The organism is Mycolicibacterium chitae, from assembly GCF_900637205.1.
GTDB lineage: Bacteria > Actinomycetota > Actinomycetes > Mycobacteriales > Mycobacteriaceae > Mycobacterium > Mycobacterium chitae.
In genome coordinates this window covers 4432105-4891767 of the sequence record NZ_LR134355.1, presented here as the reverse complement: position 1 = coordinate 4891767, position 459663 = coordinate 4432105, and the positions used below count along the sequence as shown (strand labels likewise).

The 459663-nt window shown below is 69.4% G+C and carries 423 protein-coding genes, 1 tRNA gene and 5 pseudogenes (1 of these 429 only partly in view); 243 read left to right on the top strand and 186 right to left on the bottom strand.

Features of this window, described 5'->3' with window-relative positions; genetic code table 11:
• Positions 1–39 precede the first annotated feature (39 nt).
• A complete protein-coding gene (locus EL338_RS23425; RefSeq protein WP_126335925.1) occupies positions 40–1236 on the top strand; it encodes an acyl-CoA dehydrogenase family protein in 1197 nt (398 codons plus the stop codon).
• Here the strand turns inward: EL338_RS23425 and EL338_RS23420 are convergent.
• Positions 1226–1774, bottom strand: a complete 549-nt coding sequence (locus EL338_RS23420) for a TetR/AcrR family transcriptional regulator (RefSeq protein WP_235666265.1) — start codon at positions 1772–1774, stop codon at positions 1226–1228. The two genes, EL338_RS23425 and EL338_RS23420, sit on opposite strands and share 11 nt — an antisense overlap.
• 220 nt (positions 1775–1994) lie before the next feature.
• On the opposite strand from EL338_RS23420, the gene EL338_RS23415 reads away from it, so the two are divergent.
• Both EL338_RS23415 and EL338_RS23410 read left to right on the top strand, forming a co-directional pair.
• Positions 1995–3251, top strand: a complete 1257-nt coding sequence (locus tag EL338_RS23415; protein WP_126335924.1) for a cytochrome P450 — start codon at positions 1995–1997, stop codon at positions 3249–3251.
• 10 nt (positions 3252–3261) lie between these two features.
• Positions 3262–3450 (top strand): ferredoxin, encoded by a 189-nt coding sequence (locus EL338_RS23410; RefSeq protein WP_126335923.1) that lies wholly within the window; start codon positions 3262–3264, stop codon positions 3448–3450.
• Between the two features lie 117 nt (positions 3451–3567).
• On the opposite strand, the gene EL338_RS23405 is transcribed toward EL338_RS23410, so the two are convergent.
• Positions 3568–4383 carry a thioesterase family protein gene (locus tag EL338_RS23405; protein WP_126335922.1) on the bottom strand — a complete coding sequence of 272 codons (816 nt, stop codon included), beginning with the start codon at positions 4381–4383 and terminating at the stop codon, positions 3568–3570.
• The gene (locus EL338_RS23400; RefSeq protein ID WP_126335921.1) at positions 4383–5207 is read right to left on the bottom strand and encodes an SMP-30/gluconolactonase/LRE family protein; all 825 of its coding nucleotides are present in this window, start codon (positions 5205–5207) and stop codon (positions 4383–4385) included. Before EL338_RS23400 ends, EL338_RS23405 begins: the two co-directional genes overlap by 1 nt.
• A 90-nt stretch (positions 5208–5297) precedes the next feature.
• Between EL338_RS23400 and EL338_RS23395 the strand changes: the two genes are divergently transcribed.
• Genes EL338_RS23395 through EL338_RS23365 form a run of 7 tightly spaced genes read left to right on the top strand, consistent with a single transcriptional unit; the run spans position 5298 to position 12172 of the window.
• Positions 5298–6002, top strand: coding sequence for an NIPSNAP family protein (locus tag EL338_RS23395; protein WP_126337069.1), 705 nt, complete (start codon positions 5298–5300; stop codon positions 6000–6002).
• A gap of 4 nt (positions 6003–6006) precedes the next feature.
• Positions 6007–7236: a cytochrome P450 gene (locus EL338_RS23390; protein WP_126335920.1), complete on the top strand. Its 1230-nt coding sequence runs from the start codon at positions 6007–6009 to the stop codon at positions 7234–7236.
• Positions 7237–7239: 3 nt separating this feature from the next.
• Positions 7240–8217 carry a zinc-binding dehydrogenase gene (locus EL338_RS23385; protein WP_126335919.1) on the top strand — a complete coding sequence of 326 codons (978 nt, stop codon included), beginning with the start codon at positions 7240–7242 and terminating at the stop codon, positions 8215–8217.
• Positions 8214–8999 (top strand): HpcH/HpaI aldolase family protein, encoded by a 786-nt coding sequence (locus EL338_RS23380; RefSeq protein ID WP_126335918.1) that lies wholly within the window; start codon positions 8214–8216, stop codon positions 8997–8999. Before EL338_RS23385 ends, EL338_RS23380 begins: the two co-directional genes overlap by 4 nt.
• A gap of 1 nt (position 9000) precedes the next feature.
• A complete protein-coding gene (locus EL338_RS23375; protein WP_126335917.1) occupies positions 9001–9735 on the top strand; it encodes an SDR family NAD(P)-dependent oxidoreductase in 735 nt (244 codons plus the stop codon).
• A 5-nt stretch (positions 9736–9740) separates the two neighbouring features.
• A complete protein-coding gene (locus EL338_RS23370) occupies positions 9741–11249 on the top strand; it encodes a flavin-containing monooxygenase (RefSeq protein WP_126335916.1) in 1509 nt (502 codons plus the stop codon).
• Complete coding sequence (locus EL338_RS23365; protein ID WP_126335915.1) at positions 11246–12172, top strand: alpha/beta hydrolase; 927 nt, start codon at positions 11246–11248, stop codon at positions 12170–12172. Before EL338_RS23370 ends, EL338_RS23365 begins: the two co-directional genes overlap by 4 nt.
• A gap of 5 nt (positions 12173–12177) precedes the next feature.
• Here EL338_RS23365 and EL338_RS23360 read toward each other — a convergent pair whose 3' ends face one another.
• Positions 12178–12978 (bottom strand): hydroxymethylpyrimidine/phosphomethylpyrimidine kinase, encoded by an 801-nt coding sequence (locus tag EL338_RS23360; protein WP_126335914.1) that lies wholly within the window; start codon positions 12976–12978, stop codon positions 12178–12180.
• 135 nt (positions 12979–13113) lie between these two features.
• Here EL338_RS23360 and EL338_RS23355 point away from each other — a divergent pair, with 135 nt between their 5' ends.
• Positions 13114–14550, top strand: a complete 1437-nt coding sequence (locus tag EL338_RS23355; protein WP_126335913.1) for a DHA2 family efflux MFS transporter permease subunit — start codon at positions 13114–13116, stop codon at positions 14548–14550.
• A gap of 27 nt (positions 14551–14577) precedes the next feature.
• On the opposite strand, the gene EL338_RS23350 is transcribed toward EL338_RS23355, so the two are convergent.
• Positions 14578–15054 carry an SRPBCC family protein gene (locus EL338_RS23350; protein WP_126335912.1) on the bottom strand — a complete coding sequence of 159 codons (477 nt, stop codon included), beginning with the start codon at positions 15052–15054 and terminating at the stop codon, positions 14578–14580.
• A 135-nt stretch (positions 15055–15189) separates the two neighbouring features.
• On the opposite strand from EL338_RS23350, the gene EL338_RS23345 reads away from it, so the two are divergent.
• Positions 15190–16401, top strand: coding sequence for a cytochrome P450 (locus EL338_RS23345; RefSeq protein ID WP_126335911.1), 1212 nt, complete (start codon positions 15190–15192; stop codon positions 16399–16401).
• An 8-nt stretch (positions 16402–16409) separates the two neighbouring features.
• On the opposite strand, the gene EL338_RS23340 is transcribed toward EL338_RS23345, so the two are convergent.
• The 3 genes from EL338_RS23340 to EL338_RS23330 are packed head-to-tail and all read right to left on the bottom strand — an operon-like array spanning position 16410 to position 18445.
• Positions 16410–16829 (bottom strand): TIGR03668 family PPOX class F420-dependent oxidoreductase, encoded by a 420-nt coding sequence (locus EL338_RS23340; protein WP_235666264.1) that lies wholly within the window; start codon positions 16827–16829, stop codon positions 16410–16412.
• An 18-nt stretch (positions 16830–16847) separates the two neighbouring features.
• Positions 16848–17651 (bottom strand): HugZ family pyridoxamine 5'-phosphate oxidase, encoded by an 804-nt coding sequence (locus EL338_RS23335; RefSeq protein WP_126335910.1) that lies wholly within the window; start codon positions 17649–17651, stop codon positions 16848–16850.
• 17 nt (positions 17652–17668) lie between these two features.
• Positions 17669–18445, bottom strand: a complete 777-nt coding sequence (locus tag EL338_RS23330) for an alpha/beta hydrolase (RefSeq protein WP_163791905.1) — start codon at positions 18443–18445, stop codon at positions 17669–17671.
• 467 nt (positions 18446–18912) lie between these two features.
• Here EL338_RS23330 and EL338_RS23325 point away from each other — a divergent pair, with 467 nt between their 5' ends.
• The 5 genes from EL338_RS23325 to EL338_RS23305 all read left to right on the top strand — a co-directional run bounded on the left by EL338_RS23325 (position 18913) and on the right by EL338_RS23305 (position 23903).
• Entirely contained in the window at positions 18913–19890 is a 978-nt protein-coding gene (locus EL338_RS23325; RefSeq protein WP_126335908.1) for an esterase family protein, read from the top strand.
• Positions 19891–20067: 177 nt separating this feature from the next.
• Positions 20068–21177 (top strand): ABC transporter substrate-binding protein, encoded by a 1110-nt coding sequence (locus EL338_RS23320; RefSeq protein ID WP_126335907.1) that lies wholly within the window; start codon positions 20068–20070, stop codon positions 21175–21177.
• The gene (locus tag EL338_RS23315) at positions 21170–22030 is read left to right on the top strand and encodes an ABC transporter permease (protein ID WP_126335906.1); all 861 of its coding nucleotides are present in this window, start codon (positions 21170–21172) and stop codon (positions 22028–22030) included. Before EL338_RS23320 ends, EL338_RS23315 begins: the two co-directional genes overlap by 8 nt.
• A gap of 11 nt (positions 22031–22041) precedes the next feature.
• On the top strand, positions 22042–22854 hold the full coding sequence (locus EL338_RS23310; protein ID WP_179967234.1) for an ABC transporter permease: 813 nt from the start codon (positions 22042–22044) through the stop codon (positions 22852–22854).
• Positions 22851–23903 carry an ABC transporter ATP-binding protein gene (locus EL338_RS23305; RefSeq protein WP_126335904.1) on the top strand — a complete coding sequence of 351 codons (1053 nt, stop codon included), beginning with the start codon at positions 22851–22853 and terminating at the stop codon, positions 23901–23903. Before EL338_RS23310 ends, EL338_RS23305 begins: the two co-directional genes overlap by 4 nt.
• On the opposite strand, the gene EL338_RS23300 is transcribed toward EL338_RS23305, so the two are convergent.
• Positions 23900–24289 carry a hypothetical protein gene (locus EL338_RS23300; RefSeq protein WP_126337066.1) on the bottom strand — a complete coding sequence of 130 codons (390 nt, stop codon included), beginning with the start codon at positions 24287–24289 and terminating at the stop codon, positions 23900–23902. The genes EL338_RS23305 and EL338_RS23300 overlap by 4 nt on opposite strands.
• 361 nt (positions 24290–24650) lie before the next feature.
• Between EL338_RS23300 and EL338_RS23295 the strand changes: the two genes are divergently transcribed.
• Complete coding sequence (locus tag EL338_RS23295) at positions 24651–25961, top strand: maltokinase N-terminal cap-like domain-containing protein (RefSeq protein WP_126335903.1); 1311 nt, start codon at positions 24651–24653, stop codon at positions 25959–25961.
• Positions 25962–25988: 27 nt separating this feature from the next.
• Entirely contained in the window at positions 25989–26447 is a 459-nt protein-coding gene (locus EL338_RS23290) for an SRPBCC family protein (RefSeq protein ID WP_126335902.1), read from the top strand.
• Between the two features lie 8 nt (positions 26448–26455).
• On the opposite strand, the gene EL338_RS23285 is transcribed toward EL338_RS23290, so the two are convergent.
• Positions 26456–27022, bottom strand: coding sequence for a hypothetical protein (locus EL338_RS23285; protein WP_235666263.1), 567 nt, complete (start codon positions 27020–27022; stop codon positions 26456–26458).
• 175 nt (positions 27023–27197) lie between these two features.
• Between EL338_RS23285 and EL338_RS23280 the strand changes: the two genes are divergently transcribed.
• Positions 27198–28496 carry a cytochrome P450 gene (locus EL338_RS23280; RefSeq protein ID WP_126335901.1) on the top strand — a complete coding sequence of 433 codons (1299 nt, stop codon included), beginning with the start codon at positions 27198–27200 and terminating at the stop codon, positions 28494–28496.
• A 1-nt stretch (position 28497) separates the two neighbouring features.
• On the opposite strand, the gene EL338_RS23275 is transcribed toward EL338_RS23280, so the two are convergent.
• Entirely contained in the window at positions 28498–29640 is a 1143-nt protein-coding gene (locus tag EL338_RS23275) for an amidohydrolase family protein (protein WP_126335900.1), read from the bottom strand.
• A gap of 121 nt (positions 29641–29761) precedes the next feature.
• On the opposite strand from EL338_RS23275, the gene recC reads away from it, so the two are divergent.
• Genes recC through recD form a run of 3 tightly spaced genes read left to right on the top strand, consistent with a single transcriptional unit; the run spans position 29762 to position 38180 of the window.
• The gene (gene recC, locus EL338_RS23270; RefSeq protein ID WP_126335899.1) at positions 29762–33103 is read left to right on the top strand and encodes an exodeoxyribonuclease V subunit gamma; all 3342 of its coding nucleotides are present in this window, start codon (positions 29762–29764) and stop codon (positions 33101–33103) included.
• Complete coding sequence (locus EL338_RS23265) at positions 33100–36411, top strand: UvrD-helicase domain-containing protein (RefSeq protein WP_126335898.1); 3312 nt, start codon at positions 33100–33102, stop codon at positions 36409–36411. The genes recC and EL338_RS23265 overlap by 4 nt, the downstream gene beginning before the upstream one ends.
• Positions 36408–38180, top strand: coding sequence for an exodeoxyribonuclease V subunit alpha (gene recD, locus EL338_RS23260; protein WP_126335897.1), 1773 nt, complete (start codon positions 36408–36410; stop codon positions 38178–38180). The genes EL338_RS23265 and recD overlap by 4 nt, the downstream gene beginning before the upstream one ends.
• 121 nt (positions 38181–38301) lie before the next feature.
• Here recD and EL338_RS23255 read toward each other — a convergent pair whose 3' ends face one another.
• The 6 genes from EL338_RS23255 to EL338_RS23230 all read right to left on the bottom strand — a co-directional run bounded on the left by EL338_RS23255 (position 38302) and on the right by EL338_RS23230 (position 42590).
• Positions 38302–39309, bottom strand: coding sequence for an esterase family protein (locus EL338_RS23255; protein ID WP_126335896.1), 1008 nt, complete (start codon positions 39307–39309; stop codon positions 38302–38304).
• 268 nt (positions 39310–39577) lie between these two features.
• Positions 39578–40129: a hypothetical protein gene (locus tag EL338_RS23250; protein ID WP_126335895.1), complete on the bottom strand. Its 552-nt coding sequence runs from the start codon at positions 40127–40129 to the stop codon at positions 39578–39580.
• 9 nt (positions 40130–40138) lie between these two features.
• The gene (locus EL338_RS23245; protein WP_126335894.1) at positions 40139–40411 is read right to left on the bottom strand and encodes a helix-turn-helix transcriptional regulator; all 273 of its coding nucleotides are present in this window, start codon (positions 40409–40411) and stop codon (positions 40139–40141) included.
• Positions 40412–40505: 94 nt separating this feature from the next.
• Positions 40506–41327 carry an ABC transporter permease gene (locus EL338_RS23240; RefSeq protein ID WP_126335893.1) on the bottom strand — a complete coding sequence of 274 codons (822 nt, stop codon included), beginning with the start codon at positions 41325–41327 and terminating at the stop codon, positions 40506–40508.
• A complete protein-coding gene (locus EL338_RS23235; RefSeq protein WP_126335892.1) occupies positions 41317–42129 on the bottom strand; it encodes an ATP-binding cassette domain-containing protein in 813 nt (270 codons plus the stop codon). The genes EL338_RS23240 and EL338_RS23235 overlap by 11 nt, the downstream gene beginning before the upstream one ends.
• On the bottom strand, positions 42126–42590 hold the full coding sequence (locus EL338_RS23230; RefSeq protein ID WP_126335891.1) for a MarR family winged helix-turn-helix transcriptional regulator: 465 nt from the start codon (positions 42588–42590) through the stop codon (positions 42126–42128). The genes EL338_RS23235 and EL338_RS23230 overlap by 4 nt, the downstream gene beginning before the upstream one ends.
• 201 nt (positions 42591–42791) lie before the next feature.
• Between EL338_RS23230 and EL338_RS23225 the strand changes: the two genes are divergently transcribed.
• The 7 genes from EL338_RS23225 to EL338_RS23195 all read left to right on the top strand — a co-directional run bounded on the left by EL338_RS23225 (position 42792) and on the right by EL338_RS23195 (position 50053).
• Positions 42792–43316, top strand: a complete 525-nt coding sequence (locus EL338_RS23225; protein ID WP_126335890.1) for a hypothetical protein — start codon at positions 42792–42794, stop codon at positions 43314–43316.
• Between the two features lie 383 nt (positions 43317–43699).
• Positions 43700–44362, top strand: a complete 663-nt coding sequence (locus EL338_RS23220) for a hypothetical protein (protein ID WP_126335889.1) — start codon at positions 43700–43702, stop codon at positions 44360–44362.
• A complete protein-coding gene (locus EL338_RS23215) occupies positions 44359–44946 on the top strand; it encodes a hypothetical protein (RefSeq protein WP_126335888.1) in 588 nt (195 codons plus the stop codon). The genes EL338_RS23220 and EL338_RS23215 overlap by 4 nt, the downstream gene beginning before the upstream one ends.
• Positions 44943–46565 (top strand): ABC transporter substrate-binding protein, encoded by a 1623-nt coding sequence (locus EL338_RS23210; RefSeq protein ID WP_126335887.1) that lies wholly within the window; start codon positions 44943–44945, stop codon positions 46563–46565. Before EL338_RS23215 ends, EL338_RS23210 begins: the two co-directional genes overlap by 4 nt.
• A gap of 46 nt (positions 46566–46611) precedes the next feature.
• On the top strand, positions 46612–47604 hold the full coding sequence (locus EL338_RS23205; protein WP_126335886.1) for an ABC transporter permease: 993 nt from the start codon (positions 46612–46614) through the stop codon (positions 47602–47604).
• Positions 47601–49292 (top strand): dipeptide/oligopeptide/nickel ABC transporter permease/ATP-binding protein, encoded by a 1692-nt coding sequence (locus EL338_RS23200; protein WP_126335885.1) that lies wholly within the window; start codon positions 47601–47603, stop codon positions 49290–49292. Before EL338_RS23205 ends, EL338_RS23200 begins: the two co-directional genes overlap by 4 nt.
• Positions 49292–50053, top strand: coding sequence for an ATP-binding cassette domain-containing protein (locus EL338_RS23195; RefSeq protein WP_126335884.1), 762 nt, complete (start codon positions 49292–49294; stop codon positions 50051–50053). Before EL338_RS23200 ends, EL338_RS23195 begins: the two co-directional genes overlap by 1 nt.
• Before the next feature lie 60 nt (positions 50054–50113).
• Here EL338_RS23195 and EL338_RS23190 read toward each other — a convergent pair whose 3' ends face one another.
• From EL338_RS23190 to EL338_RS23180, 3 genes are read right to left on the bottom strand one after another with little or no spacing between them, the layout of a single operon-like run.
• The gene (locus EL338_RS23190; RefSeq protein WP_126335883.1) at positions 50114–50608 is read right to left on the bottom strand and encodes a metallophosphoesterase family protein; all 495 of its coding nucleotides are present in this window, start codon (positions 50606–50608) and stop codon (positions 50114–50116) included.
• Position 50609: 1 nt separating this feature from the next.
• On the bottom strand, positions 50610–51416 hold the full coding sequence (locus tag EL338_RS23185; RefSeq protein ID WP_126335882.1) for an SDR family NAD(P)-dependent oxidoreductase: 807 nt from the start codon (positions 51414–51416) through the stop codon (positions 50610–50612).
• Positions 51413–52021, bottom strand: a complete 609-nt coding sequence (locus EL338_RS23180; protein ID WP_126335881.1) for a TetR/AcrR family transcriptional regulator — start codon at positions 52019–52021, stop codon at positions 51413–51415. Before EL338_RS23180 ends, EL338_RS23185 begins: the two co-directional genes overlap by 4 nt.
• A 97-nt stretch (positions 52022–52118) precedes the next feature.
• On the opposite strand from EL338_RS23180, the gene EL338_RS23175 reads away from it, so the two are divergent.
• From EL338_RS23175 to EL338_RS23165, 3 genes are read left to right on the top strand one after another with little or no spacing between them, the layout of a single operon-like run.
• Positions 52119–53354 carry a CoA transferase gene (locus EL338_RS23175; protein WP_126335880.1) on the top strand — a complete coding sequence of 412 codons (1236 nt, stop codon included), beginning with the start codon at positions 52119–52121 and terminating at the stop codon, positions 53352–53354.
• On the top strand, positions 53351–54175 hold the full coding sequence (locus EL338_RS23170) for an acyl-CoA thioesterase (RefSeq protein WP_126335879.1): 825 nt from the start codon (positions 53351–53353) through the stop codon (positions 54173–54175). The genes EL338_RS23175 and EL338_RS23170 overlap by 4 nt, the downstream gene beginning before the upstream one ends.
• A gap of 12 nt (positions 54176–54187) precedes the next feature.
• Positions 54188–54643, top strand: coding sequence for a MaoC family dehydratase (locus tag EL338_RS23165; RefSeq protein ID WP_126335878.1), 456 nt, complete (start codon positions 54188–54190; stop codon positions 54641–54643).
• 100 nt (positions 54644–54743) lie between these two features.
• On the opposite strand, the gene EL338_RS23160 is transcribed toward EL338_RS23165, so the two are convergent.
• Both EL338_RS23160 and EL338_RS23155 read right to left on the bottom strand, forming a co-directional pair.
• Complete coding sequence (locus EL338_RS23160) at positions 54744–55490, bottom strand: sulfite exporter TauE/SafE family protein (RefSeq protein ID WP_126335877.1); 747 nt, start codon at positions 55488–55490, stop codon at positions 54744–54746.
• Between the two features lie 149 nt (positions 55491–55639).
• Positions 55640–56917 carry an acyl-CoA dehydrogenase family protein gene (locus EL338_RS23155; protein ID WP_126335876.1) on the bottom strand — a complete coding sequence of 426 codons (1278 nt, stop codon included), beginning with the start codon at positions 56915–56917 and terminating at the stop codon, positions 55640–55642.
• A gap of 82 nt (positions 56918–56999) precedes the next feature.
• Here EL338_RS23155 and EL338_RS23150 point away from each other — a divergent pair, with 82 nt between their 5' ends.
• Positions 57000–57146, top strand: a complete 147-nt coding sequence (locus EL338_RS23150) for a DUF1059 domain-containing protein (RefSeq protein ID WP_068246931.1) — start codon at positions 57000–57002, stop codon at positions 57144–57146.
• Positions 57147–57153: 7 nt separating this feature from the next.
• Here EL338_RS23150 and EL338_RS23145 read toward each other — a convergent pair whose 3' ends face one another.
• The 6 genes from EL338_RS23145 to EL338_RS23120 all read right to left on the bottom strand — a co-directional run bounded on the left by EL338_RS23145 (position 57154) and on the right by EL338_RS23120 (position 61397).
• The gene (locus EL338_RS23145) at positions 57154–58032 is read right to left on the bottom strand and encodes an alpha/beta fold hydrolase (protein ID WP_126335875.1); all 879 of its coding nucleotides are present in this window, start codon (positions 58030–58032) and stop codon (positions 57154–57156) included.
• A 135-nt stretch (positions 58033–58167) separates the two neighbouring features.
• Positions 58168–58497 carry a hypothetical protein gene (locus EL338_RS23140; RefSeq protein ID WP_235666262.1) on the bottom strand — a complete coding sequence of 110 codons (330 nt, stop codon included), beginning with the start codon at positions 58495–58497 and terminating at the stop codon, positions 58168–58170.
• An 85-nt stretch (positions 58498–58582) separates the two neighbouring features.
• Positions 58583–58816: a microaggregate-binding protein 1 gene (mbp1, locus tag EL338_RS23135; protein WP_126335874.1), complete on the bottom strand. Its 234-nt coding sequence runs from the start codon at positions 58814–58816 to the stop codon at positions 58583–58585.
• A gap of 131 nt (positions 58817–58947) precedes the next feature.
• Positions 58948–59610: a phosphate signaling complex protein PhoU gene (gene phoU, locus EL338_RS23130; protein WP_126335873.1), complete on the bottom strand. Its 663-nt coding sequence runs from the start codon at positions 59608–59610 to the stop codon at positions 58948–58950.
• Between the two features lie 60 nt (positions 59611–59670).
• Positions 59671–60756 carry an S-(hydroxymethyl)mycothiol dehydrogenase gene (locus tag EL338_RS23125; protein ID WP_126335872.1) on the bottom strand — a complete coding sequence of 362 codons (1086 nt, stop codon included), beginning with the start codon at positions 60754–60756 and terminating at the stop codon, positions 59671–59673.
• A gap of 26 nt (positions 60757–60782) precedes the next feature.
• The gene (locus tag EL338_RS23120; protein WP_126335871.1) at positions 60783–61397 is read right to left on the bottom strand and encodes a helix-turn-helix domain-containing protein; all 615 of its coding nucleotides are present in this window, start codon (positions 61395–61397) and stop codon (positions 60783–60785) included.
• A gap of 455 nt (positions 61398–61852) precedes the next feature.
• On the opposite strand from EL338_RS23120, the gene EL338_RS23115 reads away from it, so the two are divergent.
• The 6 genes from EL338_RS23115 to EL338_RS23090 are packed head-to-tail and all read left to right on the top strand — an operon-like array spanning position 61853 to position 66830.
• Entirely contained in the window at positions 61853–63106 is a 1254-nt protein-coding gene (locus EL338_RS23115) for an ABC transporter substrate-binding protein (protein WP_126335870.1), read from the top strand.
• Positions 63107–63166: 60 nt separating this feature from the next.
• The gene (locus EL338_RS23110) at positions 63167–64027 is read left to right on the top strand and encodes a branched-chain amino acid ABC transporter permease (RefSeq protein WP_126335869.1); all 861 of its coding nucleotides are present in this window, start codon (positions 63167–63169) and stop codon (positions 64025–64027) included.
• Positions 64024–65049, top strand: a complete 1026-nt coding sequence (locus EL338_RS23105) for a branched-chain amino acid ABC transporter permease (protein ID WP_126335868.1) — start codon at positions 64024–64026, stop codon at positions 65047–65049. Before EL338_RS23110 ends, EL338_RS23105 begins: the two co-directional genes overlap by 4 nt.
• The gene (locus EL338_RS23100) at positions 65033–65815 is read left to right on the top strand and encodes an ABC transporter ATP-binding protein (RefSeq protein WP_163791903.1); all 783 of its coding nucleotides are present in this window, start codon (positions 65033–65035) and stop codon (positions 65813–65815) included. The genes EL338_RS23105 and EL338_RS23100 overlap by 17 nt, the downstream gene beginning before the upstream one ends.
• On the top strand, positions 65805–66515 hold the full coding sequence (locus tag EL338_RS23095) for an ABC transporter ATP-binding protein (protein ID WP_126335867.1): 711 nt from the start codon (positions 65805–65807) through the stop codon (positions 66513–66515). Before EL338_RS23100 ends, EL338_RS23095 begins: the two co-directional genes overlap by 11 nt.
• A 36-nt stretch (positions 66516–66551) precedes the next feature.
• On the top strand, positions 66552–66830 hold the full coding sequence (locus EL338_RS23090; RefSeq protein WP_126335866.1) for a WhiB family transcriptional regulator: 279 nt from the start codon (positions 66552–66554) through the stop codon (positions 66828–66830).
• Positions 66831–66834: 4 nt separating this feature from the next.
• Here the strand turns inward: EL338_RS23090 and EL338_RS23085 are convergent, their stop codons facing one another.
• The 5 genes from EL338_RS23085 to EL338_RS23065 form a co-directional block, all read right to left on the bottom strand.
• Entirely contained in the window at positions 66835–68082 is a 1248-nt protein-coding gene (locus EL338_RS23085; protein WP_126335865.1) for an oxidoreductase, read from the bottom strand.
• On the bottom strand, positions 68082–69482 hold the full coding sequence (locus tag EL338_RS23080; RefSeq protein WP_126335864.1) for a uracil-xanthine permease family protein: 1401 nt from the start codon (positions 69480–69482) through the stop codon (positions 68082–68084). The genes EL338_RS23085 and EL338_RS23080 overlap by 1 nt, the downstream gene beginning before the upstream one ends.
• A gap of 61 nt (positions 69483–69543) precedes the next feature.
• Complete coding sequence (locus tag EL338_RS23075; protein WP_197721904.1) at positions 69544–70332, bottom strand: cysteine hydrolase family protein; 789 nt, start codon at positions 70330–70332, stop codon at positions 69544–69546.
• 70 nt (positions 70333–70402) lie between these two features.
• Positions 70403–71551, bottom strand: coding sequence for an XdhC family protein (locus EL338_RS23070; protein ID WP_126335863.1), 1149 nt, complete (start codon positions 71549–71551; stop codon positions 70403–70405).
• Between the two features lie 48 nt (positions 71552–71599).
• Positions 71600–72448 (bottom strand): cupin domain-containing protein, encoded by an 849-nt coding sequence (locus EL338_RS23065; RefSeq protein ID WP_126335862.1) that lies wholly within the window; start codon positions 72446–72448, stop codon positions 71600–71602.
• Between the two features lie 172 nt (positions 72449–72620).
• On the opposite strand from EL338_RS23065, the gene EL338_RS23060 reads away from it, so the two are divergent.
• The 15 genes from EL338_RS23060 to EL338_RS22990 all read left to right on the top strand — a co-directional run bounded on the left by EL338_RS23060 (position 72621) and on the right by EL338_RS22990 (position 88606).
• A complete protein-coding gene (locus EL338_RS23060; RefSeq protein WP_163791901.1) occupies positions 72621–73310 on the top strand; it encodes an HAD family hydrolase in 690 nt (229 codons plus the stop codon).
• Between the two features lie 367 nt (positions 73311–73677).
• Positions 73678–74670 carry an aromatic ring-hydroxylating dioxygenase subunit alpha gene (locus tag EL338_RS23055; RefSeq protein ID WP_163791899.1) on the top strand — a complete coding sequence of 331 codons (993 nt, stop codon included), beginning with the start codon at positions 73678–73680 and terminating at the stop codon, positions 74668–74670.
• 199 nt (positions 74671–74869) lie between these two features.
• Complete coding sequence (locus tag EL338_RS23050; RefSeq protein ID WP_126335859.1) at positions 74870–75592, top strand: helix-turn-helix domain-containing protein; 723 nt, start codon at positions 74870–74872, stop codon at positions 75590–75592.
• Between the two features lie 103 nt (positions 75593–75695).
• Positions 75696–76550, top strand: a complete 855-nt coding sequence (locus EL338_RS23045) for a nitrilase-related carbon-nitrogen hydrolase (protein ID WP_126335858.1) — start codon at positions 75696–75698, stop codon at positions 76548–76550.
• Complete coding sequence (locus EL338_RS23040) at positions 76547–77407, top strand: FAD binding domain-containing protein (protein ID WP_163791897.1); 861 nt, start codon at positions 76547–76549, stop codon at positions 77405–77407. The genes EL338_RS23045 and EL338_RS23040 overlap by 4 nt, the downstream gene beginning before the upstream one ends.
• Positions 77404–79875 (top strand): xanthine dehydrogenase family protein molybdopterin-binding subunit, encoded by a 2472-nt coding sequence (locus tag EL338_RS23035; RefSeq protein ID WP_126335856.1) that lies wholly within the window; start codon positions 77404–77406, stop codon positions 79873–79875. The genes EL338_RS23040 and EL338_RS23035 overlap by 4 nt, the downstream gene beginning before the upstream one ends.
• Positions 79872–80369: a (2Fe-2S)-binding protein gene (locus tag EL338_RS23030; RefSeq protein WP_126335855.1), complete on the top strand. Its 498-nt coding sequence runs from the start codon at positions 79872–79874 to the stop codon at positions 80367–80369. The genes EL338_RS23035 and EL338_RS23030 overlap by 4 nt, the downstream gene beginning before the upstream one ends.
• Positions 80366–82729 (top strand): xanthine dehydrogenase family protein molybdopterin-binding subunit, encoded by a 2364-nt coding sequence (locus tag EL338_RS23025; RefSeq protein ID WP_126335854.1) that lies wholly within the window; start codon positions 80366–80368, stop codon positions 82727–82729. The genes EL338_RS23030 and EL338_RS23025 overlap by 4 nt, the downstream gene beginning before the upstream one ends.
• 46 nt (positions 82730–82775) lie before the next feature.
• A complete protein-coding gene (locus EL338_RS23020; protein WP_126335853.1) occupies positions 82776–83600 on the top strand; it encodes a cyclase family protein in 825 nt (274 codons plus the stop codon).
• 28 nt (positions 83601–83628) lie between these two features.
• The gene (locus tag EL338_RS23015) at positions 83629–84354 is read left to right on the top strand and encodes an SRPBCC family protein (protein WP_126335852.1); all 726 of its coding nucleotides are present in this window, start codon (positions 83629–83631) and stop codon (positions 84352–84354) included.
• Complete coding sequence (locus tag EL338_RS23010) at positions 84351–84917, top strand: carboxymuconolactone decarboxylase family protein (protein ID WP_126335851.1); 567 nt, start codon at positions 84351–84353, stop codon at positions 84915–84917. Before EL338_RS23015 ends, EL338_RS23010 begins: the two co-directional genes overlap by 4 nt.
• Before the next feature lie 13 nt (positions 84918–84930).
• A complete protein-coding gene (locus tag EL338_RS23005; protein ID WP_126335850.1) occupies positions 84931–85884 on the top strand; it encodes a zinc-binding dehydrogenase in 954 nt (317 codons plus the stop codon).
• Between the two features lie 6 nt (positions 85885–85890).
• Complete coding sequence (locus EL338_RS23000) at positions 85891–86844, top strand: PDR/VanB family oxidoreductase (RefSeq protein ID WP_126335849.1); 954 nt, start codon at positions 85891–85893, stop codon at positions 86842–86844.
• Between the two features lie 40 nt (positions 86845–86884).
• A complete protein-coding gene (locus EL338_RS22995; protein ID WP_126335848.1) occupies positions 86885–87409 on the top strand; it encodes a nitroreductase family protein in 525 nt (174 codons plus the stop codon).
• A gap of 15 nt (positions 87410–87424) precedes the next feature.
• The gene (locus tag EL338_RS22990; protein WP_126335847.1) at positions 87425–88606 is read left to right on the top strand and encodes an MFS transporter; all 1182 of its coding nucleotides are present in this window, start codon (positions 87425–87427) and stop codon (positions 88604–88606) included.
• Between the two features lie 4 nt (positions 88607–88610).
• Here the strand turns inward: EL338_RS22990 and EL338_RS22985 are convergent, their stop codons facing one another.
• Complete coding sequence (locus EL338_RS22985; protein WP_126335846.1) at positions 88611–89177, bottom strand: hypothetical protein; 567 nt, start codon at positions 89175–89177, stop codon at positions 88611–88613.
• A gap of 47 nt (positions 89178–89224) precedes the next feature.
• Between EL338_RS22985 and EL338_RS22980 the strand changes: the two genes are divergently transcribed.
• Positions 89225–89983 (top strand): endonuclease/exonuclease/phosphatase family protein, encoded by a 759-nt coding sequence (locus EL338_RS22980; protein ID WP_126335845.1) that lies wholly within the window; start codon positions 89225–89227, stop codon positions 89981–89983.
• Positions 89984–89993: 10 nt separating this feature from the next.
• On the opposite strand, the gene EL338_RS26235 is transcribed toward EL338_RS22980, so the two are convergent.
• Entirely contained in the window at positions 89994–90161 is a 168-nt protein-coding gene (locus tag EL338_RS26235; protein WP_170217482.1) for a hypothetical protein, read from the bottom strand.
• Between the two features lie 29 nt (positions 90162–90190).
• The gene (locus EL338_RS22975) at positions 90191–90448 is read right to left on the bottom strand and encodes a DUF7218 family protein (protein ID WP_126335844.1); all 258 of its coding nucleotides are present in this window, start codon (positions 90446–90448) and stop codon (positions 90191–90193) included.
• 107 nt (positions 90449–90555) lie between these two features.
• Here EL338_RS22975 and EL338_RS26230 point away from each other — a divergent pair, with 107 nt between their 5' ends.
• The gene (locus EL338_RS26230; RefSeq protein WP_163791895.1) at positions 90556–90699 is read left to right on the top strand and encodes a hypothetical protein; all 144 of its coding nucleotides are present in this window, start codon (positions 90556–90558) and stop codon (positions 90697–90699) included.
• A gap of 16 nt (positions 90700–90715) precedes the next feature.
• Here EL338_RS26230 and usfY read toward each other — a convergent pair whose 3' ends face one another.
• From usfY to EL338_RS22945, 6 genes are all read right to left on the bottom strand, one after another.
• Positions 90716–91027: a protein UsfY gene (gene usfY, locus EL338_RS22970; protein ID WP_126335843.1), complete on the bottom strand. Its 312-nt coding sequence runs from the start codon at positions 91025–91027 to the stop codon at positions 90716–90718.
• Between the two features lie 27 nt (positions 91028–91054).
• A complete protein-coding gene (locus EL338_RS22965) occupies positions 91055–91669 on the bottom strand; it encodes a flavodoxin family protein (RefSeq protein ID WP_126335842.1) in 615 nt (204 codons plus the stop codon).
• A gap of 101 nt (positions 91670–91770) precedes the next feature.
• Entirely contained in the window at positions 91771–92010 is a 240-nt protein-coding gene (mbp1, locus tag EL338_RS22960) for a microaggregate-binding protein 1 (RefSeq protein WP_126335841.1), read from the bottom strand.
• A gap of 167 nt (positions 92011–92177) precedes the next feature.
• On the bottom strand, positions 92178–94529 hold the full coding sequence (locus EL338_RS22955) for a glycoside hydrolase family 65 protein (RefSeq protein ID WP_126337057.1): 2352 nt from the start codon (positions 94527–94529) through the stop codon (positions 92178–92180).
• A complete protein-coding gene (locus EL338_RS22950; RefSeq protein ID WP_235666261.1) occupies positions 94526–95260 on the bottom strand; it encodes a beta-phosphoglucomutase family hydrolase in 735 nt (244 codons plus the stop codon). The genes EL338_RS22955 and EL338_RS22950 overlap by 4 nt, the downstream gene beginning before the upstream one ends.
• A gap of 37 nt (positions 95261–95297) precedes the next feature.
• On the bottom strand, positions 95298–95507 hold the full coding sequence (locus tag EL338_RS22945; RefSeq protein ID WP_126335839.1) for a hypothetical protein: 210 nt from the start codon (positions 95505–95507) through the stop codon (positions 95298–95300).
• A 72-nt stretch (positions 95508–95579) separates the two neighbouring features.
• On the opposite strand from EL338_RS22945, the gene EL338_RS22940 reads away from it, so the two are divergent.
• The 4 genes from EL338_RS22940 (at position 95580) to EL338_RS22925 (ending at position 99684) form a co-directional block, all read left to right on the top strand.
• Positions 95580–96122 carry a cysteine hydrolase family protein gene (locus tag EL338_RS22940; protein WP_126335838.1) on the top strand — a complete coding sequence of 181 codons (543 nt, stop codon included), beginning with the start codon at positions 95580–95582 and terminating at the stop codon, positions 96120–96122.
• Between the two features lie 64 nt (positions 96123–96186).
• The gene (locus tag EL338_RS22935) at positions 96187–96567 is read left to right on the top strand and encodes a heme-binding protein (RefSeq protein ID WP_126335837.1); all 381 of its coding nucleotides are present in this window, start codon (positions 96187–96189) and stop codon (positions 96565–96567) included.
• Between the two features lie 53 nt (positions 96568–96620).
• Entirely contained in the window at positions 96621–97799 is a 1179-nt protein-coding gene (ampC, locus tag EL338_RS22930) for a class C beta-lactamase (protein WP_353961617.1), read from the top strand.
• A 112-nt stretch (positions 97800–97911) separates the two neighbouring features.
• Entirely contained in the window at positions 97912–99684 is a 1773-nt protein-coding gene (locus tag EL338_RS22925; protein WP_126335836.1) for an HNH endonuclease signature motif containing protein, read from the top strand.
• 19 nt (positions 99685–99703) lie between these two features.
• Here EL338_RS22925 and EL338_RS22920 read toward each other — a convergent pair whose 3' ends face one another.
• The 3 genes from EL338_RS22920 to EL338_RS22910 are packed head-to-tail and all read right to left on the bottom strand — an operon-like array spanning position 99704 to position 103830.
• The gene (locus EL338_RS22920; RefSeq protein ID WP_126337053.1) at positions 99704–100783 is read right to left on the bottom strand and encodes a glycoside hydrolase family 183 protein; all 1080 of its coding nucleotides are present in this window, start codon (positions 100781–100783) and stop codon (positions 99704–99706) included.
• A gap of 59 nt (positions 100784–100842) precedes the next feature.
• Positions 100843–101868 (bottom strand): zinc-binding dehydrogenase, encoded by a 1026-nt coding sequence (locus EL338_RS22915; protein ID WP_126335835.1) that lies wholly within the window; start codon positions 101866–101868, stop codon positions 100843–100845.
• Positions 101869–101901: 33 nt separating this feature from the next.
• Positions 101902–103830: a flavin-containing monooxygenase gene (locus EL338_RS22910; protein WP_126335834.1), complete on the bottom strand. Its 1929-nt coding sequence runs from the start codon at positions 103828–103830 to the stop codon at positions 101902–101904.
• A 134-nt stretch (positions 103831–103964) separates the two neighbouring features.
• On the opposite strand from EL338_RS22910, the gene EL338_RS22905 reads away from it, so the two are divergent.
• Genes EL338_RS22905 through EL338_RS22895 form a run of 3 tightly spaced genes read left to right on the top strand, consistent with a single transcriptional unit; the run spans position 103965 to position 107094 of the window.
• The gene (locus EL338_RS22905; protein WP_126337051.1) at positions 103965–105119 is read left to right on the top strand and encodes an acyl-CoA dehydrogenase family protein; all 1155 of its coding nucleotides are present in this window, start codon (positions 103965–103967) and stop codon (positions 105117–105119) included.
• Between the two features lie 26 nt (positions 105120–105145).
• A complete protein-coding gene (locus EL338_RS22900; RefSeq protein ID WP_126337049.1) occupies positions 105146–106279 on the top strand; it encodes a CaiB/BaiF CoA transferase family protein in 1134 nt (377 codons plus the stop codon).
• Positions 106276–107094 (top strand): HpcH/HpaI aldolase/citrate lyase family protein, encoded by an 819-nt coding sequence (locus EL338_RS22895; protein ID WP_126335833.1) that lies wholly within the window; start codon positions 106276–106278, stop codon positions 107092–107094. The genes EL338_RS22900 and EL338_RS22895 overlap by 4 nt, the downstream gene beginning before the upstream one ends.
• 4 nt (positions 107095–107098) lie before the next feature.
• Here EL338_RS22895 and EL338_RS22890 read toward each other — a convergent pair whose 3' ends face one another.
• On the bottom strand, positions 107099–107776 hold the full coding sequence (locus tag EL338_RS22890) for a GntR family transcriptional regulator (RefSeq protein WP_126335832.1): 678 nt from the start codon (positions 107774–107776) through the stop codon (positions 107099–107101).
• A 241-nt stretch (positions 107777–108017) separates the two neighbouring features.
• Here EL338_RS22890 and EL338_RS22885 point away from each other — a divergent pair, with 241 nt between their 5' ends.
• The 11 genes from EL338_RS22885 to EL338_RS22835 all read left to right on the top strand — a co-directional run bounded on the left by EL338_RS22885 (position 108018) and on the right by EL338_RS22835 (position 120083).
• Positions 108018–108758 (top strand): GntR family transcriptional regulator, encoded by a 741-nt coding sequence (locus EL338_RS22885; RefSeq protein WP_126335831.1) that lies wholly within the window; start codon positions 108018–108020, stop codon positions 108756–108758.
• Positions 108759–108772: 14 nt separating this feature from the next.
• Entirely contained in the window at positions 108773–109606 is an 834-nt protein-coding gene (locus EL338_RS22880) for an IclR family transcriptional regulator (RefSeq protein ID WP_126335830.1), read from the top strand.
• Positions 109607–109846: 240 nt separating this feature from the next.
• A complete protein-coding gene (locus tag EL338_RS22875; RefSeq protein WP_163791893.1) occupies positions 109847–110851 on the top strand; it encodes a Bug family tripartite tricarboxylate transporter substrate binding protein in 1005 nt (334 codons plus the stop codon).
• Between the two features lie 4 nt (positions 110852–110855).
• A complete protein-coding gene (locus tag EL338_RS22870) occupies positions 110856–111332 on the top strand; it encodes a tripartite tricarboxylate transporter TctB family protein (RefSeq protein WP_163791892.1) in 477 nt (158 codons plus the stop codon).
• Positions 111332–112876 (top strand): tripartite tricarboxylate transporter permease, encoded by a 1545-nt coding sequence (locus EL338_RS22865; RefSeq protein WP_126335827.1) that lies wholly within the window; start codon positions 111332–111334, stop codon positions 112874–112876. The genes EL338_RS22870 and EL338_RS22865 overlap by 1 nt, the downstream gene beginning before the upstream one ends.
• A gap of 13 nt (positions 112877–112889) precedes the next feature.
• Positions 112890–113642: an SDR family NAD(P)-dependent oxidoreductase gene (locus EL338_RS22860; protein WP_126335826.1), complete on the top strand. Its 753-nt coding sequence runs from the start codon at positions 112890–112892 to the stop codon at positions 113640–113642.
• Positions 113643–113703: 61 nt separating this feature from the next.
• Complete coding sequence (locus EL338_RS22855) at positions 113704–115083, top strand: MmgE/PrpD family protein (protein ID WP_126335825.1); 1380 nt, start codon at positions 113704–113706, stop codon at positions 115081–115083.
• Positions 115080–116342 (top strand): MmgE/PrpD family protein, encoded by a 1263-nt coding sequence (locus EL338_RS22850; RefSeq protein ID WP_126335824.1) that lies wholly within the window; start codon positions 115080–115082, stop codon positions 116340–116342. Before EL338_RS22855 ends, EL338_RS22850 begins: the two co-directional genes overlap by 4 nt.
• Positions 116339–117697: an MmgE/PrpD family protein gene (locus EL338_RS22845; protein ID WP_126335823.1), complete on the top strand. Its 1359-nt coding sequence runs from the start codon at positions 116339–116341 to the stop codon at positions 117695–117697. Before EL338_RS22850 ends, EL338_RS22845 begins: the two co-directional genes overlap by 4 nt.
• Positions 117694–119016 carry an MmgE/PrpD family protein gene (locus EL338_RS22840; protein WP_126335822.1) on the top strand — a complete coding sequence of 441 codons (1323 nt, stop codon included), beginning with the start codon at positions 117694–117696 and terminating at the stop codon, positions 119014–119016. The genes EL338_RS22845 and EL338_RS22840 overlap by 4 nt, the downstream gene beginning before the upstream one ends.
• Before the next feature lie 8 nt (positions 119017–119024).
• On the top strand, positions 119025–120083 hold the full coding sequence (locus tag EL338_RS22835) for an AbrB family protein (RefSeq protein WP_170217480.1): 1059 nt from the start codon (positions 119025–119027) through the stop codon (positions 120081–120083).
• Between the two features lies 1 nt (position 120084).
• Here the strand turns inward: EL338_RS22835 and glgX are convergent, their stop codons facing one another.
• Entirely contained in the window at positions 120085–122280 is a 2196-nt protein-coding gene (glgX, locus tag EL338_RS22830; RefSeq protein WP_126335821.1) for a glycogen debranching protein GlgX, read from the bottom strand.
• Positions 122281–122525: 245 nt separating this feature from the next.
• Between glgX and EL338_RS22825 the strand changes: the two genes are divergently transcribed.
• The 3 genes from EL338_RS22825 (at position 122526) to EL338_RS22815 (ending at position 124950) form a co-directional block, all read left to right on the top strand.
• Positions 122526–122924, top strand: a complete 399-nt coding sequence (locus EL338_RS22825; RefSeq protein ID WP_126335820.1) for an STAS domain-containing protein — start codon at positions 122526–122528, stop codon at positions 122922–122924.
• Positions 122925–123084: 160 nt separating this feature from the next.
• Entirely contained in the window at positions 123085–124419 is a 1335-nt protein-coding gene (locus EL338_RS22820) for an MFS transporter (protein ID WP_126337047.1), read from the top strand.
• A 3-nt stretch (positions 124420–124422) separates the two neighbouring features.
• Positions 124423–124950, top strand: coding sequence for a hypothetical protein (locus EL338_RS22815; protein ID WP_126335819.1), 528 nt, complete (start codon positions 124423–124425; stop codon positions 124948–124950).
• Here the strand turns inward: EL338_RS22815 and EL338_RS22810 are convergent.
• Positions 124937–125548 (bottom strand): TetR/AcrR family transcriptional regulator, encoded by a 612-nt coding sequence (locus EL338_RS22810; RefSeq protein ID WP_126335818.1) that lies wholly within the window; start codon positions 125546–125548, stop codon positions 124937–124939. The two genes, EL338_RS22815 and EL338_RS22810, sit on opposite strands and share 14 nt — an antisense overlap.
• Positions 125549–125654: 106 nt before the next feature.
• On the opposite strand from EL338_RS22810, the gene EL338_RS22805 reads away from it, so the two are divergent.
• Positions 125655–126980, top strand: a complete 1326-nt coding sequence (locus EL338_RS22805; protein ID WP_235666259.1) for a cytochrome P450 — start codon at positions 125655–125657, stop codon at positions 126978–126980.
• A gap of 23 nt (positions 126981–127003) precedes the next feature.
• On the top strand, positions 127004–127456 hold the full coding sequence (locus tag EL338_RS22800; RefSeq protein ID WP_435404879.1) for a PaaI family thioesterase: 453 nt from the start codon (positions 127004–127006) through the stop codon (positions 127454–127456).
• A gap of 1 nt (position 127457) precedes the next feature.
• On the opposite strand, the gene EL338_RS22795 is transcribed toward EL338_RS22800, so the two are convergent.
• The 3 genes from EL338_RS22795 to msrA form a co-directional block, all read right to left on the bottom strand.
• Entirely contained in the window at positions 127458–127934 is a 477-nt protein-coding gene (locus tag EL338_RS22795) for an SRPBCC family protein (protein WP_126335817.1), read from the bottom strand.
• Positions 127931–128278 (bottom strand): ArsR/SmtB family transcription factor, encoded by a 348-nt coding sequence (locus EL338_RS22790; protein WP_126335816.1) that lies wholly within the window; start codon positions 128276–128278, stop codon positions 127931–127933. Before EL338_RS22790 ends, EL338_RS22795 begins: the two co-directional genes overlap by 4 nt.
• A gap of 158 nt (positions 128279–128436) precedes the next feature.
• Positions 128437–128946 (bottom strand): peptide-methionine (S)-S-oxide reductase MsrA, encoded by a 510-nt coding sequence (gene msrA, locus EL338_RS22785; protein WP_126335815.1) that lies wholly within the window; start codon positions 128944–128946, stop codon positions 128437–128439.
• A 72-nt stretch (positions 128947–129018) separates the two neighbouring features.
• On the opposite strand from msrA, the gene EL338_RS22780 reads away from it, so the two are divergent.
• The 4 genes from EL338_RS22780 to EL338_RS22765 all read left to right on the top strand — a co-directional run bounded on the left by EL338_RS22780 (position 129019) and on the right by EL338_RS22765 (position 131463).
• On the top strand, positions 129019–129438 hold the full coding sequence (locus tag EL338_RS22780; protein ID WP_126335814.1) for a hypothetical protein: 420 nt from the start codon (positions 129019–129021) through the stop codon (positions 129436–129438).
• Positions 129439–129457: 19 nt separating this feature from the next.
• A complete protein-coding gene (locus tag EL338_RS22775; protein WP_126335813.1) occupies positions 129458–129976 on the top strand; it encodes a nuclear transport factor 2 family protein in 519 nt (172 codons plus the stop codon).
• Positions 129973–130998 (top strand): NAD-dependent epimerase/dehydratase family protein, encoded by a 1026-nt coding sequence (locus EL338_RS22770; protein WP_126335812.1) that lies wholly within the window; start codon positions 129973–129975, stop codon positions 130996–130998. The genes EL338_RS22775 and EL338_RS22770 overlap by 4 nt, the downstream gene beginning before the upstream one ends.
• Positions 130999–131088: 90 nt before the next feature.
• Positions 131089–131463 (top strand): DUF427 domain-containing protein, encoded by a 375-nt coding sequence (locus tag EL338_RS22765; protein ID WP_126335811.1) that lies wholly within the window; start codon positions 131089–131091, stop codon positions 131461–131463.
• On the opposite strand, the gene EL338_RS22760 is transcribed toward EL338_RS22765, so the two are convergent.
• On the bottom strand, positions 131450–131848 hold the full coding sequence (locus tag EL338_RS22760) for a nuclear transport factor 2 family protein (protein ID WP_435404878.1): 399 nt from the start codon (positions 131846–131848) through the stop codon (positions 131450–131452). The two genes, EL338_RS22765 and EL338_RS22760, sit on opposite strands and share 14 nt — an antisense overlap.
• 47 nt (positions 131849–131895) lie before the next feature.
• On the opposite strand from EL338_RS22760, the gene EL338_RS22755 reads away from it, so the two are divergent.
• Entirely contained in the window at positions 131896–132825 is a 930-nt protein-coding gene (locus EL338_RS22755) for a DNA-3-methyladenine glycosylase family protein (RefSeq protein ID WP_435404912.1), read from the top strand.
• A gap of 58 nt (positions 132826–132883) precedes the next feature.
• The gene (locus tag EL338_RS22750) at positions 132884–133432 is read left to right on the top strand and encodes a Dps family protein (RefSeq protein WP_126335809.1); all 549 of its coding nucleotides are present in this window, start codon (positions 132884–132886) and stop codon (positions 133430–133432) included.
• A 55-nt stretch (positions 133433–133487) separates the two neighbouring features.
• On the opposite strand, the gene aqpZ is transcribed toward EL338_RS22750, so the two are convergent.
• Together aqpZ and EL338_RS22740 are read right to left on the bottom strand one after the other, a co-directional pair.
• A complete protein-coding gene (aqpZ, locus tag EL338_RS22745) occupies positions 133488–134261 on the bottom strand; it encodes an aquaporin Z (RefSeq protein ID WP_126335808.1) in 774 nt (257 codons plus the stop codon).
• Positions 134262–134362: 101 nt separating this feature from the next.
• A complete protein-coding gene (locus EL338_RS22740; RefSeq protein WP_126335807.1) occupies positions 134363–135760 on the bottom strand; it encodes a chloride channel protein in 1398 nt (465 codons plus the stop codon).
• 142 nt (positions 135761–135902) lie between these two features.
• On the opposite strand from EL338_RS22740, the gene EL338_RS22735 reads away from it, so the two are divergent.
• Entirely contained in the window at positions 135903–137942 is a 2040-nt protein-coding gene (locus tag EL338_RS22735; RefSeq protein ID WP_126335806.1) for a copper-translocating P-type ATPase, read from the top strand.
• Between the two features lie 24 nt (positions 137943–137966).
• Positions 137967–138407 (top strand): nitroreductase/quinone reductase family protein, encoded by a 441-nt coding sequence (locus EL338_RS22730; RefSeq protein ID WP_126335805.1) that lies wholly within the window; start codon positions 137967–137969, stop codon positions 138405–138407.
• Here EL338_RS22730 and EL338_RS22725 read toward each other — a convergent pair.
• The 4 genes from EL338_RS22725 to EL338_RS22710 are packed head-to-tail and all read right to left on the bottom strand — an operon-like array spanning position 138404 to position 142541.
• A complete protein-coding gene (locus EL338_RS22725; RefSeq protein WP_126335804.1) occupies positions 138404–138661 on the bottom strand; it encodes an HPr family phosphocarrier protein in 258 nt (85 codons plus the stop codon). The two genes, EL338_RS22730 and EL338_RS22725, sit on opposite strands and share 4 nt — an antisense overlap.
• A 59-nt stretch (positions 138662–138720) precedes the next feature.
• Positions 138721–140736, bottom strand: a complete 2016-nt coding sequence (locus EL338_RS22720; RefSeq protein ID WP_126335803.1) for a PTS fructose transporter subunit IIABC — start codon at positions 140734–140736, stop codon at positions 138721–138723.
• A gap of 54 nt (positions 140737–140790) precedes the next feature.
• On the bottom strand, positions 140791–141777 hold the full coding sequence (locus EL338_RS22715) for a 1-phosphofructokinase family hexose kinase (RefSeq protein ID WP_126335802.1): 987 nt from the start codon (positions 141775–141777) through the stop codon (positions 140791–140793).
• Entirely contained in the window at positions 141774–142541 is a 768-nt protein-coding gene (locus EL338_RS22710) for a DeoR/GlpR family DNA-binding transcription regulator (RefSeq protein ID WP_126335801.1), read from the bottom strand. The genes EL338_RS22715 and EL338_RS22710 overlap by 4 nt, the downstream gene beginning before the upstream one ends.
• A gap of 128 nt (positions 142542–142669) precedes the next feature.
• Here EL338_RS22710 and ptsP point away from each other — a divergent pair, with 128 nt between their 5' ends.
• The 4 genes from ptsP to EL338_RS22690 all read left to right on the top strand — a co-directional run bounded on the left by ptsP (position 142670) and on the right by EL338_RS22690 (position 146989).
• Entirely contained in the window at positions 142670–144406 is a 1737-nt protein-coding gene (gene ptsP, locus EL338_RS22705) for a phosphoenolpyruvate--protein phosphotransferase (RefSeq protein WP_126335800.1), read from the top strand.
• Between the two features lie 68 nt (positions 144407–144474).
• Positions 144475–145458 (top strand): pirin family protein, encoded by a 984-nt coding sequence (locus EL338_RS22700; RefSeq protein ID WP_126335799.1) that lies wholly within the window; start codon positions 144475–144477, stop codon positions 145456–145458.
• A 57-nt stretch (positions 145459–145515) separates the two neighbouring features.
• Positions 145516–146457 (top strand): R2-like ligand-binding oxidase, encoded by a 942-nt coding sequence (locus EL338_RS22695; protein ID WP_126335798.1) that lies wholly within the window; start codon positions 145516–145518, stop codon positions 146455–146457.
• Between the two features lie 37 nt (positions 146458–146494).
• Positions 146495–146989 (top strand): DUF6653 family protein, encoded by a 495-nt coding sequence (locus EL338_RS22690; protein ID WP_126335797.1) that lies wholly within the window; start codon positions 146495–146497, stop codon positions 146987–146989.
• 213 nt (positions 146990–147202) lie between these two features.
• Here EL338_RS22690 and EL338_RS22685 read toward each other — a convergent pair whose 3' ends face one another.
• Both EL338_RS22685 and EL338_RS22680 read right to left on the bottom strand, forming a co-directional pair.
• Entirely contained in the window at positions 147203–149329 is a 2127-nt protein-coding gene (locus EL338_RS22685) for an FUSC family protein (protein ID WP_126335796.1), read from the bottom strand.
• The gene (locus EL338_RS22680; protein WP_126335795.1) at positions 149329–149889 is read right to left on the bottom strand and encodes a TetR/AcrR family transcriptional regulator; all 561 of its coding nucleotides are present in this window, start codon (positions 149887–149889) and stop codon (positions 149329–149331) included. Before EL338_RS22680 ends, EL338_RS22685 begins: the two co-directional genes overlap by 1 nt.
• Before the next feature lie 312 nt (positions 149890–150201).
• Here EL338_RS22680 and EL338_RS22675 point away from each other — a divergent pair, with 312 nt between their 5' ends.
• The 7 genes from EL338_RS22675 to EL338_RS22645 all read left to right on the top strand — a co-directional run bounded on the left by EL338_RS22675 (position 150202) and on the right by EL338_RS22645 (position 157501).
• The gene (locus tag EL338_RS22675) at positions 150202–150846 is read left to right on the top strand and encodes a TetR/AcrR family transcriptional regulator (RefSeq protein WP_126335794.1); all 645 of its coding nucleotides are present in this window, start codon (positions 150202–150204) and stop codon (positions 150844–150846) included.
• A 141-nt stretch (positions 150847–150987) separates the two neighbouring features.
• A complete protein-coding gene (locus EL338_RS22670) occupies positions 150988–151929 on the top strand; it encodes an SAM-dependent methyltransferase (RefSeq protein ID WP_126335793.1) in 942 nt (313 codons plus the stop codon).
• 100 nt (positions 151930–152029) lie between these two features.
• On the top strand, positions 152030–153439 hold the full coding sequence (locus tag EL338_RS22665) for an aldehyde dehydrogenase family protein (protein ID WP_126335792.1): 1410 nt from the start codon (positions 152030–152032) through the stop codon (positions 153437–153439).
• Between the two features lie 49 nt (positions 153440–153488).
• Positions 153489–154352: an SDR family oxidoreductase gene (locus tag EL338_RS22660; RefSeq protein WP_126335791.1), complete on the top strand. Its 864-nt coding sequence runs from the start codon at positions 153489–153491 to the stop codon at positions 154350–154352.
• Between the two features lie 7 nt (positions 154353–154359).
• Complete coding sequence (locus tag EL338_RS22655; protein ID WP_126335790.1) at positions 154360–155325, top strand: NADPH:quinone oxidoreductase family protein; 966 nt, start codon at positions 154360–154362, stop codon at positions 155323–155325.
• Entirely contained in the window at positions 155322–155804 is a 483-nt protein-coding gene (locus EL338_RS22650) for a DUF456 domain-containing protein (protein WP_126335789.1), read from the top strand. The genes EL338_RS22655 and EL338_RS22650 overlap by 4 nt, the downstream gene beginning before the upstream one ends.
• Positions 155805–155956: 152 nt before the next feature.
• Positions 155957–157501 carry a PE-PPE domain-containing protein gene (locus EL338_RS22645; RefSeq protein WP_126335788.1) on the top strand — a complete coding sequence of 515 codons (1545 nt, stop codon included), beginning with the start codon at positions 155957–155959 and terminating at the stop codon, positions 157499–157501.
• On the opposite strand, the gene EL338_RS22640 is transcribed toward EL338_RS22645, so the two are convergent.
• The 7 genes from EL338_RS22640 to EL338_RS22610 all read right to left on the bottom strand — a co-directional run bounded on the left by EL338_RS22640 (position 157465) and on the right by EL338_RS22610 (position 165472).
• Entirely contained in the window at positions 157465–158274 is an 810-nt protein-coding gene (locus tag EL338_RS22640) for a tyrosine-protein phosphatase (RefSeq protein WP_126335787.1), read from the bottom strand. The genes EL338_RS22645 and EL338_RS22640 overlap by 37 nt on opposite strands.
• The gene (locus EL338_RS22635; RefSeq protein ID WP_126335786.1) at positions 158271–159500 is read right to left on the bottom strand and encodes an acyl-CoA dehydrogenase family protein; all 1230 of its coding nucleotides are present in this window, start codon (positions 159498–159500) and stop codon (positions 158271–158273) included. Before EL338_RS22635 ends, EL338_RS22640 begins: the two co-directional genes overlap by 4 nt.
• Before the next feature lie 110 nt (positions 159501–159610).
• On the bottom strand, positions 159611–161026 hold the full coding sequence (gene pntB, locus EL338_RS22630) for a Re/Si-specific NAD(P)(+) transhydrogenase subunit beta (RefSeq protein ID WP_126335785.1): 1416 nt from the start codon (positions 161024–161026) through the stop codon (positions 159611–159613).
• Positions 161027–161061: 35 nt separating this feature from the next.
• Complete coding sequence (locus tag EL338_RS22625; RefSeq protein WP_126335784.1) at positions 161062–162594, bottom strand: Re/Si-specific NAD(P)(+) transhydrogenase subunit alpha; 1533 nt, start codon at positions 162592–162594, stop codon at positions 161062–161064.
• Positions 162595–162658: 64 nt separating this feature from the next.
• Positions 162659–163378 (bottom strand): flavin monoamine oxidase family protein, encoded by a 720-nt coding sequence (locus EL338_RS22620; RefSeq protein WP_235666258.1) that lies wholly within the window; start codon positions 163376–163378, stop codon positions 162659–162661.
• Positions 163379–163384: 6 nt separating this feature from the next.
• Complete coding sequence (locus tag EL338_RS22615) at positions 163385–164242, bottom strand: 3-hydroxyacyl-CoA dehydrogenase (RefSeq protein WP_126335783.1); 858 nt, start codon at positions 164240–164242, stop codon at positions 163385–163387.
• A gap of 15 nt (positions 164243–164257) precedes the next feature.
• Positions 164258–165472 carry a PucR family transcriptional regulator gene (locus EL338_RS22610; protein WP_163791889.1) on the bottom strand — a complete coding sequence of 405 codons (1215 nt, stop codon included), beginning with the start codon at positions 165470–165472 and terminating at the stop codon, positions 164258–164260.
• A gap of 223 nt (positions 165473–165695) precedes the next feature.
• On the opposite strand from EL338_RS22610, the gene EL338_RS22605 reads away from it, so the two are divergent.
• The 4 genes from EL338_RS22605 to EL338_RS22590 all read left to right on the top strand — a co-directional run bounded on the left by EL338_RS22605 (position 165696) and on the right by EL338_RS22590 (position 168898).
• Positions 165696–166277, top strand: a complete 582-nt coding sequence (locus EL338_RS22605) for an HdeD family acid-resistance protein (protein ID WP_126335781.1) — start codon at positions 165696–165698, stop codon at positions 166275–166277.
• A gap of 50 nt (positions 166278–166327) precedes the next feature.
• Complete coding sequence (locus EL338_RS22600; protein ID WP_126335780.1) at positions 166328–166549, top strand: hypothetical protein; 222 nt, start codon at positions 166328–166330, stop codon at positions 166547–166549.
• Between the two features lie 55 nt (positions 166550–166604).
• A complete protein-coding gene (locus tag EL338_RS22595) occupies positions 166605–168374 on the top strand; it encodes an oleate hydratase (protein ID WP_126335779.1) in 1770 nt (589 codons plus the stop codon).
• An 80-nt stretch (positions 168375–168454) separates the two neighbouring features.
• On the top strand, positions 168455–168898 hold the full coding sequence (locus EL338_RS22590; protein WP_126335778.1) for a hypothetical protein: 444 nt from the start codon (positions 168455–168457) through the stop codon (positions 168896–168898).
• A 69-nt stretch (positions 168899–168967) separates the two neighbouring features.
• Here EL338_RS22590 and EL338_RS22585 read toward each other — a convergent pair whose 3' ends face one another.
• Both EL338_RS22585 and EL338_RS26685 read right to left on the bottom strand, forming a co-directional pair.
• Positions 168968–169708 (bottom strand): HAD-IIA family hydrolase, encoded by a 741-nt coding sequence (locus EL338_RS22585; RefSeq protein WP_276005818.1) that lies wholly within the window; start codon positions 169706–169708, stop codon positions 168968–168970.
• Between the two features lie 42 nt (positions 169709–169750).
• Positions 169751–169858: pseudogene (locus EL338_RS26685) on the bottom strand (hypothetical protein); the annotation flags it as partial.
• A gap of 119 nt (positions 169859–169977) precedes the next feature.
• Here EL338_RS26685 and EL338_RS22575 point away from each other — a divergent pair.
• The 3 genes from EL338_RS22575 (at position 169978) to EL338_RS22565 (ending at position 171368) form a co-directional block, all read left to right on the top strand.
• Entirely contained in the window at positions 169978–170622 is a 645-nt protein-coding gene (locus EL338_RS22575) for a TetR/AcrR family transcriptional regulator (RefSeq protein ID WP_126335775.1), read from the top strand.
• 80 nt (positions 170623–170702) lie between these two features.
• Positions 170703–171140 (top strand): SRPBCC family protein, encoded by a 438-nt coding sequence (locus tag EL338_RS22570; protein ID WP_126335774.1) that lies wholly within the window; start codon positions 170703–170705, stop codon positions 171138–171140.
• Positions 171141–171173: 33 nt separating this feature from the next.
• On the top strand, positions 171174–171368 hold the full coding sequence (locus EL338_RS22565; RefSeq protein WP_126335773.1) for a hypothetical protein: 195 nt from the start codon (positions 171174–171176) through the stop codon (positions 171366–171368).
• A gap of 4 nt (positions 171369–171372) precedes the next feature.
• On the opposite strand, the gene EL338_RS22560 is transcribed toward EL338_RS22565, so the two are convergent.
• Positions 171373–172065 carry a GntR family transcriptional regulator gene (locus EL338_RS22560; RefSeq protein WP_126335772.1) on the bottom strand — a complete coding sequence of 231 codons (693 nt, stop codon included), beginning with the start codon at positions 172063–172065 and terminating at the stop codon, positions 171373–171375.
• A 121-nt stretch (positions 172066–172186) separates the two neighbouring features.
• On the opposite strand from EL338_RS22560, the gene fadD5 reads away from it, so the two are divergent.
• The 13 genes from fadD5 to EL338_RS22495 all read left to right on the top strand — a co-directional run bounded on the left by fadD5 (position 172187) and on the right by EL338_RS22495 (position 186730).
• On the top strand, positions 172187–173794 hold the full coding sequence (gene fadD5 / locus EL338_RS22555) for a fatty-acid--CoA ligase FadD5 (protein WP_126335771.1): 1608 nt from the start codon (positions 172187–172189) through the stop codon (positions 173792–173794).
• A gap of 277 nt (positions 173795–174071) precedes the next feature.
• Positions 174072–174866 carry an MlaE family ABC transporter permease gene (locus EL338_RS22550; RefSeq protein WP_126335770.1) on the top strand — a complete coding sequence of 265 codons (795 nt, stop codon included), beginning with the start codon at positions 174072–174074 and terminating at the stop codon, positions 174864–174866.
• A gap of 10 nt (positions 174867–174876) precedes the next feature.
• Positions 174877–175746 (top strand): MlaE family ABC transporter permease, encoded by an 870-nt coding sequence (locus EL338_RS22545; protein WP_126335769.1) that lies wholly within the window; start codon positions 174877–174879, stop codon positions 175744–175746.
• A gap of 4 nt (positions 175747–175750) precedes the next feature.
• Positions 175751–176983 carry an MCE family protein gene (locus EL338_RS22540; protein ID WP_372940013.1) on the top strand — a complete coding sequence of 411 codons (1233 nt, stop codon included), beginning with the start codon at positions 175751–175753 and terminating at the stop codon, positions 176981–176983.
• The gene (locus tag EL338_RS22535; RefSeq protein ID WP_126335768.1) at positions 176980–178020 is read left to right on the top strand and encodes a virulence factor Mce family protein; all 1041 of its coding nucleotides are present in this window, start codon (positions 176980–176982) and stop codon (positions 178018–178020) included. The genes EL338_RS22540 and EL338_RS22535 overlap by 4 nt, the downstream gene beginning before the upstream one ends.
• Entirely contained in the window at positions 178017–179594 is a 1578-nt protein-coding gene (locus EL338_RS22530; RefSeq protein ID WP_126335767.1) for an MCE family protein, read from the top strand. The genes EL338_RS22535 and EL338_RS22530 overlap by 4 nt, the downstream gene beginning before the upstream one ends.
• A 4-nt stretch (positions 179595–179598) precedes the next feature.
• Positions 179599–181227: a virulence factor Mce family protein gene (locus EL338_RS22525; protein ID WP_126335766.1), complete on the top strand. Its 1629-nt coding sequence runs from the start codon at positions 179599–179601 to the stop codon at positions 181225–181227.
• 14 nt (positions 181228–181241) lie between these two features.
• Complete coding sequence (locus EL338_RS22520; protein WP_372940035.1) at positions 181242–182378, top strand: virulence factor Mce family protein; 1137 nt, start codon at positions 181242–181244, stop codon at positions 182376–182378.
• Between the two features lie 6 nt (positions 182379–182384).
• On the top strand, positions 182385–183929 hold the full coding sequence (locus EL338_RS22515; protein WP_126335764.1) for a virulence factor Mce family protein: 1545 nt from the start codon (positions 182385–182387) through the stop codon (positions 183927–183929).
• Positions 183899–184564, top strand: coding sequence for an Rv1363c family protein (locus tag EL338_RS22510; RefSeq protein WP_126335763.1), 666 nt, complete (start codon positions 183899–183901; stop codon positions 184562–184564). Before EL338_RS22515 ends, EL338_RS22510 begins: the two co-directional genes overlap by 31 nt.
• Before the next feature lie 5 nt (positions 184565–184569).
• Entirely contained in the window at positions 184570–185532 is a 963-nt protein-coding gene (locus EL338_RS22505; RefSeq protein WP_126337041.1) for an RDD family protein, read from the top strand.
• A complete protein-coding gene (locus EL338_RS22500; RefSeq protein ID WP_126335762.1) occupies positions 185529–186074 on the top strand; it encodes an Rv1363c family protein in 546 nt (181 codons plus the stop codon). Before EL338_RS22505 ends, EL338_RS22500 begins: the two co-directional genes overlap by 4 nt.
• Positions 186041–186730, top strand: coding sequence for a mammalian cell entry protein (locus tag EL338_RS22495; RefSeq protein WP_126335761.1), 690 nt, complete (start codon positions 186041–186043; stop codon positions 186728–186730). Before EL338_RS22500 ends, EL338_RS22495 begins: the two co-directional genes overlap by 34 nt.
• A gap of 4 nt (positions 186731–186734) precedes the next feature.
• Here EL338_RS22495 and EL338_RS22490 read toward each other — a convergent pair whose 3' ends face one another.
• On the bottom strand, positions 186735–188576 hold the full coding sequence (locus EL338_RS22490; protein ID WP_126335760.1) for a fatty acyl-AMP ligase: 1842 nt from the start codon (positions 188574–188576) through the stop codon (positions 186735–186737).
• Positions 188577–188824: 248 nt separating this feature from the next.
• Between EL338_RS22490 and EL338_RS22485 the strand changes: the two genes are divergently transcribed.
• The 3 genes from EL338_RS22485 (at position 188825) to EL338_RS22475 (ending at position 193675) form a co-directional block, all read left to right on the top strand.
• The gene (locus EL338_RS22485) at positions 188825–189505 is read left to right on the top strand and encodes a YoaK family protein (protein ID WP_126335759.1); all 681 of its coding nucleotides are present in this window, start codon (positions 188825–188827) and stop codon (positions 189503–189505) included.
• 48 nt (positions 189506–189553) lie between these two features.
• Positions 189554–190378, top strand: coding sequence for an SDR family NAD(P)-dependent oxidoreductase (locus EL338_RS22480; protein ID WP_126335758.1), 825 nt, complete (start codon positions 189554–189556; stop codon positions 190376–190378).
• Between the two features lie 849 nt (positions 190379–191227).
• Positions 191228–193675: a PE-PPE domain-containing protein gene (locus EL338_RS22475; protein WP_126335757.1), complete on the top strand. Its 2448-nt coding sequence runs from the start codon at positions 191228–191230 to the stop codon at positions 193673–193675.
• Between the two features lie 56 nt (positions 193676–193731).
• Here the strand turns inward: EL338_RS22475 and EL338_RS22470 are convergent, their stop codons facing one another.
• Positions 193732–194553 carry a hypothetical protein gene (locus EL338_RS22470; RefSeq protein ID WP_126335756.1) on the bottom strand — a complete coding sequence of 274 codons (822 nt, stop codon included), beginning with the start codon at positions 194551–194553 and terminating at the stop codon, positions 193732–193734.
• Between the two features lie 741 nt (positions 194554–195294).
• On the opposite strand from EL338_RS22470, the gene EL338_RS22465 reads away from it, so the two are divergent.
• Positions 195295–198351: a PE-PPE domain-containing protein gene (locus EL338_RS22465; protein ID WP_163791887.1), complete on the top strand. Its 3057-nt coding sequence runs from the start codon at positions 195295–195297 to the stop codon at positions 198349–198351.
• 705 nt (positions 198352–199056) lie between these two features.
• On the top strand, positions 199057–201375 hold the full coding sequence (locus EL338_RS22460; protein ID WP_126335754.1) for an alpha/beta hydrolase family protein: 2319 nt from the start codon (positions 199057–199059) through the stop codon (positions 201373–201375).
• A 56-nt stretch (positions 201376–201431) separates the two neighbouring features.
• Here EL338_RS22460 and EL338_RS22455 read toward each other — a convergent pair whose 3' ends face one another.
• The gene (locus tag EL338_RS22455; RefSeq protein ID WP_126335753.1) at positions 201432–201998 is read right to left on the bottom strand and encodes a dihydrofolate reductase family protein; all 567 of its coding nucleotides are present in this window, start codon (positions 201996–201998) and stop codon (positions 201432–201434) included.
• An 80-nt stretch (positions 201999–202078) separates the two neighbouring features.
• Between EL338_RS22455 and EL338_RS22450 the strand changes: the two genes are divergently transcribed.
• The gene (locus EL338_RS22450; protein WP_235666256.1) at positions 202079–202861 is read left to right on the top strand and encodes a fructosamine kinase family protein; all 783 of its coding nucleotides are present in this window, start codon (positions 202079–202081) and stop codon (positions 202859–202861) included.
• On the opposite strand, the gene erm is transcribed toward EL338_RS22450, so the two are convergent.
• Entirely contained in the window at positions 202854–203618 is a 765-nt protein-coding gene (gene erm, locus EL338_RS22445; RefSeq protein WP_126335751.1) for a 23S ribosomal RNA methyltransferase Erm, read from the bottom strand. The two genes, EL338_RS22450 and erm, sit on opposite strands and share 8 nt — an antisense overlap.
• Before the next feature lie 209 nt (positions 203619–203827).
• Here erm and EL338_RS22440 point away from each other — a divergent pair, with 209 nt between their 5' ends.
• Positions 203828–205213 (top strand): HNH endonuclease signature motif containing protein, encoded by a 1386-nt coding sequence (locus tag EL338_RS22440; protein WP_126335750.1) that lies wholly within the window; start codon positions 203828–203830, stop codon positions 205211–205213.
• A gap of 7 nt (positions 205214–205220) precedes the next feature.
• Here the strand turns inward: EL338_RS22440 and EL338_RS22435 are convergent, their stop codons facing one another.
• On the bottom strand, positions 205221–206318 hold the full coding sequence (locus EL338_RS22435) for a phosphodiester glycosidase family protein (protein WP_126335749.1): 1098 nt from the start codon (positions 206316–206318) through the stop codon (positions 205221–205223).
• 246 nt (positions 206319–206564) lie between these two features.
• On the opposite strand from EL338_RS22435, the gene EL338_RS22430 reads away from it, so the two are divergent.
• Complete coding sequence (locus EL338_RS22430; RefSeq protein ID WP_126335748.1) at positions 206565–206942, top strand: nuclear transport factor 2 family protein; 378 nt, start codon at positions 206565–206567, stop codon at positions 206940–206942.
• Between the two features lie 6 nt (positions 206943–206948).
• Here EL338_RS22430 and EL338_RS26680 read toward each other — a convergent pair.
• Both EL338_RS26680 and EL338_RS22420 read right to left on the bottom strand, forming a co-directional pair.
• A pseudogene (locus tag EL338_RS26680) lies at positions 206949–207184 on the bottom strand (gluconolaconase); the annotation flags it as partial.
• Between the two features lie 230 nt (positions 207185–207414).
• On the bottom strand, positions 207415–208071 hold the full coding sequence (locus EL338_RS22420) for a TetR/AcrR family transcriptional regulator (protein WP_126335747.1): 657 nt from the start codon (positions 208069–208071) through the stop codon (positions 207415–207417).
• A 92-nt stretch (positions 208072–208163) separates the two neighbouring features.
• On the opposite strand from EL338_RS22420, the gene EL338_RS22415 reads away from it, so the two are divergent.
• The 5 genes from EL338_RS22415 to EL338_RS22395 all read left to right on the top strand — a co-directional run bounded on the left by EL338_RS22415 (position 208164) and on the right by EL338_RS22395 (position 213042).
• Positions 208164–208994, top strand: coding sequence for a mycofactocin-coupled SDR family oxidoreductase (locus tag EL338_RS22415; protein WP_126335746.1), 831 nt, complete (start codon positions 208164–208166; stop codon positions 208992–208994).
• A complete protein-coding gene (locus EL338_RS22410) occupies positions 208991–209794 on the top strand; it encodes a mycofactocin-coupled SDR family oxidoreductase (RefSeq protein WP_126335745.1) in 804 nt (267 codons plus the stop codon). The genes EL338_RS22415 and EL338_RS22410 overlap by 4 nt, the downstream gene beginning before the upstream one ends.
• 93 nt (positions 209795–209887) lie before the next feature.
• Positions 209888–210643 carry a carboxymuconolactone decarboxylase family protein gene (locus EL338_RS22405; RefSeq protein ID WP_170217511.1) on the top strand — a complete coding sequence of 252 codons (756 nt, stop codon included), beginning with the start codon at positions 209888–209890 and terminating at the stop codon, positions 210641–210643.
• Positions 210640–212100: an aldehyde dehydrogenase family protein gene (locus tag EL338_RS22400; protein ID WP_126335743.1), complete on the top strand. Its 1461-nt coding sequence runs from the start codon at positions 210640–210642 to the stop codon at positions 212098–212100. Before EL338_RS22405 ends, EL338_RS22400 begins: the two co-directional genes overlap by 4 nt.
• Positions 212101–212109: 9 nt before the next feature.
• The gene (locus EL338_RS22395; RefSeq protein WP_235666255.1) at positions 212110–213042 is read left to right on the top strand and encodes an alpha/beta hydrolase; all 933 of its coding nucleotides are present in this window, start codon (positions 212110–212112) and stop codon (positions 213040–213042) included.
• On the opposite strand, the gene EL338_RS22390 is transcribed toward EL338_RS22395, so the two are convergent.
• From EL338_RS22390 to EL338_RS22370, 5 genes and pseudogenes are all read right to left on the bottom strand, one after another.
• Positions 213033–214487 (bottom strand): aldehyde dehydrogenase family protein, encoded by a 1455-nt coding sequence (locus EL338_RS22390; RefSeq protein ID WP_126335742.1) that lies wholly within the window; start codon positions 214485–214487, stop codon positions 213033–213035. The genes EL338_RS22395 and EL338_RS22390 overlap by 10 nt on opposite strands.
• Positions 214488–214529: 42 nt before the next feature.
• Positions 214530–215048, bottom strand: a pseudogene (locus tag EL338_RS22385) (cytochrome P450); the annotation flags it as partial.
• A gap of 104 nt (positions 215049–215152) precedes the next feature.
• Entirely contained in the window at positions 215153–215356 is a 204-nt protein-coding gene (locus EL338_RS22380) for a ferredoxin (protein ID WP_126335741.1), read from the bottom strand.
• Between the two features lie 348 nt (positions 215357–215704).
• On the bottom strand, positions 215705–216991 hold the full coding sequence (locus tag EL338_RS22375) for a PQQ-dependent sugar dehydrogenase (protein WP_126335740.1): 1287 nt from the start codon (positions 216989–216991) through the stop codon (positions 215705–215707).
• A complete protein-coding gene (locus EL338_RS22370; protein ID WP_126335739.1) occupies positions 216972–217727 on the bottom strand; it encodes a pirin family protein in 756 nt (251 codons plus the stop codon). Before EL338_RS22370 ends, EL338_RS22375 begins: the two co-directional genes overlap by 20 nt.
• Before the next feature lie 81 nt (positions 217728–217808).
• Here EL338_RS22370 and EL338_RS22365 point away from each other — a divergent pair, with 81 nt between their 5' ends.
• On the top strand, positions 217809–218585 hold the full coding sequence (locus EL338_RS22365; RefSeq protein ID WP_126335738.1) for an SDR family NAD(P)-dependent oxidoreductase: 777 nt from the start codon (positions 217809–217811) through the stop codon (positions 218583–218585).
• 58 nt (positions 218586–218643) lie between these two features.
• Positions 218644–219588, top strand: a complete 945-nt coding sequence (locus EL338_RS22360; protein ID WP_372941981.1) for an L-lactate dehydrogenase — start codon at positions 218644–218646, stop codon at positions 219586–219588.
• On the opposite strand, the gene EL338_RS22355 is transcribed toward EL338_RS22360, so the two are convergent.
• Positions 219585–220550, bottom strand: a complete 966-nt coding sequence (locus tag EL338_RS22355) for a sigma-70 family RNA polymerase sigma factor (RefSeq protein WP_126335736.1) — start codon at positions 220548–220550, stop codon at positions 219585–219587. The two genes, EL338_RS22360 and EL338_RS22355, sit on opposite strands and share 4 nt — an antisense overlap.
• A 234-nt stretch (positions 220551–220784) precedes the next feature.
• Between EL338_RS22355 and EL338_RS22350 the strand changes: the two genes are divergently transcribed.
• From EL338_RS22350 to EL338_RS22310, 9 genes are all read left to right on the top strand, one after another.
• Positions 220785–221999 (top strand): RNA-guided endonuclease InsQ/TnpB family protein, encoded by a 1215-nt coding sequence (locus tag EL338_RS22350; protein WP_126335735.1) that lies wholly within the window; start codon positions 220785–220787, stop codon positions 221997–221999.
• Between the two features lie 68 nt (positions 222000–222067).
• Complete coding sequence (locus EL338_RS22345; RefSeq protein ID WP_126337039.1) at positions 222068–222907, top strand: alpha/beta hydrolase; 840 nt, start codon at positions 222068–222070, stop codon at positions 222905–222907.
• Between the two features lie 8 nt (positions 222908–222915).
• A complete protein-coding gene (locus EL338_RS22340; RefSeq protein ID WP_126335734.1) occupies positions 222916–223938 on the top strand; it encodes an alpha/beta hydrolase family protein in 1023 nt (340 codons plus the stop codon).
• Between the two features lie 52 nt (positions 223939–223990).
• Positions 223991–224926, top strand: a complete 936-nt coding sequence (locus EL338_RS22335) for an NADP-dependent oxidoreductase (protein ID WP_126335733.1) — start codon at positions 223991–223993, stop codon at positions 224924–224926.
• 9 nt (positions 224927–224935) lie between these two features.
• Entirely contained in the window at positions 224936–225685 is a 750-nt protein-coding gene (locus EL338_RS22330; RefSeq protein ID WP_126335732.1) for a DUF2786 domain-containing protein, read from the top strand.
• Positions 225685–226176 carry a TIGR04338 family metallohydrolase gene (locus tag EL338_RS22325; protein WP_126335731.1) on the top strand — a complete coding sequence of 164 codons (492 nt, stop codon included), beginning with the start codon at positions 225685–225687 and terminating at the stop codon, positions 226174–226176. Before EL338_RS22330 ends, EL338_RS22325 begins: the two co-directional genes overlap by 1 nt.
• 24 nt (positions 226177–226200) lie before the next feature.
• Positions 226201–226854: an O-methyltransferase gene (locus tag EL338_RS22320; RefSeq protein WP_126335730.1), complete on the top strand. Its 654-nt coding sequence runs from the start codon at positions 226201–226203 to the stop codon at positions 226852–226854.
• A gap of 111 nt (positions 226855–226965) precedes the next feature.
• A complete protein-coding gene (locus tag EL338_RS22315; RefSeq protein ID WP_126335729.1) occupies positions 226966–229311 on the top strand; it encodes a DUF7159 family protein in 2346 nt (781 codons plus the stop codon).
• 13 nt (positions 229312–229324) lie between these two features.
• On the top strand, positions 229325–230719 hold the full coding sequence (locus EL338_RS22310; protein WP_126335728.1) for a DUF7937 domain-containing protein: 1395 nt from the start codon (positions 229325–229327) through the stop codon (positions 230717–230719).
• Positions 230720–230936: 217 nt separating this feature from the next.
• Here EL338_RS22310 and ilvD read toward each other — a convergent pair whose 3' ends face one another.
• Positions 230937–232640, bottom strand: coding sequence for a dihydroxy-acid dehydratase (gene ilvD / locus EL338_RS22305; protein ID WP_126335727.1), 1704 nt, complete (start codon positions 232638–232640; stop codon positions 230937–230939).
• Positions 232641–232722: 82 nt separating this feature from the next.
• Here ilvD and EL338_RS22300 point away from each other — a divergent pair, with 82 nt between their 5' ends.
• A complete protein-coding gene (locus tag EL338_RS22300; protein WP_126335726.1) occupies positions 232723–233358 on the top strand; it encodes a DUF305 domain-containing protein in 636 nt (211 codons plus the stop codon).
• Positions 233355–233654, top strand: coding sequence for a copper-sensing transcriptional repressor RicR (gene ricR, locus EL338_RS22295; RefSeq protein ID WP_126335725.1), 300 nt, complete (start codon positions 233355–233357; stop codon positions 233652–233654). Before EL338_RS22300 ends, ricR begins: the two co-directional genes overlap by 4 nt.
• A 3-nt stretch (positions 233655–233657) precedes the next feature.
• On the opposite strand, the gene EL338_RS22290 is transcribed toward ricR, so the two are convergent.
• A complete protein-coding gene (locus tag EL338_RS22290) occupies positions 233658–234050 on the bottom strand; it encodes a PPOX class F420-dependent oxidoreductase (protein WP_126335724.1) in 393 nt (130 codons plus the stop codon).
• Positions 234051–234125: 75 nt separating this feature from the next.
• Between EL338_RS22290 and EL338_RS22285 the strand changes: the two genes are divergently transcribed.
• Both EL338_RS22285 and EL338_RS22280 read left to right on the top strand, forming a co-directional pair.
• Positions 234126–235373, top strand: coding sequence for an MFS transporter (locus EL338_RS22285; protein WP_126335723.1), 1248 nt, complete (start codon positions 234126–234128; stop codon positions 235371–235373).
• A 144-nt stretch (positions 235374–235517) separates the two neighbouring features.
• Entirely contained in the window at positions 235518–236531 is a 1014-nt protein-coding gene (locus EL338_RS22280) for a L,D-transpeptidase (RefSeq protein WP_126335722.1), read from the top strand.
• A 57-nt stretch (positions 236532–236588) separates the two neighbouring features.
• On the opposite strand, the gene EL338_RS22275 is transcribed toward EL338_RS22280, so the two are convergent.
• Positions 236589–238574, bottom strand: coding sequence for a M13 family metallopeptidase (locus EL338_RS22275; RefSeq protein WP_235666254.1), 1986 nt, complete (start codon positions 238572–238574; stop codon positions 236589–236591).
• A 67-nt stretch (positions 238575–238641) separates the two neighbouring features.
• Here EL338_RS22275 and EL338_RS22270 point away from each other — a divergent pair, with 67 nt between their 5' ends.
• Together EL338_RS22270 and EL338_RS22265 are read left to right on the top strand one after the other, a co-directional pair.
• On the top strand, positions 238642–239256 hold the full coding sequence (locus EL338_RS22270; protein WP_235666253.1) for a hypothetical protein: 615 nt from the start codon (positions 238642–238644) through the stop codon (positions 239254–239256).
• Positions 239253–239945: a hypothetical protein gene (locus tag EL338_RS22265; RefSeq protein ID WP_126335720.1), complete on the top strand. Its 693-nt coding sequence runs from the start codon at positions 239253–239255 to the stop codon at positions 239943–239945. Before EL338_RS22270 ends, EL338_RS22265 begins: the two co-directional genes overlap by 4 nt.
• 25 nt (positions 239946–239970) lie before the next feature.
• On the opposite strand, the gene EL338_RS22260 is transcribed toward EL338_RS22265, so the two are convergent.
• Genes EL338_RS22260 through EL338_RS22250 form a run of 3 tightly spaced genes read right to left on the bottom strand, consistent with a single transcriptional unit; the run spans position 239971 to position 243777 of the window.
• The gene (locus EL338_RS22260; RefSeq protein ID WP_126335719.1) at positions 239971–240369 is read right to left on the bottom strand and encodes a CoA-binding protein; all 399 of its coding nucleotides are present in this window, start codon (positions 240367–240369) and stop codon (positions 239971–239973) included.
• Between the two features lies 1 nt (position 240370).
• Complete coding sequence (locus EL338_RS22255; RefSeq protein ID WP_372939794.1) at positions 240371–240880, bottom strand: XRE family transcriptional regulator; 510 nt, start codon at positions 240878–240880, stop codon at positions 240371–240373.
• A complete protein-coding gene (locus EL338_RS22250; RefSeq protein WP_126335718.1) occupies positions 240877–243777 on the bottom strand; it encodes an MMPL family transporter in 2901 nt (966 codons plus the stop codon). The genes EL338_RS22255 and EL338_RS22250 overlap by 4 nt, the downstream gene beginning before the upstream one ends.
• A 246-nt stretch (positions 243778–244023) precedes the next feature.
• Between EL338_RS22250 and EL338_RS22245 the strand changes: the two genes are divergently transcribed.
• The 4 genes from EL338_RS22245 (at position 244024) to EL338_RS22230 (ending at position 247094) form a co-directional block, all read left to right on the top strand.
• Complete coding sequence (locus tag EL338_RS22245; RefSeq protein ID WP_126335717.1) at positions 244024–244581, top strand: hemophore; 558 nt, start codon at positions 244024–244026, stop codon at positions 244579–244581.
• Positions 244582–244681: 100 nt separating this feature from the next.
• Complete coding sequence (locus EL338_RS22240) at positions 244682–245044, top strand: heme-binding protein (RefSeq protein ID WP_126335716.1); 363 nt, start codon at positions 244682–244684, stop codon at positions 245042–245044.
• Positions 245045–245097: 53 nt separating this feature from the next.
• Positions 245098–245766, top strand: coding sequence for a response regulator transcription factor (locus EL338_RS22235; protein WP_179967233.1), 669 nt, complete (start codon positions 245098–245100; stop codon positions 245764–245766).
• Positions 245766–247094, top strand: a complete 1329-nt coding sequence (locus EL338_RS22230) for a sensor histidine kinase (RefSeq protein ID WP_126335714.1) — start codon at positions 245766–245768, stop codon at positions 247092–247094. The genes EL338_RS22235 and EL338_RS22230 overlap by 1 nt, the downstream gene beginning before the upstream one ends.
• Here EL338_RS22230 and EL338_RS22225 read toward each other — a convergent pair.
• Together EL338_RS22225 and EL338_RS22220 are read right to left on the bottom strand one after the other, a co-directional pair.
• A complete protein-coding gene (locus EL338_RS22225; protein WP_126337036.1) occupies positions 247078–247428 on the bottom strand; it encodes a DUF3054 domain-containing protein in 351 nt (116 codons plus the stop codon). The two genes, EL338_RS22230 and EL338_RS22225, sit on opposite strands and share 17 nt — an antisense overlap.
• A gap of 11 nt (positions 247429–247439) precedes the next feature.
• Positions 247440–248669, bottom strand: a complete 1230-nt coding sequence (locus tag EL338_RS22220; RefSeq protein WP_126335713.1) for a M23 family metallopeptidase — start codon at positions 248667–248669, stop codon at positions 247440–247442.
• An 88-nt stretch (positions 248670–248757) separates the two neighbouring features.
• On the opposite strand from EL338_RS22220, the gene EL338_RS22215 reads away from it, so the two are divergent.
• A complete protein-coding gene (locus EL338_RS22215) occupies positions 248758–249957 on the top strand; it encodes an AI-2E family transporter (RefSeq protein WP_126335712.1) in 1200 nt (399 codons plus the stop codon).
• A 5-nt stretch (positions 249958–249962) separates the two neighbouring features.
• Here the strand turns inward: EL338_RS22215 and mmpL3 are convergent, their stop codons facing one another.
• The 3 genes from mmpL3 to trmB all read right to left on the bottom strand — a co-directional run bounded on the left by mmpL3 (position 249963) and on the right by trmB (position 254549).
• Positions 249963–252932: a trehalose monomycolate exporter MmpL3 gene (mmpL3, locus tag EL338_RS22210; protein ID WP_126335711.1), complete on the bottom strand. Its 2970-nt coding sequence runs from the start codon at positions 252930–252932 to the stop codon at positions 249963–249965.
• Between the two features lie 94 nt (positions 252933–253026).
• The gene (locus EL338_RS22205) at positions 253027–253776 is read right to left on the bottom strand and encodes an NYN domain-containing protein (RefSeq protein ID WP_235666252.1); all 750 of its coding nucleotides are present in this window, start codon (positions 253774–253776) and stop codon (positions 253027–253029) included.
• Between the two features lie 2 nt (positions 253777–253778).
• Positions 253779–254549 (bottom strand): tRNA (guanosine(46)-N7)-methyltransferase TrmB, encoded by a 771-nt coding sequence (gene trmB, locus EL338_RS22200; RefSeq protein ID WP_126335710.1) that lies wholly within the window; start codon positions 254547–254549, stop codon positions 253779–253781.
• Between the two features lie 120 nt (positions 254550–254669).
• Here trmB and EL338_RS22195 point away from each other — a divergent pair, with 120 nt between their 5' ends.
• From EL338_RS22195 to EL338_RS22185, 3 genes are all read left to right on the top strand, one after another.
• Positions 254670–255668, top strand: a complete 999-nt coding sequence (locus EL338_RS22195) for a hypothetical protein (RefSeq protein ID WP_235666251.1) — start codon at positions 254670–254672, stop codon at positions 255666–255668.
• A complete protein-coding gene (locus EL338_RS22190) occupies positions 255665–257173 on the top strand; it encodes a hypothetical protein (protein ID WP_179967125.1) in 1509 nt (502 codons plus the stop codon). Before EL338_RS22195 ends, EL338_RS22190 begins: the two co-directional genes overlap by 4 nt.
• 380 nt (positions 257174–257553) lie before the next feature.
• Positions 257554–259371 carry a phosphoenolpyruvate carboxykinase (GTP) gene (locus EL338_RS22185; protein WP_126335709.1) on the top strand — a complete coding sequence of 606 codons (1818 nt, stop codon included), beginning with the start codon at positions 257554–257556 and terminating at the stop codon, positions 259369–259371.
• A 75-nt stretch (positions 259372–259446) separates the two neighbouring features.
• Here the strand turns inward: EL338_RS22185 and EL338_RS22180 are convergent, their stop codons facing one another.
• Both EL338_RS22180 and EL338_RS22175 read right to left on the bottom strand, forming a co-directional pair.
• The gene (locus EL338_RS22180) at positions 259447–260679 is read right to left on the bottom strand and encodes a cytochrome P450 (RefSeq protein WP_126335708.1); all 1233 of its coding nucleotides are present in this window, start codon (positions 260677–260679) and stop codon (positions 259447–259449) included.
• Positions 260680–260736: 57 nt separating this feature from the next.
• On the bottom strand, positions 260737–261948 hold the full coding sequence (locus EL338_RS22175) for a mechanosensitive ion channel family protein (RefSeq protein WP_126335707.1): 1212 nt from the start codon (positions 261946–261948) through the stop codon (positions 260737–260739).
• Between the two features lie 179 nt (positions 261949–262127).
• Between EL338_RS22175 and fadD4 the strand changes: the two genes are divergently transcribed.
• The 3 genes from fadD4 to EL338_RS22160 all read left to right on the top strand — a co-directional run bounded on the left by fadD4 (position 262128) and on the right by EL338_RS22160 (position 265518).
• Positions 262128–263645, top strand: a complete 1518-nt coding sequence (gene fadD4, locus EL338_RS22170; RefSeq protein WP_126335706.1) for a fatty-acid--CoA ligase FadD4 — start codon at positions 262128–262130, stop codon at positions 263643–263645.
• Positions 263645–264583 carry an enoyl-CoA hydratase/isomerase family protein gene (locus EL338_RS22165; RefSeq protein ID WP_179967124.1) on the top strand — a complete coding sequence of 313 codons (939 nt, stop codon included), beginning with the start codon at positions 263645–263647 and terminating at the stop codon, positions 264581–264583. The genes fadD4 and EL338_RS22165 overlap by 1 nt, the downstream gene beginning before the upstream one ends.
• Before the next feature lie 92 nt (positions 264584–264675).
• Positions 264676–265518 (top strand): type IV toxin-antitoxin system AbiEi family antitoxin domain-containing protein, encoded by an 843-nt coding sequence (locus tag EL338_RS22160; RefSeq protein WP_126335705.1) that lies wholly within the window; start codon positions 264676–264678, stop codon positions 265516–265518.
• A gap of 38 nt (positions 265519–265556) precedes the next feature.
• Here the strand turns inward: EL338_RS22160 and EL338_RS22155 are convergent, their stop codons facing one another.
• The gene (locus EL338_RS22155) at positions 265557–266288 is read right to left on the bottom strand and encodes an SDR family oxidoreductase (protein WP_126335704.1); all 732 of its coding nucleotides are present in this window, start codon (positions 266286–266288) and stop codon (positions 265557–265559) included.
• Between the two features lie 101 nt (positions 266289–266389).
• On the opposite strand from EL338_RS22155, the gene EL338_RS22150 reads away from it, so the two are divergent.
• The 4 genes from EL338_RS22150 (at position 266390) to EL338_RS22135 (ending at position 270711) form a co-directional block, all read left to right on the top strand.
• Complete coding sequence (locus tag EL338_RS22150) at positions 266390–267259, top strand: helix-turn-helix transcriptional regulator (RefSeq protein WP_179967123.1); 870 nt, start codon at positions 266390–266392, stop codon at positions 267257–267259.
• Between the two features lie 85 nt (positions 267260–267344).
• Entirely contained in the window at positions 267345–268253 is a 909-nt protein-coding gene (locus EL338_RS22145) for a hotdog family protein (protein WP_235666569.1), read from the top strand.
• A gap of 35 nt (positions 268254–268288) precedes the next feature.
• Positions 268289–269371: a CoA transferase gene (locus tag EL338_RS22140; protein ID WP_126335701.1), complete on the top strand. Its 1083-nt coding sequence runs from the start codon at positions 268289–268291 to the stop codon at positions 269369–269371.
• Entirely contained in the window at positions 269365–270711 is a 1347-nt protein-coding gene (locus EL338_RS22135) for an amidohydrolase family protein (RefSeq protein WP_126335700.1), read from the top strand. Before EL338_RS22140 ends, EL338_RS22135 begins: the two co-directional genes overlap by 7 nt.
• Here EL338_RS22135 and EL338_RS22130 read toward each other — a convergent pair.
• Genes EL338_RS22130 through EL338_RS22120 form a run of 3 tightly spaced genes read right to left on the bottom strand, consistent with a single transcriptional unit; the run spans position 270700 to position 273850 of the window.
• Positions 270700–271848 carry an acyl-CoA dehydrogenase family protein gene (locus EL338_RS22130; RefSeq protein ID WP_126335699.1) on the bottom strand — a complete coding sequence of 383 codons (1149 nt, stop codon included), beginning with the start codon at positions 271846–271848 and terminating at the stop codon, positions 270700–270702. The two genes, EL338_RS22135 and EL338_RS22130, sit on opposite strands and share 12 nt — an antisense overlap.
• Positions 271848–272948 carry an acyl-CoA dehydrogenase family protein gene (locus tag EL338_RS22125; RefSeq protein WP_235666250.1) on the bottom strand — a complete coding sequence of 367 codons (1101 nt, stop codon included), beginning with the start codon at positions 272946–272948 and terminating at the stop codon, positions 271848–271850. The genes EL338_RS22130 and EL338_RS22125 overlap by 1 nt, the downstream gene beginning before the upstream one ends.
• Positions 272945–273850, bottom strand: coding sequence for an alpha/beta hydrolase (locus EL338_RS22120; RefSeq protein WP_126335698.1), 906 nt, complete (start codon positions 273848–273850; stop codon positions 272945–272947). The genes EL338_RS22125 and EL338_RS22120 overlap by 4 nt, the downstream gene beginning before the upstream one ends.
• 171 nt (positions 273851–274021) lie before the next feature.
• Between EL338_RS22120 and EL338_RS22115 the strand changes: the two genes are divergently transcribed.
• On the top strand, positions 274022–275245 hold the full coding sequence (locus tag EL338_RS22115) for an alpha/beta hydrolase (protein WP_126335697.1): 1224 nt from the start codon (positions 274022–274024) through the stop codon (positions 275243–275245).
• A gap of 56 nt (positions 275246–275301) precedes the next feature.
• Positions 275302–276726, top strand: a complete 1425-nt coding sequence (locus tag EL338_RS22110; RefSeq protein WP_126335696.1) for a WS/DGAT/MGAT family O-acyltransferase — start codon at positions 275302–275304, stop codon at positions 276724–276726.
• On the opposite strand, the gene EL338_RS22105 is transcribed toward EL338_RS22110, so the two are convergent.
• Positions 276723–277970 carry an alpha/beta hydrolase gene (locus EL338_RS22105; RefSeq protein ID WP_126335695.1) on the bottom strand — a complete coding sequence of 416 codons (1248 nt, stop codon included), beginning with the start codon at positions 277968–277970 and terminating at the stop codon, positions 276723–276725. The two genes, EL338_RS22110 and EL338_RS22105, sit on opposite strands and share 4 nt — an antisense overlap.
• Before the next feature lie 4 nt (positions 277971–277974).
• Positions 277975–278715 carry a 1-acyl-sn-glycerol-3-phosphate acyltransferase gene (locus EL338_RS22100; RefSeq protein WP_126337031.1) on the bottom strand — a complete coding sequence of 247 codons (741 nt, stop codon included), beginning with the start codon at positions 278713–278715 and terminating at the stop codon, positions 277975–277977.
• 216 nt (positions 278716–278931) lie between these two features.
• Here EL338_RS22100 and EL338_RS22095 point away from each other — a divergent pair, with 216 nt between their 5' ends.
• Positions 278932–279717: a crotonase/enoyl-CoA hydratase family protein gene (locus tag EL338_RS22095; RefSeq protein ID WP_126335694.1), complete on the top strand. Its 786-nt coding sequence runs from the start codon at positions 278932–278934 to the stop codon at positions 279715–279717.
• A gap of 66 nt (positions 279718–279783) precedes the next feature.
• Positions 279784–280641, top strand: coding sequence for an arylamine N-acetyltransferase family protein (locus EL338_RS22090; protein ID WP_179967122.1), 858 nt, complete (start codon positions 279784–279786; stop codon positions 280639–280641).
• Between the two features lie 150 nt (positions 280642–280791).
• On the opposite strand, the gene EL338_RS22085 is transcribed toward EL338_RS22090, so the two are convergent.
• Positions 280792–281871, bottom strand: coding sequence for an acyl-CoA dehydrogenase family protein (locus tag EL338_RS22085; RefSeq protein WP_126335692.1), 1080 nt, complete (start codon positions 281869–281871; stop codon positions 280792–280794).
• Between the two features lie 28 nt (positions 281872–281899).
• Positions 281900–283051 (bottom strand): acyl-CoA dehydrogenase family protein, encoded by a 1152-nt coding sequence (locus EL338_RS22080; protein ID WP_126335691.1) that lies wholly within the window; start codon positions 283049–283051, stop codon positions 281900–281902.
• A 102-nt stretch (positions 283052–283153) separates the two neighbouring features.
• Here EL338_RS22080 and EL338_RS22075 point away from each other — a divergent pair, with 102 nt between their 5' ends.
• The 4 genes from EL338_RS22075 to EL338_RS22060 all read left to right on the top strand — a co-directional run bounded on the left by EL338_RS22075 (position 283154) and on the right by EL338_RS22060 (position 286525).
• Complete coding sequence (locus EL338_RS22075) at positions 283154–284101, top strand: helix-turn-helix domain-containing protein (protein ID WP_235666249.1); 948 nt, start codon at positions 283154–283156, stop codon at positions 284099–284101.
• The gene (locus tag EL338_RS22070; protein ID WP_126335690.1) at positions 284101–284625 is read left to right on the top strand and encodes a dihydrofolate reductase family protein; all 525 of its coding nucleotides are present in this window, start codon (positions 284101–284103) and stop codon (positions 284623–284625) included. The genes EL338_RS22075 and EL338_RS22070 overlap by 1 nt, the downstream gene beginning before the upstream one ends.
• A gap of 91 nt (positions 284626–284716) precedes the next feature.
• The gene (locus tag EL338_RS22065) at positions 284717–286222 is read left to right on the top strand and encodes a class I adenylate-forming enzyme family protein (RefSeq protein ID WP_126335689.1); all 1506 of its coding nucleotides are present in this window, start codon (positions 284717–284719) and stop codon (positions 286220–286222) included.
• A gap of 3 nt (positions 286223–286225) precedes the next feature.
• The gene (locus tag EL338_RS22060) at positions 286226–286525 is read left to right on the top strand and encodes a hypothetical protein (protein ID WP_126335688.1); all 300 of its coding nucleotides are present in this window, start codon (positions 286226–286228) and stop codon (positions 286523–286525) included.
• A 61-nt stretch (positions 286526–286586) separates the two neighbouring features.
• Here EL338_RS22060 and EL338_RS22055 read toward each other — a convergent pair whose 3' ends face one another.
• The 3 genes from EL338_RS22055 to EL338_RS22045 form a co-directional block, all read right to left on the bottom strand.
• Positions 286587–287774 (bottom strand): thiolase family protein, encoded by a 1188-nt coding sequence (locus tag EL338_RS22055; protein ID WP_372939811.1) that lies wholly within the window; start codon positions 287772–287774, stop codon positions 286587–286589.
• A gap of 132 nt (positions 287775–287906) precedes the next feature.
• On the bottom strand, positions 287907–289388 hold the full coding sequence (locus EL338_RS22050; RefSeq protein WP_163791882.1) for an aldehyde dehydrogenase: 1482 nt from the start codon (positions 289386–289388) through the stop codon (positions 287907–287909).
• Positions 289389–289432: 44 nt separating this feature from the next.
• Positions 289433–290206 carry a class I SAM-dependent methyltransferase gene (locus EL338_RS22045; protein ID WP_126335685.1) on the bottom strand — a complete coding sequence of 258 codons (774 nt, stop codon included), beginning with the start codon at positions 290204–290206 and terminating at the stop codon, positions 289433–289435.
• 54 nt (positions 290207–290260) lie between these two features.
• Between EL338_RS22045 and EL338_RS22040 the strand changes: the two genes are divergently transcribed.
• Positions 290261–291421: a glycosyltransferase family 4 protein gene (locus EL338_RS22040; RefSeq protein WP_126335684.1), complete on the top strand. Its 1161-nt coding sequence runs from the start codon at positions 290261–290263 to the stop codon at positions 291419–291421.
• Here the strand turns inward: EL338_RS22040 and EL338_RS22035 are convergent.
• Entirely contained in the window at positions 291388–293079 is a 1692-nt protein-coding gene (locus EL338_RS22035) for an MmpA family trehalose lipid delivery protein (protein ID WP_126337029.1), read from the bottom strand. The genes EL338_RS22040 and EL338_RS22035 overlap by 34 nt on opposite strands.
• Before the next feature lie 26 nt (positions 293080–293105).
• Positions 293106–294332, bottom strand: a complete 1227-nt coding sequence (pgfA, locus tag EL338_RS22030; RefSeq protein WP_126335683.1) for a cell envelope lipid trafficking protein PgfA — start codon at positions 294330–294332, stop codon at positions 293106–293108.
• A gap of 130 nt (positions 294333–294462) precedes the next feature.
• Between pgfA and EL338_RS22025 the strand changes: the two genes are divergently transcribed.
• Complete coding sequence (locus EL338_RS22025) at positions 294463–295659, top strand: acyltransferase family protein (protein WP_235666248.1); 1197 nt, start codon at positions 294463–294465, stop codon at positions 295657–295659.
• Here EL338_RS22025 and EL338_RS22020 read toward each other — a convergent pair.
• The 5 genes from EL338_RS22020 to EL338_RS22000 form a co-directional block, all read right to left on the bottom strand.
• Positions 295625–297106 (bottom strand): AMP-binding protein, encoded by a 1482-nt coding sequence (locus EL338_RS22020; protein ID WP_126335682.1) that lies wholly within the window; start codon positions 297104–297106, stop codon positions 295625–295627. The two genes, EL338_RS22025 and EL338_RS22020, sit on opposite strands and share 35 nt — an antisense overlap.
• Entirely contained in the window at positions 297106–298023 is a 918-nt protein-coding gene (locus EL338_RS22015; protein ID WP_435404972.1) for a phosphotriesterase family protein, read from the bottom strand. The genes EL338_RS22020 and EL338_RS22015 overlap by 1 nt, the downstream gene beginning before the upstream one ends.
• Before the next feature lie 119 nt (positions 298024–298142).
• Positions 298143–302351, bottom strand: a complete 4209-nt coding sequence (locus EL338_RS22010) for an alpha-(1->3)-arabinofuranosyltransferase (protein ID WP_179967232.1) — start codon at positions 302349–302351, stop codon at positions 298143–298145.
• A 73-nt stretch (positions 302352–302424) separates the two neighbouring features.
• Positions 302425–302598, bottom strand: coding sequence for a DUF2613 domain-containing protein (locus EL338_RS22005; protein WP_126335680.1), 174 nt, complete (start codon positions 302596–302598; stop codon positions 302425–302427).
• Positions 302599–302655: 57 nt separating this feature from the next.
• On the bottom strand, positions 302656–303120 hold the full coding sequence (locus tag EL338_RS22000) for a universal stress protein (RefSeq protein WP_126335679.1): 465 nt from the start codon (positions 303118–303120) through the stop codon (positions 302656–302658).
• 138 nt (positions 303121–303258) lie between these two features.
• On the opposite strand from EL338_RS22000, the gene EL338_RS21995 reads away from it, so the two are divergent.
• Both EL338_RS21995 and EL338_RS21990 read left to right on the top strand, forming a co-directional pair.
• Positions 303259–304434, top strand: a complete 1176-nt coding sequence (locus EL338_RS21995; RefSeq protein WP_126335678.1) for a glycoside hydrolase family 3 N-terminal domain-containing protein — start codon at positions 303259–303261, stop codon at positions 304432–304434.
• Between the two features lie 61 nt (positions 304435–304495).
• The gene (locus EL338_RS21990; protein WP_126335677.1) at positions 304496–305095 is read left to right on the top strand and encodes a TetR/AcrR family transcriptional regulator; all 600 of its coding nucleotides are present in this window, start codon (positions 304496–304498) and stop codon (positions 305093–305095) included.
• Here the strand turns inward: EL338_RS21990 and EL338_RS21985 are convergent.
• Together EL338_RS21985 and EL338_RS21980 are read right to left on the bottom strand one after the other, a co-directional pair.
• Positions 305092–305928: a MaoC/PaaZ C-terminal domain-containing protein gene (locus EL338_RS21985; protein WP_126337026.1), complete on the bottom strand. Its 837-nt coding sequence runs from the start codon at positions 305926–305928 to the stop codon at positions 305092–305094. The genes EL338_RS21990 and EL338_RS21985 overlap by 4 nt on opposite strands.
• A complete protein-coding gene (locus EL338_RS21980; RefSeq protein ID WP_126335676.1) occupies positions 305928–307301 on the bottom strand; it encodes a 3-oxoacyl-ACP reductase in 1374 nt (457 codons plus the stop codon). Before EL338_RS21980 ends, EL338_RS21985 begins: the two co-directional genes overlap by 1 nt.
• A 145-nt stretch (positions 307302–307446) precedes the next feature.
• On the opposite strand from EL338_RS21980, the gene EL338_RS21975 reads away from it, so the two are divergent.
• Positions 307447–308769, top strand: coding sequence for an acetyl-CoA C-acetyltransferase (locus EL338_RS21975; RefSeq protein ID WP_126335675.1), 1323 nt, complete (start codon positions 307447–307449; stop codon positions 308767–308769).
• A 417-nt stretch (positions 308770–309186) separates the two neighbouring features.
• On the opposite strand, the gene EL338_RS21970 is transcribed toward EL338_RS21975, so the two are convergent.
• Positions 309187–311022: an acyl-CoA dehydrogenase gene (locus tag EL338_RS21970; RefSeq protein ID WP_126335674.1), complete on the bottom strand. Its 1836-nt coding sequence runs from the start codon at positions 311020–311022 to the stop codon at positions 309187–309189.
• Between the two features lie 261 nt (positions 311023–311283).
• Here EL338_RS21970 and EL338_RS21965 point away from each other — a divergent pair, with 261 nt between their 5' ends.
• Positions 311284–312363, top strand: a complete 1080-nt coding sequence (locus tag EL338_RS21965; protein WP_126335673.1) for an NAD(P)H-dependent amine dehydrogenase family protein — start codon at positions 311284–311286, stop codon at positions 312361–312363.
• A gap of 4 nt (positions 312364–312367) precedes the next feature.
• Here EL338_RS21965 and EL338_RS21960 read toward each other — a convergent pair whose 3' ends face one another.
• Positions 312368–323359 (bottom strand): type I polyketide synthase, encoded by a 10992-nt coding sequence (locus EL338_RS21960; protein ID WP_126335672.1) that lies wholly within the window; start codon positions 323357–323359, stop codon positions 312368–312370.
• 242 nt (positions 323360–323601) lie between these two features.
• On the opposite strand from EL338_RS21960, the gene EL338_RS21955 reads away from it, so the two are divergent.
• Genes EL338_RS21955 through pe form a run of 4 tightly spaced genes read left to right on the top strand, consistent with a single transcriptional unit; the run spans position 323602 to position 331084 of the window.
• Positions 323602–325023 (top strand): condensation domain-containing protein, encoded by a 1422-nt coding sequence (locus EL338_RS21955; RefSeq protein WP_126335671.1) that lies wholly within the window; start codon positions 323602–323604, stop codon positions 325021–325023.
• Positions 325024–325050: 27 nt separating this feature from the next.
• The gene (locus EL338_RS21950) at positions 325051–328086 is read left to right on the top strand and encodes an MMPL/RND family transporter (protein ID WP_126335670.1); all 3036 of its coding nucleotides are present in this window, start codon (positions 325051–325053) and stop codon (positions 328084–328086) included.
• The gene (locus EL338_RS21945) at positions 328083–329873 is read left to right on the top strand and encodes an AMP-binding protein (protein ID WP_170217478.1); all 1791 of its coding nucleotides are present in this window, start codon (positions 328083–328085) and stop codon (positions 329871–329873) included. The genes EL338_RS21950 and EL338_RS21945 overlap by 4 nt, the downstream gene beginning before the upstream one ends.
• Positions 329874–329932: 59 nt before the next feature.
• Positions 329933–331084, top strand: a complete 1152-nt coding sequence (gene pe, locus EL338_RS21940) for an acyltransferase PE (protein WP_126335669.1) — start codon at positions 329933–329935, stop codon at positions 331082–331084.
• Positions 331085–331112: 28 nt separating this feature from the next.
• Here the strand turns inward: pe and EL338_RS21935 are convergent, their stop codons facing one another.
• A complete protein-coding gene (locus EL338_RS21935; RefSeq protein ID WP_126335668.1) occupies positions 331113–331796 on the bottom strand; it encodes a GAP family protein in 684 nt (227 codons plus the stop codon).
• 72 nt (positions 331797–331868) lie between these two features.
• Here EL338_RS21935 and EL338_RS21930 point away from each other — a divergent pair, with 72 nt between their 5' ends.
• Positions 331869–332354 (top strand): flavin reductase family protein, encoded by a 486-nt coding sequence (locus tag EL338_RS21930; protein ID WP_126335667.1) that lies wholly within the window; start codon positions 331869–331871, stop codon positions 332352–332354.
• Between the two features lie 3 nt (positions 332355–332357).
• On the opposite strand, the gene EL338_RS26050 is transcribed toward EL338_RS21930, so the two are convergent.
• The 5 genes from EL338_RS26050 to EL338_RS21910 form a co-directional block, all read right to left on the bottom strand.
• Positions 332358–332513: a hypothetical protein gene (locus tag EL338_RS26050; RefSeq protein WP_170217405.1), complete on the bottom strand. Its 156-nt coding sequence runs from the start codon at positions 332511–332513 to the stop codon at positions 332358–332360.
• A 182-nt stretch (positions 332514–332695) separates the two neighbouring features.
• A complete protein-coding gene (locus EL338_RS21925; RefSeq protein WP_126335666.1) occupies positions 332696–333448 on the bottom strand; it encodes a succinate dehydrogenase/fumarate reductase iron-sulfur subunit in 753 nt (250 codons plus the stop codon).
• Between the two features lies 1 nt (position 333449).
• Complete coding sequence (locus EL338_RS21920; protein WP_126335665.1) at positions 333450–335369, bottom strand: fumarate reductase/succinate dehydrogenase flavoprotein subunit; 1920 nt, start codon at positions 335367–335369, stop codon at positions 333450–333452.
• Between the two features lie 35 nt (positions 335370–335404).
• A complete protein-coding gene (gene sdhC, locus EL338_RS21915; RefSeq protein WP_126335664.1) occupies positions 335405–336220 on the bottom strand; it encodes a succinate dehydrogenase subunit SdhC in 816 nt (271 codons plus the stop codon).
• Positions 336221–336347: 127 nt separating this feature from the next.
• A complete protein-coding gene (locus tag EL338_RS21910; protein WP_126335663.1) occupies positions 336348–336647 on the bottom strand; it encodes an Rv0250c family protein in 300 nt (99 codons plus the stop codon).
• Between the two features lie 117 nt (positions 336648–336764).
• Between EL338_RS21910 and EL338_RS21905 the strand changes: the two genes are divergently transcribed.
• Complete coding sequence (locus tag EL338_RS21905) at positions 336765–337523, top strand: isocitrate lyase/PEP mutase family protein (protein WP_126335662.1); 759 nt, start codon at positions 336765–336767, stop codon at positions 337521–337523.
• A gap of 132 nt (positions 337524–337655) precedes the next feature.
• Here EL338_RS21905 and EL338_RS21900 read toward each other — a convergent pair whose 3' ends face one another.
• Complete coding sequence (locus EL338_RS21900) at positions 337656–338129, bottom strand: Hsp20/alpha crystallin family protein (protein WP_126335661.1); 474 nt, start codon at positions 338127–338129, stop codon at positions 337656–337658.
• A gap of 202 nt (positions 338130–338331) precedes the next feature.
• Between EL338_RS21900 and nirB the strand changes: the two genes are divergently transcribed.
• The 3 genes from nirB (at position 338332) to EL338_RS21885 (ending at position 341641) form a co-directional block, all read left to right on the top strand.
• Positions 338332–340896: a nitrite reductase large subunit NirB gene (nirB, locus tag EL338_RS21895; protein ID WP_126335660.1), complete on the top strand. Its 2565-nt coding sequence runs from the start codon at positions 338332–338334 to the stop codon at positions 340894–340896.
• Complete coding sequence (nirD, locus tag EL338_RS21890; protein ID WP_126335659.1) at positions 340893–341240, top strand: nitrite reductase small subunit NirD; 348 nt, start codon at positions 340893–340895, stop codon at positions 341238–341240. Before nirB ends, nirD begins: the two co-directional genes overlap by 4 nt.
• Positions 341241–341320: 80 nt before the next feature.
• Positions 341321–341641, top strand: coding sequence for a hypothetical protein (locus tag EL338_RS21885; protein WP_126335658.1), 321 nt, complete (start codon positions 341321–341323; stop codon positions 341639–341641).
• Here the strand turns inward: EL338_RS21885 and EL338_RS21880 are convergent.
• The 18 genes and pseudogenes from EL338_RS21880 to EL338_RS21790 form a co-directional block, all read right to left on the bottom strand.
• Positions 341638–342276, bottom strand: coding sequence for a sirohydrochlorin chelatase (locus tag EL338_RS21880; RefSeq protein WP_126337024.1), 639 nt, complete (start codon positions 342274–342276; stop codon positions 341638–341640). The two genes, EL338_RS21885 and EL338_RS21880, sit on opposite strands and share 4 nt — an antisense overlap.
• Before the next feature lie 50 nt (positions 342277–342326).
• Positions 342327–343466: a uroporphyrinogen-III synthase gene (locus EL338_RS21875; protein ID WP_126335657.1), complete on the bottom strand. Its 1140-nt coding sequence runs from the start codon at positions 343464–343466 to the stop codon at positions 342327–342329.
• Positions 343467–343530: 64 nt separating this feature from the next.
• Positions 343531–344313, bottom strand: a complete 783-nt coding sequence (locus EL338_RS21870; RefSeq protein WP_126335656.1) for a class I SAM-dependent methyltransferase — start codon at positions 344311–344313, stop codon at positions 343531–343533.
• Positions 344314–344333: 20 nt separating this feature from the next.
• Positions 344334–344879 carry a GNAT family N-acetyltransferase gene (locus tag EL338_RS21865; protein WP_126335655.1) on the bottom strand — a complete coding sequence of 182 codons (546 nt, stop codon included), beginning with the start codon at positions 344877–344879 and terminating at the stop codon, positions 344334–344336.
• Positions 344880–344922: 43 nt separating this feature from the next.
• Positions 344923–345789 carry a 5-oxoprolinase/urea amidolyase family protein gene (locus tag EL338_RS21860; protein WP_126335654.1) on the bottom strand — a complete coding sequence of 289 codons (867 nt, stop codon included), beginning with the start codon at positions 345787–345789 and terminating at the stop codon, positions 344923–344925.
• 10 nt (positions 345790–345799) lie between these two features.
• Positions 345800–346459, bottom strand: coding sequence for a 5-oxoprolinase subunit B family protein (locus EL338_RS21855; RefSeq protein WP_126335653.1), 660 nt, complete (start codon positions 346457–346459; stop codon positions 345800–345802).
• Between the two features lie 91 nt (positions 346460–346550).
• Complete coding sequence (locus tag EL338_RS21850; RefSeq protein WP_126335652.1) at positions 346551–347237, bottom strand: queuosine precursor transporter; 687 nt, start codon at positions 347235–347237, stop codon at positions 346551–346553.
• A 41-nt stretch (positions 347238–347278) separates the two neighbouring features.
• On the bottom strand, positions 347279–348268 hold the full coding sequence (locus EL338_RS21845) for an ABC transporter substrate-binding protein (RefSeq protein WP_126335651.1): 990 nt from the start codon (positions 348266–348268) through the stop codon (positions 347279–347281).
• Between the two features lie 22 nt (positions 348269–348290).
• Positions 348291–349355 carry a YeiH family protein gene (locus EL338_RS21840; RefSeq protein WP_235666568.1) on the bottom strand — a complete coding sequence of 355 codons (1065 nt, stop codon included), beginning with the start codon at positions 349353–349355 and terminating at the stop codon, positions 348291–348293.
• Between the two features lie 227 nt (positions 349356–349582).
• Entirely contained in the window at positions 349583–350377 is a 795-nt protein-coding gene (locus EL338_RS21830; protein WP_126335648.1) for an SDR family oxidoreductase, read from the bottom strand.
• A gap of 28 nt (positions 350378–350405) precedes the next feature.
• A complete protein-coding gene (locus EL338_RS21825; RefSeq protein ID WP_126335647.1) occupies positions 350406–350750 on the bottom strand; it encodes a PE-PGRS family protein in 345 nt (114 codons plus the stop codon).
• A 118-nt stretch (positions 350751–350868) separates the two neighbouring features.
• Positions 350869–351138: a YdeI/OmpD-associated family protein gene (locus EL338_RS21820; protein ID WP_126335646.1), complete on the bottom strand. Its 270-nt coding sequence runs from the start codon at positions 351136–351138 to the stop codon at positions 350869–350871.
• 22 nt (positions 351139–351160) lie between these two features.
• Positions 351161–351748 (bottom strand): TetR family transcriptional regulator, encoded by a 588-nt coding sequence (locus tag EL338_RS21815; protein WP_126335645.1) that lies wholly within the window; start codon positions 351746–351748, stop codon positions 351161–351163.
• Between the two features lie 46 nt (positions 351749–351794).
• Positions 351795–353174, bottom strand: a pseudogene (locus tag EL338_RS21810) (acyl-CoA dehydrogenase family protein).
• A 42-nt stretch (positions 353175–353216) separates the two neighbouring features.
• A complete protein-coding gene (locus EL338_RS21805; RefSeq protein WP_126335644.1) occupies positions 353217–354107 on the bottom strand; it encodes an alpha/beta fold hydrolase in 891 nt (296 codons plus the stop codon).
• 72 nt (positions 354108–354179) lie between these two features.
• Positions 354180–354469: pseudogene (locus tag EL338_RS21800) on the bottom strand (carboxymuconolactone decarboxylase family protein); the annotation flags it as partial.
• 113 nt (positions 354470–354582) lie between these two features.
• Positions 354583–355386 carry a mycofactocin-coupled SDR family oxidoreductase gene (locus EL338_RS21795; RefSeq protein ID WP_126335643.1) on the bottom strand — a complete coding sequence of 268 codons (804 nt, stop codon included), beginning with the start codon at positions 355384–355386 and terminating at the stop codon, positions 354583–354585.
• Positions 355383–356213, bottom strand: a complete 831-nt coding sequence (locus EL338_RS21790) for a mycofactocin-coupled SDR family oxidoreductase (protein ID WP_126335642.1) — start codon at positions 356211–356213, stop codon at positions 355383–355385. The genes EL338_RS21795 and EL338_RS21790 overlap by 4 nt, the downstream gene beginning before the upstream one ends.
• A gap of 84 nt (positions 356214–356297) precedes the next feature.
• On the opposite strand from EL338_RS21790, the gene EL338_RS21785 reads away from it, so the two are divergent.
• From EL338_RS21785 to EL338_RS21745, 10 genes are all read left to right on the top strand, one after another.
• Positions 356298–356903: a TetR/AcrR family transcriptional regulator gene (locus EL338_RS21785; protein ID WP_126335641.1), complete on the top strand. Its 606-nt coding sequence runs from the start codon at positions 356298–356300 to the stop codon at positions 356901–356903.
• A gap of 78 nt (positions 356904–356981) precedes the next feature.
• The gene (locus EL338_RS21780) at positions 356982–357584 is read left to right on the top strand and encodes a TetR family transcriptional regulator (protein ID WP_126335640.1); all 603 of its coding nucleotides are present in this window, start codon (positions 356982–356984) and stop codon (positions 357582–357584) included.
• Positions 357585–357643: 59 nt separating this feature from the next.
• Positions 357644–358345, top strand: coding sequence for a hypothetical protein (locus tag EL338_RS21775; protein WP_126335639.1), 702 nt, complete (start codon positions 357644–357646; stop codon positions 358343–358345).
• Positions 358346–358541: 196 nt separating this feature from the next.
• The gene (locus tag EL338_RS21770; RefSeq protein ID WP_126335638.1) at positions 358542–359144 is read left to right on the top strand and encodes a TetR/AcrR family transcriptional regulator; all 603 of its coding nucleotides are present in this window, start codon (positions 358542–358544) and stop codon (positions 359142–359144) included.
• Positions 359145–359282: 138 nt separating this feature from the next.
• A complete protein-coding gene (locus EL338_RS21765; RefSeq protein WP_126335637.1) occupies positions 359283–360815 on the top strand; it encodes a nitric oxide reductase activation protein NorD in 1533 nt (510 codons plus the stop codon).
• A gap of 27 nt (positions 360816–360842) precedes the next feature.
• On the top strand, positions 360843–361643 hold the full coding sequence (locus EL338_RS21760) for a CbbQ/NirQ/NorQ/GpvN family protein (RefSeq protein WP_126335636.1): 801 nt from the start codon (positions 360843–360845) through the stop codon (positions 361641–361643).
• A gap of 12 nt (positions 361644–361655) precedes the next feature.
• The gene (locus EL338_RS26790; RefSeq protein ID WP_258538413.1) at positions 361656–361787 is read left to right on the top strand and encodes a hypothetical protein; all 132 of its coding nucleotides are present in this window, start codon (positions 361656–361658) and stop codon (positions 361785–361787) included.
• Positions 361784–362479: a hypothetical protein gene (locus tag EL338_RS21755; protein ID WP_126335635.1), complete on the top strand. Its 696-nt coding sequence runs from the start codon at positions 361784–361786 to the stop codon at positions 362477–362479. The genes EL338_RS26790 and EL338_RS21755 overlap by 4 nt, the downstream gene beginning before the upstream one ends.
• Before the next feature lie 9 nt (positions 362480–362488).
• A complete protein-coding gene (locus EL338_RS21750; RefSeq protein ID WP_170217476.1) occupies positions 362489–362932 on the top strand; it encodes a hypothetical protein in 444 nt (147 codons plus the stop codon).
• Positions 362933–362934: 2 nt separating this feature from the next.
• Positions 362935–363993 (top strand): NAD(P)H-dependent amine dehydrogenase family protein, encoded by a 1059-nt coding sequence (locus EL338_RS21745; RefSeq protein WP_126337022.1) that lies wholly within the window; start codon positions 362935–362937, stop codon positions 363991–363993.
• Positions 363994–363997: 4 nt separating this feature from the next.
• On the opposite strand, the gene EL338_RS21740 is transcribed toward EL338_RS21745, so the two are convergent.
• The 5 genes from EL338_RS21740 to ygiD all read right to left on the bottom strand — a co-directional run bounded on the left by EL338_RS21740 (position 363998) and on the right by ygiD (position 367259).
• The gene (locus EL338_RS21740) at positions 363998–364609 is read right to left on the bottom strand and encodes a LysE/ArgO family amino acid transporter (protein ID WP_126335634.1); all 612 of its coding nucleotides are present in this window, start codon (positions 364607–364609) and stop codon (positions 363998–364000) included.
• Between the two features lie 133 nt (positions 364610–364742).
• Positions 364743–365318 (bottom strand): DUF6036 family nucleotidyltransferase, encoded by a 576-nt coding sequence (locus EL338_RS21735; protein ID WP_126335633.1) that lies wholly within the window; start codon positions 365316–365318, stop codon positions 364743–364745.
• Positions 365318–365836 (bottom strand): helix-turn-helix domain-containing protein, encoded by a 519-nt coding sequence (locus EL338_RS21730; protein ID WP_235666247.1) that lies wholly within the window; start codon positions 365834–365836, stop codon positions 365318–365320. The genes EL338_RS21735 and EL338_RS21730 overlap by 1 nt, the downstream gene beginning before the upstream one ends.
• Before the next feature lie 92 nt (positions 365837–365928).
• Complete coding sequence (locus EL338_RS21725; protein WP_163791880.1) at positions 365929–366375, bottom strand: MarR family winged helix-turn-helix transcriptional regulator; 447 nt, start codon at positions 366373–366375, stop codon at positions 365929–365931.
• A 41-nt stretch (positions 366376–366416) separates the two neighbouring features.
• Positions 366417–367259 carry a 4,5-DOPA-extradiol-dioxygenase gene (gene ygiD, locus EL338_RS21720; RefSeq protein ID WP_494337265.1) on the bottom strand — a complete coding sequence of 281 codons (843 nt, stop codon included), beginning with the start codon at positions 367257–367259 and terminating at the stop codon, positions 366417–366419.
• Between the two features lie 87 nt (positions 367260–367346).
• On the opposite strand from ygiD, the gene EL338_RS21715 reads away from it, so the two are divergent.
• On the top strand, positions 367347–368225 hold the full coding sequence (locus EL338_RS21715; protein WP_163792265.1) for a LysR family transcriptional regulator ArgP: 879 nt from the start codon (positions 367347–367349) through the stop codon (positions 368223–368225).
• A 13-nt stretch (positions 368226–368238) separates the two neighbouring features.
• On the opposite strand, the gene EL338_RS21710 is transcribed toward EL338_RS21715, so the two are convergent.
• Both EL338_RS21710 and EL338_RS21705 read right to left on the bottom strand, forming a co-directional pair.
• On the bottom strand, positions 368239–369411 hold the full coding sequence (locus tag EL338_RS21710; protein WP_126335630.1) for an acyl-CoA dehydrogenase family protein: 1173 nt from the start codon (positions 369409–369411) through the stop codon (positions 368239–368241).
• Positions 369412–369783: 372 nt separating this feature from the next.
• Entirely contained in the window at positions 369784–370728 is a 945-nt protein-coding gene (locus EL338_RS21705) for a DUF808 domain-containing protein (RefSeq protein ID WP_126335629.1), read from the bottom strand.
• 33 nt (positions 370729–370761) lie between these two features.
• Here EL338_RS21705 and EL338_RS21700 point away from each other — a divergent pair, with 33 nt between their 5' ends.
• On the top strand, positions 370762–371223 hold the full coding sequence (locus EL338_RS21700) for a VOC family protein (protein WP_126335628.1): 462 nt from the start codon (positions 370762–370764) through the stop codon (positions 371221–371223).
• A gap of 236 nt (positions 371224–371459) precedes the next feature.
• Here EL338_RS21700 and ligD read toward each other — a convergent pair whose 3' ends face one another.
• On the bottom strand, positions 371460–372707 hold the full coding sequence (gene ligD, locus EL338_RS21695) for a non-homologous end-joining DNA ligase (protein ID WP_126335627.1): 1248 nt from the start codon (positions 372705–372707) through the stop codon (positions 371460–371462).
• A 57-nt stretch (positions 372708–372764) separates the two neighbouring features.
• Between ligD and fadD2 the strand changes: the two genes are divergently transcribed.
• Together fadD2 and EL338_RS21685 are read left to right on the top strand one after the other, a co-directional pair.
• A complete protein-coding gene (gene fadD2 / locus EL338_RS21690) occupies positions 372765–374453 on the top strand; it encodes a long-chain-fatty-acid--CoA ligase FadD2 (RefSeq protein WP_126335626.1) in 1689 nt (562 codons plus the stop codon).
• Positions 374454–374566: 113 nt separating this feature from the next.
• The gene (locus EL338_RS21685; RefSeq protein ID WP_126335625.1) at positions 374567–375220 is read left to right on the top strand and encodes a UdgX family uracil-DNA binding protein; all 654 of its coding nucleotides are present in this window, start codon (positions 374567–374569) and stop codon (positions 375218–375220) included.
• Here the strand turns inward: EL338_RS21685 and EL338_RS21680 are convergent.
• The 5 genes from EL338_RS21680 to EL338_RS21660 form a co-directional block, all read right to left on the bottom strand.
• Complete coding sequence (locus tag EL338_RS21680) at positions 375217–375942, bottom strand: DUF72 domain-containing protein (RefSeq protein WP_126335624.1); 726 nt, start codon at positions 375940–375942, stop codon at positions 375217–375219. The two genes, EL338_RS21685 and EL338_RS21680, sit on opposite strands and share 4 nt — an antisense overlap.
• Before the next feature lie 29 nt (positions 375943–375971).
• Positions 375972–378182, bottom strand: coding sequence for an acyl-CoA dehydrogenase family protein (locus EL338_RS21675; protein ID WP_126335623.1), 2211 nt, complete (start codon positions 378180–378182; stop codon positions 375972–375974).
• Between the two features lie 68 nt (positions 378183–378250).
• Positions 378251–379225: a 2-hydroxyacid dehydrogenase gene (locus tag EL338_RS21670; RefSeq protein ID WP_179967121.1), complete on the bottom strand. Its 975-nt coding sequence runs from the start codon at positions 379223–379225 to the stop codon at positions 378251–378253.
• Positions 379201–380286 (bottom strand): alpha/beta hydrolase, encoded by a 1086-nt coding sequence (locus EL338_RS21665; RefSeq protein ID WP_163791878.1) that lies wholly within the window; start codon positions 380284–380286, stop codon positions 379201–379203. Before EL338_RS21665 ends, EL338_RS21670 begins: the two co-directional genes overlap by 25 nt.
• Positions 380286–380906: a TetR/AcrR family transcriptional regulator gene (locus EL338_RS21660; RefSeq protein WP_235666246.1), complete on the bottom strand. Its 621-nt coding sequence runs from the start codon at positions 380904–380906 to the stop codon at positions 380286–380288. Before EL338_RS21660 ends, EL338_RS21665 begins: the two co-directional genes overlap by 1 nt.
• 57 nt (positions 380907–380963) lie before the next feature.
• On the opposite strand from EL338_RS21660, the gene EL338_RS21655 reads away from it, so the two are divergent.
• Entirely contained in the window at positions 380964–381536 is a 573-nt protein-coding gene (locus EL338_RS21655; protein ID WP_126335622.1) for a VOC family protein, read from the top strand.
• On the opposite strand, the gene EL338_RS21650 is transcribed toward EL338_RS21655, so the two are convergent.
• Positions 381533–382147, bottom strand: a complete 615-nt coding sequence (locus EL338_RS21650) for a TetR/AcrR family transcriptional regulator (RefSeq protein ID WP_126335621.1) — start codon at positions 382145–382147, stop codon at positions 381533–381535. The two genes, EL338_RS21655 and EL338_RS21650, sit on opposite strands and share 4 nt — an antisense overlap.
• Positions 382148–382226: 79 nt before the next feature.
• Between EL338_RS21650 and EL338_RS21645 the strand changes: the two genes are divergently transcribed.
• The 12 genes from EL338_RS21645 (at position 382227) to eccE (ending at position 397880) form a co-directional block, all read left to right on the top strand.
• Positions 382227–383105: an oxygenase MpaB family protein gene (locus EL338_RS21645; protein WP_126335620.1), complete on the top strand. Its 879-nt coding sequence runs from the start codon at positions 382227–382229 to the stop codon at positions 383103–383105.
• A gap of 274 nt (positions 383106–383379) precedes the next feature.
• On the top strand, positions 383380–385239 hold the full coding sequence (gene eccA / locus EL338_RS21640) for a type VII secretion AAA-ATPase EccA (protein WP_126335619.1): 1860 nt from the start codon (positions 383380–383382) through the stop codon (positions 385237–385239).
• The gene (gene eccB / locus EL338_RS21635) at positions 385236–386804 is read left to right on the top strand and encodes a type VII secretion protein EccB (protein ID WP_126335618.1); all 1569 of its coding nucleotides are present in this window, start codon (positions 385236–385238) and stop codon (positions 386802–386804) included. The genes eccA and eccB overlap by 4 nt, the downstream gene beginning before the upstream one ends.
• Positions 386801–390742 carry a type VII secretion protein EccCa gene (gene eccCa, locus EL338_RS21630; RefSeq protein WP_126335617.1) on the top strand — a complete coding sequence of 1314 codons (3942 nt, stop codon included), beginning with the start codon at positions 386801–386803 and terminating at the stop codon, positions 390740–390742. The genes eccB and eccCa overlap by 4 nt, the downstream gene beginning before the upstream one ends.
• Positions 390743–390747: 5 nt before the next feature.
• Entirely contained in the window at positions 390748–391059 is a 312-nt protein-coding gene (locus EL338_RS21625; RefSeq protein WP_126335616.1) for a PE family protein, read from the top strand.
• On the top strand, positions 391059–392636 hold the full coding sequence (locus EL338_RS21620; protein WP_126335615.1) for a PPE family protein: 1578 nt from the start codon (positions 391059–391061) through the stop codon (positions 392634–392636). The genes EL338_RS21625 and EL338_RS21620 overlap by 1 nt, the downstream gene beginning before the upstream one ends.
• A 45-nt stretch (positions 392637–392681) precedes the next feature.
• A complete protein-coding gene (gene esxG, locus EL338_RS21615) occupies positions 392682–392975 on the top strand; it encodes a type VII secretion system protein EsxG (protein WP_126335614.1) in 294 nt (97 codons plus the stop codon).
• Positions 392975–393262, top strand: a complete 288-nt coding sequence (locus EL338_RS21610) for a WXG100 family type VII secretion target (RefSeq protein ID WP_126335613.1) — start codon at positions 392975–392977, stop codon at positions 393260–393262. Before esxG ends, EL338_RS21610 begins: the two co-directional genes overlap by 1 nt.
• Before the next feature lie 4 nt (positions 393263–393266).
• Positions 393267–394115 (top strand): ESX secretion-associated protein EspG, encoded by an 849-nt coding sequence (locus EL338_RS21605; protein ID WP_126335612.1) that lies wholly within the window; start codon positions 393267–393269, stop codon positions 394113–394115.
• 14 nt (positions 394116–394129) lie between these two features.
• Positions 394130–395554, top strand: coding sequence for a type VII secretion integral membrane protein EccD (gene eccD, locus EL338_RS21600; RefSeq protein WP_276005904.1), 1425 nt, complete (start codon positions 394130–394132; stop codon positions 395552–395554).
• The gene (gene mycP, locus EL338_RS21595; protein WP_126335611.1) at positions 395551–396936 is read left to right on the top strand and encodes a type VII secretion-associated serine protease mycosin; all 1386 of its coding nucleotides are present in this window, start codon (positions 395551–395553) and stop codon (positions 396934–396936) included. Before eccD ends, mycP begins: the two co-directional genes overlap by 4 nt.
• Before the next feature lie 50 nt (positions 396937–396986).
• Complete coding sequence (gene eccE / locus EL338_RS21590) at positions 396987–397880, top strand: type VII secretion protein EccE (RefSeq protein ID WP_235666566.1); 894 nt, start codon at positions 396987–396989, stop codon at positions 397878–397880.
• Here the strand turns inward: eccE and EL338_RS21585 are convergent.
• The 3 genes from EL338_RS21585 to EL338_RS21575 are packed head-to-tail and all read right to left on the bottom strand — an operon-like array spanning position 397870 to position 401245.
• Complete coding sequence (locus EL338_RS21585) at positions 397870–399093, bottom strand: alpha/beta hydrolase family protein (protein ID WP_126335609.1); 1224 nt, start codon at positions 399091–399093, stop codon at positions 397870–397872. The two genes, eccE and EL338_RS21585, sit on opposite strands and share 11 nt — an antisense overlap.
• A 28-nt stretch (positions 399094–399121) precedes the next feature.
• Complete coding sequence (locus EL338_RS21580) at positions 399122–400000, bottom strand: amidohydrolase family protein (RefSeq protein WP_126335608.1); 879 nt, start codon at positions 399998–400000, stop codon at positions 399122–399124.
• 33 nt (positions 400001–400033) lie between these two features.
• Positions 400034–401245, bottom strand: a complete 1212-nt coding sequence (locus tag EL338_RS21575; RefSeq protein WP_126335607.1) for an MFS transporter — start codon at positions 401243–401245, stop codon at positions 400034–400036.
• A gap of 38 nt (positions 401246–401283) precedes the next feature.
• Here EL338_RS21575 and EL338_RS21570 point away from each other — a divergent pair, with 38 nt between their 5' ends.
• Complete coding sequence (locus EL338_RS21570; protein WP_126335606.1) at positions 401284–402747, top strand: HNH endonuclease signature motif containing protein; 1464 nt, start codon at positions 401284–401286, stop codon at positions 402745–402747.
• On the opposite strand, the gene EL338_RS21565 is transcribed toward EL338_RS21570, so the two are convergent.
• Positions 402744–403670: a hypothetical protein gene (locus EL338_RS21565; RefSeq protein ID WP_126335605.1), complete on the bottom strand. Its 927-nt coding sequence runs from the start codon at positions 403668–403670 to the stop codon at positions 402744–402746. The two genes, EL338_RS21570 and EL338_RS21565, sit on opposite strands and share 4 nt — an antisense overlap.
• A 99-nt stretch (positions 403671–403769) precedes the next feature.
• On the opposite strand from EL338_RS21565, the gene EL338_RS21560 reads away from it, so the two are divergent.
• Complete coding sequence (locus EL338_RS21560; RefSeq protein ID WP_235666245.1) at positions 403770–404396, top strand: phosphatase PAP2 family protein; 627 nt, start codon at positions 403770–403772, stop codon at positions 404394–404396.
• On the opposite strand, the gene EL338_RS21555 is transcribed toward EL338_RS21560, so the two are convergent.
• From EL338_RS21555 to EL338_RS21540, 4 genes are all read right to left on the bottom strand, one after another.
• Positions 404350–405834 carry a bifunctional phosphatase PAP2/diacylglycerol kinase family protein gene (locus tag EL338_RS21555; RefSeq protein WP_126335603.1) on the bottom strand — a complete coding sequence of 495 codons (1485 nt, stop codon included), beginning with the start codon at positions 405832–405834 and terminating at the stop codon, positions 404350–404352. The genes EL338_RS21560 and EL338_RS21555 overlap by 47 nt on opposite strands.
• 24 nt (positions 405835–405858) lie before the next feature.
• On the bottom strand, positions 405859–406791 hold the full coding sequence (locus EL338_RS21550) for a hypothetical protein (protein ID WP_126335602.1): 933 nt from the start codon (positions 406789–406791) through the stop codon (positions 405859–405861).
• On the bottom strand, positions 406784–408085 hold the full coding sequence (locus tag EL338_RS21545) for a DUF5631 domain-containing protein (RefSeq protein WP_126335601.1): 1302 nt from the start codon (positions 408083–408085) through the stop codon (positions 406784–406786). Before EL338_RS21545 ends, EL338_RS21550 begins: the two co-directional genes overlap by 8 nt.
• 917 nt (positions 408086–409002) lie before the next feature.
• A complete protein-coding gene (locus tag EL338_RS21540; protein ID WP_126335600.1) occupies positions 409003–409548 on the bottom strand; it encodes a hypothetical protein in 546 nt (181 codons plus the stop codon).
• A gap of 159 nt (positions 409549–409707) precedes the next feature.
• On the opposite strand from EL338_RS21540, the gene EL338_RS21535 reads away from it, so the two are divergent.
• Entirely contained in the window at positions 409708–410367 is a 660-nt protein-coding gene (locus EL338_RS21535; RefSeq protein ID WP_126335599.1) for a L,D-transpeptidase family protein, read from the top strand.
• Between the two features lie 115 nt (positions 410368–410482).
• Here the strand turns inward: EL338_RS21535 and EL338_RS21530 are convergent, their stop codons facing one another.
• Positions 410483–410938 (bottom strand): nuclear transport factor 2 family protein, encoded by a 456-nt coding sequence (locus EL338_RS21530; RefSeq protein ID WP_126335598.1) that lies wholly within the window; start codon positions 410936–410938, stop codon positions 410483–410485.
• A 69-nt stretch (positions 410939–411007) separates the two neighbouring features.
• Between EL338_RS21530 and EL338_RS21525 the strand changes: the two genes are divergently transcribed.
• Entirely contained in the window at positions 411008–411799 is a 792-nt protein-coding gene (locus tag EL338_RS21525; RefSeq protein ID WP_126335597.1) for a DUF3159 domain-containing protein, read from the top strand.
• On the opposite strand, the gene EL338_RS21520 is transcribed toward EL338_RS21525, so the two are convergent.
• A complete protein-coding gene (locus tag EL338_RS21520; protein ID WP_126335596.1) occupies positions 411800–412396 on the bottom strand; it encodes a TetR/AcrR family transcriptional regulator in 597 nt (198 codons plus the stop codon).
• A 38-nt stretch (positions 412397–412434) separates the two neighbouring features.
• Between EL338_RS21520 and EL338_RS21515 the strand changes: the two genes are divergently transcribed.
• From EL338_RS21515 to EL338_RS21500, 4 genes are all read left to right on the top strand, one after another.
• A complete protein-coding gene (locus EL338_RS21515; protein ID WP_126335595.1) occupies positions 412435–413667 on the top strand; it encodes a hypothetical protein in 1233 nt (410 codons plus the stop codon).
• 178 nt (positions 413668–413845) lie between these two features.
• A complete protein-coding gene (locus tag EL338_RS26870) occupies positions 413846–414022 on the top strand; it encodes a hypothetical protein (RefSeq protein ID WP_179967120.1) in 177 nt (58 codons plus the stop codon).
• 91 nt (positions 414023–414113) lie between these two features.
• Positions 414114–415937 carry an Hsp70 family protein gene (locus EL338_RS21505; RefSeq protein WP_126335594.1) on the top strand — a complete coding sequence of 608 codons (1824 nt, stop codon included), beginning with the start codon at positions 414114–414116 and terminating at the stop codon, positions 415935–415937.
• Between the two features lie 81 nt (positions 415938–416018).
• Entirely contained in the window at positions 416019–416399 is a 381-nt protein-coding gene (locus EL338_RS21500; protein ID WP_126335593.1) for an Rv0313 family protein, read from the top strand.
• On the opposite strand, the gene EL338_RS21495 is transcribed toward EL338_RS21500, so the two are convergent.
• A complete protein-coding gene (locus EL338_RS21495) occupies positions 416396–417793 on the bottom strand; it encodes an NAD(P)/FAD-dependent oxidoreductase (RefSeq protein WP_179967119.1) in 1398 nt (465 codons plus the stop codon). The genes EL338_RS21500 and EL338_RS21495 overlap by 4 nt on opposite strands.
• 93 nt (positions 417794–417886) lie before the next feature.
• Here EL338_RS21495 and EL338_RS21490 point away from each other — a divergent pair, with 93 nt between their 5' ends.
• From EL338_RS21490 to EL338_RS21480, 3 genes are all read left to right on the top strand, one after another.
• Complete coding sequence (locus tag EL338_RS21490) at positions 417887–418606, top strand: TetR/AcrR family transcriptional regulator (RefSeq protein ID WP_235666244.1); 720 nt, start codon at positions 417887–417889, stop codon at positions 418604–418606.
• A gap of 60 nt (positions 418607–418666) precedes the next feature.
• Positions 418667–419692 (top strand): hypothetical protein, encoded by a 1026-nt coding sequence (locus EL338_RS21485; RefSeq protein WP_126335591.1) that lies wholly within the window; start codon positions 418667–418669, stop codon positions 419690–419692.
• Between the two features lie 330 nt (positions 419693–420022).
• The gene (locus tag EL338_RS21480; protein WP_126335590.1) at positions 420023–420703 is read left to right on the top strand and encodes a VldE C-terminal domain-containing protein; all 681 of its coding nucleotides are present in this window, start codon (positions 420023–420025) and stop codon (positions 420701–420703) included.
• A gap of 9 nt (positions 420704–420712) precedes the next feature.
• Here the strand turns inward: EL338_RS21480 and EL338_RS21475 are convergent, their stop codons facing one another.
• Both EL338_RS21475 and EL338_RS21470 read right to left on the bottom strand, forming a co-directional pair.
• Positions 420713–422371 carry an alpha/beta hydrolase gene (locus EL338_RS21475; protein WP_126335589.1) on the bottom strand — a complete coding sequence of 553 codons (1659 nt, stop codon included), beginning with the start codon at positions 422369–422371 and terminating at the stop codon, positions 420713–420715.
• On the bottom strand, positions 422325–422789 hold the full coding sequence (locus tag EL338_RS21470) for a hypothetical protein (RefSeq protein ID WP_163791827.1): 465 nt from the start codon (positions 422787–422789) through the stop codon (positions 422325–422327). The genes EL338_RS21475 and EL338_RS21470 overlap by 47 nt, the downstream gene beginning before the upstream one ends.
• Positions 422790–422881: 92 nt before the next feature.
• Between EL338_RS21470 and EL338_RS26670 the strand changes: the two genes are divergently transcribed.
• A complete protein-coding gene (locus tag EL338_RS26670; protein WP_235666243.1) occupies positions 422882–423346 on the top strand; it encodes a hypothetical protein in 465 nt (154 codons plus the stop codon).
• A 16-nt stretch (positions 423347–423362) separates the two neighbouring features.
• On the opposite strand, the gene EL338_RS21460 is transcribed toward EL338_RS26670, so the two are convergent.
• Positions 423363–423436, bottom strand: a tRNA-Gly gene (locus EL338_RS21460).
• A 47-nt stretch (positions 423437–423483) separates the two neighbouring features.
• On the opposite strand from EL338_RS21460, the gene dcd reads away from it, so the two are divergent.
• A complete protein-coding gene (gene dcd, locus EL338_RS21455; protein ID WP_126335587.1) occupies positions 423484–424053 on the top strand; it encodes a dCTP deaminase in 570 nt (189 codons plus the stop codon).
• 5 nt (positions 424054–424058) lie between these two features.
• Here dcd and EL338_RS21450 read toward each other — a convergent pair whose 3' ends face one another.
• A complete protein-coding gene (locus tag EL338_RS21450) occupies positions 424059–424754 on the bottom strand; it encodes a mycothiol-dependent nitroreductase Rv2466c family protein (RefSeq protein WP_126337013.1) in 696 nt (231 codons plus the stop codon).
• A 265-nt stretch (positions 424755–425019) separates the two neighbouring features.
• Here EL338_RS21450 and EL338_RS21445 point away from each other — a divergent pair, with 265 nt between their 5' ends.
• The 4 genes from EL338_RS21445 (at position 425020) to EL338_RS21430 (ending at position 429061) form a co-directional block, all read left to right on the top strand.
• Positions 425020–426552 (top strand): DUF7159 family protein, encoded by a 1533-nt coding sequence (locus EL338_RS21445; RefSeq protein WP_126335586.1) that lies wholly within the window; start codon positions 425020–425022, stop codon positions 426550–426552.
• 82 nt (positions 426553–426634) lie between these two features.
• A complete protein-coding gene (locus tag EL338_RS21440; protein ID WP_126335585.1) occupies positions 426635–427960 on the top strand; it encodes a UDP-glucose dehydrogenase family protein in 1326 nt (441 codons plus the stop codon).
• Positions 427961–427964: 4 nt separating this feature from the next.
• Positions 427965–428687, top strand: coding sequence for a maleylpyruvate isomerase family mycothiol-dependent enzyme (locus EL338_RS21435; RefSeq protein ID WP_235666242.1), 723 nt, complete (start codon positions 427965–427967; stop codon positions 428685–428687).
• A 17-nt stretch (positions 428688–428704) separates the two neighbouring features.
• Complete coding sequence (locus EL338_RS21430; protein ID WP_126335583.1) at positions 428705–429061, top strand: nuclear transport factor 2 family protein; 357 nt, start codon at positions 428705–428707, stop codon at positions 429059–429061.
• Here EL338_RS21430 and EL338_RS21425 read toward each other — a convergent pair.
• From EL338_RS21425 to EL338_RS21405, 5 genes are all read right to left on the bottom strand, one after another.
• Positions 429036–430280 carry a YibE/F family protein gene (locus EL338_RS21425; RefSeq protein WP_126335582.1) on the bottom strand — a complete coding sequence of 415 codons (1245 nt, stop codon included), beginning with the start codon at positions 430278–430280 and terminating at the stop codon, positions 429036–429038. The two genes, EL338_RS21430 and EL338_RS21425, sit on opposite strands and share 26 nt — an antisense overlap.
• A gap of 2 nt (positions 430281–430282) precedes the next feature.
• Positions 430283–431548 carry a pyridoxal phosphate-dependent aminotransferase gene (locus EL338_RS21420; RefSeq protein WP_126335581.1) on the bottom strand — a complete coding sequence of 422 codons (1266 nt, stop codon included), beginning with the start codon at positions 431546–431548 and terminating at the stop codon, positions 430283–430285.
• 113 nt (positions 431549–431661) lie between these two features.
• Complete coding sequence (locus EL338_RS21415; RefSeq protein WP_126335580.1) at positions 431662–434658, bottom strand: (Fe-S)-binding protein; 2997 nt, start codon at positions 434656–434658, stop codon at positions 431662–431664.
• 169 nt (positions 434659–434827) lie between these two features.
• Positions 434828–437257, bottom strand: a complete 2430-nt coding sequence (gene iniR, locus EL338_RS21410) for an isoniazid response ATPase/transcriptional regulator IniR (RefSeq protein WP_235666241.1) — start codon at positions 437255–437257, stop codon at positions 434828–434830.
• Positions 437258–437272: 15 nt separating this feature from the next.
• Positions 437273–439141, bottom strand: a complete 1869-nt coding sequence (locus tag EL338_RS21405) for an Hsp70 family protein (RefSeq protein WP_126335579.1) — start codon at positions 439139–439141, stop codon at positions 437273–437275.
• Between the two features lie 221 nt (positions 439142–439362).
• On the opposite strand from EL338_RS21405, the gene EL338_RS21400 reads away from it, so the two are divergent.
• From EL338_RS21400 to EL338_RS21390, 3 genes are all read left to right on the top strand, one after another.
• Positions 439363–439881, top strand: coding sequence for an Rv0340 family IniB-related protein (locus tag EL338_RS21400; protein WP_126335578.1), 519 nt, complete (start codon positions 439363–439365; stop codon positions 439879–439881).
• A gap of 258 nt (positions 439882–440139) precedes the next feature.
• Entirely contained in the window at positions 440140–441231 is a 1092-nt protein-coding gene (locus tag EL338_RS21395) for an IniB N-terminal domain-containing protein (RefSeq protein WP_126335577.1), read from the top strand.
• Positions 441232–441316: 85 nt separating this feature from the next.
• Complete coding sequence (locus EL338_RS21390) at positions 441317–443173, top strand: dynamin family protein (RefSeq protein WP_170217474.1); 1857 nt, start codon at positions 441317–441319, stop codon at positions 443171–443173.
• 192 nt (positions 443174–443365) lie between these two features.
• Here EL338_RS21390 and EL338_RS21385 read toward each other — a convergent pair whose 3' ends face one another.
• Entirely contained in the window at positions 443366–443848 is a 483-nt protein-coding gene (locus tag EL338_RS21385) for a hypothetical protein (protein ID WP_126335576.1), read from the bottom strand.
• 59 nt (positions 443849–443907) lie between these two features.
• Between EL338_RS21385 and EL338_RS21380 the strand changes: the two genes are divergently transcribed.
• Positions 443908–445398 (top strand): dynamin family protein, encoded by a 1491-nt coding sequence (locus EL338_RS21380; RefSeq protein ID WP_126335575.1) that lies wholly within the window; start codon positions 443908–443910, stop codon positions 445396–445398.
• Here EL338_RS21380 and EL338_RS26225 read toward each other — a convergent pair.
• From EL338_RS26225 to EL338_RS21365, 3 genes are read right to left on the bottom strand one after another with little or no spacing between them, the layout of a single operon-like run.
• The gene (locus EL338_RS26225) at positions 445392–446027 is read right to left on the bottom strand and encodes a hypothetical protein (RefSeq protein ID WP_163791874.1); all 636 of its coding nucleotides are present in this window, start codon (positions 446025–446027) and stop codon (positions 445392–445394) included. The two genes, EL338_RS21380 and EL338_RS26225, sit on opposite strands and share 7 nt — an antisense overlap.
• Before the next feature lie 26 nt (positions 446028–446053).
• Positions 446054–446986: an LLM class F420-dependent oxidoreductase gene (locus EL338_RS21370; protein WP_126335574.1), complete on the bottom strand. Its 933-nt coding sequence runs from the start codon at positions 446984–446986 to the stop codon at positions 446054–446056.
• A gap of 20 nt (positions 446987–447006) precedes the next feature.
• A complete protein-coding gene (locus tag EL338_RS21365) occupies positions 447007–447564 on the bottom strand; it encodes a hypothetical protein (RefSeq protein WP_126335573.1) in 558 nt (185 codons plus the stop codon).
• Between the two features lie 84 nt (positions 447565–447648).
• Here EL338_RS21365 and EL338_RS21360 point away from each other — a divergent pair, with 84 nt between their 5' ends.
• Complete coding sequence (locus EL338_RS21360) at positions 447649–448188, top strand: DUF488 domain-containing protein (RefSeq protein ID WP_126335572.1); 540 nt, start codon at positions 447649–447651, stop codon at positions 448186–448188.
• Positions 448189–448200: 12 nt separating this feature from the next.
• Here the strand turns inward: EL338_RS21360 and EL338_RS21355 are convergent, their stop codons facing one another.
• Genes EL338_RS21355 through EL338_RS21340 form a run of 4 tightly spaced genes read right to left on the bottom strand, consistent with a single transcriptional unit; the run spans position 448201 to position 451630 of the window.
• Positions 448201–449781 carry a carotenoid oxygenase family protein gene (locus tag EL338_RS21355; RefSeq protein WP_126335571.1) on the bottom strand — a complete coding sequence of 527 codons (1581 nt, stop codon included), beginning with the start codon at positions 449779–449781 and terminating at the stop codon, positions 448201–448203.
• A gap of 33 nt (positions 449782–449814) precedes the next feature.
• Positions 449815–450444 carry a TetR/AcrR family transcriptional regulator gene (locus tag EL338_RS21350; RefSeq protein WP_126335570.1) on the bottom strand — a complete coding sequence of 210 codons (630 nt, stop codon included), beginning with the start codon at positions 450442–450444 and terminating at the stop codon, positions 449815–449817.
• Between the two features lie 16 nt (positions 450445–450460).
• Positions 450461–451372 (bottom strand): carbon-nitrogen hydrolase family protein, encoded by a 912-nt coding sequence (locus EL338_RS21345; RefSeq protein WP_126335569.1) that lies wholly within the window; start codon positions 451370–451372, stop codon positions 450461–450463.
• Positions 451373–451378: 6 nt separating this feature from the next.
• Positions 451379–451630, bottom strand: a complete 252-nt coding sequence (locus EL338_RS21340) for a hypothetical protein (protein ID WP_126335568.1) — start codon at positions 451628–451630, stop codon at positions 451379–451381.
• Between the two features lie 45 nt (positions 451631–451675).
• Between EL338_RS21340 and EL338_RS21335 the strand changes: the two genes are divergently transcribed.
• Entirely contained in the window at positions 451676–451876 is a 201-nt protein-coding gene (locus EL338_RS21335; RefSeq protein WP_126335567.1) for a hypothetical protein, read from the top strand.
• A gap of 3 nt (positions 451877–451879) precedes the next feature.
• Here the strand turns inward: EL338_RS21335 and EL338_RS21330 are convergent, their stop codons facing one another.
• Complete coding sequence (locus EL338_RS21330; protein WP_126337010.1) at positions 451880–453388, bottom strand: molybdopterin-dependent oxidoreductase; 1509 nt, start codon at positions 453386–453388, stop codon at positions 451880–451882.
• Positions 453389–453518: 130 nt separating this feature from the next.
• On the opposite strand from EL338_RS21330, the gene EL338_RS21325 reads away from it, so the two are divergent.
• The 6 genes from EL338_RS21325 to dnaJ all read left to right on the top strand — a co-directional run.
• A complete protein-coding gene (locus EL338_RS21325; RefSeq protein WP_126335566.1) occupies positions 453519–454202 on the top strand; it encodes a TetR/AcrR family transcriptional regulator in 684 nt (227 codons plus the stop codon).
• Positions 454199–455071, top strand: a complete 873-nt coding sequence (locus EL338_RS21320; protein WP_126335565.1) for an alpha/beta fold hydrolase — start codon at positions 454199–454201, stop codon at positions 455069–455071. Before EL338_RS21325 ends, EL338_RS21320 begins: the two co-directional genes overlap by 4 nt.
• Positions 455072–455168: 97 nt before the next feature.
• On the top strand, positions 455169–456221 hold the full coding sequence (locus tag EL338_RS21315; RefSeq protein ID WP_126335564.1) for a hypothetical protein: 1053 nt from the start codon (positions 455169–455171) through the stop codon (positions 456219–456221).
• Positions 456222–456384: 163 nt separating this feature from the next.
• The gene (dnaK, locus tag EL338_RS21310; protein WP_126335563.1) at positions 456385–458238 is read left to right on the top strand and encodes a molecular chaperone DnaK; all 1854 of its coding nucleotides are present in this window, start codon (positions 456385–456387) and stop codon (positions 458236–458238) included.
• Complete coding sequence (gene grpE, locus EL338_RS21305; protein WP_126335562.1) at positions 458235–458855, top strand: nucleotide exchange factor GrpE; 621 nt, start codon at positions 458235–458237, stop codon at positions 458853–458855. The genes dnaK and grpE overlap by 4 nt, the downstream gene beginning before the upstream one ends.
• A 46-nt stretch (positions 458856–458901) precedes the next feature.
• On the top strand, positions 458902–459663 hold the 5' portion of the coding sequence (gene dnaJ, locus EL338_RS21300; protein WP_126335561.1) for a molecular chaperone DnaJ. 417 nt of this gene lie beyond the right edge of the window; the window shows 762 of its 1179 coding nt (coding positions 1–762); the start codon lies at positions 458902–458904; its stop codon lies beyond the right edge, outside the window.

Genomic DNA, 459663 nt, shown 5'->3' with positions numbered 1-459663 from the left:
GGTCTTTACAATTTGGGCAAATACTGTCACGCTCGCTGAGTGGACTTCTCGCGCGTCACGCTGTCGCAGGACGATCAGGCGTTCCAGGACGACCTGCGGGCCTGTCTGGCCGAACTCGTCACCGATGAGGTTATCCGTCGGGACCGGGAGACCGGCGAGAACTTCGACGAGACCGTCCATCTGGGCCTCGGCGAGCGGGGCCTGCTGGCCGCCGACTTCAACGACGAGAGCGCCGGCGGCTTCAGTCGACTGCGCCGCCGGATGTGGGAGTTGGAGATCGGCCGCGCGCACACGCCGTGGTTCCACTGGGGCACCACGGCCATGGTGGCCCACGTGGTGGCCAAGTTCGCCGACGACCAACTGGCTCGAGAGGTCATGCCCGGCGTCCTGTCCGGTCACATCCGGCTGTGCCTGGGCTACACCGAACCCGACGGCGGCTCCGACGTGGCCACCTGCAAGACGCGTGCGGTGCGCGATGGCGACGGTTGGATCATCAATGGCGCCAAGATGTTCACCTCCAACGCGCACAACGCGCAGTTCGTGTTCCTGTTGACGAACACCGCGCCCGAGGCGCCCAAACATCAGAGCCTGACGATGTTCCTGGTGCCGCTGGACACCCCGGGCATCGAGATCCAGGGGCTGCGGACCATCGACGGCGACCGCACCAACATCGTCTACTACAGCGATGTGCGGGTCGACGACCGCTACCGCATCGGCGAGATCAACGGCGGCTGGACCGTGATGCGGGTCGCACTGGACGCCGAACACGGTGTGATGGAACAGGATTCGGACGGTCTGCAGAAGATCGCGATGATGTCAGAACACGCGCTGCTGATGGCCGAGGCGGTGGACCGCACGGCCGCCGTCGTCGGCGCCACGGGCCCGGACGGTGCTCGCCGGATCGATGACGAGGCGGTGCAATACCGGCTCGGTCGCAGCGTCGCGCGCATGGAGGCCGCGCTGAGCGCCCCGGAGATGTACGGGCGCGTCGCGATCGTGGCCACCATGCGCGAGATCGCCCCGGAGTTGATGGACCTTCTCGGCACCGCCGGTCTGCTACCGGCGGAGACGCCCGGGGCGGCGGACGACGGCGCCGCCGAGCACGTGTTCCGGCTGTCGGGACCGTCCGGGATCTACGGCGGCACGCTGGAGGTGTTCCGCAACATGATCGCCACCCACGCCCTCGGGCTGGGCAAGCCGAACTACTCGCCGCCGGCGCAGCGCGTCAAGGCTTGATGCCGACCGCGTGCCGCAGTTGGGCGAGGAACTGATCGGCGTCGTCGCTGCGAACGATGTAGTGCGACACCGCGACCCGCACCGCCGTGGCGGCCTTCTCGGCGCCGTTGGGGCCGGGCAGCATGCGCTCGAGGCCCGAGCGCATGACCGGGATGACCCTGGCCAGCCGCGCGATCGCGGCGCCGGGTTCGACATCGATGAGGCGGACCCCGGAGTACGACCGCTGGAACGAGACGATGTAGCGCAGCGCCGCATCGAGCCGCTCGCTGCCGCGCAGACCCGCGGTGGCCTCGGCGATGCCCGCGTCGAAGCCCCGCTGTTCGAACGCGCCGAAGGCGGAGAGCAGGTCGTCCTTGGAGGCGAACCAGCGGTACAGCGTGGGGCGCGACACCCCGGCCTGGGCGGCCACCTCGGACAGGCTGAGCTTGGTCTGCCCGTTGCGGGCCAACACCTCGGCGGTCGCGTGCAGGATGCGCTGCCGCGAGGAGTTCTGTTCGTCGGCGGGGTCGTCGTGATCGGGCAGCGTCGATTCCTTCACCCGTGACCCCCTCGCCGGTAGCTGGTGGCGGGCCGGTGTCCGCCACCCGTTAACGTTACAAGTTGCTGTGCCGTTGTAAAACGATTCGGTCAGTGTCGCCGAAATTGCCTGCGCGCGCGAGGCAATGAGCGGGGTGCCCGATATTTACAAATCGTCCCTAAAGTGTCACGCTGTTTTTTGGAGTCGCCGCCGTGACGCGCGGCCAGGAGGGAGACATCCAGTGACGGTCGCCGACGCGCCGAAGGCCCGCGAGTACAGCTCGCACGACATCACCTCGCACGACTTCTGGAGCCAACCGTTCGACGTGCGCGACCAGACGTTCGCCCGCCTCCGCCAGGGCGACGGGCTGAGCTGGCATCCGCCGCTGCCCACCCTGTTCGACCTGGAAGAGCCCGGATTCTGGGCGCTGACCCGGCGCGAGGACATCGTCTTCGCCAGTCAGCATCCGGAGCTGTTCACCTCGGCGCGGGGCGTGGCCCTGGACCCGATGCCCGCCGAGATGCAGCAGGTGGCGGCCTTCTTCCTGGTGATGGACCCGCCGCAGCACACCACCTACCGGCGGCTGATCAGTTCGGCGTTCACCCCGCGCAACCTGCGCCGCATCGACGAGCAGATCCACGCCAACGCGGTCAAGATCGTCGACGACCTGGTCGGGGTCGGCGACGTCGACTTCGTCGAGGCGTGTTCGGCGCGGCTGCCGATGACCACCATCTCCGACATGCTCGGGGTGCCCAAGGCCGATCAGCCCGCGCTGGCCGCGGCCGCCGAGAAGTTGTTCAGCATGAGCGACGACGAGTACAGCACGCTCGAGGAGCGCGCCATGGACACCATCAACGAGATCATGCTGATCTCCAACACCGGGGTCGAACTGGCCAAGTTCCGGCGGGCCAACCCCGGCGACGACCTGATGACCAGCATCGTCAACGCCGAGGTGGACGGGCACCGGCTCACCGACGAGGAGATCGGCGCATTCCTGATCCTGCTGGCCTCGGCGGGCAACGACACCACCAAGCAGACCACCACCCACGCGATGATGGCGCTCGCGGCCAACCCCGAGCAGAAGCAGTGGCTGCTCGAGGACTACGACGCCCGGATCGGTTTGGCCACCGAGGAATTCGTGCGGTGGGCCACGCCGGTGCTGCAGTTCGCGCGGTTCGCCACCGAGGACGTCGAGGTGGGCGGGCAGTTGATCTCGGCCGGCGACAAGGTGGGCCTGTTCTACTGTTCGGCCAACCGCGACGAGGCGGTGTTCGACAACCCCGGCAAGTTCGACCTGTCCCGCTCGCCGAACCCGCAGGTGGGCTTCGGCGGCGGGGGCCCGCACTTCTGCCTGGGCAATCAGCTGGCGAAAACCGAACTGCGCCATCTGTTCCGGGAGTTGTTGACCCGGCTGAAGCGGGTGGAGTTCGGCGAACCCGACCTGCTGTACAGCAGCTTCGTGCACGGCGTGAAGCGGCTGCCGGCGCACATCCAGTAGCGGGGCCGGTATGCGCATCGCCGTCGACCTGAACAAGTGTGTGGGCCACGGGATCTGCGAGACCATCGCCGAGGACGTCTTCGAGGTCCAGGACGAGGGTTACGTGGTGATCACCGAGCCCGAGCGTCCCGAGAGCGATCGAGAGCGGATGGCAAAGGCCGTTGCCGAATGCCCCGCCGGAGCGCTCTATTTCCCCTGACACCCAGTTTCCCTGAGCCACCCCAGCGCGAGCGTGCGCAAAACACGTAGATTCTGCGGCGTGTCGGCCGGGGACTCGCACGCTCGCGGTGGGGGGAGGGGTGGGCAGGTGTCGCGCTTACCTGGTGGGCCGCGGGCGCACCAACACCGACTGCTGAATGGCCCCCACCGGTCCCTGCTCGTCGAACAGCGTGCCCAGCGTCGCCCCGATTCCGTCCGGGCCGTAACTGGTCTCGGCGCGGATGCCGGTCCACTCACCCTCGGGGATCCGGTGAATGTGCACGGCCAGATCGGTGTTCATGAACGTCCACTTGCGGATGTCCAGCTTGTTGCCCAACCCGTTGGCGTCATCGGCGACGGTGAACAACCGCTGCAGCGGCGTCAGCTGCTCGTCCTTCACCAGGTCCACTAGCGGCCGGATCCAGGACTCGCCGGGGCCGTCGTCCAGCGGGCTGGTGAGCCAGCGCCAGTCCAGGCTGTGCACGTAGTTGCGGTCCCAATCCTTGCGCATGTCACGGGCTTTGGCCGCCGACAGCGGCGGCAGCGGGCCGGCCGGCGCGTGCCGCAGCGCATCGGTGTCGAGGGTCTGCATGCGCCAGCCCGTCGCGGTCGCCACCGGACGCGGGGTGCCGTCCTTGCCGGGCCCCAGCATCTCGGCGCTGACCAATTCGATCTGCTTGCCGGCCCGCTCCACCTTCGACCGCACCCAGATGTCGCCCTCGGCCGGGACGCCGCCCAGCAGATCGACCACGACGCGGGTCAGCCGGGTGTCGTCGCGCCGTTCGCAGCGCTCCAGCGCGCGGGCCAACAACGCGGACACCGGCGCCCCGTGCTGGATGCTGGCCGACCAGGTGCTGCGCACCAGATCGGTGGCCGCGAACCGCTCCCCGTGGGTCCCGTCGGCGTCGACAAGTTCGTAGTAGCAGTCCGACATCACGGCCACCCCGCCCCGGGCACGTCGACGGTGACGGCGTCCAGCCGCGAGTTCTTGGTGCCGCGCAGCCGCTCGGGGTAGGCGTCGGTGCTGGACAGCAGGAACAGCGTCCGTCGCTCCGGACCGCCCAGCGCGCAGGCGATCGCGATGCGGTCTCCCACTTCGATCCGGTCGGTGACCGCGCCGCCCTGTTCGATCCGGTCGAAGCGGTGGCCCAGCGTCATGGCCGCCCAGACCCCGCCCTCGGCGTCGAGCGCGATCCCGTCCGGCGGCGCGTCCAGACCGTCGGCGAACACGCGGCGCTCGGAGAGACCGCCGGCGTCGTCGATGCTATAGGCGGTCAACCGCCGGCCCACCGACTCGGCGACGATCAGGGTCGCGCCGTCGTCGGTGATGACCATGCCGTTGGGGAAGTCGAGGTCCTCGGCCACCACCCGGGCGCTGCCGTCGCGGTCGAGGAGGATGATCACCCCGTCGCCGCGTGCCTGCGACCCGATGTACGCGCGGCCGTGGGCGTCGACGACCATGTCGCCGAGGTTCGCCCTGGCCAATTCGGAGAGGTCCGCGAACCCGGTGACGTCCTCGCCGTCGTAGTGCAGGACCTGCCGTTTCTCGCTGGAGACCACCAGCAGGCAGCCGTCCGGGCAGAACCCCAGGCCCGACGGGTCGTGGCCGGCCATGGGCAGTGTTGTCATCGCCCCGCCCAGGGTCACGGTGTGCACCGCCGAGCCCAGCATGTCGGAGAACCAGAGCAGCCCCTCGAACCAGCGGGGACCCTCGCCGAAGCAGAAACCGTCGGCCAACTTCGTCAGCGTCAACTCCATTGCACCGAACCGCCTCGCTCACCTTTACAAAACACGCAACAAGTGTCACGCTCGCTGGGTGTCACTGTCAACAGGGTCCCGGTTATGAGCATGAAGAAGTATTACGGCCACACGCTGCTGTACCTCCACGAGACCATCGATTTGGGCTCGGGGCGCAGCGACGAGTTCACCGCGGCGTTCACCGAGATCTACCAACCGATGATGGAGCAGCTCGGCGCCCGGCTGTTCACCCTCTGGGAAACCACCCCGTACAACGGGCACTGGCCGCAGGTCACGATCATCTGGGAGATCGACGCGTTCGCCGACTACGCCCGGATCGGCCGGGAGCAGGCCCGCGGCGGCAGCCACGCCGAGCCCGCCGCGCGGTGGCAGCAGTACCTCGCCGGGATCGGGGCCCGCGGGGAGGGCCGGATCATGTACGCCGGGAAGTACAACAAGACGCTGGCCCAGCTGCAGGAGGCCAACTTCGGTGCGGGCCTGGTGATCCAGGAGATCATGCAGACCAAGCCCGGCCGGCAGGACGACTACATCCGGGAACTGGAACGGCTCTACGTGCCGTGGTCGGAGTCCACCGGTAAACGGTGGCTGGGCTCGTTCATCACCACCTTCCGGTTCAACGAGGTCATCCACTACTGGGCGCTCGACGGCGACTGGGACTGCTTCGAGAACCACTACCCGTCGTGGAAGGATCAGCCGCCCGCCGAGATCGTCACCTGGATGAGCGTGGCGCCGGCACTGCGCGACGGCTGGGAGGATTCCATTCTGGCCGCCCTGCCCCCCTCGCCATTGCAGTGACCTCATGAATCAGCCCACCGCACAGGTTCTTTCCTACGATCCGTTCGATCCGGACGTGATGGCCAACCCGCTGCCCTACTACCGGGTGCTGCGCGACGAGCATCCGGTGTACTACATCCCGAAGTGGGATACCTACGCGCTGTCCCGGTTCGAGGACATCTGGGAGGTCCTCGGCCTCACCGACGGCACCTTCGTGGCCTCGGAGGGAACGCTGCCGGCGGCCACCGTGCTCGAACACCACAACGACGGGCCGGTTCCGGATCCGCCGTTGCACCCCATGCCGTTTCACGCGAACTTCGATTCGCCGATCTACGAGAACGTGCGCCGCTGCACCTCGGCGCAGTTCCGGCCGCGGTCGGCGGCCAAGCTGGCCGAGCGGATCCGCGCCCTGGCCAACGAGCGCCTCGACGAACTGCTGCCCCGCGGCCGCTTCGACCTGACCCAGGACTACGGCGGCATTGTCGCGGCCTCGATGGTGTGCGAATTCGTCGGCCTGCCGGTGGATCTGGCCGGCGATGTGCTCGCGACGGTGAACGCCGGCAGCCTGGCGCAACCCGGGCAGGGCGTCGAGGTGGGTAACTCCCGGCCCGGCTACCTGTCGTATCTGACCCCCATCATCGAACGGCGCCGCGCGGCCGGCGCCGACGGCAGCGTCCCCATCGCGGACAGCCTGATCAACTTCACGCTGCCGGACGGGACGACGTTCACCGACGTCGAGGCGGCCACCCAGATGCTCGGGGTGTTCATCGGCGGCACCGAGACGGTGCCGAAGATCACCGCGACCGGACTGTGGCACCTCAGCGCCCACCCGGAGCAACTCGCCGCGGTGCGGGCCGACCTCGAGGCCAACGTGCCCGTGGCGCGCGAGGAGATCATCCGCTACAGCGCCCCGGCGCAGTGGTTCGCGCGAACCGTGCGGCGGCCGTACACCATTCACGGCACCACGCTGCAACCCGGCCAGCGGATCATCACCCTGCTGGCCTCGGCGGCGCGGGACGAGCGCGAGTACCCCGATCCGGACACGTTCCGCTGGAACCGGCCCATCGAACGACTGCTGTCCTTCGGCCACGGCCAGCACTTCTGCCTGGGCGTGCACGTCGCCCGCTTGGAGATCACCATCATGCTGCAGGAGTTCCTCAAGCGGGTGCCGGACTTCCGGATCGACGCCGACGCCGCCTCACGACCGCCGTCGAGTTTCCAGTGGGGCTGGAACTCCATCCCGGTGGAGGTCTAGCCCGTGTGGTCCTACCGCCTGGTGGCGCCCTACACCTTCGAACGCTGCGAACTTCCCGAACCCGACCCGGAATCGCTTGCCGACCAACAGGTCCTGCTGCGTTTCCTGGCCGCCGGCATCTGCGGCAGCGACCTGCCCGGCTTCCGCGGCACCCAGGGGCGGCTGCCCGGCGACACCGGTACCTGCGCCGCGGAGATGAACGGCTTCCCGGCCCACGAGATCGTCGGCGAGGTACTGGCCAGCCGGCACCCCGCGCATCGACCGGGCGAGCGGGTGGTCGGCTGGGCGTCGGGATTCGACGGGCTGACCGGACAGGTGATCGCCGACGGCAACGGGTTGGCGTCCTACGATCCGGCGCTGAGTCCGGCGTACGCGGTGGGCCTACAGCCGCTGGCCTGCGTCCTCTACGCGCTGGAACAGCTGCCCGAGATCGCCGGGCGCCGGGTGGCGATCCTCGGTCAGGGCTCCATCGGCCTGCTGTTCTCCTATGTCGCAAAGGCCTTGGGGGCCGCCGAGGTGATCGGCGTGGACCCGGTGGACCGCGCGGGGTTGGCGGCGCCCTTCGGTGTCGACACGACGGTGCGCGCGACCAGCGACCGCTGGGTCACGCACCTCGATGCGGCCGACCGACCCGAGATCGTCATCGAGGCCGTGGGGCATCAGGTCGCCACGCTCAACGACGCCATAGCGGCTGCGGCCTTCGGCGGCACCGTGTTCTACTTCGGTGTGCCTGACGACGACAGTTACCCCATCTCGATGCGCACCATGCTGCGCAACAACCTGACGCTGCGCTCCGGGGTCACCCTGGACCGCGCCCGCGTGCTCCGTGACGCCGACGAGTTCGCCCGTCGGCACCCCGATCTGCTACCCAACTACATCACCCACACCTTCGCCCCGGACGACGTGCAGTCGGCGTTCGAGCTGGCGTGTCGGCCGGTGCCCGAGCGGGTCAAGATCGCCATCGCGGAGGCGCAGCGATGAGCGCCGCCGGTCGGCTGCGGGAAGCGCTGGCCGACCACCGCCCGGTCTGGGGCGGCTGGGTGATCGGCTCGACCCTGTTCGGACCCGAGGAATTCGTCACGGCCGGTTACGATTACGTCGGCTTCGACACCCAGCACGGGTTCCTGAGCGACACCGATGTGGCCCTGCTGCTGCGCCGCCTCGAACATCTCCCGATCGCCACCGCGGTCCGATTGCCGTCGGCCGATCCGGGTCCGATCGGCCGCGTCCTCGACGCCGGTGCGGACGCGGTGATCATCCCCATGGTGGAGACCCCCGAACAGGCCGCCCGCGCCGTGGCGGCCACCAAGTACGCGCCGGCCGGGGTCCGCAGCTTCGGACCGCTGCGGCCTTCCCTGGGTACGGACACCGCGGCCCTGGAGTCCCGGGCCAACGTCTACGCCATGATCGAAACCGCCGCGGCGTTGCCGAACGTCGCCGAGATCTGCGCCGTACCCGGTCTGGCCGGCATCTACGTCGGACCCGCCGACCTGGCCGTCTCGATGGGGCACCCGGTCTCGGCGATGTGGAGCACCGCCGAGGTCACCGACGCCATCAAGAGTATTCAGCAGACCGCGGCCGCCGCGGGCCTGGTCGCCGGCATTCACGCGGGCGACGGGCGGATCGGAAAAATGGTGGCCGAGTGGGGGTTTCAGTTCATCACGCTGGCCTCGGAATCCCAGGCGCTGCGCCGCGGCGCCGCCGATCACCTGCGCGACGCCGGCGGCGGGCCGGAAGCGGCGCCGCAGAAGGGGTACGCCTGAGATGACCGGTACCGACCGGATCGCCCTGGTCACCGGCGCCGCGCGCGGACAGGGCGCGGCGATCGTGGCCCGACTGCGCCGCGACGGCTTCGCCGTGGCGGCCTGCGACGTGGCCGAGGCCGAACTCGAGGCCACGGTCGCGGCGCTGGACGACCCGGGCGTCATCGCGGTGCCGCTGGATGTCACCTCCGAGGAGCAGTGGCGCACCGCGGTCGAGCAGGTCGCCGCCCGGTTGGGCCTGCTGACCACCCTGGTGAACAACGCCGGGGTCTTGCACCGCGCCGCCCTCGGCGACGAGACCCGCGAGGGCTTCGAACGGGCCTGGCGCGTCAACACGCTGGGGCCGTTCCTCGGCATCCAGGCCTGCCTGCCGGCGCTGCGCGAGGCCCACGGCGCCGCGATCGTCAACACCTGCAGCACCGGCGCCGTGCGGGCGTTCCCCAACCACGCCGCCTACGGCTCCTCCAAATGGGCGCTGCGGGGGCTGACGCAGATCGTCGCGGCCGAACTCGCCGGCACCGGCATCCGGGTCAACGCAGTGCTGCCCGGCCCGGTGGAGACCCCGATGCTCGACGACCGCACCCAGGCGAAGCTGGCGGCCACCTCCGTCAGCGGGCGGCTGGGCCAACCGCGCGAGATCGCCGACGCCGTGGCCTTCCTGGTGTCCGAACACGCCTCCTTCATCACCGGTTCGGAACTCGTGGTGGACGGCGGTCAAACGCTGCAGATGGGATGAGTGCAATGGCGAAGAGCCTGTCGGTGGGCGTCATCGGAGCCGGGCCGGGCGGTCTGGCGCTCGGGATCTTCCTGAAGAAGGCGGGATTCGAGAACTTCACCATCTTCGACCGCGAGGACGGCGTGGGCGGCACCTGGCGCACCAACACCTATCCCGGGCTGGCGTGCGACGTGAAGTCGCACCTGTACTCCTTCTCCTTCGACCTCAACCCCGACTGGTCGCGGCTGTGGTCGGACCAGCCCGAGATCCTGCGCTACTTCGAGGATTCCGCGCGCCGCCACCAGCTGGCACCGCATCTGCGGTTGAACACCGACATCGTCGCGGCCACCTGGGAGCCGGGGACCCGGGCCTGGCGGCTGCGCAGCGCCACCGGTACCGAGCACGTCTTCGACGTCGTCGTGTCGGCGGTGGGCGTGTTCAATCAGCCGCTGACCCCCGATCTCGTCGAGGAAGAGCCCTTCGCGGGCACCGTCATGCACACCGCGAAATGGGACCACTCGGTGCAGATCGCCGGCAAGCGGGTCGCGGTGCTGGGCACCGGATCCACCGCATCGCAGGTGCTGCCCGAGATCGCCCGGCAGGCCGCGCACGTCTACTCCGTGCAGCGCTCACCCACCTGGATCCTGCCCAAGCCCGACCGGCCCTACACCGACCGGGAGAAGTGGATCTTCAGACACGTCCCGCTGGCCAAGCGCGTCTACCGCACCCGGCTCTGGTTGCGCAGCGAGTCGAACATCTCGGTCATCGAGAACGGCAGTGACAAGACCCAGGAGTTCAAGGGGGTCGCGCTGCGCACGCTCGAGGCCACGGTGCCCGACGCCGACCTGCGGGCCCGGCTGACCCCCGACCACCCCCTGGGCTGCAAGCGATTGGTGTTCGCCACCGACTACCTGCAGGCCCTGACCCGGGACAACGTCGAGGTGATCGCCTCCCCGGCCAAGGCGCTGTGGACGCGGTCGCTGGTCACCGCCGACGGCACCGAACTGGACGTCGACGTGGTGGTGTGCGCCACCGGCTACGCCGTCGCCGACTACCTGGGCCAGATCGAGGTGCGCGGCGAGGGCGGGGTCACGTTGCGGGACACCTGGAGCGACGGCGCCTACGCCTATATGGGCATGGCCGTACCGGGTTTCCCGAACTTCTTCATGCTGTACGGCCCCAACACCAACGTCGGGTCCAACAGCGTGATCTTCGTGCTGGAGGCGCAGGCCCGCTACATCGTGCGGGCGTTGCAGCAGATGCGTCGCCGGGGCAAGTCGTACCTGGCGGTGCGTCGCGAGGCGACGGCCGACTACATCGCCAAGATCGACCGGTGGATGGTCGGCACGGTGTGGACCACGCGGTGCAGCAACTACTTCCGGGCCGCCAACGGCCGCGTCGTGACTCAGTGGCCGCGCAGCGCGCGGGCCTTCTGGACGATGACCCGCCGGCTGCGGCTGCGCGACTACAGCTTCGATCCGCAGGGGACACCCGAACCGCTTGCGGTACAGCCGCATTCGGCGGTGTCGCAGTGAACCCGGTGGAGCCGATCGCCCGGCTCGACCCCGCGCTGCGCCCGTTCGCGGAGTTCCGCACGAATCTGGCGCCGGAGGCGCTGGCGGACGTGCGCGCATCGATCGACCAGCGTCGTCGGCAGGCGGCTGCGGAACTCGACACCGCCGGCGTCGAAATCGTGGACCAGCAGGTGCCGGTCGACGCGCGCACCATCGGGGTTCGGATCTACCGCGGCGGCCCGACCCCCGCCCCGGCCGTACTGTATTGCCACGGCGGCGCTTTCGTCCTCGGCAATCTGGACACCGACCATCTGCAATGCGTGGAGTTCGCCCGGCGCGCCGAGTGCACGGTGATCTCCGTGGACTACCGGCTGGCCCCGGAGCATCCGTACCCGGCCGGCTACGACGACGCGGCCGCGGTGCTGCGCTGGGCCGTGGACAACGCCGCCGCACTCGGTATCGATCCCGACCGGGTGGCGGTGGCCGGCAGCAGCGCCGGGGGCGCCCTGGCGACCGGCCTGGCGCAGGCCGCGGCGCGCGGCGCGCTGCCCCCGGTGGTGTTCCAGCTGCTGCACCAACCGGTGCTCGACGACCGGCCCAGCCCGTCCAAGGAGGAGTTCACCACCACCCCGGGCTTCGACGGACCGGCCGCCGAGCAGATGTGGCGGCATTACTCGGGGGCGCTGCCCGCGGCCGCCGTCCCGGGCCGCACCGACGACCTCGACGGCCTGCCAAGGACCTTCCTCAGCTGCTCGGAACTGGATCCGCTGCGCGACGAGGCCATCGACTACGCGCTGCGGCTGCTGTGGTCCGGGGTCGGCACCGAATTGCACGTGTTCGCGGGCACCTGCCACGGGTTTGACTCGATGCTGCCGGGCTGGGAGGTCAGCCGGCAGTTGTTCGCGCTGCAGGGCGCCGCGTTGCGCAAGGCCCTGCACGGCTAGCCGCGCTACTGGGCCGGCGCGCCCTGGTACACCGCGTCGAACGGGGCGTGGCCGCTGATCCGGCCGACGATCCCGGCGGTGGTGAACGCCTTGGCCTGATGCGTCGCCTCGGAGACACCTGCGCCCTTGGCGAGGCCGGCCGTGATGGCCGCCGCCAGCGTGCAGCCCGCACCGCCGACGCGGGCGCTGCCGATCTTCGGTGCCCGCAGGATCTCCACCTCGCCGTCCCCGAAGAGGACATCGACGGCGTCGGCACCGGGAAAATCGACGCCACCCTTGACCACCACGTGGCGCGGTCCGAGGTCGGCGATGCGCCGCGCCGCCTCGACGAGATCCTCGACCGTGGCGATGTCGTCCATACCCGCGAGCGTGCGGGCCTCGAACAGGTTGGGCGTCACGACGGAGGCCAGCGGCAGGATCCGGCGGCGCAGTGCGGTGTCGGTGTCGAGGGCGGCGCCGGGCTCCTGACCCTTGCAGATCAGCACCGGGTCGACCACGACCTGGGACCAGGTCTGGCCGGCCAGCGCCTCGGCGACGACGTCGATGGTGGCGGGAGTGCCCAGCATGCCGATCTTGACCACGTCCAGGTCGTAGGCCGCGGTCGCCGCTTCGATCTGGTCGGCGATCACCTGGGCCTCGACGGGGACGAATCGATGCCCCCAGTCGGCCTTGGGATCGAACGACACGATGCAAGTCACGGTGCCGATGCCGTGGGTGCCGAGCTGCTGGAAAGTGCGCAGGTCGGCTTGTAACCCGGCGCCGCCGGTGGCTTCCGATCCGGCGATGACATAGGCGAAGGCGACCACGGGGACAGCCTAAGACACGCGGGACGCGGCCCCGGCGCGCCGCCGGACGGACAGAAATTCGATTTCCCCACCGGGGGTCGCACCCTTAACCTGGATAGCCGCACTAACGAAGTGCGGCTATCAGGGAGTAGGTCAATGAGTACCGCGCCGATCACGCGAACGAGATCCGAGGGGTCACCACCCGCCCCGCCGCGCGCCGCCGTGATCATCGCGGTGCTGGTGTTCTCCGCGTTCGTGATGATCCTCAACGAAACGATCATGAGCGTCGCGCTGCCCGCGCTGATCGCCGACCTGGACATCACGGCCCGCACGGCGCAGTGGCTGACCAGCGGCTTCCTGCTGACCATGGCGGTGGTGATCCCGATGTCCGGTTCGCTGCTGCAGCGCTTCCCGGTGCGGGGCGTCTTCGTGGGGTCGATGTCGTTGTTCTGTGCGGGCACGCTGGTCTGCGCCCTGGCGCCCGGCTTCGCGGTGCTGCTGGCGGGGCGCATCCTGCAGGCGTGCGGTACCGCCGTCATGGTGCCGCTGCTGATGACGACGGTCATGACGCTGGTCGCGGCCGAGCGTCGCGGGCAGACGATGGGCACGATCTCGATCGTCATCGCCGTCGCGCCGGCGGTGGGACCGACCCTGTCCGGCTTCATCCTCGGCGCGCTGAACTGGCGGTGGATGTTCTGGATCGTGCTGCCCATCGCCCTGCTCGCGTTGGCCGCGGGCCTGGTGTGGCTGCGGGTGGCCGACGAGCGCGAACAACCCGCCCCGATCGACCCCGCCTCGGTGCCGCTGTCGGCGATCGCCTTCGCGGGCTTGGTGTTCGGGCTCTCCGAACTCGGCGGGCACGGCGGTCGGGGCGTGCCCGCGTGGATTCCGCTGACGGTGGGCGCGGTGGCGATGGTCGTCTTCGGGGCCCGCCAGGTGCGGTTGCAGCGGGCCGATCGCGCCCTGCTGGATCTGCGACCGTTCACCTACCGGCGGTTCTCGGTGTCGGTGGGCCTGGTGATCATCGGCTTCATGGGCCTGTTCGGCGCGATCATCATGGTGCCGCTCTACGTCCAGGACGTGCTGGGCCGCAGCGCCCTGGTCGCCGGGCTGATCACCCTGCCGGGCGGGCTGCTGATGGGCCTCGCGGGGCCGATCGTCGGGCGGATCTACGACCGGCACGGGGCCCGACTCCTCGTGGTGCCCGGTTCGGTCCTGCTGTGCCTGTCGCTGTGCGGCTTCGCGCTGTTGTCGGAGACCACGCCCCTCTGGGAACTCGTTGGCCTGCAAACGATCATGATGCTGGGCCTGTCGCTGATGTTCACCCCGCTGATGACCGACGCGCTCGGTGCCCTGCCGGAACGGCTGTACTCGCACGGCAGCGCCATCATGACGACGCTGCAACAGGTCGCCGGTGCCGCGGGAACCGCCCTGTTCGTGACGGTCATGGCGAGGGCGTCGGTCTCGGGTGGGGCCCCGGACATGCCCGGCGTGCACGCCGCCTTCGTGGCCGCCGCGGTGATCAGCGTGACCGCCGTGGCCGCGGCGTTCTTCACCGCCGCGCGCCCGGCGGAAGCGGTGGTTGCGGGTTAGCTCACCCGCCGATCAGCTACCCGCCGATTAGCTGACCGGGACGCCGTCGAGTTCGCGGGTGATCGCGTCGTGGTACCGGTCGATGAAGGCGGGGTTGACGATGCGGAAGAACTTGTCCGGCATCGGGGCGTCGCGGTAGGCCTCGATGGTCATCGTCCGGCTGAACAGCGTGCCGGCACCGGGCTGAGTGAAGTGGTACTGCACGGAGATTCGGCCCTCGAACCCGCCGTTGCCGTCGCGGTCGTGGCCCAGCCGCCCCACCGAGTTGAACATCCACAGCGTGGGGCGCATGGCGATGGCCAGGTGCCAGGTGTAGATGTGCTCCCCGTCGGGTCCGGCCTCCTCCCAGGTGTCGCCGACCTTCAACGGCAGGTCGTCGAGCTTGCCGACGTAGTTGCTGCCCGGATACGTCTTGGTCCAGTTGTTGGGGTTGGTGACGAAGTCGTACACCACTTCGGGCGCATGCTGGAACGACGTTGCTGAGGTGGTGGTCACGATGCCCAAGGGAGTGGCCTTTCTGATTCGGCAGAGCGGGAGCGGTCCGGCGGGACCGACTCCATCGGTGACTTTACAGATCGACGCAAAAATGTCACGCTTTGTTTTCACTCAGGACAGCGGTCCAGACAGGCAGGTCGTTTCGTGGTGGAGCCGGCAGTGGTGTTCGATCCGTTCTCGGAGCAGCACTTCAACGATCCCTACGACACCTACCGTCGGCTGCGCGACGAGGCGCCCGTCTACTACAGCGAGAAGTACGACTTCTACGCGCTGACCCGGCACGAGGACGTCGCACCGGCGTTCAAGGACTTCGAGACCTTCTCGTCGTCGCGCGGGGTCACGCTCGAGGAGATCCAGTCCGGTCAACACGCCCACCAGCCGTCCATCATCTGGATGGACCCGCCCGAGCACCGCCGGATGCGCAGCCTGGTCAACAAGGTCTTCACCCCGCGCGCCATCGGAAAACAGGAGCAGGTGATCCGCGAACGGATCACCCATCACCTCGCCGCGGCCGACCCCGACAACTTCGACGTGGTCGCGGACTTCTCGGCGCTGTTCCCGGTCGAGGTGATCACCACCATGCTCGGCGTCCCGGAGTCGCGGCGCCAGGACGTGCGGATCTGGCTCGAGCTCGCGCTGCAACGCCCGGCGGGCCGCAGCACCATGGACAAGGCCGGCCTGCAGGCCATGATGGACACCGGCGTCCTGTACTACGAGATCATCCAACAGCGCCGCGAGCAGCCGGCCGACGACATGATCAGCGCGCTGTGCGCCGTCGAGGTGCAACGCGACGACGGGACCGCGACGCGACTCGACGACGTGGAGATCGCCGGCTTCTGCACCCTGCTCGGCGCCGCCGGCGCCGAGACCGTCGCCAAGCTGCTGGGCACGGCGGCCGTGGTGTTCGGCCGGCACCCCGACCAGTGGCAGCAGCTGCGGGCCGACCGCAGCAAGATCCCGGCCGCGGTCGAGGAGCTGCTGCGGTACGAGGGGCCGGTGCAGTACGACTGTCGCTACACCCTGAAAGATGTTGAGCGCCACGGCGTCACCATCCCGGCGGGCAGCGCGGTGCTATTGGTGGGTGCGGCCGCCAACCGCGACGAGCGGGCGTTCACCAACGCCGAGCAGTTCGACATCAACCGGGACCGCACCGAGGCGCAGAACCTGGCGTTCGGCTACGGCATCCACAGCTGTCTGGGCGCGGCGCTGGCCCGCTCGGAAAGCACGATCGCCCTCGACCACCTGCTCGACTTCATGCCGCACTATGTGGTGGAGGTCGACAAGCTTCAGCGGGTCGCCATGACCAGCGTGAACGGCTACTCGAGCGTGCCGGTGCGCGTCGTGGCCGGCAACTGAATCAGAGTTCAGCGGCCGGTCCACGAGGCCCAGGTCTGCACCTCGATCTCGATGACCGGGCCGTCCAGCGAAACCGACTCGTACTGAGGGTATTTGGCGCGCAGCAGCTCGCGGCCCCGGTGTGCCACGGGGCCGTCGTCGTGCACGGTGGCCCGGCCGTCGGCGCGGACCCACCACAGCAGCGCCCAGTCCTCGCTGTAATGGTCGACGAGCACGCTGACGGCGGGCCGGTCGGCGATGTTGGCCAGCCGCCGCAGCCGGGTGCTGGATTTGGGCTTGCCGTCGACGGCGGTGAAGACGTGTCGGTCACCGACGGCGAACACGATCGGGACCAGGTGCGGTTGGCCGTCGGCGTCGACCGTGGCCAGCCGCGCCACCCGGGCGTCGCTGAACGCCCGCAGCACCGCCTCGTCGATTCCCTCGGTCACCCGACCAGCGTAGAGCGGCTAGCTGCGCTCGCGCGCCAGACCGACCAATTCGACTGCTGCCGTGCGCATCTGGGCCGCCGAGTTCAGCGGCGCCGGGTAGCCGACGCGGGTGTAGGCGACCCCGCGCGGCGTGCTGACCCGCAGGTCCAGGCCGTAGCGGTCGGCGCCGGTGCACTCGGCGGTGTCGGTGTCGGGGAACCCGCCGAGAGTGCGCGCCATCAGCGCCAGGGAATCGGCGTGATCGGCGTTGAGATGGGCGACGGCGCCGCCCGCGTGCGCGGCGACGGGATCGGGTTGGGCCGCGGCGTAATCCCGCCCGGTGGCGGAGTCCATCCGGCCGTAGCCACCCACCCAGCGGACCCGCTCGACCCGCAACACCCACACGGTGAAGTCGCTGTACTCGATGTAGTACTTGGCAGCCGGCACCGCGGCCACATGCGCCTCGCGCGCCGCGGTCAGTTCCGCCCCGGCCGGGCGTTCTACGACGCCGGCCAGCGTGATGCGGCCATTGGCCAGCGGGTCGGCCTCGGTGGCCGGGGCGACGACGGCGATGCTCGCGCGCGGGTCGCCGGCCAGGTTCCGGCCGTGCTCGGCCATGTGCGAGACGCACAGCACCGGCGCGCCGTCGAGCAGACCATAAGTAATGAAGGAAGCCCACGGATCCCCGGACGAGGTGAGGCTGGCCAGCACGCCGGCGTTGGTGGCGGCCGCGATGGTGCGGGCCTCCTCGGCCGCCGACGGGCGGGCCGGGTTGACGACCTCGGTCAGCGGGGGAGGGACGGTCGGCGCGTCGCCGGGGTCGCCATGATCACGGTTGGCCACCTTCGCACCATAGGCGATCAGCGCTCGGCGCGGCGCAGCGTCCGCTCGAGCCAGTTGAGCACCGGCGGGGCCACTTGGTCGACGGCCGATTCGGCGATGATCCAGTGCGGCAGGCCCGGATGGACCTGCTGTTGGGCGCGGTAGCGCCGGGCGATCCGCCGAGAGATCCACGGCGCGACGTTGCGGTCCTCGCCGGCGCTGACACACAGCACCGGGCAGCGAACATGCTCGGGGGCGACCCGGGTGGATCCGGCTCCCATCGACATTTCCCGGAACACCCGACCGGAGTCCCGGGCGAGGCGGGGAAGCAGGGCGTCCTGCTCGGCGCGCGGGAGGGTGTTCAGCGGCACCGAGCGCATGGTCCGCTCCGACGGCAGCATCGGCCGGCCCGCGAGGATCGCCGGCAGCACCGGCAGCAGGTTGTGCATGACCTTGGGCTGCGGCCAGAGCACGCCCGGCGGGATCGAGGCCAGCAGCACCAGCGCCGCCGGATCGCGCACCGCGGCCAGCTTCTGCCCCAGCAGCCCGCCCATGCTGTGCCCGATGACGACGGGCTTGTGCCCGGGGGTGCCGGGTTCGGGATCGATGTCGTCGAACGCGCGCAGCGCCACCTCGAAGCAGTCCGCGATGCCGGTGCGGCGCAGCACCTGCTCGTCGGCGGGGTCGCGACCGGGCAGCGTCGGCGTGTGGCAGGCGTAGCCGGCGGCGGTCAAGAAGTCGGTCCACGGCCGAAGCAGCGACGGGCGCCCGAAGACCCCGTGCAGAAGCAGGATGGGCGGCTTGTCGACAGCCATCGGTTCAGTATGGGACGAATCCGCGTGGTAATCGGTGAATTGCAGATCTCGTTTCGAGTTGAAATAGCGCATAGCGATACCCCGGTCCGAGCGGCAATCTGTTCGGCCGGGCGCGCCGCGACGTCCAGGGCTTGAGAATCACCCCCGGCGGGGACTGTCCCGGGACACGGGACGCGCCCTGTTGGTGCTGGTCAAGACAATATTTTCGGCGCCGATCCGGAGCGGGCAACGGAGCCGGCCGGCCGTGGTCTAAGCTGCAGAATTGGCTGTTTCGACACCCCCTCGACTATCGAATCGGGTGGTCTACAGGTAGGGTCACCCGTCGAGGGGAAACTCATGTGTCGAATCGATGACGTAATGAATAGGCCGTTTGCCGCGATGAAGACGTTGTCCGCCGCGGTGGAATGCGGCTGGGTCCAAGACACGGCGGGAATTACGTCGTACACACAGATTGGCTGGATACAAGTATGAAGTTCATTCAAAAGATGCGTGGGAAATGGGCCCGCCGGCTCGGCGTCGCCGCAGTGACGACAGCCGCGCTTCCCGGCCTGATCGGCCTCGCAGGGAACACCGCCACCGCGGGTGCGTTCTCGCGGCCGGGTCTGCCGGTGGAGTACCTGATGGTGCCGTCGCCCTCGATGGGCGTGGACATCAAGGTCCAGTTCCAGAGCGGCGGGGAGAACTCACCCGGCGTCTACCTGCTCGACGGCCTGCGCGCCCAGGAGGACTTCAACGGCTGGGACATCAACACCCAGGCCTTCGAGTGGTTCCTCGACTCGGGCCTGTCGGTGATCATGCCCGTCGGCGGTCAGTCGAGCTTCTACTCCGACTGGTACGCGCCGGCCCGCAACAAGGGGCCGACCCGCACCTACAAGTGGGAGACCTTCCTGACCTCGGAGCTGCCGCAGTGGCTGTCGGCCAACCGCGGGGTGCGCACCACCAACAACGCCGCGATCGGCCTGTCGATGGCCGGTTCGGCCTCGCTGACGCTGGCCATCTGGCATCCGAACCAGTTCACCTACGCCGGCTCGATGTCGGGCTTCCTGAACCCGTCCGAGGGCTGGTGGCCGTTCCTGATCAACATCTCCATGGGTGACGCCGGCGGCTTCAAGGCCGACGACATGTGGGGCAAGACCGAGGACCCCAACAGCGCCTGGAAGCGCAACGACCCGATGGTCAACATCGACCGCCTGGTCGCCAACAACACCCGCATCTGGATCTACTGCGGTAACGGCCAGCCCAACGAGCTGGGCGGCGGCGACCTGCCGGCCACCTTCCTGGAGGGCCTGACCATTCGCACCAACATCACCTTCCGCGACAACTACCTGGCCGCGGGCGGTACCAACGGTGTGTTCAACTTCCCGGAGAACGGTACGCACAACTGGGCGTACTGGGGCCGGGAGCTGCAGGCCATGATCCCGGACCTGCAGTCGCACCTGATCTGATCAGTCCGTAACGCGAAATCCCCCAGCGCAAGCTGGGGGATTTCGTGTTTTACGGGCCCGGGTACTGGCGGCCGGCCGGTGCAGCGACTACCTTTCACCCGGCATGTCGGTTCGTGTTCGACAGGTCGTCATCGCCGCGACAGCACGCCGTCGAGTGCTCCCCGGAAGGTTCTCGTCATGAAGACACCCCGCCCGCTGGTGCTGGCCGCCGCGGCGCTCGCGCTGCTGCTGGCCGCCGGTTGCGCACCCCCGGAGAGATCCACCGGCGACAGCGGCGCCGCGACCGCCACCTCGGCGCAGGACTTCGGCGGCATGGAGGCGCTCATCCGGGCCGCCCAGGCCGAGGGAGAACTCAACGTCATCGCGCTGCCCCCGAACTGGGCCAACTACGGAGCCATCATCGCGGCGTTCAGCGACAAGTACGGCATCAAGGTCAACTCCGCCCAGCCGGATGCCTCCAGCCAGGACGAGATCAACGCCGCCCGCCAGCAGCAGGGCAAGAGCACCGCGCCCGACGTGTTCGACCTGGGGCAGTCCGTGGCGCTGGCCAACGAGGCGATGTTCGCGCCGTACCAGGTCGCGACGTTCGCCGACATCCCCGCCGGGCTCAAGCACCCCGACGGCGCCTGGGTCAACGACTACGGCGGCTACATGTCGGTGGGCTACGACTCCACCTCCGTTCCCGACGTCACCAGCATCGACGATCTGCTCGGGCCCGAGTTCAAGGGCAAGGTTGCCCTGAACGGCGATCCCACCCAGGCCGGGGCTGCCTTCTCCGGTGTCCTGATGGCGGCGGTGTCGCAGGGTGGTTCGGCCGACGACATCGCCCCGGGCGTGGAGTTCTTCCGCAAGCTCAACGAGGCCGGCAACTTCCTGCCGGTGGATCCCACGCCGGCCACGATCGCCTCCGGACAGACCCCGGTGGTCATCGACTGGAACTACCTCAACGGCATCGAGAGCGACAAGGTGCCGACCTGGCGGGTTTTCGTGCCCAACGACGCCGCCGTCGCCGGCTTCTACTATCAGGCGATCAACGCCGACGCTCCGCACCCGGCCGCCGCCCGGCTGTGGCAGGAATTCCTGTTCAGCGACGAGGGACAGAACCTGTTCGCCCAGGGCGGGGTCCGCCCGGTGCGCGCCGACGCGATGATCCACGCCACCACCTTCGACCCGGCCGCCTTCGACCGGTTGCCACCCATCGACGGCATGGTCACGGTGCCCACCCAGGAGCAGACCGAGGCCGCGACCAAATACCTGGCGGTCAACTGGGCCAAGGCAATTGGCTGATTCCACCGTCGGGCGCCGGGTTCGCACCGGGCTCCCGCTGCTGCCGTTCCTGCTGTTCGTCGGGATCTTCCTGATCGTCCCCACCGTCACGGTGGTCGTCAACGCGTTCATCTCCGACGGCCAGTTCTCCTTGGACCGGATCGGAGCGCTGTTCTCCCAGACGGCGCTGCTCGCGCTCGGGCGCAGCGTGCTGCTCTCGGCGAGCACCGCGGCCCTCGGGGCGGTGTTCGGCGCGGTGCTGGCCTGGCTGATCGTGTCCTGCCCGGCGACCTCGATGTTCCGCCGGGCCGCGCTGGCGCTGTGCGCCGTGCTGGCCCAATTCGGCGGGGTGGCACTGGCTTTCGCCTTCCTGGCGACGATCGGCCTCAACGGCGTGCTGACCGTGTGGGCGGCCGATCTGTTCGGCCTGGACCTGGCCGGCGGCGGTTGGCTCTACAGCCTGCCGGGGTTGATCCTGGTGTACACCTACTTCCAGATCCCGTTGATGGTCATCGTCTTCCTACCCGCACTGGACGGCCTGCGCCGGCAGTGGCGGGAGGCCGCGGTGAGCCTGGGCGCCACCCCCTGGCAGTACTGGCGCGAGGTGGGCTTCCCGCTGCTGGCCCCGGCGTTCCTGGCCTCGGCGCTGCTGTTGTTCGCCAACGCCTTTGCCGCCTACGCCACCGCGGCCGCCCTGGTCAGCCAGGGCAGCCCGATCCTGCCGCTGCTGATCCGCTCGGCCCTGACCAGCGAGGTGGTGCTGGGGCAGGCCGGCTTCGCCTACGCCCTGGCGTTGGAGATGATCGTCGTCGTCGCGGTGGTGATGGTCGGCTACAACCAGCTGATGCGGCGGACGGCACGGTGGCTGCGATGACACCGACGACGATGACACCGACGAGCACGCGCACCAAGACCGTCCGGACCGTGTGCGCGGTCCTGTTCGGCCTGTTCTTCCTCTTTCCGCTCTACGCCATGGCGGACTTCTCCACCCGCGACCTGCAGGGCGCCGGTCGCACGCTGGCGGCGTGGTCGAACCTGTTCGCGGACAACGCGTTGTACTCGGCGATCGTGGTGTCGGTGCTGATCGCGCTGCTGACCGTCGCGGTGATGCTGGTGCTGCTGGTGCCGACGATGACCTGGGTGCGGCTGCGCGCCCCCTGGGCCAACGGGCTGATGGAGTTCCTGTGCCTGCTGCCGCTGGCTATCCCGGCGCTGGTGATCGTGGTCGGGTTGCGCAACGTCTACCTGTGGGTGACCTACCTGCTGGGGGAGTCCGCCCTGGTGCTCACCTTCGTCTACGTCATCCTGGTGCTGCCGTTCGCCTACCGCGCCCTGGATTCCGCGTTGCGGGGGATCGATCTGGCCACGCTGACGGAGGCGGCGCGCTCGCTGGGGGCCGGCTGGACCACGACGCTGGTGCGGGTGGTGTTGCCCAACATCTGGGCCGGCGTGCTGTCGGCGGCGTTCATCTCGGTCGCGGTGGTGCTCGGCGAGTACACCATTGCCTCGCTGTCCGGCTACGAGACGCTGCAGGTGCAGATCGTGGCCATCGGCAAGAGCGACGGGCCCACCTCGGTGGCGGCCTCGCTGGCGGTGCTGCTGTTCGGTTTCGCGCTGCTGCTGACGTTGTCGCTGCTGGCCCGCCGTGCCCGCGGGGCCCGGCGCGCCGCGGAGACGACGGTGGGGGCGCCCGCATGAGCGCCGGGGTGGGCGTCGACATCGTCGGGCTGAGCCGCACGTACGGCAGCGTCCGTGCCCTCGATGGGCTCAGCCTGCACCTGGCCCCCGGCGAACTGGTGGCATTGCTCGGCCCGTCGGGTTGCGGCAAGACCACCGCGCTGCGCATCCTGGCCGGGCTCGAGGAGCCCACCGCCGGGCGAATCGCGGTGGCCGGCAAGGACATCACGGCCGTCCCGCCGAACCGGCGCGACATGGGCATGGTGTTCCAGGCCTACAGCCTGTTCCCGCACCTGACCGTGCTGGAGAACGTCGCCTTCGGGCTCAAGCTGCGCGGAAAGGCCAAGGCCGCGAGGAGTTCCCGCGCGTTGGAGATGCTGGACCTGGTCGGGCTGGCGGCCCATCGGGACAAGTTCGCCACCGAACTGTCCGGCGGTGAACAGCAGCGGGTGGCCCTGGCGCGGGCGCTGGCGGTCGAACCGCAGGTGCTGCTGCTCGACGAGCCGCTGTCGGCGCTGGACGCCAAGGTCCGCGTTCAGTTGCGCGAGGAGATCCGCCGGGTGCAGACCGAGGTCGGCACCACCACGCTGTTCGTCACCCACGATCAGGAGGAGGCGCTGGCCGTCGCCGACCGGGTCGGGGTGATGAACCGCGGACGGCTCGAACAGATCGCCGGCCCGGTGCAGCTTTACGCGGCGCCGGCCACCCCGTTCGTCGCGGAGTTCGTCGGGCTGAGCAACCGCATCCCGGCGCGGGTGATCGACGGGACGGTGCGGGTGCTGGGCAGTCGGGTGCCGGTGCTGCGGGGTTCGGTGCGGGGCGTGGGGACGGCCCTGGTGCGTCCGGAAGCCGTGCAGCTGACCGCGACACCCGAGGGCGAGGCCGTCGTCGCCGACGTGGCCTTCCTCGGGCCCGTCTCGCGGGTCGGCGTGCGGCTGGTCGGTGGCGCCCACGTCGTCGCGCAGATGTCCGGGGCCCGGGCACGACGCCTGGTCCCGGGGACCCGGGTCGACGTGCGGGTCGACCCGGCGCCCGTGTTGGTGGTATCGAACCAAGTGGTGCCGAACTAACCGCCGAGCGCGGCGATCAGTTCCTTGACCGCGGCCGTCTCGTCCTCGGTGGTCGGTTCCTCTTCCTCGATGGCGCGGATCAGGTCGGCGCGCAGGCCGGCACCGTTCGCGGCTTCCTTGGCGGTCAGCTTGGCGCGGGTGCGGGACACGTAAAGACGTTGTCCCAGAGTCGATCCCGGACCCTCGGCGGCCCGTTCCATCAGGTTGTCGTAGGTGGTGCGGACCCCGCTCAGCGAGATGATCACCGCGGGCGTGGCGCGATTGCGCTCGGCGGCCTTGGTCAACGAGGCGACCAGCTTGCGCAGACCGGTCAGCACCACCGCGGCGCGCGACGGGAATTCCGGGTCCGCCGGTTCGGGCAGGTCCTCGATGGCCGCGTTGAACATGTGCACGGCGGCGTCGGCGACGCTGACGATGACCTGAGCTTCACCTTCATCTGGCTGACCGTTTCCCACGGTTCTCCTGCTCTCGTTAGGCCGCGCGTTCGGGCGCGCGGAATGGTAAACAACGTGGGCGAATGCCCGGTGTCGAAGCGTGGTTGCGCAAGGTATGCACGAAGCGATACGGAACCGAAGAAATTTAGCCTGTCGATATAGTCCTTTCAAGGGGCAGCGCGTCCAGCAAACCCCGACGGGCGCAACGATGTTCGCGGGCGTCCGGAACAGGACCCGGTTTTCGGGGCCCGGGCCGGGGCCTGATGCGATTGAGTACCCGCGTGTGCGGGTAAGCGAGGCGGTGATGGAAGCCATGACCCCGACCGACCTGCCGTTCGCCGAATGGTTGCCGCGGCAACGGTGGTACGCCGGCCGCAACCAGCGCCTCACCGAGGTGAGCGCCGCGGCGGTCACCGCGCTGCGCGAGGACCTCGAACTGGTGCTGCTCGATGTGCATTACGCCGACGGGGACGCCGAGCGGTATCAGGTGCCCGTGCTGTGGGCCGACGGGGAGCACGCAGACCTCCCCGGGGCGTCGACGATCGGCACGGTGCGCGGGCGCACCGCCTACGACGCGCTGTACGACTCGGCGGCGGCCCGCCACCTGCTCGAACTGTGCGCCGCCGGGGCGACCCGCGGTGCGGTCGCCTTCGGCGCCGAACCGGGTGTGGAGTTGCCCGTCGGGGCGGCGCCGCGGCTCACCGGCGTCGAGCAGAGCAACACCAGCGTGGTGTTCGGCGACCAGGCCATCCTGAAGGTGTTCCGCCGGGTCAACACCGGCATCAACCCCGACATCGAACTCAACCGGGTGCTCGGCAACGCCGGCAACCGCCACGTCGCGCGGCTGTTGGCGTCGTTCGAGACCACCTGGGACGGGCAGCCGTGTCCGCTGGGCATGGTGACCGCCTTCGCCGCCGGGGCGGCCGAGGGGTGGGCGCTGGCCACCGCGGCCGCCACCCGCCGCTACACCGACGCCGAGGACGGCGACTTCACCGAGACGTCGTTTCGGCTCGGTCAGGCCGTGTCGTCGGTGCACGCCGCGTTGGCGGCCGAACTGGGCACCGCCTCGGGGGTTTTCGCGGTGGACTCGGCGCTGGCGCGGCTGGATTCGGCGTGCGCGGCAGTCCCGGAACTGTTGCCGTACCAGTCGACCATTGCCGATATCTTCAAAAGCGTTGCCGGACAGTCGATTGTCGTGCAACGCGTGCACGGGGACTTGCATCTGGGGCAGGTGCTGCGCACGCCGTCGTCGTGGCTGGTCATCGACTTCGAAGGGGAACCGGGGGCGCCGCTCGAGGAGCGGCGGCGGCCCGACTCGCCGCTGCGCGATGTCGCCGGCATGCTGCGGTCCTACGAGTACGCGGCCTCTCAGCCCCTGGTGGGCCGTGACGACCAGGATTTCGCCGCGGCGCTGGACTGGAGCGGACAAGGCCGCGGCGCCTTCTGCGACGGGTACGCCGACGTCGCCGGCTTCGACCCGCGGCAGGCCGGACCCGTGCTGGCGGCCTACGAATTGGACAAAGCGGTCTATGAAACTGCCTACGAGGCTCGCTATCGTACGGATTGGCTGCCCATACCGCTTCGGTCGATCGCCACACTGACCGGTACCGCGCCGCCGGACTGACAACTGCTACCGATGGGGGAGATGCCGATGCACGCTTCGGTGACTGTACACATGAACGCACCCGCCGACGAGATCTGGGAGCTGATCTCCGACGTGCGCAACACGGGCAAGTTCAGCCCGGAGACCTTCGAGGCGGAATGGCTCGACGGGGCCACCGGGCCCGCGGTGGGCGCGAAGTTCCGCGGGCACGTGCGCCGCAACGAGATCGGGCCGGTCTACTGGACCACCTGCCGGGTGACCTCGTGCGAGCCCGGACGGGACTTCGGTTTCGAGGTGCTGCTCGGCGACCGTGCGGTCAACAACTGGCGCTACCAGCTGGCCCCCGCGGGCGGTGGCACCGACGTCACCGAATCCTTCCGGATGGCCGAGGGCATCTTCACCAAGATCTTCGGCCTGCTGGGCGGCCAACTGCGCAAGCGGCGCAACGTCCGGGACATGACCACCACGCTGAACCGGATCAAGGCCGTCGTCGAGGCGCCGGCCTAGGACCCGGCTCAGAAGACCGTCACGGTGCAGTAGGTGCGCGCCGGCGAGGGATAGGGCCAGGCGTACTGGCCGCTGACCGCCGGGCAGGCGTCCTGATCGCGCACCTCCAGCCGACGCGTGACCTGCACCAGCAGCCCGTCGGTGGGATCGGCGGGCTGGCCCGCGCAGTCCGCGCGTTCGACCAGGCCGATCGGCACGCCCAGCCGATAGCAGTGCTCCGCAACGAGATTCGGCACCAGGCACAGGCTGGCGGTGACACGGTCGGCGGCCGGCCCCGGGAAGTGCTGATACTCGGAACTGGGGCACTCACCGGTCGAGGTGGCGATCGCGCCCACCGTGTAGCTGGGATCCGCGTGGCACTCGGCCCGCCGGGCCTGCACCTCCGGGCTCTGGGGGTCGGCGTCGGTCGCGCCCACCACCACGCAGTCGCCGACGCCCAGCGGCCGGTTGTGCTCGGCGATGAACGAATCCCGGGCCCGGTCCAGCGCCACCACGGCGGCGACCGCCCCGGCGACCAACGCCAGCGCGGCCACGGCGATGAACAGGCGGCGCCGCAGGCTCAGAGTCGGGTTCATCCGTACGAGGGTGGCAGACCGAACCCCACTTGTCTCCCGTTTCACAGGCGTATACACCCGTCGCGCTGGATTTCGCCGCAACGACACGCCCGGATGCTCGGCGAAGGCCCTGCTGGCGGTGGTACTTGGCGAGTGGAAGTGAGGAGTGTCACATTTTGACGCGGGGGGTTGGATCATGACTGCAACAATCGACGCTGCCATCGGCCCGCGGGAGAATGGCAAGCCGCCGCCGGAGGTCCCGCTGGCGGACATCGACCTGGCTCAGATCGAGTTCTGGGGCCTCGACGGGGACTATCGCGACGGCGCGTTCGCGACGCTGCGGCGCGAGGCGCCGATCAAGTTCTTCGAGGTGCCCGAGTTCGGCGGGTTTCCCGCCGGCGCCGGTCACTGGGCGCTGTCCCGTCACCACGACGTGCAGTTCGTCAGCCGTCATCCGGACCTGTTCAGTTCCAGTCCGACCAGCACCTCGCTGAACGACGTGGCGGTGGAGATCGCCGAGTACCTAGGCTCGACGATCACCCTCGACGATCCCCGCCATCTGCGGTTGCGGGGCATCGTCAACCGCGCCTTCACCCCGAAGGTGATCGCGCGGATCGAACAGAGCGTGCGGGACCGGTCCCGACGACTCGTGGCCGAGATGCGGGCCGCGCACCCCGACGGCCGCGCCGACTTCGTGGCGTCCCTGTCGGGCCCGCTGCCGCTGCAGATCATCTGCGACATGATGGGCATCCCGGAGGAGGACGAGGCGAAGGTGTTCCACTGGACCTCGGTGCTGATGGGCATCGGCGACGACGAGGCCTCCGGGGAATTCGACGAGATCGTCAAGGTGGTCCTCGAACTCGGGGAGTACGGCGTGCAACTGGCCGAAGCGCGGCGTGCGCACCCCGCCGAGGATCTGACCACCAACCTGGTGGAGGCCGAGGTCGACGGGGAACGGTTGTCGTCGGCCGAGATCGGCTCGTTCTTCATCCTGTTGTCGGCGGCCGGCAACGAAACCACGCGCAACGCCATGAGTCACGGCATGGTCGCGCTGACCCGCTATCCGGAGGAACGCGCGAAGTGGTGGAACGACTTCGACCGGTTGGCGCCCACCGCGGTCGAGGAGATCGTGCGGTGGGCCTCACCGATCATCTTCATGCGGCGCAACCTGACCCGGGACCTCGAGTTGGGCGGGGTGCCGATGAAGGCCGGCGACAAGATCTCCATGTGGTACAACTCCGCCAACCGCGACGAGGCCGCGTTCGCCGATCCCCGGACGTTCGACGTCTCCCGAAACCCGAACCCGCACATCGGTTTCGGTGCCGGCGGCGCACACTTCTGTCTGGGCGCCAACCTGGCCCGTCGCGAGATCCGGGTGCTGTTCGAGGAACTGCACCGCGAGACGCCGGACATCGTCGCCGTGGCGGAACCGGCGATCCTGCGCTCGGCCTTCGTGCACGGCGTCAAGCGCCTGCCGGTCGTCTGGACCGCCTGAGTCAGAAGACCCGCGTCTGACCCTCGAGGGCCGGGACGGTGTCGGGCAGCTTGTAGGTCTCGATGCCGTTGCGGAACATGATGGCCTCGCGGGCGTGTTCGGGCAGGTGCTTGACCAGCCAGCGCGGGTCGTCGAAGGTCCAGTGCGGATAGTCGGAGCTGAACAACAGGATCTTCTCGCACTCCATCCACTCGAAGGCCCGGGTCAGTTCGGTCTTGTCCTCGGGGTAGTCCAGCGGCTGGGTGGTGAACTTGATGTGGTCCTTGACGTACTCGCTGGGTTTGCGCTTGATGTCCAGCCATTGCTTGCGGGCCTCGTAGATGGCGTCCATGCGCCACATCAGCGGCAGGATCCAGGTGAAGGCGTGCTCCACCAGCACGATCCGCAGGGTGGGGAAGCGGTCGAAGACCCCGTCGAAGACCAGGCTCATCACCTGATTGGCCGCCAGCAGCGAGTAGGTGACCATGAAATCGTGGTTGTAGCTGGGGAATCCCACGGGCGGGATGGGCAGTTCCTCGTGGTGGCTGCGCGACAGGTGACACGACACGGTGATGTCGTGCTTGGTGGCCGCGGCCCACACCGGGTCGTACATCGGGTCGCCCCAGGCGGGGCGGCGTTCGGCCTTGATCAGCACCTGCGCCATGTAGGGGTGGCCGGCCCACTTCTCGATCTCGGCGGCGGCCAACTGCGGGGCCTCGATGCCGACGCAGATCGACCCGCGCCAGCGCTGGTGCCAGTTGTTGTGCGGGTCCAGCCAGCAGGCGTCCTGCCAGGAGTTCAGCGCCTGGCTCATCGCATGCTCGGCCTCGGGGATCCGGCACGGATAGGCGGCCGGCTCCAGGATGCCGATGTCGGAACCGGCCTCCATGATCAGCTGGCGGAACGCCAGATCGGGGTCGCTGCAGGCGAATTCGCCGTCGTCGGGAAACGCGTCGACCCGCATGGCGAAGGCGTGCGCGTAATCGGGCGCGTCGTAGTAGATCTGCTCGGCGAACTGATGCGTCAGGAAGTACTTGCTGCGCCAGGGCTCGGGGATGAAGGGGACCAGTTCACCGCGCTTGGGTGCGGGATGGACATCGGAATCGACGCATCGCACCGCGACGTGCTCGGCGGCCGGCTTTCGTTCGGTGATGTGGGCAGTCATCGGGGGCCTCCTTCTGCCCAAGCTACCAACCGAACGCGCCGCCGGCTGCCGGATTCTGCGGTCCTGCCGGATCCGGGCGGCCCCGCCCCGCTGTCGGCGCCAGGCTCTACATTGGGCTGCGATGGCGCTCCACCTGCACCGTGCCGAACGCACGGATCTGCTCGCCGACGGGCTCGGCCGGCTGTTGGCCACGCCGTTGGCCGATCCGTTCGCCGAGGAACTGGTGCTGGTGCCCGCGCGCGGGGTGGAACGGTGGTTGTCGCAGCGGCTTTCGCATGTGTTGGGGCGGGGCGGCGGGAACGAGCCAGCGCGGGGGCGCGACGCCGACGGCGTGTGCGCCGGGGTGTCCTTCCGCTCCCCGCGCTCGCTGATCGCCGAGCTCACCGGCACCGCCGAGGCCGACCCGTGGTCCCCGGACAGCATGGTCTGGCCGCTGCTGGAGGTCGTCGACGCCGCGGCCGAGGAACCCTGGTGTCGGCCGCTGGCCGAGCACCTCGGGCACGGGCGCAGCGGGGAGGAGGCCGAGCTGCGGCTGGGCCGCCGATACGCCGTGGCGCGCCGGCTGGCGGGCCTGTTCGCGTCCTACGCCGCCCAGCGCCCGCAGCTGCTCATCGACTGGTGCAACGGCGCGGACACCGATGGCCTGGGCGCCGCCCTGGATGGTGACCTCACCTGGCAGCCGGAGCTGTGGCGCCAGCTGGTGCGCCGCGTGCCGGCCGACCCGCCGCACGTGCGCCACGAACAAACGCTGGCCGCGCTGCGGGAGCGGCCCGCGGCGCTGCCGCCGCGGCTCTCGCTGTTCGGTCAGACCCGGCTGGCGGCGACCGACCTCGAGCTGTTGGACGCCGTATCTACCCACCACGACGTGCACCTGTGGATTCCGCATCCCAGCGACGCCCTGTGGGCCACGCTGGCCGGGCGCCGCACCGGGCGGGTACGCCGCGGCGACGTGGATCTCGTCGAGACCGGCCACCCGCTGCTGCTCACTCTCGGCCGCGATGTCCGGGAGCTGCAGCAGTCGTTGCCCGAGACCGCGGTCGACGACGGGTTCCTCGGCGGCGCAACCAAACCCGATACGCTCCTGGGTTGGCTGCAGTCGGATCTGGCGGCCGATGCGGTGCGCCCGGAGGGCCGGACCTTCTGCGCCGATGACCGTTCGGTGCGGGTGCACGGCTGTCACGGACCGGCCCGCCAGATCGATGTGCTGCGGGATGTGTTGTTGGGTGCGCTCGCCGAGGACCCGACGCTGGAACCCCGCGACATCCTGGTGATGTGCCCCGACATCGACACGTTTGCGCCGCTGATCGTGGCGGGCTTCGGCCTCGGTGACGCCGGCGCGGGGTCAGACGGGACCGGCCACCCGGCGCACCGCCTCCGGGTCCGGTTGGCCGACCGCTCCCCGGTGCAGACCAACCCCCTGCTGGCGGTAACCGCGAGCCTGCTGGATCTGGTCGGCGGGCGCGCCACCGCCGGCGAGGTGCTCAACCTCGCCGCGGCCGCGCCGGTGCGCGCCCGGTTCGGCTTCACGGACGACGACCTGGACACCATCACCGAGTGGGTGCGCGACTCCGGCATCCGGTGGGGGTTCGATCAGGCGCACCGGGAACCGTTCGGGGTCGGCGCGTTCGTGCACAACACCTGGCGCTTCGGCGTGGACCGGGTGCTGTGCGGGGTCGCCATGTCCGACGACTCCCAGGACTGGCTGGGCATCACCCTGCCGCTCGACGACGTGGGCAGCAACCGCGTCGAACTTGCCGGGCGCTTCGCCGAATTCGTCGACCGGCTGCAGTGGACGGTGGACGCGCTGACCGGGACGCGGACCCTGGCCGAGTGGCTGGGTCTGCTCACCGACGGGGTGGGCCGGCTCACCCGCGTCGGCGCGGCTGACGGCTGGCAGTCGGGTCAGCTGCACAGCGAGTTCGCCGACATCGTCGCCGACGCCGGACCGCAGGCGTCGATCCTGCTGCGGCTCAACGATATCCGTTCGCTGCTGAAGCGCCGGCTGGCCGGCCGGCCGACCCGGGCGAACTTCCGCAGCGGCGGCCTGACGGTGTGCACCATGGTGCCCATGCGCTCGGTGCCCCATCGCGTGGTGTGTCTGGTGGGGCTCGACGACGGGGTGTTCCCCCGGGTCGGTGCGCCCGACGGCGACGACGTGCTGGCCCGCGATCCCGTGGTGGGCGAACGCGACATCCGGTCCGAGGACCGCCAGCTCCTGCTGGACGCCATCAGCGCGGCGGGGGAGAAGTTGGTGATCACCTACACCGGGGCCGACGAGTACACCGGGCAGTCCCGGCCACCGTGCGTGCCGCTGGCCGAGATCCTCGACGCCCTGGACCGCACGACGCCGGCGCCGGTGCGCAAGCACGTGCTGGTGGACCACCCGCTGCAGCCGTTCGACAGCCGCAACGTGACCCCCGGCGCGCTGGGCGAGCCGACGCCGTTCACCTTCGATCCCACGGCGCTGGTCGCCGCCGAGGCCGCCCGCGCCCCGGCGACCGAGCCGGCGACCGGGTTCCTGTCGGCACCGCTGGCCGCACCCGAACCCGGCGACGTCGCGCTCGAGGACCTGTTGAGCTTCTTCAACGACCCGGTCAAGGGTTTCTTTAGAAACTTCTCGGTGGCGTTGCCGTTCGACGCCGACGCCGTCGAGGACGCGATCCCGGTGGAGATCGACCAGCTGGCGTCGTGGGCCGTCGGCGACCGGATGCTCGACGACCTGCTGCGCGGCCGGGATCCGGACTGGGCCCTGCACGCCGAGTGGCGCCGCGGTCGCCTGCCGCCCGGCCAGCTGGGGTGGCGCAAGGCGCAGCGCACCCAGGAACTCGCGAAACGGCTGGCCGCCACCGCCTTCGAGTACCGGTCCGGTGACCCGCGGGCCGTCGACGTCGATCTGGACCTGGGCGCGGGTCGGCGGCTGACGGGCACGGTGAACCCGGTGTACGCCGAGCGCTACGTGTCGGTCACCTATTCGACCCTGGCGGCCAAACACGTTCTGCAGGCCTGGATCCGGTTGCTGGCGCTGGTCGCCGCCGCGCCGGAGGAGGACTGGACCGCGATCTGCATCGGCCGCCGCGGCGGCAACGGCGTCGCCGTGCGGGCGTTCGGCCGGCCCGAGCGGCCCGCGCAGGCGCTCCTGGCCCAGCTGGTGGCCATCTACGACGCGGGTCGCTGCGAGCCGGTTCCGTTGCCGCTGAAGACGTCCTACGCGTGGGCCGCCGCCCGCCACAACGGGTCCGACCCGAACCGCGCGGCCCTGTACGCGTGGAAGTCCGGCCGGTACCCCGGCGACGACGACGCCGCGGCGCACGCCCGGGCCTGGGGCTCGCGGGCCCCGCTGGACGTGCTGCTGGGTCCGCCCGCACCGGGCGAGGAGTTCGCCGGGGAGACCACCCGGCTCGGCGCCCTGGCCCGCCGGGTCTGGTCCCCGCTGCTGGCCGCCGAACAGCGGGTGGGCCGATGAAGCCCTTCGACCTGTTCGGGCCGCTACCCGCCGGCAACTCCACCACGGTGTTGGAGGCCAGCGCCGGCACCGGGAAGACGTTCGCCCTGGCGGCGCTGGTCACCCGCTACCTCGCCGAGGACGTCGCGACCCTGGACGAGATGCTGCTGATCACGTTCAGCCGCGCCGCCACCCGGGAACTGCGGGAGCGAATCCGGGCGCAGCTGGTGGAGGCCGTCGAGGCGTTCGACGCCCCGCCCGGCGCCGCGCCCGCCAACGACCTCATCGCCCATCTGCTGGCCGCCGCGCCGGACGAACTCGCCGCCCGGGCCCGGCGGCTGCGGCATGCCTTGGCGGACTTCGATTCCGCGACCATCGCCACCACCCACCAGTTCTGCCAGATCGTCCTCAAATCGCTGGGCGTGGCCGGCGACGGCGATCCCGATGTGCAGCTGGTGGATTCGCTGGATGACCTGATCGCCGAGATCGTCGACGACGTCTACCTGTCGCATTTCGGTCAGCAGAAGACGCTCCCGCCGATGACCCGGGAGGAGGCGCTCGAGCTGGCCCGCGCCGCCGTCGGGAACCCGGGGACGGAGGTCCGTCCCGTCGAGGCGGCACCGGACAGCGACGCCGCGGTCCGGCTGGACTTCGTGCGCCGCGTCCTCGACGAGATCGAACCCCGCAAGCGTCGGCTGCGGGTCCAGGGCTACGACGATCTGCTCAGCCGGCTGGCCGAGGCCCTGCGCGCCGATGACGCGCCCGCGCGGTCCCGGATGCGGCGGCGCTGGCGCATCGTGCTCGTCGACGAGTTCCAGGACACCGACCCGATCCAGTGGCAGGTGATCGAGCGGGCGTTCGCCGGTGCCAGCACCCTGGTGCTGATCGGCGATCCGAAGCAGGCCATCTATGCGTTCCGCGGCGGCGACATCGTCACCTATCTGGCCGCGGCCCACAGTGCGGGCGAGCGCCGCACGCTGGACACCAACTGGCGCAGCGACAAACCCCTCGTCGACGCCGTGCACGCGGTGCTGCGCTGTGCGCAACTCGGCGATGCGGACATCGTCGTCGGGGACGTCAGCGCCCACCACCAGACGCAGCGGCTCGCCGGCGCCCCGCGCAACGACCCGTTCCGGCTGCGGGTCGTCGGCCGTCCGCAATTCCGCAAACAGGACGACGACACCATCCCGATCGGCGACCTGCGCCCGTACATCGCCAAGGACCTGGCCGCCGACATCGCCGGATTGCTCAGCCACGAAACGACTTTCGACGGCGAGCGGGTGACGGCCCGCGACGTCGCGGTGATCGTGCAGAACCGGTGGGACGCCGCGCCGTGTCGGGAGGCGCTGGCCGCGCTGGGCATCTCCTCGGTGTACTCGGGGGACGCCGACGTGTTCGGTTCCGAGGCGGCCGCCGACTGGCTGTGCCTGATCGAGGCCATGGAGCAGACCCACCGTCCGGCGTTGGTCCGCGCCGCGGCGTTGACCAGCTTCTTCGGCGAGACGGGTAGCAGCCTGGCCGCCGGTGGCGACGCGCTGACCGACCGCATCGCGGAAACGTTGCGGGACTGGGCCGATCGGGTCCGCCGGCTGGGCGTCGCGGCGGTCTTCGAATCGGCCAACCTGGCCGGGATGGGACGCCGCGTGCTGGCCGGTCCGGGCGGCGCGCGGCTGATGACCGATCTGACGCATCTGGCCGATCTCCTGCAGGCGGCCGCGCACCGGGAGAACCTGTCGCTGCCCGCGCTGGCCGAACTGCTGCGCGGGCAGCGGGCGGCCGACACCGGCGCGGAACGCAACCGCCGGCTGGACAGCGAGACCGCCGCGGTCCAGATCATGACGTACTGGGGCAGCAAGGGTCTCGAGTTCCCGGTGGTCTATCTGCCCTTCATGTTCGACCGCCACATCAAGGCCGACGACCGGGTGCTGTTCCACGACGAGGAGGGACATCGGTGCCTGCACATCGGCGGTCCCGGCAGCCCGGGTTACGCCGAGGCCGCGCAGCGCGCCGCCGCGGAATCCGCCGGCGAGGTGCTGCGCCTGGCTTACGTGGCGCTGACCCGGGCCAAGGGACAGGTGGTGGCGTGGTGGGCGCCGTCGTGGAACGAGGTCAACGGCGGGCTGTCCCGGCTGCTGCGCGGGCGTCGGCCCGGTGCACCGATCGTGCCGGACAAATGCGAGGCCGGCATCACCGACGACGCGGCGCGGCGCCTGTTCACGGCGTGGCAGGACGCCGGTGGCCCGGTCGTCGAGGAGGCGGTCATCGCCGCCGCGTCGCCGCTGCGCCCGCCGGATCCGCCGGCGGGCCTGGCGGTCAGGACATTTGACCGGCACGTCGATCTGACCTGGCGGCGGACGTCGTACTCGGCACTGGTGCGGGCCTCGCACGAGGCCCCGACCGGGGTGGGCAGCGAACCGGAGGTGGCCGGCAAGGACGACGAGGTCGACGGCGCGGTGGGCTCGTCGTCGGAAAACCCGGTGACCGACGGGATTTTGTCGCCGATGGCCGAGCTTCCCGGGGGTGCGACCTTCGGTTCGCTGGTGCACGCGGTGCTCGAGACCGCCGATCCGTTCGCGGCCGATCTCGAGAAGGAGTTGGCCGACCACGTCGCCCGGCACTTCGCCTGGTGGCCGGTCGACGCGGAGGTCGCCGACATCGCCGCGGCGCTGGTGCCCCTGCACGACACCCCGCTGGGGCCGCTCGCGGCCGATCTGCGGCTGCGCGACATCGGCCTGCACGATCGCCTGCGTGAGCTGGATTTCGAAATCCCGTTGACCGGAGGGGATCTCACCGATGAGCTGACCACCGTCACGCTGGCCCAGGTGGGCGACCTGCTGGAGGCGCAACTGAGCCCGGAGGACCCGTTGCGCGGCTACGCCGAGCAGTTGCGCGCCCCGGCCCTGTCCGCGGCCACCCTGCGCGGTTATCTGTCGGGCTCCATCGACGCGGTACTGCGCATCCCGGACCCGGTCGTCGGGCACCGGTTCGTGGTCGTCGACTACAAGACCAACCGGCTGGGCGAGGGCGCGCGTCCGGTGGCCGCCGACTACGGCCATCCCCAGCTGGCCGCGGCCATGCTGCACTCCGACTATGTGCTGCAGGCGCTGCTGTACAGCGTTGTGCTGCACCGCTTCCTGCGCTGGCGGCTGCCCGACTACCAGCCCGAACAGCACTTCGGTGGGGTGCTGTACCTGTTCCTGCGCGGTATGTGCGGCGCGTCGACCCCGGTGGTCGACGGTCACCGCGCCGGTGTGTTCAGCTGGCGGCCGCCGGTGTCGTTGGTACTGGCTCTGTCCGATCTCCTCGATGGTGCGGCGGTGCCGCGATGACGGTGCCCGTGCCCGTGCCCGACGACGCGCTGCACTGGCGGCGCGCGGTGAACGCCGGCGGACTGCTGCGCGCGTTCAACGAGGCCGGTGTGCTCGACTCCGCGGATGTCCACGTGGCCACCCGCCTGACGATGCAGGCCGAGGAGAGCAGCGAAGCCGTCGCGTTGGCCGTCGCGCTGGCGGTGCGCGCGCTGCGGTTCGGTTCGGTGTGCGTGGACCTGCGCAGCGTGGCCGACGACCTCGACGACGGCGAGCAGCCCGAGCTGGCGTGGCCGGACCCCGAGGCGTGGCTGGCCGACCTGCGGCGCAGCCCGCTGCTCACCAAGCACACCGTGCTGCACCTCGAGCAAGAGCGGCTGCTGTACCTGGACCGCTACTGGCGCGAGGAGGAGCAGGTGTGCGCCGATCTGGTGGCGGCCCGACCTCTCCCGCCGCCGGTCGACGAGGCGGTGCTGGCCGACGGGCTGGACCGGGTGTTCCACCGGCCCGGCTCCGAGGAGCAGCGCCAGGCGGTGCGAATCGCGTTGTCGCAGTGGATCACCGTGCTCACCGGCGGCCCCGGCACCGGCAAGACCACGACCATCGCCGGGCTGCTGGCCCTGGTCGCCGAGCAGGCCGAGCGGGCCGGGGCGCGGCAGCCGCGCATCGCCCTGGCCGCACCCACCGGTAAGGCCGCCGCGCGGCTGCAGGAAGCGGTGCGCGCGGAGATCGGCCACCTCGGCGGGCCCGATCGCGCGCGGCTGGCCGGGCTGCAGGCGGTCACGCTGCACCGGCTGCTGGGCGCCCGGATGGACAGCTCCACGCGGTTCAAGCACCACCGCGGCAATCGGTTGCCGCACGACCTCATCGTCGTCGACGAGACGTCGATGGTCTCGCTGACCATGATGGCCCGGCTGCTCGAGGCGCTGCGCCCGGACACCCGGCTGATCCTGGTGGGCGACCCGGACCAGCTGGCCTCGGTCGAGGCCGGGGCGGTGCTGGCGGACCTGGTGGAGGGCCTGGGCGCGCGGACCGACGGCCAGATCGCGGAGCTGACCACAGCGCACCGCTTCGGGGCGCAGATCGGTCTGCTGGCCGGCGCCATTCGGGACGGCGACGCCGATCGCGTGCTGGAGCTCCTGGCGGGCGGCGGTGAGCACGTCGAGTTCGTCTGTACCGACGCGCCGACCGAACGGTTGCGGGAGATCCTCGTCCCGCACGCGCTGCAGGTCCGTGCGGCCGCCGCGGCCGGCGATGTGCCGCGCGCCTTCGCCGCCGTAGAGGCGCACCGCCTGCTGTGCGCGCACCGCGACGGCACCGTCGGTATCCGGCAGTGGAACCGCCAGGTCGAACGCTGGCTCTCGGAGCACACCGGCGAGTCCCTGTGGAGTGACTGGTATCTGGGCCGCCCGGTACTGGTCACGGCCAATGACTACGGGCTGGGCCTGTACAACGGGGACATGGGCGTGACCGTGTTCGCCGACGGTGCGCTGCGGGTGGCGATCGCCGGCGCCGAAAAGGTCCAGGATTTCGCCACCAGCCGACTGGCCGACGTCGAGACCATGCACGCCATGACCATTCACAAGAGCCAGGGCAGTCAGGCCGACGAGGTGACGGTGTTGCTACCGTCCGAGGACTCGCGGTTGCTGACTCGTGAGCTCTTCTACACCGCGGTTACCCGGGCCAAGTCCAAGGTGCGGGTGGTGGGCACCGAGGCCGAGGTCCGCGCGGCCCTCGCGCGACGAGTGGTGCGGGCCACGGGCCTGCGACAACGGCTGCGCGACAGTTGAGGTCCCGTCGGCGAGATCGACGAAATGCCGTACGGCACTAGCACTTTGTGGCCCAAAAGTGAGTTTGGGCGGAAATGACTGTGGCCCCCGCCGGAGCGGGGGCCACAGGGGGAATCATCGATCAGGCGGCGGGCGGCGCGCCGTTGAGCACCCGCTGCATGTCCGGGATCATCTGCTGCAGCTGCTGTCCCCAGTAGCCCCAGCTGTGGGTCCCGTTGGCCGGGAAGTTGAACACACCGTTGGTGCCACCGGCGGCCAGGTAGTTGTCGCGGAACGTGACGTTGGTCCGCAGCGTCAGGCCCTCCAGGAACTGTGCGGCCAGCAGATTACCGCCGTTGGTGCCCGCGTCGAGGTCCGACGGGTTACCGGTGCCGCAGTAGATCCAGATGCGGGTGTTGTTGGCGACCAGGCGGTTGATGTTGACCATCGGGTCGTTGCGCTTCCAGGCCGGATCCGACGACGGACCCCACATGCTGTTGGCATTGAATCCGCCGGCGTCGCTCATCGCCAGGCCGATCAGCGTCGGCCACCACCCCTCGGACGGGTTGAGGAAGCCGGACATCGAGCCCGCGTAGACAAACCGCTGCGGATGCCAGATCGCGTAGGTTAGCGCGGCCGCGCCGGCCATCGACAGACCCACGGCGGCGTTGCCGGTCTGCGAGATACCGCGGTTGGTGGCCAACCAGGCCGGCAGCTCCTGGGTCATGAACGTTTCCCACTTGTAGGTGTAGTCCTGACCGTTGCCCTGCGACGGCTGGTACCAGTCGGTGTAGAAGCTGGACTGGCCGCCGACGGGCATGATGGCCGACAACCCGGAGTTGTGGAACCACTCGAACGCCGGGGTGTTGATGTCCCAGCCGTTGAAGTCGTCCTGGGCCCGCAGACCGTCGAGCAGGTAGACCGCGTGCGGTCCGCCGCCCTGGAACTGGACTTTGATATCGCGCCCCATCGACGGTGACGGGACCATCAAGTATTCGACCGGCAGTCCCGGACGCGAGAACGCCCCTGCCGGTGCCGTTGCCCCGACAACCCCGAGCAGGCCGGGCAGCGCGGCGGCCGCGATGGCGGCGACTGACAGCCGGCGCAGGGATTCCTTTGCCGTACCGCGCAACTTCCGAACGAACTTCACGACTGCTCCTCCATGGTCGTAATTACAAGGATGTGTTACCTGTGTGACGCAAGTGAACCATGGGATTTCCAACGAACCGCCTGTCGAACCGCTGCGCGCGGTCGCGGTTGACTAACGATTGAGATTCACGCCGGAGGCCGAATCGTCACCGCGTTGTGACCCGCTGCGGCGTGTTTCTCAGCCTCGAAAGGGCGGGACGACCCGCGTTCGTGCAGGCCGACGCGGGGCTAGCAGATCGGGGGCGCCGCGGCGGTCACGGCCGAGGCGATCAGTCCTCGGCGACGGGATCCGGCCGCACCCAGGCCAGGATCATCGCGGGGGAGCAGCCGCCGATCAGCAGCACCGTCAGGACCATCAGGGCGCCGGCGTAGGCGACGTCCTCACCCGGGCCGAGGCCATGGATCGAGCCGATCAGCAGGTAGGCGATCGGGATCAGCATCAGATACTGCGTGAGGGTCAGGCCGATGGAGCGGGCGCTGTTGCGCTGGGCGATCTCGAACTCGTCGAGCGCGGCCTCGGGGGCATCACCTTGGCGGCCGGAGGCGATCTGCAGGGCGATCCAGGCCGGGAAGAACAGGGCGCAGGCCGGCAGCCACAGCAGCGCGGCCGTCTTGAACCCCACCGCGCACAGCACGGCCGTCGTCGCCATCACCAGGAACGACAGCGCCACGGCGAGCACCAACGAACGGCGTCGCCGGCGGGTGCGCCAGCGCGGCAGCGAGGTCGCCCAGTTCTGTTCGTATTTGAGGAAGCGTCTGGTGCGGTAGTCCTGGTAACGCTGCAGGATATTGCGGTTGTCGACGGTGGCCTGGTCGGGCATGTCGTCTCCTCAGTTTGCGGGCTTGCGTCCGTACACCTCGGCGGACAGCGGGGTGAACTCGGTGCGGGAGAACACCGCCTCGACCGGCAGGTCGAACACCGCGCAGATCCGAAACGCCAGGTCCAGGCTCGGATAGTGGTCGCCGCGTTCCAGCGCGCCGACCGTCTGCGGGTTTACCCCGATGCGGTTCGCCAAGTCGGCCCGGCTCATCTGCCGCTCGGCGCGCAGCACGCCGAGACGGTTGTAAATCGGGAGCGCCTCGCCCCGTCGAACCGGACTCATGCAACCAAGTGTTGGGAAAACCCAACGATCTGTCAACTGTTTCTACTGACCTCGGTGCGCTGGGTTGCGCTGAGCGCGCCCGCGCGCACCGAAATCACCGGACCAGGCGGCGCAGCAGCGCCGAGGCCGCGATGACGCCCAGGACCGCGGCGACCACCAGGACGGCCAGGTCCAGCACCATGTTCGACGGCGTCCCGAGCAGCAGGCCGCGCAGCGCGTTCACCTCGTAGCTCAGCGGATTGACCGCGGAGAGCCAGCGCAGCCACTCCGGCATGATCTCCACCGGGTACAGCGCGTTGGAGGCGAAGAACAGCGGAAAGGTGATGGCCTGACCGATGCCGATCAACCGGTCACGGTTGCGGACCAGCCCGGCCAGGGTCATCGACAGGCACGCGAAGAACGCCGAACCCAGCACCACCACGCCCATCGCCGCCAGGATGCGCAGCGGATTGGTCGTCAGCGCGACGCCCATCAGGTAGGCGATGGCCAATACTCCGATCACCTGCACGATCGAGCGCACCCCAGCGGCGGCTGCCTTGCCGGTGATGAGCGCCGCGGCCGGCGTCGGGGTCACCATGAGCTTGGCGAGGATGCCCGCGTCGCGGTCCCACACCAGCTGGATGCCGTAGAAGATCGAGATGAACAGCGCGGATTGCGCGATGATTCCAGGCGCCAGGAACGCCAGGTAGGACACCGAACCCGTCTCGATGATGCGCAGGTGCGAGAACGTCTGCCCGAAGATCAGCAGCCACAGCGCGGGTTGAATCAGGCGGATCAGCAGTTCGGTGCGGTCATGGCTCAGTTTCTGCAACTCGACGAGGGTGAGGGCACCGACCCGGTTCGCCCAGCCGCGCAGGCGGCGCCAACCGCGCGGGGCGCGAATCAAGTTGTGGGCCGGCTGGGAATCAGCTGACACGTCGGGCGGTCCTTCGGCTGGAGCGGATTTCACGCAGGCCGCGCTTGGAGGTGTCGTCGTCGAGCTGCGAGCCCGCGTAGTGCCGGAAGACGTCCTCGAGGCTGGCCTGCGGTCCCACCGTGGCCTTGAGCTCGTCGGGGGCGCCGACCGCCTGCAGCTGACCCCGATGCAGTAGTGCGACGCGGTCGCACAGGGCGTCGGCCTCTTCCATGTAGTGCGTGGTGAGCAGCACCGTCATGCCGTAGTCGTCTTGCATCTGCTGTACCTGCATCCAAACGTCGTCGCGGGCGATGGGATCCAGGCCGACGGTCGGTTCGTCGAGGATCAGCAGCGACGGCTGGTTGACCAGTGCCTGTGCCAGTTCGAGACGACGGACCATGCCGCCCGAGTATGTCGAGGCCGGCTTGTCGGCTGCCTCGGTGAGGTTCATCGCGGCCAGCGCATCCTCGACGCGACGGCTGCGGTGCCGGCGGGGCACGTCGTACAGGCGAGCGAACCACCGGACGTTCTGCCGCCCGGTCAGCGCGGACTCGATCGAGAGTTGTTGGGGGACATAGCCGATGTTGTAGCGGACGTCCATGGTCTGGCGCCGGGTGTCCAGGCCGAAGATCAGCACCTCGCCGTGCTGCGGGGGAGTCAGGGTGGTCAGCACTCGCACCGCCGTCGTCTTACCCGCCCCGTTGGGGCCGAGCAGTCCCATAGTCTCTCCGCGACGGACCTGAAGGCTCAGGTCGTCGACGGCGGTGAAATCGCCGTAGCGGTGGGTGAGGTTGCGGCAGTCGATGGCCAGCGCGTCAGTCATCGAGGTTGTTCGTCGTTGAGGATTCTGGTCATCTTGCCGAGAACGGCCAATCCCTCTGTAAGCACGTCGATCTCATCGTTGGAAAGCTGATCGAGAATCCCCGCCAGGGCTGCGCGCCGGGCTTGGCGGGTCTCGTCGGCGATGCGCTGCGCGTCGGTGCTGAGCCGCAGCCGGCCCACACGCCGGTCCGTCGGATCCACCTCGCGGAGCACCAGACCGTCACCGGACAGCTTTGAGACCAGCGTGGAGGCGGTGTTGGCCGCCAGGCCCAGTTCGGCCGCGGCGGCGCTGACCGAGATGCCGGGCTGTCGGCCGATGAGCCGCACTAGGTCGGCTTGCGACTCGGGTAATCCAGCGGAGTCGAAGGCGCGCCCGGCTGAGCGGCGCATTTGGCGTCGGAAGCGCCCGACGGTGTCGAAAATGTCTGCTGCGACTTCTGCGTGGGCGGCCACGTCTGGCATAATACCTCTGAGGCAGAGCTATCTCGCAGTTGGTTCGGTATGGGCATGCCTGGGAAGGAGCTGCGCGGCCGTCCGTCCTGAATCCATGCCTGCCGGATGGAGATGCGATTGCTTAGTTCCTGCTGTTCCCCGCGCGCCGTCGGCCGTCGGCGTAGCGACGTTCGACAACGTGAAATCCCATGACACACAAGAAGGAATTACATGTCATACCCTGATACCGCGCCTCTGACAGTCACCGAGGGTGGCCAGCCAATCCAGTTCACCTTCGGTGAGATGTTGAGATACCACGGCTTCGGCTTTCCGGGTGGGGTGGCCCATGCGTTCAAGGTCATGGAGCGTGGCTTCCCGTTGCTGGACGACGGCAAAGCGCCCGAACGGGGTGATCTCTCGATCGAAACCGCTTTTCCCGGCCCGGGCGGCCGTGACGCATTCGAGATAGTCACCCGGGTTGTCACCGGAGGGCGCTACGACGTCGACGTCGCTCTGGCTGGTGACGATGTTCTGCAGAGTCCGAAGGGAAAGTATCTTTTCCGGCTGAAGTACCGGGGCCGCACCGTCGATCTCACGTTGCGTCCCGGGCTGGTTGCCGACGAATTCATCACGCTGGCACGAAAAGAAGGGCGCAGTCCTGAAGAAGAAGAGCGCCTGGTCTGGCTTAAAAAAGATATGGCACAACGTCTTCTGAGTCACCCGGCCGAGGAGGTCTACGACGCCACCGTTCGGTGATGTGATTCAGCGCTGAAAGCTGTCCGCCGAGCGTTGGACTTGTTGGGGCAGTGAGTTATTGGTCGGGGGCCGCGGCCGTCCCATCGATGGTGCGTCGCGGCGCCCGACCTTCCGCGCTCTGACCGTGCAAGTGGCGAGGTTTGGGTTCGGCCTTGCTGTCGGCGAGCACCAGTTTGTTCTTCGTTTCGGCGTTCGATTTGTGCCGCAACGATTTCCGGTCGAACCCAGATTGATGACATGTTCGACGCGAGGTACCTGTCCGAGGTCTGTGCGCGCTAGTTCTATTGCGTCTGAGCACCTTTCGTTCTTAGGAAGGGGTGGCCAGGGCGCCTGTTCACGTGCTAAACAGGATAGGTATGGCTCGCCTAACCTAAGGAATTGACTTGACTTGTTACCTCAGGCTGCATGAGGTAGCCATCGCGGTGCACCCGACGCCTGCTCAGGGCGAGGGAGCCGAGACGGACTGGGATGAGATCGGCCGATTATGGACCCTCGCGGGCGGGGTCGACGGCCGCGATGCCGCGCTCGACGCGATGCCGGTGACGCTGGTCGACATGGACGATTTGCCCGACGCCGACCTGGAGGGGTTTGCCGGTCTCGTCATCGCGGGCCGCGCCGACCAACTGCTGCTTGCCGGAATGAAACAGCGCATCGCCGCCCTTCTCGGCCGTGGTGGCGCCGTCGTGTTCAGCGGTCAGCTCGCCGAAGACTGGCTGCCCGAGGCCACGACATTCGAATGGCACCAAGACAAAGCGGACACGACGGGACCGCCGAGACTCGCCGACCACCCCGTGTTTTCTGGTGTTGACCCCGAAGAACTCGGGCATTCATTTCTCTACGCCAACGGTTGGCATCGTCCACCCGCGGGAGCCGAGGTGATCGCGTGGCGAGGCGACGGGACACCGGGCGCCTACGTCGCGAGAGCGGGGGCCGGCACGGTTCTGGTGCACAGTGGCAACAACCTGATCGCGAACGGTGTCACCACCACCACGGCGGCACGGATCATGCCGCAGCTGGTCCAATGGATCGCGGGCACCAGCCGATGACCGGCCTCGTTGCGCTGACCAGCGGATCGGCCGCAGAAACCGCGACATTCGCCGAGCCCCGGCACCGGGCGCATCTCGATGCGGTGGTCTACACGGGTGCGACGGGAAACTCGATCGACGACGCGGCAGCAGTCTGGGTGCCCGAGGGCACCCCCAAACGCCGGTTGTCCCGACTGGCTCCGCAGCTCGAAGCGCTGCTGGGTCGCGGGGGGATCGTGCTGATGTTCGGGGAACAGCAGGGGGGATGGCCGCGTTCGCTGCGCTGGACCTTCCGTCCCGTCGGCGGGGCCGGAAAGACCCGCGTCGGCGGGGCGTGGTTGGGCACTGAGGTAGGTGCTGCGGCGCAGGCCCTGCACCACCACGGTGTGCTCGAAGCGCCCGACGGGGCCGAGATCTTGCTCGCCGCGCCGGACGGGCCGGCCGTCGCCTACCTGCACCGACCGACCTCAGGAGGCACGCTGATGGTCAGCACCATCGATCCTCTCGCTCACTACGGCCACACCCGGGCGCCCGCCAGTGCGCGGTTCCTGGCCGCATTCCTGCCCTGGGTCACAACGACCCTGCTGCCCGGGAGTCTGCGATGAAGCGCCGGTGGGCCGCGGCGATCGCCGTGTCGGCGCTCCTGGCGGGCGGATGTGCAGATAAGGGCGCAGGACCCGGCACAGGCCCGGAGGCGCTCGACCGGCTCACCGTGGCGATCCCACTGGACGTCGGCCCGGTCAACATCTTCGTCGAGCACGAGGAATGGATCAGCGAGCTGGTCTACGACAAGCTCGTCGCGCCGTCCCCGTTCGTCGACGACCCGCAGCCGTGGCTGGCCTCGGAGGTCACCATGGTCGACCCCAGCACCTGGGAGGTCACCGTCCGCGACGACGTCACCTGGCATGACGGTGAGCCGTTCACCGCCGCCGATGTGGAGTTCACCTTCGCTTATGCCCAAGAGGCCGACACCGGACGCTGGACCCACCACGTCACGACTATTCCCGAGATCACCTCGACGACCCAGATCGATGCAGACACCGTCCGTTTCGAGTGCGCGTTCCCGTGCCCGGAGCTGGGCACGGTGACGCTTGCCGATCTCCCGATCCTGCCCAAACACATCTGGTCGCAGATCCCGCCGGAGACGGTCAAGGAGGTCACCGCGCTGCCGGTTGGCACCGGCCCTTACCGGCTTGCCGAGTACGACCCCATCACCGGCTACCGGTTCACCGCGTTCAACGAGTATTTCGGTGGCGCGCCGCGGGTCAACGAGCTGGTGATGACGGTCATCGAAGACCCCTCCGCCACGTTCACCGCACTGCGCTCGGGTGAGATCGACGTGGCCGCCCGTCAGGTTCCGCCTGAGTTGCTGGACGTGTTCGAGGCCTCCCCGACGGTCGAGGTCGTGAACACCACCCCGCTGGAGCAGGTCGACCTCCGGATGAACTACACGAGACCGATGTTCGCCGATGACAGGGTTCGCAGCGCGGTGTCACTGGCGCTGAACAAGGAGGAGCTGCTCGAGGTCGTTGTGTTGGGTCGTGGCCGCGCGGCGACGCTGGGACGGATGCATCCCGACTCGCCGTGGGCAGATCCAGAGGCCTCCACGCCGACCGACCCGAATCGAGCACGCGCGATCCTCGATGAAGCCGGCTACCGCGACGTCGACGGAGACGGCCTGCGGGAGAGTCCCGACGGCAGCCCCATCGCGCTCACTGTGGAGGTGAACGGCGCCGAACCGACGCAGGTGCGTGCTGCCGAGGTGGTTGCCGAACAGCTCGGGGAAGTCGGCCTCGCAGTCGCGGTGAGGCCACTGGACGCCGGGCGGCATGCCGCCTCCGGCAAGGAGATGGAGACCTTCGACCTGCTGGTACGGGATGGAGTGCCCCACACCGTGGCCGACCCCACGCAGTACGTGCTGAGCCTGTTCTCGGGCTCCTCCTGGAACCTCGACGAGTATCCATATCCGGAACTCGAGCAAAAGATCGACAGCTGGAAGCAGACCGCCACGTTGGAAGATCGGCGTGAGGCCGGCTTCGAGATCCAGCGACTGTTGAACGAGGTACCGCCGGTGGTTGCGCTCTACCACCCCGACAAGTACTTCGCCTACCGGACCGGTAGCTACGCCGGGTTCGTCGACTCACCGGGGTACGGCATCATGCACAAATGGTCGTTGATTCCGCGCGACACCGCCGAGGCGGCCAACGCTGTGGTGACGCCGTGAGGCACCTGTATCTCCCCGACGAAGCGCGGAAGATGGCCCCGGCGGGATGAAGTCCGGCCGGCTACTGGCGAGGATCGGCCAGTACGCGCTGGTGTTGTGGGCCGCGGCCACACTGAATTTCGCCCTGCCACATCTTTCCCAGGGCGATCCGATCGTCTACCTCTACGGCGAGAACGGTGATCTGGCACCGGAACTGTTGGAAGAACTCCGCGCAAACTACGGGTTGGACCGGCCCATCCTCGAACAGTACGGCGCGTTCTGGGCCGATTTGGTACGGGGCGACCTGGGCACATCGGTGGAGTTCAACCGACCGGTGGTCGACATCCTGCTGGACTACCTACCTTGGACCGTTGCGCTGGCCGCCGTATCGATCCTGCTGGCTTTCCTCATCGGCAACCTCTTGGGTGCCTGGGCAGCGTGGCGGCGGGGCACCCGACGTGACGCCGGCGCAGTCGTCGCCGTTCTCTTGGTGGACGCGATGCCGGCTTTCTGGATCGGCATGATCCTTGTTGCAGTATTCGCAGTTCAACTCGGCGTCTTCCCCTCCTACGGAGCCGCGGCGATCGACGGCAGGGGTATCGGGTGGTTTGCTGACGTGGCCGCTCGGATGGTGTTGCCGGTGGCCACCATGGTGGTGGCGACGCTCGGTGGGTTCTTCCTGCTGGCCAGAGCTGCGATGGTGACCGTCCTGGATGAGCCGTTCGTCCGCCTCGCCCGGGCAAAGGGCCTCTCCGAGCGGCGGATCGTGCTCCGCCATGCATGGCGTAACGCGTTGCTGCCGGTGTATACCAACGTGACCCTTGCGGTGGGGGCCCTATTGTCCGGCAGTGTCGTCGTCGAGACGGTGTTTGCCTATCCGGGTATCGGCCGGTTGATGTTCAATGCGGTCACAGCGAGGGACTACCCCCTGCTTCAAGGCGGTTTCCTGGTCATCACAGTCGGAATCGTGGCGGCGAATGTGCTGGCTGACCTCACCTATCCGATACTCGACCCCCGGGTGCGGCCCGAACAGCGTGCGTCTGGGGTGGCGGTGCCATGAGCGGCCCCGTTGACGTGGGGAACAACAGCTCTCGACGGTTCGCGATAGTGGGGCTTGCGATCCTGGGGGTGTTGGCGTTGGTCGCCGCTATGGCGCCGCTGTTGGCCCCCTACGACCCATCCGATCGGGTGGGTCGCCCGTTTGCGTCCCCGTCGGCCGAGCATTTGCTGGGCACCAACGACGTGGGTCACGATCTCCTGTCCGAGCTGATCTACGGTTCGCGGATTTCGTTGCTTGTCGGAATCGTTGCGGCCCTGGCGGCGACGATCATCGGCGCGGCCGTGGGGCTGCTCGCGGGCTATCTGCGCGGCTGGGTCGATACCGCATTGATGCGGTTTGTCGACGTGGTGTTGGCACTGCCGGTGCTGCCGCTGACCATCGTCATCGGGGTGTTCGCCGGACCCGGCCTGATCACCCAGATCCTCGTCATCAGCGCCGTGATCTGGGCGGGGGTCGCGCGCGAGTTGCGAGCGCAGGTGTTGTCCCTGCGCGAACACGACCATATCCAGGCGCTGCGCGCCATGGGTGCCGGAGCGAGTCACGTCTTGCCGCGACACGTCTTACCGGCAGTTGCACCGCTGCTGGTGCCGCAATTCGTCCTGGCGACCAAGGCCGCAATCCTACTGGAGGCATCGCTGTCTTTCCTCGGACTCGGTGACGCGACGGCCAAAAGTTGGGGTGCCATGCTTTCCATCGCGCATGCCCGCAGTGCGTTCCTCACCGACGCGTGGTTGTGGTGGGTAATCCCGCCGGGCCTCGCCATCGCGATCACGGTCATGGCGTTCGCACTGCTCGGTTATGCCTTCGAGGAACGTGCCCGGCCGTCGCTGCGCGACCGTGTGCCGCCCCGATCGGCCGTAGCCGTCGCTGCGGAACCTCCCAATCTGGATGCGCCGCCGCTGGCGATCGACAAGTTGACGGTCGAGTACCGGTCGGACCGGAGTGTGGTCACCGCCGTGGACGAAGTGAGCCTCACCGTCGGCCCAGGTGAGTTGGTGGGCTTGGTCGGGGCCTCCGGAAGCGGCAAGTCCACCGTCGCCGCAGCCGCAATCGGCTTGGTGCCTCCGGCGGCGACATTGAGCGGCGGCGCCGTATCGGTGCAGGGCCGGGACCTGGCGACACTCTCGGGCGACGAGTTGCGAGCATTGCGCGGCGACAGGATCGCGCTCGTCCCGCAAGAGGCGATGAGTGCGCTCAACCCGGTGCGTACCGTTCGCGCCCAGCTCGTTGAGGCTATCCGCGCGCACCGAGCGGTCCCGCGAGCCGCAGCGCGAGCCCGCGCTGACGAGCTGTTCGAACTGGTGGGGCTCGACCCCCAGCGAGCTGGAAAGTACCCGCACCAGTTCTCCGGAGGCATGTGCCAGCGCGTCGTGATCGCGATGGCGCTGGCCAACGACCCGGCCGTGGTGATCGCGGATGAACCGACAAGCGGGCTCGACCCTCTCATCGAGGTCGAGGTGCTCGAACTACTCAACGAACTTCGTCGCCGGCTGCATCTTGCGTTGTTGGTCGTGTCGCACGATCTGAATGTCGTCGAGCGGATCGCCGACCGAATCGCGGTGATGCAGGACGGGCGAATCGTCGAGGTCGGCCCCGCCGCACGAGTACTCGCCGAACCCGCGCATCCCTACACCCGGGGTCTGGTTAACGCGGTGCCGCGTCTGACGACTGCGGAAGCGTCACGGTGATGGAGGCGCAGACACCTACCCTGGATGTCACAGGGTTGAGCGTGAGCTTCGGTGAGATTCGCGCCGTCGAAAGCGTCCATCTGGAGATCGCAGCGGGGGAAGTGGTGGGTCTAGTCGGTGGATCTGGTGTCGGCAAGTCGACCGTCGCTCGCGCTGTCGCCGGACTGGTGACGCCAGACTCCGGGAGCATCCGGCTGGACGGGGTCGATCTCGTTGGACTGCCCCGGCGGGTCGCTCGACGCCACCGAAGGCGGTTGCACCTGGTGTTCCAGAACCCCTATGCGGCTCTGCCGCCCACGTTGCGTGTCGCTGACATAGTGGCCGAACCGCTGGTCATCCACCGCATCGGTACCCGGGAGGAACGCCGGGAAATAGCCGGCGATGCTTTGACCGCCGTTCGCCTAGATTCGCGCTACCTCACCCGGTATCCGCACCAGCTCTCCGGCGGAGAGCGGCAACGCGTCGCGTTTGCCAGGGCGCTGGTGACCCGGCCCGGGTTGGTACTTGCCGACGAGCCCACCCGGATGCTTGATGCGGCGCTGCGCCGCGACATGGTCGACCTGATCCGCGATCTCGCCGACTCCACAGGAGTAGCGATTCTGCACATCACCCACGACCTCGCTCTCGTCGAGCGAGCTTGCCAACGCGTAGTCGTCATGCAGCAAGGGCGCGTCGTCGAGCACGGACGCACCGCGGAATTGCTCCACTCGCCCCAGCATCCGTATACGGCCGCACTCATCGCTGCCGCTCAACGCGCCTGAGTGCCTATCGATTTGGGTGCGCCTGGTTGCGGTGGGCGCGCCTGCGCGCACCCAAATCGCTCAGGGCAGGCGGTGCAGGTGCACGTCGGAGAGCGTGCCGTCGGCGGCGGTCGCCGTCATGTAGGTGCAGTGCGGCTGCCGGCGCCGGTCGGTGGGGGAGCCGGGGTTGAGCAGCCGCAACCCGGTGGCCGAGGTGGTGTCCCACGGGATGTGGCTGTGGCCGAAGACCAGCACGTCGGTGTCGGGGTAGCGCCGCGACATCCGCGCCTCGCGCCCGGCTCTCGCACCGGTCTCGTGGGTGACGGTGAACCGCACCCCACCCAGGGTGGCGTCGGCCCGCTCGGGCAGGCGCGCCCGCAGGTCGGTGCCGTCGTTGTTGCCCCAGCACGCGATCAGGCGCGCGGCGCGGGCCTCGAGGTCGTCGAGCAGGCTCGGGGCCATCCAGTCCCCGGCGTGGATGACGACCTCGGCGCGATCGACCTCCTCCCACACCGGGGCCGGCAGGTCCTTGGCCCGGGTCGGGACGTGCGTGTCGGAGATCAGCAGCAACCGCATCTCAACGCGGTCCGAGGATGTACTCGCCGGTGTCCGGATGGTGGTACCACCCGCTGGACGCCTGGGTGCCGCCGTCGACGTGCAGAGTCTGCCCGGTGATGTAGCCGGCCAGGTCGGAGGCCAGGAACACCGCGGCCCCGGCGAGGTCGTCGACGTGCCCGGGACGGCCGGCCGGGACGACCTGCGCCAGCCGCTCCGAATGGTCCTCGTCGGCCAGCGCCGCGAGGCCCTCGGTCAGCGTGATGTCCGGTGCCAGGGCGTTGACCCGGATGCCGTGCGGGGCCAATTCCAGTGCGGCCGTGCGGGTGTAGTTGATGACGCCGGCCTTCGCCGCGGAGTAGGCGGCGTAGCCGGGCGCGGCGCGCACCCCCTCGATGGAGGTCACGTTGAGGATGCTGCCGGGTCGACCGGCCGCGACCATCGCCCGGGCCACCCGCTGGGTGCACAGCAGGACGTGGCGAAGGTTGCTGCGGTACAGCGCATCCCAACCGTTCTCGGTGGTCTCCAGCAGCGGTGAGTGGAACACCCCGCCGGCGTTGTTCACCAGGATCGTGACGGTGCCGAGCTCGTCGGCGGTGCGCGCCAGGGCCGCATCGACCTGCTCGCCGTCGCGGACATCGACGGTTAGGCCGAGCGCGCCGATGGACTCCGCTGCGGCCGCGCAGGTTTCGGGGTTGCGCTCCCAGATCGCGACCTGCGCCCCGAAGGCGCGCAGCCCGTCGGCGATGCCGCGACCGATGCCGGCCCCGCCGCCGGTGACCACCGCGACCCGGCCGTCGAGCGACATCTGCGCCGGCGAGATGGTCATCGCTGGGTCCCGTCGGTGTCGATGGCCGCGAGGCAGAACGACACCACATGGTCGATCTCGTCGCGGCCGGGCTGGGTCTCGGCGGCCGCGTGCCGCCGCAGCACCCCGCTGACCGTGGTGAACAGCGCGTCGGCGTCCCGGGCCGGGTCGGGGCAGCCCAGATCGCCCAGCGGGCGGACCAGCAGGTCGCGCATCGGGGCGGTGATCTGCCCGTCCGGCACGGAGCTGAACTGACTGAGCACCGCACGGCTGCGCGCGGTCCGGCGCGGCTCGCCGACCTGTCCCAGCGCCCCGATGATCCAGGTCCGGATCTTCGCGACGGGATCGTCGGAGGCGGCCATCTCGCGCTCCAGATAGGCCGCGGTGATGTTGACCCCGCGCTCCATCACCGCCAGCAGCAGCTCGTCCTTGCCGGTGAAATACCGGTAGAACGCGGCGTTGGAGGTGCCGGCCGCGGCGACGATGTCGCTGACCTTCGGCGGGGCCGGGCCGGTCTTCTCGATCACCCCGAGCGCCGCCGACAGGATCCGGTCGACCTCCTCGGTGGCCTCCCGCTGACGGGCATCGAGCGCCCGATCAATCGCCGCGTCAATCCGAGACCTCACGAGGAAAGGATAGGCGTCGGGAGCACCGGTATGTCAGCCGTCGTTCCGGTACTGGTTGACTAACGACGAAACGACGTCGGGCCAGAAAGGGCACGCAATGACCGGAACGTCGAGCTCGGCCACTCCGCTGGCCGGGGTTCGGATCGTCGAGATCTCGAGTTTCGTGGCGGTGCCGCTGGCCGGGATGACGCTGGCCCAGCTCGGTGCCGAGGTGATCCGGGTGGACCCCATCGGCGGCGCCGCGGACTACCGCCGCTGGCCGCTGACCGACGACGGCGAGAGCATCTACTGGGCCGGGCTGAACAAGGGCAAGCGCTCGGTCGCCGTCGATATGCGCAGCCCCGACGGTCAGGAGTTGATCGCCCGGCTCATCGCCGAAGGCGGCCCGCGGGGCGGCATCCTGATCACCAACGTCGTCGGCCGGGACTGGCACGGGTACGACGCGCTGGCGGCCCGCCGGCCCGACCTGATCCATCTGGAGGTCTCCGGTCGCGCCGACGGCGGCACCGGGGTGGACTACACCGTCAACGCCGGGGTGGGCTTCCCGTTGGTCACCGGCCCGGCCACCCAGTCGGGGCCCGTCAACCACGTGCTGCCGGCCTGGGACCTGGCCTGCGGCCTGTACGCCGCGCTGGGCATCGTGAGCGCGCTGCGGCACCGCGACGCCACCGGCGCGGGCACTCGGATCCGGTTGCCGCTCGAGGACGTCGCGCTGGCCACGGCCGGCAACATGGGCTTCCTCACCGAGCCGATGATCACCGGCTCGCAACGCCAGCGCCTGGGCAACTCGCTCTACGGCCAGTACGGCGCCAACTTCACCAGCAGCGACGGCGTCTCCTTCATGCTGGTGGCCCTGACCGGTCGGCACTTCCGGGACCTGACCGAGCTGACCGGCACCACCAAAGCCGTTGCGGCCCTTGCCGAGGCGCTCGACGCCGACTTCACCGACGAGGGGCAGCGCTACCGGCACCGCGACGCGCTGACCGGACTGTTCAGCGTCTGGTTCGCCGAGCACACCGGCGAGCAGATCGCGGCCGCACTGGCGGGCACCTCGATCCTGTGGGAGCGCTACCGCACGTTCGCCGAGGCCGGCACCGACCCGAAGGTGACCGAGAATCCGCTGTTCACCACGTTGCAGCAGCCGCGCATCGGCGCGCACCTGGCGCCCGGGCTGCCGTTGATGATCGACGGCGCGCACAACCCCGCCGTCGCCGCGCCGGCACTCGGTGACGACACCGAGGCGGTGCTCGCCGAGAGCGTGGGGGCCGACGAGCTCGGCCGGCTACTCGAATCCCGCGTGGTGGCAACGTCGTCGGATGCCGACCGGCGATGAGCGCGCTGCTGAAGGTTCTGCAGCTGGAGCCGGCGGGCCCCGACGTCTGGGTGGGCCGCGGGCACGGGCCGGCCGGTAAGCGGGCCTACGGCGGGCAGTTCCTCGCGCAGTCGCTGGCGTCGGCGGCCGCGAGCCTGACGCTCGACGATGACATCGCGCCCACCAGCCTGCACCTGCAGTTCCTGCGCACCGGCGATCCCGTCGAACCCACCGAGTACAGCGTGGAACGCACCCACGACGGGCGCACCGTGATGACCCGTCGCGTCGTCGCGCGCCAGGGCGGCAAGATCCTCACCGTCGCGAGCGTGTCGTTCTCCCGCGCGATGGCCGGTCCGGAGCACGGCGTGCGCGACGGCCGGCCCGACCCGGAGCGAGTCGACCGCACCGGCCCGGCCGGGACGGCGCCCGGCCTGCCGCTCGACGAACTCGACATCCGGGTGGCCGACGAGGGTGCGGGCGCGGACTTCGTGCGCCGACTCTGGTGGCGCGCAACGGTTCCGCTGCCCGAGGATGCACTGCTGCACACCTGCGCCATGCTGTTCGTCACCGACGTCTACATGATCGACCCCGCGCTGCGAGTGCACGGTCATTCGATGCAGGCCCGCACCCACCGCAGCGGCACGCTGGATGCCGCGATCTGGTTCCACCGGCGTATCCACGCCGACCGGTGGAACCTGCTGGAGTCGCGGTCGCCGGCGGCCTCCCGTGGACGCGGCCTGGTGACGGCCGAACTGATCGGCGACGACGGCGGCGTCTGCGCGACGATCGTCCAGGAGGGCCTCATCGCCTCCCGTGAAACATCAAGTAGCACAACCAATTAGAAAGGAATCAGCATGCGGAAGTTCACCTCGGCAGCGGAACTGGTTGCCGCCCAGGGCGAAGAGCTCGGATCCAGCGACTGGAAGGTCATCACCCAGGACGCCGTCAACCTGTTCGCCGACGCCACCGGCGATCACCAGTGGATCCACGTCGACCCCGAGAAGGCCAAGGACGGCCCGTTCGGCAGCACCATCGCGCACGGCTACATGACGCTGTCGTTGCTGCCGGTGCTGATGCACGACATCTTCGCGGTGGAGGGTGTCAAGCTCGGAATCAACTACGGCCTGAACAAGGTTCGGTTCCCGTCGCCGGTGCCCGTGGGCGCCAAGGTGCGCGCCACCTCGACGCTGGTCAAGGCCGAGGACCTCGGCGACGGCGCCCTGCAGCTCACGGTGTCCACCACCGTCGAGATCGAGGGCGGCAGCAAGCCGGCCTGCGTCGCCGAGAGCATCCTTCGCTACATCTTCTGATCTGGCGCGAGCGGCCTGGGGGCACCCCCTTTGCCGCGAACGGGCGCGTCCCCGGCCGACACACCGAGTGTTCGGCCGGGACTGCGCACCCTCGCGCGCGTCAGTAGGTGTCGATCCCGATCTTGATGGCCACGGCCAGGCCCGCCGCGCCGATCAGCAGACGCATCGGGGTCGCGGGCGCATGCCGCACGACCACCGGGCCCAGGCGGGAGCCCAGCAGACAACCGAGGCCCAGCGGCAGCACGGCCGCCCACGCCACCGGGGCCAGCACCGCGAACAGGATGGCCGCGACCAGGTTGGCGATGCCCATCAACGCATTCTTCGACGCGTTCGCGTGCGCCAGGGTCGCGCCGCCGGCCCGCAGCAGCAGGGCGAGCAGCAGCACCCCGGCCGCCGCGCCGAAGTAGCCGGCGTACCCGGTGATCGCGAGGACGGCCAGGCCTTCGAGGATCAACACCCGCCGGCGTCGTCGCGGTTTGTCGTCGGGTGGGCGCTGGCGTCGGGGGAGCAGGATCGCCAGCGCCGAGGCCCCGAGCAGGATCGGCACGCTTCGTTCGAAACCCTCGGGCGGGGTGTACAGCAGCAACAGCGCGCCCGCCGCGCCGCCGAGTGCGGCCAAGGGCCCGACCCGCAACAGCCACGCGCCCTGCCCCTTGAGTTCGGGGCGCGAACCCAGGACCGAGCCGATGCCGTTGAACACCACCGCGACCGTGTTGGTGACGTTGGCCGTGACCGGCGGCAGGCCGACGGCCAACAGCGCGGGATAGGTGGCCACCGACGCCAGTCCGGCGATGCTGCCCGTGAGCCCGCCGCAGATTCCGGCGAGGAACAGCAGGGCCGCGTTCATCGGATCTGGGGTGGGGTGAGTGCAGACATGTCGGCGAGAAGCGTGGCACACCGGCGCGCACACCGCGCGACGAGCGTGCCCAGACCCGGGAACTTGCCCGGCGTGTCGGCCCGGAACACGCGCCCTCGCGCTGAGGGGAAGGCTCGCGCTTAAGGGGAGATGCGGGCCTGGGCCTCGGCGCGCCGGGTCGGCAGGTGGCCGGACCCGAACACCGGGTCGGCGGGTTCGTACTCCTTGAGCGTGCGGCGCGCGAGGGTCAGCTTGTGCACCTCGGTGGGCCCGTCGGCGATCGCCAGCGACTGCGCGGCCACCATCATCTTGACGAACGGCATCTCGTTGGACACCCCGAGCGCGCCGTGCAGGTGCATGGCCCGCTGCACCACGTCGTGCAGCACCTGGGGCATCGCGACCTTCACCGCGGCGATGTCGCGGCGCACCAACTGATAGTCCTGATGCTTGTCGATCAACCACGCCGTGCGCAGCACCAGCAGCCGGAACTGTTCGATCTGCACCCAGCTGTCGGCGATCTTCTCCTGTGTCAGTTGGAAATTCGACAGCGGCCCTTGGCGGGTCTGCCGCGACACGGCGCGCTCACACATCAGGTCGAAGGCGCGCCGGGCCATCGCGATGGTGCGCATGGCGTGGTGGATCCGGCCGCCGCCCAGGCGCGTCTGCGCGATGGCGAACGCCTGCCCCTCCCCGCCGAGGACATGATCCAGCGGCACCCGCACGTCGGTGTAGCGCACGTAGCCGTGGGTGCCGTGATCGGCGGACCCTGACCCCTCGGTGCCGACGCCGACGTTGCGGACGATCTCGATCCCCGGGGTCTCGGCGGGAACGATGAACAGCGACATCTTGTCGCGGGTGCGCGCCTCGGGATTGGTGACCGCCATGACGATGAAGAAGCTGGCGTGGCGGGCGTTGGAGGAAAACCACTTCTCGCCGTTGAGTACCCACGACTGCCCGTCCCGCTCGGCGCGGGTGACGAACAGGCCGGGGTCGGAGCCGCCCTGCGGTTCGGTCATCGAATAGCAGGAACTGATCTCGCCGTCGAGCAGCGGTTGCAGGTAGCGCCGCTTCTGCTCGTCGGTGCCGAACAGCGCGAGGATCTCCGCGTTGCCCGAATCCGGGGCCTGGCAGCCGAACACCGACGGCGCCCAGCGGGACCGGCCCAGAATCTCGTTGAGCAGCGCCAGTTTCACCTGCCCGTAACCCTGCCCGCCCAACTCCGAGGTCAGATGCGCGGCCCACAGGCCACGCTCGCGAACCTGCTGCTGCAGCGGCCGCAGCGTCGCCAGCACGTCGGGGTTCTTCTTGTCGTAGGGATCCAGCGCCACGAAGTCCAGCGGTTCGACCTCGGTGCGCATGAACTCGGTGACCCAGTCCAGCTTTTCCTGGTATTCGGGGTCGGTCTCGAAATCCCACATGTCGGATCACCGTTCTGTCGATGTTCGCCCACGCCGACTCCGTGTCTACCGCAGATGGCTCCGGTGAGGTAGACACATACGCATGAAGACTCACCTGAACTGCCCGTGTGGCGAGTCCATCGTCGGCACCGACGAGGACGACCTGGTCGAGAAGACCCAGAAGCACCTGTCGGAGAACCACCCCGGTCACGAGTACTCGCGCGACGAGATCCTGTTCATCGCGTTCTGAGCGACGCCTAACAGCGGGTCAGCATCACCGAACGCCGCTCGGTAGTGGCGAGAAAGTCCCCGATGAGGTCGACGACCTGGTCGGGGGCTTCGGCGTGCGGTGAGTGACCCACCCCCGCCAACACCTCGAGTCGGCTGTTGGTCAGGGCCTCGTGCGCGGCGTGGCCCTGCGTGACCGGCATGACCCGGTCCTGCTCGCCCCACACCAACAGCACCGGCATCTGCGCCGAGGACTGCGGCCGGTTCAGCGCACTGACGGCGCCTGTGGTCCGCGCGTCGGCGGCCGAGCGCAGGGTGCCCAGGAACGCATGACGGGTGCCGGCATCGGAGAGCTTGGCGTAGGTGTTCCACAACTGCGCCGCCCGCGGCGAGCGCACACCGGCCGCGGTCAGCCAGTCCCGCACGACATTGCCGGCATCCAACACAGGCTTGGGCGTCACGGCCGGCAGCACGTATTCCGCACCGGGGGTGGACAGCACCCGCAGCAGCCAGTTCAGTTCCGGGCCGACACCGCCGCTGCCGATGAGCACCACGCGGTCGCACCGCTCCCGGTGCTGGTGGGCGAACTGCATGGCGATCCCGCCGCCCAGGGATTGCCCGACGACGGTCACGCGCGCGACACCCACCGCGTCCAGGAAGTCCCGCAGCCATACCGCCGACGCCCCCAGCGAGTAGTCCCCGCGGGGCTTGTCCGAGTGGCCATGCCCCAACAGGTCGGGGGCGATGACGCGATACCGCTGCGCCAGCAACGGCGCGACGTGGCGCCAGGCCGCAGCGCTGCCGGACATGCCGTGGATCAACAGCAGGGTCTCGGGCCGGTCTGCGTCCCCGGAATCCCAGTAGGAGATCCGGTCGCCGTTCAGGTCGAGGTATCGAAGGTCGTCCATGGGCGCGACGATAGTGGTCCTTTCCGACAGCTCTGTTACTGCTGAGTAGCAATGGTGCCTCCGAGGGCACCGATACCGGTGTCGAACAGTACGGATAACAGTTCGGTTGCTATTGCGGCGGCACGGTCAGCAAACTCATCGCGGCGAGGTCATCAGCAGGATCAGAAAGGCCAGCAGGATCAGCAGCCACCCGCCGATCGGCACCAGGATCCCGTTGCGTTTGCGGGCGGTCAGGAAGGACAGCGCCACGGTGGCCGCCGCCACGACGGGCGCGCCGTAGACGATCAGGGTGAAACCGGCCTCGCCGAAGCCCGGCCGCGGGCAGTCCGGATCGGCGCAGCCGGCGGTCCCCAGCACTTGCACGTAGGCCAGGACGACCACGCCCGCGGCGCCCAGCAGCGTCGTCAGCGCCAGCACCCAATTCAGCACGGCGTTGACCGGGTCGCGCGTCGGCGTCTCGCTCACTTCTACCCCCTACCTGGGGCCCGGCCAGCACTGAAGGCCCAGCCGATGTGCCGGGCCTTCAGATGCCTGTACCGAGCGGGCCGAACTACTGGTTGGCCTCTTGCCGCTTCTCAGCGGCTTTCGCCGCTCCGCGAGCCGATTCCGCCTCGGCTTCCTTCTCGGCGACGTCGCGTTGGGCGTCGGCCTTATCCTGTTGAGCCTTGCCCTCTTCGGTGAGGTCATCACGGCCGGTGACCGTGCCGACGGCTTCCTTTGCTTTTCCCTTGACGTCCTCGACGACGCCCTTGATCCCTTCCTGGGGACCGCTGTTGTCAGCCATTGCACTCCTTCCCAGCGCGCTGGTGCGGATTGTGGACGAACCGCGAGTCGATTCGCTGGCGGTCGGGTTCCTCGATCCACGCCGGGCTAAACATCGGCGGGGGATTGCGGCTGAGCGCCAGGAGTCGACAGCTAGGAGTCGGTGTCCGACCGCAGCGGGCTGATTCCCGTGGTGCGGAACACAATTCGGTTCGCAATGCCCTTCGCGTGGTCACCGAAGCGCTCGTAGAACCGGCCCAGCAGGATCAGGTCGACGGCACGCTGGACGCCGCCGTCCCAATCCGGGCTCATCAGCACCGCGAACAGTCGCCGATGCAATTCGTTGACGAACTCGTCGGTTTCGCGGATCTGATCGGCGCGCGCGGTGTCGCCGTCGAGCACCATCCCCGCCGCGGCCTCGGCCAGGTCGACGACGTTGCGGCCCATCTTGATGAAGTAGCCGCTGACGGCGTCGGTGACGACGGGTTCGGGGTGCCGACGTTCGACCACCCGCGCGACGTGGTCGGCCAGATCGCCCATCCGGTCGGCATCGGCGCCGATGTGCAACGCCGTCACCACGAAGCGCAGATCGCTGGCCACCGGCGCTTCGCAGGCCAACGTCACCAGGGCGGAGCGCTCCAGATGCCGATTCCTGGCGTGCAGGTCGGACAGTTCCGACTGCATTGCCGCCGAATCGAATTCGTCGGTCCGCAGCAACGCCGTATTCGCATGCCGCATCACCGAGGCCGCGAGGGCGCACATGGCGCTGGCCTCGGTGGTCAGGGCGTCGAGTCGTTCGTGGAATTCAGTGCGCATGGCGGGGTGTATCGGGGAGCGGGTACGCCAGTGTACTGCTCCCGGGCCATGCGCACCGTCTCAGAGAACGACCACCGAGCGCAGGACTTCGCCGGCGTGCATTTTGTGGAAGGCGTCTTCGACGTGGTCGAGGGTGATGCGTTCGGTGACGAATTTGTCGAGGGGCAGGCGGCCTTGTTGGTAGAGGTCGACCAGGGTGGGGAAGTCGCGTTCGGGGAGGCAGTCGCCATACCAGGACGACTTCAACGACCCGCCGCGGGAGAAGAAGTCGACCAGGGGCATTTCGAGGGTCATGTCGGGGGTGGGGACGCCGACGAGGACGACGGTGCCGGCCAGGTCGCGGGCGTAGAAGGCTTGTTTCCAGGTTTCGGGACGCCCGACGGCGTCGATGACGACGTCGGCGCCGAAGCCGTCGGTGAGGTCCTGGATGGTTTCGATGGGGTCGAGTTCGCGGGCGTTGATGGTGTGGGTGGCGCCGAAGTCGCGGGCCCAGTCGAGTTTGGTGGTGTCGGTGTCGACGGCGATGATGCGTTTGGCGCCGACGAGGGCGGCTCCGGCGATGGCGGCATCGCCGACGCCGCCGCAGCCGATGACGGCCACGGTGTCGTCGCGGCTGACGTTGCCGGTGTTGATGGCGGCGCCGATGCCGGCCATCACGCCGCAGCCCAGCAGGCCGGCCACGGCCGGGTCGGCGTTGGAGTCGACCTTGGTGCATTGGCCTTGGTGGACGAGGGTTTTGTCGGCGAAGGCCCCGATCCCCAGCGCCGGGGTCAGTTCGGTGCCGTCGGTGAGGGTCATTTTCTGGGTGGCGTTGTGGGTGTCGAAACACAGGTGCGGGCGGCCGCGTTTACACGCCCGGCATTGTCCGCAGACCGCGCGCCAGTTGAGGATGACGAAGTCGCCGATGGCGACGTTGGTGACGTCGTCGCCGATGGCTTCGACGGTGCCGGCGGCTTCGTGGCCGAGCAGGAAGGGGTATTCGTCGTTGATGCCGCCTTCGCGGTAGGTCAGGTCGGTGTGGCAGACCCCGCAGGCGATGATGTCGACGACCACCTCCCCGGGACCCGGGTCGGGGATCACGATGTCGACGAGCTCCACCGGCTCGCCCTTCTTCCTGGAAATCACTCCGCGCACTGTCTGACTCATGGTCGGTTCCTTTCGGACTCTCTGGGCTAGTGCCCGGTTCGGGGTTGAGATGTTGCCTGCGCCACCAGCAGTACTCGCGACCGGCAACTGCCGCGGTTGACGAAACGGTGCGGTACCTCCGCATTGAGGCGGATGGAGTCACCGACCTCGAGTTCGCTACTGCTGTCGGCGATCTCGACCGTCAGGGTGCCCTCCTGCACGAGCACGATCTCCTGACCTTCGTGTCGGACCAGCTCGGCGCCGGTGTGAGTGCCGGGGGCCAGCGTCAACATGGCGACCTCGAGGCCGTGCGTGCGGCTGCGTTGGATGACGCGCCGGCTGATCCCGGGGCCGATGCTCAACTCCTGCTGCTGATCGAAGCGCACCAGCGAGAGTTCCGGTGATCGCGTCGGTTGGAACAGATCACCGATGGCGACGCCCAGCGCGGAGGCCACCGCGACCAGGGACCCCACCGATACACCGGTCTTCCCGCGCTCGAGCATGGACAGCATCGATGCGCTCAGGCCGGTGCTCTGCGCGACGTCGCCGAGGGTGAGGCCGCGTTCGGTCCGGATTCGCCGAATGCGCGTGCCGAGTTCGCGGTTCATCAACTCCGACGCCGCCTGAACGCCCAGCAGCGCGCCTGTTCCGGAACCGCTCACGTGTGTCTCCCCCGAGTTGTCAATGGCAATGAAAATTGGGCCAGAAATTTCAGCGTAGCTTACACGGCGATCCGGGCCGGCGAAAGGTGTTGCTCCGCACCAACAGTCGAGTCGGCGGCGGCGCCCGGGGGCTGGGTGCCGCCCGATCGCCGGCCGGTCTGTGCCCGAGAAACTTGTTCAGTCGGATCAAAAGGCCGGTGTTGGGTAGGTCACAGATAGTACGGTGGCCGCAGCCGGTAAGGTCGATTCAGCCACACGACGCGGGCCCTTGCGATCTGAATCACACTGCCTTATCCTTTCAATCGGTTTGAACTTCCAAGGGCATGGAGCAGAGTTTTACGTGGTTGTTACGCAACCAGGCGCCATAGTTTCAATGCCATTGTACGCTCAGCCACACCGCAAACGGTCGCGGTCACGAACGGTCGCAGCATCAGCTCAGTGTCGGAGGTCATGAAATGAAATTGAAATCCTGTTGCCGCGGGATCGCGGTCGGCGCGGCCCTCGCGCTGGCCCTGACTTCCTGCGCCGACGGCTCGGACCGCGGGTCGAACGGGGGCGCGGCCTCGTCATCGGGTGACATCGTCTTCGGGCAGCTGATCGGGGTCACCGGTAACTACGCGCCGTTCACCCCGCCGGCCATCGCCGCGGCCAAGATCGCCATCGACGAGATCAACGACGCCGGTGGCGTCATGGACCGCAACGTCGTGCTGGTCACCGAGGACAACCGGTCCACGGTCGACGGGGCGGTGTCCGGCTTCTCCAAGCTGACGTCGGTGAACAAGGCCGCGGTGCTCGGCAGCCTGGAATCCGACGGTCAGGTAGCGCTTTTCGATCAGATCGAGCAGCGGCAGCTGCCCAACATCTGCTCGTCGTGCGGGACCACCTTCCTCGACGACAAGGGCGGCAAGTTCTCCTTCCGCGTCGCGGCCTCCGACAGCGACGCCGGCATCATCATCGCCCAGGTGGCCCGCGACGCGGGCGTGCAGAACCTCGCCATGATCGTGCAGAACACCGAGGGCGCGTCCGGCCCGGCCGAGGTGGCCACCGAGGCCTTCCGCAGGGCCAGGGGCACCGTGAACTCGGTGACCGTCGAGCCCAAGGCCGCGTCCTACAACAGCGAGGTGGCCAAGGCCTTCGAGGGGCAGCCCGATGCGCTGTACCTGGGCACCGGTGTGGAGGCGGGCATCCCGATCCTGCGCGAGATCGCCCGGCGCGGTTACGACGTGCCGATCTACGTCTCCCCGGACCTGATCACCGACGACGTGGCGGCGCTGCCCAACGCCGATCAGCTCACCGCGGCGCTGACCGCCTTCGACCTCGACAGCCCCGCCTACAAGTCGTATGCGGAGCGTTTCCAGGCCGCGACCGGCGGCGTGCCGGAACCCGGCATGTACGACGCCAACAACTACGACCAGTACGTCCTGTTCGCGCTGGCCATGGAGGCCGCCCAGAGCACCAACGGCCCCGAAGTGGCCGGCAAGATCATCGACGTCGCCAGCGCGCCCGGCAAGAAGGTGTACTCCTTCGCCGAGGGCAAGGAAGCGCTCGCCAACGGCGAGGACATCGACTTCGAGGGGGCCTCGAGCAACCTCGACATGAACGAGTTCGGCAACCTGCAGTCGCCGATCCTGGCGGTGCTGACCGTCCAGGACGGCGTGTGGACGCCGGGCGAGCAGGTCGAAGTGGATCCCGCGCTGCGTCCTGAGTGATCACGGCGCCGGGCCGGCGCGGCTGCGGGGGGTTCGACCGATCGATGGAAAGGTAAACCGTTGGACAACCTGCTATTCGGGTTACTGACCGGCGCGATGCTGGCGGTGGCGACGTCGGGTTTTGCGCTGCTGCGTAACACCGAACGCTTCCTGCACATCGCGCACGGCCAGTTCATGGCGTTGGGCGCACTGTTGGCGGTGGCCCTCGGCGAAATGTTCGGTATCGCCGCGGGTATCGGCCTGTCGGTGCTGATCACCTCGGCGCTGGCCGTGGCGTGCGGCAAGGTGCTCTTCGACCCGGTCAAGCATCGCGGGGCCAACGTGCTGCTGTTCACCTCGGTGGGCCTGGCGTTCTTGACATATGCGGCGATGATTGCATTGTTCGGCACCGAATTACGGGTGTTCTCCATCGAATTGGGGGCCGCGCAGCACATCGGACCGTTCCATGTCGCTCCCGGCGAGATCATCATGTTGCTGGTGGCCGTGGTGGTCATCGGCGGGCTGTGGCTGCTGCTCGGTCGCACCGGCGTCGGCCGCGACATCCGAGCGGTGGCCTCCAACCGTGAGCTGGCCCAGATCCGCGGCGTGGCCATCGGCCGGGTCAGTAGCACGGTCTGGGCGATCTCGGGTGCGCTGGCCGCGATCGCGGGCATCATGACCGGCATCCTGGGCTCGGTGTCTACCGAATCCGGTTGGGGCTACATCCTTCTGGTGCTGGCGGCAGCGGTTCTGGGCGGCACGGGCAACATCCTCGGCGTCATCGCCGCGGCGCTGGTGCTGGGCATCGTGATGGACATGAGCGCGCTGGTCATCGACACGGCCTACCGCCCGATCGTCGCCTTCGCCATCCTCATCGGAGTGCTGTTGGTCCGTCCGCAGGGCCTGTTCTCCTTCCAGTCGCGCAAGGAGGCGGCGGTATGATCTCCATCGAGTTCCTCGTCACGATCGCCACATTGGCCCTGGTCTTCGCCATGGCGGCCCAGCTGCTGAACCTGGAGGCGGCCTGGGGCGGCATGTGGGATCTCGGGATCGCCGGGCTGATCGGTGTCGGCGCCTACTCCTATGTGCTGCTGACCACCGCCCCGGATGCCTCGGTGCCGGGGCTGGGCCTGTCCTGGCCGTTGGGCATGCTCGGCGCCGGTGTCATCACCGGGTTGGTCGCACTGCTGCTCGGCTGGCCGGCGCTACGACTGCGCGGCGAGTACTTCCTGATCACCACGTTCGCCTTCGCCGAGATCCTGCGTCAGCTCATCGTCATCCAAAAGGGCCTCACCGGAGGCACATTCGGGCTGACCACGATCGTCAAGCCGTGGGAGTTCCAGTTCACCATCGACGGCTACCCCTACGTGCGGTTGATCCTGACGATGGCGCTGACCGCGGTGGTCTTCGGCATCTGCTCGCGGCTGGCGACGTCGTCCTACGGGGCCACGCTGCGCGCCGCCCGCGACAACGAACCGTTGGCGATGGCGATGGGCAAGAAGATCAAGACGCTGCGGTTGTCGACCTACGCCACCGTCGGTGTCATGTGCGGGCTGTTCGTGGGACCGGCCTACGCCTGGATGCTGGGCGCGTTGGTGCCCTCGGTGTTCAGTTCGCATCTGACCTTCACGCTGTGGGCCGGACTGGTGATCGGCGGGCTCGGCAGCCGCTTCGGGCCGGTGCTGGGCGCGCTGCTGCTCACCGGCATGAGCGAACTCGTCCGACTCGTCCATGTCCCAGCCGAATTCGCCAACCTGCACGCCGCGGCGCACCCGGCCCTGGTGGGGCTGCTGCTCATCATCGTGCTGCGCTGGCGGCCGGCCGGGCTGCTGTCGGAGGCGGGCACCTTCGCCCGGCTGCGACGCCGCTATCAGCGGCCGGGACCCCAACCCGCCGGCACCGCCGAGGCGGCGCCGGCTTCGGATCCGATCCTCACCGGGAGCGCACATGACCGCAACGCCTGAGCTCGAGATCACCGACGTCAACAAGTCCTTCGGCGGGGTGCGCGCCCTGCGCGAGGTGAACATCACGATCTCCACCGCCGAGATCACCGCGCTGATCGGCCCCAACGGCGCCGGCAAGACCACGCTGTTCAACGTGATCTCCGGCTTCGGCACTCCCTACACCGGCCGGGTGCGGTTCGACGGCCAGGACCTGACCGGGCTACCCGCCTACAAGGTGGCCCGCGCCGGGCTGGTGCGCACGTTCCAGACGCCGGTGGGGTTCAGCTCGATGACCGTCGTCGAGAACGTCGCGCTGGCCACCGCGGGCACCGACCTGGACTACCCGTGGTCGCCGTTTGTGAACTGGCGCAAGGACCGTCGTCGCCGCCGCGAGGCACTGGACGCCGCCTGGGCGCAGCTGGAGAAGGCCGATGCGGCCCACCTCGGTGACCGCTCGATGGCCGATCTGTCCCCCGGGGACGCCAAGCTGGTCGAGATCCTGCGCCAGCTCGCGCTCGAACCGCGGATGCTGCTGCTCGACGAACCCGCCGCGGCCATGACGGTCAACCAGATCGAAACCCTGTCCGAGGTCATCCGCGACATCGCCGCCCGCGGCATCGGTGTGCTGGTGATCGACCACAACCTGAGCTTCGTGCTGGAACTGGCCGCGCGCGTCCACGTGCTCGAGTCCGGCGCGGTCATCGCCTCCGGCACGCCGGAGCAGATCAGCGATGACCCCAACGTGAAGCGAATCTATCTGGGAGGAGCCGAATCCGATGTTGCTTGAGGCCAAGAACCTGAGCACCGGTTACGGACCGCTGACCGTCGTCCGCGACGCCAACCTCACGGTGGCCGCCGGCGAGATCGTCGCCATCGTGGGCCCCAACGGCGCGGGCAAGTCCTCGCTGATGAAGTGCATCGCGCGCTCGCTGCCGGTGGTCGGCGGGTCGCTGACCTTCCAGGGCAACGATCTCGGCGCGGTCCCGCAGAACCGGATCGCCGAACTCGGCATCGGTTTCGTCCCGCAACAGGGCAACGTCTTCCCCGAACTGTCGGTGCAGGAGAACCTCCAGGTCTCCTGCCGCGGCAGCCTTTCGGAAGCGCGGGCGATCACCAAAGAGGTCCTCGGACAGTTCCCCCGCCTGCAGGAACGGATCAAGCAGGCCGCCGCCACCCTCTCCGGTGGGGAGCGCCAGATGCTGGCCATCGCGTGCGCGCTGGTCAGCTCGCCGTCGCTGCTGATGCTCGACGAACCGACCACCGGCCTGGCGCCGCTGATCGTCGCCGAACGGATCGTCGACATCCAGCGCCTGCGCGACGGCGGCGCCGGGGTGCTGTGGATCATCGAGGAACACCCCCGGATCTGCCTGCCCGCCGTCGACAAGGTGCACTTCATGTCCGACGGCACATTGGGGCCCGCGATGGCGGCCACCGACTTGCTGGAAGAAGGCGCACTCGAAGAGTTGTTCTTCGGCGTCGCACACTGATTCGAGAACCCATTGACCACTTCTTCGGTTGAGACAATGTCGGAATCTTGGGAATGGCAACACCAGGCCGCCTGCCTGGCACACGATCTCGCCCTGTTCTTCCACCCCGACGGCGAACGCGGCAAGCGGCGGCGTTCCCGACAGGACATGGCCAAGGCCATCTGCAAAAGCTGCCCGGTGCTACGCCAATGCCGCGAACACGCCCTGGCCTTCCCCGAGCACTACGGCACCTGGGGCGGACTGACCGAAGAGGACCGCGACCGGCTCCGCGACCACCGCGCCCCGTTCGGCCGCCGCGTGCGCCGCACCTCCTGAGCGGCTAGCGGTCGCCGGCGGCCGGCTTGCGGCCCGATCCCTTGCCCTTGAAGCCGCCGCTGAAGCGGTACTTGGCGTGGCGGAGCAGATTCATCCGCGGCGTGCGCCAGCACCGCAGCGCGTGGTGCTCGTCGTGCATCAGGCAGATGTTGCAGGACACGCATGCCGGGGCGGTGCGCTGCCCGCCGGCCAGCCGCTGCACCAGGTCGGGTTCCCGGATGAAGGGCCGCGCCATCGAGATGAATTCCGCCCGACCGGATTCGACGAGCGCGGCCATCGTGGTGACCCGGCGCATGCCGCCGACCAGGATGATGGTGGTGTCGACCTGCGCGCGCAGCGCGTCGACGAACGGCAGGAAGTAGGCCTCGGGTTCGGGCTTCTTGTGTAGCCGGTGAAAGAGCAGATCCTCGAGGGCGCGGCGACGATCGACCGCGACATAGCCGCGGATGGAGGCGCTCACGTAGTCGCTCATCAGGTTCGACGACACCTCCACGCCGTCGAGTCCGGCCGCGACGAAGGACCGTACCCCCTCGATCGCGTCCGGAACGGTGAGCCCGCCGGGTTCGTCGACCAGATCGGCCAGGCCGACCTTCATGGTCAGGCCCATGCCCGCCGGGAGTTCGGCGCGGATGGCCCGGATGACCTCGACCGGGAAGCGGTCGCGCCGCTCCCGGGTGCCGCCCCAGTCGTCGTCGCGGGTGTTGGTCAGCGGCGAGCGGAACTCGCTGATCAGATACCCGTTGGCGCCGTGCAGGTGCACCCCGTCGAAGCCGGCTTCCACGGCCCGCCGGGCGGCCTGGCGGAAACCGTCGATGGCTTCGTGGATCTCGTCGTCGGTGGCGGCCTCGACACGACGGCCGGTCATGACGTTGTCCACCGCGGACGGCGCCAGCGGCCGGGTGGCGAACGACATCGATTGGCTGCCGGCGTGGGCGATCTGGGCGAAGATGCGCCCGCCCCGGCGGTGCACGGCCTCGGTGACCCGGGCGAAGCCCGGGATCGAGGAGTCCTGGTGCAGGCCCGCCTGCAGATCCCCGTACCGGCCCCGCAGGTGGCTGAAGATGTGCCCGGTGAAGGCCAGTCCGACACCGCCGCGGGCCAGGTTCTCGTGCAGGGCGACATACTCGTCGCCGATGCGCCCGGCCGGGTCGGCCATCGATTCGCCGGTGCCCGCGCGGATGAACCGGTTGCGCAGCGGCACCGGGCCCAGGGTGGCCGGGGCGAAGAGCGTGGACCGGGCGGGCGCGGTCATCACTCGGTCCCGATGGCGGGGACCACCAGGGGCGGCTCGGTGGCCTCGGGGCGGTTCAACAGCCGCCGCACGCCGACGTTGAGCACGAGATGCAGTACGAACAACAGGATTACGCCGACCATCATGGGTGTGGTGACGACGCTGGCCACCGAGTCGGGCAGCACCGCCAGGATGTCCTCGGGCAGGTGGGCGGTGCCCAGGGCGATGATGAACGCCGGGGCCGCGACCATCAGGTTCAACTCGTCCCAGTGCACGTTGTTCATCATCTGCACCCCGGACAGCGCGATGATGCCGAACAGGATGGTGGAGGCCGCGGCGAGCACCGGCAACGGCAACCCCGCGATGAACAGCCCGACGGCCGGCACGAACGCCAGCACCAGGGCGGCCGCGCCGGCCGTCAGCGTGACGAAGCGGCTGCCGATCCCGGACATCCGGACAATGCCGGCGTTCTCCGGGTAGGAGGTCGTGCCGATGCCGCAGAACAGCGAACCCACCGCGGTGCCGGCGAACTCGGTGAACAGGCCGCGGTTGGTGCGGTCGACATCCACCCGCTGCCCACCCCAGCTACCCACCAGCTGGTACATGCCCGCGGACTCGGCGCCGGCCTGCAGGAACGCGATCAGCATCAGCACCACCGCGGGCCAGGCGACGCCAAACCCGAAGGGCAGCAACTGCGGTGGCGCCACCAGCGCGGTCCCGGTGACGGCCGGCAGGGACCACACCCCGGTGAGGAATGCGACCACGGTGCCGATGACGATGCCCCAGAAGATGGCCCCGCGCCGGACGATGGTGTCGCCGCCGAACACGGCGAAGCCGATCACCGCCAGCACCGTCACGATGCTGATCAGGAAGAACGGCCAGCCGTGCCCCGGGTTCCCGGGTGTGCCGAACCACCCGCTCAGCCCGATCGAGGCCAACTGGGCGCCGATGATCAGCAGCAGCGTCCCGAGCAGGATCGGGTTGGCGACCAGCTTCGCGATGTGTCCGAACAGGCCGAGCCTGCGCAGCGGCAGCGCCAGCGCCGCGAAGATCAGCCCCGCCACGAACATCGAACCGAAGGCGGTGCCCAGGCCGAAAGTGCTGCCGGCAGCGATGATCGCGAGCATGAATGCCGCCGTCGGACCCTGCACGATCGGCAGCCGCAGCAACCGACTCGATTGCAGCACCGTGATCAGTCCGGTCATGAACAGACAACCCTGCGTGAGCCACCCCGTCTGCTCGTGCGACAGGTCGAGGGCAGCGCCGATCAACGCGGGGAACAGCCAGATCCCGGTCAGTGCCAGCAGGTGCTGCAGGCCGAACAGCGCCGTGCGCGGCGGCGACAGGCGCTCGTCGAACCCGACGGTGAGGATCGGACGTCCCGCGCTGCGGGGCGGCGTGGGCTCAGCCAGATCGGACATTCAGTGCTCCTCGAATGGTTTCGAATGCCAACGGGTGGCCGCGGACTGCCTGGTGAGCGAACTACACCGTGGCCGCGCGGGTGGCCGCGACCACCTCGCCGGCGGTCTCGGCCTCGGCGAAGCCCGCCGGGACCGGTGCCTCGCGGCGGGCGGCCCACTCCCGCACCACCGCCGGTGCGTTGAGGACGAGGCCGAGGTGCCGCGCGATGACGGCGAGTGCCTGCTCCTCGGATTCCTCCGACAGCCCGGCGGTCAGGTCCGGCGGGACGATGACCCGGAAGTCGCGGTTGGCCGCGTCGAACGCCGAGTTGAGCACGCAGCAGTCGGTGAGCGTGCCGTCCAGGACCACGTTGTGCACGTCGAGTTGGCGCAGCAGGAACTCGAGGTCGGTGGGGTAGAAGGCCGACAGGCGCTTCTTGGAGCGGATGTAGTAGTCCCGCGGATCCTCCTCGACCATCAGGTCGAGCCACTTGGTGCCCTCCCAGTTCAGCTCGTCGGTGAGCTGGTTCTCGGGCAGGAAAAGCGGGTAGAGCACCCGCCAGTTCGCGCGCCGGTTGTGGGCCTTGGAGTTCAGGTCGTCAATGCCGCCGTGGCGCTGCCAGTGCTGCACGTGGATGACCGGAACCTGCAGTTCCCGTGCCGCCGAGTGGAACACGTTGTGGGCGGCGATGCGGTCGCGGGCTCGCGGTGCGGGGCAGGGGAGTTCCGGTTCGGGTCCGACGTGACCGCGGTGCATGTCGATCGACACGACCGCGGTGTGCTCAGGGTCGAGCCAGAGGTCGAAGACCTCCTCGGCGGGCAGCTCTTTCCAGGAGCCATCGGGCAGGCGGCAGTTCATCTGCGTCAGCAATTCAAACACCTCCGGGTGGGTTGGTACAAAGGCGATTTCAGGTGAGCCAGGGGTACGGAACCAGGGGGAATCACCGCGCTTCCGCATGTCGGTGGATGGCATGTCGGTGGATGGGCCCGCGCGTCTCGGCCAGCCGCCGTCCGCTGCCGTCCCACCGCGTGGCGATGATCTCCGCGGCGATGCTGATCGCGGTCTCCTCGGGCGTGCGCGCGCCGAGGTCCAGGCCGATCGGACTGGACAGCCTGGCGATCTCGGCCTCGGCGAGCCCGGCGCTGCGCAGCCGGTCCAGCCGGTCCTCGTGGGTGCGCCGGGACCCCATGGCGCCGATGTATCCGAGCTCCGGCATCCGCAGCGCGATCTCGAGCAGCGGAACATCGAATTTGGGGTCGTGGGTGAGCACCGCGATGACGGTGCGCGCGTCGATGCGGCCGGCCGCGTGCTCGGCGCCCAGATAGCGGTGCGGCCACTGCACCACCACGTCGTCGATCCCCGGGAAGCGGCTCCTGGTGGCGAAGACCGGCCGCGCATCGCAGACCGTCACGCGGTAGCCGAGGAAGGTGCCGACCCGGGCTACCGCGGCCGCGAAGTCGATGGCGCCGAACACCAGCATCCGGGGTTTCGGCGCGAAGGCCCAGACGAACACGCCCATCTCGTCGCCGCGGCGCTGGCCGTCGGGACCGTAGTGCAGCGTCGCGTTGGTTCCCGCGGCCAGCAGCCCCAAAGCGTCTGCGGCGACGGCATTGTCGGCGTGCGCGGAGCCCAGCGTCCCGATCGGGTCCCCGTTCGCCGGCACGATGAGCCGTCGACCCACCCGCTCGGCTTCGGGATGGGCGATGACGGTGGCCAGCGCCACCGGTTGCTCGGCGCGCACCATGGCGACCAGCTCGCCGAACTCCGGGAACGTCCGCCGGTCGATGCTCTCGACGAACACGTCCAGGATGCCGCCGCAGGTGAGCCCGACGTCGAAGGCGTCATCGTCGGAGACGCCGTAGCGCTCGAGCACCGGCTCCCCGGTGCCGACGACCGCGCGGGCGAGTTCGTAGACCGCGCCCTCCACGCAACCCCCGGAGACCGAACCGGCGGCGCTGCCGTCGGGACCGACCAGCATCGAGGCGCCCGGGGGACGGGGCGCGGACTTGAAGGTGGCCACCACGGTGCCCACGCCGACGGATTCGCCGGCGGACCACCACTTCACGAGGTCGTCCAGCACGTCGTACATGAGCCAGACTCCCTTCGCTGCACAACGTCTCCGGTAGTTGCCTGCGGTTCAGCTTCCGGACACGGCTCCAGGTACCGGGAGTGCCGCGTCCGGGGGAAGCTCGATCTGGTCGACGTCGACGCCGGCCGCGCGGAGCATGTCGACATCGGCGGGGCAGGGACCACCGACGCTGACGATGCGCTCACCACGGTCGGCGGCCACGGCGTGCCAGAAGCCGATCTCGATGTGGATGGTATCGCCGGGGCCGAACGCGAGTTTCTCACCGGTGGTGACGTTCTCGGCGGTGCCGCGGCCCTCCAGGATGTGGATGGTGTCCTCGGAGTAGGCGTGCACGTGTTCCTTGTTGCGCTCACCCGGTTGCAGCACGACGTAGTTCATGTTGGCGGCTACGGCCCCGATGCCGAGCCACACCACGAGGCGGGCGTCCTGCGAGATGAACGGGACCATCAGGCCGGGCTTGTCGCGGTGGTGCACGGAGATGACGGGCCAGGTGTCCGCGGCGGGCGCGGGGATGACGGGGGCGCCGGTGATCGAATCCTGTCCGGGGCAGGGGCCGCCGACCAGGCGGGTGCCCGCCGCGCCGGTCAGCCGGTACGGAGTGTGGGGACGCACGTGCACCATCGAGCCCTCGGCCAACGGTTGGGCGTCGCCGGTCGTGTCGTGCACGATCGAACCTGACCCGCCGACAACGTAATACGCGGCTTCGGTGGGGTGCGTCAGCAGCTTCGACCGACCGTCCTGCTCGAACTGAAGGTCGTAGAGCCCACGGCATTTCGCGCCCGAGGCCGGGCCCACCATCTCGAACCAGGTGCCGCCCTCGATCAGTCCTTGGTCGGGGCCCCATTCGTCGCGGGTGATGACTCGCATACCCGGCGTCGTCGTCTGCTGTTCAGCCACGGCGCAAGGCTAGCATCAGTTTCAATACAGTCAAACAACTTTTCTGATCTACTGAACTTTACTCGGGGCGGGCCGGGTGCCGCCGGGCGCTGCGTGCATCTAGATTGGATGAAGTTCCCTCGGACTATTGCACTCTCGGCGAAGGAGGCGCTATGGCAACGGCGGCCGGCGGGTGAGCGAAGTCCATTGCGAGGCGGTGCTGTTCGACCTCGACGACACGCTGCTGGATCACCGCGGCGCCGCGGCGGATGCGCTGCGGCACTGGGGGACCGATGTCGGGCTGGCCCTGGCCCCCGAGGAGCTCGCGGCCGCCTGGCAGGTGCTCGAGAGCCGGTACTACGCGCGCTATCAGCGTGGTGAACTCACCAAGCTCGAGCAGCGCCGGGCCCGGATCCGGGCCCTGCTGGACCCGGTGCGACTCGGCGACGACGAGGCCGACGCGATGTTCGACGCGTACTGGTCCCGCTACCGCTCGGCGTGGCGCGCCTTCCCGGATGCCGAGGCCGCGGTCCGCGCGGCGCTGGACGCCGGGTTGCGGGTGGGCCTGCTGACCAACGGCGACGCCGCCGATCAGCAGCGCAAGGTCGACGCCACCTTCCTCGCCGGCCTGGACCTACCGTTGTTCGCCTCCTCGGAGCTGCCCGGGGCCAAGCCCGACCGCAGCGCGTTCGAATTCTCCTGCGCCGCCCTGCAGGTCGAGCCCGGGCGGTGCCTGATGGTCGGCGACTCCTACGTCAACGACATCGAGGGTGCGCTGGGGGCGGGCCTGTCGGCGGCGCTGCTGGACCGGTCGGAGGCCACCTGGGAGCTGCCGCGGCGCGCTCGGTTGATCCGATCGTTGGCCGAACTGCGGTTCGGCTGACCTAGCCGATGCGGGCCGGGATTTGTGGCGTTGTGTTGCGGTTCACATCCCACTGACCTAAAATTCAGGCACATTGAAAGGCGGGCGACCATCGTGGGCGCCGGCCAGCAGATTCCGCTGTACCACAGTGAAACTCGGCACCGCGGCCGCGAGGGTTGTCGCTGATCACGGCCGGTTATTGAGTGACGCTGAAGATGATGCTCCGGAGGTGAGGGATGCGGGTGGTCTCGCGATTCGCACTCTTTCGTCGAGGTCTGATCGACGGCGGGGACTGGCGGCAGATACCTCGCGGTCGCGGGCGGCGCAGCGCGCTGCCCACGCCGTGAAATCTTCCGATCCCTTCCCGCTTCGAAACGGAGTCCCACCCGTGTCCCAATCCGCCCTTGCCGGCTTCTGGCACCCCATCGCCGCCGTCGACGACATCACCGACCAGCCCAAACGTTTCGGTCTGCTCGACGACTACATCGTCGCCTACCGAGACGAGAACGGCGTGGCCGCATTCCGCGATCTGTGTATCCACCGCGGGGCCGCCCTGTCGCTCGGTTGGGTGCGCAACGGCACCCTCGTCTGCCCCTATCACGGCTGGCAGTACGACCGCACCGGCGCGTGCGTGCGCATCCCGTCCCGGCCGGCCGATGCGGCCATCCCGTCGACCGCGCGCGCCACGGCCTTCCAGGTCCGCGAGCGGTACGGCCTGGTCTGGGTGGCGATGGAGGAACCGCGCGACGAGATCCCGCGCTACCCCGGGGACGTCTACGACCTGCCCAGTTGGAAGTCCTTCTTCGCCTACCGCGAGGTGTGGAACGCGGCCGCGGCGCGCACCGTCGAGAACTTCATGGACTTCTCGCATTTCCCGTACGTCCACAACGGCCTGCTGGGGACCGAGGAGAACGCCGAGATCACGCCGTACACGGTCGAAAAGCTCAGCAATGGCCTGCATTACTGGCTCGAGCAGGAGGAGCCCAGCGACCTCTACGGCGCGGGCGGCAGCCAGAAGGTCCGCTACGAATACACCCTGGTGGTGCCGTTCACCATCCACCTCAAGAAGATCGAGATCGGTACCGGTCGGGAGACCATCCTCACCCAGTTCACCGTCCCGCGGGCCGAGGCGACCACCGAACTGTTCGTGATCATCGCGCGCAACCATTCCCACGACGAACCCGACAGCAAGTTCGGCGATTTCACCACCACGATCATGGAGCAGGATCGCCGGATCGTGGAGAGTCAACGGCCCGAGAAGCTTCCGGAGTCGTTGCGCGAAGAACTGCATATCAAGGTGCCGGATGCCGCGAGCCTGCTGTACCGGCAGCGGTTGGCGTCGCTGGCCAAGGTCGAGACGTACGGACCCTACGGCGCCTGATCCGCGGGCTTTCGAGGCGGAGCGCGACACTCGCCGGAGCTTTCCGGCGGGTGTCGCGCACTCCAGCGGTCCCGACGTGCGCAGACTCGGGCCGGGCGGCCGATTCGGGCGGGACTTCCGGCCGCGAGTCGCAGGAATATGGTGGACGTTCACCTAAGCTGAAACAGACTCCCCGTCTACCAGCCCCTTCGGAGCCCTGATGACGCCAACTCGAACCACCGCACCGGCAGGGCGGCGCAGCAGCGCCGCTGCCTCCGGAGCGCGGACCTCCGCGAAATCGGGTAAGGACGACGGCTCCGACCGCAGCCCGAAGACCACCAAACGCGCCTCGGCCGACAACGCGCTCGCCGAGCGGGACGCCGACGCCGCCGAGCAGACGATGTTGCTCGTCGGGGCCCGGATCCGGGCCATGCGGCTGCGGCAGCGGCTGACGTTGCGCGACGTCGCGGAGCGGACCGGGGTCAGCGTGTCCATGTTGAGCATGCTGGAACGCGGCGTTTCCACCGCGTCGGTGGGCACCTTGGTGGCGGTCGCCTCGGCGCTCGGGGTGCACATGTACGACCTGTTCGCCCACAAGGACGGTGCCGACCCCTCCCCGGTCACCCGGCTCGACGAGCAGACGGTGGTGAGTCTCGGGGAGGGCACGACGCGGCGGGTGGCCCACAACGACGCCGCGGCCGGCCTGGAACTGGCCATCAACGAGTACGACCTGGGTGGGGCCAGCGGGCCGACGGCCACCCATCACGACGGCCGCGAGTTCGGCCTGCTGATCAGCGGCGAATTGACCATCGAACTCGACGGCCAGCGGCATGTCCTGCAGCCCGGCGACGTCATCGCGTACTCGTCGGACCGGCCGCACCGGATCGCCAATACCGGCAGCGAGCGCGCGGTGGCGGTCTGGGTGAACCTCGACGAGAGCTGACGCCGGGCGCCGTCGGCAGCGGCGAACTTCTCTTTCAATCTGACTTAATGACTTCGACTGGATTGAATGTTACGCTCGGCGTGTGACGGACGTAAGCGCACCTATGGCGGTTGTGAGAGTCGCCCTCGAGCAGATCGACGTCGCCGTCGGCGCGGTCGATGCCAACCGGGAAACCGCCCTGACCAGAACGCGTGCGGCGTTCGGTGCCGGCGCCAACCTGGTGGTGCTGCCCGAACTCGCGATCAGCGGTTACGTGGTGGACCCCGAGTTCGCGCGGCAGGTGGCCGAACCCCTGGACGGGCCCACCGCGGCCGCGTTCAGCGCGCAGGCGCGGGAGTTCGGCGGCCTGGCGGCGTACGGCTTCGCCGAACTCGCCGACGGCGAGGTGTTCAACACGGTTGTAGTCGTCGACGGTGACGGGCCGGTCCTGCACTACCGCAAGCTGCACCTGTTCGACCAGGAGCAGGCCGCGTATGCCCCCGGGGACCTCGGACTGCCGGTGGCCGACACGGCCTTCGGCCGGATCGGCGTCTGCATCTGCTACGACCTGCGCTTCGTCGAGGTGCTGCGGGCGATGTCGCTGCGGGGTGCCGAGGTGGTGCTCGCACCCGCGGCGTGGGTCGGCGGATTCGACCGGACGGTGCCTGTCACGGGCGGCACCCGACACGTGGATTCCGTTCTGGCACAGGCGAATCTGGATCAGGTCGCGGTGGTGGCCGTGTCGCAGGTGGCCGGTGCCGCCCGCGGCGGTCCGGCCACGCTGGGCGGTTCGGTGGCCTGCGACGCCTACGGCGAGGTGCTCGCCGGGCCGCTGTCGCGGACCGCGGCCGATTCGGCGCTCGTCGACATCGATCTGGACGCGGTCCGGGCCGCACGAATCCGCGGCGAGCGCATCCGCCCCCGCGAAGACCGGCGTACCGACGTGTACGCCCTGACCTACGGAGGGGATGCCTGGTGAAGCCTCGCTCCTTCGAGTACCGCGCGCCCACCAGCCTGGCGGAGGCGCTGGCGATCCTCGCCGAGGATCCCGACGACAGCAAGGTGCTCGCCGGCGGTCAGAGCCTGGTGCCGATGATGAACTTCCGGCTGGCCAGCCCCGGCACGCTCGTCGACATCAACCAGATCCCCGGCCTGAGCGGAATCCGCACGGTCGACGATCGCGTCGTCATCGCGACTCGGACCCGGCACCTGCAGGTGCAGAACAACTCCGTGCCGGGCCCGCTCGGTTCGCTGCTGCGCCACGCCGCGGCCCACGTCGGCCACCTGCCCATCCGGACCCGCGGCACGTTCGGCGGATCGATCGCGCACTGCGACTCGGCCTCCGAATGGTGCCTGGTGGCCTCGCTGCTCGACGCCGAGATGACCGCGGTGAGCAAGGCGCGCGGCGAACGCACGATCGCCGCCGCGGACTTCTTCCAATCCATCTTCACCACCGCGCTCGAGCCCGACGAGCTGCTGCTGAGCGTGTCGCTGCCGGCCCTCGACGACACCTGGCGCACCGGTATCGCCGAATTTGCCCGGCGCGCCGGTGATTTCGGCATCGTCACGACGACCGCCGCGGTCCGTGTGGTCGACGATGTGGTCCGCGAGGCGCGGGTGAGCATCGGCGGGGTCAGCGAGGTGCCGTTCCGCAGCGCGGCCGCCGAACAGGCGCTGGTGGGCCAGGCCCTGACCGACGCGGCGCTGGTGGCGGCCGCCGAGGCCGCGGCCGACGAGGTGGACCCGCCCAGCGACACCCACGGCGACGCGGCGTACCGGCGCGACCTGGTGCGCGCCCTGCTGCCCCGCGCACTGGGGACGACGGTCGGCGCATGATGGCCGGCGCCCCCACCGAACCGACCACCTGGACCGGGCGCGCCCTGCCGCGGCTCGAGGACCCCGCCATCGTGCGGGGCTGGGGTAACTACGTCGCCGACATCGCGTCCCGCAACACCGCCTGCGCGCACGTCCGCTTCATCCGCAGCACGGTGGCCTCGGGCCGCATCGTCTCGGTCAGCGCGCCCCCCGGTGTCACCATGTTCAGCGCCGCCGATCTGGCGGGCGTGCAACCGATCCGGGCCGCGCTGCACCGGACCGACTTCGTGACGGTCGGCACGCCCATCCTGGCCACCGACGTGGTCCGCTTCGTCGGCGAACCGATCGCGTTCGTGGTCGCCGAGACCGAGGCCGCCGCCGAGGACGCCGCCGAACTCGTCGAGGTCGACATCGAACCGCTGCCGGCGGTCCTGTCGGCGATCGACGCGCTGGCCGAGGGCGCCCCGCTGATCCACGACTCGGTCCCGGCCGACCATCAGAACGCTCCCAACACCATGGTCGACGGGCGGGTCAGCACGCCGGGGGCCGAGGCGGCGTTCGCCGGGGCGCACGCCGTGGTGTCGATCCGGGTGAGTTCCGGACGCCAGAGCGCGATGCCGCTGGAAGCCCGTGCCGCCCATGCCGGTTACGACCGCAACAGCGGGCGCAGCACGCTGCACGCCACGCTGCAGATGCCGCACGTCACCCGCACCGGCATCGCCGACTGCCTCGGCATCGCCGAGGACGACCTGCGCGTGGTGTCCCCGGATGTCGGCGGCGGGTTCGGCGCGAAGATGACGCTGGCCCGCGAGGACGTCGCGCTGGTGTGGGCCTCGCGACGACTGCGCCGCGACCTGGCCTGGATCGAGACCCGCGAGGAGAACTTCCTGGCGGCCTGGCACAGCCGCGAACAGGTGTACGACATCGCCGGCGCGTTCAACGCCGAGGGCGAGTTGCTGGCGCTGCGGGGCGATCTGATCTGCGACGTGGGTGCCTATTCGTGCTACCCGGTGACCTGGGCGGTCGAACCGCTGATGGCCCTGGCCGAGTTGCCCGGGCCCTACAAGGTTGCCGAGTACGACGTCCGCTCGCGCGCGGTGGCCACCAACAAGTGCCCCATAGCGCCGTACCGCGGGGTGTCGCGGCCCATGCAGGTGCTCGCCATGGAGCGGCTGATGGACTGCGCCGCAGCCGAACTCGGCATCGACAAGGTCGCGATCCGCGACGTCAACCTCATCGCGGAGTTCCCGCACCGCGCGCCCACCGGCCTGGTGCTGGACGTGGCCTCGCACCGCGAAACCCTGGCGGTCGCGGCACGATTGGCCGACCTCGACGACTTCGCGCGGCGGCAGGCCGCCGCCCTGGCCGAGGGCCGCTACCTGGGCATCGGCTTCTCCTGCTTCGCCGAGCGCACCGGCTACGGCACGCCCGCGTTCGCGGCCCGCTCCCAGCCCTTCGAGTTGCACCCCACCCAGGCGGCGCCGGTCATCACCCCAGGCTTCGAACGGGTCATCCTGACCATGGATCCCTCCGGCGGGCTGACGCTGCGCATCGGCGCCGCACCGCACGGGCAGGGGCTGAAAACCACGCTGGCCCAGGTGGTCTGCGATGAGCTCGGGATGCGCCCCGACCAGGTCCGGGTGATCGCCAGCGATACCGACGCCACGCCGTACGGCTGGGGCAGCTACGCGAGCCGGTCGATGGTGATCGCCGGTGGTGCGTCGGTGATGGCCGCGAAGGACCTCGCCGAACGGCTGCGCGGGCTGGCGGCCGACCGGCTGGGCGGCCTGGCCGACGACGTGGTGCTGGAGAACGGCGCGGCCCGCCTACGCGGCGGATCGGGCTCCGTTGATCTGGCCGTGCTGGCCAGGGACACTTACCATTCCAGCCACCTGATCCCCGACAAGGGCGAACCCGCGTTGGAGGCCGTCGCGACCTACGACCCGTCGGGCACCTTCGCCAACGCCTGCCACGTCGCCGAGGTGGAGGTCGACCCGCTCACCGGGCAGGTCGAGATCACCCGCTTCCTGGTGGCCGAGGACGCCGGCCGGCTGATCAACCCGGCCGTCGTCGACGGTCAGATCCATGGCGGCGTGGTGCAGGGCATCGCCAACGCGCTGTACGAGGAACTGATCTACGACGACAGCGGTGTGCTGGTGACGACCTCGCTGATGGACTTCCTGCCGCCCACGGTGGCCGAGGTCCCCGACATCGAGATCGCCCACATCGCCACGCTGTCACCCGCGACGTTGACCGGCGCCAAGGGGGTGGGCGAGGGCGGGACCATCGGTGCGCCCGCGGCCATCGCGAACGCCATCAGCGACGCGCTGCGTCCCCTCGGCGTGGGGGTCTTCCACCTGCCCGCCACCCCGCACCGGGTCCGCGCGGCGATCCGCGCGGGCACCGACATCGGCGCGGCCCGCCACCCCGTCGACTCCGACGGCCCGTCCACCGGATCGGTACTCGAACCGCAGGAGAGCACACGATGAGTTCACTACGCCTCTACGTCAACGGTGATCGCTACGACATCGACGTCGAACCGCGCCGCACCCTGGCCGATGCGCTGCGCGAGGACTGCGGGCTGACCGGCACGCATCTGGGTTGCGAGCACGGCGTGTGCGGCGCGTGCACGGTGTTGCTCGACGGTCAGCCCATCCGCGCCTGCCTGATGTTCGCGGTCCAGGCGCAGGGCGCCTCGATCCGGACGGTGGAGGGGCTGGCACCCGACGACACGGTCCTGCACCCCGTGCAGCAGGCGTTCTGGGACAACCACGGTCTGCAGTGCGGCTTCTGTACGCCGGGATTCCTGACGCTGATCGCCGGCTACCTCGAGGAGCACCCGGACGCCGAGGAGGACGAACTGCGCGAGGTGCTGTCGTCGAACCTGTGCCGCTGCACCGGGTATCAGAACATCCTCAAGTCGACGCTGTGCGCGCAGCGGGTGATGCGCGGCGACGACGCGGTCCCCGAGACCTTGGCATGATCGGCGCGCGCGCCCGGCGTCTGGAGGACCCGGTCCTGCTCCGCGGGGCGGGCCGCTTCGCCGCCGACACGGCGAACGCGGGTGAGTTGCACATGCGGGTGGTGCGCTCGCCGATCGCCCACGGTCGCCTGGTATCCGTCGACGTGTCGGCGGCCCTGTTGGTCGACGGGGTGGTGGCGGCCTGGACGCACGCCGACATCGAGGCGTTGCCGGCCATCGGTTTTCGGCTGACGCCGCGGCCCGAGCTGTTGCCCTACCGGCAGCCGGTGCTGGCGCGGCGGTTCGTGCGTTACGTCGGCGAGCCGGTCGCGGTGGTGTTCGCCACCTCCGCCTACGTCGCCGAGGACGCCGCCGAGCTCGTCGAGATGGACATCGAGTCCCTCGAGGCGCGCGTCGACGCCGACCTGGACCCGGTCGTTTGGGTCGACGCCGAGCAGGCCACCTGGGCCGCCGGCACCGGCGAGGAACTGCCGGAACAGGATTCGGAGGCGACGAGTTTCGTCGAGGAGTACGGCGACGTCGACGCGGCGTTCGCCGACGCCGACGACTTGGTGGCCGCCGGGACCCACCGGATCTTCGAGATGGACGCCCGGATCGGCCGCCACACCGGGGTGCCGATGGAATGCCGCGGCCTGGTGGCCCGCTACGACGCGGCCGAGGAACTCCTGGTGATCGACGGCGCGGCCAAGGTGCCGTTCTGGAACCGCGACGCCGTGGCGGCCATGGCGGGACTCCCGCCGCATCAGGTGGTGATGCGGGAGACCCACGTGGGTGGCGGCTTCGGCCCGCGCGGCGAGCTCTACCCCGAGGACGTGCTGGTGACGCTGGCCGCGATGCGGCTGCGCCGGCCGATCAAGTGGATCGAGGACCGCCAGGAGCACCTGGTGGCCACGAATCACTCACGGGGACAGCATCATCGGCTGCGGGCGCTGGTCCGGGTGGCCGACGGCTGGATCGAGGCGCTCGACGCCGATTTCATCCTCGACCAGGGCGCCTACGTGCGGACCCACGGTGCGACGGTGGCCTCGCTGACGGCCTCGATGCTGCCGGGCCCGTATGTCATCCCGAACTTCCGCGCCACCGCGCACGTGCGGCTCACCCACAAGACCCCGGCGGGGACCTACCGGTCGCCCGGCCGCTACGAGGGCACCTTCGCCCGCGAGCGGCTGGTCGACAAGATCGCCCGGGAGTTGCACATGGATCCCGCCGAGTTGCGGCGCACGAACTTCATCCCCGCCGACCAGATGCCCTACGAGCGGCCGATCAAGGCGATGGGCACCCACCTGGTGCACGACTCCGGCGACTACCCGCTGCTGCTCGACAAGGTCTCGGCCCGGTTCGATTTCGCCGCCATTCGCGCCGAGGTCGAACGGCGCCGCGCCGCAGGCGAACTCGTCGGATTCGGGTTCGGCTACTTCGTCGAGAAGAGCGGCATCGGACCGTTCGAGGGTGCCCGGGTGTCGGTGGACATCACCGGCAAGGTCACGATCACCTGCGGCGCGTCCTCGGTGGGCCAGGGCGTGGACACCGTGCTGGCCCAGGTGGTCGCCGACCGGCTGCAGATCCCGCACGACACGATCCGGGTGGTGCGCGGACGCACCGATCAGTTCGAGTTCGGCCGCGGCGCGTTCGCCACCCGGCTGGCGGTGATGGCCGGCTCGGCGGCCGCCAACGCCACCGATGCGCTGGCGGACAAGGCCATTCGCGTGGCCGCGCACCACTTCAAGGTCAGCCCGGCCGAGGTCGAGATCGACAACGGGGCCGTGGCCGTCATCGAGGACCCGTCGCGCACCCTGACGTTGGGGGAGATCGCCGCGCTGCTCGAACCCGTCGGGGCCGGGGAGATGAAGGAGGACCCGGGCCTGAGCGCGGACGGCTGGTTCCGCTCCGATCACATGACCTACCCCTACGGCCTGCACGCCGCGGTGGTGGCGATCGACCGGGGCACCGGGAATCTGGCGATCGAGCGGTTCATCGTCGGCTACGACGTGGGGCGGTCGCTGAACCCGACCCTGGTCGAGGGGCAGATCGCCGGCGGTGTGGCCCAGGGCATCGGCGGCGCGGTCTACGAGGAGTTCCTCTACGGCGAGGACGGCACCCCGCAGTGCACCACGTTCATGGACTACCTGGTCCCGACCGTGCTCGAGGTGCCCGACGTGGAAACGCTGGTCACCGAGGACGCCCCGAGTCCGATCAACCCGCTGGGTGTCAAGGGTGCGGGCGAGGGCGGGACCACCGCGGTCGCCGCGGCGATCGCCTCGGCCGTCGACGATGCGCTGCGGATTCCGGATGCGATTGTCTCGGTGCCGATCCGGCCCGATCTGCTGCGCAGTCTGGTCAAATCAATTTCAGTGACATAGAATCAGATTCAATACAGTTGAGTTTCGTCGGAAGCGGAGAAATCACATGCGCGTAGTCGATCTGACCCATCCATGGGGCATCCACACTCCGGGCTGGGTCGGGTACCCGGGCGGCAAGATGTACTACACCCAGAACCTGCAGACGAATCAGATTGTCTCCCAGCGCATCGAGAGCTCGCTGCATTCCGGCACCCACCTCGACGGCCCCATGCACGGCACCGACGGCGGGCTGGACATGGCGTCGCTGCCGCTGACCAAGCTGATCCACCCCGGCGCCATCGTCGACGTGTCCGACGAGGTAAAGGACTGGGAACTCATCGAACCCGAGCACATCACCTCGAAGGTGGAGGTGCGCAAGGGTGACATCCTGATCATCCACACCGGCTTCATCGACTACTACCAGGGCATGCCCAAGCAGGACCTGGTCCGGTACTTCACCATGCACCCGGGCGGCAGCGTGCGGCTGGCCCGCTGGATGGCCGAGATGGAAATCGCTTGGTGGGGAATCGATGCCGGCTCCGGCGACCACCCGATGAACACCACGATCCGCAACATGCGCCCGGACCTGCTGGCCAAGTTCGAGGAGCACGTCGGGATGTCCTACAAGGAATTCCTCGGCGAGTACACCTACACCCACCACATGTCGGGCCGCGAGATCACCTCCGACATCTTCCCCATGCACCACCTGGCGTTCCAGGACGGTTGCATCCACGCTGAAAATGTCGGCGGCGACCTGAAGAGCGTGCTGAACCAGCGCGCCATCATCGGCGCGTTCCCGTGGAAGATCGAGGGCGGCGAGGCCTGCCCTTGCCGGATCATGGCGTTCTTCGACTGCGGCGCCGACGAGGTGATCGAGGGACTCGCGGGCTGACCGCGACCAGGAAGACGGAGGCCCCGGCATGGCGATGCAGCTCAAGAACCAGTTCGAGATCGACGCTGATCTGGAACAGACCTGGAATCTGTTGACCGACCTCGAACGGATCATGCCGTGCATGCCGGGGGCTGCGCTGGACGGGATCGAGGGCGAGAACTTCCTCGGCAACGTCAAGATCAAGGTGGGCCCCATCGGGGCCCACTTCCGCGGGACCGCGCGGTTCGCCGAGAAAGACGACGCCACCCACAGCGCGGTGATCCTGGCCTCCGGGAAGGACCCCAAGGGGCAGGCCGCGGCCAACGCGAAGCTGCACGCTTGGCTCGAGCCCGTCACCGACACCCGCACCCGGGTGCTGATCGACACCGATCTGGACATCAGTGGCCGGATGGCGCAGTTCGGCCGCGGGGCGATCGCCGATGTGAGCAACCGGCTCATCGGTCAGTTCGTCACCAACATCTCCCAGCTGCTGACCCAGCCGGCCGCCGCCACCAACGGGGCCGCGCCCGCCTCGGCATCGGCGGGCCCGGCGGCGGCCTTCGCGCCGGCGGCCGCCCCGGCGTCCGGTGAGGCCAGCATGGACGTGATGTCGTTCGTGGTGCCGATGATCAAGGAGCGCTACGGGCAGGCGCTGCTGGGCGGGCTGCTCGGATTCGTGCTGAGCTGGCTGGTTTTCGGCCGTCGCGTCGGTAAACGACAACCGAGCTACGCTCCGCCCGCCTACCCGTTCCCCTTCCCGCAGGCCCATCCGTGAGCCGGCGGCTGAGCTCGCTGACCCCGGCGGAGCTCACCGAGGCGCAGCGGGTCGTCTACGACGGCATCACCGGCGGTGATCGACTCAAGGGCACGCAGCACTTTCCCGTGGTGGCCGACGACGGCTCGCTGAACGGGCCGTTCGGAATCATGTTGCACGCACCGGGAATCGGTGACCTGCTGCAGCAACTGGGTGCGGCGATCCGCTACCGCACCGGCCTGACGGCGCGGATCCGAGAGATCGGGATCCTGCTGGTGGCCGCGGCCCTGGACTCGGAGTTCGAGTGGTGGGCCCACGAGCGCGTCGCCCGCGCCGTCGGCTTCAGCGACGCCGAACTCGAACAACTCTCGCAAGGCACCTTCACCTCCGCCGACGCGGCCGAACAGGCGGCCGCCGATCTGTGCGGCATCCTGTTGACCGCAGGCGCGGTGTCCGACGAGGACTACGCGCGCTACGCGGAAGTCCTCGGCACCGAGGCGATCATCGAACTGACCACGCTCGTCGGCTATTACCGAACACTGGCGCAACTGATGTCCGTGTTCGACACCGGCGTGCCCGAATGAACCGAGGTTGACCATGGCGCGACAGGTAGTCCTGGACGAGACGTTCACCCCCCAACTGCGCGAGGTTGACGTCGCGGCACCGGCGGCCGGGCAGGTGCGGGTCCGGGTGGCCCGCGCCGGCGTCAATTTTTGGGAGATCATGCAGCGGCGAGGACGGGTGCCGCTCGCCGATCATCGCGTGCCAGGATCCGAAGGCGTCGGTGTGGTCGAAGCGCTCGGCGCTGGCGTGGAGGGGCTCGCCCCGGGGCAGCGGGTGGCCTGGTCCAAAGTGCCGGGCAGCTATGCCGAAGTCGTTGTCGCGCCGGCGTCGGCCCTCGTGCTCGTCCCGGACGCGGTGTCAGACCAGACGGCTGCCGCGCTGTTGTTCCAGGGTGCCACTGCGCACTACCTCAGCCACGACGCGTGGCCGCTGTACGCCGGCGATACCGCGGTGGTGACCGCGGCCGCCGGTGGGGTCGGTGTGCTGCTCACCCAACTCCTGGTCGCCCGCGGTGCGCGGGTCATCGGAGTGGTGTCGACGCCCGAGAAGGTCGAAGTCGGTGTGCGTGCAGGTGCCGCCCACATGGTGACCTATGGCGACAGCATGGTCGCGGAGATCCGGGCGAACGCCCCCGACGGTGTCGCAGCGGTCTACGACGCCGTCGGATCCGGTGTGGCAGAACCGCTGATGGGCACGCTACGGGCCCGCGGGGCCATGGTCCTCTACGGTGCCGCGTCCGGCCAGGAGGCGGATATCGGCGCCAAGGATCTCGGCGGCGGCTCGTTCTTCCTCACCCGCACCGCCGGCCGGGACTACTCCGGGGACGAGCAGGACGTGGCCCGTCGTGCCGCGCAGCTGCTGGATATGGCGACCTGGAGCTTGGTCAAGCCGGTGATCGGCGGCGAGTTTCCGCTGGCCGAGGTGGCCGAGGCCTGGGACGCCCTCGAATCCCGGTCCACCGTCGGCAAATTGCTGCTCGTCCCGTAACCCGAGATGACGCAGCAGGAACCCGAGTTCGACGCCCGGGTGGCGGCCAAGACCGCGCCGGCCCTCGGCGTGGCGGCGCTGACGCTGACTCGGCCCGACGGCACCCCGTTTCCCGAGTGGACCCCCGGGGCGCACGTCGACCTGATCCTCGACGACGACACCGTCCGCCAGTACTCGCTGTGCGGGGCCCCCGCCGACACCCGGCGGTGGCGCCTGGGGGTGCTGCGCGAACCGTGCAGCCGCGGTGGATCCCAGCGGGTGCACGAGGTCCTGCAGGTCGGGGACACGGTGCGAATCCGTGGTCCGCGCAACAACTTCCCGCTGATCGCGTCGCCGCGCTATCTGTTCATCGCCGGCGGCATCGGTATCACGCCGATCCTGCCGATGATCGCCGCGGCGGGCAGCGCCGGTGCGGACTGGCAGCTGGCCTACGGCGGCCGCTCCCGCGCGACCATGGCGTTCCTGGACGAACTCGAGTCACACGGCGAGCGGGTCTCGGTGAACCCGAGCGACGAGACCGGGCTGCTGGATCTCGAGGCGCTGCTGGGCCGGCCGCGCCCGGACACGCTGGTGTACTGCTGCGGCCCCGAGGCGCTACTGGCCGCCGTCGAACAACGCTGCGCGGCCTGGCCGCTCGGCTCGCTGCACGTCGAGCGGTTCGTCGCCAAGCCGCTGACCGAACCGGTGCGCGCCGAGGCCTTCGAGATCGAACTGGTCGGCAGCGGACTGACTTTGACCGTGCCGCCGGGCCGCTCGATCCTCGAGGTGGTCGAGGAGGCCGGCGTCGACCCGCTGTACTCCTGCGCGGAGGGCACGTGCGGAAGCTGCGAGACCGCGGTGCTCGACGGCGAACCCGATCACCGCGACTCGGTACTGACCGCGGAGCAAAGAAGCGCCAATGACTGCATGATGATCTGTGTGTCACGAGCACGCACGCCGCGTCTGGTCCTGGACCTGTGAGGGTCGGGACCGGCACTGAGGAACGGAGAGTTCGGTAGTCATGGAAACCTGGGATGCGCTGCGAGCCCGCCGGAACGTGCGGACCTACCGGCCGGATCCGGTCGCCGACGACGATCTGCTGCGGATCGCCGAGGCCGGCTGGCGCGCGCCGTCGGCGCAGAACCGGCAGCCGTGGGATTTCGTGATCGTCACCGATCCGGCCAAACTGCAGGAACTCTCGACGGTCTGGCAGGGCGCCAAGCACATCGCCGGCGCCCCCGCGGCCATCGTCCTGGTGACCCCGGTACCGCCGGATGAGCGCCGCAAGGTCACCGACCGGTTCGACCTGGGCCAGGCGGCGATGGCGATGGCCATCGCGGCCGCCGACCTCGGTGTGGGGACCGGACATTCGTCGGTGGGTGATCAGGACAAGGCCCGGGCCATCCTGGGCATCCCGGAGGACCGGGTGGTCGCGTACATGCTCGGCGTCGGGCACCCGGCGGACCGGCCGCTGGCACCGATCCGCAAGCCCGACCGCCGACCGTTCGACGAGGTGGTCCACCGTGGCCACTGGAATTCCGGCTAGCCACGGCGCCCCGCGGTGAGCACCGCCTCCCGCTCCTTCGGCACGACGGCGCTGGTCGCCATCTCGATCTTCGGGCTGGCTTCCTGCCTGCGCCCGGCGATCACCGCGATCGGCCCGTTGCTGCCCGATATCAACGCGACGACGGGGCTGAGCTACGGCAGCCTGGGTCTGTTGGGCTCGCTGCCGCTGTTGCTGTTCGCCGTGGTGGCGCCGTTCGCGGCGATCGCGCTGCGCTACGGCGGACCCGCCGCCGTCGCGCGGTGGATGGCGCTGACCCTCGTGGTGGGCATCGTGGTGCGCTCGGTGGCCGGCGTCCCGGGACTGTGGGTCGGCACGGTCCTGCTGGCCGGGGCCATCGCGATCGGCAACGTGCTGGTCCCGGTGTTGGTCCGGCGCGACTACGCCCGCCACGCCGCGCTCGCCTCCGGCGCAAATGCCTTGGTGATCAGCACCTTTGCCGGGTTGGGCTCCGGGCTGGCGATCGCCTTCACCGACCTCACCGGGGACTGGCGGCGCACGCTGCTGCTGTGGGCCGTCCCGCCCGCGTTGGTCGCGGGCGTGTGGTTCCTGCGCCGCGAGGAACCGGGGGAGACGTTCCTGGGGCCGCAGCCGCGCCGGACAAGTCAACTGCGTTCGCCGGTGGCGTGGGCGGTCACCGGGTTCATGGGGCTGCAGTCGCTGACCTTCTATCTGGTGGTGAACTGGATGCCCAGCATCGAGATCAGCCGGGGCGTGGCCACCGAGGACGCCGCGCTGCACCTGCTGCTGTACCAGTTGGTGGGGGCGCCGTTCGGGCTGATCGCGAGCTGGCTGCTGCACCGCACCGGCCGCTACCTGATGGTGACCCTGGGCGTCAGCATCCCGATGCTGGTGGGTGCGCTGGGGTTGGTGCTGACCGACGGCAGCGCATTGCTGTGGCTGCTGCTGGCCGCGCCGGGCAGTGCCGGGGCGCTGGCGGTGGCGCTGCAGTTGATGGCCCACCACGCGGTGGATGCCCGCACCGCGGCCGGGCTCTCGGCGATGGCCAACGCCGGCGGCTATCTGCTGGCCGCGGTGGGGCCGTTCGCGGCGGGTCTGCTGCACGAATGGACCTCGTCATGGACACCCGCGCTGTGGGTGCTCGTCGTGGCCGCGGTGGCGCAGCTGATCGTCGCGGTGGGGGCCGCCGGGCCAACGCCGAACGCCCGAACGTCCTGACGCCTCACGACTTGTCGCGCAGCCCGAGCCGCTGCGCGAGTAGTAGAAAGGCTGCGGCGTAGGGATTTTCGTCCGTGTCGGTCTCGATGCGCTCCCAGTCCAGGTGTTCGCGGATGGCGCGGGTCGCCGGGAGCAGCGCGGCGAGGTCGCAGTCGTGCTCGCCGAGCGCGCGCAGTTTCTGCACCAGGATGGCGCTGGGCGGCAGCACCGGCATCCGGATGGCCAGCACGTCGCGAAGCTGTGCCTCGGCGAGTTCGGCGGGACCGATCGGGCTGCCGTTCACCCGGTGCAGGATGTCGACGGTGACCTCGGGGGCCTCCGGCGGGTGCGCCTTGAACAGCCAGTCCTCCGGTGGCCGCTCGACGACGAAGCCGGCCTCGTCGAGGGTCTTTGCGGCGGCCTCGGTGTCGGACTCGGCCACCACGAAATCGACGTCGTGCACCGGTTCGGGCGCGCCGTAGGCCCACAGCCCGTAGCTGCCCGCCAGGGCGAAGGGCGGGCCATGCGCCTTGAGCGCCGAGGCCGCACCGCGCAGGGCCTCGCGCAGCGCGTGGTTGTCGGCGTCGGTCATGATCGGCTCCGCCGGGAAGTGGGTAGTCGGGGGCAATGAGAGGGGCTATGAGAGTCGCGACGTTCAACATCCTGCACGGCCGCACGGTCGGCGACGGCGTGCACCCGGACCGGTTGCGCGCCTGCGTCGAGCAACTCGACCCGGATGTGTTGGCGTTGCAGGAGGTCGATCTGCATCAGCACCGTTCGCACCGGGCGGACCTGACCGCGGTGGCCGCCGAGGCCATGGGGGCCGTCGCGCACCGGTTCGTCGCGGCCATCGCCGGGACCCCGGGCGCCACCTGGATGGCGGCCACCGGCGCCGAACAACCGGGCACCGCGGCGTACGGGATCGCCTTGCTCACGCGGTACCCGGTCAGCGATTGGCGGGTGGTGCGGCTGCCGCGAATGCCCGTGCGGGTCCCGATGTTTCTGCGGCAGCCCAACCGCGTGGCGCTGGTCGAGGAGGAACCGCGCACCGCGGTGATCGCCCGGCTGGACACGCCGCTGGGGCCGCTGTCGGTGGCCACCGCACACCTGTCGTTCATCCCCGGGGCCAACCGTTGGCAGCTGCGCAAACTGGTGCGGACCATGCGCGAACTGCCCGGCCCCCGCCTGCTCGCCGGCGATCTGAACATGGTGCCGTCGACGGCGCGGCGATGGTCCGGCATGCGCCCCCTGGCCCGCGCGGAGACGTTCCCGGCCGAGGCCCCGCGCCGGCAGTTGGATCACATCCTCACCGACGCGGCCGGGCTGCGGAGCATGCGCTGTGCCGCCCCGGCGGCGCCGTTGTCGGATCATCGTCCGTTGGTGGTCGACATCGCGTGAGTCGCGGGGCTCAGTCGCGGCGACTGCGCGCCTCGGCGCCGGTCTCGCCCGCGTCGAAGTCGTCGTCGGAGGACGCCCGGCCGACATAGGCGCCGTCCTCGTCCTTCCCGGCCCGCGACCGTGCCACCTTGGGATCGGGCTCGACATCGGTCTCGGACTCGCGGTTCTCCGGGGTCATGGCGCTCCTCCTTCGATGCTTCGCTGCGGTCAGTGGTTGCGCAGCTTGGCGACGAGTTTGTTCTTGGTCAGATCCGAATAGCCCGACATCCCCAGTTCCTTGGCCCGCTTCTTGAGTTCGGGCACCGTCCAGTCGTCGTAGGAGCCGGACTTGCCGCCCTTGCGGCCGACGGCGGACTTCCCGCGGGCTGCTGCCGCGTTCGAGATGCGCGCGGCCTTCTCCTTGGAGTTGCCCTCCTCGCGCAGGTCCTCGTACATCTTTTCGTTCTTGATCGACGAATTCGGCATCGTCACTGCCCTCCGATCTGTTGCGGTGCTGCTTCCGCACAGGGTGCCCGGGGTTCGGGCGGCCAAAACCGGGTATATCGGGGGGCGACCCTACGAAGGAGGACGAGATGCCGCGCGGACGTGGAATTTACGACGACGAGGGCGACGACGACAAGGCGCAGCAGCGCCGCGTCGAGCAGGCCGACAAGACACCCGACGAGGACCTGCCCGACCCGGAATCCTCCGGGCAGGTGCAGGAACCGCCGGACTGACGCAGTTCGGGACGACTCAGTTCGTCAGCGGTGGCGTGTCCGCTTCGGGGTGGTCCTCGCGCCACTCGTCGTGCAACTGGCGGACCCGGCGCTTGGACAGGTACAGCCAGCCCAGCCCGGCCGCGAGCAGGACCACCGCCGCGACGGCGGCCACGACGCCGGCGGTCGAATTCCCCGCGGCGAACAGGAACAGACAGACCACCGTCGCGACCACACCGAGCGCGGTCACGACCATGCCGGGCAGGTTGGTGCCGTCCTTCATGGCCTCCCCGGCGCGGGGACGCGTGGTGCGGGCGTGGTCAACAGGGTCCTTGGCGGTGTCACCCATCGTTCATCCTCTCTGCGAAACCGAAGATCATTGGTAGGCCGGGTATTTGGTGGCCTTGAGTTGTCGGGCCAGATGCGCGGCGTTGCGGGCCGCGGCCGCGGTCGCCGAGGCCACCGGGTCGGGCACCTCGTCGAGATCGTTGTAGTCCACCGAATCCATGGCCCGCCCGTTCCAGTAGGTGCTGCCCTGCGCCGGGACGCTGTAGCCCACGTCGTTGAGGCCCTGCAACACGTCGGCGATCACCTTGTGCGCGCCGTCCTCGTTGCCCACGACGCTGACGATGGCCACCTTGCCCGCCAGCGCGGGCCGGTCGGCGTCGTCGGTGTTGGACAGTTCGGCGTCGAGGCGTTCCAGGACCCGCTGGGTGATGCTCGAGGGATGCCCGAGCCACACCGGGGTGCTGATCAGCAGGATGTCCGCGTCGAGCACCTTGGTCCGGATCTGCGGCCACTGGTCGCCGCCGCCCATGTCGGGTTCCACGCCCGGGGCGATGTCGAAGTCGACGCAACGCACGGTGTCGCAGTCCACGTCCTGTCGGCGCAGGTGCTCGAAGACGTGCTCGGCGATCAACACGCTGCTCGAGGGCGCCGGGCTGGGCTTGAGCGTGCAGACCAGGGCCAGCGCCTTGAGAGTGTCGGTCATGGTCCCTCGGCTACCCCCGCGGCGGGTTCGGGAAACCCCGGGCGCGCCGAGGGCCCGCCCCCACGTGGGAGCGGGCCCTCGGTCACAGCCGGCGGTAGGGGCTAGTCCTGCTCGGCCTTCTCGCGAGCCTCGTTGGCCTTGGCGGCGGCCCGGGCGCTCTCGGCCTCGGCCTCCTTCTGCGCCGCCTCGCGCTGGGCCTCGGCCTTGTCCTGCTGGGCCTTGCCCTCGCGTTGGAGGTCGTCGCGGCCGGTCATCGCGCCGACGGCCTCCTTGGCCTTGCCCTTGACGCCCTCGACGACGCCTTTGACGCCTTCCGCGGGCCCGCTGTTGCTGTCAGCCATGCCGATTTCCTCTCGGTGTAGACACATACGCCCGAGGGCGTGTGGGGAGGGTCCCCGATGGGGTGGGGATTTCCCGGCCACGGCGCGGGTCAAACCAGCCGCCCGGAATCCGGCGGTGTGGCGCTGCCCACGTCGGCGGTGTCGGGCGCCGGTGTCAGTCGCCGCTGTCAGTCGCGCAGGAAGATCGGTGCGCACCCGGGGGGCTGGGTGGGCTGCGGCAGCAGCGGTTCGCGCCGCTGCACGGGCACCGTGACGGGCGCGGTGGTGGTCAGCTCCAGCTCCTGGTCGCAGTGCCGGATGCGCATCCGACCGTCGGGGCCGTCCCGCAGCGTGTAGGTGGTGTTCTCGTGGTCGATGTCGACGGTCAACCGGAAACCTCGCCAACGCAGGCGGAACACCAGTCGCGAGATGCGTTTCGGCAGTGCGGGTTTGAACGTCACCATGCCCTCGTCGTCGCGCAGGCCGCCGAACCCGTCGACCAGCGCGGTCCAGGCGCCGGCCAGCGAGGCCATGTGCAGACCATCGCCGGTGTTGCGGTGCAGATCTCGCAGGTCGATCAGCGCCGCCTCGGTGGCGTAGGCGTGAGCCAGTTCCAGGTGGCCCACCTCGGCGCACATCACCGCCTGGGTGCACGCCGACAGCGACGAGTCGCGGGTGGTGCGCTTCTCGTAGTAGTCGACGTTGCGCGCCTTCTCCTCGTCGGTGAACAGGTGGCCCAGCCAATGCATCGCCAGGACCAGGTCCGCCTGCTTGATGACCTGAGACGGGTACAGCCGCACATAGGGCTGATGCAGCAGCAGCGGATAGTCGCTGCCGCCGTTGAAGTTCCACTCGCGCAGCCGGGTGAATCCCGCGTGCTGCTCATGCACCCCGAGTTCGTCGTCGTAGGGAATGTGGACGGCCTTGGCCGCGGCGCGCCAACTGGCGATCTCCCCGTCGGTGACGCCCAACTCGGCGGCCGTCTGCGGATGGCGTTCGCACGCGCCGGCCGCGGCCTCGAGATTCTGGGCCGCCATCAAATTGGTGAACAGGTTGTCGTTGACCACCGCGGTGTACTCGTCGGGACCGGTGACCCCGTCGAGGTGCCACACCCCGTGCCGGTCGTGGTGGCCCAGCGAATTCCACAGCCGTGCCGTCTCGACCAGTACCGCCACCCCGCATTCGGTCTCCAGCGAATCGTCGCCGGTGACCACCCGGTACCGCTCGAACGCCATCGCTACGGCGGCGTTGATGTGCCAGGCCGCTGTGCCCGCCGGCCAGTACGCCGAGCACTCCTCGCCGCGGATCGTCCGCCACGGGAACGCCGCCCCGGTGAGGTCGAGTTCGGCCGCGCGTTCCTTGGCCAACTCCAGCGTCGAAGCCCGCCAGCGCAACGCGTCCGCGGCCGCGTCGGGGGCGGTGTAGGTCAGCACCGGGAGCACGAAACCCTCGCTGTCCCAGAACGCATGCCCGTCGTAGCCGGTGCCGGTCAACCCCTTGCCCGGGATGGCGCGCCGCTCGGCGCGTGCACTGGCCTGCAGCACGTGGAACAGGCCGAAGCGCACCGCCTGCTGCAGGTCGGGATCGCCCTCCACCTCGACGTCGGCGCTGTCCCAGAAGTCGTCGAGGTAGGCGCGCTGCTCCTTGACCAGGCCCTCCCAGCCGGTGTAGCGGGCCGCGGAGATCGCCGCCGCGATCTGGCTGCGCAGGGCTGGCCGGGAGCGCAGGCTCGACCAGCCGTAGGCCAGGAACTTCACGATCCGCAGCTGCTGGCCGGGCCGCAGCCCGCAGATCACGGTGGTGCGCGCCAGATCCGGGCTGGTCTCGGTAGACACCTCGACCCGGCCGGGCACCTCGATCAGGTGGTCCATGGCCGCGCCCATGGTCAGGTTGCTGGCCCGGGTGCGGTGCACCAGCACCGCCTCCTGACCCGAGCCCTCGTGCTCGATCGATTCCAGCGGATGCCGCAACACGGCCGCCACCCGCGGATCCGCCGACGGTTCGGGCTGGTCCTCGTTGGCCACCAGCTCCGATTGCACTGTGACGAGGGTGAATTCGTCGACCGCCTCGACGATGTACTCGATGGCCGCGACGCTGCGGTGCACCAGGGACACCAACCGGGTGGAGCGCACGGCGATCTTCTTCTCGGCCGGCGAACGCCAGCGCGCGACCCGGGTCAGCGTGCCCGCGCGCAGGTCGAGCGTGCGCTCGTGCTCGAGCAGTTCGCCGTAGCGGAGGTCGAACGGTTCGTCGTCGACCAGCAGGCGGATCACCTTGCCGTTGGTGACGTCGATGATGGACTGCCCGATCTCGGGATAGCCGTAGCCGGCCTCGGCGTAGGGCAGCGGCCGTTCCTCCACGAACGAGTTCAGATAGGTGCCGGGCAGCGCGTACGGTTCGCCCTCGTCGAGGTTGGCACGTAATCCGATGTGCCCGTTGGACAATGCGAACAGCGACTCGGAGCGGGCGAGCAGGTCGAGGTCCAGGCTGGTCTCGCGCAGCTGCCACGGCTCGACCGGGAACCTGTCGTCGGCGCTCAGCACGGAGCCAGCAATTCGTCGAGGTCGGCGACCACCAGGTCGGCTCCGTGCCCCAGCAGCGCATCCGGGTCGCCCACCCGGTCCACGCCCACCACCACGGCGAACTGTCCCGCGCGGCCGGCCTGCACACCGGCGATGGCGTCCTCGAAGACCGCGGCCTCGGCGGCGGTGACCCCGAGCAACTCGGCGGCGCGCAGGAACGAATCGGGCGCCGGCTTGCCGGGCATGCCCTCGGTGCGGATGGTCACGCCGTCGACCCGGCAGTCGACGAACGGCGTCAGCCCGGCCAGCTCGAGCACGTCGGCGGCGTTGGCGCTCGACGACACCACCCCGATGGCCACCCCGGCGTCGCGCACGACCTGCAGGTAGCGCCGCGAACCCTCGAAGACGGTCACCCCGTCGGTGTGCAGCAGCTGCTGGAAGGCGGCGTTCTTCCGGTTCGCCAGACCGTGCACGGTCGCCGCCGCCGGACCGTCCTCGGCGCTGCCCTCGGGCAGTTCGATGCCCCGACTGGTCAGGAAGCTGAGCACGCCCAGGTCCCGGGTCTTGCCGTCCACGTAGGCGCGGTAGTCGTCGTCGTCGAAGGGCCGCTGCGCGGGGTCCGACTCGGCCAGGAAGGCGTCGAACATCGCTTTCCAGGCGTTGCGGTGCACGCTGGCGGTGTCGGTCAGGACACCGTCGAGGTCGAACAGGCAGGCGCCGACCCGGCGCGGGAGACCCAGCGGTGCCAACCTCGCCGGGGGTTCGTGGTTCGAGATGGTGAATCGCCTATCGTCGTCGTCTGACCAGTTCGGAGCCCTCATAGGTGACGCGGTCGTCCGGGCCACTGCCATAGAAGCTATAGGCTCCGTCAACCGCGTCGGTGAGCATCTTGATTTCGTGGACGGTCAACCAGCGACGACGTGCGGGATCCTCGATGACGTCGCCCTTGACGATGTCGGTCGGCGCGACGAGTTCAACCTCGGGATACTCGGACACGAGCGCCGGTTACCCGCCGCGGGCGGGTATGTAACCGATGGCCGCGCCGCCGCTGAGAAAGGAGGGTACCCAGTGACCGATACCGCGGTTCTGGTGATCGACATGATGAACGCCTACCGGCATCCCGATGCCGATCTGCTGATACCGAACGTCGCAGAGATCGTCGAACCGGTGTCCGGCCTGATCGACGCGGCGCTGGGGCGCGACGACGTGGACCTGATCTACGTCAACGACAACTACGGCGACTTCACCGCCCAGCCCAGTGACATCGTCCGGGCCGCGCTCGACGGCGCCCGGCCCGACCTGGTCGAACCGGTGGTGCCGCGGCCGGACTGCCGCTTCCTGACCAAGGTCCGGCACAGCGTCTTCTATGCCACCGCGCTGGAGTATCTGCTGTCCCGGCTCGAGGCCAAACGGCTGATCTTCGTGGGTCAGGTCACCGAGCAGTGCGTGCTCTACAGCGCGCTCGACGCCTACGTGCGCCACTTCGAGGTGATCGTGCCGCGCGACGGTGTGGCCCACATCGACGCGGAGTTGGGTGCGGCGGCGCTGAAGATGATGGAGCGCAACATGGGCGCCGACATCGTCACGACCGCCGACTGTCTGCCCAAGTGAGTGGTGTTTCGCCGATTTCGGCCAGGGGTAAGAACATCCCCATCCGCGACCGAAGGAATCCAACATGACCTCGAGTACTTTCAGACGCACCACTTTCGCCGGTTGTGCCGTTGCCGGCCTGGCGCTGGCCGGCTTCGCCACGCCGGTGGCCAACGCGGCGCCGTGCATGGTGAGCGAGGCGGCCGGCACCATCAGTTCGGTGTCCGGGGCCGCCAGCCAGTACCTGGCCGGCCATCCCGGGGCCGATCAGGCGCTGAGCACCGCCCGTACGCAACCGCGTGAGCAGGCCCGCGAGACGGTGCGGGCGTACTTCACCGCCAACCCGGGGGAGTACATGGAGCTGAAGAACATCACCGCCCCGCTGGTGGATCTGCAGAACCGCTGCGGCTCCGCGGGTATCCCCAGCGATTTCATCGAGGCGTTCAACGAGTTCCAGGCCGGGTGATCTGAGCTCCGGTGGGCCCGCGGTGCGCCGAGTGGAAGTTGTACCGTGTCTTGGTGTTTGATCGACGCTTATTGCCCGCGGTGGCCGCCGCGCTGCTGCTCCTGTCCGTTGCGTGTACGCCCGCGTCCCGCGACGATCCCGAAACCACCGAACCTGCCGTGGGTGGGCTGGCGGCGGCGGTGGATGCCGCCTACGGTCCACTGCTCGACGAGTACGACGTGCCGGGGCTGGCGGTGGCGGTCAGCGTCGACGGGCAATCGCATCTTTTCGAGTACGGCGTGGCCTCCACCGATACCGGTGAGGCGGTCACCGCGGACACCGTGTTCGAAATCGGCTCGGTGAGCAAGACTTTCACGACCTTGCTGGCCGCGCTGGCGCAGGAGCGCGGGCAGTTGTCGCTCGACGACCACCCCGGCCGCTACGTGCCGGAGTTGGGCGGACACCCCATCGACGCCGCGACACTGCTGAACCTGGCCACCTACACCGCCGGTGGCCTGCCGTTGCAGTTCCCGGACACGGTCACCGACGAAGCCGAGATGATCTCCTACTTCCAGCAGTGGCGCCCGACGGCACCGCCGGGACAGCTGCGCGAGTACTCCAACCCGAGCATCGGCCTGCTGGGCCACGCCACGGCCGCGGCCCTGGACGAGGACTTCACGGCGTTGATCGAGGGGCAGCTGTTTCCCGCACTGGGATTGCGGCACAGCTACATTGACGTACCCGAATCCGAAATCGGGCATTACGCCTGGGGATACAACAGCGATGGCGAGCCGGTCCGGGTCAACCCCGGCGTGTTCGACGCGCAGGCCTACGGCGTGAAGACCACTGCCGCGGACCTCATCGAGTTCGTCGAGGCCAACATGGACCCCACCGGTCTCGACCCGGAACTGCGCCGGGCCGTGGAGGCGACGCACGACGGCCATTTTGAACTGGGCGCCATGACGCAGGGGCTGGGTTGGGAACAGTACCGCTATCCGGTCAGCCTGGATGACCTGCTGGCCGGGAACTCCACCACCGTCAGCCTCGAGGCGCAGCCCGTGAACCCGGCGCCCGAGGGGCAGTCGTCCACCGCGACGCTGTTCAACAAGACCGGATCCACTGACGGGTTCGGGGCGTACGTGGTCTTCGTCCCCGAGCAGCGGATCGGCATCGCGATGCTGGCGAATAAGAACTTCCCGAACTCGGCCCGGATCACCGCGGCACACGCGGTTCTCGATCACCTTTCGGGGTGACCCGGGGGTTATCCACAGTGTCGCGCTGTGGGTTATCCACAGTGTCGTTTTGATCCACAGGTGGGTGGTTTCGGTGGTGCGCCGGGGTTGAGGTCGGCTTACTGTCGAACGTATGTGCGAGTTGCTGGCGGATCCTGAGGAGTTGGCTTCGGCCGACGATGCCAGGGTTGTGGACGCCATCTCGGGGTTCGCCCGCGCCGAGAACAGCGCCGCCGCCAGCCGGCTGGCCGCGATCGCCGAACTCATGGACCGCCGCCTCTTCAACATCGACGACGAACGCGAACTGTGGGCCTGCGACGGCTGGGACAGTGTCGCGGCCGAAGTCGCCGCCGCCCTCGGGCTGACCCACCGGCGGGCCTCCACCCAGATGCACCTGGCCCATGCGTTGCGGACCCGGATAACGAAGACCGCAACCAAGCTGGCCAACGGTGAGCTGAGCCTGCGCACTGCGACCACGATCGCCTGGCGCACCAAACTCGTCGAAGACCCCACCCTCTTGGCCACCATCGACGCCGAACTGGCCGCCAAAGCCACCCGGTTCGGGACGCTGTCGGACAAGGCCCTGGACAACGCCATCGACGCCGTACTCGCCGAACACGACCCCGACGCCGTCATCGAGCACCGCGACGCCAACCGCAACCGCGATGTGCAGTTCGGCAAACGCGACGACACCACCGGCACCACCTCGATGTACGGCAGCCTCACCAACGTCGACGCCGCCCTGTTCGACCGCCGGCTACGCGCGATGGCCACTAGCGTCTGCGCTAACGATCCCCGCACCACCGGCCAGCGCCGCTCCGATGCCGTGGCGCTGCTGATCACCGGCGCCGATCGACTGCCCTGCCGCTGCGGCAACACCGAATGCCCGGCCACCACCGCCCCCGACACCCGCGCCGAACACATCGTCGTCCACGTCGTCGCCGACCAGGCCGCCGTCCAGCAAGCCCAAGCCGCCAACACCGCGGCCAGAGCCGAAGCCCAAGCGCGGCGCACCGCCAAGACGGTCGAGGGTGCTGCTAGGGCTGACGAGCGCGTCGAGTCCGCAGAGACCGCGGCCGACACCGGCGACACTGCACGCGAGATCCCGCAAGACGGACACGCTGCCCCACCGTCCGAATGCGCGGAGCCCAAGGCCAAGGCCGACGACACCCCCGACGACACCCCCGACAACAATCCCGTCGAGCCCGCAGCCCCCAAAGACCCCACCCCGCAACCCAATTCCCGCAACCGCACCGCGGTCCTGCAGGGCGGCGGCATCGTCCCCGCACCACTGCTGGCCGAACTGGTCGACACCGGCGCCACCGTCAAACCCCTGCGGACCCCCGCCGAGGCCCCCGAACCGCGCTACCGCCCCTCCGCGGCGCTGGCCACCTGGGTCCGCGCCCGCGACATGACGTGTCGCTTCCCGGGCTGCCACACCCCCGCCGAACGCGCCGATCTTGACCATACGATTCCTGATGGTCAAGGCGGGCCGACCCACCCGTCGAATCTGGCTTGCCTGTGTCGAAAACACCACTTGTTGAAGACGTTTTGGACCGAATGGTCTGAAACCCAACACCCCGACGGCACCATCGTCTGGACCACACCGGCAGGCAAGACCTACACCACCCACCCCGGCAGCAAGATCGCGTTCCCGAACTGGGACACCACCACCGCCACCCTCCCAACACCAACACCACCCACCGAGACCACCAACCCCGACCGCGGCCTCCAAATGCCGCGACGCCGACGCACCCGCAAAGCCGACCAAACCCAACGCCTCAAAACCGAACGCGGCAACAATGCCCAAGCACGCCAAGGGTATTCACCCCGAGCGGAACAACCACAACCAGATCCCTGCACCCGAGAGGGGCCAGACGATGCGACCGACCCGCCGCCATTCTGAGACCTCCAATCGAGCCAGATCAGGGGTCCTGCTGCGGCGCAATCGGTTCGATGGAGTCGCCGGTGGTGTCTCGCAGCGTGACCCGGAACTGCATCACCCGATACGGCCAGCCGCGCTTGGTATGCCAATGGGAGACAACCAACCCCACCCCGCCGGGCACATCCAGCCGGGAACCGGGCAGCAGGTAGCCGCCGTAGAGTTGGGCCACCCGGCAATCGACGTGGCTCTCCCCGGGCCAGCTGCAGCCCGAGACCGGTCGCTGCAACGGGGCTGCGGTCAGGGGCGACGTCGGCGATCCGAGCGTGCGGTAACCCAGGGCATATTCGGACGCGAGGAAGCCGCCGAGCACCCACTGCCCGGTGTCCAGCCGGCGCAGCGACAACTCGCCCCAGCGTTCGTCGGCCGGGGACAACACGCTCGCGTGCGGGCTCCAGGACCACTGGCCCCGCCGTCGGCCCCAGGCCTGGTACGCGGACGCATCGCCGATGTCGGCGGGTCGGACCCGGCGCAGGATGATGCCCTTGTCGCGCTGAAATCCCGTCGACGCGATGTAGACCCAGCCGTCGTCGGGGTCGTAGTCCCAGGACCACAACTGGGCGTGACCGTCGTGCAGATCGGCCCCGAACGTCGCCGCCTCACCCATGTGCTCCCACGTGAGGCCATCATCGGCCGACGACCAGATCTCGGTCCAGAGGACCCGGTGCAGACCACGATTGACCATCACGTGCAGGTAGAGCATGTCGTCGACGCGCAGCAGATCCGATGGCAGCACCGTGCTGATGCCGCCGCGGGCCCAGTGCGGGCCGTGGTCGTGGATGTAGAACCGCAACTGCCGCGCGTAGTCCGGATCGGGTCCGCCGGCGCGCTCCCACACGATCGGGGTGGTCGCATCCCCCTCGCCGATCAGGATCACCGGGGATCGCCAGTCGCCCTTGCCAACCCGACGCCCCGCGAAGGTATCGCCGAACACCGCGACCAACTTGCCGTTGCGGGCACGAACGACAGCGCCCAGGTCGGTGGCGGTCACGCCCCAGCGGTCGGTGATCCCGGGACCGGTCAGGTCGGCGAGCTTGCCGTCGGAACGGGACCCGGCCGGCAGCGCCGCCTGCGCGAACTGGTCCCGGCCGCGCAGCACGGACAACGCCGCCGACACCCAACTCACGGCGTCAGCGTCACCTTCACACAGTCCGACGTGCGGGCCGCCACGGCGGCGTATCCGGCCGCGGCCTCGCCCAGCGGCATGGAATGGGTGAAGATCCCGGCCGTGTTCAGGCGACCGGACTGGATCAGCGGGATCAGCTCGGGCCAGGTCTGCTGCACCGGTGCGGTGGTGCCGCGCAGCGTGATGCTGCGCAGCAGGCACATGGTGGCCGGGTACGGGAACGTGTTGAGGTCGTGCACGCCGACCACCGACACCGTGCCACCGGCCCGCACGAGCGACAGCGCCGCGCTCATGGTCGCGTCGCTGCCCACGGCGTCGATCACCGACGCGGCGCCGCGGCCCTTGGTGGCCTCTATGACGGCCTCGACCGCCGGCGGTGCCACGGGCGTCGCGCCGCTGAGCGCGGCCCGATCGCGGCGGCCCTCCACCGGGTCGACGGCGAACACGGTGCCCGCACCCTGGGCGATGGCGCTGCGCACCGCGCACAGGCCGACCGCGCCCAGGCCCAGCACGACGACGGGGCCGCCGGGCGGGATGTCGGCGCGCCGCGCGCCGGCCCAGCCGGTGGCCAGGTTGTCGGTCAGCAGCAGGGCCTCCTCGGTGTCGAGGCCGTCGGGAATCTTGAGCAGCTGGAAATCGGCGGCGGGTACGGCCAGCAGGTCCGCCTGCGCACCGCCGAGCACCCCGGCGCCGAAGACCTGCGGACCGCCCAGGCAGTTGACGGGGTCGTGGGTGGCGCACCCGACGCAGTGGCCGCAGCCCGCGACCGAGGAGACCAGCACCAGGTCGCCGACCTCGACGGTGCGGACGTCGGCGCCCTTCTCGACGACGGTGCCGATGGCCTCGTGGCCCAACGCCACCGGCTCCAGCATCGGATAGTCACCCTCGTAGAAGTGCAGATCCGAACCGCAGATGGCGGTGGCATTGACTTCGATGACGGCGCCGTCGGGCCCGGGCAAACCCGGATCGGGACGGGTATCGATACGGATCTGACCTGGGGCGTCGATCACTACGGTGCGCATTACTCTCCTTGGTAGCCCGCGGCGCTGCGGGGGTCAAGCGAATTCGAAGTCGGCCGGATCCGGGGTGCGGGTCCAGGCCCAGTAATCGACCAGACGCCACGGACTCAGCGAATGCACCCGGCCGTTGTCGTCCTTGTAGAAGCTGTGCTCGATGCTGGGTTGGGACCACACCAGCGTGGCGAGTTCGTCCTGGCAGCGCGCATACCAGTCGTCGTAGCACTCGCGGCGTGGCGTCATCGCGCGCTCACCCGCGGCCAGCAGCAGGTCCAGACATCCCATGATGTAGCGGATCTGGCATTCGGAGTGGAAGATCAGGCTGCCGCCGCTGGCCAGGTTGGTGCCGGGGCCGTACATGCAGAAGAAGTTCGGGAACCCCGGGACGGTGATGCCCAGGTACGCCGCGGGGCGCTCACCCCAGGCGTCGTGCAGTTCGACACCGTCGCGGCCGTATACCCGGATCGAGGACAGCATGTCGTTGACGCGAAAACCGGTGGCGTACACCAGGATATCGGCCGGGTGGCGGGTGCCGTCGGCGGTGACGACGGCCGCGGGCTCGACGTGGTCGATGGGGGTGCGCACCAGTTCGACGTGGGGGCGGCCCAAGGTACGCAGCCAGCTGCCGTTGTCCTGCAGGGTGCGCTTGCCCGTCGCCGGATAGTCGGGCAGGACCTTCTCGAGCAGGTCGGTGTCGCCGTCGACTTGGCTGGTGATCCACTCGGTGAACATCATCCGGGCCAGGTCGTTGGCCGCGCTGATCGCGCGCTGCTGATCGGGCCAGTCGGGGTCGACCTTGGCCGCGGCCAGGCCCGTATCGCAGCCGGGCCAGAAGATCAGGAAGCGGTACCAGCGGCCGTAGAACGGGAGGTGCCGCAGCGCCCATTGCACGCCCGGCCCGACGGACTCGTGGTAGTTCGGATTGGGGAACATCCACTGCGCAGTGCGTTGGAACACCGTGAGGCGGTTGACCTTGTCGGCGATGGCGGGCGCCACCTGGAAGCCGGTGGCGCCGGCGCCGACGAGGGCGACGTCCTTGCCCGCGAGGTCGACGTCGTGATCCCAGCGCGCGGTGTGGAAGGCCGGTCCCGCAAACGATTCCGCGCCCGCGAACTCGGGGATGTGCGGGGTGTTGAGCTGACCGACGGCGCTGATCACCGCCCGGGCTCGCAGCGTCTCCTCGGCGCCGTCGGCGCCCTGGATCCGCACCGTCCAGGTTGCCGCGGCCTCGTCCCAGGTGGCATCGAGCACCCGGGTGTTGAACCGCACGTGGTCACCGATGCCGTGGCGCTCCAGCACGGTCTGGAAGTAGCTCTGCAGTTCGGGCTGGCGGGCGAAGTATTCGCTCCAGTGATCATCGGGTTCGAAGCTGTAGCAGTAGAAGTGGTTACCGACGTCCACCCGCGCGCCGGGATAGGTGTTCTCCCACCAGGTTCCGCCGACACCCGCATTCTTCTCGAGGACGGTGTAGGGGATGCCGGCCTGCTGCAAGCGGATCGCGGCCAGCAGGCCCGACTGCCCGCATCCGATCACCACGACCGGGAACTCGGCGCGGGACTCCCGACTCGAGGTATGGCCCGCCCCGCGGGCGTCGCGGCCGTCGAGGCCCATCTCCTCGAGCATCATCGGAACATACTCGTCGGGCACCTCGGCGCACACCAGCCAGTCCATCATCCGCTTGAGCAGCTGCGGATCGATGGGCGCGGGTTCCGGGCAGCCCCGGTCGCGGTAGTCGCGGATGATGTCGAGCGCCACGGCGCGGGCGGCGGCCTTGTCCTCCTCGGACATATAGCCCTGGACCTCGTTGAGGAACAGTCCGGCGGGCCGCAGCGGGCCGTCGAGCAGCGTGGTATCGCCGCTCATGTGCACGCACGACAGCAGCAGGGTGGGGATTGACACGTCGGCCAGCGCCGCGGCGATCTCGGCATCCGAACTGGTGAATGGTTCGCCGGCGTGCGGATTGCGCATTCGCCGAGGTTAACCGATCGCCGGGCGGGAGTGAACATTCAACGGAAAGTGTCTACTCGGAGGGGCCACCCACCGGTTGCGGCCCTTGTTCTATTCTCCATAGAATATTTTCTATGGAGATTGGAGGTGGCGGCATGGTGCTGTCCGCGGAAGAGCAGTCGCTGGTCGATACGGTGCACGACTTCGTCGAGAAGCAGGTCAAACCGGTGGCGCGCGAACTCGAGCACGCCAACACGTATCCCGAGGAACTCATCGAGACGATGAAGGAGATCGGGATCTTCGGGCTCGCGATCCCGGAACCGTACGGCGTCGGGCAGGTGTCGATGCCCTGCTACGTCACCGTCACCGAGGAACTGGCCCGCGGCTGGATGAGCCTGGCCGGCGCCATGGGCGGGCACACCGTGGTCTCGAAGCTGATCACCATGTTCGGCACCGAGGAACAGAAGCAGCGTTACCTGCCGCGGATGGCCACCGGCGAGTTGCGCACCACCATGGCGCTCACCGAACCCGGCGGCGGTTCGGACCTGCAGGCCATGCGCACGGTCGCGCGCCGCGACGGCGACGAGTACGTGATCAACGGCTCGAAGACGTGGATCACCAACGCGCGGCGGGCCGGACTGGTCGCGCTGATGTGCAAGACCGATCCGACCGCCGAACCGGCCCACCGCGGGGTGTCGATCCTGTTGGTCGAGAAGGTGCCGGGCTTCACGGTCTCCAAGGATCTGCCCAAGCTCGGCTACAAGGGCGTGGAGAGCTGCGAGCTCAACTTCACCGACTGCCGGGTGCCGGCCGATGCGCTGCTCGGCAGCGCCGAGGGCAGCGGCTTCGCCCAGATGATGAAGGGCCTCGAGGTGGGTCGGCTGCAGGTGGCGGCGCGGGCCACCGGGGTCGGGCGCGCCGCGTTCGAGGACTCGCTGCGCTACGCCCAGGAGCGGGAGAGCTTCGGCAAGCCCATCTGGCAGCACCAGTCGGTGGGCAACATGCTCGCCGACATGGGGACCAAGCTGTCGGCCGCCCGGGCGCTGTTGCTCACCGCCGCAGCGAAATTCGATTCCGGCGCCCGCGTCGACATGGAGGCCGGGATGGCCAAGCTGTTCGCCTCCGAGGTCGCGATGGAGATCGCGTTGGACGCGGTGCGCGTGCACGGCGGCTACGGCTACTCCACCGAATACGACGTGGAACGCTACTTCCGGGATGCCCCGCTGATGATCGTGGGCGAGGGCACCAACGAGATCCAGCGCGGGGTGATCGCCAAGCAGCTCGTCAAGCGCGGCGGTCTGGACCTGTGACGGCGGCCCAATCCGCCGACCCGGCAATGCTTCCGCTGAGCGGCGTCACCGTGCTCTCCCTCGAGCACGCGGTGGCCGCCCCGTTCGCCACCCGGCAACTGGCGGATCTGGGCGCGCGGGTGATCAAGGTCGAGCGGCCCGGTTCCGGGGACTTCGCCCGTCAGTACGACGACTCGGTCAACGGCGAATCGAGCTACTTCGTCTGGCTCAACCGCTCCAAGGAGTCGATGGCCATCGACGTCAAATCCGAAGCCGGGCACAAGATCCTGCACGAACTGGCCGAGAAGGCCGACGTCATCGTGCAGAACCTGGGTCCGGGCGCGGCCGCCCGGCTGGGGCTCTCGGCCGAGGAGATCCGCGCCCGCGACCCGCGCAAGATCGTCGTCTCGGTCACCGGCTGGGGCAGTTCGGGGCCCTGGGCGGACCGCAAGGCCTACGACCTGCTGGTGCAGTGCGAGACGGGGCTGGTGTCACTGACCGGCACCCCGGATGAGGTCGCCAAGGTCGGCGTGTCCATCGCCGACATCGCCGCGGGCATGTACGCCTTCAGCGGGACGCTGGCCGCGCTGTACCGCCGCGAACAGACCGGCGAGGGCGCGACCATCGAGGTGTCGCTGTTCGAGGCGCTCGCCGAATGGGTCGGTCAGCCAGCCCATTTCACTGCCGGCGCCGGCCGCCAGCCGGGGCGCTTCGGCGCGCAGCACGCCACGATCGCGCCGTACGGACCGTTCGACGCCGAGGACGGTCACACCGTGCTGATCGCGATCCAGAACGAGCCGGAATGGGCCAGGTTCTGCGACGGGGTGCTGCAGCGACCCGACGTCGCCGAGGATCCCCGGTTCGCCTCGAGCACCCTGCGGGTCGCCCACCGCGACGTGGTGAACGCCGTGATCGCCGAGGTCTTCGCGAGCCTGCCGACCCCCGAACTGGAAGCGCGGCTGACCGCGGCGCGGATCGCCTTCGCCGGGGTCAACACGGTCGACGAGTTCCTCGAACATCCCGTCTTGGCGGCGCGGGATCGCTGGCGGACCGTGCAGACCCCGGGCGGTCCGGTTCGGGCCTTGCTGCCGCCGGTCGAGCTCGGGGCCGAACCACGGATGGGGCCGGTGCCCAGCCTCGGCGAGCACACCGCCGCGATCCTCGAAGAACTCGGCCGATGAACGCCGACGACGTCCGCGCGGCGCGGTCGCTGTTGTTCGTGCCCGGTAACCGACCGGAGCGGTTCGACAAAGCCGTTGCGGCGCAGCCCGATGTGGTGATCCTCGACATCGAGGACGCCGTGGCCGGCACCGACAAGGACGCCGCCCGCGCGCACGTAGGGCAGTGGCTGTCGGCCGGTCACTCGGCGATGGTGCGGATCAACGCCGCCGACACCCCGTGGCACGAGCAGGATCTGGCGCTGGTCGCGGCGCACCGTCCCGCGGTCATGCTGGCGAAAGCCGAACGCGTCGAGCAGATCACGCCGATCACCGAGCTGGCACCGGGCGCCGCGGTGGTTCCGCTGATCGAGACGGCGGCCGGGGTCGCCGCGGCCACCGAACTCTGCGCGGTGCCGGGCGTGGCCCGGGTGGCGTTCGGCAGCATCGACCTGGCCAACGAACTCGGTGTCGATCCCGAGGACCGGGAGGCGCTGCTGCTGCACCGCTCGACGCTGGTGCTGGCCTCCGTGCTGGCCGGGGTGGCGCCGCCGATCGACGGGGTCACCACGGTGTTCACCGAAACCGGCCCGGTCACCGACGATTTCACCTATGCCAGGCGACTCGGCATGTCGGCGAAACTGTGCATCCATCCGGCCCAGGTGGCGGCGGTGCATGCCGCGGCGGCACCGTCGGAGGCGGACATCGCGTGGGCGACGAAGGTGGTCGCCGCCGCGGAGACCGCGGACGGATCCGCCGCCGCGGTCGACGGGCGGATGATCGACCTGCCCGTGGTGGACCGTGCGCGCCGCATTCTGGCCGTGGCGCAACGGGTTTGAGCCGCTAGCCCAGCGTTCCGCTCGCGGCGAGGTGCTCGGCCAGCAGGGCGCCGGCCTTGCGGACGTGGCGCGCCATGGCCTCCCGGGCCGCCTCCTCGTCGCCGGAGCGCAGGTGTTCGATGATGGCGCGGTGGTCCTGCGCGGAGGCCTCCGGCCAGCCCTCGACCGCGGCGAAGAACTTGCGCGGGGCATACGGCAGCGTGGTCTTGATGAGCCAGCGGATCTTGCGGGAGCCCGCCAGCCGGTAGATGGCCTCGTGGAATCGGTGGTTGAGCCGCTCGACGGCCTCGTAATCCTTTTCCGCGGCGGCCTTTTCGAGCTCGGCCTGGGTGGCCTCGAGCTGGTCCAGCAGCTCCGGGGTGATCAGCCGGGTGGCGCGCGCGGTGAGCTCGCCACCCAGCAGCGCCTGGGCGTCGTAGATGTCGCGGATGTCCTCGCTGGACAGGGCGGTCACCGAGAAGCCGCGGCGGGGTTCGATGGTGAGGAACCCCTCGGTCTGCAGCAGCAGCAGCCCCTCCCGGGCCGGGGTCGCGCTGATACCCAGTTCGTCGGCCACGGTCTCGGGGCGGATGAACTCCCCGGCGCGCAGCTGGCCGGAAACGATGAGTTCGCGCACGTGGGCCGCCGCGACGTCGCTGAGCCGGAGCAGGGGCTTCCGCTTGCGGTCAGCGGCAGTGTTCACCCATCGAATATAGACAATATTCTGCGTCTGGCCAGCGTCCGAACCGCGCGCGGCGGCGGTTCGCAAAGGTATGTACAAATGAGGGTGACAGTCCCGCCGAACCCTGGGACATGCGCCCGGGTCGGGCGCGTGTGCGCAGGACAGCGCACCTTCGCGCGCACGCTCGCGAAGGTTGACATTTGGTGGCGAGGGTGCGTACATATCGCATTGGTCCGACGCAACAGGGGAGGTATGTCGTCCGATGACCGCCGACTCCGGCGCTGCTCCGGCCTACCAGCGCATTGCCGAGGCGCTGCGCCTGACCGTGCTGCGCTCCCCGGACGCCGAACTGCGCCTGCCCACCGAGGCCGAACTCGCCGAGGAACACGGGGTCAGTCGGCAGACCGTCCGTCGCGCCTACCAGGAACTGGTCTCCGATGGGTTGGTGACCCGCACGCCGGGGCGCGGGACGTTCGCCGCCGGCGGTGGCTCGCAGTACTTGCGCCGCTTCGGCACCGTCGAGGACCTGATGAGTCTGTCCGTCGACACCGAGATGGAGGTGTTGTCGTCGTTGTCGCGGCGTATCGACATCGAGGCGGCCGGCCGGCTCGGACTGTCCAGCGACGTCGTCGCGACGTTGTCGTTTCGGCGGCTGCACCTGGGCATTCCGTTCTGCGTGACCGACGTCTACCTGCCGTCCGAGTTCGGTGCCCTGATCGACGATGTCCCGGAAGTGCAGCAGGGCGCCCGGAGTTCGCGAACTATCATCGGCTTGCTCGACCCGGTGTTGCCGGACCCGATCGGCGGCGCCGACCAGACCATCACGGTGGCGACGGCCGACGAACGCGTGGTCGCCGCGACGGACTGCGAGCCCGGCGAGCCGATGCTGCGCATCGATCGCCTCTACCGGACGATCACCGGTACGGCGGTCGAGTTGGCGGTGTCCCGGTTCGTCACCTCGCTGTACAGCTACCGATCCAGCCTGCGCCGCACGCGCAGTTGAGCAAGAGGAATTCGATGCGGCCTGCCGACGACGACACCGGCGACACCTCGTTCGTGCCGCAGAGCGGGATCGCCGCAGTCGACCGCGCGGTGGCCGTGCTGGACGCGTTCACCCACGGTGAACTGCGGCTCGGGGTCAGCGACATCGCGCGCGCCACCGGGTTGAGCACCAGCACCGTGCACCGGGTGCTGGCGTCGCTGTGCACGCATGCGTTGGTGACCAAGGTCGGTCCGAACTACGCGCTGGGCCCGCGCGTGTTGCAACTGGCCGCCGCCGCGCGCGACACCGGCAACCTCACCGCGGTCGCACGGCCGGTGATGACCCGACTGCGCGACAGCACCGGCGAGACGGTGGGTCTGCACGTGGCCAAGAACGGCGGTCGCTTCGTCGTCGACCAGGTGGAGAGCACCCAGCCGCTGCGACGCACGTATACCGAGTGGGGCCAATCGATTCCGCTGTACCAGGGTGCGCCCAGCCGCGTCCTGCTGGCCTACTCCGACGAGCGGACCATCGCCGAGGTGCTCGCCGGGCCGTTCGAGAGCATCACCGCGAGCACCGTCATCGACCGCGCGGAACTCACCCGGCAGATTGCCCTGGTCCGGGAGCACGGCTACACGTTCTCGTTCGAGGAACGAGTGGCCGGGATCCGGTCCATCGCGGTGCCGCTGTGGGATTACACCGGCACGGTGGTCGCGGCGATGAGCGTTACCGGCCCCGCGATGCGGGTGACCGAGGAATGGATGTACCGGATGTTGCCGGTCATCTTGGCGGCGGCCGCCGACATCTCCGGTGAATTGGGCTACCTGCCCCCGGGTGCGACCGGGCGCCCATCCGCCGGCTCGAGGTGACGCTTGACACACATGGGGCCGCACCCCTAACGTTCCCGTAGCGCGGATGGCCTTCCCGCTACGCGGAAAGCTTGCGCAAATGGCCGTACGTTCTTTGTGCTGCGCGCATGCGGATCAGGCGGCCTGATGGTTGGGCTGAACTGCGCAGACATTAGAAGATTCACATCCACTGAAATGTTGACTCAGAAATGTACGGCCATAACTAGACCGCGACCCAGATCACAGACGATCGGATATCGAATGACACGTCACACCACCCGCACCATGTTGGTCGGCGCCGCCACGGTCGCCCTGGCGCTCTCCGGTTGCGCCTCCGAGTCCGAGGGCACGGATTTCTCCGGCGCCAAGCTGCGCTGGGTCGTGTCCAGCGCCCCGGGCGGCGGATTCGACACCACGACAAGGCAATTGGAACCGTTCTTCGCCGAAGCGCTGGGGACCACGACCACCGTCGAGAACATGGAGGGTGGCGGCTACGCCATCGGCGCGCAGACCATGCTCACCAACGGCGCCGACTGCACCAGCGTCGTCACCCACGGCGTGCCGCACCTGATGTTCTCCTACATGACCCAGTCCGTGGACTACGACCTCGACAGCTTCGCCCCGGTCGGCGGGATCAGCATCGAACCCGGCGTCATCCGGGTGCGCAACGACGCGCCGTGGCAGGACATCCAGGCGTTCGTGGACGACGCGAAGGCCCGGCCCGGCGCCATCAAGATCAGCGTCTCTGACCTGCAGAGCAACAACTACATCGCCCTGCTCCAGATGGAGCGCGACCTGGGTATCGACCTCAACATCATCGGCTACGACGGCGGCGGGCCCTCGCGGACCGCGCTGGTCAGCGGCGAGGTGGACGCCACCCACGCCGGCGTGTTCAACAGCCTGGCCATCGCCGACGACACCCGCGTGATCGCCGTCAGCCAGCCCGAGAACAAGTGGCCCGACGTCACCGACGACGCGCCGCCCATCAACGAGGCACTCGGGGTGGAACTGCCGGCCAACGCCTCCAACTACGTGGTGTTCGCCTCGGCCGAGTGTCGGGACAACAACCCCGAGCGCTACCAGATGCTTGTCGACGCCCTGAAGACCTCGGTCGAGAACGAGGGTTACCTGAGCACCCTGGCCGACCTCGGCGAGGAGTCCAAGGTCGCCTACCTGACCCCGGACGAGGTCGAGGAACTCGCCACGCAGTCGCAATCCGACATCGAACAACTCCTCGAGGCGAACCCGAATGCCTTCGGCGGCTGATCCTTTGACCGCGACCGAGAACCACACCGGCAGCGCGGGGGCGAGGCTTGCCCTCGTCTCCGCGCCCGGGGGGATGGCCATCGTCATCGGCGTGCTGGCGTGGATGATGTCGGTGGATCTCAACCCCGCCGACAAGGGCTATCCCCGGGCGCTGGCCGGCCTGCTGGTGCTCGTCGGGGTCTGGAACCTGGTCGCCGACCTGCGCGAGCGCGCCGCCGGCGACGAACCCGACCCCGAGTACGGCCGGCTGGTCGCCTGGCGGGTGGCGGGCTTCATCGCGCTGATCGCGCTGTCGATCTGGCTGGTCAAGCCCATCGGGTTCTACCCGGCCGCCGGCCTGCTGGTCCTGGGCGGCCTATTGATCATGGGTGTGCGTAAACCCCTTGTCCTGATTGTCTTTCCGTTGGTGCTGATCGGCCTCGGCTACGTGCTGTTCACCATGCTGATCGGCGTCCCCCTACCCCTTGCCAGAGGATTCTGATGCTGGACAACATCACCGCGGGCCTGGGACTGCTGCTGCAGCCCGCGCCGCTGATGTGGCTGGTGGTCGGCGTCTCGGTGGGCTTTGTCGTCGGCGTGCTGCCGGGCCTGAGCACCTCCAACACCGCCGCCCTGCTGCTCCCGTTCGCCATCACCCTGCCGCTGGAGAACTCCCTGGTGCTCATCGTGAGCATCTATGCCGGAGCGCAATTCGGCGGCGCGGTCCCGGCGATCCTGTTCAACGTGCCCGGTGAGGCCGGCTCGGCGGTCACCGCCCTGGACGGCTACCCGTTGGCCAAACGCGGTCAAGCGGGGCTGGCGATCGGCATCGCCCGGATGGCCTCGGTCCTCGGCGGCGTCATCAGCGGATTCTTCGTGCTGTTCCTGCTCCAACCGCTCGGCGCGCTGTCGCTGAAATTCGGTGCGCGGGAGATGTTCGCCATCATCGTGCTCGGCCTGGTGGTCGCCTCGTCCCTGATGGGCGGGTCGGCGCGCAAGGGGCTGCTGGTCGGCCTGCTGGGCCTGCTGCTCGCCGTCGTGGGGGTCAGTCCCGGGACCGCCGAGACCCGGTTCACCTTCGGCGAACTGCAGCTCTACGACGGAATTCCGTTCCTGGCGGCGCTGATCGGCGTCTTCGCGATCAGCGAGATGCTGATGCTCGTCGGCTCCACGCTGATGCAGAAGCGGCAGCGCGAGCAGGCCGTGGACTCCGGCGGGCTGCGCAAGGAGACCCGCGACGCGATCGACGGCGTGAAGGCCACCTTGAAGGAACCGGGCGCGGTGGCGCGCTCGAGCAGCGTCGGGATCATCCTCGGGCTCATCCCCGGCCTGGGTGCGGCGGTCGCGAACTTCATCAGCTACTCGTTCGAGAAGCGGCGCTCCAAGACACCCGAGGAATTCGGCAAGGGCAGCCACAAGGGCATCATCGCCTCGGAGGCCTGTGACAACGCGGTGGCGAGTTCCAGCCTGATCCCGACGTTCACGCTCGGCATCCCGGGCAGCGCCACCATGGCCGTCGTGCTCGCGGCGTTCTACCTGCAGGGCATCCAGCCCGGACCGCGGGTGCTGCAGAGCAACAGCGCCGAGGTCTACGCGGTGGCGATCGCGCTGATCGCCGCCAGCATCCTGATCCTCCCGCTGGGCGTGGTGTTGGCCGGACCGCTGGCGTCGGTGACCAAGGTGCCGCTGTCGTTCCTGGTGCCCACCGTGCTGTTCATGTCGATGGTCGGCGTGTACGCCATCCGCAACTCGATCTTCGACGTCGGCCTGGCGCTGTTCTTCGGCGTCATCGGTCTGTTGTTGCGGCTCAACGGATATCCGGTGATCCCGTTGATCCTCGGCATCATCCTGGGCCCGCTTGCCGAGGAGTATCTGCTGCGCAGTCTGCAACTCGCCGACGGGCCGAGCTACTTCTTCGGGTCGGTCGTCGTGAACATCCTGTGGGCCTTGTTGATCGGCGCCCTGGCGCTGATGGCGGTCTCGGGTCTGCGCAAGCGCCGCGGCGCGAGCACGCCCGACCCCGAACCGGCCGAGCAGTACAACTAGAGAGGAGGCCCGGGTGCGGGCCGCAATTGTGACGGGCGCCAGCCGCAACATCGGGCTGGCGATCGCCCGCCGGCTTCTCGCCGACGGCTGGCGAGTATGTCTGACCGGACGCGACCGCGACAGCGTCGTCGCGGCGGCCGAGGGATTGGCGGCGGCCGGGGCCGGCGAGGCGGTGCGCGCCTTCGCCGGTGACATCGGCGTCGAGGACGACGTGCGCCGCCTGATCGACGACGTCGAAAATGCCTGGGGCGCCGTTGATGCCGTCGTCAACAACGCCGGCATCCGGGCGCACGGACCCCTCGAGTCGATGACGGTCGAGAACTGGGACGCGGTGCTGGCCACCGTGCTGACCGGGGCGTTCCTGACCACCCGGGCGGTGCTGCCCGGCATGCGGGAACGCGGGTGGGGCCGCATTGTGAACATCGCCGGCATGTCGGGACAGTCCGGCGCCGCCGGCCGAGTTCCGGTGGTAACGGCCAAGTCCGGCCTGATCGGACTCACCAAGGCCTGCGCCCACGAGGCCGACGGTTCCGGCGTCACCGTCAACGCCGTCTCGCCCGGACACATCGACACCGAACGGCGCCCGGGCCTCGGCGACGACGGCACCGCCGCGCAGCACTACCGGCACCTGGCCGAGCAGGGTAATCCGGTCGGGCGCATCGGCGCGGTCGAGGACGTCGCCGGCGCGGTGTCCTACCTGTGCGGGCCGGACGCGGGATACGTGACGGGGCAGGTGCTCTCGGTGAACGGCGGTGCGTACATGTAGCGACTTTCCGCCTGACCAGCGGACTTCGAATACATCGCCGACACCCCCGAAAGGACCCCAGATGGTTGCCGAGATCAGCGCGCAAACCCGCCGCCTCGCCGAATTCCTGAGCGCCGCCGCATCGACCCCGCTGCCGCCGGAAGTGCTCCACAAGACCAAGCACCACGTCATCGACACCATCGCCGCCATGGTCTCCGGCGCCGAATTGCCGCCCGGCAAGCGCGGTCTGGCCTACGTCGCCGACGTGGCCGACGGCGCCAGCGTGCTCATCGGCGGTGGGCGGGCCGCGCCGGTCGAGGCCGCCCTGGCCAACGGCATGTCGGCGCACGCCGACGAGACCGACGACTCGCACGCGCGCTCCATCAGCCACCCCGGCTGCGCCGTCGTCCCGGCCGCCCTGGCCGTCGGCGATCTGCGCCGCAGCAGCGGGGAGCAGGTGCTGCGCGCCGTCGCCGCGGGCTACGACGTGGGCACCCGGGTGGTGCTCAGCCTCGGAAAGCCGGTGCTGAACACCGATTCCAGCGGTCGCAGCACCCACGCCTACTGCGGCCTGTTCGGCGCGGCCGCCACCGCCAGCACCCTGTACGGCTTCACCGAGGAGCAGGCCCGCCACGCGCTGTCGTATGCGGCCCAGAGCGCCTCGGGGGTGACCAGCTGGGTGCGCGACCCCAACCACGTGGAGAAGGCGTTCGTGTTCGCGGGCATGCCGGCGTCCAACGGCGTGCGCGCCGCGGCGATGGTCGCCTCGGGCTGCGACGGCGTCGACGACGTGTTCAGCGGCGTGCCCAACTTCCTGGACGCCCTGTCGGCCGAGGTCCGCCGCGACGAACTGGCCGACGGCCTCGGCGAGCGCTACGAGATCATGCACACCAACATCAAGAAGTTCGCCGTCGGCTCACCCGCGCAGGCCGCGGTCCAGGCGATGCTCGAACTCGTCGAGGAAGAGCCCATCGACCCGGCGCAGGTCGCCAACATCCGAATCGTGTTGCCGCACGACCTGTGTCGGGTGGTCGACAACCGCTCGATGCCCGACATCTGCTGCCAGTACCTGGTGGCCGGCACGCTGGTCGACCGGGCGTTCACCTTCGCGATGGCCCACGACGACGATCGGATGACCGACCCAGTGATCACCGCGCTGCGCCAGCGCACCGATCTGGTGCCCGACCCGGAGAAGGCCGGGGTGCGCACCGCCGACGTCACGGTCACCCTCGCCGACGGCCGCACCCGGCAGCGCTACATCGGTGCGGTGCGCGGCACCGTGGACGATCCGATGACCGACGACGAGGTGACCGCCAAGGCCGTCGACCTGATGGAACCGGTGCTCGACGCCGCGGCCACCGGCGAACTCATGGAACGGCTGTGGTCGCTCGAGGGCTGCGCGGACATCGGCGAGATCACCGGCCGGCTGACCGCCGGCGCACTCGCGGAGGCCCGCCGATGACCGTCGGGGTCCCCGCGCAACTGCGCACCACCGCGGAATCGCTGGCCGGTTGGGCCGTCGAGACGGTACCGAGTCCGGCGGACCTGGAACTGGCCCAGACCGCGCTGATCGACACCGTCGCCGTGGCGCTGGCCGGCGCCGATCATCCGCTGACCACGCTGGTCGCCGGCTTGCCGGCCGCGGCCCGCTGGGCGGCCCAGGCCCACGTCATCGACTACGACGACCTGCACCTGCCGTCGACCACCCACATCAGCACCGTGTGCGTGCCCGCCGCGGCGGCCACGGGCGGCGATGCGCGCGCCTACCTGGCCGGCGCGGGGGTGATGGCCCGATTGGGCGCGGCCCTGGGCTGGGACCACTACTCGCGCGGCTGGCACGCGACTTCGACGACCGCCCCGATGGCCGCCGCGACGGTCGCGGCCACCGCGATGGGCATGGACGTGGAGCGGACCGCTACCGCGATCGCGCTGGCGGTGTCCAGCGCCGGCGGGGTGCAGCGCGCCTTCGGCAGCGACGGCAAGGCCATCCAGGTGGGCCTGGCGGTGGACGCCGGGATCCGGGCGGCCCAACTGGCGGCCGACGGCGCCTCGGCCGACCTGCGGGTGGTCGACGCGTGGCTGGCGCTGGTCTCCGAGCCGCCGTTCGACCTGGCGCTGGGTTCGCCGGAGATGATCCCGGGCGGGCTGGCCGTGAAGGTCTACCCGTGCTGCTATGCGCTGCAACGGCCCATCGCCTGCGCGGCCGAGGTGGCCGTCGACCTCGATCCGAGCCGGGTGGACCGAATCGACGTGTGGCTCAAGGAATCCGCGGTGCAGCCCCTGGTGCATCACCGGCCCACTTCCGGTCTCGAGGCGAAGTTCTGTCTCGAACACGCGCTGGCCGTGGGCGTCATCGACCGGTTCGCGGGATTCCACAGCTTCTCCGATGACGCCGTGCATCGCCCCGAGGTCGCCCGGCTCACCCGCAACGTCACCGTCCACCTGTCCCCGGGCGGTGACGGGCTGCTCGACGACGTGGTCCGGGTGCAGCTGACGACCTCCGACGGCGAAACCCACAGCGGGGAGATCGACATCCCGCCCGGCGCGCCGGGCCGCCCGGTCAGCCGAGATCAATTGGCGCAGAAGGTACGTGACTGCGTCGGCGACCGCGCCGAGACCGTACTCGCCGCCGGCTGGGCCGACCTCCCCGACCTCTTCCAGGGCGCCTCGACACAGGACGCCTCGACACAGGACTCCTCGACACAGAAGGACCCGACATGATCGATCTGACCGAACTGGCCGCGCAGGCCCTCGCCGTCGCCGACCAGGTGGAGGGCCCGGTGCGCACCGAGGCCGTCCGCTCCCTGTTGAACGTGGTCGGCACCACGATCGGTGCGGCGGCCACCGCCGAGACCGACATCGTCGCCGCCGGCATGCGCCGCACGGGCGCGCCGGGACAGGTGCCCGTCCCAGGGCGCGCCGACACCTTCGACCCGCCGTCGGCGGCGCTGATCACCGGCTTCGCCGCGCACCTCGACGATTTCGACGACACCCATCTGGCCACCGTCGTGCACCCCGGGGCCGCCACCCTGGGCGCGGCACTGGGCGCGAGCTGGCTGCACGACCGCACCGGTGAGGAGTTGTTGCGCGCCTTCGCCGTCGGCATCGAGCTGCAGCTGCGGGTCGCGGTGGCAATGTCGCCGTCGCACTACGACGCCGGGTGGCACATCACCGGCACCGTGGGCCCGATCGGCGCGGCCATGGCCGCCGCGATGCTGATGGGGCTCGACGCCGAGGCCACCGGCCGCGCGATAGGCGTTGCCTCCAGCATGACCATCGGGCACCGCGAGGGCTTCGGCACCATGAACAAGCCGCTGCACCCGGGCAAGGCCGCCGCCAATGGCCTGGTCGCGGCGACGGTGGCCGCGCACGGGCTCACCGCCTCGCCGACGGCGCTGGACGGACCCCGCGGCTACTTCCGGGTGCTGGCACCGGAACTCGACGTGGCCAAGCTCGTCGACGGCTGGGGGCAGCGCTGGGAACTGCTGGACAACACTTACAAGCCCTACCCGTGCGGCATCGTCAGCCACCCCGCGATCGAGGCCGCCGAGGCGCTGCATCAGGCGGTGGGCGGACGCGAGGTCGAGCGCGTCGAGGTGCGCTGCCACCCGCTGGTGGTGGAACTGACCGGCAATCCGGATCCCGCCGACGGGCTGGCCGCCCGGTTCTCCACCGTGCACGGCGTGGCCTGCGGCGTGCTGGACGGTCCGGTGACCCTCGGGTCCTACGACGACGCGCACGTGCGCTCGGCACCCGTCATCGCCATGCGGGCCAAGGTGCAGCTGCAACCGGACCCCGAGGTGGCCAGGGCCGCAGTCGCTGTGACGGCAACCCTGGCCGACGGCAGCACCGAGACCTGCGCGGTGCAGAACGCCCGCGGCAGCCTCGAGGTGCCGTTGACCGACGACCAACTCGACAACAAGGTGCTGGCGCTGGTGGAACGCACCCTGCCGGGCCGGGAGAAGGAGATCGTCGAGACCGCACGCACGGTCGCCGCGGCACCCAGCGCCCAGGGCTGGTTCCGCGCCCTGGCCGACACCGCGGCCCGTACCGACCAGGAAGGCACCCCCGCATGAGCACCGATATCACCACCGGAATCAGTTCCTTTGTCGCCGAGCTGAACTGGAGCGACATCCCCGAGTCGGCGCGGGTCGCCGCGCGCCGCACCGCGGCGAACGTGATCGGATTGTCGGTGGGCGCCGCGCACGACCCGGCCGCCGAGGCGGTGCTGGCCGCCGCCGCGGATCTCGGCCAGCGCGGCACCGCGCAGGTGCTCGGCCGCAGCGAACAACTGACCGCGCCGTGGGCGGCGCTGGTCAACGGCCTCACCGCGCACGTCGAGGATTTCGACGACACCTACCTGAGCTGCATCCTGCACCCCGGCGCGCCGATCGTGCCCGCGGCGCTGGCCGCAGCCGAACTGGTGGGCGCGGACGGCGCGACGCTGATGACCGGAGTGGTGGCCGGCGTCGAGGTCGCCAGCCGGCTCGGTGATGCCCTGTGGCCCAGCCACTTCGACCGCGGCTGGCATGTCACCGCGACCACCGGGCCGATCGGCGCCGCGTGTGCGGCCGCCCGGGTGCTGGGCCTGGACGCCACCCGCACCGCGGCGGCGATCGCCATCGCGGCGACCCAGGCCGCCGGGCACACCGAACAACTCGGCTCGATGACCAAGGCCTTCCAGGTCGGCCGCGCCGCGTCGACCGGGGTCGAGGCGGCGCTGCTGGCCGAGCAGGGCTTCACCGGCCCCGCGGAGCCGCTGGCCGGCCGGCGCGGCATGTCCGCGCTGATGGCCGAGGACGTCGACTGGACGCCGATGGCCGATCTGGGGTCGCGCTGGCTGGTCGAACAGAACGCGCTCAAGCCGTACAGCTGCGGTATCGTCAGCCACCCGGTGATCGACGCCGGCAAGCGGCTGCGCGCCGAGGGCGTCGAGGCCGGCGCCGTGGAGTCGGTGACCCTCGACGTCCACCCGCGGGTGCTCGACGTGATGGGCGTGACGGAACCGGAAACCGGTCTGCAGAGCAAGTTCTCGGTCTACCACTGCTTCGCGGTCGGCCTGCTGCGCGACGCCGGCGGACCGGCCGAGTTCAGCGACGAGACCGCCGTCGACCCGGCCATCGCAGCGCTGCGCCGACGGGTGACGGTCAACACCAATCCCGACCGGGCGCCGGACTCCTGCGGGCTGACGGCCACCCTGACCGGCGGCGCGCAGGTCGAGTTCACCATCGAGCACGCGACCGCCAGCGCGGCCGCCCCGATGACCGACGCCGAACTGCAGGACAAGGTGGTGCGCCTGGCGAGCCGGCTCGAGGACCCGAGCCGGCTGTGGGATGTGGCCTGGCGGTTGGACGAGATCGCCGGGGCCGCAGACCTGTTCGCCGTAGCCCGGTAACGCCGCCGGTGGCCTCCGCCGTCGGCCGCTGGCTGCTGCTGCTCGTCGCCGTCGCGGTCGTCTCGCTGGGGTTCATCGCGATCGCGCTGCCGACGCCGCTGCTCTTCGGCGGCCTGCTGGGGGCGCTGCTCTACGCGCTGGCCCGGCCGGCGGCGCCGCTGCGGCTGCCCGTGTCCTGGTTCCACGCCGGGCAGGCCGTGGTGGGCGCCATCGTCGGGTCCGCGATCGAGTGGGACACCCTGGTGGACCTCGGCGCGCGCTGGCTGATCGTCATCGGGATCTCGTGTTTCGCGCTGGTGGTCAGCGTGCTGTGCGGCACCCTGCTGATCCGGCGCGGCGCCAGCCCCGCCACCGCCACGTTCTCGTCGATCGCCGGCGGGGCCATCGGGTTGACCGCGATGGCCGACGACCTGGGCGCGGACTCCCGCGTCATCGCCGTGCTGCAGTATCTGCGGTTGCTGATCGTGCTGCTCACCCTGCCGGTCGTGGTCACCTTGCTGTTCGGCGCCTCGGATCAGCGCGGCGCGCGCGGGGTGGTCGGCGGGGACTGGCGGGTGGACCTGCCGTTCGTGGCGATCGCCATCGGCGGGGGCGTGCTGGCCGGGAAGCTGCTGCGGATGCCGTCGCCGGCGCTGCTGGGCCCGCTGCTGGTGGCGGCCCCGCTGACGCTGGTGCCGTACTTCGCCGGGGCGCAGGTGCCGGTGGTGATCGCGGGCCTGGGCTATCTGGCGATCGGTGTCCAGGTCGGGCTCAAGTTCACCCTGGAGAGCCTCAAGTCGATCGGCCGGATGGTGCCGACGGCCATGCTGACCATCGTGGTGACCCTGGTGGGCTGCGCGGGCCTCGGCGCGATCCTGGCGGCCACCACCGACGCCACCCCCCTGGACGCCTACCTGGCGACCACGCCCGGCGGCATCTACGCGGTCATGGGCACCGCGGAGTCCACCGGTTCGGACGTCACGTTCGTCGCGGCCGCCCAGATCGTGCGGATGCTGATGGTGCTGGCCATCGCGCCGTTCGTGGCGGCCTACTTCCGCAACCGCCCCACCGGCCCGGACCCCGGCTGACCTACTCCTCGTCGGCGGCCTGCAGCACCACCAGCGCGCGGCCCTCGACGATCACGATGCTGCCCGCGGCCATGGTGGTCTCGCCGTGCCCGTTCTCGGGGACCGCGGTGTCGGTGACCACCCGCCACTGCGCGCCCAGTTCGGTGGGCGGCAAGGTGAATTCGATGGGCTCGTGGTAGGCGTTGAAACACAGCACGAACGAGTCGTCGGTGATCCGATGCCCGCGACGGTCCATCCCCGGGATGCCCTGGCCGTTGAGGTACACCGCGATCGACTTGCCGAAGCCGGAATCCCAGTCCTCCTCGGTCATCTCCGAGCCGTCCGGTCGGAACCAGGAGATGTCCGGCAGTCCGGTCGACCCCCGTCGTCGCACCGGGCGGCCGGTGAAGAAGCGACGGCGGCGGAACACCGGGTGGTCGGCGCGCAGCGCGGAGACCTTGCGGGCGAACTCCAGCAGCCCCTCGTCCGCGGATTCCCAATCCACCCAGGTGATCTCGTTGTCCTGGCAGTACCCGTTGTTGTTGCCGTGCTGGGTGCGGCCCAACTCGTCGCCGTGGCTGATCATCGGCACACCCTGGGACAGCAGCAGCGTGGTCAGGAAGTTGCGCTGCTGACGCGCCCGCAGTTCGGTGATCCCCGGATCGTCGGTCGGGCCCTCGGCCCCGCAGTTCCACGACCGGTTGTGGGACTCGCCGTCGTTGTTGTCCTCGCCGTTGGCCTCGTTGTGTTTATCGTTGTAGGACACCAGATCCCGCAACGTGAACCCGTCGTGGGCGGTGACGAAGTTGATCGAGGCCACCGGACGACGGGCGGTGTGCTCGTAGAGGTCCGCCGACCCGGTCAGCCGGGAGGCGAACTCACCCAGGCTGGCGGATTCCCCGCGCCAGAAGTCGCGCATGGTGTCGCGGTATTTGCCGTTCCACTCCGTCCACTGCGGCGGGAAGTTGCCCACCTGGTAGCCGCCGGGGCCGAGGTCCCATGGCTCGGCGATCAGCTTGGTCTGGCTGACCGTCGGATCCTGTTGCACGAGTTCGAAAAACGTACTCAGGCGGTCCACGTCGTAGAACTCCCGGGCCAGGGTGGCCGCGAGGTCGAACCGGAATCCGTCGACATGCATCTCGGTCACCCAGTACCGCAGCGAATCCATGATCAGCTGCAGCGCGTGCGGGTGCCCGACGTTGAGGCTGTTACCGGTGCCCGTGTAATCGGTGTAATAGCGCTTGTCGTCGTCGACCAGGCGGTAGTAGGCCGCGTTGTCGATGCCGCGCATGGACACCGTGGGACCCAGGTGATTGCCCTCGGCGGTGTGGTTGTAGACCACGTCCAGGATGACCTCGATGCCGGCCTCGTGCAGGGCCCGCACCATCACCTTGAATTCCTGCACCTGCCCGCCCGGGGTGGTACTCGAGGTGTACTTGGCGTCGGGGGCGAAGAAGCCGATGGTGTTGTAGCCCCAGTAGTTGTTCAGGCCCTTGTCGATCAGCGTCGAGTCGTTGGCGAAGTGGTGCACCGGCATGAGTTCCACCGCGGTCACCCCGAGTGACTGCAGGTGCTCGATGATGGCCGGATGCGCGATGCCCGCGTAGGTGCCGCGGGCCTGCTCGGGGATCTCGGGGTGGGTCTGGGTCAACCCCTTGACGTGGGTTTCGTAGATGACGGTGTCGGCGTACTCGTGCTGCGGCGGCCGGTCGTTGCCCCAGTCGAAGTACGGGTTGATGACCACCGACTTCGGCATGCTGGCCGCCGAGTCCTCGTCGTTGCGGCTGTCGGGATCGCCGAAGTTGTAGCCGAACAGCGACTGATCCCAGCTGAAGTTGCCGTCGATGGCCTTCGAGTAGGGGTCGAGCAGCAGCTTGTTCGGGTTGCAGCGGTGGCCGTTGGCCGGGTCGTGGGGGCCGTGCACGCGGTAGCCGTAGCGCTGACCGGACTCCACCCCGGGCAAGAAGCCGTGCCACACGAACCCGTCGACCTCGGGCAGCTTGATCCGCGTCTCGGTGCCGTCGGCGTCGAACAGGCACAGCTCGACCCGCTCGGCGACCTCGCTGAACAGGGCGAAGTTGGTACCGGACCCGTCGTACGTCGCGCCCAGGGGATAGGCCTTACCCGGCCACACCTCGGTCTTCGGCGCCGGCGATGAACTCGTCACCTCGTGCTTCACCCACCTCTTTGATTCGCATGCGCGCGCTGCGCAGGGCATTAACGTAGCGAGTTCCCCTGTGAGTCGCGCGGTACACCCGCGGACCCGTCCCGACCGCAGCTGAGAAAACAGTGAGGAATTCTCCATCGGCCGCCAACTGGGCTAGCCTGGGTGAAGGTTGAGTCTCACAGCCGCCCGGAACCGTCAGCAGTATCGAGGTGACGAGCAGGCCGAAATTCCTGCCGCCGCCACACCTCGACATGACGAATCCGTAGTACGAATTTCGTCTACTGACGGGGCACAAGATGTCTGTAACAGCTAATTTCGAATCCGACGCACCGATCGTTTACCGGACCGTGCGGTTGAGTCATCGCCGGCTGGACACCGGGGTCGTCGCGGTGAGCGCCCACGGCGAGATCGACGCCGCCAACGCCGACGACTTCTGCGATTACGTGCAGGATCTGGTTTCCGGGTGTGATCAGTTGGTGGTGGACCTCAGCGAGTTGACGTTCTTTGGTACGCCGGGTGTTTCGGCGTTGCGCCGCATCCGGATCGACGCCGCGTGGGTGCTGGTGACGGGCCCGGCCGTCGCGCGGATGCTGCGGGTCTGCGACGCCGCCGGCGATCTGCCGGCCGCGGGCTCGTTGGCGGCGGCGCTGGCAGTGCTGCGCGGCGCCCCGGGGCTGCAACTCGTCGGCGGCTGACCGGCGCCACGGCGCCATCGAGAGCGGACGGCTCGCGCTGCTGTTCGTCGTGGTCTCGGCTACACTTTCGCGGTCCTGATCTCTTGTTCGGGGGCTGAGAGAAAGCGTCGACGCACCTGACATGACAGCCGTACCCGAGAGCCAACCCTTCCCCAGGGCAATGGCATTGCTGGTCGCGGGCGTCTTCTTCATGCAGATCCTGGACGCGACGATCATCACGCCCGCGATCCCGGTGATGGGGGAGTCGCTGGGCGTGCCCCCGGTGGACATCAACGTGGCGATCTCGGCGTACCTGGTGACGGTCGCGGTCCTCATCCCGGTCAGCGGCTGGCTCGCCGATCGGTTTGGCGCGCGACGGGTTTTCCTCGCCGCGATTCTAATCTTCACGCTGGCCTCGGTGGGCTGTGCGGCCAGCACCACGCTGCCGATGCTGGTCGCCACGCGCATCCTGCAGGGCGTCGGCGGGGCCATGATGGTCCCGGTCGGCCGGCTCGCGGTGCTGCGGCACTCCAGCAAGTCCGACCTGGTGCGGGCCATCGCGTTGCTGACCTGGCCGGCCCTGACCGCCCCGGTGGTGGCGCCGGTGCTCGGCGGTGCGATCGCCACCGTCGGGTCCTGGCGGTGGATCTTCCTGATCAACCTGCCGATCGGTATCGTCGGCTTCCTGTTGGCGCTCAAGCTGATTCGCGGCGAACCGGCGCCGCAGCGCCGGCAGCTGGATTGGCGCGGCACCCTCGCCCTCGGGCTGGGACTCGGCATCGGGCTGATCGCGCTGGAACACATCCGGATCAGCGGCACCGACTGGCTGCGGGTCGGCCTCGGCATGGCGTTGGCCGTCCTGCTGCTCGGGGGTGCGCTCTGGCACCTGTTGCGCGCGGCGGACCCGCTGGTGCAGTTGCGCGTCCTGCGGGTGCGCACCCTGCGGATCACCGTCTCGGCGGGATCGTTGTACCGGCTGGTGATCACGGCCGTACCGTTCCTGCTGCCGCTGCAGTTCCAGCTGGAGTTCGGCTGGAGCCCGTTCGCCGCCGGGTTGATGGTCGCCGCGCTGTTCATGGGCAACCTGACTATCAAGCCGATCACCACGCCGCTGATGCGACGGCTCGGAATCCGGAACGTACTGTGGTTCAACGGACTCGCGTCGGTGGCCTGCTTCGGGCTGTTGGCGCTGCTGGAACCGGGGATGCCCGTCGCGGTCATCGCGGTGATCCTGTACATCAGCGGCGCGCTGCGGTCGATCGGCTTCACCGCCTACAACTCGCTGGCGTTCGCCGATGTGCACGGCGACGACCTGACCCACGCCAACACGCTCAACGCCTCGGTGCAGGAGTTGGCCGCCGGGCTCGGCGTCGCCCTGGCCGCGCTGGTGGTCAGCCTGCTCACGTCGTACTCGCTGACGTATCTGGTGCTGGGCGCGGTGATGGCGGTGACCCTGATCGAGACGCTCCGACTGCCCCGCAATGCCGGGTCGCACGTCAGCGGCGCGCAGAATTGAGCGGTGCCCCCGGTCCACTGGCCGCCCCTGCGGCAACGCGACGGCGTCACCTGCGGTCCCACCGTGGCGATCGTCGCCGCGGCGCGCCTCGACGCCGACTATGCCGCGCGGCTGGCCGCCCCGGAATGGTTTGCCGCCGAACAGGGTCGGTTGCACCGTCGGCTCAACCGTTGCTGGCCGCGGGCGCTGGGCACCACGCCGATGGCGATGGCCGCGGCGCTGAGCACCCACAGCGCGGTGCGCTACCGCTGGCGGTGGGCGCGGCGGCGCGACCGACTGCTCGACGTGCGCGAGGCGGTGCTGCTCGGCTGGCCGGTCCCGATGCTGGTGGGCAACGTCGCACCGCGGCACTGGGTGTTGCTGACCCAGTGGCGCGACGACGGATTCGCTTGCTACGAGCCGTCTTCCGGGCAGATCCGCCGGGTCACCGTCGCGCAGGTCCGCGGTGCGGAGTTGGTCGGGCTGGGTTTCGCGCGGCCGTGGGCGTTCGTGCTGCCCACCCGGCTCAGCGGGCGGTTCAGCGCCCGGTGATCAGGCCGACGCAGGCGTGCACGGCCGCCTCGGTGATGCCGCGGATCTCCTCGCCGTCCTCCATGGTGTGCGCGGTCAGTTCGCGCAGACCGCCCAGCAGGATCAGCGCCGTCTGCCGCCGCACCGGGCCCAGGCCGGCCCGGGCGAAGCCGGGGCCCGCGGTGATCTCGATCAGCAGGTCGATGAAGCGGTCCATGCCGCGGCGCTGCACCGGGCGCACGGCGTCCCCGAGCGCGGGGAACTCCCGGATCCAGGTCAGCGTCAACGCCGGGTGGGCCTCGATGGCCGTGATGTAGGCGTCGATGGCCTGTTCGATCTGGACGCGCCAGTCCGCCTCGGGGTCCACCGCCGCGCGGATCCCGGCCACGGTCCGGGAGTTGTCGTCGTCGAGCAGTTCCAGCAGGCAGTCGTCCTTGCTGGCGAAGTGCGCGTAGAAGGTGCGCTTGGAGGTCTTGGCGTGCCGCACGATGTCGGCGACCGTCGTTTCCCGGTAACCGCGCTCGTTGATGGAGCCGACCAGACCGTCGAACAGTCGGCGCCGGAACGGGTCGCCGCCGGGGGAGCTCACCTCGGTCGGGGCGACGGTGCCGATGGTCATGACGCGATTTTCCCCCAACCACTCTTGCGGCACCTGGTACTAACCGGTACCGTACTCCACATCGAAGCGGTACGCAGCAGTACCGCCGTGGAGCTGGGAGGCCGTCGTGACCGAGACCACCGTCGAGCCCATTGCGGCCGAGATCAACCTGCCGCCCGCCCCGCGATTCGTGCCCACGCTGCTGCAAGGCCTGGGCTACGCCTTCTTCCGGCGTCAGGTGGTCACCGCGATGACCGCACGCCACGGCGAGGCGTTCCGGCTGCGGGTGCCGCTGTTCGGCAACATGATCGTGGTCACTGACCCCGCGTTGGCCAAGCAGGTATTCACCGCCAGCCCAGAGGATTTGGGCAACATCCAGCCGAACCTGAGCCGGGTGTTCGGGCCCGGTTCGGTGTTCGCGCTCGACGGCGCCGAACACCGCCGCCGCCGCAAGCTGCTGACGCCGCCGTTCCACGGCAAGGCGATGAAGAACTACGAGAAGATCGTCGAAGAGGAGACGCTGGCCGAGACCGCGTCCTGGCCCGAGCAGCGCGAGTTCGAGACCCTCGAGCCGATGATGCGGATCACCCTGAACATCATCCTGCGCGCCATCTTCGGCGCCGCCGGCAGCGAACTGACCACGCTGCGCCGCATCATCCCGCCGTGGGTGACGCTGGGTTCGCGCATCGCGGTGCTGCCGAGCCCGGCGCGGGACTACGGACGCTTCACCCCGTGGGGCCGGTTGACCAACTACCGCCGCCAGTACGACGACACGGTCCACGTGCTCATCGAGCAGGCGAAGGCCGATCCGCGCTTCGAGGAACGCACCGACGTGCTGGCGCTGCTGCTGCGCAGCACCTACGAGGACGGCACCCCGATGTCGACCAGCGAGATCGCCGACGAGCTGCTGACGCTGCTGGCCGCGGGCCACGAGACCACCGCCTCGACCCTGGCGTGGGCCTTCGAGCGGATCTCCCGTCATCCGGAGGTGCTCGCGAAAATGGTGGCCGAGGCCGCCACCGACGACAACCAGTACCGGCAGGCGACCATCCTCGAGGTGCAGCGCAACCGCACCGTCATCGACTTCTCCGGCCGGCACGTCTACGCGCCGTCGATCGAGTTGGGGCAGTGGCGGATTCCGCGGGGCTACTCGGTGACGGTGGCGCTCGGCCAGGCCCACGTCAACGCCGAGGAGTTTCCCGACCCGGAGCGGTTCGACCCCGAGCGGTTCGTCGGCGAACGTCCCAACATGATCGCCTGGATCCCGTTCGGCGGCGGCACCCGGCGCTGCGTCGGCGCGGCGTTCGCCAACATGGAGATGGACGTGGTGCTGCGAACCGTGTTGCGCCACTTCGTCATCCAGACCACCACCGCGCCCGGCGAGAAGTGGCATTCCCGCGGCGTCGCGTTCACCCCGAAGAAGGGTGGCCGGATCTCGGTGCGCCGCCGCTGAGGGGGCATGCGACGATCGTGGGCGTGACTGATGCGATCGTCGACATGATGAACCAGCGGATGGCCGAGACCATCCCGGCCGCCCACCGGATGGGCGTCAAGATCGTCGAGGCGCGCCGGGGGTTCGCCGCCACCAGCGTCCCGCTCGAGGGCAACGGCAACCACTTCGGGGTCATCTACGCCGGTGTGCAGTTCACCGTGGCCGAGATCCTCGGCGGCGTCATCGCGCTGACCAGCTTCGACGCCGGTAAGTACTTCCCGTTGGTCAAGAACGTCGACATCAAGTTCGTCGGGATGGCGACCAGCGATCTGCGCGCCGAGGCCACCATGGCCGAGGAGGCCATCGCCCGCGTCGCGGCCGAGGCCGAAAGCCGGGGCAAGGCCGACTACACGCTGGATGCCGTCGTCACCGACGCCAACGGGCAGGTCGTCGCGACCACCCATGGGCTGTATCAGCTACGCGCGCACGGCAATTGACTCAGAGCGCACCGTCGGCGGCCAGCTTGTCCAGCTTGGCGTAGCCGTCGTTGACCCCGGTCTCCATCCCGGAGGCCAGCCACGCGTCGCGGCCCTCGAAGCTGTCGACCAGCGACTGCGCATGCAACCGGGTCCGGCCGTCGCCGAGGTCCTCGAAGCGCAGGGTCTCCAGCGAGACGTCGTCGGGCATGCCCTCGAAGGTGAAGGTCTGCACAATGCGGTCCGGCCCCACGGTGTGGAAGCAACCGCGGAACGCGTAGTCCTGGCCGTCCTGGCTGGCGATGTAGCGCCAACAGCCGCCGTCACGGGCGTCCCATTCCACGATGCGGTTGACCATCCCCTCGGGGCCGACCCAGCGCACGAACAGTTCGGGATCGGTGTGCGCCCGCAGCAATTGCGCCGGGGTGGCGTGGAAGTCGCGGGTGATGCGGATGACCGGCAGGTCGGTGGCGGCCTCGATGGTGGCTTCGGTGGTCATGACACTTGTCCTTTCTCGGTGGGACCGTCCTGCATGTCGGCGAGCACCGCGTCGAGGCGCCGGTAGCGCTCCTCGGCCTGGCGGCGATAGCGTTCGATCCACTTGGTCATCAGGTCGAACACCTCGGCCTCCAGGTGCACCGGGCGGGTCTGGGCCTCCCGGCTGCGGGTCACCAGGCCGGCGTCCTCGAGCACCTTCAGATGCTTGGAGACTGCCTGGATGCTCACGTCGTACGGTTCGGCGAGCTGGCTGACCGTGGCGTCGCCGACCGCGAGGCGGGCGACCATGTCGCGACGAGTGGGATCGGCCAATGCGGCGAATACCTTGGACAAACGATCGGCCATTGCTTCCTCAACTGTTTGGTTGAATACGATTCGAGTGTGCGCGGCTGGCCGGGGTGTTGTCAACCTTTTGGTTGAATAAAGTTTCGGCGCGAACGTGCGCAAACCACGTGAATTTCGCGGCGAGTCGGCCGGGGACGCGCCCGCTCGCGGTGGGTGCGCTAGACGGTGGAGCGCTTGGGCAGCTTCCAACCCGGCCGGGGGTAGTGGCAGGTGTAGCCGTTCGGGATGCGCTCGAGGTAGTCCTGATGCTCGGGCTCGGCCTCCCAGAAGTCGACGGCCGGCGTCACCTCGGTGACCACCTTGCCCGGCCACAGCCCGCTCGCGTCGACGTCGGCGATGGTGTCCTCGGCGACCCGCTTCTGCTCGTCGTCGAGGTAGAAGATCGCCGAGCGGTAGCTGGTGCCGACATCGTTGCCCTGGCGGTCCTTGGTGCTCGGGTCGTGGATCTGGAAGAAGAACTCCAGGATGTCGCGGTAGCTGGTCTGCGCCGGGTCGAAGTCGATCTCGATGGCCTCGGCGTGGCCCGGGTGGTTGCGGTAGGTCGGATTGTCGTTCTGTCCGCCGGTGTAGCCGACGCGGGTGGCGACCACCCCGGGCTGCTTGCGGATCAGATCCTGCATACCCCAGAAGCAGCCTCCGGCCAGGATCGCCTTCTGATGCGACGCCATGCGTGCGTCCTTCCTCTAGGTCGTCAAGGGTGGATCGTCTTCCATTGTGCGCGTTCCCGCTACGTTGGAGCCATGCGCATCATCACCGCCCTGGCCGCACTGCTGCTCGCACTGTGCACCGCCCCGACGGCGGCCGCCGAGGAAACCGTCCCGGTCCCGGAGGGTGCGCCCGGAATCCCGGGGCAGCCGTTCGCCGACAGCGAGTCGCTGATCGACCTGCATCCGCTGCACATCGAGTCCTGGACCCGGGCCCAGCGCGCCGACGCCGTCGTCGTGTCCTTCATGACGGGCACGCCGCAGTGCTACGGCGTGCACACCTCGGTGCGCGAGACACCCGAGGCGGTGATCGTCGACCTGCTCGGCGGCACCCTGCCGGAGGCGGTCAACCGGCCGTGTATCAAGATCGCCGTGGCCGGCACCCTGGAGGTGCCGCTGCAGGCCCCGCTGGGCGACCGCGCCGTGCTCACGACCAGGCTCGACAAACCACATTAGAACGTGTTCTAGTCAGGGTGTGACACGCCCAACATTCTCTCGCGACGAGCTGGTCGCGGCGTTCGCGACGTTCGAACAGACAGTGGCCCGGGCCGGCGAGACCAAGGACTGGGACGCCTGGGTCGAGCACTACACCGACGACGTCGAGTACATCGAGCACGCCGCCGGCACCATGCGCGGCAAGGATCAGGTGCGCACCTGGATCCGGGCCACCATGTCGGTGTTCCCGGGCAGCTACATGACCGCGTTCCCGGCGCGTTGGACCGTGATCGACGAACCGACCGCCCGGGTGATCTGCGAGCTCGACAACCCGATGCGCGACCCGGGTGACGGCACGATCATCAGCGCCACCAACATCTCGATCGTCACCTACGCGGGCGACGGCAAATGGTGCCGGCAGGAGGACGTCTACAACCCGCTGCGCTTCCTCAACGCCGCGCTGAAGTGGTGTCGCAAGGCCGAGGAACTCGGCACCCTCGACGAGGAGGCCGCCGCCTGGTACCGCAAGCACGGGCAGCCGGCGGGGGCCGCGTCATGACCGCGCCCACGCTGGTGATCGGCGGCAACGGCTTCCTGGGTTCGCACGTGGTCCGGCAACTGGTCGCCGACGGGGCCGACGTGCGCGTCACGGTGCGCGCCGGCGCCAACACCGCGGGCATCGACGACCTCGAGCTCACCCGGTTCGTCGGCGACATCTTCGACCTCGACCTGATCCGCGAGGCGATGACGGGCTGCGAGGTCGTGTACTACTGCGTGGTCGACGCGCGGGCGTGGCTGCGCGACCCGTCGCCGCTGTTCCGCACCAACGTCGACGGCCTACGCGGCGTGCTTGAGGTAGCCGCCGAACTCGCGGCCGCCGGCACGTTGAAGATGTTCGTGTTCACCAGCAGCTACTCGACCGTCGGCCGCAAGAAGGGCCGCGTCGCCACCGAGGACGACGTGGTCGATCGGAGCAAGCTCACCGCCTACGTCCGGTCCCGGGTGCAGGCCGAGGACCTGGTGCTGCGCTACGCCCGCGAGCGGGGCGTGCCCGCGGTGGCGATGTGCGTGTCCACCACCTACGGCGCCCGCGACCACGGTATGACCCCGCAGGGCGCGCTGGTGGCCGGCACGGTGTTCGGGAAGTTGCCGTTCGTGCTCGACAAGATCGCGCTGGAGGCCGTCGGCGTCGAGGACGCCGCCCGGGCCATGGTGGCGGCCGGCGAGCGCGGCCGAGTGGGCCAGCGCTACCTGATCTCCGAGAAGATGATCACCAACCGCGAGGTGATCCGGATCGCGGCCGAGGAGTCCGGGGTGGCCCCGCCGCGGCGCTCGGTGCCGGTGCCGCTGCTGTACGCGATGGGCGCGCTGGGCTCGGTGCGAGCCCGGCTGACCGGCACCGATCAGCAGCTGACCCTGGAATCGGTGCGGCTCATGCGCGCCGAGGCCCCGGTCGACTGCACCAAGGCCCGCCGTGAACTGGACTGGACGCCGCGCCCCGTCGAGGAGTCGATCCGCGCGGCCGCCCGGTTCTGGTCCGACATGCGCTCGGCCCGCCGGAAGGCCCGCGCCGAGGGGTGACTTGTTCGCGGGGCGGCTCGCGAAACCGGTACAACACCCCAACTCTGGGTGGGTCGGGAATTGCGGTGGCGCGCAGGTGTTGCACTTCACATGCCCGAGCGTCCCGTCAAAGAACCCACCGCCGAACACCCGATCACCGTCACGCCCACCGCCGGGCGCGTGGTGGTCCGCGTCGACGGCGAGGTCATCGCCGACAGCAGCGCGGCGCTGACGCTGCAGGAGTCGACCTATCCCGCGGTGCACTACATCCCGCTGCGCGACGTCGACCGGGAGCGACTGCGCCGGACCGACACCAGCACCTACTGCCCGTACAAGGGCGAGGCGGGGTACTACAGCGTCGTCGGCGCGCAGACCGTCGAGGACGCCGTCTGGTTCTATGCGCAGCCCTACCCGGCGGTCGCGGCCATCGCCGACCATGTCGCGTTCTACCCGGACAAGGCCGTCATCACCGTCACCGCGGAATAGCGCCGAACACCTTCTCGAACAGTCGGGTGTCGCAGTACTCCCGCAGCGAGGTGATCAGACCGTCGCGCATGTCGAAGATGAACGCGACGGGACTGTCGTAGCGCTCTCCGGCGCTGTTGGCGCCGTCGGCCTGCGCCTCGACGACGACTGTCTCACCCTCGTTGATGCAGCGCAGCAGATCGAAGTGCAACACCATGGTGTCGCGGGCCCCTGCGGTGATCTCGCGGAGTTCGGCCTTGGTCAGCGTGCGGCCCAGACCGTTGCTCCAATAGGTGAAGTCGTCGCTGAGCAGGGCGAACCCCTCGTCGAGGTCGCCGTCGTCGCTGAGCGTCTGCAGGAACATCCACGCCTGCTCGGCCTGCGGGTCGTCGAACGGCGTCGTCACGCCGCTCATCCTGTCCGTTGCCGTCAGTGTCGTCAACGGTGGCTACTCTGGCCGACATCGACACAGACGGTCTGACGCGCGTCGTCACGTTCCCCGGACCGGTGCACCCGGCGGCGACGCTGGCCCCGCACCGGCGCGGGCCGGCCGACCCGACGTACCAGGTGGGGGCCGACGGGGCGATCTGGCGGACCAGCCTGTTGCCGACGGGCCCGGTGACCGCCCGCCTGGAGCGCACCGACGCCGCGGCGGTGCGGGCCCACGCGTGGGGCGCGGGGGCCGCCGAGTTCCTCGCGGCGCTGCCCGCCTACCTCGGCGCCGACGACGATTGGTCGGACTTCCACCCGACACACCCGACGGTGGCCCGGGCCGCCCGGCAGGCCGCACACCTGCGGCTGGGCCGGACCGACCGGGTGCTGGAGGCGCTGATCCCGGCGGTGATCGAGCAGCGGGTGCCCGGCGTCGACGCGTTCCGGGCCTGGCGCACGCTGGTCGGCAAGTACGGCACCGTCGCGCCCGGTCCCGCGCCGGCCCGGATGCGGGTGTTCCCGGCGGCCGAGGTGTGGGCCCGCATCCCGTCCTGGGAGTTCCACCGCGCCAACGTCGATCCCGGGCGGGCGCGCACCGTGGTGGCCTGCGCGCGGCGCGCGGACTCGCTCGAGCGGTTGGCGTCCCGGCCGGCCGCGGCGGCCCGCGCGGCGATGACCAGCCTGCCCGGCGTGGGGGTGTGGACGGCCGCCGAGGTGGCGCAACGGGCGTTCGGCGACGCGGATGCGTTGTCGGTCGGCGACTATCACATCTGCAAGATGATCGGCTGGACGCTGCTGGGCCATCCCGTGGACGACGACGGCATGGTCGAACTGTTGGAACCGATGCGCCCGCACCGGCATCGGGTGGTGCGCCTGTTACAGGTCAGCGGCCTGGCGTATGAACCGCGGCGGGGCGCTCGTCTCCCTGTGCAGAACGTCCGCGAACTTTAGAGTGGTTGACATCGGCGTCAGTGGGGTATGCCGACAACCGACATTTTGAGGAGGAACGATGCCCAGCAGCTACACCGTCCCCGGCCTTTCCGAAAAGGAGGCCGCGCAGATCGCCGAGCGGCTGCAGCGTCAGCTCAGCGTCTACAACGACCTGCATCTGACACTGAAGCATGTGCATTGGAATGTGGTGGGGCCGAACTTCATCGGTGTGCACGAGATGATCGACCCGCAGGTGACGCTCGTTCGCGGGTACGCCGACGAGGTCGCCGAACGCATTGCCACCCTGGGCTTTTCGCCGGAGGGCACGCCGGGGGCCATCATCCGCGACCGCGACTGGGACGACTACTCGGTGAAGCGTGACACCGTGGCGGCGCACCTGGCGGCCCTGGACCTCGTCTACAACGGCGTGATCGAGGACCTGCGCAAGGCCATCACGGATGTCGAGGAGGCCGATCCGGTCACCCAGGACATCCTGATCGGCCACTCCACCGAGCTCGAGAAGTTCCAGTGGTTCGTCCGCGCACATCTGGAGAACGCGGGTGGCCAGCTGGCCCACGAGGGCTCCAAGACCGAGAAGGGCGCCGCCAAGAAGGCGAAGTCCAAGTAGCTGTCGGTCGGCCGGTGGTGCGACGAGTTCGTTGCGCCACCGGCCGTCGCGCTGTCTAAGCGGTCGGTTGCGCGTCGAGTTCGTCGTCGCGCACCGGCCGCTCGGCGAGTTGCTCGGCGCGGCCGAACAGGTACGGGTACGCGATGCCGGCGATGGCGGCACCGACCAGCGGGGCCACCCAGAACAGCCACAGCTGGCCGGGTGCGCCGTCGCCGTTGAAGAAGGCCACCCCGGTGCTGCGTGCGGGATTCACCGAGGTGTTCGAGATCGGGATCGAGATCAGGTGAATCAGCGTGAGCGTCAGGCCGATGGACAGCCCGGCGAAGCCCTTCGGCGCGCGGTCATCGGTGGAGCCGAGGATCACCAGTAGGAAGACCCCGGTGAGTACCACCTCGGCGATCAGGACCGCGGTCATCGAGTAGCCGCCGGGCGAGTTGTCGCCGTAGCCGTTGGCGGCCATGTTGCCCGTGGCCTCGAAACCCGCTCGGCCCGAGGCGATCACGTAGATGATCAGACCGCCGACCAGGCCGCCGAGGACCTGGACGATCCAGTAGCCCGGGACCGCCTTCCATTCGACCCGGCCGGCCAGCGCCGCGCCGAGTGTGACGGCGGGGTTGAAGTGACCGCCCGAGATGGTGCCGAACGCGTACACACCGGTGAGCACCGTCAGGCCGAATGCCAGTGCTACGCCGAGGAATCCAATGCCGACGGAGATGTCGTCGGAGAGGAACTTCGCGGCGAACACGGCGCTGCCGCAGCCGCCGAGGACAAGCCAGAAGGTGCCGATGAACTCGGCGCTGAGCCGGTGGAACATCGTCGGAGGGGACATCTGGGACTCCTTAGCTCGATGGCGTGAGGAGCAATACGATGTCAGGCGCTGACCTGCATCACGACCGTGTTCGCAAATTTGTGTCCGGAAAGTGACGTTTGCTATCTACCTGCGCGTTCGGCTGCGGCAGTCTCCCGGTCGAGGCGCTGGGCCTGATAGATCCCGACGTCGGTGCGGATGATCAGCAGATAGGCGATGCCCACGGTGATCATCGCGGCCGGCAGCACCGAGAACGAGCCCGTCATCTCGGCCACCATGATCATCACGGCCAGCGGCGCGTGGGCGACGCTGCCGAAGCAGGCCATCATCGCGAGCACGATGAACACCCCGGGCCCGGCGGGCAGCGCGGGCGCCCCGGCCAGGTCGGCCAGCCGCCACAGGGCCGCGCCCACAAAACATCCGATCACGATGCCCGGGCCGAAGATGCCGCCGGAGCCGCCGGTGCCGATCGACAGCGAGGTCGCCACGATCTTGGCCACCGGTAACACCAGCACGATCCACAGCGGCATGGCCAGCAGGGTGGATTCGACGGCCGCCAGCTGCACCCAGCCGTAGCCGCTGGACAGGATCTGCGGGATGGCCAAGGCCAGCAGCCCGACGAGCAGCCCGCCGACCGCCGGCTTGAGTACGGCGCCGCCCGGGACCGTGATCCGCCCGGCCAGGTTCACGGTGGCGTAGAAGGTTCGGGCGTACAGGTAACCGATTGCGGCCGAGACGATCCCGATCAGCACGAACCAGGGCAGCTGGGCGGGGTCGAACGCGTAGTTGGTTACCAGCTGGCCGAACAGCGGCTCGAACCCGAGGAACGCCCCGTACACCGCGTAGGCGGTGCCGGAGGTGATGAAGCCGGGGATCAGCGCGCGGTAGTCGAAGTCGCGGCGGTAGATGATCGACGCCGCGAGCACCGCACCGCCCAGCGGCGCGCCGAAGATGGCGCCGATGCCCGAGCCGATGCCCATCGAGACCGCCACCCGGCCGTCGTCGTCGGCGAGGTCGAGCCAGCGGGTCAGCAGGGAGCCGAAGCCCGCGGAGATCTGCGCCGTCGGTCCCTCGCGGCCGCCGGATCCGCCCGAGCCGATGGTCAGCGCGCTGGCGACCATCTTGACGACGACGACGCGGGCGCGGATGGCGCGCGGGTCGGTGTGGACGGCCTCGATCGCGTCGTCGGTGCCGTGCCCGCGGGCCTCGGGGGCGAACTTCGCGACGATGGCCGCCGACACCAGCGCGCCCAGCGTGGTGATCACCGGGATGGCCCAGGCCCGCGAAAAGCCCGGCGAGCCCGGGTTGTTGCCGTCGCCGCGGGCGGTGGGGACGTCGTAGCCGCCGAGGCCGCCCAGCAGCAGTTCGGTGGTGTAGCGCAGCGCCAGGAAGAACACCACGGCGCCGAGGCCGGCGATGATGCCGATGGCCACGCCCAGGATCAGCCACTTGCGCAGGTAGCCGGAGTTCCGCACGAATGCCCCGAGTCGGCCGGCGCCGCCGGTGTCGGCTTGCGCCATGTGGGGCAATGCTAGTGCGTCCGCGGGGGCGGTGCGCGAAGTTGCTACCAGGGCTGTTGCCGCGCCGGGCGAACAGCCCTGGTGCTGATCTCGGCGCCGCAGACCGTCTCGAAATACCCCCAAGGGGTATAGGGTGGGCGGCATGTCCGGCCACAGTCACACCGCGCACCCGCAGCACGCCGAGCACGCGGGGCACACGGGGCACGGTGAGCACGCGGGGCACGCGGGCCACGGGGATCACGGCGATCACGTGGCGCAGTTCCGCCGGTTGTTCTGGGTGATGCTGGTCCTGGCGATCCCGACGGTGGCGATGTCGGGGATGTTCGCGATGATCCTCGGCTACCAACTGCCCGACTTCCCGGGTGCGCGCTGGGTGGCCCCGGTGCTGGGCACGGTGATGTACGTGTGGGGCGGCCGACCGTTCCTCACCGGCGCGGTCAGCGAAATACGTTCCCGCGCACCGGGAATGATGCTGCTGATCGGGCTGGCCATCACGGTCGCGTTCCTGGCGTCCTGGGGCGCGAGCCTCGGCGTGCTGCACCACGAGCTGGAGTTCTGGTGGGAACTGGCGCTGCTGATCGTCATCATGCTGCTGGGCCACTGGATCGAGATGCGCTCGCTGGAGCAGACCACCTCGGCGCTGGATTCGCTGTCGGCGCTGCTGCCCGACGAGGCCGAGCGCATCACCGGCGACACCCTCGAGACCGTCGCGCCCGTCGACCTGCGCGTCGCGGACCTCGTTCTGGTGCGCCCGGGCGGCCGGGTCCCCGCCGACGGGCGGATCCGCGACGGCGCCGCCGACATGGACGAGTCGATCGTGACCGGCGAATCGCGTACCGTGCGGCGTGGCGTCGGCGACAGCGTGGTCGCCGGCACCACCGCCACCGATTCGGCCCTGCGCGTCGAGATCACCGCCGTCGGCGACGACACCGCGCTCGCCGGGATCCAGCGCCTGGTCGCCGAGGCGCAGAACTCGTCGTCGCGCGCGCAGCGCCTGGCCGACCGGGCCGCGGGCTGGTTGTTCTGGTTCGCGCTGGTCTCCGCGATTCTCACCGCCATCGTCTGGGGCCTCATCGGCCTGCCGGATCAGGCCGTCATCCGGGCCATCACCGTGCTGGTCATCGCCTGTCCGCACGCGCTGGGCCTGGCGATCCCGCTGGTGGTGTCCATCGCCACCGAGCGCGCCGCGCGCGGCGGGGTGCTGATCAAGGACCGCCTGGCGCTCGAGCAGATGCGCACCGTCGACGCGGTGCTGTTCGACAAGACCGGCACCCTGACCAAGGGGCAACCCGTCGTCGTCGCGGCCACCGGCGGGGACGACGTGCTGGCACTCGCCGCGGCCGCCGAACTGCCGTCGGAGCATCCGCTGGCCCGGGCCATCGTCACCGCGGCCCGCGAGCGCGGGCTCTCGATCCCGGCGGCCACCGAGTTCACCTCGTCGGCGGCGGTCGGCGTGACCGCCACCGTCGACGGCCGACAGATCCGGGTGGGCGGGCCGAAGCTGCTCGAGGAGACCGGGCTGCCGGCCTCCCAAGACCCCATGCCGGCCGGGACGACGGTGCTGCACGTGCTGGCCGACGGGCGGGTGCTGGGCGTGCTCGCCCTGGCCGACGAGATCCGGCCGGAGTCGCGGCAGGCCATCGACGCGCTGCACCGGCTGGACCGCGAGGTCGTGATGATCACCGGCGACGCGCAGGCCGTGGCGGATTCAGTTGCCGCCGAACTCGGCGTGGACCGGGTGTTCGCCGAGGTGCGTCCGGAGGACAAGGCGGCCAAGGTCGCCGAACTGCAGGCCGGCGGGCGCGTGGTCGCGATGGTCGGCGACGGCGTCAACGACGCCCCGGCGCTGGCGCAGGCCGACGTCGGGATCGCCATCGGCGCGGGCACCGACGTCGCGATCGCCTCGGCCGGGGTCATCCTGGCCAGCTCGGATCCGCGGTCGGTGCTGTCGGTGATCGAGCTGTCGAAGGCCAGCTACCGCAAGATGAAGCAGAACCTGTGGTGGGCGGCGGGCTACAACCTCATCGCCGTGCCGCTGGCCGCCGGGGTGCTGGCGCCGGTCGGCTTCGTGATGCCGATGTCGGTGGGCGCGTTGCTGATGTCGCTGTCGACGGTGGTGGTGGCGCTCAACGCGCAACTGCTGCGCCGGTTGGACCTACGCCCGGAGGCCGGCGTCGATTAGCGTGGTGCCCCAGGAGGGGATCACATGCGTAAATCCGATCGCGTCGCCGAGGCCGGCGCCTGGGTACTCGAGAACGGGCATCGAGCGCTGCTGGCGCTCACCGGCGGGCGGTTCCCCCGCACGCTGATGGGCATGCGCACCGTCGAACTGCACACCGTCGGGCGCAAATCGGGCAAGCCGTACGCCAACCTGCTGACCAGCCCCATCCACGACGAGCGCCGCATCGTGCTCGTCGCCTCCAAGGGCGGCCATCAGGACCACCCGGACTGGTACAAGAACGCGCTGGCCCATCCGGACGTCACGCTGACCGTCGACGGCACGCAGGTGCCGATGCGGGCCCGCGCGGCCACGACCGCCGAACGCGCCGAACTGTGGCCGCAGGTGGTCAAGACCTACCGCGGCTACGCCGGCTATCAGCGCAACACCGACCGCGAGATCCCGTTGCTGATCTGCGAGCGCGCTTAAGCGTCCAGGTCCTGCTCGACCAGGTCGGCGATGGTGTTCAGCGCGGCCTCGTCCTCGGAGGCCACGGTCACCGACGCGCCCTTGCCCGCGCCCAGCGTCATGATCATCAGCGCGGACCCGGCGTCCACCGGTTCGCCGCCGTCCATCGACAGCGTCACGGGCACACCGGCATTCACGACGGCCTCGGAAATGATGGCGGCGGGCCGGGCGTGCAGGCCGACGGCGGATCCGACGGTCACGGTCTTGCTGTGCATGCGGGTGTGCTCCTTCGTGGGTTGTGCCGAAATCGCCCTTATGGAGATTTCTACTCGAACTAGGCGGCCGAAAGTTGGGTTTGGGGGAGCGGTTTGGGCGCGGAGAACTGCTTGGCGGTGACCACCGCCAGGGCCCCGACGACGGTCCCGGCGACCAGCGCGACGATGAACCACAGCAGGTTGCCGATCGCGAAGAACACGAAGATGCCGCCGTGCGGGGCGCGCAGCGTCACGTCGAACGCCATGATCAGCGCGCCGGTCACCGCGCCGCCGGCCATCATCGACGGGATCACGCGCAGCGGGTCGGCGGCCGCGAACGGGATGGCGCCCTCGGAGATGAACGAGGCGCCCAACAGCCATGCGGCGCGACCATTTTCCCGCTCGGGCTCGCTGAACAGCCGCGGCCGCAGCGTGGTGGCCAGCGCCATCGCCAGCGGCGGCACCATGCCCGCGGCCATCACGGCCGCCATGATCCGCAGCGACGACGGGTCGGCGACGTTGAGGCCGACGGTGGCGAACGCGTAGGCCGCCTTGTTGACCGGGCCGCCCAGGTCGAAGCACATCATCAGGCCCAGGATCACCCCGAGGATGATCACCGAGGTCCCGGTCATGCCGCGCAGCCAGCTGGTCAGGCCCTCCTGGATGGCCGCCAGCGGCCGCCCGAGCAGCAGGAACATCAGCAGGCCGACGATCAGCGAGGCGAACAGCGGGATGATGACGACGGGCATCAGGCCGCGGAACCACTGCGGCACGTTGATCCGGCTGATCCACAGCGCGGCGAACCCGGCGATCAGCCCGCCGACGATGCCGCCGATGAAGCCGCCGTCGATGAAGATGGCGACCGCGCCGGCGGTGAAGCCCGGCGCCAGGCCGGGCCGGTCGGCGATGGCGAACGCGATGTAGCCGGCCAGCGCGGGGATCAGGAAGCCGAACGCCAGGCCGCCGAGGGTGTACAGCACCGCCCCCAGGTACTGCATGATGCCGCCGGGCGGCAGGTTGGTCAGCGTGTTCTCCAGCGCGATCAGGTTGCCCAGCGAGGTGTCGAAACCCTCGGGCGGGTTGGCGATGTCGTAGCCGGCGAACAGGAAGCCCAGCGCGATCAGCAGGCCGCCGGCCGCGACGAACGGGATCATGTAGCTCACGCCGGTGAGCAGGATCTGCCGGGTGCGGGTGCCCCAGCCGACGTCCGCGGAGCCCTCGGTGTCGGAGTCTCCGGCCCCGGCGCCGTCGCCATCGACGCGGGCGGCGCTCGGGTTGTCGGCGGCGGCGATCGCCTCGGCGATCATGGCGTCGGGTTCGTTGATCGCGCGCTTGACCCCGGAGGCGATCACCGGTTTGCCGGCGAAGCGGCCGCGATCTTTGACCCCGACGTCGGTGGCGAAGATGACCGCGTCCGCGCCGGAGATGGTCGACGCGCCCATCGGGGTGCTGCCGGAGGATCCCTGGGTCTCGACGACGATGTCGACGCCGGCGCGCTCGGCGGCCAGCTTGAGCGCATCGGCGGCCATGTAGGTGTGCGCGATCCCGGTGGGGCAGGCCGTGATTGCCGCGATGGTCTTCTTCGCGGGGGCGGCCTCGGGTTCGGGTTCGGTGGCGGGCTTGGCGGGCTCGGCCGGGGCGGGGTTCACCGTGGAATCGACCAGCGCCACGATCTCGTCGGCCGTGGCCGCCGAGCGAAGCGACGCGACGAACTCCGGTCGCACCAGGGCGCGGGCCAGGCTGGACAGCAGCTTCATGTGCTCGGCGCCGCCGGCGTCCGGGGCGGCGATCAGGAACACCAGGTCGGCCGGGCCGTCCGGGGCCCCGAAGTCCACCGGCGGGGCCAGCCGCGCGAAGCCGATGGTGGGCGCGTCGACGTAGGGGGAGCGGCAGTGCGGGATGGCGATGCCGCCGGGCAGTCCGGTCGCGGACTGGGCTTCGCGGGCCATCGTCGCACCGACCAGGCCGTCGACGTCGGTGGCGCGGCCGGCCTCGGCGAGCGTGCCGGCCAGTCGCGCGATGACGTCGTCCTTGGCGGCTCCGGCGTCGACGTCGAGCAGCACCAGATCTGCGGTGGTGATGGGCGGGTTCGTCATGGCTTCACCTTTGTCGGAAGGGCTCGTCGGCGTTGGCGATCGGCGAATGTCGGCTCAGCGGTCGGGGGCGATGGAGACCACCTGCACGGCGTCGAGGTCGATCTGTCGGGGCGAGGGCAGCGCCGAACCGGGCAGCGCGGCCGCCGCGCTGCCGTAGGCCACCGCCATCTGCAGTCGGCGGGGCTCCTCGGCGCCACCGATGGCCGCGCGGACGTAGCCCGCCAGCGAGGAGTCGCCGGCGCCGACGGTGCTGCGCGGCGTGATCGGCGGGGCCGCGGCCATCCACGCGCCGGTACCGTTGATCAGGACCGCCCCCGCGGCCCCCAGGGTGGCCAGCACCGCACCCACGCCGCGGTCCATCAACGCGGTGGCGGCCGCCACGACGGGCTCGGGATCACCCTGTTGCACAGACTGTTCCAGCGCGGCAGGGTCGGCGCCGGACAGGCTGGCCAGTTCCTCGGAGTTGGGCTTGATCAGATCCGGGGCGGCGCGCTCGAAGCCGGCGGCCAGCGCCGCCAACGGCCCCTCGGAGGTGTCGACGGCGACCTTGCACGGCAACTCGCGCAGCAGCGCCACCACCTCGGCGTACCAGTCGTCGGGGACCCCGGGCGGCAGCGATCCCGACATCACCACCCAGTGCGCACCGGCGGCCTGGCCGACGACGGCGTCGGTCAGGGCCGCGATCGAGGCCGCATCCAGCTCGGCGCCGGGTTCGTTGAGTTTCGTTGTCGTGCCGTCGTTCTCGGTGACAGCGATGTTGGTGCGCACGGTGCCGGTGACCGGGACCGCCGAGTAGCCGACGCCGGTGGGGCTGAGCACCGACAGGAACGGATCGTCGGACCGGGCCGGCAGTACCGCGCAGGCGTCGATGCCGGCCAGCGTCAGCACCCGGGCCACGTTGACGCCCTTGCCGCCGGGTTCGTCGGACACGGACTGCACGCGGTGCACCGCGCCGCGGGTCAGGGGGCCGCCGAGTGCGATGGTGCGGTCGATGCTCGGATTCGGCGTCACGGTGACGACGACCGGGTTGCGGGGTTTCATGCCACTACCACCTCTACTCCGTGTTGGGTCAGCGCCTCGCGGTCCACGTCGCTGATCTCGTCGTCGGTGATCACCGTGTCGACCTTGTCCAGGGCGGCGAAGCTGATGAAGTCCTCACGTCCGATCTTGGACGAATCGGCGGCCACCACAACGTAACTCGCGCACGTCACCATGGCGCGCTTGACGGCGGCCTCCTCGCTGTCCGGGGTGGACAGGCCGTGGCCGACGCTGATGCCGTTGGTGCCGATGAACGCGATGTCGACCCGCAGCGAGTCCAGGGTGCGCAGCACCGGTTCGCCGACGGCGGCCTGGGTCACCCCGCGCACGCGTCCGCCGAGCAGGTGCAGGCTCAGCGCCGGAATGGTGGCCAGCCGGGCGGCGATCGGCACCGAGTTGGTGACCACCGCCAGTTCGCGGTCGGCGGGCAGGCGGGCGGCGATGCGCGCGGTGGTGGTGCCGGCGTCGAACAGCACGCTGGCGCCGGCCAGCGGGAAGAACTCGACGGCGGCCGCGGCGATGGCGTCCTTGTGGCCCGCGCGGGTGCCCTCCCGCTCGGCCACTCCGGGTTCGACGACGTGCAGCGCGCGCACCGGCACCGCGCCGCCGTGCACGCGACGCACCAACCCGGCGCGGTCCAGGGCCGCCAGGTCGCGGCGCACGGTCTCGGTGGTGACCGCGTAGGTCTCGGCCAGTTCGGTCACCGAGGCCCGGCCGCGCGCGATCACCAGCGAGGCGATGGCTTGCTGACGTTCCTCTGGATACACGTCGGGCTCCAAGGACTGGGACGGCGGGCGGGGGTGGGAACTAGCGGACGGCGGGCGGGGGTGGGAGCTAGGTTTGGGGCAGCCGTTCGGTGGGGATGCCCGGAGGCTGTCGCGGTACCGATGTTGTTATGTGTTGTTTTACGCCTATTTGTGTTGAATTGTCAACGGTTCGATGTAACCTGGTTCACATGACTCCCACGACTCCTGCCGCGCTCTCCGGTGTGCCCGTGGTCCCCGGCGTCGCCTACGCCCCGGTGATCCGGCCCGGGCGCCCGCCCGCCCCCGAGGACCTGTCCACACCCGGCGCGGTGGCTGAGGCCGATCGCCCCGACGAGACCGCCCGCTTCGGTGCCGCGGCGACGGCCGTGGCCGAACGGCTGCGGGAACGCGCCGCGCACGCCACCGGGGCCGCGTCGGAGGTGCTGGGCGCCACCGCGCAACTGGCCACCGACCGCGCCTGGCTGGGCGCGGCCGAGAAACGCATCGGCGAGGGCACTCCCGCGATCCGCGCCACCGCCGAGGCCGTCGAGCAGTTCGTCGAGATGTTCACCAAGATGGGCGGATTGATGGCCGAGCGGGTCACCGACCTGCGCGACATCCGGGACCGGGTGGTCGCCGAGCTGGCCGGGTTGCCCGAACCCGGGGTGCCGGTGCCCGACGTGCCGTCGATCCTGTGCGCCGAGGATCTCGCCCCGGCCGACACCGCGGGGCTGGACCCCGCGCTGATCGTGGGGCTGGCGACCTCGCTGGGCGGGCCCACGAGCCACACCGCGATCATCGCCCGGCAGCTGGGCATCCCGTGCGTGGTGGCGGTGACGGGCCTCGACGACGTCGACGCCGGCCGGTTGATGCTGATCGACGGCACCCGGGGCAGCCTCACCGTCGACCCCGACACCGCGGAGGCCGTGGCCGCGGTGGCGCGCGCCGCGGAGGCCGCCGCGGCCATGGCGAACTGGACCGGCCCCGGCGCCACGGCCGACGGGCATCCCGTGGCGGTGCTGGCCAACGTGCAGGACGGCGCGGGCGCGCGGGCCGCCCGCGAGACGCCGGCCGAGGGCATTGGGCTGTTCCGGACCGAACTGTGTTTCCTCAACTCCGACACCGAGCCCTCGGTGGAGGAGCAGGCCCGGATCTACGGCGAAGTGCTGCAGGCGTTCTCGGAGCACAAGGTGGTGGTCCGGACCCTGGACGCCGGCTCCGACAAGCCGCTGAAGTTCGCCAACAGTCCCGACGAGGCCAACCCGGCGCTGGGCGTGCGCGGGATTCGGGTGTCGTTCGGCAACCCCGCGCTGCTGGACAACCAGCTCGCCGGGATCGCGGCGGCCGCCGAGCAGACCGGCAATGCGCCGTGGGTGATGGCGCCCATGATCGCCACCCCCGAGGAGGCCCGTGACTTCGCGGGCAAGGTGCGTGCGCACGGCCTGACCCCGGGCGTGATGATCGAGGTGCCCGCCGCGGCGCTGCTGGCCGACCGGATCCTCGAACACGTCGACTTTCTGTCGATCGGGACCAACGACCTGGCGCAGTACACGATGGCCGCCGATCGGATGTCGGCCGAACTCGCGACCCTGACCGACCCCTGGCAGCCCGGCGTGCTGGCGCTGGTGGCGATGACGGCCAAGGCCGGGGTGGCGGTGGACAAGCCGGTGGGGGTCTGCGGCGAGGCGGCGGCCGACCCGCTGCTGGCCTGCGTGCTGGTGGGCATGGGCATCACCTCGCTGTCGGCGGCCGCGGCGGCGGTCACCGCGGTGGGGGCCAAGCTGTCGACGGTGACCCTCGAGCAGTGCCGCCGCGCCGCCGAGGCGGTGCTCGGTACCGCCGACGCCGCCGGGGCCCGGGCCGCGGCGCTCGACGTGTTGGGCTGACCGCGCCGGGGGAATAATCGGACTGTGGTCCGGTTATACCGGGTGACTCTGACAAATGGAGGTGCCCAATGCCCGCAGTCACCGCAGACACATTGACCCTGTCGCGGGTCCGCCCACCGGCGGCCGACGACACCGAGCGCCCGGTGCGCTCCATCACCACCGGCCCCCGCGGCTACGAGGGCGAGGGCTTTCCCGTCGTCCGCGCGTTCGCCGGGGTCAGCGCGGCGGACCTGGACCCGTTCGTGCACATGGACCAGATGGGTGAGATCGAATACCAGCCCGGCGAACCGCGGGGCACCGACTGGCACCCGCACCGCGGCTTCGAGACGGTCACCTACATGATCGACGGCCGCTTCGCGCACCAGGATTCGCACGGCGGCGGCGGGTTGATCTCCGACGGCGCTACCCAGTGGATGACCGCCGGATCGGGCATCCTGCACATCGAGACGCCGCCGGCCGAACTCGTCGAGAGCGGCGGCGCCTTCCATGGCATCCAGCTGTGGGTGAACCTGCCCCGCGCGGACAAGTTCGCCGCGCCCCGCTACCAGTCCATCGAGGGTGGCGAGGTGCGACTGCTGTCGTCGTCCGACGGCGGCGCGCTGCTGCGGGTGATCGCCGGGGAGTTCGACACCGCTGACGGGGTGCAGCGCGGTCCTGGTGCCACGCACACCCCGATCACGTTGGCGCACGCCACCGTTGAGCCCGGCGCGGAGCTGAACGCCCCGTGGAGCCGGGACTTCAACGCGCTGGTGTACGTGCTGTCGGGCCGGGGATCGGTGGGGCCGGTGCGGCACCCCATTCAGCAGGGCCAACTCGCGGTCCTCGGGCCCGGTGACCGGATCACCGTCGCCGCCGACTGCGGTCAGGACTCCCATCGCCCGGCGCTGGAGGTGCTGCTGTTGGGTGGTCGTCCGATCCGCGAACCGGTGTTCCACTACGGGCCGTTCGTGATGAACTCGAAGTCGGAGGTCATCACGGCGCTCGAGGATTTCCAGGCCGGTCGCTTCGGCGCCATCCCGCCGGATGCGCTGATGCCGCACCGCGCCGGCTGATGTCTTGACTGTGGTGTGCGTCACAGTAGGATGGGTTGGTCGCGAGGAGGTCAGCCCATGGCGCACTCACAATTCGGCTCCTTGAAAGCCGGCGGGCTGAACTGGGATAGCTTGCCGCTGCGGCTGTTTGCCAGCGGCAACGCGAAGTTCTGGAACCCCGCGGACATCGACTTCTCCCGGGATCGGGCGGACTGGGAGTCGCTCACCGACCGGGAACGTGACTACGCCACGCGGCTGTGCGCGCAGTTCATCGCCGGCGAGGAGGCGGTCACCAAGGACATCCAGCCGTTCATGCGGGCGATGCGGGACGAGGGGCGCCTGGGTGACGAGATGTACCTGACGCAGTTCGCCTTCGAGGAGGCCAAGCACACCCAGGTCTTCCGTATGTGGCTCGACGCTGTCGGGATCACCGAGGATCTGCACAGCTACTTCGACGACCTGCCGTCGTACCGGCGGGTGTTCTTCGACGAGTTGCCGAATTCGCTCGACGCGCTCGTCGAGGACCCGTCGCCGGCCGCCCAGGTCCGCGCTTCGGTGGTGTACAACCACGTCGTCGAGGGGATGCTGGCGTTGACGGGATACTATGCGTGGCACAAGATTTGCGTGGCGCGCGGCATCCTGCCCGGCATGCAGGAGCTGGTCCGGCGCATCGGCGACGACGAGCGGCGGCACATGGCGTGGGGCACCTTCACCTGTCGTCGGCACGTCGCCGCCGACGACGCCAACTGGGCCGTGTTCGAGACGCGGATGAACGAGTTGCTCCCGCTGGCGCTCGGCCTCACCCAGGACAGCTTCGCGCTGTACGCCCCGGATATCCCGTTCGGCCTGGACATCGACGAGTTCACGCAGTACTCCATGGACAAGGGCATGCGCCGGTTCGGCACCATCAGCAGCGCCCGCGGTCGTCCGCTCGAGGAGATCGACGTCGACTATTCGCCGCTGCAACTGGAGGATTCGTTCGGCGAGGAGGATGCCCGGGCGTTGGCGGTCGCGGGCTGAGCCGGTTCGTTGCCACCCGCTCTGCCATGGTGGAGGCATGAACGTCCTGCAGCGGTATGCCCGCGCGGTCGGTATGAGCGAGGATGCTTGGCGACGCCACGCCAACCCCTGGAGCGTCTGGACCCGGTTCGCCGCGATCCCGTTGCTCATCCTGGCGATCTGGAGTCGCGTCTGGATCGGCTGGTGGGCGGTGTTGCCGGTGGCCCTACTGGTCCTTTGGCTGTGGCTCAATCCCCGGGCGTTCGCCCCCATTGACACGCCCACGGCCTGGTCATCGAAAGGTATTTTCGGCGAACATCTTTGGGTGCAGGATCGCTCGGCCATGCCCGCCGGCTTCGGGGTGGTGCAACGATTCTGGGCGGTGGGCGCGCTGACCGGTGCGGCGCTGCTGGTCTGGGGGTTGACGATGCTCGCAGTGTGGCCGACCATCTTCGGTGCCACGTTCATCGTGTACGGCCAGCTGTGGCGGATCGACCGCCTCGGGATCTTCTATGACCAGCAGGTGGCGAGCAACCGGGGAGATCAGCCCTAGGAATCCGGGGCTGTCTCCGGGCGGCCCTCGACCGCATGCCGTCACCCTGGGGTGACGGATATCCACAGGTGACTGGCGTGCGGTGCGCAAACGCCCCGAGGTTGTGCGTAACTGTCAACACAACGTGACGCCATTTGATCGAGGAGCCGCGTGCAGAGCAGCGAACCGTGGTGCAAGAACGATCCCACCGTATTGGACCTAGGGCGATTGGACCTAGGACGCAGGGTAGAGCAACTGCAGCTCGCCCAGATTCGCTGCGACCGTCACCAGCGGCAGCGCGTCGGCCACCGGGTGCTCGGCCTCGTGGGCCTCGGCGCGCAGCGCGGTCACGAAATGCTCTGGGAGACCGGTGGATCCCAGCGGACGATCGGTGCGGCCCGTCATCCGGTCGGTCACCATGGTGGCGTGTGCGTCCAGCACGGTGCGGGTGTTCGGATACGACCCGCGCGAAGGCAGGGTCGGGATGTCGGCGATCAGGTCGGCGGCCCCGCGCAGCCGGATGGCGCGGTTGGCCCGCCGGATCACCGGCGCGCGCCGATCCGGCGCCCCGCCATTGTCCGAAAGATACTGCCGCACAGCGCTGTCCACCGTGCGGGACGCGGTCAGCGCCTGATGGCTGAGCTCGTCCACCGCGACCGCCGAGGTGCCATGGGTGACCCGGGAGACCGCCGTGCGCAGATAGCGGGTGCCCACCTCGAAGGCGGCGTCGATGGCCGCCACCACGGCCCGGCCGGAGCCGCGTGGCCACAGCAACAGCGACACCACTAGGCCGACCGCGCCGCCGACCACGATGTCCTCGATCCGGACCAGGCCGACCTGCCAGCCGCTGGGGTTGATGAGGTTGAACACGATCAGCACCAGCATGGTGAACGCGGCCTGCCCGGCGGCGAACGACGCGATCTCGGGCACGTAGGCCGCGATGAACGCCACCACTGGCAACGCGATCAACAACACCGCCGGTTCGACGCCGAGCAGTTCGATGAGCACCGCGCCGATGACGAAGCCCACCACCGTCCCGATGACGGCGCGAAAGACCTTGGTCCCCGTCGTCAGCGCCGTGCTGCGCAGCACCGACAGCGCCGCCAGCACCACCCAGAAGCCGTGCTCGACGGGGAACAGGTGGGTGGTGGCGACGGCGGCGGCCAGGCCCAGACCGGTGCGGATGCTGTTGCGGACCACCGCCGCCCGGGTGGCCAGGTAGCCCGACGGGATGGTGGCCACGGCCTGGGTCTCGGAGAGCACCCGCACGGCGGCGCCGGTCTCGGGCAGTTGCCGGCCGAGCACCCGCATCAGGACCGGGCGCGCGTCGGCCGCGGCCGCACCGGCGATCACCCGCCCGGTGGTCATCACCGTCGCGCCGAACGTGCGGCGCTCCAGGAGTCGCGCGCCGACCGCGACGGCGCTCTCGTCGCAGTCGGAGCGCAGCACCTCGGCCACGTCCTCGCGGTAGCGGCCGCGCGCCACCGAGCGCAACTCGGCCAGGGCCTCGTCGAGTTCGTCGCGGCTGGCCTCGCGGTCGGTCACCCGGGTGATCCGCAGCAACCGGTCGCAGGCGCGCAGCACCCGCACCGACGGTCGGGCCATCACCCCTAGGGTGGCCGCGGTGTCGTCGCGCGTGCGGTCGGCCAGCCAACCGAGGTCGTCGACCACCCGCACCAGCGCGCGACTTCCGGCCGTCAGCCCGACCGGGCGGAAGTCGCCGTCGAGGTAGTGGGCGTAGAGCGTGTTCATCGCCGTGTTGACGTCTTTGGCGCCGGCCCGACCCTCGAGCCGGTCGGCCAGGGTGGCGCAGACGTGGGCGGCGTGGCGGCGCAGATCGTCGTGGTGGCGCGGCGGGAACACGAACAGCGCGGCCGGCACGCACACCGCCAGCGCGAGGCCCCAACCGAGCAGGCGCTCGTCGATGGGGCCGACGGGGGTGCAGACCGGCAACACGAACGTCATCAGGGTGGCGCGTTGTCCGGCGGCGATCGCGGTGCTCAGTACGCCGGCGAAGGTGACGACCACCCCGAGCGCGAACATGCTGGTCACCGCCAGCACCGCGTGCCCGGATACCAGCGTGCCGAGCGTGATCAGCGCGGCGCCGATCAGGCCCAGCCCGGCGTAGGACACCGCGCGCCCGGCGCGGTTGCCGGGGAAGTCGACGGTGATCAGCAGCGCGATGGAACCGAAGATGGCGTACATCGGGGTCTGCCCACCGCCGACGAGGAACCCGACGCCCGCAGACAGCGGAATCACCAACCCGGCGCGGGCCGCGCGACGCAGCGCATCGCGGTCCGGGTCGCGGTGCTCGAACCGATCGATGAGGTGCCGGCGCAGGATCCTGGCGTAACGCAGCATTATTCGGGCACTGTCGCGAACCGCCCGGCATCCAACGCGTTGCGCAGTTGACCGGCGATCCACTCCAGGCCCGTGGGGTCCGGGGGCAGGGTGCACTGTTCGTAGCCCACCAGCAGGTAGACCGCGTTGCTGGCGAAGACCCGGGCCTGGCGGTCGTTGCCCAGGATCTCGAACGCGGCCTCGCGCAGCACCTCGAAGCGCTGCCCGTCGACGACCTCCTGGGCCTTGCGCACCTTCGGGTCGATCGAACTCCAGGTCCGGATGGCGGCCTCGGCGCCGTGCGGGAGGTTCAGCCCGACCTCGAAGACGCCGTCGATGCGGCGGTGCGGATCCGGGTCCTCGCGCAGGCGGGCCACCCGTTGTCCGGTCAAACCGTTCTGCCAGTGCTCCACCAGGTCCGTGGTGTAGGCCGACCAGCTGGGGAAGTAGTGATAGAAGGAGCCGGTGGTGACGCCCAGGCGCCCGCATACTTGGGCCAACTTCAGTCCGCCGTAGCCCAAATCGGCCAGGACTTCCAGACCGGCCTCGAAATATGCTTCCCGGGAGACGACTGCCGCCATTTGGTGAACCCTAGTTCGCCCGAGGGGCCGCGCGCATCCACTTCGATAATGGCAAAGCGGGCCCGACCGCGCCGGGGCATATTTGGCTACTCCGCGAATTACCGGATCGTGACGCCGCCGCGGCGCCGGCGTAATGGTCGTCGGTCCCGACGTCATTTGACTGGGTCCGTTTGCTGCTGAAACAGTCGGCAAATCCCCTCGGCGAAGCCGGAATTCCTCGGCCGCAGGTGGATCCGCTTACGGATTCGTCATATTCGGACCCGCAGTGAACCTCCGAATCGATCCGGTGGTGACCTATGGCACAATTTGACTGTGCCGCATACCGCTAGCCGCCGGGGCCCGGGCCGACCCCCCGCAGCAAAAGCGGCGGAGACGCGGGAGCGAATTTTGCGCTCCGCCCGCCAGGTTTTCAGCGAATTGGGTTATGACGCTGCGACCTTCCAGGCAATCGCGCTCCGCGCTGATCTGACACGCCCCGCGATCAATCATTACTTCCCGAATAAGCGCGCGCTGTTCGCCGAGGTGGTGGACCGGACCAACGCGCTGGTCATCGCGGCGGGGGTCGAGCGGGCCGGGGCGGCGACGACGTTGGTGGGACGGCTCGAGGCCTTCATCATGGCCGCGGTGCAGGCGGACTCCGAGGACCGCTCCGCGGCGGCGTTCCTGGTCGCGGCGGTGCTCGAGACGCAGCGGCATCCGGAACTGCGGCAGGACGACAACGACGGGCTGGAGGCCTCCCGCAAGTTCGTGACCTGGGCGGTGAACGAGGCCATCGAGACCGGGGAGCTGACCACCGACACCGATATCGCGTCGCTGGTGGAGATGCTGGTCGCGGTGCTGTGGGGGATGGGCTTCTACGCAGGCTTCGTCGGCAGCCACGAACAGCTGGAGCAAATCGCCGACCAACTCAAGCTGCTGCTGGAGAACCGGCTGTGGCATCTCAAGCCGGCCGAGTGACAAATCCCACTGGGGCTTTGTCGCGTTGTGCGACAACAGGTTTCGCCTCGTCTGCTCCGCGGGCGCCCGCCGACAAATAGGTAGTCTAAGTTTATTCGGTAGAATGGCTCACGAATTTGTCGCTGTAGGACGGGATTGAACATGGGCGCACTTCGCACCGACGACGACAGCTGGGACATCGCGACCAGCGTCGGCAGCACCGCCGTCATGGTGGCCGCGGCCCGCGCGGCCGACACCGAGAGCCAGGACCCCCTGATCGACGACCCGTACGCGCGCCTGCTGGTCGACGGCGTCTCCGGCCTGCCCTGGCAGAACCTGCTGGAGGAGGACGTCATCGAGCGGGTGGCCGGCGTGGACGTCGAGGCCGCCGCGATCTTCCGCCACATGCGCAACTACCAGGCCGTGCGCACCCACTTCTTCGACGCGTTCTTCACCGCGGCCGCCGCCGCGGGGATCCGCCAGATGGTGATCCTGGCCTCCGGCCTGGACTCGCGCGCCTACCGGCTGGCGTGGCCGACGGGCACCCGGGTCTTCGAGATCGACCAGCCCAAGGTGCTCGAGTACAAGGCCGCCAAACTGGCCGAACACGGCGCCGACCCGACCGCCAAGCGCCAGGAAGTCGCCGTCGACCTGCGCTTCGACTGGCCGGCCGAACTCCAACAAGCCGGATTCGACCGGACCCAGCCCACCGCCTGGCTGGCCGAGGGGCTGCTGATGTACCTGCCGGCCGAGGCCCAGGACCGGCTCTTCGAGAACATCGGCGCGCTCAGCGCCCCGGGCAGCCGGATCGCCGCCGAGACCGCCGGCAAGCATTCCGAAGACCGCCGCGAGGAGATGCAGCAGCGCTTCGAGCGGGTCGCCGAGGCGCTGGACATCCAGCGGCCCGACCTCGACATCGCCGACCTGGTCTACAACGACCCGGACCGGGCCGAACTCGACGAGTGGTTGAACGCGCACGGCTGGACCGCCACCGCCACCGCGGCCACCGACGAGATGCGCCGCCTCGAGCGCTGGGTCGACGGCGTGCCGATGACCGACGACCAGGACGCGTTCTCCAACTTCGTGGTCGCCGAGCGCGGCTGATCCCGCAGGCCGGCCCGACCGCGACCTGTCGCCCAACCGGGTGGTTGGCTACCATGGCGCCCAGGACGCAAAGCCTCCGCAACGCCAGGAAGGGCATGCCGTGACCACCGAAATTTCCAAAGAATCCGCACCTGCGACGACCCCCGTGGACATTCCGGCCGTCGTCGCGGGCGTCCGCAAGGCCTACGCGACCGGCCGCACCCGCAGCATCGAATGGCGCAAACAGCAGCTCCGCGCGCTGGAGAAGCTGGTCCTCGAGAACGAGTCGGTGATCGCCGACGCGCTGGCCGAGGACCTCGGCCGCGCGCCGTTCGAGGCGTGGCTGGCCGACATCGCCAGCACCGCCGGCGAGGCCAAGAACGCCGCCAAGAACGTCGGCAAGTGGGCCAAGCGCCGCTACCGGCTGCTGGAGTCCTCGCAGCTGCCCGGCCGGGGCTGGGTCGAGTACGAGCCGTTCGGCACCGTGCTGATCATCGGCGCCTGGAACTTCCCGTTCGCCCTGACGCTGGGCCCGGCCGTCGGCGCGATCGCCGCCGGCAACACCGTGGTGCTCAAGCCGTCGGAGGTGGCCCCGGCCTCCTCGGCCGTGATGGCCGACCTGGTGCCCCGGTACCTGGACCCCGAGGCCGTCGTGGTCGTCGAGGGGGACGGCTCGGTCAGTCAGGAACTCATCAACCAGGGCTTCGACCGGGTGTTCTTCACCGGCGGCACCGAGATCGGCCGCAAGGTCTACGAGAGCGCCGCGGCGCACCTGAGCCCGGTCACCCTCGAACTCGGCGGCAAGAGCCCGGTGATCGTCGCGGCCGACGCCGACATCGAGATCGCGGCCAAGCGCATCGCCTGGACCAAGCTGATCAACTCCGGGCAGATCTGCATCGCCCCGGACTACGTGCTGGCCGAGGCGAGCATCAAGGACAAGCTGGTCGACGAGATCACCAAGGCCGTCACCAAGTTCGAGTCCAAGAACCCCGAGGGCAAGCGGATTGTCAACGAGCGGCACTTCGCGCGGCTGACCAACGCGCTGGCCGCGACCAAGGGCAACGTGGTTCTCGGCGGTGGCTCCGACCCGGAGAACATCAAGATCCAGCCGACGCTGGTGGTGGACCCGGACCCGGCCGAACCGCTGATGACCGACGAGATCTTCGGCCCCATCCTGCCCATCGTCACCGTGCAATCCATCGACGACGCAATCGATTTCGTCAACGCCCGGCCCAAGCCGCTGGCGGCCTACCTGTTCACCAAGACCAAGGCCATCCGCGAGCGGATCATCCGCGAGGTGCCGGCCGGCGGCATGGTGATCAACCAGTTGCTGTTCCACTTCGCGACCGCCAAGCTGCCGTTCGGCGGGGTCGGCCCGTCCGGGATGGGCTCCTACCACGGCAAGTTCGGCTTCGAGGAATTCAGCCACCGCAAGACCGTGATGACCAAGCCAACCCGACCCGACTTAATCTCGATGATCTACCCGCCGTATACAGAGAAGGCGTGGAAGATGGCGCGACGGCTGTTCTGAGCGCCCAACCCGTACCAAATCGCGTTGTAAGGATCGAGAGAGGAAGTTCATGCCCGGAGTGCAGGATCGTGTTGTCGTCGTCACTGGTGCCGGTGGCGGCCTGGGTCGCGAGTACGCGCTGACGCTGGCCAAGGAGGGTGCCGCCGTCGTCGTCAACGATCTCGGTGGAGCCCGCGACGGCAGCGGTTCCGGTTCGGCCATGGCCGACCAGGTTGTCGCGGAGATCAAGTCGGCCGGCGGCCGGGCCGTCGCCAACTACGACAGCGTCGCCGAGCCCGAGGGCGCGGAGAACATCATCAAGACCGCGCTGGATGAGTTCGGCAAGGTCGACGGCGTGGTCAGCAACGCCGGCATCCTGCGGGACGGCACGTTCCACAAGATGAGCTACGACAACTGGGACTCGGTGCTCAAGGTCCACCTCTACGGCGGCTACAACGTGATCCGCGCAGCCTGGCCGCACTTCCGCGAGCAGGGCTTCGGCCGGGTGGTGGTCGCGACCTCCACCAGCGGGCTGTTCGGCAACTTCGGTCAGGCCAACTACGGGGCCGCCAAGCTGGGCCTGGTCGGCATGATCAACACGCTGGCCCAGGAGGGCGCCAAGTACGACATCAAGGCCAACGCGATCGCCCCGATCGCCGCGACCCGGATGACCGAGGACATCCTGCCGCCCGAGGTGCTCGCGAACCTCAAGCCGGAGTTCGTCGCGCCGGTGGTGGCCTACCTGTGCACCGAGGAGGTGCCGGACTCGGCGTCGATATTCATCGTCGGCGGCGGCAAGGTGCAGCGCACCGCGCTGTTCCAGAACGAGGGCGTGACCTTCAGCACCGCGCCGTCGGTGGACGACATCGCCGCGCGCTGGTCGGAGATCGACGACCTGTCGGCCGCCAAGCTGGCCTCCTTCAGCGTGCGCTGATCGACGCATGAAAGCCTGTGTAGTACAGGAACTTTCCGGGCCGTCGGGCATGTCCTACACGGACGTGCCCGACGTCACCCCGGCGCCCGACCAGGTCGTCATCGACGTCCGGGCGGCCGGGGTGTGCTACCCGGACCTGCTGCTGACCAAGGGCGCCTACCAGCTGAAACTGGAGCCGCCGTTCATCCCGGGCATGGAGGTGGCCGGGGTGGTGGCCGCCGCGCCCGAGGGCTCGGGTTGGAGTGTCGGCGACCGGGTTTCGGCCTCCAGCGGCATCGCCGGCTACGCCGAACAGGTGGCCGTGCCCGCCGCGTCGGTGTCCGCGAGCCCGCCGGAACTCGATGACGCAGAAGCGGTTTCGCTCCTGGTCAACTACAACACCATGTACTTCGCCTACGCCCGCCGGGCCGCGCTGCAGCCCGGGGAGACGGTGCTGGTGCTCGGGTCGGCCGGCGGCGTGGGCACCGCGGCCATCCAGATCGCCAAGGCGATGGGCGCCCGCGTGATCGCCGCGGTCAACCGGGAGAGCGCGGTCGACTTCGTCAGCTCGCTGGGCCCGGATGCGGTGATCCCGCTGACCGAGGGCTGGGCGCAGGCGGTGCGCGACGCGACCGAGGGCCGCGGCGTCGACGTCGTCGTCGACCCGGTGGGCGGTGCCCCGTTCGACGACGCGGTGCGCACCATGGCCACCGACGGTCGGCTGCTGGTGATCGGCTTCGCCGCCGGCGGCATCCCCACCATCAAGGTCAACCGGCTGCTGCTGCGCAACGTCGGCATCCTCGGCGTGGGCTACGGCGAGTACATCCGCCGCCACCCCGAGACCGTCGACATGGTGGCCACCGGACTGGCCGCGCTGGTGGCCGGCGGCATGAAACCGCCCGCGCCGGTGCGCTTCCCGCTGGCGGAGGCGTCGGCGGCCCTGCAACTGCTCGACGACGGCGGCGTATTCGGCAAGCTCGTCCTGGAGCCGTGAGCGCTCTCGGCATCGCGCTGGTCGCGCTGGCCATCGCGATCGGGCTGGCCGGCATCATCTTGCCGGTGCTGCCCGGCGCGTTGCTGGTGTTCGGCTCCATCGCGGTGTGGGCCATCGTGGAACGCACCACGGTGGGCTGGGTGACCCTGGGCATCGTCACGGCCCTGTTCCTCACCTCCGAGGTCATCAAGTACCTCTGGCCCGTCAAGCGCATGCGCCAGGCCCAGGTCCGCACGTCGGTGCTGATCATCGGGGCGGTCTGCGGCATCGTCGGGTTCTTCGTCATCCCCATCATCGGTCTGCTGATCGGCTTCGTCGCCGGGGTGTTCGTCGCCGAGTTGGCCTCTGGGCGCGACGTCACCCGCGCCTGGGTGTCCACCGTGCATGCCGTCAAGGGCGCCCTGCTGTCGATCGGGGTGGAGCTCACCGGGGCGCTGGCCTCGACGATCGTCTGGGCCTGCGCCGTCGCCTTCTGGTGATTTCGGCGTGATTTCCCATGCTGAGCGTGGACGATCACGCCAAAGCCCCAGATTTTGCCACGGTTAGAGCTCTCGTCTGCTACACCTAGCCCAGGGGTTGCGGCGGGGGAGCCACGGTTTGCCCGCCCGGGAGAACTGTGGTGGTCGGGGGCATGGGGTCTGTTGTTCGCGCATTGTCCGCGTTGGCGGTCATCTTCGGGGCGGCTCTGTCCGCGCTGTGGGCCTGGACCATCGGCACGTTCGCGCCGCTGGCGGCGGTCACGGCCCTGATGATGGGCGGGACGGGCCACCCACTGCTGCACCCCGACACCGACGAGTTCGTCACCGAGTACCTCGGCGCCATGGGCGACAACTACGTCGGGCCCGCGGTCACCCGGTGGAGCACACCCGAGGACCCGCACACCCTGACCGGCCGCGTCGCCGTCTACAGCCCGGAGCACTTCTGGCCGGCCAACGGCAACCAGACGTTCGACGACTCGGTGGCCGACGGACTGACCAACCTGAATTCCTGTATCGCGCGGACCCGATGCGTGCACAACAGCGCTGTCGGTGACGCGCCGCCGGCCGACGGCATGTTCGTGGTCTTCGGGTATTCGCAGAGCGCACGCATCGCCACGCTGGCCAAGCGCGACCTCATCGCGCACTATCAGCCGTTGGACTGGGCCGGTGCGCCGCAGGTGGCGTTCGTGCTGATCGGCAACCCGGGACGGCCCAACGGCGGTGTGCTGCAACGGTTCCGCGGGCTGTACAACCCCATCCTCGGGGTCACGTTCGACGGCGCCACCCCGACCGACAGCACCAACTCGGCGGGTGAGCAGCAGCTGCTGACCATCGACATCGCCAAGCAGTACGATCCGGCCGCCGACTTCCCGCTGTATCCGCTGAACCTGCTGGCGACCGCCAACGCACTGGCGGGCTTCTTCACCGAGCACGATTCCTACCTCGAGTCGCTCGACGACCCGTCGGTGATCGACCAGGGCATCCACGGCGACACGCACTACTACCTGATTCCCACCGAACGGCTGCCAATCCTGAAGTTGTTCAACGGAATTGTGCCGAGTCCCATCCTCACCGCGCTGGACGCGCCGCTGCGCGCCATCGTCGAGCTGGGCTATGACCGGACGCTGAGCCCGGGCACGCCCGCGCGGGCGCGGCTGCTGCGGATCCCCTCGGTGAAGGATGCGGTGACCGTGGCGACGGCGGTGCCCACCGGCCTCGACGACGGCCTCGCCGAGGCCGCCGACGGTCCGATGTTCCGGCCGCTGCGGACCACCCCGGCCGACGGCCCGTTCGGGGTGCAGCGCCAGGCGCAGTCAGCCCGGGAGGACGCGGATGTGGCCGCCGAGCCGCAGGTCGTCGCGGAGCCCGAACCGCCCTCCGAGGAACCGGTGAGCGAGAAGCCGCAACGCCGGAAGCTGGAGAAGCTCGAGCCGCGCCGGCTCGGGAAGATCCTGCGAGGGGAACTCAAGGCTGCGAAAGAGGAAGCCGCGAAGGAGGGGACCGCCGCCAAGGAGGAGGCCGCCGCCGGGAAGGCCGCCAAGGAGGCCCCGAAAGAGGACGCCAGCGCGACGGAGACCGCCGCGACCGAGCCCGAAGCCAAGGATTTCGGTGCGCGCAGTCGCGGCAACCGCAACTGGGCGCACCGAAATCGCGGGGACGATCAGCCGCGCAGGGCCGAACGCAGCTTGGCCAGCTGATCCTCGGTGACCCCGGTGAACTGCAGATAGCCCTGCACCGACCCGTATTCGGCCTCCACCACGCGCAGTGCCGAATCCAGGTATTCCGGCCGCACCCCGAGCACGTCGTCGGACAGCCGGGCCTCGGTCAATTCGGCGATCTCGGCCGGGATCTCGCCCTCGAACCGCCGGCGGATCATCGCGACGATCTGCTCGCGCAGCTGCGGGGCCGCGGTGTTGCTGTACAGGTAGTCGTTCATGACCGCCTCGCGGTCCACGCCGGCGGCATCGAGGATGACCGCCACCGAGAACCCGGTGCGGTCCTTGCCGGCGAAGCAGTGCGTCAGCATCGAGGACCCGTCGGACAGCAGCGTCACCATTCGGTGCAGCGCCGTCGCGGCCCCCGGCGCCTTGGCGAACCGGATGTACTCCTCGGTCATGTAGCGCTTGGCCGCATCGACCGTGGACTCGTCGTCGGGCTTCTCTGTCATCAGGCGCTGGAACGCGTGCTCGTGCGGGGCCTCGTCGCCGTCCATCGCGGCCACCACCTCGACGAACGGCAGCAGGTGCACCAACACGCCGTCGGGCACCAGGTCGGAGCCGTGCCGCTCGACCTCGCGGCCGCTGCGCAGGTCGGCGACGTCGGTGACGCGCAGTTCGGCCAGCTGCGCCACGCCGGTGTCGTCGAGCTTGGTCAGCTCGCCGGAGCGGAACAGCCGGCCAGGCCGCACGGCGCCCGCGGTCGAGGTGGCAACGTCGCGAAAGTTCCAGCCGCCGGACAGCTCGGTGGTCACTGGGGGATGACCGCCGCGGCGAGCGGGCTCTTCTCCCGGCCGAGCTCGTGGCGGGCGATGGTGCGCAGGTGCACCTCGTCGGGCCCGTCGAAGATGCGCATGGCGCGCTGCCAGCCGTACATCCGGGCCAGCACCGTGTCGTCGGAGACGCCGGCGCCGCCGTGGGTCTGAATGGCGCGGTCGATCACGTTGCACGCCATCAGCGGTGCGACGGCCTTGATTTGGGACACCAGGCCGTGGGCGGCCTTGTTGCCCTCCTTGTCGATGACCCAGGCGGCCTTCTGACACAGCAGCCGGGCCTGGTCGATTTCGTTGCGCGACAACGCGATCGCGTTCTGGATCATGCCTTGCTCTGCCAGCGGCTTGCCGAACGCGATGCGGGTCTGGACGCGGTCGACCATCAGCGCCAGCGCGCGTTCGGCCACACCGATGGCCCGCATACAGTGGTGGATGCGGCCCGGTCCCAGGCGGGCCTGGGCGATCGCGAAGCCGCCGCCCTCCTCGCCCAGCAGGTTCGACGCCGGGACGCGGACGTTGTCGTAGACGATCTCGGCGTGGCCGTGCTGGTCCTGCCAGCCGAAAACGCTTGTCGAGCGCAGGATCTGGACGCCGGGGGTGTCGACGGGCACCAGGATCATCGACTGCTGCTGGTGGCTGGCCGCCTCGGGGTTGGTGCGCCCCATGACGATCAGGACCTTGCAGCGCGGGTCGTTGGCGCCGGAGGTCCACCACTTGCGGCCGTTGATCACGTAGTGGTCGCCGTCACGGACGATCTCGGTCTGGATGTTGCGGGCGTCGCTGGAGGCCACCGCGGGTTCGGTCATGGAGAACGCCGAGCGGATCTCACCGGCCAGCAACGGCTCGAGCCATTGCTTGCGCTGCTCCTCGGTGGCGAACAGGTGCAGCGTCTCCATGTTGCCGGTGTCCGGCGCCGCGCAGTTGATGGCCTCGGGGGCGATCTCGGTGCTCCAGCCGGTCAGTTCGGCCAGCGGCGCGTACTCGAGGTTGGTCAGCCCGGATTCTTTCGGCAGGAAGAGGTTCCACAGGCCCTGCTTGCGGGCGATCTTCTTGAGTTCCTCGACCACCGGCGGGACCGTGAAGTCCTTCGGTCCTTTTTCTTCTCGGTACTCGTCGTAGGCCTTCTCGGCGGGAAAGACGTGCTCGACCATGAAGTTGGTGAGCCGCTCGTGGTACTCCTGCCCCTTCGCTGACATCGCGAAATCCATCGAATGACCTCTCGGTTCGACCTGCTCCCAACCGATTGGTTGGTCACTGCCACCCACCATATGACACCCGCCGAGGCCCGCCCGGAGCAGGTGGGCGGGCCCAGCGCGGCTTACAGCGCGGCGAGGATGTCGTTGACGCGATCGCGCGCGTCGCCGAAGAGCATCTGGGTGTTCTCCCGGAAGAACAGCGGGTTCTGCACCCCGGCGTAGCCGGAGGCCATGGAGCGTTTGAACACGATGACGTTGTCGGCGTTCCACACCGTGAGCACCGGCATGCCGGCGATCGGGCTGCTCGGGTCCTCGGAGGCGGCGGGGTTGACGGTGTCGTTGGCGCCGATGACCAGGACGACGGCGGTGTTGTCGAAATCGTCGTTGATCTCGTCCATCTCGAGCACGATGTCGTAGGGCACCTTGGCCTCGGCCAGCAGCACGTTCATGTGGCCGGGCAGGCGGCCGGCGACGGGGTGGATGCCGAAGCGGACGTCGACGCCGCGCTCGCGCAGCTTGCGGGTCAGGTCGGCGACGCCGTACTGGGCCTGAGCCACGGCCATGCCGTAGCCGGGGGTAATGATGACCGTGTCGGCCCCGCCGAGCAGCTCGGCGGCACCCTCGGCGGTGATCTCGCGGTGCTCGCCGTAGTCCTTGTCGTCGGCGGGCCCGGCCTCGATGCCGAAGCCGCCGGCGATCACCGAGATGAACGAGCGGTTCATGGCCTTGCACATGATGTAGGACAGGTAGGCACCGGAGGAGCCGACGAGCGCTCCGGTGATGATCAGCAGGTCGTTGCCCAGCAGGAAGCCGGCCGCGGCGGCGGCCCAGCCCGAGTAGCTGTTGAGCATCGAGACCACCACGGGCATGTCGCCGCCACCGATGGAGGCCACCAGGTGCCAGCCCAGCAGCAACGCCATCACGGTCACCACGGCGAGCAGCCACAGCTGCGGGTCGATGACGAACCACACCGTCAGCGCGGCGAACACCACCAGGGTGCCGACGTTGATGAGGTTCTTGCCGGGCAGCATCATCGGCGCGGACTTCATCTTGGCCGAGAGCTTGAGGTTGGCCACGATCGAGCCGGTGAAGGTCACCGCGCCGATGAACACGCCGATGACGACCTCGGCGGAGTGGATGCCCAGCATGCCCTCGGCGGCCATCGTCACCGCGTCGGCGCCGTCGGGCTGAGCCTCGATGTGCAGGTAGCCGTTCCAGCCGACCAGCACGGCGGCCAGGCCGACGAAGGAGTGCAGGAGTGCGATGAGCTCCGGCATGCCCGTCATCTCCACGATGCGGGCCCGCCACAGGCCGATGGCGGCACCGATGATCATGGCCCCGGCCAGCAGCGCCAGCCCGATCGGCTGGATCTGCTGGTTGATGGCCAGCGCCACGGTCGCGATCAGCGCGATGGCCATACCCACGATGCCGAAGCTGATGCCGGCGCGGGAGGTCTCGTGTTTGGACAGGCCGGCCAGGGCCAGCACGAAGAGCAGGGCGGCGACGACGTAGGCCGCGGTAGCGATTTGTTCCAGCATGGATGTGTTCCGATCGGATTAGGGCCAGCGGGCGGCTAGCTGCGGGAGAACATCGCGAGCATGCGGCGTGTGACCGCGAAGCCGCCGAAGACGTTGATGCTGGCAACGAGGATCGCCACGAAAGCCAGGGCGGTGATCACGTGGTCGTCGTGCCCGATCTGGAGCAGGGCGCCGACGACGATGATCCCGGAGATCGCGTTGGTGACCGACATCAGCGGGGTGTGCAACGCGTGGTGCACGTTGCCGATCACGTAGTAGCCGATGACGATCGCCAGCGCGAAGACCGTCAGGTGCACCTGCAGGGCGGCCGGCGACAGCGCCAGCAGCACGAAGATCACCGCCGCGGCGCTGAACGCGATGCCCAGCCGGCGCCCCGTGGAGATCGGTTGCTTGGGGGCGGACTCGATGACCGGTGCGGCGGCCGCCGCGGCGGGGGCGGCCGAGACCTGCACCGGCGGAGGTGGCCAGGTGATCTCGCCGTCGCGGATCACGGTGACCGAGCGCTGCACGACGTCATCGAAATCCAGGACCAGCTGACCGGTCTTCTCCGGGGTCAGCAGCTTGAGCAGGTTCACCAGGTTGGTGCCGTAGAGCTGGGAGGCCTGCGCGGGCAGCCGCCCGGCCAGATCGGTGTAGCCGATGATCGTCACGCCGTTGTCGGTGACGACGGCCTGGTCCTTGACGCTGCCCTCGACGTTGCCGCCGTTGGCCGCGGCCATGTCGACGATCACGCTGCCGGATTTCATCGAGGCCACCATCTCGGCGGTGATGATGCGCGGTGCCGGGCGTCCGGGGATCAGCGCGGTGGTGATGATGATGTCGACGTCCTGGCACTGCTCGGCGTACAGCGCCGCCTCGCGGACCTTGTAGTCGTCGCCCATTTCCTTGGCGTAGCCGGTGGCCGAGACCTCGGCCTCGGGGGACTCGATCGACAGGTACTCCCCGCCCAGGGACTTGACCTGGTCGGCGACCTCGGGGCGGGGGTCGGTGGCGCGCACGATCGCGCCGAGGCTGCCGGCCGCGCCGATCGCGGCCAGCCCGGCCACCCCGGCCCCGACGACGAGCACCTTGGCCGGCGGCACCTTGCCCGCCGCGGTCACCTGACCGGTGAAGAACCGGCCGAAGACGTGGGCGGCCTCGACGACGGCGCGGTAGCCGGCGATGTTGGCCATCGACGACAGCACGTCCAGCGACTGCGCCCGGGAGATGCGCGGGACCGCGTCCATGGCCAGCACCGTGATGGCGCGGGTGGACAAACGCTCGACGAGTTCGGGGTTGAGCGCGGGGGAGATCAGGCTGATCAGGGTGGCGCCGTCGCGCAGCGCCGCGATTTCCTCGTCATTGGGGGCGTTGACCTTGAGTACCACCTCGGAGCCCAGGGCCTGCTGCGCCGATCCGACCTCGGCGCCGGCCTCCACATAGGCGGCGTCGGCGAAGCTCGAGGCGGCGCCCGCGCCCGCCTCGACCAGCACGGAATAGCCGAGCTTGATCAACTGCGCGACGGTCGCTGGGGTGGCGGCGACGCGCGTTTCGCCAGGTAGCGACTCGCGGGGGATCCCGATGATCATCGATTTCGGTCCGATCTGGTGTGGTTCAGGGCGAGGATAAAGTTGTCAGTGTAGGAAACCCCGATCACCGGTTGCGCACCCCATTACTCCCGGTGCCGGTCTGTATCGGTGCAGTCGGGTGAGGCCTATCCGAGTTCCATGACCTCGCGGGCCGCCCGTCGTACAGGTCCGCGAGCGGGAAGAGCAGCAACCGGCGGCGCGCGTCGGCGCTGAACCCGTCGAGTTCGCGGGCCTCCGGTCCGGCGATCAGGAAACACAGGTGCCCCGGCCCGCCCGGGGCGGTGGTGTCGAAGGCCGCCCGGCCCGGTTTGTCCAGGACGATGGCGTCCCCGGCGCCGCGCGCCCGCCAGAACGGCATCGGGTACACGGCCAGGGCCTTGTACACCGACCCCATGTAGGTGTCGCGTTCGAGCGCGATTCGCGCGGGTGGCAGCGGGGGTTCGTGGGTGATGTGGCGGGCCAGCGGCGGCGGCACGGTGACGATCGCGCGCCGGACCCGGACCTCGCCGGCCGATGTATGCAGCAGCACGCCCTGTTCATCGCGCACCATCGCGGTGACGCGGTGTCCGGTGCGCAGCGCGGGGCCGAGGTCGGCGGCCAGGCGCTCGACGATCGTGCCGACACCCTCGACGAACAGGGAGTCCTGCGCACCGCCGCGCGTCGGCAGCACCGTCCGCAGCCCGCCCTGGTGACGCAGCATCTGTGCCATCGCCGCCACCGACATCCGCTCCAGATCGGCCGTCCGCGAGATGAGCGCGAGCACCTCGAGCAGTCGGCGGGGCACCCGGGGTCAGGTGTATTTGTAGAACCCCTCGCCGGACTCCACGCCCAGCTTGCCCTTGTCGATGTAGTTGGTCTTGAGCCAGGCCGCCAACTGCTGAGACTCGGCATCGCCGTGCGCCATGATGTTGTAGGGCGTGTTCAGGCCGATGATGTCGTAGATCTGGAACGGCCCCAGGGGCGCACCGGTGCCGATCCGCCAGGTGGTGTCGACGTCGGCGGGGTCGGCGTAACCGCCGGCGGCCAGTTCCGCCGCGGCGTGCAGGAACGGCACCAGCAGCGAGTTGAGGACGTAACCGGCCTTCTCCTTGTGCAATTCGATGGGCACCATGCCGATGGCCTTGGCGAACTCGACGACTCGGGAGTACACCGCGGGGTCGGTGTCGGGGGTGCCCATGATCTCGGCGGTGTTGAGCTGCCAGACGCGATTGGCGAAGTGCAGGGCCAGGAATCGGTCGGGTCGGCCGGTCGAATCCTTGAGTTCGCTCGGCAGCAAGGTGGACGAGTTCGTCGCGATGATGGTTTTCGCGGGCGCGAGTTCACCGACCTTCTGGAAGGTTTGACGTTTGAGGTCGGCGACCTCCGGGATGGCCTCGATCACCAGGTCGGCGTCGCTGACCGCGGCGGCCAGATCGGAGGTCAGCGTCAACCGGGTCAGGGCGGCCTCGTTGGCGCCGTCCTTGGCGTCCGGAACCTCGCGCGCATAGGTCTCGGACAGCGTGGCGAAGCGTTTCCGGGCGGTGGCGAGCACGTCGTCGTTGATGTCGTAGGCGGTCACGGTGCAGCCCTTGAACGCGCTCTGGTAGGCAATCTGCGATCCGAGCACCCCGGTGCCCAGGACGGTGACCTTGGTGATGGCAGCTGACATGGTGTGCAACTTTCTCTAGTCGGTTGACGGGTCGGTGGGGCGTTGTTCGCCGATGCGCGCGGCGACCTCGAAGGCCAGGCACAGTTCGGCAAGCTCGCGCGGACTGCTCAGTGACTTTCCGGTGTGTTCTTCGATACGACGAAGCCGGTTCCGGACCGTGTTGGGATGGCAGAAGAGTGCGTCGGCGGCACCCTGGGGCGACCCGTCGTGGTCCAGCCAGGCCGCAAAAGTGTCGAGCAAGGTCCATTTTTCGTCCGCGGGCAGATCATGGAACGCGCCCAACGTCACTTCGGAGATCTTGCGGGTGACCTCCGGAGCGCTGACGGCCGCCACGCCCAGGATCGAGTCGTCGAAGACGCCCACCGGATCGTGCGCGGTCGGGGAGGCCATCGCCACCCGCGCATAGCGCAAGGACCGCGCGGTGTCAGCCAGGTCGGCGAACACCGGGCTCACCCCTACCCGGGTGGTGGTCACTTGGCGCAGCAACTCGACCATCTCGCCCAGCGCCGCCGGGGTGGGAATGTGCGCGATGCCGATCTGCAGATCGGGGAGTAGCCGCCAGGCCGAGAAGATGTCGATGTCGCGGAGCAATGCCCCGATCCGCGGAAGTGCCTGTCTCCCAACCTGCGGCACCGTGGCGGCGACCACGACGTAGGGCCCCTGCGCCGGAATCCCCAACAGCTGGGCGACATCCCACAGGCTGTGGTCGCCGAGTGGACGGCCCTGCAACAGGGCCTCGGTCAGCGCGGCTTGTTCGGCGGCGTCCTCGAGGACCTGATGGGTGGCCTGCTCGTGGTAGGCGGCGGTCATCGCGGCGGTGTAGCGATCCTGGCCCTCCCAGAATCGCTCGGTGGCGCGCAACAGCGCCGGGCCGCTGATCTCCGGATGATCGCCGGCGAACTCGACCATCAGGGTCCACGCGTGGTGGCTTGCCACGCGGAAGGCGTCCATCACCGGAGGCATGGGCACGCCGGCGGTGGCTCGCTTGCGGCCGGTCGTCGAGGCCGGGGTGGTGTCGAAGGTGGCGCCGTTCTGCAACGCCTGGAACACCAGGCGCAGATGGCCCGCCGCGGTCTCGAACAGATCGTCATCCGTGACGATGTCGTTGCTGCGGTAGAACGCGACCCCGGTCCGAACCGAATCGACGACGCTGCGGGCGATCTCGGAGACTCGGGACTCCAGCAGTCCACCAAGCTCGACGAGTTGGTTGTCGCCATCGACTGAGCTCACGCTCGAAGCATAGAAGGGTCGCGACCGCGTTGCCACAATTGTGGTCGGACACACCCCGATGTGCGAAATCGTGTTTGCCAGAACAGCAGAACAAAACGTGGATTCGACGTAAGATCCGAAATGTATACCGGCGCGGGCAACTTGCCCGCGCCGGACCTTTGCCCCTGATGCGCGATCGCGGGGCGGGGTGCCCGTTGTCAGAGGTAGTCGTCGGAGGAGAAGTATGTCGTTATCCGGGTCGCTGATCACCCCCCGTTTGTTGCGTGCGCTCTGGCAGACCGCATTGGCCTGGGGCGTTTTCGCCCTGGTCCTGGGCATCCTGCTGCTGGTCTGGCCCACGATCTCGATCGTGGTCGCCGCCGTGCTGTTCGGGGTGTACCTGCTGGTGTCCGGTATCGCTCAGGTGGTGGCGGCCTTCGGCGCCGACGAGTCGGCGGGCACCCGGGTGTTGTTCTTCATCACCGGCGCGCTGTCGGTGGTGCTGGCGGTCTTGGCATTTCGGAACTTCGGCGAAGGCCTCGGCGTGTTGTTCCTGGCGATCTGGATCGGTGTCGGGTTCATCTTCCAGGGCGTCTCCGAAACCGTCCTCGGCATCAGCTATCCGGATCTGCCTGGCCGCGGTTGGCAGATCTTCCTCGGCGTGATCACCGTCCTGGCCGGGATGATCGTCCTGGCTTCGCCGATAGATTCCATCGTCCTGCTGGCGATCGTGACCGGTATCTGCCTCATCGTCGTCGGTATCGGGCAGATCGTGAAGGCGCTGAAGTTGCGCAGCGGTATCGGCCGAGCCGCCCCAGCGGCATAGGCCACCGCCGACACTCGAGGCTGAAATCGACTGAACCACAGGAGAAACACGTGAACGAATCGACCCTCACCCGGACTGTCATCGCCGCCGCAGGCGCGGCTCTGCTCGTCGTCGTGCTGCGGCTGTTCGGCCGGAAACGGTCCACGGTCAAGGCGACGGCGGCGGACATCGAAGCCATGATCGCGGCGCTGGATCCGGTGTCCCGGGCGGCGGTGCTGGCCCGCCTGAGCCATGACGGCGTGGACGTGGTGAAGGAGCGCCTCGGTCGCTGAAACCACTGGGTTCGGGGGCGTATCGCGCTGTCTTCAGTCTCGGAGGAGTTTAGTCGTGGAATACACTGCAGGAAACTACTATTCGTTCGTCCAGTCCCGTGCGCCGGAGGGTGTCGAACGTAAGACGGCTTGGTTCGTCGGTGCCGGTCTGGCGTCGATGGCCTCCGCGGTCTTCATGATTCGCGACGGCAAGATGCGCGGTGATCAGATCACCATCCTGGAGCGGTTGAAGCTCCCCGGCGGGGCACTCGACGGAATCAAGATGCCCGAGAAGGGCTTTGTGATCCGCGGTGGCCGCGAGATGGAAGACCACATGGAGTGCCTGTGGGATCTGTTTCGGTCGATACCGTCGCTCGAGGTTGACGGTTACAGCGTGCTCGACGAGTTCTATTGGCTCAACAAGGATGATCCCAACTCCAGCCTCTGCCGGGTGACCGAGAAGCAGGGACGGGACGCTCACACCGACGGCAAGTTCGACATCGGCGCCAAGGTGCAACACGAACTCCTGAAGGTGTTCCTCGCGACCCGCGAGGAGATGGAGAACAAGCGGATCGACGAGGTGTTCGGCCGGGACTTCCTGGACAGCAACTTCTGGTTGTACTGGCGCACCATGTTCGCCTTCGAGGAGTGGCACAGCGCGCTGGAGATGAAGCTGTACCTGCACCGCTTCATCCACCACATCAAGGGCTTGCCCGACATGTCGACGCTGAAGTTCACCAAGTACAACCAGTACGAGTCCTTGGTGTTGCCCATGTATAGGTGGCTGCTCGATCAGGGCGTGACCTTCCGGTTCGAGACCGAGGTCACCGATATCGATTTCGTCTTCGACGGTAATCGAAAGCAGGCCAGCAGGATTCACTGGATTTCCGAGGGCGTGGCCGGAGGTGTCGACCTCGGGGTCGACGATCTGGTGCTGACCACCATCGGGTCATTGACCGAGAACTCCGATGACGGCGACCATCACACTCCGGCCAAACTGAACACGGGTCCGGCGCCGGCCTGGGATCTGTGGCGGCGCATCGCGGAAAAGGATCCGTCGTTCGGGCATCCCGACGTGTTCGGTGCGCACATCCCGAAGACCAAATGGGAGTCCGCGACGGTGACCACCCTGGATCACCGTATCCCGGAGTACATCCGCAAGATCTGTAAGCGGGATCCGTTCTCCGGCCGGGTGGTTACCGGGGGGATCGTCACCGCGCGCGACTCGAGCTGGCTGATGAGCTGGACGGTGAACCGGCAGCCGCACTTCAAGCAGCAACCCAAGGATCAGATCGTGGTGTGGGTGTACGGCCTGTTCGTCGAGACCCCCGGCGACTACGTCAAGAAGCCCATGCAGGATTGCACCGGCGAGGAGATCACCCAGGAGTGGTTGTACCACATGGGAGTTCCCGAGGAGGAGATCCCGGAACTGGCAGCCACCGCGGCCAAAGCCGTGCCGGTGATGATGCCCTACGTCACGTCGTTCTTCATGCCCCGTAAGGCCGGTGACCGGCCGCAGGTGGTGCCCGACGGTGCGGTGAACTTCGCCTTCATCGGCCAGTTCGCGGAGACCACCCGCGACTGCATCTTCACCACCGAGTATTCGGTGCGCACCGGAATGGAAGCGGCCTACCGGCTACTTGGTGTCGAGCGGGGCGTGCCGGAGGTGTACGGGTCGACCTACGACGTTCGTAGCCTCCTCAACGCGACGCTGCATCTGCGCGATGGCAAGGAGGTCGACATTCCGGTTCCCGAGATCCTCCGGAAACGGATGATCGACAAGGTAACCGGCAATGAGGTCGGCGAATTGCTGGCAGAGTACGGGCTGGTGCCCGCGGCGGACTGACGCTTCAACCATGATGCTTGACCGTTTCGATGGACGGTCGGGTTGAAAAATGTTGTATAACAACGACGAGAGGTACTGATATGGCCCTGTCGGATCAACTGGCGAAGCTCAGCGAGCAGACCAAGTCGCTCGAGGATTCCGCGCGCGCTGCCGAACAGCGGGACAAGGAGTGGGTTGCCAAGCGCGAGGGTGAGGTGAAGGCTTCCCTGGAGCGGAGTCGCGCGGAGGCTGAGGCGCAGGTGCAGGCCGACGCCGACGACGTCGCCAAGGGATGGCACAAACTGCAGCGTTCGGTCTCTGACGATTTTGACTCGCTGCGGGAGAAAGCCGGAAAGCGGCATGCCGAGCATCAGGCCAAGCGCGCCGACCGGGCCGCCGACCGTGCTGAGGACGACGCGGAGGATGCGATCGCGTTCGCGATCTACTCCCTGGAGCAGGCCGAGTACTACGTGCTGGCCGCGGCGCAGGCGCGCCTGGATGCCGTCGACGCCGAGTTGAACGCGGAAGTCAAGGCCGCCGAGTAGTTTTCGCGCACTTCGCGACCGACGCTCGGCCGGGTATTCCGGCCGAGCGTTTTGCGTGGGGAGCCGAGCTCAGACCAACTCGATGACGTCGGCGATCGACGGCAGTACCCGGCCGGGGCGGAACGGATAGCGGGCGATGTCGGCCTCGACGGTCGAACCCGTCAGCACCAGGATGGTGTCCAGGCCCGCCTCGATGCCGGCGACCACGTCGGTGTCCATCCGGTCGCCGATCATGGTGGTGCTCTCCGAGTGCGCGTCGATGCGGTTCATCGCGCTGCGGAACATCATCGGGTTGGGCTTGCCGACGAAGTAGGGCTCGTAGCCGGTGGCCTTGGTGATCATCGCAGCGACGGATCCGGTCGCCGGCAGCGGGCCCTCGGCAGACGGGCCGGTCACGTCGGGATTGGTGGCGATGAACCGGGCGCCCTTGCCGATCAGCCGGATGGCCTTGGTGATGGCCTCGAAGGAGTAGGTGCGGGTCTCGCCGAGGACGACGAAGTCCGGGTCGACGTCGGTCAGGGTGTAGCCGACCTCGTGCAGCGCGGTGGTCAGCCCGGCCTCGCCGATGACGTAGGCCGAGCCGCCGGGCAATTGGGCATCGAGGAAGGTCGCCGTCGCGAGCGCGGAGGTCCAGATGGACTCCTCGGGCACGTGCAGCCCGGAGCGGACCAGGCGCGCGGCCAGATCGCGCGGGGTGAAGATCGAATTGTTGGTCAGGACCAGAAAGGGCCGGGCGTTGTCGATGAGTGCCGCCAGAAATTCGGCAGCACCCGGCAACGCGTGCTCCTCACGGACAAGGACGCCGTCCATGTCGGTGAGCCAGCATTGCGATGTCGCGCGCACGCCGGCGATTTAGACCGGGGGGTAGGCCGGGGGCGGATAGTTGCCGCGCAGCGCCCAGGGCAGCCACGAGAAGAAGTACTCGATCTCGTCGCTGGCGTCGTAGTCGGGATTCGGATCCATGCGCGAAGTGTAGCCCGCAGCGAGTCCCGCGCAGCGGGGATCAGGCCCATTGCCTACACTGGCCAACTAGTTGATTGGTTACCCGGGGTTTCCCCGCCGTACGCAGAGAGTAGAGAATGCCGCCAGAGAACGGCCAGACCCGCCGCGAAGAGTTGCTGGCCGTAGCCACCAAACTGTTCGCCGCCCGCGGCTATCACGGCACCCGGATGGATGACGTCGCCGACGTGGTGGGGCTGAACAAGGCGACGGTCTATCACTACTACGCGAGCAAGTCGCTGATCCTGTTCGACATCTATCAGCGGGCCGGTCAGCGGACCCTGGCCGCCGTCCACGACGACCCGTCGTGGACCGCGCGCGAGGCGCTCTACCAATACACCCTGCGGCTGCTGAACCAGATCGCCGAGAACCCCGAGGGCGCGGCGGTGTACTTCCAGGAGCAGCCCTACATCGCCGAGTGGTTCACCGAAGAGCAGGTCGCCGAGGTCCGCAAGACCGAGACACAGGTCTACGAGCACGTCCACGGCTTGATCGACCGCGGCATCGCCAGCGGCGAGTTCTACCCGTGCGACTCCCATGTGCTGGCGCTGGGCTACATCGGCATGACCCTGGGCGCCTACCGCTGGCTGCGGCCGCACGGACGGCGCAGCGAGAAGGAGATCGCCGCGGAGTTCAGCCTGGCGTTGTTGCGCGGCCTGATCCGCGACGAAAACGTCCGCACCGAGTCGCCCCTGGGCCTGGGTCTGGCCAGCTCAGAGAAGTAGGCCGAGAAGTAGCCGGCGTACACATCGCCCGAGTAGAGCCGTCACTGAGCTACTTCTCGGCGACGAAATAGACTCTGCCAATGCCCATCGTGAGCAAGACCCTGGAAGTGGCCGCCGACGAGGCGTCGATCCTGTCGATCGTCGCGGACTTCGAGGCGTACCCGCAGTGGAACGAAGAGGTCAAGGGCTGCTGGATCCTGCACCGCTACGACGACGGCCGGCCCAGTCAGTTGCGCCTGGACACCCTGATCCAGGGCAACGAGGGCACCTACATCCAGGCCGTCTACTACCCGGCGCCCAACCAGATCCAGACCGTGATGCAGCAGGGGGAGCACTTCTCCAAGCAGGAGCAGTTGTTCTCCGTGGTCGGCATGGGGCCGACTTCGCTGCTGACCGTCGACATGGACGTCGAGACCACGTTCCCGGTGCCGGCGATGATGGTCAAGAAGGTCGCCAACGAGGCCCTCGAGCACCTGGCCGACAATCTCAAGGCGCGCGCCGAGGCACTGGCCGGCTGACCCCCGCCGGGGTTTCGGCCTACAGTCGTAGGTATGCCGAACTCCGATCCGCTTCCGCAGGCAAATCCCGCCGACGTGGCCGAACAGACGTCCGGCCTCGACGACTCCGACATCGACGACGACGAGCCCGTCACCGAGATCCCGCTGGAGACCGATCCGGTGGACTACAGCGAGCAGCGCGAGGTCGTCGACCTGTCTGACGACGGGTACGAGGACAGCGCCGAATAGCGGGTCAGTCCCACATCCCGCTGTCCCGGAGCAGGCCGGTGAGCCGACGCGCGCCGTCGGTGAACTGCCATTCGGTGAGTTCGACGACGGTGTCCACATCGCGTTGGCGCAGCGCCTCGATGAGTTGCTCGTGGTTGGCGACGGCCTGGGCGCCCCAGTCCGGGTCCGAGGCGTACACCTTGGCCGGCATGTAGCGCGCGACGTGTAGCAGGAACCAGGCCAGCTTGGTCCGCTCGGCGCTGTGGTTGAACGCGCGGTGGAAGGCGAACTCGGCGGCCTGCACCGCAGCCACGTCGCCGGCCCCGACGGCGCGCGCGAGTTCGGTGTTGAGCGTGACGAGGGTGTCGATCTGTTCGTCGGTGATGTGTGCGACGGCGGAGGCGGCCAGTTCCTTGGCGATGGTCGCCTGCAACCAGAAGATGTCCTCGATGTCGACTTCGTTCAGCGGCATCACAACGTGGCCGCGGTGCGGTTCGAGGCGCACCATGCCCTCCCCGCGCAGCGTCAGCAGCGCCTCGCGCACCGGGGTGATGCTGACCCCGAGCGCCGCGGCGGTCTCATCCAGCCGGATGAAGGTCCCGGGCCGCAACTCGCCGGAGGTGATGGCGGCGCGCAGATGCGCGGCGACCTCCTCGGAGAGCTGTTCGCGCCGCAGCGCGCGACGCGCGGCGGGCTTGGCGTGGGCCGGTGCGTTCACGGTGACCTTTCCCGCCCGGTTGGGCTTGTCTGAATGCCGCTGAACTCATAGTGTGACCAGTGCAACTCAATGTTTGATCAAATGTAAGATTCCCGCAAGTCCGAGCAAGAGGGAGCGACCGTTGACCGCGCAGTTGGCCGAAGGTGCGACCAGTCAGACGCCCGCCGAGCAGCCCTACCTGGCTCGTCGGCAGAACTGGGTGACCCAGTTGACGCGGCACGCCCAGATGCAGCCCGAGGCGACCGCGCTGCGGTTCCTCGGCAAGACCACCACCTGGGGCGAACTCGACGCGCGGGTGACGGCCCTGGGTGATGCGCTGCGGCGCCGCGGGGTCGGGTTCGGCGACCGGGTGATGATCCTGATGCTCAACCGCACCGAGTTCATCGAGGCCATGCTGGCCGCCAACCGGATCGGCGCCATCGCGGTCCCGGTGAACTTCCGCCTCACCCCGCCCGAACTCGGCTTCCTGGTCCAGGACTGCGAGGCCCGCGTCGTCATCACCGAACCGGTGCTCGCCGGCGTCGCGACCGCGGTGCGCGAGCTGGCCCCGCTGCTCGAGACGGTGATCGTGGCCGACTCGCCCACCGAGGACGGCCTGCTGGGCTACGAGGACCTGCTCGTCGAAGACGGTGACACCCAGCCCGCCGCCGACGTTCCCAACGACAACCCGGCGCTGATCATGTACACCTCGGGCACCACCGGCCGCCCCAAGGGCGCGGTGCTGACCCACACCAACCTGACCGGTCAGACCATGACCATGCTGTTCACCAACGGCGCGGACCTCAACAACGACGTCGGCTTCATCGGCGTGCCGCTGTTCCACATCGCCGGGGTGGGCAACCTGTTGGTCGGCCTGACCCTGGGCCGGCCCATCGTGATCAATCCGCTCGGCGCCTTCGACCCGGGCCAACTGCTCGACCTGCTCGAGGCCGAGAAGGTCACGGGTGTCTTCCTGGTGCCCGCGCAGTGGCAGGCCGTGTGCGCCGTGCAGCGCGCGCAACCGCGCGACCTCCGGCTGCGCGTCATCTCCTGGGGCGCCGCGCCGGCATCGGACACGCTGCTGCGCGAGATGGCCGAGGTGTTCCCGAACTCCAACATCCTGGCGGCGTTCGGCCAGACCGAGATGTCCCCGGTGACGGCGATGCTGCTGGGCGACGACGCGCTGCGCAAGCTGGGCTCGGTGGGCCGGGTCATCCCGACCGTGGCCGCCCGCGTGGTCGACGAGAACATGAACGACGTGCCGGTGGGCGAGGTCGGCGAAATCGTCTACCGCGCACCCACTTTGATGGCCGGTTACTGGAACAACCCGCAGGCCACCGCCGAGGCGTTCGCCGGCGGTTGGTTCCACTCCGGGGACCTGGTCCGGATGGACGACGAGGGTTACATCTGGGTCGTCGACCGCAAGAAGGACATGATCATCTCCGGCGGCGAGAACATCTACTGCGCCGAGGTGGAGAACGTCCTGGCCGCGCATCCCGCGATCGTGGAGGTGGCCGTGATCGGCCGCAAGCACGAGAAGTGGGGCGAGGTGCCGATCGCCGTCGCGGCGGTCTCCGAGGAGAAGCTCCGCCTCGAGGATCTCGCGGAGTTCCTCAACGAGCGGCTCGCGCGCTACAAGCACCCGAAGGGGCTGGAGATCGTCGAGGCGCTGCCGCGCAACCCGTCCGGCAAAGTTTTGAAAACCGAACTGCGGGAGCAATTTAGCGCCGGCAACGAGACCGGGGCATAGGGCTAACCGCCTTGAAATCCCCGGTTTCCTTGCGAATTCGGACGGATTGACGCCGAGGACAAATTGTCGAGGGTCTCAATTGAGGGTTAATACAGCCGATGGCATACCGGGGACAAGCGGTATCGGGTACATTCCTGTGGGCTGCCTTACTACTGGAGAGTAGGAAGCCAGCGATCACATTGACGGGATCGGGCCAAGGAGGGGGCGTGCGGAACCGCCAGCTGCTGCCCCGCCACGCCCGGGGCGTTCTGATCGGTGGCCGGCAGAAGGCGGTCGAGTGACTGCATCGACGAACCTCACCGGCTATGTGCGGGACCAACTGCGCACTCCTCTGGAACTGGTCGGCGGGTTCTTCCGGATGTGCGTGCTCACCGGCAAATCGGTGCTCCGCCCGTTCGAATGGCGCGAGTTCATCGAGCAGAGCTGGTTCCTCATGCGGGTGGCCTTCCTGCCCACCGTCGCGGTCTCCATCCCGCTGACGGTGCTCATCATCTTCACGCTGAACATCCTGTTGGCCGAGTTCGGTGCCGCCGATGTCTCCGGAGCCGGTGCGGCCCTGGGCGCGGTGACCCAGCTCGGGCCGCTGGTGACGGTGCTGGTGGTCGCCGGCGCCGGATCCACGGCCATCTGCGCGGATCTCGGCGCCCGCACGATTCGCGAGGAGATCGACGCGCTCGAGGTGCTGGGCATCGACCCCATCCACCGCCTGGTGCTGCCCCGGGTGGTCGCCTCGACCTTCGTGGCATTCCTGCTCAACGGCGCGGTGATCACCATCGGCCTGGTCGGCGGCTACATCTTCGGCGTCTACATCCAAAACGTCTCGGCGGGTGCCTATGTCGCGACGCTGACGCTCATCACGGGCCTGCCCGAGGTCATCATCTCGGTCATCAAGGCGCTGACGTTCGGACTCATCGCCGGGCTCGTCGGCTGCTACCGCGGCCTGACCGTGTCCGGCGGCGCCAAGGGCGTGGGCACCGCGGTCAACGAGACGCTGGTGCTGTGCGTCGTCGCGCTGTTCGCCGTCAACGTCGTGCTGACCACCATCGGTGTCCGCTTCGGGACCGGGAACTGAGGGGTAAGCCGTGTCGACCACTCAGATCCTGCGCAGCCGGTTCCCCCGGGCCTACGGGGACGTCACCAATCTGGTCAGCGCGCCGGCCCGGTTCCTCGACAGCCTCGGCCACGTCGCCTGGTTCTGCCTGCAGGCCATCGGCTCCATCGTGCACGCGCTGCGCCACTACCGTCGCGAGGTGCTGCGGCTGATCGCCGAGATCGGCATGGGCACCGGCGCAATGGCCGTCATCGGCGGCACCGTGGCCATCATCGGCTTCGTCACGCTGAGCGCGGGGTCGCTGATCGCCATCCAGGGTTTCGCCTCGCTGGGCAACATCGGCGTGGAGGCGTTCACGGGCTTCTTCGCCGCCCTGGCCAACGTCCGCGTCGTCGCGCCCATCGTCACCGGGCAGGCGCTGGCCGCCACGGTCGGTGCCGGCGCCACCGCCGAATTGGGCGCCATGCGGATCAGCGAGGAGATCGACGCGCTGGAAGTGATGGGCATCAAGTCCATCTCGTACCTGGTGTCCACCCGCATCCTGGCCGGCACCGTCGTCATCATCCCGCTCTACGCCATGGCCATCCTGCTGTCGTTCTTCTCGGCGCAGGTCGTCACCACGGTGTTCTACGCGCAGTCGGTGGGCACCTACTCGCACTACTTCAACACGTTCCTGCGCGTCGACGACGTGTTCTGGTCGTTCCTGCAGGTGATCATCATGTCGGTGATCGTGATGCTCAACCATTGCTACTTCGGCTATTTCGCCAGCGGCGGCGCCGTCGGCGTCGGGGAGGCCGTCGGCAAGTCGATGCGCACTTCGCTGGTGGCCATCGTGGTGGTCGTCCTGTTCGCTTCGTTGGCGCTGTATGGCACCGACCCGAACTTCAACCTGACGGTGTGACGCCATGACGACACGGATGGATCAGGTCCGCACAGGCGAGAACAAGCCGCGCACACCGCCGTACAAGCTGGCGGGGTTGGTCTTCGCGTTGGTCACCGCGCTGGTGGGCACGGTACTCTACATCCAGTTCCGCGGCGGTTTCGACGACAAGACCGAGCTGACGCTGGTCGCCGAGCGCGCGGGCCTGGTGATGGACCCCGGTTCGAAGGTGACGTTCAACGGCGTACAGATCGGCCGGGTGGCCGCGGTGAACGCGCTGGAGCAGGACGGCACCACCAAGGCGCAACTCACGTTGGACGTCGACCCCCGCTACATCGATCTGATCCCGGCCAACGTGCAGGCCAACATCCAGGCCACCACGGTGTTCGGCAACAAGTACGTGTCCTTCACCTCGCCCGAGGACCCGGTGGCCCAACGGATCAGCGCCGACGACGTCATCGACGTCTCTGGGGTGACCACGGAGTTCAACACGCTGTTCGAGACCATCACCTCGATCTCCGAGCAGATCGACCCGATCAAGCTGAACCTGACGCTGAGCGCGGCGGCCGAATCGCTGACCGGTCTGGGTGACAAGTTCGGCGAGTCGCTGGTCAACGGCAACGCGATTCTCGACGAGGTCAACCCGCGGATGCCCCAACTGCGTTACGACGTCCAGCAATTGGCGAAGCTCACCGAGGTCTACACCGACGCCTCGCCGGACCTGTGGACCGCCCTGGACGGGGCCGTGACCACGTCGCGCACCTTCAACGAGCGCCGCGGCGACCTGGACGCCGCGCTGCTGGCGGCCGCCGGGTTCGGCAACACGGCCGCCGACGTGTTCGAGCGCGGCGGGCCGTACCTGGTCCGCGGCGCCGAGGACCTGGTGCCCACGGCCCAGACGCTGGACACCTACAGCCCGTCGCTGTTCTGCACCGTGCGCAACTACGCCGGGGTGGCGCCCAAGGTCGCGGCATCCCTTGGCGGCAACGGGTATTCGCTGAACACCAACACCACGTTCCTGGGCGCGGAGAACCCGTACGTGTATCCGGACAACCTGCCCCGCGTCAACGCCCGCGGCGGCCCCGGCGGCGCGCCCGGCTGCTGGCAGAGCATCGACCGCGACCTGTGGCCCGCACCGTATCTGGTGATGGACACCGGCGCCTCGATCGCGCCGTACAACCACCTGGAACTCGGCCAACCGATCCTCACCGAATACGTCTGGGGCCGGCAAGGCGGGGAGAACACGATCAACCCATGAAAATCACCGGAACCGCAATCAAGCTCGGCGCCTTCTCGGCGGTGCTGCTGCTCTTCACGGGAATCATCATCGTGGTGTTCGGCCAGATCCGCTTCGACCGAACCAGCAGTTACACAGCGGAATTCGACAGCGCCAGCGGACTGCGCGCCGGTCAGTTCGTCCGGGCCTCGGGCGTGGAGGTCGGCAAGGTCGACAAGGTGCAACTCATCGACGGCGGCCAGAAGGTTCGCGTCAAGTTCAACGTTGATCGGAACTTGCCGCTGTACCAGTCGACCACCGCGCAGATCCGCTACCAGGACCTGATCGGCAACCGGTACATGGACCTGCAGCGCGGCCAGGGCGAGGGCTCGGACCGGATCCTCGAGCCCGGCGGGCTGATCCCCACCTCGCGCACCACCCCGGCGCTGGACCTCGACGCGCTGATCGGCGGGTTCAAGCCGCTGTTCCGCGCGCTGGACCCGGACAAGGTCAACAACATCGCGCAGTCCATCATCACGGTGTTCCAGGGCCAGGGCGGCACCATCAGCGACATCCTGGACCAGACCGCCCAGCTGACCTCGGCGCTGGCCGACCGCGACCAGGCCATCGGCGAGGTGATCAGCAACCTGAACACGGTGCTGGACACCACCGTCAAGCACCAGAAGGAGTTCGACGAGACGGTCAACAACTTCGAAGTGCTCATCACCGGGCTGAAGAACCGCGCGGACCCGATCGCCGACTCGACGGCCAACATCAGCAGCGCCGCGGGCACGCTGGGCGATCTGCTGGCCGACAACCGGCCGGTGCTCAAGGACACCATCGCCCACCTCGAGAACGTCGCGCAGCCGTTGGTCGACAAGCAGGCCGAGGTCGACGACGTGCTGACCAAGCTGCCGCAGGCGCTGAAGATCATCGGCCGTGCCGGCGGCGTCTACGGCGACTTCTTCAACTACTACCTGTGCGACCTGACACTCAAGCTCAACGGCGCGCAGCCGGGCGGGCCGGTGCGCACGGTCAAGGTGTTCACCCAGCCGACGGGTAGGTGCACACCACAATGAGGACTCTCGAAGGCGACAACCGGATCCGCAACGGCCTGGTCGGCATCATGATCACCATCCTGGTGATCGGTGTGGGCCAGAGCTTCTCCAGCGTCCCGATGCTGTTCGCGCAGCCCAACTACTACGGGCAGTTCAGCGACTCGGGCGGCATCCTCGTCGGCGACAAGGTCCGCATCGCCGGCATGGACGTCGGCACGGTGAACTCGCTGAAGATCGACGGCGACCACGTGGTGATGGGTTTCTCGTTGGGCCCCAACCAGATCGGCACCGACAGCCGGATCGCCATCCGGACCGACACCATCCTGGGCAAGAAGGTCCTCGAGGTCGAGCCGCGCGGCAGCGAGATCCTGCGCGCCAACGGCGAGCTGCCGCTGGGCCAGAGCACCACGCCGTACCAGATCTACGACGCGTTCTTCGACGTCACCAAGGCCGCCGCGGGCTGGGACATCCAGACCGTCAAGCAGTCGCTGAACGTGTTGTCCGAGACCGTAGATCAGACCTATCCGCACCTGAGCGCCGCGCTGGACGGGGTGGCCTGGTTCTCCGACACCATCGGCAAGCGCGACGAGCAGTTCACCAAGCTGCTGGCCAACGCCAACAAGGTGGCCAAGGTGCTCGGGGACCGCAGCGGTCAGGTCAACGACCTGCTGGTCAACAGCAAGACGCTGTTGGCCGCGGTCAACCAGCGCGGCCAGGCCATCGACAACCTGCTGGCCAACGTGCAGTTGGTCTCCGCGCAGTTCCAGGGCCTGATCAACGACAACCCGAACCTCAACCACCTGCTCGAGCAACTGCGCATCGTCACCGACCTGCTGGTCAAGCACAAGTTCGACCTACAGGACGTGCTGATCACGCTGAGCAAGTTCACCCCCTCGCTGGCCGAGGCGCTGGGTTCGGGCCCGTACTTCAAGGTGATGGTCGTCAATCTGCTCACCGGTCAGGTGCTGCAACCGTTCATCGACGCGGCATTCAAGAATCGCGGTATCGACCCCGAGAAGTTCTGGCGCGACGCGGGTCTGCCGGCCTTCCAGTTCCCGGACCCCAACGGCGAGCGGCACGCCAACGGTGCCCCGCCGGCCGCGCCGCGCGTCCTCGAGGGCACCCCGGATCATCCCGGCCCGGCCGTGCCGCCCGGTTCGCCGTGCTCCTACACCCCGCCCGCCGACGGCATCCCGTCGCCCGGCAACCCGCTGCCGTGCGCCGATCTGACGGTCGGCCCGTTCGGCGACAACCCGTACGGCCCGAACTATCCGGGCCCCACCGGGGTGCAGACCTCGGCGCCGAACCCGGATGCGGGGCCGCCGGCGCCGGGACTGCCGATCGCGGCGATCCCGGGTCAGCCGTCGCCCGCGCTGCCGGGCACCCCGGTGCCGCTGCCGGACGCCCCCCTGAACTCCCGGACCCTGCCGCTGGGGCCGGCGCCGGGCCCCGGTCCCGCGCCGGTGGCGGTGCCGCCGGTGCCGCGCGAGCAGGGCACCCCGCCGCCGGGTCCCGAGCAGCAACTGTCGCCGAACACCGTAGCGCCGCTGCCGGGCAACCCGCCGTTCCTCGTCCCCGACACAGGAGGTACCTGAGGCGGTGTCGACGATCTATGACTTCCGAAAGATCAAGCTGCCGAACGTCTCCCGGACGGCGGTGGTGATCGGCGCGCTGCTGATCGTGCTCGGCCTCGTTGGTGGGCTGGTCGGCTGGCAGCTGTACAAACGGTTGACCACCAACACCGTGGTGGCCTACTTCCCGCAGGCGCTGGCGCTGTACCCCGGCGACAAGGTACAGATCATGGGTGTGCGGGTCGGGGCGATCGACAAGATCGAACCCGAGGGCGACACCATGCGGGTCACCATGCACTACCAGAACAAGTACAAGGTGTCCGAGGACGCGACGGCCTCGATCCTGAATCCCAGCCTGGTGGCCTCCCGCACCATCCAGCTCTCGCCGGCCTACACCGGCGGCCCGGTGATGAAGAACAACGCCGTCATCCCGATCGAGCGCACCCAGGTGCCCGTCGAATGGGACGACCTACGCAACCAGATCACCGACATCGTCAGCCAATTGGGGCCCACCCCCGAGCAGCCCAAGGGCCCGTTCGGTGACGTGCTGGAGTCCTTCGCCGACGGCTTCGCCGGCAAGGGGGAGCAGCTCAACACCACCCTGACGTCGCTGTCGGAGGCCATCACCGCGCTCAACGACGGCCGCGGCGACTTCTTCGCCGTCGCCAAGAGTCTGGCGCTGTTCGTCAACGCGCTGCACCAGAGCGATCAGCAGTTCGTCGCGCTGAACTCGAACCTCGCCGAGTTCACCGACAGCTTCAACCGCACCGACTCCGAACTTGCCGACACCTTGGGGCAGGTCGACCAATTGCTCAGCACCGCGCGCGACTTCGTCGACCAGAACGGGGAGGTGTTGGCGCACAACGTCAACAACCTCAGCGAGGCCACCACCGCGCTGCTGCAGCCCGAACCGCGCGACGGCCTGGAGACCGCGCTGCACGTGTTCCCGAACCTGGCCGCCAACCTGGTCACCACCTACGAGCCCACCAGCGGCGCGCTGAGCGCCATCCCGGTGGTGGCCAGCTTCGCCAACCCGATGCAGTTCATCTGCAGCTCGATCCAGGCCGGCAGCCGGCTGGGCTACCAGGAGTCCGCGGAATTGTGCGCGCAGTACCTGGCCCCGGTGCTCGACGCGATCAAGTTCAACTACCCGCCGTTCGGCCTCAACCAGGTGTCCACCGCGGCCACCCAGCCCAAGACCGTCGCCTACTCCGAGGAGCGGCTGCGCCCGCCGCCGGGCTACAAGGACACCACCGTGCCGGGCATCTTCTCCCGGGACACGCTGTTCTCGCACGGCAACCACGAACCCGGCTGGGTGGTGGCGCCCGGTATGCAGGGGCTGCAGGTCCAGCAGTTCACCAAGAACATGCTGACCCCGGATTCGTTGGCGGCGTTGATGGGTGGCCCCGATCCGGTGCCCGCCCCGGGCGGGCCGCGCGGTGGCGCGCCGCCGAACGCCTACGACCAGAACAACCCGCTGCCGCCGCCGTGGTATCCGCAGCCCGGCCCGCCGCCGGGTCCGGACCCGGGCGTGGTCCCCGGCCCGCTGCCGGTGTCCCAGCAGCTGCCGGGCACCAACCCGGCCCAGCAGGGGCCCGGGCCGGCGGCCCCGGCTCCCGCGGGCCCGCCGCTGCCGGCTGAGGCGGGTGGTCGGTGATGCGCACACTGCAGATGACCCGTCGCGTCGCCTGGCGCGGTCTGGTGTTGCTGGTGGCCGTGGTGACGCTGTCGTCGTGCGGCTGGCGCGGCATCGCCAACGTCCCGCTGCCCGGTGGTCCGGGCACCGGCGCGGACAACATGCGGATCTACGTCCAGATGCCGGATACCTTGGCGCTCAACGTCAACAGCAAGGTCCGGGTGGCCGACGTGAACGTCGGCTCGGTGCGCGACATCGAGTTGAAGAACTGGATCGCCACGCTGACCGTCGACATGGAATCCGACGTCACGTTGCCGGCCAACGCGACGGCGCGGATCGGGCAGACCAGCCTGCTGGGCAGCCAGCACGTCGAGTTGGCGCCGCCGGAGGATCCCTCGCCGGAGCGGTTGCGCGACGGGGACACCATCGAGTTGAAGAACTCGACGGCCTATCCGACCACCGAGCGGACGCTGGCCAGCATCGCCACCGTGTTGCGCGGCGGCGGCATCCCCAACCTCGAGGTGATCCAGAACGAGGTCAACAACATCCTCGACGGCAACGCCGGACAGATCCGGGCGTTCCTGGGCAAGCTGGCGACCTTCACCCGCGAACTCAACGCGCAGCGCGAGGATCTGACCCGCGCCATCGACGGCACCAACGAACTGCTGACCATCGTCGCCGAGCGCAACGACACGCTGGACCGGGTGCTCACCGAGATCCCGCCGCTGATCCAGTATTTCGCCGATCAGCGCGACGTGTTCGCCGACGCGGTCACCTCGCTGGGCCGGTTCTCGGCGATCACCGACGAGACGCTGTCGGCCGCGCGGGGCAACCTGGAGACCAACCTGCAACTGCTGCAGCGTCCGCTGGGACAGCTGGAGAAGGCCTCCCCGTACCTGGTGGAGTCGCTGAAGCTGCTGCTGACCGCGCCGTTCAACATCGACAACGTGCCGAAGGTCGTGCGCGGTGACTACATCAACACCTCGGTGACCTTCGACCTGACGCTGAGCACGCTGGACAACGCGTTCCTGACCGGGACCGGGGTCTCGGGCATGCTGCGGGCGCTCGAGCAGTCGTGGGGCCGCGACCCGGCGACGATGATCCCCGACGTCCGGTTCACCCCGAATCCGAACTCGGTGGCCGGTGGCCCGCTCGTCGAGAGAGGGGAGTGAGTTGCCGTGCTGACCCGAGTCGTTCGAATTCAGTTGCTGCTGTTCACCGTTCTGACGCTGGTGGCCTTGGTGGCACTCGGCTGGTACTACCTCAAGCTGCCGAGCGTGGCCGGCATCGGGCAGTACCAGCTCAAGGCGGATCTGCCCGCCTCCGGCGGTCTGTACCGCACCGCCAACGTCACCTACCGCGGCATCACCATCGGCAAGGTCACCGGGATCGAGCCCACCGAGCGGGGCGCGCTGGCGACCCTGAGCATCTCGGAGAACTACCGGATCCCGGTCAACGCCACCGCCAACGTGCACTCGGTGTCGGCCATCGGTGAGCAGTATCTGGACCTGGTGTCCGAGGGCGGCGGCGATCAGTACTTCGCGCCGGGGCAGACGATCACCAACGGCACGGTGCCCCAGGAGATCGGCCCGGCACTCGACGCCGCCAACCGCGGTCTGGCCGTGCTGCCGAAGGAGAAGATCTCCGCACTGCTCGACGAGACGGCGATCGCGGTCGGCGGCCTGGGCCCGGCCCTGCAGCGGCTGGTCGACGGCACCCAGGCGGTGGTCGGTGACTTCCGCGAGCACATCGGCGACATCAACGTCATCGTCGACAACTCCGCACCCATCCTGGACAGCCAGGTCAACTCCGGCGACGAGATCGCCCGCTGGGCCCGCAACCTGAACAGCATCACCTCGCAGATGGCGTCGCAGGATCAGGTGCTGCGCACCACGCTGACCAACGCCGCACCCACCGCCGACGCGGTCACGGCGGTGTTCAGCGACGTGCGCGAGTCGTTGCCGCAGACGCTGGCCAACCTCGAGATCGTCCTGGACATGCTCAAGCGCTACAACAAGGGCCTCGAGCAGACGCTGGTGGTGTTGCCGCAGGGCGCGTCGGTGGCCCAGGCGGTGGCTGCCCCGTTCGAGAACGCCGCGGCGCTGAACTTCAGCCTGACCATCAACCAGCCGCCGCCGTGCCTGACCGGCTTCCTGCCGGCCACCGAGTGGCGGGCCCCGGCCGACACCACCACCGCGCCGCTGCCCAGCGGGACCTACTGCAAGATCCCCAAGGATGCGCCGAACGTGGTGCGCGGCGCGCGTAACTATCCCTGTGCCGACGTGCCGGGCAAGCGCGCGGCCACCCCGCGCGAGTGCCGCTCCGACGAGCCGTACGTGCCGCTGGGGACCAACCCCTGGTACGGGGATCCCAACCAGATGCTGAACTGCCCCGCCCCGGGTGCGCGTTGCGATCAGCCGGTGGATCCGGGTCGGGTGATCCCCGCGCCGTCGATCAACAACGGGCTCAACCCGTTGCCGGCCGACAAGCTGCCGCCGCCGCCCATCGTCAGCGATCCGCTGTCCCCGCCGGGCAGCGGCACGGTGCAGTGCAGTGGCCAGCAACCCAACCCGTGTATCTACACTCCGACATCAAGCACCTCCGCGGTGTACAACCCGCAAAGTGGTGAAGTCGTCGGGCCCGACGGAGTGAAATACACCGTCGACAGTTCGACCAACACAGGAGACGACGGATGGAAGGAGATGCTGGCTCCGGCCGGCTGACCCCACCCGAGGACGAGGGTGCCTCAATCACCGATGACGAGGTCGGGTCCGAAGGTTCCGAGGACGACGACGCTCTGCCCGAGGCTTCCGATCCGATCGCATCCACCGATGCTGACGCGGCGCCCGGGCAGCGTTCCCGGTTGTACAGCCGCGGCTGGGTGATCGGGGTGGCCGCCACGCTGCTGGTGCTGGCCCTGGTGCTCGCCGGGGTGGGTGTCCTGGCGCGGCTGGCCGACGACGACATGCAGACCCGCAACGCCAACGAGGCCGCGGCCGTGCAGGCCGCCAAGGACTGTGTGATCGCCACCCAGGCCCCGGACCTGGCGACCATGGAGGCCAGCCAGCGCAAGATCATCGAGTGCGGCACAGGCGATTTCGGTGCCCAGGCGGTGCTCTACAGCGGGGTCCTGGTGGACGCCTACCAGGCGGCGCAGGCCCAGGTGCAGGTGTCCAACATCCGCGCGGCCGCCGAACGCCACAACGACGACGGCACGGTCGACGTCCTCGTCGCGCTGCGGGTCAAGGTCAGCAACAGCACGGTGCAGGACCAGGAGACCGGGTACCGGCTGCGGGTGCAGATGGCCCCCGAGGGCGGCACCTACAAGATCGCCCAGCTCGACCAGGTGACCAGGTGACGGAGCTGTTGGCCGACGACGAGCTCGACACCGCCACGGCGACAACCGATTCGGTGCGGCTCGCGTCGTGGCCGGCGCGGGCCGGCGCCTTCGCGCTGGACGTGCTGGTGGGCCTGGCGGTGTTCGCGACGCTGGTGCTGGTGGCGTGGTCGACCCCGCAGCGCGAATGGTTGTGGTGGGCGACGGTGCTCGCCGCGGCCGCGGTGCTGCTGGCGGTGGCCGTCAACCGGCTGCTGCTTCCCGCGCTGACCGGTTGGAGCATGGGCCGGGCCCTGTTCGGCATCGCGGTGGTGGGTCGCGACGGCGCGAGGGTGGGGCCGTGGCGGCTGCTGGCCCGCGACGCCGCGCACCTCATCGACACCGCGGCGCTGCTGCTGGGGTGGCTGTGGCCGCTGTGGGACCGGCGCAACCGCACCGTCGCCGACATCATCGCGCGCACCGAGGTCCGGGTGGTCGAACCCAAGCCGCACGGCGCCAAACGCACTGCGGTGAAGGTGGTTTCACTGGGTGCGGTGGTGGCCGTCGGCGCGGCGGCGCTCAGCTCCGGCACCGTCTATCGGCACGACCTGCGCCTGGCGCAGACCCACGAGCAGCTGGCGGTGCAGGGCCCGAAGCTGGTCACCGACATGCTCAGCTATCAGGCCGCCACGCTGCGGGAGGACTTCGAGCGCGCGCGTGCGGTGGTCACCGACAGTTACCGGCCGCAACTCGAGGAGCAGCAGCGCAACATCGAGGGTGCCGGGGCGGTGGACAACGACTACTGGGCGCCGAACGCCGCGGTCCTCAGCGCCACCGCGGACCGCGGCACCATGCTCGTGCTGCTGCAGGGTCAGCGCGGCACGCCGCCGGACTACCGGACCATCACCGCGACGGTGAAGGCCGAGTTCGTGCGCACCGGCGCAGACCAGTGGAAGGTCGACAACCTCACGGTGCTGGCCAGTCCGAACCAGCCGGGCGGTGGAGGATGAGTCCGCGCCGAAACACCGAGGGCACCAAGGCTTTCGCCGAGCTGGCGGCCCCGCCGCCGCGGACCCGCATCCTGTCGTTGGCCCTGACGGCGGCGATCGCGCTGATCGTCGCCGCGGTCGCGGTCAGCGCGCTGGTGCTGTTCACCCATCAACAGCAGCACCGTGAGTCCATGCGCACGGTCGAGGCGCTGAGCCATGTGCGCTCGTTCATGACGCAGTTCACCTCGCCGGATCCGTTCAACGCCAACGATTATGCCGACGGCGTGCTCGCGCAGTCGACCGGCAAGCTGGCCGAGGACTATCAGGCCCGCATCAACGAGATCGCCGTCGCGGTGGCACGCTCGGAGCCGACGGTCGGCGAGGTGCTCGATGCCGGCGTGGAACGGTGGAACGCCGACGGCAGCGCGACCGTCGTCGTCGTCACCCAGACCGTCACCACCATGCCTGACGGTGCCCGGGTGGAGAATGGCAACCGCTGGGTGGTCACGACGATTCAGGAAGGGGACCAATGGAAGATCAGCGACCTGGCTCAGGTGATCTGAGCGACGAGTCCCCCCGCGTCCCGCAGGGGAAGCGGCAACGGGCAGCCGCGGCACCGGCCGAGGAGACCGTCCCCGAAACCGAAACCGAAACCGAAACCGCACCCGACCCCGACGAACCGGTGGTGCTCGTCGAGCGCAGGCCCCCGGGCCGTCGCGCGGGCATCGTGATCGGGATCGCCGCGGCACTGTTCGTCGCGGCGGGCGGCTTCGCCGGCGCCATGGCCCAGCCCTACATCGCCGAGCGTGCCACGGTGCACACCAAGCTCCAGATCGCCCGGACCGCCGCGGACGCCATCACCACGCTGTGGACCTACACCCCGGACAACATGGACCAGCTGGCCAACCGGTCGGCGCGCTACCTCGCCGGGGACTTCCAGGCCGAGTACCGCAAGTACATCGACGCGATCGTGCCGACCAACAAGCAGGCGCAGGTCACCAACTCCACCGAGGTGGTGGGCGCCGCGGTCGAGAGCCTCGACGGCTCGGAGGCCACCGCGATCGTCTACACCAACTCCACCTCGACCAGCCCGCTGAGCAAGAACATCCCGTCGATGAAGTACATCTCGTATCGGCTGACGCTGCAGCGCGACTCGGGTCAGTGGCTGGTCAACGGGATGACCTCGATCACCAACCTGGATCTGACCCCCCAGATCTGAGGACTTACGCGGTGGCGTAGCGGTCGAACTTGCCCGCCAGATACTCGTTGCGACAGGCGCTTCGGGCCAGCTTCCCGCTCGTGGTGCGCGGGATGGTGCCCGCGGCGACAAAGCGGAAGTCCGCGATGCGGACCTGATGCAGCCGCGAGACGGCCGCGCGCACGGCGTCGACCACCGTGGCGGGTTCGACGCGTCCGGCCCCGGCGGCGCGCTCGGCGACGATGACCAGCTGCTCGCCGCGCTCACCGGGGACCGAGAAGGCCGCCACGTAGCCGGCGCGCACCGCGGGCGAGGCGAGGCTGACCGTCGTCTCGATATCGGTGGGGTAGTGGTTGGTGCCGTCGAGGATGACCAGATCCTTGATGCGTCCGGTCAGGTACAGCTCGCCGTCGACGTAGGTGCCCAGATCGCCGGTGGCCAACCAGTAGCCGTTCTCGGCGACCCCGGTGGCGTGGCTGTCGGTCTCGAGGCGGGTCTGCAGCTTGTTGCCGAAGACCCGCTCGGTCTCGTCGGTGCGGCCGAAGTAGCCGTGGCCGACGTTGTTGCCGTGCAGCCAGATCTCGCCGACGGTGCCCTCGGGGACCTCGTTGCCGTCGCCGTCGGTGATCACCACCCACTGGTTGGGGATGGCGTTGCCGCACGACACGTGCTCGACCGCGCCCGGGGCGGCGGCGTCGACGGTGACCGCCCGGCCCGCGCTGAGCTGTTCGCGGTCGAAGTGGCGGGCGCGCGCGGCGGCCGACGGGGCGATGCTGGCCACCGACAGGGTGGCCTCGGCCATCCCGTAGGACGGCTTGATGGCGGTGGCGGGCAGCCCGTAGGGCGCGAACGCCGTCGTGAACTTCTCGATGGAGGTCAGGGTGACCGGCTCGGACCCGTTGAGCAGCGTGACCACGTTGGTCAGGTTCAGCGTCTCGCCCTGCGGCGGCAGTCCGCGTTCGGCGGCGAGTTCGTAGGCGAAGTTCGGCGCGGCCGCGAAGGTGCGTCCGTGGGCGGCTTCGATGCCGAGTTGCTTGATCCAGCGGTAGGGCCGGCGGACGAAGGCCATCGGGTCCATCAGCGTGATGTGCCCGCCGCACAGCGCCGGGAACATGATCATGATGAGGCCCATGTCGTGGTACAGCGGCAGCCAGCTGACGCTGCGGATGCTCATGTCCAGCTCGCCGGCCAGGATCATCTGGATGACGTTGGTGCACACGTTGCGGTGGGTGATCTGCACGCCGGCCGGGGTGCGCGTCGACCCGGAGGTGTACTGCAGGTAGGCGACGTCGTCGGTGCCCAGCGTCGGCGTCGAGAACATCTCGGCAACGCTGTCGGGCAGCGCGTCGACCGCGATCACGCGGGGGCGTTCGGCGGCGGCGATGGACTTGAGCACCTTGCGCACCGATTCGGCCGCGCCGCTGGTGGTGAGCACCACGGTGGGTTTGGCGTCGGCCAGGACCGCCGAGAGCCGTTCGTTCTGGCCGGCGAGGCTCGGCGCGAACAGCGGCACCGCGACGGTGCCGGCGTGGATGGCGGCGAAGAAGGCGGCGACGTAGTCGACACCCTGCGGGGCCAGGATCGCCACCCGGTCACCCGGGGCGGTGAGCTGTTGGAGGCGGGCGCCGACGGCGCAGACCCGGGACCACAGTCCGTTCCAGCTGAGTTCGACGACGCGGCCGTCGGCGTCGCTGGAGTAGTCGAGGAATCGGTAGGACGGCTGATCACCGTAGATCGCGCGGTTGCGATCCAGGAAGGAGGTCAGCGTGATGCCGTCCGGAATCGCGATGGTGCCGTCGGCGCGGACGTAGTCCTCGACTCGGACATCGGCATGTGCAGCACTGTCAGCAAGGGGATCCCGACCCATTCGGACGACCTTAGTAGCGGTGCTAATTAATGAAAGAATCGTGCCCGGGTGATTGTGGTCACTGCTGACCCCAGGTGTGAGGTTTGACCGGATTCGACCAATCTGAGCTGCTGAGAATAAATGTCTGGGAGCGTCAATATTTGTGGGCACACCCGTGTACATTTTTTGGTACGAGCTGCTGAGGACGGATCGTCCCGATTCGTCCAAACCAGGTCGGGGGCGGACACCGGGCAGGCGATACTGGCGCTATGGCCGTCGCCTCCCCGGTGTCTGAGAAACTCACCACCGCAGCGCTGCTACTTCTCACCTTTGCGACCGGCCTCGTCGACGCCGTCAGCGTCCTGATTCTCGGCCACGTCTTCGTCGCCAACATGACCGGCAACGTGATCTTTCTGGGCTTCTGGTTCGTGCCGCATTCCGGCGTGGACCTGACTGCGGCCGTGGTGGCGTTCGTGGGATTCCTGGCCGGCACGGTCCTCAGTGGCCGGTTCGCCCGGCACCTGGCGCAGCGGACGCGGTTGTGGCTCACGGTGACGTTCGGCGTCGAAGCGGTGTTGCTGATGGTGCTGGCGGGATTGGCCGGCGCCGGGGTGCTGGATTACAACGACAACAGCAAGCTGATCTTGATCGCGGGCCTGGCGTTGGCCTTCGGTTCGCAGAACGCGGCCGCACGCCAGTTCGGGGTGCAGGAACTGAGCACCACGGTGCTGACGTCGACGATCGTGGGCCTGGGCGTGGACTCCCGGCTGGCCGGCGGCACGGGGGAGCGTGAAAGGCTGCGCTACACCGTGGTTTTCACGATGCTGGCCGGCGCCGCGGTGGGAGCGACGATGACGCGGTTCACCGTGGCGCCGGTGATTGCGCTGGCCGCGGCCGTGGTGCTGACGGCGCTGCTCATTTTCCGGTACGGCCCGGCGGTGGATTCGTGAGTCTCATCGTCGGCCTGCGGAATCCGTGGCTCGGCTAGTGTCGGTCCCATGCCTGCTGTCCTGGTGACCGGAGCCGCCCGTGGTATCGGCCGGGCGATCACGGCGCACCTTGGGGCGCTGGGCTGGGACGTCGTCGCCGGGGTGCGCAGCGAGGCCGATGCCGCGGCCATCGGATCCCTGCCGCGGGTGAGCCCGATCATGCTCGACGTTGCGGATTCCGCACATATCGCGGCCCTGGATGACGGATTGCCGCAGCGGCTGGACGCGGTGGTCAACAATGCGGGCATCGTGGTGGGTGGACCCCTGGAGACCGTCGCCCTCGACGATCTGCGCCGCCAGCTCGAGGTCAACGTGGTGGGGCAGCTGGCCGTGACGCAGGCGGTGTTGCCGAGGCTGCGCGCCGCCCGCGGACGAGTTGTATTCATTTCCAGTGTGAACGGCCAGATTTCGGTTCCGCTGCTCGGCGCGTACTGCGCGTCGAAGTTCGCCCTCGAGGCCGCCGCCGACGCGCTGCGAATGGAGTTGCAGCCGTGGCACATTGACGTCAGCGTGGTGGAGCCGGCGCAAACCGCGACCGATATGTGGGAGACCGCGCCGCAAACCGCCGACGATCTGGAGTCGGCCATGACCGCCGAACAGCGCGTGCTGTACGCGAAACACGTTGCGGGATTTAGAAAGATGATCCCGCTGTCGCAGCGGGTGGCCGTGCAGCCGCAGACCGTCGCCGAGGTGGTCGAGGAGGCGCTGACCGCCAAGCGCCCGAACGCGCGGTACACCATGGGCCTGGTCCCGAGCCTGCAGCTGGCCGTGATGAAGAACGTGCCGTCATTCGTCTCCGACCTGCTGGTGCGGAAGTTGTTCGGCCAGCCGTAGCTACAGCTACGGATTTCGTGCCGCTAGAAGTTTTGCTGGCATCCTTACTCTGGGGTCAGCTTGGCATGATTCAAGTTTGCGGATCGCGCCTCGGGGGTGCGGATTAGGGGTTGCTGCCAGCTATTTTAGAAGTTCCTGAGAAAAACCTGTTAATGCTGAGATATACCTGAACAGTTTGCTAACTTCGTCGTGTTGCGAATGCAGCTCAGAACGTCAGGCAGGAGGGTTGAGATGGAAACAGCCTCGACCTCACACCGACTGACCGGAGGCATGGTGGGGGCCATGTCAAGGCGCGCTCAGGTCAGGGGATCGGTCGCCTAGCCTTCGCACAAAAATTGGGGGGGGAGGACGTCGCCTCCGGTCGATAAGGCCGGAGGTGACGCTCATGTGTGGGTCCGGTGAATCCGGCGGCGGGGTAGAAGCCGTGGGGAATGGACGAACTCATCTTCTGGCCGACGGGCTCGTGACCGCCGGCGTTTCTTTCGCGCTGTGGCCGGCGGCGTCGGGGATGCCAAAACGTTTGCCCGAACTATGGATCGGGACCGCTGCGGATTTCGAGGTGCCAGACCGGCTTTCCGCTCTCTGTAGCACCACAAACCGGCTGGCACGGCGGTAGATCGCGGCTACGAATTTCGCACTCGACGGTCTCGTTTTGCTGATTTTTTGCGGTTGTAAGCACTCCGCGTGGTGGTGAACCGCTTGATCAACTGTTTAACCATCGGTAACGATGCTCAGACCTGCGATTTCGACTTTCCTGAGCAAAACGCTGCGATGCTGAGAGCCGCCTGAGATGGTTTGCTACAGTGTCTCAAACTTGTAACGAAGATCACAGCCTCGGCAGGAGTGTCCATGACGAACTCGGTTCCCACCCCGCCCCGTTTGGCGAAGGCCAAAGCCGCCGCCGTCACCGCCGCGGCTGTTGCAGCGACGGCGGCCTTGACCATTGGTGGGACCACCGCCGCATCGAGTGCTGTGCTCGCCGATCGCGACCAGGCGGTCTCGACGTCGCTGAGCCAGGACGTGGCGCTGTCGGCGTCGATCGGCATCTACCCGGTGGGGCCGGGCGCTCAGATCGCCCGGCTGTTTGGTGCGGGCACCCCTGAGGGTGCGCTGCGGACACTCGGGTCGGTCGCCGCGCTCATCCCCGGTGAGCAGGGTGAGTCCTTCCGGGCGACCTTAGACGCCCTGGCTGCGACTCTGGAAGCTGCGCAGGAGGGGATCACACTTCTGCCGCCGGATTTGATCCCCGACTCGTTGAACACGGTACTGCGGGCTCTGATACCACTGCTGCCCGATCTCAATAGCGGCATCGAACTCGCTCTTCCGGAGATCGCGGTACCTGCACTGGGACCCGCAGGAACTTACGACGCGGTTGCCGGCCTCGAAGGGGATGCCGGTACTCAGTTGCTGCTCACTGTGTTGAAATCGGCGCAATTGAACACTGGTCTGCTCGACGTCATCCCGGGTGCATTGTTGCCCGACAACATCGAGGCGGTCATTGACCTCCTGCAGATGGTCCCGCTGAACGTTCCGGGGCAGGTCATCGATGTCGGCGTCGATCTCGACCTACCCTGGCCGCTCCCAGACATTGACATCGACTTATTCGAACTTTTCTCGTCCTCGGCCGACAGAATCGCGATCATCCCCACCTTTGGTCTCGGCGGCACGAACGCCGCGATCACCGCGCCGTCGTTCCTGAAGGAAGAGCAGTTCGCAAAGACCGTCGTCCTGATCATCCCGATCCGAAACACGTCGCGGCCGGGTGGCGGCATCCTGGCGATGCTGACTCCGCTCTCGAGCCTGGTGGGCATCAACATGTCCAACGTCGACGGGACTAAGGGCAACGGCAACGTCACCTTCTGGGACATCACCGCGGCCTACGACATCATGTCGGACGCGCCGTCCACGATCTTCAATCCGGTCGCGTGGGCGAACTCCGCTACCGGCGCGCTGATGCCGACGTACCTGATCCCACAGAACGTTGAGCAACTCGCCGCTGTGGTCGAGGACATCGTCAGCGGCAACATCAGCCTGGACACCGTGTTGCAACTGCTGGCCGCCGGCGACATCACCGAGCTCTTCCACGACAATGTGGGCCAGGACGGCAACCTCTACATCACCTACGACTCCGGGAACCTGCCGCTGCTCGAACCGTTCCAGTTCTTGCCGCGGACCATCAGCTACCTGCCCGGCTTCGACATCTCCACACCGGGCAGCGAGTCATTCAACGGCTTTCTGACCCAGCTGGTCGCCATGGGCTACCAGGATGTGAATTTGACCGGCGCCGGTGTCGGTCAGATCCCGACGTTTGTCCGCGGCTTCGATGAGGGCGGCACCCAGGCGAAGTTCTGGACCAACCCGGTCAGCTTCGAAGCCGGGTTGCAGGCTCCGCAGGCCCTGTTCAATGCGCTCATCGGCGATGGTGTGGAGACCGGTATCACCGGCAACCTCCTGAGGCCGGAGGACCAGGAGCTGAAGCTGTTCGGCAGCTCGGCCATCGGTGATGCGGTATACCGCAACGCGTTGACCGTGGCGGTCGCCGGCTTCCTGCGCGACGCCTTGCTTGAGCTCAAGAGCCAGTTGAACCCGCTGTTCGACGCGGTCGACAGCAATGCGGCCCTCGTTTCCTTCGCCAAGCAACTCGACCAAGCCGCCGCGCAAGCCGACAACCTGCTGGCCGATGCAGGCGACAGCATCCGGGACCTCGGGATCGATCTGTCCGGCCCGCTGATGGATGGCAACCGTGCCTTCAACAACCTGATTGGTGGAAACCCCGTCGGGGCGGCCGAGGGCCTGAGCGGACTTTCCGCGCTCTCGGCCAACGAGGACCAGGACAAGGTGTCGGTCGCGGCCGCCCGTGAGGAAGCGCCTGATGCCGAGATTGCGGAAGAAGAAGCCCCGACTGTGCCGGAAGCCGGCACCGGCGCGGACTTCCTTGCCAATACTGCGCTGGCTGAGCGTGCCGAGAAGGTCGCGGACGCCCTCAACCCGCGCAAGGCACTGCAGGCGGCCGCCGACGAAGCCGGTGACCGTGCGGAGAAGCGAGTCACAAAGACGCAGAACAGCCTTCGCAAGGCCAACGAGCGCACGGCGCTTGTCGGCAAGGAGCTGCGTGAGGGTGACGTGGTAGGCGCAGCAAAGCAGGTGGGCGCCAACGTGCAGAACCGTGTCGACCGACTGAAGAAGGACGTCGACAATGGTCTGAGCAAGCTGCGCGGTAGCCACAAGGACAGCGAGAAGAACAACGACGACAACAAGTCCGCGAAGAAGGCGGACACCAATAAGGACGCCGCCTAAGCAAACAGGGAGACACCGCCTCGAGCCACCGGTTCGGGGCGGTGTTTTTCTTTGGCTCAGGTCGGTCCCCACGCACCGATGAGGCGCACGTGGTTGCCGGCACCGCTGAGACCTGACCAATGGAGGTGCGTGCCGCCCCTGGTGACGGCGAGCTGGGAGGTGCGGAACCACACGAAGCTGGGCTCGTCGAAGGTGGCCGACCAGATCAGCGGCAGGTCGCCGTCGGGACCGCTCTCGAGCCACACCCGCAGCGGCGTGCCAGTGCGATGGCGGGAGAAGTACGTCAGCCCCAATGAGCGTTTGATACGGCCGTCGATGAAGCCGTAGCCGTCCGGGGCGGTGATGTTGTCCTCGATGGCCAGGGTGTCCCCGTCGAGGGCAGTGTCGACGAAAGCCCAATGGTTCCAGAAGGTATGGGGGTAGGCGCAGCCGAACGGGTCGTCCGAACAATGGTCGGAGTAGATCTCATAGAACGTCGTGCGTACCGGCTGGTGCGTGGTGAAGACGGCGGAAGTGGTCAACGCGCGGGGCTGCTCGGGCAGCGCGGTATCGGCGCGGGCGCGGCACAAGTGATCTTCGAGCAGGCGCGGCGGTGCCGGTTCGTCGCCCGGCGCCAGGGCGGTGAACACCTCCAGCGGCGTCGCGCCGGCCACCTCGACCAGGAAGCGCGCACGCTCGGCCGCGGGGCTGTCCACCGCGACGATGACCACCTGGCCCCCAGCGCCGGGTCGCCTGGCGTCGACGTACTCGATGAGGCCGTGACGAGGCAGATCGATCCGCGCCACCAGGGCGCGTTCGGCCGGCGTGTGGTCCGTCGTGCTGCGGTGCCAGAAGTCGTGGTCGGTGCGCTGCGCTGCGTCGGGCGTCATGGTGGTCACGGGTTGCTCCTCAGGTGCTGTGGCCGTGTTCGAGCCAGGTCTGACCCAGCGTGGGCGGTGGCGCCCCGTGGCGTGGGTAGTGGGCTACCAGGGTGCGGAGCGCGGGCCCTTGGCGTCGAGTGCAGTGGTGTGAGCGGATTACGGGGTTCATTGCGGGTCCGTGCAGACGCAAGTTTTTCCCAATATTTGGCCCGTGCCATGCTGTCGGCCGCAACCTGCGTCACGAAAGCTTCCAGCAACTTGGCGCCGGGTCATGCAAAACAGGCAAACGGCGTGGGATCTCCATCATTTGCTGATGAACTGCATAAACCTCATACGCCAGTGAAGCTAGCAATTATTCGGTGTTCCAGTAGATTTCGCGGCAATGGCGGCGTCTGAGGCATGGCATTTACGCCGGCGTCATCCCCGGTGTTTGCGTATGCAACAAAAATTACCAGCAACCGCCGATTGCGGATGCAAGCGTCGTGCTCACCGTGTAACTTCGGGGTGAGTAGAAGCTGAGATTTTCCTGAGGGGTCGGGTCAGATTCGATGAGAAGCGACTAAAGCATTGCGCGGCCCGAGCGGTGTGCGACCGCTCCCGCGCCGCTGTCCATCACCGAATATCAAGTCGGGCAGAACTTTCCAAGTCACCGCCAAGCGTGGCTGGATCGCGGCCAAGACCGCGAAAACCTGAGCTGAAGCTGAGATGAATAGTCCCATCTCAGCCGAGCAAGCACCACCAACGAGAAGGGGGCGTCGTATGCGCACGTTCAAGTCAGCAAACAAGGAGAGCGCGCGAGCGCGCCGTCGTCGGCTCGGCGGCGCCAGGACCAAGAAGGTCGCGTTGAGCGGTCTGGCCGCGGTGAGCGCCATGGCCATCAGCGTCGTCCCGTTCTCGGCGGAGGCCGCGACCTACATCGTCGGGGCACCGGATTGGTTGGGCATCAACAACATCGACAGCGACGCCGAGGCGATCTACAACGCGATCTTGAACGACCGCACTGAGCCACTGGCTACTTTGGTCGGGTGGGGGACCGGCGGTGTCGCGCTCAACCCCCAGTGGGTGCAGTGGTACAACCCGAACCTCGGTGGCCTGAACCTGGGCGACATTGACCTCGGTGACCTGTCCGCCGGCGATCTTGCGGCACTGATAGGTCAGTTGGATCTCGACGAACTGACCAACTCCGAGCGCGACCAGTACTACACGCCGCGCCACGAGGGCCAGATAGGGACCGAGGAGGTGATGGTCGACAACCCGGCGTATCAGGCTGCGTTCGAGGCCGCCCTGGCCCAGGTCATGCAAGAGGACCGCGACGCGATTCTCGAGGCGGACAAGATCAACATCACCCTCTCCTACACGGTGCAGGAACCCGGCTGGTGGAACGACGGATACACGGTCCCTATCGTTGGCACCAGACTCAGTCTTCGGAGTCTGCTCGGTAACTGGTCTAGCCAGCAGATCGGCGGCCAGTCGCTCGGCGCGCCGATCACGACTACCGTCACGATCGACAACCCGTTCAAGGGTGACCCCGAGGCTCTCGACGCCTTCTTGGAAACGGGCGTGTACGAGGGCTCATATCCGGTGGAGATCGACCCCGCGGAGTTGGGACTGACGAAGCCGGGCAACCCGCTGCCGTCGTGGGTGCCCAACCGTAACTCCCTCTGGAACAGCGCCTGGAACTGGCTGACCGATCAAATGGGAACCATCGACGTCGGTAACGTCGACTACGACTTCGACCGCACCATGTTCGGACTGCCCGGCGCGAGCTGGGACGAGCGCGCCGAGGCGCTGATCGATCCGAGCATCCCGCAGGAGATTTCCGAGACCCGACCCGTTTACGGTTGGATCCCGGGCGGTTGGACCACCAACACCCTCGGGCAGTGGGTTTCTCCGACCAACGACATCATCGGACTGCAGGACCTGGACCTCGAGGCTCTGCTCGAAGGAGATCTGTCCAGCCTGGGCGCGCTGGCCGGGATGAGCACGCGGGATCTGGCCTACTACCTGTCGGGTGATCTGGGATTCCTTGCCCCGCTGCTGAACTGGACCGCGTACGTCTACAACACCAACCTGATCGGCTACGGCGACGGCGCCATCGCCGCCGGGCTGGCGTACCAGAAGTTCATCGACGCGGTGCAGTCCGGTGAGATCAAGGCCGGCGAACCGCAGACCGACGGCCGCTACATCGTCATCACCACCGACGAGGACGGCAACCGCGTTGTGCGCGAGCAGAACTACAGTGCGGGCGACGGCGGCTGGGACGAGGTCATCACGTCCTACCCGCTGCCGGACGACTTGAACTTCCCGGACATGCCGACCGACGAGGACGGCAATCCGCTCTACCCGGCCTACACCGAGGTCGAGGGCGGGGTGATCGACCTTCACCTGTTCACCTTGGCTTTGCTGCGTAACCCGGGCCGCGCCAACGGCGGTCTATACGCCCGCTTCGCACCGCTCTACGAGCAGCTCACGGGCAACAACCCGGTGTCCCCGGACAGCCAGAACGTCCTGCCGGAGGGCCTGGAGGGCCTCGACATCGCCAAACTGCTGCTCGGCGAGGGCGGCGTACCGGACTTCGAGATCGACGACCTGGGCAACCTGGTGGCCATCCTGGAGAGTGCCGACGGCAAGCCCATGGTCATCACCATCAAGACGGACCTGACGTGGCAGTACGACCTGCTCTCCGATGCTCCGGTGACCGCGAATCCGTTGGCGTGGGCCAACTCTGCCGCGGCCGCGCTGCTGGCGGTGAACCTGGCCTCCGCGCTGGTGAACTACGAAGACAGCGATATTGACTTCGAGCACTACGTCGCCGACGACGGCACCATCTACGGCACCGTCACCATGGACCAGTTGCCGCTGCTGTCGCCGATCCGCCTGCTGGCCGGGGCGATCGAGACCGCCACCGGTGAGGACATCAACACCCCGTTCGCCGACGCCTTCGAGCCGCTGCTGAAGACGCTGACGAACGTGGCCTACACCGACTGGGAGCGCGTGGAGAACGCCGACGGCACCATCTCCTACGAGCGCACGCTGGACCAGATGCACAAGCACACGCTGTTCGGTACGCAGACGATGACTCCGGCGGAGCGCGCGCAGCTGGCCGGCGATGTGATCGCCATCCTGGGCGCGGGTCTGGGTGCGGAGATCACCGACGTCAACGGTCGCTTCCTGGCGCGGGTGGAGAAGCTGCTCGGTGAGATCGATGCCGAGTTGCCGTCCGAGCTGCGGGAGGCGTGGGTCAAGTCGGTGCCGGTGCTGGGCAACGCCATCACCGAGGTGAGCTCGAAATTCGGCTCGGGGGTGAGCGATGTGCTCACCGAGGTGGCCGATGCGGTGGATCTGACCGAGCACAAGGAGATCGAGGCGCCGTCCTCGGGCAACGAGCAGCAGCAGACGCAGCTGGTCTCGGGGCAGCGTGACTCGGGCAACGAGGCCAAGGCGGCCAAGCCGGCCGCCGAGACCGTCGCCTCCACCGACACCGAGGACCAGGGCGAGCTGGATCCGACCGACGGTGCCGACAGCGAGTTGGTGCTTGTCGACGAGGCCGCCGGTTCGCAGTCCGATTCGAGTGCGGTGTCCAAGACGCGGGCCCAGCAGTCGATCGCGAAGGTGCGGGCTGATCTGAAGGAGGCTCGCGATGATGTGCGGGCTGATGTCAAGAAGGCCAGTGACCGTGCGAAGAAGGCGGTGAAGAAGGCCGGCGACGACATCAAGAAGTCGGTCAAGGACACCGCGGACAAGGTCAAGAAGGCCGTGACCCCGAAGAAGAAGTCCGAGAAGAAGGCCGACAATTCGTCCGACTCCGACGACTGACCAACTACCCAGATAAGAAGTGCCCCTGCCCCGCGGCAGGGGCACTTCTTTTGTCGTTGAGGCGGGCTTGGGGCGACGCGCATGCCGCTTGCTGAAATGTCACCGTCGTGTCGAAACGTGACCAAATTTCGCCGAGGTTCCTCGGCGAGCTGTGCCGGTGGCTCAGTGCTGGATGCTGTCCGGAGTGATGCACCCCGGGACGGGGAGCACCGGTGGGCGGCTACCCGCTCGACCGCTTGGTTGAGGGGTGCTACCTGGCAAATTTTGCACCAACGTTGATTCTGGCAATCGGTCCTTGATCCGGGCCAGTTCGATGATGTCGTTGCTGAGGCAATCAAATCGGGCGTCGACGCGGCGGTCGCCGGTGGGTGAAATTCCTTGCAGTCGCACAAATTGTCCACACTAACTATCGATTGCGGATGCGGATGTCAGAGTTGCCAGGTAGCTTCATGGCCACATTGCTGAGAATTACCTGAGGGGTCGGGGGCGACGTTGAAGCGAAGCTGTTGAGGGGGCAGGCGGGACGTGTGGCCGTCGGGCCGCTCGTGATCCGCTTGGACTGCTGAATATCAAGCAGGACAGAACTTTCCAGAGTCGGCGGATAGCCGGCTTCCTGGCCGGCGCAGGGCCGGCCAAACCTTAGCTAAACCTGAGGCGCAGTGGCGTGGGGTCACTGCTGGCCAAAATAACGTATGGGGGAGTTGTATGCGCACGTTCAAGTCAGCAAAGAGGGAAACCGCGCGAGCGCGGCGTCGTCGTATCGACGGGACCAAGACGAAGAAGGCCGTCCTGGTCGGCGCAGCGGTGGCCACTGCGGTGTCGGTGGGGTTGACGCCGCCGATCGCCAACGCGGTATCGAGCAACACGTACTTCGTGGGATTCCCGGACTGGATGGGGATCGGCGAGGGTTCGACGCTTCCGTCGGACGCGGCTGCCATCGAAGCGGCGATTCGCGCGGGCAAGGACACCGATCCGCTGATCGCCTGGGGGCTGGACCCCGTCTCCGAAGAGGATTTGGCACCGCGGTGGGCGACGTGGTTCAACCCGGCCAACGCGGACTCGGACGTTACTTGGAGTGGAAATATCCTCAACCGGAGAGCGACGGGAACAGCCACCGGCTGGAGCAACGGCCGGTGGGTGTCGCCGAGCGACCCCGGAGTCGACCTGAACAATCTGGGTGGGCTCAGCGTCGATGATGTTTTCGCCCTCAATGATTACATTTCCCAGGTAGGCGGGATCGACAAGGCATTGGCGAGAGTGGCTGCGCCGCTGCTGAACTGGACGACCTACCTGTCGAACACCAACATCATCGCTTACGGCGACGGGTCGATTGCGGCGGGCGTGGCGTACAAGAACTTCATCGATGCCGTTCGCCGCGGCGACGTGGAAGTCGGCACCGCGGAAACGGGTCCGCGCAAGATCGTGATCATCGATGAGAACGATCCGGCGGCGCGCGAGTTCGTCCGCAATTTTTCCAACGTGGGTGTGGGCACCGGATTATTGATTGAGGCGTCGCCAGGCGTATGGCTTTTGAGTCAGGGGTCGATTCCGTATCCCGACAAGCCCGGTGAAGGCCCTGCGGTCGACGTTATCCCCGGCGGCGTCATCGACGTCACCTTGCTTACCCTGACGTTGTTGCGCAACCCCGGACGGCCCAACGGCGGCCTGTACTCCCGGTTCGCGCCGATCTACGAAGAAGTGAACGGCGTCAATCCGGTGTCGCCTGAACGGGAGGACGTGCTGCCCGAAGGCTTGGAAGGCCTCGACCTTGCCGCACTGTTGACGGGGCAGGGCGGTCTGCCGGAAGACCTCACCGACATTGCAACGTTGCTCGCGACGATCGAGGATCTCGATGGCAATCCTGTTGTTGTGACACTCAAGACGGACCTGACTTGGGAGTACGACCCGCTCTCGGACGCGCCTGTCACGGCGAATCCGGTGGCGTGGGCGAACTCTGCCGCGGCGTCGCTGTTGGTGCTCACCCTTGGAGCGTCATTGCTCAATCTCGACGAGGGGGCGCCGGGCCTCGAGATGTACGTCGCTCCGGACGGCACGATCTACGGGACCCTGACGCAGGAGCAGTTGCCGCTGTTGGCGCCGTCACGTCTGGTCGCTGGATTGCTCAGCACTGCTACCGGCGAAGACGTGAACACCCCGCTGTCCGATGCCGTGGAACCGTTCCTGAAGGTGCTCACCAATATCGCCTATACGGACGTGGTTCGTAACGTCGACGCCGATGGCGTCATCACCTACGACCGCACGTACGACGAGATGCACGAGCACCTTCTGTTCGGCACACAAACGCTGACCCGGGCGGAGCGTGCACAACTCGCCGGCGATCTGATCGCAGTGCTGGGCGCTGGAATCGGCGCCGAACTAACCGACGTCGGCTGGCGGACCGTGGGACGGGTGCAAGAGCTACTCGCTGAACTGGACATCGAGGTGCCAGAGGAAGTCTCCACTGCTCTCGCGAAAGCGATACCCGTGCCGGGAAACGTGATTACCAAGGTCAGCAGTGAACTGGGCGCCGGGGTGTCTGACCTGTTGGGTGAAGTTGAGCAGCACCTGCCGGAGGAAGTGACGCTCAGCCAGAAGCAGCTCGAGGATCTACAACGGCCCGTCGGGCAGGCGATCAAGCCCGTCAAGGATGTCGTCGACGACGTCTCGGCGGGATTGGAGCAGGCCGCCGGCCAGTTCGCCGACGGACTCGCCACTGGTGATCAAGAGGTTGCCGGCGTTGTCGAGGAACTCAAGGTCGCCGCCGATGACGCGGCGGTGGACTCGAAGCCGGTGTCCAAGACGCGGGCGCAGCAGTCGATCGCGAAGGTGCGGGCGGATCTGAAGGAGGCTCGCGACGATGTGCGGGCTGATGTGAAGAAGGCGAGCGACAAGGCCAAGAAGGCGGTGAAGAAGGCCGGCGACGACATCAAGAAGTCGGTCAAGGACACCGCGGAGAAGGTCAAAAAGGCCGTGACCCCGAAGAAGCAGGAGAAGAAGGCCGACACGTCCGACTCCGACGACTGACCTCAACACACGAGAGAAGTGCCCCTGCTTCGGCAGGGGCACTTCTTGTCAGCCGATCAATCGCGTCTCGCCGCGTAGCGCAGCAGGACCGTGCCACCCGGGAAGGTGCGGTTCTCCAACAGCCGCAGTGAGATCCACGACGGCAACGACGGGAGGAACGGGGTGCCGCCGCCCACGGCGGTGGGCGCGACCACGAGCCGGTATTCGTCCACCAGCCCGGCCCGCACGATCGGTGCGGCCAGCGTCGCGCCGGCCACCTCCAGGTTGCCCTCGGTCTCGGCTTTCAACTTCGTCACCACCTCGACCGGATCGCCGCGTTCCAGGCGGGAGTTCCAGTCGACGGACTCCAGGGTGCGCGAGAACACCACCTTGGGCATGTCGAGCCAGACGCGGGCGTAGTCAACGATCATGGGGTCGGCGTCCGGGGCCTGGTCGGCCGTCGGCCAATACGCGGACATCAGTTCGTAGAGCCGCCGGCCGTAGAACGATAGGGCCGTCTCCCGTTCGAAGTCATTCCAGTACTGATGCAGTTCTTCGCTCGGCTCGGACCAGTCGATGTTGCCCTGTGCATCGGCGATGTAGCCGTCCACCGACACGTTGAAGCCATAGATGAGTTTGCCCATGCCGGTCAGACTGCACCGGAGAGCGAAACTCATCGCGACGCCACGCGAGAGGTGGTGCGCATCATCGACGCTGCGCAGCGTTGCATACTCATCAGGTGCAGACGTTCACCAAGCGCAATCTGGCCGCGCCGCCGGGATTCTTCGCCTGCGAAGCCGCTGGCCTGCACTGGCTTTCCGAGGCGCACGGTGCCCCCTGCGCCGAGGTGGTCGCCCAGGACGACACCAGCCTGACGCTGGTGCGGCTCGAGTCCGCACCGCCCACCGAGGACGCCGCGCGGGCTTTCGGGAAAGCCCTCGCCACGACGCACGACGCCGGCGCCCGGGCCTGGGGCGCGGCCCCGGACGGTTGGGATGGCCCGGGCTTCTTCGGTCCGCTACAACACCCGCTGCCGATGACCTTCAGACTGCACGACAGCTGGGGCCGCTTCTACGCCGACGAGCGCCTGACGCCGATGCTCGACCTGGCCCGGGCAGCGCTGCGCAGCGAGGCCATCGTCGACATCGAAGCGGTGATAGCGCGCTGCGGCGCAGGCGATTACGACGACGACGATGACCCGGCTCGGCTGCACGGCGACCTGTGGAACGGCAACGTCATCTGGACCACGAAGTCCGCGGTGCTGATCGACCCGGCCTGCTACGGCGGCCACCGCGAGACCGACCTCGCGATGCTGCACCTGTTCGGCTGTCCGCACCTCGACGCGGTCGTGGATGGCTATCAGCGCGAACATCCGCTGCGAGCGGGCTGGCGGGAACGGATCCGGATGCGTCAGCTCTACCCGCTCCTGGCACACGTGGCGATGTTCGGCAGCGGATACGCCCACCAGACCCACGACGCGGCTCGTAAAGCCTTGGTGCTCAGCTGAGTTCCGCGATCGAGAACAGCTCCACCCACTGGCCCGCCGACAGGTCTTTGGGTAGCGCGGACGCCCCGATCCTCTCGCGAGATAGCCACGCCCGAATGGACTTGTGAGCGCACACCTGGCTCAGGATCGCCGGCAGGCCGCGACCGCGCCCGGTGAAGACGGCATGGACAAACTGGCGGTACCGACGGCTGTGCTTGCGATCGAGCAACGGCGTGGTCCGTCGCGACATCACCAGCAGCCCGGCATCCACCGACGGTCTCGGCGTAAATGCCGACGACGGGACACGTTGGTGCACAGTGAATTCCATCCATGGCCACCACTGGGCGGTCATCATGGTCGCCCCGCCGATACCGGCTCGTCGGCGCGCGACCTCCCACTGCACCAGCAGCACCGCATCCGTCCACGCAGGGGCGTGCAGCATTTTACGGAGCATCGCGGTGGTCTGGTGAAAGGGCAGATTGCCCACCAGTACGTGCCGATGTGCGGGCAACGACCATTGGATGAAGTCGTCGTTGACCACGCACACATGGTTTTTCAGTCGCGATGCCAACCACCGCGCATGGCGGTCGTCGATCTCGACCACCGTGAGGGGGCGCCGCAGCTTCTGTAGTTCGAAGGTCAGTGCGCCGCGGCCGGGACCTATCTCGATCAACGGTCCGTGGGTCCGCCCGACGGCGTCGACGATGGTGCGGACGGTGGCGGTGTCGTTCAGGAAGTTCTGGCCGTGTTCGTGACGGCCGGCACGATAGGTGGGCATAGGTGCTCCGCGAAGATGGGATCTTCCGGGCAGGACGAAACCCGCCCGGCTGGCAGGCCGGAGCGGCGGAGCGTGAGAGGTCGGACCGCCGCTAGAAGCGACGGATCCGGATGACGGCGATCGCGGTAGTACCCATGGCGGCGAGGGTAGTGGGCTCAGCTGCGCCGCCGCATCCGATTTTTGTCGGTGGGTCGAACTACTGTTCGAGTATGGCCACCGCGACGTGCTCGGATCGGGACGGGATCATCGCCCTGCTCGACGAGTACGAGGCGGTCCAGGACAAGCTCGCGGCGGTCCAGCTCGACGCGCTGAACACGGCGGACATGCTGACGGTGCTGGCGCGGCGGGAGAATCTGGCCCGCAAGGCGCCGGTGTTGCAGCATCGGCTGATCAACCGGCTGGCCGCCGAGGCCACCGCCGAGGAACTCGGGGCCAAGCTGCCGCGGGCGTTGGCGATGCGGCTGCGGATCAGTCCCGCCGATGCCAAGCGTCGCGTGGAGGAGGCCGCCGACCTCGGACCGCGGATCGCGCTGACCGGCGAACCGCTGGAGCCCTTGATGCCGAACGTGGCCCGCGGTCAGGCCGAGGGTGCCATCGGGGCCGAACACATCGCGAAGATCCGCAAGTTCTTCACCCAATTGCCGGTGAGCGTGGATTTCGAGACGAAGCTCTCCGCCGAACGTGAGCTGGCCCGTCACGCGGCCAACCTGGACCCTGAGGCGTTCCGCAAGGTCGCCGATCGGCTGCAGGCGATCATCGACCAGGACGGCACCTACACCGACGCCGACCGGCGCCGCCGCCGCGGCGTCACCCTCGGTCGCCAAGGCGCCGACGGCATGTCCCCGATCTCCGGGCAGCTCACACCGGAGGCGCGCGCGGTGCTCGAAGCGATCTTCGCCAAGCTGTCCGCGCCCGGGATGTGCAACCTCGACGACGAAACCCCCTGTGTGGAAGGGGCTCCCAGCGACGCGCAGGTCAAGGGTGATCTGCGGACCCCGGCCCAGCGCAACCACGACGCCCTGCTGGCCTCCGGACGCATCACGCTGTCCACCGGGGATCTGGGACAACTCAACGGCCTGCCCGTCACGGTGGTCGTCAGCACCACGCTGAAGGACCTCGAATCCGCGGCGGGGCAGGCCGTCACCGCGGGCGGTTCGCTGCTACCCATGGCCGACGTGCTGCGGATGGCCTCGCACGCCCATCACTACCTGGCGATCTTCGACGGCAAGGGAATCCCGCTGCACCTCGGGCGCAGCCGCCGCACCGCGTCGCCGGGGCAGCGCATCGTCCTCTACAGCCGCGATCGCGGCTGTACCGCGCCCGGTTGTACCGCCCCGGCCTACCAATGCCAGGTCCACCACGCCGCGAGGGACTGGATCGACGGCGGCAACACCAACATCGAGGAGCTGACGTTGGCGTGCGGGTCGGATAACCGCAAGGTCAAACCCGGCGGGTTCCAAACCCGGATCCGGGCCGACGGCCGCTGCGAATGGATACCGCCGCCGCATCTGGATGACGGGTCGCCCCGGGTGAACGACTACCACCACCCGGAGAACCTGATGGCCCCGGACAGCGAGGCCGACCCCGATGGCTAGCGTGAAATCAGTTGAACGCCAGCCAACTCGGCAGCGCGCGCTCCTTGGAGTCGCACAACACCTGCATGGTGTCGCACGACCCCTTGGGCGCGCCCGCGCCCGCCCACATGCCGCCGGTGTCGCGGCGCAGCACGATGGCCGAGGACCCGCCGCCGTCGAGCAGGATCGCGGTGTCACTGCCCAACGCGCGGAACAGGTCCTGGATCTGGTCCGGGGTGTAGCTGCCGCCCTGGAAGACGTACATCTCGTCCTTCTCGCGGGAGTAGGCGATCGCGGTGCGCGCCGCCGACGGCCCACCGTCGTTGAGCTGTCCGGTGTCACCCGGGGCCAGCAGTCCGATGCCGGCGACCGCGACGAATCGGGTGCCCTTGTCCATCAGCCCCTGGATCACCGGGCCGGCGGCGTCGTAGTCGGTCGGCGACTTGGGCGAGATGACGAACGGCGCCCCGGCCACCGGCAGGATCATCGTGGTCAGGGCGGTCCAGTGTTCGTTGCCGCCGGACAGGCCCTGCTTGCCGGCGTAGGCGATGGTCCCGGTGACCGCGGCGTTGACCCGGCCGAGGCCGCGCGTGTTGTCGACGTAGGCGCCCAGCGGCGAACTGCAGCCGGTGGTCTTCCAGGAGCCGCCCTTCTGCCCGCGGACGTCGAAGAAGTTGGCGTTGACGGCGATGGTCGGCTGGCCGAGTTGCTGCCAGGCGGCGATCGGGGTGTAGATCTCCGCGGCCTGCCACAGCCCCTCGCCGGTGCGCGCGCCCGGGGTGCGTTCGCAGCGCGCCTGATAGCCCTGATGGGTGTCGACCAGCAGTCGCGGGGTCAGCCGCTGCGAGGCGGACTTGATGATCATCAGATGCCCGCCGTTGCTCATCTCGTACCAGTTGCCGCCGGCGTTGAGCATGGGGGCGGGGGCGCCGCCGCCGAAGTTGTACACCAGGTAGGAACCCCGGGTGTTGGCGATCGCGCTGGCCAGCAGTTCGCGGGCGTCGGCGGCATGCGCGACGGGCCCGGCCGCGAGCGCCACCGAGGCACACGTCAGGGCGGCTGCACAGGCTGCGGCGAGGCGCCGAATCACGGCGGCAGGGGTCTTCACGGTGGCCCCTTTCGGCAGTGCCCGCGGAATACGACAGGAATCACAATAATCACAGGCGCCACACTGTCAACTTTGATAACGAATCGGTTTCGATTCGGAGGCTGGCGAATCACGTTCTGCCCGTTCAGGTTTGCCAGGACTGATCGACAAGTTAGCGCAGCGTCGTAAATGGGGTAGTCCGCTACCTTCCGCTGAGCGGCCTCGCGGGCGGACAATTTTCGCTGTCACCATCTGTCGGTGACTTTTGATCTAGGGGGGGTCAAAATGACCAATATCGAGGCCGCGCGCGCGGGATACAAGGCATTCGCCGCCGGTGATGCGGAGGGGATGCAACGGGTCTGGGCCGACAACATCCACTGGTGGAGCTCCGAGGAGGTCCAACCCGGCGGGGAGTTCACCGGGGTCGGGGCCGTCATGCAGATGCTCGCCGAGATTCCGAAGCATTGGACCTCGATGACCGTGGAACCCACGGAGTTCATCGAGGCCGGCGACTACGTCATAGTGCGAGGTACCCAAACGCTCACCAACGACAAGGGTTCGGCGGAAGGGAAATTCGCCCACATCATGAAGTTCCAGGACGGTAAGTGCATTGACGCCGAGATGCATGCCGACACCGCGAAGGCACTCAAACTGCGGGGCTGAGCGCGGCTAGGACGGCGGCGCCAGCCGGTACACCGCGTCGGCGTAGTCGTCGCTGACATACAGCGCGCCATCGGGGCCGACGACAGAGGCAACGGGGCGGCCCCAGTGCGTGCCGTCGGGGTATTGGAAGCCGCCACCAGGTTCTGCTGGTCGCTCAGAACGCCGTCGCGCCAACCGAAGAACGCCACCTCCGGGGCGCGCGGCGGCGTGCGGTTCCTTGAGTCGTGCACGCCGATCAGTGCGCTGGGGGTCGCTGGGCATGAACTTCGTCGCACTGCCCCCGCCGTATGGCCACCCGCACCACTGTCCTGCTCTCATTCACACTGACCTCCCGAAAAGCATGTCCGCCGACCTCCTTGACTTGAGCTGTCACGGCGATCGAACGGACAAATGGCTGGGACCACCGACGCGGCGCGTCGGTGGTCCCATAAAGGGCAATCCAGGTGGTCCCATCACCCTGGCAAAAATCAGGTCACACTGGTCCCAGCCTCATGGCAGACGACAGATCGCCGTCGCCGACGGGTTGGGTATTTCCCCCGTCAAGCGGATCGGCGGCCTGGGCTTCGTAACCCCTGGTCAGCCAATACACCGTCTGATCCAGGATGGGCAGGATGTCGGTGACGGCGATCTCGCCGGCGGTAAAGCGTCCCAACAGTCCGTAGATCAAACTTGAAATGATGGAGTCGAGATTGGCAACGAACTCGTCCTCGACATCGGCGAGCACCGCCATGCCCGCCGGAAGGACGAAGTCCAGCCCGAATCGAAATAGCTGCTGTCCCTTGGGCGAAGACCGCACCCGGAAGAAGGCCATGAGCATCTGAGGGTGACGCTCCCACGGCTCGAAGATCGCGCGGAAGAGCTCCATCAGCCCCTGGTGCAGGGAGGGCGCCGGTTCCCGCGCTGGGACGGTGATCCCTGCGTACCGGTGCTGCTGCATCCAATACTCCAGCGCGGCCAGGATGAGGTCGTCGCGGGTTTGGTAGCGCTTGTAAATGGTCGCGAGCGAGCTACGCGCGAGGCGAGCGACCTCTCGGAGCTGGACCGAGTCGTAGCCCGTGGACTCCAACAGCTCGACGACGACATCGAGCAGCCGGTCACCGTCGAGCCGTTGCGTACCTTTCCCGTCCATCGCCCTTGCCCTTCTGCGGAAAACGTGGTTACTCTAACCCGAGTAACGCAGTTACTCGGAATGTCGTGGCATGCGCAACGAAGCGAGGAATGATGGGTTCTCTAGACGGCAAGGTCGCATTTGTCACCGGTGTCGGTCGCGGGCAAGGGCGCAGTCATGCCGTCCGGCTCGCCTCCAACGGCGCCAACATCATTGGCGTGGACATCTGCGCTGACATCGAGTCCAACGGATATCCGATGGCCTCGCGCGCCGAGCTCGACGAAACGATCGCCTTAGTGGAGGGGGCGGGCGGCAAGATGTTGGGTTCGGTGGCTGATGTCCGTGACTTCCAAGCGCTCAAGTCGGCGCTGGATGCGGGGGTCGACCACTTCGGGCGGTTGGACATCGTTTGTGCCAACGCGGGTATTGCGGCGATGGGATTCCGCGAGCTGACGATCGAGGAGGAGCTCCAGATGTGGACCGACGTGGTTGACGTGAATCTGGTCGGGTCCTTCCACACCGCCAGAGCCGCGATGCCGCACCTGATCGACGGTAAGCGCGGCGGGTCCATCGTGTTCACAAGCTCGACCTCCGGGCTGGTGGGCTTCGGCGGTATGCAGGGCGGTGGATTGGGATACGCCGCGTCCAAGCACGGCATCGTCGGGCTGATGCGCACTTTGGCCAATGCTCTGGCACCCCACAGCATCCGAGTCAATACCGTGCATCCGACGGCGGTCAACACCATGATGGCAACCAACCCCGCCATGACGGCGTTCCTGGAGCACTACCCCGACGGCGGCCCGCATTTGCAGAACCCGATGCCGGTCTCGATGCTCGAACCCGAAGACATCAGCGCCGCGGTCGCGTTCCTGGTCTCTGATGAGGGCAAATACATCACCGGTGTGACCTTCCCCGTTGATGCCGGCTTCTGCAACAAGCTATGAGAGGGCGCGTCGAGGGTAAACGGGTCCTGATCACCGGGGCAGCGCGCGGTATGGGGCGGAGTCACGCAGTACGGCTGGCCGAGGAGGGCGCCGACCTCATCCTGGTCGACATCTGTGAGTCCGTCCCGATGATCGAGTATCCGCTCGCTGCTGCCGACGAACTCGCAGAGACCGCACGCCTGGTCGAAGCGTTGGGGCGGCGCGCCGTTACGAAGGTTGTCGACGTACGTGATGAGGAAGATCTTCGGACGGCGGTGGACCAGGGGGTGGAGGAATTGGGAGGCCTGGATGCCTCCGTGGCCAACGCCGGGGTGCTGACCGGGGGAACCTGGGACACCACCACGGCGGAGCAGTGGCGTGCCGTGGTCGATGTCAACCTGATCGGCACCTGGAACACCTGCCGGTCGGCCATACCGCACTTGCTCGAGCGCGGCGGCAGCCTGATCAACATCAGCTCGGCGGCCGCGATCAAGGGCTCTCCGCTGCACACCCCGTACACCGCGTCCAAGTTCGGTGTCATCGGGATGAGTAGGGCGTTGGCCAATGAGCTTGCGGCGGTGAATATCCGGGTTAATACGGTGCTGCCCACCGGAGTGGCCACCGGTATGCAGCCAGAGACATTGCACACGCTGCTGCACGACAAGCGTGCCGATTTGGGCCCGATCTTCCAGAACGCGCTGCCGATCGTGATGACGGAGGCCGTCGACATCAGCAACGCGGTGCTCTACCTCGTGTCTGACGAGGCCCGCCATGTCACCGGCCTCGAACTCAAGGTCGATGCCGGCGTCAGCATCCGTTGACTTCGAACAACAACAATCTGATGAAAAGAGCTTGACGTGACCACCTACGCCCCCGAACGACTTGAGCGTGGCCGCCGCGCCTACGCAGAGATCATGACTGTGACGGCACCGTCGGATGAGTCTCCGACGACCATGCATCTGCTCGACTTCGTGTTTGCAGAGGTGTGGCAGCGGTCCGGGTTGACTCGTCGCGAACGCCGGTTCGTCACCTTGCCGTGCGCGGCGGCGGCCGATGCTGAGGGCCCGCTGCGCGACCACGTATATGCCGCGCTCAACAGCGGTGACGTCACCATCGCCGAGATGCAGGAAACGGTACTGCATTTCGCGGTGTACGGAGGATGGCCCAAGGCGTCACGCTTCAACCAGGTCGTCGACGAAGAATGGGCACGCATCCACAGCGAGCGGGGCCTGCCGGTGCCCTCACCGGAGCCTCTGTTGCCCTTGGCCACGCCAAGCGATCCGGAGGCTCGGCTGGCCGTAGGGGAGCAGTCGTTCAAGGACATCAACTGCCTGCCCTTCGCGCCCATCCGGGACAATCCGTTTCAGGGAGCGGGGATCTTGAACTTCGTGTTCGGCGAGATGTGGCTTCGGCCGGGGCTGGGTATGAAGGAGCGACGCCTGATCACCGTCGCCTGTGTCGCATTCCAGGACGCCCCGTACCCGATCCTGAGTCATGTCTACGCTGCGTTGAAGAGCAAAGACCTGTCCTTTTCCGAAATGGACGAATTGGCCTTGCATTTCGCCGCGCACTATGGCTGGCCCAAGGGCTCGCACCTGAACCAGGTCATCGGTGAGCAGAAGCAACGGGTAACCCAAGAGTGGGCCGATGAGGCGACGGTCATCTCATGACCTCGGCTCTCCCGGATTCGATCGCCGGCTTGCTGATTGGGTCGGACCGGATCACCTCGACATCGGTCGACCACTATTCACACATCTATCCCGGCACGGGCGAAACCAACGCCACGGTGGCGTTGGCCGGGGCCGAAGAGGTGGATCGCGCGGTCGCGGCGGCCCGCGATGCGCAACGTGAATGGTCGGCGCTGACGGTGGACCGCCGCCGTGATCTGCTGATCGACCTCGCCGACGTGGTACACGGCCATCTCGGCGAACTGGCCGAACTGAACACCCACGACTACGGCGTACCGATCTCGTATGCGGGCAATGCCATCATGGTCGAACAGTTCCTGCGCCACTTTGCCGGTTATGTCGACAAGCCGCTCGGATCCAGCACACCGGTCAGCGGCAGTCCCGATCTGAACTTCATCGAGCGCGAACCCTATGGCGTCGTGGGGGTCATCGCCCCGTGGAACGGCTCTCTGGTGGTCGCCGCATCGTGTGTGGCACCGGCGCTGGCCGCTGGGAATGCGGTGGTGTTCAAGCCATCTGAGGTGGCGCCGCTGGCGGCACTGCGCCTTGGCGAATTGTGTCTGGAAGCGGGCCTGCCGCCGGGGCTGGTAAACGTCGTGCCTGCCGCCGCCGCCGGTGGGGAGGCATTGGTGCGGCACCCCGGAATCGGCAAGATTCATTTCACCGGTGGTGGGCAGACCGCCCGCGCCGTGCTCAGGGCAGCCACCGAGAATCTGACCCCGGTGGTGACCGAGCTCGGCGGGAAGTCGGCCAACCTCATCTTCGCCGACGCCGACCTGGACGTGGCCGCGGCGCGGTCGGCGCACCAGGGCCCGCTGATGCAGGCCGGTCAGAGCTGCGCGTGTGCGAGTCGCATCCTGGTGCACAACGATGTATACGACGCTTTCCTCGAGCGGTTCCTGGACGTCGTCGGTGCGGCGCGCGTGGGCGATCCCCTTGATCCGACAACCGGTTTCGGTCCGGTGATCTCCGGTGCGGCCCTGGAACGTATCCACGCAGCGGTGGACCAGGCTGTCGCCGAGGGAGCCGGTGAGCTACTTACCGGCGGGCATCGAATCACCGAAGGCGCACTCGCGAAAGGGTATTACCTGGCGCCCACGGTGCTGGGCAACGTCGACAACCGCTCCGTGCTGGCCCAAACCGAAACGTTCGGGCCGGTGGTCTCGGTGATCCCCTTCAGCGACGATGCCGAGGCCGTGCGCATCGCCAACGACACCTCATATGGTCTGAACGCATTCGTGCACACCCACGATCTCAACAGAGCCCACACCGTGGCCCGGCAGTTGGAGTCCGGTTCGGTGTGGATCAACCAGGGCAGTCGGATATCTCCCCAGGGGCCTTACGGCGGCTACAAGCACAGCGGTGCCGGTCGCACCGGCGGCTTGGAAGGGCTGCAGGAGTTCCTGCAGGTCAAGAACATCCGCATCGGGTTGGGCTAGCAGCGCGCCGTGGCTGCCCGGGCGCTGCGGCAACGAATCGCGGCCCGCGAATATCACCCGGAGTTGCGCCGGCCCAGTCGGTATCTGCCTACCGCGTTGGTGACGCCGACGTCGGTGCGGATCTTCCGCCGGATTCCCCGACGAGCCGGCGCTCACCTTGGTACCTCGTTGAGCACGCTGACATCAGGCGGCACCGTCCGGGTGCATCGGCCAGCCGTGGCCGCCGAGGCCAGCGGCGCTGCGCTGCTGTGGATCCACGGCGGAGGCTACGTCCTCGGGAATGCGGCGATGGATGACCGCCTCGCCCGACGGATGTCCCACGAGTTGGGGATCATCGTCGCGGCAGTCGACTACCGACTCGCGCCGGAGCATCCGTATCCAGCCGCTCTGACCGACTGCTATGAGGCGCTGGTCTGGTTGGCTGCGCATCCGGAGGTGGACTCTCGGCGCATGGCGATCGCGGGGGCGAGTGCAGGCGGGGGGTTGGCCGCCGCACTCGCTTTGATGGCTCGTGATCGCGGTGAGGTCGACATCGCGGCGCAGATCCTGCTCTATCCCATGCTCGACGATCGGACTTCGCAGCGCCCAGACCCCGACGCCACGCTGCGCCGACTGTGGAACAACACAAGCAATACGCTGAGCTGGACCGCCTACCTTGGTGGTGCCGATCCGCATGTCGCGGTACCCGCGCGCCGTGGCGATCTGGGTGGTGTAGCTCCGGCGTGGATCGGGGTTGGCGCGCTGGATCTGTTGAGCGATGAGGCCTGCAGTTATGCACGGCGTCTGTGCGACGCCAGCGTTGACTGCAGGCTCACCGTTGTCCCAGGCGCGTTTCACGGATTCGATGCTGTTGCCCCGCACACCGGCGTTGCCACAAGGTTTTTCGACAGCCAGTGCGCAATGCTCCGGGACTACCTCGGTCTGCGGCGCCCTCAGAGCTGAGCGTAGACGCTCTTGGTCTGCAGAAACGCCTCGACACCTTCGCGGCCCCATTCGTAACCCCAGCCGGACTGCTTCCAGCCACCGAAGGGCATCGAGTGGTCGAAGACCATCTGGCAGTTGACGGTGACCGTACCGGACTCCAGACGCTTGGCAAGCCGGTGGGCCCTGCCGACGTCCTTGGTCCAGACAGCGGCTGACAACCCGTAGTCAGAATCGTTGGCCAGATTCACGACTTCGTCGTCCTCGTCGAAGGGCAGGACCGGCACAACCGGTCCGAAAATCTCCTGCTGGAACAGCCGCATGACGGGGTCCACGTCGGTCAGTACCGTCGGATGAACGAAATAGCCCTTTCGATCCAACCGATGTCCGCCGGCCACCACCTCGACGCCGTCCCGCTTGCCCTCATCGATGAAGCCCAGCACCCGGGTGAGCTGCTTCTGGCTGATCAGCGGACCGATCAACGCATCGTCCTCGGCCGGGCCGCCCAGCTTCACCGTGTTGGCCAGGTTGGCAATGCCTTCGAGGACACGGTCATAGACACGACGCTGGGCGAAGATGCGCGAGCCGCAGATGCATCCCTGTCCGGAGTGGATGAAGATACCCATCGCCGCCATCAGGATGGCCGTGTCGAGATCTGCATCGTCGTAGATCAACACCGGCGACTTGCCGCCGAGTTCCAGGCTCACCCGCTTGAGGTTTCCGCTGGCGGCCTGCACGATCCGCTTCCCGACCTCGGTCGAACCGGTGAAGGCTACCTTCTCGATCCCGGGGTGTTCGGTGATCGCGGCACCGGCCGTATGCCCGTAGCCGGTGACCAGATTCACCACACCTTCGGGCACGCCCGCCTGAGCGAGCAGCTTGTCGATCAACAGCGCCGACAACGGCGTCTCCTCCGCGGGTTTGACCACACTGCTGCAGCCGGCGGCCAGGGCCGGTGCCAGCTTGGTACACGCGTTGAACACCGGACCATTCCACGGAAAGATCAGCCCGACGACGCCATAGGGCTGTGTGAGGGTGTAGCCGTGCATGTTGGAGAAGACGCCGGTGATGCCACCGGTCTGCTGCACGTCGTGGGCAATGCCGTTGAGCTTGGTGCACCAACCGCCGTAGTAACGGAAGATCTCCGCACTGGTGCCCATGATTGCGCGGGCTTGCATCAACGGCATACCCGTATTCTTCGAATCGATTTCGGCGAGCGCGTCGGCGTGTTCATCGATCAGATCGGCAACGCGCCAGAGAACCTTGGCCCGCTCCGACCCGGGAAGCCCTTGCCACACGCCGGATTCGAAACTGGCACGTGCGCGGGTTACCGCTTCGTCGACTGCTGCCGCGCCGCCGTCCGTGAATTCGCCGACCTGCTCCTCGCTGGCCGGATCGATGATCGGGATGGTCTCGCCGGTGCCCGGACGCTGTCGGATCTCGTCGAGCACTGCCTGAAATGTCATCTGTTGCAACCTTTGTCGTTGATATCGAGTGAGGGGTTGGAGCTACGAGGCGCGGTCGAACTCGATGTGTAGCTCGGAAAGGCCGCGAAGCAGGAAGGTCGGGTCGTAGACGTAGTTCCGCTGGTCGGCCGGGCCGTGGAACGACTCATCGATCCGAATCTCGCTCATGCGGTCGAGTAGCCGACGCACGGTGATCTGTCCTTCGACGCGGGCCAGGGGCGCACCCGCGCAGGTATGGATGCCGCGCCCGAACGCGACGTGCTCGCGGACATTCTTACGCTCCGGGCGGAACTCATGCGGATCCTCGAACTTGCGGGGATCTCGGTTGGCCGCACCCAGGCACAGCATCACGATGGTACCGGCCGGTAGCGACACCCCACCCAGTTCCGTCGTCTTGCGGACCAGACGGAAGTCGACCTTTGTCGGAGCGTGCATCCGAAGCGCCTCTTCGATGAATGTCGGTATGCCCTCGGGGTTTTTGCGTAACTTCTGCTGGTATTCGGGGCGGTCCCCGAGTACCTGCACCGCGGCGGACAGCAGCTTGGTGACTGTGCGAGCGCCGGGTCGGAGAAGAAGTCGGCGGAGGCAAGAGCGGTCATGGCCGGAGTGATCCTTTCACGGATGAGTCGACGGGAATGGGCTGCGAGCATCGAGGACGGGCGGCCTCAGTCCACGGTGATGCTGATGGCGCCTCGCGGACAGGCGTCAATGGCCGCGTAAACCAGTTGCCAGCTGTCGCCGGAGGGTTGCGCGACGCAGGTCGCCACGTCGTCCTCGGGGAGGTCGAATACGGAGGGTGCTGTTTCAAGGCACAAGGCGTGTCCCTCGCATAGGTGCGGATCGATGACCACCCGCTTGTCCCTGCTCATCGCAACGGCCTGTCGTCACTGCCGGATTGCATCTGGAAACCGCCAATCTCGCGTGAGTTGCCACCGGGCTGATCGAATGATCGATTTACATGAGTACTGCACGCGTGTCACGACGCGTAGTCAACGATAGAGATGATGGGTGTTACCAGAGGCATTAGGCTTACGCCTCGACGCTGGTCGGCGGGGCGGGCACGGGCGGATGACTCTGCAGATTACCTGGTCGATCGACCAGCTATAGAACTCGCCGTTGTTGCGCTGAGAGGTGCTGTCTTGGGGCAGCCCAACGTGAACACCTCGAAGTTCATGAAACAAAGGGTGATTTAAGGCGCAATGAGCTGTCCCGCAGAACTAGGCCGGCGGCGCCAGGCGGTACACCGCGTCGGCGTAGTCATCGCTGATGTACACCGCGCCGTCGGGGCCGACGACGGCGGCCACCGGGCGGCCCCAGCGCGTGCCGTCGGGGTACTGGAACCCACCCACCAGGGTCTGCTGCTCCCCCAGAACACCGTCGCGCCAAGCGAAGAATGCCACCTCCGGGGCGCGCGGCGGGGTGCGGTTCCATGAGCCGTGCACGCCGATCAGCGCCCCGGGGCCATACGGCGGGGGCAGTTCGACGAAGTTCATGCCCAGCGGCGCGGAGTGCGCGGGCAGGCTGCGTTCGATGGGAGGCAAAGCGGCGCAGTCCATTCGGCTGCCGTCGGGATTGGTCTGCGCATCGCGCGCGAAGCCCAGGTCGGTGGGCCCGCCCACGGGATTGCAGAACGGCCAACCCAATTCGCGGCCCGGCGTCAGCAGCGCCAGCGCCTCCGGCGGATTGTCGTTGACGTACCCGGTGCGGACCTCGCCGGTCTCGGGCTCGGGAACGTTGTCGCGGCCGTTGACCGCCGTCCACACGCCACCGTCGGGGGCGACCGCCAGGCCGGTGCCGTTGCGCACCCCTGTCGCGAACGGTTCGGGCGCCCCGCCGCCGGGCGGGATCCGCATGATGGTCGCGCGCGGCGGCTCGGCGTCGCGGTCCTCGGCCGAGATGTTGCCCGTGGACCCGATGGAGAACAACACCGACCCGTCGGCACCGAGCACCACGCTCTTGAGCGCGTGCTCGTAGATCCCGCGCAGGTCCTCGAGCGAACCATCCGGCAGCCCGGGCGCGATCACCTGCGGATTGGTGGCCTGCCCGTCGGCGTAGCTGTACACCGACACCTGATTGCTCTCCGCGACGTAGAGCCGGTTGCCGTCGAAGGCCAGGCCGTGCGGCTCGGTCAGCTCGCCCAGCAGCACCGAGGTCTCCCCATCGTCGCCGATGCGCAGCACCTCGCCCGTCGACGGCACCGAGACCAGCAGCACCCCGTCGGGCGCCCACGCCAACAGCCGCGGACCCGAGGTCCGGGCGTAGACCGACATGGTCCAGCCCTCGGGCACCAACGCCTCGCGCGGCTGGGTGAACGGCTGCTGGCGCATGTTCTCCGGGACCTCGACGGTCACCGGCACCAGTCCGGGCGGCGGCGGCGCGGCCGTCGGCGACGGCACGGCACGCGGCTCCTCCGGCGGGGGTGCGCTCCCGCAGCCCGCCACCAGGGCGGCCGACAGCGCGACGCCGGCCAGCACCACCCAGCTCTTACGCGCCCAAGCTCGCATGCATCTCCCATACCAGGATCTCGGCAGGTTCGACGGCGGTGACCTGCTGCCCACCGGTCGCGGTGAACCGCACCGCGTCCCCGGTGCCCAGCACCCCGGCGTCCTCGAGGGTCACGGAACCCCGCGCGACGAACAGGTGCAGGTACGGCGCCTCGGGCAGCTGCACCGACCGGCCGGCCGGCAGCCGCGCGCCGTGCAGGGCCGCGTGCTTGTTACGGATGCCGATCGCGGTCTGGCCGCGATGCTCCGGGCGCCCGGAGGCGATGGTCACCAGGTTGCCGCTCAACAACTCGTCGTCGATCTCGAGCTGCTGATAGCCGGGCGGCACCCCGGACTCGTCGGGAATCACCCACATCTGCACGAAATGGACTGGCTCGTCATGGGTTTCGCCCGTCAGCCGCCACGAGTCGTTCTTCTCCGAGTGCTGGATGCCGCTGCCGGCCGACATCCGCTGCGCCAGGCCCGGGTAGATGACCCCGGAGTTGCCCGTCGAATCCTGATGCACCAGCGACCCGCGCAGCACCCAGGTGACGATCTCCATGTCCCGGTGCGGGTGGGTGTCGAAGCCCTGACCGGCGGTGACGACGTCGTGATTGTTGACCAACAGCAGGCCGTGATGGGTGTTGGCCGGGTCGTAGTGCTGGCCGAACGAGAACGAATGCCGCGAGTCCAGCCAGTCGACGGCGGTATGGAGACGGTCGTCGGCACGCCGGATATCGATCACGGGTGCGGTCATCAAAAAATCACTCCTCGGGCTTGGGGCCAGGGTACCGAGGCCCGAGGCCGCCCCCGCGCGGCGCGGTCGTAGTCTGTGGCCGTGGATATCAACGGAACCAGCGCAATCGTCACAGGTGGCGCGTCCGGCATCGGTGCGGCCACGGCCCGCCAGCTGGCCGCCAAGGGCGCCAGGGTCGTCGTCGCCGACCTGCAGGCAGACCGCGGGCAAGAGCTCGCCAAGGAGATCGGCGGGGCGTTCGTCTCCGTCGACGTCACCAGCACCGAGCAGATCGAGGACGCCGTCAACACCGCCGTCGACCTCGGCCCGCTGCGGTCCCTGGTCAACTCGGCCGGCATCGGCTGGGCCCAGCGCACCATCGGCAAGGACGGCGAGTTCGCCTCGGCGCACAACCTCGATGCCTACAAGAAAGTCCTGGCCATCAACCTGGTCGGCACCTTCGACTGCATCCGGCTGGCCGCCACCGCGATGAGCCGGCTGGACCCCACCGACACCGGTGAGCGCGGCGCGATCGTCAACATGACCAGCGTCGCGGCCTTCGACGGGCAGATCGGCCAGGCCGCGTACTCGTCGTCCAAGGGCGGCGTCGTCGGGCTGACCCTGCCAGTCGCGCGCGACCTGTCGGCCTCGGGCATCCGCGTCAACACCGTCGCCCCGGGCCTGATCGACACCCCGATCTACGGCGAGGGTGAGGCGTCGGAGGCGTTCAAGGCCAAGCTCGGCGAATCGGTGCTGTTCCCGCACCGCCTCGGCAAGCCCGACGAGCTGGCGTCGATGGTGATCGAGCTGCTCACCAACTCCTACATGAACGCCGAAGTCGTCCGCGTCGACGGCGGCATCCGGATGCCACCGAAGTAGTCGTTCCGCGCATCACCCGGCCATATCGCGGCAATTCCGCGAAGATGGTCGGGTGATTGTGCAACGCAGTGACAAGGTCTCCATCGTCGGACTGGGCAGCGTCGGCACCGCCATCGCCTACGCGTGCCTGATCCGGGGTTCGGCCGGCGCGCTGGCGCTCTACGACATCGCCGCCAAGAAGGTGCGCGCCGAGGTGCTCGACCTCAACCACGGCTCGCAGTTCGTGCCGCACTGCCCAGTCGACGGCTCCGACGACATCGCCGTGACGGCCGGTTCGGAGATCATCGTCGTCACCGCGGGCGCCAAACAGGACCCGGGGCAGACCCGGCTGGAACTGGCGGCCACCAACGTGGCGATGGCCCAGCAGCTCACCCCGCAACTGCTCGAGCATTCCCCGGACGCGATCATCGTGTTTGTCACCAACCCCGTCGACGTCGTCACCTACGCCGCCGCCAAGGCCGTCGACGCGCGCCCCGGCCATATCTTCGGCACCGGAACGGTGTTGGACTCCAGCCGGTTTCGCTACCTGATCGCCCAGCGCGCCGATCTGTCGGTGTCCAACGTGCACGGCTACATCGTCGGTGAGCACGGCGACTCCGAGATCCCGCTGTGGTCCAGCGTGTCGATCGGCGGGGTGCCCGCGACGCACTTCACCCGCGACGGCGTGCCCCTGTTCGACGAGACCGCCCAGCGCGAGATCACCCAGGGCGTCATCAACGCGGCCTACGAGATCATCGAGGGCAAGGGCGCGACCAACCTGGCCATCGGGCTGTCCACCGCGCGGATCATCGAGGCCATCATCGGCGACCAGCACCGCGTGCTGCCGGTATCCACGCTGCAGGAAGGGGTCTACGGCCTGGACGACGTGTGCCTGTCGTTGCCGACGGTGGTGACCGGCCGCGGCGCGGGTCAGGTCCTCGAAATCCCGCTGGCCGGTGCGGAACTGGACGGGCTGCGGGCCTCGGCGGCGACGCTGCGGCAGGTGTGGGAGTCGGTGCGCTAGAGCGATTCGGGCAGGCCGAACTTCGCCCAATCCGAGTTGTCCAGGAACGCCACCACGTGCGCGACGGCACCGTCGACGATATCCAGGACGTGCAGCTGGAACGGCACGTGTTTCCCGGAGTCGTTGTCCCACATGTACATTGCCGCCGCCGACTGGCCGTTGGCGGTCAGCGGGATCAGCCGCATGTCGCCGGGCTTCTCGGCCGGGCAGTTGTGGTGGATCAGCGCGCCGATCGCCGGACCGCCCTGATACCAGCCGACGAACGGCGGCATCTCCCAGATGGCTTCCTCGGTGAACATCGTCACCAGCTTGTCGATGTCGTACTCCTCGAACGCCGCGATGTAGCGGGTGAGCAGTTCCTGGGCCTCGGGGCTGTCCGGGGCCGGGAGCGTGGACTCCTCGCTGGGGCCGACGGCGGCCAACTGGGCGCGGGCCCGCTGCAGCAGGCTGTTGACCGCCGGGACCGAGGTGCCGATGGCCTCGGCGACCTCGGCGGCCTTCCACTGCAGCACGTCGCGCAGCACCAGCACCGCGCGCTGGCGCGGGGACAGGTGCTGCAGCGCGGCGATGAACGCCAGGCGCACCGATTCGCGGGAGCCGACGATGTCGGAGGGGTCCGAGTCGTCGGGCAGCGGCTCGAGCCACGGGACCTCGGCGCGCGGGACCAGTTCGGCCACCGGGTCGCTGCTCGGGGCGCCCAGCCCGGTGGGCAGCGGGCGGCGCTGCCTGCCCTCGAGCGCGGTCAGGCAGGTGTTGGTGGCGATGCGGTGCAGCCAAGTGCGCACCGAGGACCTGCCCTCGAACCGGGCGTAGGACTTCCACGCCCGCAGATAGGTTTCCTGGACCAGATCCTCGGCGTCATGCAGCGATCCCGTCATGCGGTAGCAGTGCGCCAGGAGTTCCCGGTGGTACTGCTGCGCATCGCTGAGGAAGGTGTCCGGATCTTCGGCGAGCACGCTCACACCGGCAGAGCTTACGCGCGAACCCTGACAGGATTCTTGGGTGCAAAGCCTCTGACTTCGGTCCGGGGTGAGCCATCTCGTTGTTCGGCGTGCGCGGCTTGCCAGTCAGGGTGGTCGGGCTTGTCCGTCGATGTATTGCTTGACCCTCGATGAGGGTGGGTGTGCAGCAGCGGCACGTTGTGGTGGGAGCGGCGGTGGCTCGTCGTTGTCAGTGGGCATCTTTACGGTGGCGGTATGCAGTTGCGTTATCGGTATCGCATCGAACCGACGCCGGCCCAGCAGGCGATGTTGGCGCGGGTGTTCGGGTGTACTCGGGTGGTGTTCAACGACGCGCTGCGGGTCCGCGACGAGGCGTATCACGCGGGGGTGAAGGTGTCCGACAGCGGGATCCAGCGTCGGGTCATCACCTTGGCGAAGACCACCGAGGAGCGGGCCTGGTTGAGCGAGGTATCGAGTGTGGCGTTGGTGCAGTCGGTCAACGATTCCCGGCGGGCCTGGCGCAACTTCTTCGACTCGGCCAGCGGGAGACGTCGGGGTCGGCGGGTGGGTCGGCCGCGGTTCAAGTCGCGCAAGGATCACCGGCAGTCGTTCCGGCTGACCCGCAATGGCTTCTCGGTCAGGGCCAATGGCCGGCTGTTCGTGGCCAAGGTCGGCGAAGTGCGGGTGCGCTGGTCTCGCGATCTGCCCTCGGAGCCGTCGAGTGTCACGATCATTCGCGAACCCGACGGCCACTATTACGCCAGTTTCGTCGTCGAGGTTGCCCCCACGCCCTTGCCGGTGGTCGATCGGGAGACCGGCGTGGATCTGGGGATCGCCCGGCTGGCTACGACCGCGGCCACCGATGGCCGGCGATCCGATATCGAGAATCCGAAGCACTTGCGGCGCAAGTTACGCAAGCTGGCTCGGTTGGAGCGGGAAAAGTCTCGCCGGCAGAAAGGATCAGCCAACAGGGACAAGTCGCGGCGCAAGGTCGCGATCGCGCACAACGAGGTTGCCCGTGCTCGGCGGGACTATCACCACAAGCAGGCTTTGGCGTTGGTTCGTGACAACCAAGTGATCCACGTCGAAGACCTCAACATCGTGGGCATGGTCAAAAACCGCCGCCTGGCGCGCGCGATCTCGGATGCGGGATGGGGTCAGTTCGTGCGGATCATCGGCGAGAAGGCCGACCGCTACGGGCGCACCGTACACGCGGTGTCGCGGTGGCTGGCCTCGAGCAAAACCTGCTCGACGCCGGACTGTGGGCATGTGCTCGACGAACTTCCGCTGCAGATCCGGCAGTGGAGGTGCCCCTCGTGCGAGGTGATTCACGATCGAGACCACAACGCCGCCAAAGTCATTCTCGCCGCCAGTCGGGCGGAGAGATTAAACGCCTGTGGAGCCCGTGTAAGTCCGCAACCTATTGCGGCAGTGGGCGTCGAAGCAGGAAGCACCCCAACTGCGGCATAGCCGCACGGGAATCCTTGCCATTCTTGGCGGGGAGCACGGCAAAAGCTGGATACGCTGCAACCATGCAGATAGAGTCGGTTCGCACCGAACGGACCTTCGACGGCGTCGGCGGTGTCCGCATCGTCTACGACACCTGGACTCCCGAGGTCGAACCCCGCGGCGTGGTGGTGCTGTCGCACGGTTTCGGCGAGCACGCCCGCCGCTATGACCACGTGGCTAAGCGGTTCGGTCAGGCCGGGCTGGTGACCTACGCGCTGGACCACCGCGGCCACGGCCGCTCGGGCGGCAAGCGGGTCTACGTCAAGGACCTCGCCGAGTACACCGGGGACTTCGGCACGCTCGTCGGGATCGCCGCGGCCGAACATCCGGAGTTGCCCAAGGTGGTGCTCGGGCACAGCATGGGCGGCGGCATCGTCTTCGCGTACGCCTCCGAGCACCCGGCCGACTACGAGCTGATCGTGCTGTCGGGTCCCGCGATCGCCACGCACGAGGACGTCAAGCCCGCGCTGCGGTTCGTCGGCAAGGCCGTCGGCGCGGTGCTGCCCGGGGTTCCGGTGCAGCAGCTCGACGCCAACTTCGTCTCCCGGGACCCGAAGGTGGTCGCCGACTACAACGCCGATCCGCTGGTGTGGCACGGCAAGGTGCCGGCCGGGGTGGCGCGGGCGTTGCTGCTGGTCGGGGAGTCGATGCCGCAGCGGGCCAGCGCCATCAGCAAGCCGCTGCTGGTGGTGCACGGCGAGGCGGACCGGTTGATCCCGGCCAGGGGCAGTACCCGGATGGTCGACTGTATGGCCTCCGAGGATGTGCACCTGAAGATCTACCCCGAGCTGTACCACGAGGTGTTCAACGAGCCCGAGCGCGACCGGGTGCTCGACGACGTGGTGTCCTGGATCGAGGCGCGGCTGTGAGACTTGGTATGGCGAGACCTGCTGCGGTACTGGCCGTTTGCGCTCTGCTGCTGGCCGGTTGCGGGTCGGACGCGGAGCCTGGGTCGACGTGGGTGGAGGACGACGTGAGCTTCGTCGCCGACGGGTTGACCATCCACGGCACCTACCGGCATCAGCCCGGCGCTGAACCCGGCCCGGCCGCGCTGCTGATCTCCGAGAGTGGCAACACCGACCGCAACGGCGACAACGCCGTGGCCGGACCGGTGGGCACCATGCGCGAACTCGCCGAGGAGTTGTCGGCCCGCGGCGTGGCCAGCCTGCGCTACGACAAGGTGGGCACCGGCGCCACCGGGCTCGGGCCGTACGCGTCGGACCCGGCCGCCGTCGGCAGCACCGTCTACACCGCGGGGGCGCGGGCGGCGTTGCACTTCCTCGCCGAGCAACCGGAGGCCGATCCGCTGCGGCTGTCGGCGTACGGGCACGGCGAGGGCGCCACGCATGCGCTGGCGCTGGCCGGCGCGCCCGATGTCCGCCCGGAGTCGGTGGCGTTGTTGCAGCCGCTGCCGGGCCGCTACCTGGACCTGATCACCAGCCGGGTGGGCAACGACGTCGCCGCAGCCGTCGAGCAGGGCGCCAAGTCGCCGGAGCAGGCCGAGGCGGTGCGGGCGGCCTGGGCCGCCGCGGTGCGGCAGGCCCGTACCGAGGGGGCGGTGGCCGCCGAACCGCTGCCCGACGGGTTGAGCGCCATCCTGAACCCGTCGAACGTCACCGCCGTCGTCGAGGCCGACGCGATCGACCCGTTGGCGCAGGCCGCCGCGCTGCCCGACGGCATGCCGGTGCTGCTGACCTGCTCGGATTCCGACGGGCAGTCCCGGTGCGACGCCGTGGGGCCGCTGGCCGAGGCGCTGGGCCACACCGACCTGACGTTCGTGCAGTTCGAGGGTGTCAACCACGTGCTGCGCGACGACCCGACCGACAACGTCGCCAAGTACGCCTCGGGTGGGCCGCTGTCGTCGCAGCTGACCGCGGCGTTGGACGGGTTCGTCGGGTAGTTGGTTCTGCCGCGGATCCGACCCCCGCACACCCGTGACTAAGCTCGGGTATATGACCAAGACCGTCGTCGCCGAACGTTACGGCGGACCGGAAGTTCTTGCCATCCACGACATCCCGTTACCGACGGTCGGCCCAGGTCAGGTGGTCGTCGACGTCCGGGCCGCGGGGACCAACCCCGTCGACTACAAGCTGTACAGCGGGCAGATGGGCGACGACCCGGACGCGCTGCCCATGCCGGTGGGCATGGAAGCCGCCGGCGTCATCGTCGAGGCGCCCGCGCGCGCCGAGGGATACACCGGTCCGCTGAAGACCGGTGACGCGGTGATCGTCACCAACGTCCGCAGCGCGTACGCGGACAAGCTGGTCGCCAAGGCCGCCGACGTCGGGCACAAGCCGGCCACGCTGACGTTCGAGGAGGCCGCGGGCCTGCTGCTCACCGGCGGCACCGCCTGGCACCTGTTGACGAAAACCGGGGTGGGGACAAACGACACCGTGCTCATCCACGGCGCCGGCGGCGGGGTGGGCCTGATGGCCGTGCAGCTGGCCACCGCCCGCGGGGCGCGGGTGATCGGCACGGCCAGCGCCGGGCGGCACGATCAACTGCGGCACTACGGGGCCGAACCCGTCGAATACGGCCCGGGGCTGATCGAGCGGCTGCGCGCGCTGGACACCCCGATCGATGCGGCGTTGGACCTGGTCGGCACCGACGAAGCGCTGGACACGTCGGTGGAACTGGTCGCCGACCGCGCCCGGATCGCGACCATCGCGGGGTTCGCGCGGGCCGGTGAACTCGGCATCGCGGCGCTGTCCGGGGCCGACGACGGGCGGGCCATTCGCGACGCGTCGCGGCCCGAATTGATCCGGTTGGCGGCCTCCGGGCAGCTGCGGGTGACCGTCGACAAGGTCTTCGGGCTGGCCGAGGCGGCCGAGGCGCACCGCTATCTGCAGACCGGGCACGCGCGCGGAAAAGTCGTACTGGTTCCATAGCCTCCAGCCATGACCGACGACAAGATGCTCGCCCGCATTGCCGCGCTGCTGCGCCAGGCCGAGGGCACCGACAACACCCACGAGGCCGAGGCGTTCATGGCCGCCGCGCAGCGGCTGGCCACCGCCACCTCGATCGACCTGGCCGTCGCGCGTTCGCACACCGCCAAACGCGAAGCGGCGCAGACCCCGACGCAGCGCACCATCACCATCGGCGAGGCCGGCACCAAGGGGCTGCGGACCTATGTGCAGCTGTTCGCGCTGATCGCCGCGGCCAACGACGTGCGCTGCGACGTGGCCTCGAACTCGGCCTACGTCTATGCCTACGGGTTCGCCGAGGATCTCGACGCCACTCACGCCCTGTACGCGAGCCTGGTGGTGCAGATGGTCCGGACCTGCGACGCCTACCTGGCCACCGGCGCGCACCGGCCGACGCCGACCATCACCGCCCGGCTGAACTTCCAGCTGGCCTTCGGGGCGCGCATCGGGCAGCGGCTCGCGCAGGCCCGCGAAGAGGCCCAGCGCGAGGCGGCCCGCGACGAGCGGCAGGCCCCCGGGACGGCGATCGCCCTGCGCAACAAGGAGATCGAGCTCAAGGACCACTACCGCGCCACGTCCAAGGCACGGGGCACCTGGCAGGCGTCGCGGGCCTCGGCGGGGTACTCGTCGGCGGCGCGCCGCGCCGGGGACCGCGCGGGCAAGCACGCCCGGCTGGGTGCGAGTCCCGAGTTGCCGGGCGCGCGGACCAAACTGCAGCGCTGATGGCGCGCGACGCTCAGCGGTCCAAGGTCTATGCGGCCGAACAGTTCGTGCGCACCATGTTCGACCGTGCGGCGCAACATCATTCGCGGGCCATCGACTTCTTCGGCACACCGCTGACGCTGCCGCCCGAGGCCCGGTTCAGCTCGGTGGACTCGGTCCAGCGCTATGTCGACGACGTGCTGGCCATGCCGGCGGTGCGGGACCGCTGGGGACCCGTCGCGGCGCTGGCGGTGCGGGCCCGGCGGGGCAGCACCGCGGCCCACTACGAGATCAGCGACGGGGCGGCCACCATCGCCGTCCCCGAGCAAACATCGCGCTGGGCGCTGCGCGAACTGGTGCTGCTGCACGAGATCTCCCACCACCTCAGCACGGCCGAACCCGCGCACGGCCCCGAGTTCACCGCGACGTTCGTCGCGTTGGCCGAGGTGGTGATGGGTCCGGAGGTGGGGCACGTGTTGCGGGTGGTCTATGCCAAGGAAGGGGTGCGTTAACCGGTCCCGACTAACCTCGGCGGCGTGAACACACCGACCCCGCAAGAAGTCGACGAACTGCTGAACCGGGTGGTCCTCGGCGAGGATCCGGCGCTGGCGGCCGCGCTGGCCGACAGCACCGCCGCCGGCCTGCCCAGCATCGAGGTCACCCCGCAGGCCGCGAAGTTCCTCGGCCTGCTGGTGCGCATGTCGGGCGCGCGCCGCGTGCTCGAGATCGGCACCCTGGGCGGGTACAGCGCCATCTGCCTGGCCCGTGCGGTCGGGCCCGAGGGCAGCGTCGTCACCCTCGAGTACGAACCACGGCACGCCGAGGTGGCCGCGGCCAACCTGGCGCGCGCCGGGATGGCCGACCGGGTGGAGATCGTGGTCGGCGCGGCCCTGGACACGCTGCCGACGCTGTCGGGCAAGTTCGACTTCGTGTTCATCGACGCCGACAAGGAGAACAACCTCGCCTACCTGCAGTGGGCGCTGGACCTCGGCCGGCCGGGCACCGTGATCGTCGTCGACAACGTCATCCGCAACGGTCGCATCCTGGACCCCGCCGCCGACGACGCGCAGGCGCGCGCGGTGCGCGAGACGCTGGAGGAGATCGGCCGGCATCCGCGGTTGGACGCCGCAGCCCTGCAGACCGTCGGGGGCAAGGGCTGGGACGGGTTCGCCATCGCGCTGGTTCGCTGACGGCAGAACGCCCCTTTGGTAACCATCGGTACCTCTCGAGCGAAGTCCTACAGTAGGAGAAGTTACGCCGCGGCAGGACGGGGGAGCGCCGCGGTTTGAGAGGGGCCTTGCATGAACGTCACGCTTGGGGTTTTCGTCGACCCCGCCGAGGCGCGGGTCGCGTTGCTCGACGCCGCGGCGCCGAACGCCACCATCGACCAGCTCGAGATCGACCTGGCCACCGAGCCGCTGTCCGCGGTGGTTTCGACCCTGACCGCCACCGCGTCGGCGCTCACCGGCGCGGGCCACGACCTCGTCGGCACCACGCTGTGCAGCTCCGACGCCGATCAGGCGACCGAGCTGGTCAACGCGCTGGCCGAGGCGAACCTGACCAACGTGGCCGTCGTCCCTATCCAGGAGGCCGCCACCGCGGCCGTGCGCACGCTGGCCGGCGCGGACCCCGTGGCAACCCTGGTCAACGACGGCCAGACCGTTGCGCTGTCGATGGTCGACGCCACCGGGGCCACCTCGCAGATCGCCGTCGAGACCATTGCCGCCGGTGACGCCGACGCGGCGTACCGAACCCTGTTGCAGCGGTTGGCCACCGAGCCCGGCGAGGCCACCGGCGTCATCGTGATGGGTTCCCTCGACGACGATGGCCTGCCCGCCGAGGTGATCGAGACCTCGCCGGTGCCGTTGCGCTTCCCGGACGACTCGGAGTTCGCGCTGGCCCGCGGGGCCGCCCTGGCCGGGGTCGCCCAGGACCAGACCCGGGCCGGCGCCGCGCTGTCGGTGCCGCAGGACGCCACCATGGCCGCGCCCGTGGTGCCGCAGGATCCGCAGACCGCGGCCACACCGCTGGAACACGACACCGTCGTGGGCCAGCAGTTGGCTTATTCGCAGGCGGGCGACGAGGACGCGGTCGATCTCACCGATCCCGGCGCGGCCTACGACGACCTCTACGACGAGTACGACCAGCCCTACGGGGACGACTCCGCCGACGAGGCCGAACCCGATATCGAGGTGCGTCGCCGGCAGATGCTGATCGGCAGCTCCGTCGGCTCGCTGGCGGTGATCGGATTCGCCACGCTGGCCGTCAGCCTCGCCGTCACCGTCCAGCCCACCGCGAGCCAGCAGGCCATCCGCTTGCAGGAGGACGCCGTGCCGGGCAAGGCATTTCCCGTCGCGCCCGGGCAGGGCGCGCAGCCCGACGGGCCCAACTGGACGATGATCGAACAGCTTCCGCCCCCCGGAACCACCAACGAGGTCCGGACCTTCGAGATGCGGATGCTCAGCTCCACCCGCGACGGCGCCACCCAGGCGGTGCAGGCCGCACCGGCGATGGTCAACGTCTACAAGGACGGCACCGTCGGTCTGGCCAATGCTGCCGCCCCCGCGCTGCCCAACATTCCGGTGCCCAACCTCCCGGCGCCGCCGCTGAACCCCGGGATCACCCCGACATTCCCGAGTTTCGCCGATTTCGCCACCCGGCTGATCCCGGACTTCTCGGTCATCTCGATGATCGAGCTGCTGAACTTCCTGGCCAACCTGCCGCAGTTCATCCCGTTCGACGCGGCGGTGCCGTCGGTGCTCGATCGCAGCCTCGACGACGTCGGCGTGCTCGCGGTGGTGCCCAAGGATCAGGGCGCGCTGTTCAGCACGACGTCCGGGACCGCGGCCAACGTGATCCCGCCGTCGCTGTTCGACACCGGCAAGACCACGCTGGTCAGGGCCCAGGAGCTACCGCCGGGGACCGGGTTGATCGACACGCTGCCCGGTGCGACCGATGCCGCGGAGACACCGAAGGTGCTCAGCGAGATGCTCCTCGATCCCGACGCGGCGACGCTGGAGAAGGCCGAGCCCGCCCCGGACAAGCCGGTCACCGACGCCGCCGAGGAGGCCACCGCCGAGGAGGTCACCGATCCGGACGGGACCATCCCGAGCCCGGAATCCACGACCGAGACGACGGAGCCCAGCGCCGATCCGGACGCGACGACCAGTGCCGACCCGGACGCGACGACGAGTCCGTCGCCGAGCCCTTCGACAAGTCCCGAGTCCAGCCCCGAGCCGAGCGCCACGACCACCTCGGCGCCGAGCCCGGAACGGACTGCGCCGGAACCCACTCCGACAGAAGAGCCGAGTGTCGAGGTCGAGACGCCCACCCCGACGCCGACGCAGGTGCCCACTCAGACGCAAGAGCCGACCCAGACTCAGGTGCCCACCCGGACGGTGGCGCCCGAGCCCGTGGCACCCGAGCCGGTCGCGCCTGAACCCGTCGTCCCCGAACCGCAACCGGAGGTGACGCTCCCCACCGTGGCCCCCGCACCGGAAACCGCGCCGGCGGTCACCCAGGCGCCCGTGACCCAGCCGCCTGTGGAACGCGCCCCCGCCACGGTCGAGGTGCCCGCCGTGACGGTCCCGACCACCGTCGAGATGCCCTCCTTCGGCGGTGGGTCGCTGGGCTCCGAGGACGAATAGCGAGCGAGATCCCGTGACAGACAACGCCACCGCACCCATACGAGTCACCGCCGCGGTCCTGCTGATCCTGGGTCTGCTGCTGCCGTGGAACATCCACGCCGGCCTCGGCATCCCCGGGACCCCGGGCTGGGTGTGGCTGGTCCTCGTCGTGGCGACGGCGATGGCGGTCACGGCGTTGACGATCCCGCGGTTGCGGCTGGCGCTCACCGCACCGTATTTCGTTGTGGTGCTGGGCTTCGTGCTGTTCGCCGTGGTGCAGGCGGTCCGCTACGGCGGTTCGGCGTCGATCCCGCCGGGCGTCGGTCCCGGCGCCTGGGTGGGCGTTGCGGGCGCTCTGCTGGCCGCGGCCCCGGCAATCAAAGGCGCTGTGGTGCAACGCCTGGCGATCGTGTCGCTGGTCCTGGGCGTGGCCGCCTCGGTGTTCAACCTGTACTGGCGCACCCGGTTCGTGCTGCCCGGGATCGGCGATCCGGACGTCGGCACGGCCAACCTAGCGACGGCCATCACCGCGACGCTCTACGCGCTGGTGGCCGTGATCCCGGTGGTGATCGGGTATCGCTGGCTGCGCTCGACGTACCTCGAGGCGCGGCTGGCGACGGTCCTGCTCGGGGCCTCGGCGCTGGTCGCCGGCGTCCTCGTGTGGGTGCTGCCGGTCGGCCGCGACCTGGACGCCTTCCGGGGGATCGCGCAGACCACCGGGACCTCGGGTGTCGGCTTCGAAGGCTTCTTGGCCTGGGCCGCGGCGGCCGCAATCATCGCTGCCGCAGCCGTATTCGGGACGCGCCAGCCCGCGGCGGCCTGGCGCGGCGCGGCCCGCAAGGGGCTGCTGCTGATCGCCGTGTGGTGCTTCGGCACGGCCGTGCTGCGCATCGCCGACGTCACGCTGTCCGGGGTGCTGGATCTGCCGTCGCCGCCGTACAACGGCACCGCGCTGATGGCCTTCGACCTGCTGACCGCGGTGCTCGCGCTGTGGCTGTTCATCAACAGCGCGGGCCGGGGCGCGCCGGGACGGCTGATGATCTCGGCGTTCGTCGGCCTGTTCGCCGCCACGGTGTGCCGGCTGGTGGTCGGCGTGGTGTTGGTGCCGCGGGTGGAACCGCTGGGCCCGGGCGAGCCCAGCGAGGTCTTCGGCAATACCCTGGTGCAGCAGATCACCAGCACCTTCGACGTGGCGCTGGCGGCACTGGCCCTGGCGGCCTTGGTAATTGCCGTCCTGGCACCGCGGCAGCGGGTGCGGCGTCCCGTCAAGGCGGTGCGCGCCGCGGAGCCTGCCCCCGCGCAGCCCGCTCCGGTGCAGCCGGCTCCGGTGCAGCCCGCACCGGCCGAGCAGCCCGCTCCGGCGATCGTCGTGCCCACCAAGGCACCGGAGGAACCGGCGCCGGCCCGCATCGTGCGGCCCGACGCATAGGCGTCACTGGGTTACTTGCGTAACGCCGGCCCCACGGGCCCCGGGAGGGGACTGGTACTCCTGTTGATTACCGTCATCAAGTGCTGACGCGCGCCAGCCGAACCACCCCGTCCTAACAGGGGCGGATGTGACCCCTGGGACTCAAGATGCGCCCCTGCGACTCACCGCGCGCATCGAACCGTCGGCAGCCCCACCGAGGCGCCGGCAGTCCTCGCAGCTACGTGCAGACCGCGCCCACGGCGGCCGAGCCCACCAGCTTGGTGTACTTGGCCAGCACACCGGTGGTGTAGCGCGGCGGCAGCGGCTCGAAATCGCCCTTGCGGGAGGAGAACTCGTCGGCGTCGACCAGCACGTCCAGGGTGCCCTGGCCGACGTCGAGACGGATCCGGTCGCCGTCGCGCAGGAACGCGATCGGCCCGCCGTCGACGGCCTCGGGCGCCACGTGGCCCACGCACAGACCGGTGGTCCCGCCGGAGAACCGGCCGTCGGTCATCAGCAGCACGTCCTTGCCCAACCCGGCGCCCTTGATGGCACCGGTGATGGCCAGCATCTCGCGCATGCCCGGCCCGCCCTTGGGGCCCTCGTAGCGGATGACGACCACGTCGCCGGCGGTGATGGTGCCGTCCTCGAGCGCATCCAGCGCGGCGCGCTCACGCTCGAAAACCCTTGCGGTGCCCTCGAACACGTCGGAGTCGAAGCCGGCCGACTTGACCACCGCGCCCTCCGGCGCCAGCGACCCGTGCAGGATCGTGATGCCGCCGGTCGGGTGGATGGGCTCGGCCAGCGCGCGCAGCACCTTGCCGTCGGGATCCGGCGGCGCGATGTGGGCGAGGTTCTCGGCCATGGTCTTCCCGGTGACGGTCAGGCAATCGCCGTGCAGCAGGCCCGCATCCAGCAGCGCCTTCATCACCACCGGCACGCCGCCGATCTTGTCGACGTCGTTCATCACGTACGCGCCGAACGGCTTCACGTCGGCCAGGTGCGGCACCTTGTTGCCCACCCGGGTGAAGTCCTCCAGCGTCAGCTTCACCCCGGCCTCGTAGGCGATGGCCAGCAGGTGCAGCACCGCGTTGGTGGAACCGCCGAACGCCATCACCACCGCGATCGCGTTCTCGAAGGCCTCCTTGGTCAGGATGTCGCGGGCGGTGATGCCGCGGCGCAACAACTCGACGACGGCGATCCCGCTCTGCTTGGCGAAGCCGTCCCGACGCCGGTCGGGGGCCGGCGGCGCGGCCGACCCGGGCAGCGACATGCCGAGCGCCTCGGCGGCGCTGGCCATGGTGTTGGCGGTGTACATGCCGCCGCAGGCGCCCTCGCCGGGGCAGATCGCGCGCTCGATGGCGTCGACGTCCTCGCGGCTCATCAACCCGCGCGAGCACGCGCCGACGGCCTCGAAGGCGTCGATGATCGTGACGTCCTTCTCGCTGCCGTCGGACAGCTTGGCGCGGCCCGGCATGATCGAGCCGGCGTAGAGGAACACACTCGCCAGGTCTAGCCGGGCGGCGGCCATCAGCATCCCGGGCAGCGACTTGTCGCAGCCGGCCAGCAGCACCGAACCGTCCAGGCGTTCGGCCTGCATGACCGTCTCCACCGAGTCGGCGATGATCTCGCGGCTGACCAGGGAGAAGTGCATCCCCTCGTGGCCCATGGAGATGCCGTCGGACACCGAGATGGTGCCGAACTCCATGGGGTAGCCGCCGGCCTCGTGCACGCCCTCCTTGACCACCTTGGCCAGGCGGTCCAGCGACAGGTTGCACGGCGTGATCTCGTTCCACGACGACGCGACGCCGATCTGCGGCTTGACCCAGTCGTCGTCACCCATGCCTACCGCGCGCAGCATCCCGCGGGCGGCGGCCTTCTCCAGGCCATCGGTGACGTCGCGACTTCTGGGCTTGATGTCAGGCTGGGCATCTGAGGGCATGCCTGCCAGTATGGACCGCCGGGCAATCTCGGCCCAAATCATTTCCCCATACCCTCTGGGGGTATGCGGTACGGTGGGGTTCATGACCCGCACCCGTCTTTTCGCCGTCTTGGCGGCCCTCGCGACCGCCATCTTCATGACCGCGTGTAGCAATTCCTCCGACACCGCGACCGACAACGGTCACGCCGACCACGCGCAGACCGAGGAGACGATCACCGTCACCGGCGAGCCCGCCGGCTTCAACTCCGAAGATATTGCCTTCGCCACCAACATGATTCCGCACCACGAGCAGGCGCTGGAGCTGTCGGCGCTGGTGCCCGAGCGCAGCACCGACCCCGAACTGCTCGCGCTGGCCGACCAGATCGCCGGCGCGCAGGAACCCGAGATCAACACCATGAAGGCGTTCCTGGTGCAGTGGAAGGAGAACCCCGAGGACTCCCATGACGGGCATGGGGACGACTCCGGGCACGTCGACCACTCCCAGATGGCCGGCATGGTCGACGAGGCCACCATGACCAAGTTGGAGGGCCTCAGCGGCCCCGAGTTCGACACGCTGTGGCTGGAGTCGATGATCGCCCACCACGAGGGTGCCGTCGAGATGGCCGAGGACGAACTGGCCGGCGGCGCCAACGTGGACGCCAAGGCGCTGGCGCAGACCATCATCGACGCCCAGCAGGCCGAGATCGCCCAGATGCAAGCGATGCTGGACGGATCATGACCGAGGAATCGGGGCCGCACGGCTATTCGCCGAACAAGGACAACTACGCCAAGCGGTTGCGCCGCATCGAGGGGCAGGTCCGCGGCGTCGCCAAGATGATCGACGACGACAAGTACTGCATCGACATCCTCACCCAGATCAGCGCCGTCAACAGCGCGCTGCAGTCGGTGGCGCTCGCCCTGCTCGACGAGCACCTGGGGCACTGCGTGAGCCACGCCGTCGCCGCCGGCGGGGACGAGGCCGACAAGAAGATCGCCGAGGCCTCCGCGGCGATCGCCCGCCTGGTCCGGTCCTGAGTCCTACTGCTTGCTGGTCCGGGTCGGGCGCACCACCAGGATGACGCGGTCGGCGGCGTCCGGCGGGCCGCCGTCCATCGGCGGGAAGCCGTAGCGGTCGTTGAGTCGCACGTAGAACTTGCCCTCCGGGTCGGGCACGATCTCCTCGACCACGCCGCGGACCTCCAGGTACTTGGCGGGGGAGTCGGGGTCGTTGACCGACATCGCCACCTCCGGGTGCGCCTGCACGTTCTTGTACTTCTGACGCTTGGTGGTGTGGGTGAACCGCAGCCGCTCGCCGTCCCACTCGAACCACATCGGATTGACCTGCACCGTGCCGTCCGGGCGGGTGGTCGCCAGATGTCCGTAGAGCGGACGTTCCAGCAGGTTCTCGTAGTCGGACGGGATTGCCACCATCGGATCTCCTGACGGGTCGTGTCGATGCGCGGCAACCGCGCAAAGACGGGGCGGGGCGTTACCGTGGCGCAGAAGATGATCCCGACCGCCGCGCCCACTGCTGCACGTCCCTGGACGCCGCGCGTCGCCGTGCAATTGACCGTCCTGGCCGCGGCCGCTTTCATCTACGTTACTGCCGAACTGGCGCCGGTCGGGGCATTGCCGGCGCTCGCCGGGGACCTGCAGGTCAGCGAGGCCATGGTCGGCACCCTGGTGGCCGGCTACGCGCTGGTGGCCGCGGTCATGACGGTGCCGCTGGTGCGCCTGACCGCGCACTGGTCGCGCCGCCGGGTGCTGCTGCTGACGCTGACCACCCTGACCGTCGCGCAGACGGTCTCCGCGCTGGCACCGGACTTCCTGGTGCTCGGCGCCGGTCGGATCTCCAGCGCGCTGACCCACGGCCTGATGTGGTCGGTGATCGCGCCGATCGGGGTGCGGCTGGTGCCGCCGAGTCACGCCGGGCGCGCGACGACGGCGGTGTACGTGGGCTCGGCGCTGGCCCTGGTGGTGGGCAGCCCGCTCACGGCGGCCATGAGCCAGCTGTGGGGCTGGCGGCCGGCGTTCGCGGTGATCGCCCTGGCGGCCGCGGCCGTGACGGTGGCCGCGCGCCTGCTGATCCCGGTGCTGCCGGCCGAACCGGGCCGGGTGAGCGCGGCCGGCCGTCGGTGGTCCAACCGGCGGCGACCCAACCGGCGGCTGCACACGCTGTGCGGGCTGACCGTCGTCGGGGTCACCGCGCACTTCATCGCCTACACGTTCATCGTGGTCATCATCCGCGACGTCATCGGGGTGTCCGGGGCGCGGCTGGCGTGGCTGCTGGTGGCCTACGGCGTGGCCGGGCTGGCCGCCATGGCGCTGCTGGCCCGGCCACTGGACCGGCGACCGAAGCCGACCATGCTGGCCGCTCTGACCGGGATGTCGGCGGCCCTGCTCGTGCTGACCGGGCTGGCGACCTGGGCGGCCCCGGGCGGGGGCGCGGCGGTGCTGCTGTTCGGCGCGGTCGCGATCACGCTGTGGGGCGCGATGGCCACCGCGCTGCCGCCGATGCTGCAGTCCGCGGCCATGCGGGTCGCCCCGGAGGACTCCGACGCCGCCTCGGGGCTGTACGTGGCGGCGTTCCAGGCCGGCATCATGGCGGGTTCGCTGGCGGGCGGATTCCTCTACGACACCGCTGGCATTGCCGTCATGGTCGGCATATCGGCGTTGCTGGTGGTCGGGGCCTCGGCGGGGGTGGCCGCCAGCCGCGGCCTGTTCGACGCGCCGAACCAGCGCCGGCAAGGGTAACAAAACCCGTGGTCATGTCGATATGGGTGACAGTTCCGGACTCCGTGTGCGCGGAGCCCGGACCCGTTGTGCCCAGGTCGCGATGAGGTAGCTGAGGTACCTGCTGTGCGACACTGGAGCGAGCAAATGACTTGGAGGTTGTCTATGCCCAGCCGTTTGGCGAGCATTTCCCGGACTCGGGCCGCCCGCGCGTTGATCGCCACCCTCGGCGCCGCAACGCTGCTCGCGGCCACCGTGACGCCCGCCGCGGCGGACCCGGTTCCGCCGCCGGCCCCGCCGGCCCCCGCGCCGCCGGCACCGCCCGCGCCGTTCAACCCGTTCGCGCCCCCGCCGCCGGCGGCCCCTGTCGCGGCGCCCGAACCGGTGAACAATTACGGGGTCGACCCGGCCCGACCGGCCGGTGCTCCCGCCGCCGGCCAGAGCGACGTGCCGTTCGAGGGCACCCCGCCGTTCCGGCCGCCGACCTTCAACCCGGTCAACGGCTCCATGGTGGGCGTGGCCAAGCCGATCTACATCAACTTCGCCGTGCCGATCGCCGACCGGCAGATGGCCCAGGACGCCATCCGGATCACGTCGAACCCGCCGGTGCCCGGCCGGTTCTACTGGGTCACCGACAGTCAGCTGCGCTGGCGGCCGCAGGACTTCTGGCCGGCCAACACCACCGTCACCATCGACGCCGCGGGCACCAAGTCCAGCTTCCGCACCGGGGACTACCTGGTGGCCACCATCGACGACAGCACCAAGCAGATGGAAATCATGCGCAACGGGGAGCTGGAGAAGACCTTCCCGGTGTCGATGGGCAAGCACGACGGCAAGCACGAGACCCGCAACGGCACCTACTACGTGCTGGAGAAGTTCGAAGAGATGGTGATGGACTCGTCGACCTACGGCGTCCCGGTGAGCTCCGCCGAGGGCTACAAGGTCGACGTCGAGCACGCCGTCCGCATCGACAACAGCGGCATCTTCGTGCACGGCGCCCCGTGGTCGGTGGGCGATCAGGGCAAGCGCAACGTCAGCCACGGCTGCATCAACCTGAGTCCCGCCAACGCCAAGTGGTTCTACGACAACTTCGGCAGCGGTGACCCGGTGGTCATCAAGAACACCCAGGGCGGCATCTACGACCTGCCCGACGGTGCCTCCGACTGGCAGATGTTCTAACGGGATTTCGGTGCGCTCAGTCGCGGTCACCGCAACTGAGCGCACCGAAATCGCGCGTCAGTTCCAGATGCGCACCCGCTGCTCGGGTTCGAGGTACAGCGCGTCGTCGGCGCTGACGTCGAAGGCCTCGTAGAACGCGTCCATGTTGCGGATCACGCCGTTGCAGCGGAACTCCGGCGGCGAGTGCGGGTCGACCGCCAGGCGCCGAATGGCCTCGGCGTCACGGGATTTCGTCCGCCACACCTGCGCCCAGCCGAAGAACACCCGCTGCAGGCCGGTCAGCCCGTCGATCACCGGGGCCTCCTTGCCACCGAGCGAGAGCTGATAGGCCAGCAGCGCGATCGACAGGCCGCCGAGGTCGCCGATGTTCTCGCCCACGGTGAACGCGCCGTTCACGCGGTGGCCGTCGGACAGCTCCCGCGGCACGAACTCGTCGTACTGCTCGATGAGCGCCTTTGTGCGCACCCCGAATTCGGCGCGGTCGGCGTCGGTCCACCAGTCGACCAGGTTGCCGTCGCCGTCGTACTTGGCGCCCTGATCGTCGAAGCCGTGCCCGATCTCGTGGCCGATCACCGCGCCGATGCCGCCGTAGTTGGCGGCGTCGTCGGCCTCGGCGTCGAAGAACGGTGGCTGCAGGATTGCGGCGGGGAAGACGATCTCGTTCATCCCCGGGTTGTAGTAGGCGTTGACGGTCTGCGGCGTCATGAACCACTCGTCGCGGTCCACCGGGGCGCCGAGCTTGGCCAACTCGCGGTCGTAGCCCACCTCGTAGCCGCGCCGGTAGTTGCCGTAGAGGTCCGCGCGGTCGACCACCAGCGCCGAATAATCGCGCCACCGCTTGGGATAGCCGATCTTGGCGGTGAACTTGTCCAGCTTCACCAGCGCGCGCTCGCGGGTCTGCGGCGTCATCCAGTCCAGGTCGTTGATGCTGACCCGGTAGGCCTCCCGCAGGTTGGCCACCAGGACGTCCATCCGGGCCTTGTGCTCGGGCGGGAAGTGCCGCTCGACGTAGAGCTTGCCCAGCGTGTCGCCCATCAGGTTCTCTACCAGCGACACGCCCCGCTTCCAACGCTCGCGGATGGCCTCGGTGCCGCTGAGGGTGCGGCCGTAGAACGAAAAGTCCTCGGCCACAATGTCATCGGTGAGCAGCCCGGCGCGGGCGTGGATCAGCTTCCAGCGCAGCCAGTTCTTCCAGGTGTCCAGCGGTTCGTCCGCCCACAGCGCGGCGAACGCCGTCAGGTAGTCGGGCTGACGCACCACGACCTCGGCGGCCTGCTCGCCGCTGGTGCCCAGCGCGCCCACCCAGCCGGCCCAGTCGAAGCCCGGCGCCTCGGCGGGCAGATCGGCGAAGCGGCGCAGGTTGTAGGTCAGGTCGGCGTCGCGGCGCTTGACCACGTCCCAGTGCGCGGCCGCCAGCCGGGTCTCCAGCGCGACGATCGCGGCGGCGGTCTGCGCGTGCTCGTCGGCCGAGCCGCCGTACACCAGCGCGAACATCGCGGCGATGTGCGCGGGGTAGGCGGCCAGGATCTCCGCGTGCGCGGCATCGCGGTAGTAGGACTCGTCGGGCAGCCCCAGACCGGACTGGCTCAGGTGCAGCAGGTAGCGGGTGGAGTCCTTGGAGTCGGTGTCGACGTAGAGGCCCGTGCCGCCGCCGACGCCGGTGCGCTGCAACCGGCCCAGCACCGCGGCCAGGGCGTCGGGATCGGCGGCCTCGTCGATCGGGGCCAGCTCGTCGAGCAGGGGCCCGGCGCCGCGGCGCTCGACGGTGGCCTCGTCCAGGAAGCTCGCATACAGGTCACCGATGCGCTGCTGATCGGTGTTCGGGGCGGCCTCGGCCGCGGCGGCCTCGGTGATCAGGTCGCGGACCTGCTCCTCGGCGCGGTCGTAGAGGGAACGGAAGGCGCCGTCGGTGGCCCGGTCGGCCGGGATGGCGTAATCGCTCAGCCAGCGGCCGTTGACGTGGCCGAACAGGTCGTCCTGCGGGCGGGCATGGTCGTCGACATGGCTCAGGTCCAGACCCGAGCGGATAGCTTCTACCGTCACACTGCCATCCTTACCAGAAACCAGCGGCCACGATTCCCGATGAGCCCGGCAAGGTACCCTCACGCCCATGCCCAATGGGGACGATGCCGCCGACGATGCCGCCGAAGACACAGTCGACGACGCTGCCACCGGTCCCGCCCTCTCCATCTACGGCATCGCCTCGGCGGTGCTGGCGGTGGTGGCCGTGGCTGCGGCCGTGCTCGCGGCCATGATCTGGTCCGGGCACCGCGACCAGGCCGCCGAACTCGACCACCGCACCCAGGTGATGCAGGCCGCCGTGGACTGGACCAACGTGCTGATCAACATGAACGCCGGCACCGTCGACGCCAGCCTGCAGACCCTGCAGGACGGCACCGTCGGCCAGCTGAACTCCGATTTCGACGCCGCGGTGCGGCCCTACCGCGAGGTGGTCCAGACCCTGCAGTCGCGCACCACGGGGCGGATCGAAGCCGTCGCCTTCGAGTCCCTGCACCACGACCTGGACCGCGAGCCGGGGACCCCGCCGCCGCCCTCGCCGTTGCCGCCGGAGATGTCGGCGCGCACCGACACGGTGCTGGTGATCGCGTCGTCGGTCAGCGAGAACGTCGGCGGGCAGCCGCAGACGGTGCGCTGGAACCTGCGCCTGGGTGTCTCCGAGGTGGACGGGCAGTTGCTCATCTCGCAGCTGGAGACCGTGCGATGAGAAATGTGTTGCGGGTCATCGCATTCGACCTCGTCGCGCCGCTGGCCGCGATCGCCGGCCTGCTGCTGATCGGGGTGTTCCTCGGCTGGCCGCTGTGGTGGGTGTCGGTGTGCTCGATCCTGTGCGTGCTGATCGTGCAGGCGATGGTGGTCAACGCGGTGCTGTGGCGCCGCGACGGCGTGACCGTGGGCACCGACGACGACGCCGCCGGGCTGCGGTTGACGACGGTGGCGCTGGCCACCGCGTCCCTGGCCGCGGCGGTGCTGGTCGGCTACACCGGGCTGACGCTGCCCGACGAGCGGCTCAACCAGGATTCGGCCGAGGTGGTGCGGCTGGCCAGCGCGGTGTCGGAGGCCACCGCCACGTTCTCCCCGCAGGACCCCACGTCGTCGATCAACCGGGCGGCCGACCTGATGGCCCCCGAACAGGCCGAGGCGTTCAAGGCCAACTTCGGCAAGTCCACCGAAGACCTTGCCCGCAAGAACATCTCGGCGCAGGCGCAGACCATCTCGGCCGGCGTGGAAGTGATCGGTCCCGACGCGGCCAGCGTGGCCGTGGTGCTGCGCTCGACGCAGAACGCGCCCGGCCAGCAGCCCAGCCGGGCGGTGCTGGCGCTGCGGGTGGCGTTGGCCAAGCCGGACGACCGCTGGCTGGTGGTCGACGTGGCGCCCATCAACGCCCCGTCTTGATGTAGCCCCGGCCTGAGAGCCGCTCTCAGCGCAACCGCGCGTGTTCGACCTTCAGGCAGCGGTCCATCACCACCGACATCCCGGCGGCGCGCGCCTCGGCGGCCACCGCCTCGTCGATCAGCCCCTCCTGCAGCCACAGCGTCTTGGGCCGGGTGGGCAGGGCCAGCACCTCGGCCAGCACGCCGGGCAGTTCCTCGGTGCGGCGGAACACGTCGACCAGGTCGGGGACGACGGGAAGATCGGCCAGGCTCGCGTACGCCTGGTCGCCGTCGAGTTCGGTGATCGTCGGATTCACCGGGTACAGCGTGTAATCGCCGGTGGCCCGCAGATAGCGGTACACCTCGTTGCTGGGGCGGGCCGGGTTCGCCGAGGCGCCCACCACCGCGATGGTCTTGGTGTCGCGCACGATCTGGGCGATGTCCATGTCAGCCTCCCGGCGGCGGTGTGCGGTTCTTGGCGAAGCGATCGGACAGGCGGCGCATCCGGATCATCAGCGAGGCCGGCGGGCTGATCTTCCCGTTCAGATAGACCTCGAGGTCCTCGGTGGGCACCCCGATCCGCGAGGCGAACTCCTGCTCGGAGAGCCCGGAGCGGTCCAGCAGCACCCGGATGTGCCGGGCCGCCTCGGCGCGCTCGGTGGCCTCGAGATGTTCCCGGCTGCGGACGAGTACCTCGTCGAGGGCCTTGGACACCCCGACCGACTCGCGGTGCGAGAGCACCTCCTCGACCTGCCGCGCGGTCCGGCCGTAGGGATCGCGCTTGATCGCCACGACGATCCGCTGCCACACGGTGATGTCGCCGTTCTGCAGCGCGGACCGGATGGCCGACGTCGGCCAGAACTCCACCGGGCGATCCTCCGGCCGGCGCCCGCGCGCGGCGGGTGCCCGCCCGCGGTCCGGGCGTGGGTTGCCCGTCTCTCTCGCGGCCAAAGTCACCTCGCCTCCTCCAACATCGCCACGGCCACCGACAGGCAACGCTGCCTGACCTCGTCCCACCGCTCGGTCCCCGCCGGGCCCGACCACTCGTCGTCGTCCGCGTCGTGCGGCATGGGATCGGCGAGCCGACGAACGAGTTGGGTGGCGACCCATCGTCGATCAGACGTGTGCCCACAGTAATACCTGTCCATACCCGCCAGCACCAGCGCTGCGGTGTCCGGGTTCATCACATCGACCAGCTCGGCGAACTCCGCGAAATCGTGGCTGCTGTTGCGGGACATGATCAGGTAACCCTTGAGCCGCAACGTCTCGGCGCCCGTCGGGATCTGCAGCCGGTCCCCGGTGGGCAGCTGCACGGTGGTGGTCTCCAGCGGGATCTGCCGATGCAGCACCTCGACGTCGTCGTAGCCGACGTCGGCCACGGTTTCCAGCGCGTCGAGCGCCACCTCGAGCCGGCCCCGCCACACGGTCACCGGGTGCACCGGCCGCGCGGCGCGGGCGGCGCTGCGGCCGCGACCGAGCCGGGGACTGCGCGCCCCGTCGCCGCCCTTGACCTTGCCGGCCAGGCCTGCACAGCCGGAGAACGCCAGCGGGTCGGCGACCGAGATCGCGTCCGGGGCCATGTCCTTGAGCCGCGCGGCGGACTTGACCACCATCTTCAGATCCCCGCCGGGGGCCACCAGCGAGGAGATGTCGTCGGGAATGATCACCAGATCGCCCAGATCCAGCTTGGGCAGCGGCTTTTCGAAGTCCACCGCGGGCAGGATGCGCGCCAGCCACGACGGCACCCACCAGTTCCACTGATCGAACATCGCCATCAGCGCGGGCACCAGCACCAGCCGCACCACCGTGGCGTCGACGGCGATGGCCACCGCGCACGCGACCCCCAGCTGGGCCACCAGCGGCATGCCGGCGAACGCGAAACCGATGAACACCGCGATCATGATCAGCGCCGCGCTGGTGATGGTGCGCGCGCTGGTGCTCACCCCGTAGGCGACCGAGTCGCGGGTGTCGCCGGTCTGCAGGAAGCGCTCCCGGATCCGGGTGAGCAGGAAGATCTCGTAGTCCATCGACAGGCCGAAGGTCAGCGCCAGCACCAGCGGCGGGATGGTGCTGTCGATCGAGCCCATCGGTTTGAAGCCGAGCGCCTCCAACCAGCCCCACTGGAAGATCATCACCAGGCTGCCGTAGGCCGCGGCCACCGACAACACGGTCATGATGACGCCCTTGATGGCCAGCACCGGCGAGCGGATCGCGATCAGCAGCATCACGAACGCGATCGCGGCGACGAACAGCACCACCCACGGTTCGGTCTCGGCCACCCGGTCGTCGAAGTCCTTGATCAGCGCGGTGGGCCCGCCGACGTCGATCGAGACGTTCTCCGCGCCGGGGGTCTGCGGCAACTGTTCGCGCAACCAGTCGACGGTGCTGCGCGCCGCGGTGTCCTCCGGGTCCACCGACAGCACCCCGGACAGCAGCGCGCTGCGGTCGTCGTCGGAGAACACCGGCGGCGCCACCGACGCGATGTTGATCGCGGCGTCCATCTGCCGGGCCACCCCGTCGACGACGGCGGTGTTGGCGGGCGAGGAGGCGTTGCCGTCGGGGAACGTGACGAGCACCCGCACGGGGCCCAGCGCGCCGGGGCCCAGCGCCTCGGCGGCCGCGCCCACCCCGCCGCGGATCTCGTGCGAGGAGTCGAACTGGCGCAGCATGCTGTTGCCGAGCACCATCGAGAACGTCGGGACCGCCAGCAGCACCAGGAACACCGTGGCCGCGATCGCCGACAGCCACGGCCGGCGCATCACCCCGCCCACCCAGCGGGTCCAGAACCTCGACTGGGTGGCCTCCGAACCGCGGCCCCAGTGCAGCACCCGCGACCGCTTGGCCACCGAGCGGCCGAAGGACGCCAGCACCGCCGGCGTCAGCGTGGTCGAGGTCAGCACGGCCATCGCGACCGCGAGGATGGCGCCGGTGGCCATCGAATTGAGCACCGGGGTGTCGATCAGGTAGATCCCGGTCACCGAGGCGATCACGGTCATGCCCGAGAGCACCACGGCCAGCCCGGAGGTGGCCATCGCCGCGTCGGTGGCCTGTTTGACGTCGCGGCCGGCGCGCAGTTCCTCGCGGAAGCGCATCAAAATGAACAGCGAATAGTCGATGGCCAGCGCGATGCCGAACATCGACACCGTCGAGGTGACGAACACCGACATGGTGACCACCGTGGACAGCAGGTAGACCACGCCCATGGTGACCACCACGGTGCAGATGCCGACCATCAGCGGGACCGCCGCGGCCGCCAGCGACCCGAACACCGCCAGCAGCACGATCAGCACGATCGGCAGGTTCCACTTCTCGGCCTCGGCGACGTCGCTCTTGGTGGCCTCGGCCGCCGCCGCACCCACCGCGCCCTGGCCGATGACGTACAGCCGGACCCGCCCGTCGTTGAGTTCGCCGGGTTCCTCGTCGGCAACGCCGACCTTGTCGCGCAGTTGGTTGGCGACGTCGACGGCGCCGGTGTTCTCGAAGTCCAGTTGCAGGGAGACGACGTAGGGGCGGTCCGGGCGCGGCGGCGGTTGCTGCGGGTTGGGGACCATCGTGATGCTGGGCACCTCGCCGGCGATGCGCTCGAGCGTGGCGACGGCGTCGTTCATGTCCGCGTAGGTGGCGTCGGCGCGGGGCGCGGCCACCAGCGCCAGCGGGGATGCGCCCTCGCTGGGGAAATGGTCCTCGAGCTGATACTGCACGTGCAGCGACTGGGAGCCGGCCACCTCGAAACCGCCGCCGGTGAGATTGCCCGAATTCGACAGCGCAAGGTAGATCGACGGCACCAGCGCGAGCAGCCAGGCCGTGAGCACCAACCAGCGAAATCTGCGCAGTTTGCCGCTCAGGCGCATCATGAATTGCTGGATGGTGGATCCCCGATCCTTGGCCGAATTGGGTGGTCGCGAGCCTACCGCAGCACCGGGGACCTGCGCTGACTCTGCGGTGCTCGCGGAAGATCACGAATTCGCCAGGTGCGGGGCCAGGATGGCAACATCGACCCTGGCCGCTGCCCGATCGCCGAAGCTCGTGACCCGTGCAATGAAACGTCGGCGGTCCGCGAACCGATAGATGTTCGCGAACCGTAAGGAGTTTGATTCCCCATGGGTAAAACCGCACCCTCGATCCGTCGCAAGACCGGCGCCGCGCTCACCGCGACCGCGCTCGGCGGTGTCGCGGCCGTCCTGCTGCTCGGCCCCTCCGCGTCGGCGGCGCCCGACCCGTGCGCGGCCAGTTCGGTGGCCCGGACCATCGGCACGGTGGCCAACAACACCGGCGTCTACCTCGACACGCACCCCGAGACCAACCAGGCGCTGACCACCATCTCCAAGCAGCCCGCCGGCCCGCAGTCGCTGGTCGCGTTGAAGACCTACTTCGAGGCCAACCCGGAGGTGGCCGAGGACATGCAGGGCATCCAGAAGCCGCTGTCCTCGCTGGCCAACAAGTGCAAGCTGCCGATCTCACTGCCGCAGGTGATGGGCCTGATGCAGGCCGCGCAGCAGGGCGGCGGACTGGCCGGCGCCGCGCAGGCCGTCTCCACCCCGGGCGCGGGTGCCGCAGCCACGACGGGGACCGGGGCCACGACGGGCACCGGTCCGGCGCCGGGGCCGAGGGCCGCCGTGCCCGCCACCCCGCGGACGCCGGCCGGAACGGCGCAGTAGCGCATTCTCGACTCAGATCAACCGGTTGGGCAGGAAAGAGTGCCGCCGATCTGCTTGGATTGGTGACGGCTACTCAACCCACCTCCGAAGGAGTCCGACCATGATGCTTGCTGCCCGTCGCGTAGTTCTCGGTGCCCTGGGTGCCGGAGCGATGACCGGTGCGATGCTCTTCGGCGCCTCCTCGGCCGTCGCCGCCCCGCCGAACTGCACGGCCGCCGACCTGGCCGGCGTCGCCGCCGGGGTGTCCGCCTCCACCTCGGCGTACCTGTTCACCCACCCCGAGGTCAACGACTTCTTCACCGGCCTCGAAGGCCAGGACCGCGAGACCATCAAGTCCGAGGTGCAGACCTACATGGACGCCAACCCGCAGGTGAAGGCCGAGCTCACCGGCATCCGCCAGCCCCTGACGGACCTCAAGAACCGCTGCGGCCACGAGGTCGACCCGGCTGCGGCCAACAACTAGCAGTGTCCGCGGGGTCCGGTGATCCCGCGCGGGAGGCGGGCCGCACGGTACTGATGGTCGACGACGACCCGGACGTGCGCACGTCGGTCTCGCGCGGACTGCGGCATTCCGGGTTCGACGTGCGGGTCGCCGCCAACGGTAAGGAAGCCCTGCGGCTGCTGTCCACCGAGACCCACGACGCGCTGGTGCTCGACGTCCAGATGCCCGAACTCGACGGGGTCGCGGTGGTGACCGCGCTGCGGGCGCTGGGCAACGACATCCCGATCTGCGTGCTGTCGGCGCGCGACACCGTCAACGACCGCATCGCCGGGCTGGAAGCCGGCGCCGACGACTACCTGACCAAGCCGTTCGACCTCGGCGAGTTGGTGGCGCGGCTGCACGCGCTGCTGCGCCGCGCCAGCCACAGCCAGGAACAGACCGACGCGATGGTGGTGGGGCCGTTGACCATCGACACCGCGCGGCGGCTGGTGTTCGTCGCCGGGGAGCGGGCCGACCTGACCAAGCGGGAGTTCGACCTGCTGGCGGTGCTGGCCGAGAACGCCGGGGTGGTGCTGTCCCGCCAGCAGTTGCTCGAGCTGGTGTGGGGCTATGACTTCGACGTCGACACCAACGTCGCCGACGTGTTCATCAGCTATCTGCGCCGCAAACTCGAACGCGACGGGGTGCCGCGGGTCATCCACACCGTCCGCGGGATCGGATACGTGCTCCGGGCCGAGGCCTGATGCGCGCGGTGTTCGCCCGCTGGTGGCCGCGGCTGCGCGCTTCGCTGCGGGTGCGCGTCGCCATCGCCGCGGCGATCGCGGCCGCCGCCGTGGTGGCCGCGCTGATGGTGTTGACCTCGATCGCGTTGGCGGGCAACGACGCCGAGCAGCTGGACCGCCGCCTGGATGCCATCGTCGACGCCAGCACCGAGGTCGGCGCCCCCGGCAACGCGGTGCTGTCCACCGGCCGGTCGCTGAGCACCGGCCAGGTGATCTTCCAGCGCGGGCTGCAACTGCCCAAACTGCCACCCGGCACCGAGACGGTGACGGTCAACGGCGTCGACTACCGGGTCCGCACCCTCCCGATCGAGCCGCAGGGCGTCATGATGTCGGTCGGCATCCGCGCCGACAGCATCCTGCTCAGCCGGGCCCGCGTGCCGATGTACATCGGGATCGGCGTGCTGGCCCTGCTCATCGCGCTGAGTCTGGGCTGGCTGCTCGGCGGCGCGGCGACCCGCCCGCTGCGCAAGCTGACCGAGCAGACCCGCCGGCTGGGCCAGGGCGGCTCGGATCGGATCGACCCGGTGCGCGGGGTCAAGGAGGCCGAGGACCTGTCCGAGGCCATGATCGACACGCTGCGCCGGCTCGCCGCCGCGCAGGAGGCCACCTCCCGCTCGCTGCAGGCGGCCCAGGATTTCGCGGCCAACGCCGCCCACGAGTTGCGGACCCCGCTGACCGCCATGCGCGCCGACCTGGACACCCTGCGCATCCACGACCTGCCCGCCGAGGAGCGCGCCGAGGTGGTCGCCGACCTGTCCCGCGCGCAGCGACGGATCGAGGCCACCATCACCGCCCTGGGGCAGTTGGCGTCCGGGGAGCTGGCCCAGGACGAGGACCGCGAACTCGTCGACCTCGAGGAATTGCTGTACCGGGTGCTGCGCGAGAACGCCCGCCCCGGCGGACCCGAGATCGAGGTGCGCTGCGAATTCGCCACGCCCGCAGAGGGAGTCATCCTGGCCTGGCCGGGCGGCCTGCGCCTGGCGGTCGACAACCTGGTGCGCAACTCGGTGCTGCACGGACGGGCCACCCGCGTAGTGCTGACCGCGCGGCGCGAGGGCAACCGGATGGAGATCATCGTCGACGACAACGGCCGCGGACTGCCCGAGGAGGAACACGATGCGGTGCTGGGCCGGTTCGTGCGCGGCAGCACCGCGGCTTCCGGCGGCTCCGGGCTGGGCCTGGCGCTGGTGGCGCAGCAGGCCGAGTTGCACGGCGGCCGGGTCGAGTTGGCCGACGGCCCGCTGGGCGGACTGAGGGTGATCCTGACGCTGGTCAGCGAACGCCAGTAGCGGCGCGCCACCCGAGCAGCAGCACCGCCGTCACCGCGGAGGTGACCGCGACGAACGGCGCCGCGACGGTGGCGGAACTGACCTTGCGCAGCACCATTCCGACGATCACCGTCGACAGCCATACCACCAGGCCCGTCGGCCGCAGGGCGCCCGGCGCCCGCCAACCGCGCGACAGCAACCAGCCCACGGCGGTGCCGCTGAGGAACGGCCAGGCGGTCTTGCTGAGGCCGGCGACGTGCACGCCCTCGTCGTGGCTGCGCCGACCCAGCGCGCAGAACGCCAGGATGGCTGCGGTGTCGGCGGCCGCCGCGGCCGCGACATGGCGGGGGTTCACATTCTTCTCGGTCACTGTGCGACAGCGTAATTCATGATGTCGAGCACCAGGGGAGTGACCTCGGTTTCGTCGCGGACGGCGAAGCCGGGCTGCAGCGGCGCCGGCTGGCCCGTGAACAGCCGGTCCAGCCCCGACAGGGAGGCCACCCGCTGATCGAGCCGGAACGAGTCGAACACGAACGGTAACCCGTTGGACGCCAACGGGTGTGGACCGTCCATCACGTGGAAGTGCAGATGCGGTGCATCGGAGTTGCCGGAGTTGCCCATCTCGGCGATCTGCTGGCCGGCGGTCAACTCGTCGCCCTCCTTGACGGTGATGCTGCCGGGTTTGAGGTGGGCGTAGAAGGCGTACTTGCCGTCGCCGAGGTCCTGCACCACGTGGTTGCCGCCGTACTGCTCGAGCGGCAGCCCGACGGGGGTCTTCGAGGGCACCTGCTCGGGCAGGTTGTCGACCACGGTGATGACCTTGCCGCTGCCGACGGCGTGGATGGGCGTGCCGAAGTAGGCGTAGCTCGCCAGCTTGGTCGGGTCCCCGGTGAACAGCCGGTGGTCGTCGGTGAGTTGGACGTAGTCGATGGCGAAGCGCTCCGACATCCACAGCTGCCCGTTCATCGGATTGACGGCCATCCGGTGCGCGGTCATGTCGCAGCAACTGTTGGCGCTCAACCAGTTCGGGCCGTCCAGCGGCGGGGCGATCGAGATGGGCTTGGCGTCGGACACCGTCACGGGGGCGACGTCCTGGGTCAGCCGCGGCGGCACCACGCCGGGGAAGGGCTTGCTGACATTGAGATCCACCGAGTGGGTGATGTCGGTGGGCGGGGCGGCGCCGCCGTCGATGACGACGTCGAGCCAGACGATGGCGCTCTGGCCCGGCGCCAGCACGTTGGTCGGCACGTCGTTGTTGCCCAGGGCGCGGGTCCAGTACTTGAGGTTGTCGCCGGCCAGCGTCAGCAGGTTGCGGTCCCCGGCGCGGGCGGTCAGCGAGTTCAGCGTGGCGTTGCCCGACAGCGTGTTGGTCAGCAGCAGTTCGTAGACCAGGTGGGTGCGACCGTCGGTGGCGGCCACCGGGATCGGCTCGGCGACCGCCGATCCCACCAGCGGCGTGGCGACGGCCGGGGGCACGGTGGGCGTGGCGGTCTCCGATTCCGGGGCCGGCGACGACCCGCCGCAGGCCGCGACGGTTGCCGCGGTCAGCAGCGCGGCGGACAACGGGAGCAGACGGGACAGCGCACGGGGTGCCATTCGCCGATCCAATCACGGTCGGCGAGTTTGCGGGCCGGGTTGTGCGCGGTGCACCGCGAATGCCGCGACGGGAGATTACTCTGGCGCCATGCCGATCCGGTCCGATGCCGCCGACGAGGCCGTGAGTCCGCTGGTGCGGAAGACGGCCGCGTGGGCGTGGCGCCTGCTGGTGATCCTCGCGAGCGCGGTTGCTGTGGTGTGGGTGCTCATCAAGGTCGACCTGATCGTGGTGCCGGTCCTGATCGCCGTCATCCTGACCGCGCTGCTGCTGCCCGCGGTGGATTGGCTGGACAAGCGGGGCTTCCACCGCGGCGGCGCGGTGGCCGTGGTGCTGCTCAGCGGAATGGCGATCATCGGCGGGATCATGGCCTTCGTCATCACCCAATTCATCGAGGGCCTACCCGATCTGGTCGAACAGGTCACCCGCAGCATCGACACGTTCACCGACTGGCTCATCGAGGGCCCCATCCACCTGAGCCGCGATCAGATCGACCACGCCGGCGACACCGCCATCGAGGCGCTGCGCAACAACCAGTCGCGCGTCACCAGCGGTGCGCTGTCGACGGCGGCGACGCTGACCGAGATCATCACCGGCGCGCTGCTGGTGATGTTCTCGCTGATCTTCTTCCTGCACGGCGGCCGCAACATCTTCGCCTTCGTCACCAAGGTGTTCCCGGTCGAGTACCGGGAGCGGGTCCGCGAGGCCGGCCGCGCCGGATTCCACTCGCTGATCGGTTACGTCCGCGCGACGTTCCTGGTGGCGCTCGTCGACGCCATCGGGATCGGGACGGGCCTGGCGATCATGGGCATCCCGCTGGCGCTGCCGTTGGCGTCGCTGGTGTTCCTGGGCGCCTTCGTGCCGCTGATCGGCGCCGTGGTGACCGGGTTCCTGGCCGTCGTGGTGGCGCTGCTGGCCAAGGGGTTCGTGTACGCGTTGATCACCCTCGGGCTGATCCTGGCCGTGCAGCAGCTGGAATCCCATGTGCTGCAACCGTTGGTGATGGGCCGGGCGGTGTCGATCCACCCGCTGGCCGTGGTGCTCGGCATCGCCGCCGGCGGCGTGCTGGCCGGCATCATCGGCGCGCTGCTGGCCGTCCCGATCATCGCGTTCCTCAACAGCGCGGTGCGGGTGCTGCTGGCCGAGGACCCCGAGGCCGAAACGGAGCGCCAGGCCCTGGCGCTGGAACATCAACCGGGGCCGGTGATCACCGCCGAGCCCGACGAGGTTCCGGACTCCGATTCCGACGCTCCCGCCGGGGAGTCCAAGTCCCCACCCGCCACGGACTGAACCGCCTACAGACGACCCTCGCGGCGCAGCAGGTCCGCCGCGCTGAGCCCGCCACCGCGCCGCGGCGGCTTCGTGTCGTCCTCGCTGGGCGCGTTGAGCTTCTGGGTCGCCGCCTCGGTGTCGCTCTGCTGCGGCTTGCTCACCGGGATCGCCCGGGTGGCCGGTTCGTCGTCGCCGGGACGCTGCACCGGGATCGCGGTGGTCGCATCCGACGGTGACGGGCCACGCCCGCCCGGGGGCATTGCCCGGGTCGGCTCGGACGACGGCGCCGGCGGCGGCGGGGGTTGTTGCGGCCCGGGGCTTCCCGGCCGGCCGCGCAACTCTCCGAGCCACGACTCGATCTCGCGCTCACCGGCCGGCGGTCCGGGCGGCGGCCCGGGCGGGGCCTGGCGCTGGGTGGCCGCCGCGCCGGTGTTGATGGCGTTGGTCACCGCGTTGCGCATGGCGTTGCGGGCCGAGCTGAAACGCGTTGTCGGAGCCTCACTGTCGGGCTCGGACTGCGGGCTCGGCGGGCTCGGGATCCGCGAGGTGCCGGCACCCGACGGGGCCTCCGGCAGCGCGCGGGTCCGGGCCTCCGAACGCGCCCGGGCGGAGCCCTCCGGTGCCGGATGGGTGGGATCGTGCGGCGGCCGGCGGTCCGGACCGGGGGCACCGGCGCCGACCAGGGCGCCGTCGTCCTCGGGACCCGGGTCCACCATGTGCTTGCGCTCGTCGGGCAGGTGCAGTTCGCCCATGCCGATCTTGTTCTGCAGGACCTTCATCCAGCGCGGCGCCCACCAGCAGTCGTCGCCGAGCATCTTCATCACCGCGGGCACCAGGAACATCCGGATCACGGTGGCGTCCAACAACAGCGCGAACAGCAGGCCGAACGCCAGGTACTTCATCATCACCAGGTCGGAGAACACGAACGCACCCGCGACCACGGCCAGCACCAGCGCCGCGGCGGTGATCAACCGGCCGGTGGTCGCGGTACCGATCCGAATGGCCTCGGTGGTCGACATCCCGCGTTCGCGGGCCTCGACCATTCGGGACACCAGGAAGACCTCGTAGTCCGTACACAACCCGTACACCACGGCGATGATCAGACCGATCACCGGTGCGGTCAACGGTGTCGGCGTGAAGTTCAGGAAGCTCGACCCGTGCCCGTCGACGAAGATCCAGGTCAGGATGCCCAGCGTGGACCCGAGGGTGAGCGCGCTCATCACCGCGGCCTTGATCGGCAGCACCACCGATCCGAACACCAGGAACATCAACAGCGTCGTCGTGGTGAGCAGGATGACGATCATCAGCGGCAACTTGTGGAACAGCGATGAGATGGAGTCCTGCTCGAGCGCGGGCACACCACCGACCGACAGCGACACCCCCTGGGGTAGCGGGATGGCGCGCAACTCCTCCATCTTCTTGGCGGCGTCGTTGCGGACCTCCAGCCCGTTCTGCAACACGGTGACGTCGTCGCGGGTCTTCTCCGCGGTCGCGTTCGGGTTGTCCGGGTCCGGTGCGACCGCGCGTTCGGTCCATTCGTCGGCACTGAAGCCGGGGATCTGTGCGGCGCGCGAGGCGATCTGATCGATCTGCTCGGGCGTCGCATTCTCGATGACCAGCGTCAGCTGCTCGGTGCGGAAGCCCGGGAAGGTGCGGTCGAAGTCCTCCTGCGCCATCCGGACGGGGTTGTTCGGCGGCAGGTACTTCTCGCTGATCCCACCCAGCGCGAGGTTGCCCAGCGGGGTGATCAGCAAGACCATGATGACGATGATCGGCACCGCGAACACCAGCGGCCGCTTCATCACCCGGTTGGCCAGCTTGCCCCAGAAGCCCTTCTCGACTTCCTCGCGGGTCTTGGTCTTCTGCGTCTTCTCGGCCAGCCATTCGATGATGGCGCGGGAGAAGCCCCAGTTGCGCAGGAACGGCACCCGCAGCAGGGTGCGCACCCCGAACGCGTCGACGTTGGGACCGAGGATCGCCAGCACCGCCGGCAGCACCGTGACGGACAGGATCGCCGCCAGCATGATCGAGGACATGCCGGCGTAGGTGAGCGACTTCAGGAAGCCCTGCGGGAACAGCAGCAGGCCGGCCAGCGAGGCCACGATGAGCACCGCGGAGAACACCACCGTGCGACCGGCGGTCATCATGGTGCGTCGCACCGCGGCCTCGGTCTGATAGCCCTCGGCGAGTTCCTCTCGGAATCGGCTCACCACGAACAACCCGTAGTCGATCGCGATACCCAGCCCGATCAGCGTCACCACCGGCTGTGCGAAGTAGTGCACCGGCCCGAACTGGGCGACCAGCATCAGGATGCCCATCGAGCCGGCGATCGCCAGACCACCGACCATGGCGGGCAGGAATGCCGCGATCACGCCGCCGAACACGAAGAACAACACGACCGCGACCAGCGGGAGCGCCAGCACCTCGGCGCGCTTCTGGTCCTCGGCGATGGTTCCGGTCAGCTCGTTGGCCAGCGGCTGCAGGCCCGCGAGCTCGATGTTGCCGTCGTTGACCTGCTCCAGGTCCTCTTTGACGTGGTCCTTGTAGTTGTTGAGGATCTCGTCGTCGTTGTCGCCCTTGAGCGGCATGATGATGAACGTCCGGGTGCTGTCCTCGGCGTTGAAGCCCGACTTGTCCGGATCGGCGGTCGGATCCTTGAGGTAGCCGGCCCACTGCAGCACCTGGTCCGGATTGTCCTCCTGGACCTGGTCCAGTTCCTCGGCCATCTTCTTGGCCCAGGCCGGGTCGTTGACCTTCTTGCCCTCCGGCGCGTCGAGGATCGCCACGACGTGGCTCAGCCGGTCGCGGCCGTAGACGTCATCGGCGAGCACCGAGGCCTTCACCGACTCGCTGCCGTCGTCGTAGAACCCGCTCTGGGTGACGTGGTTGCCCAGGCTCATGCCAAAGATGCCGCCGCCGATGCACAACGAGACCATGACCGCGATGACGATGAATCGGTACTTGAATACCGTTCGGCCCCACCAGGCGAACACGTAATCTCCTAACGCTCTTTAAAAGTCTGGGTATGCGCTCGGCGCACACTGGCTATGAAAGTTTGTGAAGTTGTCCATCAGCAGGCGGTTGCAGTCATGCCCGAGACGCAAGCAGCGAGGACAACGGCCTGAAAGGCTGCAGCCACGCCCCCTCTTCCGGTAGCGAATCTAGGCCGATTCGCGGGAGCGGCTCCCGAAAGACACCGGGAATGTCTTCCAGGTCGACGAACTCCAAGGTATCCGACGCTAGCGCCCAGCTGGCATGTTCACGAAATCCGAGGACCTGCACGTCGGTGCCGTCATCCCTGGCTATCTGCTCCAGCGGGAGCCGAAACGCCTGACCGTCGGCCGAGGCCACCAACAGGGCGCCGAGCCCCTCGGAGCGCCGCAGCGCGATGTGGTCGAGCATGTCGCTGTCGACATCGCTGTCGTCGTCAACTTTCGGTTTGGCGAAGACAGCGAAACCGACGTTACGCAGCGCCTCCACCCAGGGCCGGACGACATCGGCGCTACCTGGGGCGATATTGGTGAAAACGGTGGCCTCGGGCTCCACGGTGCGGCCCGGGAAATCCGCCGAGATCTCCGCGGTGCGGCCCAGCAGCCAGCGGCCCAGCGCGTCGAAACGCGGGCGGTAGGCGGCGGTCGGGCGGCCGCCGAGGATCGCCCCCAGCCCCATGTCGAGATTCGGGGCGTCCCAGACCAACAGGACCCGCAGCACCGGCGGGGCCTCGGACGCGGTCAGCGAATCGTCATCGATGGGCTCGGTGATGTCGGCCTCATCGGGGGCGGCATCGAGGTCATCGTCGATGTCGGCCTGCGCTGCGCTCACGTCCGTGTCGGTCATGGTCACAGTCGCTCCCACAGCAGCTCGGTGACCGCGCTGCCGGCGGTGTGCGCCTTGGACTCGTACTTGGTGGTGGGGCGCTGCACCGAGATGGGCAGCGGGTCCGTCGCCGAGATCCGCCGCAGCCGGGGCTCGGCGTCGCCGACCTCCGCGATCTGCTCGGCGTAGTCGGCATGATCGGTGGCCGCGTGCAGGATCCCGCCCGGGCGCAGGCCGTCGGCGATCAGCGCGACGGTGGCGGGCTGCAGCAGCCGACGCTTGTGGTGCCGTGCCTTGGGCCACGGGTCGGGGAAGAAGACCCGCACCCCGGTCAGCGATGCCGGGGTGATCAGGTGCTCGAGGACGTCGACGCCGTCGCCGCGGATCAGCCGGATGTTGGTGACCTGCTCGCGGTCGATGGCGGCCAGCAGCTGGGCCAAGCCGCGCTTGTAGACCTCCACGGCCATGACGTCGATGTCCGGTTCGGCCTGGGCCATCGCCAGGGTCGAGGTGCCGGTTCCGCAGCCGATCTCGAGCACCAGCGGCGCCTCGCGGCCGAACCAGGCCGCGGTGTCCAGTCGCTCGGGGTTCTCGTGCCCGGTCCGCGCGACGACGCCCAGCTCCGGCCACCGCCGGTTCCAGGTGGCGTGTTGGGCGTCGCTCAACGTCGAACGGCGGGTCCGAAAACTGGTCACCCGGCGGTGCTGAGGTGCTGCTGACCGGTCGTCCGCCTCGGCGGAACGCTCCGCCGGTTCGGTTCCAGGTTGCGCACGCATCCCTATATCGTCTCCCATGCGCGCATCGAGGCCCGCATCGCGGGACGGATTGATACCCAACAGTTGCCTGCGAGCTGTGCACAATCCGGCGGGAAGTGGCTCGCGCGGGGCACGCGCAGGTGCCACGATGGCACCGGGATGAGCGGACAGGGGCAGCAGATCTTCACCGAGGCGCTGAGACGCTGCGCGGCGCAGACGGACGATCCCGAGCTGGCCGCGCTGGCCGATGAACTGGCCGATGAGGTGGCCGCGCCGCTGCGCCTCGCGGTGCGCGGCCGCCGCGGGGTCGGACGCAGCGCGACCGCGGCCGCGCTGCGCGCCGACGGCCATTCGATCGAACCCGAGGCCCGTGCCGATGTGCGGATCTACGTGCTCGCCGAGGTGTGCAAGCCCGAGGACCGGCGGGCGCTGGCCGACGGCGCCGATCTCGTCGTCCTCAACAAGGCGGACCTGACCGGCCTGGCGCGCGGCGGCCCGATGCAGCGGGCCCGACGGCAGGCCGAGGCGCTGGGCGCCGCCATCGGGGTCCCGGTGCACGCCTTCGTGGCGCCGACCGCCCTGGCCGCCGCGGACCCGGCGGTGCTCGACGACGACCTGCTGGCCGCGCTGGGGCTCCTGGTCACCGAACCGGCGCAGCTGAGTTCGGCCGACGACTTCGTGACCGCGCCGCATCCGCTGCCCGGCGCGCGGCGGCGACGCCTGCTCGAGGCGCTGGAGCCCTACGGCATCGCGCACGCCGTCGTGGCGTTGCGGGAGACCCCGCGGGCCACCGCCGCGCAGCTGCGCGGGCTGCTCGCGGCCGTCAGCGGCCTCGACGGGCTGCGCGCCGCCATCGAGACCGCCGGGGCCGCGGCCCGCTACCGCCGCATCGTGGCCGCGTGCGAGGCGCTCGCGGCGCGGGCCATCACCGACGTGACGACCGCCGAACTGCTCGCCGGTGACGACGTCGTGCTGGCCCGGATGGCCGCCGCCGGCGACGTCGTGGGTGCGGACGTGGTCGGTGGGCTGGATGCCGGCGGGGTGCCGTCGGCCCTGCACTGGCGCCGCTACGCGGCCGGACCGGTCTCGGCGCTGCACCGCGACTGCGGGCTGGACATCGCGCGCGGGGCGCTGCGGCTCACCGGCGGACGACGATGACGGGCGCCGTCGACGAGTTCGTCACGACGTTGGCACCCGAGGTCCGGGCGCCCGGGGTGCGCCGCCGCGACGTCGTGCTGGTGACGGGCCCCTGGCTGGCCGGGTCCACCAGCGTGGCCCGGCTGCTGGCGGATCGGCGGCCCGACGTGGAGTTCGTCGAGGCCGACGAGCTGGGGCCGGGGGAGGTCCCGGTGGCGGTGGTGTTCGTGGCCTCGGCCGCCGCGCCGCTGACGCGATCGGACTGCGCCGTGCTGGACCTGGCCGCCGCCCACACCGACGTGGTGATCTGCGCGCTGACCAAGGTCGACGCCCACCGCAACTGGTCCGAGGTGCTCGCCGCCGACCGCGAGACGCTGGCCGCGCACGCGCCGCGGTATGCGCGGGTGCCGTGGGTCGCGGTGGCCGCCGCGCCCGACCTGGGCGCGCCGCGCTGCGAGGACCTGCTCACCGAACTGGACGCCGCCCTGTCCGACGACACCGTGTCGCGACGGAACCGGTTGCGGGCGTGGGAATTTCGACTGCAATCCACCGCCGACCAGTACGACATCGCGGCCGACGGCGCCGGCCGCGAGGCCCGCGTCGAGGCGTTGCGCACCGAGCGCGCCGAGGCCCTGCGCGGCGTGCGGGTGGGCCGCTCGGAACGGGCGGTCGCCCTGCGCAGCCAGATCCAGCAGGCCCGGGTGCAGCTGTCCTACTTCGCCCGCAACCGCTGCACCTCGGTGCGCACCGAACTGCAGGAGGACGCCGGCGCGGTCAACCGCCGCGGCCTGCCCGAGTACCTGGCCTACGTCGAACGCCGCATCGGCACCGTCGTCAACGAGGTCGACACTGGCATCACCGAGCACCTCACCGACCTGGCCGCCGAACTCGGGCTGCCCGCGGATCCCGGCGCCACCCCGATGGCCAGCCAGCCGGGCGTCGGGCCGCCCCCGCTGAAATCGCGACGCCTCGAGACCCGGCTGACGGTGTTGGTGGGCGCCGGGTTCGGGCTGGGCATCGCCTTGACGCTGAGCCGCCTGTTCGCGGATCTGGCGCCGGGGCTGACCGCGCTGGGCGCCGTGGTGTGCCTGCTGCTCGGGGCGGCGGTGGCGGTCTGGATGGTCAACACCCGGTCGTTGCTGCACGACCGGGCCGTGCTGGACCGCTGGATCGGCGAACGCACCGCGGGTCTGCGCGCGGCGCTGGATCAGACCGTCGCGACCCGGGTGCTGGCCGCCGAGATGTCGATGACCTCGGCGCTGTCCCAGCAGGCCGAGGCCGACCAGGTCAGGGTGGCCGAACAGGTCCGCACCATCGACGCCGAACTGCGGGCGCACGAGGCCGCCGGCGCGCAGGCCAGGGCCGCCCGGGACGCGGCCGCGCCCACGCTGGGCGCCGCGCTGGCGGCGGTGCGCGCCGAGTTGGGGGACCCCGATCCCGGGTCCGAGCACAACGGTCGCTCGGTAACTGAGGATGCGGAAGCGGGGACCGAGGCGGTTGCCGGACACGGCTCCGAATCGGACTGAGCGGCGTCCTCGCGGGGCAGTCGATCGGGCTCGCCGGCCGGTCCGCGCGGCCCGGGGAACGGCCTCCGAGCGGCCGGGGTGCCGGTGGGGGGTCTGCTCGACGGGCGGGGCGCGTGCGACGGGTGGCGCGCCGAAAATCCCGTGGTTAGGTGCGCCCGGAGACCCCAGATTGCGACTTGGGTCACAGTTGCGGGGGCGAACCGGCCAGGTAACCCAGTCTGAATCGTTCCTGTGAGTGATCGGACATGCCCTCGATGGTCCGCGGTTCGCTCACCCACGTTAACCTCGTATTAGGGATGGCTGTCGAGACGAGTCGTCCGTCAGATGGGGGCTAGCGTCCTCGAGGGTGATACGCGAATCAACGTGAGCAGGAGATTTTCATGACTTCAGCGACTATTCCGGGTCTGGACACCGCGCCGACCAAACATCAGGGCCTGCTTGCCTGGGTTACGGAAGTTGCCGAACTCACGCAGCCCGATCGGGTGGTGTTTGCTGACGGATCCGACGAAGAGTACAACCGGCTGTGCGAGGGCCTGGTCGAGGCGGGCACGTTCCAGCGGCTCAACCCCGAGAAGCAGCCCAATTCCTACCTTGCGCTGTCCGACCCCTCCGACGTCGCCCGCGTCGAATCCCGCACCTTCATCTGCTCCGAGCGTGAGATCGACGCCGGCCCCACCAACAACTGGATGGACCCGGCCGAGATGCGCGGCATCATGACCGACCTGTACCGCGGTTCGATGCGCGGCCGCACCATGTACGTCGTCCCGTTCTGCATGGGTCCGCTGGACGCCGAGGACCCCAAGCTGGGTGTCGAGCTCACCGACTCCGAGTACGTCGTCGTCTCCATGCGCACCATGACCCGGATGGGGCAGGCCGCGCTGGACAAGATGGGCGACGACGGGTTCTTCGTCAAGGCGCTGCACTCGATCGGCGCGCCGCTGGAAGCCGGGCAGAAGGACGTGCCCTGGCCGTGCAACGACACCAAGTACATCACCCACTTCCCTGAAACCCGCGAAATCTGGAGCTACGGTTCGGGTTACGGCGGCAACGCGCTGCTGGGCAAGAAGTGTTACTCGCTGCGGATCGCCTCGGCGATGGCCCACGACGAGGGCTGGCTGGCCGAGCACATGCTGATCCTCAAGCTGATCTCGCCGGAGAACAAGGCCTACTTCATTGCCGCCGCCTTCCCGTCGGCATGCGGCAAGACCAACCTCGCGATGCTGCAGCCCACCATCCCGGGGTGGCGCGCCGAGACCGTCGGTGACGACATCGCGTGGATGCGGTTCGGGAAGGACGGCCGGCTCTACGCCGTCAACCCCGAGTTCGGTTTCTTCGGCGTGGCGCCGGGCACCAACTGGGACTCCAACCCCAACGCCATGAAGACCATCGCCGGCGGCAACACCGTGTTCACCAACGTCGCCAAGACCGACGACGGCGACGTGTGGTGGGAGGGCCTCGAGGGCGACCCGCAGCACCTGATCGACTGGAAGGGCCGCGACTGGACCCCGGAGTCCGACGAGAAGGCCGCGCATCCGAACTCGCGCTACTGCACCCCGATCTCGCAGTGCCCGACGCTGGCCCCGGAGTGGGACGACCCGCAGGGGGTGCCGATCTCGGCGATCCTGTTCGGCGGCCGCCGCAAGACCACGGTGCCGCTGATCACCCAGGCCCGCGACTGGCAGCACGGCGTATTCATCGGCGCCACACTGGGTTCCGAGCAGACCGCCGCCGCCGAGGGCAAGGTGGGTACCGTGCGCCGCGACCCGATGGCCATGCTGCCGTTCCTCGGCTACAACGTCGGTGACTACTTCCAGCACTGGATCAACATCGGCAAGAACGCCGACGAGTCCAAGATGCCGGCGGTGTTCTTCGTCAACTGGTTCCGCCGCGGCGACGACGGCCGGTTCCTGTGGCCGGGCTTCGGCGAGAACAGCCGGGTGCTCAAGTGGGCCATCGAGCGCATCGAGAACAAGGCCGAGGGTCGTTCGACCCCGATCGGCATCGTGCCGTCGGCCGACGACCTGGACCTGGACGGCCTGGACGTGGACGCCGGCGACGTCAACGAGGCGCTCGAGGTCAGCGCCGAGGAGTGGCGCGCCGAACTGCCGCAGATCGAGGAGTGGTTCGAGTTCGTCGGCGAGAAGCTGCCGACCGGCATCAAGGACGAGTTCGAGGCGCTGAAGCAGCGCCTGGCCTGATCCCTTGGTCTGACTGCTTGGTCGGAATCGCCCAATCCCGTTCGGGATTGGGCGATTCCGCGTTTCGGGCCGCGTTCAGAACCCGGTGTCGAACTCGAGGGGCAGGGCGCTCGGGCCGGTCACCCCGGTCAGCGGCTTCCACGGGGCGCACGCTCGGCGGCGCGGATTGGGCATGCGTCGGGTGATCACGGTCAACGCCTCGATCAGCTCCGCGCGGGCCAGGTGCGAGCCCAGGCAGAAGTGCACGCCGCCGCCGAATGTCAGTACCTGAGAAGAGAATTCGCGGGTGACGTCGAACCGGTCGGGGTCGGCGAAGGCCCCGGGGTCCCGGTTGGCGCTGGCGCCGTTGAGGAGCAGCAGTGTCCCGGCCGGGATGGTCACTCCGCCGAGTTCCACGTCGACGGGTGCGGACCGGAACAGGCCGATGCCGATCGGGGAGTAGCGCAACGTCTCGTCGACGGCGTTGGGCACCAGCTCCGGGTGCGCGGCCAGCAGCGCCCACTGGTCGGGGTGTTCGCAGAGCGTTTCCACCGCCGCGGCGACCTGGTTGCGGGTGGTGTCGGTGCCGGCCAACAGCAAGGTGGAGGCGAGCATCAGGACCTCCTCGCGGGACAGGCGGTCGCCGTCGTCCTCGGCGTGCACCAACTCGGAGAGCAGGTCGTCGGTGGGGGCGTGGCGGCGGGCCTCGATCACGTCGCCGAGGTAGGCGTCCAGCTCCCGCCACGAGCGCACGATGGTCGGCTCGGCGGCGGCCGCTTCCCAGCTGAACGTCTTCATGATGTCGTCGGTCCAGTCGGAGAACAGTCTCCAGTCGGCGCGGTCGGTGCCGAGCAGCGCGCAGATGACCGGGATGGGGTACTTCTCGGCGACGTCGGTGACGATGTCGCAGCGCCCGACGGCGGTCAGCGGCGTCACGAGGTCGTCGATGACCCCGGCGATGGTGGGCCGGATCCGGGCGGCGGCGCGCGGTGCGAACGCCTTGGCCACCAGGCGGCGCAGCCGATGGTGGGCCTGCCCCTCCAGGCTCAGCAGGCTGCTGGCCACCCGGTCCCACAACTCGCCGGCGGTGATCCCTTGGGCGGCCAGGGTGAATCCGGGCGGGACGGTGAATCGAGGATCGCGCAGCACGGCGTGGACCAGCTCGTAGGTCAGCAATTCCGGTCCGTGCGGTCCGAGCGCGATAGGTGCCTGCGCCCGGGCCTGGCGAAGGACCGCGTGCGCGTCCTCGGGGCGCGGCAGATGGTCGTACTCGACGGACGGGAATCCGGCGTCGAACACGCTGGGCGGGCGGTCGAGTTCGATGGTCATCACGGCTCCTCGGTGCGGGCTTCCGAGGCGATCGTGACCGGCGCGGCCGGGGGCGGACTAGCGTAATCGGCTACCCGACTCGGGGACGCGCTCGTCGTCCCCCTCGAAGGCGCGGGCGCGTTCCTCGGCCTCCTGGCTGCCGGTGAACACCCCCTCGCTGGCCACCCGCGACGTGGTGACCGCCCGTCGCTCCCGTGGGTCCGGAGTGGGGGCGGGCTCGAAACGCCAACGCGGCAGGGCGGATTCGCGGCGTTGCAGCCAGTTGATCATGGCCTCGCGCACGGCGCAGCGCAGGCCCCACAGGGCGCTGGAGTTCGGCGCGCTGATGGTGATCCACACCCGCACGTAGCCGTTGATGGCGCTGGTGACCTCGAGGACGCCCAGGCGCTCGTCCCACAGGTGCTCGTTGGCGGCCAGGATGCGCTTGAGTTCGGTGCGCATCTCGTCGAGCGGGACGGTGAAGTCCACGTCGAGTTCCACGATGCCCATCACCTCGGTGGCGTTGCGCGTCCAGTTCTCGAACGGGGTGGTGGTGAAGTACGTGCACGGCAGGATCAGCCGGCGCTCGTCCCAGATGGTGACCACGACGTAGGTCAGCGTGATCTCCTCGATGCGGCCCCACTCCTTCTCGATCACCACGACATCGCCCACCCGGATGGCGTCGGTGAAGGCGATCTGCAGGCCCGCGAACACCGCGCCCAGCGAGGTCTGCGCGGCCAGGCCAGCGACCACCGAGAGCACGCCGGCGGAGGCGAACAGCGTGGTCCCGATGTCGGCGAACGACGGGAACGTCATCAGCATCGCGGCGATGCCCAGCAGGACGACGACGGCCACCGCCAACCGGCGCAGCACCGTCACCTGGGTGCGGACCTTGCGGCGGTGCAGGTCGGCGTCGGTCAGGCCGGTGTCGCCGCCGCCGAAGCGGGCGATCATCCGTCGCTCGGCGACCTGCACCAGGTTGGCCAGCAGCCAGGTGACCGCGGCGATCATCAGGATGCGCAGGCTGTGGTCCACCCAGCCGCGCCAGGATGCGTCGGCATCGGAGGTCCGGTCCAGCGCGATGGTCGCGGCGACGATCATCAACATCGCGCGCACGGGTCGGCGGGTCAGCACGACGAGGTCGCGGATCCAGTCGCTGCGCCGGCCGAGGCGCTGTGCGGCCCACGACAGTCCCACCCCGACGAAGTAGGCGGCCACCACCGCCCCGGCCACCCAGGCCAGCATGACGGCGAAGTTTGTCGCGGACTCGAGTTCGAACTCCTCAGGCATAACTGCTTTCAGGTCGGCTTCGTGGTGCATGCGAGACGCAGCCAGTTGCCTACCCGAGAAGCGCGGCGGTCAATCCGCGCACGAGCTGTCGTGACAATTCTGCAGGTTTGTGTAAAGCTCTTCCGGACCCCCGTTGTGCCCGTTGACACCTGTCAAACTTGACGAAGTAGAGTCTCCCCATGCAGATCCGTGAGCACGTCGGCGCCGACAAACCTGCCATTGTCATGTACCCGTCCGGGACCGTCATCACCTTCGACGAACTGGAGGCCCGGGCCAACCGGCTCGCGCATTACTTCCGCAAGAACGGTCTGAAGGAAGGCGATTCCGTCGCCATCCTGATGGAGAACAACCAGCACATGCACGCCGTCATGTGGGCGGCGCGGCGCAGCGGCCTGTACTACGTGCCGATCAACACGCACCTGACCGCGGCCGAGGCGGCCTACATCGTCGACAACAGCGGGGCCTCGGCCATCGTCGGGTCGGTGGCGCTGCGCGAGACCCTGGCGGGCCTGGGCGCCGAATTGCCGCGCGGGCTGCCCAAGACGCTGCTCATCGCCGACGGCGATCTCGACGGCTGGGAGCGCTACCCGGAGGCGGTCGCCGACCTGCCCGACAGCCCGATCGACGACGAGATCGAGGGCGATCTGCTGCAGTACTCGTCGGGCACCACCGGCCGGCCCAAGGGCATCAAACGTCCACTGCCCCACGTGCCGCCGTCCGAGGAGCCGGGCATGATGGCCGCGCTGGTCGGCTTCTGGATGCACCCGGAGGCGGTATACCTGAGCCCCGCCCCGCTGTATCACACCGCGCCGTCGGTGTGGTCGATGCAGGTGCAGGCCGGCGGCATCACCACCATCGTGATGGAGAAGTTCGACGCCGAGGGCTGCCTCGATGCCATCCAGAAGCACAAGGTGACCCACGGTCAGTTCGTCCCCGCGATGTTCACCCGGATGCTCAAACTGCCCGAGGACGTGCGCAATTCGTACGACGTGTCCTCGTTGGAGCGGGTCATGCACGCCGCCGCGCCGTGTCCGGTGGACATCAAGAAGCAGATGATCGACTGGTGGGGCCCCATCGTCGACGAGTACTACGCGTCCTCGGAGGCCATCGGCGCCACGCTGATCACCGCCGAGGAATGGCTGCAGCATCCCGGTTCGGTGGGCAAGCCGCTGCTGGCCGCGGTGCACATCCTCGACGAGGACGGCAACGAACTGCCGCCCGGTCAGGCCGGCGAGGTGTACTTCGAGGGCGGCTACGACTTCGAGTACCTCAACGACGCCGAGAAGACCGCGGCCTCACGGGATTCGCACGGCTGGAAGACCGTGGGCGACATCGGCTACGTCGACGAGGACGGCTACCTGTACCTGACCGACCGGCGGCACCACATGATCATCTCCGGCGGGGTGAACATCTATCCGCAGGAGGCCGAGAACATGCTCGTCACCCACCCGAAGGTGATGGACGCCGCGGTGTTCGGCATCCCGGACTCGGAGATGGGCGAGACCGTCAAGGGCGTGGTGCAGACCGTCGACCCCGCCGACGCCACCGAGGAGTTCGCCGAGGAACTCATGGGTTGGCTGCGAGATCGCCTGTCGCACTACAAGTGTCCGCGGTCCCTCTCGTTCGAGGCGGAGCTGCCGCGCACCGACACCGGCAAGCTGTACAAGCAGAGCCTGATCGAGAAATACGGGTCCTAGTGCGGGTCGTCGACCTCGCCGCGCCGTCGGAGCCGGTGCCGCCCGGCCCGCCCGACGTGCTGGTCGCCGTCGGCGATCCCCGCGCTGCCGAGGCCGAATTCTGGCTGCAGCGCGCGACATTCACCCTCACCGAGGCGGCCATCGCGGACCGGCGGGCGGTGACCGTGCCGTCGGTGTCGGCCGCGGTCGCCGAGCTGGAACAGCGGGTGGCGCGCTGGCCGCAGGCCGCCGCGGTCTGCGACGACGTGCTGCGCGCCGTCGACGTGGCCGGGCCCGCCTTCCCGGGGGTGATCACCGAATCGCTGGCCTACTCGACGCTGCAGTCCGGACCGGAGTTCCGGGCCTGGCTGGCCGAGCGTGGGCCCGCGACGGTGCCCGCCCTGCCCGACCCGGTGCAGTTCCACCGCGACGGCAACACCCTGCACATCAGGTTCAACCGGCCGCAGCGGCACAACGCATTCAGCACCGATGCCCGCGCGGCGTTGCTCGAGGCGCTCGAGTTCGCGCTGCTCGATGACGACATCGACGCGGTGGTGCTCGGCGGCAACGGCCGATCGTTCTGCAGCGGCGGCGATCTGGCGGAGTTCGGCAGCTTCGATGACCCGTCGTCGGCCCATCTTGCGCGCACCCGCCACAGCCCGGCGCTGGCGCTGGACGCCCTGGCGGCCCGCCTCGGAGAGGCCTTCCGGGCCGAGGTGCACGGTCAGGTGCTGGGCAGCGGGCTGGAGATGGCGGCCTACTGCGGCCGGGTGGTGTGCGCCCCCGACGCGGTGCTGGGGCTGCCGGAACTGGCGCTGGGGCTGATTCCGGGGGCCGGCGGCACGGTGAGCATTACCCGGCGGATCGGGCGCTGGCGCACGGCCTACCTGGTGCTCTCCGGTGCGACGATCGACCCCGCGACCGCGCTGGCCTGGGGTCTCGTCGACGCCATCGAGTGATTTCGGTGCGCTGGGTTGCGGCGACCGCAACCCAGCGCACCGAAATCACCGAATATGGAACCGAATGGGCGGGGCTCCCGTCGTAGACAGGTGTGATAGCAGACCTACTCCGAAACCATGACGGTGTCATTACTCTCGCGCAGGCACGGGCCGCCGGGATGAGCAAGGATGCGGTGCATCGACGGGTGCGGTCGGGGCGCTGGCGCCCCATCGCGCGTGGCGTGTACTTCGTCGACGACAGGCCCTTCACTGACGCCGCCCGGATTCGGGCGGCGGTGTGGGGACACGGTTCCGACGCGGTGGCCAGCGGACTGGCCGCCGCGTGGTGGCACGGACTGGTGCCCACCGCACCCGAACTCGTCGACCTGACCTTGCCCCGCACCGCCCACAGCCGCCCGCATCCCGGTTCCCGGATCCGTCGACGTGACCTCGGCGTCCGCGACATTGTGGAACGGCGCGGTCTGCGGGTCACCTCGCTGCAGCTGACGGCGGTCGAGAACCGCGCGAAGGTGATGGACCGTGCGCTCCAGGGCGACGCCGAACTCACCCAGCTGTGGGCCACGCACCTGCGCAACAAGGGTCGGTACGGCTCACCGCGAGCGCGGATCAACCTGCAGGCGGCCGGCGAGGGGAGCCGGTCGAAAGCCGAGCGCCTGGTGGCGCAGTTGCTCACGAGCGCGCAGATCACCGGCTGGATCGCGAACTTCCCGGTCGGGCCTTTCGTCGTCGACTTCGCGTTCCCCGACTCCAAGTTGGTCATCGAGATCGACGGGTTCGCCTTCCACAGCGGCGTCGATGACTTCGTCAAGGATCGCAACCGGCAGAACTACTTGGTGCTGCACCGCTGGAAGGTGTTGCGCTTCACGTGGTGGGACCTGATCGAGCGTCCGGAACGCGTCATCGCCGAGATCCGCCGCGCGATTTCGGTGCGCTAAGTCGCGCCCGTCGCAACCCAGCGCACCGAAATCACGGCTCAACGCTGCCGGGTCGGGCGGAGGATCAGTTCGTTGACATCGACGTCGTCGGGTTCGCCGATCGCGTAGGCGACGGCGCGGGCGATGGCCTCCGGTCCGATGGCGTGGGCCCGGTAGATGCTCATCGCCGCCGCCGCGTCGGCATCGGTGATGGTGTCGGCGAGTTCGGACTCCACCACGCCGGGCGACACCGTCGTGACCCGGATGGCGGGATCGAGTTCCAGCCGAAGGCCCTCGGTGATCGCCCACGCGGCGTGCTTGGTGGCGCAGTACACGGCGCCGGTCGGGACCACCTGGTGCGCACCGATCGACGCCACCGTGACGAAGTGTCCGCGGCCCCGGCCCTGGAAGTGCGGCAGGGTCGCGGCGATACCGTTCAACAGCCCACGCACGTTGACGTCGATCATCGCGTCCCACTGCTCGACCAGTAGCGCGTCCAGCCGGGACAACGGCATCACCCCGGCATTGTTGATCAGGACGTCGACCTGCCCGTGGTTGGCGACCGCGTCGTCGACGAAGGAAGCCACGTCGGCGCGGTCGGTGACGTCGAGGCGGCGCACGGACAGGCTGCCGCCGACGGTCGCGTCGGTGCTCTCGACGAGGTCGCGCAGCCGGTCCTCCCGGCGCGCCCCGGCGATGACGTGATGGCCGGCGCGCGCCAGATGCGCGGCGGTGGCGGCACCGATTCCGCTGCTGGCGCCGGTAATCAGGACAATCTTCGAATCAGTCATGCGCTCCAGCGTCGGCGGCCTGACGGTGGCTCACCAGGACCTACCGCGCCTGGGTGCGCTGCACCCAGGCAGCGCGCTCGGCACGCCCCTATCGTGGGACCATGTCCGAGCTCGGGGAATACCTGCGCAGCCGACGAGCGCAGCTGAGCCCCGACGTCGTCGGCCTGGTGAGCACGGGTACCCGGCGGGTGCCGGGGCTCCGCCGCGAAGAGGTGGCGTGGCTCGCGGGGATGAGCGTGGACTACTACGTCCGACTCGAGCAGGGCCGGGAACGTTCACCGTCGGTCGCGGTCCTGGATTCGCTGGCCGCGGCGCTGCGGCTGGACCACGACGGGCATCGACATCTGTTCCGCCTGGTCGGTCTCGCCCCCCGCCTCGCCGCGTCCCGCACGCCCGACAGCGTCGATCCGGCCCTGCTCCGGCTGATGACGGCCTGGCCGGACAACCCCGCACTGGTGTACAACCGCGCCTACGACGTGCTCGCGGCCAATGCCTTGGCGGAGGCGCTCTTCGGCGACTTCGGCGCCGCGGGCAACCTGATGTTGCTGCTGTTCGCGGAGCCGCGCGCGCACGAGTTCTACGTTGACTGGCCCACCGTCGCCCGGGATTCGGTGGCGGGCTTCCGGCTCAATCACGGCGCCGCGCCCGACGACCCGCGGCTGCAGGCCGTGCTCACCGACCTGCTCAACAGCAGTGACGCATTCCGCGAGCTTTGGCAGCGACACGATGCGCGCGGTAAGTCACTGTCCAGCAAGGTGTTTCAGCACACCGAAGTGGGCCGGCTGGCGCTGACCATGCAGACCTTCGATGTGCGATCCGCGCCGGGACAACAACTGGTGGTCTACGACGCCGAGTCGGCCGGCCCGAGTGCAGATGCGCTGAAGATGCTCGGCAGCATCGCCGCGACTCGCGATTTCGGTGCGCTGAGTCGCGCCCGCCGCAACCCAGCGCACCCAAATCACCTAGGGTGAACGGGTGACTTTGTACGGCCATATCGAGGGCGGTCCCTTTTTCGACGACCTGAGCGTGGGGCAGGTGTTCGACTGGGCGCCGTCGATGACGCTGACCTCCGGCGCCGCCGCCACCCACCAGGCCATCATCGGCGACCGGATGCGCCTGCCGCTCGACGAGGGCCTGGCGCACGCGGTGACCGGCGCCGGGGCCGCCCTGGCGCATCCCGCGCTGGTGTGCGACGTGGCGATCGGCCAGACCACGCTGGTGACCCAGCGGGTCAAGGCCAACCTGTTCTACCGCGGCTTGCGCTTCCACCGTTTCCCGTCGATCGGTGACTCGCTGTACACCCGCACCGAAGTGGTTGGCCTCAAGCAGAATTCGAGCAAGCCGGGCCGCGCCCCGACCGGGCTGGCGGCGCTGCGGATGACCACTATCGACCACGCCGACCGCCTGGTCCTCGACTTCCACCGCTGCGCGATGCTGCCGGTGCGCCCCGAGGCCGGCGAGACGGGCCACAACGACGACCTGTCCCCGATTGGCGCCGACGACCTGCCGGTGCCCGACCCCACCGAGTCCTGGAACGCCGACGAATTCCGCCGCCGCGTCCCGGGCCCGCACTTCGACCCGGGGCTGGCCGGCGCGGTCCTGCACAGCACCGGCGACGTGGTCAGTAGCGCGCCCGAACTGGCCCGGCTGACGCTCAACATCGCCGCCACCCACCACGATGTCCGGGTCGGCGGGCAGCGCCTGGTCTACGGCGGGCACACCATCGGCCTGGCGTTGGCGCAGGCCAGCCGGCTGCTGCCGAACCTGGTGACGGTGCTGGGCTGGCAGTCCTGCGATCACACCGGCCCGGTGCACGAGGGTGACACGCTGCACAGCGAACTGCACATCGAGGCCGCCGAACCGCACGACCGCGGCGGCGTGCTGACGCTGCGCTCGCTGGTCTACGCCGCCGGCGACCCCGACCGGCAGGTGCTCGACTGGCGGTTCACCGCTTTGATGTTCTGAGCACCGACTTTCTGAGCACACGGGACAATGGCCCCATGGGTGCCCTGGTCCTCGACGATGCGGTGCTGCCGCGCGCGCGGCGGCGGGTCGCCGACGCCGAGGAGTTGCTGACCGGCCGCGCCGCCCTGTTGGGGCTGGCCTCGCGGGGCCGGATCTCGGCCGGCGGTGCCACCCGGCTGTTTCCCACGATCGACGGCTGGTGCGCGCTGACGCTGTCCCGCGACGACGACCTGGCCTGCGTGCCCGCCCTGGTCGAGGCCGACGACACCGCCGGCTGGCCCGACATCGAACGCTGGGCCGCCGCGCGCACCGCCGAGCAGGTCCGCGACCGCGCCACGCTGCTGGACCTGCCGCTCGCAATCCTGGCCGAGGCCGCCCCGCGCGAACCCCGCACGCAGCGGATCGGCCCGCCCGGCGCCCCGCGCGATCCGGCCGGGCTGTTGGTGGTGGACCTGACCTCGATGTGGGCCGGGCCGCTGTGCGCGCAGCTGCTGGCGCGCGCCGGGGCCGTGGTGGTAAAGGTGGAGAGCCCACGCCGCCCCGACGGCACCCGGGCCGGTGATCCGCGCTTCTTCGACTGGATGAACGCCGGAAAGCTCAGTTATGCAGCCGAATTCGACCGGGACCGGGCCGCGGTGGCGGCCCTGCTGCGCGCCGCCGACGTGGTGCTGGAGTCAGCGCGGCCCACCGCGCTCGGCGGCCGCGGGCTGGGCCCGCACGATCTGCCCGCCCGCCCGGGCCGGGTGTGGGTGCGCATCACCGGCCATGGCACCGACGGACAGCACGCGGGGCGGGTGGCCTTCGGCGACGACGCGGCCGTCGCCGGCGGCCTGGTCGGCCACGACGGCGACGGCCCGGTCTTCCTGGGCGACGCGCTGGCCGACCCGCTGACCGGCATCGAGGCCTACGGTGCGGTCACCGACGCCCTGGGCCGCGGCGGCGGCGAACTCGTCGAGGTGGCGATGGCGCAGCTGGCCGCCGGCTACCGCCCGACCCGCCCGCGGCAGTCCGCCGTGACGCCGCGCCCGCCGCGCATCGTCGGGACCGCGGCCGCTCTCGGCGCCGACAACACCGCCGTGGACGATATGGTGGCCGAAAAGCTCGGAACCCCATGCTGATCCGCAACGGCACCCTGCTCGACGGCCGGGTGGTCGACGTGCGGGTCCGCGACGTCGTCACCGAGGTCGGCCCCGACCTGCCGGCCGCCGCGGGGGAGCAGGTGCTCGACGCGGCCGGCGGCACCGTGCTGCCCGGCCTGCACGACCACCACGTGCACCTGCGGGCCGCGGCCGCCGCGGCGACCTCGGTTCGGGTGGGCCCCGGCGAGGTGCGCGACGCCGCGGGACTGGCCGCGATCCTGGCCGCCGCGGCCCCCGGCGACGACGGCTGGATCCGCGCCGTCGGCTACCACGACGCGGTCGCCGGCCCGCTGGACCGCCGCCTGCTCGACGCGCTGAGCCCGCCGCTGCCGGTCCGCGTCCAACACCGCAGCGGCGCACTGTGGACGCTGAATACGGCGGCGCTGCGGGAGATCGGTCAGGTCGAACATCCCGACGGCCGGTTCCACCGCGCGGACGGCGAGTTGGTGCTGCCCGACCGCGCGCCGTCGCTGAGCGCGCTCGGGAAGCAGTTCAGCCGGTACGGCATCACCGGCGTCACCGACGCCACCCCCGAGCAGAGCCGCCCCGACCTCGAGAACCTCGCCGCCGCAGCGCGATCCGGCGCACTGCGCCAGCGGCTGCACTGCATGGCGCCGGCGGACCTGGCCGGCGCCGCCATTGCCGGGTTGACGCTCGGGCCGGCCAAGAAGATCCTCGACGACGACAGCCTGGATCTCGACGCGCTCACCGCGTGGATCGCCGCGGCCCACGACCGCGACCACCCGGTGGCCGTGCACTGCGTGACCGCAAGCCAACTCGTCGTCACCCTCGCGGCCCTGCGCGCCGCCGGCGGCCACGCCGGCGATCGCATCGAGCACGCCGCCATCGTCGCCGACGACGTCGTCGCGGACCTCGCGGACCTGCGCGTCACCGTCGTCACCCAGCCCAACTTCGTTGCCGAGCGCGGCGATCAGTACCGCGCCGACGTCCCGGCCGACGAACACGCGCAGCTGTGGCGGGTCGCCTCGCTGCGGGATGCCGGTGTGCGCCTGGCCCTCTCGACGGATGTGCCGTTCGGCGCCGGCGATCCGTGGGCGGCCATGCGGGCCGCGGTGACCCGCCGCACGCCCAAGGGTGTGGTGCTCGGCGAGCGCGAGCGGATCTCGGCCGAGGCCGCGCTGGCGATGTTCCTGGGCCACGCCGAGGAACCGGACCGGGTGCGCGCGATCGAACCGGGCGCACCAGGGGACCTGTGCGTGCTCCACGCGGCACCGACGCAGGCGCTGGCCCGGTTGGACGCGGACCTGGTGGCCGCGACCGTCATCGCCGGTGCGGTGGTCTACCGGTCAGTGCGGTAGCTCGCGGAATGCGGTCTCGCGGTAGGGTTCCGGCTCCTTGGGCAGGCCCAGCACCCGCTCGCCGACGATGTTGCGCTGGATCTGGTCGGTGCCACCGCCGATGGAGGTGAAGTAGGCGTTGAGTGCGCGGAACGTCACGCCGTCGCCCACCGGGTTCTCCGGGCCGGCGAGCATCGACTCGGCACCGGTGATCTCGGTCTGCACCCGGGCGGTCTCGTGCAGGATCCGCGACATCGCGATCTTGCTCAGCGCCAGCAGGGCCGCGGCCTGCAGCCCGCCGGTGGCCTTGGCGCGCTGGTTGTTCCAGCGGTTGGCCGCCACCAGGCCGTCGATCCGCGCGATCTGCTGCCGGGTGTGGCTGTCGGAGATCTTGCCGTGGTCGGCGGCCAGCGTGATCAGGCTGTCCCGGCCGGCGTCGGTCTGACCGGAGGACCGGGCGGTCCGCGCCAGGTCGCCCATCAGGCGCCGCTCGTAGCCCAGCGCGGTCTGCAGCACACCCCACCCGCCGTTGAGCGGGCCGATCAGGTTCTCGGCCGGCACCGCGGCGTCGGTGATGAACACCTCGTTGAACTCCGACTCACCGGTGATCTGGTGGATGGGCCGGACCTCGACGCCGGGCTGGCGCATGGGGAACATGAAGAAGCTGATCCCCTTGTGCTTGGGCACGTCCCAGTCGGTGCGCGCCACCAGCAGGCCGTAGTCGGCCTTGGCGGCGAACGACGTCCACACCTTCTGCCCGTTGATGATGAAGCGGTCGCCGTCGCGGTCGGCGCGGGTGCGCAGCCCGGCCAGGTCGGAACCGGCGCCGGGTTCGCTGTAGAGCAGGCACCACTTGGTCTCCCCGCGCAGCGACGGCGGGATCAGCCGCCGCTTCTGCTCCTCGGTGCCGGCGTCGTGCAGCGTGCAGGCGAACAGGTTCGACCGGTCGTGGCCCGTGCCGGGCGCGCCGGCCTCCTTGAATTCGGCTGCCACCACCCGGGATTCGCCGTCGCTGAGCCCGCGGCCGTACCACTCTTGCTCCCAGCTGGGCACGGCCCAGCCGTTGTCGAACACCAGCTGGGCCCACTGGCCGCGGTCCATGCCGGGGGTCCAGTTGGCGGCCAGGAACTCTCGGACTTGTGCGCGAATGTCGTCCATCACGCCCCCTTCAGCTGCAGGTAACGTTCGCGGTGCCAGGCCGGGTCGCCGAGCAGTTGGGCATCGGTGCGGGCCCGCCGCAGGTACAGGTGGGCGGGATGCTCCCAGGTGAAGCCGATGCCGCCGTGGACCTGGATGCCGGTCGCGGCGACGGTCACGTAGGCGTCCCCGCAATAGGCCTGGGCCAGCGCGAGATCGGCGGCGCGGTTGGCGTCGCCGGCGTCGTAGGCGGCCGCGACGTGCCGCGCGGCCGACACCGCGGACTCGGCCTCGAGCAGCATGTCGGCGCACATGTGCTTGACGGCCTGGAAGCTGCCGATCGCCCGGCCGAACTGGAATCGGGTGCGGGCGTAGTCCACGGCCATCTGCATGGCGCGGTAGGTGCCGCCGGCCTGCTCACCGAGCATCGCCACGCCGCCGGCCTCCAGGGCCGCGGCGAACGTCGCGGCGCCGGTACCGGGCTCGCCGACCAACCGCGCCGGGGTGTCCGAGAACCGGACGCGGTGCAGCTTGCGGGTCAGGTCCACGCCGGTCAGCGGCAGCGCTTCGAAGCCGGCGGCCCCGCGCTGCACCGCGAACACCGACGGGCCCTGCGGCGTCGCCGCCAGCACGTAGAGCACGTCGGCGGCACCGGCGTCGAGCACGTAGTTCTTCTCGCCGGTCAGCCGCCAGCCGTCGGCGGATTCCGCTGCGGCGGTGGCCGGTTCGGCGGGCGGGGTGGCCGCGGTGCCCTCGGCGAACGCCAGGGCGACCACCGCGCTGCCGTCGGCGATCGTCGGCAGCACCCGGGCCTGCTCGGCGGCGTCCCCGCCGGCGGCCAGCAGCGCGGGCGCCAGGACGGCGGTGGAGAAGAACGGTCCGCACAGCAGCGCGCGGCCCATCTCCTCGCACACCGCGCTCATCTCGACGTGGCCCGCGCCGGCCCCGCCGAACTGTTCGGGCACGGCCAGCCCGAGCAGACCCATGTCGCTCAGTTCGGCCCAGGCGGTCTCGTCGTGGCCGGTGTCGGTGGCCATCAACTCGCGCACCCGCGCCTCGCTGGAATGTTTCTGCAGTAGCCCCGAGACGGCTTCCCGCAGTGCCTTGATCTCGCTGCTCACGAGCTTGCCTCCGGTTGTTTTTCGGTGAAGCGACCGCGCAGGAACTCGCACTGCCGGTCGAAGAAATCCCGTGCCACCAAGGTTTTCTCGGCGATCTGATCGAAGCCGTGGAAGGCGCCGTCGACGACGTCGAGCTCGGCCGGCACGCCGGCGTCGTTGAGCCGTTGCGCGTACTCGATGTCCTCGTCGTGGAACAGGTCGAGGGTGCCGACGCCGATCCAGGCCGGCGGCAGACCCGCCAGGTCGGTGCGCCGGGCGGGGACCACCTGTTCGGGGTCGGCGTCGGCGAGGTAGGCGTCCCAACCGAACACGTTGCTGCGGTGATCCCACAGCCGGAAGCCGGGGTTGTGCCCGGAGGCCGAGCGGTCGTCGAGCATCGGGTACACCAGGTGCTGTGCCACCGGCGTGATCTCGCCGCGGTCGCGGGCCAAGAACGCCAGCTGCGCGGCCAGGCCGCCGCCCGCGCTGCCGCCGGCGATGACGATGCGGTTCGGGTCGACCGAGGGCAGCGACGCCAGCCACAGCAGCGCCGAGTAGCACTCCTCGAGCGCGTGCGGGTAGGGGTGCTCGGGGGCCAGGCCGTACTCGGGGGCGGCGACGGTGATGCCGAGCTGGCGCGCGAACTTGCGGCACAGCACGTCGTCCTGGGCGGCGGTGCCCAGCACGTAGCCGCCGCCGTGGATCCACAGCATGGCCGGCGCGGGCGGACCGACGGTGCGGGGGCGATGCAGGCGCACCTCGACGCCGGCGCTGGTGGTCAACACCGTGACGCCGCGGGCCGGGAACTTCTTCTGCAGCCGGGAGGCGGCACGGAACAGCGGCAGCGTGGCGGCCCGGATCGGGGCCTTCGGGACCACCCTGGCAAGTTTGCGCAGCTCAGGGTGGATATGCGCGGCGCTCATCGGACTGAGAGTACTGGGCGCAAAGTTGACGGGTGTCAAGGGCCCGGAAAAGCGGCTTTGCCAGGGGCGTCCGTGGTTTACAGACAGGCCAAATAGTGTCACCGAGAGACACTTTGCGAAATTTGCTCACTCTGCACCGATCGGCGGGCGCAACGGAGGTACAGTCGCGCCATGACGGCAGGATCGCAGGCCCGGAATCCCGAACCGACGCTGTGGTCGCGGGCGGAGGCGTTGCTGCGCACCGGCCCGGCGGACGCCCTGCTGGCGGCCACCGCCGCGGGCGCGCAACTCCCCGTGATCGGCAAGCACCTCGAACAACTCGGCGGTTACACGGCCATCAGCATGTGGGCCGGCCGGCACGCGCCGGAGATCATCGGTTCGGCCACCAAGTCCTGGTTCACCCCCGGGATGGGCAAGGTGCGCCAGGCCGAGCGCGACCAGACGCACGCGGTGGCCGCCGCGGCGCTGCGCGGCATCGTGGCCGAACAGGACCTCGACGTGGCCTGGCCCGCCCCGGATCGGACGCCGCCGTTGCTGCGGGCCTGTGAGCACCGCCGGCACCTGCACCGGTCCTCGGTGCGCTACGGCGAGGAGCCGACCCAGCTGCTCGACGTGTGGCGGCATCGCGACCTGCCGGTGCAACCGGCGCCCGTGATGATCTTCGTGCCCGGCGGCGCGTGGGTGCACGGCGGCCGCGCCCTGCAGGGCTACGCGCTGATGTCGCACCTGGCCGAACTCGGCTGGGTCTGCCTGTCGGTGGAGTACCGGGTGGCCCCCGGGCACCGCTGGCCGCAGCACATCGCCGACGTCAAGGCCGCGATCGCCTGGGCGCGGGCCAACGTGGACCGCTTCGGCGGCGACCGCGACTTCGTCACCATCGCCGGGTGTTCGGCGGGCGGGCATCTGGCCGCGCTGGCCGGGCTCACCGCCGGTGACCGCGAGTACCAGCAGCATCTGCCGGAGGGCTCGGACACCTCCGTGGACGCCGTGGTCGGCGTCTACGGCCGCTACTGCTGGGAGGACCGCTCCACCCCGGAGCGCGACCGCTTCGTCGACTTCCTCGAACGCGTCGTGGTCAACGGCAGGATGGACCGCGACCCCGAGGTGTTCCGCAAGGCCTCCCCGATCGCGCGGGTGCACGCCGCCGCGCCGCCGTTCCTGGTGCTGCACGGCAGCGGCGACACGATCATCCCGGTGGCCCAGGCCCGCGACTTCGTCGCCCGGCTGCGCGACGTGTCGCGCGCACCGGTCGGCTACCTCGAATTGCCCGGCGCCGGACACGGTTTCGACATGACCGACGGCGCCCGGACAGGGGCGGCCGCGACGGCAATCGGACTGTTCCTCAACCAGATTCACCACGACCGGGCCGTGTCGCGAGCCAAACAGGCCATCTGAGGCCGCCCCCGCTTGTAGGGTTCCCCGCAGGGGGCCGGAGCAGCGAGGGGTGCGGCATGAAGAGACTCACCGGGTGGGACGCCTTCCTGCTGTACTCCGAGGCGCCGAACGTGCACATGCACACCCTCAAGATCGCGATCGTCGAGTTGAGTGCCATCGGCGACCGCACCTTCGGGGTCGACGAGTTCCGGCGCGTCATCGAGGGCCGACTGCACAAGCTCGAGCCGCTGCGCTATCAGCTGGTGGACATCCCGTTCAAGTTCCACCACCCGATGTGGCGGGAGAACGTCGAGGTCGACCTCGACTATCACATCCGGCCGCTGACGCTGCCCGCGCCGGGCGGCCGACGGGAACTCGACGACGCCATCGCCGAGATCGCGAGCACCCCGCTGGACCGCACGCGGCCGCTGTGGGAGATGTATTACGTCGAGGGGCTCGAGGGCAAGCGGATCGCCGTCGTCAATAAGATCCATCACGCGCTGGCCGACGGGGTCGCGGCGGCCAACCTACTGGCCCGCGGCATGGACCTGCAGGCCGGCCCGGTCGACGAGGGCGCGCTGTATGAAACCGACCCGCCGCCAACGAAATCCGAGCTGGTGCGCACGGCGTTCCGAGATCACTTCCGGCACATGGCCCAGGTCCCCTCGACCATCGCCTACACCGTCGCGGGCATCAACCGGGTGCGCCGCAGCACGCGGCGCCTGGCGCCGGATCTGACCCGGCCGTTCACCCCGCCGCCGAGCTTCATGAACCACGTGCTGACTCCCGAGCGCCGGTTCGCGACGGCCTCGCTGGCGCTGGCCGACATCAAGGAGACCAAGACGGCGCTGGGCGTCTCGATCAACGATCTGGTGCTGGCGCTGTCCGCCGGTGCGCTGCGCAAACTTTCGCTGCACTACGACGGGCACGCCGAACACCCGCTGCTGGCCTCGGTGCCGGTGAGCTTCGACTTCTCCTCGGAGCGGATCTCGGGGAACTACTTCACCGGGGTCATGATGCCCGTGCCGATCCACCTCGCAGATCCGCTGGAGCGGGTCCGGCAGGCCCACGCCGATGCGATCCTGGCCAAGGAGAGCAACCACCTGATCGGGCCGGAGCTGGTCAGCCGCTGGTCGAACTACATGCCGCCGGTTGCCATGGAGGCGGCCTTCAAGCGGCTGTCCGCCATCGACGGGCAGAACAAGGTCCTCAACCTCAACATCTCCAATGTCCCGGGCCCGCGTGAGCGCGGCCGGGTGGGCGGCGCGCTGGTCACCGAGCTCTACAGCGTGGGTCCGATCACCGCGGCCAGCGGCGTCAACATCACCGTGTGGAGCTACGTCGACCAGCTCAACATCTCGGTGCTGACCGACTGCGACTCGGTGGACGACGCCCACGAGGTCACCTCGGCCATGGTCGCGGAACTGGTCGAGATCCGCCGCGCCGCAGGACTTTCCGAACAGCTGACCGCCGTCGAGAACGCGCTGGCCCCGGCCGGCTAGGAATCCTCCTGCCGGCGGGCCTGCACCCAGGACAGGAACCGCTCGATGGCCTGGGCGGTGTAGTGCCCGCGCGGGGAGCCGAAGAAGTCGAAGGCGTGCTGCGCGTGCGGGATTTCCGCGTAGGCGACGGTGTCCGACGACACCTCGCGCAGCGCCTCGACGAACTCGCGGCCCTCCGGCACCGGGATGATCGAGTCGTCGGCGCCGTGCAACACGAAAAACGGTGGGGCATCGGGGTGTACGCGATCGATGGGGGAGGCGTCGATGTAGACCTGGCGGTGGGTCCGGATGTCCACCTTGGTGACCAGCCGGCGCAGGAACCCGAGGAATTCGCGGCGTCCGGCGCCCTCGTCGCTGTACCAGTCGTAGCGGCCGTACACCGGGACCGCGGCGACCACGGAGGTGTCGGCGTCCTCGAAACCCGGCTGGAATTCCGGGGCCCCCGGGGTCAGCGCGGCCAGCGCGGTCAGGTGCCCGCCGGCCGAACCGCCGGTGATGGCGACGAAGTCGGGGTCGCCGCCGTACTCGGCGATGTTCTCCTTGACCCAGGCCAGGGCGCGCTTGACGTCGACGATGTGGTCCGGCCAGGTGTTGCGCGGGCTGACCCGGTAGGCGATCGACACGCACACCCAGCCGCGTTCGGCCAGGTGGCTGAGCAGCGGATAGGCCTGCGGCCGGCGCATGCCGATCGACCAGGCGCCGCCGGGGACCTGCAGCAGCACCGGTGCCTTGCCGTCCTTGGGCAGGTCGGCGCGGCGCCAGATGTCGGCGAGGTTGGCCCCACCGTACGGGCCGTACCGCACCGTGGAGGTTTTGGTGACGTAGCGCCGCCGCGACCAGCCCGTGCCGAACACCCCGGCGCGGCGACGGGCCCCGGCGGCGGGGTCCGAGGTGGCCGCCACCTGTTGGTAATCGGGGCCCAGCGCGTCGCGCAACCCCTCCTCGAAGTGCGGCTTGGAGGCCACGTTGCGGCGCGCGATGAGCACCAGCAGCGCCCAGCTGATGCTGTGCAGTACCAAGGCAATTCGGCCCTTGACGCTGTTGAAGTCCCCGCGCAGGCCGCGACGCAGCGCGTCGAGTGCCGAGCCGCCCAGGTACAGCGGGGCCAGCTCACTGGTGGGCCAGCCGAACGCGAAGGCGGGAATGGTGCCGTAGCCCTTGCGGCCCAGCGGGCGCACGCCGTTGCCGGCGTTGAGGAGTTCGGCGGCGGCGCGCAGCAGGGTGCGGTTGGAGCGGTTCGCCATCGTCTCAGCCGATCACCGGGAGACGGCGCTGCGCGGCCAACTCGTCCAGCGCGCGCTGCATAACGCGGCGCACGTGCGCGTCGACCTCGTCGATGTCGGGGTCCTCGCCGAACTCGGCGACGATGTCGATGGGTTCCAGTACCTGCTGCACGATCTTGGTGGGCAGCGGCACGTTCAGCGGCACCACGGCCGACAGGCCGAACGGGACGCCGAACGACAGCGGCAGGATCTTGGCCCGGAACATCTTGTCCAGCCGCAGCGCCTTGGCCAGTCCGGTGCCGCGGGACAGGAACAGCTGGCTCTCCTGCCCGCCGATCCCCACGGTCGGGACGATGGGCACCCCGGCGTTCAGCGCCGCCCGGACATAACCGGTGCGGCCGCCGAAGTCGATCTTGTGGCGGGCCGTGCTCGGCCGGTAGACGTCATAATCCCCGCCGGGGAAGACCACCACGACACCGCCGGAGCGCAGTGCCTCGTCGGCGTTGTCGTGGTTGGCCTTGATGAAGCCGGTCTTGCGGAAGAACCCCGCGGTCGGACCGGTGAACACCAGGTCGAAGGTCAGCGTGTAGACCGGCCGCTCGTAGCCGAAGTGGTCGTAGAAACCCGCCGCGAACACCGGGACGTCCATGGCGAGCATCCCGCCGGAATGGTTGGAGACCACCAGGGCGCCGCCGGCCGGGAAGTTCTCCAGGCCGTGGACCTCCGAACGGTGGTAGATCTTGAGGAACGGTTTCAGCACACCCATCACCTGTTCGGTGAGGACCGGATCCCACTTGGTGATCTCGCCGAGGACCTCGGGGTCGGCGAGCCCGGCGTCGTCCGTGGTGGAGTTGTCGAGGTCGGACGGGCTCACAGGATCCCCCTGGGGAATGAATTGAAACGTGTTCTAGTTTGAATGTTACCCGGCGGCGTCGACGAGTTCGCCGGGTCGTCACCCGACGGCCTTACCGTACCGTTTACGATGTCGGGTGTGAGCGACGAATCGAACGAACCCGCAGTCCTGGTCGAACAGCGCGACCGGATCCTGGTCATCACCATCAACCGGCCCAAGGCCAAGAACGCCGTCAACCTCGCCGTCAGCCAGGGGTTGGCCGACGCGATGGACCGGCTCGACGAGGACCCCGGCCTGTCGGTCGGCGTGCTCACCGGTGCGGGTGGGTCGTTCTGCGCGGGTATGGACCTCAAGGCGTTCGCCCGCGGCGAGCGCTGCGACATCGAGGGCCGCGGCCTGGGCTTCACCGAGTCCCCGCCGGCCAAGCCGCTGATCGCCGCGGTCGAGGGGTACGCGTTGGCCGGTGGCACCGAGGTGGCGTTGGCGACGGATCTGATTGTCGCGGCGCGTGATTCGGCGTTCGGCATCCCCGAGGTCAAGCGCGGTCTGGTGGCCGGCGGCGGCGGGCTGCTGCGCCTGCCCCAGCGCATTCCGTACGCCATCGCGATGGAACTCGCGCTGACCGGCGACAACCTGTCCGCCGAGCGGGCCCACGAGTTGGGTCTGGTCAGCGTGCTGGCCGAGCCGGGCGGCGCGCTCGACGCCGCGATCGCGCTGGCCGGGAAGATCACCGCCAACGGTCCGCTGGCCGTCGCGGCAACCAAGAAGATCATCGTCGAGGCGCGCTACTGGGGACCCGAGGAGCAGTGGGCCGAACAGATGAAGATCCTGGGCCCGGTGTTCATGTCCAAGGATGCCCAGGAGGGTGCCGTCGCCTTCGCCGAGAAGCGCGCCCCCAAGTGGACGGGCACCTGAGCCGAACACTGCCGTGTCGGAAAGTCGCTTGACCTAAACCGAGGTTCAGGCGCGATCATGGTCGGCATGGTCACCCAGACGCTCCGGTCGCAGCCCGCGCTCGACGTCGCTGCCTACCTGGCGAGGATCGGTCACGCCGGGTCGGTCGAACCCACCCTGGCGACGCTGCACGGGCTGGTCACGGCGCATCTGACGCACATCCCGTTCGAGAACCTGGACCCGCTGATGGGCATCCCGGTCGCCGACCTGAGCGCCGAGGCGTTGGGCGCCAAGATGGTGCAGCGCGCCCGGGGCGGGTACTGCTTCGAGCAGAACGGTCTGCTGGCTTACGCGCTCGAGGAGCTCGGCTACGCCGTCGAGTCGTTGACCGCGCGGGTGGTCTGGATGCGCCCCGAGGGTCTGGACGCGCCGACGACGCCGCTGACCCATCAGCTGCTGGTGGTCCGCGTGCCCGGGGATCCGCGGCGCTTTTTGGTCGACGTCGGATTCGGCGGGCAGACGCTGACCGCGCCCATCGAGTTCGTCCCGGGGTTGGTGCAGCAGACGCCCAACGAGCCCTACCGCATCGGTGTGCGCGGCGACGAGTACTTCCTGGAGACGTTGATCGGCGACGTCTGGCAGCCGGTGTACATCTTCGCCGACAGCCCGCGGCCCGCGATCGACCTGCAGGTCGGAAGTTGGTATGTGTCAACGCATCCGGCGTCGATCTTCGTCGTCGGTCTGACCGCCTCGATGATCATCGACGGTGCACGCTGGAATCTGCGGGGCCGCCACCTCGCGATCCACCGGCCCGGGGAACCAGGAGAGCGGGTGCGTTTCGAGAACGCCTCGCAGGTGCTCGCGCTGCTGATGAACACCTACGGTCTGGACGTCGGCGGTATCGGCGACGTGCACCAGCGGATCACCGAGGTGCTCGACTCCTGAGGTGGGCCCGGCTGCGCCGAGATCATCGCCAGGGTCGTTGAACCGCCGCCGCCGCAGCCACCATCACCAATGCCGAGGGCTCCAGCCGCGACGTAGCGAGAATCCTCGGCATTGATCGCGACGCCCGCCGTCGATTCGCTCAGCTGGCGACTAGCGCGCCCAGGTCAGCGCGTCCCACAGCGCACCGTCGTCGCCGCGGGCGCCCGCGTCCAGCGCCCGCCGGCCGAGGCGACGCGCGTGCCGGCCGGTGCTGCCGAACTCGCCGATCCAACTGTGCGCCCGCAAGGTCGCCGACCACAGCGAATGCTCGAGGGTCACGCCGATGGCGCCGTGCAGTTGATGCGCGGTGGTGGTGACCTCCGGTACGACGCGGCCCAGCACCACCTTGGCCAGGGTCACGGCGTAGTCGGCCTGCGGGCTGTCGAAGCCGTGGTCGGCGGCGGCCGCGACCGCCAAAGTGGTTGCGGCCCGGCCGCGTTCGATCTCACCGGCCATCTGGGCCAGCGCATGCTGGACGGCCTGGAACTTGCTCAGCGCCCGGCCGAACTGCTGCCGCTCCCGGGTGTGGGCCACCGTCATCTCCGCCGCGGCGTCCAGCGCCCCGAGCACCTGCACGCAGCGCGCCCAGGCGCCGCGGCGGGCCAGTTCGTCGGCGACCTCGGCACCGCAGCGCACCGCGTCGGCCGACGCCGCGAAGCGCACGGTCGCGCGGGGTTCGCCGGCCAGGTTGCGGCCCTCGACGAGGTCCAGGTCCTCGGGCCGCGCGATCGACACCCGCACCCCGTCGTCGGCGCGGGCCACCAGCACCACCGCCGCGCACACCCGCGGCCACGCCACGTCCCGCGCGGACCCGTCGGCGTCGGCGATCGCCACGGTCAGCGGACCGGCCTCGGGCACCGGCAGTCCCGCCGCCGCCGCCAGCCACCCGGCCAGCACATCGGTCTCGGCGATCGGCGCGGCCACCGCGTGGCGGGCCAGTCCGCGCAGCACGATCGCCGCCTCGGTGGGCCCGGCCTCCAGGTCGGGCGTGCTGGTCAGCCGGCTCAGGCCGGTGTCCTCCAGCGCGGCCCAGGCCTCGGCGTCGAACGCCTCCGGCAGGGACCGCTGGCCGATCCGGGCCTCGAAAGACCGGCGGCCGATGTCGTCGACCAACCGCCGCAGTTCGGCGTGCTCGTCGGCGGATCCGGCCGCATTCGCGGCGAACACGCCGCCCGCCAAAGCCTCGCTCATCGGTGCTCTCCGCTCTTCGCGCAAGCGCTCATCGCAACCCCATTCCGCGCGCGACGACCCCGCGCAGCACCTCATTGGTCCCGCCCCGCAGCGTCACCATCGGCGAATGCACCCGGGCGACATCCAGCATGCGCTGCAGCCGCGCATACTCGGCGCTGTCGGGGTCGAGGTGGTCGAGCAGGTCGGTCACCAACGCCACCGAATCCTGCTCGAAGCGAGTGCCGAGGTCCTTGACCAGCGCAGCCTGATTGGCCGCGGATTCGCCTGCGGTCAGCGCGCGGGCCACCGACACCGAAAGTTGCCGCAGCGACACCAGCCGCGCCGCCAGATCGCCGATGGCGGCCTCGGGGGCCGCATCGGCGCGGGCCAGCGCGCGGATCGCGGCCAGGATCACCGTCACCGTCGACAGCACGCGCTCGGGACCGCTGCGCTCGAAGGACAATTCGGCGGTCACCTGATGCCAGCCGTTGCCGATCTCGCCGAGCACGTCGGCGTCGGCGATGAACACGTCGGTGAAGATGGTCTCGTTGAAGTGGTGCTCGCCGTCCATCGACACGATCGGGTCGATCTGCACCCCGTCGGCATCGGTGGGTACCAGGAACTGGCTGAAGCCGGCGTGCCGCCGGTCGGGGTCGGCCGGACTGGTGCGCGCCAGCACCACCACCTGATGCGCCAGGTGGGCCCCGCTGGTCCACACTTTGCGGCCGCCCAGCACCCAGCCGCCGTCGGTCCGGGTGGCCCGGGTGGCCGCGGCCGCCAGGTCCGAACCCGACTGCGGTTCGCTCATCCCGATCGCGGAGAAGAACCGGCCGGCGGCGATGCGCGGCAGGATGCGGCGGCGCTGTTCCTCGTTGCCGTACGTCATCAGCCCGGGCGCCACCTGACGGTCGGCGATCCAGTGCGCGGCCACCGGCGCCCCGGCGACCAGCAGTTCCTCGGTGACGACGTAGCGGTGCAGATGTCCCAGGCCGCGCCCGCCGTACTCGACGGGGATGGTCAGGCCCAGGTAGCCGGCGTCGCCGAGGCGGGCGCTGAAGGCCTCGTCCCACTGCGACAGCCAGGTGTCCACCCCGGGCTCCCAACCGAACTCGGCGCGGTCGGCGGCCAGGAAGTCGCGGATCGAGGCGCGCAGCGCGGCCAGTTCGGGTTCGTTGGCGCACAGCGCGTCGAAGCTGCTCATCCCCTGCTCTCGTGTCCTCCCCGACCGGCTCTCACTATCGCACGGGCGCACAGCAGGAATTGTCATGTCCCTGGTCGCCCCAGCGGACCATACTCGACTGCTGTGAGCGCCGAACCCTCGTCACCGCCGCCGGGCCGCGACCGGTTGCGGGAACTGCTCGATTCGGTGGTGCCCGGCGACGGGGCGGCCGGCGTCGAGGACATGGCCCGCAACTCCTACGTCTCGGAGTTCCACTTCTCCCGCGAGGTGCGCCGCCTGACCGGCGAGCCGCCCGCCGCGCTGCGCCGCCGGATCATGTTGGAGCGCGCGGCCTGGCGGCTGGGCCGCGGCGAGGGGGTCGCCGCCGTCGCCGCCGACGAGGGGTGGTCCTCCCCGGAGGTGTTCTCCCGGGCCTTCCGGCGCAGCTTCGGTATCCCGCCGTCGGCGGTCCCCGCGACGGGCCGCGGCTTCCGGCTGCCCGCACCCAACGGCCTGCACTTCCACCCGCCGCAGTCGCTGTGGATCGACGGCGAGGCGGGCGAGCAGCACACCGCCGGGGTGACCCGGCTGATGATCGCCCACGACCTCGCCGACACCGAGCACCTGCTGAAGCGTGCCGCCGAGCTCACCGAAGCGCAATGGGTGCAGCATGTTTCGCCGGGGCAGGTCGTGCTGGACTGGGACGGCCCGGAACCCAGCGTCGCCGCCGTGCTCGGCGCCATCGTCTGGACCAAGGAAGTGTGGCTGGCCAGCATCGAGGGCCGCGACTACCCACCGCGTACGCCCACCGACCCGGCATCCTCGGACCCGCGGACGTTGGCGGCCCACCACGACATCGTCGCCGCCCGGTGGTCGGCGATGGTCGTGGAGGTCACCGAGCAGGGCCGGCTCGCCGACACCGTGATCGACGCACTGTGCGACCCACCGGAGTCCTTCCAGCTGTTCGGGATCGTCGCGCACGTGCTCACCTATGCCGCGCACCGCCGGGAACTGGCTCGCGCGATGCTGGCCCGCCTCGGCGTGCCGGCCGGGCGCGGCGACCCGCTGGACTGGATGAGAGGAACCGACTGATGGCCACCGTCTACTACACCGCCGCGAGCCTGGACGGCTTCGTCGTCGACACCGACGACAGCCTGGACTGGCTGACCTCCCGAGCCATCGACCAGGCCGGGCCGTTCGGCTACGACGAGTTCATCGCCGCGGTCGGCGCCGTGGTGATGGGGGCGAGCACCTACGAGTGGATCGTCCGCAATCAGCCGGGGGAGTGGATGTACAGCCAGCCGGCGTGGGTGCTGACGCACCGGCCCGAGATCGTCGCGCCCGACCATCCCGTCCGGACCTTCGCCGGTGACGCCGCCGGATTGCACCCCACGCTGGTCGAGGCCGCCGCCGGCAAGGACGTCTGGGTGATCGGTGGCGGCGAGGCCGCCGCGCAGTTCGTCGCCGCCGGTCTGGTGGACGAGATGATCGTCAGCTACGCCCCGTGCAGCCTGGGCGCGGGCGCCAGGGTCTTGCCACTGCGCTCGGAATGGGCTTTGGTGGAGTCCGGGGTCAACGGGGATTTCGTCTGCGCCCGTTGGCGCCGAGCCGCCTGAGGCGGTTGTCCTGCTGCCACTATGTCGCGCTGTGGTTTAATCGGAGAATCATGTTCTTCGATTATGATAACGCCGCTCCCGGACGGTCCCGATGAGTATCTCGCTGCTGCTCGAGATGGCGCTGTCCGGAGACCCGGACCGCGTGGCCGTGGTGTCCGAGGAAACCCGCCTGACCACCCAGGAATTGTCCGACCTCGCCGACGGCGGCGCGGGCGTCATCGCCGGTAGCGGCGCCGAGCATGTGGTGTACGTGGGCACCGGCGGCGCGCTGCTGCCGCTGCTGTTGTTCGCCTCGGCCCGGGCCGCGCGGACCTTCACGCCGATCAACTACCGGCTGTCGGCCGAGGGCATCCAGGCGCTCATCGAGCGGCTGCCCAAGCCGCTGGTGATCGTCGACGAGCGCTACCGCGACATGGTGGGCGACGCCGGCGCGGCGACCATGGAGTCCGCCGAGTTCCTGGCGGCGGCCAAGTCCGCCGAGGCGGTCGCCGAGTTCGCCGATCCCGACGACGTCGGCGTCGTGCTGTTCACCTCGGGCACCACCTCGGCGCCCAAGGCCGTCGAGCTCTCGCACAACAACCTGACGTCCTACATCACCGGCACCGTCGAGTTCGGCGCCGCCGAACCGGACGACGCCGCGCTGATCTGCGTGCCGCCCTACCACATCGCCGGGGTGTCGGCCGCGCTGTCGAACCTGTACGCCGGGCGAAAGATGGTGTACCTGCCCAACTTTGACGCCGCCGAATGGGTGCGGCTGGTGGGCGAGGAGGGCGTCACGTCGGCGACGGTGGTGCCGACCATGCTCGACCGGATCGTCACCGTGCTCGAGGCCGGCGACCATCCGCTGCCCACGCTGCGCAACCTCGCCTACGGCGGCTCCAAGGTGGGCCTGCCGCTGGTGCGCAAGGCCCTCGGTCTGCTGCCGCACGTCGGGTTCGTCAACGCCTACGGCCTGACCGAGACGTCCTCGACGATTGCGGTGCTGACCCCCGACGATCACCGCGAGGCGCACGGCAACCCCGACGAGGCGGTGGCCAAGCGCCTCGGTTCGGTCGGGCAGCCTGTGCCCGGTATCGAGGTGCAGATCCGCAGCGAGGACGGCACCGTGCTGGGGCCGGGCGAGCCCGGCGAGTTGTTCGTCCGCGGCGAGCAGGTCTCGGGCAAGTACACCGGCATCGGCTCGGTGCTCGACGAGCAGGGCTGGTTCCCCACCAAGGACATCGCCACCCTCGACGAGGACGGTTACCTGTTCATCACGGGCCGCTCCGACGACACCATCATTCGCGGCGGGGAGAACATCGCCCCCGCCGAACTCGAGGATGTGCTCATCGAGCACGATCACGTCCACGAGGTGGCCGTCGTCGGCGTCGAGGATCCACAGTGGGGCCAGGCCATCGTGGCCGTGGTGGTGCCGGCCGCCGGCGTTGACCCGGATCCCGAGGAACTGCGCGCCCACGTCCGCAAGCACCTGCGGGGCTCGCGGACCCCGGACCGGGTGGTCTTCCGGGCCGAACTGCCCACCAACGCCACCGGCAAGCTGCTGCGACGCGAGATCGTCGCGAGCCTCAATGACACCGCAACACAACCACAGGGGTAGCAAATGGTGAAGAACGGCACCCGCCTGCAGAGTCAGGTGGACGACACTCAGGTCATCGTCGTGAAGACCTCCGACGCGCTCGACGACCTTCGCTGCGGCGGCACGCCGATGGTCGCGCTGGACGCCGAGAAGTCCGGCGCGGCAATCGATCCGGCGTTCTCCGAGGGCACCGCGATGGGTAAGCGCTACGTCGACGAGGCCGGCGCCGAGGTGCTGGTGACCAAGGCCGGGCAGGGCACGCTGTCGGTGGGCACCACCGCGCTGAGCCTCAAGGAGGCCAAGCCGCTGCCCGCCAGCGACTGAACAGACAACAAAAGCGCCGCCCCGGAATCCGTTCCGGGGCGGCGCTTTTGGTTACTGCAAGCTAGGCGACCTCGATCACCATCGCCGCGCCCATGCCACCGCCGGCGCACATCGACACCACGCCGATGCCGCCGCCGCGACGGCGCAGCTCGTAGATGGCCGAGGTGACCATCCGGGCGCCGGTGGCCGCGATCGGGTGGCCGAGGCTGATGCCCGAGCCGTACACGTTGACCCGCTCCTCGTCGAGGCCGAGCTGACGGGTGCAGGCCACGGCCTGGGCGGCGAACGCCTCGTTGATCTCGAACAGCGTGACGTCGGAGATCTTCAGGCCCGCCAGGTCCAGCGCCTTCGGGATGGCGTAGATGGGGCCGCTGCCGGTGCGCTTGGGCGGCACGCCGACCTGCGACCACGACAGGATGTTGGCCAGCACGTTCTGCGAGGTGTTCGGTGCGGCCAGCGCCACGACCGCCGCACCGTCGTTGGTGCCCGACGAGTTGCCCGCTGTCACCGAGAACCCCTCGATCTCGGGGTGCAGCACCTTGAGGCCGGCCAGCGACTCCAGCGACGAATTGCGGCGTGGGTGCTCGTCGACGGCGAAGGTGATGGTCGAGCCGTCCTGCTGCGGCACCTCGATGGGCACGATCTCGTCGACGAACGAGCCGGCGTCGATGGCCTTGATCGCCCGCTGATGGCTGCGCAGCGCCCAGGCGTCCTGATCCTCGCGGGTCAGGCCGTATTCGACGGCGCAGTTGTGCGCGACGGTGATCGACATGTCGTACGGCGGCGCGTCCGGGGTGTCGACGGGGTTGGCCATCGGGGCCCACCGCTCGAAGTCGCCGGCCTCCTTGCCGGAGGTGAACGCCTTGCGCTTGAGGAACTGCGGCATGTTCGACATGGACTCCATGCCGCCGGCCAGGATGGCGCTGCTCATACCGGAGGCGATCTGACCCGCGCCGAAGGCGATGGCGGTCAGGCCCGAGGCGCACTGCCGGTTCACCGCGGCGCCGGGCAGATCCTCGAAGCCCAGGTCCACCGCGATATAGCGGGCGCTGTCGCCGCCGCCCTGCAGGCTTTCGGCCAGCACCAGGTCATCGAAGTCCTTGGCGCTCAAGCCCGAACGCTCGACCGCGGCGGCCACGATGGGCTTGGCCACCTCGATGGGTTGCATGTTGGCCAGGGTGCCCTTGCGGGCGGTGCCGAGGGCACTGCGGGCTGCCGCGACGATGGCGGCCTTGCTGCTTGCGGTCATCAGGTCTCCGAGATTTCGAGTTGCCGAGAAGAGTCTTCTGGTTTACAGAGAACGATATTACCGTAACGGCGCCCGGCGGAGAACTCCTGAGTAGGCCCCGCGCTCGCGCGCGGGGGCCCGCCCAGCGTTGGGTCAGTCCTCCGGGGTGTAGCCGAAAGGCAGCAGCACGGACTTGGACTCGCAGTACCCCGCGATGCCCTCGGGCCCGCACTCGCGGCCCACGCCGGAGTTCTTGTACCCGCCGAACGGCGCGCCCGGGTCGAAGGCGTACATGTTCACGCCGTAGGTGCCGGTGCGAATCTGGGCCGCGATCTCGAGGGCCTTCTTGTTGTCGGTGGTGTACACCGACCCGGCCAGCCCGTACACCGAGTCGTTGGCGATGCGCACCGCGTCGGCCTCGTCCTCGTAGGGGATCACCGCCAGCACCGGGCCGAAGATCTCCTCCTGGGCGATGGTCATCGAGTTGTCCACGTCGGCGAACACCGTGGGCTGCACGAACCAGCCGGTGTCCATCCCCTCGGGACGGCCGCCGCCGGCCACGATGCGGGCGCCCTCCTCGACGCCCTTCTTGATGTAGCCCTCGACGCGTTCGCGCTGCTTCTCGCTGATCAGCGGCCCGATCACGGTGCCCGGGTCGTCCGGCAGGCCGGCCGGCATCGCCGATACGGCGTTGCCCAACTTCTCGACGACCTCGTCGTAGCGGGAGCGCGGCGCGAGGATGCGGGTCTGACCCACACACGCCTGCCCGGAGTTCATCAGCCCGGAGAACACCAGCATGGGCAGCGTCGAATCCAGGTCGGCGTCCTCGAGGATGATGGCCGCGGACTTGCCGCCGAGTTCCAGCGTGCACGGCTTGAGCCGCTCGGCGGCGATCTTGCCGATCTCCTTGCCGACGGCCGAGGACCCGGTGAAGGTGAACTTGTCGATCTCGGGGTTGTCGGTGAGCGCGCGGCCGGTCTCGGGCCCGCCGGGCACCACCGACAGCACGCCCTCGGGCAGCCCGGCCTCGGCGAACACCTCGGCCATCAGGTTGGTCGTCAGCGGGGTCTCGGCGGCCGGCTTGAGCACGATGGTGCAGCCGGCCAGCAGCGCCGGACCGAGCTTGTTGGCGGCCAGGAAGAACGGCACGTTCCAGGCGACGACGGCACCCACCACGCCGATCGGCTCCTTGAGCACCAGCGTCTGACCGTAGGCGCCGTCGCGGATGTCCTTCCAGGCGAACTTGTCGGCCGCCGAGGCGTAGAACTGCAGCGTCGACATGGCCGCGCCGTACTGCATCATGTCGACGATGGTCTGCGGCTGCCCGGTCTCCAGGGTGAGCAGGCGCTTGAACTCGTCGGCGCGGGCCTCGATCAGTTCGACGGCCTTGGCGATCACGGCCTGCCGCTCGTGCGGCGTCTTGCGCGGCCACGGTCCCTCGTCGAAGGCCTTGCGGGCCGCGGCGAAGGCGGCGTCGACGTCGGTCTTGGTGGCCAGCGGCACCTGACCGACCTTCTCGCCGGTGGCCGGCGAGAACACCTCGATGATCTCCGACGAGGACGGTGCGACCCAACGTCCGCCGATGAACAGCTTGTCGTAGTCGGTCTTGAGGGCAGCTGCCGAAGTCTGTGTCATAGCGCACACAATACCCACTGCCGGGGCCCCGATGAGAACCTGTTTCAGTCCGCGGTTTCCGGGGCGCGCAAGACCAGGACCAGGTTGCTCACCAGAAACTCCCGTAGCACCGGCACCGATGTCATCCACCACGCCCATCGCGGGTGGTAGCGGGGGAATGCGGCGATCAGCGCGCCCGTGTTGGCGGCCCAATCCAGCCCGGCCGCGGCCGAGACGGCGAACAGCGACGACCCGTAGTAATTCTTCGGCGGATGACCGTGTTTGCGGGTGTAGCGGGCCGCGGCGCGCGCCCCGCCCAGATAGTGCGTCAACCCCATCTCGTGGCCACCGAACGGGCCCAACCAGACCGTGTAGGACAGGATCGCCAGCCCGCCCGGCCGGGTCACCCGCAACATCTCCCGGCCCAGCAACCACGGCTCGGGCACGTGCTCGGCGACGTTCGACGACAGGCAGATGTCCACGCTGGCATCGGCGAACGGCAACGCCATCCCGGAGGCCCGCACGAACGTGCCGTCGCCGCGCTGCGCCGGGGTGCCCGCGTGCATCTCCCGCGGGTCGGGTTCGACGCCGATGTAGGACATCCCGCGGGCCGCGAACGCGTCGGCGAAATAGCCGGGGCCGCCGCCCACGTCGAGCACGGTCTGCCCGGCGGGGGACTGCCCGGTGGCGGCCCACAGCTGGGCCACCATGTCCGCGGTGTCGGCGGCCAGCGCGCCGTAGAACCGGGCCGGGTCGGACTGCTCGAAGCGGAACTCCGCCAGCAGGCGCACCGACCGGGCCAGCGACGCCCGCCGGGCGAACAGGTCGGTGATGGCCACCGCGCCACCCTACGCAGGCCAGGGGCGCGCGACGACAGGTCTACCCTGGGACCGATGTCCGCCTCGCCCGTTCGCTCAGTGCTGATGCTGTGCTGGCGCGATACCGGCCACCCGCAGGGCGGCGGCAGCGAGGCCTACCTGCAGCGCATCGGCGCGCAACTGGCCGCCTCGGGCGTCGCGGTGACCCTGCGCACGGCCCGGTACCCGGGCGCCCCGCGCCGCGGCACCATCGACGGCGTACAGATCAGCCGCGGCGGCGGCGCCTATTCGGTGTACATCTGGGCCGGGCTGGCCATGGTGGCCGCGCGCCTCGGGATCGGTCCGCTGCGCCGGGCCCGACCGGACGTGGTGATCGACACCCAGAACGGGATCCCGTTCTTGGCACGGCTGGCCTACGGGCGGCGCGCGGTGGTGCTGGTGCATCACTGCCACCGCGAGCAGTGGCCGGTCGCGGGGCGGTGGACCGGACGGTTCGGCTGGTTCGTCGAATCCAAGCTCTCGCCGTGGCTGCACCGCCGCAACCAATACGTCACGGTGTCGCTGCCCTCGATGCGTGACCTGGCCGAACTCGGCGTCGACCAGCGCAGCATCGCCGTGGTGCGCAACGGCCTCGACGACGCGCCGCCGGCCTCCCTGACCGCGCCGCGCTCGGCGGCCCCGCGGGTGGCGGTGCTGTCCCGGCTGGTGCCGCACAAGCAGATCGAGGACGCGCTGGACGCCGTCGCCGCGCTGCGCCCCCGCATCCCGGGGCTGCATCTGGACGTCGTCGGCGACGGCTGGTGGCGTCGCCGCCTGGTCGACCACGCCGCGGCCCTGGGCATCTCCGAGGCGGTGACCTTCCACGGTCACGTCGACGACATCACCAAACACCAAGTGGTGCAACGAGCCTGGGTGCACGTGCTGCCGTCGCGCAAGGAGGGCTGGGGCCTGGCCGTACTGGAGGCCGCCCAGCACGCGGTGCCCACCGTCGGCTACCGCTCCTCGGGCGGGCTGACCGACTCGATCGTCGACGGCGTCACCGGGATCCTGGTCGACGACCGCACCGAGCTGATCCAACGCCTCGACGAGATGCTCAGCGACCCGGTGCTGCGCGACGAGTTGGGCCGCAAGGCACAGGCCCGCACCGCTGAGTTCTCCTGGCGGCAGAGCGCGGCCGGGATGCACGCCGTGTTGGCGGCGGTTCAGTCCGGCCGGCGCGTCAGCGGCGTACTCTGACGGGCCGCGCCCACCGCGCCGGCCAGCAGCACCGCCAACCAGATCAGGTGCGCGGCGATCAGCGCTTCGCGATGCGCCGCGCCGGGTAGCTGCGCCGCGCCGTCGACCCGGTACAGCCGCAGGTCCTCGTCGGCGTAGACCAGCGGCAGGCGGTCCAAAGTGGCTGCGGCCGAACCGTTGTCGCCACCGGCGTCGACCTCCACCACCACCCAGCCCACCCCGGCCGCGGCCAGTGCGGCCGGCTCCGCCCCGGCCAGCAGCAACTCCTGCACCGCGCGGGCGGTCCCGCCCTCGCCCAGCACCGTCGACCCCGAGATCGTCAGGTCGCCCGTGCTGAACACGTCGGCGCGCAGCCAGCGCGGCAGCGGATCGAGCACCGGGGCCGGCCCCGCCCAGGCGAACTGGCGCATGGAATCCGGCGGCAGCACCGCCACCGGGCACGGGTCGGCGTTGATCCGCGCGGCCACCTCGGCCCAGCCCGGCGGGTAGCGCACCGCGGCCACCTTGCCCCCAACGCCCCACCCCAGATCGGGAAGCACCGCGAGCACCACGAGGCACAGGCCGAGCGCGGCGAGCGCGGGCCTGACCCGCCACCGCGCCACCGTCAGCACCGCGCCGGCCGCGGCGACGGCGTAGCCCGGCATGGCCAGCGCGACCCACTTCTGCCCGTCGCGCAGCACACCGAGGCCCGGCACGGCCTCCGAGACCGCCTGCACCAGCGCCAGACCCGGCCCGGTCGCCGTCAACGCCGGCAGCAGCACCGCCGCACCCGCGAGCACCAGCAGCGGCAGCGCGGGACGGCTCCGCAGCGCGGCGGGCAGACCCAGCGCCACGACCGCCAGCAGCGCGGCGGTGGCCACCACCGCGAAAAGCGTTGTCCGTGAATCCGGTACCGCCTGCGCGTTCCAGATCCCGCCGAGACCGGCCAGGCTGCCCACCGTCGCCAACCCCGGTTCGGCGCGGGCGGCGAACGCGGCCGTGCCCGCGCCGCCGGCCTGATATCCCGACAGCGAATCGGACAGCAGCGCCGCGGCCAGCCAGGGCAGCGCGGCCAACGCCCCGATCAGCACCGCGCCCGCCGCGCACCAACGGCGGGCCACCCCGACACCGGGCGCGGCCACCATCACCACCGCGACGACGACGGCCAGCAGCAGACCCGTCGGGGTCAGCCCGGCGAGCGCGATCCAGAACGCCAGCGCCCACCATGCCGGCTGCCCGGTGCGCAGGCGCAGCATCGCGGCCGCCACCCAGGGCAGCGCGCCGTAGCCGACCAACAGGCTCCAGTGCCCCTGCAGCAACCGTTCGGCGACGTAGGGATTCCACACCGCGACCGTCGTCGCGACGAACTGGCCGGCCGGCCCCGCGGCGGGCAGCGCCGCGGCGGCCAGCCGGGCCGCGCCCACCCCGGCGCACCACAGCCCGGCGATCAGCAACGCCTTGACCACCACGCCACCGTCGATGAGCGACGAGGTCAGCGCCACCAGGAAGTCCTGCGGCAGGGCCCGCGGGGCGGCCTCGGTCAGGCCCAGGGCGGCATCGGTGAGGTAGGACCGCGGCGTGGACACCGCGTCGCGCAGCAGCAGGTATCCCGGCGCCAACAGCGGCGCGGTGATCAGCAGCGACAGCAGCAGCGCGTACCCGGGCACGGCGGCGCGCAGCCAGGGCACGGGGGCGCCCGCCGGGCTCACGTGCGGTCTGGCGGGCCCTGGTCGGGGTGTAGATCCGGGCGCTGCGCGGGCAGCTTCTCGGTCTCGGCCTCCGCGGCCGGCATCGGACCGGTGTCCTCGCCGCGCCGGCTGGCGAACCCGCCGAAGAAGCCGCCCTCCTTGCCGTCGAGACCCGGGTCGATCAGCTCGGCCTCGGCGCGCAGGCTGAACGAGCCCAGCAGCGCGCCGGCCACCAGCGCGATCAGACCGGCGGCGGTGAAGGTGATCGGGAGGATGCGCGACCACAGCGCGATCTGGTCGCGCTCGTCGCGGGCGGCCTCCACTTGACCCTCGATGGTCTCCTCGTTGGAAGTCACCGTGTAGTCGGCCAGCGCGACCTCGGGCTCGAGGGCGTCGCGCGCGTAGTAGTGATTCGCGTGCTCCTCGGCCTTGACGATGGTGCCGGACACCGGATCCACCCAGAACGACCGCTGCGCGGCGTAGTAGCGGGTCATGGTGACCTGGTCGTCGGGCTCGCCGGGCACGCCCCACTGGGAGGCGCGCGCGGTGACCTCGGCGTCCTCGTCGTTGTCGTACAGCGACGAGTAGCGGATGGGCTTGACCAGCTTGCCGTCGGCGTCGTAGCCGACATTCTGGGTGAACTTGTAGGTGGTCAGGCCGTTGACGTCTTCTTCGCCGTCGTAGTTGGCGTCGAAGGGCTTCTGCGCGATCGGGTCGAAGAACGGGTAGGTCTTCTTCTCGGTGTCGAACGGGAAGCGGTACGACAGCCCTTCGTGCGGCAGCGCAATGTTGGTGGGCGCCTTCGTGTCTTCCATCGAGCGCGGCTTCTGCACCGAGCCGCCCGGGTGGGCGTCGTCGGAGACGGCCATGGCGGTGGCCCGGTCGACGGTGACGGTGTCGACCATCGCCAGCAGCAGGCCGTTGTCCTTCTGCTGATCGGTCCGGCGCACCGAGGTGCCCACCTGCAGGGTCACCACGTCGGCGTTGGCCGGGGTCTCGACGCTGATCTGCTGCTGGGACACCAGCGGCACGCCCTCGTCGATGACGAAGACCTCGCCGGCCAGCGACGCGGGATCCAGCGCCGTGCCGGTGCCGTCGCTGACCAGGGTGGCGTCCAGATCCAGCGGAATCTTCTTGATCTTGCCCGCCGTGTAGGTGGACAGCAGCAGCGCGGCGATCAACAGGGCGGCGCCCAGCCCCAACAGGCCGCATGCGCCGATACGCAACATGACTGCACGGTTCAAGGTGGGCGTACCTTCCTTCCGGTCCGGGCAGCACAGGCAAACCCGTTCGACCCTAACAGCAGACACCAGAATTCCATGCTTGCAGGCGGGTACCGGTATCCGGTGACGCGGTTACGGCACACTAGGTCGGGTGAGTGAGGTGTCCGGCGGGCGCGGCCGGCCCGCCGAGGTGGGCGGGACGCGCAGTTTCCTGCCCGCGGTCGAGGGTCTGCGCGCCTGTGCGGCGATCGGCGTCGTCATCACCCACGTGGCGTTCCAGACCGCGCAGTCCGGCGGCATCACCGGCCGGTTGTGGGCGCGCTTCGACCTGGCGGTGGCGGTGTTCTTCGCGCTGTCCGGTTTCCTGCTGTGGCGCGGCCACGCCGCGGCGGCGCGGGACCTGCGGGAACGTCCTCGCACCGGGCATTATCTGCGCTCGCGCATCGTCCGGATCATGCCCGGCTACCTGCTGGCCGTCGTGATCATCCTGCTGTTCCTGCCCGACGCCATGGGCGCGAGCCCGACGGTGTGGCTGGCCAACCTCACGCTGACGCAGATCTATGTGCCGCTGACGTTGACGCCGGGGCTGACCCAGATGTGGAGCCTGTCGGTCGAGGTCACCTTCTATCTGGCGCTGCCGTTCCTGGCGCTGCTGGCGCGCCGGCTGCCGGTGCGGGCCCGGGTGCCCGTCATCGCCGGGGTGGCGGTCGCGAGCCTGGCCTGGGGGCTGCTGCCGATCGACACCCCCGAGGGGGTCAACCCGCTGAACTGGCCGCCGGCCTACGCGTCGTGGTTCGCCGCGGGCATCCTGCTCGCGGAGTGGACGGTCAGCCCGATGGGCTGGATGCACCGGCTCGCGCGGCGACGGTGGGTGATGGCGGGCATCGTCGTGGTGGCGTATCTGATCTCGGCCTCGCCGCTGGCCGGACCCGAGGGGATGACCCCGGCCCGGCTGGATCAGTTCGTGGTGCGCACCGCGATGGGGGCCATCATTGCCTGGGGGCTGCTGGCGCCGCTGGTGCTCGACCGGCCCGATACCAGCCACCGGTTCCTGGGTAGCCCCGTCATGGTGACGCTCGGCCGCTGGTCCTACGGGATCTTCGTCTGGCACCTCGCGGCGCTGGCGATGGCGTTCCCGTTGGTCGGCAAGTTCGTGTTCAACGGGGCCATGCCGGTGATCCTGGTGTTGACGCTGGTGTTCGGCATCGCGATGGCCGCGGTCAGCTACGCGCTGGTGGAGAACCCGTGCCGGCAGGCGTTGCGGCGCTGGGAGTACCGCCGCGCCGAACCGATTCCGCCGCTGGACAGTTCGGTCACCGACGAGCCGGAGCCGGCGATCGCGAAATGACCTCGGCGCGCACCGCCGAGCGCCGCGCCTTGCCCGCGTCGTCGCGCAGCGGGCGGTCGACGAACTCCACGGTGCGCGGCACCTTGTGCGGTTCGAGCCGGTCGCGCAGGTAGTCCCGGACCCCGTCGGCGTCCAGCGCGTCGGGGGTGGCGAGTTGCACCAGCGCGTGTGGCACCTGCCCGAGGTCCTCGTGCGGGAGGCCGACGACCAGGCAACTCGACACCTGAGGGTGGGCGTTGAGCGCGTTCTCGATCTCGGCGGGGTAGGTGTTCTTGCCGCCGACGGTGAACATGTCCACGCGCCGGTCCGACAGGTACAGGTAGCCCTCGTCGTCGAAGTAGCCGAGGTCGCCCAGCGAGTCCCAGCCGTCGCGGCTCTTGGCCGTCGCGCCGATGTAGCGGTAGGTGGGCGCGCTGCCCGGGGTGGGGCGCATATAGATCTCGCCCTCCTGCCCGGGCGGGCATTCGTTGCCGTCGTCGTCGAGCACCTTCATCTCGCCGGCCACCACCCGGCCCACCGAGCCGCGGTGGGTCAGCCATTCGGCACCGGAGATGAACGTCAGCGCCTGTAATTCGGTGCCGCCGTAGAGTTCCCACACCGCATCGGCGCCGACGAGTTCGATCCAGGCGGCCTTGATCTCCGGCGGGCACGGCGCGGCCAGGTGCCAGAGCCGGCGGATCGAGGACAGGTCGTAGGCGTCCGGGTCGGCGCGGTAGGCCGCCAGCGCGCGCTGCAGGATGGTGGGCACCGTGGCCAGGAAGCTGACCCGGTGCTCGGTGATCAGCCGCAGGAAGTCGTGCGGATCGAAGCGCGGCATCAGGATCAGGTGCTGGCCCAGCAGCAGGCCCGCCACCGCGACGGAGAATCCGGTGTTGTGGCTCATCGGTACGTTGATCAGCTGCACGTCGTCGGCGGCCGCACCGAGCGGATAGCCGATGGCCGCGGGCACGCGGCTGTCGCCGCCGGTCTCGATCAGCTTGGGGCGGCCGGTGCTGCCGCCGGAGCCCATCGCCTTCCACACCGGCGACACCGCCTCGGGCAGCTCCGCCGCCGAGGTGTCCGGCGCGGGCGTGAAATCGGCTGGGACGCTGGGCACTTGGCCGCGCGGGTCGGGGCGGCCGACCAGCAGCGCGCGCTCGCGCAGGTCCAGGATCTCGGCCAGCTCCGCATCCGGCAGCGTCGGAGTCAGCGGCTGCGGCACCGCGCCGAGTTTCCAGCACGCGATGACGGCCTGGATCCATTCGATCGAGTTCGGCATCAGGATTGTCACGTAATCGCCGGTGGCGACGCCCTTTTCGGCGTAGACGCGGGCCAGCCGGTTGGTGGAGGCGTCCAGTTCCGCGCGCGTGACGGTGCGGCCCTGGCAGGTCAGGGCGGGGGCGTCCGGGTCGGCACGGGCGAGTGCGGCGAGTTGGGTGGGAATCGGCGGTGTGCTCGGGTCGGTCATCAGTAGCCGCCCCTGGTGGCGAAGATCTTGCGGGGGTTGTCCACCAGCATGGCGCGGATCTGCTCCTCGGTGACCCCGCGCTCGCGCAGCGCCGGCAGCACGTCGTTGTGGATGTGCAGGTAGTGCCAGTTGGGCAGCACCACCGGGACCATCTCCTCGGGCAGCCAGTCGATGAAGCACGACGCGTCGTGGGACAGCACCATCTTGTCGGCGTGGCCGCGTTCGCACAGCCGCGCCACGGTGTCGACGCGTTCCGGGGTGGGCAGGTACACGTCGGCGCCGAAGCGGTCCATGCCGATGTAGGAGCCGGCCGCGATCAGTTCCTCGAGGTAGTCGAGGTCGGTGGTGTCGCCGCAGTGCCCGATCACCACCCGGGTCAGGTCCACCCCCTCCTCGGCGAAGACCCGCTGCTGATCGAGGCCGCGCCGGGTCGCGGCGTGGGTGTGAGTGGAGATCGGGACGCCGGTCTGGCGGTGGGCCTGCGCCACGGCGCGCAGCACCCGTTCGACGCCCGGCGTCAGGCCCGGTTCGTCGGTCGCGCACTTGAGGATCGCGGCCTTGACTCCGGTGCCGGCGATGCCCTCGGTGATGTCGCGGACGAACAGGTCGATCATCGGGTCCGGCCCGCCGAGCGCGGTGTCCGGGCCGGTGAAGTGGAAATACATCGGGACGTCGTTGTAGGTGTAGACGCCGGTCGCGACGACGATGTTGATCTCGGTGGCCGCGGCGATCTCGGCGATTCGCGGGATGTAGCGACCCAGCCCGATCACCGTGAGGTCGACGATGGTGTCCACACCGCGGGCCTTGAGTTCGGTCAGTCGGGCGATCGCGTCGCGCTTGCGGGCCTGCTCGTCGCCCCAGACCTGCGGGTCGTTCTGCATCATCTCCGGCGACAGTACGAAGACGTGCTCATGCATCAAGGTGGCGCCGAGGGTGTCGACGTCGATGACGCCGCGGACGGTGTTGACTTGTGTCACAAGGCGAATGCTAGGCGCAGCCCATCTGCGCGGCGCCGGATTCGGTGTAATGCCGGAAGCTACTCGGCCCTTTCGGCCGAAAGGTGAGTTCGGTCGAAGCGCAGCAGCGACGCCGCCAGCAGGGCCAGCGCGCACAGCGCCAGCAACTGCACCCACGGCGAGTGCCCGATGTAGCCGTCGACCGAGCGCCACGGGTAGCGCGACAGCGCCGCACCGGCCAGCGTCAGCGCCACCGAGGTCCCGCCGAGCGTCAGCACCCGCTGCGCGCGCGGGCGTGCGCGCAGCAGATACCGCAGGCCCGCGGCGGCGCCGAACACCACCGCGCCGACGGCCCCGGAGATCAACGCGCCCATCGCGATCAGCGCGGCGATCACCGGGCCGGGCCGCGGCGCCCACGGCCGCACCGGATCATCGCGGCGTCGTCGGCTCGGCAGCAGCGCCAGGGCGGCCAGGATCGGCAGCAGCGCCAGCCCGCCGGCCAGGCCCACGCGGTACAGGGCGTTGGACGCGAAACTCAACGTCACGGTGCCCGACGTGCCGGCCGGCACCACCCAGCCCTGCTGCCAGCCGTTGACCGTCACCGGCGTCAGTGCGGTGCCGTCGGGGGCCCGCGCGGTCCAGCCCGGGTTGATACTCTCCGGCACGACGAGCACCCGCTCGGTCTCGGCGGCGGGCACGGTCAGCTCGCGGCGATCCGCCGACCACCGCTCGGCCGGGGCCTCGGCGGTGGCGGCCGGGCGGACCTGATCGGCCAGCGGGCCGGACAGTTGCACCCCGTCGACGATGAAGGCCGCGCCGGGGCTGACCAACAACTCCTGCTGACCGGTGGGCAACTCGAGCGGGGCCGACTCGCACGGGCGCGCCGGCAGCGGCCCGCCGTCGAGCAGCGCGCCGACGGTGGTGTTCACCGAGGTGTTGACGAACCGGCCGGCGACCGCGAGCACCGGGCCCTCGCCGCAGCCGATGGTGATCTTGCGGGACCGGTTGCGCTGCGCGTCGGCGGCCGCGATGGGGGTGCCGTTCGCGCGCAGCGCCTGCACCTCGGCCAGCCCGGGCGGCTTGATCTGGTCGAAACCCAGTGCGGTGCGGTCGATCACGTCCTCCCAGTCCAGGATGCTGAGCTTGATCGACCGGGTCAGCGCGGGGTGCAGCGGCAGGGTTTGGCGACCGTCGCCGTAGAGCCGACGCACCTGGGGGCCGGTGCCGAGGTCGACGGCCACCAGGGTCGGGTTGGTGGGCAGTTCCGACAGGCTCGGCGTCAGCCGCAGCGCGGCCACCTCGGTCGGCTCCGGCAGGGTGATCGTCAGGGTCGGCGCGCCGTGGTTGCGCACCACCCCTTGCGGGGCGGTCCAGGCGGTGCGCGGATCGCCGTCGGCCGCGGCGAAGGCGGTGCCCAGGACGTCGAAGGAATCGGAGTCGCCGTCGGCGCGGGTGGTGTCGGGCTGGCGGACCAGATCCGAGAGCGCCGGGCCCTGGCGGGGCCGCACCCACACCGTCGGGGTCACCGAGATCGGTTCCGGCACGGTCAGGGTGCGGCTGAGGTTGACCAGTTCCTCGGGGGCCAGCGCGAGCGCGGAGGCGCAGTGCACCGCGTCGGCGCCGTCGATGCAGCCGGAGCGACCCAGGAATTCCGCCCCCAGGTCCCACCGGGCCACCGCCGAATCCGGCGGCGGGCCGGGCACTTTCACGGTATGGCGCAGGTCGACCGGATGCGCGAAGCCGGACGCGTCGTACTGGGTGACCGCCAGGTCGGTGATGCCGAACTGCACGCCGCCGGAGCCGTCGCGGGTCGCGGCGGCGGTGATCCGCACCCAGGGCGTCTCGCCGTAGGGCAGGGCCACGGTGACGGGCTGGCCGGGCTCGTCGACCCGCAGCGTCGTGGTGCCGCCGGCGGTCTCGATCGCGATGCGGTCGACCTGGGCGCCGATGGTCGAGGTGCTCGGCGTCAACGTCATCGTCGCGTTGGTGACCGGATGGTCGAAGTCGATCTGCAGCCACTGGCCGACCGCGGCCTGCAACGAGTTGGACACCCAGCTGGTGGCCGAGTCGCCGTCGATCGCGGCGGCGGGCCCGGCCGCGGGCGCCACATGCGGCAGCGCGGTGGCGTCGGCGGCCGAACTCGAGGTGGTCAGCCGACCGCCGGTCCAGCTGCCGTACACCGGCTCGGCCCCGGGGCTCGGATAGTCGGGCACCCGGTTGTGGGTGTGCCGCTCGTCGCCCTCGGCACGCACGGCCGACGAATGGTCGTCGACGCGGCCGTAGTCGGTCTCGCGCGCTACCGGGGTGTCGGTGACGGTGACGACGTCGGTGGGCAGGCCCGCGGCCCGGGCGTCCTGGGTCAGCAGCACCGGTCCCAGCGGGGCGGCGTTCGCCAGCCGGCGGCGCTCGTCGAGGCGCAGCAGCACCTCCGGGCCGCCGTCGATACGGGCGAGCTGATCGGTATCGGCAAGGTAAGGGGCGCCGGGGTTTTCGACGCCGGTGTGCAGCGGCTCGACCCGGTAGATCTCGACCGCCCGGTAGCGCGGCCGCAGCCCGCTGTCGGTGATGAATCCCTCCAGCGTGCCGGGCCCGACGAAGTCGCCGAACTCCGCGACCTTCGTCAGCCCGGGGGAGCCCTCGATGGCCCGGTGCACCAGGATCGGGCGGGCCGACCGGGAGTGCTCGGGGTCGAGGTCGTTGCGCAGCACCAGGTAGGACACGCCCTGGCGGGCCAGGGTGTCGGCCAGTCCGTCCGACGGCCGGCCCGCGGCGAACAGCCGCTGCACCGAGTCCAGCGCGCGGATGGTCTGCGGCGGGGTCAGCGGAATGGAATCGCGTACCCCCCAGGGGCTCTCGCCGAGCACCTGCAGGGGCTCGTCGCGGCTGTTGCCCCAGATCTGGGTGGCGAACGGCGCGCCGGGCACCACCAGCGCGCGCCCCGGCGTCGGCGCCCCGGTGTTGTACTCGGTGAGCCAGTCCGCGGTCTCGTGCCAGTAATCCGGGATCGCGGAGAACGATCCGGGCGGGGTCAGCCGACCGGTCCAGGCCAGCGACGTCGCCGCGGTCAGCGCCGCGAGCACCACGATCCCGACGGCCACCCGCTTGTCGTCCTCGGGGTGGGTGAAGGCGCGCAGCCACACCGGCCGCGGGACGCTGCCCGGCAGCGGGAGGCGGCCCATCAGGTGCGCGATGCCCAGCACGATCGGGATCCGCACCAGCGGTTCGAGCTTGTGCACGTTGCGCAGTGGGGCGCCGGCGTCGTCCAGGAAGGCCTGCACGTAGGCCGCGATCGGCGAACCTAGCCCGCCGGAGTAGCCGACCGCCAGCAGCGTGACGCCGATCAGCAGCATGGTCACCAACCGGCCGCGGGCGGGCATGGTCCGCAGCGCCAGCCCGGCCAGGCCGGCCGCGGCCACCAGGGTGGTGGCCCAGATCGCCATCGGGCCGGTCACCAGCGAACTGCCGGCCGTCGCGTTGGGTGCCACGAACGGCGACCACGCGTAGGTGCCGCGCAGCACTTCGATCAGCGAGGTCCACTGCGTGGTGACCCCGGAGGATTCGATGTAGTCCAGGAACGGCGGGCTGATCCGGCCCAGCGAGGCCAGCGCCACCACCCACCAGGTGACCGCGAGCGCGGTGGCCCCCAGCCACCATCCGCTGAACCGCAGCCATTGGCGGTTCGGCCGGTGACAGGCCCACCAGACCAGGGCGGGCAGGCAGGCGGTCAGGGTGGCGACGGCGTTGACGGCGCCCATCAGCGCGACGGCGACGGCCGAGCGGGCGGCCAGAACGCGCAGCGACTGACCGTGCCCGCCGCGCATCGCCAGGATGACCGGCAGCAACACCCACGGCGCCAGCATCATCGGCAGGGTCTCCGAGGAGATCGAGCCCAGCGTGCTGAGCACCCGCGGCGACAGCGCGAACGCGATCCCGGCCACCACCCGCGACGAGGTGGTGCCGATGCCCAGCGCCTCGGCGACCCGCAGGATCCCCCAGAATCCGGCGGTCAGCAGGATCGCCCACCACAGCCGCTGGATCACCCAGTCCGGCAGCCCCAGCAGGTCTCCGATCAGGAAGAACGCGCCGTGCGGGAACAGGTAGCCATACGCCTGGTTCTGCGCCTGGCCGAAGGGCAGGTCGCTGTTCCACAGGTCGGCGGCGCGCGCCAGGAACCGCAGCGGGTTGGCGGTGAGGTCCAGCTTGGTGTCCGGGGCGATCTGCCCGGGGGACTGCGCGAAGGTCAGCAGCAGCGCGACCAGCCCGGCCACCCAGAGCCAGCGGCGGGACAGCGGCTCGACGGCGGGGGGGTGCGGATCGGCGATCGACCCTCCCGGACGGGCCGCTACCGGGGTTGCGCTCAGGTCAGCTGCGGTCGCCGTATTCGACGCGGTTGAGCACCGACGACGCGGGGTCGCCCGCGGTCAGCGGCGGCTTGGTGTCCTGTTGGACCATCAACGAGACCCCGAACACCGCTGCGGCGCCGAGCAGAAGGCCGACCACAATGCTGGCGGCGGCAGGCACCACGAACCGGGTCATGTGGGCTCCTCAGCGGGCGGGTCGGTTTCGGTCGTCAGCCAACCTAGCACGGTTGGCTCAGTGCCCCGGGGGCACGATCAGTACCGGGCGCCGGCCGTGGCGCAGCACATGGTCGGCGACGCTGGACTGCAGCAGCGAGCGCAGGCCGGTGGTGCCGCGGGTCCCCGACACCACCAGGTCGGCGTCGATGCGGTCGGCGGCGTTGATGATCGCGCGCCAGATCGTGCCCTGCACGGGCACCAGCATGGGTTCGGCGTTCATCCCGGCCGTCACGGCCAGCTTGGTGCCCTCCTCATTGGTGCGCAACGCATCGGAATAGGCGATGTCGTGCTCTTCCTCGGGGTCGTCCTCGATGGGGTCGGGCGGCCCGTCCAGATCGACGCTGACCGGATCGGGGCCCGAGCGGATGGGCGTCCACACGGTGAGCACCACCACCCGCTTCGCAGCGAGAAACCGGGCCGCGTAATTGACGGCGCGGCGCGCGTTAGAGGTTCCGTCGTAGGCAATCAGCACGACAGACATGCCCCATGATCCCCTTACTGCCGGCTTGGGTCAGGTGAAACGGCGTGTCGCGCGCTTCGGACCCGTTCAAGAACCCTATCGGATGGTCGCTCGCGGGCCGGTCGCCGATCCGGCGTGGATCACATGACAGCATGAGGTATGGCTTTCACCTCGACGCTGTCCCGCGTTGCCGTCTCGGTGGCCGCGCTGCCGGCCTTGCTGCTGGCGTGTGCGCCGGCCTCCCAGCAGGCTGCACCGTCGGCCCCGGCGGAGGCGCGCACCCAGTCCTCGCCGGCCTCGGTTCCGCTGAGCAATCCGATTCCGCAGGCCCCGGCGGTCTGCGGCGACCTCTCGACGCTGTCGACCCGCGACAAGCTGGCTCAGCTGCTGATGGTCGGGGTGAGCAGCGGCGCCGACGCCCGGGCCGTGGTCGACGAGCACCGTGTGGGCGGCATCTTCATCGGCAGCTGGACGGACAAGTCCATGCTGTCCGACGGCACGCTGGCCGAGATCGCCGCCAACGCCCAGCCGCTGCCGCTGGCCGTCAGCACCGACGAGGAGGGCGGCCGGGTGCAGCGGCTGTCCGCCCTGATCGGCAGCCAGCCCTCGCCGCGGGTGCTGGCGCAGACCAAGACCCCCGACGAGGTGTACGCGATTGCGCGCGACCGCGGCCAGAAGATGCGCGGCCTGGGCATCACCGTGGACTTTGCGCCCGTGGTCGACGTGACGGATGCGGGCGACGGCACCGTGATCGGCGACCGCTCGTTCGGTTCGGATCCGGCCGTGGTGACCGAGTACGCCGGAGCGTATGCGCGCGGTCTGCACGACGGCGGCGTGCTGCCGGTGCTCAAGCACTTCCCCGGCCACGGCAGCGCCTCGGGCGACTCGCACGTCGGCGGGGTTACCACCCCGCCGCTCGAGGAACTGCAGGCCACCGACCTGGTGCCGTACCGCACGCTGACCACCCAGCCGGTCGGCGTGATGATGGGCCACATGCAGGTGCCCGGGCTGACCGGCGGCGAGCCGGCCAGCCTCAGCGGTCCCGCGGTGGGCCTGCTGCGCAGCGGCGACTACGGCGGCCCCGGCTTCGGCGGGGTGGTGTTCAGCGACGACCTGTCCTCGATGGGCGCCATCAACCAGCGCTTCGGGGTGCCCGAGGCCGTGCTGCGCAGCCTGCAGGCCGGCGTCGACGTCGCCCTGTGGGTCAGCACCGCCGAAGTCCCGGCGGTCCTGGAGCGGCTGGAGGCCGCCGTCGACAGCGGCGAGTTGCCGCTGGCTCGGGTGGAGGAGTCGCTGCACCGGGTGGCCGGTATCAAGGGCCCGGCGCGCTGCTAGTTCGCCGCCTGCTTACTGCCCAGTAAGATGTTTGCCGAATCGTTCGGCGAAGGGTAGGCGCATGGCAGGTGGTACCAAGCGGTTGCCGCGTGCCGTCCGCGAGCAGCAGATGCTCGACGCCGCGGTCGAGGTGTTCTCCGTCAACGGCTATCACGAGACGTCGATGGACGCGATCGCGGCGAAGGCCGAGATCTCCAAGCCGATGCTGTATCTCTACTACGGCTCGAAGGAAGACCTGTTCGGCGCGTGCCTGAACCGCGAACTCGGCCGGTTCATCGAGGCCGTGCGCGCGGATGTGGACTTCACGCTGCCGCCGCGGGACATGCTGCGCAAGACCATCCTGACGTTCCTGAGCTACATCGACGCCAACCGCGCGTCGTGGATCGTCCTCTACACGCAGGCCACCAGCTCGCAGGCGTTCGCCCACACCGTGCGCGACGGCCGCGAGCGGATCATCGACCTGGTGGCCCGGCTGCTGTCCACCGGCACCCGGAATCCCGAGCCCGGCACCGACTTCCACATGATGGCCATCGCGCTGGTGGGCGCCGGCGAGGCGGTGGCCGCCCGGGTCAGCGCCGGCGACGTCGACGTCGACGAGGCCGCCGAGCTGCTGATCAATCTGTTCTGGCGCGGCCTGAAGGGCAAGCCGGAGAACCGTTAGAGCGCGCGGACCTCGCCGGTCAGGTGCGGATAGCCCTTGGCCAGGTTGCGCAGCGACAGGTCCCAGCCGTCGGCGACCGGGTCCACGTACAGCCCGGGGCTCGCCGGCAGGATGATCGGCTTGCCGAACTTCACCGAGTACCGCAGCGCCTCCGGCAACTGGCCGTCGATGTTGGCCAACACCGCTGCGGCGCTGAACATCCCGTGCGCGATCACCGTGGGGAAGCCGAACAGCTTGGCGCCCAGCGAGCTGGTGTGGATCGGGTTGCGGTCCCCGCCCACGGCGGCGTAGCGGCGGATCTGGCCGGGGGTGATCCGCAGGATCGCGTTCGGCGGCGGCAACTTCGGCTGCTTGACCGGCGGCGGCTTGGGCTCGTCGGACAGGCTGGTGCGCTGCTGATGCAGGAACGTGGTGACCTGGTGCCAGGCCAACTCGTTGCCCACGTGCAGGTCGGTGACGACGTCGACGAGCAGGCCCTTGCGGTGTTCGCGCAGGTTGGTCGCCTCCGTCTTGACCGACACGGTGTCGGTGACGGCGATCGGCCGGTGCTGGGTGATGTGGTTCTCGACGTGCACCGAACCCATTGCCGCGAACGGGAAGTCGAAGCCGGTGATCAGCTCCATCACGGTCGGGAAGGTCAGCGCGAACGGGTAGGTCACCGGCACCGTGTCGCGGAACCGCAGGCCCGTCACCGCGGCGTAGGCCGCGACGTTGTCCCGGTCGATGGCCAGATCGGTGACGGTCAGGGTCCGCTCGGGCAGGGCGTCGCCGCGCGGGATCAGCGGCAGGGCGCCGATGGCCGCGCGGGCCATGTTCACCAGGCTGCTGCTCATCACGCCCCCAGCATGGCCTGGCCGCAGACCCGGATCGTGTTGGCGGTCACGGCGTTCGAGGCCGGGCCGGCGAAGTAGGCGATGGCCTCGGCCACGTCGACGGGTTGGCCGCCCTGGAACAGCGAGTTCATCCGGCGGCCCACCTCGCGGGTGGCGAACGGGATGGCCTCGGTCATCTTGGTCTCGATGAATCCCGGCGCGACGGCGTTGATGGTGATGTCCTTCTCGGCCAGCTTGGGGGCCAGCGCCTCGGTGAGGCCGATCATGCCCGCCTTGGTGGCCGCGTAGTTGGTCTGACCCCGGTTACCGGCGATGCCGGCCATCGACGACAGCCCGATCACCCGTCCGCCCGCGCCGAGGACGCCGCTGTCCACCAGGCCCTCGGTGAGGCGCTGCGGGGCAAGCAGATTGACCGCGATGACGGCGTCCCAGCGGGCGTCGTCCATGTTGGCCAGCAGCTTGTCGCGGGTGATGCCGGCGTTGTTGACCAGGATGTCGGCCTTGCCGCCGTGGTGTTCGAGCAGGTGGTCGGTGATCCGCTGCACCGCGTCGTCGGCGGTGACATCCAGGGCCAGGGCGGTGCCGCCGACCTTGGTCGCGGTCTCCCCGAGCGCGTCCGGGGCGCCCTCGGGCGCGGCCATGTCGATGCACACCACCTTGGCGCCGTCGCGGGCGAACACCTCGGCGATGGTCGCGCCGATGCCGCGGGCCGCGCCGGTCACGATGGCCACCTTCCCGTCCAGCGGCTTGTCCCAGTCGGCGGGCGCGGTCGAGTCGGCCGCGCCGACGTAGAAGACCTGCCCGTCGACGTAGGCGGACTTGGCCGACAACAGGAACCGCAGCGTGGACTCGAGGCCGGTGGCCGCGGGCTTCGCGGCCGGCGACAGGTACACCAGCGACACCGTCGCGCCGCGCTGCATCTCCTTGCCCAGCGATCGGGTGAAGCCCTCCAGGGCGCGCTGGGCGATGCGCTCGTCGGCGCTGTCGGTGTCCTCCGGCGTGGTGCCGACCACGACGATGCGGCCGGACGGGCCGACGTTGCGCAGCAGGGGGGTGAAGAAGTCGTGCAGGGCCTTCAGCCCGGCCGGGGTGGTGATGCCGGTGGCGTCGAACAGCAGGCCGCCGAACCTGTCGGCCCAGCGCCCGCCGAGGTTGTTGCCCACCAGGTCGTAGTCCTCGGCCAGGGCGGCGCGCATGGGTTCGGCGATGCGGCCCTCGCCGCCGATCAGCAGCGGACCCGCCAGCGGGGGGTCGCCGGGACGGTATCGGCGCAGCGTCTCGGGCTGCGGGATGCCCAGTTGCTTGGCCAGAAACGATCCGGGCCCGGACAGGACCACCTGCGCGTACAGGTCGTTGGGAAGCTTGGGAGCCACGGCGTTACCTCTCGATGTCAGAAGTCATGTCAGAAGTCACAGCTGTCAGTCTCAGTTGTCATAGACGAACTTACTTGAGAGTAAGAACTGTCGGTAGTATGGCCGTCATTGGCATCCACCTCAAACCGACTCGACGGAGATACCCGTGGCCACCGACGCGCAATCGAACCCGACCAAGAACCGCCGCCCCGTCGCGGTGCTGGGCGGCAACCGCATCCCGTTCGCCCGCTCCGACGGCGCCTACGCCCAAGCGTCCAACCAGGACATGTTCACCGCCGCGCTGGACGGCCTGGTCGAGCGGTTCGACCTGGCCGGGCAGCGTCTCGACATGGTGATCGGCGGCGCGGTGCTCAAGCACAGCCGCGACTTCAACCTGATGCGCGAGTGCGTGCTGGGCAGCGCCCTGTCCGCGGACACCCCGGCCTTCGACCTGCAGCAGGCCTGCGGCACCGGCCTGCAGTCGGCCATCGCGGCCGCCGACGGCATCGCGCTGGGCCGCTACGAGGTCGCCGCGGCCGGCGGGGTGGACACCACCTCCGATGCGCCCATCGCCTTCGGCGACGACCTGCGCCGGGTGCTGCTGAGCCTGCGCCGGTCCAAGTCCAACCTGGAGCGGTTGAAGCTGGTGGGCAAGCTGCCCGCCTCGATCGGCGTGCAGATTCCGACCAACGGCGAACCCCGCACGGGCCTGTCGATGGGGGAGCACGCCGCCGTCACCGCCAAGCAGCTGGGGATCAAGCGCGTCGACCAGGACGAGCTTGCCGCCGCCAGCCACCGCAACATGGCCGCCGCCTACGACCGCGGTTTCTTCGACGACCTGGTGACGCCCTTCCTGGGGCTTTACCGCGACGACAACCTGCGTCCGGACTCCTCCCCGGAGAAACTGGCCAGGCTCAAGCCGGTCTTCGGCGTCCGCAACGGCGACGCCACGATGACCGCAGGCAACTCCACGCCGCTGACCGATGGGGCGTCGGTGGCGCTGCTGGCCAGCGAGCAGTGGGCCGCCGACCACGGGCTGCCGGTGCTGGCCTACCTCGTCGACGCCGAGACCGCGGCGGTGGACTACGTCAGCGGCGCCGACGGGCTGCTGATGGCGCCCACCTACGCGGTGCCGCGGCTGCTGGCCCGGAACGGCCTGTCGTTGCAGGACTTTGACTACTACGAGATCCACGAGGCGTTCGCCTCGGTGGTGCTCGCGGCGCTGCAGGCCTGGGAATCCGAGGAGTACTGCACGCAGCGGCTGGGGCTCGACGGCCCGCTGGGCTCGATCGACCGCAGCAAGCTCAACGTCAACGGCTCCTCGCTGGCGGCCGGGCATCCGTTCGCCGCCACCGGCGGGCGGATCGTCGCGCAGTTGGCCAAGCAGCTGCACGAGAAGAAGGGCGAGGCCGGCGGCCGGACCGTGCGCGGCCTGATCTCCATCTGCGCCGCCGGCGGCCAGGGTGTGACCGCCATTCTGGAGGCCTAGAAATCAGCCAGAAATTTGCTGCCCCGGGTTTGTAACGCTCCCGACGGGGTAATCGATGTACTGGTTGGCTCCGTGTTGCCGTCTGACCCCCCGACCCGACGGCAACACGGGCCATCCTTCTTTCGAGGTGCGGCGATGGGTGCTGCTGGGGCCGAGGGGACTCCAGGAGCCACCCCCCGAAATTCCCTCTGGTGTGAGCCACGCCACAGGCGTAGCATCGTCGCTACGACGGGTTCGGGAGTGACCAATCCAAAGTGCCGACGAAGAGGCGAAGGTCGGACGCGCGAGATCTAACGAGGCGCACTCAATGTCCTCCCGAACCCGCCCTATTTCTCAGACCCACAGAATTGGCGACGGCCCCCGCACGCATGCGCGCGCAGGGGCCGTCGTGGTTCGTGGTGGCTTATCCGTGGTGGCCTAGAAGGCCGCTTCGTCGAGCTCCATGATGTCGTTGTCGATGTTCTCGATGACCGCGCGGGTGGCGGTCAGCTGCGGCAGGATGTTCTTGGCGAAGAACCCGGCCACGGCGACCTTGCCCTCGTAGAACGCCTTGTCGTCGCCGGTGGCGCCGGCGTCGAGCTTCTCGACGGCGACCGCGGCCTGACGGGCCAGCAGCCAGCCGACCAGCAGGTCACCGACCGACAGCAGGAAGCGCACCGAGCCCAGCCCCACCTTGTAGATGCTGGCGGGCTCCTCCTGCGCGGCCATCAGGTAACCGGTCAGGGCGGCGGCCATGCCCTGGACGTCCTCGAGCGCGGTGGACAGCAGCGCCCGCTCGCTCTTGAGGCGACCGTTGCCCGACTCGTTCTTGATGAACTCGCTGATCTCGCCGGCCACGTGCGCCAACGCCTTGCCTTGGTCGCGGACGATCTTGCGGAAGAAGAAGTCCTGCGCCTGGATGGCGGTGGTGCCCTCGTAGAGGCTGTCGATCTTGGCGTCGCGAATGTACTGCTCGATGGGGTAGTCCTGCAGGAAGCCGGAGCCACCGAAGGTCTGCAGGCTCTCGGTCAGCTTGGCGTAGGCCTGCTCGGACCCGTAGCCCTTGACCACCGGCAGCAGCAGATCGTTGACCTTGAGCGCCAGGTCGGCGTCCACGCCGTGCAGCGTCTGCGCGACGTCGACGTCCTGGAAGGTGCTGGTGTACAGGTACAGCGCGCGCATGCCCTCGGCGTAGGCCTTCTGGGTCATCAGGCTGCGACGCACGTCGGGGTGATGCGTTATGGTCACGCGCGGCGCGGTCTTGTCGGTCAGCTGCGTCATGTCGGCGCCCTGCACCCGGGTCTTGGCGTACTCGAGCGCGTTGAGGTAACCGGTCGACAGGGTCGCGATGGCCTTGGTGCCGACCATCATCCGGGCCTGCTCGATGACGTCGAACATCTGCGCGATACCGTCATGCACCTCGCCGACCAGCCAGCCCTTGGCGGGCACGCCGTGCTGGCCGAAGGTCAGCTCACACGTGGTGGAGACCTTGAGGCCCATCTTGTGCTCGACGTTGGTGACGAAGACGCCGTTGCGCTCGCCGAGTTCGCCGGTCTCGGGGTCGAAGTGGAACTTCGGCACGAAGAACAGCGACAGACCCTTGGTGCCCGGGCCGGCGCCCTCGGGGCGGGCCAGCACCATGTGGAAGATGTTCTCGAACATGTCGTCGGAATCGGCGGAGGTGATGAACCGCTTGACGCCGTCGATGTGCCAGGACCCGTCGTCCTGCCGCACGGCCTTGGTGCGGCCGGCGCCGACATCGGAACCGGCGTCGGGCTCGGTGAGCACCATCGTCGCGCCCCAACAACGCTCGGCGGCCAGCTCGGCCCACTTCTTCTGCTCGTCGGTGGCCAAGTTGTGCATGATCAGGGCCATGCCGCTGCCCATGGCGTACATGTAGGCGGCCGGGTTGGCGCCCAGAATGTGCTCGATCAGGGCCCACTGCAGCGCGCGGGGCATCGGCATGCCGCCGAGCTGCTCGGGCATGCCGATCTTGTCCCAGCCGCCGTCGTACAGCGCACGCATCGACTTCTTGAACGACTCCGGGATCTTCACGGAGTGGGTGGCCGGGTCGAACACCGGCGGGTTGCGGTCGCCGTCGACGAACGACTCGGCGATCGGCCCCTCGGCCAGGCGGGCCATCTCGCCGAGCATCTCGCGGGCGGTGTCGACGTCGATATCGCTGTAGGCGCCCTGGCCCAGCGCCTTGTCGACGCCGAATACCTCAAAGAGGTTGAACTCCTGGTCGCGAACGTTGGACTTGTAGTGGCTCACGTTTCCTCCTCGGTGAGAACTGCCACTGGCATGTGCGATATTCAGCTTTTTCGGTTGGGTACTCGGGATAAGTTACCCACCAGTAACTGTGCTGACTATACCGCTCGGTAACTTCAACGCAAAGCCTGCGCGAGCTATTTCTCGCAACTAACCAACCGAGCGGTTGGCCGACCTCGGAAAACGTCCCCGCACACCCCCGCTGAGCCGGGTTTTTGCGCCAACAGTGACGCTCGTCACCCGCGCTGCGGCTAGGTTGACGCCATGCACCGACTCGCGATCTGGGGAACTGGCAACATGGGCGCCGCGGCCATCCGGTCGGCCACCGGATTCCCGGGATTACAGCTGGTCGGGCTGATCACCTCGACGCCGGCGAAGGTCGGCAGGGACGCCGCGACCTTCGCCCGGCTCGACGCCCCGACCGGGGTGTTGGCCAGCGACGACGTCGACGCCGTACTGCGCGACTGCAACGCGGTGGCCTACCTGGCCTCCGGCGACATCCGCCCCGACGACGCCGTGGCCGACATCGAGCGCTGCCTGCGCGCCGGCGCGCACGTGGTGACGCCGTCGCTGTACTCGCTCTACGACCCGCGCTCGGCACCGCCCGACTGGGTCAACAGGCTCACCGACGCCGCCGAGGCGGGGCGCTCGACGCTGCTGGTCAGCGGCGTCGACCCGGGCTGGGCCAACGACGCGCTGGCGGTGCTGGCCGCGGGCCTGTGCACCCGGATCCGGACCATCCGCTGCCAGGAGATCTTCGACTACTCCACCTACGACCAGCCGCACGCGGTGCGGGTGTCCTGCGGCTTCGGCGGCGCGATGGACGAGATCCCGATGATGCTGCTGCCGTCGGTCCCGACCATGGTGTGGGGCGGCAACGTCCGGCTCATCGGCCGCGGCCTGGGCCTCGAGATCGACGAGATCACCGAGGAGGTCGAACGGCGGCCCTTGGAAAACGCGTGCGACAACGCCATGGGGCACTTCGCGGCCGGCACCCAGGGCGCGTTCTTCCTGAAGGTGATCGGCTGGGTCGACGGCAGGCAGCGCGTGGTCGTCGAGCACATCACCCGCATCGACCCGGCCTGCGCCCCGGACTGGCCGCAGCCCGAGGAGGGCGCCGGCGATCACCGCGTGATCATCGACGGCGACCCGCAGCTGACGATCATCACCCGCGCCGACGTGCCCGGCGGCACCCGGGCCGACGGCGGCAACACCACCGCCGCCAACCGGCTGCTCGGGGCCATCGGCTGGCTGGCCGAACAGAAGCCCGGCATCTACGACGGCCTCGACGTCCCGCTGCGTCCGCCGCTGACCCCGGAGCTGGAGGCCACCCGCTGGGTGTGAGCCGTTACTCGGCGGCCGGTTCTGGTTCCGCCACGGGTGCCGCCTCCGCCTCGGCGTCCGGGAGCTGCCCGACGAGATATTCGGCCAGCCCGCCGATGGTCGGGTAGTCGAACACCGCCGTCGCGTTGATGGTGAACGCGCCGCCGAACTGGCTGTGCAACCGGTTGCGCAGTTCGATCGCCATCAGCGAATCCGTGCCCAGATCCAGGAACCGGCTCGACGCCGCCGGCGGCTGCGCGAGCCGCAGGAAGTTCTGCACCTCCCGCTGCAGGAACTCGGTGACGAACCCGGCACGCTGCGGCACCGGGATCTCCTGCAGCTGCTTGAACAACTCGCTGTCGCCGGTCACCTCGCCGGCCGCGCTCGGCAACACCAGATCCAGGATCGGCGGACGGGAGGCCCCGAGCACCTTCGCGGCCCGCTGCCAGTTGGCCTTGATGACCGTCGCCTGCCCGGTGCCGTTGGCCATCGCCTCGGCCAGCGCGCTCAACGCCGCCGACGGCTCCAGCGGGATCAGGCCCTGGGCGCTGATGTTGGCGGTGGCCGCCTCCGAGGACGCCATGCCGCCCTGGGCCCACGGGCCGAAGTTGACGCCGGTGGCCGGCAGACCTCGGGCTCGGCGCTGTGCGATCAGGCCGTCGAGCAGGGCGTTGGCCGTCGCGTAGTTGGCCTGGCCCGGGGAACCGAACAGGCTCGACACCGACGACGACACGATGAAGAAGTCCAGCGCATCGTCCGCGGTCAGCCGGTCCAGGTGGTCGGCGCCAAAGGCCTTGGGCGTCAACGTGGTCCGGAACCGCTCGACGCTCTGCTGGGACAGCAGCGCATCGTCGAGCACGCCGGCCAGGTGCGCCACCCCCGCCAGCGGCGGCAGCTCCGCGCGGATCCGGTCGAGCAGCTTGGCCACCTCGGCCTCGTCGCCCACGTCGGCGGTGAAGACGTGGACGCGGCACTTGTACCGCTCCGCGATGTCGTCGATCACCTGCTGCGCGTCCGGGTCCGGGGCGCGCCGACTGGTCAACACGATGTCGCCGGCCCCGAGTTGCGCCAGATACGCCGCGGTGTGCAGGCCGATCGCGCCGAGGCCACCGGTGATCAGGTAGCTCCGATCGCCCTGCGGCTGCAGCGGTTTCGGCATCTGCACCACGATCTTGCCGATGTGCCGGGCCTGCTGCATCCGCCGGAACGCTGCTCGGGCCTCGGCCAGCGGATAGATCTCGGCGGGCAGCGGACGCCACTGGCCCTCGGCCAGCCCCTGCGACACCTCGGTCAACAGGCTCCGAATCCGTTCGGGCTCCTGGAAGGTCACCGTGTCCAGCGCCACGATCTCGTAGGCGATGTCGGGTCGCACCTCGGCCATCTGCTCGGGCGTCCAGATGTCGCGCTTGGCGATCTCGGCGAACCGGCCGTTGAGGGCGGTGGCCCGCACCGTCGCCTCGAGGAAGCCCTCGTTGGTGAGGCTGTTGAGCACCACGTCCACGCCGGCGCCGTCGGTGTCGGCCAGGATCAGGTCCGCGAAATCCGTGCTGCGCGAGTCGTAGACGTACTTGACCCCCAGGTTGCGCAGCGTCGCGCGCTTGAAGGTGCTGGCGGTGGCGAACACCGTGGCCCCGCACTGCTGGGCCATCTGGACCGCGGCCAGCCCCACCCCGCCGCTGGCGGCGTGGATCAACACCTTGTCGCCGGGCTTCAGCTGCGCCCAGTCGAACGCGAGCCGCACGGTCAGCGCGGCCGCCGGGATGGTGGCCGCCTCGACGGCGCTGACCCCGTCGGGGATCGGCGCCAGCAGCTGCGCCGGCACGTTGAACCGGCTGGCGAACGCGCCCTGCATGAAGCCGTAGACCCGCTGGCCGACCTCGAGCCCGTCGACCCCGTCGCCCACCTGCGTGACGACCCCGGCGAAGTCCCCGCCGATCGGGCCCGGGTCACCCGGGTACAGGCCCAGCACGTTGAGCACATCGCGGAAGTTCAGGCCCGCGGCTTCCACCCGGACCTGCACGTAGCCGTCCTGTGGCGCCGGGACGTCGGCCTCCACGAGCCGCAGGTTGTCGATCGCGCCGCGCTCGGTGGGCGCCAGGGCGTAGTCGGGGGAGCGCGGCACGGTCAGATGCCCGCTGCGCGCCCACGGCAACAGCCGCGACGCCAGCAACTTCCCTTGCCGCAGCGCGAGTTCCGGCTCCTCGAGGGCCGGTCCGGCGGCCAGCAACTTGGCCAGCACGCCCACCGCCTCCGGAGACCCGTCGCAGTCGACCAGCCTGGCCCGCAGCGCGGGTTCCTCGTTGACCGTCGTGCGGCCCAGGCCCCACAGCGCGGCCTGCACCGGATCGACCGGCTCGCCGGATTCGGTGGCCACGGCCCGCTCGGTGACCATCCACAACCCGCCGGGCAGCTTGAGCCCGCCCTGCACGGTGTGCACCGCGCTGAGCAGGTTCGCGATCTCGGACTCCAGGCGCGCGGCCGCGTCGGTGCTCGCCTCGCCGGCCGGTGCCGGCGCGGCGCGCCAGACGACCCCGGAGAACGCCATGCCGCGCTCGTGTGCCGCGCTGAGTTGCTCGCCCAGCAGCGCCGGGTCGGTGATCCGGTCGGCGGGAACGCATCCCGGCACCTTGTCCGCGAGTTCGTCGAAGCCGCAAATCAGCCAGTTGCCGCCGGCGGGGGACTCGGCGGGCGCGGGGGCGGGCACCTCGTGCCAGCCCACGGTGTAGAGCAGCCGGGTGGCGTCGCCGCCGAGTCCGCGCAGCAGCGCCTCGCGCGGCGCCCGCTTGACGGTGAACTCGCGAATCCCGCCCAGCTGTCGGCCATCTCGGTCCAGGAAGTCCAGATCGAACACCTGGGTCTCGGCGTCCAGCGCGCTGGTGTGCCACTTCGCGCGGCAGTAGAACCGCCGCGGCATCTTCTCGCGCAGCATCACCTGCCCGTAGCGCAACGGCAGGAACAGGTCGTTGACGCCCTGCTCGGCGGCCAGCAGCGCCGGGAACGCGGGGAAGGCGACGCCGGTGCACAGGTCCATCAGCACCGGATGCATGGGCTCGGCGCCCAGTTCGGCGGCCAATTCCTCCCCGACCAGGATGTCGCCGATGGCCTCACCCTCGCCGAGCCACAACGACTTCAGCGAACCCGACCAGGTCGGGCCCCACGCCAATTCCATGTCGGCGAAGGTCTCGAACAGATCCTGGGGCCGCATGCGGTCGAGCCGTTCGATCGCCTCGTCGACGGGATCGTCGGCCTTCGGGTCCTTGCCGTCCGGGGCTTCGGCGTCCGGGTCGACGCCGGGAACCACGGTGCCCTCGGCGTTCAGCGACCAGTCCGCACCGCGCTCGCCATACGGACGGCTGTGCACCTGGAACGTCGAGCCCTCCCCGCCGTCGAGGGGATGCAGCGTCAGCTGCACCTCGCGAGAGCTCTTCTCCGGCAGGATGATCGGCTCGTAGAAGAACACGTCCTTGGTGCGGGCCGGGGTGCCGGCGGCGGCCAGCGCCATGGCCGCATATGTCGCACCCGGCACCACGACGGTGCCGTAGATGACGTGGTCGGCCAGCCACGGCTGCGACTTCACCGACAGTCGGCTGGTGTAGACGGTGTCCCCGGACGCGAGATCCTTACCGCTGCCCAGGATCCCGGACACCGCGGGCCCGTCGACGGTGATGCCCGCGGTCTTGGGCCAGAAGCGACGACGCTGGAACGGATAGGTGGGCAGCTCCAGCACCCGGCGGGGTTGACGATGCAGCGCGGCGAAATCGGGCCGGTGCCCGCCGGCGTAGGCCGCAGCCAGCGCGTCGGCGATCTGGCGCCGGTCGCCGACACCCTTGCGCAGCGAGGCCACGGCGCGCGGGGCCGCCAGGTGCTCGGGCCAGACCTGCACCGCGGCACCGGTCAGCACCGGCTGGGGGCCGATCTCCATCAGCACCGAGCAACCCAGCGCCGCCACGGTGCGCACGCTCTCGGCGAACTGCACCGGTTGGCGGGAGTGCCGCCGCCAGTACGGCGCATCCAGCGGGCTGTGCGCGGTGAGCACCGCCCCGGTGCGGTTGCACACCAGCGGCAGGGTGGGCACCGCGAACTCGAATTGTGCGGCGTAGGCCTCGAACTCGTCGAGCACCGGGTCCAGCAGCTCGGAGTGGAAGGCGTGGCTGGTCTCGAGCCAGGTGCAGCGGATGCCCTCCTCGGCGAACCTCTCGACAATCTGCTCGAGGTCCGCGCCCGGTCCGGACAGCACGGTGTTGGGGCCGTTGTAGGCGGCGACGGAGATCCGCGGGAACTCGCCCGCGATCTGCTCGACGTGCTTGGCATCGGCGAAGACCGCCACCATCCGCCCGCCCTCGGGCAGGCTGCCGAACATCCGGCCGCGCTCGGCCATCAGCCGCGCGCCGTCTTCGAGCGTGAACACCCCGGCCACGCAGGCCGCGGCGTACTGGCCGACGCTGTGCCCCAGCACCACATCGGGTTCGATGCCCCAGGACTGCCACAGCCGGGCCAGGCCCATCTCGACGGCGAACAGCGCCGGCTGCGCATACGACGTGTGCCGCAACTGCTCCCCGGTCTCGCGGTCCGCGGCGAACAGCACGTCCAGCAGCGGCACCGGCAGCATGGGCTCGACGGCCTCGGCGCAGCGCCGCACGGTGTCGGCGAAAACCGGTTCGGCGTCGAACAATTCGCGCGCCATCCCGGGGTACTGGCTGCCCTGCCCGGTGAACAGCCACGCCGTCGTCGGCGGACGGGTGTGTTCGCCGCGCACCACGCCGGGGCGGGTGCGGTTCTCGGCCAGGTCGGCCAGGGCGTGGCGCGCGCTGTCGACCGAATCCACCACCAGCGCGGCGCGGTGCTCGAAGTGCGACCGACCGGTCCCGGCGGTGCGGGCCAGGTCCGCGAGGTCGGCGTCGGGATTGTCGGTCAGCCAGGCGTCGTACCGCTGCGCCAGGCTCACCAGCGCCTCGGGGGAACGCGCCGACAGCGGCAGCACGTGCACCGCCGGGGCGTCGGTGTCGGGCACCGGGGCCTCGGCGGGTGCCGGGGCCTCCTCGAGCAGCACGTGCGCGTTGGTGCCGGTGAACCCGAACGAACTGACGCCCGCGCGCCGCGGCCGGCCGTTGGCCTGCCACGGGGTGCTCTCCCGCACCACCTGGACCGGCAGCGAATCCCACGGGATGTGCGGCGAGGGGTTGTCGAAGTGCAGGCTGCGGGGCAGCAGACCGTTCTTCAGCGCCAGCACGACCTTGATCAGACCGGCCGCCCCGGAGGCGGATTCGGTGTGCCCGATGTTGGTCTTCACCGACCCCATCAGCAGCGGGCGGTCCGCCTCGCGGGCGCCGCCGTAGGCCGCGGCGGCCGCCTGCACCTCGATCGGATCCCCGAGTGGGGTGCCGGTGCCGTGCGCCTCGAGGTAGTCGACATCGCCGCCGGACAGGCCGGCGCGCGCCAGCGCCGACTCGATGAGCCGTTGCTGCGCACCGCCGTTGGGGACGGTGAGCCCGCTGGAGGCGCCGTCCTGGTTGACCACGCTGCTGCCGATCACGGCGCAGATCCGGTCGCCGTCGCGCTGCGCGTCGCTGAGCCGCTTGAGCACCAGGATGCCGCAGCCCTCGCTGCGGACGTACCCGTCGGCCGAGGCGTCGAAGGTCTTGCACCGCCCGACCGGGGAGAGCATCCGCGCGCGGGACGCCGCCACCACGGTGACCGGGCTCAACAACACGTTGACCCCGCCCGCCAGCGCCAGATCGCAGTCCCCGGCGTGCAGCGCCTGCACGGCCTGGTGGACGGCCACCAGCGCGGAACTGCACGCGGTGTCGACCGCGACGGCCGGGCCCTCGAAGCCCAGCGCGAAGGCCACCCGCCCGGAGATGGCGTTGAGCGCGTTGCCGGTGATGAAGTGCGGTTCGATCTTGTCGATCGGCTCGGCCGACAGCAGGTGCGCGTACTCGTTGGCGGCCACGCCGGTGAAGATGCCGGTGCGGCTGCCGCGCAACGCCGCCGGTGCGTAGCCGGCCCGCTCGAGGCCCTCCCACACGGTCTCCAGGATCAGCCGCTGCTGCGGTTCGATCCAGACCGCCTCGCGCGGGGAGATGCCGAAGAACTCGGGATCGAAACCGTCAATGCCGTCGAGGAATCCGCCGAAGCGGGTGTAGGTCTTGCCCGGCGCGTCGGGGTCCGGGTCGTAGAACTCGTCGATGTCGAAGCGGTCCTCGGGGACCTCCCGAATGGCGTCGATGCCCTCGGCGAGCACGTCCCAGAAGGCCTCCGGGTTGGGCGCGCCGGGGAACCGGCACGACACCGCGACGATCGCGATGGGCTCGTCGCGGCGGGTGGCCGCGGCCGTCGGCGCGGCGACGGGGGCGGCCTGCTGGGCCAGCCCGAGCACGTCGCCGAGCAGGTAGTCGGCCACATCGGAGAGCCGGGGATGGTCCATCACCAGGGTGATCGGGATCTGCTGTCCCACCCCTTGTTCGATGCGTCGCCGCAGTTCGACGGCCATCAGCGAATCCATGCCGAGGTCGAAGAAGCCGGCGTCCTCGCGGATCTCCGAGGTATCCACCCGGGTCACCTCGGCGACCGCGTCGCGCAGGTAGTCGGTGAGCAGCTTCTTGCGCTGCTGGACGGGTGCGGCGGTGAGGCGGTCGACGAGTTGCGTTGTCCCGGCGGCAGATCCGGCGGGTGCGGCGGCGGTGACCGCGGCGGGCACCTCCCGCTCCAACTCCGCGAGGAAGCCCCGCCGGCCGGCCTGCTGATACAGCGGCAGGAACCGGGCCCAGTCGACGCGGGCCACCACGCCCTGGGCGGGACCGTCGGTCGCGGCCACCAGCACGTCGGCCAGCCCGGCCAGCGCGTCGGTGGGGGAGAGCGTGCGGATGCCGCGGGCCTCGAGGCGGGACCGCGACTCCGCGTCGGCCATGCCGGTCGACCACGGACCGAAGTTGACGCTGACCCCGGCGACGCCCTGGGCGCGCAGCCGCCACGCCAGCCCGTCGAGGAAGGCGTTGGCCGCGCCGTAGGCGGTCTGTCCGAACCCGCCCCACACCGAGGCGATCGACGAGGTGCACACGAAGAAGTCGAGGTCGAGGTCGGCGGTGGCCTCGCTCAACTGTGCGGCACCCCAGACCTTTCCGGCGAAGACACGGTCCACGTCGTCGTCCGAGAGGCTGCTCAGCGGGGTGGTGTCGATCTCGCCGGCGGCATGGACGAGGCCGGCCAGCGGCGGCAGTTCGGCGGACACCAGCGCCAGCAGGCGCGCGACGTCGTGCGCGTCGGCGACGTCGGCGGTGACCACCCGGACCGCGCAGCCGTGCTGGTCGCGCAGCGCGTCGATGCGCTGCGCGACGGCCTCCGCGGGCTCGCGCCGGCTGGTCAGCACCAGCTGCGTGGCGCCGCGGGCGGCGAGGTACTCGGCGATCTCGAGGCCCAGTGCCCCGAGCCCGCCGGTCACCAGATACGTGGCGTCCGAGCGTAGTTCGGTCGGCGCATCCGTCGGTGCGGCGCTGCGCCGCACCAGCCGGCGGACATAGCTCGCCGGGCCGCGCAGCGCGATCTGGTCCTCGCTGAGGTCGGTGTCGCGCGGCGCCGAGACGGCGGCGAGCAGCCGGGGCCATTCGGCATCCGGGTCCGACGACAGGTCGGCCAGTCCGCCCCACAGCTGCGGATATTCGAGGGAGGCCGCGCGGCCGAAGCCCCACAGGCAGCTCTGCTCGGGGGCCACGACGTCGGCGTCGAGCACGTGTTGGGCGCCGCGGGTCACCAGCCAGATCGGGCCGCGCAGTTCGGCGGCGACGGCGGCGGCGAAGAGACGGCGGGTGCCGCCCAGGATGCGGTGCTGCATGCGCAGCAGGGCGCGCGTCGACAGGCCCGTGCCCGGGTCGGGGTCGGCGTCCAGCGCCGCGATTTGCAGGATGCGCGGCGCGGCGCCCTCGGCGACCGCGGCACGCAACTGCTCGGCCAGCGCCGCCTCCTCGGCGTCGGTGGCCGGCAGTCCGACCAGCCGATGCTGCCGGCCGCGGGCGGTCAGCAGGTCGAGCAGGGGGCGGGTGGCGGCGTTGTCCTCACCGATGAGCAGCCACGGCGCGGGATCGCCCCCGTCGCCGAGGCCGTCCCCGACTCCGAGGTCGGTCTTCTCCCAGTGGATCTCGTAGCGGTCCTCGGCCACCGATTGGGTGGCGCGTTGCTGATTATGGTGGGCGGCAAGCTTTCTGAGCACCTCGCGGGTGCGCTGATCGCCGTCGTCGAGCAGGGCGGCGAGTTCCTCGATCCGGCCGTCCTCGAGCAGGCCGAGGGTCTCGGTGCGCATGGCGGGCGGCTCTCGGTCGGCCTGCTCGCGGGCGTCCCGGTTGTCGGAGTACCAGTACTGGCGGTGCTCGAACGGGTAGGTGGGCAGGTCGAGCTTGCGTCCGGCCGCGGCGGTGAGGGCGTCGAAGTCCGGCAGGTGGCCCAGCACGTAGGCGTCGGCGACGGCCTCGATGATCTGGCGGTGATCGGAGGCGTTGCGGCGCAAGGACGCCAGCGCGCGGGGCGCGGTGGCCGGTTCGGGCCAGGCGGCCAGCGCGGCCGCGGTCAGGATCGGCCGCGGGCCGATCTCGAGCAGCGTCTTGCAGTTCAGTTCGGCCAGCGTGCGCACGCTCTTGGCGAACTCCACGGGCTGGCGGGCGTGGCGGCGCCAGTAGGCGCCGTCGAGGCGCACGCTGCGGCCCAGTGCGGTGCCGGTGCGGTTGTCGATCAGGATCCGTTGTGGCGCAGCAAAAGTGAACTGCTGCGCGTAGGCCTCGAACTCGTCCAGGATGGGATCGAGCAGCGACGAGTGGAACGCGTGGCTGGTGTCGAGCCAGTCGCAGCGCACCCCGTCGGCCGTCAGCGCGGCCACGGCTTTCTCCAGATCCGCTGTGGGCCCGGACAACACCGTGTTGGCGCCGTTGTAGGCGGCGACCGACAGGCTGGGGTACTCGTCGGTCAGGGCTTCGGCGCGTTCGGCGGCGGTGAACACCGCGACCATCCGTCCGCCCGCGGGCAGGCTGCCGAACAGCCGGCCGCGCTCGGCCATCAACAGCGCGCCGTCGGTGAGCGTGAGCACCCCCGCGACGCAGGCCGCGGCGTATTGGCCGACGCTGTGCCCCAGCACCACATCGGGCTCGATTCCCCACGATTGCCAGAGCCGGGCCAGGCCCATCTCGACGGCGAACAGTGCCGGCTGGGCGTAGGAGGTCTGCCGCAGTGTCTCCTCGCTGTCCGGGCCGTCCATCGCGAAAATGACGTCCAGCAAGGGCTTTTCGAGCGCATCGGCGACGGCGTCGGCGCATGCGCGCAGCGTCTCGGCGAACACCGGCTCGGTGTCGAACAGCTCCCGTGCCATCCCGGGGTACTGGCTGCCCTGTCCGGTGAACAACCACGCGGTCTTGGGTGCCTCGTGGGACTCGCCACGCACCAGGCCCGGCGCGGGCCGGTCGTCGGCCAGCGCGCCGAGCAGTTCGATGGCCGCATCGCGGGTGTTGACCACCAGTGCGGCGCGGTGCTCGAGGTGCGCCCGCGCGGTCCCGGCGGTCCGGCAGAGGTCGGCCAGGGTGGCCTCGGGGTGCTCGCGCAGCCAGCCGCGGTACTGCTCGGCGATCTGCACCAGGGCGGCCGGGGTGCGCGCCGACAGCGGCAGCACGCTGAACCGCGCGGGGGCGTCGATGACCGTCGGCCCGGGCTCGGCCGGTGCGGGGGCTTCCTCGAGGATGACGTGGGCGTTGGTGCCGGCAAAGCCGAAGGAGCTGACCCCGGCGACGCGGCGCACCCCGTTGCGCTGCCACGGGGTGCTCTCCCGCACCACCTGCACCGGCAGCGAATCCCACGGGATGTGCGGCGACGGGTTCTCGAAGTTGAGGTGCTTGGGCAGGGTCTCGTGCTCGAGCGCCAGGACGACCTTGATGACACCGGCGATGCCCGCCGCGGCCTCGAGGTGTCCGATGTTGGTCTTCGCCGAGCCGATGAGCAGCGGCTTGCCGGGGTCGCGGCCGGCGCCCAGCGCGGCGCCGGCGGCCTGGGCCTCGATGGGATCGCCCAGCGAGGTGCCGGTGCCGTGGGCCTCGAGGTAGCCGACGTCGCTGGGGGTCAACCCGGCGCGGTGTAGCGCGTCGGCGATGACCCGCTGCTGGGCCACGCCGTTGGGCACCGTCAGCCCGCCCGAGGCGCCGTCCTGGTTGACCGCGCTGCCGCGGATCACGGCGCGGATGTGGTCGCCGTCGCGCAGCGCATCCTCGAACCGCTTGATGACCACGACGCCGCAGCCCTCACCGCGCACGTAGCCGTCGGCGGCCGCGTCGAAGGTCTTGCAGCGGCCGTCCGGGGCCAGCATGTGGGCGCTGGAGAACGTGATCATGGTGGCCGGGGTCAGCAGGACGTTGGCCCCGCCGGCCAGGGCCAGATCGCATTCACCGAGGCGCAGCGCCTGGCAGGCCTGGTGGATGGCCACCAGCGAGGAACTGCACGCGGTGTCGACGGCGACGGCCGGTCCCTGCAAACCCAGCCGGTGGCTGATCCGGCCGGCCGCGGCGGCGTTCGAGGTCCCGATGGCCATGTAGGCCTCGATCTCGGGATAGGTCAGCTCATCGGAGGCCATCCCCAGGTAGTCATGGGTAGCCAGGCCCACGAACACGCCAGTGTTGGTGTCGGCCAACGCCGTTGGCGCGGTGCCCGAATGCTCCACCGCGTGCCACGCGGTCTCCAGCAGCAACCGGTGCTGCGGGTCCAACAACCTGACCTCGCGCGTCGACATCCCGAAGAACGGCGCGTCGAATCCGGTGGGGTCGTCGACGAAGCCGGCGCGGCGGGTGACGACCTTGCCGGGCGCGCCGGGTTCCGGGTCGAAGAACTCGTCGGCGTTCCAGCGGTCCGCGGGCACCTCCGAGATCGCCTCGCGGCCCTCGCTCAGCAGGTCCCAGTATTCGGCGGCGTCCCGGGCCCCGGGTAACCGGGCCGCGTAGCCGATGATCGCGAAACGCGGCGGTGCCTGCTCAGCCTGATACTCGGCAGATCCCATGATTCGTCGTCCCTCCCCGCGCCGGTCGTCAAACCTTGCCCCCGCAGGTGATTTGTCGCGCGCGAAACTAACTTCCTCGACGCACACTATGGCATTGTTCTCCACCGGCATATACGGCTACGTTTGGCGCGGGGCGGGGCCCGCGACGCAGGGCCGCGGGCCCGATGAAAATTGCGAGGATCCGGTGACAGCTGACACCAGATCGAGGGTCAGTTGAGCAGGGATTCTGGAGGAATCAAGCGTTGCGCATTGGCAAGATAACGGTTGGGCCGCTTGATGAGTGGGCGCTCAAACCCGGTTCGGTCACCTCGTGGCACCCCACGGCCGAGTCGGCCGAAAAGGCACGACAGGCGCCGATCAGTGCGGTACCGGTCAGCTACATGCAGGGGCAGCATCTGCGCAACTACTGCGAGCGGACCGACGCGGGCCTGAACTTCTCCCGGCAGATCATCGCCAGCTGCGAAGTGGCCGGGCACTGCGACATCGCGGCCATGGATCACGCCGTGAACGCCTACCTGCGCCGACACGACACCTTCCGCAGCTGGTTCGAGCGCGCGGACGACGGTGGGTTCACCCGCCGCGCCCTGCCGGACCCGGACGACATCGAGTTCGTCCCGGTCGATCACGGCGCGCTGAGCATCGACGAGATTCTGGCGCACGTGGTGGCCATTCCGAGCCCGTTGGAGTGGGGCTGCTTCACCTTCGGAATCATTCAAAACGAGGACAATTTCACGTTTTTCGCCGCCATGGATCACGTGCACGGAGACGCGACGCTGATCGGTACGACAATGCTGGAAGCAAACGGAATGTATTCGGCGCTGAGCGGGACGGGCACGGCGCTGACACTGCCGGAGGCGGGCAGCTTCGACGAGTTCTGCATTACCGAACGCGAACGCAATGCGGAACTGACGGTGGATACCCCCGAGGTCCGGGCCTGGATCGAATTCGCCGAGAACAACAATGGCGGTTTTCCGGAATTCCCGCTGCCGCTGGGGAATCCGCAGGAGGCCACCCGCAGCGATATGACCACCGAGTTCCTGTTGGACCCCGCGCAAACCGAACGGTTCGACGCCGCGTGCGGGTCGGCCGGGGCGCGCTTCGTGGGCGGTCTGTTCGCCTGCCTGGCCCAAGTGGAGCACGAACTGACCGGCACCCTGACCTACTACGGCCTGACCCCCCGGGATTCCCGCAACGCCACCGACAACTTCATGACGCAGGGCTGGTTCACCGGGTTGATCCCCGTCACCGTCCCGATCGGTGCGGCGTCCTTCGGCGAGGCCGCGTGGTCCGCGCAGGAGTCCTTCGATTCGAATCTGAACATGGCGAAGGTGCCCTACTACCGGGTGCTGGAGTTGGCGCCGTGGCTGAAGTGGCCGCAGCCGAATTTCCCGGTGTCGAATTTCTTCCACGGCGGCGCCGCCCCGCTGAATGCCGTTCTGGCCGCCGCCGATATGGGCCTGGCGAACAACATCGGCATCTATCCGGATGGCCGTTTCTCGTATCAGCTGACCATTTACATATTCCGCTACGGCGAGGGCACGGCAATGGCCATCATGCACCCCGACAATCCGGTTGCGCGGAAATCGGTGGCCCGCTACTTGGCGGCCATGCGGTCGGTGGCCGCGTTGGTCGCCGACAGCGGGAACTGGGGGCGCGTCGCATAGCGTGACGCGGGCAGGGGTGAGTGCGATATGCGACGGCTAGCTGATTTTGTGGCGCGATGGCCCTGGGTGGTCATCGGCGTCTGGGTCGCGATGGCGATCGCCCTGCCGCTGTCGTTCCCGTCGCTGAACGTCATGGCCGAGCGCAACCCGCTGGTCATCCTGCCCGCCGACGCGCCGTCCAGCGTCACGGCCCGGAACATGGCCGAGGCGTTCCAGGAGTCCGGGTCGGACAACCTGCTGGTGGTGGCGTTCATCAACGAGGACGGACTGCGGCCCGACGACGAGACCACCTACCGCACGGTGGTCGACGCGCTGCGCGCCAGCGATTCCGATGTCGTCTCGGTGCAGGATTTCCTCGGCACACCGCAGCTGCGACAGTTCCTGACCAGCGAGGACAAGACCACCTGGGTGCTGCCGGTGAGCCTCGAGGGCGAACTGGGCACCCCGCGGGCCTTCGAGGCGTTCAACCGGGTCAACGAGATCGTCACCGACACCGTCGGGGATCAGGCCGCCCTCGGCGACAACCACGAGGGCCCGCTGGAGGTGTACGTCACCGGGCCCGCGGCCACCGTCGCCGACCTCACGGTGGCCGGCGAGCAGGACCGGTTGCCCATCGAGATCGCGATCGCGGTCCTGGTGCTCGGCGTGCTGCTGCTGGTGTACCGCAACCCGCGGACGATGATGCTGCCGTTGGTGACCATCGGGGCGTCGGTGATGATCGCCCAGGGGTTGGTGGCCGGTTATTCGTATCTGACCGGGGCGGGCGTCTCGAACCAGTCCATCGTGTTCCTCAGCGCGATCCTGGCCGGTGCCGGGACCGACTACGCGGTGTTCATGATCAGCCGCTACCACGACTATCTGCGCCGCGGCGCGGACTACGACCAGGCGGTCCGGTCGGCGATGGTCTCGATCGGCAAGGTCATCACCGCCTCGGCGGCCACCGTGGGCATCACGTTCCTGGTGATGAACTTCGCCCAGATGGGGGTGTTCCGGACCATCGGCGTCTCGGCGGCCATCGGGATCGGCGTCGCGTACCTGGCCGGGATGACCCTGCTGCCGGCCATCCTGGTGCTGGCCGGGCCGCGCGGCTGGGTCAGCCCGCGGCGCGAACTGACCGCCCGGTTCTGGCGGCGCTCCGGCATCCGGATCGTGCGCCGGCCGGTGGCGCACCTGGTCGGCAGCATCCTGGTGCTGGTGCTGCTGGCCGGCCTCGCGGTCGGGGCGGAGTTCAACTACGACGACCGCAAGGCCGTCGCCGCGTCGGCGCCGAGTTCGATCGGTTACGCCGCGCTGGAACGGCACTTCCCGATCAGCCAGTCCATCCCGCAGTACCTGCTGGTGCAGTCCGAGCGCGATCTGCGCACCCCGCAGGCGCTGGCCGACCTCGAGCAGATGGCGTCGCGGATTGCGCAGCTGCCCGACATCGCGCTGGTCAGCGGCGTGACCCGGCCGTTGGGCGAGGTGCCCCCGGAGTTCCGGGCCACCTTCCAGGCCGGCATCGTCGGTGCGCGGCTGGCCGAGGGAACCGCCATGATCGGCGAGCGAGGTGACGACCTCACCGAGCTGGCGACCGGCGCCAACACGCTGGCCGACACCCTCGGCGAGGTGCGCGCGCAGGTCAACGCCATCGCGCCCAGCCTCCAGACGCTGCTCGACGCGTTCTCGTCGGTGCGCACCGAATACGGCGGCGACAAGCTGGTGCGCGATGTCGAGACCGCCGCCGAGCTGGTGCAGGCCGTCAACGAACTCGGCAACTCGATGGGCGTGAACTTCGCCAATGTCAAGAACATGTTCGGCTGGATCGGCCCGGTCCTGCAGGCGCTGCAGGGCAATGCGGTGTGCGACGCGAACCCGTCCTGCCGCGACACCCGCCTGCAGTTCCAGCGCCTCGCGGAGGCGCAGGACGACGGCCGACTGGACCGGATCAACAAGCTGGCCGGCGACCTCGAGGGTTTCGAGGACCGCGAGAGCCTCAACGCGACGGTGACCAAGCTCAACCGCGCGCTCAACGACCTCGTCAAGGCCACCCACGCGTTGGGGCTGGACAGCCCCGGCGGCGCGCAGTCGGGCCTGGGCGAGATCCGGCAGGGCGCCGACGAGCTGGCGAAGGGCAGCCGGCAGGTGGCCGGGGGAGTCGACGAACTCGTCGAGCAGATCAAGGTGATGGCCGGCGGGCTCAGCCAGGCCTCGACGTTCCTGTTGACCATGCGCCAGGACGCGGCGGCCTCCTCGATGGCGGGCTTCAACATTCCGGCCGAGGTGCTGCAGGCCAAGGAATTCCAGCTGGCCGCCCAGGCGTTCATCTCCCCGGACGGGCACTCGGTGCGCTACCTGGTGCAGACCGAGCTCAACCCGTTCAGCCCGGCGGCCATGGACCAGGTCAACACCATCAACGACATCGCCCGCGGCGCCCAACCGAACACCACCCTGGCCGACGCGTCGATCTCGATGGGCGGCTTCCCGGCCGCGCTGCGCGACACCCGGGACTACTACGAACGCGACATCCGGTTCATCATCATCGTCACGCTGATCGTCGTGCTGCTGGTTCTGATGTTGCTGCTGCGGTCGCTGATCGCCCCGTGGTATCTGGTCGGCTCGGTGGTGTTGTCGTTCTTCGCCGCCATCGGCATCGGCGTGCTGCTGTTCCAGGTCATACTCGGTCAGCAATTGCATTGGAGCGTGGCGCCATTGGCGTTCGTGGTCCTTGTCGCCGTCGGCGCGGACTACAACATGCTGTTCGTGTCCCGCATGCGCGACGAATCCCCGCACAGCGTGCGTTACGGCGTCATCCGCACGCTGGGCTCCACCGGCGGGGTGATCACCGCGGCCGGCCTGATCTTCGCGGCCTCGATGGCCGGTCTGCTGTTCTCCAGCATCGGCATCGTCGTGCAGGGCGGCTTCGTGATCGGCGTCGGAATCCTGTTGGATACCTTCGTGGTACGCACCATCACCGTGCCCGCCATCGCGACGCTGGTGGGCCGGGCCAACTGGTGGCCCGGCAAGATCGGGCCGGCGCCGGCGAGGGCGCCGGAACCGGCCGACATTGGTCAGGAGAGCGGATGACACCTCGCCAGGGCAGCACGCTGACTCAGCTCACGACCGCATCCACCACGACGGGAACCCCCTCGATCCTGTCGATCCTGCACGGTCGGGCCAGCCTGCGCCCCGACGACATCGGGTTCACCTTCACCGACTACGAGCGCGACCCGGACGGTGTCCGGCACAGCCTCACCTGGTCGCAACTGGCCCGCCGGACCCGCGCCGTGGCGGCCGAACTGCGCCGGCACGGCGGCACCGGGGACCGCGCGCTGATCCTGGCGCCGCAGGGCCTCGACTACATCCTGGCGTTCCTGGGGTCGATGCAGGCCGGGCTGGTCGCGGTGCCGCTGCCGCTGCCGCACCGCGGTTCGGGGCACGACCGGGTGGCCGCGGTCCTGGCCGACACCGAACCCGCCGTCGTCCTGACCACCTCGGCGGTCGTCGCCGACGTCCGCGATTTCGTCGACAGCGCCGGATCGGCCCACCCGCCGACGGTCGTCGAGATCGACGCCCTGGACCTCGACGCCGCCGACAGCGCCGCCGACAGCGCCGCCGAACCGGCCGAGCTGCCCAGCCTGGCCTACCTGCAGTACAGCTCCGGGTCCACCCGCGTCCCGACCGGGGTCATGGTCTCGCACCGCAACCTCACGGTGAACTTCGATCAGTTGATGCGCAGCTTCTTCGCCGGCACCCCGCTGCCCGCCGAGACCACGCTGGTGTCGTGGCTGCCCTTCTACCACGACATGGGCCTGGTGCTGGGGGTCTGCGCGCCCATCCTGTGCGGGCACCGCGCCGAGCTGATGAGCCCGGTCGCGTTCCTGGAGCGCCCCGCGCGCTGGGTGCGGGCGTTGGCCCAGAACCCGCGCGCGTGGTCGTCGGCACCGAACTTCGCGTTCGACCTGGCGGCCCGCAAGACCAGTGACGACGACCTGGCCGGCCTGGATCTCGGTGGTGTGCTGGGCATCATCAGCGGCGCCGAGCGGGTCGAGCCGGCGACCCTGCACCGCTTCGTCGACCGGTTCGCGCACTTCAACTTCGCCGACCACATGATGCGCCCGTCCTACGGGCTGGCCGAGGCCACGGTCTTCGTCGCGGCGAGCATCTGGGACGAGAACGCGCCGGCGGCGCATTTCGATTCCGCCGAACTCGGGGCCGGGCGGGTGCGGCCTTGCCCGCCGGGGCGCGGCGCGGCGGCGGGGACGGTCACCAAGCTGGTCCGCTACGACGTGCCGGAATCGCCGTCGCTGCGCATCGTCGACGGCGACACCGGACAGGAATGCCTGGCGGATCAGGTGGGCGAGATCTGGGTGCACGGCGAGAACGTCGCCGACGGCTACTGGCGCAAGCCGCCCGCCGAACAGAGCGGTTTCGGCGCGACCCTGTCGGACCCGTCGCCGGGGACCGCCGCCGGTCCGTGGCTGCGCACCGGCGATCTCGGCTTCGTCCACGCGGGCGGGCTGTTCATCGTCGGGCGCATCAAGGACGTGCTGATCATCCGGGGCCGCAACTACTACCCCGAGGACATCGAGACCACGGTCCAGACCCTCGTCGCGGGGCGGGTCGCGGCGATCTCGGTGCCGGTGCAGGGGACCGAGGAACTCGTTGCCGTCGTCGAACTCAAGAAACCCGACGACCTCGACGCGATCAGGAGTGAGGTCACCGCCGTGATCGCCAACGCGCACGGCCTGAGCGTCGCGGATCTGGTGCCGGTGCCGGCGGGATCGATCCCCACCACCACCAGCGGCAAGATCCGCCGTGCGGCCTGCGTCGAGCTGTACCGGCGGCGGGAGTTCGACCGATGGGATGGGTGATGCAGAGTAAGGTTCGCTGCAGTGTTGCCGACGAGTGTGATTGTGGGGCGTGAGAGGGCATGAGACGACTACTCGCATTCGGCACCGCGATGACAACCCTCGGCGCCGCAGGCTATTTGGGTCTCGGTGTGGCGGCCGCCGATGACGCCGGCACCGACGCCGGCAGCGGCGCCGCGGCCGAGCCGACCCCGCAGCTGGGCACCCCCGGGCGCGGCTACGCGCTGGGCGGCGCGCACGTGCTGGGCATCCCGTACGACGAATACATCATGCGCACGGGCGCGGACTGGTTCCCCGGGCTGGACCGCGAGATCGTCGACTACCCGGCCGGACAGGTTCAGGGCCACACCCTCGAGCGGTTGTTCCCGGGCATCGGCGCCTTGGGGGAGCGCATCATGCCTGGCCTCGGCCTCGACGGCCCCAGCTACGGCGAGTCCATCGACGTCGGCGCGCCCAACCTGATCGAGGCCATCAAGCGAGGCGGCCCGGGAACGGCGATCGGCCTGTCCGAGGGTGCGTCGGTGCTCGATGAAACGCAGGCCCGGCTGGCCTACGACCCGGCCGCGCCGCCGCCGGATCAGCTGAGCTTTGCCACCTATGGCAACCCCGTCGGCAAGCACGCCTTCGGCGAGAGCTTCCTGACCCAGATGTTCCCGGTCGGCGCCGTCGTCCCGTCGCTGGACTACCGCATCCCGCCGCCGGTGGAAAGCCAGTACGACACTTACAAATTCGTCTCCGCCTACGACAGCATCGCCGACTGGCCGGACCGGCCGGACAACTGGATCTCGGTGGCCAACGCCATCGTCGGGCTGGCCACCGGGCACACCGCGGTCGCGTTCACCGACCCGAGCATGGTGCCGCCGCAGAACATCCGCACCACCGTCAACTCCCGCGGCGCGAAGACCACGACGTACCTGATCCCCGAGGAACATCTGCCGCTGGTGCTGCCGTTCAAGTACCTCGGCGTGCCGCAGGAGACGCTGATCGAACTCGACCGCGTGCTCAAGCCCTACGTGGATGCCGGCTACTCGCGGCACGACGACCCGCTGACCGCGCCCATCACGGTGGACCCGATCAACGGCTACGACCCGGCGGAGGTCACCGCCCCGGCCACGCAGGCCGCGTTCGGCGGCGCCGGCGACCCGGTGTCGCAGTTGCTGTCAGGGCTGCAGTACATGCTGAACAATCAGCCCGTCCTCGGCGGCGGGTCCTGACCCCTCGCAAGCCGGCTCACAGACCGGCTCACAGGCCGGCGTAGCCGACCCCGAGCAGCAGGACGCCGGCGACGGCCAGCAGGGCCGCAACGCCGAGGCGGCCGCGCGAGCGCACCCAGTCGTACAGCGTCGCCAACGTCGCGCGGGTGCGCTCGGGGGCGACGACGTAGCACAGCAGCGGTATCTCCACGAGCGTGAACGCCACCACGTTGAACAGCATCAGCGCGCCGACCTGCGTGGCGGCCGCCGCCCCCGAGGCCACGATCAGCGTCAGCGCCGCGACGTAGTCGATGGACGGCAGCGCGATGCCCAGGCCCGCGATGCCGGCCGTCCACAGCGAGCCGCCCTGCACCAGCGCCCGGGCGCGCACCGCGACCGGATCCAGTGCGCGACGCAACCGGCCCCGCGAGGCGGGCGATTCTCGGTGGCCGCGGCGGGCCAGTACGCTGGCGGCCACCAGCGCCGCGTTGGCCAGCACCACGGCCCCGACCACCAGTTGCACGCGCGGCAGCGTGAACTGCGCGGAGCCCAGCGCGGGCCGCAGCACGAACAGCACGATCAGGCCCACCGTGATGCCCATGGCGAAGCCCCCGGCCAGGAACGTCAGCAGCTGTAGGCCCGGCCGGGGCCGGTTGATCATCAGGACGGTCATCCCGATCCGGAACGGCTCCAGGCTGACGGCAACGGCCATCGCCAGAAGCGGAAACCACATGATGGCGTCACGTTACCGTTTCAGACCCCCTCGGTGGCCCCCGACACAGTGACGTGTGAAGATGGGATCGCTATGAGCAGCACAGATTTGAGCCCCACCGCACTGCGCGAGGCCTTCGGACACTTTCCCACCGGCGTCATCGCCATCGCCGCCGAGGTCGACGGCACCCGCGTCGGGTTGGCGGCCAGTACTTTCGTGCCGGTCTCGCTGGATCCACCGCTGGTGTCGTTCTGCGTGCAGAACTCGTCGACCACCTGGCCCAAGCTGGCCGACCGCCCCGTGCTGGGCATCAGCGTCCTGGGCGAGGCGCACGATCAGGCCGCCAAGACTTTGGCCGCCAAGACCGGGGATCGCTTCGCCGGTCTGGAGACCAAGTCCACCGACGGTGGTGCCGTGTTCATCCACGGGACCAGCGTGTGGTTGGAGAGCACCATCGAACAACTGGTGCCCGCCGGCGATCACATCATTGTGTTACTGCGGGTCAGCGCGATCACGGTGCACGACGACGTCGCGCCGATCGTGTTTCACCGCAGCGCATTCCGCAAGCTGGGGCAGTAGGTCTCAGGGGCGCGCCGCGAGTTGCTCGCGGTAGGTGTTGACGCGCTGTTCGAGTTCGTCGGCGTCGTCGAACCGGCCCTCCTTGCGGGCGAGTTGCGCGCGGATCGACAGTTCGCGAATCGCGGTGCGAATATCGTTGACGCTGAGTGTCTCTCGCATGACCATGGCGATGCCTTTCGCAGGTGATTGGCCGCTTTCCCCGAGGGTACGCGGGATCCCTGATAACGCCAGCCCGCCAAAAAGCGTCGAGCCCGTCGTTGCCGCCCGCGCCGCAGCGCGGTGGGGACAACGACAGGCTCGACCATCCGGATCCCATGCGGGCGCCGGACCAGGGGAAAAGACTAGGTGCGTCGGAACAATTTGTTGCCGAGCCAGACGATCGGGTCGTACTTGCGGTCGGCCACGCGTTCCTTCATCGGGATGATCGCGTTGTCGGTGATCTTGATGTGCTCGGGGCAGACCTCGGTGCAGCACTTGGTGATGTTGCAGTAGCCCAGGCCGGCGTCCTCCTGGGCCAGCAGCTGCCGGTCGGCGGTGTCCAGCGGGTGCATGTCGAGCTCGGCCAGGCGAATGAAGAACCGCGGGCCGGCGAAGGCCTCCTTGTTCTCCTCATGGTCGCGGATGACGTGACAGACGTTCTGGCACAGGAAGCACTCGATGCACTTGCGGAACTCCTGGCTGCGCTGGATGTCCTCCTGCTGCATCCGGTAGTCGCCGGGCTGCAGATCCTTCGGCGGCGTGAACGACGGGATCTCGCGCGCCTTCTGGTAGTTGAACGACACATCGGTCACCAGGTCGCGCATGATCGGGAAGGTGCGAATCGGCGTGACGGTGACGGTCTCGTCGGGTTCGAAGGTCGACATCCGGGTCATGCACAGCAGCCGGGGCTTGCCGTTGATCTCGGCCGAACACGATCCGCACTTGCCGGCCTTGCAGTTCCAGCGCACCGCCAGGTCCGGCGTCTGGGTGGCCTGCAGCCGGTGGATGATGTCGAGCACCACCTCGCCGTCGTTGACCTCGACGGTGTAGTCCTGCAGGCCGCCGCCGGTGTCGTCCCCGCGCCAGACCCGCAAGCTCGCGTTGTACGTAGCCATCTCAGCTTCTCCGTTCCGAATGGTCGGCCAGCTCGGCGTCGGTGTAGTACTTCTCGAGCTCGGACAACTCGAACAAATTCAGCAGGTCCGGACGCATCGGCTCCTGCTCCTCGGCCGTCACCTCGACCTCGGGGACCACCGTCGTCGCGGCGTCCGAGGCCGGCCGGGCCCGGCACACCAGCAGCGTGTTGCGCCAGTTGGCGTCCATCTCCGGGTGGTCGTCGCGGGTGTGGCCGCCGCGGCTCTCGGTGCGCTGCAGCGCGGCCTTGGCGACGCATTCGCTGACCAGCAGCATGTTGCGCAGGTCGATCGCCAGGTGCCAGCCGGGGTTGAACACCCGGCCGCCCTCGACCATGACGTTCTCGTAGCGCTTCTTGAGCTCCTGGAGCTTGGCCAGCGCCTCCTGGATCTCGTCCTCCTTGCGGATGATCCCGACGAGGTCGTTCATCGACTGCTGCAACTCGGCGTGCAGCGTGTAGGGGTTCTCCGGGTTCGGGCGCTTCTCGAACGGGGCCAGCGCCAGTTCGGTGGCGGCGTCGATCGCCTGGTCGGTGACCTTCGGCCGGTCCTTGAGCGCCCGGACGTAGTCGGCCGCGCCCAGCCCGGCGCGGCGCCCGAACACCAGCAGGTCCGACAGCGAGTTGCCGCCGAGCCGGTTCGAGCCGTGCATGCCCCCGGAGCACTCGCCGGCGGCGAACAGCCCCGGGGTGCTCGCGCCGCCGCTGTCCGGGTCGACCTCGATGCCGCCCATCACGTAGTGGCAGGTGGGCCCGACCTCCATCTCGTCCTTGGTGATGTCGACCTCGGCGAGCTCCATGAACTGGTGGTACATCGACGGCAGCCGCCGCTTGATCTCCTCGGTGGGCATCCGCGAGGCGATGTCGAGGTAAACGCCGCCGTGCGGCGAGCCGCGGCCGGCCTTGACCTCGGAGTTGATGGCGCGGGCCACCTCGTCGCGGGGCAGCAGGTCAGGCGTGCGGCGCGCGGAGTCGTTGTCCTTGAGCCACTGATCGGCCTCTTCCTCGGTCTCGGCGTACTGCCCCTTGAACACCGAGGGGATGTAGTCGAACATGAACCGCTTGCCCTCGGAGTTCTTCAGCACCCCGCCGTCACCGCGGACCCCCTCGGTCACCAGGATGCCCTTGACCGACAGCGGCCAGACCATCCCGGTCGGGTGGAACTGGATGAACTCCATGTTGATCAGCGCGGAGCCCGCGCGCAGCGCCAGCGCGTGGCCGTCGCCGGTGTACTCCCACGAGTTCGACGACACCTTGAACGACTTGCCGATGCCGCCGGTGGCCAGCACCACCGCGGGCGCCTCGAACAGCACGAAGTTGCCGGTCTCGCGCCAGTAGCCGAACGCCCCGGCCACTGCGCCGTTGTCGAGGATCAGCTCGGTGACCGAACACTCGTGGAAGACCTTGATCCGGGCCTCGTAGTCGCCGAGTTCGGCCTTGTCCTCCTGCTGCAGCGAGACGATCTTCTGCTGCAGCGTGCGGATGATCTCGAGGCCGGTGCGGTCACCGACGTGCGCGAGCCTCGGGTAGGTGTGGCCGCCGAAGTTGCGCTGGCTGATCCGGCCGTCCTTGGTGCGGTCGAACAGCGCGCCGTAGGTCTCGAGTTCCCACACCCGGTCCGGGGACTCCTGGGCGTGCAACTCGGCCATCCGCCAGTTGTTCAGGAACTTGCCGCCGCGCATGGTGTCACCGAAGTGCACCTGCCAGGAGTCCTTGGTGTTGACGTTGCGCATGGCCGCGGCGCAGCCGCCCTCGGCCATCACGGTGTGGGCCTTACCGAACAGCGACTTGGTCACGACGGCCACGCGCAGGCCGCGTTCGCGTGCTTCGATGACCGCACGCAGACCCGCACCGCCGGCACCGATCACGACGACGTCGTATTGGTGCCGTTCGAGCTCAACCATGAAACCTCACTTGCCTTTTCGCGTCGATGTAGTTGTCAGCCGATGATGGTCAGGTCGGGCATGCCGCGCGCCACCATCATGATGTAGAAGTCGGTGAGCATGAGCGTGCCCAGGGTGATCCAGGCGAATTCCATGTGGCGGGTGTTGATCTTCGACACTTGGGTCCAGACCCAGTACCGCACAGGGTGTTTCGAGAAGTGCTTGAGCCGCCCGCCGGTGACGTGCCGGCAGGAGTGGCACGACAGGGTGTAGACCCACAGCAGGGTGATGTTCACGACCAGGATGATGTTGCCCAGGCCGATCCGGAAGCCGGTCGGCGTGCTGAAGGCGAGAATCGCGTCGTAGGTGTTGACCAGCGAGATCAACACGGCCGCATAGAAGAAGTAGCGGTGCGAGTTCTGGATGATCAGCGGCAGCCGGGTTTCGCCGGTGTACTTGGCGTGCGGTTCGGCGACGGCGCAGGCCGTCGGGGACTGCCACACCGAGCGGTAATAGGCCCGGCGGTAGTAGTAGCAGGTGATCCGGAACAGCAGCAGGAACGGCAGCGAGATCGCGGCGTACGGCAGCCACCACACGTCGGGCAGGAACTGGCCGAAGTGACTGGCCTCCGGGATACAGCCGACGCTGAGGCACGGCGAGTAGAAAGGGGTCAGGTAGTTGTACTGCGCGACGAAGTAGTCCTGCTGCATGAACGCACGGACCGTGGCGTAGATGACGAACGCCGCCAACCCGAGGTTCGTCAGGATCGGCGCCTTGAGCCAGAAATCCGTGCGCAGCGTGCGCTGCGGGATCTTGGCTCGGGTTGCCGAGAAGACGCCGGTCTTCGACCGGTCGGCGGTGGGCGCGCTCATGTCAACGGTTCCCTTCTTCGACGGCGGGCGTCGCTGGGCTGGGAGGGGCGAGGGCGGCGAGGGGTGCGTGGTGTGCGCACCCCTCGGTACTGCTGGTGCTGCGGGGGGTGGTCAGCCGCGGTTAGGCTCACCGTTGGCGGCTATGACCACCGACCCCTTCGTCATCGACATCCCGCCAGAAGTTGGAGTCGTACTGCGTGTCCGGAACCGGGATCTTCTCTCCGGTGTGTTGCTGGGCGCAGCGCGACAGGTCGAGGTCGTTGGCGTCGGAGTTGAGCAATTCGACGTCGTCGAAGATCCGTTCGGCGTCGAGCGCGATCCGGCGCATCGCCGGGCTCTCGCCGAAGCGCGATCGCAGCGATGTCACGCAGCGGCGCAGGTTGAAGATGAGTTCTTGCAATTCGGCGAGTTCGGTCGTGGTGGACATGCGACCTCCTTGGGCTGAAGGGTGTCATGAATCACATTACGGCACTCGATGCTAGCCACATCATGATCGGGGCGTGACCCACATCACGTCCTGGGCCACGAATAGTAAGGAGCACAAATGAGTGACCAAGTCCTGGCGCAGCGCGCCGATACTTTGCTGGGTCTGCACAAGCCCGGCGATCCGGTGGTGCTGCCGACGGTCTGGGATGCCTGGTCGGCCGCGCTCGCGGTCGACGCCGGATTCGTGGCCTTGACCGTGGGTAGCCACCCCGTGGCCGATTCGGTGGGCAAGCCCGACGGGGAGGGGATGACCTTCGAGGACCTGTTGACCCGGGTCGCCCAGATCACCGCCAAGGTCGATGTCCCGATTTCGGTCGACATCGAGTCCGGGTACGGGTTGACCGCCGAGGATCTGATCGGCGGGCTCCTGCGTGTCGGCGCGGTGGGCCTCAACATCGAGGACTCGGTGCACAGCGAGGGCAAGCGGCTGCGGTCGGTCGAGGAGCACGCCGCGTTGGTCCGCGCGCTGCGTCAGGCCGCCGATGACGCCGGCGTGCACGTGGTGATCAACGCGCGCACCGACCTGTTCGTCCGCAAGGACGGCGACGAGAGCGACCGCGTGGACCGCGCGATCGCCCGGCTCAAGGAGGCCGCGGCCGCCGGTGCGGACTGCCTGTACCCGGTGGGGCGTCACGACCCTGACACGCTCGAGCGCCTGGCGTCGGAATTGCCGTTGCCGATCAACGCGATCGCGCTGCCCGACCAGGACGACCCAGCGTCGTTCGGGCCGCTGGGCGTCGGGCGGATCAGCTTCGGCCCGTTCTTCCAGGGCGCGCTGACCGCCCGGGCCAACGAGATCCTGGGCCGCTGGAGCTGAGCGCCCGTACCTGAGCGCCCGTACCTGAGCGCGCCGAAAATGCCGTCAGGGTCGTGACCCATTTCGGATCACGACCCTGACGACAATCTGGTGGGGCTCAGGCTCTCTGGTCGGGCCAGGCCCCCGCTGGGGCTAGGCGCTTTCGATCGCGATGCGCTGCGCGCCGGGTACCGCCGGCTTGTCGTGCGCCCCGGCCACCCGCACCGTCAGCACCCCGGCGTCGTACGACGCGGTGATGGCATCGCCGGTGATGTGCTCGGGCAGCGCGAACGACCTGCGGAACGTGCCGTAACGCACCTCGCGCAGCGTGCGGGTGCCGTCGTCGTCGGCGCTGGTGTGCTCATCGCGGCGCTCGCCGTGGATCGTCAGGCGGCCGTCCTCGACCTCCACGGTGACGTCCTTGGCGACGTCGACCCCGGGTAGTTCCAGGCGCACCACCGCGTCGGCGCCGTCCTTGACCACCTCGGCGGCCGGGTAGAAGCCCGCGCTCGCCTGCGTCAGCGGCTTGAACCATTCGTCGGCCGAGGCGGGGCCGAAGAAGTCACGGACGAAACGGTCGACGCTCCAGGCCGGGCGACCCCACAGCGTCACATTCTGGCTGCTCATGTTCTGCTCCTCAGTCTCGCGACCGGCACGGCGCCGGTCTGTACCCGGTATAACTTGAGTCGACCACGCTCATGTTCCGCATCGGCCGTTCGCCGGCAGCGAACGGGGCTCACAGCGCTGCCGCGCGGTTGTGAGGACACCGTGATGGCCGGTTCACATCGAGACGACATCGCGGCAATACGCGCTTCCTAGCGTCGGTGCCATGCAGTCACAGAAGTGCGTCGTGGTGGGTCACGGCATGGTCGGGCACCGTTTCGTCGAGGCGTTGCGGGCGCGCGACACCGAGGGCCGGTGGCGGGTCACCGTGTGCGGCGAGGAGGCCGACGCGGCGTATGACCGGGTGGGCCTGACCGCCTACACCGAGCACTGGGACCGGGGCCGACTGGCGCTGCCCGGCAACGACTACGCCGCCGACGATCTGGTCGACGTGCGACTCGGCGACCCGGTGGCCGCGATCGACCCGGTGGCCAAGTGCGTGACGACGGCCGCCGGCACCCGGATCGACTACGACGCGCTGGTGCTGGCCACCGGTTCGTACGCGTTCGTGCCGCCGATTCCGGGCCGGGATCTGCCGGGCTGCCACGTCTACCGCACCCTCGACGATCTCGACGCCATCCGCGCCGCCGCGACCCGGGCGCTGGGCGCCGGTTCCGCGCCGGTGGGCGTGGTGATCGGCGGCGGCCTGCTGGGCCTCGAGGCCGCCAACGCGCTGCGCGGATTCGGGCTCGACGCGCACGTGGTGGAGCGGTCCTCGCGGCTGATGTCCCAGCAGGTCGACGAGGCCGGCGGCGCGCTGCTGGGCACGATGATCGGCGCGCTGGGCATCACCGTGCACACCAACCTCGGCACCGAGATGATCAAACCGGCCCAGCGCAACCGGCCCGTGCGGCGCTCGGCCGACAGCGATGCGCTGCGGGTGGTGCTCAGCGACGGGAGCTTCGTCGACGCGGGCGTGGTGGTCTTTGCCGCCGGCGTGCGCCCGCGCGACGAACTGGCCCGCGAGGCCGGCCTGCAGATCGCCGAGCGTGGCGGCGCGCTCACCGACTTGTCCTGTGCCACCAGCGATCCCAACATCTACGCGATCGGGGAGGTGGCCGCCATCGAGGGCCGCTGCTACGGCCTGGTGGCGCCCGGCTACACTTCCGCCGAGGTCGCCGCGGATCGGCTGGTCGGCGGGACCGCGGAGTTCCCCGGTGCCGATCTGTCGACCAAGCTCAAGCTGCTCGGCGTCGACGTCGCCAGCTTCGGGGACGCCATGGGGCTCACCCCGGACTGCCTCGAGGTGGTGGTCAACGACCCGGTCAAGCAGACCTACGCCAAGCTGGTGCTCTCCGACGATGCCGGCACCCTGCTGGGCGGCGTGCTGGTGGGCGACGCCTCGGCGTACGGCGTGCTGCGGCCCATGGTCGGCAGCCAGCTGCCCGGCGACCCGCTGGCCCTGATCGCCCCGGCCGATTCCGGTTCGGGCGCAGCGGCTCTCGGGGTGGGGGCACTGCCCGACGAGGCGCAGATCTGCTCGTGCAACAACGTCACCAAGTGTGACCTGAAGAACGCGATCGGCGGCGGCTGCACCGACGTGCCGGGCCTCAAGGCCTGCACCGGCGCGGGCACCTCGTGCGGGTCCTGCGTGCCGCTGCTCAAACAGCTGCTCGAGGCCGAGGGGGTGGAGCAGTCCAAGGCGCTCTGCGAGCATTTCAGTCAGTCGCGCGCCGAACTGTTCGAGATCATCACCGCCACCGGCATCCGCACCTTCACCGCGCTGATCTCGCGCTTCGGCACCGGCGCCGGCTGCGACATCTGCAAGCCGGTGGTCGCCTCGATCCTGGCCTCGACCAGTTCGGAGCACATCCTCGACGGCGAGCAGGCCGCCCTGCAGGACTCCAACGACCACTTCCTGGCCAATATCCAACGCAACGGCAGCTATTCGGTGGTGCCCCGGGTGCCCGGCGGCGACATCACTCCCGACCAGCTGATCCTGATCGGTCAGATCGCCAAGGACTTCGGGCTCTACACCAAGATCACCGGCGGCCAGCGGATCGACCTGTTCGGCGCCCGCGTCGAACAGCTCCCGCAGATCTGGCGGCGCCTGGTCGACGGCGGCATGGAGTCCGGGCAGGCCTACGGCAAGTCGCTGCGCACCGTCAAGAGCTGCGTCGGCAGCGACTGGTGCCGCTACGGGCAACAGGATTCGGTGCAGCTGGCCATCGACCTGGAGCTGCGCTACCGCGGCCTGCGGGCCCCGCACAAGATCAAGATGGGCGTGTCCGGGTGCGCCCGGGAATGCGCCGAGGCGCGCGGCAAGGACGTCGGGGTGATCGCCACCGAGAACGGCTGGAACCTCTACGTCGCCGGCAACGGCGGCATGACGCCCCAGCACGCCCAGCTGCTGGCCGGCGACCTGGACACCGAGACGCTGATCCGCTACATCGACCGGTTCCTGATGTTCTACATCCGCACCGCCGACCGGTTGCAGCGCACCGCACCGTGGGTGGAGGGGCTGGCGGGGGGCCTCGACCATCTGCGCGACGTGGTGTGCGGTGACTCCCTGGGCCTGGCCGCGGAATTCGAGGCCGCGATGGCGCGCCACGTCAGCGGCTACGCCTGCGAGTGGAAGGGCGTGCTGGACGATCCCGACAAGCTGTCGCGGTTCGTGTCCTTCGTCAACGCGCCGGAGGTCGAGGACCCCACCGTGCAGTTCGCCGAACGGTACGGCCGCAAGGTGCCCATCGGCATGCCTGTGTTCACGCCCCGAGAGGAACAATCGTGATGCTGCTCAACGACATCCAGACCTGGACCGCGGCCTGCCGGTACGACCACCTGATCCCCGACCGCGGCGTGGCGGTGCTGCTCGAGGACGGCACCCAGGCCGCCCTGTTCCGGCTCGCCGACGGCAGCCTGCACGCCGTCGGCAACGTCGACCCGTTCTCCGGTGCGGCGGTGCTCTCGCGCGGCATCGTCGGCGACCGCGGGGGGCGTCCGGTGGTGCAGTCGCCGATCAAGAAGCAGGCCTTCGGTCTGAGCGACGGGGTGTGCCTCGAGGATCCGGGCGTCACGATCCCGGTGTACGCCACCCGCGCGAGGACCGACGGCATGATCGAGATCGGTTACTGATCCACCGACCGGCCGAGATTCGCACATCTCGACGACGATCCGTGCGATTCTGTCTGTGCTCGCGAGTTGAGGAGGCCGGGATGAACAGGTGGACCCGCGCCGGCGTCGTCGGTGTCTTCGCCGTCGCCCTGGCCACGGGAGTCCAAGGTTTCGGCACCGTCGTCGCGCCCGCCACCGTGCGGGCCGACGTGTGCGTGGGCGCCGGCGGACGACACGTCTCGGTGAGCGGCTGCGGCAACGTCGCGGACGCCCTCGCGCCCTGGGTGCCGCCGCCGTCGGCGTACGCCCCGTTGCCCGAGGACTACGAGACCGCGCCCCCGCCGCCGCCCCCGCCGCCGGCGCCGAACGTCAACGTGTGCGCGAACTTCGGGCGCCGGATCAGCGTCAGCGGCTGTATCTAGGCATTGCTCAGCGCAGGCAGTACCGCCCGGCGGAACCGGGCCGCGATCAACCGCGTGGTGCCCGGGTGCGGACCCAGCGGTGCGGTGACCAGGTCGGCGCCCGCGGCCCGCAGTCGGTCCTGGAACAGCCCCTCGGCCAGCAGGTAGGACGCGACCACTACGCGCCGGGCACCCGTCGCGCGCAGCCGCGCCACCGCGTCGGCCACCCGCGGTTCGCCGGTCGCGGCGTACGCCAACTCCACCCGCGCGCCGAGCGCCGCCGACAGCAGGGTCGCGGTGACCCGCAGATCCCGCTGCGCCCCGCGATCGGAGGTGCCGGCGGCTGCCATCACCACGGAATCGCCGGGCCGCCAACCGGATTCCCACAGTCGCTCGGTCAGCACCCGGACCATCTGCGGACACGGCCCCAGGGCCGGGGTGACGGTGACATCGGGGTGCCCGCTGGCGGCGATGTGCTCGGGCAGGTCGTGGCGCACGTGGTAGCCGGCGGCCAGGAACGCCGGCACCACGATGGCCGGGGCGCCGTCCAGGCCGCGCAACACCTCGGCGGGAGTGGGGCCCAGGACGTCGACGAACGCGACCCGCACCGGCTGCGACAGCGCATCGCCTACCCGGGCCGCGAGTTCGCCGATCATCGACACCCCGCCGGGTTTGCGGGTGCCGTGCGCGACCAGCACCAGTTCCCTCACGCCGGACCGTCCTCGGTGGCCAGCCGGTAGCCGCGCTTGACGACGGTGGCCACGATGTTCTTGTCGCCCAAGGCGGTCCGCAGTCGCAACACGGCGGTCTCGACGGCGTGGGTGTCGGTGCCGGCGCCGGGCAACGCGGCCAGCAGCTCGCCGCGGGACACCACGATGCCGGGCTTGTCGGCCAGTGCCCGCAGGGTGGCCATGCTGGCCGGCGACAGCGACTTGATCGCGCCGTCGACCACCACGCAGGTGCCGCGGATCTCCACCTGATGGCCGGCCGCGACCAGCTTGCGCGACCGCAACAGCGGCAGCTCATCGGTGATGTGGCGGGCCAGCGCGCCCAGCCGCATCCGTTCCGGCGCCGAGGTGGGCACCCCGAGATGGGTCAGCGGCCGCGCCGTGACGGGGCCCACGCACATCGCGTGCACGGGACCGCAGAGCGCGGCCAGCAGCTTGTCGGAGACGCCCAGGTCGGCCGCGCGCAGCAGGGTGGCCGCCACGGCCGGGGCCGAGGTGAAGGCCACGGCGTCGAACTGCTCGTCGGCGATGCCGTGCACCAGCGCGTCGAACGGTCCGCCCAGGGGCGCGGCCCGCCACCGGTACACGCGGATGGGAACGACGTCGGCGCCCGCGGCCCGCAGTTCGTCGAGGAACTCCGGGAACGGGTCCCACTCGTCGGTGGCGCCGTGCAGTTGCACCGCGATGCGCGCGCCGGCGACGCCGCCGGCGCGCAGGTAGGTCAGCACCTCGCGGGAGGATTCGGACTCCGGCGACCATTCCTCGGGCAGCTCGGCGGCGCGCAGCGCGCCGGTGGCCTTCGGGCCGCGCGAGACCACCCGGGCCCGGCCCAGCGCGTCGGTGAGCTCGGTGGCCAGCCCCCAGCCGTCGGCGGCGGCCATCCAGCCGCGGAAGCCGATCCCGGTGGTGGCGACGACGATGTCCGGCGGCGCCGCGATCAGGGCCTCGGTGTGGCGGCGCAGTTCGTCGTCGTCGGGCAGCGCCACCATCTCGATGGCCGGGGCCGCGCACACTGTGGCGCCGCGGCGGCGCAACAGTGTGCAGAGCTCCTCGGAGCGGCGGGCGGCGGTCACCGCCACCCGGTATCCGGTCAGCGGGCCCGCATCGGGCGCAGTCATGGTTACCTGTCTAAGCAGCGGATATTTCGCCGGTGTTACCCGGCCATTGCCACCGCGTGTGGATTCAGCCGACCCGGGTGGTGTGCACCACAGTGAACGGCAGGTGGACGCGACCGCCCTCGACCAGCGGCAGGATCACCGCCATCCGCTCGGCCATCTGCTGCATCTCCTCATGCCATTCCGGCGGCATTCCGCTGAGCAGTTCCGCCGGTGGCTCCGCGGTGGGCGCGGTAAAGCCGTCCACCCTGCCCTGATAGGTGGTGGGACCCAGGAAATCGATCCGCCAGCCGTTGCGGTTCAGGGTGTCGCGCAGCGTGTCCTCGGCGACCGGCATCGGCGCGGGCACACCGTTGACGGTGCCGCCGGCGAAGCAGTAGATGAACCAGCGGGCATTGGGGCGGGTGGCGCGGTGCACCCCGGCGGCGTACGCGTCGCGGTCGCCCTCCTCGAGGCAGTGCATCAGCGCGCTGTCGATCACGGTGTCGAAGCGGCCGTCGTATCCGGTCAGCGCCGTGGCGTCGGCCACCCCGAAGTTCACCGTCGCGCCCGCGTCGGCGGCCCGCTGCCGGGCCTGCTCGATGGCGGCGGCCGAGCCGTCCAGCCCGGTGACCAGGTGTCCGCGGGAGGCCAGGAAGATCGCGTTGTCGCCGAGCCCGCAGCCGATGTCGAGGACCTCCCCGGAGATGGCGCCGAGCGCCTCGAGTTCCATCAGCCGCGGCTGGGCCTGCCCGATGTCCCAGGGGACCGCGCCGGGTGGCGGTGCGCCCTCGAACGCGGGTTCGCCGCGGTAGAGCTTGTCGAAGGATTCGCGGTTGGGCCGGAAGGCTTCTGGCGTGCTGTCACTCACCCCATCCAACGTACGCCGCGCTACCAGACGTCGCCGTCGCGCCAATCGCAAACCAGGTCGGCGCTCGGGTCCAACTCGGCATCGACCGGCAACACGAACACCGCACCGTCGTCCTCGGGGGTGCGCTCGATGCCGCCGGGCGCCAACACCGCCGTCGGGCCCGCCCACTGCTGCCAGCCGCGCGCCAGATAGAAACCGGGGGCGTCGTCGGTGGCGCTGAGCGCTCCGAGTTGGTAGGCGCCGCGGATCACCTGCTCGACGGCGTCCATGATCGCCGCACCCAGGTGCTGGCCGCGCCGGTCCGTCTCGACCGCGACGGCCTCGACGTAGCCGCAGCGCAGGGCCCGGCCGCGGTGCAGCAGGCGGCGCTGCACGACGGCGGCGTGGGCCAGCAGGACGCCGTGTTGCTGGATGATCGCGTGCATGCCGCCCAGGGCGTGATCCCAGTCGGACTCGGTGAAGTCACCGTCGAAGGCCTCGGTCAGCAGCCGGCGCGCATCGTCGCGGGTCTCGGCGTCGAGGTCGGCGGTGTGGACCAGGCGGGCGGTCAGGACCTGGGGGTACACACCTTCGTTTGTAGCCCAAATCGGCGGCCATGACGACCGGGTGTCAGCCGCGGGGCCGTGCCCAGTTCAACCGGACGGGCTGGCCGGGCCGGATCTGGGCCACCTTGTCGACGTCGTCGTCGACGATGACCCCGGCCACCGGGTAGCCGCCGGTCACCGGATGGTCGGGCCCCAGGATCACCGGGAGGCCGTTGGGTGGCACCTGGATCGCGCCGCGGGTGACGCCCTCCGACGGCAGGTGGCCGTCGGGCCAGCGCCAGCGCATCGGCGTGCCGGACAGCCGCATCCCCACCCGGTCGCTGCGGTCCGAGGCGATCCAGACGGTGCGCACCAGCGCGTCGGGGTCGACGAACCAGTCCGTGCGCGGCCCGGGGATGACCTGCAGTTCCAGCAGTTGACCCTCGATGCTGGCGACAGGGGCCTGATCGACCTCCGGGTACTCGTCGGTGTGCGCGCCGACGTTGAGGATGTCGCCGCGTTGCAGCGGCCGCGGGCCGATCGACGACATCACGTCGAAGCTGCGGGAACCCAGCACCGGTTCGACGTCGATGCCGCCGCGGACCGCCAGGTAGCTGCGCATCCCCGACTGCGGCGCCCCGAGGGTGATGACGTCGCCGTCGCGCGCGTAGCAAATGCTGTTGGTGCCGAACAACTTTCCGTTGAGCATCGGGTCCGCGTCGGCGCCGGTGACGGCGATCTCCGCCTCGCCGTGGACGCGGGCCATCAGCCCGCCGAGGGTGACCTCGACGGTGGCGCGGTCATCGGGGTTGGCCACCAGCCGGTTGGCCAGGGTGTGCGAGCGCCGGTCGGCGGCCCCGGACCGGCTGACGCCCAGATGGGCCTTGCCGGCCCGGCCCAGGTCCTCGACGAGGGCCAGCGGGCCGGTGTGCATGATCTCCAACGTGGTCATGGTGTTCTCCTCAAACCGCCCTGAACTGCACCCACATGCCCGGCCGCAGCAACGCCGGTTCCGGGCGTTCGATATCCCACAGCACCGCGTCGGTGCGCCCGATCAACTGCCAGCCGCCGGGGGATTCGCGCGGATAGACGCCGCTGAACTCACCGGCCAGGCCCACCGCGCCGGCCGGCACCCGGGTACGCGGCTCGTCGCGGCGGGGCACCTGCAGTCGCGCATCGCCGTCGATCAGGTAGCTGAAACCCGGTGCGAAACCGCCGAATCCGACCTGCCACAGCGAGCCGGTGTGCGCGGCGATGACACCGACCGGGTCCAGTCCGGTCAGCCGTCCGACCTCCACCAGGTCCGCGCCGTCGTAAACCACGTCGATGACGACGTCGGCGGTGTGCCCGGGCCCGTGCTGCTCGTCGCCGACGGCCGGGCTCAGCTTGCCCAGCCGCTGCCGGGTCGGGGCCTGATAGCGCGGGCCGTCGAGTTTGACCAGCACGGTCCGATAGGCCGGCACGATGTCGAGGACCCCGGGCAACTCGGCGCCGGCCAGCGCGGCCGTCCAGGCGAGCACCTCGGCGGTGCTGCCGCACTCGATCAGTAGGGCGCAGTCGCCGTAATCACGTACCGCGGCCTCCTTGGAGGACTTGATTTGATGATCCACAGTTACGCTCATGACCTAACGTTACCGCCGAGTAGCCTCGGTGTCCCGTGGCTTTACGCCCTCGCCAGAGGAGCCTTACCAAGGGCTCAGAGCCTGCGAGATTTCATAACATCGGCTGGTAGGTGGGCTCGCGCCGTTTGATGTAGCCGATCACCCGGTAGGTCACCGGCAGGATGACGATCTCCACGATCGTCTTGTAGAACCAGCCCAGTGCCGTGTAGACGGCGAAGTCGCGAAATGTGTTGATGCCGATCGCACTTGCCGCGATGGCGCAGAACACCACGGTGTCGCCGAGTTGGCCGACCACCGACGAGCCGATGAGCCGTGCCCACAGGTGCTTCTCCTTGGTGCGCTCCTTGATCTTGACCACGACCCACGCGTTCAGCGTCTGCCCAACCAGGAACCCGGCCAGGCCCGCGACGATCAGCTGGGTGTAGGCGTGCACGACGGCTTCGAGCGCGGCCTGATTCTCGTAGAAGTCGGCCGCCGGCAGGTACAGCGTCACCCAGAACACCAAGGCCGCGAGCGCGTTCATCGCGAACCCGAGGAAGACCGCGCGCCGCGCCGCCTTGAAGCCGTAGACCTCGGAGAGGACGTCGCCAATGATGTAGGTCAGCGGGAACACCAGGAAGCCGCCGTCGGTGATGATCGGGCCGAACTCGACGCCCTTGGTGGCGGTGACGTTGGAGATGATCACCAGCGCGGTGAGAACTGCGACCAGGGTCGGGTAGTAGACCGAGCCGACCCTGGCGAATCCGGTGGGTTCGGTGGGTTCTCCTGCGTGGTTCACCCGGCCATCCAAGCAGAAGCCCCGCGCCGAGTGACCCGTGGCTACGTCAGCGCGGCGGCCAGCAGCGGCGGCAATTGCTCGGCGACCAGCGGGTAGGACAGCACCGAACTGAACGCGATCGCCCCGGTTAGGTCCTTGGTGGTGAACACGTTGCGGTTCTCCCGGGTGGCGCGCAGCGCCGCGATGTTGGGGTCGGCCAGCAGCCTGGCGCGGTCCTCGTCGCTCTCGGTGGTCCAGATCAGTACGTCGGCGTCGTCGAGCACGGGGCCGATCTCGGGCAGCGGGATGTAGGCGCGGTGGTCGTGCTCGCGGCCGAACGGCGCGATGGCCTCGGAGATGGTGAACCCCAGCTGGGTCAGGAAGTCGGTGCGCCACCCGGGCTTGGTGGCCAGGACGCTGTTCTCCCAGTAGGTGCTGCCCTGCAGCAGCAGCACCTTCTTGTCCTGGAACTGCGGATGGGCGGCCCCGGCCGCGGTGAAGCCGTCGTCCACCGCGGCGATCAAGGCGTCCATCTGGTCGGCGGCGAATGCGGCCCGACCGAGGGTGGCGGCCTGCTCCTTCCACGGCTCGAAGAACGGTGCGGGTCCCGACTGGGGGACGGTCGGGGCGATCGCGGAGAGCCGCGCGTAGGTGTCCGCGTCGCAGCCGGCGTTGATGGCGACGATGAGATCCGGTGTCAGCGAGGCGATCTGGTCGACGTCGATGCCGTCGGTCAGGCTCAGCACCACCGGCTGCGCCCCGCCGAGCGCGGGCTGGGCCCACGGCCACACGGCGAAGGGCTGCTCACCCCACCACTCGGTGGTGGCGATCGGCACCAGCCCGAGCGCCAGCAGACTGTCCTGCTCGGTGAACCCCGCGCTGACCACCCGGGTGGGCCGTGCCGGGATGGTCGTCTCGCCGAAGGCGTGCGTGATGGTGACCGCGCCGTCGGCGGCATCGGAGTCGGATCCCGATTCGCAGGCCGTCGCGAGCAACAGCCCCGCGGCGCCGGTCAGAGCCAGGAATCCGCGCCTGCTGCACTGCGTTTGCATTGGGCGAGGCTACGCCCGCGGCTCAGTTGGTGACGGTGAAATTGCCGAACAGCACCAGCGCCAGTCCCAGCGCCACCACGATGTTGACCACGGTGGCCGAGGCGAAGACGCCGATGGGTCGCCAGCCCGCCTCGCGAATCCCCTTGAGGGAGAACTCCAATCCGATGGCCACGAACGCGAAGATCAGGAACCAGGTGCGCAGGTCGTTGACGACGCCGATGGTGGCCTTGCCGTCCGCTCCGGCGTACTGCAGGTACAGCGTGCCGATGATCGAGGCGGCGATGAAGCCGAGGACGAATTTGGGGAACCGGCGCCAGAATTCGCCGATCCCGGGCCGCGCGGCGGCGTCGGTGCGGCGCTCCACCTTCAGCGCGAAGTAGGCCGTCAGGGCGATGGCCACGATACCGATCAACGCGTTCTGCGTGGTCTTGACGATGGTCGCGATCTGCAGCGCGTCCTCTCCGGCGATCGCGCCGGCGGCCGCCACGGCCGCGGTGGTGTCGATGTTGCCGCCGATCCACGCGCCGGCCACCGCGTCGGGCAGGCCGAACACCTTGGCCAGCCAGGGCAACAGGAAGATCGAGGGCAGTGCGAACGCGATGACCAGCGAGGCAGCATACGCCAGCTGCTCGCGCTTGGCCTGCACCGCGCCGGCGGCCGCGATCGCGGCGCTGACCCCGCAGATCGCCACGGCCGAGGCCAGCAACGCGCGCAGCTTGTCGTCGAGACCCAGCCGCCCGCCCAGCCACCAGCTGAAACCGAACACGATCGAGATGAGCAGCAGCGCCTGCAGCACCGCCGGCCCGGCCGCGGTGACCAGCAACTTGAGGTTGATCGATGCGCCGAGTAGCACCAGCCCGGTCTTGACGAAGAACTCGGTGCGAAAGCCTCCCGAAATCGCCTCTCGCACGGCCAGTTTCGTCAGCACCACGTTGCCCAGCAGGCCCAGGGCAATGGCGTAGACGGGGAACTCGACGGCCTTCGCCACACCCGCCAGGGAGCTGCCGGCCGCCCAATTCGGGACCTGGGCCTCCAGGAAACGGGTGAGCGCGCCCAGGACGAGGACGACGAACACCCCGACGGCGATCGCCCCGACCGAGGACCGGGCGGGGGACTCGGGCGCGTCCTCCGGGGTCTGTCCGGCGCGGGTGTCCTGTTCGGTCACGGGATCACGCTGCCCGGGATGACGCCCACCAGCACGAGGGCCAGCAGGGTCAGTCCGACGATGACGGCGAGCCAGTCTTCGTTCATGCCGGCCGAATTTAGTGCGCGCCGCCGGTGGTCGACACAGTTGTACTCAGGGCGAATCGAACGCTAGTCGGTGCCGGCCAATCGCTTGTTGAGCAGCCGGGTCAACCACGCCGGGCTGAACCGGGAACCCGCTGCGAACAGCGTGGCCTGGCGCCCGACCGGGAAATGCACCTGGTGCAGGCGCCGCCGCAGCAGGGAGGGTTCGATGGCGGACATGATGTCGTTGGCGACGTCGTCGGCGGTGAGGTTGATGCCCAGCGACTTGGTGGTCCCGATGCTGACGCCGTCGGTCATGGCGGTCTGCACGTACAGCGGCCACATCGAGATCACCCGAATGTCCTGCGGGCCCCACTCCACGTCGAGCGCCTCGGTCATGGCCCGGACGAAGAACTTGCTGGCGCTGTAGACGGCGAGTTCGGCCTGCCCGTAGATGGCCGACGCCGAGGCGAGGTTGACCACCACCGAACCGGGAGTGCGGCGCAGATGCGGATGCGCGGCGTGCAGACCGTTGACCACGCCCCTGCAGTTGATGTCGATCATCTTGTGTTGCACCGAGATCGGGATCTCCTCGAACGCCCCGGCGACGAGGATGCCGGCGTTGTTGATCAGCACGTCGAGCCGGCCCCCGGCCGCGGCGACGAATTCGTCGAGCCGCGCGATCATCTCGTCGTTGTCGGTGACATCGAGATGGCCGGTGACCGCAGTGGCGCCCAGCGCGGTGATCTCCTCATGCAGCGAGGTCAGTCCGGCCTCGTCGATGTCGTAGGCGCCGACGGTGTACCCCTGCGCCGCGAACTTCAGCGCGGTGACGCGGCCGATCCCTGCGGCGGCGCCGGTGATGAAAACTGATTTGGCCATGTCTCATCATGGCGCACGGCGGGCTGTGTCAGTGTCCCCACTCGAAGCAGCCGATGCCGGGCACGCACCCGCCACCGCCGCCGGGACCGCCGTGCCCGCAGATGCCGTCCGCGGTGCAGCCGCCCCCGCCCTGCGGCCCGCCGTGGCCGCAGGTGCCGTCGGCGGTGCACCCGCTGCCGCCCCCGGGACCCCCGCTGCCGCAGATGCCGTTGAAGCAGCCGTCCCCACCGGGGGCGCTCTGCGGTTGGAAGGAACTGACGGTCGGGGCGGCCGCGGAATAGGCGTCCGCCGCGGCGACCGGTGCCGCAGCGATCGCGGTGGCGGCGGCTCCCGCCATGACCAGTGCGGCAAGGAAGTTCAGGATGGCCCTCATCTTTTCGGTTCTACCATCAAGATCAAATTTCGCAAAGAGCTTATGGGCGCACCGAGGCAGAACTGACGACGGGAGTTACTCGCACTTTCGCTGCGTGAGTTCTTACTCGCCGGGGAGGTCAGGCCTTGCCGTTGCGTTCCCGATGCTTGCACCCGGGCCAGCAGCAGGGCCGACGCATGCCCTCCTCGAGTTCCTCCTGGGTGCGCCGGATTCGGCGTTCGCGGGTGGCCTGCTGTTTAGCGTCCTCGACCCAGCAGATGAACTCGTTGCGGGCCAGCGGGGTGATGTCCTTCCATGCGGCGAAGGCGGTCGCGTTGCCCAGCAGCGCGGTTCGCAGGTCGCCGGGAAGCTTGTGCACCACACCGCCGGGAACTCGTGGGCTGCTCATCGGGTCAGGGTAGCGCCGCGACCTACAACGGGCCCAGGTTCAACCGGGCTTCCAGGATCTCCATGCCCGCCGCGATCGGGTCCCCGGGCAGCGGCGTGCCGTCGGAGACCGACAGCAGCACGCCGACGATGACGCCGGCCAGGACCCGGCGCTCGAACGCGTCGCGGACGTGTGGGAGCCGGTCGATCAGCGCCTCGCTGATCAGCCGGATCAGCCGGACGTAGTGCGAATACAGCAGTCCCTGCGCCTCCGGAACGGAGTACATCATCGACTGGCCGCGCAGCGCGTTCTCCCGTTCGGGCGGGCTCAACGCGGCGAACGTGCTCGTCACGGCGTGCCGGTACGCGGTCAGCGGCGGCATCTCCGGGGGTGCGGAGCGGAAGGCCTCGATGATCGGCGGGATCAGGTCGTCGTCGATGAGGACGTGCTCTTTGGCGGGAAAGTAGCGGAAGAACGTTCGGGGGGAGACCTCGGCGGCGTCGGCGATCTGCTCGACGGTGGTGTTCGGGTAGCCATTGGCCTCGAACAATCGGAACGCCTCGCGCCGGATGGTCTCGCGGGTGCGCAACTTCTTGCGCTCTCGCAGACCGAGCGGCTCGCGGGCATCCATGTTGTTGATTGTTCCAGCATCGCGCGCGCACCGGTCCGGAGGTCGATTACCGGCGCGGCGGCGCGAGCACCTTCATGGCCAACCGCATGACCGGGGCGGGCACCTTGTCCTTGGCCGCGAGCATCGTCTCCGAGGCCCGCCCGCGCATGGGCGCGCCCCGGCCGAACCACCGATTGAGCGGACCGCCGGCGGGTTCGAGGTCGACGTGCAGGGGCGGGGCGCCGTCGGCGGCGCCCAGGGCCCGCGCGATCACCATCCGCTGGATCTCGCTGGTGCCCTCGAAGATGGTGTGGAGCTTGGCGTCGCGGTACCACTTCTCCACCGGGTGATCGGTGATGTAGCCCCAACCGCCCAGGGTCTGGATGGCCCGCTCGGTGGCCCGGACCGCCAGTTCGCTGGCCGCCAGCTTGGGCATCGAACCCTCGCCGCGGCCGAACGGCACGCCGGTCGCGGCCATCCAGGACGCCCGCCAGGTCAGCAGTCGGGCGGCGTCGAGCTGGGTGGCCAGGTCCGCGATCGGAACGAGATGCCCTGGTTGTCGATGATCGGGGCGCCGAACGCCTCGCGCCGGTTGGCGTATTCGGTCATGTATTCCAGTGCCGCGCGGGCGATTCCGAGGGCCTGGGCGGCGACCATCGGCCGGGTCTGCTCGAAGGTGCCCAGCGCGGCCGATCCGGACTTCGCGCCGCCGGCGATCACCTCGCGGGCCTTGGCCAGCTTGTGCTCGAGCTTCTCGGCCCCACCGAGCAGGTTGGCCGCCGGGATGCGCACGTCGGTCAACCGCAGTTCCGCGGTGTGCGAGGCGCGGCAGCCCAGCTTGTCGAGCTTGCGCACCAACTCCAGGCCTGGCGTCGCGCCGGGGACGATGAACAGCGCCTGCCCGCGGTGCCCGAGTTCCTCGTCGACGACGGCGTTGACCACGTGCACGTTGGCGATGCCGCCGTTGCCGATCCACATCTTGTGCCCGTTGATGACCCAGTCGGCGTCCGGGCCGGGTCGTGGTGCGCAGGTTGCGGACGTCGCTGCCGCCCTCGGGTTCGGAGATGGCCAGCGCGGCCAGCTTCAGCTCACCCGGGCTGCCGAAGCACTCCGGGGCCCAGGTCAGCATTTGCTCGGGGGAGGCCGCCTGCCCGATCGCCGAGAGCGCCAGGGCGGGCATGACGATGGCCAGCCCGATCCCGGCGCAGCCCCAGAACAGCTCCTCCATGAACATGGGCAGCGACAGGCCGGTGGGGTCGCCGATCAGGTCGCGGTAGAACAGCGGACTGTAGAAGCCGCGCTCGGCGGCCTCCTCGAGCACCGGCCAGGGGAACTCCTGGCGCTGGTCGTAGTCGAGCGCCACCGGCCGGATGACCTGCTCGGCGAACTCGTGGGTGCGTCGGGCCAGGTCGTGTTGCGCGACGGTGGGCCGCAGATCGAAGCTCACCCGCTGCGGTTAGCCGCCGCGGACTGGATCGAAACGTCGGGTTCAGGTGATGGACCAGAACTCGAGCAGCGTGCGCAGCGTGGAAACCAACGACAGGGGCTGATCCAGCATGGGGTGGTGCCCGGCCTCGGGGAGATCCACGAAGGGCCCGCGCAGTTGCAGGATCTGCCGGATCCGCTCGGCCATGTCGTCGTCGATCGCGCCGTGCTCGCAGCGCAGATGGGCGATGCGGCAGGGCATCTGGGCGAAGGTGTTCTCCAAGGTGTCCGCCTCGGTGGGGCCTTCGGAGAGCCAACTGCCGCTGAAGATGGCCGGGTCGAACTTCCACCACCAGCGCAACCCCTTGCGCCGCACCGATTCGCGGGCGATGTGATCGGCGATGTAGGGCAGGATCACGTCCTGGCTCGGCACCGGCCGGAACCGCGACACGATCGCCTCCCGGGTCCGGTACCCCTCCTGCCTCCCGCGCGCCCGGCGCAGGTGGTCTTCCTCGGGGGCGCGGTCGCGCAGCGGCGAGTCGATGACGACGATCCCGTCGATCTCGGCGCCCTCGCGGATCGCGGCGGTGCTGGTGACCCAGCCGCCCATGCTGTGCCCGACGATCACCGGCCGGACCGACGGGTCGGCGGCGGTCGCGACGGCGAGCACTTCCCGGGACCAGATGCCCAGGCCGTATCGGGCCCGGGTCGCGCTGTCGCCGTGGCCGCTCAGGTCGGGGGCGATCACGTGGTGGGTGGCGGCGAAGAACGGGGCGATGTGGTCCCACCACGCCGAGTTGGCCCCGCCGCCGTGCACCAGCACCAGCAGCGGCCGGCCGCGCTCACCCCAGGCGCGGCAGTGGATCCGACAGCCTTCGACGTCGACCTCGAAGCTGCGCGGGCGGTGGTCCAGCGCCCGCCGGAACCACGACGGTGGGGTGAGGTTTGTCGACATCGTGCCAATCTCGCAGTGCGCTGCCGTGCAGCATGGTCTCGGCAATTATCCACTGCGGCGCAACCGGTCGGCCTACTGCTGCCCCTCGGATTCCCACTCCGCGCCCACCCGCTGCTTCTGCTCCTCGATCACCGCGGCCAGGTGGGCGGCCTTGGGCCAGCCGTAGTAGGCCCCGAATTGCAGTGCCAGCTCGTCCATCTCGGCGAAGGACAGGTCGCGGCTCTTCAGCGCGGCGTATACGTGGCTCATGATCGGGTACGGCGCGTCCTGGAACGCCACGCAGGTCACCGTCACCAGGCGGCGCGCATGCCCAGGCCCGGCCGCAGCCACATCTCGCCGAACACGAAGTCGAGCAGGCCGGCGGTGGCGTCGGACGCCGGCGGCGGGACGGTCATCACGTCGGTGTAGGCCCGGGCGCCCGCGCCGGAATCCGAGGTGGTGGGGCTGGTCATGGCGTTCCCTTCGAGTTTCGGGCTCACCGGATGGTGACGCCGGCATCGACTTTGAACTCGAGTCCGGTCACGTACCGGGACTCGTCGGAGACCAGGAACAGCACCGCGTTGCTGATGTCGACGGCCTCGACCATCTGCACCGGCATCGCGTTGCCGAAGATCGGGGCCAGGTCCGGTCGTTGCTCCACCAGCAGGGTGTGGATCGAGGCGGGCTGCATCCCGGTCGGCACGCCGGTGGGATGCACGGTGTTGACCCGGACACCCACGGCGGCAAGCTCATTGGCCAGGGCCTTGCTCATGCCGACGACACCGTGCTTGGCGGCGGTGTAGGGCGTGTGCAGGGGTGTGCCCTTGATCCCGGCGGCCGAGCTGATGTTGATCAGGCTGCCGCCCCGGTCGACGAGGTGCGGCAGCGCGGCCGCGCACGTGTTCCACGTGCCGATCAGGTTGACGTCGACGACGGTGCGCCACTGGGCCGAGGTGGTGGTGTCCCAGGTCGCGGCCGTCAGCACGCCGGCGTTGGCGACGGCGGCCTCCAGCCCGCCCAACTGCGCCACGCCGTCGGCGACCGCGGCCGCGAGCGCCTCGGCGTCGCGCACGTCCACCACGTGGGTCACCGCGCGTCGCCCGCACCCCTCGACCAGGCGGGCGGTTTCGGCCAGGTCCTCGCGGGTGGCCAGCGGATACTCGACCTCCGGCAGCGACTCGCAGAGGTCGACCAGGATCAGGTCGGCGCCCTCCTCGGCGAGCCGCACGGCGTGGCTGCGGCCCATTCCCCGTGCGGCGCCGGTGATCAGGACCCGCTTGCCCGTGACGCGCCCGCTCATAGCTTGTTGCAGAAGCCGGCGTCGACGGGGAAGGTGACCCCTGTGACGTACTTGGCCGCGTCGGAGACCAGGTAGGCGATCGCGGCGCTGATGTCCTCGGGTTCCAGCAGTTCGACCGGCATGGGGTTCTGCAGATGCGGGCCGCCGTCGGGGTAGGCCTCCAGGAACGCGGTCATGGCCGGGTTCACCGCCATCATGGTGTTCACCGCGGTCGGATGCACGGTGTTGACCCGAATGCTGTACGGCGCCAACGCATTGGACAGCGTGCGCATCAGCCCGACGATGCCGTGCTTGGCCGCCGCGTAACCCAGGCCACCGCCCTGCATGCCGCCGAAGCCGCGCAGTCCGGCCGTGGAACTGGTGAACACCATCGCCCCGCCGCGCTGTCCGGCCAGCAGGTGGGGGATGGCGGCCTTCGCGGTGTGGAAGGCGCCGTTCAGGTTGACCCCGACGGCGTCGGTCCACATCTCGAGGTCCTCCTCGATGCCGACCTCGCGGAAGGCCGTCGGGGCGATGCCGGCGTTGGCGCACACGATGTCGAGGCGGCCGAAGCGTTCCACCCCGGCGTCGACGGCCGTCTTGACCGCGGCGAAGTCGCGGACGTCGGCGACGGTGCCGAGAATCTTGCCGCCCTGGGCCTCCACCAGCGCGACGGTCTCGTCGAGTTCGTCGCGGGTGGCCATGGGATAGCCGTTGGAGGAGATGTCGGAACAGATGTCGACGCCGATGATGTCGGCGCCGTCGGCCGCGAGCCGGAGCGCGTGGCTGCGCCCCTGTCCGCGGGCGACTCCGGTGATGAAGGCGACCTTGCCGGCCAGAGAACTCATGTCAGCTCGCTTCGTTGCGTGGGTAACCGTGTTACAGCCGGTACGGTAACGTGGTTACACCGGCGAGACAAGGGGTCATGGGCGATGAAGTCATCCGGCGCGGCGACGCGCGAGGAGCGGGACGCGCCGACCGGTCACGACCGGCGCATCCTCGGCATTGTCGTCGAACTGCTCGAGACCGAGGGCTACGAGGCCGTCCAACTGCGCGAGGTGGCCCGCCGGGCGCGCACCTCGCTGGCGACCATCTACAAGCACTACGCCAACCGCGACGAGCTGATCCTGGCCGCGCTGCAGATGTGGCTCGACGAGAACCGCTACGCGGGCCTGGCCGGGCAGTCCCGCGCCGACGGCGAGTCCTTCTACGACGGCCAGATGCGGGTGCTGCGCACCATCTTCGAACCCTGGGAGCAGCACCCCGCCATGCTCAAGGCCTACTTCCGCGCCCGCGCCGCCCCCGGCGGCGAACAGCTGGTGCAGCGCGGGCTCGACGCCGTCATCCCGGCCTTCGGGGAGGTACTCGTCGACGTCGACGAGGCGTTCGTCGCCGACCTGACGACCATCGTCACCAACGTCGTCTACGGCTTGTTGGGTCGCTTCGCCGCCGGCGAGATCGCCATCACCGACATCGTGCCGGGCCTCGAGCGCACCGTGTACTGGCTGAGCCACGGTTACGAGGCGGCGCAGCGCTGACGCGGTTTCCGCGGCTCGGGCGATATTGTCGACAGCGACGGAACCGAGGACGGCTGGGGTAGAACGAGACGGAGCGGCATGGCTGTGGTCAACGGGCCATCGGCGCGCGAGACGAAGCGCCTGCAAACCAGGGAGCGGCTGATGGGCGCCGCGGTGGCCGAGTTCAAGCGCGCCGGCATGGCCGAGGCCGACGTCGGCGCCATCGTCGCCGCGGCCGGAGTTGCCCACGGCACCTTCTTCTTTCATTTCCCCACCAAGGAACACGTCCTGCTCGAGCTCGAGAAGCGCGAGGAGGACCGGATGGCCAAGCAGTTCGGCAAGTTCCTCGACAAGGGGCACGACCTGGAGGCCGCGCTGGTCGAGGCCGCCCGCCTGGTCCTGGGCCTGGAGCGCCGACTCGGCGAACTGCTGTTCAAAGACTTTCTGGCCCTGCACTTCTCGCAGACCCGCCCGCCCGCCGAGGGCGGCGGTGACCACTCGCTGGTGGTGCTGCTCGCCGCGCACATCGACCGCGCGCGGGAGGACGGCGCGGTGGCCGCGGACGTCAACTCGATGAACAGCGCGGTGTTCTTCCTGCTGTGCCTGTACGCGCTGGCGATCACCACCAACGACCCGATGCGGCGGGAGTTGCTCGACGATCTGGTGAAGCGCACGCTGCGCAGCATGGCCCCGGCCGCCTGAGGCGCGATCGACCGCGGATGCTTGTCGATCCGCTCATTGCATGACTAAAGTCAGCGAGCATGCGACCCGACGCTGCCGCAGCGAACCGCACTGGGCTGTCTCTCGACGAGCACATGGAGGAATCGCGCGCCGCGCAACGCCAGGCCGACAAGTGGCTGATCTCCGGCAGCCTGCTGATCGGGACCGCGGCGCTGGGGATCTTTGGCCTCCCGCTGTTTCTGCGCGGGGTCTGGCTGCTGCGGCGCGCGCAGCGCAACGGGCTGACGGTGCGGCCCATGCTGGTGACGCTGCTGGGCTACTGCGTGATCGTCGACGCCGCCATCAACACCGTCGGCTGGGCCCTTGACCTGGTAGGACACCACACTCTGCTGGCCCGCGTGCTGCTCAACGGCTGGGGCAACATGTTCGACGCCGGCTACTTCTGGCACTACAACGAACTGTGGGTCGGCGGTGCGGCCGCGCCGGGGGAGAAGGCGCTGGAGGTCGGCTTCATCCTCACGGTGTTCACCATGCGGATCGCCGCGGGCATCGGCTTTTTGCAGATGAAGCGCTGGGGGCATCAGTGGATGGTGGTCACCTGCTGGATGGGCGTGGTGATCTGGATCGTCTACGTCATCAACATGACGATGTTCGCCGACGTCCGCTACGCCGGGGTGGTTTTCCCGGTGATCGGGTGGTGGATCTACGACATTTTCTACATCACGCCGTTCCTCGCGATCCCGTATCTGCATTCGGTGAACCGCGAGATCTTCACCGACTGAGGGCCTTTCGCGCATCCGTGGCTACCGGCGCTGCCTGACGTACTTATACGACTGACATATGTCAGTGACGAGTATCAACCAGTGCATGTCCAGCCGCCACCGCAGGCAGCAAAACACTAGTTAGAGCAGGATCTCGGTCATCCACCGTGACATATCTATTGACTGGAGTCAGTCATGGGAGTACAAAAAAACCATCATGACGGCACAGGTCCGGCCGACCACGCGCGAAGCGCAGCGGCTGCAAACCCGGGAACGCATCCTGGGAGCGGCCATCGCCGAGTTCAAACGCTCGGGGATGGCCGGTGTCGAGGTGAACGCCATCGTCGCCGCCGCCGGCGTCGCCCACGGCACGTTTTACTTCCATTTCCCCACCAAGGAACACGTCCTGCTGGAACTGGAACGACGGGAAGAGGCGCGCGTCGCGGCCCAGTTCGAACGCTTCCTCGCCGGCCCGCACGGACTGAGCGACGCGCTGACCGAGGTCGTGGCCCTCGTGCGGGGCCTCGAGGAGCGTTTCGGGCGGCCCCTGTTCAAGGAGCTGGTGGCCCTGCACTTTTCGCCGTCGCGCCCGGAGTCGGAGAACTGGACCGACCACCCGGTGATCGTCCTGCTGGTGGCCGAGATCGAGCGGGCCCGCGATCAGGGGGCGGTGCACCCGGAGGTCGACCCGTTCTCCAACGCGGTGTTCTTCCTGCTGGGTGTCTACGGCGTGCTCAGCGCCGGCGAAGACCCCGACAGCCGCGACGTTCTGCTCGAGAAGCTCGTCGCATCCACGGTGCGCGGCTTGGAGATCCGATGAATCCGTCAACAGGGAGGCCCTGAAGTGTGGGACTACGTCTGGGAGATACTTCGCTACGTCGGCGCCTGGGGTGGCACCGCGCTGGTCATCTGGTTCTGGTACTGGATGTTCTCCAACCTCGGAACGTTCTGATCCGCCATGGCTGAACTCGCCGACACCGCGGCCATGGCCCTCGAACGCAGCTGCGCGCTGACCGCCGTGGCGCTCAGCGAGGAGCGCCGCGAAGGCGTGCGCCTGGTGACCGGTGAGCACCGCGGCTTCGGACTGAGCTCGGCGCGACGGTTCGTCCACGTCCCGTACCCGCAGCTGGGTTCCGACTGGACGCGGCGCACGCTGACCTGCGGCATCGCGCTGCAGTGCGCGGACTCCAAGGACCGGGTGGGCGAGTACCGGCTCAACGAGATGTCCCAGCGGGAACTGCGCGCCCTGACCATCGTCGAGGCCGGGGTGGCCCTGGGCTGGATCGCCGCGCGCTGGCCGGGCCTGATGCCCGAATTCGCCCGGCTGCTCCCCGAATTGGCGCCCGCCGACCCCGACACCGACGCACGCATCATGGTCAGCCGCGCCATCGAACTGGCCCAGCGCTCCGAGGGGTTGAGCCCGGATCCGCTGCTCGGCCGGCTACCCGCGGTGTTCACCGCGCCCACCGGGCTGATGGACAAGATGCGCCGGCAGTTCGGCCGGATGCCGTGGACCACCTCGGAGAAGCGGATGCCGCGGCCCTACTCGGTGCCCGTCGGCGGCGACGGCGGCGTGCGCAACCCGAACCTGCCGCCGCCGAGCCGGCCCCAGGACAACGACATGGACGTGACGCCCGAACATCGTCCCGGTATCCCGTACCCGGAGTGGAACCAGTGGACGAAGAGCTTCCTGCCCGACCATGTCGCGGTCCTGGAGTTGGCCCGCGACACCCGGATCGGCGCGTCGAAGAACTCCTCGGCGGATCTGCGCAAGTGGTTCGCCGAGCACACGCATCGCACCATGATCAATCGGCTCGAGGACGGTTCTGACCTCGACATCGACGGCTACGTGCGGCATTACGTCGATCTGCGGACCGGTGAGGCCACCGAGCCTCGGGTGTTCCGCGAACTGTTGCCCAGCAACCGGGACGTCAGCACCGCCCTGCTGCTCGACGGCAGTTCCTCGCTCGGCGTGCACGGGGGCCGGGTGTTCCAACTGGAACTGGCCTGCGCGGATGCGCTGTCGCGGGCGATGAAACAAGCCCGCGAGCGGCACGGGATCTTCGTCTTCACGGGCAACACCCGCCACCGCGTGGAAGTTCGTTGCCTCAAGGACTTTCCGGATCCCCGGTTCGTCCCGCCCAGCGGCCTGGGCCTGTCCACCGGCGGCTACACCCGCCTGGGTGCACCCATCCGGCACCTGACCAGCCGGCTGCTCGACCAACCGTCGGAGCGCCGCCTGCTCATCATCATCGGTGACGGGATGATCTCCGACGAGGGCTACGAGGGTCGTTACGCCTGGGCCGACGCCGCGCACGCCGTCGAGGAGGCCAACGACGCCGGGGTGTCGGTCTACTACGTGGGCGTCGGGCCCACCCGGGTGGATCCGCTGCCGGAGGTGTTCGGACCCCGCCGCTCCCAACGGATTCGCCGCGTCGAGGAACTGCCCCGCGTGCTGGCCCATGTCCATCGCGAGCTGGTCACCGCATAACCGTCCGAGGAGGCATCGAAACCCATCATGAGCAACGACACCTACTACGCCAACGGCAGCGAGGTCCAGCTGTTCGAGCAGGCCTTCACCCGCAAGATCCCGGTCATGCTCACCGGGCCGACCGGCTGCGGCAAGACCCGTTTCGTCGAGCACATGGGCACCCTGCTGCGCCGGCCCGTCGTCACCATCAGCTGCCACGACGACCTGACCAGCTCGGATCTGGTGGGGCGCTTCATGGTCACCGGCGGCGACGTCATCTGGACCGACGGCCCCCTGACCCGCGCGGTCAAGAGCGGCGCCATCTGCTACCTCGACGAGGTGGTCGAGGCGCGCCACGATTCGCTGGCCATCCTGCACTCCCTGACCGACCACCGGCGCACCCTGTACCTGGACCGCGCCGACGAAGTCGTCGAGGCACCAGACGAATTCATGCTGGTGTGCTCCTACAACCCGGCCTACCGCAGCTCCCTGAAGGAACTCAAGCCGTCGTTCCGACAGCGCTTCGTCACCCTGCCGATGGGTTATCTGCCCCCGGAGCGGGAGGCGCAGGCGGTGGTCTCCGAGACGGGCGTCGACCTGGCCGTCGCGCAGCGACTCGTGCAGTGCGCCATCGCCATTCGCACAGCCGACGAGGCGTTTCACTTCGAGCCGCCGTCCACGCGGACGCTGGTGACCGCCGCGCAACTGATCGCCGCCGGCGCCGGCGAACTCGAGGCCGCCGAGGCCTGCATCCTCGCCCCGCTGAGCACCGACGGCGCCATCAGCGACGGGCTGCGTGAGGTCGCGGCCGCCGGCCTGCTCACCGCCGACACCCCGGCTCAACCCTAGGAGGGAGTTCACATGGTCGACCAGAAGGAAAAGAACCGCAAGAAGGCGCTCATCGTCTTCCAGATCGTCATCTACGGCTTCCTGTTGACGATGTTCCTGATCCAGCTGTGGATGTCGTTCGACCGCGGGTGGTGGTACCTGTGAGTGCGCCGCCCAAGTCCGGTGGCACACTGAGTCTCGAGGACCACCACGAGGAATCGAAGCTCGCGCAGCGCCGCGCCGACAAATGGATGATCGTCGGCGCCGCCCTGATGGGTATGTGGGCGCCCGGCCTCATCGGGTTCCCGATATTCATGCGCGGGGTGTGGCTGCAGCGCCAGGCGCAGCAGGCCGGACTTTCGGTGCGGCCCATGATCGTCACCCTGATCGGCTACCTGGTGCTGATCGACGGCATGCTCAACAGCCTCGGCTGGGCGCTGGACATGATCGGCAACCACACGCTGATCAACCGGGTGCTGATGGTCGGTTGGGGCAACATGTTCGACGCCGGTTATTTCTGGCACTACAACGAACTCTGGGTCGGCGGGGCCTCGGCGCCGGGGGAGAAGGCCTACGTCATCGGCTTCATCCTGACGGTGTTCTCGATGCGGGTCGCCGCGGCCATCGGCTTCCTGCAGATGAAGCGTTGGGGCCACCAGTGGATGATCATCACCTGCTGGATGGGCGTGGTGATCTGGCCCGTCTACATCCTCAACATGACGATGTTCGCCGACGTGCGGTTCGCCGGGGTGGTGTTCCCGGTCATCGGCTGGTGGCTCTACGACATCTTCTACATCACCCCCTTCCTCGCCATTCCGTATCTGCACACGGTCAACCGCGAAATCTTCACGGACTAAGGAGCATCGGTGACTTCCCCATCTACCAACCCGTCGTCCGCGGACGAGAAGGATCCGGCCGAGGACCTGCCGCCGGGCACCACCCCGTACTACGCCCGGATGCACAAGTGGATCAAGCGCGCGGTCCTGGTGTGCCTGATCGCGCTCGTCATCGAGGGGGCGTTCACGCTGCCCTTCATGGCGATCTACTACGGGTATCCGACGCTGAACCTCACCCAGATCTGCAGTGAGCTGCTGAAGGTCCGGTTCTCCGACGACGCCCTCGAGTGCAAGTACCCCTACCCGCCGCTCGGGCCGCCCGAGGGGGCCGAGGGCAAGGACACCGCGCGCGACCAGTGGGGCGTGCAACCCATCCCCGGCTACGACCGGCTCGGCTTCCGCGAACTCGTCGACCGCTACGAGGAACGGATGGCCCGCCAGGCCGCTGAACAAGCCGCACAGCCGGCCGGGTGACGATGGCCGGCAAGCTGCGGGTAATCCAGTGGGCCACCGGCAATGTCGGCAAGCACGCGGTGGCCGCGGTGCACGAGCATCCCGACCTGGAACTCGTCGGTGCCCGCGTCTACGACGAGGCCAAGGTCGGCCGGGACATCGGCGAGGTGTGCGGCCTCGGCGAGATCGGGGTGGTTGCCACCGCCGACACCGACGAGATCCTGGCCCTGGACGCCGACTGCGTGCTCTACATGGCCGAGGGCGAGTGGAATCCGCCGGCGGCCCTCGACGACGTGTGCCGGCTGCTGCGCTCCGGCAAGAACGTGGTGTCGACGGCGGTCACCGCGTGGATCTACCCCAAGAGCGCCGGCGACGATGTCGTCCAGCGGCTGGAGCAGGCATGCCGGGAAGGCGGAACGTCGTTCCACGCCACCGGGATTCAACCCGGTTGGGCCGCCGAGGTGCTGCCGCTGACCATGTCCGGGCTGTTCCGGCGGATCGAGTCGCTGCGGGTCCAGGAGTTGATGGACTACACCACCTACAACGTGCCGTTCGTGCTGTTCGACGTGATGGGCTTCGGCAAGGCCCCCGACGAGCCGGTGCCCATGGACGATCCCGCGGTCGGTGCGTTGCCGTTCAAGGCGCCGCTGATGCTGGTGGCCGACGGGTTGGGCGCCACCATCGACGACTTCATCTGGGAGCGCAGCGTGGCGACCACCGATGCGCCCATCGAGATTCAGGCCGGCCGCATCGAGGCCGGAACGGTGTCCGCGCAACGGTTTTCCTATACCGCGGTGATCGGCGGGCGGCCGGCGCTGACCGTCGAGCACATCACCCGCATCGGCGCCGCGCAGGCCCCGGACTGGCCGAACGGGCGCGGCTGGAAGGTGACCGTGCAGGGTCAGCCGTCGATGGTGCTGGAATCGCGGATCGCCATCAACGGCGAGGACGACACCGACCAGGGGTGCCTGGGCACCGCCATGCACGCCATCCACGCGATCGCCCCGGTGTGCGCGGCCGCCCCCGGCATCCGCACCTTTCTCGACCTGCCCACCATCGTCGGTCGCGGAGTGCTGGGGTAGCTCCTCACGACGACGCCAGGTAGAGGCCCAAAGCCACCATGGTGACCGCGATCGTCCCGTCGAGCACGCGCCACGTCGAAGGTCTGGCGAACAGGGCGGACAGGCGGGTGGCGCCGAAGCCGAGTGTGGCGAACCACACCACGCTGGCCGTGACCGCACCGACGCCGAACAACCAACGGCCCTCGCGGTATTCGTTGGCCAACGCGCCGAGCAGCACCACGGTGTCGAGGTAGACGTGCGGGTTCAGGAAGGTCAGCGCCAGGCAGGTGACGAGGACGCCGGTGAGTCGCGCCGGGGCCTCGGCGGCGGGATCGAGCGACGCGGGACGAAGCGCCCGGCGGGCGGCCAGCGCCCCGTAGCCGATCAGGAACGCTGCGCCGCCGAGCTTGGCGACCGTCACGACGTTCGGGTGGGCCGCGACCAGGGCGCCGAACCCGGCGATGCCCGCAGCGATCAACACCAGGTCCGATACCGCGCACACCGTCACGACACTGCCCACGTGCTCGCGCCGGATGCCTTGGCGCAGAACGAAAGCGTTCTGCGCCCCGATGGCCGCGATCAGGGCCAGCGACGTGAGGAACCCGGTCGCGAAGACCATCGGCGGCGCAGCACTCATGGCCTTGACGGTACGAGCGAGTGGGGGATCAGTACAGCTACATATTCTTACGCTGAGTTAGATGTACTAATGCAGGCGGCGAGGGCCGAACTCTCGCGTCTAGGAAAAGGCGCGCTGGCCATGGACCCAGATATCAGCGCTGTGGACCGGGCCGAGCTGCCAGCCAATTGACGGCGCGTTCGATGCTTGAGTTGTATCGGTCTTCAACCGTGGCAAGTCGAGTGAGGATGATCTCCGGGGCCACCAAGTTATCAGTGATCAGGGCGTCCACGAAGTTGCGGTCCTTCTCCCTGAACGCGCATAGTTTGGCGACGCAGAGATCCTCTTTGTCCAGGCACCATCCGATGTACTGCGGGTGGCCGTTGGGAGCCGCAGTATTCGCGTTTTGGACCTTGACCAGTCGGCTGCGCCAACCAACGGGGAGGGCTGAGGTCGTCAGGTCAACACCGTCGATGCTGAATCCGTGCAACTGCTCGAACGATGAGAGTTCCCCTGCGGCACCGAAGATGAGGTCGGCGAGTTCGATGGTCCTGTTGTTGTCATCGGTGATGGGCAGAATGTCCACTTCCATCGACCGCGTCGCTAGCATTGGCAACTCGTACTCCGGGTAGCTGCCTAAGATTGCCTGTGACCCAACGACAATGACTTCGTCTTGCCCTGTTACTTGGCAGGCGGCCCGGATCGCGTGCTCGAGCTGGTCGCGACGCATCAGTGCGCAGCCTGTAGCGCGGCGCGACGTTGCGTGTCTGGTAACAGCCCGCTCATCGGGGTCACCTCCCGCATCTCGATCGACTGACGGTCCAGTCCGGTCAGGGCCCGCTTCAGCGACTGCAAGTCACCATCGTTGGTCAACTGTTCCCAATGGGAGAGATGGCGGAGGTGCGGTTCGCCGTAGACCGATTGCCGAAGTCGATCGATGTTACTGAGAATCGAGGGCCGCCATTCTTGGAGCGTCGACGTGTTCAGCAATGTCGCGAGCTGCCGATGCACTCGCCACGACCGCCACTCTGAGCGGGTGAGGTTGGCAGGCTCGGCTCGAATGGTTACCTCCAGGCGGTAGCCCATGCAGGCGAGTAACCGATCGAGCAGTTGGTCGCTGAAGTCTATTTTTCCGGAGAGGAATTGACTGATGCTCGGCTGGTGCACGCCACTGAGCCGGCTCAGCTCAGACTGGCTGGTTCCTGTGTCGCTCATGACCTGCCGCAGCAGGTCGGGTGTGCTACCCATCAGTGGATTATAGCAATCTATGCTATAGGCGCAACACGCGTTGAGCGGGCGGTGCGCCCGCCGGTGGGAGCTGCCGACTCCGCAGCAGGCCCCTAGCGGACGAGCCGCTCCAGCGGCCCCAGGGCCTCGTCCAAGGCGACGACCTCGGCGGGGCTCATGCCGCTCAGCATCGCGTTCATCAGGCTCTCGACCGCCGAGCGTTGTAGCTCAACGCCTTTCGGCGTGATCTCGATCCAGATATTGCGATGGTCGGACAGGTCGCGGGTCCGAGTCACCAAGCCCAGATCTTTGAGGCGAGTGACCGCCCGGGTGACTGTCGGCAGGGTGAGGCGCTCGTGGGCGGCGAGCTCCGACATGCGCAGGCGCTGTTTGTCTCTCAGGATGTACAGAAGGGAGCACTGGGTCAGCGTCAAGCCGCCGTTGGCGATCTGTTCGAACTCGTGTCGCCGAAGGGAAGTGGAGATGCGGAAGAGACGTCGATGAAGGTTCTCGGCTACCGCGCCGGGATCGTCGAGCAACGGTGCATCGGGTGGTGTCAATGTCTTCTCCTGCGTGGTCGTCGGTCCGGCAGCATGCCCATTCAAATATTCGACTGATCCGCCGGCACGGCCAACGGCTCCCGCTCGGTCCCGGCGGGAACGTCGGGCGTGGGCACGGTCAGCCCCACCGTGTAGGACGTCATCGACAGTGAGCCGTAGCAGTACCCGTCGACCAGTTCGGTCAGCGGCGCCCCGGCCGCACCCGCCGCACCGGCGGTGTAGAGCATCGGGATGAAGTGGTCGGGGATCGGCACCGCCACGCCGTAGTCGGCGTGGTCGCGGAGCCGGATCGCCTCGTCCGGGGCCGTCGTCAACAGCTCCCGGGCCGCCTCGTCGAAGCGCTGCGCCCACGGGTAGCCGGTGTCCGGATGCTGCTGGCTCATCTGCCGCAGGTTGTGCACGATGTTGCCGCTGCCGACGATCAGCACGCCGCGCTCGCGCAGCGGGGCCAGCTTGGCGCCGAGTTCCAGGTGGTAGTCCAGCGGCTTGTCGGCGTTGATGGACAGCTGCACCACCGGGATCGACGCCTCCGGGAAGGCGTGCACCAACACCGACCAGGTGCCGTGGTCGATACCCCAGCTGTCGAGGTCGGCGCCGACCCAGGTGGGCTTCACGATCTCCTGGATCTCGCCGACCAGATCGGGCAGCCCCGGTGCGGGATAGTCGACCTCGAACAGCTGCCGCGGGAACCCGTAGAAGTCGTGGATGGTGCGGGGTTGGGACATGGCGGTGACGGCGGTGGCGTTGATGTACCAGTGCGCGCTGATCACCAGGATGACCCGCGGGCGCGGGACCGCGGCCCCGAACGCGCGCCACGCCGCGGTGTACTTGTTGAGCTCCAGGGCGTTCATCGGGCTGCCGTGGCCGATGAACGCCGCGGGCAGCACCTCAGGGTTGTCGGCCATGAAGCCATCATCCTTCAAATTCCCCCGCGGCGCGGCAGACTGGAGCCGACCTGACAGGAGGCTGATATCGAGGGCTCGGACACCAGCGCCCGGCTGGGCGCGGACCAACTCGCGGCGCTGGCTGCCGTCATCGAATGCGGCAGCTTCGACGCCGCCGCCGAGCGCCTGCAAGTCACGCCGTCGGCGGTCAGCCAGCGGATCAAGGCGCTGGAATCCCGGGTGGGGCAGGTGCTGGTGGTCCGCGACAAGCCGTGCACCCCAACCCCGGCCGGTGTTCCGTTGTTACGCCTGGCGGCGCAGACCGCGTTGCTCGAGGCCGAGGCGCTGGCCGAGGCCACGGGTGGTCCGGCCCGCGAGCCGCGAATTGCCCTGGCGGTCAACGCCGATTCGATGGCGACCTGGTTCACCGCCGTGTTCGCCCAGCTGCCCGGGCCGCTGTTCGACGTGCGGATCGAGGATCAGGACCATTCCGCCCGGCTGCTGCGCGAGGGCGTGGTGATGGGGGCGGTCACCACCGAACGCACGCCCGTGCCGGGCTGCCGGGTGACGGCGCTGGGCGCCATGCGCTATGTCCCGGTGGCCAGCGCCGCCTACCTGGCGCGCCACCTGCCCGGCGGCTTTACCGCCGAGGCCGCCGCCCAAGCTCCGTCGCTGGCCTGGAACCGGCACGACGGCCTGCAGGACCAGTTGGTGCGCAAGGTGTTTCGGCGCGACATCGCGCGGCCGGTGCATTACATCCCCACCCCGGAGGGCTTCGGTGCCGGCGTGCGCGCAGGTCTGGGGTGGGGGATGTACCCGGAGGAGATCGTCGACGACGACTTTCGTCCCGTCGTCGACCAACATCTCGACGTCCCGCTGTACTGGCAGTGCTGGAAACTCGACAGCCCGCTCATCGGGCGGCTGACCGAGGCGGTGCGCTCGGCGGCGGCCCGCCTGCACCGCTGATGGTTCTTGGCACTCAGCCGCGCGGCAGACCCAGAGCCCGCTGGGCAATGACGTTGCGCTGGATCTCCGAGGTCCCGCCCGCGATAGTGCCGGCGAAGCTGCGCAGGTAGCGGTCGAACCAGCTACCGGTGTAGTGGTCCTGGTGCCACGGCTGGTACCCGGTGAAGGTCGGGTCCAGCAGCCCGGCCCCTCCGGCGGACTGCAGCGCCGCGCCGCCGATGGCCTGGGCCGCCTCCGAGCCCAGCAGTTTGAGCACCGAAGTCCGTCCGTCGTCGACCTCACCGCGGGCGGCCGCGGCAATAGCCTGCGAGCCGAGCAGGCGCAGCGCATGATTGTCCATGACCAACCGGGCATAGCTGTCCCGGTCCAGGGCGGTGATGGGGCGCCAGTCTTCGATGTACTCCTGCAGACGTTCGGCATAGCTGAGCCACAGCAGCGTCCGTTCGTACCCGAGCGAACCGTGGGCGACCTTCCAGCCGCCGTGCAGTGGCCCGACCAGGTTGCCGCTGGGGACTCGCGCGTCGACGAAGAACACTTCGTTGAAGTCCACGTCGTTTTCGCCGCAGGCCGAGGGGAACGGTCGTCGCGTGACGCCAGGGGTGTCGGTGGGGATCATCAGGGCGCTGATTCCCTTGTGCTTGGGCGCATCTGGGTCGGTACGCACCAACACGAACATCACGTCGGCGTGGTGGGCGCCCGAGGTCCAGACCTTCTGCCCGTTGACGACGAAGTCGTCGCCGTCGCGTACCGCCCGGGTGCGCAGGGAGGCCAGGTCGGACCCGGCGCCCGGTTCACTCATGCCCAGGGCGGCGGTGATCTCCGCGCGCAGGATCGGAATGGCCCATTTTCGTTGCTGTTCCGGTGTGCCGAACGCGATCAGGGAGGCGGCGATGATGCCGACACCCTGGGGGTTGAACGTCTGGGCGAGTCGTCGTCGGCCCAGCTCCTCGAAATACACGAACTGTTCGACGATCCCGGCGTTGCGGCCGCCGAATTCCGGTGCGTTCCCGGGTTGTAACCAGCCGTGGTCGAACATGGTGCGTTGCCATCGGCGGGCCCAGTCCGGCAGGTATGCGCTGGAACTGATCCGCTCGTGGGTGGTTTCCGCCGGCGGCAGGTGCGCGTCGAGGAATGCGCTGAACTCCGCGCGGAACGCCTCGATCTCGGGTCCGAAGCTCAGTTGCATGTCAATCCGATCGCCCCGAAGTGCTGTACGGCGCGAGCGTACAACATGGCCTATACGGCCGTACAGCAGACGGCGCTCGCCCGGTGTCGAATGCCGCCCGGTCGTATCGATGATTGCCCGGATGGTGGGATCGTTCCAGAGGTTGCGCCGCTCTCCGCGGGGTTCCTCGACCGTGACCCGTCACCGTGTGTTGACGGTCATCCACAGCCTGGGGCGCCCGCACCAGTCACCCTGTGGATAGTCGTCACCCGGAGGGGACGCCATTTGATCGAGAGGCCGCCCAGAGACCGTCCCGCCAACCTCAACGGCGGAGTCGCATCAGGGCCCCGCAACTGCGTCGCACACCGCTGGACCCGGATCTCTAATCCGCCGCTAGTGCGCGGCTGCGGCCTTCTTACGAAACGGCAGCACGTGCATGACGGCGACCGCCACCGCGCCGACCACCAGTCCGATGACCGCCGAGGCCGCGGTGTTCACCAGCCAGGCCAGCACGGCGCCGATACCGGCCACCGCGCCGCGGACCGCTTCCTCGGCGTGGTGCACCAACTCGTAGAGGGTGTGCCAGCCCAGGGTGTCGGTGCCGAGCAGCAGGATGTGCCCGCCCACCCAGAGCATCGCGATGGTGCCGATCACCGACAGGGCGCTCAGCAGCTTGGGCATGCCGGCGACCAGGGCACGTCCGATCTTCTGGGCGAACCGCGAGGACCGCTGCGCCAGGTGCAGGCCGATGTCGTCCATCTTGACGATGCCGGCCACCACGCCGTACACCGCGGCCGTGATGACCAGGGCCACCACCACGAGGATGATCAGCCGCGGCCAGAAAGCCTGGCTGGCGACCTCGTTGAGCGCGATCACCATGATCTCGGCGGACAGGATGAAGTCGGTGCGAATGGCGCCGGTCACCATGAACTTCTCCGGATCGCCCCCGACCGCGGCCTTGGGCGCCCCGTGACTGTCGTGGCCGCGCAGCCAGCCCCAGACCTTCTCGGCGCCCTCGTAACACAGGTAGGTGGCGCCGACCATCAGGATCGGCGTCAGCGCCCACGGCGCGAACTGGCTGAGTAGCAGTGCCACCGGCAGGATGAACACCAGCTTGTTGCGCAGCGAGCCGATCGCGATCTTCTTGATGATCGGCAGCTCGCGCTCGGCGGCCAGGCCCTGCACATACTGCGGCGTCACCGCCGTGTCGTCGATGACCACGCCGGCGGCCTTGGCGGTCGCCTTCCCGGCGGCCGCACCGATATCGTCGATCGAGGCCGCGGCCAGTCGGGCCAGCGCGGCGACGTCGTCGAGAAGTCCGAACAGGCCCGCGCTCATCGCAGCTCCGTCATGAAACCGAAGGTTACCGTTATGACATCACCCTTGTCCGCCGCCGACCTCTACCACGTCGGCGTGGTGGTCACCGATTTCGAGGCGGCGCTGCAGCGGCTCTCGGCCGCCGGCGGCTATCAGTGGACGCAGACCATGGAGTACACCGTCCCGGTGGTGACGGCCGACGGCCCGGCGGACATCCCGTTCAAGCTGGCGTACTCCCTGGAGTCGCCGCATCTCGAGATCGTCCAGGAGGTGCCGGGATCGCTGTGGGTCAGCGCGCCGCGCAACGCCACCCATCACCTCGGATACTGGGCCGACGACGTCGCGGCGACCGGCGCCGCGCTCGAGGAACTCGGTTACACGCTGGAGGTCCGGGCCGCGGGCGACGCACCGCCGCCGTTCGCGTACTACCTGGACCCGCTGGGGGTGCGGATCGAATTGGTCAATCGCTCGATGTTCGGCGACTGGCCGCAATTCCTGCAGCAGATGAAGAAATGAAAAACGGCTGATGCCACGCGCGTCTGCGTGACATCAGCCGGTTCCCGGCGAAACCGCTCTAGCGAGCGGTGGAGTGCCGGTGGAAGAAACGGAACCGCAACCAACGAACGTCGAGCAACACGGTCATCACCTACCTTCGGGTCATACGCGGCGAGCCAGTACTTGACTCTTGATGACGAAACTAATGCCGCTCTTTAAGGCGGTAGGAAGCCGAAGGTAATTCTTCGGTAAGACTTCTACTCCGCTGGTCGGCGGCCTTGCGCGCCCGTGTAGCCCGCCCAGGGCGAATAGTCCGCGATCAGCTCCTCCTGCGGGGGCCGCTCGGCGTCGGGGACGTGCTGCAGGTTGATCCGGATCCGGTACCAGATGGACGACGGGCCGCGCATGCCGTCGACGAGGACGTCGATGGGTTCGAGCAACTTCGCCGCCTCGGGGTGCCGGGACTTCCAGGTCTGAAGCGCGGCCAGGGCCTCGTCGCGGGTCTTGGTGCGCGCGACCTCGATCAGGTTGGCGTCCCGCTCGGCCTTGGGCGGCGCCTTCTCGGCGGGCCCGAGTTCCTCGGCGAGTGCCAGCAGCCCGTCCAGCCCCCCGACCGCGGTGTCCATCTCTGCCCACGGGTCGCCGAGGTCCGCATAACGGTCGGGCACGGTGGCCACCGTGAAGTCCTCGGCCCGGCACGTCGGCACCTCCGACCACAGCAGCGGAGTCGACACCCGCGCGTCGGGCCTCGACCGCACCGAGTACGCCGAGGCCATCGTGCGGTCCTTGGCGTTCTGGTTGAAGTCGACGAAGACGCCCTGGCGTTCCTGTTTCCACCAGCGGCTGGTCGCCAGGTCCGGCACGCGGCGTTCCACCTCGCGGGCCACGGTCTCGGCGGCCAACCGCACCTGCCGGTAGGGCCAGCGCGGCTCGATGCGCGCATAGATGTGAAAGCCCCGCGAGCCCGACGTCTTGGGCCAGCCGGTCAGGCCGTGGTCGTCGAGCACCTCGCGGACCACCATCGCCACGTCGAGGATCTGCGGCCATTCGACCCCGGGCATCGGGTCCAGGTCGACCCGCAACTCGTCGGGATGGTCGAGGTCCTCGGCGCGCACCGGGTGCGGGTTGAAGTCGATGCAGCCGAGGTTGACCGCCCAGACCAGGCCCGCGGCGTCGCGGACGACCGCCTCCTTGGCCGAGGTCCCGGAGCGGTACTTCAGTTCGGCGACCTCGATCCAGTCGGGCCGCTTCTCCGGCGCCCGCTTCTGGAAGATTGCCTCCTGGTCGATGCCCTTGACGAACCGCTTGAGGATCATCGGCCGCCCGGCGACGCCGCGCAGCGCGCCGTCGGCCACCGACAGGTAGTAGTTGATCAGGTCCAGCTTGGTGACCCCGGCCTCCGGGAAGACGACCTTGTCGGGATTGCTGACGGGGACCTCGCGACCGGCGACCTCCAGCACGAGCTTGCCGCTGCTTTTCCCGCCGGCGCTGGCCATGCTGACCATCGTAAATCGACTTTCATTCCGGGCCGGGGCGCAAGGCCCGTCACTTAGGCTGTGAAGATGGCAAAGCTCACGGACCTGCCCTTGCTGGCAGCGGCCAAGTTGCAGCAATCGGTCGGCAAGTATGCGGAACGCGGCGCGGCCGAGTTGCACTACGCGCGCAAGATGTTCGAGGCCGGGGCACTGAAGATCGAAGCGCCCCAGAACATGGCGGCAATGCTCGCCGACATCCGTCGATGGGGCGAGTTCGGCATGATCCCGGCGCTGAACGCGCGGCGTAATCCCCACGGCGTGGCCATTGTTGACGACGACGGCGAGATCACCTTCGCCGAGTTGGACCGGGCCGCCCACGCGGTGGCCAATGGGTTGCTGGCGATGGGGGTCAAGGGCGGCGACGGGGTGGCCCTGCTGATCCGCAACCACCGCTGGTTCCTCATCGCGCTGTACGGCACCGCGCGGGTCGGCGCCCGGATGATCCTGTTGAACAGCGAATTCTCCGGCCCGCAGATCAAGGAGGTGTCCGAGCGGGAGGGCGCCAAGGTCATCATCTACGACGACGAGTACACCGAGGCCGTCGCGCTGGCCGAACCGCCGCTGGGCAAGCTGCGGGCCCTGGCCACCAACCCGGACAAGCCGGAGCCGTCCGGTTCGACCGACGAGACCCTGGCCGAGCTGATCGCGCGCAGCAGCACGGCGCACGCCCCGAAGGTGAGCAAGCACGCCAAGATCATCATCCTGACCAGCGGCACCACCGGCACCCCCAAGGGCGCCAACCGCAGCACCCCGCCGTCGCTGGCGCCGGTAGGGGGTGTGCTCTCGCATGTGCCGTTCCGGGCCGGCGAGGTGACCTCGCTGCCGGCGCCGATGTTCCACGCCCTGGGCTTCCTGCACGCCACCATCGCGATGATGCTCGGCTCCACGCTGGTACTGCGGCGACGGTTCAAGCCGGCCACGGTGCTCGCCGACATCGAGAAGCACAAGGTCACCGCGATGGTCGTGGTGCCGGTGATGCTCTCGCGTCTGCTCGACGAGTTGGAGAAGACCGACCCCAAGCCGGATCTGTCGTCGCTGCGGATCGTGTTCGTCTCCGGCTCCCAGCTGGGGGCCGAGCTGGCGAGCCGAGCCATGGACGATCTCGGCCCGGTGGTCTACAACCTTTACGGCTCAACCGAAATCGCGTTCGCCTCGATCGCGCGGCCACAGGATCTGCAGAAGAACCCCGCCACCGTGGGCCCGGTGGTCAAGGGTGTGAAGGTCAAGCTGTACGACGAGAACGGCAAGGAGGTGCCCAAGGGCGAGGTGGGCCGGATCTTCGTCGGCAACACCTTCCCGTTCGAGGGCTACACCGGCGGCGGCGGCAAGCAGATCATCGACGGCCTGATGTCCTCGGGCGACGTCGGCTACTTCGACGAGCACGGTCTGCTCTACGTCAGCGGCCGCGACGACGAGATGATCGTCTCCGGCGGCGAGAACGTCTTCCCGGCCGAGATCGAGGACCTCATCAGCGGACACCCCGAGGTCATCGAGGCCACGGCGCTCGGTGTGGAGGACAAGGATTGGGGGCACCGGCTGCGCGCGTTCGTGGTCAAGGCCGAGGGTGCCACCATCGACGAGGCCGCCATCAAGGAGTACGTCAAGGCGAACCTGGCGCGCTACAAGGTGCCGCGCGAGGTGATCTTCCTCGAGGAGTTGCCGCGCAACCCCACCGGCAAGATCCTCAAGCGCGAGTTGCGGGAGATGTTCGACTGACCACCCCTCCTTAGCGTGAGGGGGCGCGTCCCCGGCCGACACGCCGACCGATTTTCGTAGTCTGCGCACGTTCGCGAGGGATAAGCGACCACCGCGCCGGGTAACCGCAAGCAATGGCGGTCCCCGGAGCGCAGGAGTTCGTGCCCGAATCCCATGATCTGGGCACGCTGGCCGCCGCGGCCAGGGGCTGCCGGGGCTGCGGCCTGTACCGCGACGCCGAGCAGACCGTGTTCGGCGCTGGACCCACCTCGGCGAAACTGATGCTGGTCGGCGAACAACCCGGCGATCAGGAGGACCGCGCCGGGCAGCCGTTCGTCGGCCCGGCGGGTCGGCTGCTGGACAAGGCCCTGATCGCCGCAGAGGTCGATCGCGGCGACGTCTACGTCACCAACGTCGTCAAGCATTTCAAGTTCACCCGGGCCGCCGGCAGCAAGCGGCGCATCCACAAGACCCCGAGCCGCACCGAGGTGGTGGCCTGCCGCCCGTGGCTGTTCGCCGAACTGACGGCGGTGGCACCGGAGGTGGTGGTGCTCCTGGGTGCGACGGCGGCGAAGGCGTTGATGGGCAGCGATTTTCGCCTCACTGCCCATCGCGGGGAGGTGCTGGAACTGTCCGACGAAGCCGCCGCGGCGCTCCCCGGCAGCGACCCGTACCTGCTGGCCACCCCGCACCCGTCGTCGGTGCTGCGTGGCCCGTCGGACAAGCGCGACGCGGCGTTCGCGGCGCTCGTCGAGGACCTGCACACGGCCGTCGGCCTGTTGGCTTAGTCGAGCAGGGCCCGCAGATCCCGCGCGTTGCGCACGGCGTTGCCGCCGCCGTCGTTGTTGAAATACGCCAGCACGGAACGGCCTTGGCGGCGCCACTCGTCGATGCGCCGCGCCCACCACTGCAAGTCGTCGGGGCTGTAGGAGCCGGCGTAGAGCGGCGCGTCATCGGGGCCGTGGAAGCGCACGTACACCAGCTTCGCGGTGGCCCGCAGCACGCACGGCATGCCCGCGCCGCTCATCACCACGTACGCCGCGCCGTAGCGCTCCAGCAGGTCGTAGACCTCGGGGGCGTCCCACGACGGGTGCCGCAGTTCCATCGCCACCGCGGTGCCCGGCGGCAGCAGCCTCAGGAAATAGTCGAGGCGCTCGTCGTCGCGTTGCAGGGCGGGGTGCAGTTGCACCAGCAGCGCGGCGCGCCGATCGCCGAGTTCGGGCCAGCTGTCGGCGATCCGCTCGATCCACTGCTCGGGATTGCGCAGCCGCCGGGCATGGGTCAGGCCGCGCGGCGCCTTCACCGTCATCCGGAAGCCCTCGGGCAGCTCGTCGCGCCAGCGCGCGAAGGCCGCCGCCCGTGGCCAGTGGTAGAAGCTGGTGTTGAGCTCGACGGTGTCGAATTCCTGGGTGTAGCGCCACAGCCGCTTGGTCTTGGCCAGGCCCGGCTCGTAGAGCACGCCGTTCCAGTGGTCGTAGGACCAGCCCGAGGTTCCGATATGCACCGCCATGGTGGGCGTATACCCACCCCGGCGGACCGCTACGGGTCGCGGGGGAGACCCAGCAGCCGCTCGGCGATGATGTTCAGCTGCACCTCCGAGGTGCCGCCGTAGATGGTCGTGGCGCGGCTGGCGAGCAGGAACTGCGCCCAGATGCCCTGCGGGGTCTGCTCGTCGCCGAGTACCCCGTCGGTCCCGAACGACGACACGGCGAACTCCGCGTAGCCCTGCCCGGTCTTCATCGACAGCAGCTTGGAGATCGCGGCCGACGGCATCGCGTCGCCGCCGGCCAGTGTCAGCAGCGTCGAGCGCATGTTCAGCAGCTTGGCCGCATGCCCCTCGGCGATCAGCTGCCCGGCGCGGTTCTGCTCGATCTGGTCGAAGTGTCCCTCGCCGACGAACTCGACGAACTTGTCCAGGCTGGGCAGGAACGGCGGCTCGCTGCTGCCGATCGAAACCCGTTCGGCGGTAAGGGTGTTGCGGCTGACCTCCCAGCCGCGGTCGACCTCGCCGAGCACCATATCGTCGGGGACGAACACGTCGTCGATGAACACGGTGTTGAACATCGCGTTGCCGGTCAGCTCCCGGAGCGGCTTGACCTCGACGCCCTCGCTGGCCATGTCCAGCAGGAAGTAGGTGATGCCATTGTGTTTCGGCGCCGACGGATTGGTCCGCGCCAACAGTGCGCCCCACTGCGAGAACTGCGCCCCGGTGGTCCAGATCTTCTGGCCGGTGATGCGCCAGCCGCCGTCGACCTTGGTGGCCTTGGTGCTGAGGCTGGCCAGGTCGGACCCGGCGCCGGGCTCGGAAAACAGCTGGCACCAGATCATCTCGCCGCGGAACGTCGGCGGCAGGAAGCGCTGCTTCTGCTCGTCGGTGCCGAACGCCACGATGGACGGGATGATCCAGGCCGCGATGCCCATCTGCGGGCGCTTGACCCGGCCGGTGGCGAATTCCTGGGCGATGATGATCTGCTCGATCGGGGTGGCGGCGCGCCCCCACGGCTTCGGCAGATGCGGTTGCACCCAGCCGGCCTCGGCAATGGCGGTGTTGCGTTCCTCGCGCGCAATGGCTTTCAGCGCCGCGACCTCGGCGCGGATCTCCTCGCGTAGCTTCTCGGTGTCCGGATCGAGGTCGATGTCGATGCCGCGCATCCCGGTGGCGGTGGCGGCGTCGACCACGCGCTGCGGGTAGTCGGCGGCGCGGCCGAACGAGGCCGCGATCACCAGTGCGCGCCGGTAGTACACGTTGGTGTCGTGCTCCCAGGTGAAGCCGATGCCGCCGTGCACCTGGATGCAGTCCTCGGCGCAGCGCTGCGCGGCGGCCGGGGCCAGGGTGGCGGCCACGGCGGCGGCGAAGTCGATGTGTGCGCCCTCGAGGTCGGAATCGCCGCGGGCGACCTCGTCGATGGCGCGGGCGGCGTCCCACGCCGCGGCGGTGGCCCGCTCGGTGACGGCAATCATGTTGGCGCACTTGTGCTTGACGGCCTGGAACTGCCCGATCGGGCGGCCGAACTGCTCGCGGATCTTGGCGTACGCCGAGGCGGTGTCGGTGGCCCACCGGGCGACGCCGACGGCCTCGGCGGACAGCAGGGTCGACATCAGCGCGTGCGCCGCCGAGCGGCTCAGGTTCGACAGCACCCGGTCGTCGCCGACCTCGACGGCGTTGGCCCGCACGTGCGCGACGGGACGCAGCGGATCCACACTCTGCACCGGTTCGATCTCGAGGGTGTCGGCGTCGAGCACCACCCACTCGGCGCCCGAGGTCGCCGAATCGAGACCGGCCACCGGCAGCACCAGCACCGAGGCCTGGGCCGCGGCCGGCACCGCGCGGACCTCGCCGCGGATCACCAGAGCATCGCCCTGCCGCGTCGCGGTCAGTCCGGAGTCGATGGCGTAGGCCGCGATGGTCTCGCCGGCCGCCAGCCCCGAGAGCACCTGCGCGTTCGGGTCGTGCGCGGCGATCAGCGCGCTGGCGATCGCCGACGGCACGAACGGCCCGGGCACCGCGCCGTAGCCGAATTCGGCGAGCACGACGGACAATTCGAGGATCCCGAAGCCCTGTCCGCCCACCGACTCGGCCAGGTGCAGCCCCTGCAAGCCCTGCTCGGCGGCGGCCTTCCAGTACGGCGGCGGGTTGGGGATCGGCGTTTCGAGCGCCTCGTGCAGCACCTCGGCGGGCGCGACGCGCGCCACCAGGGCGCGCACCGAATCGGCCAGGTCTACGTGCTCAGGACTGATTGCGATCGGCATCGGTCGCCCTTCCCTCCAGTAACCAGTGGGTTGGCGACGAGCCTACTCGGCAGTCAGTTCCCGGTGGCTCAGGCGGGCTCGGCGTCGTTGACCACGAAGTAGGGGGCCTGCCCGTCGCGCAGGCGCCGGCAGTTCTGCACCGCCGCGTCGAGATAGCGGTCCAGGGTGTCGGCGGTGTACCAGCTGACGTGCGGCATCAGCAGCACGTTGTCCAGACCGAGCAGCGGGTTGTCGGCCGGCACCGGTTCCTCGGCGTAGACGTCGAGGCCGGCGGCGGCAAGCTGACCGGACTGCAGCGCCGACACCAGCGCCTCCTGGTCGACGATGCCGCCGCGCGCGGTGTTGATCAGGATGGCGCCCGGTTTCATCTTGGCCAGCTTCTCGGCGTTGATCAGGCCCGCGGTCGCGTCGGTCAGCGGCGCGTGGATGGAGACGATGTCGCTCTTGGCCAGCAGGTCGTCCAGCGGCATCCAGCTCACGCTGTGCTCGTCGCGCTTGGTCGAGGTGTGCAGCACCTGGGTGCCCATCGAGCGCACGATCTGCTCGACGCGCTTGCCGATGCTGCCGAAGCCGACGAGCCCGACGGTGCAGCTGCCGAGATCGCGAACGCGGTCGCCCAGGCTCGGGTCGTTGGGCCAGCCCGTCCCGGCCCGGGTGGCCTTGTCCAGTTCGGGCAGCCGGCGCAGCGCCGCGAGCATCAGCATGACCGTGCACTCGGCCACCGACGCGGCGTTGGCGCCGGGGATGTTCGCCACGACGATGCCGCGCTTGGCGGCGGCCTCGACGTCGATCGTGTTCACGCCGGTACCCAGCTTGTGGATCAGCTTGAGCTTGGGGGCCTTCTCCAGATCGGCCCCCGACACCGGGCGCAGCACGTGCCACAGGACCTCGGCCTCGGGCAACTCACGGTAGAACGCCTCGTCGTCGTCCTCGGCGACCCAGCGGACGTCGAGCCAGTCGGATTCGGCGGCGATTCGTTCGGTCGCCCGGTCGCCCGGCTTGAAGTGCGCGAGGACCCTCAGGCCCATCGTTTCCTGATCCATGCCGCGATGGTATCCGCCTGCTCGTCGCGGGCACCGGGGGTCGTGAAGTAGTGGTCGGTGTCGATGTCGACGCGGGACTTGTCGGTGCTGGCCAGCGCGTCGTGGATGCGCGCCGCGTCCGACGGGAAGACCCCGGTGTCCTGTTCGGCGTTGATCACCAGCGCCGGGGACTCGATGCGGGCCAGGTGCGGTTCGGCGCGGGTCTGGGCGTGCCGCAGGCTCCACATGCCCAGCCAGTTGCGCAGCGTGGTGGCCGCGGCGATGCCGCGGGTGGAGCGGTTGGCCCGCCGCGGTTCGCCGGCGTAGCAGAGGTTGGGGGTGCGGTTGGTGGGCTCGATGCCTGGGTCGACCATCCGCGGGTCGGCCCAGGTGCGGCACACCGTGAAGGGCCGGTCGGAGAAACCCGCGGCGCGCACGCGCTGCAACTCGGCCTCGGCCCAGTCGGTGATGGCCTCGTTGCGGGCGATCTGCGCGCGCCGGTAGCGGGCCACGAACTCGTCGGAGAACGGCGGACCGTTGCATTCGTCGAACAGGTCCAGCTCGGGGTCGGTGGCCACCGGGTCGTTCTCGTCGACGACGGCGCCGTCCATCCACGCCGTCAGCACGTCGGGACGGCCCGGATGCGCGGCGCTGGCGACGTAGCCGTCGGCGGTGGGCAACTCGACCCGGCCCGCACCCGTCACGGCGTGGGCCTGGTAGGCGGCCATCAGCGAGCCACCGCCGGAATTGCCTAGCAGCACAACGGTTTCCACCCCGGCCACCTCGCGCAGCCAGCGCACCCCGACGCCGATGTCCACCAGCGCGTGATCCAGCACGAAGCTGCTCTCGAAGCCCCGGAAGCGGGTGTTCCAGCCGAGGAATCCGATGCCGCGGGCGGCCATGTACTCGGCGAGATAGTGCTCGGAGAAGTCGATCTGATAGTGCGTGGCGATCATCGCGACGCGGGGGCGCTGACCCGCGGCGTGGTGATAGAGGCCCTGGCAGGGGTGCCCGCCGGCGCCCGCGCGTCCGCCGGTCGGGGAGTCCATGCCGATGAACTTGCGGACGATCTCGGTGGTCATCACGGCTCCTTGCTGAAGATCGCGCGGTAGAAGATGTGGGACAGCGTGCGGATGCAGGCCTCGTCGTCGACGTCCCCCTCGTGCCCGCCGGAGCGGCCGGCCAGTTGCAGGTAGCAGAACTGGTTGAGCATCGACACGATGGCCTGGGCCAGCAGACGGGGTTCGTCGTCGGGGCAGTGGCCCTGCTGTTGCGCGCGGACCACCATGTCGGTGATGTATTCGGTGGGGACGGCGCACATTTGCTCCCAGTAGCGGGCGAAGTCGTCGTTGACCATGGCCAGCTGCGAGACGCCGATCATCTCGGCGAGGCGATGTCGGTAGGTGTGCCAGTGCGCGGCCGCGGCCTCGTGCACGCGGTCGGCGTCGGACAGGCCGTGCCGGGTGGCGCCCTGGGCGCGGTCGGTCGCCTCGTCGCGGAAGCGCTGCGCCCAGACGCGGACCATCGCCTCCTTGGAGTCGTAATAGTTGTAGAACGACGCCGTGGAGCGGCCGGCCTCGGAGGCGATGTCGGCCACGGTGGCGGCCAGCACGCCCTTGCGGGCGATCACCGTCCGGGCCGCCGCGTCGATGGCGGCCTGCGTCGCCCTGCCCCGCCGGGTCGGTTGGGTCGGTTGGGTCACCGAAATGTTCCTCGCTGATCTCTTGGGCGCAACTGAACCTGATGTTACATTCAGTTTATGATCAAGCCGCACAACACCAACACCGAGTTCGAACTGGGCGGCATCCACCACACCGCCCTGGTCTGTGCCGACATGGCGCGCACCGTGGACTTCTACTCCGGCGTGCTGGGCATGCCGCTCATCAAATCGCTGGACCTGCCCGGCGGGATGGGGCAGCACTTCTTCTTCGACGCCGGCGGCGGGTCCTGCGTGGCGTTCTTCTGGTTCGCTGAGGCCCCGGACCGGGTGCCCGGCGTCTCCTCGCCCGACGCGCTGCCCGGCCTCGGCGAGATCGTCAGCGCGGTGAGCACCATGAACCACCTGGCCTTCCACGTGCCGGAGGAGAAGTTCGACGAGTACCGGCGCAAGCTCAAGGACAAGGGTGTGCGGGTGGGGCCGGTGCTCAATCACGACGAGAGCGAATGGCAGGTCGCCCGCGAACTGCACCCCGGCGTCTACGTGCGGTCCTTCTACTTCACCGACCCGGACGGCATTACCCTCGAATTCGCCTGCTGGACCCGCCAATTCGAGGCCTCCGACACCACCACGGTGCCCAAGACGCAAGCCGACCGGCGGGTGCCGGCGCCTTAGCCGCGGAACAGGCCGGGGTCGTTGAGGTCGGCGAGGACGTCGACCAGCAGATCCACGAACTGGTCGACGCCGAGCTTCACCTCACCGGCCAGCCACGCGCTGATGGCCTGCTGCAGACCGCCGAGCACGAAGTGCGTCGTGCCGGCCAGCCGATTGCTGCCGCCCACGTGCAGCGCATCCTGGATGTGGCGGCCGGCCAGCGCGATGAACAGGCCCTGGTGCTTGAGCCGCAGCCGCAGCAGAGTCGCGTTGGACAGCTGCTGGCTGAACAGCAGCCGGCCCACCCGGGCGTCGTCGGAGATGGTGCGGATCAGGTTCGTGATGCCCGCCCGGTTCTGGTCGGCGGGCGAGGCGGTGGCGACGGCGGCCTGCGTGGTGGTCGCCAGCTGCGCGGTGACGGTGTCGAAGACGGCCTCGACGAAGGCGTCCTTGTCGGTGAAACTCTCGTAGAAGTAGCGCACCGTCAGGCCCGATTGCGCGCAGATGGCCCGGACGGTGAGTTGGTCAGGGTCGGTCTGCCCGCCGAGCAATTCCAGCCCCGCTTCCAGGAAGCGCTGCCGACGCTGGGCGAGCCGCTCGGAGGCGTCGACCCCGCGGTACGGGCGAGCCATGCCCCCATCTTGACACTGAATCGACGGCTCGGGCAATATCAGGAAACAACTGTTGTCACATTTAGTCGACGGGTGAACCATGACGATCAGCGAAGTAAGTCCCGCACCGGTGCGCCGCGGGTCGGTGCTGGGCCGAGGGGCCAGCATCGACGATGGCCTGATGGGTGTCGCGCTGCTGGCCGGACCTGCCAACGTGATCATGCAGCTGGCGCTGCCCGGCGTGGGCTACGGCGTCATGGAGAGCCGCGTCGAGAGCGGCCGGGTGGACCGGCACCCCATCAAGCGGGCCCGCACCACCTTCACCTACCTGGCGGTGGCCAGCCGCGGCTCCGACGAGCAGAAGGCCGCCTTCCGCCGCGCGGTCAACGGCGCGCACGCGCAGGTGTACTCGAATGAGGACAGCAAGAGCCCGGTCAAGTACAACGCCTTCGACAAGGACCTGCAGCTGTGGGTCGGGGCCTGCCTGTACAAGGGCGGCGTCGACATCTACCGCACGTTCATCGGGGAGATGGACGAAGAGACCGCCGACCGGCACTACGCCGACGGCATGCCGCTGGCGACCACCCTGCAGGTGCCCGAACAGATGTGGCCGGCCGACCGCGCGGCCTTCGAGCAGTACTGGCAGGAGTCGCTGGAGAAGGTCCACATCGACGACGCCGTGCGCGAATACCTCCATCCGATCGCGGCCAACCGGCTGCGCGGGATGCGGATGCCCCGCTTCCTGCAGCGCCGCCACGAGGCGCTGTGGCTGCTGATCACCACGGGCTTCCTGCCGCAGCGGTTCCGCGACGAGATGCGGCTGCCCTGGGACGCGAAGCATCAACGCCGTTTCGACCGGCTGATGGCCGTGCTGCGCACCGTCAACAACCTGCTGCCCGGATTCCTGCGGCAGTTCCCGTTCAACCTGCTGCTCAAGGACCTCGACCGCCGGGTGCGTACCGGCAAGCCGCTGATCTGACGTTCCGCAGCTCAAATCCCGCGCCGGCACAGTTTGAGCGAACTTGCGGCTGTGGTTCTGGCCACATACCCGGGCCCGGGCTCGGGCGCCGCGACGAATCTGCAGGTCAACGCGTTGTGCGACATGCGCACGCACCCTCATCTCGCGGGACCGAACATCTCGACAGTTAGCTTATGCAATGCTAACTTCAGCAAAGTTAACGTGAACTACTTCACGTCCATGTAAGAGGCCTAGGAGAACGGGTGGGGTGGCCGTGCGCTGCGTCCCGCCGGAAATGACTATGGGAACCGCAGAAAACGGGAGTGACATTCTCACGGTGCACACCGCCACCCGGGTCGACGACGACGTCGTCAGCCGGTTCGCGACGTGCGCCAAGGCGCTCGGTCTGAAGGTGTACGAACGCCAGCGGCCCGCGGATCTCACCGCGGCCCGCTCGGGGTTCACCGCCTTGACCCGCATTGCCCACGAGCAGTGCGACGCCTGGATCGGTCTCGCGGCCGCCGGCGACACCTCGCCGCACGTGCTGCAGAACATCGCCGCGACGGTCGACACCGCCGGGGTCCTGCAGCGCAAGATCGAGCTTCCCGTCAAGACCCTCGGTTTCACCTATGACACCGGGCTGTACCTGCAGCTGCGGGCCACCGAGCCCGACGACTTCCGGCTCGCCTACGTCGCCGCCCTGGCGACCGCCGGGCGCTTCGCCGACGCCGACGCCATCGTCGCCGAGATCCTGGAGCGCCGCCCGGGCTGGCAGGACGCCCGCTGGGTGCGCGCCGCGGTGAACTTCCGCGCCGAACGCTGGGCCGACGTCGTCAAGCTGCTGACCCCGGTCGTCAACGACAAGGACCTCGACGACACGTTCGCCCACGCCGTCAAGGTCGCCCTGGGCACCGCGCTGGCCCGGTTGGGCATGTTCGCGCCCGCGCTGTCCTACCTCGAGGAGCCCGAAGGCCCGATCGAGGTCGCCGTCGTCGACGGCTCGCTGGCCAAGGCGCTGGCGCTGCGCGCGCACGGCCTCGAGGAGGACGCGGCCGAGGTGCTGCAGGACCTCTATGCCGCCAACCCGGAGAACGCGCAGGTCGAAGAGGCGCTCTCGGATCCGACGTTCGGCATCGTCACCACCACCGCGGCCCGCATCGACGCCCGCACCGACCCGTGGGACCCCGAAACCGAGCCCAGCGACGCCGATTTCGTCGATCCCGGCGCGCACGAGCGCAAGGCCATGCTGCTCGCCGAGGCCGAGGAACAACTCGGTGAGTTCATCGGCCTCGAAGAGGTCAAGGACCAGGTCGCGCGGCTGAAGAGCTCCGTGGCCATGGCCCTGCTGCGCCAGGAGCGCGGCCTTGCCGTCGCGCAGCGCTCGCACCACCTGGTGTTCGCCGGCCCGCCCGGAACCGGTAAGACGACCATCGCCCGCGTTGTCGCCAAGATCTACTGCGGTCTGGGGCTGCTGAAGAAGGAGAACGTGCGCGAGGTGCACCGCGCCGACCTGATCGGCCAGCACATCGGCGAGACCGAGGCCAAGACAAACGCCATCATCGACAGCGCGCTGGACGGTGTGCTGTTCCTCGACGAGGCCTACGCCCTGGTGGCCACCGGCGCCAAGAACGACTTCGGTCTGGTCGCCATCGATACGCTGCTGGCGCGGATGGAGAACGACCGCGACCGCCTCGTGGTCATCATCGCCGGCTACCGCGCCGACCTGGACCGCTTCCTGGACACCAACGAGGGTCTGCGCTCGCGGTTCACCCGCAGCATCGACTTCCCGTCCTATACCCCGGGCGAACTCGTCGAGATCGCCGCCGCGATGGCGAGCCAGCGCGACAGCGTGTTCGAGCAGGCCGCCCTCGACGACCTGCAGGTCCTGTGCAACCACCTGGCCACCACCACGATGCCCGATGCCAACGGCGTGGACCGCCGCAGCCTCGACATCGCCGGTAACGGCCGTTTTGTCCGCAACGTGGTCGAGCGTTCCGAGGAGGAGCGCGAGTTCCGGCTCGATCATCTGGATGATGCCGCGGCAGGCGGCGCACACGAGTTCACCGATGAGGAGCTGATGACGATCACGGCCGGCGATGTGGGTCACGCGGTCACGCCGTTGCTGCGCGGACTTGGCCTGACGGTGCCCGCATGAGCGGCACCCAGCGTCGTCCCCTCGGTGGAGGCGACGACGACGTCGAGAACAACGAGGACCGCCGGTCCTTCGCGTCGCGGACCCCGGAGAACAAGAACCCCGAGGGCGTCACCTATCGCCGCGGCTTCGTCACCAAACATCAGGTCACCGGCTGGCGCTTCGTCGTGCGCCGGCTGGCCTCCGGTGTGGCCCTGCACGACACCCGCATGCTGGTCGATCCGCTGCGCACCCAGACCCGCGGCGTGCTCGTCGGCGTCCTCGCGGTGGTCACGGGACTGCTTGGCTGCCTGGTCTTTTCGTGGATCCGGCCCGGCGGCGACGTCGGCAACAGCGTGGTCCTCACCGACCGCGACAGCTCCGCGATGTACGTCCGGGTCAACGACCGGCTGCACCCGGTGCTCAACCTCACCTCGGCGCGGCTGATCGCCGGTGAGGCGGCCAAGCCGGCCGGCGTGCGCAGCGCGCAGCTGGACAAGCTGCCGCGCGGCAACATGGTCGGCATTCCCGGTGCGCCCGAACGGATGGTGCAGAACTCCGTGCGCGACGCGGACTGGACCGTGTGCGACGGCGTCGGTTCCACCACCCCCGGTGTCACCGTGATCGCCGGCGCGCCCGCCGAAGGCAGCGAGCGGGCCGCGACGCTGGCCGAGGATCACGCGATCCTGGTCGACAGCGGTGCGGGCACCTGGCTGCTGTGGAACGGTCGGCGCAGCCCGATCGACCTGGCCGACCGCGCGGTCACCGCCGCGCTCGGATTCGAGGCGAACATCCCTGCGCCCCGGCCGATTTCGCCCGGACTGTTCAACGCGATCCCCGAGGGCGCGCCGCTGCGCGCGCCGGCCATCCCGGAGGCGGGCAGCGCCCCGCGGTTCCCGCTGACCGTCCCGGCCCCGGTGGGCGCCGTCGTCGTGGCCTACGGCACCGACAACACGCTGGCGCACTACGCCGTGCTGCCCGACGGGTTGCAGCCGGTGTCGCAGGTGCTCGCCACGCTGCTGCGCAACACCAACTCCTTCGGCCTGGATCAGCCGCCGCGGCTGGACGCCGACGAGATCGCCAAGCTGCCGGAGTCGCGGCTGCTGGACACCGCCGCCTTCCCGGCGCAGCGGCTGAGCATCGCCGACGCCGATTCGGCGCCCATCAGTTGCGTGCGGTGGACCAAGGCCGTCGACGCCAGCACGAGCTCGCTGAGCCTGCTCTCGGGCGCCGCGCTGCCCATCGCCGACGGTGTGCGCACCCTGGACCTGGCGCCCAGCCGGTCCGGCATCACCGCGGCCCGGGTCGCGCTGCCCGTCGGCACCGGGTACTTCACCCAGACCGTCGGCCAGGAGCCGACTTCGCCGCTCGCGGGTTCGCTGTTCTGGGTCGCGGACACCGGCGTGCGCTACGGCATCGAGGGTGCCGACCAAGACGAACTCGCCAAAACCGTTGAGGCGCTGGGCTTGACCCCGCCCGCGACGGCCATCCCGTGGTCGGTTCTGTCACTGTTCAGCGCGGGTCCCGCATTGTCGAAGGCCGATGCGTTGACCGCGTACACCAGCACGGGCGGGACGGAGAACCGATGAGCAGGTTGATTTTCGAGGCCCGCCGGCGGCTGCCGCGGCCCGAGGTTCGCAAGGGCACGATCACCATCGAGGCCCCGCCGGAACTGCCGCGCGCGGTCCCGCCGTCGCTGCTGCGCCGGGCCCTGCCGTACATGATCGTGATCCTGATCGTCGGCATGATCGTCGCGATGGTCGCCACCGGCATGCGGCTGATCTCCCCGCAGATGCTGTTCTTCCCGTTCGTGCTGCTGCTGGCGGCCACCGCGCTCTACCGCGGGAACAACAACAATCTGCGCACCGAGGAGATCGACGCCGAACGCGCCGACTACCTGCGGTACCTGTCGGTGGTGCGGGACAACATCCGCGCCCAGGCCGCCGATCAGCGCGCCGCGCTCGAGTGGTCGCACCCCGACCCGCAGGACCTGGCCACGGTGCCCGGTTCGCGGCGGCAGTGGGAGCGCGATCCGCACGACTCCGACTTCCTGCTGATCCGCACGGGTCTCAACGACGTGCCGCTGGACACCGCCCTGCGGGTCAAGGACACCGTCGACGAGGTCGACCTGGAACCGGTGTCGCACAGCGCATTGCGCAGCCTGCTCGACGCCCAGCGCACCGTGCGCAGCGCGCCGACGGGCCTGGATCTGACCAAGCTGTCCCGGATCACCGTGGTGGGCGACACCGACGAGGTGCACGCCGCGGTGCGGGCCTGGATCGCACAGGCCGCCACCTGGCACGACCCGGGTGTGCTGGGGATCGCCCTGGCCAGCCCCGAGTTGGAGTCCGAGAGCTGGTCCTGGCTCAAATGGCTTCCGCACGTGGATATCCCGGGTGCGGTCGACGGTGTGGGGCCGGCGCGTTTCCTGACCGCCAACCCCAATGAGCTGATCTCCAAGATCGGGCCGGTGCTGGCCGAGCGGCCGCTGTTCGACGGCTCGGACCCGGGCGCGCTCGGGCTGCGGCACCTGCTGATCGTCGTCGACGACCCGGGTTACGACCTGTCGACGTCGGTGCTGTCGGCCGGACTGGCCGGCGTCACGGTCATCCAGATCTCCGACACGCAGCCGCATCGCGAGCAGTACCCGGATCCGGAGAAGCCGATCTTCCAACTGACCGACGGCGCCATCGAGCGCTGGGGCGCCAAGGGCTGGCAGCCCGCGGTCAGCCACGCCGACGCGCTGTCCACCGACGAGGCCGCGCACCTGGCCCGGCTGCTGTCGCGGTGGGATTCCAACCCCACCCACGCCGGGCTGCGCTCGGCGGCCACCAGCGGTGCGACCTTCACCACGCTGCTCGACATCCAGGACGCCACGCAGCTGGACGTGCCGACGCTGTGGGCGCCGCGCCGCCGCGAGGACGAACTGCGGGTCCCGATCGGCGTCACCGCCACCGGTGAGCCGCTGTACTTCGACCTCAAGGACGAGGCCGAGGGCGGCATGGGTCCGCACGGCCTGATGATCGGTATGACCGGCTCCGGCAAGTCCCAGACGCTGATGGCGATCCTGTTGTCGCTGTTGACGACGCACTCCGCCGACCGGCTGATCGTCATCTACGCCGACTTCAAGGGCGAGGCCGGCGCGGACATCTTCCGCAACTTCCCGCAGGTCGTCGCGGTGATCTCGAACATGGCCGAGAAGAAGTCGCTGGCCGACCGGTTCGCCGACACCCTGCGCGGTGAGGTGGCGCGGCGCGAGAACGCGCTGCGCGACGCGGGCCGCCGGATCCAGGGCAGCGCGTTCAACTCGGTGACCGAGTACGAGGCCGCCATCGAGGCCGGTCACGACCTGCCCCCGATGCCCACGCTGTTCGTGGTGGCCGACGAGTTCACGCTGATGCTCGCCGATCATCCCGAGTACGCCGAGCTGTTCGATTACGTTGCGCGCAAGGGCCGTTCGTTCCGGATCCACATCCTGTTCGCGTCGCAGACCCTGGACGTGGGCAAGATCAAGGACATCGACAAGAACACGTCGTACCGGATCGGTCTGAAGGTGGCCAGCCCGTCGGTGTCGCGCCAGATCATCGGTGTCGAGGACGCGCACCACATCGAATCGGGCAAGGAGCACAAGGGCGAGGGCTTCCTGGTGCCGGCCCCCGGCGCCGAGCCCATCAAGTTCCGCAGCACCTACGTCGACGGCATCTACGACCCGCCGCGGCGGCCGAAGTCGATCGTGGTCCCGGCGGATCCGCGTCCGCAGCTGTTCACCGCCACCGAGGTCGACGCCGACCAGGACATCGTCGTGGTCCCGGTGGCCAACAACGGCGAGGGCACCTACAGCGGCCCGCCGCAGAAGCTGATCGCCACCATCGGCACGCAGTTGGCGTCCTACGGTCCGCAGGCGCCCGCGCTGTGGCTCGAGCCGCTGGATCAGCCGATCGCGCTGGGCACGGTGCTGAGCAATGCCGGTGTCGGCGAGGGGCAGCTGCGCTGGCCGCTCGGCGAGATCGACAAGCCGTTCGAGATGCGCCGCGATCCGCTGATCTTCGACGCGCGTTCGGCGGCCGGCAACCTGCTGATCCACGGCGGCGCCAAGTCGGGTAAGTCGACCGCGCTGCAGACGTTCATCCTGTCGGCCGCGGCGCTGCATTCACCGCGCGACGTGTCGTTCTACTGCCTGGACTACGGCGGCGGACAGCTGAAGAACCTCGAGGACCTGGCGCACGTCGGCAGCGTCGCCTCACCGCTGGAGCCCGAGCTGATCCGTCGCACCTTCGGCGAGCTCGAGCAGCTGCTCGAGCAGCGTCAGCAGGCCGGGGCCGGCCAGGCACACTCGCGGGTGTTCCTGGTGATCGACAACCTGTACGCGTTCGGCCGCGACAACACCGACCAGTTCAACACCCGCAACCCGATGTTGAACCGCGTCACCGAGTTGGCCAACAACGGCCTGGCCTACGGCATCCACGTCATCATCACCACGCCGAACTGGCTGGAGGTGCCGCTGGCGATGCGCGACGGCCTCGGGATGCGGCTCGAGCTGCGGCTGCCCGATGCCCGGGACAGCAACGTGCGGGTGGTCGGGGCGCTGCAGCGGCCCGCCGACGCGGTGCCCTACGACCAGCCCGGTCGCGGCCTGACCATGGCCGCCGAGCATTTCCTGTTCGCCGCACCGGAACTGGGCCGCATCGCCGAGATCAACGCCCGCTACCCGGAGGTCCGGGCCCCGCGGGTGCGCCTGCTGCCGACCGACCTGTCGCCCGCCGACGTCGCCCCGCTGTACCTGGGCGGCGAGCGGATCGTCATCGGTCAGCGCGAGGAGGACCTGGCCCCGGTGCCGGTGGACTTCCGCGATCAGCCGATGCTGATGGTGCTCGGCGACACCAAGTCCGGCAAGACCACGCTGCTGCGGCACATCATCCGCACGGTGCGGGAGAACTCCACCGCCGATCAGGTGGCGTTCACGGTGATCGACCGTCGGCTGCACATGGTCGAGGAGCCGCTGTTCCCGGACAACGAATACACGGCCAACATCGACCGGATCACCCCGGCGATGCTGGGCCTGTCGGCCATCATCGAGGGTCGTCGCCCGCCGGCCGGGCTGTCGCCGGCCGAGCTGGCCCGGTGGACCTACACGGGCCACACCCACTACCTGATCATCGACGACGTCGACCAGATCCCGGACACCCCGGCGATCTCCGGCCCCTACGTCGGGCAGCGGCCCTGGACGCCGCTGATCGGCCTGCTCTCGCAGGCCTCGGATCTGGGTCTGCGGGTGATCGTCACCGCTCGGGCCACCGGCTCCGGGCACGCCTTGATGACCAATCCGCTGATGCGGAGAATGAACGAGTTGCAGGCCACTACCTTGATGCTGTCCGGCAATCCGCAGGACGGCGGCAAGGTCCGCGGCCATCGCTTCACGCGGCTGCCTGCCGGCCGCGCGGTGTTGCTGGACGACACCGACACACCGACCCATGTCCAGCTCGTCAATCCGTTGATCGGCGTGAGTTCGCAACGAGGAAGGGAGTAACCATCATGACGCTTCGTGTGGTTCCTGAGGGCCTGGCGGCCACCAGCGCTGCGGTGGAGGCACTGACCGCGCGGCTGGCGGCGGCGCACGCCGCGGCGGCCCCGCTGATCACCGCCGTCGTCCCGGCGGCGGCCGATCCGGTGTCGCTGCAGACCGCGGCCGGCTTCAGCGCCCAGGGCGCCGAGCATTCCGGCGTCGCGGCCCAGGGTGTCAGCGAGCTCGGCCGCGCCGGCATGGGTGTCGCCGAGTCGGGCGTCAGCTACGCCACCGGTGATGCCATGGCCGCGTCGACCTACATGATTGCCCGCGGCGTCTGATGACCGCACCCATTTGGTTCGCCTCACCCCCGGAGGTGCATTCGGCGCTGCTGTCCAGCGGCCCGGGCCCCGGGCCGCTGATGGCTGCCGCGGGTGCATGGAGCAGCCTGAGCGCTGAATATGCCTCGGCGGCAGCCGAACTGACGGCATTGCTCGGTCAGGTGCAGGCCGGATCCTGGGAGGGGCCGAGCGCGCAGCAGTACGCCGCCTCGCACCTGCCGTACCTGGCGTGGCTGACGCAGGCCAGCGTCAACAGCGCGGGTATGGCGGCCGAACAGCAGACGGCCGCCGCGGCCTACACCACGGCGCTGGCCACCATGCCGACGCTGGGGGAGATCGCGGCCAACCACGCCACCAAGGCGGCGCTGATCGCGACGAACTTCTTCGGCATCAACACCATTCCGATCGCGGTGACCGAGGCCAACTACGCCCGGATGTGGGTGCAGGCGGCCACCACCATGAGCGTCTACCAGGGCATCAGCACCGCCGCGCTGGCCACGGCCCCGCGGACCACCGTGGCGCCGTTCATCCTGACGCCCGGCGTCGGCGAGGCCGGCATGGCCACGGCGAACATGATGCAGACCGCCAACCAGGCCCAGGCCGCGGATGCGGGTTCGGCGAACTCGAATTCGAACATCATCTCGGACCTGCTCGGCGGCTACGGCGACATGATGGATCAGCTGTTCGGGCCGATCATCGATTTCCTGAAGGATCCGCTGGGCAACCTGCAGCAGCTGATCACCGACTTCCTGACCAATCCGGCGCAGGCGTTGGTGACCTGGTGGCCGCTGCTGTTCGCGGTCGGCTATCAGGCGATCTTCCAGCCCGTCGGCTGGACCACCTGGTCGCTGATCGCCGCGTCGCCGGCGCTCATCCCGATTTTCATCGCGCTGGGCGTCGTCGGCCTCAACGAACTGATCCAGCGGATGGAGCCGCCGGCGGAGGTGGCCCCCGAGGAGGAACCTGCCGCCGCGACCGCGCCGAACCGTCCCGACAACATGCCGCTGGCCAGCCTGGCGCCGTCGACAGCGGCGCCGGCTCCCGCCCCCGCACCGGCGCCCGCACCGGCCCCCGCCGCGGGTACCCCCGCACCGCCGCCGCCCGCGGGTGTGGAGGTCGTCGCCTACGCCGTGCACGGCGGCAACCCCGAGGAAGGCGTCGGGCCCACGCTCAACGAGGGCACCGGCGCCAAGGCGCCGGCGTCGGGCATCCCGGCCGCCGCCGCGGTGGGCGCCGCGGCATCCAGTCGGGAGAAGAGCCGGGCGCGTCGGCGTCGGGGCGCGGCGGTCAAGGACCGCGGGCACCGCGACGAGTACATGACGATGGACGACGGGCCCGGCGTTGCGCCGGAACCGACCCCGGAGCCCGCGAGCCGGCCGCAACCCACCACCAAGGCCTCCGACCAGGGCGCCGGACAGTTGGGTGCGACCGGAGGTTTCAGCGGTACCGGAGCCAAGGAGGACGTGGGTCAGGCGAGCGGGTTGACCACGCTCGACGACGACACGTTCGGCAACGGGCCCACCACGCCCATGCTGCCCAACAGCTGGGGAGAGGGGGAACCACCTGAACGTCCGTAATGCACGAATCATCCTGTTGCTCACAAAGATTGGAGAACACCGAGTATGAGTCTTCTCGACGCTCACATCCCGCAGATCATTGCTTCGGAATCGGCCTTCGGCGCCAAGACGGCGCTGATGCGCAGCACCATCGCGCAGGCCGAGCAGGCCGCGATGTCCTCGCAGGCCTTCCACATGGGCGAGTCCTCGGCTGCCTTCCAGGCCGCCCACGCCCGCTTCGTCGAGGTGGCCGCCAAGGTCAACACGCTGCTCGACGTCGCCCAGATCAACCTCGGTGACGCCGGCGCCAGCTACGTCGCGCAGGACGCCGCCGCCGCCAGCACCTACGGAGGTTTCTGATGTCCCAGATCATGTACAACTACCCCGCCATGATCGGCCACGCCGGCGACATGGGTGCCTACGCGGGCACCCTGCAGGCCGTCGGGGCGGACATCGCCACCGAGCAGGCTGCGCTGCAGGGCGCCTGGCAGGGTGACACCGGTATGACCTACCAGGCCTGGCAGGCCCAGTGGAACACCGCGATGGAGGAGCTCGTCCGGGCCTACCGCGCGATGTCGATGACCCACGAGAGCAACACCATGGCCATGCAGGCCCGCGACGCCGCCGAAGGCGCTAAGTGGGGCTGACCCCATGAGGTCGCCCAACGCGGTCGAACTGACCGCCGAGGGCGCCTGGTACATCGCGGATACCGTGGGCGCCGGCACCTTTCCCTGGGTGCTGGCGATCACGCCGCCGTACCAGGACGGTTCGGAACGCGCGGCTTTCAATGCGCGCCAGACCGAGCATCTGACCCGCCTCGGGGTGTTGGTCGGAGACAGGATCGACCCAGCGGTCGAGCGTTGGATCCGGGTGGTCTGCCACCCGGAGCAGTGGCTCGAACTGCGCTTCGTCGGGAGCGGGGCCGACGAGGGGGATCTGCTGCGCGGGATCGTCGCGCGCCGCGGTGAACACACGGTGGTCGCGCTGCGCAACGCGCAACTGGTCACCTTCACGGCGATGGACATCGCCGAACCGTACGGGCTGGTTCCGGTGGTGACGGTGGGCCTGTCGAACCGCGCCCCGGCGCGGTTCGACGAGTTCGCCATGCCGGCCCGAGTCGGTGCCCGCGCCGACGAACAACTGCGTAACGGCGCCGAATTATCCAGCGTGCTGGACTATCTCGGCGTTCCCGCCTCGGCGCACGCCGTGGTGCAGTCGGTCTTCAGCGGCCCGCGGCGATACGTCGAGATCGTCGCGGGGCAGCGCCGAGAGGCCACGCAGCAGACCGCCGAAGTCGGCGTCGCCGTCGTCGACACCAATGAAGGCCGGGTGTTGGTGAGTCCCACCCGGGCCTTCGACGGCGAATGGATTTCCACCTTCGCGCCTGGCACGCCGTTCGCCATCGCGTTGGCCTTGCAGAACCTCACGGCGACGCTGCCCGACGGCCAATGGTTCCCGTCGGCACCCATGGCCCGTGACTTCACCACCCAAAGAAGCTGAAAGAGAACGAATAGATGACTGACACCTCCGGGGCGACCATTGCCACTCCGGTTCTGCCGATCGTGCGCGTGGCCGTGCTGGCCGAGAGCCGGATCACCGAGATTGCGCTGCCGGCCCAGGTGCCGCTGCGCGAGATCATGCCGGCCGTGCTGCGCCTGCTGCCCGACGAGGAGGAGGCGCAGGACAGCGGTGACGAGCCGACCGCGCGCCGCCGGCTGAGCCTCGCGCCGATCGGCGGTGCCACGTTCTCGCTCGACGCCACCCTGGACACGGTCGGCGTGGTCGACGGCGATCTGCTTGCGCTGCAGCCGGTTCCGGCCGGGCCGGCCGCGCCGGGCATCGTCGAGGACGTCGCCGACGCGGCGGTCATCTTCTCCGAGTCGCGCAAGCGGCCCTGGGACACCACCCACATCCAGCGCGCCGCCCGCGCCGCGGTGATCGTCGTGCTGTTGGCGGGCACCGGTTTCGCGGTGGCCCACCGTCTGCTCACCGGTGATGTCACCGGCTTGTTCGCCGTCAGCGCGCTCGCCGCCGTCGCCGTCGTCGCGGCGCTGGCGCTGCGGGCCCGCTCGCCGCAGCCCGCCGTCGAACTGTCGATCGCCGCGCTGGTCCCGATCGCCGCGGCGTTCGCGCTGGCCGTACCGGGCGAATTCGGTCCGCCGCAACTGATCCTGGCCGCCGCCGGCGTGACCGCCTGGTCGTTGATCAGCACCTTCATCTCCGAGCGCTCGCTGGGCTTCTTCACCGCCGGCACCGTCGTCGGCTTCGGCGTCCTGGTGGCCTCGGCCGTCGCGGCGATCTGGAACGTGTCGCTGGTGGCGCTGGGCTGCGGCCTGATCGTGTTGGCGCTGCTGGTCACCGTGCAGGCCGCACACCTGTCGGCGATGTGGGCCCGGCTGCCGTTGCCGGTCATCCCCGCCCCGGGCGACCCCGCCCCGTCGGCGCCGTCGTTGAAGATCCTGGAAGACCTGCCGCGCCGCGTGCGGATCAGTGATGCGCACCAGACCGGTTTCATCGCCGGCGCGGTGATCCTGTCGGTGCTCGGTTCGTTGGCCATCGCCGTGCAGTCGGATCCGGGCGTGTGGGGCTGGTACGTCGTGATCGCCACCGCCGCCGCGGCCGTGCTGCGGGCCCGCGTCTGGGACACCGCCGCCTGCAAGGCGTGGCTGCTGGCCCAGCCGTACCTGGTGGGTGTGGCGCTGCTGGTCACCTTCGCGATCCAGGGCCGCTACCAGTTGGCGCTGTGGGCGGTCGTGGCGCTCGCCGTGGTCACCGTGGTGTGGATCTTCGCCGCCACCAACCCGAAGTTCGCCTCGCCCGAGAGCTATTCGCTGCCGATGCGCCGCTACGTGAGCTTCCTGGCCGCGGCCCTCGACGCCTCGCTGATCCCGGTCATGGCCTACGGGGTGGGCCTGTTCACCTGGGTTCTCAATCGATGACCCGAGTGCTTCGGCGCGGGCTCAGGGCCACGGCGGCCGGCTGTGCGGCCGCGCTGGTGATGAGCCCGGCGGCGTGGGCGATCGTCCCGCCGACCGTCGATCCCGAAACCCCGCCGCCGGCCGGCAACACCGGCCCGGCCGCCCCGATGCAGCAGCAGGGTGACTGCATCACCACCGGCGTGCTGCCCGGCTCGGATCCGGCCGCCGCCTCGCCCAACCAACGGATGCTCAATCTCGAAGGCGCGTGGCGGTTCTCCCGCGGCGAAGGGCAGACCGTCGCCGTCATCGACACCGGTGTCAAGCCGGGTCCGCGGTTGCCGGACGTCGAGGCCGGCGGCGACTACGTCGCCAACGGTGACGGGCTGACCGACTGCGACGGCCACGGCACATTGGTCGCCGGGCTCATCGCTGGGAAGCCCGCGGACGGCGATGCCTTCTCCGGTGTCGCACCGGAGGCCCGGATCATCGCGATCCGGCAGACCTCGCCGCGCTACTCACCGCGCACCACCGGCGGTGACCCGGTACTCGAGCACGCCGTCGTCGACATCGCGTCGCTGGCGCGGGCCGTCGTGCGCGCCGCCGATCTCGGGGCGCGGGTCATCAACATCTCCTCGGCGACCTGCCTGCCCGCCGGCAGTGACGTCGACCAGTCCGCGCTCGGCGCGGCCCTGCGCTACGCCGCGGTCGACAAGGACGCCGTCATCGTCGCCGCGGCCGGCAACGCCGGTCCGAACGGGATCGCCGGCGGTCAGGCCTGCCATTCCAATCCGCTTGGCGGATCGATCAATCCGGAGGACCCGCGCAACTGGGCGGCCGCCAGCGCGCTGTCGACGCCGTCCTGGTGGCAGCCCTATGTGCTGTCGGTGGGGTCGCTGACGTCGGGCGGCCAGCCCTCGGAGTTCACCATGAGCGGGCCCTGGGTGGGCATCGCGGCGCCGGGGGAGAACATCGTCTCGCTGAGCAACGGTGAGGGCGGCCTGGCCAACGGTGTGCCGACCGACCGCGGGCAGATGACCACCATCAGCGGCACCAGCTTTGCCACCGCGTACGTGTCCGGGGTGGCCGCGCTGCTGCGCAGCCGGTTCCCGGAAATGCCTGCCAACCAAGTCATTCAGCGGCTGACCCGCACCGCCCACAACGGCGCTAGGGACCCGTCCAACCTGGTGGGTGCCGGCACGCTCGACCCGGTGGCCGCCCTGACGTGGGAACTGCCGCCGCCTCCACCTGGCGCGCCCGAGGCCACCCAGATCGCGGCCCCCGTGGTGGCGCCGCCCGAAAACCACACCCCGCGCAACATCGCGTTCGCCGGCACGGCCGCCCTGGCGCTGGCCGTCGCCGCCACGGCGTACGCGGCGCACCGACGAAAGGAACGCTCCCAGTGAGGATTGCTTGGCCGGGAGCCGGTCGACTCACCCTGATTGCGTTGGCGGTCGTGCCCGCGGCGATGTCGTACCCGTGGCAGACCGACACCGGTAAATGGGCGCTCGGCATCGCCATCGCGGTGACGATCATCCTGCTGGCCCAGTGGCACGGGATGTTCCTGACCACCATGATCAAGCGGGGCGTCGCGCTGATCGGCGCCCGCGAATCCGGCAGTGGCGCACACCAGTTGGTCCAGCGCACCGAGGCCGACGCGCAGACCACCGCGGTGCTGCGCGTGCTGCCGGAGAGCGACGGCGACCTGCCGCTGGACGTGCTCGCCGGCTACCTGGACCGGTATGGGCTGCGGTGCGAGGCCGTGCGGGTCACCAGCCGCAACACCCCGGCGGGGCGCACCACCTGGATCGGGCTGACCATGTCGGCGGCCCCGAATCTCACCGAACTGCAGGCGCGTTCGCCGCGGATCCCGCTGCGCGACACCGCCGAGGTGACGTTGCGCCGACTCGCCGATCACCTGCGCGAACTCGGTTGGGCCGTCACCACATCGGAGGTCGACGTGCCGGACCTCCTCGGGCCGCAGGCCAAGGCGAAGTGGCGAGCGGTCCAGGACGGGTCGGACAGCTACGTGGCCGCCTACGCGGTGGACGTCAACGACGCCCTGCCGGAGACCCTGGTCAAACTGTGGGAGCACGCCTCGCCGGAGGTGTGGACCGCGGTGCAGATCACCCCGGGCACCCAGGTGGCGGCCGCCTGCGCGATCCGCACCGACGACAAGCCGAAGGGCGCCGCGCCGCTGCCGGGCCTGCGCCCGCTGCGTGGCTACCAGCTGGAGGCGCTGGACGCGTTGTCGCCGAATGCCGCCGACCCGCTGCCGGGCGCAAATCCCACCGCCGCCGACCTGGCCGACCTGCGCTGGCCCGCCGGCGCGGAGAAGGTCAGAACATAACGGGGCGAAGGAATCTCGTCATCCGGCGCAGATACTCCGGCTGGCTGACGTGCAGGATGTGGTTGCCGGGGAACCAGTGGAACGCGCAGCGGTCCCAGTGTTCCCACAGCGCCTCGGCCTGCTCCGGCGGGGCGAGCCGATCGCCGAGACCGGCGATGATGAGCCGGCGGTCCTTGGGCACCTTCGGGGCGTAGTTCAGCGGGGAATGGAAGGCCGACGCCTGCGCGGCCTCCTCCCGGCTGATGCCGCTGGCGTGCCGGCCGAACTCGACCAGCTTGTTGGCCGGCCACCAGTCGTCGAACGCCGATTCCGGGTTCACCACAGGCACATTCGGAATCACGGCCTGCAGCCGGTCCTCGACGGACGCGATCAGCGACGAGGTATAGCCGCCCAGCGACATGCCCGTCAGCGCGATCTTGTCCACGCCGGTGGACTCCAGATAATCCAGGACCGACCGGAAGTCGTGGACGGCCTGCGCCATGGCCTCGGCCATGCCCGCCATCCCGTTGGAGAAGAAGCCGTAACCGCTGAACGGTGAGAACCGCTCGGCGCGGCGGCCGTGGAAGGGCAGCGTGTAGAGCAGCACGTCGAAACCCGTGCGGTAGAACCACGGCAGCGAGAAGAACAGTCCGTTGAACAGGTAGGGCGAGCCCAGGAATCCGTGGATGACGCACAGGGTCGGGTGGGGGCCGTCGTCGTGCCGCCAATGCTGGGCGTGCACCACGTTGTTGCGGTTCAGTCCGCGCCACAGGTTGCGCATCTCGGGATTGCGCGCCTCGTAGCTGCTCTGGAACTGCACGTGCTGGACATCGCCGTGGGCGATCTGGCGGGCGATGGGGTTCGACGGCTGGATCGACACGCGCGGCGCGGCGGTGGGGGCCGGGAACGACGCCTCGGCGTCGCGCTGGGCCGCGAGATCGGCGTAGAACCGCAGGTGTTCGCGTTCGCGGCGCAGGTCGTTGCCGCGCAGCACGCCGGCGATGACCGGTGGCAGCATGGCCGCGCCGACCAGGGAGGCGATACCGGTGCGCAGGCCCAGGTCGGCGATCACGGAGGCGTCGACGACGGCGCGTTGCGCCAGCGTCAGATCCGAGCGGTCGGGCAGACCTCGCTCGCCGGCATCGGCGCCGGGGACGTCGGGAACCGGGATCGGCGGATCGACCGGTGGATCGGCTTCGGGCCGCGCCGCGGCGGCCGGGTTGGATGAGGCCACAACACCCGATGGTAGCCCTGTAACGCGCTCAGGACAGGCCGAACAGCCGTGCGCCGTTGCGGTAGAACACGTCGCGCAGCCAGTCGTCGTCGGCCACACCGAGATCGGTGATCGCACGCATCGCCTCGGCGTAGCTGTAGGGGATGTTCGGGAAGTCGCTGCCGAACAGGATGCGTTCGCCCAGATCGCGCAGGCGGGGCAGGTGGTCGGCGGGGAACGGCATCGCGGCCTCGGCGAATGCGGTGAACGCCATGGTGGTGTCCAGGCGGACCTGCGGGTGATCCGCGGCGATGTCGAGGAACTCGGTGTACTCGGGCATGCCCATGTGGGCGATGATCAGGACCAACCGCGGGTAACGGGTCAGCAAGCTGCGGATGGGATCGGGGCCGGTGTAGTCGCCGGGGGCCGGACCGGAACCGCAGTGGATGACCACCGGGGTCGCGCTGTCCTGCAGGATTGCCCACACCCCGTCGAGCCGGGGGTCGTTGGGTTCGTACTGCCCCACCTGGATGTGTGACTTGAACAGCTTGGCGCCCTGGGTGATTGCGGTCTCCACGTAGTCCGCGGCGCCGGGTTCGGGGTAGAACGTGGCGGTGCTCAGACAATCCGGGGTCTGCAGGGCGAACTGCCGGGCCCAGCCGTTGAGCCACTCGGCCATGTCCGGCTTGTGCGCGTACACCAGCGAGCTGAAGGCGCGAACCCCGAAGCGGCGCAACATGTGGACGCGTTCTTCCTCGGCGGTGCGGTAGCGGATCGGCCATTCGCGGCCCGTCAGCGGGCCCGCCGAGTCGAAGTACTGCCACACCTTGTCCATCACCGACTTCGGCATGAAGTGGGTGTGGACGTCGACGATGCCCGGCAGCTCGAGCTGCTGCCAGATCTGCCGGACCGGCGCTATCTCATCCATCTCGTCCATGATGTCAGCCGGGCTTCGCCGGGATCATCGGGCCGTCGTGGCCGCGCGTCGGCGCCGGAGGGCGACGGCGGCCAGCGCGACGGCGACCAGTTGGACGCCGGCCACGGTGGCGATCAGTGCGGGGACCGAGGTGTCGTAGAGCCAGCCCGTCAGCGCCCCGCCGGCGGCGGTGGCCGCGCCCATCCCGGCGGCGAACAGTCCGTACGCGGTGGCCCGTCGGGGCGGGGCCACCAGGTCGGCGACGACCGCGCGCAGGGTGGACTCCTGGATGCCGACCGCGGCGCCCCAGGCCAGGGCGCCGGCGATGACCAGCGTGACGTCGTTGGTGAAGGCGACGGTCGGGATGATCAGTGCCAGGACGGGCAGCGCCGCCAGGGTGACCGGGCCAACGCGGTCGTAGAGCCAGCCGGACGCCAACGCGGCCACCGCATCGGCGGCCATGGCCGCCGCGTAGATCACCGGCACCGCGGCAGGCGGCAGCAGTCCGCGGGTGACCATGTGGAAGGACAACACCCCGAAGGTGGCGAACCCGACCATGGTCGTGGCGGTGAACGCGCAGTACAGCCAGAACTCCCTGGGCAACGGCGCCCGCGTCGTCACGGGGCTTCCGTCGGCCTGCCGGTCGCGGTCGACCGGTTCGTACTCGCTGGGTCGGGGCACCCGCCACCGCAGCCAGATCAACAGGGCCAGCACGGCGGTGCCGGGGGCGGCGAGTACACCCAGCGCGGGACCGTAGTCGCCGCCGGTGAGGACCAGCATGCCCGCGACCGTCAACGGACCCAGCATCGCGCCGATCTGATCGAGGGCCTCGTGCACGGCGAAGCCGACACCGCGGCCGGTGACGTGCGTGGCGTGGGAGAGCAGCGTGTCCTTGGCGGGGCTGCGGACGGCCTTGCCCACCCGTTCGGCGATCACCAGTGCGCACGCCACCCACAACGTCGCGGTGACGCCGAGGAACGGCACGGTGACGACGGTGAGCGCGTAACCGGCGATGGTCCACGCCCAGAACCGCTGGGTGCGGTCGGTCAACGGCCCGGACACCACGCGCAACGCCAACGCCGCGGCCTCGCCGATGCCCGTCACCAGCCCCACCACCAGCGCGGTGGCGCCCAGCGAGGCCAGCAGCGGCCCGGTGATGGAGCGAGCCCCCTCGTAGACGACGTCGGCGAGCAGGCTCACCGTGCCGAAGACGGTGACGAATCGCCAGGCGCTCAGCGACGGTCCGGGCGACGGCATGCCGTCAAGTGTCACACCTCCATGCCACAATCGAAAGTATGTTCGAACAGGCCAAGGTCAAGCCGCCGACCCCGGCGACAACCGCGCTGGTCGACCGCATCGCGGCGGCGTCGCGGGCCGAAGCGCAGGCGGCCGCCGAACGGCTGGTGTCGATCGCGGACCTGTTCGAGGAGCGGGAGAAGAGCTTCGGTGGCTGCGACGACTGGGTGATCGATCTGTTCGAGGCGGTGGCCGCCGAAGTGGCCGCGACGTTGCGGATCGGGCTGGGGCTGGGCACCAGCTACCTTCGTTACGCCATGGCCATGCGCCACCGCCTGCCCAAGGTGGGTGCGAGGTTCGAGGCCGGAGACATCGATTTCCGCCTCTTCCAAACGATCGTCTTCCGTACCCACCTAATTACCGATCTCGATGCGTTGGACGAGGTCGATGCCCAGATCGCCGCGCGGGCACCTCGGTGGCCCGCGATGAGCCGGCGGCGCCTGGCCGGAGCGATCGACAAGATCGTCGCCAAGGTCGACCCGGATGCGGTGCGACGGTCGAAGGAGTCGATCGAGGATCGCTACGTGAAGGTGCAGGCCACCGATGACGGCATGGCCGAGGTGGTGGGACAGGTCTTCGACACCACGGGCAAGGCGCTGGATCGACGTCTCGACGAGTTGGCGGGCACCGTGTGCGACGGCGACCCGCGCACCCGGGACCAACGCCGCGCCGATGCGCTCGACGCGATGGTCGCCGGAGCCGACCGGCTGACCTGCACCTGCGGGAGCGACACCTGCCCGGCCTGGTCGAACACGCGACCGGCGGGCAACGTCGTCATCCACGTGGTGGCCGAGCAGGGCGCGCTGGACGGCACGTCCCAGACGCCGGCGGTGATCCCCGGCAGTGATGCGTTGATCTCGGCCGAGGTGCTACGCGAACTCGCGGCCAACGCCAAGCTGCTGCCGGTGATCGGGCCCATCGACGCCCCGCCGGAGCCGCGGTACAGCCCGTCGCGCGCATTGGCGGATTTCGTACGCTGCCGGGACCTGACCTGCCGGGCGCCCGGCTGCGATCATCCCGCGGCCAATTGCGATCTCGACCATACGATTCCTTACGAGCGCGACGGCCTGACGCACGCCTCGAACTTGAAGGCGCTGTGCCGAAAACACCACTTGCTCAAGACTTTTTGGGGCTGGCGCGACGAGCAGCTGCCCGATGGCACGGTCATCTGGACCCTGCCCGATGGTCGCCGCTACGTCACCATGCCCGGCAGTGCCCTGCTGTTCCCCACGCTGTGCACGCCGACCGGCTACCTGCCCGAACCCGGCGGCTCGGCCGAGGAGCGGTGCGGGAACCGGACCGCGATGATGCCGCGGCGTCGCCGGACCCGCGCCCAATATCGCGCCGCAGCCATTGAAGCCGAACGTCGGCGAAATCACGAACGTCGCACGCAACGACAACGCTGGAACAACTGGTACTTCGACCTGCCGTCGGTGCCCGACGGCGAGCCGCCACCTTTCTAGGGCAGGCCGGATTCACCACGCTCGTGCAGGATTTCGAGCGGGTCCAGGGTGTCCCACACCGTGCGATAGAAGTCTTCCTTCAGCGCGGCCGCGGCGTCCTCCACATTGAGAAGGTCGGCCACCTGGTCATAGCCGTAATAGGCGATCCCCACCGGCGGCAGCGTCAGCAGCAACTGGTTGATCGCAGCCTGGGGCACGCTCTGCTCCGGATCCGCCGATGCCGCGGCGATCTGCAGCAGCGGGATGGGCAGGTTCACCCACGGCACCATCTGGCTCACCCGGTACCCGGCCTCGAAACCCTCGCGGACAAACGGGTCGATCGCGTCGGGGCTCACGTCCAGCACGGCCTCGCGGATGTCGAGGAATGGGCCGAACATCCCGGCCGGGGTGGGTTCGGGGTCGTCTGGGCGGAACGGATTCGAGAACAGGTCGTCGGTGCCCGACCGGGTCTCGACGTCCGGGACGACGGCGGCCTCGGGGGCCTCCTTGGCCGGCGCCAGCGCTTGCGCGGCCGCGGCCGCTCGGGCGGCCAGGTCCAGGCGCTTGGGCTTGGCCTCGGCGTCGGTGACCTCGGGCTCGTCGGCGGGCTTGGCGGCCTTGTCGAAGCGCTTCTGCAGATCCTTGACCGCCTCGGCCGGGTCGAACTTGGCCACCCGCTCCAACCGGGCCTCGCGAGCCTCCCGGGCGTCGCGGGCAACCTTGGCGGCGCGCTTCTCCAGCTTCGCCGCCGCCTTACCGAGGCCGGTCGACCGCTCCTTCTTGGGGCCGTTGGACTCGGCGGACGTGCTCTCGGACTTGCTGTCCGATTTGGTGTCGGTGCCCTCGGCGTGGGCCGTGGCTACACCGCCGACCGCGATCGCCATCCCGACGCCCGCGGCGACCGCCGCGCCGCCCAGGTATCCGACGTACTTCGGTGCCGTCATCGCCATCCTTCCCAGAGGTCACAGGCATCGTAAGGGGTGCCGTCAACTCGAGCAGGACGAGCGTTGTGGTACGAGTGTGGAGTGACTCGTCGGACCGCAGTGACTGCTGTGGCAGCCGCCCTGCTGTACGTCGTGTTGTGGATCGGATCCGCACAAGACTGGTCCTGGCTGAGCGCCTTCGACTGGTGGTTGCTGGCCCCGCTGCACGACTTCGGCGTCGCTCACCCGGCGTGGGTGGCCCTCTGGGATGCGTTCTGCACCATCTTCGGTCCCGCGGTGTTCCGCCTCGTGACGCTGATCCCCATCATCTGGCTGCTGGTGCGCGGCGACCGGGGCGCGGCGCTGTTCCTGTTCGTCAGTGTGGAACTCAACGGCGTGCTCATCGAGGTGGCCAAGTACATCGCCGGTCGCGCGCGGCCGGACACCGCGCTGGTGTCCGCCTGGTCGTTGTCGTTCCCGTCGGGGCATGCCCTCGGCGTCCTGGTCAGCGTCCTCGCGCTGCTGACCGTGTTGCTCCCGATGGTCGACCCGCGTTGGCGGCGACCGCTGATGATCGCCGGTGCGGTGATCGTCGTCGCGATCGGTTGGGGGCGGGTGGTTCTCAACGTGCACCATCCCTCCGACGTGCTGGCGGGCTGGGCGCTGGGCTACCTCTACTACCTGGCGTGCCTGCCGTTGCTCACGGCGTGGGGCGGAAGACCGGCAGCGCTCGATACATCGAGGTGAACGTGGCGCGGTCGTATTCCTCGCCGACCTCGCCGTCGTGGGCGACCGCGGTGGGCTCGTCGCTGCTGAAGCTGAACTCCGGGGCCTGAATCTCGTGGTAGAGCGGGCTGCGTTCCAGGCGACCCAGCGCCAGCGCGGCCAGGATGCGGGCCCGGGCGAAGCGCCGGCCGGTCTCGAGGATGCGCACGTCGATCAGGCCGTCGTCCATTCGGGTGCGTCGCGACGGGGCGAATCCCGTTGGTAGATAGACCGAATTGCCGAGGAAGAACAGCGACGTCTGCAGCGTCTTGTTGTCGTAGGTGATGCGCACGGGCTCGTCGTTGCGCAGCGTGTGCAGCATCGCGTAGGCCCCGGCCACCTTCTTGCCCAGCCGTCGTTCCAGCTTCTCGCGGGTCTGGACGAACATCGGGTACGCGCCGATGCTCGCGGTGTTGATGACCATGTGTTCCTCGTTGAGGCACACCAGATCCACGCACGACACCGAGCCCGTGCGAATGGCCTCCACCGTGTCGGCGACCGTCGGGCAGCCGATGTCCTTGGCGAAGTGGTTGAACGTGCCAGCCGGGAACACCGCCAGCGGCAGCTTGGCCTCCACGGCGATGGCGGCCGCGGTGGACACGGTGCCGTCGCCGCCGCCGACGGCGAGCACCTCGGCACGCTCGGCCGCGGACTTCAACACCTCGACGGGGTCGTCGTCGGCGTCGAGTTCGACGATCTCCGCGCGCGGCAACGCCTCGCGGACCTCCTCGATGACGTCGGCACCGGTACCGCTGCCAGAGGCCGGGTTGACCACCAGAACCACGCCGGCGCCGTCGGGGCGCGGCGGGGTGTCGACGACGAGAGGTTCGGTGCGCGGCAACTGGGCCTCGACGATCGGTGGGACGAGTTTGCCCCCGATGACCGCGATGGCCGCGCCCATGCCGAAGCCGGCGAGGACGTCGCCGGGGTAATGGGCGCCGGTGGCCACCCGGGACAGGCCGACCAGGCCGCCCAGCAGCGCCAGCCCGAGGCCCAGCGGCGGGTTCTCCAGCCCGACGGCCACCGAGAAGGCCGCGGCGCTGGCCGAATGCCCGGACGGCAGCGAGTGTGACGTGGGGAAGCGCTTGATCTGCCGGGGCAACGGCACCGACGCGCGGTTGGGCCGGGGCCGCTTCCAGATCCGCTTGGCGACCTGGTTGGTCAGCAGGCTGGTGACGGCCAGGGTCGCGACGCCGCGGGCCGCGCCGCGCTGGGCGGTGGGCCGGCCCGAGGCCGCCAGCACGGCGGCGATGGCGAACCACAGCTTGGAGTGGTCGGCCGCCCGGGTGAGCGGCGGCATCACCGTGTCGAGCAGCGGCGTCGGCGAATCAGCGATGGCGTCGAAGACCTCGCGGTCCAGGGTGCCCATCCCTTCAGTGATCCGTTGGAGTCCGCGCGCGCGTTGCCAGGGCAGGTTCATCTGGCCCAGGCTAATAGCGTTTGCTCAGCGACCGGCGTCGTCGCCGGATTTCTTGTCGTTGGGGACGACGATGCGCCGCGTCGCGACGGTCTTGCCTTCGACCTGTTTGGAGACGGTCGGGGCGGTCGGCGGGGCCGACACCCGGCCCTGGACCGGGGCGCCGTTCTTGACCGACGGCACCGAGACCTTCTTGGTGGCGGTCTTGTCGTCGTTGTCGGCACTGGCACCGCCGCGAGCCATCGCGCCCGGCGGCATCATCGGATAGCCGCCCATGCCGCCCATGTGCCCCGGCACCGAGGCGGGCACCGCCGGCGCGACCGACATCATGGTGGCCCTGCCCGAAGTGGGGGCAGTGGCACCCGTCGGCGTCGCGGCCGGGCCGAGGGTGGACATCGGCACGGTACCGCCGAAGCCGCCGCCGCCTCCGCCACCAGCGGCTGTGTCCGGGTCGAGACCCCCTGCGCCGCCGCCGAATTCGTCGCTCAGGGCGGAGGCCTCGAAGGCGTCGAGGCCCAGATCCTCGCCGCCGTTCTCCAGCGCCCCCATGCCCTGTTGCATGAGGCCCTGCATGGACTGGGCCAGCTGCTGCGGCAGTTCCGTCAGCGGCTTGAGGGCCCCACCCAGGGCACCGGCGATGCCGCCGGCGATCCCGCTGGCCATCTGCGGGATCTGCTCGGCCATCTTGCTGACCTCTTGGAACTGTGCCTGGCCCTGAGCCTCGTTCTCGGGGAAGCCGGTCAACGCCCGCTGGGCCAACGCCTGTCGCTCCGCATAGCCCGCCTCACCTGCGGCGATGTCCATCGGATCGTCGGCATTGGCGGCGGTCTGCAGGGTCACCAGGAGTTGCTCGGTCCAGACGGCGGCCGGCCCGATCATGTCCGACGGGATGCCCGGTGGCGGTGGGACGCCGTAGGCCCTCTGATAGGCGTCGCTGTCGAAGTCGATCTGGTCACTCACCGGCGGGCCCCCTCGGTGCCGTGTGCAACGCCTGGAACCAGGCGAAGTGGTAGTTCAAGGTGGTGGGCCGCTGCGCGATCAGCGCGTCGATGGCGGCCAGCAACTGCCAGTTTCCGACGGCGTCGGCGTCGGTCTCCGGATAGTTGTTGCGCACGGCCGCGGCGGTGGCGGCCAGGTGTTCGCGCAGCAGGTCGGCTTCAGTGTCGAGGACGCCGGTGCCGGCAACGCCGGCCTTGGCCAAGGTGTGGGCCAGACGGGGGAGTCCGTCGCGCCAGTTGGTGGCCTGGGTCAGTTCCCAGTTGATGTCGTCGACGTCGGGCAGGTCGCGCGCCCGCAGCGACATCGGTGTCGGGGGAACGTCTTTGGCGTCGGGGAGGAACTGGCCGGGACTCCAGGTTTCGATGAGGGCGGCATCGGCCAGCATGGCCTCGAGGCTGTTGCGTCGCGGTGCCGGCGTGAGAAGTCCGACGCCGGTGGGGATTTCGACGTGCGGCGGGATCCAGCCGCCGGCAAGGTCGGTGACCAGGACGGTGCTGCCGTCATCGCGTTCGCCGATTGCCCAGCGCAGTTGGGGTTCCTGGCGAGCGACCGCTTCCAGGAGGCTCTGCAGGCGCGAGCGGGTGGCGGCCTCGGCTGAGAGTGCTCCGGTGACAGCGCCGGAAGTAGCTGCCGCCGCGGCGGTTTCGGTGAGACCCACCGGCGGTGTGGCAGCGGCAGCGGGGCCTGGTGTGTGGCGGACGACGGGGCCTTGTTGGTGCAAGGCGTTGGCGCCGGCCGCGGAGGTCGGAGCGGATGCCGGTGCTGAGGCCAATGGTGGGGGTGCGGAGGGCACGACGGGGGCAGCCATGGCGGCGGGGCGAAGGTCGGCGCCGTAGGCCGGCAGCGGGCCCGGTGACATGACCGGTGCGGCCGGGGCCATGGTGGTCATCGGGGCGATGGGGGCGGCGTACATGGTGGGTGCCGGCGCCATGGTGCTGTGCGCGGCGTACCCGGTCGAGCCGCCAGCGTGCTGGGCCGCCTCGGCTACAGCGAACCCGGAGCTGGGTGTGGTGGCGGGGGAGAAGTCGGGCCCGCCGCTCGGCATCGCGAAGTCTGGAGTGCCGGTCGACGGTCGGAACGCGGTGTCCATGACGTTCTGCGTCAGCGCTCCGGTGCCCTGCGACATCGGCGCGCCGACCTCGATGCCGCGGGTGAAGCTGTCGGCCAACTGCTGGGGGCCCAGGTCAGGAGCGGAGAACACCGGGGCGGACGGAGCCAGCGAGGCCGAGGTGGTCGGGACCGCGGTCGTCGGCACCGCGCTATCGGGGATTCCGGGGGTGATGTTGCTGATCGTCGTGGGGGTGGGGGTTGAGGGGCCGGCGGGGAGGTCGGGGGAGCTTCCCGCACTTAGTGCAACCCCCGTGCCTTGACCCGCGGCTGATGGCTGCTTGCCCACCGAAGCCGGATAGTGGTCAGAGGGATACGCTCCGCTAGCTGCGGCGCCTCCGACGGGCTGAACTTCGGAAGTCGTCGGCAAGTTTTCGGTGGACCCCATTGATATCGATTCGCTAGTGGACGAGCCATTGGAAACTCCTGTCATGGCTGGCGACTGCGCGGGTTCCTTTAGAGCCTTCTCCACGTAGGACTTGATGTTTTCATGATTTATTGGGCCGGGCTTATTCAGGGTGATCCCGTTTGCAGCCGCGAACTCTTCCGGCGATCGCCCATCGCCTTGGGCGGTCAACACTGCTTGGATCGCTTTCATCATGTTCCCACTGCTGCCGATTGCTTTGTGCGCGGCGTATGCTGAGTACTTCTCAATCGCCGCGATCACCTCGACAACTTTTTGTGGTAGCGACTTCTTGGATTGGATGATCGAGTTGATTTCCTTGTCGGCTTGAGCGCCAATCTCTAGAAGATCCGAACGGAGTTGCTGAAGTGTGTCTGAGGCGGTTCCGTAGGAGGATTTCTTGACACCATTCCTTTGTGAAATATTGGCGGCCTGCTGTTCAGCCCTGTGAACCGCGGAACGGGTGGCATCAGCAGTTGAGCCTTCGACGGCCGCTAGGGTCGTCGTCCTCGTCGTGAACAGTTGATTCTGATAATCCTGAAATAACGACTCAATGCCACCACGATTGCGCGAGGAGTTGGAGGCTGTGGTGATGGACGGTTCGCCAGGTAAGTGAGGTCCAATGATAATCTGGACCCATGGACTAAAGGTGGCGCGAGTAATCATTCACATTCCAGTTTGAGTGTTGACTCAGCAGCTCGAATCTCCGACTTGATCTCATCAACTTTATTCGAGGGTTCGTCGGCGAGTTGGAAGAGGATCGCTCGATGGTATGCTGAAGATAATTGTCTGGCAGCTTCTGCTAAATCATTTTCGGTAGCGCTGTGATCTCGTAATGCCGATTCGATGTAATCTCCGGAAGCATGGAATGCGAGTTTGACTTCAACAGCTAGTATAAAAGCGATCGTTTCGTCATTGCTGGTTCGTGAAGCAGCGGTTTGAATGGCGTTGTACGCAGCATCCCACGCACCGCAGACCGCCTCCTTCGCCTCCGTGACCTCCTGCTCACTGAACTGCTGCTCAGTTGCCTGCGCCTCGGGTTCAGGTGCAGGTTGGAACCACGACGCGATCGCAATGATGATGGCGATCACGGCCAGGGCCGCAGTCAGAACAAGTGGCAGTCGAGAGGACTGCCGCGCAGGTGGCGGGCCTTGCGGAGGCCAGGGTGCTTGAGCTGGCGGCATGCCTCCGTACGGCGGATTCGACATTCCGTGATCGTAACGCCGATTCTCAGCCTGGCTATTCAGTGATTCGCGACCAGGCCCTGCCAGGAAGCCGTACGCAAACGGCACAAAGCGGGACCACCCGGTATGTAGTGGACGCCGATCTGTTTCCCAACGGTGACGTGCCGCGGCAAGCATGGTTCTGTGCGCCGACTATTGAGTGTGCTGATGACTGCTGCTTGTCTTGCCCTCCTGATGGCGCCGACCAGTAGCGCCGACTACACCCCGTGGTTTGCGCAGAGCGTCGGTGGTGCGACGCAGGTATTGGCGGTGACCGGCGTCGGCGGTTCGGATGCGAAGTTGGACGTGTGGCAGCGCGGCGCCGGCGGATGGCAGCCGGTGACCGCCGGCGTTCCCGCCAAGATTGGGTCCAAGGGAATGTCGAAGGATCACTTCGACGGATCGATGATGACCCCGATGGGGGTCTACAGCCTGGACTTCGCATTCGGCACAGATCCCAATCCCGGCGGTGGACTCCAGTACGTCCAGGTCACTCGGGATCATTGGTGGGACGGGGACATGAAAAGCCCCACGTACAACACGATGCAGGTCTGCAAGAAGGACCAGTGCGCGTTCAACACCAATCTGAGCAGCGGCACCGAGAATCTCCATATCCCGCAGTACAAGCACGCCGTCGTCATGGGCGTGAACAAGGAGCGGATCCCGGGTAAGGGCGGCGCGTTCTTCGTGCACACCACCGATGGCGGCCCGACTGCTGGCTGTGTAGGGATCGACGATGGGACTTTGGTGCAGATCATGCGCTGGCTGCGTCCCGGTGCGGTGATCGCGGTGACGAAGCAATAGCACCTTAGGACCTATTTGCGGCGCCGTGGAAATCTATCCCGTCACCCAAAAATGTGTCAGCGCAATCGCGTCCGACACTAGTCGTCTCGTTGGGGAGGGGGCACACCCCGGCCACTTATCCCAGCGCTGCACCGGGCGTCAGCTTGAAGTCCAACCCCTTCAACGACATCGTGGCCTCGTAGGTCCGGTCGTAACCGGTGGCGCTGATCTTCCACCCGTCGGGCGTGCGGCGGTACCGGTCCTGGTAGAACGCCGCGCCGACCAGCATGAAGTCGAAGTCGGCGACGATCACCCGGTCCTGGAGGTACCAGGTCCCGGTGGCCTCGTCGCCGTCGACGGTGATCTCGGGGTGGGTGACGCGGTGTTCGCTGATCACATTGGCGGGCAGGGCATTACGCATGAACTCTACGAGCGAGTCCCGGTCGGTGAAGTGGTGCTTCTCGCCCAGCGAGGATCCGTAGTCGCCGACGATGTCCTCGGTCAGCGTGGCGGCGAACTCGCCCCACTTCTTGGTGTCCAGCGCGCGCAGGTATCGATACTTGACCTGCTTGATGTCCTCGAGATCGCTCATGGCCACCATTGCAACACAACTCGTCGAACTGCCCTGAACTTTGGTCCGGATGGGAATATTCTCCTGATCATGATCCGGTTCCTGGATGGATACCTGCGTTCGCCGCTGTCGGGCATCGCGCCCTGGATCCTGATGTCGGTGCTGTCCTCTCCCGGGCGTTTCGAGGAGGCGGTCTGCTCCGCGCTGGGCCTGACGCTGCTCACCATGTGGCTCGGCAAGCGGCGCGGCATCTCGATCCACGCCCTGGAAGTCTTCGGTGCGTTGTTCTTCGCGGTCCTGGCCGTTGTGGGATTGTTCGCCTCCGACGGGGCGATCCGCTGGATGGAGATGTGGGCCGGCGAGCTCACGAACCTGTGCCTGGCGTTGTTCGTCATCGCCACACTGATCGTGCGAAAACCGTTCACCCTCCCGTACGCGAAGGAGCAGGCACCCGAGGAGTATTGGGGCACGCCGGTGTTCCTCAGGATCAACTATGTGATCTCCGCGGTGTGGGCCGCGGCCTTCACCTTCTCGGCGATCATCGGTACCGTCGGCGTCCTCGCGCTGCACAATCCCGACGACTTCTGGACCGGCTGGGTGCTGCAGTTGGCGGCCATCTTCTTCGCGGTGGCCTTCACCGAGTTCTATCCGGACTACGCCTCGGCCAAGGAGGCCGCCGCAAGAGGCGAATCGGAGCCCGCGCCGTCGGTGCTCACGCTGTTCGATTGGGCGCCGATGTTCGTCCTCATCGCCGGCATCTTCGGCTGGGTGACCGACGCGCTACCGGATGCGGTGGGCATCGCCATGATCGTGGTCGGGGTGATCGCCAATGCGCTGGTGTCCAAGCTGGCGCCCAGTGCGGCGCCGGCCACCGATCGCTGACTACCGCTGGAGGTAACGCGCGGCCATGTCGATCAGTGTGGCTCGTTCGCGCTGCCAGTCGACGGGCACGCCGACGATCATGTCGGCCAGCACCATGCCGCGCAGCGCGGCCCAGATCACCTCGGCCACTTGATGATCGGCGGGGTCCTCGGAGATCAGCCGGCCCAGGGCGCTGACGGCGTCGTTCATGTCGAGCAGGTGCTGCCGGGATGCGCCGCCCAAGCCGCCGCGGGTGGCCTGCAGGATCTCGAACGCCGCTTTCGACGTCGGGCTGCTGTAGCACTGCCAGGCGATGTCGACGACGGTCTCGATCCGCTGCGTCAGCGGTAGCTCGCCGACCTCGGCGGTGGAGAGGCTCTCGATCAGGCGGGCCACCCCGTCGTCGACGACGGCCATCAGCAGTCCGTTGCGGTCGCCGAAGTGGTACTGGATGACACCCCAGGTCACGCCCGCGCGTTCGGCGACGTGCTTGGCGGTGGCGGCGGGGAAGCCCTCCTCGACGATGCACCGCACGGTCTCGTCGATGATCTTCGCGCGCGTCTCGTCGCCGCGCTTGCGGGGCGCGGTGGTGCGGCGGGTCGGGGCTACAGATGTCATTGTTGACTTTATAACATTAACGACTCTATGTTAGAAGGGTGACTACAGCCCCCAGTCGCTTCGAATCGCTGTCGCGCGCCGAACTCGCGACGCTGCTGCCCGAACTGCTGCTCATCGGACAGATGATCGACAGGTCCGGAATGGCCTGGTGCATCAGCAATTTCGGCCGGGAAGAGATGCTGCAGATCGCCATCGAGGAGTGGGCCGGCGCCAGCCCGATCTACACCAAGCGCATGCAGCGCGCGCTGAACTTCGAGGGTGACGACGTGCCCACCATCTTCAAGGGCATGCAACTCGACATCGGCGCCCCGCCGCAGTTCATGGACTTCCGCTACATCCTGCATGACCGCTGGCACGGCGAGTTCTACCTCGACCACTGCGGCGCACTGCTGGACGTCGAACCCATGGGCGACGAGTACGTCCGCGGCATGTGCCACGACATCGAGGACCCCACGTTCGACGCCACCGCGGTGGCCACCAATCCGCGCACCCAGATCCGGCCCATCCACCGGCCGCCGCGCACCCCGGCCGACCGGGAACCGCACTGCGCGTGGACGGTGATCATCGACGAGTCCTACCCCGAGGTGTCCGGCCTGCCGCCGCTGGCGATCATCGAGAAGACCCACGCCGCCAGTTGGGAATTGGCGCCCATCGACCCGGACGACGAGGGGCAGTCCGACTATTCCGGAGCCCTGGTGAGCGACTTCGACTTCGCGGCGTACTCGAAGTCGGCCCTGGTGCGACTGGCCGACGAGGTGTGCCTGCAGATGCAGTTGCTCAACCTGTCCTACGTGCTGGCCGTCAAGACCCGCGCCACCGACGAGTCCCAGGCCCGCGACATCTGCACCAAGCAGCTGATCGGCCTGGCCGGCCTGGCCGCGGAACGAATTCACAAGGCGCTCAAGCTGCCCGACGGCCTCGACGGGGTGCTGCGCACGCTCGAACTGCACCCGCTGGTCAACCCGAACGGCTACGTCGACGCCGAGTTCGAGGGTGGCCGCATGCACGTGCACCGCAGTGTCGCCCACGACGACGGCACCTGGATTGCGCTGTGCACACCGGGGGAGACCCGGCCGCTGCAGGCCATCGCCACCGCGATCGACCCGCACATCGACGTGCACGTCACGGGGACTGACACCGACTGGACGCTGGAACTCGCCGCCGGCGACACCGCGCACAAGGTGGCCCCGGAGGTGGAGGTCGCGAAGTTCAGCGGCGGTGCGACCTTCGCCTTCGAGGAGCGAAAGTCGCTGCCGCTCACCGTGGTCTGACCCGGTAACCTACCGGGTCCTGCAGTGGGCGAACGCTGCGGGCCGCTCGGCCGGACGCACCCGCATCGAGGTCGAAACGCTGTAGACCGTCGGCGAACCGCAACCCGCGCACTGGCCGGCACCCCGGCGCGGCTGGACCATCACCCTCGAGGGCACGCCGTCGCTACAGGCCCACCTGATGGCCCTGGCCAGCTTCACCCGCGACGTCCCCATGTCCGAGCACGTACGCTCGGCGAGCATCGCCACCGCGATGCAGGCCGTCAACGTCATTCCGGCGGTGTGCGCGGCCCCAGCCGGGTTTGCCACCATGGGAAAACTGCCGTTGGCGTGGACCACCCGGATGACGTCGTCATAGCTTCGTGACCGAGTCGTTGGTCCGACCCGGTACGCGCGGGGTCTAGGGTGGAGCACTGGCCGCAGCCCCTGTAGGACGCAAGGTAGAGGTAGTGACGGACCCCTCAGGGTTGTCCATCGGGACGACCAACCTGGTGGTGGCGCGTGTTGGAGCTTCACCGCTGACGCGCCGCGCCGTACTGACGCTGTACCCGCACCGCCCGCCGGAAGTGGGCCTGCCGTCGGAGAATCCGAATCTCGACGAGCCGGGACAGGTGCTCAGGGGCTTCGTCGAACGCGTCGGCGATCCGGTCCCGCTGGTGGCACCGGATGGGTCGAGCCACAGTGCCGACCGGTTGCTCATCGCCGCGCTGGCCGCCCTGGTGGGCACCCCGACCGACGATCTGGTCATCGCGGTGCCGTCGTACTGGCCCTCGGGGACCGTGCGCGCGTTCGGCGCCGCACTGCGGGAGCATCCGGTGTTGGCCCCGAACGGTGTCGCCCCGCGCGTGGTGGCGGATGCGACCGCCGCGCTGACGGCGCTGCAGACCGACCCCGGCCTGACCGGAAACGGTATCGTCGCGTTGCTGGACTTCGGTGCCAGCGGCACCAGCATCACGTTGGCCGACGCCGAGAACGGTTTCCAGCCGATCGGCGAAACCCTGCGCTACCCGGACTTCTCCGGCGACCAGATCGATCAGGCATTGCTGACGACGGTGCTGGCCGGCGTCTCGCAGCGCGGGGAGGCCGACCCGTCGGCAACCGCCGCGGTGGGTTCGCTGGTCCGGCTGCGCGAGGAATGCCGACGGGCCAAGGAACGGCTCTCGGCCGAGACCGCCACCACCCTGGCCGTCGAGCTGCCCGGGTTCAGCTCCGAGATCAGGCTCACCCGAACCGAATTGGAAACCGCGATCGCCGAGCCGGTCAACGGCGTGCTGTCCGCGCTGGACGAGTTGCTCGACCGGCACCGGCTGGTGTGGTCCAACATCACCGCGGTCGCCACCGTCGGCGGCGGCGCCAGCATTCCGCTTGTCACACAGCGGCTTTCCGAGCTGAGCCGGGCCGAGGTGGTGACCACCCCGCGGCCCGACCTGGACGCCGCCGTCGGGGCCGCGCTGACTGCGGCCCGCCCGGAGGCCGAGGCGCCCACCGGGATCGGCACCGCCATCGGCGACGCCGCCACCGCGGGCGCCGGACTGCCCATCGCCGCGCCCGACCCGTCGCAGTCCTCCACCTTCCGGGCGCTGGCCTGGTCACAGGACGACGACGCCGTCGCCGACCCCGTGCCCTACACCGGCCCCGATCACTACACCGGGTCCGACCCGTACGCGGCGTCCAACCCCTACGCCATCGACGAGACCGGGGCCCGCCCGCAGATCGAGTACACCCCGTCGACCGGGGAAATCGAGGCCCCGAAGCGGCCCTGGTACCGGGTGCCGCAGTTCGCGATCGGCGGGGCCGCCGCGATCGCGCTGGTCGCCTTCGGTGGCGTCGCCTACACGCTGACGACCCAGTCGACGAGCACCGAACCCAGCCCGCCCACCAGTTTCACGATCCCGGTGGTGTCCGACACCGTGGAACCACCCCCGCCACCGCCGCCGGAGCCCCCACCGCCGCCGCCCCCGCCGCCCGTCGTGACCGTCACGCAGGAACCACCCCCGCCGGAACCGGTGGCCCCGCCACCGCCGCCGCCGGTCACCACGACGACCACCACGGAACCGCCGACCACCACGACGACCACCACCACCACCACGACCACAACGACGACGACCACGCCGCCGCCGACGACCACCACGACGGTGCCCACCACCACCGTGCCCACGACGACCGTGCCCACGACGACGACCACCCGGCCGCCGCCGATGACGACGACGCACCTCAACATTCCGGGGTTGCCGCCGATCCCGATTCCGGTCCCCGGCCAGCCGCAGCAGTAACCCGTCGTGGCGCGCGCCGCGGAATTCACGCACACTGGGAAGACCGCAGTGGGTGCGGGAACTGCCGTCATGGAGGCTGCGATGAGCAACAACGGGCCGTTTGGCTTCGACCCGGAGGACTTCGACCGGATGGTCCGGGAAGCGGGCGAGGGCCTGCGCGACGCGTTCGGCAAGGTGTTCGAATCGACCGGTGAACGGGCCGGCTGGGGCGTGCTGTTCGACGAGTTCGGCCGCCGGTCCAAGCCGCAACCCGAGACCACCGGCGACACCGGCGAGGGCGTCTGGGCCATCTTCATCGTCGACGACAACGGCGCCGCCACCGTCGAGCAGGTCTACGCCACCGAACTCGACGCGCTGCGCGCCAACAAATACAACACCGACCCGAAGCGCAAGGTCCGGTTCCTGCCCTACGGCATTGCGGTGACCGCGCTCGACGAGACCGACGACGCCGCCGACTCCTAGTCGACCGGCACCGGCGCGACGGTGGCCCCTGCCCCGGCGGGCTGGGCCGCCAGGGCGCGGGCGGATGCTGCGCGGCGCCGGTCGAACATCCGGTATTCCACCAGCCGATCGAACTCCCGACGCGCATCGCGGCCCAGGGTGCGCAGCAGTTCCCGACGATCGACCTCGGGATCGCGCGCGGCCGCCGCCAACCAGACCATCAGCCGTCGCGCAGCGAAAACCTCTGTCGGGGAACGCTTCCGGGAGAACACATCCAGCAGCGCCGTGGTGCGCTCGGGGCGGGCGGCGAACCAGCGGTAGGCGGCCGACTCGATCACCGATACGGTGTCGTCGCGGCCCAACGAATTGGCCCACTGATACATCGGCAGGCACTGGGCGTCGCGGTCGATCTCCCAGGCGGCCAGCGCGGCGTCGAGTGCGGCGGGGGAGTCCAGGTGCGGGGCCGCGGCCTCGCCGAGCAGGCGCCCGAACCGCAGCGCGTCGCGAATGCCTTGCGCGGTCACCGGATCCTTGAAATGCCCGGCGTCACCGGCCAGCACCCACCCCGGCCCGTGCGAATGCCGGAAGTAGGACGGGTGCGAGTAGGACACCATGACCTTGCCGACCCGCGTGCAACCCCGCAGCCGCTCGGCGTAGGGCGGGATCCGCTGGATCGCTGCGGCGAACGCGGCCTCGGGGTCGGTGCGGTACTCGTCGGCACGCCATGCCGGCGGCATCTGCAACGCGACGAATTGTCCACCGTCACAGGGAAACACCGTGACCAGGTCGTCGTTGTTGCGCCACTGCATCGCGACGTCGCGCTGGTCGTCGTGGCAGTCCTCGTAATAGGCGTAGGCCATCATGCGCTGGTTGTCCCACCGGTGGTGTTCGCGGGTGCCCACCAATCGGGCTACCGTGGAACCGCGCCCGTCGGCGCCGACGACCAACGCCGCGGTGATGGTGCCGTCCTCGCCGTGCCGGCGCCGATAGCGCACCCCGGTGACCCGGCCCGTGGCGTCGCGTTCCAGGCCGGTGACCCGCACGCGTTCCCGCACCTCGGCGCCGGCCTCGCGGGCCGTCTGGACCAGCGCGAGGTCCAGGCCGGGGCGACGCACGCAACCGCCGGCGGCCCAGCCGTCGTAGGCGCTGTAGGTCGCGACGAGTTCGACTCCCGGCGCGCCGATGCCCGCCCGGATGTGCAGCGGGGCACCGAGCTCCAGCACCCGCTCGCGAGCGCCCAGCTTGTCGAGTTCGGCCCAGTGCGGCGGGAAGAGCAGATGCGTCGAGAGGGTGTCGGAGGGGAACGCGGCGCTGTCCACGACGACGACCTTGCGGCCTCGGCGGGCAAACGCGATCGCCGCTGCCGACCCGGCGCAGCGGCCCCCGACGATCACGACGTCGGTGTGTTCGGACACCAGGCCAGAATGCCACCCTCGGGCCGTATTTTGTAGAGGCATTCAAAAAATGAACCGATATTCGATTTGATGGGGTGACCTATCCTTGCCGACGTGACCGCAGGTAAGGCGCCCACCACCCGATCGCCCGAGGCGGTCGCGCGGGCCGAGCGTCGGCGCGCCCGCATGCGCGAGACCATCCTGGACGCCGCCGAGGTCGTCTTCAGTCGGGCCGGGTACGAGGGCGCGCGTCTCGAGGAGGTCGCGGCCGCCGCCGACATCTCCGTCGGCTCCATCTACACCCACTTCGACGGCAAGCGCGACGTGTACCTGCATCTGGTGGAGCGTTCGCTGGCGCTGTTCGCCGAGTACATGGCCCGTGGCGCTGACGACACGCTGACCCCGCTGCAGCAGGTGCTGGCCGGCGGCGACGCCTACCTGAGGTTCCACCTCGAGCATCCGGGGGCGTTTCACTTTCTGGCGCACCGCAACCCGGGCCTGACGCCGGTGTCCTCCGACGACGACATCGAGACGCGGATCCGGGAGCAGGTCAGCGAGTTGCTCGCGCAGTTCGCGGCCACCATCGACCGCGCGGTGGCCGTCGGCGAGGCGCGCCCGGTGGACTCGGCGCGCCTCACCCGATTCCTGTGGGGCGCCTGGAACGGGGTGATCGCGCTGCGGTTGCAGCCCGACGGACTCCGGCTGACCGACGCGGAGATCGTCGAGACCCTCGAGCTCGCCCGTTGGTTGCTGCGCGAGGGGCTGGCCGCCTCGGCCCTGCGCGACGAGAACGGCGAAGTGGGCGACCGGGTTCCGTTGCCCCGCATCCACTGACGCCGGCCCGCGCTACGTAGGCCACCGATCCGCCGCGGCGTCCACTACGGTCAGATCCCCATGGGACAATTCCGTCGATCCATCAGCGCGGCAACGGTTCTGGCCGGCGCCGGCGTCATCACCTGGTCGACGGTAGCGGCCGTTCCGGAACCCGAGGTCGTCGCGATGTCGCCGCGGGTCGTCTCCGTGGCCGTGGCGCCGACCGCCAACTACGGCGAGCTCCTCGCGGCGGCCGCCGTCGAAACCCTGCAGCAGAGCTTCGCGGCGGCCACCACCGATGTTCCCGCACTGTGGAACACGGTGGTCGACGACTGGCCCGACGAACGGCTGACCGGGCGCAACTACAGCCGGGTGGCCGACATGGCGCTGCTGCCGCTGGTGCCGTTGGTCAGCGGTCCGCTCAAGCGGACGACCACGCAGGTGCTGACCGAACAGTTCCCCGACTACGCCGAGCAGATCGAGGACCTCTCGAGGCTTCACGACTACGCCCTGGTCCGCGCGATCGGGCCGGCGGTGAGCGCGATCGGCGGCGCCGGTGAGGCCCACGCCGGCATCTTTCGGCCGATGACCACCGGGGACGTCCCCGGGTTCGTGCAGGCGGTCGTGAAGGCGCCGAGCTACGTCGTCGACGGCCTGCTGCACGGGGGCTACGGGGACATCGGTCCGCTGGTGGGCCGCGACGAGTGGACCGCGCCGCCGGGGCTGCTGACGCCCCGGGGTGAGGAACCGGAGCCGCGGAACATCGACGGTCCGATCGAGGCCGAGTCGCGGCAGACGATCACCCGGCGGCTGGCGTCGTTGGTGCGGGAGCCCGAGTCGCGGCAGGACGCCGGCGAGGGCGACGACAGGGACGCCGCGCCGGTGCGGCGCGGCCTGCTGGCCCGGCAGGTGGCGGAGGACGCCGAGGAAGCCGGCACCGAGAAGACCCGGGAGCGCAAAGGCCTGCGGGACGTGCGCACCGCCGTGCGGGACAGCGTCAAGAAGCTCACCGAGGGCAAGAAGCCGCGCGAGAAGACGAAGGAATCCGACGGTGCCGACAAGCCGGCCAAGGCGAAGAAGGAATCGCGCCGCAGCGAGGCTCACTAAGACGCAATTTGCTAAGCCAATTGTGAGATTTCTTGTACCGGTAGCTCGGGGCTTGGCCTATTGGAGCACCCGCGAGAACCGCCGGGTCGGCGACCGGGCCGGGTAGCGCACAGCCGTTCGACGCGCGTCGAGAGATTTCGGGAAAAGCCTAGGTACAAGCGCTCTCGCAGCCCGGTGAGTGCTGAGCCGCCGGCGCGTTCCCGCTGTGCGTCGGCGGCAAGGCCGGCCACGTCGGCACGCACGCCTACGCGTGCGGAAGCTAAGAGCGCCGGAAGGGCCGATCTTGATTGATAGCTGGACAGCCGTTACTAAACCGTTATGGTGCTTGCTGTGGGTCGGCATGCATTGGCCAGAACGCGACGGCGGAGGTCGCCGTTTGCGCTGGCGGCGATGATCGCGCCAGCCGCGGCTTTCCTGGCCGCCGGCAGCGGCGCCACCCCCATCGCCCAGGACATCGTGGAACCCGTCGTCGCGCAGGCCGAGGCCTGCTGCGGCATGGAAATCGTCGCCGCCGGCCTTACCGGCGCCGCGACGCTGCACAAGGCCGCCAGCACCGGCGAGCCCGGACAGCCACTACAGGCCCTCGCCGCGTCGCACTGGCGGGTCGCCGCCGACCGCGCCGCCCGCGTGGCTCTGCCCGTCGGCGTGGCCCCTGAGAGCGGCCTGCAGGTGAAGACCATCCTGGCGGCCCGGGCCGTCAGCGCGGCCTTCCCGGAGATCAGCAGCATCGGCGGGGTGCGTCCGGACGCCCTGCGCTGGCATCCCAACGGCCTGGCGATCGATGTAATGATCCCCAACTACTCCAGCGCCGAGGGCATCGCCCTGGGCAACGAGATCGTGGCGTTCGTGCTGAAGAACGCCGAGCGGTTCGATCTGCAGGACGCCATCTGGCGCGGCGTGTACTTCACCCCCGGCGGAGCGAAGGCCGGCGGCTACGGCCACTACGACCACGTGCACATCACCACCAAGGGCGGCGGCTACCCGACGGGCTCCGAGATCTACCTGCGCTGACCCGGCCGGCTAGAGCTCCTGCTGGTCGGTCAATCCGAGTTCGCGGTAAATGGCGCCGCGCCACTTCGAAGCTTCGGTGTTGGAGGCCGGACCGCCCAGTGCCCAGTCGTGAATGTGGCCCATTCCCATCACGATTCGCAGGTTCGGGTCGCCGTCGGTGTCCTCGTCGAGCAGCCGTTCGGCGAACAGCAGCGTGCCCGGGGTCGCGATGTCGCGGGTGCCGACGTAGATCACCGTCGTCGGCAGTCCCTCGGTGGGCCCGTACATCGGGTTCCACAGCGGGTCATCGATCGACAGGTCGCCCTGCCAGTCCACCGAGTCCGGGTCGTTGATGATCGCCGCCGAGAACACCGGATCGTCAACCAGCTCCACATTCGGGTCGGTGAACATGGTGTGGCCGCCCAGCGCCGGTGAGATCAGCACCATCTGGGTGGGCATGTCGTCGGCCAGGCAGCTTTCGCGCCCGGCGCCTTGCTCGTTGCAGCGGCGCAGGATCTCCTGGGCGGCCAGCATCCCGATCAGCGCACCTGCCGAATCGCCGTAGATGCTGACGTTGTCGGCGCCGTACTCGTTGGTCAGTTCGGTGATGTAGTCGGCCACCGGCGGGACCACGGTGGCGGCGTCGCCTCCCTCGTGGGCCAGCGGGTACATCGGCACGATCACGGTGGCGCCGGTTTCCCGGGCCATCGAGGCATAGTCCAGCCACTGCAGCACGTTGGGTCGGATCTGGAAGCCACCGCCGTGCAGGGCCACCACGTACTCGCCGGACGGGTTCTTCGGCGCGATCACCCAGACCTGCTGCTCGTCGTCGGGCCCGTAGGTGTCCTGGGTGACCGACAGGCCCAGCGTGGTGAACCACGGTGGGCTGTCCGAGGACATCAACCGGGAGATCTCGAAGGCGATGTTCACGCCGATCACGTCCGAGATCTGGCGCATCACACCGAGGGCCGCGTTGGTGAACTGATCCAGCAGTCCCGCCGGCGCGGTGCGGGTGACGTGCTCGAGCAACTCCGGGGACACCACGATGCCCGGCGCCAACCCGATGGGCTGATCGGCAACGCTCGCCACCGCCAGCGGGGCCACGGTCTGCTGGACTTTCGCTGCCGCACTGAGGATCTGGGTCGGCTCGACCAAGCCGATCTCCCGGCGCGCGGCCGCCAGCGCCGCCCACAACGCCGGGGAGGTCGCCGGCGCCAGCGGCGAGTTGCCCGCCCCCAACGGGTTCGACAGCCCGCCCAACAGGGTCGAGACCGCACTGGCGAGGACGCGCGGCGGCGACGGTGCCGGGAGCGGCTCGATCTCCGGTGCTGCCGCGCTGGGCTCGACCGGGATGAGCGTGACCGGCATGCGCAGCGACTCGGGCACCACGGCGGCGCTGAGTTCGGCGGCCACGGCCCGCAACTCGGTGACGACGTTGCGCGGGGTGGCGAGGCGTTCGACGGGATCGGGGTCGTCGATGGCGGTGGGCTCGGCGATGGTCGCGACCGCCGGCACGGTCAGGCGCTGCTCGAGTTGTTCGCGCAGCGCCGAGTGGCTCGGGCGCTTGGTCACCGCGGGTCGGGACTGCTCGGGTTCGGCGCCGGTATCGACCTCGGCGTCCGCGCCCGCTTCCACGTCTTGATCAACATCCGGATCGAGGACCGTCCCGGCCGGCAGGTCCGGCTCCACGACAGTCGATGACCCCGGCCTCCGGGGCCGGTCGCTCGGGTTTGGCCGTCGGCAACGGCCGCACTGGCCGGTCGGCGATATCGTCGAGCGCGTCGCGCACGGCGCGCCGTAGCGCCGAACCTGGGCGTTGACGCTGGCTCAGCCGGTCCAACGTCGACCGGACGCGGTCGGTGGTCTGCTGTGCCGCGCTCCCGGGGCGCTTCGGCTCGGCCTCGGACTTGGCGTCCGAGGACGGATCGGCCGTTTCTCGTGTGGTGGTCTCGCGGTCCTTGGCCTTGGTGTCGGTATCGGACTTGGTTTCCGTCTTGGCGTTCGACTTGGCGTCCGAGCTCGCCGAGGATCCGGATCCATCGGGTGCGGCCGTCGCCACCCCGGGGCCCAGGCCGGTCGCGGCCGCCGCCCCGACCCCCAATGCCACTGCCAAACCGCCGACTCGTCCGATGAATCTCCCCGCTGCCATGGTTACCAACACTGCCAAGGTTGTAACGCCGTCGCTGCGGTTTGGGCCGATTGATCCGTCCTGCAGCAAAGTTTGACGCCGAAGGCAATTTCTTGCCGACCGGAGCGGCCGGAGCGGGCTGTAGCACCCCGCAAGGGCTTGCGCAGATCAAGGCGGTCTACCGGGTCGTCAATTTCCTTGAGCGAGGCACTTCAGGCGGCGTAGATTCGTTGTTCAAGCAGGGCGGGGGAGCTTCAGGAGGCCTGCGAAAGATGAACACGATCCGTTGTATCGCCATCGGCGCCGCAGGAGCGGTGCTGCCGCTGGCATTCGTAATTCTCGGCGCGCCGGCAACGGGCAACGCCGCCGAATGTGGTGCCGGTACCGTGTTCGATCCGCCGACCAATACGTGCGTGGCCGCACCGCTGCCGCCTCCGCCACCCCCGCCGCCGGCGTGGAACGGCGATCTGACACCGGGTTTCTCGGTGGGAATCTGCGCGCCGATCCCATTCGTGGCGCTGTGCACGGGGATCTGAACCCCTGCGTAAACAGTGGAGCCGATGACGGGAATCGAACCCGCGTATTCAGCTTGGGAAGCTGATGTTCTGCCATTGAACTACATCGGCGGTGTGTGGCTAGGAAGGTTAGCATCACCAGCCGATAGTCTCGTCGGGTGCTGCTCTCCGATCGCGATATCCGGGCCGAGTTGACCGCCGGCCGGCTGGCCATCGAGCCCTTCGACGACACCCTGGTCCAACCGTCCAGCGTGGATGTCCGCCTCGACACCCTGTTCCGCGTGTTCAACAACACCCGGTACACGCACATCGATCCCGCGCAGCGCCAGGACGAGCTGACCACCCTGGTGGAGCCGGGCGAGGGGGAGCCGTTCGTGCTGCACCCCGGCGAATTCGTGCTGGGCTCCACGCTGGAGGTGTGCTCGCTGCCCGACGACCTCGCGGGCCGGCTGGAGGGCAAGTCGTCGCTGGGGCGGCTCGGGCTGCTGACCCATTCCACGGCCGGGTTCATCGACCCGGGCTTCTCCGGGCACATCACCCTGGAGCTGTCCAACGTCGCCAACCTGCCGATCACGCTGTGGCCCGGCATGAAGATCGGCCAGCTGTGCCTGCTGCGGCTCACCAGCCCGGCCGAGCACCCCTACGGCAGCGCGAAGGTCGGCTCCAAGTACCAGGGCCAGCGCGGCCCCACCCCGTCGAAGGCCTACCAGAACTTCATCCAGAAGTAGCGGGATCACACCCCGTCCTGGGGATTTGTGTCCGGCAGCTTCTTCTCGGCGGTGAGGGCCGACAGGTCGACCACCTCGCCGCGGTTGATGCTCACCCAGTCCCGACCTTCGACGTAGGGCCGCAGACTGCGGCCGATCAGTTCGGCGTCCGCGGCGGTCTTGGGGCGCTGCAACTCGTACACGTGGGGCAGCGCGGCCATGCCCGTCACCACCGTCCACAGCGTCAGCGCCGCCTCGCCTACCGGCGGGTCCACCAGGACCGGGCCGAACAGGCACTGCTCGCCCAGGAACAGCGTCGGCACCCCGAAACCGCCCGCATCGAGGACCCGCTGATGATCCGCGCGGACCTCGTCGTGGGTCGACGGGTCGGCCAACGCCTCGTCGAACACGTCGTCGGGGGCCCCGATGTCGGCCAGCAGCCGCCGCGCGACGGCCGGGTCGTGCGGCTTGCCGCCGAGATCGTGCAGTTCGTGGCCGATGGCGCGGTACCAGTCGTCGAGCAGCGCGGGATCGACGCGGCGCAGCCCCGCACCGATCCGCATCAGTGACCAGCCGTAGGACCAGTCGCGCTCCCATGGATGTTTCTTGCCCTCGGCGCGGTTGACCTCTTCGAGGCTGAAGAAGCGCCAGTTGATCGTCAGTCCGGTCTGGTCTCGGACCTCGCGAATCCACCGCGAGGTCTGGTAGGCGAACGGGCACATCGGATCGAAGTGGAAGTCGACCGCATCCGCTGGGGCGCTCACCCGTTCAGCTTCGCATGGGTACGGTGGTAGCTACCCGGTGTTGGGGGCACCGACGCCGCGCGGACAGAACGAGTTTCACGGCCGCTGCGCCTGTAACGCCGCAGGTGGCAGTACCGATGAAGTTCTTAGTTGACTGCCTGAGCGGCACCCGTGCCCGGAACGAAACTGAAGCTACGTAGCAAACGATATTGGAGGCGCAGTGGACATCGTGCTTGGTGTATCGATGACACCAACCTCGGTCCGCATGGTGCTGGTCGAAGGCGAAAAAGCGGACGGTCTGACCGTCGATCACGACGCCTTCACCGTCGGCTCGGATGACGACTCGGCAACCGCCTCGGCGCAGGTTGTCACCGCCATCCTGGGCACGCGTGAGAGCGCCGCCGAGGGCGGCCACAAGCTGGCCGCCACCGGAGTCACCTGGCGGGATCACGCCGAGGCCGCCGCCCTGAGCGACGCCCTGGCCGCGCACAACCTCGACGACGTCATTCTGGTCTCGGAACTGCACGCCGCCGGAGCGCTGGCCCAAGCCGTGGGACGCGCGGTCGGCTACGAGCGCACCGCGCTGATGTTCCTCGAGCGCGACACCGCGACCGTCTCGGTGGTGCAGACCGCCGACGGCGCGATCGTGAAGGTCCAGACGCAGGACCTGCACACCGAGGACGCCGTGGCCCAGCTGACCGCGATGGTCGCCGGCCTCGAGGAACTCGACGAGCCGCCGCAGGGCGTCTTCGTCGTCGGATCGGGCGTCAGCGTGGCCGCGATCAAGCTGCAGCTCGAGTCGGCCACCTTGCTTCCGGTCAGCGCGCCCGACGAGGCCGAGCTGGCCCTGGCCCGCGGCGCCGCGCTCGCCAGCGCCAACGCGCCCCGGTTCGAGGCCGCCACCGTCGGGCTGGCGCCGGCCGCCGATGTCACCCAGCTCGCCGGCGCCGGCTACCTGCAGCCCGCCGGGTCCCTGGCCTACAGCGAGGTCGACGACGCCGACGTGCCCGAACTCTCGGGTCCGGTGGATATCGACGCCGACGAGTCGGCCGGCCACTCCGCGCGTCGGCCGTTCCTGCTGGTCGGCAGCGCCATGACGTCGATCTTCGTGGTCGGGGTCGCGGCGCTGGTGATCTCACTGGCCGTCAGCATCCGCCCGACCGTCGACGAGCGCCCGACGCCGGGGGAGAGCATGGTCGTGCCGCCGCGCCCGCCGGCGGCCGCGTCGACGCCGCAGCCCGCGGCGCCCGAACCCCCCGCGCCGATCGAGACGATCCAGGCACCCAAGCCGGTCGTCCAGGAGGCCCCCGCGCCGCAGACGCCGCGCACGGTGTTCGTCGACCGCGCCCCGGCACCGGCCGCACCTGCTCCGGCACCCGCGGCCCCCGCCCCGCCGCCTGCTGCTCCCGCGCCCGCTCCGGCACCCCCGCCGGCGGTCGTACCCGCCCCGGTGGCGCCGCCGCCGGTGATCGTGCTGCCGGAGTCGATCGTGCCGCCCATCCTGCGGCCGCGCTGGGATCCGCCGCGCGACTACAACCCGCCCAAGTACGACCCACCCAAGTACGACCCGCCGTCGCGCTGGGAGCCGCCGAAGTGGGAGCCCCCGAAGTGGGAACCCCCGAAATGGGAGCCGCCGAAGACCGCGCCGACCTACGAGCCGCCCAAGCAGCAGCGGCCGAAGTGGCCGGGCAGCGACTCGGGCTCCCGGGGCGGCTCGGATCGGGGTTCGAGCCGAGGCGGGGATTCCATCTTCCCGTGGCCGTCGTTCGGTGACTGAGCGCCCAACCCGTTACCTGCTGTTGGCGTGACGCTCAGCGTCAGGATGCGATGCGCTCATTCGGGCCGCTTAGACAGGGCCTATGCGATGCACGGTCTTCGGCACGGGATACCTCGGCGCCACCCACGCCGCCGGAATGGCCGAACTGGGCCATGAGGTCATCGGCGTGGACATCGACCCGGGCAAGGTCGCCAAGCTGGCCGGCGGGGAGATCCCGTTCTACGAGCCCGGACTGCGAAAGATCCTGAGCGAGAACCTCGCCGCCGGTCGGCTGCGGTTCACCACCGACTACGACGAGGCCGCCGATTTCGCCGACGTGCACTTCCTGGGTGTCGGAACCCCGCAGAAGAAGGGCGAGTTGGGCGCCGACCTGCGGCATGTGCACGCGGTCATCGACACGCTGGTGCCGCGGCTGTCGCGGCACGCGGTGATCGTGGGCAAGTCGACCGTCCCGGTGGGCACGTCCGCGGAACTGGTCGAGCGGGCCAAGGCGCTGGCCCCGGCCGGTGTGGACGTCGAGATCGCCTGGAACCCGGAGTTCCTCCGGGAGGGCTTCGCCGTGCAGGACACCCTGCATCCGGACCGGATCGTGCTTGGTGTGCAACGGAATTCGGTGCGCGCCGAGGCGGCCGTCCGGGAACTGTACGCGCCGCTGCTGGCCGAGGACGTGCCCTTCCTGTTGACCGACCTGCAGACCGCCGAGCTGGTCAAGGTCTCGGCCAATGCCTTTCTGGCGACCAAGATCTCGTTCATCAACGCCATCTCCGAGGTGTGCGAGGCCGCCGACGCAGACGTGACTGTGCTGGCCGATGCGCTGGGCTATGATCCGCGCATCGGCCGGCGATTTCTCAACGCGGGATTGGGGTTTGGCGGCGGCTGCCTTCCCAAGGACATCCGCGCGTTCATGGCCCGGGCCGGCGAACTGGGCGCCAACCACGCGCTGACGTTCCTGCGCGAGGTCGACAGCATCAACATGCGGCGTCGCACCCGCATGGTGGAACTGGCCACCCGCGCGTGTGGCGGTTCGCTGCTGGGCGCCAACATCGCGGTGCTGGGTGCGGCGTTCAAGCCCGAATCCGACGACGTGCGGGATTCCCCGGCCCTCAACGTCGCCGGCATGCTGCAACTCAACGGCGCCACGGTCAACGTGTACGACCCCAAGGCGCTGGAGAACTCCCGCAAGGTGTTTCCCACCCTGAACTACTCGACGTCGGTCTTCGAGGCGTGCGAGCGCGCGGATGCGGTGCTGGTGCTCACCGAATGGAAAGAGTTCGTCGACCTCGACCCGCACGATCTCGACGACGTGGTGCGCGGCCGGGTGATCGTCGACGGCCGCAACTGCCTGGATGTCGCGCGCTGGCAGTCCGCCGATTGGCAAGTGCACTGCCTGGGGCGCCTCGTACGCTGACGGCGTGGACCACATAACGCAACTCTGCGACGAGATCACTGCCTTCGCCGACGTGGTGTTCGGCGCCGACCTCGCGACCCCGGTGCCCACCTGCCCGGAGTGGACCCTGAATCAGCTGTACCGCCACGTCGGCCGCGGGATCCGCTGGGCCGCCCGCAACGTCACCAATCGGCTCGACGGACCGGCGGACCCCAAGACGGTCCCCGACGGCAAACCCCCGGCCGAACCCGAGGCGGCCCGGCAGTGGGTGATCGACGGGGCCCAGGTCCTGCTGGCTGCGGTAGCCAAGGCCGGCCCCGACACCGAGGTCTGGACCTTCGGCGGCCCCCGGCCCGCCGCGTGGTGGGTCCGGCGCTGGACCCACGAGGTCGCCGTGCACCGCGCCGACGCCGCGATCGCCGTCGGCGCCGATTTCACGCTCGCACCCGAGTGGGCCGCCGACGCACTCAGCGAGTGGTTCGACCTGCTGACCCCGCGGCTGGCCGAGCTGGGCAGCAAGACGGTGCATCTGCACGCCACCGACGAGGGGCTGGGTCAGGCCGGCGAATGGACCCTGCGCGACGGCACCTGGCGCCACGAGCACGGCAAGGGCGACGTCGCGCTGCGCGGACCCGCGACCGAGCTGCTGCTGGTCACCACCCGGCGCCGCCCGGTCGAGCAGACCGCGATCCAGGTGTTCGGCGACGACGACGTGCTGCGCGCCTGGTCGGACGCCATGACGCTGTGAGGAGATAGGTTGCTGTTATGACGACTTCGGAGATCGCTACCGTCCTCGCCTGGCACGACGCCCTGAACGCCAAGGACGTCGAGACGCTGGTCCAGCTGAGCAGTGAGGACATCAAGATCGGCGACGCCCACGGCGCGGCCATGGGCGTGCCGGCGCTGACCGAATGGGCCCAGGCCTTCGCGCACACCGTGACGGTGGGCCGGATGTACGTGCACGACGGGGCGGTGGTGGCCGAGCAGACCCTGGAGGACGGCACCGTGGAGGCGACGGCCTTCCACGTGGTGCACGACGAGGTCACCTCGGTGTTCCGGCACGACGATCTGCCGACCGCGCTGGCCGCGGCCGAACTCAACGAGAAGGACTTGGTGCCCTGACGGCCAGCAGGGCCGCGATTCCCGTCGTCAACGGCACCGACAGGGCCAGCGCGATACCGCCGACCGCGGAGCGGGCGATCTCGATGGCGACGGCCTCGCTGGTCAGCACGTCGCCCAGCGAACGGTTGGCCACGCTGAACAACAGCAGCAGCGGCAGCGAACTGCCCGCGTAGGCCAACACCAGCGTGTACACCGTGCTGGCGATGTGATCGCGCCCCACCCGCATCGCCCCGGTGAAAATGGCCCGGCGCGAAGTGTTTTCGCTGGCGTGGGCCAGTTCGAACACCGTGGCCGACTGGGCCACCGTCACGTCGTTGAGCACGCCGAGCGAACCGATGATGAATCCGGCGAGCAGCAGGCCGGTGATCGAGATGTGCCCTAGGTAGGCGGTCACCTGGTTGTTCTGATCCTCCGAGAGTCCGGTCAGGTGCGCCATTTCGATTGCCGCCCAGGACAATCCCGCGGCCAGCAGCAGCGAGGTCAGCGTGCCCAGCAACGCGGCGCTGGTGCGCAGGCTGACCCCGTGCGCGAGGTACAGCACCGCATACAGGATGGCCGCCGAGGCCACCAGGGCCACCGGGACCGCCGGTGCGCCGTCGCGCAGGGCGGGTAACAGGAACAGCACCAGGATGCCGAACGCGACGACGATTCCGAGCAGTGCCCGCAGCCCGCGCCACCGGGCCACCGCGACGATCACCACCGCGAACGCGGCGGCCAGCAGGACCAGCGGCCAGGTGCGCTCGTAGTCGTAGAAGGCATAGCTGGTGATGCCCTGTGGGTCGACCTGACGGACAATCCGGATGTGTTCGCCCGCAGCCAGATTGGGCTGGCCGGGGGTATGGGTGAACTCCAGCAGCGTGTTGGCGCCGACGTTGGCCCCGGAGTCGATGGCGATCAGCACCTGGACGCACGGGCCGGCGTCGGGCAGGCCGGGCGCCGGAGCGGAGGTCAACACCCGCCCGGTCGACGGGCTGCCACAGTTGCCCAGCGTGCTGGAGAGGACCTTGCCCGCCTCGGTGCTCACCGCCCCGCCGGTGGCGTCCTGGAACGGCATCGGGATGTCGACCTTCTGCTGGCTGGGCCACAGCAGCACACCGCCGGCAAACACGCCGATGCCGATCGCGATGAGCAGGCCGACGACGATCTTGGCGGCGACCGGGCCTACCGGGACGGGGTCGGAGCCGCCGTGCGAATGCGAGTGGGAGTGGGAGTGGGCCACGCCTACTGACGGTAGCTTGCCAGGAAATTGCCCAGGCGTTCGATGGCGCTGGTCAGATCGCGGGCCCACGGCAGCGTGACGATCCGCAGGTGATCCGGTGCCGGCCAGTTGAACCCGGTGCCCTGGGTCACCAGGATCTTCTCCTGCAGCAGCAGATCGAGCACCAGTTGCTCGTCATCGGCGATGTCGTAGACCTCAGGGTCCAGCCGCGGGAACGCGTAGAGCGCACCGGCGGGCTTCACGCAGGAGACACCGGGAATCCGGTTGAGCGCGTTCCACGCCGCGTCGCGCTGCTCCAGCAGCCGCCCACCCGGCAGGACCAGATCGTCGATGCTCTGATGACCCCCCAGGGCCACCTGAATGGCGTGCTGCGCGGGCACATTGGGGCACAGCCGCATGTTGGCCAGCAGGCTGATGCCCTCGATGAAGCTGCTGGCGTTCTCCTTGGGCCCGGTGATGGTCAGCCAGCCGGAGCGATAGCCAGCCACCCGGTAGGCCTTGGACAGACCGTTGAAGGTCAGCGTCAGCACGTCGGGCGCCACGCTGGCCAGGCTGATGTGCTTGGCGTCGTCGTAGAGGATCTTGTCGTAGATCTCGTCGGCGAGCAGCAGCAGTTGGTGCTTGCGCGCCAGATCCGCCATCTGCGTGAGGATCTCGCGGCTGTACACCGCACCCGTCGGGTTATTGGGGTTGATCACCACCAGCGCCTTGGTGCGGTCGGTGATCTTCGACTCGAGGTCGTCGATGTCGGGCTGCCAGCCCTGGGTCTCGTCGCACAGGTAGTGCACCGGCGTGCCGCCGGCCAGCGCCGTCGAGGCGGTCCACAGCGGATAGTCCGGCGCGGGGATGAGCACCTGATCGCCGTTGTCCAGCAGCGCCTGCAGCGTCATCGTGATGAGTTCGGAGACACCGTTGCCCAGGAACACGTCGTCGACGTCGAAGCGGGGGAAGCCGTCGACCAGTTCGTAGCGGGTGACCACGGCGCGGCGGGCGCTGAGGATGCCCTTGGAGTCGGAGTAGCCCTGCGCGGTGGGCAGCGCCTGGATGATGTCGCGCATGATGACATCGGGCGCCTCGAAGCCGAAGGGGGCGGGGTTGCCGATGTTGAGCTTGAGGATCCGGTGACCCTCGTTCTCGAGCCGGGCGGCGTGATCGTGGATGGGCCCACGGATCTCGTACAGGACATCCTGCAGCTTGGTCGACTGCGTGAAGATGCGTTGCCGGTTCTCGTGGCCGGCGGTGTGCCACGGCAACTGCGAAGTGCTCATGTTCCTCAGTGTCTCACCCGGTGCAACTAAAATTTGCCGACTACGTCCCACCAAAAAGCTCTCAGGGCTGTGACTTGGTGCGATTCACAGCCCTGAGAGCAATTTCACGTGGATCAGCGCTTGCCCGGCGGGCGCGCGCCCTTGGCCATGCCCAGCCCCTTGACCGGCGGCTGCTCCTTGGCCGGTTCCGGCTCGGCCTTGGCCTCCGGTTCCGCCTTGGCTTCCGGCTCCGGCTGGGCGGCTTCGGGGGCCGCGGCGGGGGCCGGTGCGGCCGGGGCCTTCTTGGCGCCGGGACGACGGGCTCCGGCGGCGATGCCCAGGCCCTTCACCGGAGCCTCGGGCTTGGCCGGTTCCGCCTTGGCCGGCTCCGCCGCAGCAGGCGCGGCCTCGGCGGCCGGTGCCGTCTCGGCGGGTGCGGCCTTCGCGGCGGGCGCGGCGGCGGACTTCTTGGCACCCGGGCGCTTGGCGCCCGCTGCCATGCCCAGGCCCTTCACCGGCGCGGCCGCAGCCTTGGGTGCCTCGGCCTCGGGCGCGGCCGCCTCGGTCTTGGCGGCCGGTGCGGCGGCGGATTTCTTGGCGCCGGGACGCTTGGCGCCCCCGGCGATGCCGAGACCCTTGACCGGCGCGGCGGGGGCTTCGGCCTTGGCCGGTTCGGCCTCGGTCTTGGCGGCCGGTGCGGCGGCGGACTTCTTGGCGCCGGGACGCTTGGCGCCCCCGGCCATGCCCAGGCCCTTGACCGGGGCGGCGGCCTTGGCGGGCTCGGCCGTCTCGGTGGTCTTGGCCTCGGGCTCCGGTGCGGCCTCGGGGGCCTCCGGTTCCGCGACCGGCGCGGCGGCGGCCTGGGCCTCGGCGCGGGCGGCGGCCTCGGCCGCGGCGGCACCCTTCTCGGGCAGCTTCACCGACGAGAGGTCCAGCGACGACAGCAGCAGCTGCGCGACGTCGAGCACCTCGATCTTGTCCACTTCGCGGGCAGCCGACACCTCGTCGACACCGTCGGTGATCATCACGCGGCAGAACGGGCAGCCGGTGGCGACCTTCGAGGCGCCGGTGTCCATGGCCTCTTCGGTGCGCTCGGTGTTGACGCGCTTGCCGATGTGTTCTTCCATCCACATCCGCGCGCCGCCGGCGCCGCAGCACAGGCCGCGGTCGGCGTGCCGCGGCATCTCGGTCAGCGACGCGCCGGACGCGCCGATCAGCTCGCGCGGGGCCTCGTAGACCTTGTTGTGGCGGCCCAGGTAGCACGGGTCGTGGTAGGTGATGTCTTGGGAGACCGGCGACACGGGCGTCAGCTTCTTGTCCCGGATCAGCCGGTTGAGCAGCTGGGTGTGGTGCAGCACCGAGTAGTTGGCCCCGGTCTGGCTGTACTCGCGGCCCAGCGTGTTGAAGCAGTGCGGGCAGGTGACCACGATCTTGCGGTCGACGGTCTCGACACCCTCGAACAGGCCGTCGATGGTCTCGATGTTCTGCGCGGCCAGCTGCTGGAACAGGAACTCATTGCCGGCGCGGCGCGCGGAGTCACCGGTGCAGGTTTCCCCGTCGCCCAGGACCAGGTACTTGACCCCGGCCACGGCCAGCAGTTCGGCGACGGCCTTGGTGGTCTTCTTGGCGCGGTCCTCGTAGGCGCCGGCGCAGCCGACCCAGAACAGGTACTCGTAGCCGTCGAAGGAGTCGACGTCCTTGCCGTACACCGGCACGTCGAACTCGACCTCGTCGATCCAGTTGAGCCGGTCCTTGGCGTTCTGGCCCCAGGGGTTGCCCTTGTTCTCCAGGTTCTTGAACAGCACGGCGAGTTCGGAGGGGAACTCCGACTCCATCAGCACCTGGTAGCGGCGCATGTCGACGATGTGGTCGATGTGCTCGATATCCACCGGGCACTGCTCGACGCAGGCGCCGCAGGTCGTGCAGGACCACAGCACGTCGGGGTCGATGACGCCGCCCTGCTCGGCGGTGCCGACCAGCGGGCGAAGGGCCTGTTCGGGCCCGGACGTGGTGATCCGCTCGAACCCGGACTCCGGGACGCCGTGACCCTTTACGGACTTGTCGAGCGAGGCGAGATCCACCGAATCCTGGTCGGGCATCGGCGTGCCGCCGATGATGTAGGGCGCCTTGGCGAACAGGTGGTCGCGCAGGTCCATGATCAGGAGCTTGGGCGACAACGGCTTGCCGGTGTTCCAGGCCGGGCACTGCGACTGACAACGCCCGCACTCCGTGCAGGTGGTCATGTCGAGGTTGCCCTTCCAGGTGAAGTCCTCGATCCGGCCCTTGCCCAGCACGGCGTCCTCAGCGGGGTCTTCGAAGTCGATCAGCGCACCGTTGTGCTCCATCGGCAGCAGCGGGCCCAGGCCGTCCGGCATCCTCTTGAACGTCACGTTGATGGGCGCCAGGCCGATGTGCAGGTGCTTGGAGTGCAGCACGATCAGCAGGAACGCCAGCATGACGCCGATGTGGGCGAGCAGGGCGATGGTCTCCAGCCACATGTTGGCGGTGTCGCCCAGTGGGGCCATCAGCCAGGCCATGGCGTCGGAGAAGAACGCGCCGGACTGGTACGGGAAGTCTTCCTCGAGCACGTTGACGGCCGCGCCGCGGAACACCGCGAAGGTCAGGATGACCAGGAAGATCATCACCAGGATGGTCCACGCGCCACCGTTGTGCGAGCCGTAGAAGCGGGAATCGCGGCCGTGCTCCTCGGGATCCTTGCGGATCCGGATGATCGCGAAGACGATGATGCCGGCCAGTACCGCGGCGGCGAAGAAGTCCTGCAGGAAGCCCAGTGCCGCCCAGCGGCCGACGAACGGGATGTGGAACGTGGGGTTGAACAGCACGCCGTAGGCCTCTAGGTAGACCGTGGCCAGGATGAAGAAGCCCCACATGGTGAAGAAGTGCGCGATGCCGGGGATCGACCACTTCAGCAGCTTGGTCTGGGCAAAGACTTCCTTGGCCTGGTTGAGCAGGCGCGCACTGAGCTTGTCCTTGCGGCCGCGCTCGTGGATGGTCGGCTGGCCCGAGCGGATCAGTTCGGTCAGCCACAGCACACGCTTGGCGGCGAATACCAAGACGATCGCAGTAGCGACCAGCCCCAACGCCAGCCTGACCCACTCGAGAGTGTGCACCGTGCGCCTCCATTCTGAAGTTACCCGCAGGTAACATAGGCTATGTTACCGGCCGGTAACTTGACCACGTCCTGCTCATAGTGACACTTCGGTGATTAGCGCCGCTACCGAGGCTTGCCTAACTTCGGCGCGAATGTGTTATAGGTCTCAACCCGGGAGCAGGGTGAAATCAGCCCTGGGGCACCAGCATCGCGCGCAACATCGACAACATTTCCGACCGGGATTCCGCACCCAACCGGCGCCGAATCCGGGCGACGTGATGCTCGACGGTCTTCGCCGAAATGAACAGTTGCGCGCCGATATCGCGGTAGGGCATCCCCAGGAGCAACAACTCGGCAACCTCGCGTTCGCGCTCGGACAGCACACCCGCGGGAGCCGCCGGGCCGGGCGCGGCGGTCGCGCCGTCGCCGGGGGCCGGGTCGGACTCGAGGGCCGCGGCGTCCTGACCGGAGGCGAGTTTCAGGTCCCGCGCGATCTGCAGCATGCTGCTCGACACCCGCGGGTCCGGCGTCTGCAGCGCCGCCTGCCCGGCCAGCCGCGTCGCATCCCAGCCCAGCCCGAACTGCGCCAGTCCGCGGGCGGCCGCGGCGACGTCGTCGAGATCGACCTGCCGAGCCAGCACCCGCAGCCAGGCCCGGCCGGCCTGGGCCAGCGCGCGGGCGAACCCGCTGCCCGCGGCCGCCGCGCCCAGCGCCTGCCCGTGCGGGGCCATCTTGTCCGGCGCGTTGGCCAGGATTGCGGCGTGCACCCCGGCCCACCGCAGCGGCAGCGACCACGCGACGGGTTCGCCCAGGCGGTCCAGCAGCGCGAAGGCCTGCTCGAGCGGGTGGGCGAGCCGATCCTCCTGGCGCATCCGCGCCGCGGCCACCCACAGCTCGCCCAGCGGCAGCAGGCTGAACAGATCCACCGAGGACTCGGCGAGCACCTCGAGGGCCGCATACCAGTGCTGCTGCAGGGCCCCGGTGTCGCCGCTTCGCCGGGCCAGCGCCGTCTGCAGCGCGGTCCACCACAGCGCATCGCGGCGATGCAACTGCGCGTGCGGGACGGCGGCCGCGTCGGCCGCCGCCGCCTGCAGCTGGCCGTCCTGCATCTTCAGCCAGGCCCGCAGCAGCCGGTGCCGGTGGTCGAACATCGGGTCGGGCGAGGCGGCGGGACGCAGCGCGCGGGCCAGGACGCTGCGGGCCCGGACCGGATCCCCGGAGTGCATCGCGGCCAGCGCGACGACGGCCGCGGGGCTGTCCGGTACGGCCTCGCGCGCCGGCGGCCCGCCGGCGGACTGCCCCAGACGCGCCGCGGCCACGTCGTAGGGGCCCTCGAAGGTCAGCAGCAACCCCTGGGCCAGGTTGCGGGCGGCGCGCGCCCCGGAGGTGGGCGGCCCCGACGGCCCGCCGGCCAGCGCCTCGCGGGCGGCCGTCAGCGCACCGGCCGCGGTCAGGGTCAGCGCCGCCGCCGCGCCCACCGAGGCCTCCGGCCCCAGCCAGGTGAACAGTTCCGCGGCCTGATCGGTGTGCCCGTCGTGCATGGCGACCGCGGCGCCCACCCGCACCGCCGTGGCGCGCACGATCGGGTCCGCATCGGTGAGCAGGGCATCGGCCAGCTCCGCGGCCGCGGCGCAGTCGCCCGCGCGGGCCAGGGCGTCGGCCAGCGGCGCACGAAGTTCCTCGGCGCCGGCATCGACGGCGGCGCGGTGGATCCGGACCGCCTCGGCCACCGGCGCGGCGGCCGCGGCCTCCGCCAGCACCGTGGCCAGGCCGGGCTCGCGCATGCCGTGCTCCGCCAGCTGTAGCGCGAGATCTGCTGACAGCGTGGACATTTCGAGCTGAGTGCGCAGCAGCTGGGTCTCGATCTCGTGATGGCGCGCGGCGCCGAGGATCTGGGCGACGGCGCGGTGCACGGTCGCCACGAACGCCGCGCCCAGGTCGGCGTCGAGCAGTCCGGTGGCATAGGCGCGGTCGGTGACCCCGCGCGCCGCATCCGGGTCGATGCGCAGCGCGGCGGCGATGTCGGCCGGCCCCAGGCCGGGGGCCAGCGAACCGATCAGCATGGCCTCGAGCAGCGCCTCGTCGGCCCGGCGCAATCGGTCGACCAACGCGAAATAGCTTGACCGGTCGATGTTCTCGGTGGGGGATACGGCGTCGACCAGGAACGGCAGGCCCGCGGTGGCCCCGAGGATGGCGGTGATGATCTCGGCGTCCTGATTGTCGTGCCGGCGGCTGACCTCGATCCGCGACAGCGGGCCGAGGGCGACCCGTGGGCGCTCCCGTTCGATCGCGGCGATCAGTTCGCGCAGCGCCGGACGCTGCTCGCACGGCTGGCACGCCACCACCACCGTGGCCGCCGGGGCCCGGGCGGCCTCGGTCAGCACGCCCAGTTCGTCATCCGAGAGGGTCTCGGCGTCGTCGACCACCAGCGCCGTCGCGGGCCCGGTGGCCGCCGGTGGCCCGGTGCTGACCTCGATGTCCTTGGCCCGCAGGGCTTCCCGGATGCTCAGCAGCGTGGCGGTCTTACCCGTACCGATGCCGCCGACGATGAGCAGCTTGCCCGGATCCTCGGCGAAGGCGCCGACGACATCCCGGGCTGCCGGGGGGATCTCGGACACGGCCGGCCCCAACGGCTACTCGCCGTCGATCGGATCGTCGCCGCCGGACGCACCGTCGTCGATGATCGGATCGTCGGTCGTCGGCGGCCGGGCCTGGGTGGTGGTGGGCGGCGGTTCCTGCGTGGTGGTCGGCGGCGGCGTCGTCGTGGTGGGCGGCGGGGTCGTGGTCGTCGGCTGCGTGGTGGTGGTCGTCGGCTGAGTCGTCGTGGTCGTGGTGGTGGTCGTGGTCGTCGTGGTGGTGGTCGGCGACGTGGTCGTCGTCGTGGTGGGCTCCGGCGACGGTTCGGTGGTGGTGGTCGTTTCCGGTGGCGGCGGGGGCGGAACCACCGTCGTGGACACCGTGGGCTCGCCGTCGGGGCCGGTGATCACCATCGTGCGCGTCTCGGAGGTCGGCAGGGTGGTCTTGACCGTCACCGGTTCGCTGTCGGTGGAGTTGCTGGTCAGGGAGAAGGCCACGCCCGTGACCGCCAGCAGCGCGGCCGCGGCGGCGCCGAACAGCACCGGCGGGCGCTTGTACCAGGCCAGCGGCGGGGGTTCGCCGCCGTCGGGTCCGAAGACGTCGGTCTCGTCGCGCTCGAACTCCACCGGCGGGCGCGCGCCGGCCGCGGGATCGAAGGTCGCGGGTTCGAAGGTGTAGTCCTCGCCGGAGTACGGCACCGGTTCGCCGCCGCCGTCGTCGTCCTGCGACCAGGCCAAGGCGCGGTGGGTGGCCGACGGCGCCCCGTCGGTGGCGGATTCGGTGGCCGCGACCCCGGCCGCGCCGGCGGCCCAGGCGGCCGGCGCCAGCCCGGTGGGCAGGTCGGCGAGGTCCGGTGCCTGCGCCATGCCGGTGGGGGCGTCGGGGGACGGGCCGCGCTCGGCGATGACGGCCGCGCCCGCGGCGGCGGTCAACCCCGGCTGCGGCATGGTCACGACGGGAACCCGCAGCAACTCCGAGAGCCGCTGGGTGATCAGCGGGATCGCGGCGCCGCCGCCGACCGTGGCCACCGCGGTCAATTGCGCGGCCGGGATCCGGTTGCGCTCCAACGTATCCCCGAGCGCATCGAGGAAGCCGCCCAGCGGCCCGTCGATCAGGTTCTCCAGCTCGGCACGCGTGAGCCGGACATCGGCGGTGGTGCCGGGCAGCTGCACCGCGATCACCGCGGAGGTCTCGGCCGACAGCCGCTCCTTGGCCTGCCGGCATTCGGCGCGCAGTTGCGTCAGCGACCCGACCGCGGCGGTACCGGCCGGATCGGCGTCGTTGGCCTCCTGCAGGCCCGCGAGCACGTGGCCGAGAATCGCCTGGTCGATCTGGTCGCCGGAGAACTCGGTATGACGGACGACCTCGCCGATCGGCGAGAGTCCCTGCCCGGCGTCGGCCAGGGCCAGCGTGGTCCCGGTGCCGCCGAAGTCGCACAGCGCGATCACGCCGCTGGCGGGCAGGCCGGGCCCGGTCTGCAGGGCGGCCAGCGACGTGGCGGCATCGGAGACGAGTTCCGGCGGCGCCCCGTCGGAGAACAGCGAGGGCTTGTTGCGCAGCGCGGCGCGCAGCGCGCCGACGACGGCCGGGCCCCAGTGCGCGGGCACCGCCACGGCGACCTTGTCCGGTGTCGAACTGCCGCCGATCGTGCGCGCCATCGCGTCGAGGGCCTCCGCGGTCAGCACGTCGCCGCGGTGCGAGGACCCGTCCGCGGCGATCAGCGGGACGGGATCGCCGACCCGCTCCACGAATCCCCACATGATCAGGCCGGGCTCGGTGAGGTTCGGGTTCTCGCCGGGCACCCCGACCTCCGGGGGACGGCGGTCGAACAGCGTGAGCACCGCCCGGCGGCTCACCGACGGGCGCGCGGTGCGCGTCGCCCCCAGATTGGTCTGGCCGATCGACAGGCCCAGCACATCACTCATGACTCATGTCCGTCGCTCATAACGGTCCTCACGATAGCGGCTTTCCTGCGCCACCCGCGGACTTCGCGCGCGTTTCCCCCTAAGGTTCTGCAACCCCCTATGGGGCGATCCCCTAATGGGTGTCCCGTCGGGGTGGGTTCGGCACCGATCCCAGGGGCCGCGCGGCTGGCTAGTCTTTGGTCAACATCTGCTGGAGACAACGCCTAGGGGAGAACCGCGTCATGGCCAACGAACTGCTCGACTTCGTGATGTCGTTGGTGCGCGATCCCGAGGTCGCGGCGCGCTACGCCGCCGATCCGGCCGGCGCGCTCGCCGAGGCCAACCTGGCGAACGTGACCAGCGCCGATGTCGACAACCTGATTCCGGTGGTGTCCGACTCGCTGTCGATGGCGACCCCGTCGTTCGGCACCGCGGTGCCCGTCGACGACAGCGTCTGGACCAGCGGCGCGGCCGCGCAGGCCTTCGACGCCTTCGACGCGTTCGCGCCGGCGGTCCCGGAAACCGGTCTGAGCGGCCTGGACGATGTGCCCGCCGCCGTCATCGACACCGACCTGGCCGCCGCGGTGGGCGCGCCCGACCTGGACCCGCAGTTGCCCGTCGTCGAGGAGGTCGCCGGATTCGACGTCTTCGACGCGCCGGAGGTCCACGAGCCGGCCGGCTGGGATCAGGGCGTGCTCGACTCCCCGGTCGCCGGCGACACCGGCCCGGCCGACGAGGCGCCCGGGTTCGACCTGTTCTGACCCGTCTTCGACACACCGCCGACAACGCAACCGTTGTCGGCGGTGTTTTTTGTCGTTCAACAGCGAAAATACCCCGGCAATGGGGCTGATCCCCGGCTACCCCCATTGATCCCCTAATCCCCTAACGGGGCCGGGGTTGCTACCCCTAGTCGGGCACCCCTCAGCACGGGTTTGCGCCCCGTTTCCGGGGGGTGTGGAAATCCATAACGTTGTTGCCAGATCGCCGGAACGCCCGGCGGATGACCGAAAGGCACGACGATGATCAACTTGATCGACTGGATCCTGAACCTGTTCCGCGACGAGGATGCGGCCCGCTCATTCGTCGCCGCACCCGAGGCGGCCATGCGCGACGCCGGCCTGGCCGGTCTGTCCGCCGCGCAGTTGTCCACCGTGGCCGCCACCGCGGTGCCGGGCATGATGCTCGGCGGTGGCGACCCGGTCGTCGGCCTGCAGCGGGCGGTGTCCAACCACTACGGATTCGCCCCGGCCAACGACTACACCGCGGCCACCAGCCTGCTGTCGCCGACCTGGGCGCCGTCGCCGACGTTCGCCCCGGACACCGACCTGGCCAGCCACAACAACACGGATCTGGCCAGCCACAACCAGACCCCGATCATGAGCCCGGTCCAGGATGCCGGGGCCAATGCCCAGCAGGGGGCGTTCAACCTCGGCTTCGGTGACATCACCCTGGGCGACAAGACGTCCAACACCGCCACCAACGGCGGGGTGGTCGTCGCCGGCGACAACGACGGCGACATCGTCAGCGGCGACGGCGCGGTCCTCGGCAACAACAACGACGTCAACAATGGCGACATCTGGGCCGGCAGCGGCTCCAACGTCAACCTCGGCGACGGCGACATCGACGACGACGGCATCACCAACACCGGCAGCGGTTCGGTGATCACCGACAACGAGGGCCCGGTCTTCCAGGACGTCGACGCCAGCGGCGGTAACGGCGGCAGCGCCGGCAGCGGCGGCGGTGGCCTGATCGACATCGGCCTGGGCGGCGACAACACCCAGGGCGGCAACGCGGGCGGCGGCGGCATCGTCATCGTCACCGACAAGACCACCAGCAACGTCGTCGGCGGGGATCAGAGCACGGTCGGCGGCGACGCCGGCAGCGGCAACTCGTCGGACACCTCGGTGTACACCCAGACCGAGGTCGCGACGTCGACCACCACCTCGGTGGCCGACTACTCCGATCACTCGCAGACCGAGGTCTACGACAACTCCTCGGAGCACAGCGCCTCGCTGTTCGACAACAGCCGCGAGACCTCGGCGACCAACAGTGCGCTCGACACCGGTCACGAGGCCTCGCTGGGATCGGGCAACAGCCTGCTCGGCTTCTGAGCGGGCAGCACGCCGCGCGCGGCGGGGACCTTCGGGTTCCCGCCGCGTCCGCGGCTTACGGTGGACAGGACGCGAGGGAGAAACGGTGACACAGGCCAACAGCGCGCCGGCCAACCAGGCGCCGGACCCGCGCCGGGTGAAGGTGATCGTCGAACTGATCGACCACACCAGCACCATCGCGGAGCTCAACGACCGCGCCGACCTGCGCCAGCGCCTGGCCGTCGCGCGGGAGCGGATCAGCGATCCGCAGATCCGGGTGGTCATCGCCGGTCAGCTCAAGCAGGGCAAGAGCCAGCTGCTGAACTCGCTGCTGAACATGCCGGTGGCCCGCGTCGGGGACGACGAGACCACCGCGCTGGTCACCATCGTCACCTACGGCGAGCAGCCGTCGGCCCGGCTGGTGGTGGCCCCGGACCCCGGCGGCAGCGAACCCGAGGTCATCCCGATCCCGATCGACGACATCAAGCACGATCTGCGGCGCGCGCCGCAGGCCGGCGGCCGCGAGGTGCTGCGCGTCGAAGTCAGCGCGCCCAGCCCGCTGCTCAAGGGCGGCCTGGCTTTCGTCGACACCCCCGGGGTGGGCGGGCACGGCCAACCGCACCTGTCCTCGACGCTGGGCCTGCTGCCCGACGCCGACGCGATGCTGATGGTCAGCGACACCAGCCAGGAGTTCACCGAACCGGAGATGCGGTTCATCCGGCAGGCCTACGAGATCTGCCCGGTGGGCGTGGTGATCGCCACCAAGACCGACCTGTACCCGCATTGGCGCGCGATCGTGGCGGCCAACACCGAGCATCTGCAGCGGGCCGGGATGCCGATCCCGATGATTCCGGCCTCGGCGCTGCTGCGCAGCCACGCGGTGCAACTCAACGACAAGGAACTCAACGAGGAGTCGAACTTCCCGGCCATCGTCCGGTTCCTCTCCGAGCAGGTGCTGTCCCGGGAGAACGACCGGGTCCGCGATCAGGTGCTGGCCGAACTCTCCTCGGCCGCAGAGCATTTGACGCTGGCCGTGAACGCCGAGCTGGCGGCCATCAACGACCCGGAGGACGTCCGTCGGCTCACCGAGGATCTGGAGCGCCGCAAACAGGAGGCCCAGGAGGCGCTGCAGCACACCGCGCTGTGGCAGCAGGTGCTCAACGACGGGATTTCCGACCTGACCGCCGACGTCGACCACGACATGCGGGCCCGGTTCCGGGCCATCGTGGCCCACACCGAGGGCGTCATCGACTCGTGTGACCCGACCCAGCACTGGGCCGAGATCGGCACCGAGGTCGAGGACGCGGTGGCCACCGCGGTCGGGGACAACTTCGTGTGGGCCTACCAGCGCGCGGAGGCGTTGGCGCAGGAGGTGGCGCGGACCTTCGTCGAGGCCGGCCTGGACGCCGTCAAGATGCCGCACGTCAGCGCCCGCGAGATGGGCGCGGGCTTCGACGGGCTGAAGTCGTTGGCGCGGTTGGAGGCTCAGCCGATCGGCATCGGACACAAGGCGCTGACCAGCATGCGCGGCTCCTACGGCGGCGTGCTGATGTTCGGCATGCTCACCTCGGTCGCCGGCCTGGGCATGTTCAACCCGATCTCGTTGGGCGCCGGCCTGCTGCTGGGCCGCAAGTCCTATCGGGAGGACATGGACAACCGGATGCTGCGGGTGCGTACCGAGGCCAAGAACAACCTGCGCCGGTTCGTCGACGACGTGTCGTTCGCCGTCGGGAAGGAATCGCGGGACCGGCTCAAGGGGATCCAGCGGCAGCTGCGCGACCACTACCGGGAGATCGCCAACCAGACCACGCGCTCGCTCAACGAGTCGCTGCAGGCCACCATTGCCTCGGCGCAGCTCGAGGAGAACGAACGCAACACCCGGGTGCGCGAGCTGGAGCGTCAGCTCAACATCCTCGGTCAGGTCGGCGACAACATCGAGAAGCTGCGCGGACCAGCGCGTTAGTGCCGGATCAGAGGACCGCGGCTTACGCCGTTGGGACGAGCGGGACGGTCTCCGGGCGGCCCCTCGATCAAATGCCGTCACCTCGGGGTGACGGTCATCCACAGGGATTGGCTGTGCACAACTGTCAACACCCGGTGACGGGTTTCAGTCGAGGGTCGCGTGGAGAGCGGCGAACCTTGGTGGTGGGGGTCGTCAGTCCCGGGAGCCGTTCGGGAACAACGTCCGAGTCTGGTTGAGCCGCGGGCGTTTGCGCGTGGTGGTCGCGGTCTCCTCGGCGGTCTCCTCGGCTGCCTCGGAGGTGGTCGCCGCGGTGGTTTCCGAAGTCTCAGAGGTCTCGGAGGTCTCGCTGGTCTCCGACGTCTCGGAGTCGGTGGGCGCCATCGGCGGCGGGATGCCGATGTCCGTCGTCGACAACGGCACGCTGGTGGTGAACGACGTCGTCGACTCCGATGGCGTGATGACGAACGGCTGCCGCTCGCGCGAGGTGGTGGGCTCCGGGGTCCAGGTGGTGGTGGTCCGGTACACCGGCTCACCCGGCTTGCTCCACTCGTCGGACATCCGGACGACCGTGATCACCAGCGCGGCGATCAGCACCACGCCCGCGACGCCGGCCGCGATCACCACATTCGGGTTGCGATGCCAGGGCACCTCGTCGGTACGGTCGTCGTCAGCCACGGGCGCCGATACTAGCCGTGAACCCGCGCCGCGGCGCGGCCCGTAAACTCAAGGACCCGATGAGCACGAGCGATCAAGTGCGCGCGATCCTGGGCGGCACAATCCGCGCCTACCAGGGCGAACCCGCCTTCCGGCAGCGCCCGGACGTGTTCAACGAGCTCGACCGGATCGGCTGGCAGCTCAACCAGCCCATCCGCATCGCGCTGGCCGGAACGCTCAAGGCCGGCAAGTCGACGTTGGTCAACGCCCTGGTCGGGGAGAACATCGCCCCCACCGACGCCACCGAGGCCACCCGCATCGTCACCTGGTTCCGCCACGGCCCCACCCCGAAGGTCACCGCGAACTACGGCGGCCGGCGCGCCAACGTCCCGATCAGCCGCGACGCCGAGGACGGCGGCCTGACCTTCGAGCTCGCGGCCCTGGACCCCGCCGAGGTCGCCGGCCTGGACGTGGAGTGGCCGGCCGCGGAACTGATCGACACCACCATCATCGACACCCCGGGGACCTCGTCGCTGTCGCGCGACGTCTCCGAGCGGACGTTGCGGCTGCTGGTGCCCGAGGACGGCGTGCCGCGGGTGGACGCCGTGGTGTTCCTGCTGCGCACCCTCAACGCCGCGGACATCGCGCTACTCAAGCAGATCGGCGAACTCGTCGGCGGCTCGGCGGGCGCGCTCGGGGTGATCGGGGTGGCGTCGCGGGCCGACGAGATCGGCGCGGGCCGGATCGATGCGATGCTCTCGGCCAAGGACGTCGCGCAGCGCTTCACCAGCGAGATGGACAAGACCGGCATCTGCCAGGCCGTCGTGCCGGTGTCCGGGCTGCTGGCGCTGACCGCGCGCACGCTGCGCCAGAGCGAGTTCGTGGCGCTGGAAAAGCTCGCCGGGGTGGACGCTGCCGAGCTCAACAAGGCCATGCTCAGCGTGGACCGGTTCGTCCGGGAGGACGAGTCGTTGCCCGTCGACGCCGCCACCCGGGCCGCGCTGCTCGACCGGTTCGGCATGTTCGGGATCCGCATCTCGATCGCGGTGCTGCGCTCCGGGATCACCGACTCGGTGGGCCTGGCCGACGAACTGCTGGAGCGCAGCGGCCTGGTGGCCCTGCGCGACGTCATCGATCAGCAGTTCGCGCAGCGCTCCGAGCTGCTCAAGGCGCACACCGCGATGCTGGCGCTGCGCCGGTTCGTCGAGGTGCACCCCATCCGGGCCACGCCGTACATCATCGCCGACATCGATCCGCTGCTGGCCGACACGCACGCATTCGAGGAGCTGCGGCTGCTCAGCCAACTACGTTCGCGGCCAACCACTTTGAACGACGACGAGATCGTGTCGCTGCGCCGCATCATCGGCGGCTCGGGCACCGACGCGGCGAGCCGGCTGGGCCTGACGCCCGCGGAGCCCTACGACGGGCCGCGGGCGGCGTTCGCCGCGGCCCAGCGGTGGCGGCGCCGGGCCGAACACCCGCTCAACGATCCGTTCACCACCCGCGCGTGCCGCGCGGCCGTGCGCAGCGCCGAGGCGCTGGTGGCGATGTTCGCCGCGCGGGGTTACTGACCGTCCCCGCCGCCCGGCCGCGGGAACAGCGTCGGCAGGGTGGGGCGGGTCCAGGTCGGGCGCACCGTCTCGGTCTCGGTGACCGTCTCCGTCGGCGGGGCCTCGGTGGTGGTCGTGGTCTCCGTAGGTTCTTCGGTGGTGGTGGTCGGTTCCTCGGTGGTGGTCTCCGGGGGCGGAGCCTCGGTGGTGGGCGTCTCGGTGATGGTCAGGGTCTCGTCGGGCACGGGGGCCGGGGCGGGCACCTGCGTGCCGCCGGTCTCGGTCGGCGCCTCGGTGGTGGTCGTGGTGGTCGTGGTGGTGGTTTCGCCGGTCGGGGTCGACGAACCGCCGGCCAGTTGCACGATCGCGTAGATGGCCAGCGCCAGGATCACCGCGGCCAGCGCGCCGAGGGCCACCAGGGCGCCGGGCTTGCGGTACCACGGCGTCGGCGGCTCGGGCGGGGCGGCGTAACCGGTCTGGTAATCGGCCGGGTACCCGGACTGGTAGCCCGTCTGGTAGCCGTAATCGGTGGGCGGCTGGTGCTGCTCGGGCGGAACCTCGCTGTAGGCCTGTCCGCCGGTGCCGCCGCCGTAGTTGGCGGCCTGGGTGGGGTCGCTGTAGAACTCGTCAGGATTGTCGTTGCGGGCCACGGGCTCCGATAGTAACGCGCAATCGCTCAGCGCAGCTGCGCGGCGACACCCTCGGCAAACAACTCCAGATGGTCCAGGTCGGCCAGATCGAGCACCTGCAGGTACACCCGCGTCGCCCCGGCCTCGGCGAAGGGGCCCAGCCGGTCGACGATCTCGTTTGGCGTGCCCACCAGCGGGGTGTTGGTGCGCAATTCGTCGAGCTGGCGGCCGATCGCGTCGGCTCGGCGGGCCACCTCGGCGTCGTCGCGGCCCGCGGCCAGGACGAAGCACGCCGAGTACGTCATCGAGTCCGCCGGGCGCCCGGCGGCGGCCACGGCCTCGGCGACCCGGGCGTACTGGGTCTTGACGACCTCCAGCGAATTGAACGGGACGTTGAACTCCGCGGCGTGTTTGGCCGCCAGCGCGGGGGTGCGGTTGGCCCCGGTGCCGCCGATGATGATCGGCGGGTGTGGCGTCTGGGCGGGCTTGGGCAGTGCCGGCGAGTCCGTCAGCGTGTAGTGCGCGCCGGTGTAGTCGAACCGCTGGCCGGTCGGCGTGGTCCAGAGCCCGGTGAGGATGTCGAGTTGTTCGGCGAGCCGGTCGAAGCGTTCCCGCAGCGGCGGGAACGGGATCCCGTAGGCGGTGTGTTCGGGCTCGTACCAGCCGGTGCCCAGGCCCAGCTCGATCCGGCCGCCGCTCATCTCGTCGACCTGGGCCACCGAGATGGCCAGCGGTCCGGGGTAGCGGAACGTGGCCGAACTCACCATGGTGCCCAGCCGGATGGTGCTGGTCTCGCGCGCCAGACCGGCCAGGGTCACCCAGGAGTCGGAGGGCCCGGGCAGCCCGTCGCCGCTCATCGCGACATAGTGGTCGGACCGGAAGAAGGCCGAATATTCAAGGGACTCTGCGGCTTTGGCGACGGTGAGCTGATCGGCGTAGCTGGCGCCCTGCTGAGGTTCGATGAATACGCGGAAGTCCATGGCCTCCAGCGTAGGCGGGTTCAGAAGGTCTCGACGCCTTCGACCGCGACGAACATCCCGTGCCCGGTGGCCTGGTTGGTGAACCGGGTGCCCTCGGGGCTCGCGGCGATGTGCCAGCCCTGGGCGGTGTAGTCGCGGTAGTCGAGCGTGACGGCCGGGATGTTGCCCAGGTTGCCCAGGATCCAGCGCACCGAACCCGACGAGGTGACGTTGACGCCGTTGGCCGGGTGGCCGTCGACGTCGGGGGAGTTCTCGAACTGGGACTCGCACCCCACGGCCTCGGTGTTGAGCTGGCAGCGGGTCTTGCCGGACTTGGTCTGGACGAAGACGTAGCCCTGCGCGTTTGCCGGCAGGGTCTCGGCGCCCGACGGCGGCGCGGCCGTGGCGGTCGGCCCGGGAGCCGGGGTCGACGTCGTCGCCGACGGCGGGGTCACCGGCGGGCGGCTGGTGGGGAACTCCGGTTCGGCGTGGGTCCCGCAGCCCGGGCAGGCGGGTTCGCCGTCGGTCACGTTGCTGCAGCTCACCAGCGCGAACGTGGCGACGAGCGCGGTGCCGGCCAGCGCCAGCCTGAAGTGCATGGGCTCACCGTACCCGGGGTGGTACGGGAGTTGAACCTGTGACTGATGATGGTTACGAAGCCGTAGCCGCGGATATGATGCGCCATGGGCTGGACCAAGGACACGATCTTCACCCTGGGGCACTCGACGCTGGACCCGGACGAGTTCGTCGAGTTGCTGAACAGCTACGAGATCAAGCGGCTGGCCGACATCCGGACCATCCCGCGCTCGCGGCACAATCCCCAGTTCAACGCCGACGAGATGGGCCAGACCCTGCCGGCGGCCGGCATCGAATACGTGCCGATGCCCGCGCTGGGCGGGCTGCGGCACGCCCGCAAGGACTCACCCAACAGCGCCTGGCGCAACAAGAGTTTCCGCGGCTACGCCGACTATATGCAGACCCCCGAATTCGCCCGCGCGGTGGAGGATCTCATCGCCGGGGCGGCCTCGGGGCGCACGGCGATCATGTGCGCCGAGGCGGTGCCGTGGCGCTGCCACCGCTCGCTGGTGGCCGATGCGCTCGGGGTGCGCGGCGTGCCGGTGGTCGAGATCATGTCGAAGACCAGCTCCCGGATGCACCAGCTGACGTCCTTCGCCCGGGTCGAGGGCACCCGGATCACCTATCCGCCCGACGACGAATCCTGAAGTGCGGCAGGGTCAGTGCGCGGCGACACGGCTGGTGAAGGCGCCGTGGTAGCTCATCGGCAGATGGAACGGCAGCCAGGCCTCGGCGATCGGTCCGGCGTCGAGGTGGGCGGCGTCGAAGATCATCAGCCGGCTGCGGTGCTCGGCCGCGTCGTAGCCGAGGGTCAGCACCCAGCCGTCGTCCTCGGCGCTGGTGCGACTGCGCGGCACGAAGGTGGGCTCGAGCAGGATGTTGTGCGGCGGGCGGTACTGCTGGGTGGTGCCGCTGCGGTGATCGATGCGAGCGATCCCGGTGCCGCTGCTCTCGCCGCTGCGCTGCACCGTGACATAGCTGATGTCGTGGCGCTGGGTGGAGCGGCGCTGGTCGAATTGCGGGAAGTCCGCGGGCAGGTCGGCGGCGACCTCCTCGGTGACCCGCCCGCTCGCGCTGATCCGCAACCGGGTGACGCGGCCGGCGTCCCGCTGCTGCGCGGGCGACAGGCCGTCGTAGAGCGTGTCGATGCCGAGGCGGGTGTCGATGCCGAAACGGTGCAGGCCGGGCAGGGTTTCCAGTGACCACCGGGACAGCTCCACCACCACGTCGTCGCCGTCGTCGAAGGCGTTGGTGTAATGCCAGCTGAAGAACGGGTCGGTCTCCACGATGCGTAGCTTGTCGCCGTTGCGGGGAGCCAGCACCAGGTAGGTGGGCTCGCCGTCGAACAGTTTCAGCGAATCCCACATGGACCTCGCGCCCAGGAGGAACTTCGCCGGGCGGATCCGGTAGGGCGCGACGCAGAAGATGCCGTAGCGGGCGGTCAGCGCCATGTCGTGGACGATCGGAAAGCTGGTCTGACCCGGCAGCGGCACCGACCGCAGATAACGGGTGCGCCCGGTCCGGTTGTCCGTCTCGTACATTCGCAGCTTGATCCGCGGGATCGCCTCGCCCGCAAGTTCTTTGAGCCGCCGTCTGCGTTCCTGCGGCGTGCGGGCGCCGCGGATCCACCGCGGGTCGATCCGCGGGTAGTACGGATCGAACCCGAAGTTGACGCTGGTGTTGTGCACCGGGTCGTGGGTGTAGTGCGCCGAGAAGGCGCCGGCCGGGCCCTGCAGGGCGCCGCCCAGGCTGCACATACCGAGCGTGTCGAGGGTGTCCAGGTCCATCCGGTGCGGTCGACCACCTTCGTGCAACGCGAGCAGCGAATCGGGTTCCAGCATGACGCTGGTGTTCGCGGTATTGGCGGGCAACCGGCCGATGTTCGCCAGCGGTCCGCCCGGGCGCTGCTGGGTGACCCCGCGCTGAACCATGGCGCCGGCAGCGGTGGTCGTGCGGTAGTGGTCGGTGCGCACGAAGCGGTTGCGGAAATGCACGCCGCGGCCGTCCAGGATGAAGGCGCTGATCATCCCGTCGACGTCGAAGATGCTGTTGACCTGCGAGGAGCCGATCTGCCAGCGGCCCGACCCGTTGCGGTACAGCGTGCCGGTGAGGTCCGGGGGCAGGGTGCCGGTGATCTCGGTGATCGGCAGATCATGTTCGCCGTCCACGCTGTCGAAGAACCGCGGAGGCCAGGTGTGGCCCTCTGCGCTGGCAACTGACGCGCTGTCGGTTTCGGGCATAACAGACAGCGTGTCAGTTATGGGCGGTTCGCGTCAAGGGTTGGATTTCGCGGCGGCGTACAACGGCAATCGGGCGCCGCCCTCCCAGCACATGACGGTCAGGTGCTCGACGAGTTCGGGTCGCGACATGGTGCCGGTGCGCTGCCACCAGGCGCTCGCCACCGCGACGGCGCCGATCATCGCGTGCGCCCACGGCGCGGCGGCCGCCGGATCTGATTGTTGGGCAGCCAAATTCGCCACCAACATCTGCTCGGTGATGGCGGCGAGCTGGTCGAAAAGGCCGTCTGCCTGCTCGCCGGCCAGCGGCTGGGCGCCGAGCGCGCGGTACAGGTTCGGCTCGTCCTCGACCCACTCGCACACGGCGTCGATGAAGGTCGACAGTCGCTGCCGTTCACTGGCGTCCTCGGGGACCCGGGCGGCGACGGTAGTGAGGATGGCGGCGGCGTGCCTGCCGCTCAACGCCGCGAACAGTGCCGCCCGGTTCGGGAAGATCGCGTACACCACCGACCGTGCGTAACCGGCCTGGTCGGCGACCTCGCGCAGGCCCACCCGGGGCCCGCCGGTGCGGATCGCGCGCTCGGCGGCGTCGAGCAACTCCTCGCGGCGCACGGCCGCATCCACTCCCGGCCCGGCCGGTCGTCCCGGACGTCGACGCGCACTCATTGCTCGATAGTAGAAGTCACCTGTGGCGGCGGTACCACCGTCGGCCGTGCCAGCGCTGGTAGTGCCAGACCGCCGAGGCGAGCCAACCGCGCGAATGCAGCCAGAACGTCGACGGTACGGCCCGCGTGGGTTCGGTTGCCCCCGGCTCGATCTCGGCCAGCACGACACCCTCGCCCTCGCTGCGGTGCCGGCGCGCCAGCACCGTGCCGTCGGCCGCGGCGATCAGGGTGGCACCCTCGAGGTATCCGCGATAGGCCACCGGCAACCACGGCATCGGGCACTCGAGGTCGCCCGCGTGCCCGGCGTGGACCACCGGCGCGCCGACGTAACAACCGAACTGCGCCGCGGCCTTCTCGGCGGTGGCGGCATTGCGCCGCTCGAGCCGGTCGAACACTGCGCGCGGCGGCCATCCGGGGATCGACCACCAGCCCGACCCCGTCATCACCACGTCGACCCGGCCCCGCAACCGGCGCGCGGTCTGGGTGCGCATCAGCTCCCAGCAGACCGCGGCGCCCACGCGCAGGTCCCCGGCTGCCAGCACGCCGTCGTCGTGGCCGCCGATGTAGAAGGCGTTCTCCCACATGGTCGGCAGGTCCTTGTCGTGGCGGCCCACCACACCGGTCGGGTCCGCCAACAGGTAGGCGTTGCGCACCTCGCCATCAGGGTCGCGGCACAGGAACGAACCGCCCACCAGCGCCCCGTGGCGCGCCGCCAGCCGGATCAGCAACTCGGTGGCCGGCCCGTCCGGCGGCAACACGGCCTCGGCGATGGCCTCCAGGAAGCCGATACCGCTGGGGAAGAACTCGGGCAACGCGATGATCTTGGCGCCCGCGGCCCCGGCCTCGTCGGCCAGGCGCTCGCAGGCCGCGAGGTTGGCCTCGACGTCGCCGGGGATCGCGACCAGTTGGACCGCCGCCGCCAGCACCACGGCGGCCTACTGCGGCGGCAGCAGCGGTTCCCGGCACACGTTGGCCACCGGGTCCCACCACCAGCCGTTGTCGCACGCCAGCGGGGTCGTCGCGACCGGCGGGCGGCACATGTTGGCCACCGGGTCCCACCAGCCGTTCTCGCAGTTGGGCACGACCGGCATGGCCGAGCCGACGGCCGGTGCCACCACGGCGGTGAAGGCCAGCGGGGCGAAGGCGGCGACCGCGGTGATGGCCGCGCGTTGCAATGTCTTCCTCATGGTGTCCTCCTCGGAGTTCACCTTAAGCCGCCGTACCATCGCGATATGAGACGGGTTTTCGTCGCCACCGGAGCGCTCGGAGTGCTCGTGGCGTTCTTCGGGGTGATCTGGGCGTTGCAGGGTTTCGGTGTGCTCCAGGGCAGCCCGATGAGCAACACCACCACGTGGTCGGTGATCGGCCCGATCACGGCGCTGATCGGCGTGGCGGTCGCGGTGGTCAGCTGGCGCAAGCTGTCCCGGAAGTAGGGCTCACCCCGCGGTCACGCTGAATTCCACGGTGTGCCAACCGGTCGCCCCGTCGGGAACGGTCCCCACTTCTTCGGGGGTTTGGGTGGCGCCGGTGTTGTCGGTGGCCCGCACCGTCAGGGTGTGCCGGCCGGGTTGGGTTGCGCGCCAAGGGAAGCTCCACAGCCGCCAGGTCTGATCCGAATAGGCGGCGCCGAGTTGCGCCGGGCGCCAGGGGCCGTCGTCCACCTGGACCTCCACGGCGCGCACGCCCCGGTTCTGCGCCCAGGCGACACCGCCGAAGGTGACCGGCCCGACGGGCACCTCCTGCCCGCTTCGGGGCACGTCGATGCGGGATTGGGTCTTGACGGGCGCGCGCGGCGCCCACCCCTGCCGCGTCCAATACGCCTGCGCCCGGTCGAACCGCGTCACCTCGAGGTCGACCACCCACTTGGTGGCCGACACGTAGCCGTACAGCCCGGGCACCACCAGCCGCGCCGGGTAGCCGTGTTCGAGGGGCAGCGGCTCGCCGTTGAGGCCGACGGCCAGCAGCGCGTCCCGGCCGTCGGTGAGTGCCTCGACCGGCGTGCCCGCGGTGAAGCCGTCGACCGAGGTGGACAGCACCATGTCGGCGTCGCGGTGCACGCCGGCGGCGGCCAGCAGGTCCGACACCCGGTAGCCGGTCCACATTCCCGTCGAAATCAGCTCGCCGCCAACGGGATTGGATACGCAGGTCAGCGTCACCGCCGCCCCGACGACCTCGAACTCGGCGAGATCGGCGAAGTCGTAGACCCTCTCGCGGTCCACCATGCCGTGCACGCGCAGCCGCCACGCATCGCGGGACAGTTGCGGGACCGTGAGCGCGGTGTCGACGCGAAAGAAGTCGGCGCTCGGGGTGAGGAAACGCGGCAGCGCGACGTCGTCCGGCGTCACCTCGGCCGGAATCGGCGGCGCCGGTACGGCCGGTCGCGGGATGGTGGACGCGGCGCGATCGCCGGCCACCGAGGCGGCCCACCGGGTCGCCAGGCTGCCGACCACGCCCGCGGCGGCGCCGGCCGCGAGCAGGCCCACGGTGATCAGCGTGGCCCGTCGGCCGGCGTCCGGTTCGTCGCGGTCGGCCCCGGGTGCCCGCTCGAAGCGCCGGATCAGGAACCGCAGGGTTAGCACGCCGCACAGTGCGCCCACGGCCGCGGGCACGGCATCGAGGGCCGTGGCGCCCGGCCGGGACAGCACCGCGGCGGCGCCGAGGACGCCCGCGAGCGCGAGGATCAGGCTGCCGACCGGACGCCGCCGGGTCTCCAGCGAGCCGGCGATCGCGGCCACGGTCGCGATCCCCACGAGCACCGCGACCGACAGGAAGAGCTTGCCGCCGCTGCCCAGGGTCTGCAGCAGCCCATCCCGGATCGGGTCCGGCGTCAGGTCGATGACGCTCGCGCCCACCGCGATGCGGGCGTCGGCCGTTGCGCCGCGCGGAACCGCGGCCAGCTGGGCCACGCCCAGTGCGACCGCGGCGGCCGCCACCCCGCCGAGCATCGGCAGATTCGACGGTGGGGGCGCAGGGTCGGCCACCGTCCTCAACCTAGTCGCGCCGCCGGGATGCGGGGCCGTGTTACGGTCGTAGTGACCATAAAGAGTAATTTGGTCACTACGAAAGGGTGGCGCGATGCCCCGGCCTCGAATACCCGACCGACGGGAGCGGCTGCTTACCGCGGCGCGTGAGCTGGCGCTGGACAACGGCTGGCCGGCCACCACCGTGTCCGACATCGCCGCCCGCGCCGGCGTCGGCAAAGGCGCCGTCTACCTCGAATTCCCCGACAAGGCGGCAATCCTGGCGGCCGTACTGAACCGCAGCATGCGGGGCCTGACCGCCGCCGTCCAGCGCCGGGTGCGCGCCGCGACCGACGTGGTCGACCTGCCCGCGGTCTACCGGTTCGGCGTCGAGGCCCTGCTCGGCGATCCGCTGATGCGCGCGCTCTACCTCGGGGACGAGGCCGTCCTGGGCGACCACGTCCGGTCCGTCACCGACGGCCGCTATCAGCAGCGGTTCGACTGGCTGATCGACTACATCGCCGCGCTGCAGGAGGCCGGCGTGATCGACCCCGAGGTCGCCACGGAGCCGCTGGTGCGCATGCTCAGCGTCTTCACCATCGGCCTGTTGCACGCGCCGGGCACCCTCGGGGCCACCACCGACGATCAACTCCGCGAGACCGTCGGGCTGTTCGCGGATCTCGTCGGCCGGGGTCTGGCCACCCAGGCGCCACCGGACGCCGCAGCCGCCCGGCGCGCGCAACTGGCCCTGCTCGACCACCTCGATGCCCAACTCGACCACCTGGAGGAGATCCCGTGAGCTCGCCCTTCGACACCTGCACCGACCTGACCATCTGCGGCGGACCCGTGCGTCTCTACCGCGCCGGTGACACCGGACCGCCCCTGCTCCTGCTGCACGGCGCCATGCTCGACACCGGGCAGGGGGTGTGGCGCGACGTCGTCGGCCCGCTCGCCGTCGACCATCGGGTCCACGTCATCGACCTGCCGCGACACGGCGGCAGCCGGCCGTGGAAGGGCCTCCTCGACGACGCGTTCTATCGCCGCTTCCTGCTCGAACTCCTCGACCGGCTCGAGCTGCCCCGGGTCGCGCTGCTGGGCCTGTCCATGGGCGGCGGCGTGGCCGTCGGCTTCGCGCTGGACCACCCCGACCGCGTCAGCGCCCTGGTGCCGATCGGGCCCGGCGGAATCGGACGTCGACGTCCGTACCAGTTCTTCACCTGGGCGACGATGCGCGTCCCGGGCCTGCTGCGGCTGTGCAGCTGGATCCTGGCCCGATTCCCGGGCTACCTGCGCTCGGCGATGGCGACGCAGTTGACTGCCGGTACCGCCACCCCCGGCTTCGACCGCATCATCGCGCTCGCGGTCGCCGAGGCTCGGGCCAAGAACCAGCACGGGGAGAAGGCGCTCGATGACTGGCAGATCGAGTCCTACGGTCCCCGCGCCATGCGCCTCGACCACACTCCCGAACTACACCGGCTGCGGGCGCCGACGCTGTGGGTGCGCGGCGCCAACGATGAGCTGGTCGGCGCCGCGGAGATCGCTGCCGCGCACGCGGCGACCCCCGATTCCCGGTACCTCACGATCGCCGACGCCGGCCACATCGTCACTTATGACCAGCCCGAGGAGTTCGTCGACCGGGTCCGCGAGTTCCTGGCCGAGGTGCTCTAGGGGGCTCGGTCATCCTCTACGCCGAGGTCTCTGGTCACCACAGGTGGCTGCAGACCTCGGCGTAGGCGGCACGGGGCTCATGGCAGAGTGCGACGGTATGGACGACCTACCGGTGTACTCGCTGCTGGAGGCTCCCGAGCACGGGCAGGGTTTCAGCACGCTGCGTATTGCCTTGTCCACCAATGAAACAGAACCGCACGGGTTCGCCGCGGGCGAGCAGGTGGCGGTGGTGGCCAGGCGCAACGTCAGCCTCGCCTCGGTCGTCGACGGGCTGGCGTGTACCCATCACCGCATCGAGATCGACAACCCACCGGCGCGTGCCGGGCTGCTGACCATCAGGGTGACACCGAAGGTCCCGCCGCACGCCTGGCAACAGATCGCAGTGCTGCCGGTGCGGGCGTGCCATGAGCTCCTGGCGCGCCACCCCGATCGGGGGGCGACGACGGTTCCGGTGCGGCGTCAGGAACCGGGGCGGCGAAAGGTGCGCTACCGCCCCATGCGCCCGGCTGGTGTGTCCGGGCCGGCGCCCGTGCGCGCGCCACAACCGGTGTCCAAACCGGCCGGTCCCGGCCTGTGGACTCGGCTGCGTGACTTTCTGAGTGTCCCGGCCCCCGCCCCGGCGCCACCTTCTGGGGCCGGCGTCGCCGAATTGCTGTGGCAGGCCGCGCTCACCGAGCACAATCGCGTCCTGACCGCCTACCTGGCTTACGAGATGGACCCCGAACTCGTCCTGCTCTACCCGGGTGTCACCGACGTAACCGTCCCGGCCGCCGCCGCGTATCACGACGCGGCGGCGCGGGCCGGTGCGCTGCGCACCGAACATGGTCCGTCCGGGGTGGAGCACGCCGAGAGCTATCACGGCGCGGTGGCGGAGTTGGCTCGGCTGTGGCGGGACTGCGAGGCGACCGGGCGTCGGCTCGGGCACTCGCATCTGTCGGAGCAGCAGGGTGCTGACCTGGACAAGGCCGTGAAACTGATCCGGCATGCGCGCGCATCGCACACCGATTTCGAACGGGCCAGCTATCTGGACCGGGCGCAGTCGCTGATCGGGGATTTCCTGGCGGAGTCCTCGCTGCGGGTGAGCCCGGCCGCGCGGGCGCAGCTGGAAAATCTGGCGGCGGCGCGCGCGTTGACCCGCGGGAATTCCTGATCATCGTCGCCGCCGGGAACAAATCCCGAACCCCCGCCGTTGGGCCTACTGACAAACTTGAGCGAATCAGACTCAACTATGAGTTGACAGCACGCCGGTCGACGGAGCAGTCTTGAGCGAGGTTCACTCAGATCCTATTGAAGCTATACAGGAGGCAGTAACTATGGCTCGTGCGGTCGGAATCGACCTCGGGACCACCAACTCCGTCGTCTCGGTGCTGGAGGGTGGCGACCCCGTCGTCGTAGCCAACTCCGAAGGCTCCCGTACCACCCCGTCGGTCGTGGCGTTTGCGCGCAACGGCGAGGTGCTGGTCGGTCAGCCCGCGAAGAACCAGGCGGTCACCAACGTCGACCGGACCATCCGTTCGGTCAAGCGGCACATGGGTACCGACTGGAGCATCGAGATCGATGGCAAGAACTACACCCCCCAGGAAATCAGCGCCCGCGTGCTGATGAAGCTCAAGCGTGACGCGGAGGCCTACCTGGGCGAGGACATCACCGACGCGGTGATCACCGTTCCCGCGTACTTCAACGACGCCCAGCGTCAGGCCACCAAGGAAGCCGGCCAGATCGCCGGCATGAACGTGCTGCGCATCGTCAACGAGCCCACCGCGGCCGCGTTGGCCTACGGCCTGGACAAGGGCAGCAAGGAACAGACCATCCTGGTCTTCGACCTCGGCGGCGGCACGTTCGACGTCTCGCTGCTGGAGATCGGTGACGGGGTCGTCGAGGTGCGCGCCACCTCCGGCGACAACCACCTGGGCGGCGACGACTGGGACGACCGGATCGTCGAGTGGCTGGTCGAGAAGTTCAAGGCCACCTCGGGCATCGACCTGACCAAGGACAAGATGGCCATGCAGCGGCTGCGTGAGGCCGCCGAGAAGGCCAAGATCGAGCTGTCGAGCTCGCAGAGCACCTCGATCAACCTGCCCTACATCACCGTCGACGCGGACAAGAACCCGCTGTTCCTCGACGAGCAGCTGACCCGCGCGGAGTTCCAGAAGATCACCCAGGATCTGCTGGACCGCACCCGCAAGCCGTTCCAGCAGGTGATCAAGGACGCCGGCGGTTCGGTCTCCGAGGTCGACCACGTGGTCCTGGTCGGCGGCTCGACCCGGATGCCCGCGGTCACCGAGCTGGTCAAGGAGATGACCGGCGGCAAGGAGCCCAACAAGGGTGTCAACCCCGACGAGGTCGTCGCCGTGGGCGCCGCCCTGCAGGCCGGTGTGCTCAAGGGCGAGGTGAAGGACGTCCTGCTGCTCGACGTCACCCCGCTGTCGCTGGGTATCGAGACCAAGGGTGGCGTGATGACCAAGCTCATCGAGCGCAACACCACCATCCCGACCAAGCGCTCGGAGACCTTCACCACGGCCGACGACAACCAGCCGTCGGTGCAGATCCAGGTGTATCAGGGTGAGCGCGAGATCGCGGCGCACAACAAGATGCTCGGCTCCTTCGAGCTGACCGGTATCCCGCCGGCCCCGCGCGGTGTCCCGCAGATCGAGGTCACCTTCGACATCGACGCCAACGGCATCGTGCACGTCACCGCCAAGGACAAGGGCACCGGCAAGGAGAACACGATCAAGATCCAGGAAGGCTCCGGCCTGTCCAAGGAGGAGATCGACCGGATGATCAAGGACGCCGAGGCGCACGCCGAGGAGGACCGCACCCGGCGCGAGGAGGCCGACGTGCGCAACCAGGCCGAGTCGCTGGTCTACCAGACGGAGAAGTTCGTCACCGAGCAGCGCAGCGCCGAAGGTGGGTCGAAGATCCCCGAGGAGACCCTCGGCAAGGTCGACGCCGCGATCGCCGACGCCAAGTCGGCGCTGGCCGGTACCGACATCTCCGCGATCAAGACCGCAATGGAGAAGCTCGGCGAGGAATCGCAGAGCCTGGGCCAGGCGATCTACGAGGCAACGCAGGCCGAGCAGGCCGCCGGCGGCGCCGGCGGGTCCGCCCCGTCGGACGACGATGTCGTCGACGCCGAGGTTGTCGAGGATGACCAGGAGCGCAAGTGAGTCAGAACGATCCGCACGAGCCGGTGACCGTCACCGACAAACGGCGCATCGATCCCGACACCGGTGAGGTTCGCGAGGCGACCGCCGGCCCGGCCCCCGAGGGGTCGGAGCCGGCGGAGCCCGCAGGCACCGCGGAGGAGGACAAGGCCGCCGAGCTGATCGCCGATCTGCAACGCGTCCAGGCCGACTTCGCGAACTACCGCAAGCGGGCCCTGCGCGAACAGCAGGTGGCGGCCGAACGGGCCAAGGGAGCGGTGGTCAGCCAGTTGCTGCCGCTGCTCGACGATCTCGACCGCGCCCGCAGCCACGGTGACCTGGAGTCGGGGCCGCTGAAGGCCATCTCCGACAAGCTGCTGGACACCCTGGAAGGGCTGGGCCTCAAGGGATTCGGCGACGAAGGCGACGAATTCGACCCCGAGCTGCACGAAGCGGTGCAGCATGAGGGCGACGGCTCCAACCCGGTGATCGGGACGGTCATGCGCCGCGGTTACCGGCTCGGCGAGCAGGTGCTGCGGCACGCGATGGTCGGGGTCGTCGACACCGAGGTGCAACCCGACACGGCCGAGGCCGAATCCGCACCTCCCGCAGCGGGTCCCGACGGTCCCGCAGAATCGTAGATGAGACGGACATAGAAGATGAGCACAGGTAAGGAGGTGACGCTCAGTGGCCCAGCGTGAATGGGTTGAGAAGGACTTCTACAAGGAGCTGGGCGTCTCCTCCGACGCCACCAAGGACGAGATCAAGCGCGCCGCGCGCAAGATCCTCGCCGAGAACCACCCGGACCGGAACCCGGACAATCCGAGCGCCGAGGAGCGGTACAAGGCCGCCTCCGAGGCCAAGGAAGTGCTGACCGACGACGCCAAGCGCAAGGAGTACGACGAGACCCGTCGGCTCTTCGCCGGCGGCGGGTTCGGTCGACGCTTCACCAATGGAGGCCCGGGCTTCAGCGGCTACGGCGCCGACGGTGCCGAGTTCAACCTCGGTGACCTGTTCGATGCCGCCGGGCAGACCGGCGGCACCAACATCGGTGACCTGTTCGGCGGGCTGTTCGGCCGCGGCGCCCAGCCGCGACCCAGCCGGCCGCGGCGGGGCAACGACCTCGAGACCGAGACCGAACTCGACTTCCTCGAGGCCACCAAGGGCGTGGCGATGCCGCTGCGGCTCACCAGCCCGGCGCCGTGCACCAACTGCCACGGCAGCGGGGCCCGGCCGGGTACCAGCCCGAAGGTCTGCGCCAGCTGTAACGGCGCCGGCGTCGTCAACCGCAACCAGGGCGCGTTCGGGTTCTCCGAACCGTGCACCGAATGCCGCGGCAGCGGTTCCATCATCGAGCACCCGTGTGACGAATGCCGGGGGACCGGCGTCACCACCCGAACGCGCACCATCAACGTGCGCATCCCCCCGGGTGTCGAAGACGGGCAACGC

Coding starts and splice junctions, on each gene's coding strand:
- EL338_RS23410 (WP_126335923.1), top strand. CDS start 3,262: ATGCGCATCGCCGTCGACCTGAACAAGTGTGTGGGCCACGGGATCTGC.
- EL338_RS23405 (WP_126335922.1), bottom strand. CDS start 4,383: ATGTCGGACTGCTACTACGAACTTGTCGACGCCGACGGGACCCACGGG.
- EL338_RS23400 (WP_126335921.1), bottom strand. CDS start 5,207: ATGGAGTTGACGCTGACGAAGTTGGCCGACGGTTTCTGCTTCGGCGAG.
- EL338_RS23395 (WP_126337069.1), top strand. CDS start 5,298: ATGAAGAAGTATTACGGCCACACGCTGCTGTACCTCCACGAGACCATC.
- EL338_RS23390 (WP_126335920.1), top strand. CDS start 6,007: ATGAATCAGCCCACCGCACAGGTTCTTTCCTACGATCCGTTCGATCCG.
- EL338_RS23380 (WP_126335918.1), top strand. CDS start 8,214: ATGAGCGCCGCCGGTCGGCTGCGGGAAGCGCTGGCCGACCACCGCCCG.
- EL338_RS23375 (WP_126335917.1), top strand. CDS start 9,001: ATGACCGGTACCGACCGGATCGCCCTGGTCACCGGCGCCGCGCGCGGA.
- EL338_RS23370 (WP_126335916.1), top strand. CDS start 9,741: ATGGCGAAGAGCCTGTCGGTGGGCGTCATCGGAGCCGGGCCGGGCGGT.
- EL338_RS23355 (WP_126335913.1), top strand. CDS start 13,114: ATGAGTACCGCGCCGATCACGCGAACGAGATCCGAGGGGTCACCACCC.
- EL338_RS23330 (WP_163791905.1), bottom strand. CDS start 18,445: ATGGCTGTCGACAAGCCGCCCATCCTGCTTCTGCACGGGGTCTTCGGG.
- EL338_RS23325 (WP_126335908.1), top strand. CDS start 18,913: ATGAAGTTCATTCAAAAGATGCGTGGGAAATGGGCCCGCCGGCTCGGC.
- EL338_RS23320 (WP_126335907.1), top strand. CDS start 20,068: ATGAAGACACCCCGCCCGCTGGTGCTGGCCGCCGCGGCGCTCGCGCTG.
- EL338_RS23310 (WP_179967234.1), top strand. CDS start 22,042: ATGACACCGACGAGCACGCGCACCAAGACCGTCCGGACCGTGTGCGCG.
- EL338_RS23305 (WP_126335904.1), top strand. CDS start 22,851: ATGAGCGCCGGGGTGGGCGTCGACATCGTCGGGCTGAGCCGCACGTAC.
- EL338_RS23300 (WP_126337066.1), bottom strand. CDS start 24,289: ATGTTCAACGCGGCCATCGAGGACCTGCCCGAACCGGCGGACCCGGAA.
- EL338_RS23295 (WP_126335903.1), top strand. CDS start 24,651: ATGACCCCGACCGACCTGCCGTTCGCCGAATGGTTGCCGCGGCAACGG.
- EL338_RS23290 (WP_126335902.1), top strand. CDS start 25,989: ATGCACGCTTCGGTGACTGTACACATGAACGCACCCGCCGACGAGATC.
- EL338_RS23285 (WP_235666263.1), bottom strand. CDS start 27,022: ATGAACCCGACTCTGAGCCTGCGGCGCCGCCTGTTCATCGCCGTGGCC.
- EL338_RS23280 (WP_126335901.1), top strand. CDS start 27,198: ATGACTGCAACAATCGACGCTGCCATCGGCCCGCGGGAGAATGGCAAG.
- EL338_RS23275 (WP_126335900.1), bottom strand. CDS start 29,640: ATGACTGCCCACATCACCGAACGAAAGCCGGCCGCCGAGCACGTCGCG.
- recC (WP_126335899.1), top strand. CDS start 29,762: ATGGCGCTCCACCTGCACCGTGCCGAACGCACGGATCTGCTCGCCGAC.
- EL338_RS23265 (WP_126335898.1), top strand. CDS start 33,100: ATGAAGCCCTTCGACCTGTTCGGGCCGCTACCCGCCGGCAACTCCACC.
- recD (WP_126335897.1), top strand. CDS start 36,408: ATGACGGTGCCCGTGCCCGTGCCCGACGACGCGCTGCACTGGCGGCGC.
- EL338_RS23250 (WP_126335895.1), bottom strand. CDS start 40,129: ATGCCCGACCAGGCCACCGTCGACAACCGCAATATCCTGCAGCGTTAC.
- EL338_RS23245 (WP_126335894.1), bottom strand. CDS start 40,411: ATGAGTCCGGTTCGACGGGGCGAGGCGCTCCCGATTTACAACCGTCTC.
- EL338_RS23235 (WP_126335892.1), bottom strand. CDS start 42,129: ATGACTGACGCGCTGGCCATCGACTGCCGCAACCTCACCCACCGCTAC.
- EL338_RS23230 (WP_126335891.1), bottom strand. CDS start 42,590: ATGCCAGACGTGGCCGCCCACGCAGAAGTCGCAGCAGACATTTTCGAC.
- EL338_RS23225 (WP_126335890.1), top strand. CDS start 42,792: ATGTCATACCCTGATACCGCGCCTCTGACAGTCACCGAGGGTGGCCAG.
- EL338_RS23215 (WP_126335888.1), top strand. CDS start 44,359: ATGACCGGCCTCGTTGCGCTGACCAGCGGATCGGCCGCAGAAACCGCG.
- EL338_RS23210 (WP_126335887.1), top strand. CDS start 44,943: ATGAAGCGCCGGTGGGCCGCGGCGATCGCCGTGTCGGCGCTCCTGGCG.
- EL338_RS23205 (WP_126335886.1), top strand. CDS start 46,612: ATGAAGTCCGGCCGGCTACTGGCGAGGATCGGCCAGTACGCGCTGGTG.
- EL338_RS23200 (WP_126335885.1), top strand. CDS start 47,601: ATGAGCGGCCCCGTTGACGTGGGGAACAACAGCTCTCGACGGTTCGCG.
- EL338_RS23195 (WP_126335884.1), top strand. CDS start 49,292: ATGGAGGCGCAGACACCTACCCTGGATGTCACAGGGTTGAGCGTGAGC.
- EL338_RS23190 (WP_126335883.1), bottom strand. CDS start 50,608: ATGCGGTTGCTGCTGATCTCCGACACGCACGTCCCGACCCGGGCCAAG.
- EL338_RS23185 (WP_126335882.1), bottom strand. CDS start 51,416: ATGACCATCTCGCCGGCGCAGATGTCGCTCGACGGCCGGGTCGCGGTG.
- EL338_RS23175 (WP_126335880.1), top strand. CDS start 52,119: ATGACCGGAACGTCGAGCTCGGCCACTCCGCTGGCCGGGGTTCGGATC.
- EL338_RS23170 (WP_126335879.1), top strand. CDS start 53,351: ATGAGCGCGCTGCTGAAGGTTCTGCAGCTGGAGCCGGCGGGCCCCGAC.
- EL338_RS23165 (WP_126335878.1), top strand. CDS start 54,188: ATGCGGAAGTTCACCTCGGCAGCGGAACTGGTTGCCGCCCAGGGCGAA.
- EL338_RS23160 (WP_126335877.1), bottom strand. CDS start 55,490: ATGAACGCGGCCCTGCTGTTCCTCGCCGGAATCTGCGGCGGGCTCACG.
- EL338_RS23155 (WP_126335876.1), bottom strand. CDS start 56,917: ATGTGGGATTTCGAGACCGACCCCGAATACCAGGAAAAGCTGGACTGG.
- EL338_RS23150 (WP_068246931.1), top strand. CDS start 57,000: ATGAAGACTCACCTGAACTGCCCGTGTGGCGAGTCCATCGTCGGCACC.
- EL338_RS23145 (WP_126335875.1), bottom strand. CDS start 58,032: ATGGACGACCTTCGATACCTCGACCTGAACGGCGACCGGATCTCCTAC.
- mbp1 (WP_126335874.1), bottom strand. CDS start 58,816: ATGGCTGACAACAGCGGTCCCCAGGAAGGGATCAAGGGCGTCGTCGAG.
- phoU (WP_126335873.1), bottom strand. CDS start 59,610: ATGCGCACTGAATTCCACGAACGACTCGACGCCCTGACCACCGAGGCC.
- EL338_RS23125 (WP_126335872.1), bottom strand. CDS start 60,756: ATGAGTCAGACAGTGCGCGGAGTGATTTCCAGGAAGAAGGGCGAGCCG.
- EL338_RS23115 (WP_126335870.1), top strand. CDS start 61,853: ATGAAATTGAAATCCTGTTGCCGCGGGATCGCGGTCGGCGCGGCCCTC.
- EL338_RS23105 (WP_126335868.1), top strand. CDS start 64,024: ATGATCTCCATCGAGTTCCTCGTCACGATCGCCACATTGGCCCTGGTC.
- EL338_RS23100 (WP_163791903.1), top strand. CDS start 65,033: ATGACCGCAACGCCTGAGCTCGAGATCACCGACGTCAACAAGTCCTTC.
- EL338_RS23095 (WP_126335867.1), top strand. CDS start 65,805: ATGTTGCTTGAGGCCAAGAACCTGAGCACCGGTTACGGACCGCTGACC.
- EL338_RS23090 (WP_126335866.1), top strand. CDS start 66,552: ATGTCGGAATCTTGGGAATGGCAACACCAGGCCGCCTGCCTGGCACAC.
- EL338_RS23085 (WP_126335865.1), bottom strand. CDS start 68,082: ATGACCGCGCCCGCCCGGTCCACGCTCTTCGCCCCGGCCACCCTGGGC.
- EL338_RS23080 (WP_126335864.1), bottom strand. CDS start 69,482: ATGTCCGATCTGGCTGAGCCCACGCCGCCCCGCAGCGCGGGACGTCCG.
- EL338_RS23070 (WP_126335863.1), bottom strand. CDS start 71,551: ATGTACGACGTGCTGGACGACCTCGTGAAGTGGTGGTCCGCCGGCGAA.
- EL338_RS23050 (WP_126335859.1), top strand. CDS start 74,870: ATGACGCCAACTCGAACCACCGCACCGGCAGGGCGGCGCAGCAGCGCC.
- EL338_RS23045 (WP_126335858.1), top strand. CDS start 75,696: ATGGCGGTTGTGAGAGTCGCCCTCGAGCAGATCGACGTCGCCGTCGGC.
- EL338_RS23035 (WP_126335856.1), top strand. CDS start 77,404: ATGATGGCCGGCGCCCCCACCGAACCGACCACCTGGACCGGGCGCGCC.
- EL338_RS23030 (WP_126335855.1), top strand. CDS start 79,872: ATGAGTTCACTACGCCTCTACGTCAACGGTGATCGCTACGACATCGAC.
- EL338_RS23025 (WP_126335854.1), top strand. CDS start 80,366: ATGATCGGCGCGCGCGCCCGGCGTCTGGAGGACCCGGTCCTGCTCCGC.
- EL338_RS23020 (WP_126335853.1), top strand. CDS start 82,776: ATGCGCGTAGTCGATCTGACCCATCCATGGGGCATCCACACTCCGGGC.
- EL338_RS23015 (WP_126335852.1), top strand. CDS start 83,629: ATGGCGATGCAGCTCAAGAACCAGTTCGAGATCGACGCTGATCTGGAA.
- EL338_RS23005 (WP_126335850.1), top strand. CDS start 84,931: ATGGCGCGACAGGTAGTCCTGGACGAGACGTTCACCCCCCAACTGCGC.
- EL338_RS23000 (WP_126335849.1), top strand. CDS start 85,891: ATGACGCAGCAGGAACCCGAGTTCGACGCCCGGGTGGCGGCCAAGACC.
- EL338_RS22995 (WP_126335848.1), top strand. CDS start 86,885: ATGGAAACCTGGGATGCGCTGCGAGCCCGCCGGAACGTGCGGACCTAC.
- EL338_RS22985 (WP_126335846.1), bottom strand. CDS start 89,177: ATGACCGACGCCGACAACCACGCGCTGCGCGAGGCCCTGCGCGGTGCG.
- EL338_RS22980 (WP_126335845.1), top strand. CDS start 89,225: ATGAGAGTCGCGACGTTCAACATCCTGCACGGCCGCACGGTCGGCGAC.
- EL338_RS26235 (WP_170217482.1), bottom strand. CDS start 90,161: ATGACCCCGGAGAACCGCGAGTCCGAGACCGATGTCGAGCCCGATCCC.
- EL338_RS22975 (WP_126335844.1), bottom strand. CDS start 90,448: ATGCCGAATTCGTCGATCAAGAACGAAAAGATGTACGAGGACCTGCGC.
- EL338_RS26230 (WP_163791895.1), top strand. CDS start 90,556: ATGCCGCGCGGACGTGGAATTTACGACGACGAGGGCGACGACGACAAG.
- usfY (WP_126335843.1), bottom strand. CDS start 91,027: ATGGGTGACACCGCCAAGGACCCTGTTGACCACGCCCGCACCACGCGT.
- EL338_RS22965 (WP_126335842.1), bottom strand. CDS start 91,669: ATGACCGACACTCTCAAGGCGCTGGCCCTGGTCTGCACGCTCAAGCCC.
- mbp1 (WP_126335841.1), bottom strand. CDS start 92,010: ATGGCTGACAGCAACAGCGGGCCCGCGGAAGGCGTCAAAGGCGTCGTC.
- EL338_RS22935 (WP_126335837.1), top strand. CDS start 96,187: ATGACCTCGAGTACTTTCAGACGCACCACTTTCGCCGGTTGTGCCGTT.
- EL338_RS22925 (WP_126335836.1), top strand. CDS start 97,912: ATGTGCGAGTTGCTGGCGGATCCTGAGGAGTTGGCTTCGGCCGACGAT.
- EL338_RS22915 (WP_126335835.1), bottom strand. CDS start 101,868: ATGCGCACCGTAGTGATCGACGCCCCAGGTCAGATCCGTATCGATACC.
- EL338_RS22910 (WP_126335834.1), bottom strand. CDS start 103,830: ATGCGCAATCCGCACGCCGGCGAACCATTCACCAGTTCGGATGCCGAG.
- EL338_RS22905 (WP_126337051.1), top strand. CDS start 103,965: ATGGTGCTGTCCGCGGAAGAGCAGTCGCTGGTCGATACGGTGCACGAC.
- EL338_RS22900 (WP_126337049.1), top strand. CDS start 105,146: ATGCTTCCGCTGAGCGGCGTCACCGTGCTCTCCCTCGAGCACGCGGTG.
- EL338_RS22895 (WP_126335833.1), top strand. CDS start 106,276: ATGAACGCCGACGACGTCCGCGCGGCGCGGTCGCTGTTGTTCGTGCCC.
- EL338_RS22885 (WP_126335831.1), top strand. CDS start 108,018: ATGACCGCCGACTCCGGCGCTGCTCCGGCCTACCAGCGCATTGCCGAG.
- EL338_RS22880 (WP_126335830.1), top strand. CDS start 108,773: ATGCGGCCTGCCGACGACGACACCGGCGACACCTCGTTCGTGCCGCAG.
- EL338_RS22875 (WP_163791893.1), top strand. CDS start 109,847: ATGACACGTCACACCACCCGCACCATGTTGGTCGGCGCCGCCACGGTC.
- EL338_RS22865 (WP_126335827.1), top strand. CDS start 111,332: ATGCTGGACAACATCACCGCGGGCCTGGGACTGCTGCTGCAGCCCGCG.
- EL338_RS22855 (WP_126335825.1), top strand. CDS start 113,704: ATGGTTGCCGAGATCAGCGCGCAAACCCGCCGCCTCGCCGAATTCCTG.
- EL338_RS22850 (WP_126335824.1), top strand. CDS start 115,080: ATGACCGTCGGGGTCCCCGCGCAACTGCGCACCACCGCGGAATCGCTG.
- EL338_RS22845 (WP_126335823.1), top strand. CDS start 116,339: ATGATCGATCTGACCGAACTGGCCGCGCAGGCCCTCGCCGTCGCCGAC.
- EL338_RS22840 (WP_126335822.1), top strand. CDS start 117,694: ATGAGCACCGATATCACCACCGGAATCAGTTCCTTTGTCGCCGAGCTG.
- glgX (WP_126335821.1), bottom strand. CDS start 122,280: ATGCCCTGCGCAGCGCGCGCATGCGAATCAAAGAGGTGGGTGAAGCAC.
- EL338_RS22825 (WP_126335820.1), top strand. CDS start 122,526: ATGTCTGTAACAGCTAATTTCGAATCCGACGCACCGATCGTTTACCGG.
- EL338_RS22820 (WP_126337047.1), top strand. CDS start 123,085: ATGGCATTGCTGGTCGCGGGCGTCTTCTTCATGCAGATCCTGGACGCG.
- EL338_RS22810 (WP_126335818.1), bottom strand. CDS start 125,548: ATGACCATCGGCACCGTCGCCCCGACCGAGGTGAGCTCCCCCGGCGGC.
- EL338_RS22795 (WP_126335817.1), bottom strand. CDS start 127,934: ATGACCACCGAAGCCACCATCGAGGCCGCCACCGACCTGCCGGTCATC.
- EL338_RS22790 (WP_126335816.1), bottom strand. CDS start 128,278: ATGGCCGATCGTTTGTCCAAGGTATTCGCCGCATTGGCCGATCCCACT.
- msrA (WP_126335815.1), bottom strand. CDS start 128,946: ATGGCGTCGCATCAGAAGGCGATCCTGGCCGGAGGCTGCTTCTGGGGT.
- EL338_RS22780 (WP_126335814.1), top strand. CDS start 129,019: ATGCGCATCATCACCGCCCTGGCCGCACTGCTGCTCGCACTGTGCACC.
- EL338_RS22770 (WP_126335812.1), top strand. CDS start 129,973: ATGACCGCGCCCACGCTGGTGATCGGCGGCAACGGCTTCCTGGGTTCG.
- EL338_RS22765 (WP_126335811.1), top strand. CDS start 131,089: ATGCCCGAGCGTCCCGTCAAAGAACCCACCGCCGAACACCCGATCACC.
- EL338_RS22750 (WP_126335809.1), top strand. CDS start 132,884: ATGCCCAGCAGCTACACCGTCCCCGGCCTTTCCGAAAAGGAGGCCGCG.
- aqpZ (WP_126335808.1), bottom strand. CDS start 134,261: ATGTCCCCTCCGACGATGTTCCACCGGCTCAGCGCCGAGTTCATCGGC.
- EL338_RS22740 (WP_126335807.1), bottom strand. CDS start 135,760: ATGGCGCAAGCCGACACCGGCGGCGCCGGCCGACTCGGGGCATTCGTG.
- EL338_RS22735 (WP_126335806.1), top strand. CDS start 135,903: ATGTCCGGCCACAGTCACACCGCGCACCCGCAGCACGCCGAGCACGCG.
- EL338_RS22730 (WP_126335805.1), top strand. CDS start 137,967: ATGCGTAAATCCGATCGCGTCGCCGAGGCCGGCGCCTGGGTACTCGAG.
- EL338_RS22725 (WP_126335804.1), bottom strand. CDS start 138,661: ATGCACAGCAAGACCGTGACCGTCGGATCCGCCGTCGGCCTGCACGCC.
- EL338_RS22720 (WP_126335803.1), bottom strand. CDS start 140,736: ATGACGAACCCGCCCATCACCACCGCAGATCTGGTGCTGCTCGACGTC.
- EL338_RS22715 (WP_126335802.1), bottom strand. CDS start 141,777: ATGAAACCCCGCAACCCGGTCGTCGTCACCGTGACGCCGAATCCGAGC.
- ptsP (WP_126335800.1), top strand. CDS start 142,670: ATGTGTTGTTTTACGCCTATTTGTGTTGAATTGTCAACGGTTCGATGT.
- EL338_RS22700 (WP_126335799.1), top strand. CDS start 144,475: ATGCCCGCAGTCACCGCAGACACATTGACCCTGTCGCGGGTCCGCCCA.
- EL338_RS22695 (WP_126335798.1), top strand. CDS start 145,516: ATGGCGCACTCACAATTCGGCTCCTTGAAAGCCGGCGGGCTGAACTGG.
- EL338_RS22690 (WP_126335797.1), top strand. CDS start 146,495: ATGAACGTCCTGCAGCGGTATGCCCGCGCGGTCGGTATGAGCGAGGAT.
- EL338_RS22685 (WP_126335796.1), bottom strand. CDS start 149,329: ATGCTGCGTTACGCCAGGATCCTGCGCCGGCACCTCATCGATCGGTTC.
- EL338_RS22680 (WP_126335795.1), bottom strand. CDS start 149,889: ATGGCGGCAGTCGTCTCCCGGGAAGCATATTTCGAGGCCGGTCTGGAA.
- EL338_RS22670 (WP_126335793.1), top strand. CDS start 150,988: ATGGGCGCACTTCGCACCGACGACGACAGCTGGGACATCGCGACCAGC.
- EL338_RS22660 (WP_126335791.1), top strand. CDS start 153,489: ATGCCCGGAGTGCAGGATCGTGTTGTCGTCGTCACTGGTGCCGGTGGC.
- EL338_RS22655 (WP_126335790.1), top strand. CDS start 154,360: ATGAAAGCCTGTGTAGTACAGGAACTTTCCGGGCCGTCGGGCATGTCC.
- EL338_RS22645 (WP_126335788.1), top strand. CDS start 155,957: ATGGGGTCTGTTGTTCGCGCATTGTCCGCGTTGGCGGTCATCTTCGGG.
- EL338_RS22635 (WP_126335786.1), bottom strand. CDS start 159,500: ATGGATTTCGCGATGTCAGCGAAGGGGCAGGAGTACCACGAGCGGCTC.
- pntB (WP_126335785.1), bottom strand. CDS start 161,026: ATGCTGGAACAAATCGCTACCGCGGCCTACGTCGTCGCCGCCCTGCTC.
- EL338_RS22625 (WP_126335784.1), bottom strand. CDS start 162,594: ATGATCATCGGGATCCCCCGCGAGTCGCTACCTGGCGAAACGCGCGTC.
- EL338_RS22615 (WP_126335783.1), bottom strand. CDS start 164,242: ATGTCAGCTGCCATCACCAAGGTCACCGTCCTGGGCACCGGGGTGCTC.
- EL338_RS22605 (WP_126335781.1), top strand. CDS start 165,696: ATGTCGTTATCCGGGTCGCTGATCACCCCCCGTTTGTTGCGTGCGCTC.
- EL338_RS22590 (WP_126335778.1), top strand. CDS start 168,455: ATGGCCCTGTCGGATCAACTGGCGAAGCTCAGCGAGCAGACCAAGTCG.
- EL338_RS22585 (WP_276005818.1), bottom strand. CDS start 169,708: ATGGACGGCGTCCTTGTCCGTGAGGAGCACGCGTTGCCGGGTGCTGCC.
- EL338_RS22575 (WP_126335775.1), top strand. CDS start 169,978: ATGCCGCCAGAGAACGGCCAGACCCGCCGCGAAGAGTTGCTGGCCGTA.
- EL338_RS22570 (WP_126335774.1), top strand. CDS start 170,703: ATGCCCATCGTGAGCAAGACCCTGGAAGTGGCCGCCGACGAGGCGTCG.
- EL338_RS22565 (WP_126335773.1), top strand. CDS start 171,174: ATGCCGAACTCCGATCCGCTTCCGCAGGCAAATCCCGCCGACGTGGCC.
- EL338_RS22540 (WP_372940013.1), top strand. CDS start 175,751: ATGACGACACGGATGGATCAGGTCCGCACAGGCGAGAACAAGCCGCGC.
- EL338_RS22535 (WP_126335768.1), top strand. CDS start 176,980: ATGAAAATCACCGGAACCGCAATCAAGCTCGGCGCCTTCTCGGCGGTG.
- EL338_RS22530 (WP_126335767.1), top strand. CDS start 178,017: ATGAGGACTCTCGAAGGCGACAACCGGATCCGCAACGGCCTGGTCGGC.
- EL338_RS22520 (WP_372940035.1), top strand. CDS start 181,242: ATGACCCGTCGCGTCGCCTGGCGCGGTCTGGTGTTGCTGGTGGCCGTG.
- EL338_RS22510 (WP_126335763.1), top strand. CDS start 183,899: ATGGAAGGAGATGCTGGCTCCGGCCGGCTGACCCCACCCGAGGACGAG.
- EL338_RS22500 (WP_126335762.1), top strand. CDS start 185,529: ATGAGTCCGCGCCGAAACACCGAGGGCACCAAGGCTTTCGCCGAGCTG.
- EL338_RS22495 (WP_126335761.1), top strand. CDS start 186,041: ATGGAAGATCAGCGACCTGGCTCAGGTGATCTGAGCGACGAGTCCCCC.
- EL338_RS22490 (WP_126335760.1), bottom strand. CDS start 188,576: ATGGGTCGGGATCCCCTTGCTGACAGTGCTGCACATGCCGATGTCCGA.
- EL338_RS22485 (WP_126335759.1), top strand. CDS start 188,825: ATGGCCGTCGCCTCCCCGGTGTCTGAGAAACTCACCACCGCAGCGCTG.
- EL338_RS22480 (WP_126335758.1), top strand. CDS start 189,554: ATGCCTGCTGTCCTGGTGACCGGAGCCGCCCGTGGTATCGGCCGGGCG.
- EL338_RS22475 (WP_126335757.1), top strand. CDS start 191,228: ATGACGAACTCGGTTCCCACCCCGCCCCGTTTGGCGAAGGCCAAAGCC.
- EL338_RS22465 (WP_163791887.1), top strand. CDS start 195,295: ATGCGCACGTTCAAGTCAGCAAACAAGGAGAGCGCGCGAGCGCGCCGT.
- EL338_RS22460 (WP_126335754.1), top strand. CDS start 199,057: ATGCGCACGTTCAAGTCAGCAAAGAGGGAAACCGCGCGAGCGCGGCGT.
- EL338_RS22455 (WP_126335753.1), bottom strand. CDS start 201,998: ATGGGCAAACTCATCTATGGCTTCAACGTGTCGGTGGACGGCTACATC.
- erm (WP_126335751.1), bottom strand. CDS start 203,618: ATGCCCACCTATCGTGCCGGCCGTCACGAACACGGCCAGAACTTCCTG.
- EL338_RS22440 (WP_126335750.1), top strand. CDS start 203,828: ATGGCCACCGCGACGTGCTCGGATCGGGACGGGATCATCGCCCTGCTC.
- EL338_RS22430 (WP_126335748.1), top strand. CDS start 206,565: ATGACCAATATCGAGGCCGCGCGCGCGGGATACAAGGCATTCGCCGCC.
- EL338_RS22420 (WP_126335747.1), bottom strand. CDS start 208,071: ATGGACGGGAAAGGTACGCAACGGCTCGACGGTGACCGGCTGCTCGAT.
- EL338_RS22415 (WP_126335746.1), top strand. CDS start 208,164: ATGGGTTCTCTAGACGGCAAGGTCGCATTTGTCACCGGTGTCGGTCGC.
- EL338_RS22410 (WP_126335745.1), top strand. CDS start 208,991: ATGAGAGGGCGCGTCGAGGGTAAACGGGTCCTGATCACCGGGGCAGCG.
- EL338_RS22405 (WP_170217511.1), top strand. CDS start 209,888: ATGACTGTGACGGCACCGTCGGATGAGTCTCCGACGACCATGCATCTG.
- EL338_RS22400 (WP_126335743.1), top strand. CDS start 210,640: ATGACCTCGGCTCTCCCGGATTCGATCGCCGGCTTGCTGATTGGGTCG.
- EL338_RS22390 (WP_126335742.1), bottom strand. CDS start 214,487: ATGACATTTCAGGCAGTGCTCGACGAGATCCGACAGCGTCCGGGCACC.
- EL338_RS22380 (WP_126335741.1), bottom strand. CDS start 215,356: ATGAGCAGGGACAAGCGGGTGGTCATCGATCCGCACCTATGCGAGGGA.
- EL338_RS22375 (WP_126335740.1), bottom strand. CDS start 216,991: ATGCGAGCTTGGGCGCGTAAGAGCTGGGTGGTGCTGGCCGGCGTCGCG.
- EL338_RS22370 (WP_126335739.1), bottom strand. CDS start 217,727: ATGACCGCACCCGTGATCGATATCCGGCGTGCCGACGACCGTCTCCAT.
- EL338_RS22350 (WP_126335735.1), top strand. CDS start 220,785: ATGCAGTTGCGTTATCGGTATCGCATCGAACCGACGCCGGCCCAGCAG.
- EL338_RS22340 (WP_126335734.1), top strand. CDS start 222,916: ATGGCGAGACCTGCTGCGGTACTGGCCGTTTGCGCTCTGCTGCTGGCC.
- EL338_RS22335 (WP_126335733.1), top strand. CDS start 223,991: ATGACCAAGACCGTCGTCGCCGAACGTTACGGCGGACCGGAAGTTCTT.
- EL338_RS22330 (WP_126335732.1), top strand. CDS start 224,936: ATGACCGACGACAAGATGCTCGCCCGCATTGCCGCGCTGCTGCGCCAG.
- EL338_RS22325 (WP_126335731.1), top strand. CDS start 225,685: ATGGCGCGCGACGCTCAGCGGTCCAAGGTCTATGCGGCCGAACAGTTC.
- EL338_RS22315 (WP_126335729.1), top strand. CDS start 226,966: ATGAACGTCACGCTTGGGGTTTTCGTCGACCCCGCCGAGGCGCGGGTC.
- ilvD (WP_126335727.1), bottom strand. CDS start 232,640: ATGCCCTCAGATGCCCAGCCTGACATCAAGCCCAGAAGTCGCGACGTC.
- EL338_RS22300 (WP_126335726.1), top strand. CDS start 232,723: ATGACCCGCACCCGTCTTTTCGCCGTCTTGGCGGCCCTCGCGACCGCC.
- ricR (WP_126335725.1), top strand. CDS start 233,355: ATGACCGAGGAATCGGGGCCGCACGGCTATTCGCCGAACAAGGACAAC.
- EL338_RS22290 (WP_126335724.1), bottom strand. CDS start 234,050: ATGGTGGCAATCCCGTCCGACTACGAGAACCTGCTGGAACGTCCGCTC.
- EL338_RS22285 (WP_126335723.1), top strand. CDS start 234,126: ATGATCCCGACCGCCGCGCCCACTGCTGCACGTCCCTGGACGCCGCGC.
- EL338_RS22280 (WP_126335722.1), top strand. CDS start 235,518: ATGCCCAGCCGTTTGGCGAGCATTTCCCGGACTCGGGCCGCCCGCGCG.
- EL338_RS22270 (WP_235666253.1), top strand. CDS start 238,642: ATGCCCAATGGGGACGATGCCGCCGACGATGCCGCCGAAGACACAGTC.
- EL338_RS22265 (WP_126335720.1), top strand. CDS start 239,253: ATGAGAAATGTGTTGCGGGTCATCGCATTCGACCTCGTCGCGCCGCTG.
- EL338_RS22260 (WP_126335719.1), bottom strand. CDS start 240,369: ATGGACATCGCCCAGATCGTGCGCGACACCAAGACCATCGCGGTGGTG.
- EL338_RS22250 (WP_126335718.1), bottom strand. CDS start 243,777: ATGATGCGCCTGAGCGGCAAACTGCGCAGATTTCGCTGGTTGGTGCTC.
- EL338_RS22245 (WP_126335717.1), top strand. CDS start 244,024: ATGGGTAAAACCGCACCCTCGATCCGTCGCAAGACCGGCGCCGCGCTC.
- EL338_RS22240 (WP_126335716.1), top strand. CDS start 244,682: ATGATGCTTGCTGCCCGTCGCGTAGTTCTCGGTGCCCTGGGTGCCGGA.
- EL338_RS22235 (WP_179967233.1), top strand. CDS start 245,098: ATGGTCGACGACGACCCGGACGTGCGCACGTCGGTCTCGCGCGGACTG.
- EL338_RS22230 (WP_126335714.1), top strand. CDS start 245,766: ATGCGCGCGGTGTTCGCCCGCTGGTGGCCGCGGCTGCGCGCTTCGCTG.
- EL338_RS22220 (WP_126335713.1), bottom strand. CDS start 248,669: ATGGCACCCCGTGCGCTGTCCCGTCTGCTCCCGTTGTCCGCCGCGCTG.
- EL338_RS22215 (WP_126335712.1), top strand. CDS start 248,758: ATGCCGATCCGGTCCGATGCCGCCGACGAGGCCGTGAGTCCGCTGGTG.
- EL338_RS22205 (WP_235666252.1), bottom strand. CDS start 253,776: ATGACCGACACGGACGTGAGCGCAGCGCAGGCCGACATCGACGATGAC.
- trmB (WP_126335710.1), bottom strand. CDS start 254,549: ATGGGAGACGATATAGGGATGCGTGCGCAACCTGGAACCGAACCGGCG.
- EL338_RS22195 (WP_235666251.1), top strand. CDS start 254,670: ATGAGCGGACAGGGGCAGCAGATCTTCACCGAGGCGCTGAGACGCTGC.
- EL338_RS22190 (WP_179967125.1), top strand. CDS start 255,665: ATGACGGGCGCCGTCGACGAGTTCGTCACGACGTTGGCACCCGAGGTC.
- EL338_RS22185 (WP_126335709.1), top strand. CDS start 257,554: ATGACTTCAGCGACTATTCCGGGTCTGGACACCGCGCCGACCAAACAT.
- EL338_RS22180 (WP_126335708.1), bottom strand. CDS start 260,679: ATGACCATCGAACTCGACCGCCCGCCCAGCGTGTTCGACGCCGGATTC.
- EL338_RS22175 (WP_126335707.1), bottom strand. CDS start 261,948: ATGCCTGAGGAGTTCGAACTCGAGTCCGCGACAAACTTCGCCGTCATG.
- fadD4 (WP_126335706.1), top strand. CDS start 262,128: ATGCAGATCCGTGAGCACGTCGGCGCCGACAAACCTGCCATTGTCATG.
- EL338_RS22155 (WP_126335704.1), bottom strand. CDS start 266,288: ATGACTGATTCGAAGATTGTCCTGATTACCGGCGCCAGCAGCGGAATC.
- EL338_RS22150 (WP_179967123.1), top strand. CDS start 266,390: ATGTCCGAGCTCGGGGAATACCTGCGCAGCCGACGAGCGCAGCTGAGC.
- EL338_RS22145 (WP_235666569.1), top strand. CDS start 267,345: ATGACGCTGACCTCCGGCGCCGCCGCCACCCACCAGGCCATCATCGGC.
- EL338_RS22140 (WP_126335701.1), top strand. CDS start 268,289: ATGGGTGCCCTGGTCCTCGACGATGCGGTGCTGCCGCGCGCGCGGCGG.
- EL338_RS22135 (WP_126335700.1), top strand. CDS start 269,365: ATGCTGATCCGCAACGGCACCCTGCTCGACGGCCGGGTGGTCGACGTG.
- EL338_RS22130 (WP_126335699.1), bottom strand. CDS start 271,848: ATGGACGACATTCGCGCACAAGTCCGAGAGTTCCTGGCCGCCAACTGG.
- EL338_RS22120 (WP_126335698.1), bottom strand. CDS start 273,850: ATGAGCGCCGCGCATATCCACCCTGAGCTGCGCAAACTTGCCAGGGTG.
- EL338_RS22115 (WP_126335697.1), top strand. CDS start 274,022: ATGACGGCAGGATCGCAGGCCCGGAATCCCGAACCGACGCTGTGGTCG.
- EL338_RS22110 (WP_126335696.1), top strand. CDS start 275,302: ATGAAGAGACTCACCGGGTGGGACGCCTTCCTGCTGTACTCCGAGGCG.
- EL338_RS22105 (WP_126335695.1), bottom strand. CDS start 277,970: ATGGCGAACCGCTCCAACCGCACCCTGCTGCGCGCCGCCGCCGAACTC.
- EL338_RS22100 (WP_126337031.1), bottom strand. CDS start 278,715: ATGGGTGTGCTGAAACCGTTCCTCAAGATCTACCACCGTTCGGAGGTC.
- EL338_RS22095 (WP_126335694.1), top strand. CDS start 278,932: ATGTCGGGTGTGAGCGACGAATCGAACGAACCCGCAGTCCTGGTCGAA.
- EL338_RS22090 (WP_179967122.1), top strand. CDS start 279,784: ATGGTCACCCAGACGCTCCGGTCGCAGCCCGCGCTCGACGTCGCTGCC.
- EL338_RS22085 (WP_126335692.1), bottom strand. CDS start 281,871: ATGAGCGAGGCTTTGGCGGGCGGCGTGTTCGCCGCGAATGCGGCCGGA.
- EL338_RS22080 (WP_126335691.1), bottom strand. CDS start 283,051: ATGAGCAGCTTCGACGCGCTGTGCGCCAACGAACCCGAACTGGCCGCG.
- EL338_RS22070 (WP_126335690.1), top strand. CDS start 284,101: ATGGCCACCGTCTACTACACCGCCGCGAGCCTGGACGGCTTCGTCGTC.
- EL338_RS22065 (WP_126335689.1), top strand. CDS start 284,717: ATGAGTATCTCGCTGCTGCTCGAGATGGCGCTGTCCGGAGACCCGGAC.
- EL338_RS22060 (WP_126335688.1), top strand. CDS start 286,226: ATGGTGAAGAACGGCACCCGCCTGCAGAGTCAGGTGGACGACACTCAG.
- EL338_RS22055 (WP_372939811.1), bottom strand. CDS start 287,774: ATGACCGCAAGCAGCAAGGCCGCCATCGTCGCGGCAGCCCGCAGTGCC.
- EL338_RS22050 (WP_163791882.1), bottom strand. CDS start 289,388: ATGACACAGACTTCGGCAGCTGCCCTCAAGACCGACTACGACAAGCTG.
- EL338_RS22040 (WP_126335684.1), top strand. CDS start 290,261: ATGTCCGCCTCGCCCGTTCGCTCAGTGCTGATGCTGTGCTGGCGCGAT.
- EL338_RS22020 (WP_126335682.1), bottom strand. CDS start 297,106: ATGACCGACCCGAGCACACCGCCGATTCCCACCCAACTCGCCGCACTC.
- EL338_RS22015 (WP_435404972.1), bottom strand. CDS start 298,023: ATGCATGAGCACGTCTTCGTACTGTCGCCGGAGATGATGCAGAACGAC.
- EL338_RS22005 (WP_126335680.1), bottom strand. CDS start 302,598: ATGACCCGGTTCGTGGTGCCTGCCGCCGCCAGCATTGTGGTCGGCCTT.
- EL338_RS22000 (WP_126335679.1), bottom strand. CDS start 303,120: ATGTCTGTCGTGCTGATTGCCTACGACGGAACCTCTAACGCGCGCCGC.
- EL338_RS21995 (WP_126335678.1), top strand. CDS start 303,259: ATGGCTTTCACCTCGACGCTGTCCCGCGTTGCCGTCTCGGTGGCCGCG.
- EL338_RS21990 (WP_126335677.1), top strand. CDS start 304,496: ATGGCAGGTGGTACCAAGCGGTTGCCGCGTGCCGTCCGCGAGCAGCAG.
- EL338_RS21985 (WP_126337026.1), bottom strand. CDS start 305,928: ATGAGCAGCAGCCTGGTGAACATGGCCCGCGCGGCCATCGGCGCCCTG.
- EL338_RS21965 (WP_126335673.1), top strand. CDS start 311,284: ATGCACCGACTCGCGATCTGGGGAACTGGCAACATGGGCGCCGCGGCC.
- EL338_RS21960 (WP_126335672.1), bottom strand. CDS start 323,359: ATGGGATCTGCCGAGTATCAGGCTGAGCAGGCACCGCCGCGTTTCGCG.
- EL338_RS21950 (WP_126335670.1), top strand. CDS start 325,051: ATGCGACGGCTAGCTGATTTTGTGGCGCGATGGCCCTGGGTGGTCATC.
- EL338_RS21945 (WP_170217478.1), top strand. CDS start 328,083: ATGACACCTCGCCAGGGCAGCACGCTGACTCAGCTCACGACCGCATCC.
- pe (WP_126335669.1), top strand. CDS start 329,933: ATGAGACGACTACTCGCATTCGGCACCGCGATGACAACCCTCGGCGCC.
- EL338_RS21935 (WP_126335668.1), bottom strand. CDS start 331,796: ATGTGGTTTCCGCTTCTGGCGATGGCCGTTGCCGTCAGCCTGGAGCCG.
- EL338_RS21930 (WP_126335667.1), top strand. CDS start 331,869: ATGAGCAGCACAGATTTGAGCCCCACCGCACTGCGCGAGGCCTTCGGA.
- EL338_RS26050 (WP_170217405.1), bottom strand. CDS start 332,513: ATGCGAGAGACACTCAGCGTCAACGATATTCGCACCGCGATTCGCGAA.
- EL338_RS21925 (WP_126335666.1), bottom strand. CDS start 333,448: ATGGCTACGTACAACGCGAGCTTGCGGGTCTGGCGCGGGGACGACACC.
- EL338_RS21920 (WP_126335665.1), bottom strand. CDS start 335,369: ATGGTTGAGCTCGAACGGCACCAATACGACGTCGTCGTGATCGGTGCC.
- sdhC (WP_126335664.1), bottom strand. CDS start 336,220: ATGAGCGCGCCCACCGCCGACCGGTCGAAGACCGGCGTCTTCTCGGCA.
- EL338_RS21910 (WP_126335663.1), bottom strand. CDS start 336,647: ATGTCCACCACGACCGAACTCGCCGAATTGCAAGAACTCATCTTCAAC.
- EL338_RS21905 (WP_126335662.1), top strand. CDS start 336,765: ATGAGTGACCAAGTCCTGGCGCAGCGCGCCGATACTTTGCTGGGTCTG.
- EL338_RS21900 (WP_126335661.1), bottom strand. CDS start 338,129: ATGAGCAGCCAGAATGTGACGCTGTGGGGTCGCCCGGCCTGGAGCGTC.
- nirB (WP_126335660.1), top strand. CDS start 338,332: ATGCAGTCACAGAAGTGCGTCGTGGTGGGTCACGGCATGGTCGGGCAC.
- EL338_RS21885 (WP_126335658.1), top strand. CDS start 341,321: ATGAACAGGTGGACCCGCGCCGGCGTCGTCGGTGTCTTCGCCGTCGCC.
- EL338_RS21880 (WP_126337024.1), bottom strand. CDS start 342,276: ATGATCGGCGAACTCGCGGCCCGGGTAGGCGATGCGCTGTCGCAGCCG.
- EL338_RS21875 (WP_126335657.1), bottom strand. CDS start 343,466: ATGACTGCGCCCGATGCGGGCCCGCTGACCGGATACCGGGTGGCGGTG.
- EL338_RS21860 (WP_126335654.1), bottom strand. CDS start 345,789: ATGACCACGTTGGAGATCATGCACACCGGCCCGCTGGCCCTCGTCGAG.
- EL338_RS21855 (WP_126335653.1), bottom strand. CDS start 346,459: ATGAGCGTAACTGTGGATCATCAAATCAAGTCCTCCAAGGAGGCCGCG.
- EL338_RS21845 (WP_126335651.1), bottom strand. CDS start 348,268: ATGCAAACGCAGTGCAGCAGGCGCGGATTCCTGGCTCTGACCGGCGCC.
- EL338_RS21830 (WP_126335648.1), bottom strand. CDS start 350,377: ATGGCCAAATCAGTTTTCATCACCGGCGCCGCCGCAGGGATCGGCCGC.
- EL338_RS21825 (WP_126335647.1), bottom strand. CDS start 350,750: ATGAGGGCCATCCTGAACTTCCTTGCCGCACTGGTCATGGCGGGAGCC.
- EL338_RS21820 (WP_126335646.1), bottom strand. CDS start 351,138: ATGAGCAGCCCACGAGTTCCCGGCGGTGTGGTGCACAAGCTTCCCGGC.
- EL338_RS21815 (WP_126335645.1), bottom strand. CDS start 351,748: ATGGATGCCCGCGAGCCGCTCGGTCTGCGAGAGCGCAAGAAGTTGCGC.
- EL338_RS21805 (WP_126335644.1), bottom strand. CDS start 354,107: ATGTCGACAAACCTCACCCCACCGTCGTGGTTCCGGCGGGCGCTGGAC.
- EL338_RS21795 (WP_126335643.1), bottom strand. CDS start 355,386: ATGAGCGGGCGCGTCACGGGCAAGCGGGTCCTGATCACCGGCGCCGCA.
- EL338_RS21790 (WP_126335642.1), bottom strand. CDS start 356,213: ATGAGTTCTCTGGCCGGCAAGGTCGCCTTCATCACCGGAGTCGCCCGC.
- EL338_RS21785 (WP_126335641.1), top strand. CDS start 356,298: ATGAAGTCATCCGGCGCGGCGACGCGCGAGGAGCGGGACGCGCCGACC.
- EL338_RS21780 (WP_126335640.1), top strand. CDS start 356,982: ATGGCTGTGGTCAACGGGCCATCGGCGCGCGAGACGAAGCGCCTGCAA.
- EL338_RS21775 (WP_126335639.1), top strand. CDS start 357,644: ATGCGACCCGACGCTGCCGCAGCGAACCGCACTGGGCTGTCTCTCGAC.
- EL338_RS21770 (WP_126335638.1), top strand. CDS start 358,542: ATGACGGCACAGGTCCGGCCGACCACGCGCGAAGCGCAGCGGCTGCAA.
- EL338_RS21765 (WP_126335637.1), top strand. CDS start 359,283: ATGGCTGAACTCGCCGACACCGCGGCCATGGCCCTCGAACGCAGCTGC.
- EL338_RS21760 (WP_126335636.1), top strand. CDS start 360,843: ATGAGCAACGACACCTACTACGCCAACGGCAGCGAGGTCCAGCTGTTC.
- EL338_RS26790 (WP_258538413.1), top strand. CDS start 361,656: ATGGTCGACCAGAAGGAAAAGAACCGCAAGAAGGCGCTCATCGTCTTC.
- EL338_RS21745 (WP_126337022.1), top strand. CDS start 362,935: ATGGCCGGCAAGCTGCGGGTAATCCAGTGGGCCACCGGCAATGTCGGC.
- EL338_RS21740 (WP_126335634.1), bottom strand. CDS start 364,609: ATGAGTGCTGCGCCGCCGATGGTCTTCGCGACCGGGTTCCTCACGTCG.
- EL338_RS21735 (WP_126335633.1), bottom strand. CDS start 365,318: ATGCGTCGCGACCAGCTCGAGCACGCGATCCGGGCCGCCTGCCAAGTA.
- EL338_RS21730 (WP_235666247.1), bottom strand. CDS start 365,836: ATGGGTAGCACACCCGACCTGCTGCGGCAGGTCATGAGCGACACAGGA.
- EL338_RS21710 (WP_126335630.1), bottom strand. CDS start 369,411: ATGCAACTGAGCTTCGGACCCGAGATCGAGGCGTTCCGCGCGGAGTTC.
- EL338_RS21705 (WP_126335629.1), bottom strand. CDS start 370,728: ATGAGCGCGGGCCTGTTCGGACTTCTCGACGACGTCGCCGCGCTGGCC.
- EL338_RS21700 (WP_126335628.1), top strand. CDS start 370,762: ATGACATCACCCTTGTCCGCCGCCGACCTCTACCACGTCGGCGTGGTG.
- ligD (WP_126335627.1), bottom strand. CDS start 372,707: ATGGTCAGCATGGCCAGCGCCGGCGGGAAAAGCAGCGGCAAGCTCGTG.
- fadD2 (WP_126335626.1), top strand. CDS start 372,765: ATGGCAAAGCTCACGGACCTGCCCTTGCTGGCAGCGGCCAAGTTGCAG.
- EL338_RS21685 (WP_126335625.1), top strand. CDS start 374,567: ATGGCGGTCCCCGGAGCGCAGGAGTTCGTGCCCGAATCCCATGATCTG.
- EL338_RS21680 (WP_126335624.1), bottom strand. CDS start 375,942: ATGGCGGTGCATATCGGAACCTCGGGCTGGTCCTACGACCACTGGAAC.
- EL338_RS21675 (WP_126335623.1), bottom strand. CDS start 378,182: ATGCCGATCGCAATCAGTCCTGAGCACGTAGACCTGGCCGATTCGGTG.
- EL338_RS21670 (WP_179967121.1), bottom strand. CDS start 379,225: ATGGATCAGGAAACGATGGGCCTGAGGGTCCTCGCGCACTTCAAGCCG.
- EL338_RS21665 (WP_163791878.1), bottom strand. CDS start 380,286: ATGACCACCGAGATCGTCCGCAAGTTCATCGGCATGGACTCCCCGACC.
- EL338_RS21655 (WP_126335622.1), top strand. CDS start 380,964: ATGATCAAGCCGCACAACACCAACACCGAGTTCGAACTGGGCGGCATC.
- EL338_RS21650 (WP_126335621.1), bottom strand. CDS start 382,147: ATGGCTCGCCCGTACCGCGGGGTCGACGCCTCCGAGCGGCTCGCCCAG.
- EL338_RS21645 (WP_126335620.1), top strand. CDS start 382,227: ATGACGATCAGCGAAGTAAGTCCCGCACCGGTGCGCCGCGGGTCGGTG.
- eccA (WP_126335619.1), top strand. CDS start 383,380: ATGACTATGGGAACCGCAGAAAACGGGAGTGACATTCTCACGGTGCAC.
- eccB (WP_126335618.1), top strand. CDS start 385,236: ATGAGCGGCACCCAGCGTCGTCCCCTCGGTGGAGGCGACGACGACGTC.
- eccCa (WP_126335617.1), top strand. CDS start 386,801: ATGAGCAGGTTGATTTTCGAGGCCCGCCGGCGGCTGCCGCGGCCCGAG.
- EL338_RS21625 (WP_126335616.1), top strand. CDS start 390,748: ATGACGCTTCGTGTGGTTCCTGAGGGCCTGGCGGCCACCAGCGCTGCG.
- EL338_RS21620 (WP_126335615.1), top strand. CDS start 391,059: ATGACCGCACCCATTTGGTTCGCCTCACCCCCGGAGGTGCATTCGGCG.
- esxG (WP_126335614.1), top strand. CDS start 392,682: ATGAGTCTTCTCGACGCTCACATCCCGCAGATCATTGCTTCGGAATCG.
- EL338_RS21610 (WP_126335613.1), top strand. CDS start 392,975: ATGTCCCAGATCATGTACAACTACCCCGCCATGATCGGCCACGCCGGC.
- EL338_RS21605 (WP_126335612.1), top strand. CDS start 393,267: ATGAGGTCGCCCAACGCGGTCGAACTGACCGCCGAGGGCGCCTGGTAC.
- eccD (WP_276005904.1), top strand. CDS start 394,130: ATGACTGACACCTCCGGGGCGACCATTGCCACTCCGGTTCTGCCGATC.
- mycP (WP_126335611.1), top strand. CDS start 395,551: ATGACCCGAGTGCTTCGGCGCGGGCTCAGGGCCACGGCGGCCGGCTGT.
- EL338_RS21580 (WP_126335608.1), bottom strand. CDS start 400,000: ATGGATGAGATAGCGCCGGTCCGGCAGATCTGGCAGCAGCTCGAGCTG.
- EL338_RS21575 (WP_126335607.1), bottom strand. CDS start 401,245: ATGCCGTCGCCCGGACCGTCGCTGAGCGCCTGGCGATTCGTCACCGTC.
- EL338_RS21570 (WP_126335606.1), top strand. CDS start 401,284: ATGTTCGAACAGGCCAAGGTCAAGCCGCCGACCCCGGCGACAACCGCG.
- EL338_RS21565 (WP_126335605.1), bottom strand. CDS start 403,670: ATGACGGCACCGAAGTACGTCGGATACCTGGGCGGCGCGGCGGTCGCC.
- EL338_RS21555 (WP_126335603.1), bottom strand. CDS start 405,834: ATGAACCTGCCCTGGCAACGCGCGCGCGGACTCCAACGGATCACTGAA.
- EL338_RS21540 (WP_126335600.1), bottom strand. CDS start 409,548: ATGTCGAATCCGCCGTACGGAGGCATGCCGCCAGCTCAAGCACCCTGG.
- EL338_RS21530 (WP_126335598.1), bottom strand. CDS start 410,938: ATGAGCGATCTCGAGGACATCAAGCAGGTCAAGTATCGATACCTGCGC.
- EL338_RS21525 (WP_126335597.1), top strand. CDS start 411,008: ATGATCCGGTTCCTGGATGGATACCTGCGTTCGCCGCTGTCGGGCATC.
- EL338_RS21520 (WP_126335596.1), bottom strand. CDS start 412,396: ATGACATCTGTAGCCCCGACCCGCCGCACCACCGCGCCCCGCAAGCGC.
- EL338_RS26870 (WP_179967120.1), top strand. CDS start 413,846: ATGGCCCTGGCCAGCTTCACCCGCGACGTCCCCATGTCCGAGCACGTA.
- EL338_RS21500 (WP_126335593.1), top strand. CDS start 416,019: ATGAGCAACAACGGGCCGTTTGGCTTCGACCCGGAGGACTTCGACCGG.
- EL338_RS21485 (WP_126335591.1), top strand. CDS start 418,667: ATGGGACAATTCCGTCGATCCATCAGCGCGGCAACGGTTCTGGCCGGC.
- EL338_RS21450 (WP_126337013.1), bottom strand. CDS start 424,754: ATGTGCCCGTTCGCCTACCAGACCTCGCGGTGGATTCGCGAGGTCCGA.
- EL338_RS21445 (WP_126335586.1), top strand. CDS start 425,020: ATGACACCAACCTCGGTCCGCATGGTGCTGGTCGAAGGCGAAAAAGCG.
- EL338_RS21440 (WP_126335585.1), top strand. CDS start 426,635: ATGCGATGCACGGTCTTCGGCACGGGATACCTCGGCGCCACCCACGCC.
- EL338_RS21430 (WP_126335583.1), top strand. CDS start 428,705: ATGACGACTTCGGAGATCGCTACCGTCCTCGCCTGGCACGACGCCCTG.
- EL338_RS21420 (WP_126335581.1), bottom strand. CDS start 431,548: ATGAGCACTTCGCAGTTGCCGTGGCACACCGCCGGCCACGAGAACCGG.
- EL338_RS21405 (WP_126335579.1), bottom strand. CDS start 439,141: ATGAGTGATGTGCTGGGCCTGTCGATCGGCCAGACCAATCTGGGGGCG.
- EL338_RS21400 (WP_126335578.1), top strand. CDS start 439,363: ATGGCCAACGAACTGCTCGACTTCGTGATGTCGTTGGTGCGCGATCCC.
- EL338_RS21395 (WP_126335577.1), top strand. CDS start 440,140: ATGATCAACTTGATCGACTGGATCCTGAACCTGTTCCGCGACGAGGAT.
- EL338_RS21380 (WP_126335575.1), top strand. CDS start 443,908: ATGAGCACGAGCGATCAAGTGCGCGCGATCCTGGGCGGCACAATCCGC.
- EL338_RS21370 (WP_126335574.1), bottom strand. CDS start 446,986: ATGGACTTCCGCGTATTCATCGAACCTCAGCAGGGCGCCAGCTACGCC.
- EL338_RS21365 (WP_126335573.1), bottom strand. CDS start 447,564: ATGCACTTCAGGCTGGCGCTGGCCGGCACCGCGCTCGTCGCCACGTTC.
- EL338_RS21360 (WP_126335572.1), top strand. CDS start 447,649: ATGGGCTGGACCAAGGACACGATCTTCACCCTGGGGCACTCGACGCTG.
- EL338_RS21355 (WP_126335571.1), bottom strand. CDS start 449,781: ATGCCCGAAACCGACAGCGCGTCAGTTGCCAGCGCAGAGGGCCACACC.
- EL338_RS21350 (WP_126335570.1), bottom strand. CDS start 450,444: ATGAGTGCGCGTCGACGTCCGGGACGACCGGCCGGGCCGGGAGTGGAT.
- EL338_RS21340 (WP_126335568.1), bottom strand. CDS start 451,630: ATGAGGAAGACATTGCAACGCGCGGCCATCACCGCGGTCGCCGCCTTC.
- EL338_RS21335 (WP_126335567.1), top strand. CDS start 451,676: ATGAGACGGGTTTTCGTCGCCACCGGAGCGCTCGGAGTGCTCGTGGCG.
- EL338_RS21330 (WP_126337010.1), bottom strand. CDS start 453,388: ATGCTCGGCGGGGTGGCGGCCGCCGCGGTCGCACTGGGCGTGGCCCAG.
- EL338_RS21325 (WP_126335566.1), top strand. CDS start 453,519: ATGCCCCGGCCTCGAATACCCGACCGACGGGAGCGGCTGCTTACCGCG.
- EL338_RS21315 (WP_126335564.1), top strand. CDS start 455,169: ATGGACGACCTACCGGTGTACTCGCTGCTGGAGGCTCCCGAGCACGGG.
- dnaK (WP_126335563.1), top strand. CDS start 456,385: ATGGCTCGTGCGGTCGGAATCGACCTCGGGACCACCAACTCCGTCGTC.